The sequence below is a fragment of the Citrobacter sp. C13 genome (assembly GCF_014596815.2).
GTDB classification, from domain to species: Bacteria; Pseudomonadota; Gammaproteobacteria; order Enterobacterales; family Enterobacteriaceae; genus Citrobacter; species Citrobacter portucalensis.
In genome coordinates, this window is record NZ_CP115024.1 from 2,588,599 (window position 1) to 3,049,971 (window position 461,373).

Annotated in this window: 454 protein-coding genes, 7 tRNA genes, 1 other RNA gene, 13 pseudogenes, 2 riboswitches and 1 other annotated feature (2 of these 478 cut by a window edge); of the genes and pseudogenes, 224 read left to right on the forward strand and 251 right to left on the reverse strand. The window is 51.3% G+C overall.

Annotation, left to right across the window (positions count from 1 at the left end):
* On the forward strand, positions 1-324 hold the 3' portion of the coding sequence (locus IB222_RS12325) for a GGDEF domain-containing protein (RefSeq protein ID WP_348925946.1). Its footprint begins 246 nt before the window's first position; the window shows 324 of its 570 coding nt (coding positions 247-570); the start codon falls outside the window, past its left edge; it ends in the stop codon at positions 322-324.
* 44 nt (positions 325-368) lie between these two features.
* On the opposite strand, the gene IB222_RS12330 is transcribed toward IB222_RS12325, so the two are convergent.
* Together IB222_RS12330 and IB222_RS12335 are read right to left on the reverse strand one after the other, a co-directional pair.
* A complete protein-coding gene (locus IB222_RS12330; RefSeq protein ID WP_003832810.1) occupies positions 369-785 on the reverse strand; it encodes a hypothetical protein in 417 nt (138 codons plus the stop codon).
* 219 nt (positions 786-1,004) lie between these two features.
* Positions 1,005-1,229: a hypothetical protein gene (locus IB222_RS12335; protein WP_149280903.1), complete on the reverse strand. Its 225-nt coding sequence runs from the start codon at positions 1,227-1,229 to the stop codon at positions 1,005-1,007.
* On the opposite strand from IB222_RS12335, the gene add reads away from it, so the two are divergent.
* Positions 1,228-2,229 (forward strand): adenosine deaminase, encoded by a 1,002-nt coding sequence (gene add, locus IB222_RS12340; RefSeq protein WP_003832808.1) that lies wholly within the window; start codon positions 1,228-1,230, stop codon positions 2,227-2,229. The two genes, IB222_RS12335 and add, sit on opposite strands and share 2 nt — an antisense overlap.
* 104 nt (positions 2,230-2,333) lie before the next feature.
* On the opposite strand, the gene IB222_RS12345 is transcribed toward add, so the two are convergent.
* Positions 2,334-3,374: an oxidoreductase gene (locus IB222_RS12345; RefSeq protein WP_148362016.1), complete on the reverse strand. Its 1,041-nt coding sequence runs from the start codon at positions 3,372-3,374 to the stop codon at positions 2,334-2,336.
* A 241-nt stretch (positions 3,375-3,615) separates the two neighbouring features.
* On the opposite strand from IB222_RS12345, the gene blr reads away from it, so the two are divergent.
* The 12 genes from blr (at position 3,616) to gstA (ending at position 13,966) form a co-directional block, all read left to right on the forward strand.
* Positions 3,616-3,741: a division septum protein Blr gene (gene blr / locus IB222_RS12350; protein ID WP_003029134.1), complete on the forward strand. Its 126-nt coding sequence runs from the start codon at positions 3,616-3,618 to the stop codon at positions 3,739-3,741.
* A 290-nt stretch (positions 3,742-4,031) separates the two neighbouring features.
* Positions 4,032-4,247, forward strand: a complete 216-nt coding sequence (ydgT, locus tag IB222_RS12355; protein ID WP_003832804.1) for a transcription modulator YdgT — start codon at positions 4,032-4,034, stop codon at positions 4,245-4,247.
* A gap of 91 nt (positions 4,248-4,338) precedes the next feature.
* The gene (locus IB222_RS12360; RefSeq protein WP_003832803.1) at positions 4,339-4,779 is read left to right on the forward strand and encodes a DUF2569 domain-containing protein; all 441 of its coding nucleotides are present in this window, start codon (positions 4,339-4,341) and stop codon (positions 4,777-4,779) included.
* Between the two features lie 76 nt (positions 4,780-4,855).
* The gene (gene rsxA, locus IB222_RS12365; protein WP_003029144.1) at positions 4,856-5,437 is read left to right on the forward strand and encodes an electron transport complex subunit RsxA; all 582 of its coding nucleotides are present in this window, start codon (positions 4,856-4,858) and stop codon (positions 5,435-5,437) included.
* Entirely contained in the window at positions 5,437-6,015 is a 579-nt protein-coding gene (gene rsxB, locus IB222_RS12370) for an electron transport complex subunit RsxB (protein ID WP_003832800.1), read from the forward strand. Before rsxA ends, rsxB begins: the two co-directional genes overlap by 1 nt.
* On the forward strand, positions 6,008-8,125 hold the full coding sequence (gene rsxC, locus IB222_RS12375; RefSeq protein WP_198579167.1) for an electron transport complex subunit RsxC: 2,118 nt from the start codon (positions 6,008-6,010) through the stop codon (positions 8,123-8,125). Before rsxB ends, rsxC begins: the two co-directional genes overlap by 8 nt.
* Positions 8,126-9,178: an electron transport complex subunit RsxD gene (gene rsxD, locus IB222_RS12380; RefSeq protein WP_003832796.1), complete on the forward strand. Its 1,053-nt coding sequence runs from the start codon at positions 8,126-8,128 to the stop codon at positions 9,176-9,178. It abuts the gene before it with no gap.
* 9 nt (positions 9,179-9,187) lie between these two features.
* A complete protein-coding gene (gene rsxG / locus IB222_RS12385) occupies positions 9,188-9,808 on the forward strand; it encodes an electron transport complex subunit RsxG (protein WP_063941551.1) in 621 nt (206 codons plus the stop codon).
* A gap of 2 nt (positions 9,809-9,810) precedes the next feature.
* Positions 9,811-10,503 (forward strand): electron transport complex subunit E, encoded by a 693-nt coding sequence (locus tag IB222_RS12390; protein ID WP_008784678.1) that lies wholly within the window; start codon positions 9,811-9,813, stop codon positions 10,501-10,503.
* Entirely contained in the window at positions 10,503-11,138 is a 636-nt protein-coding gene (nth, locus tag IB222_RS12395) for an endonuclease III (RefSeq protein ID WP_126318206.1), read from the forward strand. The genes IB222_RS12390 and nth overlap by 1 nt, the downstream gene beginning before the upstream one ends.
* A 613-nt stretch (positions 11,139-11,751) precedes the next feature.
* Positions 11,752-13,257, forward strand: a complete 1,506-nt coding sequence (gene dtpA / locus IB222_RS12400; protein ID WP_020996425.1) for a dipeptide/tripeptide permease DtpA — start codon at positions 11,752-11,754, stop codon at positions 13,255-13,257.
* Between the two features lie 103 nt (positions 13,258-13,360).
* Positions 13,361-13,966, forward strand: a complete 606-nt coding sequence (gstA, locus tag IB222_RS12405) for a glutathione transferase GstA (RefSeq protein ID WP_003832787.1) — start codon at positions 13,361-13,363, stop codon at positions 13,964-13,966.
* An 83-nt stretch (positions 13,967-14,049) separates the two neighbouring features.
* On the opposite strand, the gene pdxY is transcribed toward gstA, so the two are convergent.
* The 5 genes from pdxY to anmK all read right to left on the reverse strand — a co-directional run bounded on the left by pdxY (position 14,050) and on the right by anmK (position 18,630).
* Entirely contained in the window at positions 14,050-14,910 is an 861-nt protein-coding gene (gene pdxY / locus IB222_RS12410; RefSeq protein WP_003832785.1) for a pyridoxal kinase PdxY, read from the reverse strand.
* Positions 14,911-14,974: 64 nt separating this feature from the next.
* Positions 14,975-16,249, reverse strand: coding sequence for a tyrosine--tRNA ligase (gene tyrS, locus IB222_RS12415; protein WP_003029168.1), 1,275 nt, complete (start codon positions 16,247-16,249; stop codon positions 14,975-14,977).
* A gap of 126 nt (positions 16,250-16,375) precedes the next feature.
* Positions 16,376-17,032: a pyridoxamine 5'-phosphate oxidase gene (gene pdxH, locus IB222_RS12420; protein ID WP_003029169.1), complete on the reverse strand. Its 657-nt coding sequence runs from the start codon at positions 17,030-17,032 to the stop codon at positions 16,376-16,378.
* A 59-nt stretch (positions 17,033-17,091) separates the two neighbouring features.
* Positions 17,092-17,421 carry a C-type lysozyme inhibitor gene (gene mliC, locus IB222_RS12425; protein WP_003029170.1) on the reverse strand — a complete coding sequence of 110 codons (330 nt, stop codon included), beginning with the start codon at positions 17,419-17,421 and terminating at the stop codon, positions 17,092-17,094.
* 87 nt (positions 17,422-17,508) lie between these two features.
* Positions 17,509-18,630 (reverse strand): anhydro-N-acetylmuramic acid kinase, encoded by a 1,122-nt coding sequence (anmK, locus tag IB222_RS12430; RefSeq protein WP_079937812.1) that lies wholly within the window; start codon positions 18,628-18,630, stop codon positions 17,509-17,511.
* Between the two features lie 274 nt (positions 18,631-18,904).
* Between anmK and slyB the strand changes: the two genes are divergently transcribed.
* Positions 18,905-19,372 (forward strand): outer membrane lipoprotein SlyB, encoded by a 468-nt coding sequence (gene slyB / locus IB222_RS12435; protein ID WP_003029175.1) that lies wholly within the window; start codon positions 18,905-18,907, stop codon positions 19,370-19,372.
* Between the two features lie 47 nt (positions 19,373-19,419).
* On the opposite strand, the gene slyA is transcribed toward slyB, so the two are convergent.
* Positions 19,420-19,860 carry a transcriptional regulator SlyA gene (gene slyA, locus IB222_RS12440; protein WP_019076732.1) on the reverse strand — a complete coding sequence of 147 codons (441 nt, stop codon included), beginning with the start codon at positions 19,858-19,860 and terminating at the stop codon, positions 19,420-19,422.
* Between the two features lie 192 nt (positions 19,861-20,052).
* Between slyA and IB222_RS12445 the strand changes: the two genes are divergently transcribed.
* From IB222_RS12445 to IB222_RS12455, 3 genes and pseudogenes are all read left to right on the forward strand, one after another.
* A complete protein-coding gene (locus IB222_RS12445; RefSeq protein WP_126318212.1) occupies positions 20,053-20,289 on the forward strand; it encodes a DUF1656 domain-containing protein in 237 nt (78 codons plus the stop codon).
* A gap of 2 nt (positions 20,290-20,291) precedes the next feature.
* Positions 20,292-21,155 carry an HlyD family secretion protein gene (locus IB222_RS12450; RefSeq protein ID WP_032934449.1) on the forward strand — a complete coding sequence of 288 codons (864 nt, stop codon included), beginning with the start codon at positions 20,292-20,294 and terminating at the stop codon, positions 21,153-21,155.
* Positions 21,152-23,192, forward strand: a pseudogene (locus tag IB222_RS12455) (FUSC family protein). The gene IB222_RS12450 and the pseudogene IB222_RS12455 overlap by 4 nt, the downstream one beginning before the upstream one ends.
* Here IB222_RS12455 and sodC read toward each other — a convergent pair.
* From sodC to IB222_RS12470, 3 genes are all read right to left on the reverse strand, one after another.
* A complete protein-coding gene (gene sodC / locus IB222_RS12460) occupies positions 23,168-23,692 on the reverse strand; it encodes a superoxide dismutase [Cu-Zn] SodC (protein ID WP_003832772.1) in 525 nt (174 codons plus the stop codon). The pseudogene IB222_RS12455 and the gene sodC overlap by 25 nt on opposite strands.
* A gap of 81 nt (positions 23,693-23,773) precedes the next feature.
* A complete protein-coding gene (locus IB222_RS12465) occupies positions 23,774-24,670 on the reverse strand; it encodes an aldo/keto reductase family oxidoreductase (RefSeq protein WP_149385207.1) in 897 nt (298 codons plus the stop codon).
* A 49-nt stretch (positions 24,671-24,719) separates the two neighbouring features.
* Positions 24,720-24,959, reverse strand: a complete 240-nt coding sequence (locus IB222_RS12470; RefSeq protein WP_003832768.1) for a DUF1289 domain-containing protein — start codon at positions 24,957-24,959, stop codon at positions 24,720-24,722.
* 101 nt (positions 24,960-25,060) lie between these two features.
* On the opposite strand from IB222_RS12470, the gene IB222_RS12475 reads away from it, so the two are divergent.
* From IB222_RS12475 to rnt, 4 genes are all read left to right on the forward strand, one after another.
* Positions 25,061-25,660, forward strand: a complete 600-nt coding sequence (locus tag IB222_RS12475; RefSeq protein WP_003832766.1) for a TetR/AcrR family transcriptional regulator — start codon at positions 25,061-25,063, stop codon at positions 25,658-25,660.
* A 54-nt stretch (positions 25,661-25,714) separates the two neighbouring features.
* Entirely contained in the window at positions 25,715-26,812 is a 1,098-nt protein-coding gene (locus IB222_RS12480) for an alkene reductase (protein ID WP_063941544.1), read from the forward strand.
* Between the two features lie 97 nt (positions 26,813-26,909).
* The gene (gene gloA, locus IB222_RS12485; RefSeq protein WP_003832762.1) at positions 26,910-27,317 is read left to right on the forward strand and encodes a lactoylglutathione lyase; all 408 of its coding nucleotides are present in this window, start codon (positions 26,910-26,912) and stop codon (positions 27,315-27,317) included.
* A gap of 95 nt (positions 27,318-27,412) precedes the next feature.
* Positions 27,413-28,060: a ribonuclease T gene (gene rnt / locus IB222_RS12490; protein ID WP_003029200.1), complete on the forward strand. Its 648-nt coding sequence runs from the start codon at positions 27,413-27,415 to the stop codon at positions 28,058-28,060.
* A 53-nt stretch (positions 28,061-28,113) separates the two neighbouring features.
* Here the strand turns inward: rnt and grxD are convergent, their stop codons facing one another.
* Positions 28,114-28,461 (reverse strand): monothiol glutaredoxin 4, encoded by a 348-nt coding sequence (gene grxD, locus IB222_RS12495; RefSeq protein WP_003832760.1) that lies wholly within the window; start codon positions 28,459-28,461, stop codon positions 28,114-28,116.
* A 334-nt stretch (positions 28,462-28,795) separates the two neighbouring features.
* On the opposite strand from grxD, the gene IB222_RS12500 reads away from it, so the two are divergent.
* Together IB222_RS12500 and sodB are read left to right on the forward strand one after the other, a co-directional pair.
* Positions 28,796-29,626 (forward strand): C40 family peptidase, encoded by an 831-nt coding sequence (locus IB222_RS12500; protein WP_003832759.1) that lies wholly within the window; start codon positions 28,796-28,798, stop codon positions 29,624-29,626.
* Between the two features lie 127 nt (positions 29,627-29,753).
* Positions 29,754-30,335 (forward strand): superoxide dismutase [Fe], encoded by a 582-nt coding sequence (sodB, locus tag IB222_RS12505; protein ID WP_003029205.1) that lies wholly within the window; start codon positions 29,754-29,756, stop codon positions 30,333-30,335.
* Positions 30,336-30,374: 39 nt separating this feature from the next.
* Here sodB and IB222_RS12510 read toward each other — a convergent pair whose 3' ends face one another.
* Positions 30,375-31,544, reverse strand: coding sequence for an MFS transporter (locus IB222_RS12510; protein WP_003832758.1), 1,170 nt, complete (start codon positions 31,542-31,544; stop codon positions 30,375-30,377).
* Between the two features lie 175 nt (positions 31,545-31,719).
* Positions 31,720-31,809 (reverse strand): cytochrome bd-I accessory subunit CydH, encoded by a 90-nt coding sequence (gene cydH / locus IB222_RS12515; RefSeq protein ID WP_003029209.1) that lies wholly within the window; start codon positions 31,807-31,809, stop codon positions 31,720-31,722.
* 297 nt (positions 31,810-32,106) lie between these two features.
* On the opposite strand from cydH, the gene purR reads away from it, so the two are divergent.
* The gene (purR, locus tag IB222_RS12520) at positions 32,107-33,132 is read left to right on the forward strand and encodes an HTH-type transcriptional repressor PurR (RefSeq protein ID WP_003832757.1); all 1,026 of its coding nucleotides are present in this window, start codon (positions 32,107-32,109) and stop codon (positions 33,130-33,132) included.
* On the opposite strand, the gene punR is transcribed toward purR, so the two are convergent.
* A complete protein-coding gene (punR, locus tag IB222_RS12525) occupies positions 33,129-34,061 on the reverse strand; it encodes a DNA-binding transcriptional activator PunR (protein WP_148362019.1) in 933 nt (310 codons plus the stop codon). The genes purR and punR overlap by 4 nt on opposite strands.
* A gap of 112 nt (positions 34,062-34,173) precedes the next feature.
* On the opposite strand from punR, the gene punC reads away from it, so the two are divergent.
* A complete protein-coding gene (gene punC, locus IB222_RS12530) occupies positions 34,174-35,379 on the forward strand; it encodes a purine nucleoside transporter PunC (RefSeq protein ID WP_032943314.1) in 1,206 nt (401 codons plus the stop codon).
* 290 nt (positions 35,380-35,669) lie between these two features.
* Positions 35,670-36,818: a cyclopropane fatty acyl phospholipid synthase gene (gene cfa, locus IB222_RS12535; protein WP_003832753.1), complete on the forward strand. Its 1,149-nt coding sequence runs from the start codon at positions 35,670-35,672 to the stop codon at positions 36,816-36,818.
* A 41-nt stretch (positions 36,819-36,859) separates the two neighbouring features.
* Here cfa and IB222_RS12540 read toward each other — a convergent pair whose 3' ends face one another.
* Entirely contained in the window at positions 36,860-37,507 is a 648-nt protein-coding gene (locus IB222_RS12540; RefSeq protein ID WP_003832752.1) for a riboflavin synthase, read from the reverse strand.
* A gap of 217 nt (positions 37,508-37,724) precedes the next feature.
* Between IB222_RS12540 and mdtK the strand changes: the two genes are divergently transcribed.
* Positions 37,725-39,098, forward strand: coding sequence for a multidrug efflux MATE transporter MdtK (mdtK, locus tag IB222_RS12545; protein ID WP_003832751.1), 1,374 nt, complete (start codon positions 37,725-37,727; stop codon positions 39,096-39,098).
* Positions 39,099-39,135: 37 nt separating this feature from the next.
* Here the strand turns inward: mdtK and IB222_RS12550 are convergent, their stop codons facing one another.
* A complete protein-coding gene (locus IB222_RS12550; protein WP_003832750.1) occupies positions 39,136-39,834 on the reverse strand; it encodes an RluA family pseudouridine synthase in 699 nt (232 codons plus the stop codon).
* Between the two features lie 129 nt (positions 39,835-39,963).
* Between IB222_RS12550 and IB222_RS12555 the strand changes: the two genes are divergently transcribed.
* From IB222_RS12555 to IB222_RS12585, 7 genes and pseudogenes are all read left to right on the forward strand, one after another.
* Complete coding sequence (locus IB222_RS12555) at positions 39,964-40,755, forward strand: PhzF family phenazine biosynthesis protein (protein ID WP_149385206.1); 792 nt, start codon at positions 39,964-39,966, stop codon at positions 40,753-40,755.
* A gap of 36 nt (positions 40,756-40,791) precedes the next feature.
* A complete protein-coding gene (locus IB222_RS12560; RefSeq protein WP_003832746.1) occupies positions 40,792-41,100 on the forward strand; it encodes a monooxygenase in 309 nt (102 codons plus the stop codon).
* 247 nt (positions 41,101-41,347) lie between these two features.
* Positions 41,348-41,743: a RidA family protein gene (locus IB222_RS12565; protein ID WP_003832744.1), complete on the forward strand. Its 396-nt coding sequence runs from the start codon at positions 41,348-41,350 to the stop codon at positions 41,741-41,743.
* 27 nt (positions 41,744-41,770) lie between these two features.
* Positions 41,771-42,739 (forward strand): threo-3-hydroxy-L-aspartate ammonia-lyase, encoded by a 969-nt coding sequence (locus IB222_RS12570; RefSeq protein ID WP_148362021.1) that lies wholly within the window; start codon positions 41,771-41,773, stop codon positions 42,737-42,739.
* A gap of 127 nt (positions 42,740-42,866) precedes the next feature.
* On the forward strand, positions 42,867-43,508 hold the full coding sequence (locus tag IB222_RS12575; RefSeq protein WP_149385205.1) for a PAS domain-containing protein: 642 nt from the start codon (positions 42,867-42,869) through the stop codon (positions 43,506-43,508).
* A 410-nt stretch (positions 43,509-43,918) separates the two neighbouring features.
* Positions 43,919-44,413: a molybdopterin-dependent oxidoreductase gene (locus IB222_RS12580; protein ID WP_003832739.1), complete on the forward strand. Its 495-nt coding sequence runs from the start codon at positions 43,919-43,921 to the stop codon at positions 44,411-44,413.
* Between the two features lie 17 nt (positions 44,414-44,430).
* Positions 44,431-44,871 (forward strand): annotated as a pseudogene (locus tag IB222_RS12585) (GGDEF-domain containing protein); the annotation flags it as partial.
* On the opposite strand, the gene IB222_RS12590 reads toward IB222_RS12585, so the two are convergent.
* Positions 44,811-45,038 carry a hypothetical protein gene (locus IB222_RS12590; RefSeq protein ID WP_348925347.1) on the reverse strand — a complete coding sequence of 76 codons (228 nt, stop codon included), beginning with the start codon at positions 45,036-45,038 and terminating at the stop codon, positions 44,811-44,813. The pseudogene IB222_RS12585 and the gene IB222_RS12590 overlap by 61 nt on opposite strands.
* Positions 45,020-46,000: an IS5-like element ISKpn26 family transposase gene (locus IB222_RS12595; RefSeq protein ID WP_000019448.1), complete on the reverse strand. Its 981-nt coding sequence runs from the start codon at positions 45,998-46,000 to the stop codon at positions 45,020-45,022. Before IB222_RS12595 ends, IB222_RS12590 begins: the two co-directional genes overlap by 19 nt.
* A gap of 53 nt (positions 46,001-46,053) precedes the next feature.
* On the opposite strand from IB222_RS12595, the gene IB222_RS12600 reads away from it, so the two are divergent.
* Positions 46,054-47,559 (forward strand): GGDEF domain-containing phosphodiesterase, encoded by a 1,506-nt coding sequence (locus IB222_RS12600; protein ID WP_223240950.1) that lies wholly within the window; start codon positions 46,054-46,056, stop codon positions 47,557-47,559.
* A 12-nt stretch (positions 47,560-47,571) separates the two neighbouring features.
* Here the strand turns inward: IB222_RS12600 and IB222_RS12605 are convergent, their stop codons facing one another.
* Positions 47,572-48,531: a DUF523 and DUF1722 domain-containing protein gene (locus IB222_RS12605; protein WP_148362024.1), complete on the reverse strand. Its 960-nt coding sequence runs from the start codon at positions 48,529-48,531 to the stop codon at positions 47,572-47,574.
* A gap of 288 nt (positions 48,532-48,819) precedes the next feature.
* Here IB222_RS12605 and IB222_RS12610 point away from each other — a divergent pair, with 288 nt between their 5' ends.
* The 8 genes from IB222_RS12610 to IB222_RS12645 all read left to right on the forward strand — a co-directional run bounded on the left by IB222_RS12610 (position 48,820) and on the right by IB222_RS12645 (position 59,009).
* On the forward strand, positions 48,820-49,929 hold the full coding sequence (locus tag IB222_RS12610; protein ID WP_126318234.1) for an AI-2E family transporter: 1,110 nt from the start codon (positions 48,820-48,822) through the stop codon (positions 49,927-49,929).
* A gap of 117 nt (positions 49,930-50,046) precedes the next feature.
* Positions 50,047-51,831 (forward strand): diguanylate cyclase, encoded by a 1,785-nt coding sequence (locus IB222_RS12615; RefSeq protein ID WP_149385185.1) that lies wholly within the window; start codon positions 50,047-50,049, stop codon positions 51,829-51,831.
* 218 nt (positions 51,832-52,049) lie between these two features.
* The gene (trpS, locus tag IB222_RS12620) at positions 52,050-53,054 is read left to right on the forward strand and encodes a tryptophan--tRNA ligase (protein WP_032943285.1); all 1,005 of its coding nucleotides are present in this window, start codon (positions 52,050-52,052) and stop codon (positions 53,052-53,054) included.
* A 342-nt stretch (positions 53,055-53,396) separates the two neighbouring features.
* Positions 53,397-54,544 (forward strand): IS3 family transposase gene (locus IB222_RS12625; protein ID WP_113772681.1). Its coding sequence is split into 2 segments (ribosomal slippage): positions 53,397-53,634 and positions 53,634-54,544, totalling 1,149 coding nucleotides; the frame shifts between segments, so codons are not numbered across the junction.
* Between the two features lie 96 nt (positions 54,545-54,640).
* Positions 54,641-55,027 (forward strand): spore coat protein U domain-containing protein, encoded by a 387-nt coding sequence (locus tag IB222_RS12630; protein ID WP_223240944.1) that lies wholly within the window; start codon positions 54,641-54,643, stop codon positions 55,025-55,027.
* A 22-nt stretch (positions 55,028-55,049) separates the two neighbouring features.
* Positions 55,050-55,766 (forward strand): molecular chaperone, encoded by a 717-nt coding sequence (locus IB222_RS12635; protein WP_126318238.1) that lies wholly within the window; start codon positions 55,050-55,052, stop codon positions 55,764-55,766.
* A 151-nt stretch (positions 55,767-55,917) separates the two neighbouring features.
* Positions 55,918-58,071: a fimbria/pilus outer membrane usher protein gene (locus IB222_RS12640; RefSeq protein WP_223240943.1), complete on the forward strand. Its 2,154-nt coding sequence runs from the start codon at positions 55,918-55,920 to the stop codon at positions 58,069-58,071.
* The gene (locus IB222_RS12645; RefSeq protein ID WP_149385159.1) at positions 58,062-59,009 is read left to right on the forward strand and encodes a spore coat U domain-containing protein; all 948 of its coding nucleotides are present in this window, start codon (positions 58,062-58,064) and stop codon (positions 59,007-59,009) included. Before IB222_RS12640 ends, IB222_RS12645 begins: the two co-directional genes overlap by 10 nt.
* Positions 59,010-59,561: 552 nt before the next feature.
* Here the strand turns inward: IB222_RS12645 and IB222_RS12650 are convergent.
* The gene (locus IB222_RS12650; RefSeq protein ID WP_262484635.1) at positions 59,562-60,980 is read right to left on the reverse strand and encodes a PLP-dependent aminotransferase family protein; all 1,419 of its coding nucleotides are present in this window, start codon (positions 60,978-60,980) and stop codon (positions 59,562-59,564) included.
* Positions 60,981-61,030: 50 nt separating this feature from the next.
* Between IB222_RS12650 and IB222_RS12655 the strand changes: the two genes are divergently transcribed.
* From IB222_RS12655 to IB222_RS12670, 4 genes are all read left to right on the forward strand, one after another.
* Positions 61,031-62,083 carry a C4-dicarboxylate transporter gene (locus IB222_RS12655; protein WP_223240942.1) on the forward strand — a complete coding sequence of 351 codons (1,053 nt, stop codon included), beginning with the start codon at positions 61,031-61,033 and terminating at the stop codon, positions 62,081-62,083.
* On the forward strand, positions 62,064-62,810 hold the full coding sequence (locus IB222_RS12660; protein WP_126318247.1) for a transcriptional regulator, RpiR family protein: 747 nt from the start codon (positions 62,064-62,066) through the stop codon (positions 62,808-62,810). Before IB222_RS12655 ends, IB222_RS12660 begins: the two co-directional genes overlap by 20 nt.
* 101 nt (positions 62,811-62,911) lie before the next feature.
* Positions 62,912-64,249 carry a PTS transporter subunit EIIC gene (locus tag IB222_RS12665; protein ID WP_126318250.1) on the forward strand — a complete coding sequence of 446 codons (1,338 nt, stop codon included), beginning with the start codon at positions 62,912-62,914 and terminating at the stop codon, positions 64,247-64,249.
* Positions 64,250-64,263: 14 nt separating this feature from the next.
* Positions 64,264-65,706, forward strand: a complete 1,443-nt coding sequence (locus IB222_RS12670) for a glycoside hydrolase family 1 protein (RefSeq protein WP_223240941.1) — start codon at positions 64,264-64,266, stop codon at positions 65,704-65,706.
* Between the two features lie 215 nt (positions 65,707-65,921).
* Here IB222_RS12670 and IB222_RS12675 read toward each other — a convergent pair whose 3' ends face one another.
* A complete protein-coding gene (locus IB222_RS12675) occupies positions 65,922-67,160 on the reverse strand; it encodes an IS110-like element ISEsa2 family transposase (RefSeq protein ID WP_000219087.1) in 1,239 nt (412 codons plus the stop codon).
* 350 nt (positions 67,161-67,510) lie between these two features.
* Positions 67,511-67,572, forward strand: a riboswitch (Fluoride riboswitch).
* Positions 67,573-67,659: 87 nt separating this feature from the next.
* Between IB222_RS12675 and IB222_RS12680 the strand changes: the two genes are divergently transcribed.
* Positions 67,660-68,991 (forward strand): voltage-gated chloride channel family protein, encoded by a 1,332-nt coding sequence (locus IB222_RS12680; protein ID WP_149384986.1) that lies wholly within the window; start codon positions 67,660-67,662, stop codon positions 68,989-68,991.
* Complete coding sequence (locus tag IB222_RS12685) at positions 68,988-69,356, forward strand: hypothetical protein (RefSeq protein ID WP_148362028.1); 369 nt, start codon at positions 68,988-68,990, stop codon at positions 69,354-69,356. Before IB222_RS12680 ends, IB222_RS12685 begins: the two co-directional genes overlap by 4 nt.
* Before the next feature lie 158 nt (positions 69,357-69,514).
* Here the strand turns inward: IB222_RS12685 and IB222_RS12690 are convergent, their stop codons facing one another.
* Positions 69,515-70,753 (reverse strand): IS110-like element ISEsa2 family transposase, encoded by a 1,239-nt coding sequence (locus IB222_RS12690; RefSeq protein WP_000219087.1) that lies wholly within the window; start codon positions 70,751-70,753, stop codon positions 69,515-69,517.
* A gap of 364 nt (positions 70,754-71,117) precedes the next feature.
* On the opposite strand from IB222_RS12690, the gene IB222_RS12695 reads away from it, so the two are divergent.
* The gene (locus tag IB222_RS12695; protein ID WP_148362029.1) at positions 71,118-71,450 is read left to right on the forward strand and encodes an EmrE family multidrug efflux SMR transporter; all 333 of its coding nucleotides are present in this window, start codon (positions 71,118-71,120) and stop codon (positions 71,448-71,450) included.
* A gap of 33 nt (positions 71,451-71,483) precedes the next feature.
* Positions 71,484-72,038 carry a GNAT family N-acetyltransferase gene (locus IB222_RS12700; RefSeq protein ID WP_148362030.1) on the forward strand — a complete coding sequence of 185 codons (555 nt, stop codon included), beginning with the start codon at positions 71,484-71,486 and terminating at the stop codon, positions 72,036-72,038.
* Between the two features lie 6 nt (positions 72,039-72,044).
* Here the strand turns inward: IB222_RS12700 and IB222_RS12705 are convergent.
* Positions 72,045-72,181: pseudogene (locus IB222_RS12705) on the reverse strand (MarR family transcriptional regulator); the annotation flags it as partial.
* A gap of 125 nt (positions 72,182-72,306) precedes the next feature.
* Between IB222_RS12705 and IB222_RS12710 the strand changes: the two are divergent.
* The 4 genes from IB222_RS12710 (at position 72,307) to IB222_RS12725 (ending at position 74,050) form a co-directional block, all read left to right on the forward strand.
* Entirely contained in the window at positions 72,307-72,789 is a 483-nt protein-coding gene (locus tag IB222_RS12710) for a glutathione peroxidase (RefSeq protein WP_149384667.1), read from the forward strand.
* Between the two features lie 199 nt (positions 72,790-72,988).
* Positions 72,989-73,065: transfer RNA gene (locus IB222_RS12715), tRNA-Val, on the forward strand.
* A 4-nt stretch (positions 73,066-73,069) separates the two neighbouring features.
* A tRNA-Val gene (locus IB222_RS12720) sits at positions 73,070-73,146 on the forward strand.
* Positions 73,147-73,327: 181 nt separating this feature from the next.
* Complete coding sequence (locus tag IB222_RS12725; RefSeq protein WP_149384666.1) at positions 73,328-74,050, forward strand: substrate-binding domain-containing protein; 723 nt, start codon at positions 73,328-73,330, stop codon at positions 74,048-74,050.
* Here the strand turns inward: IB222_RS12725 and IB222_RS12730 are convergent.
* The 6 genes from IB222_RS12730 to puuE all read right to left on the reverse strand — a co-directional run bounded on the left by IB222_RS12730 (position 74,037) and on the right by puuE (position 81,618).
* Positions 74,037-74,789, reverse strand: coding sequence for an ABC transporter ATP-binding protein (locus IB222_RS12730; protein ID WP_149384665.1), 753 nt, complete (start codon positions 74,787-74,789; stop codon positions 74,037-74,039). The genes IB222_RS12725 and IB222_RS12730 overlap by 14 nt on opposite strands.
* Complete coding sequence (locus IB222_RS12735; protein WP_003832715.1) at positions 74,786-75,790, reverse strand: iron ABC transporter permease; 1,005 nt, start codon at positions 75,788-75,790, stop codon at positions 74,786-74,788. Before IB222_RS12735 ends, IB222_RS12730 begins: the two co-directional genes overlap by 4 nt.
* Positions 75,777-76,832: an ABC transporter substrate-binding protein gene (locus IB222_RS12740; protein ID WP_148362033.1), complete on the reverse strand. Its 1,056-nt coding sequence runs from the start codon at positions 76,830-76,832 to the stop codon at positions 75,777-75,779. Before IB222_RS12740 ends, IB222_RS12735 begins: the two co-directional genes overlap by 14 nt.
* 157 nt (positions 76,833-76,989) lie before the next feature.
* Positions 76,990-78,000 carry an ABC transporter substrate-binding protein gene (locus IB222_RS12745; RefSeq protein WP_003832713.1) on the reverse strand — a complete coding sequence of 337 codons (1,011 nt, stop codon included), beginning with the start codon at positions 77,998-78,000 and terminating at the stop codon, positions 76,990-76,992.
* Between the two features lie 9 nt (positions 78,001-78,009).
* The gene (locus IB222_RS12750) at positions 78,010-80,142 is read right to left on the reverse strand and encodes a TonB-dependent siderophore receptor (RefSeq protein WP_149384664.1); all 2,133 of its coding nucleotides are present in this window, start codon (positions 80,140-80,142) and stop codon (positions 78,010-78,012) included.
* A 213-nt stretch (positions 80,143-80,355) separates the two neighbouring features.
* The gene (gene puuE / locus IB222_RS12755) at positions 80,356-81,618 is read right to left on the reverse strand and encodes a 4-aminobutyrate transaminase (RefSeq protein ID WP_126318270.1); all 1,263 of its coding nucleotides are present in this window, start codon (positions 81,616-81,618) and stop codon (positions 80,356-80,358) included.
* Between the two features lie 106 nt (positions 81,619-81,724).
* Here puuE and IB222_RS12760 point away from each other — a divergent pair, with 106 nt between their 5' ends.
* A complete protein-coding gene (locus IB222_RS12760; protein ID WP_149384663.1) occupies positions 81,725-83,200 on the forward strand; it encodes a PLP-dependent aminotransferase family protein in 1,476 nt (491 codons plus the stop codon).
* Positions 83,201-83,243: 43 nt separating this feature from the next.
* On the opposite strand, the gene IB222_RS12765 is transcribed toward IB222_RS12760, so the two are convergent.
* From IB222_RS12765 to IB222_RS12780, 4 genes are all read right to left on the reverse strand, one after another.
* The gene (locus IB222_RS12765) at positions 83,244-84,452 is read right to left on the reverse strand and encodes a cytochrome c (protein ID WP_149384662.1); all 1,209 of its coding nucleotides are present in this window, start codon (positions 84,450-84,452) and stop codon (positions 83,244-83,246) included.
* Between the two features lie 3 nt (positions 84,453-84,455).
* Positions 84,456-86,348, reverse strand: coding sequence for an FAD/NAD(P)-binding protein (locus tag IB222_RS12770; protein WP_063941525.1), 1,893 nt, complete (start codon positions 86,346-86,348; stop codon positions 84,456-84,458).
* Positions 86,349-86,436: 88 nt separating this feature from the next.
* On the reverse strand, positions 86,437-86,910 hold the full coding sequence (locus IB222_RS12775) for an ester cyclase (RefSeq protein ID WP_063941524.1): 474 nt from the start codon (positions 86,908-86,910) through the stop codon (positions 86,437-86,439).
* A gap of 11 nt (positions 86,911-86,921) precedes the next feature.
* Positions 86,922-88,349, reverse strand: coding sequence for a gamma-aminobutyraldehyde dehydrogenase (locus IB222_RS12780; RefSeq protein WP_149384661.1), 1,428 nt, complete (start codon positions 88,347-88,349; stop codon positions 86,922-86,924).
* A gap of 315 nt (positions 88,350-88,664) precedes the next feature.
* Between IB222_RS12780 and IB222_RS12785 the strand changes: the two genes are divergently transcribed.
* Together IB222_RS12785 and IB222_RS12790 are read left to right on the forward strand one after the other, a co-directional pair.
* On the forward strand, positions 88,665-89,390 hold the full coding sequence (locus tag IB222_RS12785) for a GntR family transcriptional regulator (RefSeq protein WP_003832701.1): 726 nt from the start codon (positions 88,665-88,667) through the stop codon (positions 89,388-89,390).
* Positions 89,391-89,414: 24 nt separating this feature from the next.
* On the forward strand, positions 89,415-90,113 hold the full coding sequence (locus IB222_RS12790; protein ID WP_003832700.1) for a cache domain-containing protein: 699 nt from the start codon (positions 89,415-89,417) through the stop codon (positions 90,111-90,113).
* A 21-nt stretch (positions 90,114-90,134) separates the two neighbouring features.
* Here the strand turns inward: IB222_RS12790 and IB222_RS12795 are convergent, their stop codons facing one another.
* Positions 90,135-91,616: an APC family permease gene (locus IB222_RS12795; protein ID WP_003832697.1), complete on the reverse strand. Its 1,482-nt coding sequence runs from the start codon at positions 91,614-91,616 to the stop codon at positions 90,135-90,137.
* A gap of 332 nt (positions 91,617-91,948) precedes the next feature.
* On the opposite strand from IB222_RS12795, the gene IB222_RS12800 reads away from it, so the two are divergent.
* The gene (locus IB222_RS12800; RefSeq protein ID WP_003832695.1) at positions 91,949-92,089 is read left to right on the forward strand and encodes a hypothetical protein; all 141 of its coding nucleotides are present in this window, start codon (positions 91,949-91,951) and stop codon (positions 92,087-92,089) included.
* A 51-nt stretch (positions 92,090-92,140) separates the two neighbouring features.
* Here IB222_RS12800 and IB222_RS12805 read toward each other — a convergent pair whose 3' ends face one another.
* Positions 92,141-93,034 (reverse strand): LysR family transcriptional regulator, encoded by an 894-nt coding sequence (locus tag IB222_RS12805; RefSeq protein ID WP_126318274.1) that lies wholly within the window; start codon positions 93,032-93,034, stop codon positions 92,141-92,143.
* A 306-nt stretch (positions 93,035-93,340) separates the two neighbouring features.
* Between IB222_RS12805 and IB222_RS12810 the strand changes: the two genes are divergently transcribed.
* The 4 genes from IB222_RS12810 to IB222_RS12825 are packed head-to-tail and all read left to right on the forward strand — an operon-like array spanning position 93,341 to position 96,446.
* On the forward strand, positions 93,341-94,174 hold the full coding sequence (locus IB222_RS12810) for an ABC transporter substrate-binding protein (RefSeq protein WP_148362040.1): 834 nt from the start codon (positions 93,341-93,343) through the stop codon (positions 94,172-94,174).
* Position 94,175: 1 nt separating this feature from the next.
* Positions 94,176-94,994: an amino acid ABC transporter ATP-binding protein gene (locus tag IB222_RS12815; RefSeq protein WP_003832690.1), complete on the forward strand. Its 819-nt coding sequence runs from the start codon at positions 94,176-94,178 to the stop codon at positions 94,992-94,994.
* Positions 94,994-95,779 carry an amino acid ABC transporter permease gene (locus IB222_RS12820; protein ID WP_149384660.1) on the forward strand — a complete coding sequence of 262 codons (786 nt, stop codon included), beginning with the start codon at positions 94,994-94,996 and terminating at the stop codon, positions 95,777-95,779. The genes IB222_RS12815 and IB222_RS12820 overlap by 1 nt, the downstream gene beginning before the upstream one ends.
* Positions 95,769-96,446: an amino acid ABC transporter permease gene (locus IB222_RS12825; RefSeq protein ID WP_003832686.1), complete on the forward strand. Its 678-nt coding sequence runs from the start codon at positions 95,769-95,771 to the stop codon at positions 96,444-96,446. Before IB222_RS12820 ends, IB222_RS12825 begins: the two co-directional genes overlap by 11 nt.
* A gap of 9 nt (positions 96,447-96,455) precedes the next feature.
* Here the strand turns inward: IB222_RS12825 and ydhT are convergent, their stop codons facing one another.
* From ydhT to ttrS, 9 genes are all read right to left on the reverse strand, one after another.
* A complete protein-coding gene (gene ydhT / locus IB222_RS12830; protein ID WP_148362043.1) occupies positions 96,456-97,268 on the reverse strand; it encodes a protein YdhT in 813 nt (270 codons plus the stop codon).
* 3 nt (positions 97,269-97,271) lie between these two features.
* The gene (gene phsC / locus IB222_RS12835) at positions 97,272-98,057 is read right to left on the reverse strand and encodes a thiosulfate reductase cytochrome B subunit (protein WP_003832682.1); all 786 of its coding nucleotides are present in this window, start codon (positions 98,055-98,057) and stop codon (positions 97,272-97,274) included.
* Positions 98,054-98,722 (reverse strand): 4Fe-4S dicluster domain-containing protein, encoded by a 669-nt coding sequence (locus tag IB222_RS12840; protein ID WP_063941522.1) that lies wholly within the window; start codon positions 98,720-98,722, stop codon positions 98,054-98,056. Before IB222_RS12840 ends, phsC begins: the two co-directional genes overlap by 4 nt.
* Positions 98,723-98,786: 64 nt before the next feature.
* Entirely contained in the window at positions 98,787-99,452 is a 666-nt protein-coding gene (locus IB222_RS12845) for a YdhW family putative oxidoreductase system protein (RefSeq protein ID WP_149384659.1), read from the reverse strand.
* A 10-nt stretch (positions 99,453-99,462) separates the two neighbouring features.
* Positions 99,463-101,565 carry an aldehyde ferredoxin oxidoreductase gene (locus IB222_RS12850; protein ID WP_003832676.1) on the reverse strand — a complete coding sequence of 701 codons (2,103 nt, stop codon included), beginning with the start codon at positions 101,563-101,565 and terminating at the stop codon, positions 99,463-99,465.
* A gap of 120 nt (positions 101,566-101,685) precedes the next feature.
* The gene (locus IB222_RS12855) at positions 101,686-102,312 is read right to left on the reverse strand and encodes a ferredoxin-like protein (RefSeq protein ID WP_003029338.1); all 627 of its coding nucleotides are present in this window, start codon (positions 102,310-102,312) and stop codon (positions 101,686-101,688) included.
* Positions 102,313-102,793: 481 nt separating this feature from the next.
* Complete coding sequence (gene fumD / locus IB222_RS12860) at positions 102,794-103,003, reverse strand: fumarate hydratase FumD (protein ID WP_003029345.1); 210 nt, start codon at positions 103,001-103,003, stop codon at positions 102,794-102,796.
* A 92-nt stretch (positions 103,004-103,095) separates the two neighbouring features.
* Positions 103,096-103,680, reverse strand: coding sequence for a tetrathionate respiration response regulator TtrR (gene ttrR / locus IB222_RS12865; RefSeq protein ID WP_149384658.1), 585 nt, complete (start codon positions 103,678-103,680; stop codon positions 103,096-103,098).
* Positions 103,655-105,436, reverse strand: coding sequence for a tetrathionate respiration histidine kinase TtrS (ttrS, locus tag IB222_RS12870; protein ID WP_149384657.1), 1,782 nt, complete (start codon positions 105,434-105,436; stop codon positions 103,655-103,657). Before ttrS ends, ttrR begins: the two co-directional genes overlap by 26 nt.
* A 179-nt stretch (positions 105,437-105,615) precedes the next feature.
* Here ttrS and ttrB point away from each other — a divergent pair, with 179 nt between their 5' ends.
* Genes ttrB through ttrA form a run of 3 tightly spaced genes read left to right on the forward strand, consistent with a single transcriptional unit; the run spans position 105,616 to position 110,431 of the window.
* A complete protein-coding gene (gene ttrB / locus IB222_RS12875) occupies positions 105,616-106,350 on the forward strand; it encodes a tetrathionate reductase subunit TtrB (RefSeq protein WP_223240821.1) in 735 nt (244 codons plus the stop codon).
* Positions 106,351-107,373 carry a tetrathionate reductase subunit TtrC gene (ttrC, locus tag IB222_RS12880; protein ID WP_149384656.1) on the forward strand — a complete coding sequence of 341 codons (1,023 nt, stop codon included), beginning with the start codon at positions 106,351-106,353 and terminating at the stop codon, positions 107,371-107,373.
* Entirely contained in the window at positions 107,366-110,431 is a 3,066-nt protein-coding gene (gene ttrA / locus IB222_RS12885) for a tetrathionate reductase subunit TtrA (protein ID WP_149384655.1), read from the forward strand. Before ttrC ends, ttrA begins: the two co-directional genes overlap by 8 nt.
* Positions 110,432-110,525: 94 nt before the next feature.
* On the opposite strand, the gene IB222_RS12890 is transcribed toward ttrA, so the two are convergent.
* The 3 genes from IB222_RS12890 to IB222_RS12900 are packed head-to-tail and all read right to left on the reverse strand — an operon-like array spanning position 110,526 to position 113,043.
* Complete coding sequence (locus IB222_RS12890; protein ID WP_003029358.1) at positions 110,526-111,338, reverse strand: MetQ/NlpA family ABC transporter substrate-binding protein; 813 nt, start codon at positions 111,336-111,338, stop codon at positions 110,526-110,528.
* A 21-nt stretch (positions 111,339-111,359) separates the two neighbouring features.
* Positions 111,360-112,028: a methionine ABC transporter permease gene (locus tag IB222_RS12895; protein WP_149384654.1), complete on the reverse strand. Its 669-nt coding sequence runs from the start codon at positions 112,026-112,028 to the stop codon at positions 111,360-111,362.
* Complete coding sequence (locus tag IB222_RS12900; RefSeq protein ID WP_149384653.1) at positions 112,021-113,043, reverse strand: ATP-binding cassette domain-containing protein; 1,023 nt, start codon at positions 113,041-113,043, stop codon at positions 112,021-112,023. The genes IB222_RS12895 and IB222_RS12900 overlap by 8 nt, the downstream gene beginning before the upstream one ends.
* A 375-nt stretch (positions 113,044-113,418) precedes the next feature.
* Between IB222_RS12900 and IB222_RS12905 the strand changes: the two genes are divergently transcribed.
* From IB222_RS12905 to lpp, 3 genes are all read left to right on the forward strand, one after another.
* On the forward strand, positions 113,419-113,613 hold the full coding sequence (locus tag IB222_RS12905) for a hypothetical protein (RefSeq protein WP_242637968.1): 195 nt from the start codon (positions 113,419-113,421) through the stop codon (positions 113,611-113,613).
* A 7-nt stretch (positions 113,614-113,620) separates the two neighbouring features.
* The gene (pykF, locus tag IB222_RS12910) at positions 113,621-115,033 is read left to right on the forward strand and encodes a pyruvate kinase PykF (protein ID WP_003029366.1); all 1,413 of its coding nucleotides are present in this window, start codon (positions 113,621-113,623) and stop codon (positions 115,031-115,033) included.
* A 309-nt stretch (positions 115,034-115,342) separates the two neighbouring features.
* Positions 115,343-115,579 carry a murein lipoprotein Lpp gene (gene lpp, locus IB222_RS12915; protein WP_003029373.1) on the forward strand — a complete coding sequence of 79 codons (237 nt, stop codon included), beginning with the start codon at positions 115,343-115,345 and terminating at the stop codon, positions 115,577-115,579.
* 67 nt (positions 115,580-115,646) lie between these two features.
* On the opposite strand, the gene IB222_RS12920 is transcribed toward lpp, so the two are convergent.
* From IB222_RS12920 to IB222_RS12955, 8 genes are all read right to left on the reverse strand, one after another.
* A complete protein-coding gene (locus IB222_RS12920) occupies positions 115,647-116,651 on the reverse strand; it encodes a L,D-transpeptidase family protein (RefSeq protein WP_003832656.1) in 1,005 nt (334 codons plus the stop codon).
* 123 nt (positions 116,652-116,774) lie between these two features.
* A complete protein-coding gene (sufE, locus tag IB222_RS12925; protein WP_003832654.1) occupies positions 116,775-117,191 on the reverse strand; it encodes a cysteine desulfuration protein SufE in 417 nt (138 codons plus the stop codon).
* A 12-nt stretch (positions 117,192-117,203) separates the two neighbouring features.
* Positions 117,204-118,424, reverse strand: coding sequence for a cysteine desulfurase SufS (gene sufS, locus IB222_RS12930; RefSeq protein WP_008784609.1), 1,221 nt, complete (start codon positions 118,422-118,424; stop codon positions 117,204-117,206).
* The gene (sufD, locus tag IB222_RS12935) at positions 118,421-119,692 is read right to left on the reverse strand and encodes a Fe-S cluster assembly protein SufD (protein ID WP_149384652.1); all 1,272 of its coding nucleotides are present in this window, start codon (positions 119,690-119,692) and stop codon (positions 118,421-118,423) included. The genes sufS and sufD overlap by 4 nt, the downstream gene beginning before the upstream one ends.
* Positions 119,667-120,413 (reverse strand): Fe-S cluster assembly ATPase SufC, encoded by a 747-nt coding sequence (sufC, locus tag IB222_RS12940; protein WP_149280871.1) that lies wholly within the window; start codon positions 120,411-120,413, stop codon positions 119,667-119,669. The genes sufD and sufC overlap by 26 nt, the downstream gene beginning before the upstream one ends.
* Before the next feature lie 16 nt (positions 120,414-120,429).
* Entirely contained in the window at positions 120,430-121,917 is a 1,488-nt protein-coding gene (gene sufB / locus IB222_RS12945; RefSeq protein WP_020996440.1) for a Fe-S cluster assembly protein SufB, read from the reverse strand.
* 8 nt (positions 121,918-121,925) lie between these two features.
* A complete protein-coding gene (gene sufA / locus IB222_RS12950; RefSeq protein ID WP_003832645.1) occupies positions 121,926-122,294 on the reverse strand; it encodes a Fe-S cluster assembly scaffold SufA in 369 nt (122 codons plus the stop codon).
* Positions 122,295-122,782: 488 nt separating this feature from the next.
* Complete coding sequence (locus tag IB222_RS12955) at positions 122,783-123,658, reverse strand: LysR family transcriptional regulator (RefSeq protein ID WP_149384651.1); 876 nt, start codon at positions 123,656-123,658, stop codon at positions 122,783-122,785.
* Between the two features lie 122 nt (positions 123,659-123,780).
* Between IB222_RS12955 and IB222_RS12960 the strand changes: the two genes are divergently transcribed.
* Positions 123,781-124,632, forward strand: a complete 852-nt coding sequence (locus IB222_RS12960) for a Vmh family MBL fold metallo-hydrolase (RefSeq protein ID WP_149384650.1) — start codon at positions 123,781-123,783, stop codon at positions 124,630-124,632.
* Between the two features lie 67 nt (positions 124,633-124,699).
* On the opposite strand, the gene IB222_RS12965 is transcribed toward IB222_RS12960, so the two are convergent.
* From IB222_RS12965 to IB222_RS12975, 3 genes are all read right to left on the reverse strand, one after another.
* Positions 124,700-124,888, reverse strand: a complete 189-nt coding sequence (locus tag IB222_RS12965) for a YdiH family protein (RefSeq protein ID WP_003030540.1) — start codon at positions 124,886-124,888, stop codon at positions 124,700-124,702.
* 77 nt (positions 124,889-124,965) lie between these two features.
* Entirely contained in the window at positions 124,966-125,376 is a 411-nt protein-coding gene (menI, locus tag IB222_RS12970) for a 1,4-dihydroxy-2-naphthoyl-CoA hydrolase (RefSeq protein WP_003030541.1), read from the reverse strand.
* A complete protein-coding gene (locus IB222_RS12975) occupies positions 125,373-128,429 on the reverse strand; it encodes an FAD-binding and (Fe-S)-binding domain-containing protein (RefSeq protein WP_063941510.1) in 3,057 nt (1,018 codons plus the stop codon). The genes menI and IB222_RS12975 overlap by 4 nt, the downstream gene beginning before the upstream one ends.
* A gap of 213 nt (positions 128,430-128,642) precedes the next feature.
* Here IB222_RS12975 and ydiK point away from each other — a divergent pair, with 213 nt between their 5' ends.
* From ydiK to IB222_RS13020, 9 genes are all read left to right on the forward strand, one after another.
* Positions 128,643-129,752, forward strand: a complete 1,110-nt coding sequence (gene ydiK / locus IB222_RS12980) for an AI-2E family transporter YdiK (protein ID WP_003832632.1) — start codon at positions 128,643-128,645, stop codon at positions 129,750-129,752.
* A gap of 183 nt (positions 129,753-129,935) precedes the next feature.
* Positions 129,936-130,043, forward strand: an RNA gene (gene rprA, locus IB222_RS12985) — antisense sRNA RprA.
* 157 nt (positions 130,044-130,200) lie between these two features.
* Positions 130,201-130,557, forward strand: a complete 357-nt coding sequence (locus tag IB222_RS12990) for a YdiL family protein (RefSeq protein ID WP_149384649.1) — start codon at positions 130,201-130,203, stop codon at positions 130,555-130,557.
* A gap of 48 nt (positions 130,558-130,605) precedes the next feature.
* Positions 130,606-131,826: an MFS transporter gene (locus IB222_RS12995; RefSeq protein WP_149384648.1), complete on the forward strand. Its 1,221-nt coding sequence runs from the start codon at positions 130,606-130,608 to the stop codon at positions 131,824-131,826.
* A gap of 240 nt (positions 131,827-132,066) precedes the next feature.
* Positions 132,067-133,302 (forward strand): MFS transporter, encoded by a 1,236-nt coding sequence (locus tag IB222_RS13000; protein WP_149384647.1) that lies wholly within the window; start codon positions 132,067-132,069, stop codon positions 133,300-133,302.
* A gap of 21 nt (positions 133,303-133,323) precedes the next feature.
* On the forward strand, positions 133,324-134,190 hold the full coding sequence (ydiB, locus tag IB222_RS13005) for a quinate/shikimate dehydrogenase (RefSeq protein WP_079938566.1): 867 nt from the start codon (positions 133,324-133,326) through the stop codon (positions 134,188-134,190).
* Positions 134,191-134,226: 36 nt separating this feature from the next.
* Positions 134,227-134,985: a type I 3-dehydroquinate dehydratase gene (gene aroD, locus IB222_RS13010; RefSeq protein WP_126318303.1), complete on the forward strand. Its 759-nt coding sequence runs from the start codon at positions 134,227-134,229 to the stop codon at positions 134,983-134,985.
* Between the two features lie 155 nt (positions 134,986-135,140).
* The gene (locus tag IB222_RS13015; protein ID WP_008784596.1) at positions 135,141-136,736 is read left to right on the forward strand and encodes an acyl CoA:acetate/3-ketoacid CoA transferase; all 1,596 of its coding nucleotides are present in this window, start codon (positions 135,141-135,143) and stop codon (positions 136,734-136,736) included.
* A gap of 13 nt (positions 136,737-136,749) precedes the next feature.
* Entirely contained in the window at positions 136,750-137,901 is a 1,152-nt protein-coding gene (locus IB222_RS13020) for an acyl-CoA dehydrogenase (protein ID WP_003832619.1), read from the forward strand.
* Between the two features lie 54 nt (positions 137,902-137,955).
* Here the strand turns inward: IB222_RS13020 and IB222_RS13025 are convergent, their stop codons facing one another.
* The gene (locus tag IB222_RS13025) at positions 137,956-138,846 is read right to left on the reverse strand and encodes an AraC family transcriptional regulator (RefSeq protein ID WP_032943176.1); all 891 of its coding nucleotides are present in this window, start codon (positions 138,844-138,846) and stop codon (positions 137,956-137,958) included.
* A gap of 506 nt (positions 138,847-139,352) precedes the next feature.
* Here IB222_RS13025 and IB222_RS13030 point away from each other — a divergent pair.
* The 5 genes from IB222_RS13030 (at position 139,353) to fadK (ending at position 144,430) form a co-directional block, all read left to right on the forward strand.
* The gene (locus IB222_RS13030; RefSeq protein WP_149384646.1) at positions 139,353-140,117 is read left to right on the forward strand and encodes an electron transfer flavoprotein; all 765 of its coding nucleotides are present in this window, start codon (positions 139,353-139,355) and stop codon (positions 140,115-140,117) included.
* A gap of 21 nt (positions 140,118-140,138) precedes the next feature.
* Positions 140,139-141,074 (forward strand): electron transfer flavoprotein subunit alpha, encoded by a 936-nt coding sequence (locus tag IB222_RS13035; RefSeq protein ID WP_063941506.1) that lies wholly within the window; start codon positions 140,139-140,141, stop codon positions 141,072-141,074.
* A gap of 56 nt (positions 141,075-141,130) precedes the next feature.
* Positions 141,131-142,420, forward strand: coding sequence for an FAD-dependent oxidoreductase (locus IB222_RS13040; protein ID WP_148362058.1), 1,290 nt, complete (start codon positions 141,131-141,133; stop codon positions 142,418-142,420).
* Positions 142,417-142,710, forward strand: coding sequence for a ferredoxin ydiT (locus tag IB222_RS13045; RefSeq protein WP_003832609.1), 294 nt, complete (start codon positions 142,417-142,419; stop codon positions 142,708-142,710). Before IB222_RS13040 ends, IB222_RS13045 begins: the two co-directional genes overlap by 4 nt.
* Positions 142,711-142,792: 82 nt before the next feature.
* Positions 142,793-144,430, forward strand: coding sequence for a medium-chain fatty-acid--CoA ligase (fadK, locus tag IB222_RS13050; protein ID WP_149384645.1), 1,638 nt, complete (start codon positions 142,793-142,795; stop codon positions 144,428-144,430).
* 67 nt (positions 144,431-144,497) lie between these two features.
* On the opposite strand, the gene ppsA is transcribed toward fadK, so the two are convergent.
* A complete protein-coding gene (gene ppsA, locus IB222_RS13055) occupies positions 144,498-146,876 on the reverse strand; it encodes a phosphoenolpyruvate synthase (RefSeq protein ID WP_003832604.1) in 2,379 nt (792 codons plus the stop codon).
* Between the two features lie 328 nt (positions 146,877-147,204).
* Here ppsA and ppsR point away from each other — a divergent pair, with 328 nt between their 5' ends.
* From ppsR to IB222_RS13095, 8 genes are all read left to right on the forward strand, one after another.
* Positions 147,205-148,038: a posphoenolpyruvate synthetase regulatory kinase/phosphorylase PpsR gene (gene ppsR / locus IB222_RS13060; RefSeq protein WP_003832602.1), complete on the forward strand. Its 834-nt coding sequence runs from the start codon at positions 147,205-147,207 to the stop codon at positions 148,036-148,038.
* 126 nt (positions 148,039-148,164) lie between these two features.
* Positions 148,165-149,211: a 3-deoxy-7-phosphoheptulonate synthase AroH gene (aroH, locus tag IB222_RS13065; protein WP_003832600.1), complete on the forward strand. Its 1,047-nt coding sequence runs from the start codon at positions 148,165-148,167 to the stop codon at positions 149,209-149,211.
* Positions 149,212-149,381: 170 nt separating this feature from the next.
* Positions 149,382-149,570 (forward strand): hemin uptake protein HemP, encoded by a 189-nt coding sequence (gene hemP, locus IB222_RS13070; RefSeq protein WP_003832599.1) that lies wholly within the window; start codon positions 149,382-149,384, stop codon positions 149,568-149,570.
* 74 nt (positions 149,571-149,644) lie between these two features.
* Entirely contained in the window at positions 149,645-151,627 is a 1,983-nt protein-coding gene (locus tag IB222_RS13075) for a TonB-dependent hemoglobin/transferrin/lactoferrin family receptor (protein ID WP_149384644.1), read from the forward strand.
* A gap of 47 nt (positions 151,628-151,674) precedes the next feature.
* A complete protein-coding gene (chuS, locus tag IB222_RS13080) occupies positions 151,675-152,706 on the forward strand; it encodes a hematinate-forming heme oxygenase ChuS (protein WP_003832597.1) in 1,032 nt (343 codons plus the stop codon).
* Positions 152,703-153,524, forward strand: a complete 822-nt coding sequence (locus tag IB222_RS13085) for a hemin ABC transporter substrate-binding protein (protein ID WP_149384643.1) — start codon at positions 152,703-152,705, stop codon at positions 153,522-153,524. Before chuS ends, IB222_RS13085 begins: the two co-directional genes overlap by 4 nt.
* Positions 153,524-154,516 (forward strand): iron ABC transporter permease, encoded by a 993-nt coding sequence (locus IB222_RS13090; protein WP_003832595.1) that lies wholly within the window; start codon positions 153,524-153,526, stop codon positions 154,514-154,516. Before IB222_RS13085 ends, IB222_RS13090 begins: the two co-directional genes overlap by 1 nt.
* Positions 154,509-155,288, forward strand: coding sequence for a heme ABC transporter ATP-binding protein (locus IB222_RS13095; protein WP_149384642.1), 780 nt, complete (start codon positions 154,509-154,511; stop codon positions 155,286-155,288). Before IB222_RS13090 ends, IB222_RS13095 begins: the two co-directional genes overlap by 8 nt.
* On the opposite strand, the gene selO is transcribed toward IB222_RS13095, so the two are convergent.
* The 14 genes from selO to thrS form a co-directional block, all read right to left on the reverse strand.
* The gene (gene selO / locus IB222_RS13100) at positions 155,285-156,727 is read right to left on the reverse strand and encodes a protein adenylyltransferase SelO (protein ID WP_149384641.1); all 1,443 of its coding nucleotides are present in this window, start codon (positions 156,725-156,727) and stop codon (positions 155,285-155,287) included. The genes IB222_RS13095 and selO overlap by 4 nt on opposite strands.
* 61 nt (positions 156,728-156,788) lie before the next feature.
* Entirely contained in the window at positions 156,789-157,502 is a 714-nt protein-coding gene (locus tag IB222_RS13105) for an EAL domain-containing protein (protein ID WP_149384640.1), read from the reverse strand.
* Between the two features lie 318 nt (positions 157,503-157,820).
* Positions 157,821-158,285 carry an NlpC/P60 family protein gene (locus IB222_RS13110; RefSeq protein ID WP_003832591.1) on the reverse strand — a complete coding sequence of 155 codons (465 nt, stop codon included), beginning with the start codon at positions 158,283-158,285 and terminating at the stop codon, positions 157,821-157,823.
* Positions 158,286-158,362: 77 nt separating this feature from the next.
* Positions 158,363-159,112, reverse strand: coding sequence for a vitamin B12 ABC transporter ATP-binding protein BtuD (gene btuD / locus IB222_RS13115; RefSeq protein WP_126318325.1), 750 nt, complete (start codon positions 159,110-159,112; stop codon positions 158,363-158,365).
* On the reverse strand, positions 159,112-159,663 hold the full coding sequence (locus IB222_RS13120; RefSeq protein WP_148362062.1) for a glutathione peroxidase: 552 nt from the start codon (positions 159,661-159,663) through the stop codon (positions 159,112-159,114). The genes btuD and IB222_RS13120 overlap by 1 nt, the downstream gene beginning before the upstream one ends.
* Before the next feature lie 60 nt (positions 159,664-159,723).
* Complete coding sequence (btuC, locus tag IB222_RS13125) at positions 159,724-160,704, reverse strand: vitamin B12 ABC transporter permease BtuC (protein ID WP_148362063.1); 981 nt, start codon at positions 160,702-160,704, stop codon at positions 159,724-159,726.
* A 121-nt stretch (positions 160,705-160,825) separates the two neighbouring features.
* Positions 160,826-161,125, reverse strand: a complete 300-nt coding sequence (gene ihfA, locus IB222_RS13130; RefSeq protein WP_003030571.1) for an integration host factor subunit alpha — start codon at positions 161,123-161,125, stop codon at positions 160,826-160,828.
* Positions 161,126-161,129: 4 nt separating this feature from the next.
* Positions 161,130-163,517 (reverse strand): phenylalanine--tRNA ligase subunit beta, encoded by a 2,388-nt coding sequence (pheT, locus tag IB222_RS13135; RefSeq protein ID WP_079933930.1) that lies wholly within the window; start codon positions 163,515-163,517, stop codon positions 161,130-161,132.
* Positions 163,518-163,532: 15 nt separating this feature from the next.
* Positions 163,533-164,516, reverse strand: a complete 984-nt coding sequence (pheS, locus tag IB222_RS13140; RefSeq protein ID WP_003832580.1) for a phenylalanine--tRNA ligase subunit alpha — start codon at positions 164,514-164,516, stop codon at positions 163,533-163,535.
* A gap of 124 nt (positions 164,517-164,640) precedes the next feature.
* Positions 164,641-164,765, reverse strand: a sequence feature (Phe leader region).
* Entirely contained in the window at positions 164,716-164,760 is a 45-nt protein-coding gene (gene pheM / locus IB222_RS13145; protein ID WP_001386830.1) for a pheST operon leader peptide PheM, read from the reverse strand. It overlaps the preceding feature by 45 nt.
* A gap of 120 nt (positions 164,766-164,885) precedes the next feature.
* A complete protein-coding gene (gene rplT / locus IB222_RS13150) occupies positions 164,886-165,242 on the reverse strand; it encodes a 50S ribosomal protein L20 (protein WP_003030578.1) in 357 nt (118 codons plus the stop codon).
* Positions 165,243-165,297: 55 nt separating this feature from the next.
* Positions 165,298-165,495, reverse strand: a complete 198-nt coding sequence (gene rpmI / locus IB222_RS13155; RefSeq protein WP_003030583.1) for a 50S ribosomal protein L35 — start codon at positions 165,493-165,495, stop codon at positions 165,298-165,300.
* A 96-nt stretch (positions 165,496-165,591) separates the two neighbouring features.
* Positions 165,592-166,134 carry a translation initiation factor IF-3 gene (gene infC, locus IB222_RS13160; RefSeq protein WP_048997935.1) on the reverse strand — a complete coding sequence of 181 codons (543 nt, stop codon included), beginning with the start codon at positions 166,132-166,134 and terminating at the stop codon, positions 165,592-165,594.
* 3 nt (positions 166,135-166,137) lie between these two features.
* Positions 166,138-168,066 carry a threonine--tRNA ligase gene (gene thrS / locus IB222_RS13165; protein WP_003832572.1) on the reverse strand — a complete coding sequence of 643 codons (1,929 nt, stop codon included), beginning with the start codon at positions 168,064-168,066 and terminating at the stop codon, positions 166,138-166,140.
* 304 nt (positions 168,067-168,370) lie between these two features.
* On the opposite strand from thrS, the gene yniD reads away from it, so the two are divergent.
* A complete protein-coding gene (gene yniD, locus IB222_RS13170) occupies positions 168,371-168,478 on the forward strand; it encodes a small membrane protein YniD (RefSeq protein WP_003030590.1) in 108 nt (35 codons plus the stop codon).
* A gap of 163 nt (positions 168,479-168,641) precedes the next feature.
* Here the strand turns inward: yniD and IB222_RS13175 are convergent, their stop codons facing one another.
* A complete protein-coding gene (locus IB222_RS13175; protein WP_003832568.1) occupies positions 168,642-169,400 on the reverse strand; it encodes a YdiY family protein in 759 nt (252 codons plus the stop codon).
* A 287-nt stretch (positions 169,401-169,687) separates the two neighbouring features.
* On the opposite strand from IB222_RS13175, the gene pfkB reads away from it, so the two are divergent.
* Together pfkB and IB222_RS13185 are read left to right on the forward strand one after the other, a co-directional pair.
* Positions 169,688-170,617, forward strand: a complete 930-nt coding sequence (gene pfkB / locus IB222_RS13180) for a 6-phosphofructokinase II (RefSeq protein WP_149384639.1) — start codon at positions 169,688-169,690, stop codon at positions 170,615-170,617.
* A gap of 270 nt (positions 170,618-170,887) precedes the next feature.
* On the forward strand, positions 170,888-171,748 hold the full coding sequence (locus IB222_RS13185; protein ID WP_003030598.1) for a fructosamine kinase family protein: 861 nt from the start codon (positions 170,888-170,890) through the stop codon (positions 171,746-171,748).
* A 64-nt stretch (positions 171,749-171,812) separates the two neighbouring features.
* Here IB222_RS13185 and IB222_RS13190 read toward each other — a convergent pair whose 3' ends face one another.
* Positions 171,813-172,349, reverse strand: a complete 537-nt coding sequence (locus tag IB222_RS13190; RefSeq protein WP_008784573.1) for a YniB family protein — start codon at positions 172,347-172,349, stop codon at positions 171,813-171,815.
* A 166-nt stretch (positions 172,350-172,515) separates the two neighbouring features.
* Between IB222_RS13190 and hxpB the strand changes: the two genes are divergently transcribed.
* The 4 genes from hxpB (at position 172,516) to tcyP (ending at position 176,310) form a co-directional block, all read left to right on the forward strand.
* Positions 172,516-173,184 (forward strand): hexitol phosphatase HxpB, encoded by a 669-nt coding sequence (gene hxpB, locus IB222_RS13195; protein ID WP_149384638.1) that lies wholly within the window; start codon positions 172,516-172,518, stop codon positions 173,182-173,184.
* A gap of 154 nt (positions 173,185-173,338) precedes the next feature.
* Complete coding sequence (kduD, locus tag IB222_RS13200; protein ID WP_148362064.1) at positions 173,339-174,100, forward strand: 2-dehydro-3-deoxy-D-gluconate 5-dehydrogenase KduD; 762 nt, start codon at positions 173,339-173,341, stop codon at positions 174,098-174,100.
* A gap of 83 nt (positions 174,101-174,183) precedes the next feature.
* On the forward strand, positions 174,184-174,783 hold the full coding sequence (locus tag IB222_RS13205) for a metal-dependent hydrolase (RefSeq protein WP_122973937.1): 600 nt from the start codon (positions 174,184-174,186) through the stop codon (positions 174,781-174,783).
* A gap of 135 nt (positions 174,784-174,918) precedes the next feature.
* Complete coding sequence (tcyP, locus tag IB222_RS13210; RefSeq protein ID WP_003832558.1) at positions 174,919-176,310, forward strand: cystine/sulfocysteine:cation symporter; 1,392 nt, start codon at positions 174,919-174,921, stop codon at positions 176,308-176,310.
* 66 nt (positions 176,311-176,376) lie between these two features.
* Here the strand turns inward: tcyP and cedA are convergent, their stop codons facing one another.
* Positions 176,377-176,619 carry a cell division activator CedA gene (gene cedA, locus IB222_RS13215; RefSeq protein ID WP_131348455.1) on the reverse strand — a complete coding sequence of 81 codons (243 nt, stop codon included), beginning with the start codon at positions 176,617-176,619 and terminating at the stop codon, positions 176,377-176,379.
* Positions 176,620-176,832: 213 nt separating this feature from the next.
* On the opposite strand from cedA, the gene katE reads away from it, so the two are divergent.
* On the forward strand, positions 176,833-179,091 hold the full coding sequence (katE, locus tag IB222_RS13220; RefSeq protein WP_149384637.1) for a catalase HPII: 2,259 nt from the start codon (positions 176,833-176,835) through the stop codon (positions 179,089-179,091).
* Positions 179,092-179,127: 36 nt separating this feature from the next.
* On the opposite strand, the gene chbG is transcribed toward katE, so the two are convergent.
* The 7 genes from chbG to osmE all read right to left on the reverse strand — a co-directional run bounded on the left by chbG (position 179,128) and on the right by osmE (position 185,040).
* Entirely contained in the window at positions 179,128-179,886 is a 759-nt protein-coding gene (gene chbG / locus IB222_RS13225; protein ID WP_149384636.1) for a chitin disaccharide deacetylase, read from the reverse strand.
* 12 nt (positions 179,887-179,898) lie between these two features.
* Complete coding sequence (locus IB222_RS13230) at positions 179,899-181,254, reverse strand: 6-phospho-beta-glucosidase (RefSeq protein ID WP_032943151.1); 1,356 nt, start codon at positions 181,252-181,254, stop codon at positions 179,899-179,901.
* Between the two features lie 124 nt (positions 181,255-181,378).
* Entirely contained in the window at positions 181,379-182,221 is an 843-nt protein-coding gene (chbR, locus tag IB222_RS13235) for a transcriptional regulator ChbR (RefSeq protein ID WP_149384635.1), read from the reverse strand.
* Between the two features lie 10 nt (positions 182,222-182,231).
* Positions 182,232-182,579, reverse strand: coding sequence for a PTS N,N'-diacetylchitobiose transporter subunit IIA (gene chbA, locus IB222_RS13240; protein ID WP_003832549.1), 348 nt, complete (start codon positions 182,577-182,579; stop codon positions 182,232-182,234).
* A gap of 54 nt (positions 182,580-182,633) precedes the next feature.
* Positions 182,634-183,992 carry a PTS N,N'-diacetylchitobiose transporter subunit IIC gene (gene chbC, locus IB222_RS13245; protein WP_003030619.1) on the reverse strand — a complete coding sequence of 453 codons (1,359 nt, stop codon included), beginning with the start codon at positions 183,990-183,992 and terminating at the stop codon, positions 182,634-182,636.
* Between the two features lie 87 nt (positions 183,993-184,079).
* Positions 184,080-184,400: a PTS N,N'-diacetylchitobiose transporter subunit IIB gene (gene chbB / locus IB222_RS13250; protein ID WP_003832547.1), complete on the reverse strand. Its 321-nt coding sequence runs from the start codon at positions 184,398-184,400 to the stop codon at positions 184,080-184,082.
* Positions 184,401-184,698: 298 nt separating this feature from the next.
* Positions 184,699-185,040: an osmotically-inducible lipoprotein OsmE gene (gene osmE / locus IB222_RS13255; RefSeq protein WP_003030621.1), complete on the reverse strand. Its 342-nt coding sequence runs from the start codon at positions 185,038-185,040 to the stop codon at positions 184,699-184,701.
* A 210-nt stretch (positions 185,041-185,250) separates the two neighbouring features.
* On the opposite strand from osmE, the gene nadE reads away from it, so the two are divergent.
* Both nadE and cho read left to right on the forward strand, forming a co-directional pair.
* Positions 185,251-186,081 carry an ammonia-dependent NAD(+) synthetase gene (gene nadE / locus IB222_RS13260; protein ID WP_003832544.1) on the forward strand — a complete coding sequence of 277 codons (831 nt, stop codon included), beginning with the start codon at positions 185,251-185,253 and terminating at the stop codon, positions 186,079-186,081.
* A gap of 131 nt (positions 186,082-186,212) precedes the next feature.
* Entirely contained in the window at positions 186,213-187,100 is an 888-nt protein-coding gene (cho, locus tag IB222_RS13265) for an excinuclease Cho (RefSeq protein WP_149384634.1), read from the forward strand.
* Here the strand turns inward: cho and ves are convergent.
* From ves to IB222_RS13300, 7 genes are all read right to left on the reverse strand, one after another.
* Positions 187,060-187,635, reverse strand: coding sequence for an environmental stress-induced protein Ves (gene ves, locus IB222_RS13270; protein WP_148362680.1), 576 nt, complete (start codon positions 187,633-187,635; stop codon positions 187,060-187,062). The genes cho and ves overlap by 41 nt on opposite strands.
* A gap of 353 nt (positions 187,636-187,988) precedes the next feature.
* Positions 187,989-188,474, reverse strand: coding sequence for an ATP-independent periplasmic protein-refolding chaperone Spy (gene spy / locus IB222_RS13275; protein ID WP_003832537.1), 486 nt, complete (start codon positions 188,472-188,474; stop codon positions 187,989-187,991).
* 349 nt (positions 188,475-188,823) lie between these two features.
* Complete coding sequence (gene astE, locus IB222_RS13280; RefSeq protein ID WP_149384633.1) at positions 188,824-189,789, reverse strand: succinylglutamate desuccinylase; 966 nt, start codon at positions 189,787-189,789, stop codon at positions 188,824-188,826.
* Positions 189,782-191,125, reverse strand: coding sequence for an N-succinylarginine dihydrolase (astB, locus tag IB222_RS13285; RefSeq protein ID WP_149384632.1), 1,344 nt, complete (start codon positions 191,123-191,125; stop codon positions 189,782-189,784). Before astB ends, astE begins: the two co-directional genes overlap by 8 nt.
* On the reverse strand, positions 191,122-192,600 hold the full coding sequence (gene astD / locus IB222_RS13290) for a succinylglutamate-semialdehyde dehydrogenase (RefSeq protein ID WP_149384631.1): 1,479 nt from the start codon (positions 192,598-192,600) through the stop codon (positions 191,122-191,124). The genes astB and astD overlap by 4 nt, the downstream gene beginning before the upstream one ends.
* Positions 192,597-193,631 carry an arginine N-succinyltransferase gene (astA, locus tag IB222_RS13295; RefSeq protein WP_149384630.1) on the reverse strand — a complete coding sequence of 345 codons (1,035 nt, stop codon included), beginning with the start codon at positions 193,629-193,631 and terminating at the stop codon, positions 192,597-192,599. The genes astD and astA overlap by 4 nt, the downstream gene beginning before the upstream one ends.
* Positions 193,628-194,848, reverse strand: a complete 1,221-nt coding sequence (locus IB222_RS13300; protein WP_149384629.1) for an aspartate aminotransferase family protein — start codon at positions 194,846-194,848, stop codon at positions 193,628-193,630. Before IB222_RS13300 ends, astA begins: the two co-directional genes overlap by 4 nt.
* A 444-nt stretch (positions 194,849-195,292) precedes the next feature.
* On the opposite strand from IB222_RS13300, the gene xthA reads away from it, so the two are divergent.
* From xthA to IB222_RS13335, 7 genes are all read left to right on the forward strand, one after another.
* Positions 195,293-196,099 (forward strand): exodeoxyribonuclease III, encoded by an 807-nt coding sequence (gene xthA, locus IB222_RS13305; RefSeq protein WP_003030642.1) that lies wholly within the window; start codon positions 195,293-195,295, stop codon positions 196,097-196,099.
* 223 nt (positions 196,100-196,322) lie between these two features.
* Complete coding sequence (locus IB222_RS13310) at positions 196,323-196,979, forward strand: TVP38/TMEM64 family protein (protein ID WP_170974252.1); 657 nt, start codon at positions 196,323-196,325, stop codon at positions 196,977-196,979.
* Positions 196,976-197,686, forward strand: coding sequence for a TVP38/TMEM64 family protein (locus tag IB222_RS13315; RefSeq protein ID WP_063941485.1), 711 nt, complete (start codon positions 196,976-196,978; stop codon positions 197,684-197,686). The genes IB222_RS13310 and IB222_RS13315 overlap by 4 nt, the downstream gene beginning before the upstream one ends.
* Before the next feature lie 32 nt (positions 197,687-197,718).
* Positions 197,719-198,888, forward strand: a complete 1,170-nt coding sequence (locus tag IB222_RS13320) for an ABC transporter substrate-binding protein (protein ID WP_003832516.1) — start codon at positions 197,719-197,721, stop codon at positions 198,886-198,888.
* Entirely contained in the window at positions 198,861-200,396 is a 1,536-nt protein-coding gene (locus tag IB222_RS13325) for a thiamine ABC transporter permease (protein WP_149384628.1), read from the forward strand. The genes IB222_RS13320 and IB222_RS13325 overlap by 28 nt, the downstream gene beginning before the upstream one ends.
* The gene (locus IB222_RS13330; protein ID WP_126318357.1) at positions 200,396-201,028 is read left to right on the forward strand and encodes an ATP-binding cassette domain-containing protein; all 633 of its coding nucleotides are present in this window, start codon (positions 200,396-200,398) and stop codon (positions 201,026-201,028) included. Before IB222_RS13325 ends, IB222_RS13330 begins: the two co-directional genes overlap by 1 nt.
* 88 nt (positions 201,029-201,116) lie before the next feature.
* Positions 201,117-202,424 (forward strand): sulfurtransferase, encoded by a 1,308-nt coding sequence (locus IB222_RS13335; protein ID WP_149384627.1) that lies wholly within the window; start codon positions 201,117-201,119, stop codon positions 202,422-202,424.
* Between the two features lie 100 nt (positions 202,425-202,524).
* Here IB222_RS13335 and IB222_RS13340 read toward each other — a convergent pair whose 3' ends face one another.
* The gene (locus IB222_RS13340) at positions 202,525-203,148 is read right to left on the reverse strand and encodes a CDP-alcohol phosphatidyltransferase family protein (protein WP_008784544.1); all 624 of its coding nucleotides are present in this window, start codon (positions 203,146-203,148) and stop codon (positions 202,525-202,527) included.
* Positions 203,141-203,710: a carboxymuconolactone decarboxylase family protein gene (locus IB222_RS13345; RefSeq protein WP_149280853.1), complete on the reverse strand. Its 570-nt coding sequence runs from the start codon at positions 203,708-203,710 to the stop codon at positions 203,141-203,143. Before IB222_RS13345 ends, IB222_RS13340 begins: the two co-directional genes overlap by 8 nt.
* A gap of 79 nt (positions 203,711-203,789) precedes the next feature.
* On the opposite strand from IB222_RS13345, the gene IB222_RS13350 reads away from it, so the two are divergent.
* Positions 203,790-204,203, forward strand: coding sequence for a pyrimidine (deoxy)nucleoside triphosphate diphosphatase (locus IB222_RS13350; protein WP_126956334.1), 414 nt, complete (start codon positions 203,790-203,792; stop codon positions 204,201-204,203).
* Here IB222_RS13350 and IB222_RS13355 read toward each other — a convergent pair.
* A complete protein-coding gene (locus IB222_RS13355) occupies positions 204,163-204,438 on the reverse strand; it encodes a YnjH family protein (protein WP_149384626.1) in 276 nt (91 codons plus the stop codon). The genes IB222_RS13350 and IB222_RS13355 overlap by 41 nt on opposite strands.
* Positions 204,439-204,675: 237 nt before the next feature.
* Here IB222_RS13355 and gdhA point away from each other — a divergent pair, with 237 nt between their 5' ends.
* On the forward strand, positions 204,676-206,019 hold the full coding sequence (gene gdhA, locus IB222_RS13360; protein WP_003832501.1) for an NADP-specific glutamate dehydrogenase: 1,344 nt from the start codon (positions 204,676-204,678) through the stop codon (positions 206,017-206,019).
* An 88-nt stretch (positions 206,020-206,107) separates the two neighbouring features.
* Here the strand turns inward: gdhA and topB are convergent, their stop codons facing one another.
* The 3 genes from topB to IB222_RS13375 all read right to left on the reverse strand — a co-directional run bounded on the left by topB (position 206,108) and on the right by IB222_RS13375 (position 209,770).
* Positions 206,108-208,054 carry a DNA topoisomerase III gene (gene topB / locus IB222_RS13365; RefSeq protein ID WP_149384668.1) on the reverse strand — a complete coding sequence of 649 codons (1,947 nt, stop codon included), beginning with the start codon at positions 208,052-208,054 and terminating at the stop codon, positions 206,108-206,110.
* A gap of 4 nt (positions 208,055-208,058) precedes the next feature.
* The gene (gene selD / locus IB222_RS13370; protein ID WP_149384625.1) at positions 208,059-209,102 is read right to left on the reverse strand and encodes a selenide, water dikinase SelD; all 1,044 of its coding nucleotides are present in this window, start codon (positions 209,100-209,102) and stop codon (positions 208,059-208,061) included.
* A gap of 116 nt (positions 209,103-209,218) precedes the next feature.
* Positions 209,219-209,770: an NAD(P)H nitroreductase gene (locus tag IB222_RS13375; protein WP_148362079.1), complete on the reverse strand. Its 552-nt coding sequence runs from the start codon at positions 209,768-209,770 to the stop codon at positions 209,219-209,221.
* A 175-nt stretch (positions 209,771-209,945) separates the two neighbouring features.
* On the opposite strand from IB222_RS13375, the gene sppA reads away from it, so the two are divergent.
* Genes sppA through pncA form a run of 3 tightly spaced genes read left to right on the forward strand, consistent with a single transcriptional unit; the run spans position 209,946 to position 213,527 of the window.
* Complete coding sequence (gene sppA, locus IB222_RS13380; protein ID WP_149384624.1) at positions 209,946-211,802, forward strand: signal peptide peptidase SppA; 1,857 nt, start codon at positions 209,946-209,948, stop codon at positions 211,800-211,802.
* 55 nt (positions 211,803-211,857) lie between these two features.
* A complete protein-coding gene (gene ansA / locus IB222_RS13385) occupies positions 211,858-212,874 on the forward strand; it encodes an asparaginase (protein WP_003832492.1) in 1,017 nt (338 codons plus the stop codon).
* 8 nt (positions 212,875-212,882) lie between these two features.
* The gene (gene pncA, locus IB222_RS13390; RefSeq protein ID WP_187392903.1) at positions 212,883-213,527 is read left to right on the forward strand and encodes a bifunctional nicotinamidase/pyrazinamidase; all 645 of its coding nucleotides are present in this window, start codon (positions 212,883-212,885) and stop codon (positions 213,525-213,527) included.
* Positions 213,528-213,564: 37 nt separating this feature from the next.
* Here the strand turns inward: pncA and IB222_RS13395 are convergent, their stop codons facing one another.
* The 8 genes from IB222_RS13395 to IB222_RS13430 form a co-directional block, all read right to left on the reverse strand.
* Positions 213,565-214,923 carry an MFS transporter gene (locus tag IB222_RS13395; protein ID WP_149384623.1) on the reverse strand — a complete coding sequence of 453 codons (1,359 nt, stop codon included), beginning with the start codon at positions 214,921-214,923 and terminating at the stop codon, positions 213,565-213,567.
* A gap of 140 nt (positions 214,924-215,063) precedes the next feature.
* Positions 215,064-215,822, reverse strand: coding sequence for a DeoR/GlpR family DNA-binding transcription regulator (locus tag IB222_RS13400; protein ID WP_032943120.1), 759 nt, complete (start codon positions 215,820-215,822; stop codon positions 215,064-215,066).
* Between the two features lie 136 nt (positions 215,823-215,958).
* The gene (locus tag IB222_RS13405; RefSeq protein ID WP_003832488.1) at positions 215,959-216,942 is read right to left on the reverse strand and encodes an aldo/keto reductase; all 984 of its coding nucleotides are present in this window, start codon (positions 216,940-216,942) and stop codon (positions 215,959-215,961) included.
* Positions 216,943-216,951: 9 nt separating this feature from the next.
* Positions 216,952-217,899: a sugar kinase gene (locus IB222_RS13410; protein WP_126318370.1), complete on the reverse strand. Its 948-nt coding sequence runs from the start codon at positions 217,897-217,899 to the stop codon at positions 216,952-216,954.
* A 4-nt stretch (positions 217,900-217,903) separates the two neighbouring features.
* On the reverse strand, positions 217,904-218,740 hold the full coding sequence (locus tag IB222_RS13415) for a ketose-bisphosphate aldolase (RefSeq protein WP_003832486.1): 837 nt from the start codon (positions 218,738-218,740) through the stop codon (positions 217,904-217,906).
* A gap of 24 nt (positions 218,741-218,764) precedes the next feature.
* Positions 218,765-219,808 carry an NAD(P)-dependent alcohol dehydrogenase gene (locus IB222_RS13420; protein ID WP_003832485.1) on the reverse strand — a complete coding sequence of 348 codons (1,044 nt, stop codon included), beginning with the start codon at positions 219,806-219,808 and terminating at the stop codon, positions 218,765-218,767.
* A 17-nt stretch (positions 219,809-219,825) separates the two neighbouring features.
* Positions 219,826-221,205 (reverse strand): MFS transporter, encoded by a 1,380-nt coding sequence (locus tag IB222_RS13425; protein WP_149280846.1) that lies wholly within the window; start codon positions 221,203-221,205, stop codon positions 219,826-219,828.
* Between the two features lie 26 nt (positions 221,206-221,231).
* Positions 221,232-222,308, reverse strand: coding sequence for a zinc-binding dehydrogenase (locus tag IB222_RS13430; protein ID WP_003832481.1), 1,077 nt, complete (start codon positions 222,306-222,308; stop codon positions 221,232-221,234).
* Between the two features lie 296 nt (positions 222,309-222,604).
* On the opposite strand from IB222_RS13430, the gene IB222_RS13435 reads away from it, so the two are divergent.
* Together IB222_RS13435 and yajD are read left to right on the forward strand one after the other, a co-directional pair.
* The gene (locus IB222_RS13435; RefSeq protein ID WP_149384622.1) at positions 222,605-223,858 is read left to right on the forward strand and encodes a glycoside hydrolase family 18 protein; all 1,254 of its coding nucleotides are present in this window, start codon (positions 222,605-222,607) and stop codon (positions 223,856-223,858) included.
* Positions 223,859-223,950: 92 nt separating this feature from the next.
* Complete coding sequence (gene yajD, locus IB222_RS13440; RefSeq protein WP_003832478.1) at positions 223,951-224,295, forward strand: HNH nuclease YajD; 345 nt, start codon at positions 223,951-223,953, stop codon at positions 224,293-224,295.
* Positions 224,296-224,339: 44 nt separating this feature from the next.
* Here the strand turns inward: yajD and IB222_RS13445 are convergent, their stop codons facing one another.
* Positions 224,340-224,615 (reverse strand): YeaC family protein, encoded by a 276-nt coding sequence (locus tag IB222_RS13445; RefSeq protein WP_003030693.1) that lies wholly within the window; start codon positions 224,613-224,615, stop codon positions 224,340-224,342.
* Positions 224,616-224,657: 42 nt separating this feature from the next.
* On the reverse strand, positions 224,658-225,071 hold the full coding sequence (msrB, locus tag IB222_RS13450) for a peptide-methionine (R)-S-oxide reductase MsrB (RefSeq protein ID WP_003832475.1): 414 nt from the start codon (positions 225,069-225,071) through the stop codon (positions 224,658-224,660).
* 341 nt (positions 225,072-225,412) lie between these two features.
* Between msrB and gapA the strand changes: the two genes are divergently transcribed.
* Both gapA and IB222_RS13460 read left to right on the forward strand, forming a co-directional pair.
* The gene (gapA, locus tag IB222_RS13455) at positions 225,413-226,408 is read left to right on the forward strand and encodes a glyceraldehyde-3-phosphate dehydrogenase (RefSeq protein ID WP_003030697.1); all 996 of its coding nucleotides are present in this window, start codon (positions 225,413-225,415) and stop codon (positions 226,406-226,408) included.
* A gap of 72 nt (positions 226,409-226,480) precedes the next feature.
* Positions 226,481-227,365 (forward strand): D-hexose-6-phosphate mutarotase, encoded by an 885-nt coding sequence (locus IB222_RS13460; RefSeq protein WP_123267004.1) that lies wholly within the window; start codon positions 226,481-226,483, stop codon positions 227,363-227,365.
* A 472-nt stretch (positions 227,366-227,837) separates the two neighbouring features.
* On the opposite strand, the gene IB222_RS13465 is transcribed toward IB222_RS13460, so the two are convergent.
* The 4 genes from IB222_RS13465 to IB222_RS13480 all read right to left on the reverse strand — a co-directional run bounded on the left by IB222_RS13465 (position 227,838) and on the right by IB222_RS13480 (position 230,803).
* A complete protein-coding gene (locus IB222_RS13465; RefSeq protein WP_126956079.1) occupies positions 227,838-228,692 on the reverse strand; it encodes an aldo/keto reductase in 855 nt (284 codons plus the stop codon).
* Between the two features lie 179 nt (positions 228,693-228,871).
* Complete coding sequence (locus IB222_RS13470) at positions 228,872-229,222, reverse strand: hypothetical protein (RefSeq protein WP_148362085.1); 351 nt, start codon at positions 229,220-229,222, stop codon at positions 228,872-228,874.
* A gap of 10 nt (positions 229,223-229,232) precedes the next feature.
* Positions 229,233-229,475 (reverse strand): hypothetical protein, encoded by a 243-nt coding sequence (locus tag IB222_RS13475; protein WP_148362086.1) that lies wholly within the window; start codon positions 229,473-229,475, stop codon positions 229,233-229,235.
* A 581-nt stretch (positions 229,476-230,056) separates the two neighbouring features.
* On the reverse strand, positions 230,057-230,803 hold the full coding sequence (locus IB222_RS13480) for a MipA/OmpV family protein (protein ID WP_148362087.1): 747 nt from the start codon (positions 230,801-230,803) through the stop codon (positions 230,057-230,059).
* Between the two features lie 433 nt (positions 230,804-231,236).
* On the opposite strand from IB222_RS13480, the gene yeaG reads away from it, so the two are divergent.
* Together yeaG and IB222_RS13490 are read left to right on the forward strand one after the other, a co-directional pair.
* On the forward strand, positions 231,237-233,171 hold the full coding sequence (yeaG, locus tag IB222_RS13485) for a protein kinase YeaG (protein WP_003030707.1): 1,935 nt from the start codon (positions 231,237-231,239) through the stop codon (positions 233,169-233,171).
* A gap of 120 nt (positions 233,172-233,291) precedes the next feature.
* A complete protein-coding gene (locus IB222_RS13490) occupies positions 233,292-234,575 on the forward strand; it encodes a YeaH/YhbH family protein (protein WP_003832459.1) in 1,284 nt (427 codons plus the stop codon).
* Between the two features lie 85 nt (positions 234,576-234,660).
* On the opposite strand, the gene IB222_RS13495 is transcribed toward IB222_RS13490, so the two are convergent.
* Together IB222_RS13495 and IB222_RS13500 are read right to left on the reverse strand one after the other, a co-directional pair.
* Complete coding sequence (locus IB222_RS13495) at positions 234,661-235,071, reverse strand: hemerythrin domain-containing protein (RefSeq protein ID WP_148362088.1); 411 nt, start codon at positions 235,069-235,071, stop codon at positions 234,661-234,663.
* Between the two features lie 13 nt (positions 235,072-235,084).
* Positions 235,085-235,855, reverse strand: a complete 771-nt coding sequence (locus tag IB222_RS13500) for a class I SAM-dependent methyltransferase (RefSeq protein ID WP_008784518.1) — start codon at positions 235,853-235,855, stop codon at positions 235,085-235,087.
* Positions 235,856-236,019: 164 nt separating this feature from the next.
* Between IB222_RS13500 and dgcJ the strand changes: the two genes are divergently transcribed.
* The 3 genes from dgcJ (at position 236,020) to IB222_RS13515 (ending at position 238,643) form a co-directional block, all read left to right on the forward strand.
* Positions 236,020-237,510, forward strand: coding sequence for a diguanylate cyclase DgcJ (gene dgcJ / locus IB222_RS13505; protein WP_148362089.1), 1,491 nt, complete (start codon positions 236,020-236,022; stop codon positions 237,508-237,510).
* 44 nt (positions 237,511-237,554) lie between these two features.
* On the forward strand, positions 237,555-238,058 hold the full coding sequence (locus IB222_RS13510) for a YbaK/prolyl-tRNA synthetase associated domain-containing protein (RefSeq protein ID WP_126318388.1): 504 nt from the start codon (positions 237,555-237,557) through the stop codon (positions 238,056-238,058).
* A 138-nt stretch (positions 238,059-238,196) separates the two neighbouring features.
* A complete protein-coding gene (locus IB222_RS13515; protein WP_003832453.1) occupies positions 238,197-238,643 on the forward strand; it encodes a DUF441 domain-containing protein in 447 nt (148 codons plus the stop codon).
* On the opposite strand, the pseudogene IB222_RS13520 reads toward IB222_RS13515, so the two are convergent.
* Positions 238,620-239,418 (reverse strand): annotated as a pseudogene (locus IB222_RS13520) (helix-turn-helix transcriptional regulator). The gene IB222_RS13515 and the pseudogene IB222_RS13520 overlap by 24 nt on opposite strands.
* Positions 239,419-239,517: 99 nt before the next feature.
* Here IB222_RS13520 and IB222_RS13525 point away from each other — a divergent pair.
* Positions 239,518-240,705 carry a CynX/NimT family MFS transporter gene (locus tag IB222_RS13525; protein WP_003832449.1) on the forward strand — a complete coding sequence of 396 codons (1,188 nt, stop codon included), beginning with the start codon at positions 239,518-239,520 and terminating at the stop codon, positions 240,703-240,705.
* 37 nt (positions 240,706-240,742) lie between these two features.
* On the opposite strand, the gene IB222_RS13530 is transcribed toward IB222_RS13525, so the two are convergent.
* Positions 240,743-241,450, reverse strand: coding sequence for a CTP synthase (locus IB222_RS13530; RefSeq protein WP_149384620.1), 708 nt, complete (start codon positions 241,448-241,450; stop codon positions 240,743-240,745).
* Between the two features lie 198 nt (positions 241,451-241,648).
* Here IB222_RS13530 and IB222_RS13535 point away from each other — a divergent pair, with 198 nt between their 5' ends.
* Positions 241,649-241,996, forward strand: coding sequence for a DUF488 domain-containing protein (locus tag IB222_RS13535; protein ID WP_003832445.1), 348 nt, complete (start codon positions 241,649-241,651; stop codon positions 241,994-241,996).
* Positions 241,997-242,003: 7 nt separating this feature from the next.
* Here the strand turns inward: IB222_RS13535 and IB222_RS13540 are convergent, their stop codons facing one another.
* On the reverse strand, positions 242,004-242,252 hold the full coding sequence (locus IB222_RS13540) for a DUF333 domain-containing protein (protein WP_149280839.1): 249 nt from the start codon (positions 242,250-242,252) through the stop codon (positions 242,004-242,006).
* 185 nt (positions 242,253-242,437) lie between these two features.
* On the opposite strand from IB222_RS13540, the gene IB222_RS13545 reads away from it, so the two are divergent.
* Genes IB222_RS13545 through yoaJ form a run of 3 tightly spaced genes read left to right on the forward strand, consistent with a single transcriptional unit; the run spans position 242,438 to position 243,686 of the window.
* Positions 242,438-243,463, forward strand: a complete 1,026-nt coding sequence (locus IB222_RS13545; protein WP_003832442.1) for a sensor domain-containing diguanylate cyclase — start codon at positions 242,438-242,440, stop codon at positions 243,461-243,463.
* Between the two features lie 47 nt (positions 243,464-243,510).
* A complete protein-coding gene (locus tag IB222_RS13550; protein WP_032941789.1) occupies positions 243,511-243,609 on the forward strand; it encodes a YoaK family small membrane protein in 99 nt (32 codons plus the stop codon).
* 2 nt (positions 243,610-243,611) lie between these two features.
* A complete protein-coding gene (gene yoaJ / locus IB222_RS13555) occupies positions 243,612-243,686 on the forward strand; it encodes a protein YoaJ (protein ID WP_095533175.1) in 75 nt (24 codons plus the stop codon).
* A gap of 48 nt (positions 243,687-243,734) precedes the next feature.
* On the opposite strand, the gene IB222_RS13560 is transcribed toward yoaJ, so the two are convergent.
* Complete coding sequence (locus tag IB222_RS13560) at positions 243,735-243,983, reverse strand: GlsB/YeaQ/YmgE family stress response membrane protein (RefSeq protein ID WP_003832440.1); 249 nt, start codon at positions 243,981-243,983, stop codon at positions 243,735-243,737.
* A gap of 361 nt (positions 243,984-244,344) precedes the next feature.
* Between IB222_RS13560 and fdhF the strand changes: the two genes are divergently transcribed.
* Positions 244,345-246,492: a formate dehydrogenase subunit alpha gene (fdhF, locus tag IB222_RS13565; RefSeq protein WP_149384619.1), complete on the forward strand. Its 2,148-nt coding sequence runs from the start codon at positions 244,345-244,347 to the stop codon at positions 246,490-246,492.
* A 52-nt stretch (positions 246,493-246,544) separates the two neighbouring features.
* On the opposite strand, the gene IB222_RS13570 is transcribed toward fdhF, so the two are convergent.
* The 11 genes from IB222_RS13570 to IB222_RS13620 form a co-directional block, all read right to left on the reverse strand.
* Positions 246,545-247,189, reverse strand: a complete 645-nt coding sequence (locus tag IB222_RS13570; RefSeq protein WP_063941469.1) for a hypothetical protein — start codon at positions 247,187-247,189, stop codon at positions 246,545-246,547.
* A 218-nt stretch (positions 247,190-247,407) separates the two neighbouring features.
* Entirely contained in the window at positions 247,408-247,590 is a 183-nt protein-coding gene (locus tag IB222_RS13575) for a DUF1869 domain-containing protein (protein ID WP_003832433.1), read from the reverse strand.
* A gap of 3 nt (positions 247,591-247,593) precedes the next feature.
* Positions 247,594-247,956, reverse strand: coding sequence for a DUF1971 domain-containing protein YeaR (yeaR, locus tag IB222_RS13580; RefSeq protein WP_003030735.1), 363 nt, complete (start codon positions 247,954-247,956; stop codon positions 247,594-247,596).
* Positions 247,957-248,129: 173 nt separating this feature from the next.
* Complete coding sequence (gene leuE / locus IB222_RS13585) at positions 248,130-248,768, reverse strand: leucine efflux protein LeuE (RefSeq protein WP_003832429.1); 639 nt, start codon at positions 248,766-248,768, stop codon at positions 248,130-248,132.
* 139 nt (positions 248,769-248,907) lie between these two features.
* The gene (gene zinT / locus IB222_RS13590) at positions 248,908-249,519 is read right to left on the reverse strand and encodes a metal-binding protein ZinT (protein WP_231133697.1); all 612 of its coding nucleotides are present in this window, start codon (positions 249,517-249,519) and stop codon (positions 248,908-248,910) included.
* A gap of 116 nt (positions 249,520-249,635) precedes the next feature.
* A complete protein-coding gene (locus tag IB222_RS13595) occupies positions 249,636-250,151 on the reverse strand; it encodes a phospholipase D family protein (RefSeq protein WP_003832425.1) in 516 nt (171 codons plus the stop codon).
* 31 nt (positions 250,152-250,182) lie between these two features.
* The gene (locus IB222_RS13600) at positions 250,183-250,770 is read right to left on the reverse strand and encodes an ATP-binding cassette domain-containing protein (protein WP_003832423.1); all 588 of its coding nucleotides are present in this window, start codon (positions 250,768-250,770) and stop codon (positions 250,183-250,185) included.
* Complete coding sequence (locus IB222_RS13605) at positions 250,754-251,548, reverse strand: ATP-binding cassette domain-containing protein (protein ID WP_126318404.1); 795 nt, start codon at positions 251,546-251,548, stop codon at positions 250,754-250,756. The genes IB222_RS13600 and IB222_RS13605 overlap by 17 nt, the downstream gene beginning before the upstream one ends.
* On the reverse strand, positions 251,542-252,354 hold the full coding sequence (locus tag IB222_RS13610) for an ABC transporter permease (RefSeq protein WP_003832419.1): 813 nt from the start codon (positions 252,352-252,354) through the stop codon (positions 251,542-251,544). The genes IB222_RS13605 and IB222_RS13610 overlap by 7 nt, the downstream gene beginning before the upstream one ends.
* Positions 252,344-253,318, reverse strand: coding sequence for an ABC transporter permease (locus tag IB222_RS13615; RefSeq protein WP_148362681.1), 975 nt, complete (start codon positions 253,316-253,318; stop codon positions 252,344-252,346). The genes IB222_RS13610 and IB222_RS13615 overlap by 11 nt, the downstream gene beginning before the upstream one ends.
* On the reverse strand, positions 253,318-254,940 hold the full coding sequence (locus IB222_RS13620; RefSeq protein ID WP_149384618.1) for an ABC transporter substrate-binding protein: 1,623 nt from the start codon (positions 254,938-254,940) through the stop codon (positions 253,318-253,320). The genes IB222_RS13615 and IB222_RS13620 overlap by 1 nt, the downstream gene beginning before the upstream one ends.
* A gap of 396 nt (positions 254,941-255,336) precedes the next feature.
* Here IB222_RS13620 and IB222_RS13625 point away from each other — a divergent pair, with 396 nt between their 5' ends.
* Positions 255,337-257,424 carry a TonB-dependent receptor gene (locus IB222_RS13625; protein WP_149384617.1) on the forward strand — a complete coding sequence of 696 codons (2,088 nt, stop codon included), beginning with the start codon at positions 255,337-255,339 and terminating at the stop codon, positions 257,422-257,424.
* A gap of 134 nt (positions 257,425-257,558) precedes the next feature.
* Here IB222_RS13625 and IB222_RS13630 read toward each other — a convergent pair whose 3' ends face one another.
* Together IB222_RS13630 and IB222_RS13635 are read right to left on the reverse strand one after the other, a co-directional pair.
* Positions 257,559-257,756: a hypothetical protein gene (locus tag IB222_RS13630; RefSeq protein WP_003832412.1), complete on the reverse strand. Its 198-nt coding sequence runs from the start codon at positions 257,754-257,756 to the stop codon at positions 257,559-257,561.
* Positions 257,757-257,925: 169 nt separating this feature from the next.
* Positions 257,926-259,449: a cyclic diguanylate phosphodiesterase gene (locus IB222_RS13635; protein ID WP_149384616.1), complete on the reverse strand. Its 1,524-nt coding sequence runs from the start codon at positions 259,447-259,449 to the stop codon at positions 257,926-257,928.
* 239 nt (positions 259,450-259,688) lie between these two features.
* Here IB222_RS13635 and IB222_RS13640 point away from each other — a divergent pair, with 239 nt between their 5' ends.
* Together IB222_RS13640 and IB222_RS13645 are read left to right on the forward strand one after the other, a co-directional pair.
* Positions 259,689-259,961 carry a hypothetical protein gene (locus tag IB222_RS13640; RefSeq protein ID WP_149384615.1) on the forward strand — a complete coding sequence of 91 codons (273 nt, stop codon included), beginning with the start codon at positions 259,689-259,691 and terminating at the stop codon, positions 259,959-259,961.
* 151 nt (positions 259,962-260,112) lie between these two features.
* Positions 260,113-260,517 (forward strand): DUF1398 family protein, encoded by a 405-nt coding sequence (locus IB222_RS13645; RefSeq protein ID WP_063941460.1) that lies wholly within the window; start codon positions 260,113-260,115, stop codon positions 260,515-260,517.
* 207 nt (positions 260,518-260,724) lie between these two features.
* Here IB222_RS13645 and tnpA read toward each other — a convergent pair.
* The 5 genes and pseudogenes from tnpA to IB222_RS13670 all read right to left on the reverse strand — a co-directional run bounded on the left by tnpA (position 260,725) and on the right by IB222_RS13670 (position 263,012).
* Positions 260,725-261,124 (reverse strand): annotated as a pseudogene (gene tnpA, locus IB222_RS13650) (IS200/IS605 family transposase).
* A 193-nt stretch (positions 261,125-261,317) separates the two neighbouring features.
* Positions 261,318-261,487 (reverse strand): annotated as a pseudogene (locus IB222_RS13655) (isocitrate/isopropylmalate family dehydrogenase); the annotation flags it as partial.
* Between the two features lie 443 nt (positions 261,488-261,930).
* Complete coding sequence (locus IB222_RS13660) at positions 261,931-262,236, reverse strand: hypothetical protein (RefSeq protein ID WP_186336555.1); 306 nt, start codon at positions 262,234-262,236, stop codon at positions 261,931-261,933.
* A 15-nt stretch (positions 262,237-262,251) separates the two neighbouring features.
* Entirely contained in the window at positions 262,252-262,521 is a 270-nt protein-coding gene (locus IB222_RS13665) for a hypothetical protein (RefSeq protein WP_126318412.1), read from the reverse strand.
* Positions 262,522-262,532: 11 nt separating this feature from the next.
* Complete coding sequence (locus IB222_RS13670) at positions 262,533-263,012, reverse strand: Ail/Lom family outer membrane beta-barrel protein (RefSeq protein ID WP_148362095.1); 480 nt, start codon at positions 263,010-263,012, stop codon at positions 262,533-262,535.
* Positions 263,013-263,408: 396 nt separating this feature from the next.
* On the opposite strand from IB222_RS13670, the gene IB222_RS13675 reads away from it, so the two are divergent.
* The 5 genes and pseudogenes from IB222_RS13675 to IB222_RS13695 all read left to right on the forward strand — a co-directional run.
* A protein-coding gene (locus IB222_RS13675) for an IS3 family transposase (RefSeq protein ID WP_103848104.1) occupies positions 263,409-264,520 on the forward strand; the annotation gives its coding sequence in 2 pieces (ribosomal slippage) (positions 263,409-263,670 and positions 263,670-264,520; 1,113 coding nt in all).
* Between the two features lie 128 nt (positions 264,521-264,648).
* Complete coding sequence (locus tag IB222_RS13680) at positions 264,649-264,894, forward strand: excisionase (protein ID WP_149384994.1); 246 nt, start codon at positions 264,649-264,651, stop codon at positions 264,892-264,894.
* Positions 264,875-265,207, forward strand: a pseudogene (locus IB222_RS13685) (phage integrase Arm DNA-binding domain-containing protein); the annotation flags it as partial. The gene IB222_RS13680 and the pseudogene IB222_RS13685, both read left to right, overlap by 20 nt.
* A 65-nt stretch (positions 265,208-265,272) precedes the next feature.
* A protein-coding gene (locus IB222_RS13690; protein ID WP_113772681.1) for an IS3 family transposase occupies positions 265,273-266,420 on the forward strand; the annotation gives its coding sequence in 2 pieces (ribosomal slippage) (positions 265,273-265,510 and positions 265,510-266,420; 1,149 coding nt in all).
* Positions 266,421-266,436: 16 nt separating this feature from the next.
* Positions 266,437-267,237: pseudogene (locus tag IB222_RS13695) on the forward strand (tyrosine-type recombinase/integrase); the annotation flags it as partial.
* A gap of 92 nt (positions 267,238-267,329) precedes the next feature.
* Here IB222_RS13695 and IB222_RS13700 read toward each other — a convergent pair.
* The 3 genes from IB222_RS13700 to icd form a co-directional block, all read right to left on the reverse strand.
* Positions 267,330-267,794 carry a hypothetical protein gene (locus IB222_RS13700; protein ID WP_149385037.1) on the reverse strand — a complete coding sequence of 155 codons (465 nt, stop codon included), beginning with the start codon at positions 267,792-267,794 and terminating at the stop codon, positions 267,330-267,332.
* Positions 267,795-267,828: 34 nt separating this feature from the next.
* A complete protein-coding gene (locus IB222_RS13705) occupies positions 267,829-268,968 on the reverse strand; it encodes an ATP-binding protein (RefSeq protein WP_149385038.1) in 1,140 nt (379 codons plus the stop codon).
* Between the two features lie 269 nt (positions 268,969-269,237).
* Entirely contained in the window at positions 269,238-270,488 is a 1,251-nt protein-coding gene (gene icd / locus IB222_RS13710; RefSeq protein ID WP_149385039.1) for an NADP-dependent isocitrate dehydrogenase, read from the reverse strand.
* Positions 270,489-270,690: 202 nt separating this feature from the next.
* Between icd and rluE the strand changes: the two genes are divergently transcribed.
* The 9 genes from rluE to roxA all read left to right on the forward strand — a co-directional run bounded on the left by rluE (position 270,691) and on the right by roxA (position 279,512).
* Positions 270,691-271,314, forward strand: coding sequence for a 23S rRNA pseudouridine(2457) synthase RluE (gene rluE / locus IB222_RS13715; protein WP_003832405.1), 624 nt, complete (start codon positions 270,691-270,693; stop codon positions 271,312-271,314).
* 34 nt (positions 271,315-271,348) lie between these two features.
* Positions 271,349-272,287, forward strand: coding sequence for a hypothetical protein (locus IB222_RS13720; RefSeq protein ID WP_126318416.1), 939 nt, complete (start codon positions 271,349-271,351; stop codon positions 272,285-272,287).
* Between the two features lie 9 nt (positions 272,288-272,296).
* Positions 272,297-272,758: an NUDIX hydrolase gene (locus IB222_RS13725; RefSeq protein WP_003832403.1), complete on the forward strand. Its 462-nt coding sequence runs from the start codon at positions 272,297-272,299 to the stop codon at positions 272,756-272,758.
* Between the two features lie 53 nt (positions 272,759-272,811).
* Positions 272,812-273,918 carry a tRNA 2-thiouridine(34) synthase MnmA gene (gene mnmA, locus IB222_RS13730; protein ID WP_003832402.1) on the forward strand — a complete coding sequence of 369 codons (1,107 nt, stop codon included), beginning with the start codon at positions 272,812-272,814 and terminating at the stop codon, positions 273,916-273,918.
* A 34-nt stretch (positions 273,919-273,952) separates the two neighbouring features.
* The gene (hflD, locus tag IB222_RS13735) at positions 273,953-274,594 is read left to right on the forward strand and encodes a high frequency lysogenization protein HflD (RefSeq protein WP_003832401.1); all 642 of its coding nucleotides are present in this window, start codon (positions 273,953-273,955) and stop codon (positions 274,592-274,594) included.
* A gap of 3 nt (positions 274,595-274,597) precedes the next feature.
* A complete protein-coding gene (purB, locus tag IB222_RS13740; RefSeq protein WP_003832400.1) occupies positions 274,598-275,968 on the forward strand; it encodes an adenylosuccinate lyase in 1,371 nt (456 codons plus the stop codon).
* Between the two features lie 195 nt (positions 275,969-276,163).
* A complete protein-coding gene (gene phoP / locus IB222_RS13745; protein ID WP_003846709.1) occupies positions 276,164-276,835 on the forward strand; it encodes a two-component system response regulator PhoP in 672 nt (223 codons plus the stop codon).
* A complete protein-coding gene (gene phoQ, locus IB222_RS13750; protein WP_126318419.1) occupies positions 276,835-278,298 on the forward strand; it encodes a two-component system sensor histidine kinase PhoQ in 1,464 nt (487 codons plus the stop codon). The genes phoP and phoQ overlap by 1 nt, the downstream gene beginning before the upstream one ends.
* A 92-nt stretch (positions 278,299-278,390) precedes the next feature.
* A complete protein-coding gene (gene roxA, locus IB222_RS13755) occupies positions 278,391-279,512 on the forward strand; it encodes a [50S ribosomal protein L16]-arginine 3-hydroxylase (protein WP_149385040.1) in 1,122 nt (373 codons plus the stop codon).
* A 100-nt stretch (positions 279,513-279,612) separates the two neighbouring features.
* On the opposite strand, the gene pepT is transcribed toward roxA, so the two are convergent.
* Complete coding sequence (pepT, locus tag IB222_RS13760; protein ID WP_149385041.1) at positions 279,613-280,839, reverse strand: peptidase T; 1,227 nt, start codon at positions 280,837-280,839, stop codon at positions 279,613-279,615.
* A 250-nt stretch (positions 280,840-281,089) separates the two neighbouring features.
* Between pepT and potA the strand changes: the two genes are divergently transcribed.
* From potA to potD, 4 genes are read left to right on the forward strand one after another with little or no spacing between them, the layout of a single operon-like run.
* Positions 281,090-282,226, forward strand: a complete 1,137-nt coding sequence (potA, locus tag IB222_RS13765) for a spermidine/putrescine ABC transporter ATP-binding protein PotA (RefSeq protein ID WP_003832287.1) — start codon at positions 281,090-281,092, stop codon at positions 282,224-282,226.
* Entirely contained in the window at positions 282,210-283,067 is an 858-nt protein-coding gene (gene potB / locus IB222_RS13770) for a spermidine/putrescine ABC transporter permease PotB (RefSeq protein ID WP_003832285.1), read from the forward strand. The genes potA and potB overlap by 17 nt, the downstream gene beginning before the upstream one ends.
* Positions 283,064-283,843 (forward strand): spermidine/putrescine ABC transporter permease PotC, encoded by a 780-nt coding sequence (potC, locus tag IB222_RS13775; RefSeq protein WP_003030794.1) that lies wholly within the window; start codon positions 283,064-283,066, stop codon positions 283,841-283,843. The genes potB and potC overlap by 4 nt, the downstream gene beginning before the upstream one ends.
* Positions 283,844-283,870: 27 nt before the next feature.
* A complete protein-coding gene (gene potD, locus IB222_RS13780; protein ID WP_149385053.1) occupies positions 283,871-284,917 on the forward strand; it encodes a spermidine/putrescine ABC transporter substrate-binding protein PotD in 1,047 nt (348 codons plus the stop codon).
* 102 nt (positions 284,918-285,019) lie between these two features.
* Here the strand turns inward: potD and cobB are convergent, their stop codons facing one another.
* The 5 genes from cobB to lolC form a co-directional block, all read right to left on the reverse strand.
* A complete protein-coding gene (gene cobB, locus IB222_RS13785) occupies positions 285,020-285,841 on the reverse strand; it encodes a Sir2 family NAD+-dependent deacetylase (protein WP_003832281.1) in 822 nt (273 codons plus the stop codon).
* 15 nt (positions 285,842-285,856) lie between these two features.
* Positions 285,857-286,768, reverse strand: a complete 912-nt coding sequence (nagK, locus tag IB222_RS13790) for an N-acetylglucosamine kinase (protein ID WP_149335811.1) — start codon at positions 286,766-286,768, stop codon at positions 285,857-285,859.
* 89 nt (positions 286,769-286,857) lie between these two features.
* On the reverse strand, positions 286,858-288,102 hold the full coding sequence (gene lolE, locus IB222_RS13795) for a lipoprotein-releasing ABC transporter permease subunit LolE (protein WP_003030804.1): 1,245 nt from the start codon (positions 288,100-288,102) through the stop codon (positions 286,858-286,860).
* A complete protein-coding gene (lolD, locus tag IB222_RS13800) occupies positions 288,102-288,803 on the reverse strand; it encodes a lipoprotein-releasing ABC transporter ATP-binding protein LolD (protein WP_003832278.1) in 702 nt (233 codons plus the stop codon). Before lolD ends, lolE begins: the two co-directional genes overlap by 1 nt.
* A complete protein-coding gene (gene lolC, locus IB222_RS13805) occupies positions 288,796-289,995 on the reverse strand; it encodes a lipoprotein-releasing ABC transporter permease subunit LolC (RefSeq protein WP_032934420.1) in 1,200 nt (399 codons plus the stop codon). Before lolC ends, lolD begins: the two co-directional genes overlap by 8 nt.
* A 261-nt stretch (positions 289,996-290,256) precedes the next feature.
* Between lolC and IB222_RS13810 the strand changes: the two genes are divergently transcribed.
* From IB222_RS13810 to IB222_RS13820, 3 genes are all read left to right on the forward strand, one after another.
* Positions 290,257-291,321, forward strand: coding sequence for an acyltransferase family protein (locus IB222_RS13810; protein WP_003832275.1), 1,065 nt, complete (start codon positions 290,257-290,259; stop codon positions 291,319-291,321).
* Positions 291,322-291,439: 118 nt separating this feature from the next.
* Positions 291,440-294,886, forward strand: coding sequence for a transcription-repair coupling factor (mfd, locus tag IB222_RS13815; RefSeq protein ID WP_126318427.1), 3,447 nt, complete (start codon positions 291,440-291,442; stop codon positions 294,884-294,886).
* Between the two features lie 155 nt (positions 294,887-295,041).
* Complete coding sequence (locus IB222_RS13820; protein WP_126318429.1) at positions 295,042-296,007, forward strand: L,D-transpeptidase family protein; 966 nt, start codon at positions 295,042-295,044, stop codon at positions 296,005-296,007.
* Positions 296,008-296,093: 86 nt separating this feature from the next.
* On the opposite strand, the gene bhsA is transcribed toward IB222_RS13820, so the two are convergent.
* Positions 296,094-296,351 (reverse strand): multiple stress resistance protein BhsA, encoded by a 258-nt coding sequence (gene bhsA / locus IB222_RS13825; protein ID WP_003030810.1) that lies wholly within the window; start codon positions 296,349-296,351, stop codon positions 296,094-296,096.
* A 243-nt stretch (positions 296,352-296,594) separates the two neighbouring features.
* Here bhsA and comR point away from each other — a divergent pair, with 243 nt between their 5' ends.
* Together comR and IB222_RS13835 are read left to right on the forward strand one after the other, a co-directional pair.
* The gene (comR, locus tag IB222_RS13830; protein ID WP_003832266.1) at positions 296,595-297,230 is read left to right on the forward strand and encodes a TetR family copper-responsive transcriptional repressor ComR; all 636 of its coding nucleotides are present in this window, start codon (positions 296,595-296,597) and stop codon (positions 297,228-297,230) included.
* Positions 297,231-297,485: 255 nt separating this feature from the next.
* Positions 297,486-299,666 carry a TonB-dependent siderophore receptor gene (locus IB222_RS13835; RefSeq protein ID WP_149385042.1) on the forward strand — a complete coding sequence of 727 codons (2,181 nt, stop codon included), beginning with the start codon at positions 297,486-297,488 and terminating at the stop codon, positions 299,664-299,666.
* A gap of 57 nt (positions 299,667-299,723) precedes the next feature.
* Here the strand turns inward: IB222_RS13835 and IB222_RS13840 are convergent, their stop codons facing one another.
* The 8 genes from IB222_RS13840 to hinT all read right to left on the reverse strand — a co-directional run bounded on the left by IB222_RS13840 (position 299,724) and on the right by hinT (position 306,500).
* Positions 299,724-300,263 (reverse strand): glycine zipper 2TM domain-containing protein, encoded by a 540-nt coding sequence (locus IB222_RS13840; RefSeq protein WP_003030814.1) that lies wholly within the window; start codon positions 300,261-300,263, stop codon positions 299,724-299,726.
* A 168-nt stretch (positions 300,264-300,431) separates the two neighbouring features.
* Positions 300,432-301,736, reverse strand: coding sequence for an NADH-quinone dehydrogenase (gene ndh / locus IB222_RS13845; protein WP_003832263.1), 1,305 nt, complete (start codon positions 301,734-301,736; stop codon positions 300,432-300,434).
* Between the two features lie 967 nt (positions 301,737-302,703).
* Entirely contained in the window at positions 302,704-303,246 is a 543-nt protein-coding gene (gene ycfP, locus IB222_RS13850; RefSeq protein ID WP_149385043.1) for an alpha/beta hydrolase YcfP, read from the reverse strand.
* A 21-nt stretch (positions 303,247-303,267) separates the two neighbouring features.
* Positions 303,268-304,293 carry a beta-N-acetylhexosaminidase gene (gene nagZ, locus IB222_RS13855; protein WP_149385044.1) on the reverse strand — a complete coding sequence of 342 codons (1,026 nt, stop codon included), beginning with the start codon at positions 304,291-304,293 and terminating at the stop codon, positions 303,268-303,270.
* Positions 304,294-304,303: 10 nt separating this feature from the next.
* The gene (gene thiK / locus IB222_RS13860) at positions 304,304-305,128 is read right to left on the reverse strand and encodes a thiamine kinase (RefSeq protein ID WP_149385045.1); all 825 of its coding nucleotides are present in this window, start codon (positions 305,126-305,128) and stop codon (positions 304,304-304,306) included.
* Positions 305,109-305,750, reverse strand: a complete 642-nt coding sequence (gene lpoB, locus IB222_RS13865; protein WP_003832255.1) for a penicillin-binding protein activator LpoB — start codon at positions 305,748-305,750, stop codon at positions 305,109-305,111. Before lpoB ends, thiK begins: the two co-directional genes overlap by 20 nt.
* 13 nt (positions 305,751-305,763) lie before the next feature.
* A complete protein-coding gene (locus IB222_RS13870) occupies positions 305,764-306,138 on the reverse strand; it encodes a YcfL family protein (protein WP_003832254.1) in 375 nt (124 codons plus the stop codon).
* A gap of 2 nt (positions 306,139-306,140) precedes the next feature.
* A complete protein-coding gene (gene hinT, locus IB222_RS13875; protein ID WP_003030826.1) occupies positions 306,141-306,500 on the reverse strand; it encodes a purine nucleoside phosphoramidase in 360 nt (119 codons plus the stop codon).
* 349 nt (positions 306,501-306,849) lie between these two features.
* On the opposite strand from hinT, the gene fhuE reads away from it, so the two are divergent.
* A complete protein-coding gene (fhuE, locus tag IB222_RS13880) occupies positions 306,850-309,036 on the forward strand; it encodes a ferric-rhodotorulic acid/ferric-coprogen receptor FhuE (protein ID WP_149385046.1) in 2,187 nt (728 codons plus the stop codon).
* A gap of 22 nt (positions 309,037-309,058) precedes the next feature.
* On the opposite strand, the gene paaY is transcribed toward fhuE, so the two are convergent.
* The 13 genes from paaY to paaA all read right to left on the reverse strand — a co-directional run bounded on the left by paaY (position 309,059) and on the right by paaA (position 320,261).
* On the reverse strand, positions 309,059-309,655 hold the full coding sequence (gene paaY, locus IB222_RS13885; RefSeq protein ID WP_100272609.1) for a phenylacetic acid degradation protein PaaY: 597 nt from the start codon (positions 309,653-309,655) through the stop codon (positions 309,059-309,061).
* An 11-nt stretch (positions 309,656-309,666) separates the two neighbouring features.
* Entirely contained in the window at positions 309,667-310,593 is a 927-nt protein-coding gene (gene paaX / locus IB222_RS13890) for a phenylacetic acid degradation operon negative regulatory protein PaaX (protein WP_188055428.1), read from the reverse strand.
* A 143-nt stretch (positions 310,594-310,736) separates the two neighbouring features.
* A complete protein-coding gene (gene paaK / locus IB222_RS13895; RefSeq protein ID WP_003832244.1) occupies positions 310,737-312,056 on the reverse strand; it encodes a phenylacetate--CoA ligase PaaK in 1,320 nt (439 codons plus the stop codon).
* A 28-nt stretch (positions 312,057-312,084) separates the two neighbouring features.
* On the reverse strand, positions 312,085-313,290 hold the full coding sequence (pcaF, locus tag IB222_RS13900) for a 3-oxoadipyl-CoA thiolase (RefSeq protein WP_148362108.1): 1,206 nt from the start codon (positions 313,288-313,290) through the stop codon (positions 312,085-312,087).
* A complete protein-coding gene (gene paaI, locus IB222_RS13905; protein ID WP_148362109.1) occupies positions 313,290-313,712 on the reverse strand; it encodes a hydroxyphenylacetyl-CoA thioesterase PaaI in 423 nt (140 codons plus the stop codon). Before paaI ends, pcaF begins: the two co-directional genes overlap by 1 nt.
* Positions 313,705-315,123 carry a 3-hydroxyacyl-CoA dehydrogenase PaaH gene (paaH, locus tag IB222_RS13910; RefSeq protein WP_149385047.1) on the reverse strand — a complete coding sequence of 473 codons (1,419 nt, stop codon included), beginning with the start codon at positions 315,121-315,123 and terminating at the stop codon, positions 313,705-313,707. Before paaH ends, paaI begins: the two co-directional genes overlap by 8 nt.
* A 3-nt stretch (positions 315,124-315,126) precedes the next feature.
* Positions 315,127-315,915 (reverse strand): 2-(1,2-epoxy-1,2-dihydrophenyl)acetyl-CoA isomerase PaaG, encoded by a 789-nt coding sequence (paaG, locus tag IB222_RS13915; protein WP_149385048.1) that lies wholly within the window; start codon positions 315,913-315,915, stop codon positions 315,127-315,129.
* Between the two features lie 2 nt (positions 315,916-315,917).
* Positions 315,918-316,685 carry a 2,3-dehydroadipyl-CoA hydratase PaaF gene (paaF, locus tag IB222_RS13920; protein ID WP_149281582.1) on the reverse strand — a complete coding sequence of 256 codons (768 nt, stop codon included), beginning with the start codon at positions 316,683-316,685 and terminating at the stop codon, positions 315,918-315,920.
* Positions 316,682-317,752, reverse strand: coding sequence for a 1,2-phenylacetyl-CoA epoxidase subunit PaaE (paaE, locus tag IB222_RS13925; protein WP_063941443.1), 1,071 nt, complete (start codon positions 317,750-317,752; stop codon positions 316,682-316,684). The genes paaF and paaE overlap by 4 nt, the downstream gene beginning before the upstream one ends.
* A 7-nt stretch (positions 317,753-317,759) precedes the next feature.
* Complete coding sequence (gene paaD, locus IB222_RS13930; RefSeq protein ID WP_149385049.1) at positions 317,760-318,257, reverse strand: 1,2-phenylacetyl-CoA epoxidase subunit PaaD; 498 nt, start codon at positions 318,255-318,257, stop codon at positions 317,760-317,762.
* 13 nt (positions 318,258-318,270) lie between these two features.
* Positions 318,271-319,026, reverse strand: a complete 756-nt coding sequence (gene paaC, locus IB222_RS13935; protein WP_149385050.1) for a 1,2-phenylacetyl-CoA epoxidase subunit PaaC — start codon at positions 319,024-319,026, stop codon at positions 318,271-318,273.
* Positions 319,027-319,033: 7 nt separating this feature from the next.
* Positions 319,034-319,321: a 1,2-phenylacetyl-CoA epoxidase subunit PaaB gene (paaB, locus tag IB222_RS13940; RefSeq protein ID WP_003832229.1), complete on the reverse strand. Its 288-nt coding sequence runs from the start codon at positions 319,319-319,321 to the stop codon at positions 319,034-319,036.
* Between the two features lie 10 nt (positions 319,322-319,331).
* Entirely contained in the window at positions 319,332-320,261 is a 930-nt protein-coding gene (paaA, locus tag IB222_RS13945) for a 1,2-phenylacetyl-CoA epoxidase subunit PaaA (RefSeq protein ID WP_149385051.1), read from the reverse strand.
* Between the two features lie 285 nt (positions 320,262-320,546).
* Here paaA and paaZ point away from each other — a divergent pair, with 285 nt between their 5' ends.
* On the forward strand, positions 320,547-322,592 hold the full coding sequence (gene paaZ / locus IB222_RS13950; protein WP_126956023.1) for a phenylacetic acid degradation bifunctional protein PaaZ: 2,046 nt from the start codon (positions 320,547-320,549) through the stop codon (positions 322,590-322,592).
* An 82-nt stretch (positions 322,593-322,674) separates the two neighbouring features.
* Here the strand turns inward: paaZ and IB222_RS13955 are convergent.
* Positions 322,675-322,750 (reverse strand) — tRNA-Asn (locus IB222_RS13955).
* 160 nt (positions 322,751-322,910) lie between these two features.
* Between IB222_RS13955 and IB222_RS13960 the strand changes: the two genes are divergently transcribed.
* Together IB222_RS13960 and IB222_RS13965 are read left to right on the forward strand one after the other, a co-directional pair.
* Positions 322,911-324,398, forward strand: a complete 1,488-nt coding sequence (locus tag IB222_RS13960) for an EmmdR/YeeO family multidrug/toxin efflux MATE transporter (protein WP_149385052.1) — start codon at positions 322,911-322,913, stop codon at positions 324,396-324,398.
* Between the two features lie 99 nt (positions 324,399-324,497).
* Positions 324,498-324,573 (forward strand) — tRNA-Asn (locus IB222_RS13965).
* Between the two features lie 619 nt (positions 324,574-325,192).
* Here IB222_RS13965 and cbl read toward each other — a convergent pair.
* Together cbl and nac are read right to left on the reverse strand one after the other, a co-directional pair.
* Positions 325,193-326,143, reverse strand: coding sequence for an HTH-type transcriptional regulator Cbl (gene cbl / locus IB222_RS13970; RefSeq protein WP_003832224.1), 951 nt, complete (start codon positions 326,141-326,143; stop codon positions 325,193-325,195).
* 101 nt (positions 326,144-326,244) lie between these two features.
* Positions 326,245-327,162: a nitrogen assimilation transcriptional regulator NAC gene (nac, locus tag IB222_RS13975; protein WP_008784390.1), complete on the reverse strand. Its 918-nt coding sequence runs from the start codon at positions 327,160-327,162 to the stop codon at positions 326,245-326,247.
* Positions 327,163-327,488: 326 nt separating this feature from the next.
* Between nac and IB222_RS13980 the strand changes: the two genes are divergently transcribed.
* Positions 327,489-327,564: transfer RNA gene (locus IB222_RS13980), tRNA-Asn, on the forward strand.
* A 75-nt stretch (positions 327,565-327,639) separates the two neighbouring features.
* Here the strand turns inward: IB222_RS13980 and IB222_RS13985 are convergent.
* Both IB222_RS13985 and IB222_RS13990 read right to left on the reverse strand, forming a co-directional pair.
* Positions 327,640-327,726 (reverse strand): annotated as a pseudogene (locus IB222_RS13985) (type II toxin-antitoxin system PemK/MazF family toxin); the annotation flags it as partial.
* A gap of 58 nt (positions 327,727-327,784) precedes the next feature.
* Positions 327,785-329,023, reverse strand: a complete 1,239-nt coding sequence (locus IB222_RS13990; RefSeq protein ID WP_000219087.1) for an IS110-like element ISEsa2 family transposase — start codon at positions 329,021-329,023, stop codon at positions 327,785-327,787.
* Positions 329,024-329,402: 379 nt separating this feature from the next.
* Here IB222_RS13990 and IB222_RS13995 point away from each other — a divergent pair, with 379 nt between their 5' ends.
* The 8 genes from IB222_RS13995 (at position 329,403) to fecE (ending at position 338,248) form a co-directional block, all read left to right on the forward strand.
* The gene (locus IB222_RS13995) at positions 329,403-330,386 is read left to right on the forward strand and encodes an alpha/beta fold hydrolase (protein WP_149385157.1); all 984 of its coding nucleotides are present in this window, start codon (positions 329,403-329,405) and stop codon (positions 330,384-330,386) included.
* A gap of 290 nt (positions 330,387-330,676) precedes the next feature.
* The gene (fecI, locus tag IB222_RS14000; RefSeq protein ID WP_008784388.1) at positions 330,677-331,198 is read left to right on the forward strand and encodes a ferric citrate uptake sigma factor FecI; all 522 of its coding nucleotides are present in this window, start codon (positions 330,677-330,679) and stop codon (positions 331,196-331,198) included.
* Positions 331,195-332,148 (forward strand): ferric citrate uptake sigma factor regulator FecR, encoded by a 954-nt coding sequence (gene fecR, locus IB222_RS14005; protein WP_128317709.1) that lies wholly within the window; start codon positions 331,195-331,197, stop codon positions 332,146-332,148. The genes fecI and fecR overlap by 4 nt, the downstream gene beginning before the upstream one ends.
* Before the next feature lie 86 nt (positions 332,149-332,234).
* Positions 332,235-334,559 (forward strand): TonB-dependent Fe(3+) dicitrate receptor FecA, encoded by a 2,325-nt coding sequence (gene fecA, locus IB222_RS14010; protein WP_126318465.1) that lies wholly within the window; start codon positions 332,235-332,237, stop codon positions 334,557-334,559.
* Between the two features lie 73 nt (positions 334,560-334,632).
* Positions 334,633-335,532: a Fe(3+) dicitrate ABC transporter substrate-binding protein FecB gene (locus tag IB222_RS14015; protein WP_149385156.1), complete on the forward strand. Its 900-nt coding sequence runs from the start codon at positions 334,633-334,635 to the stop codon at positions 335,530-335,532.
* Positions 335,529-336,527: an iron-dicitrate ABC transporter permease FecC gene (gene fecC / locus IB222_RS14020; protein WP_149385155.1), complete on the forward strand. Its 999-nt coding sequence runs from the start codon at positions 335,529-335,531 to the stop codon at positions 336,525-336,527. The genes IB222_RS14015 and fecC overlap by 4 nt, the downstream gene beginning before the upstream one ends.
* Positions 336,524-337,480 (forward strand): Fe(3+) dicitrate ABC transporter permease subunit FecD, encoded by a 957-nt coding sequence (fecD, locus tag IB222_RS14025; protein WP_149385154.1) that lies wholly within the window; start codon positions 336,524-336,526, stop codon positions 337,478-337,480. The genes fecC and fecD overlap by 4 nt, the downstream gene beginning before the upstream one ends.
* A complete protein-coding gene (gene fecE / locus IB222_RS14030; protein WP_003832212.1) occupies positions 337,481-338,248 on the forward strand; it encodes a Fe(3+) dicitrate ABC transporter ATP-binding protein FecE in 768 nt (255 codons plus the stop codon). It abuts the gene before it with no gap.
* Positions 338,249-338,338: 90 nt separating this feature from the next.
* Here fecE and IB222_RS14035 read toward each other — a convergent pair whose 3' ends face one another.
* A complete protein-coding gene (locus tag IB222_RS14035; protein ID WP_348652543.1) occupies positions 338,339-338,422 on the reverse strand; it encodes a hypothetical protein in 84 nt (27 codons plus the stop codon).
* 262 nt (positions 338,423-338,684) lie between these two features.
* Positions 338,685-339,383 carry an arsenical resistance protein ArsH gene (gene arsH / locus IB222_RS14040; protein ID WP_149385153.1) on the reverse strand — a complete coding sequence of 233 codons (699 nt, stop codon included), beginning with the start codon at positions 339,381-339,383 and terminating at the stop codon, positions 338,685-338,687.
* 85 nt (positions 339,384-339,468) lie between these two features.
* On the opposite strand from arsH, the gene IB222_RS14045 reads away from it, so the two are divergent.
* From IB222_RS14045 to arsC, 3 genes are read left to right on the forward strand one after another with little or no spacing between them, the layout of a single operon-like run.
* Positions 339,469-339,789, forward strand: coding sequence for a transcriptional regulator (locus tag IB222_RS14045; protein ID WP_047041444.1), 321 nt, complete (start codon positions 339,469-339,471; stop codon positions 339,787-339,789).
* A 44-nt stretch (positions 339,790-339,833) separates the two neighbouring features.
* On the forward strand, positions 339,834-341,123 hold the full coding sequence (locus IB222_RS14050; RefSeq protein ID WP_148362118.1) for an arsenic transporter: 1,290 nt from the start codon (positions 339,834-339,836) through the stop codon (positions 341,121-341,123).
* Between the two features lie 12 nt (positions 341,124-341,135).
* A complete protein-coding gene (gene arsC, locus IB222_RS14055; protein ID WP_148362119.1) occupies positions 341,136-341,561 on the forward strand; it encodes a glutaredoxin-dependent arsenate reductase in 426 nt (141 codons plus the stop codon).
* Between the two features lie 80 nt (positions 341,562-341,641).
* Here the strand turns inward: arsC and IB222_RS14060 are convergent.
* Positions 341,642-342,648: pseudogene (locus tag IB222_RS14060) on the reverse strand (transposase).
* Between the two features lie 304 nt (positions 342,649-342,952).
* Between IB222_RS14060 and IB222_RS14065 the strand changes: the two are divergent.
* From IB222_RS14065 to IB222_RS14080, 4 genes are all read left to right on the forward strand, one after another.
* Complete coding sequence (locus IB222_RS14065) at positions 342,953-343,420, forward strand: GNAT family N-acetyltransferase (protein ID WP_149385028.1); 468 nt, start codon at positions 342,953-342,955, stop codon at positions 343,418-343,420.
* 243 nt (positions 343,421-343,663) lie between these two features.
* The gene (shiA, locus tag IB222_RS14070) at positions 343,664-344,980 is read left to right on the forward strand and encodes a shikimate transporter (protein WP_126318477.1); all 1,317 of its coding nucleotides are present in this window, start codon (positions 343,664-343,666) and stop codon (positions 344,978-344,980) included.
* A 118-nt stretch (positions 344,981-345,098) separates the two neighbouring features.
* Positions 345,099-346,553, forward strand: coding sequence for an AMP nucleosidase (locus IB222_RS14075; protein WP_032942969.1), 1,455 nt, complete (start codon positions 345,099-345,101; stop codon positions 346,551-346,553).
* A gap of 15 nt (positions 346,554-346,568) precedes the next feature.
* Positions 346,569-348,347, forward strand: a complete 1,779-nt coding sequence (locus tag IB222_RS14080) for an aminopeptidase P family protein (protein WP_149385029.1) — start codon at positions 346,569-346,571, stop codon at positions 348,345-348,347.
* A 55-nt stretch (positions 348,348-348,402) separates the two neighbouring features.
* Here IB222_RS14080 and ptsG read toward each other — a convergent pair whose 3' ends face one another.
* The 14 genes from ptsG to yceD all read right to left on the reverse strand — a co-directional run bounded on the left by ptsG (position 348,403) and on the right by yceD (position 361,018).
* The gene (gene ptsG, locus IB222_RS14085) at positions 348,403-349,836 is read right to left on the reverse strand and encodes a PTS glucose transporter subunit IIBC (protein WP_003036277.1); all 1,434 of its coding nucleotides are present in this window, start codon (positions 349,834-349,836) and stop codon (positions 348,403-348,405) included.
* Between the two features lie 416 nt (positions 349,837-350,252).
* The gene (locus tag IB222_RS14090) at positions 350,253-351,050 is read right to left on the reverse strand and encodes a metal-dependent hydrolase (protein ID WP_020996495.1); all 798 of its coding nucleotides are present in this window, start codon (positions 351,048-351,050) and stop codon (positions 350,253-350,255) included.
* Between the two features lie 10 nt (positions 351,051-351,060).
* The gene (holB, locus tag IB222_RS14095; RefSeq protein WP_149385030.1) at positions 351,061-352,065 is read right to left on the reverse strand and encodes a DNA polymerase III subunit delta'; all 1,005 of its coding nucleotides are present in this window, start codon (positions 352,063-352,065) and stop codon (positions 351,061-351,063) included.
* The gene (tmk, locus tag IB222_RS14100) at positions 352,062-352,703 is read right to left on the reverse strand and encodes a dTMP kinase (protein ID WP_048214457.1); all 642 of its coding nucleotides are present in this window, start codon (positions 352,701-352,703) and stop codon (positions 352,062-352,064) included. The genes holB and tmk overlap by 4 nt, the downstream gene beginning before the upstream one ends.
* Positions 352,693-353,715, reverse strand: coding sequence for a cell division protein YceG (yceG, locus tag IB222_RS14105; RefSeq protein ID WP_008784373.1), 1,023 nt, complete (start codon positions 353,713-353,715; stop codon positions 352,693-352,695). The genes tmk and yceG overlap by 11 nt, the downstream gene beginning before the upstream one ends.
* A 2-nt stretch (positions 353,716-353,717) precedes the next feature.
* Positions 353,718-354,527 carry an aminodeoxychorismate lyase gene (gene pabC, locus IB222_RS14110; RefSeq protein WP_063941429.1) on the reverse strand — a complete coding sequence of 270 codons (810 nt, stop codon included), beginning with the start codon at positions 354,525-354,527 and terminating at the stop codon, positions 353,718-353,720.
* Between the two features lie 135 nt (positions 354,528-354,662).
* The gene (gene fabF, locus IB222_RS14115) at positions 354,663-355,904 is read right to left on the reverse strand and encodes a beta-ketoacyl-ACP synthase II (RefSeq protein ID WP_003036260.1); all 1,242 of its coding nucleotides are present in this window, start codon (positions 355,902-355,904) and stop codon (positions 354,663-354,665) included.
* An 85-nt stretch (positions 355,905-355,989) separates the two neighbouring features.
* Positions 355,990-356,226, reverse strand: a complete 237-nt coding sequence (acpP, locus tag IB222_RS14120) for an acyl carrier protein (RefSeq protein WP_000103754.1) — start codon at positions 356,224-356,226, stop codon at positions 355,990-355,992.
* 154 nt (positions 356,227-356,380) lie between these two features.
* On the reverse strand, positions 356,381-357,115 hold the full coding sequence (gene fabG, locus IB222_RS14125; protein ID WP_003036255.1) for a 3-oxoacyl-ACP reductase FabG: 735 nt from the start codon (positions 357,113-357,115) through the stop codon (positions 356,381-356,383).
* A gap of 12 nt (positions 357,116-357,127) precedes the next feature.
* Positions 357,128-358,057, reverse strand: a complete 930-nt coding sequence (gene fabD / locus IB222_RS14130; protein WP_126318487.1) for an ACP S-malonyltransferase — start codon at positions 358,055-358,057, stop codon at positions 357,128-357,130.
* A gap of 15 nt (positions 358,058-358,072) precedes the next feature.
* Positions 358,073-359,026 (reverse strand): beta-ketoacyl-ACP synthase III, encoded by a 954-nt coding sequence (gene fabH / locus IB222_RS14135; RefSeq protein ID WP_003832181.1) that lies wholly within the window; start codon positions 359,024-359,026, stop codon positions 358,073-358,075.
* Between the two features lie 77 nt (positions 359,027-359,103).
* A complete protein-coding gene (gene plsX / locus IB222_RS14140) occupies positions 359,104-360,183 on the reverse strand; it encodes a phosphate acyltransferase PlsX (protein ID WP_071846967.1) in 1,080 nt (359 codons plus the stop codon).
* Between the two features lie 123 nt (positions 360,184-360,306).
* Complete coding sequence (gene rpmF / locus IB222_RS14145; RefSeq protein WP_003036242.1) at positions 360,307-360,480, reverse strand: 50S ribosomal protein L32; 174 nt, start codon at positions 360,478-360,480, stop codon at positions 360,307-360,309.
* Positions 360,481-360,496: 16 nt separating this feature from the next.
* On the reverse strand, positions 360,497-361,018 hold the full coding sequence (yceD, locus tag IB222_RS14150) for a 23S rRNA accumulation protein YceD (protein WP_003036239.1): 522 nt from the start codon (positions 361,016-361,018) through the stop codon (positions 360,497-360,499).
* Between the two features lie 197 nt (positions 361,019-361,215).
* Here yceD and IB222_RS14155 point away from each other — a divergent pair, with 197 nt between their 5' ends.
* Positions 361,216-361,800, forward strand: coding sequence for a nucleoside triphosphate pyrophosphatase (locus tag IB222_RS14155; RefSeq protein WP_003832177.1), 585 nt, complete (start codon positions 361,216-361,218; stop codon positions 361,798-361,800).
* A gap of 82 nt (positions 361,801-361,882) precedes the next feature.
* Here the strand turns inward: IB222_RS14155 and rluC are convergent, their stop codons facing one another.
* Positions 361,883-362,836, reverse strand: a complete 954-nt coding sequence (gene rluC, locus IB222_RS14160; protein ID WP_003036228.1) for a 23S rRNA pseudouridine(955/2504/2580) synthase RluC — start codon at positions 362,834-362,836, stop codon at positions 361,883-361,885.
* A gap of 574 nt (positions 362,837-363,410) precedes the next feature.
* On the opposite strand from rluC, the gene rne reads away from it, so the two are divergent.
* On the forward strand, positions 363,411-366,665 hold the full coding sequence (gene rne, locus IB222_RS14165; RefSeq protein ID WP_149385031.1) for a ribonuclease E: 3,255 nt from the start codon (positions 363,411-363,413) through the stop codon (positions 366,663-366,665).
* Between the two features lie 41 nt (positions 366,666-366,706).
* Here rne and IB222_RS14170 read toward each other — a convergent pair whose 3' ends face one another.
* Complete coding sequence (locus IB222_RS14170) at positions 366,707-367,657, reverse strand: LysR family transcriptional regulator (RefSeq protein WP_223240901.1); 951 nt, start codon at positions 367,655-367,657, stop codon at positions 366,707-366,709.
* Between the two features lie 96 nt (positions 367,658-367,753).
* Here IB222_RS14170 and IB222_RS14175 point away from each other — a divergent pair, with 96 nt between their 5' ends.
* A complete protein-coding gene (locus tag IB222_RS14175; protein ID WP_100272646.1) occupies positions 367,754-368,953 on the forward strand; it encodes an MFS transporter in 1,200 nt (399 codons plus the stop codon).
* Between the two features lie 78 nt (positions 368,954-369,031).
* On the opposite strand, the gene flgL is transcribed toward IB222_RS14175, so the two are convergent.
* The 11 genes from flgL to flgB all read right to left on the reverse strand — a co-directional run bounded on the left by flgL (position 369,032) and on the right by flgB (position 378,964).
* Positions 369,032-369,985 (reverse strand): flagellar hook-associated protein FlgL, encoded by a 954-nt coding sequence (gene flgL, locus IB222_RS14180; RefSeq protein WP_032942958.1) that lies wholly within the window; start codon positions 369,983-369,985, stop codon positions 369,032-369,034.
* A gap of 14 nt (positions 369,986-369,999) precedes the next feature.
* The gene (gene flgK, locus IB222_RS14185; RefSeq protein WP_003832167.1) at positions 370,000-371,658 is read right to left on the reverse strand and encodes a flagellar hook-associated protein FlgK; all 1,659 of its coding nucleotides are present in this window, start codon (positions 371,656-371,658) and stop codon (positions 370,000-370,002) included.
* 64 nt (positions 371,659-371,722) lie between these two features.
* Complete coding sequence (gene flgJ / locus IB222_RS14190) at positions 371,723-372,673, reverse strand: flagellar assembly peptidoglycan hydrolase FlgJ (protein WP_016152632.1); 951 nt, start codon at positions 372,671-372,673, stop codon at positions 371,723-371,725.
* Positions 372,673-373,749, reverse strand: a complete 1,077-nt coding sequence (locus IB222_RS14195) for a flagellar basal body P-ring protein FlgI (protein ID WP_032934416.1) — start codon at positions 373,747-373,749, stop codon at positions 372,673-372,675. Before IB222_RS14195 ends, flgJ begins: the two co-directional genes overlap by 1 nt.
* 33 nt (positions 373,750-373,782) lie before the next feature.
* Positions 373,783-374,481 (reverse strand): flagellar basal body L-ring protein FlgH, encoded by a 699-nt coding sequence (locus IB222_RS14200; protein ID WP_032934415.1) that lies wholly within the window; start codon positions 374,479-374,481, stop codon positions 373,783-373,785.
* Between the two features lie 57 nt (positions 374,482-374,538).
* Positions 374,539-375,321, reverse strand: a complete 783-nt coding sequence (gene flgG, locus IB222_RS14205) for a flagellar basal-body rod protein FlgG (RefSeq protein WP_003036202.1) — start codon at positions 375,319-375,321, stop codon at positions 374,539-374,541.
* A gap of 13 nt (positions 375,322-375,334) precedes the next feature.
* Positions 375,335-376,090 carry a flagellar basal body rod protein FlgF gene (locus tag IB222_RS14210; protein ID WP_003832161.1) on the reverse strand — a complete coding sequence of 252 codons (756 nt, stop codon included), beginning with the start codon at positions 376,088-376,090 and terminating at the stop codon, positions 375,335-375,337.
* A 20-nt stretch (positions 376,091-376,110) separates the two neighbouring features.
* Positions 376,111-377,403: a flagellar hook protein FlgE gene (gene flgE / locus IB222_RS14215; RefSeq protein ID WP_148362126.1), complete on the reverse strand. Its 1,293-nt coding sequence runs from the start codon at positions 377,401-377,403 to the stop codon at positions 376,111-376,113.
* Positions 377,404-377,429: 26 nt separating this feature from the next.
* Complete coding sequence (gene flgD, locus IB222_RS14220; RefSeq protein WP_003832158.1) at positions 377,430-378,128, reverse strand: flagellar hook assembly protein FlgD; 699 nt, start codon at positions 378,126-378,128, stop codon at positions 377,430-377,432.
* Positions 378,129-378,139: 11 nt separating this feature from the next.
* On the reverse strand, positions 378,140-378,544 hold the full coding sequence (flgC, locus tag IB222_RS14225; RefSeq protein ID WP_149385032.1) for a flagellar basal body rod protein FlgC: 405 nt from the start codon (positions 378,542-378,544) through the stop codon (positions 378,140-378,142).
* 3 nt (positions 378,545-378,547) lie between these two features.
* Positions 378,548-378,964, reverse strand: coding sequence for a flagellar basal body rod protein FlgB (gene flgB, locus IB222_RS14230; protein ID WP_003036189.1), 417 nt, complete (start codon positions 378,962-378,964; stop codon positions 378,548-378,550).
* Between the two features lie 157 nt (positions 378,965-379,121).
* On the opposite strand from flgB, the gene flgA reads away from it, so the two are divergent.
* The 3 genes from flgA to flgN all read left to right on the forward strand — a co-directional run bounded on the left by flgA (position 379,122) and on the right by flgN (position 380,594).
* Complete coding sequence (gene flgA / locus IB222_RS14235; RefSeq protein ID WP_126318499.1) at positions 379,122-379,781, forward strand: flagellar basal body P-ring formation chaperone FlgA; 660 nt, start codon at positions 379,122-379,124, stop codon at positions 379,779-379,781.
* 93 nt (positions 379,782-379,874) lie between these two features.
* The gene (gene flgM / locus IB222_RS14240) at positions 379,875-380,168 is read left to right on the forward strand and encodes a flagellar biosynthesis anti-sigma factor FlgM (RefSeq protein ID WP_003832153.1); all 294 of its coding nucleotides are present in this window, start codon (positions 379,875-379,877) and stop codon (positions 380,166-380,168) included.
* A gap of 3 nt (positions 380,169-380,171) precedes the next feature.
* On the forward strand, positions 380,172-380,594 hold the full coding sequence (gene flgN, locus IB222_RS14245; RefSeq protein WP_003036178.1) for a flagella biosynthesis chaperone FlgN: 423 nt from the start codon (positions 380,172-380,174) through the stop codon (positions 380,592-380,594).
* An 85-nt stretch (positions 380,595-380,679) separates the two neighbouring features.
* On the opposite strand, the gene murJ is transcribed toward flgN, so the two are convergent.
* From murJ to rimJ, 4 genes are all read right to left on the reverse strand, one after another.
* Complete coding sequence (gene murJ / locus IB222_RS14250) at positions 380,680-382,215, reverse strand: murein biosynthesis integral membrane protein MurJ (protein ID WP_149385033.1); 1,536 nt, start codon at positions 382,213-382,215, stop codon at positions 380,680-380,682.
* A 222-nt stretch (positions 382,216-382,437) separates the two neighbouring features.
* A complete protein-coding gene (locus IB222_RS14255) occupies positions 382,438-383,361 on the reverse strand; it encodes a Gfo/Idh/MocA family oxidoreductase (protein ID WP_126318501.1) in 924 nt (307 codons plus the stop codon).
* 1 nt (position 383,362) lies between these two features.
* Positions 383,363-384,010: a YceH family protein gene (locus tag IB222_RS14260; protein ID WP_126318503.1), complete on the reverse strand. Its 648-nt coding sequence runs from the start codon at positions 384,008-384,010 to the stop codon at positions 383,363-383,365.
* Between the two features lie 34 nt (positions 384,011-384,044).
* Entirely contained in the window at positions 384,045-384,629 is a 585-nt protein-coding gene (gene rimJ / locus IB222_RS14265; RefSeq protein ID WP_003832145.1) for a ribosomal protein S5-alanine N-acetyltransferase, read from the reverse strand.
* A gap of 259 nt (positions 384,630-384,888) precedes the next feature.
* Here rimJ and mdtH point away from each other — a divergent pair, with 259 nt between their 5' ends.
* The 9 genes from mdtH (at position 384,889) to IB222_RS14310 (ending at position 391,636) form a co-directional block, all read left to right on the forward strand.
* Entirely contained in the window at positions 384,889-386,097 is a 1,209-nt protein-coding gene (gene mdtH / locus IB222_RS14270; protein ID WP_003832142.1) for a multidrug efflux MFS transporter MdtH, read from the forward strand.
* A gap of 114 nt (positions 386,098-386,211) precedes the next feature.
* Positions 386,212-386,772, forward strand: a complete 561-nt coding sequence (locus IB222_RS14275) for a lipoprotein (RefSeq protein ID WP_020996498.1) — start codon at positions 386,212-386,214, stop codon at positions 386,770-386,772.
* A gap of 105 nt (positions 386,773-386,877) precedes the next feature.
* On the forward strand, positions 386,878-387,936 hold the full coding sequence (pyrC, locus tag IB222_RS14280) for a dihydroorotase (protein ID WP_149385034.1): 1,059 nt from the start codon (positions 386,878-386,880) through the stop codon (positions 387,934-387,936).
* Positions 387,937-387,990: 54 nt separating this feature from the next.
* Complete coding sequence (gene dinI / locus IB222_RS14285; protein ID WP_003036157.1) at positions 387,991-388,236, forward strand: DNA damage-inducible protein I; 246 nt, start codon at positions 387,991-387,993, stop codon at positions 388,234-388,236.
* A gap of 340 nt (positions 388,237-388,576) precedes the next feature.
* Entirely contained in the window at positions 388,577-388,831 is a 255-nt protein-coding gene (gene bssS / locus IB222_RS14290; protein ID WP_003036154.1) for a biofilm formation regulator BssS, read from the forward strand.
* Between the two features lie 114 nt (positions 388,832-388,945).
* Complete coding sequence (gene solA / locus IB222_RS14295) at positions 388,946-390,061, forward strand: N-methyl-L-tryptophan oxidase (protein WP_003832138.1); 1,116 nt, start codon at positions 388,946-388,948, stop codon at positions 390,059-390,061.
* Between the two features lie 55 nt (positions 390,062-390,116).
* A complete protein-coding gene (locus tag IB222_RS14300) occupies positions 390,117-390,230 on the forward strand; it encodes a YceO family protein (protein WP_003036148.1) in 114 nt (37 codons plus the stop codon).
* Positions 390,231-390,492: 262 nt separating this feature from the next.
* The gene (locus tag IB222_RS14305) at positions 390,493-391,059 is read left to right on the forward strand and encodes a cytochrome b (RefSeq protein WP_148362131.1); all 567 of its coding nucleotides are present in this window, start codon (positions 390,493-390,495) and stop codon (positions 391,057-391,059) included.
* A gap of 1 nt (position 391,060) precedes the next feature.
* Positions 391,061-391,636 (forward strand): YceI family protein, encoded by a 576-nt coding sequence (locus IB222_RS14310; RefSeq protein WP_126318510.1) that lies wholly within the window; start codon positions 391,061-391,063, stop codon positions 391,634-391,636.
* Between the two features lie 45 nt (positions 391,637-391,681).
* On the opposite strand, the gene IB222_RS14315 is transcribed toward IB222_RS14310, so the two are convergent.
* Positions 391,682-392,734 (reverse strand): rhodanese-related sulfurtransferase, encoded by a 1,053-nt coding sequence (locus tag IB222_RS14315; RefSeq protein ID WP_003832128.1) that lies wholly within the window; start codon positions 392,732-392,734, stop codon positions 391,682-391,684.
* Positions 392,735-392,954: 220 nt separating this feature from the next.
* Between IB222_RS14315 and IB222_RS14320 the strand changes: the two genes are divergently transcribed.
* Together IB222_RS14320 and mdtG are read left to right on the forward strand one after the other, a co-directional pair.
* On the forward strand, positions 392,955-393,875 hold the full coding sequence (locus IB222_RS14320) for a Kdo(2)-lipid IV(A) acyltransferase (RefSeq protein ID WP_003036136.1): 921 nt from the start codon (positions 392,955-392,957) through the stop codon (positions 393,873-393,875).
* 155 nt (positions 393,876-394,030) lie between these two features.
* Positions 394,031-395,251, forward strand: a complete 1,221-nt coding sequence (gene mdtG, locus IB222_RS14325; protein WP_032942948.1) for a multidrug efflux MFS transporter MdtG — start codon at positions 394,031-394,033, stop codon at positions 395,249-395,251.
* A 64-nt stretch (positions 395,252-395,315) separates the two neighbouring features.
* Here the strand turns inward: mdtG and IB222_RS14330 are convergent, their stop codons facing one another.
* On the reverse strand, positions 395,316-396,647 hold the full coding sequence (locus IB222_RS14330; RefSeq protein WP_126318515.1) for a sensor domain-containing diguanylate cyclase: 1,332 nt from the start codon (positions 396,645-396,647) through the stop codon (positions 395,316-395,318).
* Positions 396,648-397,329: 682 nt separating this feature from the next.
* On the opposite strand from IB222_RS14330, the gene IB222_RS14335 reads away from it, so the two are divergent.
* On the forward strand, positions 397,330-397,707 hold the full coding sequence (locus tag IB222_RS14335; protein ID WP_126319843.1) for a MysB family protein: 378 nt from the start codon (positions 397,330-397,332) through the stop codon (positions 397,705-397,707).
* Here the strand turns inward: IB222_RS14335 and IB222_RS14340 are convergent, their stop codons facing one another.
* The 3 genes from IB222_RS14340 to mdoG form a co-directional block, all read right to left on the reverse strand.
* Entirely contained in the window at positions 397,708-397,935 is a 228-nt protein-coding gene (locus IB222_RS14340; protein WP_003832117.1) for a YceK/YidQ family lipoprotein, read from the reverse strand.
* A 76-nt stretch (positions 397,936-398,011) separates the two neighbouring features.
* A complete protein-coding gene (gene mdoH, locus IB222_RS14345; protein WP_149281717.1) occupies positions 398,012-400,540 on the reverse strand; it encodes a glucans biosynthesis glucosyltransferase MdoH in 2,529 nt (842 codons plus the stop codon).
* Complete coding sequence (gene mdoG, locus IB222_RS14350; RefSeq protein WP_103014639.1) at positions 400,533-402,068, reverse strand: glucans biosynthesis protein MdoG; 1,536 nt, start codon at positions 402,066-402,068, stop codon at positions 400,533-400,535. The genes mdoH and mdoG overlap by 8 nt, the downstream gene beginning before the upstream one ends.
* Positions 402,069-402,339: 271 nt before the next feature.
* Between mdoG and mdoC the strand changes: the two genes are divergently transcribed.
* Complete coding sequence (gene mdoC / locus IB222_RS14355; RefSeq protein WP_063941873.1) at positions 402,340-403,500, forward strand: glucans biosynthesis protein MdoC; 1,161 nt, start codon at positions 402,340-402,342, stop codon at positions 403,498-403,500.
* A gap of 19 nt (positions 403,501-403,519) precedes the next feature.
* On the opposite strand, the pseudogene IB222_RS14360 reads toward mdoC, so the two are convergent.
* The 8 genes and pseudogenes from IB222_RS14360 to csgB all read right to left on the reverse strand — a co-directional run.
* A pseudogene (locus IB222_RS14360) lies at positions 403,520-404,749 on the reverse strand (phospholipase D family protein); the annotation flags it as partial.
* Positions 404,750-405,011: 262 nt separating this feature from the next.
* Complete coding sequence (locus tag IB222_RS14365) at positions 405,012-406,016, reverse strand: IS110-like element IS4321 family transposase (protein WP_000427623.1); 1,005 nt, start codon at positions 406,014-406,016, stop codon at positions 405,012-405,014.
* Between the two features lie 54 nt (positions 406,017-406,070).
* A pseudogene (locus IB222_RS14370) lies at positions 406,071-406,337 on the reverse strand (phospholipase D family protein); the annotation flags it as partial.
* Positions 406,270-406,812: an O-acetyl-ADP-ribose deacetylase gene (gene ymdB, locus IB222_RS14375; protein ID WP_003832103.1), complete on the reverse strand. Its 543-nt coding sequence runs from the start codon at positions 406,810-406,812 to the stop codon at positions 406,270-406,272. The gene ymdB and the pseudogene IB222_RS14370, both read right to left, overlap by 68 nt.
* A gap of 100 nt (positions 406,813-406,912) precedes the next feature.
* A complete protein-coding gene (locus IB222_RS14380) occupies positions 406,913-407,233 on the reverse strand; it encodes a type 1 fimbrial protein (protein ID WP_126318520.1) in 321 nt (106 codons plus the stop codon).
* Positions 407,234-407,383: 150 nt separating this feature from the next.
* Positions 407,384-407,716 carry a curli assembly chaperone CsgC gene (gene csgC / locus IB222_RS14385; protein WP_020996502.1) on the reverse strand — a complete coding sequence of 111 codons (333 nt, stop codon included), beginning with the start codon at positions 407,714-407,716 and terminating at the stop codon, positions 407,384-407,386.
* Positions 407,717-407,776: 60 nt separating this feature from the next.
* Positions 407,777-408,226, reverse strand: a complete 450-nt coding sequence (gene csgA / locus IB222_RS14390; RefSeq protein WP_008784338.1) for a curli major subunit CsgA — start codon at positions 408,224-408,226, stop codon at positions 407,777-407,779.
* Positions 408,227-408,266: 40 nt separating this feature from the next.
* Entirely contained in the window at positions 408,267-408,722 is a 456-nt protein-coding gene (gene csgB / locus IB222_RS14395) for a curli minor subunit CsgB (RefSeq protein WP_003832095.1), read from the reverse strand.
* A gap of 760 nt (positions 408,723-409,482) precedes the next feature.
* Here csgB and csgD point away from each other — a divergent pair.
* The 4 genes from csgD to csgG are packed head-to-tail and all read left to right on the forward strand — an operon-like array spanning position 409,483 to position 411,834.
* On the forward strand, positions 409,483-410,133 hold the full coding sequence (gene csgD, locus IB222_RS14400; protein WP_003832092.1) for a biofilm master transcriptional regulator CsgD: 651 nt from the start codon (positions 409,483-409,485) through the stop codon (positions 410,131-410,133).
* A 4-nt stretch (positions 410,134-410,137) separates the two neighbouring features.
* A complete protein-coding gene (gene csgE, locus IB222_RS14405; RefSeq protein WP_003832091.1) occupies positions 410,138-410,536 on the forward strand; it encodes a curli production assembly/transport protein CsgE in 399 nt (132 codons plus the stop codon).
* Between the two features lie 25 nt (positions 410,537-410,561).
* The gene (gene csgF, locus IB222_RS14410; RefSeq protein ID WP_003832089.1) at positions 410,562-410,975 is read left to right on the forward strand and encodes a curli production assembly/transport protein CsgF; all 414 of its coding nucleotides are present in this window, start codon (positions 410,562-410,564) and stop codon (positions 410,973-410,975) included.
* 25 nt (positions 410,976-411,000) lie between these two features.
* Complete coding sequence (gene csgG / locus IB222_RS14415) at positions 411,001-411,834, forward strand: curli production assembly/transport protein CsgG (protein WP_003036082.1); 834 nt, start codon at positions 411,001-411,003, stop codon at positions 411,832-411,834.
* A gap of 46 nt (positions 411,835-411,880) precedes the next feature.
* Here the strand turns inward: csgG and IB222_RS14420 are convergent, their stop codons facing one another.
* The 4 genes from IB222_RS14420 to ghrA form a co-directional block, all read right to left on the reverse strand.
* Positions 411,881-412,363: a DUF1097 domain-containing protein gene (locus IB222_RS14420; protein ID WP_032934412.1), complete on the reverse strand. Its 483-nt coding sequence runs from the start codon at positions 412,361-412,363 to the stop codon at positions 411,881-411,883.
* Positions 412,364-412,464: 101 nt separating this feature from the next.
* Positions 412,465-413,019 (reverse strand): molecular chaperone, encoded by a 555-nt coding sequence (locus tag IB222_RS14425; RefSeq protein WP_079937992.1) that lies wholly within the window; start codon positions 413,017-413,019, stop codon positions 412,465-412,467.
* 23 nt (positions 413,020-413,042) lie between these two features.
* A complete protein-coding gene (locus IB222_RS14430; protein ID WP_079937993.1) occupies positions 413,043-413,780 on the reverse strand; it encodes a phosphatase in 738 nt (245 codons plus the stop codon).
* Between the two features lie 208 nt (positions 413,781-413,988).
* On the reverse strand, positions 413,989-414,927 hold the full coding sequence (ghrA, locus tag IB222_RS14435) for a glyoxylate/hydroxypyruvate reductase GhrA (protein WP_149281719.1): 939 nt from the start codon (positions 414,925-414,927) through the stop codon (positions 413,989-413,991).
* A 236-nt stretch (positions 414,928-415,163) separates the two neighbouring features.
* On the opposite strand from ghrA, the gene IB222_RS14440 reads away from it, so the two are divergent.
* Positions 415,164-415,251: transfer RNA gene (locus IB222_RS14440), tRNA-Ser, on the forward strand.
* Positions 415,252-415,762: 511 nt separating this feature from the next.
* Here IB222_RS14440 and phoH read toward each other — a convergent pair.
* From phoH to putP, 6 genes are all read right to left on the reverse strand, one after another.
* Positions 415,763-416,551 (reverse strand): phosphate starvation-inducible protein PhoH, encoded by a 789-nt coding sequence (phoH, locus tag IB222_RS14445; RefSeq protein ID WP_003832078.1) that lies wholly within the window; start codon positions 416,549-416,551, stop codon positions 415,763-415,765.
* Positions 416,530-416,826 carry a hypothetical protein gene (locus IB222_RS14450; protein ID WP_186336557.1) on the reverse strand — a complete coding sequence of 99 codons (297 nt, stop codon included), beginning with the start codon at positions 416,824-416,826 and terminating at the stop codon, positions 416,530-416,532. Before IB222_RS14450 ends, phoH begins: the two co-directional genes overlap by 22 nt.
* Positions 416,827-417,073: 247 nt before the next feature.
* Positions 417,074-418,357 (reverse strand): iron uptake transporter deferrochelatase/peroxidase subunit, encoded by a 1,284-nt coding sequence (efeB, locus tag IB222_RS14455; protein ID WP_149384708.1) that lies wholly within the window; start codon positions 418,355-418,357, stop codon positions 417,074-417,076.
* Positions 418,358-418,362: 5 nt separating this feature from the next.
* Entirely contained in the window at positions 418,363-419,490 is a 1,128-nt protein-coding gene (gene efeO, locus IB222_RS14460) for an iron uptake system protein EfeO (protein WP_003832073.1), read from the reverse strand.
* A 58-nt stretch (positions 419,491-419,548) separates the two neighbouring features.
* Complete coding sequence (efeU, locus tag IB222_RS14465) at positions 419,549-420,382, reverse strand: iron uptake transporter permease EfeU (RefSeq protein ID WP_003036041.1); 834 nt, start codon at positions 420,380-420,382, stop codon at positions 419,549-419,551.
* A gap of 213 nt (positions 420,383-420,595) precedes the next feature.
* Entirely contained in the window at positions 420,596-422,104 is a 1,509-nt protein-coding gene (gene putP, locus IB222_RS14470; protein WP_032936247.1) for a sodium/proline symporter PutP, read from the reverse strand.
* Positions 422,105-422,526: 422 nt separating this feature from the next.
* Here putP and putA point away from each other — a divergent pair, with 422 nt between their 5' ends.
* A complete protein-coding gene (gene putA, locus IB222_RS14475) occupies positions 422,527-426,489 on the forward strand; it encodes a trifunctional transcriptional regulator/proline dehydrogenase/L-glutamate gamma-semialdehyde dehydrogenase (protein WP_148362138.1) in 3,963 nt (1,320 codons plus the stop codon).
* Positions 426,490-426,548: 59 nt separating this feature from the next.
* Positions 426,549-426,944 carry a lysozyme inhibitor LprI family protein gene (locus IB222_RS14480; protein WP_032936250.1) on the forward strand — a complete coding sequence of 132 codons (396 nt, stop codon included), beginning with the start codon at positions 426,549-426,551 and terminating at the stop codon, positions 426,942-426,944.
* Here IB222_RS14480 and rutR read toward each other — a convergent pair.
* The 3 genes from rutR to IB222_RS14495 form a co-directional block, all read right to left on the reverse strand.
* Positions 426,941-427,579, reverse strand: coding sequence for an HTH-type transcriptional regulator RutR (rutR, locus tag IB222_RS14485; protein WP_003036026.1), 639 nt, complete (start codon positions 427,577-427,579; stop codon positions 426,941-426,943). The two genes, IB222_RS14480 and rutR, sit on opposite strands and share 4 nt — an antisense overlap.
* A 58-nt stretch (positions 427,580-427,637) precedes the next feature.
* Entirely contained in the window at positions 427,638-428,552 is a 915-nt protein-coding gene (locus IB222_RS14490; RefSeq protein ID WP_148362139.1) for a DMT family transporter, read from the reverse strand.
* Positions 428,553-428,713: 161 nt separating this feature from the next.
* Positions 428,714-428,887, reverse strand: a complete 174-nt coding sequence (locus IB222_RS14495) for a general stress protein (RefSeq protein WP_003036022.1) — start codon at positions 428,885-428,887, stop codon at positions 428,714-428,716.
* Positions 428,888-429,273: 386 nt separating this feature from the next.
* Between IB222_RS14495 and wrbA the strand changes: the two genes are divergently transcribed.
* Together wrbA and IB222_RS14505 are read left to right on the forward strand one after the other, a co-directional pair.
* Entirely contained in the window at positions 429,274-429,870 is a 597-nt protein-coding gene (gene wrbA / locus IB222_RS14500) for an NAD(P)H:quinone oxidoreductase (RefSeq protein ID WP_003832057.1), read from the forward strand.
* A gap of 20 nt (positions 429,871-429,890) precedes the next feature.
* On the forward strand, positions 429,891-430,118 hold the full coding sequence (locus IB222_RS14505; RefSeq protein ID WP_001143127.1) for a YccJ family protein: 228 nt from the start codon (positions 429,891-429,893) through the stop codon (positions 430,116-430,118).
* Between the two features lie 38 nt (positions 430,119-430,156).
* Here IB222_RS14505 and agp read toward each other — a convergent pair whose 3' ends face one another.
* The 8 genes from agp to IB222_RS14545 all read right to left on the reverse strand — a co-directional run bounded on the left by agp (position 430,157) and on the right by IB222_RS14545 (position 437,035).
* Complete coding sequence (agp, locus tag IB222_RS14510) at positions 430,157-431,398, reverse strand: bifunctional glucose-1-phosphatase/inositol phosphatase (RefSeq protein ID WP_063941866.1); 1,242 nt, start codon at positions 431,396-431,398, stop codon at positions 430,157-430,159.
* A gap of 87 nt (positions 431,399-431,485) precedes the next feature.
* A complete protein-coding gene (locus tag IB222_RS14515) occupies positions 431,486-432,193 on the reverse strand; it encodes a winged helix-turn-helix domain-containing protein (protein ID WP_149384709.1) in 708 nt (235 codons plus the stop codon).
* 69 nt (positions 432,194-432,262) lie between these two features.
* A complete protein-coding gene (locus IB222_RS14520) occupies positions 432,263-433,018 on the reverse strand; it encodes a sulfite exporter TauE/SafE family protein (RefSeq protein WP_149384710.1) in 756 nt (251 codons plus the stop codon).
* A 134-nt stretch (positions 433,019-433,152) separates the two neighbouring features.
* Positions 433,153-433,659, reverse strand: a complete 507-nt coding sequence (locus IB222_RS14525) for a protein disulfide oxidoreductase (RefSeq protein ID WP_149384711.1) — start codon at positions 433,657-433,659, stop codon at positions 433,153-433,155.
* Entirely contained in the window at positions 433,649-434,272 is a 624-nt protein-coding gene (locus IB222_RS14530) for a DsbA family protein (RefSeq protein ID WP_149384712.1), read from the reverse strand. Before IB222_RS14530 ends, IB222_RS14525 begins: the two co-directional genes overlap by 11 nt.
* Positions 434,269-436,149 (reverse strand): protein-disulfide reductase DsbD domain-containing protein, encoded by a 1,881-nt coding sequence (locus tag IB222_RS14535; protein ID WP_149384713.1) that lies wholly within the window; start codon positions 436,147-436,149, stop codon positions 434,269-434,271. Before IB222_RS14535 ends, IB222_RS14530 begins: the two co-directional genes overlap by 4 nt.
* A 48-nt stretch (positions 436,150-436,197) precedes the next feature.
* Positions 436,198-436,560: a hypothetical protein gene (locus IB222_RS14540; protein WP_008784315.1), complete on the reverse strand. Its 363-nt coding sequence runs from the start codon at positions 436,558-436,560 to the stop codon at positions 436,198-436,200.
* Positions 436,561-436,630: 70 nt separating this feature from the next.
* Positions 436,631-437,035: a VOC family protein gene (locus tag IB222_RS14545; protein ID WP_003832040.1), complete on the reverse strand. Its 405-nt coding sequence runs from the start codon at positions 437,033-437,035 to the stop codon at positions 436,631-436,633.
* A gap of 392 nt (positions 437,036-437,427) precedes the next feature.
* On the opposite strand from IB222_RS14545, the gene dsbA reads away from it, so the two are divergent.
* The 4 genes from dsbA (at position 437,428) to IB222_RS14565 (ending at position 440,277) form a co-directional block, all read left to right on the forward strand.
* Positions 437,428-438,051 carry a thiol:disulfide interchange protein DsbA gene (gene dsbA / locus IB222_RS14550; protein WP_148362143.1) on the forward strand — a complete coding sequence of 208 codons (624 nt, stop codon included), beginning with the start codon at positions 437,428-437,430 and terminating at the stop codon, positions 438,049-438,051.
* 204 nt (positions 438,052-438,255) lie between these two features.
* On the forward strand, positions 438,256-439,176 hold the full coding sequence (cbpA, locus tag IB222_RS14555) for a curved DNA-binding protein (RefSeq protein WP_128317619.1): 921 nt from the start codon (positions 438,256-438,258) through the stop codon (positions 439,174-439,176).
* Positions 439,176-439,469: a chaperone modulator CbpM gene (gene cbpM, locus IB222_RS14560; protein ID WP_003832033.1), complete on the forward strand. Its 294-nt coding sequence runs from the start codon at positions 439,176-439,178 to the stop codon at positions 439,467-439,469. The genes cbpA and cbpM overlap by 1 nt, the downstream gene beginning before the upstream one ends.
* A 121-nt stretch (positions 439,470-439,590) precedes the next feature.
* Positions 439,591-440,277, forward strand: coding sequence for a Crp/Fnr family transcriptional regulator (locus IB222_RS14565; RefSeq protein ID WP_063941862.1), 687 nt, complete (start codon positions 439,591-439,593; stop codon positions 440,275-440,277).
* 47 nt (positions 440,278-440,324) lie between these two features.
* Here the strand turns inward: IB222_RS14565 and IB222_RS14570 are convergent, their stop codons facing one another.
* The 5 genes and pseudogenes from IB222_RS14570 to IB222_RS14590 all read right to left on the reverse strand — a co-directional run.
* Positions 440,325-441,161, reverse strand: coding sequence for an outer membrane protein OmpK (locus IB222_RS14570; protein ID WP_148362145.1), 837 nt, complete (start codon positions 441,159-441,161; stop codon positions 440,325-440,327).
* Between the two features lie 95 nt (positions 441,162-441,256).
* Complete coding sequence (gene tsgA / locus IB222_RS14575) at positions 441,257-442,411, reverse strand: MFS transporter TsgA (RefSeq protein ID WP_003832028.1); 1,155 nt, start codon at positions 442,409-442,411, stop codon at positions 441,257-441,259.
* 38 nt (positions 442,412-442,449) lie between these two features.
* Complete coding sequence (gene deoD, locus IB222_RS14580) at positions 442,450-443,157, reverse strand: purine-nucleoside phosphorylase (protein ID WP_032942921.1); 708 nt, start codon at positions 443,155-443,157, stop codon at positions 442,450-442,452.
* 112 nt (positions 443,158-443,269) lie between these two features.
* On the reverse strand, positions 443,270-443,425 hold the full coding sequence (locus tag IB222_RS14585) for a hypothetical protein (RefSeq protein WP_154816728.1): 156 nt from the start codon (positions 443,423-443,425) through the stop codon (positions 443,270-443,272).
* 14 nt (positions 443,426-443,439) lie between these two features.
* Positions 443,440-443,501: pseudogene (locus IB222_RS14590) on the reverse strand (hypothetical protein); the annotation flags it as partial.
* Between the two features lie 148 nt (positions 443,502-443,649).
* On the opposite strand from IB222_RS14590, the gene IB222_RS14595 reads away from it, so the two are divergent.
* The 8 genes from IB222_RS14595 to IB222_RS14630 all read left to right on the forward strand — a co-directional run bounded on the left by IB222_RS14595 (position 443,650) and on the right by IB222_RS14630 (position 450,844).
* Positions 443,650-444,189 carry a GNAT family N-acetyltransferase gene (locus IB222_RS14595; RefSeq protein ID WP_188055370.1) on the forward strand — a complete coding sequence of 180 codons (540 nt, stop codon included), beginning with the start codon at positions 443,650-443,652 and terminating at the stop codon, positions 444,187-444,189.
* Between the two features lie 211 nt (positions 444,190-444,400).
* Positions 444,401-444,624, forward strand: a riboswitch (cobalamin riboswitch).
* Positions 444,625-444,844: 220 nt separating this feature from the next.
* The gene (locus IB222_RS14600; RefSeq protein WP_149384714.1) at positions 444,845-445,900 is read left to right on the forward strand and encodes an ABC transporter substrate-binding protein; all 1,056 of its coding nucleotides are present in this window, start codon (positions 444,845-444,847) and stop codon (positions 445,898-445,900) included.
* Between the two features lie 66 nt (positions 445,901-445,966).
* Positions 445,967-447,034, forward strand: coding sequence for an iron ABC transporter permease (locus tag IB222_RS14605; RefSeq protein WP_149384715.1), 1,068 nt, complete (start codon positions 445,967-445,969; stop codon positions 447,032-447,034).
* Positions 447,031-447,846, forward strand: coding sequence for an ABC transporter ATP-binding protein (locus IB222_RS14610; RefSeq protein WP_003832021.1), 816 nt, complete (start codon positions 447,031-447,033; stop codon positions 447,844-447,846). Before IB222_RS14605 ends, IB222_RS14610 begins: the two co-directional genes overlap by 4 nt.
* A 10-nt stretch (positions 447,847-447,856) precedes the next feature.
* Entirely contained in the window at positions 447,857-448,297 is a 441-nt protein-coding gene (locus IB222_RS14615) for a pseudoazurin (protein ID WP_032934409.1), read from the forward strand.
* 27 nt (positions 448,298-448,324) lie between these two features.
* Positions 448,325-448,876, forward strand: coding sequence for a ubiquinol-cytochrome c reductase iron-sulfur subunit (petA, locus tag IB222_RS14620; protein ID WP_126318544.1), 552 nt, complete (start codon positions 448,325-448,327; stop codon positions 448,874-448,876).
* A 1-nt stretch (position 448,877) separates the two neighbouring features.
* Entirely contained in the window at positions 448,878-450,038 is a 1,161-nt protein-coding gene (locus IB222_RS14625) for a cytochrome b N-terminal domain-containing protein (protein ID WP_149384716.1), read from the forward strand.
* A 2-nt stretch (positions 450,039-450,040) separates the two neighbouring features.
* Positions 450,041-450,844: a cytochrome c1 gene (locus IB222_RS14630; protein ID WP_149384717.1), complete on the forward strand. Its 804-nt coding sequence runs from the start codon at positions 450,041-450,043 to the stop codon at positions 450,842-450,844.
* 152 nt (positions 450,845-450,996) lie between these two features.
* Here IB222_RS14630 and IB222_RS14635 read toward each other — a convergent pair.
* Both IB222_RS14635 and IB222_RS14640 read right to left on the reverse strand, forming a co-directional pair.
* Positions 450,997-451,084, reverse strand: a tRNA-Ser gene (locus IB222_RS14635).
* Between the two features lie 142 nt (positions 451,085-451,226).
* Positions 451,227-452,855, reverse strand: a complete 1,629-nt coding sequence (locus tag IB222_RS14640; RefSeq protein ID WP_149384718.1) for an ABC transporter substrate-binding protein — start codon at positions 452,853-452,855, stop codon at positions 451,227-451,229.
* 270 nt (positions 452,856-453,125) lie between these two features.
* On the opposite strand from IB222_RS14640, the gene yccA reads away from it, so the two are divergent.
* Both yccA and tusE read left to right on the forward strand, forming a co-directional pair.
* On the forward strand, positions 453,126-453,785 hold the full coding sequence (gene yccA, locus IB222_RS14645) for an FtsH protease modulator YccA (RefSeq protein WP_008784297.1): 660 nt from the start codon (positions 453,126-453,128) through the stop codon (positions 453,783-453,785).
* A gap of 88 nt (positions 453,786-453,873) precedes the next feature.
* Positions 453,874-454,203, forward strand: coding sequence for a sulfurtransferase TusE (gene tusE / locus IB222_RS14650; protein ID WP_003832010.1), 330 nt, complete (start codon positions 453,874-453,876; stop codon positions 454,201-454,203).
* On the opposite strand, the gene yccX is transcribed toward tusE, so the two are convergent.
* Positions 454,200-454,481 carry an acylphosphatase gene (yccX, locus tag IB222_RS14655; RefSeq protein WP_003832008.1) on the reverse strand — a complete coding sequence of 94 codons (282 nt, stop codon included), beginning with the start codon at positions 454,479-454,481 and terminating at the stop codon, positions 454,200-454,202. The genes tusE and yccX overlap by 4 nt on opposite strands.
* A 94-nt stretch (positions 454,482-454,575) precedes the next feature.
* Here yccX and rlmI point away from each other — a divergent pair, with 94 nt between their 5' ends.
* Both rlmI and hspQ read left to right on the forward strand, forming a co-directional pair.
* Positions 454,576-455,766 (forward strand): 23S rRNA (cytosine(1962)-C(5))-methyltransferase RlmI, encoded by a 1,191-nt coding sequence (gene rlmI / locus IB222_RS14660; RefSeq protein WP_008784294.1) that lies wholly within the window; start codon positions 454,576-454,578, stop codon positions 455,764-455,766.
* Between the two features lie 57 nt (positions 455,767-455,823).
* Entirely contained in the window at positions 455,824-456,141 is a 318-nt protein-coding gene (gene hspQ, locus IB222_RS14665) for a heat shock protein HspQ (RefSeq protein ID WP_003035905.1), read from the forward strand.
* Between the two features lie 67 nt (positions 456,142-456,208).
* On the opposite strand, the gene IB222_RS14670 is transcribed toward hspQ, so the two are convergent.
* Positions 456,209-456,622: a CoA-binding protein gene (locus IB222_RS14670; RefSeq protein ID WP_003035903.1), complete on the reverse strand. Its 414-nt coding sequence runs from the start codon at positions 456,620-456,622 to the stop codon at positions 456,209-456,211.
* Between the two features lie 172 nt (positions 456,623-456,794).
* Here IB222_RS14670 and IB222_RS14675 point away from each other — a divergent pair, with 172 nt between their 5' ends.
* Positions 456,795-457,457: a DUF2057 family protein gene (locus tag IB222_RS14675; protein WP_016149882.1), complete on the forward strand. Its 663-nt coding sequence runs from the start codon at positions 456,795-456,797 to the stop codon at positions 457,455-457,457.
* 93 nt (positions 457,458-457,550) lie between these two features.
* A complete protein-coding gene (mgsA, locus tag IB222_RS14680) occupies positions 457,551-458,009 on the forward strand; it encodes a methylglyoxal synthase (RefSeq protein ID WP_003035897.1) in 459 nt (152 codons plus the stop codon).
* A 32-nt stretch (positions 458,010-458,041) separates the two neighbouring features.
* Here mgsA and helD read toward each other — a convergent pair whose 3' ends face one another.
* Complete coding sequence (gene helD / locus IB222_RS14685; RefSeq protein WP_148362155.1) at positions 458,042-460,096, reverse strand: DNA helicase IV; 2,055 nt, start codon at positions 460,094-460,096, stop codon at positions 458,042-458,044.
* Positions 460,097-460,221: 125 nt separating this feature from the next.
* Here helD and IB222_RS14690 point away from each other — a divergent pair, with 125 nt between their 5' ends.
* Both IB222_RS14690 and yccS read left to right on the forward strand, forming a co-directional pair.
* Positions 460,222-460,668 carry a YccF domain-containing protein gene (locus IB222_RS14690; protein WP_003831998.1) on the forward strand — a complete coding sequence of 149 codons (447 nt, stop codon included), beginning with the start codon at positions 460,222-460,224 and terminating at the stop codon, positions 460,666-460,668.
* A gap of 18 nt (positions 460,669-460,686) precedes the next feature.
* Positions 460,687-461,373, forward strand: partial view of a YccS family putative transporter gene (yccS, locus tag IB222_RS14695; RefSeq protein WP_003831997.1) — the 5' end (the start) only. It continues 1,467 nt past the right edge of the window; the window shows 687 of its 2,154 coding nt (coding positions 1-687); its start codon is at positions 460,687-460,689; its stop codon lies beyond the right edge, outside the window.

Sequence of the window (461,373 nt, forward strand, 5' to 3'; positions counted from 1 at the left end):
TCAGAAATTATGCAGCGACTGAGTCGGCGTAACGACATCGTGGCGCGTATTGGCGGAGAAGAGTTTGCTATTTTGCTACCTGAAACTAACGCTGATGCAGCATTTAACATCGCAGAGCGAATCAGAAAACACGTAGAACAACAAACTCAGACCACGACTAAAGGTGATTTTCCACGCATCATCACCATCAGCCTGGGTATCGTAACCTCAGTTGATAACCGTTCAGCCCCTGAACAACTTGCTGATTGCGCAGACCGCGCCCTGTATATGGCAAAAAACCGAGGCCGTAATTGCGTTGTGGCCTATTCTGGTGAAGAAGTTTAATAGCAAAGGAAAAGATCACCACCAGGGCGATCTTTTCCTCATGATCAGTTGGTAATTTTCATGTGCAGCTGGAATGCGTTGGTTTTTCCCTCATCCTTCGCCGCGCCTTTTTGATATATTCTGATGGTATACTTACCGCTGGCAGGCAGTGTATTTTTATAAGTGTCACCACTCATCATGCCATCAAAAATGAATTGTTCGCCCGGCGCAATAATACTCATGAAAGGATGAGGCCAGGCGCTTTTCAAAACTGCTTGCATGGTCTGCCCTTTTTTGGCGACAAACGTATAATCTTTTGTTTTATCGCCCGTAATTGTCCCCTTGATATCTGCGCCACTGGTACCTTTCTTAAACTGGATTACATGCGTTTCATCCGCTTTATACGCCGCATGCGTAGGCACAGTTGCCAGCAGCAAACTTCCACAGAACATTGTACTGACAATTAGCTTTACACTTTTCACTTTATTAATACCCTCAGTCGTTTTTGTATTTTTATAACATACCTCGCTGCACATTCATAAACTGGAAAGTGTCCATTTTTCGCTATTAGCAATGTTACTCAATAAATATCTGAATAAAATAACACTGACAGGCAGTAATTATATAAAAACGAGGTAAATAATCTTAAAATAAAATCCCTTCATTACACACATGCTGCAGGAAATGCGTTATTGCTTACTTTACGCCCATCTTGCCACCGCAAGGCAAAAGCAGCGTGATACGGTCTCAAGGATCAGGCCGTCGGAACACCACTCTGTTGGAGCGCTAACAGCATGGTCAGCAATTTGGCGATACTTGCTTCCCCATAACCCCGAACTCTGCACTGCTTTTTTTAAAGTTTTTAGAGGAACATTTTTCTGTTGTATAATGGCCTGCACTTTACCTAAATACACGAGTGCGACCATGATTGATACTTCCCTCCCCCTGACCGACGTCCATCGCCACCTTGATGGTAACATCCGTGCACAAACGATCCTGGATCTGGGTCGTCAGTTCAACTTAACGCTTCCGGCACAAACGTTGGAAACGCTGATCCCTCATGTGCAAGTCACATCAACTGAGCCGGATTTAGTGAGCTTTTTATCCAAGCTCGACTGGGGCGTGAAGGTACTGGCCTCGCTGGATGCGTGTCGTCGCGTGGCATTTGAAAATATTGAGGATGCCGCACGTAACGGCTTGCACTATGTTGAACTGCGTTTTTCCCCAGGATACATGGCGATGACGCATCAGCTCCCGGTTGCAGGTGTGGTTGAAGCCGTCATCGCAGGTGTACGCGAGGGTTGCAAGACCTTTGGCGTCGAAGCACGCTTAATTGGCATTATGAGCCGTACTTTTGGCGAAGCCGCCTGCCTGCAGGAACTGGATGCGCTGTTAGCCCACCGAGACCATATTACGGCACTGGATCTTGCCGGTGACGAACTGGGGTTCCCGGGCAGCCTGTTCCTGTCCCATTTCAACCAGGCTCGCGACGCCGGCTGGCGTATTACCGTTCATGCGGGCGAAGCCGCGGGACCAGAAAGCATCTGGCAGGCCATTAAAGAGCTAGGCGCTGAGCGTATTGGTCACGGCGTTAAAGCCGTTGAAGATCGTGCGTTGATGGATTACCTCGCCGAGCACCGTATCGGCATCGAATCCTGCCTGACATCAAACATTCAGACCAGCACCGTTGCCTCACTAGCGAACCATCCGCTGAAAACGTTCCTTGAGCATGGCGTTATCGCCAGTTTGAATACGGACGACCCGGCTGTTCAAGGTGTGGATATTATTCACGAGTACACCATTGCCGCACCCGCGGCAGGGTTAACGCGTGAACAGATACGTCAGGCGCAAATCAACGGTCTGGAAATGGCATTCCTGAGTAACGAAGAAAAACGAGCCTTGCGCGAGAAAGTCGCCGCAGCGTAACAGGTAAAGTGCCGGATGGCGCTAACGCTTATCCGGCCTACGTTGGTTTTGATTGTAGGCCGGATACGATGCCAGGAAGGTATCGCCTTGCGCCATTTACCTAATCAGGCAAGACACAGCGTCGAACGATGTTTCGCGGATTCGAGACCCAGCTCAATCAGCTCCATAATTTGGATAGCCTGTCTCGCCGGTACCGGGTTTTCACCGTTACCATTTAGCGCATCACGAATGCCAGCATAGTACGCCGGATAGTTGCCCGGTACAGTAAGCCAGGTTTCTTCAACCTGCTCTTCGCCTTCTACTCGCGTCAATACGCCATCACGCATATCATAACCCCAGTCTTCCTGTGGCAGTCGCTCGCCATTTTTCAGACGCTCTTCCTGCGGGTCAAGACCATACTTCACATAGCTGCCACGCGATCCGTGCACAATATAACGGGCCGATTCTGCGGCAGCGAGCATGGTGCCATGCAGGATCACACGACGCTGCGGATACGTCAGGATGGCATGGAAGTAATCCGTCGCCTGCGCGCCCGGGCGCAGCTGGGCAAGGTCTACCGTCAGGCTGACGGGCAAACCAAACAGGTTAATCGCCTGATCCAAAAGATGCGGTGCTAAATCGTACCAGATACCGCTTCCCGGACCGCCCTGTTCACGCCAACGGTCACGAACCTGCGGGCGGAAACGATCGAAATGGGATTCGAAATACGCCACCTCTCCCAAAACACCATCCGCCAGCAGAGCTTTCAGCGTCAGAAAATCACTGTCCCAGCGACGGTTATGGAACACAGACAGCACGCGCCCGAGGCTGCGCGCCAGCGCATCCAGCTCACGAGCTTGTGACAGTGTCACGGTAAAAGGCTTATCAACAACCACGTGTTTGCCCGCTTCCAGCGCAGCTTTCGCTAACGGAAAGTGCGTGTCGTTAGGCGTGGGGATCACAATCAGGTCGATCTTTGGATCGTTAAAAAGATGCTTAGGCTCAGCAACAACCGCCACCGTAGGCCAGTCTGCCTTCACTTTTGCTTCATCACTACTGGAAACCGCAGCCAGTTCCAGGCCCGGCGTGCCCACAATCAGGGGGGCATGGAAGGTTTTGCTGGCATAACCATAGCCAATTAACCCAACGCGGATGTTGTCACTCATATTATTGCCTCTCAATTCAGGACTGACCTATTTCACACCATACCTTGCAACGTCTCAATAGTTTAATAACCTTTGCGCTACAAAGGTTGTTTTTTAACTTAAGTCAAACATATGCCACTTATGCTTAACTTGCAGCGAAAAAGAGGTAGAAATCGTTCCCAATCATCTTGCTGTATTAATGAGAGATTAGTAACATTTGCAGCCTGTGTTTATGGATAAATCAAAGCAAATGTCATCAGTAATGAATCGTCTTATTGAATTAACAGGTTGGATTGTTCTCGCCGTCTCCGTGATCCTGCTGGGTGTTGCCAATCATATTGACAATTACCAGCCGCCAGAGCCCGTTGCCGCAGTGCAGAAAAAATAAGCATCCGCAGCCTTTTATTGCCCGGCAATTAACATTGGTAGTTGCAGGGCTTGCCGGGAAAAGATCGCTTTCTGTCAAAAAAAGGGAATTATGCCGCATCCCGCTCCGCTGCATATTGCCAGCGATCGCTAAGCGCGTTACCCTTGCCAAAGACGCGCATAGCGCCTGCTTTTCACAGGTATGAACACTCTTCTTAAATTTGCACGTAAATCCGCTTTTACCTGTGCACGTTGTTTATTTTTATATTTTCTACTCCGTTGGTATTATTTTATTAATATGGATCTGCATTTATGACTGTTCAGGATTACTTATTAAAATTCCGCAAAATCAGTTCACTCGAAAGTCTGGAAAAGCTGTTCGACCATCTAAACTACACGCTCACCGACGATAGCGACATCATCAATATGTACCGTGCCGCAGACCATCGCCGTGCGGAGCTTATATCCGGAGGCCGTCTGTTTGATGTTGGTCAGGTACCTAAATCAGTCTGGCATTACGTGCAATAAAGAAGAAAGTAGCGCTCAACGTTAAAAGCTTTATAATAATTGCCCCAAAATGAATGGCATGATTGATTGCGCGCGTAAACCTGGAGAAGAGATGACTACCACACCGGCACAACGTATCGGAGGCTGGCTACTTGGGCCACTGGCCTGGCTGTTAGTCGCGTTGTTGAGCGCTTCGCTGGCGTTATTACTTTATGTCACTGCGCTGGCTACACCGCAAACCTTCAAAACGCTGGGTGAGCAAAGTACGGCAAACTTGCTGTTATGGGGCGTCTCTTTTGTTACCGCGATCGCCATGTGGTATTACACACTGTGGCTGACGATTGCGTTTTTCAAACGCCGAGCCTGTGTGCCTAAGCATTACATTCTGTGGCTGCTGATCTCCGTGTTGCTGGCGATTAAAGCGTTTGCATTTTCACCCGTTCCAGACGCTTTTGCCGTGCGCCAACTGCTGTTCCCATTACTGGCCGCAGCACTGTTGGTGCCCTACTTCAAACGATCGCAGCGCGTTAAATCGACGTTTGTGAACCCGTAATAACCCTACAGTTAACCTGTTGTCGCCTGTTGTAGATTGTCAGATAATAGGCGGCTTTTTTATTTCAGGCCGAAAAATGACTGATTACCTGCTGCTGTTTGTCGGAACTGTACTGGTCAATAACTTTGTACTGGTCAAGTTTCTGGGCCTCTGCCCGTTTATGGGTGTTTCCAAAAAACTGGAAACCGCAATGGGTATGGGCCTTGCCACGACGTTTGTCATGACGCTGGCCTCCATTTGCGCATGGCTGATTGATACCTGGATCCTAATCCCTCTCAATCTCATCTATCTGCGCACGCTGGCTTTTATTCTGGTTATCGCCGTCGTCGTGCAGTTTACCGAAATGGTTGTGCGTAAAACCAGCCCTGCGCTGTACCGCCTGCTGGGGATCTTCCTACCGCTGATCACCACTAACTGCGCAGTGTTAGGTGTGGCGCTACTGAACATCAACCTCGGCCATAACTTTTTACAGTCGGCACTATACGGTTTTTCCGCCGCCGTCGGCTTCTCGCTGGTGATGGTACTGTTCGCTGCGATCCGCGAACGCCTCGCCGTAGCGGACGTCCCAGCGCCGTTTCGCGGCAATGCGATTGCGCTGATTACTGCTGGTTTAATGTCATTGGCCTTTATGGGCTTTAGTGGTTTGGTGAAGTTGTAATGAATGCTATCTGGATTGCCGTTGCCGCAGTGAGTCTACTGGGTCTGGCGTTCGGCGCTATTTTGGGGTACGCCTCGCGACGTTTTGCCGTTGAAGATGATCCGGTCGTGGAGAAAATTGATGAAATTCTCCCGCAAAGCCAGTGTGGACAGTGCGGCTATCCGGGCTGTCATCCTTACGCTGAAGCGATAGGCTCTCAGGGTGAAAAAATTAACCGTTGCGCCCCCGGTGGCGAAGCGGTGATGTTAAAAATTGCCGCTCTGCTGAACGTCGACCCGCAACCTATTGATGGCGATGAACAAGACGTTACGCCGGTGCGAATGCTGGCGGTCATTGATGAAAATAACTGTATTGGGTGCACTAAGTGTATTCAGGCCTGCCCGGTCGATGCGATCGTGGGCGCGACCCGCTCCATGCACACGGTAATGAGCGATCTCTGCACCGGGTGCAACCTGTGCGTTGACCCGTGCCCGACGCAATGTATTGAATTACGCCCGGTAGCCGAGACACCCGATAGTTGGAAATGGGATTTAAACACCATCCCTGTGCGCATCATTCCCGTGGAACAACATGTTTAAGTTATTCTCTGCATTCAGAAAAAATAAAATCTGGGACTTTGATGGCGGCATTCATCCACCAGAAATGAAAACCCAGTCAAACGGAACGCCGTTGCGACAGGTTCCGCTGGCGCCGCGTTTCGTTATTCCGCTGAAACAACATATTGGTGCGGAGGGTGAACTGTGCGTAAACGTGGGTGACACCGTGCTGCGTGGTCAGGCCTTAACCCGCGGGCGTGGCAAAATGCTTCCAGTCCATGCGCCAACATCAGGCACCGTGGTTGCTATTGCGCCGCATTCCACCGCACATCCTTCGGCACTCGCTGAGCTGAGCGTCATCATAGACGCCGATGGCGAAGACCGCTGGATTGAGCGAGACGGCTGGACCGACTACCGCTCCCACAGCCGGGAAGAGCTGATTGCGCGTATTCATCAGTACGGCGTCGCCGGACTGGGTGGCGCGGGTTTTCCCACCGGCGTTAAACTGCAGGGCGGTGGAGATAAAATTGAAACCCTGATCATTAACGCCGCCGAATGCGAGCCGTACATTACGGCAGATGACCGCCTGATGCAGGACTGTGCCGCTCAGGTCGTCGAAGGTATCCGCATCCTGGCGCACATTCTTCAGCCACGCGAGATCCTCCTTGGTATCGAAGATAACAAACCGCAGGCAATATCTATGCTGCGCGCGGTGCTGGCTGATTCACACGACATTAGCCTACGCGTGATCCCCACCAAGTACCCGTCCGGCGGGGCCAAGCAGTTAACACAAATCCTGACCGGCAAGCAGGTTCCCCACGGCGGACGCTCCTCTGATATCGGCGTATTGATGCAAAACGTCGGAACCGCCTATGCAATTAAACGGGCAGTAATTGACGGAGAGCCGATCACCGAACGTGTCGTGACGCTTACCGGTGAAGCCGTCAGCCGTCCGGGCAACGTCTGGGCGCGTTTAGGCACGCCGGTTCGTAATCTGCTCAACGATGCGGGCTTCTGCCCTTCCGCCGACCAGATGGTGATTATGGGCGGGCCGCTGATGGGCTTTACGCTGCCGTGGCTGGATGTCCCGGTGGTGAAGATAACCAACTGTCTTCTGGCACCCTCTGCCAGTGAAATGGGTGAAACACCGGAAGAGAAAGGCTGCATTCGCTGTAGCGCATGCGCCGATGCCTGTCCGGCGGATCTCCTGCCACAACAACTTTATTGGTTCAGTAAAGGGCAGCAGCACGACAAGGCAACGGCCCATAATATCGCCGACTGCATTGAGTGCGGTGCCTGCGCCTGGGTATGCCCAAGCAATATTCCGCTGGTGCAATATTTCCGTCAGGAAAAAGCCGAGATTTACGCCATTAGCCAGGAAGAAAAACGCGCCGCTGAAGCGAAAGCTCGGTTTGAAGCCCGCCAGGCGCGCCTTGAACGTGAAAAAGCAGCGCGTCTTGAACGCCATAAGAGCGCTGCTGCTCAGCCGGCGGCCAAAGATCATGATGCCATTGCTGCCGCGCTGGCTCGTGTAAAAGAAAAGCAGGCTCAGGCGCTACAGCCAGTGGTCATTCAGGCAGGCGTAAAACCTGACAATAGTGCCGTGATTGCCGCACGCGAGGCGCGTAAGGCGCAAGCTCGTGCCTCCCGTAAGGAAAATCCGCCGCAAAGTGATGGCAGCAGCACGGGTACAGACCCGCGTAAAGCCGCCGTGGAAGCGGCAATTGCCCGTGCCAAAGCCCGCAAACTTGAACAAGAACAGGTAACGGAAACGGCCGAACCGGCTGATCCGCGTAAAGCCGCCGTGGAAGCGGCAATTGCCCGCGCCAAAGCCCGCAAACTTGAACAAGAACAGGTAACGGAAACGGCCGAACCGGCTGATCCGCGTAAAGCCGCCGTGGAAGCGGCAATCGCCCGCGCCAAAGCCCGCAAACTTGAGCAAGAAGCGGCAACGGAAACGGCCGAACCGGTTGATCCGCGTAAAGCCGCCGTGGAAGCAGCAATCGCCCGCGCCAAGGCCCGCAAGCTCGAGCAGCAGGCGGTAGCTGAAACAGCCGAGCCGGTTGATCCACGTAAAGCCGCCGTCGCGGCCGCTATCGCACGCGCTCAGGCTAAGAAAGCCGCACAGCAGCAGGTTGTAAACGAGGAATAAATGGTATTCAGAATAGCAAGCTCCCCTTATACCCATAACCAGCGCCAGACATCGCGTATCATGATGCTGGTATTACTTGCTGCATTGCCGGGGATCGCCGCTCAGCTGTGGTTCTTTGGCTGGGGCACGTTGTTCCAGATAGTTCTCGCATCCATCAGCGCTATTGCTGCCGAAGCGGGTGTGCTTAAACTGCGTAAACAACCCATTGTGCCGATTTTAAAAGACAACTCTGCGTTACTCACCGGGTTGCTTTTGGCCGTCAGTATTCCGCCCCTCGCGCCATGGTGGATGGTGGTATTAGGCACGGTATTTGCGGTTATCATTGCGAAACAGCTGTATGGCGGGCTCGGGCAGAACCCGTTTAACCCTGCCATGATTGGTTATGTCGTGCTGCTCATCTCATTTCCGGTACAGATGACCAGTTGGCTTCCGCCGCATGAAATTGCGGCCACGGTGCCTGGTTTTTTTGACGCCCTGAACGTTATCTTTAACGGACATACCGCCAGCGGTGGGGATATGAATTCGCTGCGTATGGGCATCGATGGTATCAGTCAGGCAACGCCTCTTGATACCTTTAAGACATCCCTGCATGCAGGACGTACCGTTGAGCAGGTGATGCAATACCCGATCTACAGCGGCATGCTGGCAGGCGCTGGCTGGCAGTGGGTGAACCTTGCCTGGCTGGTGGGCGGTATCGTGCTGTTATGGCAAAAAGCGATTCGCTGGCATATCCCGGTTAGCTTCCTGCTGTCACTCGCCGTTTGTGCCACTTTGGGCTGGATATTTTCGCCAGAATCGCTGGCCTCGCCTCAGTTGCACCTCCTTTCCGGCGCGACAATGTTAGGTGCGTTCTTTATTCTTACCGATCCCGTTACGGCATCAACAACCAACCGCGGTCGCCTGATTTTTGGCGCACTTGCTGGCCTGTTAGTATGGTTGATTCGCAGTTTTGGCGGTTATCCTGATGGCGTGGCTTTTGCCGTATTGCTGGCGAATATCACGGTTCCCCTGATTGATTATTACACTCGCCCTCGCGTGTACGGACATCGCTAAGGAGTCCCTATGCTGAAAACGATTCGTAAACACGGTATTACGCTGGCGCTGTTTGCCGCAGGCTCGACGGGGTTAACTGCAGCAATCAATCAATTAACCAAGTCAACCATTGATGAACAGGCCGCGATACAGCAAAAAACGCTGTTCGATCAGGTTCTGCCTGGCGATCGCTACAATAATAACTTGTCTGAAAGTTGCTATCTGGTCGATGCACCGGCGTTGGGCAAAGGTACGCATCGCGTATATATTGCCCGCCAGGACGATCGCCCCGTTGCAGCAATTCTTGAAGCTACGGCGCCAGATGGTTATTCCGGAGCGATTCAACTACTGGTGGGTGTCGATTTCACGGGTACCGTGTTGGGTACGCGGGTTACCGAACACCATGAAACGCCGGGGCTGGGCGACAAAATCGAACTGCGACTGTCCGACTGGATCACCCATTTTAGCGGTAAAACAATCGCGGCGGGTAATGACTCTCACTGGGCAGTGAAAAAAGATGGCGGCGACTTTGACCAGTTTACTGGCGCAACCATTACACCCCGTGCGGTAGTTAACGCGGTTAAACGTGCCGGCCTGTATGCGCAGACACTGCCTGCGCAACTCCCTCAACTTAGCGCCTGTGGAGAATAACCATGAGCGAAATTAAAGACGTTATTGTCCAGGGGTTATGGAAAAATAACTCCGCGCTTGTGCAGCTACTCGGGATGTGTCCGCTGTTGGCCGTCACTTCTACCGCCACTAACGCGCTGGGTCTGGGACTCGCGACTACGCTCGTCCTGACGCTGACCAACCTGACGATTTCAGCCCTTCGTCGCTGGACACCGCCTGAAATCCGTATCCCGATTTATGTCATGATTATCGCCTCCGTGGTGAGTGCGGTACAGATGTTGATCAATGCCTACGCCTTCGGCCTGTATCAGTCTCTGGGCATCTTCATCCCGCTGATTGTAACCAACTGCATTGTTGTTGGCCGTGCTGAAGCCTTCGCCGCCAAAAAGGGCCCTGCGTTATCCGCACTCGATGGTTTCTCCATCGGCATGGGCGCAACCGGTGCCATGTTTGTTCTGGGTTCGCTGCGTGAAATAATTGGTAACGGTACACTGTTTGATGGCGCAGACGGTTTGTTGGGTAGCTGGGCCAAAGTCTTGCGCGTTGAGATCTTCCATACTGATACGCCGTTTCTGCTGGCCATGCTGCCACCGGGCGCGTTTATTGGCCTGGGTCTGATGCTGGCAGTGAAGTATCTGATTGATGAGAAAATGAAGAAACGTCGTGCCGAGGCAGCTGTCGTGGACAGTCCCGCGGGTGAAACAGGGAATGCGTAATGAACAAAGCAAAACGTCTGGAAATACTGACGCGCCTGCGGGATAACAACCCGCATCCGACAACCGAGCTTAATTTTACATCGCCGTTTGAACTGTTGATTTCGGTCTTACTCTCCGCACAAGCGACCGATGTCAGCGTCAATAAAGCGACGGCTAAGCTATACCCCGTCGCCAATACGCCTGCTGCGATGCTGGGGCTCGGCGTTGAAGGTGTTAAGTCCTACATCAAGACAATCGGTTTGTTTAACAGCAAAGCGGAAAACGTAATTAAAACCTGCCGCATTCTGCTGGAACAACATAATGGTGAAGTGCCTGAAGACCGTGCGGCGTTAGAAGCTCTCCCCGGAGTTGGGCGAAAGACAGCTAATGTGGTGTTAAATACCGCCTTTGGCTGGCCCACTATCGCTGTAGATACCCACATTTTTCGCGTCTGTAATCGCACGCAATTCGCCCCGGGTAAAAACGTCGAGCAGGTTGAAGAGAAGCTGCTGAAAGTCGTACCCAGTGAATTTAAAGTCGATTGCCATCACTGGTTAATTCTTCATGGTCGCTACACCTGCATCGCCAGAAAGCCGCGCTGTGGTTCCTGTATTATTGAAGATCTCTGCGAATTCAAAGAGAAAGTCGATATCTAATGCTGCCGGGGCATCCTCCTAGCCCCTTACATACATAACGATTAGTTATGCACTCCCCAGCGTTTATTTTCCCGACAATGATGCCATTCAATTGCTCATATCTAATGCAATATTCTTGTTAATTAACACCTGAGCAGGTTAATCGTTTTTTTAGCAAAAGAAATTTCTATCTATACGTGATCCAGATCATCCAGCCAACACAATGTTAATAAATTTTTATTTTTTAGTTAAGGTGACAATTAGATGACCTAACTGCACAGTTTCTAAACAAAACATTACACTGCCTATTTTTCAGATAATGGCCTATATCACTGGATTCAACCTTAAATAGCAGAACATATCGCCACATTGCGGTTCTGGCGGTGATTAAACAGTGTAAAAATCTGCCATTTTAGAAATGAAGAAATTTAACGCTAGATAACATTTCACGGTCCCGACGATTTCACCAGTCATGATATATGTAACAGATTATTACAAACCACTTGTCTGAATGGTCAAGATAGTGAACATTACTTGCCGTTTCCCCTCCCACTATAACAATCGGACGGATGAACTTGACTCATCACGTACCTGAACACCCCCGTTGATATGGGATGTAAAAAAAGAGGTAAAAGTGTCTACTGCAAACAATAAACCAACAGAAAGCGTAAGTTTAAACGCCTTCAAACAACCAAAAGCGTTCTATCTCATTTTCTCTATTGAGCTGTGGGAACGTTTTGGTTATTACGGCCTGCAAGGGATTATGGCCGTCTACCTGGTTAAACAACTGGGTATGTCAGAAGCGGATTCCATCACCCTTTTCTCGTCCTTTAGCGCCCTGGTGTACGGTCTGGTTGCCATTGGCGGCTGGTTAGGTGATAAAGTTCTGGGAACAAAACGTGTCATTATGCTGGGCGCCGTTGTGCTGGCCATCGGTTATGCGTTGGTAGCATGGTCCGGTCACGATGCGGGTATCGTTTATATGGGCATGGCGGCCATCGCGGTCGGTAACGGCCTGTTTAAAGCAAACCCATCCTCCCTGCTCTCTACCTGCTATGCCAAAGATGACCCGCGTCTTGATGGTGCATTTACCATGTACTACATGTCCGTCAACATCGGTTCATTCTTCTCTATGCTGGCAACGCCATGGTTGGCTGCTCGTTACGGCTGGAGCACCGCGTTCGCTCTGAGCGTCGTGGGTATGCTGATTACCGTTGTTAACTTCGCATTCTGTCAGCGCTGGGTTAAACAGTACGGTTCTAAACCTGACTTTGAACCGATCAACTTCCGTAACCTGCTGCTGACCATTGCTGGCGTTGTGGTACTGATCGCGATTGCAACCTGGTTGCTGCACAACCAGCAGATCGCACGTATGGTTCTGGGCGTCATTGCGCTGGGTATCGTGTTCATCTTCGGTAAAGAAGCCTTCACCATGCACGGTGCTGCGCGTCGTAAAATGATCGTCGCCTTCATCCTGATGCTGGAAGCGATTATCTTCTTCGTGCTGTACAGCCAGATGCCGACCTCACTGAACTTCTTTGCGATTCGTAACGTTGAGCACTCTATTCTTGGCATTGCTTTCGAACCTGAACAGTACCAGGCACTGAACCCGTTCTGGATCATCATTGGTAGCCCAATCCTCGCTGCTATCTATAACAAGATGGGCGATACCCTGCCGATGCCGACCAAGTTTGCGATTGGTATGGTGCTGTGTTCCGGTGCATTCCTGATCCTGCCGCTGGGCGCGAAATTCGCTACCGATGCAGGCATCGTTTCCGTTAACTGGCTGATTATCTGCTACGGTCTGCAAAGTATCGGTGAGCTGATGATCTCCGGTCTGGGTCTGGCAATGGTGGCACAGTTGGTTCCGCAACGCCTGATGGGCTTCATCATGGGTAGCTGGTTCCTGACCACTGCCGGTGCAAACATCATCGGTGGCTACGTCGCTAACATGATGGCTGTACCAGAAAATGTGACTGACCCGCTGATGTCCCTTGAAGTCTACGGTCGTGTGTTCCTGCAGATTGGTGTCGCAACGGCTGTTATCGCTGTTCTGATGCTGCTGACGGCTCCGAAACTGAACCGTATGACTCAGGACGATGACGTCAATGAGAAAGCCTCTAAGGCCGCGACAGCGTAATTCTCAGGGAAACTCATTTTCGGCCGCTAACTGTTGTTAGCGGCTTTTTTTTTGCCTGAGGTAGCACTACCATACGATATACCTCAGCCAAAAGGAGTTACCGATGAAACTGTTCTACAAACCGGGCGCATGTTCTCTCGCTTCCCACATCACACTTCGTGAGAGCGGTAAAGATTTCACGCTGGATGGTGTTGATCTGATGAAGAAACGTCTGGAAAATGGCGATGATTTTTTCGCGGTAAACCCAAAAGGGCAAGTTCCCGCACTGTTGCTGGATGACGGTACGCTACTTACCGAAGGTGTCGCCATCATGCAATACCTGGCGGACAGCGTGCCAGACCGCCAGCTCCTTGCCCCTACCAGCAGCCTCTCCCGTTACAAAACTATCGAATGGCTTAACTACATTGCGACAGAACTGCATAAAGGCTTTACGCCACTGTTCCGTCCCGATACGCCGGAAGACTTCAAGCCAACCGTTCGCGCGCTACTGGAGAAAAAAATGCAGTATGTGAACGACTCGCTGAAAGATAACCAATGGATCTGCGGCCCGCGCTTCAGCATCGCCGATGCATATCTGTTTACCGTACTGCGTTGGGCCTATGCGGTTAAGCTGAATATGGCAGGATTAAGTAATATTGACGCCTATATGGCGCGAATGGCTGAACGCCCGGCGGTTGCTGCTGCGCTGAAAGCAGAAGGCTTAAATTAATTGTTGTTGCCGGGTGGCACTTGCACATACCCGGCCTACAGCTAAAAATATGCCCGATAAGCGTGAGCGCCATCGGGCATCGATTACAGCTGAGTTGCGCTAAAGTAGTGTTCAGGCTTGGCGATACGGTCCTGCGCGGCCACGACCTGTAGCTCATACTCGTGCATCTCTTTGGTAGTGATCATCACTTCGTACACCGCCGCAGTCACATGCTCAAGCGCCTGCTGTAAAGACGCGCCCTGCAGCAGTTTCACCAGTAACAAGCCACTCGTCACATCACCCACACCAACCGGTTGACGTGCGCCAAAATCGACTAACGGGCGACTGATATGCCACGCTTGTTCAGCGGTGACCAGCAGCATCTCGAAACGGTCGGTGCTGATACCTGCGCGTGCCAGATGCTTCACCAGTACAATTTCAGGTCCCTGAGCGATCAGTTCACGCGCTGCTGCAACGGCCTCACCGACATTATTCACCGCATGCTCGCACAGAATTTCGAGCTCAACCAGATTTGGGGCAATAATGTCACTGGCAGGAAGCGCATGGCGTACATGAAATTCCGCCACTCCGGGTGCGACGATACACCCCTTTTCAGGGTGTCCCATCACAGGGTCGCAAAAGTATTTTGCCTGCGGGTTTGCCGCTTTTACTTTGCGAACAATACCCAGAATATGCTCGCCCTGTTCTGCTGAGCCAAGATAGCCGCTCAGTACTGCGTCACAGGTCTGGAGTTTATCAATATCAGCAATGCCCTGAACAATTTCAGTCAGGTGGCTCGGCGGCATAACGCAACCGGTCCATTTGCCATACTGCGTGTGGTTTGAAAACTGAACGGTATTCAGCGGCCAGACGTTTGCGCCAAGACGACGCATCGGAAATTCTGCTGCACTATTGCCCGCATGACCAAAAACGACGTGGGACTGGATGGCGAGGATATTCTTCATTTTACTTACCACAACCCTGAAAAAATAAAGGGGCGTAGTTTCCCACGCCCCTGCTAACTCAATCTTACTTCCAGCAAATCAGACAATAGTTCTTCTTGCCACGGCGCAGTAAGGTATAGCGCCCGAACAGGATATCACTCTCCTGGAAGAAATATTCCGGATCGGACTGCTTCTCACCGTTGATGGTTACCGCGTTTGACGCAATGGTCTTACGTGCCTGACCGCGAGAAGGCTGCAGCTCAGAGTCCACCAGCGCCTGCATCAAATCGGCACCTTTGTCCATCTCGATCATCGGCACGCCATCCTGCGCCAGCTGTTCGAAATCTGCTTCACTCAAATCGCTGAGATTGCCGTTGAACAAGCTTTCGGTAATGCGTTTTGCCGCGACCAGACCTTCTTCACCGTGAACCAGACGCGTAACCTGTTCGGCCAGAACATACTGGGCACGCGGCGCTTTACCGCTGTTTTTATCTTCTTCTTCCAGCGCATTGATCTCTTCAATGTCCATGAAAGTGAAGAATTTCAGGAAGCGATAAACGTCCGCATCGGCGGTGTTGATCCAGAACTGGTAGAATTTATATGGACTGGTTTTCTTCGGATCCAGCCACACTGCGCCGCCTTCCGTCTTACCGAATTTGGTGCCGTCAGCTTTAGTAATCAGCGGAACGGTCAGACCAAACACCTGATTCTGGTGCAAACGACGGGTCAAATCGATACCCGAAGTAATGTTACCCCACTGATCAGAACCACCAATCTGCAGTGCCACGCCGTGCAGTTTGTTCAGGCAGGCAAAGTCATAACCCTGCAGCAGGTTGTAAGAAAACTCGGTAAAGGAGATCCCCTGATCGTCACGGTTCAGACGCTGCTTAACCGCTTCTTTGTTGATCATCTGGTTAACGGAGAAGTGTTTGCCGATATCGCGCAGGAAAGTCAGTACGTTCATACCGCCAAACCAGTCGTAGTTGTTCGCAGCAATCGCCGAGTTGTCGCCACAGTCGAAATCGAGGAACGGTGCAACCTGTTTGCGGATTTTATCCACCCACTCCTGCACGGTGTCTTCGGTATTCAGTTTACGCTCGGCGGCTTTAAAGCTCGGGTCACCAATCAGACCGGTTGCGCCACCTACCAGTGCAACAGGCTTATGGCCTGCCTGCTGGAAGCGTTTCAGGCATAACAATGGAACCAGATGCCCCAAATGCAAGCTGTCAGCGGTAGGATCGAAGCCGCAATAGAGCGCGATCGGGCCTTGCGCCAGTCGCTCTGCTAACGCTTCCTCGTCCGTCACCTGGGCCACCAGCCCCCGCTCTTGCAATTGTTTAATCAAGTTACTGCTTGCCATCAAAATCTCCATGTATAAAACGACTGCACCTTTGCCGGTACACGACTTTTCGCCTGATGCGAAAGAAACATAGAATAAAGCGCCGGATTGTTCAGCACCAGCGCTTAAAACAAGAAATTTGCATCTTTAGGGGGCCAGGCGATCAATTTTCCACGCGTTATCTTCACGTTGGTATAAAAAACGATCGTGCAGGCGGTTTTCACCGCCCTGCCAGAACTCCATTTGTTCAATACTCACGCGAAAGCCGCCCCAGAAACTGGGCAGAGGAACTTCCCCTTGCTGAAACTTCTGCTTCAGTTCGAGGAATTTGCTTTCGAGAATACCGCGCGCGGAGATCCGACTGGATTGTTTTGAGACCCAGGCGCCAATCTGACTGTCGCGTGGGCGACTGTGGAAGTATTTCACCACTTCGAGTGTGGAAAGACGCTCTGCCTTGCCGATCACCATCACCTGCCGTTCCAGCGTATGCCAGGGAAATAAAAGGCTGATGCGTGGATTTTTCTCGATCTGATGCGCCTTACGGCTGCCAAGGTTGGTATAGAACACCAGCCCTTTGTCATCATAATGTTTGAGTAACACGATACGCTGATAAGGCTGGCCATTTTCATCAACGGTCGCAACGACCATTGCGGTGGGATCGGCCAGTTTGGCATCACAGGCTTGCCCCAACCAGCGCTCAAACAGCGCAAGGGGTTCGGCGGGAAGATCGCGGCGGCGAAGACCGCCTTTCGTGTATTCACGGCGCAGATGCGCGATTTGCTGCAATTCGTCGTTATCAGACATGATGTTTGGCTACGGATTGTCAGTGGGTAACGCTATTGTGCGCCGCCCAGGTGAAAATCTCAACGCTTCGGGTTCTGTAACTGACAGTTATTTAGCACAATTCTGTCTCGTTTATAGACCGTTGCCTCGTCGCCTTTAGACCAAAATACGTAGATACCATCGGTATAACGTGCACCTGATGCCGACACGCCCTGTTTGAGGTTCAATAGTTGATTATCATAAACAAAGCTTGCCGTCTGGCGGGTATTGTTCAGCTTCACGGTCAGCGGTTTTTCGTCGCAGCGGTATTCAAGCGTATCCGTTTGCATACGCTCGACAAATTGGTTGTACACACTACAACCGCTAAGCAGTACGGGCAGACACACTAACAACAGTTTTTTCATAGCCATATCCTGAAGACTTTCCTGGTCCTGGAGGGTAATGGCACCCTCCCTAATATCCTTAGTTTACCGGCATACCGCGCTGAATAATTTCAGTTAACTCTGAGTTCGCGGATTGGCAGGATAAATTGCCCCTAAAACACTCGGCTCTGACGCCCCAGTCACAGACGGTAAATTTCCCGGCAATCCGGCCAGTGTTCGCCACGCCAACCATGCAAAGGCTAACGCTTCCATATCATCACCGCTGATCCCGGCTTCATCGGTAGAGGTAACCTCTGTTCCCGGTAATAGTGCCGCCAGACGCATCATCAGCAGTGGATTACGACTGCCACCACCGCATACCATGAGTCGATCACAGCCGCCGCTTAACAAGACCTGCTCTGAAATGGTGACTGCCGTCAGTTCGGCAAGCGTCGCCTGCACATCTCGTGGGCTAATTCCCGGGAACTGCGCCAGATGACGCTCTATCCAGCCGTAATTAAAATACTCACGGCCGGTGCTTTTCGGCGCAGGCGCGGAAAAATAAGGGTCGTTAAGCATATTTTGCAGTAATGGCAGGATCACCATTCCCGAAATGGCCCACTGCGCATCTTTGTCGTAGGGCTGGCCACATTGCCGCCAGATCCATGCATCCATCAACATATTGCCCGGCCCGGTGTCGTATCCGCGAACGGGTTGTTGCGGAATAAGCAGAGACAGATTGGCAATCCCGCCGATGTTTAACACCATTCGTCGTTCCGTTGGATGCGCCAGCAGTGCCTGATGAAACGCGGGAACGAGCGGTGCACCCTGCCCGCCAAGGGCGATATCACGTCGACGAAAATCGCCGACTACGGTTATCCCGGTACGCGCGACAATCTGGTTGTTATCACCAATTTGCAGCGTGTGTGGCGCAGCACCGTTCGGTTCATGCCACACGGTTTGCCCGTGGCAACCAATCGCGACGATATCCTGCGGTTTCAATTTTTCTTGCGCCAACAGCGCATTCACCGCCTCAGCAAATAGATAACCGAGCTGTGCGTCTAACTGACCAAACTGAGAAAGTGTAAGCTGCTGCCCCTGGCAGATATCCAGAATCGCTTGTTTAACATGAATGGGGATGGGCCAGGTCAGACTCGCCTGCTGCGCAACCATCGTTTCATCTATTGTCGCCAGCACAACATCGACGCCATCAAGGCTGGTTCCAGACATTACACCGATAAAACGGCCCGATTTCATAGGTCATCCTTTTAAGCAAATTAGCCTTGACACTCAACCATAAAGTGTCGACTAATGCCATGCTTCCTTAATGATTTTTGGTGGCTAATCATTACAATGATCGTTTAATTACATCAATTACATGAATGATTCGTTTATACTCGGTTGATCCAATTTCGGTTAAGATTTTCATATTGTTCCAGTAGAACATGTGACCTTAGGCTCACAAATGCCATATAATTTAACCATGAAGGGTGTTTTATTAGCGTTTCGTGGTGACAAAGGAGATTTGTAAATGATTAAACGTGTGCTGATTGTTTCATTAATGGGCGTATCTTTAGCGGGTTGCGTTAACAATGATAGCCTTTCAGGCGACGTATATACCGCATCCGAAGCGAAACAAGTTCAGAACGTTACCTACGGTACGATTGTTCATGTTCGTCCGGTGCAAATCCAGGGTGGCGATGACGCAAACGTGATTGGTGCTATTGGTGGTGCGGTACTCGGCGGGTTCCTCGGTAACACCGTCGGCGGCGGTACGGGGCGTTCATTAGCGACAGCTGCGGGCGCAGTTGCCGGTGGCGTAGCGGGTCAAGGCGTACAAGGTGCGATGAATAAAACCCAGGGTGTGGAACTGGAAATCCGTAAGGACGACGGTAATACCATCATGGTGGTTCAGAAACAGGGTGCGACCAAGTTCTCAGCCGGCCAGCGCGTTGTTATGGCTAACAACGGTAGCCAGGTTACCGTGTCTCCACGCTAATCAAATTCACGTGTGGTCAGACCCTGGCCACACGTCATCTTTTTGCTTCAGCCCTGTGACTGCAGCTCAATAATATTGTGTTCCAGCCTGGCGACCAGTTTAATCAGCAGATCAATTTCCTCAGCTGAAATCCCTTCCAAAATTTCTCCACGCGTCTTGTTGATAACCGCTTCCATATCAGCGATCAGCGGCTCAGCTTTCTCTGTCAGTTTAATTCTCTTAGCTCGACGATCGCTGGCGCAAGTCTGTCGTGAAATGAGTCCCTTTTCTTCCAACTGGTCAAGCGTACGTACCAGCGAAGGCTGCTCGATGCCAATCGCTTTAGCCAACTGAATCTGCGACTGATCCGGCGGCAACTGATGAATGTTGTGCAGCGTAACCCAATGCGTCTGCGTCAACTCCAGAGGTTTCAGGCGATGGTCAATCAGAGCACGCCAAATGCGCACCAACCGTGCCAGATCAGAACCTAATGGCGATTCCAATTTCATCTCCTTATAATTAGCTTGCTAAGTTATTGTGCTGATTTTAGAATAGTGTGCAGCATTTGTATTCCCAAAACAAATGTATTGCCAAATTTGCTTACCGGCTGACATTTTTTCAGACATTATGCGTTACGGAGACTCATTGTCTCTTTTTTGCTAAACCTATAGCAATGCTCTCTTCCGCCAAGGATTTTGCCCGTGAAGTTTATGTTTAATGCAACAGGATTGCCCCTACAAGATTTAATGATCGGCGCATCTGTCTACTTCCCTCCTGTTTTCAAGTCGATTGTAGCAGGATTTATTCTCTGGCTGGTTGTTCATCGCCTGCTGCGCGACTGGATTTACTCCGGCGAAATCTGGCATCCCCTGCTAATGGATCTGTCACTCTTTACGCTTTGCGTATGTCTGGCCTTTGTTATGCTGATAGCGTGGTGATTATGTCGCTTAAAACCGTTAAATACTTCTCCACTATTATAGTCGCTGCAATCGCAGTTTTCGCCGGATGGTGGATGTGGAATTACTATATGCAGTCGCCCTGGACACGTGATGGCAAAGTACGTGCTGAGCAGGTCAGCATCACGCCGCAAGTGTCAGGCAGCATTAGCGAACTCTATATAAAAGATAACCAGTTTGTGAATAAAGGCGATGTCCTTTTTATTATCGACAAGACGCCATTTCACATTGCTGAACTGAATGCGCAAGCGCAACTGGCAAAAGCGCAGTCTGACCTGGCGAAAGCCAATAACGAAGCCAACCGCCGCCGTCATTTATCGCAAAATTACATCTCAGCCGAGGATCTGGATACCGCAAATCTCAACGTAAAAGCCATGCAGGCAAGCGTTGAAGCGGCTGAGGCCAGTTTGCGCCAGGCCCAGTGGCAACTGACGCAAACGGTGGTCAAAGCCCCCGTAGCGGGTTGGGTCACAAACCTGTCTACCCGTACCGGTGATTACGCCTCAACCGGTAAGCCCCTGTTTGCCCTTGTCGACAGTCACTCATTTTATGTGATGGGATATTTTGAAGAAACTAAGTTACGCCACATTCGCGAGGGTGCGCCCGCCCTTATCACGCTCTACAGTGGTGATATAAAGTTACAGGGTCACGTTTCCAGTATTGGCCGTGCCATCTACGATCAAAGTGTGGAAAGTGATTCCGGCCTGATTCCCGACATCAAACCCAACGTGCCGTGGGTGCGTCTGGCGCAGCGTGTCCCGGTACGCATCGAATTCGACGCCCTGCCGCGGGAGGTCACGCTGGTGTCAGGTACAACCTGCAGCGTATCCATCGGCCAGCGTAAATGAAACTGCCCCGCCTGGCACCAGGCAATTTGCCGTGGTTTAAAGCCACGGCGGCACAGTGGCGTTATGCGCTGCGTAACACCATTGCGATGTGTCTGGCGTTAACTTTTGCTTATTATCTGAATCTGGATGAGCCCTACTGGGCAATGACCTCGGCGGCGGTGGTTAGTTTTCCCACCGTTGGCGGGGTTATCAGCAAAAGTCTGGGTCGCGTAGCGGGTAGCCTACTGGGAGCCACCGCCGCACTGATTATTGCCGGTCATACTCTCAATGAGCCGTGGCTGTTTTTGCTGAGCATGTCGGTGTGGATCGGATTTTGTACCTGGGCCTGTGCGCATTTCACCAATAACGTTGCCTACGCCTTTCAACTGGCGGGTTATACGGCGGCGATCATTGCGTTTCCCATGGTCAATACCGTGGAAATTACGCAGTTATGGGATATCGCGCAGGCACGCGTGTGTGAAGTCATCGTCGGTATCCTGTGTGGCGGCGTGATGATGATGATCCTGCCCAGCACCTCCGATGGCACCACGTTACTGACTGCATTGAAAAACATGCATTCACGTTTACTGGAACATGCCAGCCTACTCTGGCAACCAGAAACCACGGATGCCATTCGCACAGCCCATGAAGGTGTTATCGGGCAGATTCTGACCATGAACCTGCTGCGTATTCAGGCTTTCTGGAGTCATTATCGTTTTCGTCGCCAGAATGCTTTGCTCAATTCGCTGTTGCACCAGCAGTTACGCATGACCAGCGTGATTTCCAGTCTGCGCAGGATGCTGCTGAACTGGCCTAATCCCCCGTCCAATACCCGGGAAATCATCGAACAGTTGCTCAGCGAACTAATCAAATCCAATGCGAATAGCTACACTGTCGCACGTATTATTGCCCCACTGCGGCCCGTCGATGCCCGCGACTATCGACACGTCGCCTTCTGGCAACGACTGCGTTATTTTTGTCGGCTCTACCTGCGCAGCAGCCATTATCTGCATTTACTGGAAAATGGTGTTACCGCCGAGCGTATTAATATCGCCCGCACGCCGGGGCTTGCCCGTCATACCGATAATGCGGAAGCTATCTGGAGCGGGTTGCGTACGTTCTGCACTTTGATGCTTATCGGCGCATGGAGCATTGGCGCACAATGGGAATCAGGCTCTGGCGCACTCACGCTCGCTGCGATCAGCAGTGTGCTGTATTCCGCCGTTGCCACACCGTTCAAGTCGCTTTCTTTGCTGATGCGTACGCTGGTTCTACTGTCTCTATTTAGCTTTGTGGTTAAGTTTGGCCTGATGGTGCAAATTTCCGACCTCTGGCAGTTTATTCTCTTTCTTTTCCCGCTACTCGCCACCATGCAACTGTTGAAGCTACAAATGCCTGCCCTGGCAGGTCTTTGGGGGCAGTTGATTGTATTTATGGGTTCGTTTATCGCGGTGACCAATCCGCCGGTATATGATTTTGCTGATTTCCTGAATGACAATATGGCGAAAATCACCGGCGTGGCGCTATCATGGCTGGCCTTCGCCATTCTGCGCCCCGGATCGGATGCACGGAAAAGTCGCCGCCATATTCGCGCCCTGCGCCGGGATTTTGTCGATCAGCTCAGCCGACATCCATCACTCAGTGAAAACGAATTTGAATCGCTTACCTATCATCACGTCAGCCAGCTCAGCAACAGTCAGGATGCGCTGGCGCGACGCTGGTTATTACGTTGGGGGGTCGTTTTACTGAACTGCTCGCACGTGGTGTGGCAACTGCGTACCTGGGAGGCGCGTTCCGATCCGCTGGCTCGCGTCAGGGACGTGTGTATCTCGCTGTTGCGCGATGTAATGAGCGAGCGTGGCGTCCAGCAACGACCACTGAATGCCACACTGAATGAGCTACAGCGCATCTGCGATACGCTTGCCCACCATCATCAACCCGCTGCGCAGGAACTGTCGGCACTGGTCTGGCGGCTACACTGCTCGCTTTCACAACTCGAACAGGCGCCGCCGCCGGGCACTCTCAGTCGTTGATTATTTGATAACACCACAGGCATAGCGTGCTCCGCCACCGCCAAGCGGTTTCGGTTGATCGGACATATTATCGCCGCCCACATGGATCATCAGCGCTTTACCTTTAACCTCATCGAGCGTTTTAAGCCGCGGCGCAACGACCGGCGTTGTAGCGTTACCGTCGTTATTCACCACCAATAGCGGCAGGTCGCCCATATGACCTGCGCCTTCCGGGCCTTCATGTTTGCCGGTTTGGTGCGGATCATAATGGCCGCCAGCCGATTCTGCGGCTGAGGCTTTCCCATCTTTAATTGCCGGTTGGCAGCTGCCGTTCATATGCACATGGAAGCCATGTTCACCTGGCGGCAACGCCTTCAGATCGGGCGTAAACTCCAGCCCCTTTGCGGTTTCAGCAATAGTGACCGTACCAATCGCCTGGCCGACGCCTTGCGATGTGACCAGATTCATCGTCACTTTTTCTTCACTGGCAGCCTGCGCACCTGCACAGGCGAGTAGAGTGATAATGGCCAAACTCAAACGCTTCATAAGACCTCCGTCCAAAAGGTGTCTGATTGTTAAGTGTAAACCAGTGACACAAATTTGAACGGAGATGCGCCAAAAACGCGATTAGGGTACGTCGTAACCCAGCGCCGCTTTACGAATGCGGAACCATTGCTGGCGAGACATGTTCAGCGATTCAGACTCAATGGCAGCACGTACACGCTCTATTTTTCCTGAGCCAATAATCGGCAGCGGCTGAGACGGCAGACGTAAAATCCAGGCGTATACCACCTGTTCAATAGACTGCGCATTCAACTCTTCTGCGATCACGGCAAGCTCATCACGTAAAGGCTGGAAAGCATCATCATTAAACAGGCGACCACCGCCGAGACAGGACCAGGCCATCGGGTGAATACGTAACTGTTGCAGTTGATCTAAAGTACCATCCAACAGGAGCGGCTGATGTACTGGTGAAATTTCTACCTGGTTGGTCGCCAGAGTAAACGGCAGACGCGATTGCAGCAGCGAAAACTGTGAAGGGGTAAAGTTGGAGACGCCAAAGTGACGCACTTTGCCACTATGGTGCAATTTTTTAAAAGCGTCGGCGACATCGTCAGCATCCATAAGCGGATCGGGACGGTGGATCAGCAGCAGATCAATATGATCGGTCGCCAGCAGCTTCAGCGACTCTTCTGCACTGGCAATAATATGTGCACTGTCGGTGATGTAGTGGCCCAGCGCATTTTCCGCGCGCGCCGTCGTCGCGATCCCGCATTTGGTCACAATCTGCATTTTTTCACGCAAATGCGGAGCCAGCTTCATTGCCTCACCAAACGCCGCTTCACACTGGTATCCACCGTAAATATCGGCGTGATCGACGGTGGTCACGCCAAGATCCAGATGCTCTTCAATAAAGCTGACTAGCTGGCGCGCGGACATATTCCAGTCCATCAGGCGCCAGTACCCCATCACAAAGCGAGAAAATTCCGGGCCTTGCGGCGCAATAGTAATACGCTGAACCATAGCAGCTTCCTTTTAAGTGAATGTGCCTCGAGTATACGCAATTACGCTTTTAAAAGAGTGAAGGTTGTTGCGGTTCTTCCGAAGGGTTGGCTTTGTTTGCTCGTAATTTACGCATCAGGCGCTGACGACAAAGCCGCAGCACTTCCTGCTTTTGGGTATCGCTCATCTTTTGCCAGTTAAAACGCTCATCCCGACTGCGAAAACAGCCACGGCAAAAGCCGCGTTCGTCAGACTGACATATTCCACGGCATGGGCTCTGGACGGGGAAAAACTCCAGCTGTTCGGCCACATCCCCTCCTTTAATAAGATTGATATACCTATTGAAGACGTTAACTGAATTTCTCGCAAGCGCTATTGCATTAGACCGACTGGTCTATTACACTCGTTTTCATGAACAAAATCACTGAACACGATACACGCGAACATCTGCTGGCGACTGGCGAACTGCTGTGTATGCAGCGCGGCTTCACCGGCATGGGTTTAAGCGAACTACTGAAAACCGCTGAAGTACCCAAAGGTTCGTTTTATCATTACTTTCGCTCTAAAGAAGCGTTCGGTGTCGCGATGCTGGAACGCCACTATGCGGCCTATCATCGGCGACTGGCTACGCACTTTGATACGGGAGCGGGAAACTACCGCGACCGCATTCTGGCCTACTATCAGGAAACCCTGAACCAGTTTAGCCAGCACGGCATTATTAGCGGCTGTTTAACAGTAAAACTGTCTGCCGAAGTGTGCGATCTGTCAGAAGATATGCGCACTGCGATGGATAAAGGCGCGCGGCATATTATTGTGCTGTTAGCGCAGGCGCTGGAGAAAGGTCAGGCCAGCCATTGTCTGTCTTTTGTTGGCGAGCCTTTACAGCAGGCGCAGGTACTGTATGCGCTGTGGCTTGGCGCCAACCTGCAGGCCAAGATTTCTCGTAGCGCCACTCCGCTGGAAAATGCGCTGGCGCACGTTAAAAACATCATCACAACGCCTGCCGTTTAACAGGCGTTTTTATTTTCTTTATTACTAGACGACCGGTCTATTCAGGAGTGCCACATGTCATCTGAAAAACTGTTTTCCCCACTGAAAGTGGGTGCCATTACGGCAGCAAACCGCGTATTTATGGCGCCACTGACGCGTCTGCGCAGTATTGAGCCTGGCGACATCCCTACTCCGCTGATGGCCGAGTATTACCGTCAACGCGCCAGCGCGGGTCTTATCATCAGTGAAGCGACGCAGATTTCCGCACAGGCGAAAGGCTATGCCGGAGCACCCGGCTTACACAGCGAAGCGCAAATTGCCGCATGGAAGAAAATCACTGCTGCCGTACACGCTGAGCAAGGTCATATTGCTGTCCAGTTGTGGCACACCGGACGCATCTCTCACGCCAGTCTGCAACCAAACGGCCAGGCTCCAGTTGCACCTTCCGCGATTAGCGCTGGAACCCGCACATCGCTGCGTGATGAAAACGGCCTGGCAACGCGTGCCGATACCTCAATGCCACGTGCGCTGGAAACAGAAGAGATTCCGGGTATCGTTAATGACTTCCGTCAGGCGATAGCCAATGCGCGCGTGGCAGGTTTCGATATGGTTGAACTGCACTCTGCCCACGGCTACCTGCTGCACCAGTTCCTGTCGCCAACGTCTAACCAGCGTACCGATCAATACGGTGGCAGCGTCGAAAATCGTGCGCGTCTGGTGCTGGAAGTGGTTGACGCCGGTATTAAAGAATGGGGTGCCGATCGCATTGGTATTCGCGTTTCCCCGATTGGCACTTTCCAGAACGTTGACAACGGTCCGAACGAAGAAGCCGATGCGCTGTATCTGATTGAACAATTGGGTAAGCGCGGAATCGCTTACCTGCACATGTCTGAGCCGGACTGGGCCGGTGGCGAGCCGTATTCCGATGCGTTCCGCGAAAAAGTTCGCGCGCGCTTCCACGGTCCTATCATCGGTGCTGGTGCTTACACCCCAGAAAAAGCAGAAGCGCTGATCGAGAAAGGTCTGATCGACGCCGTTGCTTTTGGTCGCGCCTATATTGCTAACCCGGATCTGGTGGCGCGTCTGCAACGCAAAGCAGAACTGAATCCGCAACGTGCCGAGAGCTTCTACGGCGGCGGCGCGGAAGGTTACACCGACTATCCTACCCTCTAACGTCACAATCTCCGTTCTGCCATTGATAGCGGCGTAACAACGCCGCTATACTAAAACAACATTTTGAATGTATTAGCCATTTTTGAAGGGGAAAAAGATGCGTTTACTCCATACCATGCTGCGCGTGGGTGACCTGCAGCGTTCCATCGAGTTTTATACCAACGTGCTGGGCATGAAGCTGCTGCGTACCAGCGAAAACCCTGAATACAAGTACTCTCTGGCTTTTGTCGGCTACGGTCCTGAAACCAGTGAAGCAGTAATCGAACTGACCTATAACTGGGGTGTCGACAAGTATGATCTGGGTACTGCCTATGGCCATATCGCCCTGAGCGTAGACAACGCGGCTGAAGCCTGTGAACGTATTCGCCAGAATGGCGGTAACGTAACGCGTGAAGCAGGTCCAGTAAAAGGCGGCACCACAGTGATTGCGTTCGTTGAAGATCCGGACGGCTACAAAATTGAGCTGATCGAAGAGAAAGACGCCGGGCGCGGCCTGGGCGATTAATCTCCCCCTCGGGCGCAGATCGTCTGTGCCCATAGTTTTATACTCATCATTTTGCCATAATACGCGCTGCAATTTTCCCGTATTAAGAGACCCAGATGTCCGATAACGCTCAACTTTCCGGTCTGTGTGACCGTTTTCGTGGTTTTTATCCTGTCGTCATTGATGTCGAAACCGCAGGGTTCAATGCCAAAACCGATGCGCTGCTTGAGATTGCCGCCATCACACTGAAAATGGATGAACAAGGCTGGCTGATGCCGGACACGACGTTACATTTCCACGTAGAGCCGTTTGAAGGTGCCAATTTGCAACCGGAAGCGCTCGCCTTTAACGGTATTGACCCTAACAATCCGCTACGCGGTGCGGTCAGCGAATATGATGCTCTGCATGCCATCTTCAAAATGGTGCGTAAAGGCATTAAAGACAGCGGCTGCAATCGGGCGATCATGGTGGCGCATAACGCTACGTTCGACCACAGTTTCATGATGGCTGCAGCAGAACGCGCCTCACTCAAACGTAATCCATTCCACCCATTTGTAACCTTTGATACGGCGGCATTAAGCGGCCTGTCTCTGGGGCAGACTGTGTTATCAAAAGCGTGCCTGGCGGCGGGAATGGAGTTTGACGGGAATCAGGCGCACTCGGCGCTGTATGACACCGAACGTACGGCCGTGCTGTTTTGCGAAATCGTTAACCGCTGGAAACGTCTCGGCGGTTGGCCTCTTCCCGTGCCTGAAGAAGCGTAACGGCGATATAAAAAAAGCGACCATTTCAGGTCGCTTTTTTACTTCTGCTGGTATTACTCAGCGTCCGGCTCTTCGGTTTTGTATTTCGCTGCTGTTTCTTTAATCAGCTGCTGCAACTCACCGCGCTGGTACATTTCGATCAAAATGTCACAACCGCCAACCAGCTCACCATCAACCCACAGTTGCGGGAAGGTCGGCCAGTTTGCGTATTTCGGCAGTTCGGCGCGAATATCCGGGTTCTGCAGAATATCAACGTAAGCAAAGCGTTCACCACAGGCTGACAGCGCCTGCACAGCCTGTGCGGAGAAACCGCAGCTTGGCAGTTTAGGGGAACCTTTCATGTACAGGAGAATCGGGTTTTCAGCGATCTGGCGCTGGATTTTTTCGATAGTGGTGCTCATTATCTTGCTTCCTTAAACTTCTTTTACGGCAGTAGTCTGACATTGTAACGGGTCAGACAGGCAACGGAAAATAACATTTTCATTACGCGTTATTATTTTATCCCCTGACGCTAAAAGTTGCATTCACAATCTCACTTATCCCCTTCAAACATGTGGATTTGATTATCCGTTCACCAACTCAAACGTTAATTGCTGTTTTTTTTTGCGGTCGGTTACGAAACATAGTTTTAAACAAAAAAAGCTATTAACTTTCCCTCTTTCTATAGATTAGAATCATCAAGTTTTGAAAATCACACGCAGGCACGATAGACCTGCCTTACCAGAGGACTGCTCAGTGGCGCGGATAAACCGAATCTCGATCACGCTCTGTGCTTTGCTTTTTACTACACTGCCCTTTACGCCTATGGCTCATGCTTCCAAGCAGGCCAGGACGACACCTACCAATTCTCACACCATCAAAACGGTAGATAAAAAGAAAAGCGCAACAACCAGCCAAAAAACAACAAAGACCAGTAAGAAAACGGCGACAAAGACCACCAGCAAAACCAGCACCAAAACCGCTTCCTCTTCTAAAAAACGCACTGCCACTCCGGCAAAGTCGACTAAAACTGCAAATCGCCGTGGTAAAACTGCCGCAGCACAAACCGCAGCCGTTACCTGGACGGAAAAATGCACACCGCGCAAAGGTCATAAACCACGCTGCGTGAAGGTGAAAACCACTGCACCGACTACGCTTGCTGACGCACATAAAGTGAAAGTGCAGAAAGCGACTAAAACAGCTATGTCCACCTTGATGAACCAAATCGGTAAACCTTATCGTTGGGGCGGCTCCTCGCCAAGAACCGGGTTTGACTGCAGCGGTCTGGTTTATTACGCCTATAAAGATCTGGTGAAGTTCCGCATTCCGCGTACCGCGAATGAAATGTACCATCTGCGTGATGCCGCACCAATTGAACGTGGCGAACTGAAAAATGGCGATCTGGTCTTCTTCCGTACCCAGGGTCGCGGCACAGCCGATCACGTCGGCGTCTACGTCGGCAACGGTAAGTTTATTCAGTCACCGCGCAGCGGGCAGGAAATTCAAATCACCTCGCTGAGCGAAGATTACTGGCAGCGCCACTATGTGGGCGCTCGTCGGGTAATGACGCCAAAAACAATTCGCTAAAAACTTACCCTACAGAACATGCTGTAGGGTAAGTTCTTCTTTTGCATAACCTTTCAATTTGCTACCCTATCCTTACTCACAATGAGGCTATTGTGTGTACTCAATATAAATAATAAGGAGAGAAGCAATGTCGTTTGAATTACCTGCATTACCGTATGCCAAAGATGCTCTGGCACCGCACATTTCTGCCGAAACGCTGGAATATCACTATGGCAAACACCATCAAACCTACGTGACCAATCTGAACAATCTGATTAAAGGCACGGCGTTTGAAGGCAAATCACTGGAAGAGATCGTTCGTAGCTCTGAAGGCGGTGTATTCAATAACGCAGCACAAGTATGGAACCACACGTTCTACTGGAACTGCCTGGCACCAAACGCAGGTGGTGAACCGACCGGTAAACTGGCCGATGCAATCGCCGCTTCCTTTGGCAGCTTTGCAGATTTCAAAGCGCAATTCACCGATGCCGCTATCAAAAACTTCGGTTCTGGCTGGACCTGGCTGGTTAAAGGAACGGATGGCAAACTGGCTATCGTCTCCACCTCCAACGCAGGTACTCCGCTGACCACCGACGCGACGCCGCTGATGACCGTTGACGTATGGGAACACGCCTACTACATCGATTATCGCAATGCTCGTCCTGGCTACCTGGAACATTTCTGGGCACTGGTGAACTGGGAATTTGTTGCGAAGAACTTCGCAGCATAAAAAAGATAACGCAGAAGGACTTCCTTCTGCGTTTTTGCATTAATTCGCGGTAGTGAAAGCCTCTTCAGGCTGTCTTCTTGCGGAAATGAACACCAGCAGCAGCGCAAGACCCGCCACAATCGCCCCCATTACCGGCACAAAACTGTAGCCCAGGCCGCCAGAGATTACCGCCCCACCGGCCGCAGCCCCCAGTGCGTTCCCCAGATTAAACGCGCCAATATTGACTGACGATGATAATCCAGGTGCTTCGCTGGCAACGCGCATCACACGCATCTGCAACGGTGGAACGACCGCAAACGTCGCCGCGCCCCAGACCACCATACTGACCGCCGCTCCCAACTCATTACGCGCAAGGAAAGGAATGGCCAGCATAATAACCATCAGCAGCAGTAAAAAGCCTTTTAGCGTACCGTTGACTGAACGGTCAGCCAGTTTGCCGCCAAAATAGTTACCGATCGAGAAGCCAACACCTATCAACACCAGCATCCCGGTAACAAATGCCGGTGTAGCATGAGTGATAGTATGCAGAACCGGCGAGATGTAGGTATACAGCGTGAACATCGCCCCAGCACCCAGTACGGTAGTCAGTAACGCCGACAGCACCTGCGGGCGCATAAGTACCGCCAGTTCGCTACGGACATCCGGGCGCTCTCCTGCTCCCCCCTTGGGTAATGAGAAGAACAGGCTGACCATCGCAATGACGCCCAGCCCTGCAGTGGCCATAAACGACATGCGCCAGCCGATGGTTTCGCCAAGCCAGGTCGCCGCCGGAACGCCGCCAATATTGGCGATAGTTAACCCCATAAACATCGTTGCCACAGCGCTGGCCTGCTTATGTTTGGGTACCACACTGGCTGCAACCACAGAACCGAGACCAAAAAAGGCTCCATGGTTAAGACTGGTCAAAATGCGCGATAGCATCAGCGTGGTGTAATCCGGCGAGATAGCCGAAAGCACATTACCCAGCGTGAAAATCGCCATCAGGAATATCAAAGCATTACGTCGCGCACGATGAGACAGCAGCAATGTCATCAGCGGTGCACCTACCATCACACCTACTGCATAAGCGCTGATCAGCATGCCAGCCGCCGGAATCGAGACGTCCACACCTTTGGCAATGACGGGCAATAACCCCATTGGCGAAAACTCGGTGGTGCCAATACCAAACGCCCCGATTGCCAGCGACAGTAAAGGGTAATTGATTTTCATATTTCGACTCCGTATCGTCGAGCCGTGGCACGACATAAAATAAGAGTCAAAAGCATGACATTGATCTCAAAATTAATAAAGTTAACAAAACTGCAAAAGACTTTTGCTTATTCGCAAACAATAGAGGGGAAAAACGAGTCGAAGGGATGAGGGAGAGCTAACTCCCTCGGGGAAATCAATGCAGCGCTGCGGTCAGACCACCCGCGACGATCAATCCCAGAACAATAATGGTAGTCACTAACGAAAATTTCAGATCGGTGCTCATCAAGTTTTCTCCTTTTTATTCCCACACAAAAAGTGATATTGCGCATTTTTACACACTTGAAAGCAAAAATCTCTCACGATTTATATTGATAACTGCTTTTAACTCTTCCCCTTTTCGTTAAGATCAGACAAAATTCCACGCTTACTTGATTAGCGTACCGGCCATTGACCCCTTCCTGACGTTCCGTGTCGTTTTCCCGGCGTGCCGCAACCCTTACGTTGCGATAAGGGTGTGTAAAGGCAAACGTTTACCTGGAGTATTCTCAGGAGCTTAGGATATGGTCTGGAGTGAGATGTAATGGCAACAATTAAAGATGTAGCGAAGCGAGCAAACGTTTCCACTACAACCGTATCACACGTAATTAACAAGACGCGCTTTGTCGCGGAAGAAACACGTAATGCTGTCTGGGCAGCAATCAAAGAACTGCACTATTCTCCGAGCGCAGTTGCCCGCAGCCTGAAGGTAAATCACACCAAGTCTATCGGCTTGCTGGCGACCAGCAGCGAAGCGGCCTATTTCGCCGAAATTATCGAAGCCGTTGAGAAAAACTGTTTCCAGAAAGGCTATACCCTGATCCTGGGTAACGCATGGAACAGTCTCGAAAAGCAGCAGGCTTATCTGTCGATGATGGCGCAAAAGCGCGTTGATGGTCTGCTGGTGATGTGTTCTGAGTATCCGGAGTCTCTGCTTTCGATGCTCGAAGAGTATCGCCATATCCCGATGGTCGTCATGGACTGGGGCGAAGCAAAAGCCGACTTTACCGATACGGTCATTGATAACGCCTTCGAAGGCGGTTACATGGCGGGCCGGTATCTGGTAGAACGCGGTCATCGTGAGATTGGCGTGATCCCTGGCCCAATGGAACGTAACACCGGGGCCGGGCGTCTGGCTGGCTTTATGAAAGCGATGGAAGAAGCGCTGATTAAAGTGCCTGAAAACTGGATTGTCCAGGGCGATTTTGAGCCTGAATCCGGCTATCGCGCCATGCAGCAAATTCTGTCGCAGTCTCATCGTCCGACCGCGGTCTTCTGCGGTGGCGATATTATGGCAATGGGTGCGCTGTGCGCCGCTGACGAAATGGGACTGCGCGTACCGCAGGATGTCTCACTCATCGGCTACGACAACGTGCGCAACGCCCGTTTCTTCACGCCGGCCTTGACGACCATTCACCAGCCGAAGGATTCACTGGGTGAAACGGCCTTCAACATGCTGTTAGACCGTATCGTGAATAAACGTGAAGAGTCACAGTCTATCGAGGTGCATCCGCGCCTGGTTGAGCGTCGCTCCGTTGCCGACGGTCCGTTCCGCGATTACCGCCGTTAAGTCTGTTGTGCGGGAGTCTCATCTGGCTCCCGCAGCCATTCCTTGTTCAACGTTTCACTATCCCCTAAATAGTCCAGCAGCCAACTCAATGCCGGTGACGTATCGTTCTGCTGCCATGTCAGGCAGCATGCGGCATCAGGAAAAGGGTTCTCCAGTTGCAGCGCAACCCATTTGCCGCTATCGATCCACGGTTTGGCAAAATGCGTCGGTACCATGCCCACGCACAATCCCGCGGACAAACAGGTCGCTGAGGATTCCCAGTCCGGCACGACTACGCGCTTTTGGTTGTCCAGCAGCCAGGTAATACGCTTCGGCAATGTTCGAGAGGTATCTTCGCGCACCAGTGACGGCCAGTTGCGCAACGTGTCATCACTTAGCGGTCCAGGCATTGACGCCAGTGGATGATGGCTGGCTACCACGCAGCTCCAGCTCAGCATTCCCATATCGCGGAAGGTATAGCGCCCCCCGACCGGAATGGCCTGTGTGGCACCGATGGCCAGTTCCACGCGTCCATCGGACAACGCGTCCCACACGCCGTTAAACACTTCCTGAAAAACTAACAATTCCACATCATCAAAGTGACGGTAGAAATCCACGATCATCTGTCGGGTACGATCCGGGCGGACAATGTTATCGACGGCGATCGCCAGCTGTCCGCGCCAGCCGTTAGCAATTTGCTGACATTGCTGGCGCGTGATCTGCATTTTTTTGATAACAGAGCGGCCTTCTTTTAAAAACCATGCCCCGGCAGGCGTTAATTCAACATCCCGATGGCGTCGCTCAAAAAGTGGCACCGCCAGCCACTCTTCCAGTTGGCGCACGGTGTAGCTTACCGCCGAAGGTACACGGTGCAGCTCCTGCGCGGCCGAACTAAAGCTACCGTTACGCGCAACCGCATCAACCACTTCAAGTGAATATTCCGACCACATATTCTGCCTGCAAAAAATTTGAAATCAGTAAGCAAATATTAGCGTTTCACAGCGAGAATTACACTCACTACACTCAGCGGCATTGTTCTACTGCTAAAAAAGAGAAATGATGATGCAACCTGGGAAAGGGTTTTTAGTCTGGCTGGCAGGTCTTAGCGTGCTCGGTTTTCTGGCAACGGATATGTATCTACCCGCCTTTGCTGCTATTCAGTCCGATCTGCAAACACCTGCATCTGCCGTCAGCGCCAGCCTGAGCTTGTTCTTAGCCGGTTTTGCCGTCGCACAACTACTGTGGGGACCGCTTTCGGACCACTATGGTCGCAAGCCTATTTTGCTGCTGGGTTTATCTATCTTCGCACTGGGCAGCCTGGGCATGCTGTGGGTTGAAAACGCCACTGGTCTACTGGTACTGCGATTTGTTCAGGCCGTTGGCGTCTGTGCGGCATCGGTTATCTGGCAAGCGCTGGTTACCGATTATTATCCTTCACAAAAAGTAAACCGCATCTTTGCCACCATTATGCCGCTGGTCGGGTTATCTCCTGCACTCGCCCCGCTATTAGGCAGTTGGATCCTGGTACATTTTTCCTGGCAGGCCATTTTTGCCACTCTGTTTGCCATTACTCTGATTCTGATGCTTCCGGCTCTGCGTCTAAAGCCAACGGCTAAAGCGCGCGATGACAGCCAGGATAAACTGACTTTCGCCACCTTGCTGCGCTCGAAAACTTACCGTGGAAACGTGCTGATTTATGCCGCCTGTTCCGCGAGCTTTTTCGCATGGCTGACGGGTTCCCCGTTCATCCTCAGCGAAATGGGTTATAGCCCAGCGGTAATTGGTCTGAGCTATGTTCCGCAAACTATCGCCTTCTTAATTGGTGGTTACGGCTGTCGTGCAGCGCTGCAAAAATGGCAGGGTCGTCAGCTGCTGCCCTGGTTACTCATCCTGTATGCCTTCAGCGTTGTAGGCACCTGGGCGACCGGTTTTATTCATCATGTTGCATTGGCTGAAATCCTGATCCCATTCTGCGTTATGGCGATTGCGAACGGCGCAATCTACCCTATCGTTGTCGCGCAGGCATTACGCCCTTTCCCACAGGCCACGGGACGCGCAGCCGCATTGCAGAATACGCTGCAACTGGGTTTATGCTTCCTGGCAAGCCTTGTCGTTTCCTGGTTGATTGCCACCCCGCTGCTCACCACCACCAGCGTTATGCTGACAACAGTATTGCTGGCTGCTGTGGGTTACAAAATGCAATCGCAGAAAACTGACGCCCCGCAAACAGATGATCGTGCACAAGTTGCCCACGGAGAGTCGCACTAATAATGGTTGCGGGCATTTAGTTAGCCCGCTAACAATTATCGGTTGAATCGTCAAAAATTCAGGCATATACTGATTTTCAGTTGTTAAAAAAACGATAATTTTAATGCGTTAACGGGGACAAGAACGTTCCCGTTTTACCACGGATGGCCTTTTCGGCAAGGGTTTCTCCCTTCCTCTGTTCTACGTCGGATTATAGATTCGCGGATTAATTCCGTGAGATTTCTCACAAAGCCCAAAAAAGCGTCTACGCTGTTTTAAGGTTCTGATCACCGACCAGTGATGGAGAAGCTATGAGTTCATCATGTATAGAAGACGTCAGCGTACCGGATGATGACTGGTACCGCATTACCAATGAATTATTGAGCCGTGCAGGCATTGCCATTAATGGCCCTGCACCGGCTGATATTCGAGTAAAGAACCCCGATTTTTTCAAACGCGTATTGCAGGAAGGATCGTTAGGGTTGGGTGAAAGTTATATGGATGGCTGGTGGGAATGCGACCGGCTGGACATGTTTTTTAGTAAAGTCTTGCGTGCCGGTCTTGAAAACCAACTCCCCCGCCACTTTAAAGATACGCTACGTATCGCCACGGCTCGCCTGTTCAATTTACAGACCAAAAAACGTGCGTGGATGGTCGGCAAAGAACATTACGATTTGGGCAACGATCTCTTTACCCGCATGCTTGACCCCTATATGCAGTATTCCTGCGCCTACTGGAAAGATGCCAACACTCTGGAATCTGCCCAACAGGCGAAGCTCAAAATGATTGCTGAAAAATTGCAACTGAAGCCAGGAATGCGGGTGCTTGATATTGGCTGTGGCTGGGGTGGTTTATCCCAGTTTATGGCATCGCAATATGGTGTGAGCGTGGTGGGTGTGACCATTTCGGCAGAACAGCAGAAAATGGCACAGGAACGTTGCGCTGGGCTGGATGTCACCATTTTGCTGCAGGATTATCGCGACCTGAACGACAAATTCGACCGCATTGTCTCCGTCGGCATGTTTGAACATGTTGGACCGAAGAACTACGCCACCTATTTTGAGGTGGTCGATCGTAATTTAAAACCGGATGGTCTCTTTTTACTGCACAGCATCGGCTCCAAAAAAACCGACAATAACGTTGATCCGTGGATCAATAAGTATATCTTCCCAAACGGGTGTTTGCCGTCAGTTCGCCAGATTGCCAACGCCAGCGAACCGCATTTTGTGATGGAAGACTGGCATAATTTTGGCGCGGATTACGACACGACGCTGATGGCATGGCACGAGCGTTTCATGAACTCATGGCCTGAAATCGCCGATAACTATACCGAACGTTTCAAACGGATGTTCAGCTATTATCTGAACGCCTGCGCCGGGGCGTTTCGTGCTCGTGACATTCAGCTATGGCAGGTGGTATTTTCCCGCGGTGTTGAACACGGTCTGCGCGTTCCCCGCTAATCGTTTTCGCCCCCGTAGCAACGGGGGCTTTACTCTCAGGCTTAGGCTCCCGCTTCGCCCGTTATGTTGCTGATGGCGCTTTCACGCGCCGCCAGGACACGTTCAACGGTATCAACCACCGCCTGCGTTTGGGGATCGATTTCGATATTAACCCGTGCGCCCAGCTTTTTCTTGCCAAGCGTAGTGCGCTCCAGCGTTTCCGGAATCAAATGCACACAGAAACGCGTCGGCGTCACTTCACCGACCGTCAGACTGATTCCGTCAATACCAATAAATCCTTTGTACAGGATATATTTCATCAGCGACGGATCCTGGACTTTAAACCACACCTGACGGTTATTCTCCGAGGTCAGAATTTTCGACACTTCGGCAGTGGTCATAATATGGCCCGACATTAAATGTCCGCCAATCTCATCACTGAATTTTGCCGCACGTTCAACGTTAACCAAATCTCCGACCTTCAGATCGCCCAGGTTGGTGATACGCAGCGTTTCTTTCATCAGGTCGAAGCTTATCTGGTTACCGTTAATTTCGGTGACCGTCAGGCAGCACCCATTGTGGGCAACCGATGCGCCGGTCTCCAGCGCATCCAGCATATATTCAGGCAACTCCACAACATGCGTACGAAAATTTGGTTTTTCATCAATGGACACCAATTTTGCGGTGCCCTGCACAATACCCGTAAACATACTTCCTACTCCTGAACTCAATTAAGACATCTCTGCACAGCACAATAGCAGGTGGAAATTCAGGTTGCCAGCAATGCGCCACCAGCGCCTGTTTTTTCACTGGAGAATTACGTATTCCTCGCTACAATAGACTGAAATTTCCCCTGCTTTTTCTCCTTGCTGCCATATAAGGCGGCTTTTTTAGTCTCTCAAATAACAACAATATAGTGGTGTACACGTGCAAAAGTATGTAAGTGAAGCGCGTCAGTTATTAGCTCTGGCAATTCCGGTGATTCTTGCGCAAATCGCTCAAACCGCAATGGGATTCGTTGATACCGTCATGGCGGGCGGATACAGCGCGACAGATATGGCGGCAGTCGCCATTGGTACGTCCATCTGGCTACCGGCCATTCTGTTTGGTCACGGACTACTGCTGGCGTTGACGCCGGTAATTGCGCAACTCAATGGTTCCGGACGCCGCGACCGTATCGCCCATCAAATACGTCAGGGCTTCTGGCTGGCGGGCAGCGTCTCCGTGCTGATTATGGTTGTGCTATGGAATGCGGGGTACATTATTCGCTCCATGCATAACATCGACCCGGCGCTGGCGGATAAAGCCGTTGGCTACCTGCGTGCCCTGCTGTGGGGCGCACCGGGTTATCTGTTCTTCCAGGTAGCCCGTAACCAGTGCGAAGGATTAGCAAAGACTAAACCGGCGATGGTGATGGGATTTCTCGGCCTGCTGGTGAACATTCCAGTTAACTATGTTTTCATCTATGGGCATTTAGGCATGCCGGAACTGGGTGGCGTGGGTTGTGGTGTGGCAACAGCAGCGGTTTACTGGGTGATGTTTATCGCCATGCTCTCTTACATCAAACGTGCGCGTTCAATGCGCGATATCCGTAATGAGGGTGGTTTCCAGAAACCTGACACCGCAGTAATGAAGCGTCTGGTACAGCTGGGTTTACCTATCGCGCTGGCGTTATTTTTCGAAGTGACGTTGTTTGCGGTGGTCGCGCTACTAGTTTCTCCACTGGGGATTGTCGACGTAGCCGGACACCAAATCGCACTGAACTTCAGCTCGTTAATGTTCGTCCTGCCGATGTCTCTAGCTGCCGCCGTCACCATTCGTGTCGGCTATCGTCTGGGCCAGGGCTCCACGCTGGATGCGCAAACTGCAGCCAGAACGGGTCTGGGTGTTGGTGTCTGCATGGCTGTCGTAACGGCGATTTTCACCGTGACATTCCGCGAGCATATTGCCCTGCTCTATAACAATAACCCGGAAGTTGTCGCCCTGGCGGCTCAGCTCATGTTACTGGCCGCGGTGTATCAAATTTCGGACTCTATCCAGGTTATTGGCAGCGGGATCCTGCGTGGTTATAAAGATACGCGTTCCATTTTCTTTATTACCTTTACGGCATACTGGGTGCTGGGTCTGCCGAGCGGTTATATTCTGGCGCTTACCGATCTGGTAGTTGACCGGATGGGACCAGCGGGATTCTGGATGGGCTTTATTATCGGCCTGACCTCTGCGGCGATACTGATGATGCTGCGGATGCGGTTTCTACAACGCCAGCCGTCAGCGGTTATTTTGCAACGCGCTGCGCGATAACCTCATAAAAGCCGCCGCCAGGCGGCTTTTTTTCGCCTCAAAACGGGCTGTCATTTTTGGCGTTCATCCACGCTTCACTAATGGGATGCCTGAAATGCAGTTCACTGGCATGCAGCATCAATCGCGGCGTTTGTTCAGTGCCAGGCAGCAAACGCCCGCCATACAAATCACATCCTAAAATGGGATGTCCTAACTGCTGACAGTGGATCCGTAGTTGATGGGTACGCCCGGTTTCAGGCGTCAGTTGCACTCGCGTCAAGGGGAGCAACGCCCCCTCTTCCTGACGATGATAAAAACGCTCGACAACCTGATAGCGCGAGCGTGCGGGTTTGCCGTTGAGAGCACAAATCGACATCAATGGAAACAGCGCCGGGTCTTTAGCAATCGCTGCATCGATAACCCCTTCGTCGTTTTCCAGATGCCCGCATAACAGCGCGCTGTACACCTTAGTGACCGTACGCTGGCTGAACTGCTGGCAAAGCGCGGCGTTGATAGCCTTGTTACGAGCGACCACCATCAGCCCAGAAGTGCCGAAATCAAGCCGATGTACCAGCGTGCAGCCAGGGTAAATCTGTACCAGCCGGTGATGTACCGAATCGAGATTCTGCGGATTTTTGCCCGACAGGCTAAGCAACCCGCTGGGTTTATTAATGAGCAACAGATGCTCGTCCTGATAGAGGGTCTCTATCTCGTCATGGCAAGGCGGGGCAATAAAGGTATCGAGGATCGTAGACATCAGGCGGCCAGAATGAGGTGTGGGAACGGATGATAACGAATTTTCACCACAGTGGCGAATCTGAGCATTGACCCAATGGCTGGCATGGTAGAGTGTGATTTATCCTGAGTGCGATGAGAGGGTTACTCTGTGCAACAAATCAATTTTTACATGGTGGATGCCTTTACCACCACGACGTTTGGCGGTAATGCCGCAGCAGTCTGTCCGCTCACGGACTGGTTGCCCGATGAAACATTATTAAAGATGGCGCAGCAGCATAACCAGTCAGAAACCGCTTTTTTTGTCGCTAATGAGAATGGCTATGAGCTGCGTTGGTTTACCACTCAGGGTGAAATCAATCTTTGTGGGCATGCCACGCTTGCCGCCGCGCATGTCATCTTTGAACATCTGGATTACCCGGATACGAAAATCCAATTTGCTACCCGCTTTGTGGGACCGCTGACGGTCACGCGCTGCGGTGAATGGCTGACGCTTGATTTTCCAGCCTGGCCAAGCGAATCTGCCGTGCCGCCAGCTTTACTGCTGGAAACATTAGGCATCACCGAATACAAAGAGGTGCGTGTGGCAAGAGATTACATGGTGGTGCTGGAAAATCAACAGCAGGTTGAGGCTGTGCGCCCAAACATCCACGCCATGCTGCCGCTGGGGAAAATGGTATGCATCACCGCGCAGGGTGACGGGGAATACGATTTTGTCAGCCGTTTCTTTTGCCCGGGTGAAGCCGTCGCGGAAGACCCGGTCACAGGCTCGGCACATAGCATGCTGATCCCTTACTGGGCTGGAAAACTGAATAAAACACAGATGCTGGCACGCCAGGTCTCTGTACGCGGCGGGGATTTACGCTGTCAGTTAGCAGGAACGCGTGTTTATATCAGTGGGCAGGCGATAACTTATCTGACCGGTAAAGTGCTGTTGCGCTAGCGGCCTTACCCAAAATAACCAATCCATGGAGGATTTATGTCGAACAAACTCGTGCAGATACACTTTGATTTTCATGGTCCGTTTGGGGCTGAGATGTCGAATCAGCTCGTTGAACTGGCCGAATCAATCAACCAGGAGCCGGGGTTCATCTGGAAAATCTGGACCGAGAACGAAGCAAATCACGAAGCGGGTGGCATCTACCTGTTCCAGAACGAAGACACCGCTCAGGCCTATATCAAAAAGCATACCGCCCGCCTGAAGCACCTGGGTGTGGAAGAAGTAACGTTCAAAATCTTCGATATCAATGAACCGTTAAGTAAAATTAACCACGGTCATATCAGCTAAACTTTTGCCTTAGACGCCCCTCCCGGGGCGTTTCTTCATTTCCCCCGGCTTTCCCCTCATCAAAAGCGATCCCCCTCTTTCGTCACCTCGCGATTGCGCTATAGCGTGTGCCAAGTTTGCAATAGTTCACAAAATCATCACTCGCGAAAACTATCTCTAGCAGGAAGTGGCATAAAGGCGTATAAAATAATACAAACAGTATTATTTTATACAAAATGAATCACAAACTGCGACTGGAGATTCTCATATGACCGCGGACATTACACTGAACTCATCTGCTGGAAGCTTCCCGCCAGCAGGTCATTACTCGCACAGTACAACGGCTGGCGGATTCGTCTTCATTTCCGGGCAGTTGCCGGTCACTTTCGACGGCGAGAAAAAAGCGGATGCCTCTTTTGAAGATCAAACCCGGCTGGTACTCAAGAATATTGATGCTTGTCTGGCGGGTGCTGGGGCATCACGTCAGCATCTGGTGTCTGTTCGCGTCTATGTGACGGATATGAACCAGTGGCCGACGTTTAACAAAATCTATGGAGAGTGGATCGGCGATTTCCGTCCATCCCGTGCAGTAGCAGGTGTTGCGGAACTTCATTATGGTTTTGCGCTGGAAGTTGAAGCTATTGCGTTGGCCCCGCAAGCGTGACGTTTAACAACATACAGGTGAACAACAATGACTGAAATGACACTGCCTGATTATAACGATGTTGCCGCTGCGGCAGAGCGCATCGCAGATTATGCTAACAAAACGCCGGTGATGACCTCCCGAACGGTTAACGAAGAATTTGGCGCGGAAGTCTTCTTTAAGTGCGAAAACTTCCAGAGAATGGGCGCCTTCAAATTTCGCGGGGCTATGAATGCGCTACGCCAGTTTACACCACAACAACGCGCTGCGGGCGTCGTGACGTTTTCTTCCGGTAACCATGCGCAGGCCATTGCCCTGTCTGCAAAATTATTGGGGATTCCGGCGACGATTATCATGCCGCATGATGCCCCGGCGGCCAAAGTTGCAGCGACGAAAGGCTATGGCGGAAAAGTGGTAACTTACGATCGCTATACTGAAGATCGTGAAAAAATTGGTCGCGACCTGGCAGAGAAACAGGGATTAACGCTGATCCCCCCGTACGACCATCCGCACGTGATTGCAGGCCAGGGCACCGCCACAAAAGAGCTGATTGAAGAAGTGGGTCAGCTAGACGCCCTTTTCGTGTGTCTGGGCGGTGGCGGCCTGCTCTCAGGATCCGCTCTGGCGGCCAGACATCTGTCTCCTGACTGCATCATCTATGGTGTCGAACCTGAGGCGGGTAACGATGGTCAACAGTCGTTCCGCAGTGGAAAAATAGTTCATATCGATACGCCCAAAACCATCGCTGACGGTGCTCAGACTCAACATCTCGGAAATATTACATTTCCGATTATTCAGCAAAACGTGAACGATATTCTGACTGTCTCAGACGATGAATTAGTCGCGTCAATGAAATTTATCGCTGAACGCATGAAAATTGTCGTTGAGCCGACCGGGTGTCTGGGCTTTGCTGCCGCCAGAGCGCGCAAAGCTGAACTTCGCGGCAAGAAAATCGGCATTATCATCAGCGGCGGAAACGTGGATATCAGCCGCTACAGTGAATTTCTGGCTGGATAATAAACAGGGTATCTGCCATGCAGATACCCTGATGTTACTGTCTGTACACTGCCGTCTGGAAAAACGATCCCAGGTCACTGTAAACTGCTCGCAATCATGGCAACAGGCATCACCGCAGGAGACTGGCATGCCAAAAACCGACAATAACTCGCTTCTCAACCAAATTGATACTATCGCCAGGGGATTGAGTGAGACCTTCTCTCCGTTTTGCGAAGTGGTGGTTCATGACCTCAAAAATCCTGAACATGCCATTTTGTCCATCCATAATAATCTTTCCGGACGTCAACCCGGCCAGCCAGCAACCGAGCTTGGCCTGGCGAGAATTGCATCACCTGACTTTCCCAGCATCATTGCGAACTACAGTAATCAGTTTGCCGATGGCCGCCCGGTGAAAAGTACCTCCATTGGCATCAAGGACGAAGACGGCAAATACGTAGCGGCACTTTGCATGAATGTCGATATGACGCTGTTCCGTGGTATGCAGAGTGCTCTTGCGCGTTTTACTGAAACTGAAAATTCCCCCATTAAGGAACATATCGATCCCGGCAGTAATGAAGTCATCCGCCAGCGTATTGATGACTTTGCCGCTAAACGCGCGACGACGGCCCGAGCCCTTAAACCTCAAGACCGTAAGCTGCTGATTCAACAATTACGCCAGGACGGTTTGCTGAACGTACGCAAATCTATGGACACAGTAGCGCAGCATCTGGGCGTATCGAGGGCCACCGCCTATCTGTATGCCCGCCAGTCAGCTCAGGCGGGTGAATAAACGGGTTCAGATAGACCACACTTGCCGCGTATAGAATTTCTGTCCTTGATTACCGACACGAAGCGTTCCCGCTCCACTAAAGGCGGCTTCGTGCCCGATATAGTTACCTACCAGTAAACAACCAAATCCAGCCGCAGTGAAAAAATAAACCTTTATTTTCGTGCGTATTTATTGGCACTGAGTAAATAGATGATTTATTTTTGTACATACATAGTGAAATTTAGCTTTACTCAAATAACACACCAGCATTTTTAATGCACCACAGCAGAACAGACAACAAATAACCCACTGATTTAAAAGAGTTAAAAAGCCATTGAAGTTATTACACCAATAATACCCATGCAATATATATAAATAGCGTGATATCTAAATTATAATTCTTTAACATCCGGCTGATTGGTGAGGTAAGAATGCGGTTAATGGTCATGTTGGTAAGCTTTGTACTCTCCACCCAGCTATGGGCAGGTGAACTTTCCAGGCCCACCGGTAAAGTGCTTTTAACGCTGTCGGGTAATATTGAAAATACAAATGCAGACGGGAAAGCCGTTTTTGATACCGCCAGCCTTGAGAAGCTGGGCATGGTCAGTTTCCAGACCACCTCCCCCTGGTATAATGGGCGTACTACCTTTACGGGTATTCCGCTACAAAAGCTCATGGATTATGTCGGGGCTAACGGCTCTGTTGTTAAGGTCACTGCACTCAATGACTACACCACCGTAATCCCTCTTAGTGATTTCAAAAAATACAATGCTATCCTTGCGTTAAAAATCAACGGAAAATATATGCGCATCCGTGACAAAGGCCCGTTATTCATTGTGTACCCCTATGACAGCATGCCAGAACTGAATAATCAGATTTATTATTCAAGGTCTGCATGGCAGGTCAGTAGTATGGATATTGAGTAAGCGTTCAGGGGAACATCATGAACAGAATACTGGCTGGCATCATCTTTTTTCTTTTTATATCTACCGGGTATATCTCTTTCCTCGTGCATGAACGGCAACAAGAGTTACAGAAACTGACTCACTACACCGATTCCTGGTCTGCTGCTCAGCTGGTATCACAATATTACCGATTTGAATCGTTGCTTGGTCTTTACACTATCGATGATACGATGAATCTCGATGATGTACGCATGCGCCTCGACATTATGCTTAGCCAGAGTGATTTGATAAAAGAAGGAGACCTGGGGCGCTACATCGAAAGCAATATAGCGCACCGTGAACTGGCGGTAAAACTTGAAAATACCCTTAGTTTTCTGGATGTTAATCTAGAGAAAATGAACCGTTTAGCACTCCAGGCTTATCTGAAAAAAATGCATACTCTGGATGCGCCACTGGGTCGTCTTTCATCTGGTGCGTTAAGGAAGGTGCGAATAAGCAGGTCATTTCTTCCCAAGCTGACTCGCTGATTAAAATTTCGCGGATCTGGGCCGATTTTTTTCCCGCAAACACATCGAATCAGCCTATTTAGGCTATTTTTTCCACCATTTCTGGCGTTATTTCCGGTTTTTACTGAGATCTCTCCCACTGACGTATCATTTGGTCCACCCGAAACAGGTTGGCCAGGGTGAATAACATCGCCAGTTGGTTATCGTTTTTCAGCAGCCCCTTGTATCTGGCTTTCACGAAGCCGAACTGCCGCTTGATGATGCGAAACGGGTGCTCCACCCTGGCACGGATGCTGGCTTTCATGTATTCGATGTTGATGGCCGTTTTGTTCTTGCGCGGATTCTGCTTCAAGGTTTTTACCTTGCCGGGACGCTCGGCGATCAGCCAGTCCACATCCACCTCGGCCAGCTCCTCGCGCTGTGGCGCTCCTTGGTAGCCGGCATCGGCTGAGACAAATTGCTCCTCTCCATGAAGCAGATTACCCAGCTGATTGAGGTCATGCTCGTTGGCCGCGGTGGTGACCAGGCTGTGGGTCAGGCCACTCTTGGCATCGACACCAATGTGGGCCTTCATGCCAAAGTGCCACTGATTGCCTTTCTTGGTCTGATGCATCTCCGGATCGCGTTGCTGCTCTTTGTTCTTGGTAGAGCTGGGTGCCTCAATGATGGTGGCATCCACCAAAGTGCCTTGGGTCATCATGACGCCTGCTTCGGCCAGCCAGCGATTGATGGTCTTGAACAATTGACGGGCCAGTTGATGCTGCTCGAGCAGGTGGCGGAAATTCATGATGGTGGTGCGATCCGGCAGGGCGCTATCCAGGGATAATCGGGCAAACAGGCGCATGGAGGCGATTTCGTACAGGGCATCTTCCATGGCACCGTCGCTCAGGTTGTACCAATGCTGCATGCAGTGAATACGCAGCATGGTCTCCAGCGGATAGGGCCGTCGGCCATTGCCCGCCTTGGGATAAAACGGCTCGATGACAGCGGTCATATTCTGCCATGGCAAAATCTGCTCCATGCGGGAGAGGAAAATCTCTTTTCGGGTCTGACGGCGCTTAGTGCTGAATTCACTATCGGCGAAGGTGAGTTGATGGCTCATGATGTCCCTCTGGGATGCGCTCCGGATGAATATGATGATCTCATATCAGGAACTTGTTCGCACCTTCCTTAAACAAAGATGTTAACTCGATCAATAACGCCAATCAAAAAATTCAGACGCTGTACTATATTTATTCTGCTACCTCTGTGCTGCTGATAATACTGAGTGCGATTCTGGGCGTGCTCATTTTCTATCAAAACAGAAATATTCTGCGGGCGCACCTGCAGGTCAAGAGTCTTGCCGAAGAACTGCAGAAATCTAAAGAAAAACTGCAAATGCAGAATGCTAAACTGGAATATGACGTCTACCATGACTCTCTTACCGAGATGAATAACCGTCAGCTATTCTGGAGCGATTTAAATAAAACAATTGAGAGAGCAGAAAAAAATCACGATTCTGTGACTGTGATGTTGTTTGATTTAGATCGATTCAAAGAAGTAAATGATACGTATGGTCATGATGCCGGTGATATGTTGCTACGCCAGATATCTGACCGACTGGTTTCGATGAGCCTTACCTCGGATACGCTGTATCGCCTGGGTGGAGATGAATTTGCGTTTCTCTCAAGCGGCCTGACAGAAAGCCACGCCGTTTCGCGCGCCCAGAAAATATGTGAATTTATCAGCCAGCCCTACACTATTTATAACACGATTATCAACATAACCACCTGTGTTGGCATTGTTATCTCAGACACTGAACGTCGTTCCGACTATCTTTATAAATTTGCCGATCTGGCCCTTTATGAAGCCAAAGGTGAAGGCTCTGGTAAGATAAAAGTCTTCCGACAACGAATGTTAGAAAAGCTACAAGAAAGCAGAACGCTTGAGCATGATATGGCATTGGCAATAGTGAACAAAGAATTCGTGGTTTATTATCAGCCCATTGTTGACTCCTTCAGCCAGGAAATTTATAGCTATGAAGCCCTAATTCGTTGGCTCCATCCTCTAAAGGGCCTCCTGTCGCCGGATAACTTTATTCCTGTTGCTGAAAAAACCGGAATGATTAATGAGATGGGGAAAGCTGTGCTTGAAATTGCCTGCCGGGAAGCGGCTTGTTGGGCGATTCCGGCTAAAATTTCAGTGAATGTCTCTCCTGTCCAGCTAAGCAGCAAAGCCTTTGTCGGTATCGTACTGTCTATTCTGAAAGAAACTGGACTCCCAGCCGATCGTCTTGAACTGGAAGTAACAGAATCCTCTATCTTCACTGAGAGTACCACGCCGATGAACACACTTAACAAACTCAGAGCCATGGGTGTAAAAATCTCCATCGATGATTTTGGCACCGGATATTCTTCCCTTTCGCGCCTGAGCAGGCTTGCCTTCGATAAAATTAAAATAGACAAGTCGTTTGTCCATTCAATATCCACACAGGAAGATGCACTTAATATCATCAAACTGATCACCGGCATGGCGAAATCCCTCAATATGAAGGCTGTTGCTGAAGGTGTTGAAACGCAGGAACAACTAAAAAGCCTTCAGGCGCTGGGCTGCGATTTCGCCCAAGGATATCTGTTTGGTAAACCTCAGCCTTGTATCGATGAGAAAATCAGAAACGGTTGAATCGCTCTCAGACTATTTGATCATCAACCGTAGCGCTAAATCATTCGGATAAGGATCAAAATAGTTCTGGGTAAGCAGATAGCTGTCTGGGTATTCAGCCAGATAGTGCTTGAGTAGCGTCAGAGGCGCCAATATTGGCAGCAGCCCACCGCTATAGTTGAGGATAACGTCACGTAACTCTCCGCGCTGGCGGGTGTTCAACCGTTCGCGGAAGTAGCCCTGGATATGCATCAGTACGTTGGTGTGATTTTTCCGTGAGGCGGGCTTTTTGAGGATCGTCATGAGCTTTTCACGATAGACAACGAAAAAAGCGTCCAAATCATCCCACTGGTGAAGCGAGGCAACGAATGGGCCGATTTCCCGGTAACCGGCCTGGTGATGAGCCAGAAGCTGGAGCTTATAGCGACTGTGAAAGTTGAGTAAGCCATGGCGAGTAAGACCATTGGCCCGCAGCCTATTAAGCTCATGCAATGCGAACACGCGTTCGACAAAGTTCTCCCTCAGCACCGGATCGTGCAAGCGGCCATCTTCTTCGACTGGCAACCACGGGTAGGTTTCCATTAATGCGCCAGTAAACAGACCAGTCCCTTCTTTTCGCCCACGATTTCCCTTCTCGTCATACAGTCTCACTCTTTCCATACCGCAACTCGGTGATTTAGCACAGACGATAAAACCCGAGAGGCCACCAAGTCCCTGAAGATATGAGTTGGCGAAATCGGACATTTTATCGGTTACATCCTCACCAGGCGCATGGCTAAAACAGATGCGGACATTCCCTTGGGCGGTTTGAACCAGACGCAACGCGGGACGTGGTACAGGCAAACCGATAGACATCTCAGGGCAGACAGGTTTGAAAGTCACCCACTGAGCCAGCTCGTCCATCACAAACCCCATCCGTTTATGCCCACCGTCGAATCGCACGGCTGAACCAGTTAAACATCCACTAATCCCGATGACAGGCTGAGTGTTCATAACGACCCCCTCGTTAATTGATGACCCTTTTCGGGAAAAAATGACGGTTTCACTATTAAATCATAGCGTACGTTATCTGCTGTGAGATGGAAGAAAGACCGGAGACTTCAGTTTAGACTGGTACTGTTTTCAGGGAGGAGATCAAGGATAGCTATCCCGCCAGTGAAGCAAGGACAATAAGAATGTAGCCTTAGTGCAACATCTTTATTCTAAATATCTGCAGCTAAAGTTGGTAAATCCCCTGAACGGTTCTATAGTCGGGACTGCTTCTCATTACAGGGTTCACTAATGCGATTTAACGGACTGACTAAAGGCTTCTTCATTTTCATACTTGCCCTCGTGACCTGGGCGTTCTTCGATGTGCTGTCCCCCTACTTTTCCGCCATTTTGTGGGCCGCGATATTAACGACTATCTTTAACCCGGTAAAAAACAGACTGCGTAGCGCGCTTGGCGAACGCAACGGGCTGGCATCGTTGATTACCATCGCCATTATCTGTCTGATTGTCTTTATCCCGCTGATGGTAATCCTGTCATCGCTGGCCATTGAACTGAACGTGGTATACACCAAACTGCAACAGAATGACACGCAGTTCCCGGAAGTTGTCACTTCTGTTCTTTCGTACCTTCCTGATTGGGCCAGAGGATTTCTGGCAGAACACAATCTGGATGATGTCGCGCAGATCCAGAAAAAACTGTCCGATGTCGTGCTGCAAGGCGGGCAGTACCTTGCTGGCAGTGCATTCCTGATTGGGAAAGGGACATTCGGCTTTGCTATCAGCTTTGGCATCATGCTGTATCTGCTGTTCTTCTTACTGAAGGATGGACCGTATCTGGTGCGCCAGATTCTGGACTCATTACCCCTTTCTGATTTTGCCAAACAGCACCTGTTTGCCAAATTCGTCGGCGTGACGCGGGCAACCGTCAAGGGCACGGCGGTTGTCGCTTTGGTTCAGGGTATTCTTGGCGGCATCGCGTTTGCAATTGTGGATATCGACGGCAGCGTTCTGTGGGGTGCATTGATGGCGTTTCTCTCCCTCGTGCCTGCCGTTGGCTCAGCGATCGTCTGGGTACCTGCAGCAATATTCCTGTTCGCCACCCACCAGCTATGGCAAGGGCTGTTTATCGTTGGCTTCTTCGTGATTATCGTTGGGCTGGTGGACAATATCCTGCGCCCGCTGCTGGTAGGTAAAGACACCAAAATGCCGGACTATCTGATTTTGATTACCACTCTCGGCGGCATGGAGATCTACGGCATTAACGGCTTTGTGATTGGCCCCCTGATTGCTGCACTATTCATAACCTGCTGGAACCTGTTTTCCGGGCGTGACCATGAAGGTAACGTGGAAGGAATCGACGAAGCCTTTATGGAAGAAGGAAAAAATCCTCCAGATTTATGATTGCAGGACGATAACTGAAGGCGGTTTCGGGACCGCCTTTTTATTTTCACGCAAAATCATGTGTTTCCTATAATTGCAATCATGCGTATTCATTAATCGTCGCAGAAGGAACTATCAGTGCGAATTGCCACAATCACCAACTGGGCCTATAGCGCGACGGTATGCCTGACCATCGCTTCAGGCGTTGTCATGCTGATGGCATCCAGCGCCGATAACACAGAACGCCAGGTGGTAGAACAGCGTTATCAGTTCGATCAACTTACCGAAGAAGTCGAATTCGATGCCTGGTCGCTGTCCGACCTGGCACGCGACTATGTTATTGCAAAAGATCCTGAGGTGCTTGACGCCTACCGTCAGAAAGAAACGTCGCTGAAAGCTGTTGAGCATCGTCTGTCGAAGCTCAAGGACCTTGGAGCAACGGATGAAGAGCTGGCGCTATTGCACGAAGGGTTACAGATTATTGATGCCCTGCAGGACGAGCAAGCTGCGGCGCTTGCCAGCGTCGCGCGCGCAGAAGAGTCTCAGGCTATTGCCCTGCTCTATGGAAAAAGCTATGAACAGGAACTGGAACGCGCCCAGGACCGGATAGATCATTTCCGCCAACTGCTCGATAACCGCGTACGTAATACGATTGAAGATGCAACCCAGTCATCACGCATGCTGCGGACGGCCTCTGAAGTGATGGTCGGTCTGACGGCGCTGCTGTTTTTATTCGTTCTCGGTTTCATTCTAAAGCGTCGCGTCCTGCGCCCCGTCGTGCGTTTGAGCGATGTCGTAAACCGTCTCGCATCGCAGGATTATGCCGTTGAGACGCCCAGTTTTAACCAGATAGATGAAATAGGCGACATGGCGCAGGCGATCCGGATATTTCGCGAGAACGGTCTGGCGCGTCAGAGACTGGAGAAAGAGCGAGATGCCGACTGGGCAATCCGCGATCTTCTGGCGCGCATGACGCAACGTCTGCAGGGTTGCGAGAGTTTTGCCGATGTCATCAATGTTGCAGAGCTGTTTGCACCGAATATTGCTCCAGGTATTGCCGGGCGGCTTTACATACTGGACCAGGAACCCTGGCAAATGCGCTGCGTTGCACAGTGGCTTTCTCCGCAGGGTAAAGCGGATGCGTTCCACCCGGACGAATGCTGGGCTGTGCGCCGCGGCCAGAGCCATCCTCCGGTACAAGGTGAACCCGATATTGCCTGCTACCATCTGCCAGAGTCATGTCAACACCACACCCTGTGTATTCCGCTGATTGCCCAGGGCGAAGCCATCGGTCTGCTCTCATTCCAGAACCTTAGCGATGATTCCGCCCCCTCCCGTGCATATCTGGAGCTGATGGCAGAAGCACTCGGCCTCGCATTAGCCAACCAGCGTCTGCGTGATGCTCTGTTGGAAAAAGCGCTCTACGACCCGCTAACCGGACTGCGCAACCGTCATCATCTTGAAGATACACTGCGTACCCAGATGAGCCAGGCAGTGCGTAATAAAGAACCGATCAGTTGCCTGATGATCGATATCGATCATTTTAAAAGTATTAATGACCGCTTTGGCCATGAGGCAGGCGATAGCGTAATCAAAAGTATCGCTGCGACTATTCAGCGCGTTGTCCACGACAGCGGTATGGCCTTCCGCTACGGCGGTGAAGAGTTTCTGGTACTACTGCCCAATACGGATGAACAGGCCGCTAACCGCTTTGCAACAGAAATCTACAACGGCGTACGCGAACTGTCGCTGCGCTTTGGCGTTTCCGATATTGGACACGTGGATGTCTCTATTGGCGTTGCCAGCTATCCGCAGCACGCCCAGAGCGACAACCTGTTACGCGCCGCAGATGTGGCACTGTACCGCGCGAAAGAGTTGGGACGTTCGCGCATTGTGAGCTTTGGCATGCTGGAAGCAAGCTGATATGTCCCATCACTTCGGGCATTGCTTTACCTCTGCGCCAGCGGGTGATATGTTAACAGGATGAACACAAAACACGATATCAACGGTTTTAATCACAACCTGTGGTGGCTGCCTTCTTAAAGGCGGTCAGAATGTGTTTTCCTCATTTTAAATAACCGCCGAAAGGCGGTTATTTGCATTTAGAGACCCCTTTCGGTTTTATGACTAAGGAGTCTGACATGAACAATAAAACCATCATCCTCACAGGCGATCGTCCCACCGGCCCGCTGCATCTTGGCCATTATGTGGGATCATTGCGCCAGCGCGCCACGCTGCAACACGATTATCAGCAGTTTATATTGGTGGCTGACCTACAAGGGTTAACCGATAACGGCAGCACACCGCAAAAGATCCGCAACAATATTCCCGAAGTACTTGCCGACTATCTTGCCGCAGGAATAGACCCGTCACTCACCACCATCTGTCTGCAATCTGCACTGCCTGCTCTCGCAGAGTTAACCGCACTTTATATGAACATCGTCACCGTGGCTCGCGTGGAGCGTAATCCTACGGTCAAAAACGAAATTGCGCAGAAAGGGTTCGCCCGTTCGTTACCGGTTGGCTTTCTGGTTTATCCCATCAGTCAGGCGGCAGATATTACGGCCTTCAAAGCCGAAGTCGTTCCCGTCGGCGACGATCAGTTGCCAATGATTGAGCAGACTAACGAAATCGTGCATAAGATGAATAGCCTGTTACCGGCCCCCGTCCTATCGCACTGCAAAGCGCTGCTGAGTGAAACCAGCCGCCTTCCAGGGATCGACGGAAACGCTAAAATGTCAAAATCGCTTGGTAACACATTGCTCCTGTCAGCCAGCGAAGAAACCATTCACCGCGCGGTCAGCGCAATGTACACCGACCCTAATCATCTGAAAGTGTCCGACCCAGGGCAAATAGACGGCAATATGGTATTCACTTACCTCGATGCTTTTCATCCGGATAAAGCAAAAGTGGCGGAAATGAAAGCGCATTACCAACGGGGTGGACTGGGTGACCGGACATGCAAAAACGAGCTGGAAGTGTGCTTGCAAGAACTCATCGCGCCAATGCGCGAGCGGCGTGCAACCTACATTCAGGATAAAGGCATGCTGATGGCGATGCTCAAAAAAGGAAGCGAGCAGGCGCACGAGATTACGCAGCAGACATTAAGAGAAGTGAAGCAAGGGCTGGGTTTGCCGGTGTTCTAATCTGGATTGATGTCTCTCCCGGTGGGAAATAACCACCGGGAGGGGTGACTCTTTATGGCGCTAATTCAACTCATATCACGTGACACCCGAGGTTGTGATTCAACGATTCCCTACTGAATGTAAATACCCTTTCCAGCCATTTACATGATTTACACATAGCACAATTACATAATCAAAATTAACCAGTAATCTCTATCCTTCCTCGCCTTTCCCCACCCTTATAAAATCGATTATATAACCTTAGCGAGTTTTAAAATGATTAACCGTAAAGCCACTGCATGAATCGCCACGGGTTTAACAGACACCTCAGAGTCATTTAAGATGGCTTAAAGAGAGGTGCCCATGAGCGGTAAGCGTTATCCCGAAGAGTTTAAAACTGAAGCAGTCAAACAGGTTGTTGATCGCGGTTATTCTGTTGCCAGCGTGGCAACACGTCTCGATATCACCACCCACAGCCTTTACGCCTGGATAAAGAAGTACGGTCCGGATTCTTCCACTAATAAAGAACAGTCAGATGCTCAGGCCGAGATCCGTCGTCTCCAGAAAGAGCTGAAGCGGGTTACCGACGAACGGGACATATTAAAAAAAGCCGCGGCGTACTTCGCAAAGCTGTCCGACTGAGGTACGCCTTTATCCGTGACAACACCTGTTGCTGGCCTGTTCGCCTGCTCTGTCGGGTGCTGGATGTTCATCCCAGTGGTTTTTACGCCTGGCTTCAGCAGCCGCATTCTCAACGCCATCAGGCAGACCTGAGACTGACAGGACAGATTAAACAGTTCTGGCTGGAATCGGGATGCGTCTATGGTTATCGCAAAATCCATCTGGATCTGCGGGACAGCGGGCAACAGTGCGGAGTGAACAGAGTCTGGCGACTGATGAAACGTGTCGGGATAAAGGCTCAGGTCGGATACCGGAGCCCGCGGGCACGTAAAGGCGAGGCCAGTATCGTGTCGCCCAACAGGCTCCAGCGACAGTTCAATCCGGATGCTCCTGATGAGCGTTGGGTAACAGACATAACCTACATCAGGACCCACGAAGGCTGGCTGTATCTTGCTGTGGTTGTTGATCTGTTCTCACGCAAAATTATCGGCTGGTCCATGCAATCCCGGATGACAAAGGACATTGTCCTGAACGCACTGCTGATGGCTGTATGGCGGCGTAATCCCCAAAAACAGGTGCTGGTTCATTCGGATCAGGGCAGTCAGTACACAAGCCATGAGTGGCAGTCTTTCCTGAAATCACACGGCCTGGAGGGCAGCATGAGCCGTCGCGGTAACTGCCATGATAATGCGGTTGCAGAAAGCTTTTTCCAGTTGTTGAAACGCGAACGGATAAAGAAAAAGATCTACGGAACGCGGGAAGAAGCCCGCAGTGATATTTTTGATTACATCGAAATGTTTTATAACAGTAAGCGTCGGCATGGTTCTAGCGATCAGATGTCACCGACAGAATATGAAAACCAGTATTATCAACGGCTCGGAAGTGTCTAGATTATCTGTGGCGATTCAGCATTATCTCTGACTGCGATTAGCATTTTATTTTCATCCGCTGTCTTTGCAGATGATTCAGGCAGCGTTAGCGACCAAATGACGGTAAAACTGACCGTCGAAAAATCATGCAAGGTCAGCGTTGATGATATGGATTTTGGCTCACACGGTAGTAATGATGGGGCTGTTACAGCCTCTGCCAAAGCTTATGTAACCTGTACAAACGGCACAGGGTATATGCTCGGAACGGATAAAACTCACGATTTCGAAATGAGTTCTAACGACACCGCCGATGCAAAAAAAGTAGCCTATACCCTTTCTACCGACCATCCTGGCGGCACTTCTCTGGCTGATAATGGTATTTCAGCTATCGGTACCGGTGAACAGCAAGCATTGCCCATCTTCGGGAAAGTAACGGCAAATGCCCTGAAACAGGCCTCTGCTGGGGACTATACCGATACCGTTACATTAACAGTTACATATTGATTTAATATTAAAGGTGCAGCATATGAAGCGATTTATTTTATGGGTTGGTGTTAGCGTCTTGAGCCTGGCCTGCACAATAAACTCATACGCTGCCACCTTGCAGGTGTACCCGGTCACTCTGGGATTCTGTGGTAAAGAATCCGCCCAGGCTATCTATGTACGTAACACAGGTAGCGCCACTATCGGGGCACAGATCCGTGTCTATGCGTGGAAACAGCAAAATAATAAAGACAACTTGACCGAGACCCAGGACGTAATGGTTAGCCCTCCTATGACCACAATCCCGGTCTCCCGCCAGCAATTGATCCGGGTTATCTTAACAACGCCAGGTAGTGGTGATAACGAGCAGGCCTACCGTATTATCGTTGATGAACTCCCTGGTGAAAATAATATGGCTGATAAAGATGGGGTTCGTTTCTTGCTGCGTTATTCCATCCCGGTATTTGTTAATTGTAAAGATACCCAACCCATCAGTAGTCAACTAGATGTATCAATCGATCGTTCAGTTCATCCATTAATGTTAAAAATAAAAAACAATGGCACACAGCATGTTAAATTAAGCGATGTTTTTATTTTTTCTGGCAAGAGAAGTGTTGCCATGAGCAAAGGATTACTCGGGTATGTATTACCGCATAGTGAAAAGGAATGGCCGTTACCGAATGGAATAACTACTGCGTCATCTTTATCACTTAATTTGAATGACAATGCTAAAACGCAGATCATTAACATTACACCTTAAATCCATTGTTGTTTTTTTATTGGTATGTCCCTCTGTCCAGTCAGCAGAAAATGAGACACTGTATCTGACTGCAACGATAAATGATCAACCAGTTAAGGGGTTTATCAAAGCCCAAAATAGCAACAATAAGATTTATATTGCTGCTCAAGATATGGATAAGCTTAACCTGAAAGTGTCATCCCTGCCGAAACAAAAGGGGTATTTTGATATCAGTTCACAAGATGGCCTCAGTGTTACCTTCGACAACCTGAATCAAAGCTTGATTATTACTGCCAGTAAAAACTGGCTCGACAGAGAAAGCCATCTTTCCAATAGCAATAGCTCGCGCCTTATCCGTATGTCCGAGTTATCACCTGAAGTGCGGGGTTTGGCACTTAACTACGATTTATTTGCCAGCAATGAAGACGGCATACAAGAGACTTCAGCCTATAGCGAATTTCGCACCTTTGGCGTTGGCCCAGGCTTTTTCTCGACCTCTTTTAACACGCAGGAGTCGAGCAGCAACGAGGCACAAACTGGTACTCATCGCCTGATGAGCAGTAGGAACTACGAAAACGTGGATAAACTGCTCACACTCAGGATCGGCGATGGTTTTACATCCTCGCAATCATGGACGAATAGCGTTCGTTTTGGCGGCGTTAGCCTTGCGCATAACTACAGTACCCAACCCACCTTCAATACGTCATCGCAGGATATCCTGACCGATAGTGTTACGCTCCCATCCACGGTTGATCTGTACGTCAGAGGAATCAGAACCTCCTCGCAGAAAGTTCAGCCCGGACAATTTACGCTTAACACAGCGCCGATTTTTACCGGCAGCGAAGGTGCGCAGGTGGTCATCACCGATGTGAATGGTAAACAACGCGTGGTGGATTTGAATCTGTACGGCACCAACCAACTCCTTTCTGATGGTCTTACAACCTGGGGTATGAGCCTGGGCTGGGTGCGTGAAGACTATACCTATCGTTCTTTTGCCTATGATCCGCAACTGATAGGTGTGGGCGACTGGCGTCACGGACTGAACGACAGTACCACCATCGGCATGCATACCGAACAGAGTGGCAGTCTGCATAATCAGGGGATCGGTTGGGACTATTTGCTCTCTCCGTCACTGGGGACGCTACATGCCAACGCAGCCACCAGCCGTTATCAGGCCAATAGTGGCAACCAATGGGGTTCCGGCTGGCAGTGGAACAATCAGATTTTTAATTTCTCGCTCTCACACTCACGGGCCACCAGGGGGTTTCGCGATATTTCATCTATAGCAGATAATGATATTGCCACCCGTGAAGATTCTGCATTTGCCAGCGTGTCGTTTGATATGACGGGCACTTTCGGTGCGAGTTGGGTCAGCCAGACATTCCCTCAGTATGCAGAACGCTATCTGGGATTATCCTGGTCAAAAAGTTTTGATAACCAGATCAACATTTCATCCAGCGTCACACAAGCACTTGGCGACGATCACAACACTACCGTGTACGTCACGTTCAGTATTCCACTGTTCCGTCATCAGGATTACCTCTCAATCCAGGATAACCATGATAAAGACGGAAATTCCGTACAAGCTAACCTAACGCGCTCACTGGAATCTAATAAACCGGGCTGGGGTTGGAATCTCTCTGCACAACAAGGTAAAAATAGAAGCATCCATGCTAGCCTCCAGCGCCGCAACACCTGGAGCGATCTGGCGTTAGGCTATAATCGTGATGAACAACAAAATAACTACTACGGTTCAATGACCGGTGCCATAGGTTTGTTTATGGGGCACTTTTACGCCACCCGCGAATTAGGTAGCGCTTTCGCCCTCGTAGATACGGCTAAGGTACCGAATGTGCCGGTTTATCTCGAACATCGCCCGGTTGGCCATACGGATAGTAATGGCATGCTGTTTCTGAACAACCTTAATCCGTACCAGGCAAACCATATCGACATCGACCCTCTGAGTCTCGATGAAGATTATCGCGCCCCCTACACTAATGAAATCCTGATCCCGCAAACCGGGAGCGGTGCCGTCGCTAATTTTAACATTTATCGCACACATGCCGTTCTGCTAACCGTCACTACGCGTGATGGTAAAAATGTGCCCTTCTCCGCAAAAGTTAGCGTGCAGGATACTCATGGACAGACGCCCAGTCAGGGTACCCCACAAACCATTGTTGGTTATGAAGGTAAAATTTATCTGGAAGATCCCCCGACAGGCGGAACGCTGAACGTTCAGTGGGCATCTAACTCTTGTTCGCTAAAACTGCCATCACAATTTTACGCTTCTCATTCGGTGGAGAAAATTAACGCACTATGTCAGTAACTCGTTCCCTTTGGTTTATCGCCCTTTTTGTGGTGATGATGTTTAAATTCAGCCCAGTAGCCGAGGCCGCTAACTGCTGGAATGGTAGCCCTTCTGGACTGGATTTTGGTACCGTCACCCCCGGACAAACTGAGACAACCGCAACCCGACTTTCGTTTACCTGTAATAATTACGACGGTCAGGTCGAGTATGTCCGCGCCTGTCTAAAGGTTATGGCGAACAATCCGCTGGCGATGAGCCAGAACGAACCTTCAAGTACCCCGCTCTATTTTTCGGTCTACTCGATTTACAATCAACATTCACCGCTGAGTCAAAACAACAACGTGTATGCTCAAATCGATTTTGCTTTGTCTACAGGCGGAACCGCTGAACATGACATACCGCTTATCGGCAAGATAAACCCTGGTCAGACTAATGTCAGCGCCGGGATATACTATGATTACGCCACAGCAATCCAAATTACATACACCTCAGCCAGTTCATTACAAGCGCTCCCGGCCTGTGGCGCCCTGAATGGTACAACAATTACTGACCAGATTAGCGCCTCTGCTACGGTGAAAAACGGCTGTGAAGTTGTCAACGTGGATGATATGGCATTCGGCAGCAAGAGCCCCGCTCAGAGCGATTTGCTACAGGCGACATCCACGGCGAATATTACTGTCCAGTGCCCAACCGGGACGGATTATTCCATCAGCATCGGTCATGGTCTGCACCCCAAGGGGAACCAGCGTTCAATGTGTCATAACGGTGAGTGCGTAAACTATGCGCTGTATCAGGATGCAGCACACTCCATGGAATGGACGCAGGGCAATCCGGAAAAACAGTATTCCGCTGATGGGCAAGCGCAGAGTCTGGTGGTTTACGGTTCCGTCCCAGCACAGAAATGGCCATCACCAGGGGGTTATACTGACACTGTAGTGATTACGTTAACTTATTAACTCACAGATTTTTCGGTCAGTGAGCCAATGCGCTGGGTGTTTTTTGCAATGACGCCCTGTTACGCTATTTGCACGAAAAACACGCTACAATTACACAGGAAAAAATCAATCAGCCACAAAGTTAAATACATATAGATCAGTAAGATAATAAACTTAAGGGTCAGGGTATAGCAGCTATTAATGTGTCCCTGTTTATGCTCCAATCTACCTCCAAAATCACGCCTTCGAATATGGTAAAACTACTCCATAACCACACAGATCATTCATTCCTCTCATTAACATATTTCCATAGCTCATTTCGAGCCATCGCACATTGTTCAGTCTTTGAGTTGTTGTATGCCTGCCTTTTGCACATCTCATTCTCATCACCGATTTGATCATCCGTACTTATGACCTTCAACTAATCAAATCTTACGTGATAAACAGTGCCCTCTCTTACGACAGCTTAGTGCCAGGAGCGGACCTTTAGTATGCCTTTGACTTCCAGTCAGTCGCCCCAGATTACATGCATATCATTCCATGGTTTTAAGACAGAAAACTGAGCGGCAAAAATCATAACCTGTCGGAGCCTGAATACAGCATCTGGTAAAGCCTTTCAAAAACCGCTTTACATTCATTCACATCAGTATTGGCAAACCCTATCACGATAAAATCGGACGCAGCGTTAGTATCTGACGCGTAGTTTTCTGTATCAGCAATCTGAATATTATTTCTGGAAAGCCAGTCAGCAATCCTTTGGCTTTTCCCGGGTTGGCTGAATCTTATATAAAGCTGTAACCCTCCAGATGGAACACTGAACTGCGCGTCCGGCAGGAATTTCCGTACTAGGGCCACCATGTCGTCTCGTTTATGCCGGTATACCGTACGCATCCTTCGCAAATGTCGTGCGTAAGTTCCGCTTTTCAGCAATTCAGCAACCCATTGCTGCAGCAGGCCGCTTGTACCACGAGACAGACTCCAGTGCAGGGCTGCCATCTGTTGTACGAGGTGGGTATCTGCAACCAGATATCCGAGCCGGACGTTGTTAAACAGTACCTTGGAAAAGGTGCCCATATAAACCACCTGCGCCGCAGCTGCGGTTGAACGAAGTGCGGGACGCGGAACCTTGTCGAAGTAAAATTCACTGTCGTAATCATCTTCCAGTAGAAGCACCTTTTTCTGACAGGCCAGATGAATAATCTCGTTTCGTCTGGCATCTGACAGCGTGATGCACTGTGGAAAATGATGCTCCGGCATCAGATAAAGAATGTCCTTTGAAGATGGTCCAAAGCCAGAAACATCGATCCCCTCAGGATCCATCCTGTGTGACTGCAACTCGTAGCCGAAATGCGAAAAATTACGGGCAAATTCCAGATAGCCTGGTTCACCAAAATGAAAACATGTTCTCTCCTGCCGTACAGTCATGGCCAGAAGCAGGCTTCCGTACTGTGAACCGGGCACAATCAGCACTTCCTGGGGACTGGCTGAGATCCCTCGGGAAGGGAGGAGTTGGTCGCAGATAAGCTGACGTAATTCCAAGTTACCGGCGCTCTCGCCAAAATGATTAAGCCTGTCAGGATAACGCAGCACGCGGTTGAAAGCCTGCCGGAACTCACTGACCGGAAGATGGGCCGTGCTGGCATGGCTGGGAAGCAGGGATAATCCTCCTGGAAGGAATTTATCAATCGCGTGGGGGATCTGGGATGGGATAGACGTAACCGGAACTGGCGGTGACGCATCCGGCTTTTCCCGGTAAATCACCATCGTTCCTCTTCCCGTATGGCTGTGACAGTACTCTTTCACGCAAAGCGCTTCATAAGCCCGGACAACGCTTCCACGGGATATCCTCAGCTGACGGGCCAACTCCCGGGAAGGGGGAAGGTAATCGCCATAATTCAGCCGACCTTTGATGATCTGCCAGCTGATCTGCTGCTCAATCTGGAGGTAAAGCGGGAGAGCCGTCGCGCTATGGCTGAGATGAATGTCAATCACACAAACCCCTGTGGTCCAATTATTTACCTGAATTGGACCTTTAAACAGCAATGGAACAGGACCAATATAGCGGAAATTTAGCATTCTTCTGTCCGTGGCGCAGTAATTTAGCCCGGAAATTAAAAGTGAGATGTGCGGTGTCCGAAAAACTTCAAACTGTCAGCTTCGATCTCTATTCCTCGGTAATGGGGATAACCGGCCTGGGCCTTGTATGGAGGGCCGCAGCAAAAACCTACGACGTAACCACTTTGCCAGGTGAAGTCTTTCTTGCTTCAGGATTGGCGGTATTTTTAATACTGACTAGTATCCAGTTTCTGCGGCTCATTTTTTGCTGTCAGGCTATCCTTGCAGAATGGCAATCACGCGCCAGTAAGAACTTTTTTTGTGCTGCCACGATCTCAGGGTTTCTGCTTGCAATGGGATTGCTGCCTTACAGTATTCAACTGGCGAAGGTGCTCTGGATAGCGGCCGTCACCGCGCAGATATTTTTCCTGACGTGTACGTTCCGCCGTTGGCTTATCGACCTGCTTGATACGCATGAAATCAGTCCGGTTTGGCTTATCCCAATGGTGGGCAATGCCTCTCCAGCTTTCGCGGGCGTGGATCTGGGGTTTCCGGGCCTGAGTAAGATGCTGCTGTTTTCAGCCTTGCTCTGCTGGGCACTTTTTATGCCGCTTATCCTCTGGCGGATTGTTTTTGTTCGTCCTGTTACGCCGCAAAAGGCTATGCCTGGCCTGGCTATTATGGTTTCAGCGCCTGCGGTCATCGCTGTCGGACTTTACTGCGTTTATGGCGGTATGAATGATGTGATTGAATTTATGGCGTGGACCGCACTCTTCTTTGCCATTGTGCTTATCAGCCTCTGGCGAAGAATGATCCCTGATACCTTTGGGCGGATCTGGTGGGGGTTTACCTTTCCTTCAACCGCACTGGCCTCTGCACTTATAAGGGTTGACGCGGCGTCCATGACCACGCTGAACCACACGCTGGCCCTGGCAGCACTGACATTCGCCACCTTTGTAGTGTGTTCCATTATAATTATGACTGTCAGGCAAACACTGTTAACTCTCAGATGGAGCAGGTATGCAAAACACTCCAGATAGCGTATTTTACAGTCCTCTTTATGTGAGAGTATCTGAATACCTTTTTTATGCGGGTAAACGAAACGTCTTTACCACCATTGCGAAAGCGGTAATTGATAAAATCGAAGAATTTCCTTATGTGAATATTGAGGAACTGGCGTCGTACTGTAATACGACGCCTTCGAGCATCACCAAATTCGTCAGGGAACTGGGGTACGGTTCGTTCCAGGAATTAAAAAATGACACAGCGCCCTACCGACTGACGCATCAGGGCATAAAAGGAATGACAGAAAAAGAGGTTTTTGAGGAAATATACAAATACATACCTTACGAAGAATGCAGAAAAATGGCAGAGGTGATTAATGTCAGTCGTTCTGTCATTATTTTGTCGAATTCATTCCTTTTCAATATCGCAAACGTCATGAGGGAAAGCATCAGCAGCAGCAACCGGAAGGTTTATCTTGTCGAACGTTCAAACAATGAACTGATAAATACCATTCTGCGGCAGGTGGACTGCGTTTTTATACTTACCCTGACAGGGCAATGGATAAACTCCTGCCAGTATATAAATAACGTCTCTGAAAAATCGCAACTATGTCTTATATCAGGAAGCACACCGGCCATTCTGAATAAGAAACCGGCTCATATCATCGAGCTGAACAATTACCCGCAGATGCTATACGCCAATTATTTTTCACATAAATACCTTGAGAGCATTGTCTTTAATATCGTACAGGATGTGATTTAGCTCACAAAGTTATTTTCCAAAACTGGAAAACGATATTTTTTGATTTCCAGCCTGTTCGCGGATATTTTCTGGGTATACCCTACATCAAGAGAGTCCCGCATATGTCTGAACAACAGCAGATATTGTCTATTATTGACAATTTAGGTGGCCGTGAAAATATTAAGGATTATTACCACTGCGCCACGCGCTTGCGTTTTAATCTCTTCGATTATGACAGAATTAATAAGGATGCCCTTAAAGCGAACCCGCTGGTCCTTTCCGTCGTGCAAGCCAGTGGACAGTGCCAGCTCATTATCGGCAACAAAGTAGGGGCGGTCTACAGCGCCCTGCATGGCATGCTTGAAACTGGCGGTCAAAACAGTCCGCCGTCTTCTTCCGGGACGGCAACAAAGCGGGAGTCCTTCATCAGCCGCATCTTCGCCTTCATTTCAGGCAGTTTCCTGCCATTAATCGGTATCCTCGCCGCCGCAGGTCTGCTGCGAGCCTTCACCACGTTGTTACTAAGCCTGCCCTCGCTGGCGGGAAACAGCACACTGACCCTGCTGTCATTCATCGCTAATGTGCCGTTTTATTTCATGCCCGTGCTGCTTGGTTTCACCATCGCCAGAAAGCTCAAATCTAATGAACTGATAGGGGCGATTATCGGCGCATCGTTACTGTATCCTGAATTTACCAGCCTGGCAGGGCAAACGCTGAATGTTATTGGCCTGCCGCTTGTGGTCATGGAATATGGCTACAGCATATTCCCTGTCTTTTTTGCCGTACCGGTTGCTGCCGCGCTTGAGCGCTTCCTGAAGGCAAGACTGTGGGATTCAGTACAGCTGTTTATGGTGCCGTTGTTATGTGTCGTCATTGTGGTACCGCTAACCATGTTTTTACTTGGTCCGTTCGGGAAATACCTCGGCGATTATCTGGCATCAGCCATCGTTTACATCATTGGTGTGAACAGTCTTGTGGCCGGGATGATCATCGGGGCAGCCTATTCCTTTATCGTCCTGTTTGGGCTGCACTGGGCCATTATTCCGGTAGTCTTTTCAAACATTGCCCATGGCGGTGACCCTATCTATGCCATTGGCGGTATGTCAGCCATCGCTCAGATGGGAGTGGCGCTGGGGATCCTTATCAGAACCCGTGATGCAGGTACGCGACAGCTTGCCAGCAGTGCCTTCTTCCCTTCATTAATCAGTGGTGTGACTGAGCCCATCTTATACGGCCTCATCATTCCTAACCGCCGCACAATTTATTACATCATCATTGCCGGTGCGGTCGGAGGGGGAATTGTGGGTGGCTATAACATCACGATTAATAACCTTGTTTTTGCGAGTCTGCTTTCCATCCCGACCGCAAGTAACATGCTGATCTACAGCGTGGGTCTATTCGCCACTTTAATTACTGGCGCAGTCTTACCGGTTATTTTTGGTTACAAGAGCCGGTCTTAAAAATGGGAGAGAACATGAGTAACGAATCAATGAATTTTCCTGAAAACTTCCTCTGGGGCGGCGCTATCGCGGCAAACCAGGCTGAAGGAGCCTGGGATCTTGATGGTAAAGGTATCAGCGTTGCCGACATCAATGAGTATGTTTTCAATGAAGACATGCGCAAAATGTATAATATCGAACTCACCCGGGACTATGCTGTCCAGGCACAGGACGATAAAGACGGCGTGTTTCCTAAAAGAACGGGTGTCGATTTTTATCACACATTCCGTGAAGACCTGGCGCTGCTAAAAGCCGCCGGTCTGAAGACCTTTCGTACCTCAATCAGCTGGGCACGTATTTTTCCGGACGGGGATAATACGGCACCTAACGAAGCGGGCCTGAAATTTTACGATGAGCTTATAGACGAAATAATCAAAAATGGTATGGAGCCGATGATAACGCTCGCCCATTATGAGATGCCGCTGAACCTCGCACTGAAATATAATGGCTGGAAGAACCGTCAGTTAATCGACTTTTATTTTAACTTTGCCCGCACCTGCCTCGATCGCTATCACGATCGCGTTAAGTACTGGATCCCTTTTAACCAGATAAACCTCATTCGCTATGAGTCCTTTAATCATCTGGGTATTTTCGAAGATGAAGGCATCTATCTCGAGCAGGATAAATATCAGGGCGTTCACCATGAACTGGTGGCATCGGCGATGGTAAAAAAATATGCCGCATCCCTGGGCGGTGATATTAAGATCGGCATGATGCTGTATACCGATTTCGCTTATCCCGAAACGACAAGCCCGGAAGACAACTTCGCTACATGGCAGAAAAACCAGTATGAAGTCTACTTCGCGGATGTGCTTTTACGAGGTGAGTACCCTGGCTACATCAAACGGTTCTTCAGAGAGAAAAATATTGCTCTCAATATCACCGATGAGGATAGCGCTCTCCTGAAGAATACGGCAGATTTCATGACGTTTTCTTATTACACCACCTATGTGAGCAATGCTGAGATTGCGCACCAGTTCAGGGGGAATAACAAGCGTAATCCGCTTTTATCGCAGACCCCATGGGGCTGGGCAATTGACCCGGTGGGACTTCGCTATGTGCTTAACTTCTTCTGGGATCGCTGGCAAAAGCCCATCATGATCACTGAGAACGGCATTGGCTGCTTTGACGAGTTGATTAATGAGACTGTAGAGGATGATTACCGTATAGCCTTCTTCAGGGATCATATCCGCTCTGTCGGTGAAGCTATTGCCGATGGCGTGGAGGTGCTGGGCTACTATATGTGGTCGCCGATTGACATAATCAGCTGTTCCTCGAACCAGATGTCAAAACGTTACGGGCTAATTTACGTCAATCTTGACGATCTGGGTCATGGCGATAGCAAACGTTTCTGCAAGAAAAGTTACTACTGGTATCAGAAACTCATTGCCACCAACGGCAAATCACTCGAGGAATAATACTTAAGGGCTGCGCAGAGAATTTGACAGATCCTGATGCAGTCCTGTTTTACCTTTATCCTAGTGCATAACCTACGCGTATCGGTATGTTTGACTCGGGGGCTGTGTGGAGGGGGCTTGTTGCCAGTGCGCAGGATGTACTTGCCCTTTTTGTTGAGTTTGATTGATTTATTCGCAAAGGTCCGCTTCACGCCCTGAGACATTCGACAAGCTTTTTATGGCTTCAGTAAGGGCGAGTGTCTCGCTTCGAGAGCCAGCAAATATTTCGCTTCGTCATAACAGGTTCTGGCCTTCCAGCAGCGGTAAATGATCCTTATCCATTTGAACGCCAGTGCCCGGATCGCAGACTGATGAGATTTGCCCTTTTCTCTGAGGCCCTGATAATACAGTTTGGCCCAGTATGATGAATTAACCGTCTTGGCAGCCCATTCAACAAAGGTCTGCCTGACGAACTTGGCACATTGCCATCGCCAGTGAACCCAGGATTTTTGGCCGCTTCGTTCGGTCACCGGTGCTATACCTGCGTAGTTTTGAATTTCTTCAGCGCTGTTAAACCGGTCACGGTTATCACCAAGTGCAGCAAGCATCCGTGGGCCCATGCACGGTCCCATGCCCGGAAGTGATTTGAACAGCCCCGCATCTGGCAATGTGTCAAACAGCGTTTCGATTCGTTCGTCATAGGTTTTGATGATTTCACTCACGACTTTAATTTGTGTCGCCAGTGCTGCTGCCATCAAAGCATTAGCCTCTATAACACTCGGGTCTGTAGTCAATGGGATCGCATTATCAATACTCGCAACACGTTGCTCGGTAAGGGCCATAGCGCGACCACCTTTGGCATTCAGAAAGTTGCGGATCGTGTCGCGTCTGGCTCGTTTCAGTTGTTGCAGACTGGGCCACCGGATAATCAGCTCACACAACAGTAAGCTACCCCGATGTGAGAACCACTCCAGTGGCTGAGGATAATACTGTTTAAGCGTGTTGATTATCCGGTTCACAAAGCGTCGTTTATCTTCAACCAACTGACGACGTTGCTCAACCAGTTGCTGAAGTAAGCGAATATCCGCATTGTCGGGTTCAATAGCTTTTATCTTCTGGGGGTAACGCAGCATTAACTCTAATGCCAGCTCGGCATCCTGCGGATCATCTTTAGCGCCGCTGGGCGAGAAGGCTTGCCGATAACGAGCCAGGGACAATGCGTGGACGGGGAAAACGGTGATAAAGGGGTATTTTTGAAGAGCATATACCACGGGGCCCTTCTTCAGTTCGAGAGCTATTGCGATTCTACCTTTTACTTTCTGGTGTAACTCAGTAAGCCAGGCATCAAGCGCTTCTGCTGTATGTTCAATCACATCGAATACGCGTTCACCGTTTTTAAACTGAACACAGACATCGTGTTTTTTATCAGCCCAGTCCAGACCAACGTGCGCAGCAAATTGATTAGTCACAGTCATCACCAACTCCTTTTTATCGGGGATTGGTATGCATTCCACGCTCTTCGAAAGAAATATAGCCAGCAGTTTATCTGCATGCCCTGAGTATTCGTTAGCGAACGTGGAGCACCTACTGGCTCGAAAGAAAAGCGGCGATCATCACATGATTCTCGCTCAATATTCGTAACCAGTAAGCGCATACCCTGAATCACTTCAAAGTGTAATTCTCAGGGTACGAATGACTATACTTCGCTCACAGCGGACCTTCAGCTCAGTCAACAATGTCCGCTCCGTGCCAGAAGCGGACATTAATACATGGGAGTCAACAATGGATGTGAATTCTTCTGCTGAATCGATTCCTGTGCTAATATAACCCCATAGGGGATGGCATTCCCCCTTGAACCGCCATGTGGCTAATGATGCCTGCATTTATTCCCGGACCGGGAAGATGCAGGCTTATCGTTTTATCAGCCATGCAGCGTTGTGTGTCCGGGATGATTAACCATCTGAGGATGCTTCAATGCGCTCAAATCACTTCCTGCTCAATAATTCAATCAGTTCTCTTGCGCAATGGCTTGGCCTTGCTTTCCTGATCGCCGTGCTGACCGGCACAGCTTCTGCGTTCTTTCTGTTTTCCCTTGACTGGGCTACGGCGACCCGGCTCAGACACCATTGGCTTATCTGGCTGCTTCCCGTTGCAGGATTTGCCGTGGGATGGGTTTATCTGCGCTACGGAAGTTCAGTAGAAGGTGGGAATAACCTGGTGCTCGATGAAATTCATGATCCCCAAAAAATTATCCGTCTGCGCATGGCTCCGCTGGTATTTATCGGCACTGTTGTTTCGCATCTCTTTGGTGCTTCTGTTGGGCGCGAAGGGACCGCAGTACAGATGGGTGCCTCCATAGCCGATCAGTTTACTCGCATGTTTGGCCTGACGCCGGATACCCGACGCATTGTCCTGATGGCCGGTATCAGTGCCGGTTTCTCATCAGTATTCGGCACCCCTCTCGCGGGCGCCATTTTTGGGCTTGAGGTTCTGGCCGTAGGGCGGATGAATTACAACGCATTAATACCGTGTATTTTCGCTGCCATTGTGGCCGATCAAACCGGGTTATTATGGGGAGTACATCATACTCATTACTCCGTCTCGTTTATTCCTCATATGTCTGCCTGGGCACTGATTGCTGTCATAATCGCCGGTGGGCTCTTTGGTCTGACTGCCAGGGCTTTTGCCAGCGCAACACATGCCATCGGCAGTTTCATGAAGAAGACTATCTATTATGCGCCACTGAGACCGTTCATTGGCGGACTGGTAGTGGCTGTGTCGGTCTTTTGCCTGGGTGCTGATCGCTATATCGGTCTGGGTATTCCCGTTATCGTTGACGCCTTTCATCAGAATCTGGCTCCATGGGATTTCCTGGGAAAACTGGTATTTACGGTCACTTCTCTGGGCGCAGGTTTTAAAGGTGGGGAAGTCACACCGCTCTTTTATATTGGGGCCACACTGGGTAACGCGCTGGCTCCAGTGCTGCATTTACCGGTCAGTTTTCTGGCCGGGATTGGCTTTGTGGCCGTCTTTGCCGGAGCTGCGAATACCCCTGTGGCTTCAACACTGATGGCTATTGAGTTATTTGGCTCTGAGATGGGCGTTTATGCTGCACTGGCCTGTGCTGTTGCCTGGCTGATATCGGGTTATACCGGCATTTATCGTTCCCAGCGCGTAGCCTGCCTGAAACATGGCTTCGTGCCAGAGCATATTAAACTTGCTGATGTCCCTGACTGGTTGGCAAACAATGTAAAGCCCCGGAAACCGAAAAGCAGCGAAACCTGTTCGGCAGAGGTGAAAAAGTGAAGGTGGAAACGCTATCGACGCTACGAATCTATATCCCGTCAGGCACCAGGGTAAAAGCATCGGGATTTATGAAAAAACTTACCGCTCCTCCATTGAGCCATTATCTGCTGCGTCAGGCTAGGGCAGAGGGAGTACCTCAGGCTATCATCCACAACGTAAGTGCAGGGTATCTTGTCGGGATGAAAATAAGCTATTCCCACCATGAAATTAAAGCAGGTACTCACCCGGAATGCCTTGAACTGATTGGGCATGTAGCTGAATTAAAAAAATTCATCGCTGATTATGAAGAGCATCTCGAAGGATTGCGCTGCATCATCTCAATGTCTGAGGAACACACCATCATTTCTGAAGAAGTATTACCATGAATGAAATACATCCGTTGTAATAGCACGGATAGCTCTGAATCACCATGGGTTCAAAGGCAACTGCGTGCAAGTCATGGGCTGGGATTAGCCCATGACTTGCAGACACGGACAAATATCATGAATGTCCGTTTCACGCCCTGAGACATTCGACAAGCTTTTTATGGCTTCAGTAAGGGCGAGTGTCTCGCTTCGAGAGCCAGCAAATATTTCGCTTCGTCATAACAGGTTCTGGCCTTCCAGCAGCGGTAAATGATCCTTATCCATTTGAACGCCAGTGCCCGGATCGCAGACTGATGAGATTTGCCCTTTTCTCTGAGGCCCTGATAATACAGTTTGGCCCAGTATGATGAATTAACCGTCTTGGCAGCCCATTCAACAAAGGTCTGCCTGACGAACTTGGCACATTGCCATCGCCAGTGAACCCAGGATTTTTGGCCGCTTCGTTCGGTCACCGGTGCTATACCTGCGTAGTTTTGAATTTCTTCAGCGCTGTTAAACCGGTCACGGTTATCACCAAGTGCAGCAAGCATCCGTGGGCCCATGCACGGTCCCATGCCCGGAAGTGATTTGAACAGCCCCGCATCTGGCAATGTGTCAAACAGCGTTTCGATTCGTTCGTCATAGGTTTTGATGATTTCACTCACGACTTTAATTTGTGTCGCCAGTGCTGCTGCCATCAAAGCATTAGCCTCTATAACACTCGGGTCTGTAGTCAATGGGATCGCATTATCAATACTCGCAACACGTTGCTCGGTAAGGGCCATAGCGCGACCACCTTTGGCATTCAGAAAGTTGCGGATCGTGTCGCGTCTGGCTCGTTTCAGTTGTTGCAGACTGGGCCACCGGATAATCAGCTCACACAACAGTAAGCTACCCCGATGTGAGAACCACTCCAGTGGCTGAGGATAATACTGTTTAAGCGTGTTGATTATCCGGTTCACAAAGCGTCGTTTATCTTCAACCAACTGACGACGTTGCTCAACCAGTTGCTGAAGTAAGCGAATATCCGCATTGTCGGGTTCAATAGCTTTTATCTTCTGGGGGTAACGCAGCATTAACTCTAATGCCAGCTCGGCATCCTGCGGATCATCTTTAGCGCCGCTGGGCGAGAAGGCTTGCCGATAACGAGCCAGGGACAATGCGTGGACGGGGAAAACGGTGATAAAGGGGTATTTTTGAAGAGCATATACCACGGGGCCCTTCTTCAGTTCGAGAGCTATTGCGATTCTACCTTTTACTTTCTGGTGTAACTCAGTAAGCCAGGCATCAAGCGCTTCTGCTGTATGTTCAATCACATCGAATACGCGTTCACCGTTTTTAAACTGAACACAGACATCGTGTTTTTTATCAGCCCAGTCCAGACCAACGTGCGCAGCAAATTGATTAGTCACAGTCATCACCAACTCCTTTTTATCGGGGATTGGTATGCATTCCACGCTCTTCGAAAGAAATATAGCCAGCAGTTTATCTGCATGCCCTGAGTATTCGTTAGCGAACGTGGAGCACCTACTGGCTCGAAAGAAAAGCGGCGATCATCACATGATTCTCGCTCAATATTCGTAACCAGTAAGCGCATACCCTGAATCACTTCAAAGTGTAATTCTCAGGGTACGAATGACTATAATTCGCTCAAAGCGGACCTTGCGACGCTTCACTAGATGCCATGAAACGGGCATTTCAGCAGTAGTTTGGGCTGTGTTCAAACTCACCCAACCCTTTGTGATACGATATTCGCTTTAAATTGTCACATGGGGTCAGATTTTGAATTCATACATTTTCCTTGCCGGGGCCATCGTAGCTGAAGTCGTAGGTACAACCCTGATGAAGTTCTCTGACGGATTCACACGCCTATGGCCATCTGTAGCAACTATTGTGTGCTACTGTGCAGCCTTTTATCTTCTCTCCCAAACTCTGTCGACCATTCCAACGGGTATCGCATACGCAATTTGGTCAGGTGCTGGAATCGTATTAATCAGCCTTTTGGGCTGGTTAATAAGCGGGCAAAAGCTAGATTTTCCGGCGATCGCAGGTATGCTTCTTATTTGTGTTGGGGTTCTGGTTATTAATATTTTTTCAAAATCCTCCCCACATTGATCCTCTTATCTTGATCGAGCAGGAAAAGTGCATATGAAAATACCAATACTCCATACAGAACGCTTGCTGTTAAAACCATTAGAAGCCGAAGATGCCTCGCAGATTCAGGTGCTTTATCCCCGCTGGGAGATAGTTCGCTATATGGTCTCCTCAGTACCCTGGCCCTATCCTGATAACGGTGCGGAGAATTACGTCAACAACGTTGCCCTGCCTGATATGGAAAAAGGGATTGCGTGGATCTGGACTATCAGACTCCGTGAGGCCCCTGACGCTCTCATAGGTTTAATTTGCCTTTATGACGTTGAGGATAATAACCGTGGATTTTGGTTAGCTCCGGAATATCAGGGGCAGGGTTTTATGCGTGAAGCCAGTAATGTCGCTACGGATTACTGGTTTAATACGTTAAATAAGACAGTATTGCGTGCGCCGAAAGCCTCTCTCAATATCCGTTCCAGACGTATTTCAGACAGTAGCGGAATGCGGCTTATCAAAACGGAAAAGAAAGAGTATGTCAGCGGTTTGCTGGATTCTGAACTTTGGGAAATCACGCGCGACGAATGGAACGCTCGTCAGCGTTGGTTAAAATAAATTATGGAATGTCCATAACCTCACCGCAGAGAATTTCTGTTCTTCGCGAAAGTTCATCACCTCTTGAATCAGTTTTCTGCCCAATCCAATCCACTGCCGCGACAGCCATCATCGAGAATACACCAGCGCAAATGTGCTTCATTCATTTTGCCCTGCACCAATGGCAAGTTTATTAATCCTGCAGTTGCGATCATAATAAATAGATACGCAGCGAAGCCTGTCACTCCCGGGCAACATGAGTAATGCTATCTTATTTGAGGATTCTGGCATGGCCCCCTTTCATCAACTGACTGCCACCAGTTTGCATGGCCAGCCCATCTGTATGGCCGACTACGCAGGCAAACTGGTTCTGGTGGTTAATACCGCCAGCCATTGTGGTTTCACTCCACAATATGCAGGCCTCGAAGCGCTCTACAAGAAGTACGCCGCGCAGGGTCTGGTGGTGCTTGGTTTTCCCTGCAACCAGTTCGGTAACCAGGAGCCCGGTGGAGCCGACGAAATCGCGCAAACCTGTCACATCAACTACGGTGTGAGCTTCCCGATGTTTGAGAAAGTGGAAGTCAACGGTGCCGCTACGCACCCGGTGTTTCGTTACCTGAAAGACGAATTACCCGGCGTGCTGGGCGGGGGGATCAAGTGGAATTTTACTAAGTTCCTGATCGGGCGTGACGGCAAGCCGCTTAAGCGATTTGCACCCTTCACTACCCCAGAGAAAATAGAAACCACCATCCTTACAGTGCTTAAAGTCTGAGCGCCTCTGTAATTCAAACCGACCCTGGTATGATCCAGTTCGCTGTCTGAATAAAAAACACGCTGCAAAATCAACAAAATATAATCAACTTGCTTAATTACTCTGCAATCGCGTGAGATCGGGAAGAAAAATGCTATTTCCCTCTTGCCTCATTCGGTCTGTGCCGCTAATATTCGTCCCCGTTGTCACCTACAACGTTGCGTTCATAGCTCAGTTGGTTAGAGCACCACCTTGACATGGTGGGGGTCGTTGGTTCGAGTCCAATTGAACGCACCATCTTGCGTCCGTAGCTCAGTTGGTTAGAGCACCACCTTGACATGGTGGGGGTCGGTGGTTCGAGTCCACTCGGACGCACCAAATCATCTCTTTGATTTGGTGCTAATTCCCTTCGAAATTCTCTTTTTATCTCCAGTTTGTATCCTTGTTTATCATTTCCCTCGATGATTCAATAGCAATGCGTTAAATCATTCTAAATTCCATGCTCAACGCGTATCATTCATCTTCTTCGCATAATGTCTTTCGTCAGAGCCAGGATACCATGCCCTCTTCCATCCTTCTGTTCGCTGCGGGCAGTTTACGCCCTGCATTTACTCCACTGATAAGCCAGTTCACGCACCAGAGCGGAATAGACGTTAAGGTGGAATATGGTCCGGCCGGTCTATTGCGCGAGCGTATTGAAGCGGGAGAACCGTGTGCGCTCTTTGCCTCGGCCAACAGGGACCATCCGCAAAACCTGTTAGCACGTAATAAAGCCGTCTCTACGCACACTTTTTGCTGGAACAAACTGAGCCTTGTCAGCAACCGAATCGGAACCTGGCTAGATTTACTCCGCGACCCAACGCTGCGACCAGGTACATCAACGCCCGGCTGCGACCCTTCCGGAGACTATACCTGGGCATTTTTCGACAATATGGATGTACTGGAACCAGGACTCGGGCAACAACTTCGCGCTCGCGCCATCCCGCTGGTTGGTGGTCGTGATACGGTAAAAATCCCGCAAGGAGAACTGGCGAGCGCCTGGATCCTGCGCCAGGGGCTGGCCGATCTGTTTATCGGTTACGCGCATTACGCACACGCGCTGCGCGCGATGCCCGACGTACATTACGTGGCCATTCCTGATGAGCACAATATTCGCTGCGAATACCAACTGGCGGTGCTTGAAGCATCCAAAGAAGTGATGGCGCTGGTTGAATTCATACTTTCCCGCGGCGGTCAGGCGTTCCTTACCGCCGCAGGATTCTTACCGCTTAACGACGAATAGAAAACAACGGTGCAATAAACGGCGTCTGGTAGTTCTCCACGCTGAGTCTTCTCAGCGTTAAACCATAAGCCAGGAATAGATTCTCCTCCGTCACAATGCTGTCCGTTAGCCCAGCCCGCCATTTTCCTTCAGGGAGTAGCAGCAAAGTATGGGAAGCAACCTGTAACGCATGCAGCGGATCGTGGGTCGAAAAGACAATACTGCATCCCTGTTGATGGGCCAGATCGCTGATTAGCTGCAGCACCACCTGCTGATTGGCGAGATCCAGCGCGGAACACGGTTCATCAAGTAACAACGTTTGACACTCCGTCACCAGAGCCCGGGCAATCATCACCAACTGTTGCTGCCCGCCAGAAAGTGAGCCAAATGAGCTGGAGGCGAGATGCGCGATATTCAACTGCTCTAACGCCTGCATTGCTCTTTTTTGATCCTGCGGACTGGGTTGCGCAAACAGCTTCACGTGCTGTGCTCGCCCCATCAACACCACGTCGCTGACCGTGTACGGAAACGGCAGATGGCTATGCTGTGCCACAATCCCTATCCCACCGTTATTTTCAATACTCCCGCCTATAGCAGGCAGCGTGCCGGTTAACGTATCGAGCAGTGTACTTTTACCCAGGCCGTTGCGTCCCAGCACGGCCCAGATCTCACCTTTCTGGCAACAGAACGTTAGCGGCTCAAATAACGGCGCGCGATACCCATAAGTAAGCTGATGTACACGCAGTGCGGCAGGTATCATGATTTCTCCCGACGGCTGGTACGAATGAGTAAGAAAGCAAACAACGGCGCGCCGAACAATGCGGTAATGATCCCCAACGGTATCTCCGCGTGCATCAGGGTACGGGCAATATCATCCACCACAATCATAAAACCGCCCCCCAACCAGAAGGCGCACGGTAGTAAACGACGATGATCAACCCCCACCAGCAAACGCGCCAGATGAGGAATCACTAATCCAACCCAGGCAATACTGCCGCTGACCGCCACCTGAGCAGCGACCAAAAATGCGCAACATACCAAAACGCTGCGTCGCAGAGGAACCACCGCCACACCCAGTGCTCTGGCATCTTTGTCATTAAGCGACAACAGGTTTATCCGCCAGCGTAGCTGGTACAAAACCGTCGCGGCGATACCGACCGGAACCGCCAACAGCAGCACTTTATGCCAGTTGGCCGTCGCAAAGCTGCCAAGCAACCAGAACACAATATTAGGTAACGTCTCTTCGGTATCAGCCTGATACTGGATCAGGCTCACCAGCGCGGCAAAAAATCCGCTCAAAATGATACCCGACAGGATCAATACCAGCGTATTCTCCAGCCCCTGTAACGCAGCAATGGCATACACCAGGATCAACGCTGTCAGACCAAAGAAAAACGTTGATCCCATCATCAGCCAGGGCGAAAGACCGAGCAGGATGGCCAGTGTTCCACCAAAGGCCGCCCCCGACGTCACGCCGATAATATGCGGGTCGACCAGAGGGTTATGAAATACCCCTTGCAGCGTCGCGCCGCATAACCCAAGCGCGCCCCCCGCCAGCAGTGCCATCAGAATACGCGGTAGCCTGACTGTCCAGATAACCTGGCTGCCTATTCCCTCAGCGTCGCTATAGTGCGTCAGGTGATAAAACACTTCGCTTAACGACAGCGGATACTGTCCGAGGCATAGCGAACTGACGCCCAGCAACAGGACCACAACGATTAAGAGCGGTTGCTGGGGCAAAATACGGTTACTTAGCTGCATCAGGCTGCCAGTTCACACGATAAAAACGTTGATAGTAGTCCTGGGCCTGCGCATCAACGTCCACGTTTTTATAGGCATCCGGATACAGTTTTTTGGCCATCCAAAGTTCACCGATCGCCAACGCTTCCGGCATCGGATAGCCCCAGGCTTTGGCATATTCAGGCATCAACCAGACGCGATGATTTTTCACCGCATCAATCCCCTGCCAGTTTGGATCGTTTTGGATCTGAGTTACCACCTGCGGATAGCGATCCTGGACAAAAATCACCTGCGGGTTCCACGCTAATACCTGCTCCAGCGCAACCTGATGGGCACCTTTCACACTGGCAGCCGCCACGTTTAATCCCCCCGCGTGCTGCATCATCAGTCCCGTGTACTTCCCGGAGCCGTAGGTCATCAGGTCGGGGTTAGCCATATAAATACGGACTTTTTGCGCATCCGGGATTGTTGCAACCGGCGCATTGAATTTTGCCCGCGCGGCAAAAACGTAGTCGATTAACGTTTCGGCCTGCGGTTTGCGCCCAACCACGTCAGCGATCAGGCGAATACCCTGCTTCAACCCTTCGTTGTAGACCTGCTCTTCATCGGCCATGGTCGGGTTCATTTTATTCTGTTGCCCGGTGGCATCCTTACGTAACGAGATAGCCACGACCGGAATACCGGCGTTCTGAATCTGCTGGATCATCTCCGCGGGCGCATAGTTGGCGACAAAAACCACCTGCGGATGAATCGCCAACAGGCTTTCGATGTTCACGCTGGTGAGATCGCCTGGCGTCGGCAATGTAGTAATCGTCGGCATAAAGCGCGCAAATTCAGGCCCGAGCTGCTTTTTCCAGCTCGACATCACACCAACAATGTCCTGCTGGGCATTGAGCTGAACCAGAATATTCAACGTCTGGTGTTGCAGCACGACCACTTTGTCCACGTGGTCAGGAATCGTGACCTGTCGACCAAGCTGATCGGTGATCGTTCGGTCGGCCTGAGCAGAAAACGCAAACAACATGCTGGCGCAAACCAGCACAAAAGAGCGGAAAGTTAACATGGGATACCATCTGAATAGAGGAGTAAAAACGATATGCATTAAATTATATAACGAGAAGCCTGGCAAACCATTTTCATCATGAGCGCACCAAACCCCACATTTCAGAGGGGAAAAAATGGCGTGCAATCCTTATCACGCCTGTCTTTATACGTGAGCGCTACTCCTGTGGGGGTAACGCGTTTAAAACTCGCATCGCCTGCTCCTGAGTGAGCGAATAATCGAAGAACTGGCGATAAAAATCTCGCGTTACGCTGACCATATCCAGGCCGCTAAACAGCGCAGGATGCAGTTTTGATGCGGCCCACTGCAGCTGCAACGCGCTTTCAGTGCCGTAACGGTCCCAGGGGAACACGCCCGCCGGATTGCGCCAGACGTTACCCTGTTTCACTGCGTTAAGTTCTTTGAACAATGCCGCATATGGCGAACTGGCGATATCACCGCACCCCGCACCGAGAATAATGACCTGCGGTTGCCAGTAAAGCACCCTCTCGGGCGACACCTCTTTCATGTTGCCGTCAACTTCACCTGCCGCATTCCGTCCACCCGCCAACGTAATCCAGGTATCGATCAACGTGTTCCTGCCGTCGACTTTAAGCGGATTTAGCGATTGAATATGAAGTACCCGAGGGCGCTGATTTTCCGTCAGCTCCGCAGTTTTAGCCTGCACATCCGCGAGCACACGGTTGAGATACTGATTGTAAGCCGTTGCCCGGACGCGAGCCTGCTCGGTACCCAGAACCTCTGCGGTCGTAGTAACCGATTTTTCCATCGAAGCATAGTCAGTAAATGCCATTTCAAGGACCGGAATACCCGCCTGACTGTAGCTTTGAGCATCCCCTTTTCCTTTTGCCACAAACACCACGTCGACGTGCCGGGCCAGCAAATCCTCACTATTAAATGATGTTCCCCGTATCTGTAAGGCTTGCCTCAGAGAAGGATTGATTTTAAACATCCATGGCTGGTTTTCCTCATGGTTGACCGTCGCAACAATGTTACGACCTGCGCCCAGCGTCATCAGCACCGAATGATGTGCAAACCAGCCATCCGCAATACGTTCAACATGCGTGGGAACGGTAACTGTGTGACCAGCATCATCCACAACCTGGCGTGTTGCCAGGGCAGGAAACGCCAGCCACACACAAAGCAGCCATGTGTGGCACGTTTTCATAAGCAACCTCTAAAAATCAACCTGAACAGAAAACTGAGCCTGGCGCGGTGCGCCAAGTTGAGCGCTGGCAGCCCCTGCACCCGTGTAACCAGTCAATGCGCCCGGAACAATATTGGTCCAATAGTGACGGTCGGTGAGATTGGTGATATCAAACCGGAAAGTGGTTGGCGTGTTCCACAGTCTGGTGGCATAACGCGTACCGATGTCCACCGTGGTGTAACTCCCGACCCAGCTGTCGTTGGCATTATCGGTAGCCCGACGTCCGACGTAATGCACGTTCGTGTCGACATCCAGTCCCGGAACCCGTTCGATGGTGTAGATTGCGAGGATATTCGAGGCGAAGCGCGGCAAACCAACTACTTGCTTACCATCCGCATTGCTGGCCGCGGTATTATGAAGTGTTGGATCAAGCCAGGCTCCGCCGCCTAACACGCGTAAGTTTTGAGTAATATGCCCATCAGCCATCAGCTCCAGCCCACGGTTTTTCTGAGTTCCATCCTGAGCAAAATCGCCGTTGTCGTTGGTATAGGCAAAGGGGCGTTTGGCTTCAAACAGCGCAGCGGTAAGCAACAGGTCTTTTACTGGCGCATATTTTGCGCCCACTTCGATCTGACGACTGCGGTAGGGATCTAACACCTGCCCGGCATTTCGCGCCCCGGCGGGTGCGGTATCGCCCTGCTGCAAACTGTCCGCCCAGGTGGTATACAGCGTGACGTTCTCCACCGGTTTATACATCAGGCTGGTGGAACCGCTCATGCCATTGTCTTTCTGACGGCTGCTTTCATGCCCAGCTTTGTTGTAGTTACTGACGGTAAACAGGTTCTCGCTGCCGGAAAGCAGCAAGCTCCACTGCGGGGAAAAATGCAGCGTATCGCTTAGCAAAAATGCATGCTGAGTGGTAGTCGCCGAATGATAGCGATCGTTAAAGTCTGGATACGGTGGTCGCGGATAGTCGGGATGTTGATCGAGAGAAGAATGCCCGAGGGTGAAAGTGCCTCCGTTTCTGGGATTATAGTTTTTCCATACAAATCCACGCATTCCGGTAGCAATATCCTGCGTCAGCCAGCCGGTATCAACGCTACCGGTCAGGTTCGCTAAATAACTGTTGATGGTAAAGCGACTGGCCGCCGAATTAGAGGTTGTAGTGGTGTAATCGCCCCGGTTATCCGTCAGGGTGTTGGTCACGGCCGTCGACTCGCGGTCTGCAACCTGGTGCAACGCCCCCAGGTCCAGCATCCAGTTGCCGTCAAAATCATGCTTAATATGCATATCGACGGTAGTCGTTTCGTCATCATGACCCGCATAAGATTGACCATATTTACTGTCCGTAGGATCAAATGCCGCGGGAAAGTGAACGCCTTTCGCCAGGGCAAAGCTACCCGGCATGCCTTTTTCGTAATAATGGTAATAGCTGAAATTACTCTCCAGCACCGTTTGATCTGTCAGTTGAAAGTCCAGCCCCAAGCCAGCGTACTGTCGACGGACATGGCTATCGGTGGTGTAGCTATGGCCCTCATCGTTCAGCAAGTTGAGGCGATATTTCACCCGGTCTCCCGCATCGATTGGGCCGCTGAAATCCATCGATGCCAACGTTCCCGACCCTGTACCTTGCCCTACTGTGACGCGATGCAACTGTGTATCGACAGGTCGTTTAGACACCAAATTAAACATCCCTGCTGGATTAGCAGGGCCATACAGCGATCCAGCGATGCCGCTCAACACCTCAATGTTCTGGAACTGTTCGGTCGAATATTCCGTCGTGGAGACGGCGTTCAGGCCATCAATCATATGGTTTTGTACCACGCTCCCCTGCATGCCGCGGGTTTGTGGGCGGACGCCGTCACCCTGAACGGACGGTAGGTAGCGATAGGCGTCTTTCACATCTTTGATTTGTTGCTGATCCAGCACTTTTTTCGACAACGTCTGCACCGACCAGGGAACGTCTATCAACTCTCGCTCGCCGAGGCTACCTAACGTTGCTTTTTTTTCGCTCGCCGGAGGTTCATGTTCCGATAACGAGGATTGTGACGTGGCTGGCGCCGAAACGATGACGGTATCTTCAGCATGAGCCGTGACGGCGGTGGAAAAACAGGCAAAGGTTAACAACCCAGAGGCCACTGGGGTAAATTTGTTATTTAACATTCGTTAATTCAATTCGTTAGATAGAAAGACTGGAGGCCGCTAACGCAAGCGCCTTCTCTTGAAGAGTACAGTTATTATATTTGTATGATGAATAGGATAGACCCAATCGATATATATGTAAATATATAACGACGTATTGTTGATAAATCCACGACAACAAAAAAGCCGACGGTGATGACGACCGTCGGCTTTGGGTAAATGACAATTAACGAATTACTTGGTTGCTGCTTTAATAATATCAAGCGCTTTGGCGAACTGCTCCTGCGGAATTGTCAGCGGGTAAAGGAAACGAATAACGTTGCCATACTGACCGCAGGTCAGCAGCAGTAATCCTTGCTCAAGGGCTTTCTTCTGCACGCGTTGCGCGGCTGCGGCGTTGGGTTCTCCTGTCGCTGCATCACAGAATTCAGCGGCAATCATAGAGCCTAAACCTCGCACTTCGGCCAGTTCAGGACACCCTGCTTGTGCATCTGTCAGAGCGGCGCGCAGCTGTTCGCCGAGAGCCGCCGCACGCTGGCATAGCTGCTCATCACGAATGATATCCAGCACCGCATGGGCCGCTGCGATCGACAGCGGGTTTCCAGCGTAGGTTCCCCCCAGACCACCCGGCGCAGGCGCATCCATAATTTCGGCTTTGCCCACGACGCCTGACAGCGGCATGCCGCCCGCAAGGCTTTTCGCCATAGTCATCAGGTCCGCTTTATCGGCGTAATGATCCATCGCAAACAGCTGACCCGTACGGGCAAACCCGCTTTGTACTTCATCAGCAATCATCACGATGCCATGCTCGTCGCAAATACGGCGGATGGCAGCCACAAACTCTGGCGGTGCCACCACGAAGCCCCCTTCGCCCTGGACGGGTTCGAAGATAATCGCCGCAACCTGGGTTGGATCGATATCGGCTTTAAACAGGCGCTCAATCGCTTTTAGGGAATCCGCCGTGGAAATGCCCTGCAATTCAGAAGGATACGGCGCATGGTAAACAGAGCCTGGGAACGGGCCGAACCCTTTTTTATAGGGTGCCACCTTGCCGGTTAACGCCATCGTCATGTAAGTTCGCCCATGAAAACCACCGCCAAATGCGATAACGCCAGGACGGCCGGTATGCGCGCGCGCAATTTTCACCGCGTTTTCTACCGCTTCAGCCCCGGTAGTGAAGAATGTGGTTTTACGCTTGCCGTCGATTGGCGCAACGGCGTTGATTTTCTCAGCCAAAGACACATAGCTTTCGTACGGGACAATCTGATAAGCCGTATGGGTAAAAGCCTGAAGTTGCGCTTCGACTGCCTGCACCAGGCGAGGATGGCGGTGTCCGGTGTTCAGCACGGCGATCCCGGCGGCAAAATCGATGTACTGATTGCCTTCGATATCGGTAATTGTGCTGTTTTCTGCCGACTGGGCATAAAAATCACACATCACACCCACGCCACGCGGGGTGGCATCCAGACGACGTTGTTGCAGGTTTTTATTGTTCATTCTCTACACCTTGTCCATTAATACATTTCGGTTGAATTACCCTTTAAATTTAGACGCCGTCTGGTACTTTAATCGAGAGCCAAATCGTTTTATTTTAAGGATCCAAATGCGTTCACTTGCCGGAGATGTGATCAAGCATGCATTTAATCAGCAGACTGACGAAAAACTACATCGCCGCCTGTATGCCGCCATTTGTAGTTGCATCCTCGAAGGTAGCCTGAAACCGGCTACCCGAATGCCTCCGTCGCGTGACCTGGCAGGAGAGCTGACGCTATCGCGCAATACCGTCCTGCGGGTGTACGAACAGTTGCAAGCTGAAGGGTATATTTCCGCGCGCACCAGCAGCGGCACATTTGTGACCGACAGCGTGCTGGACAATCTCGACCTGCATCCTGACAAAGAGCCTGTTACTGCCGCTCAGGAAGATCACACCCGTTTATCCTCCCGCTGCCTTGAGCTGTTAGGTAATGCCAGCGCCAGTCCCCGTCAGTGGGGGGCATTTATTCCAGGCGTACCTGATGTAGAGCATTTCCCGCACCGGGTGCTCAAGAAAATTCAGGACAGGCTGGCAAGACGACTGCGCCCGGAGTTTCTCACTTACGATGCAGCAGGCGGCATGAATGAGTTGAAAGAAGCTCTGGCAGACTATCTGCGCACCGCTCGCGGCGTACGGTGCTCACCGGAGCAAATTCTGATTACTGAAGGTATTCACCAGGCCTTGGATCTGGTGACCCGGACTTTATGCAACCCCGGCGATCACGCCTGGATTGAGGAGCCGGGCTACTGGGGAATCAAAAATATTCTTCGTATCAATGCGGTAAATTTTTCGGCTATCCCGGTTGATGAACAAGGCATGGTCCCGCCGGATGCAGGTGAAACACCGCCAAAACTTATTTTTGTGACACCGTCACATCAATACCCACTCGGTTCGGTCATGAGTCTGAGCCGCCGCCGGCAACTTCTCTTTCGCGCACGTGAAACGCGAAGTTGGATAGTGGAAGATGATTACGACAGTGAGTTCCGCTTTTCCGGTCAGCCGATTCCCTCTTTGCAGGGGCTGGAAGAAGAGACACCGGTCATTTACATCGGGACATTCAGTAAGACCCTCTATCCCGCACTGCGACTCGGGTATGTCGTGCTACCTAAATCGCTAGCCGCTCCGCTGAAAAAGGTTCATAACGACCTTTATCGTGGTGGACATCTGTTGATTCAGGCCGCACTGGCGGAGTTTATTCGCGAGGGTTATTACGCGGCACACATTCGGAAAATGCGTCAGCTATACAGTCGTCGTCGCCAGATGCTGGTAGAGCTTATCAGCCGCCAACTTGGTGAACATTTTCTTGGTTCTTTCAGCAGCAACGCCGGGCTGCATATGATCTTACAGTTACCCGCCGGGAGTGATGATGCGGTCATTGCCCAACAGGCGAATGCGCAAGGGTTGCTGGTGCGCCCACTGTCACGCTACTACGTGAATGAAGAGAAACGCAGCGGCCTGTTGCTGGGGTTTGCCAGCATTGAAGAGCATGAAATGACGGCGGCGTTTACCCGACTCGCGGATATTATCAGAGTAAACACCGTGTAAGCACTGCCGGATGGCGGTGCAAGCACCTTACCCGGCATACGATTTAATGTGACGCTTTTTTAACGCCAGCCAGGTCTTCCTGGCTTACTTCGCTATTTCCTTCACCCCAGCTCTTACGCACGTAGTTGATCACGTCGCGCATTTCGTTGTCGCTTAACAAGCCACCGTAGGCAGGCATCTTAAAGGAGACGCTGCCACGCGTTGTCGGTGTTTCTGCGCCGTGGGCAATCACTCTGAACAGCGGTGTCGGGTCATCAACCATCACCAGTGGATTGTTCACTAAAGAAGGCGCGTTATCATCCGTACCTTTCCCTTCCAGACCGTGACAAGTTGAACAGTAGCGGTTATAGGTCACTTTGCCCGCCTCAGGTGAATTCGACCAGGATGCTGTAGTCGCCGCAGCACGTACCGTTTCAGGCTTCCCACTTTTCAGGCTCAACAGATATTGGGCGATCGCCGTGGCATCTTCGTCGGTCAGATACTGTGTACTCTGCGTGACGACTTCAGCCATCGAACCTGAAACCGCGGCATGCTTGCTTTTACCGGTCAGCAACAGCGATTTTAACTCCTGCTCAGACATACCGGTGCCGCGCAGCGACGGTGCATACCAGCCGTCAATCATCGCGCCGCTCAGGTATTCGGCATCAGCATTAGTATACGCTTTTTCGTTCATCGCCATGCCTCTCGGGGTATGGCATGAACCGCAGTGTCCGGGGCCTTCCACCAGATAAGCGCCTCGTTTTACCAGGGCAGCATTATCATCCGTTTTCGCGCCCTCTACAGCCGTCACTGGCGCATCGGTAAATAGCCAGTTCCAGATATGCAGCGGCCAGCGGGCGGAGAGTAGCCACGGAATGGCATTCTCTTTATTGGGCTGTGCTGACGGCGTGACGTCATGCATAAAATAGCTATACAGCGCCTTAACATCCTCGTCAGAAAGTTTTGCATACGAGGGATAAGGCATCGCCGGATAGAGCGGATGACCATCTTTGGCAATCCCCTGCCGTACGGCCTTCTCAAAATCCTCGTAAGAATAGTTACCAATACCCTGCGTCTTGTCCGGGGTAATGTTGGTCGAATAAATATCCCCCACCGGAGTAGGAAACTTTTTGCCCCCCGCCATCGCTGCACCACCTTCAGCGGTATGACAGGCGACACAGTCTGAAATTCGCGCGATGTATTCACCGTTAGATTCAGCAGCGCTTACCGAAGCGGTAAATAAACAGGCGGCGAGAATGGTTACGTTACGCATAGATCACCCCATATCCTTGAGTTCATTAACCGCACGCCATGCCTGATCGATTGCCGTATGGGCATAAGCACTCCAGTCAGAATCGGAGTTAGCGATGGCAATGCGACCGACTGGCTGACGCGCCCGCTCGATAATTTCTGGCATCTTATCCATATCATCGAACAGCGAGTTGGCGTAGTACGCATAGCCATGCGCCCAGCGGTTAACCGTAATGGCGGAAATATCGCGTTGATTATCAAAGCCTGTTGAGCCAAACATCTCCTGCAACTGGGAGCGAATCATCTCCTCATGCGCCGCAAAGGTGGTCCCCAGCAAATAGGCTCGTCCCAGACGGAACTGCTCTCTGGCCGACAGGTTACTGCCCGGATAGGTCGGCACATAGACCATATGAATGACCATCGGGTCGTCCGGGGAGGCCGGATGTTGATACCCACCAATACTGACCGGGTAGTCGAGCTTGACCCTGCTATAAGGTGCCGCCGGAGAATAAAACTCATGCACGCCAAGCTGTTTGAACGCCTGCCAGTTTTTGACCACCACGTTGGTGTACACCAGCGGTGCCTTCACGTTCAGTTTAAGATCCGCCTGCTGCTGTTCCGGCATCTCAGGCACCAGATACGGGATCATCATGTTATAGCCTGCCATGATGGTGTTCTTACCGCGCACACGGTGCATTTTACCGTCACGCAGATAGGTCACCGCCACGCCATCCTGCACGTTGGCCGCATTAATCACCGTGCTGTTCAGGCGCAGGCGCGTAGTGTTTTCCGGCAGATCCAGCTTTTCGTAATGTAGTCTGGCGAGGACAGAGTCTTCCATCGTGTTGCCCGGTAGCGCATCCGGCAGCATATATCTGACTAACAGGCGGGCTAACCCGGCGTTACCGTCCGGGAAGTGGTAAACATACGGCTCTTCGAGGTCGGCCAGCGACTCTCCGTCCAGCGGCGGTAACCCCATCCCTTCCATGCCGGGTAAGGCGCACGCCCTGGCATCACTACAAGAAATACCTTCAATACCAATAGCAAAGAAGTCGTTGGAACGCTGCTGGAAATAGAGCAGCGCCATTTTGCTCAAACCGACTTTTGTTGCCAAAAATTCACTGTAGCTGTGGGTATCCAGCCATTCCATTTTCTCATCGACCGTCATTCCCGGCAGGTAATCACCGGGCCGGACGTGCAGGTCGATCAGCGCTTTTCTGTCATTCTCACTTAGCGGAAAATCATTGATAAAGTCTTCAATTTTACGCCCATTGAGCCTGTCCGGCGGAATATCATCAGATACCGCGCGGCCCGGATCGCCGCTGACGATTTTTGTTTCGCCAAAATTCTTCTTATCGAAGAAAACGCCGCGACTGAGCTGCCAGTCGGGGTAGAAGTTTACGTCAAAACTCTCTTTCAACCGCGTGACGCTGACGCCCACGGTTTCCATCAACTTTTGTACTTCAGGGCTGAAATTATGCGCAGGGGACTGGAATGCTTCGCTGCCACCATAACCGAGTAATTTCTTACCCGAGCTGGTAAATTCATTGCGTTTGGCGTGTCCACCAAAGTCGTCATGGTTATCGAGGATCAGGATCCGGCTATTTTGCCCGGCAACTTGACGCCAAAAACAACCGGCAGCTAACCCGCTAATACCGCCACCCACAATCACCAGATCGTACTCTTCCTCAACGGGCAGAGCGTTTAAATCAAAATGTTTATGCTCGCGACCTAGCGCATGCGCCATTTCAAACGATCCAGGATGATTGCCCCGCAGCCCCGTCAGCGCAGGAGGATAATAATTTCCATCTATAAATGCGTTTCCCTTTCCTGCCGCCCTGACCCACTCCAGCGGGGTAAGTCCCGCCGCAATAGTCACCGCGACGCCGTTGAGAAAATCACGTCTGGTAATTGCCATTAACTTTTTTCCTTATTGCTACACACTGCCTTTAATACGACACAAATAAGAGAGATACCCCTTCTTATTTATAAAGGGGTACAACCGACTACTTCACTGGCTTTAACTCTTCATCCAGTTTTTTAGAATCATAATAATCACCCTGCCAGGTGATTTTTCCTGCTTTAACATGAATATAGCTGACGCCTTCAAATTTGATCGGATTATTTGTCGGCGGACTCCCTGCCCATTCACCACTATTTTTGCCTGAAAATTCCCAACGAAAGGCCACGGTGTCTTCGTCGTAGACGGGCTTGCCGACCATTTTCCAGCTAAGATCTGGAACCGCCTTAATAAAAGCTCCGATAACCTCTTTTTCTGCTTTTTCCCTGCCGTTTACCGGTTCTCCCGCGGCGGCATCATAATAGACCGCATCATCAGCAAGAAATTGAGCGGCTCGCGAAGCATCATGCGCATTCCATGCCGCCATATACTCTTTTACGGTATTCAGCGATGTACTTTCTGCCAGGCTATAGCCCGAGAACATCACTAATGAAAGCACCGCGAGTTTTAATGTTTTCATCGTAATCCTCTCTATTCAGAAATGTCGCACATGATATGTTTCACCCGAGTGTATTCCTCGAGCGAATAGGATGAGAGATCTTTGCCATAACCCGATTTTTTGAACCCGCCGTGCGGCATTTCGGCGCACAGAGGAATGTGATTGTTAATCCACACCGTGCCAAAATCGAGGTCAATGCTGAAGCGTTGGGCGCGACCATGATTACTGGTCCAGACGCTGGCGGCAAGACCATACTCCACATCATTCGCTTTGTGTAGTACCTCTTCGTCAGTAGTAAACGACTGAATAGTCATCACTGGTCCAAATACTTCATGCTGAATAGCTTCATCATTTTGATGCACTCCGGAGACGATCGTCGGCTCAAAATAGAAGCCTGGACCAGGCCCGACGCGCCCACCGGTTTCAATTTTCGCATGTGCCGGTAAACGCTCAATAAAGCCTTTCACCTGCTCCAGCTGATTCCGGCTATTCAATGCACCGTACAGTGCATTTTGATCTTCTGGCGGCCCAAATTTGATTCTTTTTGTTTTCTGGATCAGTTTTTCCAGAAACTCAGCGTAGATAGATTGTTCTACCAGGATCCGCGTAGCCGCTGTGCAATCCTGCCCGGCATTGAAAAAGCCTGCTGTGGTGATCGTCGAAATCGCCTTGTCCATATCCGCATCGGCGAACACGATTGCGGGCGCTTTCCCGCCCAATTCCAGGTGTGCTCGGGTCAGGTTTGCCGCCGCCGAAGCCGCAACCTGCAAACCCGCACGGACCGAACCGGTAATAGAAACCAATGAAGCCTTCGGGTTTGAAACCACCAGCGAACCAGTGCTGGCTTTGCCCAACACAACGTTAAATGCCCCTCTCGGGAACAACGGTGCGGCCAGTTCAGCCAACAGCAGCGTACTGACTGGCGTGGTGTCGCTTGGTTTTAACACCACAGTGTTGCCTGCCGCCAGCGCTGGTGCAATCTTCCACACCGCCATCATGAACGGGTAGTTCCACGGCGTCACTTGCCCAACAATACCCAACGGTTCACGACGAATGGTTGAAGTAAATCCTGCGGAATATTCTCCAGCCGCCTTTCCTTCAAGACAGCGCGCCGCACCAGCAAAAAAGCGGATGGCATCGCAAGATGCCGCGATCTCCTCTTTCTCAATAAAATGGCGAAGCTGACCGGTTTCCTGGCTCTGCGCGGTTACCAGTCGCTCAACGTTGCGTTCAATCTCATCGGCCAGCCGCAACAATGCTTTTTGCCGCTGTGCCGGCGTCGATTTTCTCCAGATGCTAAACGCCGCCTCCGCTGCTGAGTAAGCCTGCTCTACCTCCGCCTCGTTAGCGTTGGGAGATATTGCGTACGTTTCACCGTCAACCGGACTCACCAGTTCGAAGCTATCTTCGCTACTGCCTGCTACATAGTGCCCATTAATAAAATGCTTCAGGGTTTTCATGTTTGTCTCCTGCCAATTAATACATAAAGAATCTTATGTAATATATATATTGTAAAATTTTTTCAAATGCGCAACATTGACACTATGATAAGCCTCGCATTTTTAACTTAATTTTTACATTTTCAGGATGAGGCTTTTTATTGCCAGCTGACGCGTTACGCCCAGCTCATCATAAGGTTATCGGGACACACATCCGCTTGTGCAGTGACGTTGCGCCCAGGCATGTAAAATAACTCGGCCATTCTTACCTTCCTTGCCCGACGGGCATGTGTTAAAAATGGTCGTTGTTTCAGGGAATTGAGTACAGAAAAGATTATGATTACTCACGCGGTCATATTTGCGCCTATCGGGCAGGTCAGTCGTTCAGACCAGATAGTCCAACGCCTTTCAAATGCCATTATCACGGGGTTGCTGGAGCCAAAAGAACAGCTCCCCAACGAAACTGATTTGGCAAAGATGATGGGTGTCTCACATATCACTATCAGAGAAGCGCTAAACACGCTTCGGGCTAATAATCTTATCCATACGGTTCGTGGTCGTAATGGCGGGAGTTTCGTTTGCGAAAATATTGATGGCAAAAATAGCGCCCTGCATCCGTTCAAGGCGATCAGTACGGATTATCTGTCTGATCTGGGTGAAATGCATTGCGCCATTATTAGCCATAGCGCGCGGCTGGCTTCCCGACGGATGACCGGTGCGGATATCGCCAAATTTCGCGAGTTTGTCGAGGTGCTCAGAAAGGCAAACTCACCTGAGTTGATGACCCAGGCCGATATGCGTTGTCTGCTGGCGATTGCCGCAAGTTCGCATTCAGCGCGACTGGCCAATCAGGAGCTGCAGGTTCAGGCTGAATGGGCATCGCTGGTGGCGATACTTTATCGCACAGACAGTATTCATGCAGAAATTACCGCGCTTTATTCGGCGCTGGCCGATGCGCTGGCTGCTCACAACGAGGCAGAGTCAGTACAGTTTGCCACGCGGATCATCGACACGTTTACCTACTACCTTATTGAAAAAAAGCTGAAATATAACTCGAACTGACAATCAGTGAAGGCAGGACAGACAATGAGCTCTTCGACATCCCTAAGCGCATTAATTCGTAAAATTGATGACATTACTGTTTCTACCGTAGATTCTACCGTTGCGCTGGCGAGGAGCATCCATGAGGCGATTTCAGGGGTACAAAAGGCCTCAGCCGAGGTCGTTCTCGACCCCTCAGTCAGATCCACCGTTCAACAGCACATCAAGCGCACGCTCAATAACAACCATTACTGCTCAGGGGCGGGATTCGCCAGCCATATTGAGAGCACCGCAACCACAAAAGAGTATTGGTTGCTGGAGTGGTGGTATAAGAAAGATAATGGTTTGAGCCAGGCGCATCTGGATTTGGATCAGGCCACGCAACAACGACTGGACTTCAGAACCTTTGAGTGGTTTAAGCATTCTCCTCCGGCTGGCAAAGCCTATATCCACGGTCCCTACGTCGACTATATTTGCAATATCTCCTATACCCTGACGTCAGCCGTCCCGGTCTACTACAACGATCAGTTTCTCGGTGTTGCCGCGGTCGATCTGCTGGTCAGTCAGATAGAAGCCGAACTGCTTTCCTGCGCCCATCCTGACTATGTGATTCTGACTAATCTGGAAAACAGGATCATTTTCTCCAGTTGGCCACGTTTTCGCGTGGGTGAATTGCTGTCACCTGCAAACAGTACAGTGGTGTATCAGAGCGACTACTTTATCCTTTATCACTATCAAAACTAAGGGCCCGAAGGCCCTGAGTTTTTAGTTATCCTGCCCCATATTGAGCTTATTGGCGTAGGCAATGGCGTCGTTTTCCGGCGCCGCTGAACGACCAAACGGACGGGTCAGGAACATATAAATAAGCCCCGAGCCAACAACAATCGCCAGGCCGAACAGGACCGTCCAACGGTCGATGAAGTCGCTGCTGTCTGCCGGTTGCGCCAGTAACCAGATCCCGCACAATCCGTAAGCTAACGCCAGCACATTCACGATTACGCCCCAACCGCCAATGGTCCACTCCCCCGCCGGTTTCCAGCCTTTCAGACGCTGACGCAGCGCGGCCAGCACAACCATCTGGAACGAGATGTATATCCCGATTACAGCAAACGCGGTGATACGCGACAGGTTATCTGGCTGGAAATAAACCCAAACGCAGATAATCACTGGCAGCAGGCAACTGACGACCATGGCATTATCCGGAACACCATTTTTAGAGATTTTGGCCATCCATTCACTTCCCGGCAGCATTCTGTCGCGGGAGAAAGAAAAGATAAGACGGCTTAACGCAGCCTGCAGAGACAAAATGCACGACAACATGGCGATAATTGCGACGACGATAAAGACAGTTGCGCCAGTTTCGCCCAGAGCTTCATTAAGGATTGCAGGGATAGGATCGGACGTTTTGCCATTCACGATGCTGACCAGATTCGGTGAAGCCAGCAAATAACCCATAACAGAAATAATGGCGGAAATCGCGCCGAATACGATGCTTAAAATCATCGCCACCGGGATCTTTTTACTCGGATTCTGCACCTCTTCCGCAACGTTACCGCAGGCCTCAAAGCCAAAGAACATAAACAGCCCCATCAGCGCAGCGGACATAAATGCGGTGGAGTAGCTGCCGTCATGCGCCAGCACGCCCATCGAGTCAAAAATCACAGAGAACGGCTGCGAACGGTGGAAAATCAGCAGATAAATCCCCAGCGCGATCACGCTGACAATTTCACACCAGAAACCAATTTTTGCCACCCGGGCCAGATTTTTAGTCCCGGACATATTAACGGCCATCATCAACAGCAGCAGCAGGACAGAAGTCACCAACATCGTGGCCGGCGTCTGACCATAGTGGAAGAGTGATTCAACAAACGTTGATGTATATTCCGCGATCGACGTAATGGTGACCACCAGCGCCCACAGGTAGATCCAGGCGGCGATCCACGCATACTTCTTGCCCCACAACCTTCTGGCCCAGGGGTAAAGCCCGCCGGTTATCGGATACTGGGAAGCAACCTCACCAAACACCAATGCCACCAAAAGTTGCCCACATGCGACGATTAAAATCCACCATACTGCGGGCGGCCCCGCCAGCGTTACGGCCAGCGCAAACAGCGAATAGACGGCAGTAAGCGGCGACAGGTAGGTAAAACCCAACGCAAAGTTTGAAATAAGACCTATCGATCTATTGAACTGTTCTTTGCCATCTTTTTGAAAATTATCGTTTTTCTTATCAGGTGTCTGTTCCATATAGCTTTCTCTTTTGTGGAATAGTCGCAGGGTTGAACGACTAATGTATAAAAGATATTAAGTTATATGTATAGTGATTTTGTCGCAGATTTGTTAAAAATTATCGCACATCACGTTAATGAAAAAGTGGAGATAAAACGGTAGAGAGAGCGAGAGTTTTGCGGTATTTACAACCAACGATTCTTTAGCAATTGCGAACCATAGGCTATTTTGGCGGATAAATACGCACAGCGGATTGCGTTCGATGCTAAGTAGCAAGAATCGCTGCTGTTAAGCAACATTTTTGCAATATAATAACGTGATGTTAAACGCTGAACCTGAGCAGGTGAATGATGGAAATTGATCTCGATAATCTGGTCTTTGATGGACTGGAAGAAGCGCAAGAGCGTAACGCTGAACGTCTGGAAGATGCAGACAAGAAAGCGCAGGAAATTATTGCTGATAATGACTGCGGCGACGCCTGCAAAATCTGATTTCCAAACCGGCGCAATGCCGGTTTTTATTGCCTGTTTAAGCCACCCGCTTCAGCCCGTATACCGCAACGCCTCAATCAGTTGCGCAAAAGCGGCGGTATGCTGTTTTCGGCTGGGATAGTACATATAATAGCCAGGGAAAGGTTCACACCAGTCCTCCAACACTTTTTCCAACGCCCCCTCTGCTACAGCCTGTTCGACGGTGTCTTCCGGCACAAATGCCAACCCCATTCCGGCCATCGCTGCGCTAATTCGCGGGGGGAGGTTGTTAAAAATAAGCTGCCCTTCAACCCGCACGCGCAAATCCTGTCCGTCTTTAGCAAACTCCCAGGCGTATAATCCGCCCAACGTTGGCATACGCATGTTAATACAGCTGTGATTTTGCAGGTCGTGTGGGGTATGCGGTTTACCATGGCGAGCAAAATAAGCCGGTGAACCCACTACTACCATGCGCCAGTCCGGGCCAATTCTGACGGCGACCATGTCTTTTGCCACCTGCTCGCCAAGTCGAATACCTGCGTCATAGCGGCCAGTCACAATATCCGTCAGGCTATTGTCGATGGTCATTTCCACATTCACATCAGGGTAAGCCTGCAAAAACGGCTCCAGCGCGGGCCAGACGGTAGATTGCAATGCGTGTTCGCCCAGTGTCAGGCGGATGTTACCGGCCACGCGCTGACGGACATCGGTTAATGCCAGCAGCTCAGTTTCAATGTCATCAAAACGCGGGCTGATACTGTTGATAAGCCGTTCTCCGGCTTCGGTCGGCGCAACGCTGCGCGTGGTGCGGGTCAGAAGCCGTACATCCAGCCGCTCTTCAAGCCCGCGGATCGCATGGCTTAGCGCGGATTGCGAAACCCCAAGTTTTGCCGCTGCCCGGGTAAAACTACGCTCGCGGGCAACGATAATGAGATAATAGAGATCGTTAAAATTATCACGCAGCATGCTTATCCCCAATCCAAACCTGTTGTGACATATGGTACAGGTCTGGAGGGGATTCCTGTAGCCTTTCTGGACATTAGCCCAGCTCGGTCTTATTCAAGCGAGCCCTCACACAAAAACAAAATGCAAATTATTGCCAGGCTTATGCACTATTTTTACCTTTCACTTATGCATTATTTTCACCCGCTATTAACACATCCTTCACTAATAACATTTTGTATATAGATAAGAATTTTTTCTTATTTTGTCCCAACCGTAAGTTATGGGAGCGTAAAAAGCACAAACCAAAAACTACAGGGATTTCATACAATGATGGCAAAGAAAACGTACCGCGCTAAAAAAACACTGCTGGCATTCGGCGTGCTGCTGGCCTCAGGACTTACCGTCTCGCAGGCTCAGGCTGACCAACTGGCCGATATCAAAGCCGCAGGCGTTGTAAAAGTCGCGACATTTGACGCGAATCCTCCGTTTGGCTCCGTCGATGCCAAAACCCATAAGATTGTCGGCTACGACGTTGATTTTGCCGAAGCGCTGGCCAAATCCCTTGGTGTAAAACTGGAACTGGTCGCGACCAATCCGGCAAACCGCATTCCGTTATTACAATCCGGTAAAGCCGATTTAATCGTCGCGGATATCACGATTACACCTGAACGGGCGCAGGTAATAGATTTCTCCGTCCCCTATTTTGTTACCGGCCAGCAGTTCCTTGTGCCGGCAAAATCTCCGGACAAGCTTGATGAATACAGCAAGGCACGCATCGGCGCGGTAAAAGGCACTACTGGTGAACAGGCACTGCATCAGCGCTTCCCGCAGTCGCGCGTGGTGGCCTACGACGACATCCCGCTGGCGTTAACCGCGCTACGCAACGGCAATGTTCAGGCCATTACCCAGGACAGTACGATTCTGGCCGGTTTATTAGGTGCTGCGCCGGATAAAGCCGATTTCAAAATTCTGCCGGACCTGCTGAGCAAAGAAGAGATCGGCGTGGGGGTGAAAAAAGGTGAGCCAGCGTTGTTAAAAGCCGTCAACGATGAACTTTTGAAGCTGGAATATACCGGGCAGGCGGCCAAAATTTATGATGTCTGGTTTGGTCCTGAAACCAAAAATCCGCAACCCCGCGCCTTTAAAATAGAAGTCAAGTAATATGCTCTCAGCCCTTTTTCATCGCTCCGCAGCTTCGGCTGCGGATTTTACCCATTTGCGCCAGGCGAGCGTCGAACTGCGCAATGTGATTAAACAGTATGACGCTCATTCTGTCCTTAACGGCGTTAGTTTGGCGGTTGAACCCGGTGAAGTGGTGACCATTCTGGGGCCTTCCGGCTCAGGAAAGTCCACTCTTATACGTCTTATCAACCAGCTTGAGTCGCTCAGCGGTGGCGAAATCTTCATTGATGGTAAACCGATTAGCCAGTTGCGTGGGGCGGCGTTACGCCAGCTACGTAGCCGTATCGGTTTCGTATTTCAGCAATTCAATCTTTATTCGCACCTGACTGCGCTGCAGAACATCGCGCTGGCGCTGGAATATGTTCACGGCTGGAACAAGACGGAAGCGGAACGTCGGGCACTCGAGTTACTGGAAAAGGTAGGACTGGCGGAAAAAGCCAACGCCTATGCCGCGCAGTTGTCCGGAGGGCAGCAGCAGCGCGTGGCCATCGCCCGCGCACTGGCTTCATCACCGCAAATTATTCTGTTTGATGAGCCCACTTCCGCGCTGGATCCGGAAATGATCGGCGAGGTACTGCAGGTGATGAAAAATTTGGCCCACAGCGGTATCACCATGATCGTCGTGACCCACGAAATGCATTTTGCCCGCGAGATTGCCGATCGGGTGGTTTTCATCGATGGTGGCGATATTCTTGAAGTGGCCCCGCCGGAGGATTTTTTCGTCCGACCACAGCACCCAAGAACCCAGCGTTTCCTGAAAAAAGTGCTCGACCCGTTACACCAGGAGTCATCATCATAATGCATGCAATGGACTGGCAGGGAGTGCTGAGCGGGCAACCCCTGCAATGGATAATTTCTGGTTTTCTTACCACGCTCTGGGTAACGCTGGCAGGTATCGTGCTCGCCACGCTCATTGCCATCTCACTGCTCGGCCTGCGCCTGACAGGCAATCGTCTCGCTAAAGCGATAGTCGGGGTGTGGGTCTCGGTGTTTCGCAACACGCCTTTACTGGTGCAACTGATGTTCTGGTATTTTGCCGCCTGGAACTGGCTCCCCCGTAACGTCATTAGCTTTATCAATGCCGATCATCCATGGTCAATTCTGCCGGGTGATGTCTGGTGGTTAACGCCGGAGTTTATCTGTTCAGCATGGGGACTGGGCGTATTTACCTCAGCATTTTTGGTTGAAGAGATCGCCTCTGGTTTACAGGCTGTTTCTGCCGGACAACGCGAGGCTGCCGTGGCGCAGGGGTTTTCATCCTGGGCGATATTTCGTCACATTCTGCTGCCTCAGGGACTGGCAAACGCCTGGCAACCGATTGTTGGGCAATATCTCAACCTGTTGAAGCTTTCCTCGCTTGCCAGCGGTATTGGATTTGCTGAGCTCACCTACCAGGTACGGCAAATTGAGAGCTACAACGCGCACGCGCTGGAAGCCTTTGCCGTTGGCACCGCACTCTATCTGTTTACCGGCATCGTTCTGGGTATGCTGCTTACCCGTCTTGGCCCTCAGTCTGCGTCGGGTAAATCGTCAAAGATAAGAATGCGCATCTTCAGCGTCAGGAGCATACTGCATGATCGCTAATGTTTCGGTCATTACCGACAATCTTGACTATCTCCTGTGGGGACGTGTAGCTGAGGGGCAACCCGGCGGCGTCCTGCTCACTTTGCTGATGGCTATCGGTGCGGCTTTGCTGGCGCTGCCTGGCGGGATCGTTCTTGCCTGTTGTGCCTGGCGATTTCCGGGCGCGGTTCGCAACGGATTGTTTATCTGGGCGGAATTTATTCGCGGCATTCCGCTCATCTTTGTGATTTTCTGGATGTGGTATTTGCTACCCATGCTGACCGGAAGCGATCTGCCCGGTGCCGTTACCGTGACACTGGCGCTGGCATGGTTCACCGCCGCCTCGGTGATGCACTCGGTGTATGCTGGAATTAGCGCACTGCCTGGCGGGCAATATGAAGCGGCAGTTGTTCAGGGTTTTCGCCCGGATCAGGCCCTGTGGCTTATCTTGTTGCCGCAGGTGCTGCGTAACGTACTGCCGTCGCTGACAGGGATTTTTATTGGGCTACTGAAGGACACGTCACTGGCGTTTATTGTTAACGTGCCGGAACTCACGACGGTTGCCGGTCAGGTTAACAGCCGGGTGCAGATCTACCCCGCTGCCATTTTTATCTTTACCGGGCTGGTCTATTACCTGCTGTGCTTTAGCCTTGAAAAAATCACCCAGCGCCGATTCGCACTAAAATGACCTCTCGGCTCAACATTCCACGAACTGATGGTCTTCGTTGAGCCGATATTTCACGCCCACCCGAATGTTATTTTCCCCTTCAACGGCAAGCGCAAAACGCATTCTTTCGCCATCGTGATAAGCCAGCGCCGCACATCCGCCGGGACCAAGAATTATCGAGTCGACAGCACCGGTACTGGCAACAACGGCGTTCTCTCCGCTGGCAATAATGTGGATATTGTCCGCGCAGTTAGCGATTTTCGCCTCTGCGCCAAAACAGGCCAGCTGGGTTAAATCACCGCTACTGGCAATCCGGTTTCGGTCGCCGAGCGAACTGATACGTACGCGCATGCCGGTACTGGCGATACGCGTTCCGTCGCCCACGCTGCTGATACGCGCCGAGTTTCCCACAATCGCTATTCGCCCGCGATCGCCTGAACTGCCGATATGCGTGTTATAGCCTACACTGCCAATCCGTGCGCTGTAACCGGCACAGGCGATCTGCGCAGCATACCCGGCGCTGGCAATTTTAACGTTGTCACCCGCACTGCTAAACCGGGCATAATCTTCCGCACTCGCCAACGGACGGCTGGTTTCCCCCGCGGCTTGCTCACAGGAAATATTCCCCATTGCGTCAATATCCTGCTGAGCAAAACTCGCCTCTTCCCGCCATTTTGACCAGCCGTATTCCACCAGGCTATTTGCCCAATCGGTATACCCTTCCCGCTGGAGCGCGCGATGAACATCGGCATAGCTTCCTCCTGCAGGAAACGCGCGTAGAAACCAGCGGTACATGACGGGCCCAACACGCCAGGCCCGTAAGTCACTTCGCGTAATCATCATCGCTTAATGCCGGTGGTAGCCATCCACCATACACTTAAAGGTTTCGCCCGGCGTGCGACCCGTAGTGCAGAGATAAAGATGCCCAAAAATGAAAAACAGACTGACTATTGCCAGCGCAAAGTGCGCCTGAAGTAGCCAATAACGCACCCCGGGGAACAGATCGCCGACGGCCGTCGGGTAAAGCGATAACAATCCAGTGATCAGTAGCAGTGGCAACAAACCATACATCACGCCAACATAGGCCGCCTGCTGTAACGGATTAAACTTAGAGCGAGGTGAGGCCGGAAATGGGTGTGACTCGCCCTGCATAATGCCAAACAGGTAAAAACGAGTTTGTCTTTGCGCGCGTGCGATCCAGCCCTGACGTTGAATAATATAGTGATGTCCGTTGCCGCCAATCAGGTTGATCAGCACAAAACCAATCCAGCAGGCAAGTAGCAAAAAGCCACAAACCTCATGAACGGTAAGCAGGCTTTTCATTACCGGTGCGCTGACGGCAGAGAAGTGATTGACCAGGCCACTGACCAAAAGTAGCAGAAACAGCAGCGCATTCGACCAGTGCCACAAACGAACAGCCTTCGAATATAAATAGACCTTCTCACCGTGCCCTGCCGACGCTTTATGTGCCGCCCGAAAGCGCAGCATGGCGTGAAGCGCCAGCACCAGCCACATTCCCACCAGCATTAACCCGGCAACGACTAACCACACAGGCCAGTAGTCCGGTGAAAACAGGGGAACATACTGTGCAAGCTGGGCGTGAAACTGTTCGGCATTCTGCGACGCGTTCATACATTTTCCTTTTTAATCAAATGTTGACCGAACCGACGATACAGATGGGGTTTCCCGGCGCCTGCAAGTTGATATTCGTAATACTTGTTTTCTCGCAACCAGGTCTGAATTTCCGGGCTATCTTCACGACCGAAAATCAGCGCATGTTCCGGGCAAGCGTTAACACAGATCGGTGGAAAACCTTTCGCCAGCCGAGATTCTGCACAGAAGTCGCATTTATCAGCCACTTTGGTTTGCGGGTTTAGATAGCGAACCTGATAAGGACACGCACCAATACAGTAACTGCAGCCAATACAGGAAGACGTATCTACTCGCACAATACCGTTCTCATCTCGCCAAGAGGCACCGGTCGGACACACCTCAATACAAGGCGCATCATCACAATGCTGGCAGGACTGACGGAAGTAGTGATACAGCGTTTCGTTGTCGTTGTCCGAGACTGGAATATGCGCTATCGACAAACGGCTGCCCTGGGCAGGAACATGGTTGGTTTTCCTGCAAGCCCGGGCGCAGATATTACATCCGTTACACAGTGATTCATCGTGAATCATGACGTAACGAACGGCTTTAGGGCTCCTGGTACTCGCTAACAGATTTTGACCTGGACCGGTGAAAAAAATCACCGTCCCCATGCCAATGACAAATTTTCGTCGGGTGAAGGACATCGGGTTATCCTCTAATACTGTGACAGTGGTCGTCCACACGTTCCATGACATCAACCTGAATAATTCAGGGGTTCTGATACTGCTCAACCTCAAGCCATTCACACAGGCCGTACGCTTTGCCATAACTCATAAAACGTTCGCTGAACAAATAAGGCTCCGCATTTGACGATTCCACAGTACGTATATCCGCGTAATCGGGATGCGTTTCCATGGCCGTGAGCGCCGCTGTAATCTGTTGAGACTCAAAGCTGTACGGCGGTTGCGTCAACATGGCGACCTTATAGGGGCGAGGATACGTTCGACAGTCGAAGCGTACCGCCTCGGCAATCGCACGGCAGATGTCGTTTTCCACCACCTGCACGCACATGTCGGCGTAGTTTGCCGTCATGGTTTGCGTTGAGTAGAAATAAACATCTTCCGCCCCCTGCACACGGGTGATATCCGCGTTATTCGCGTCCTGGCACAGCACATCCAGCAGCGCGGAGAGATCGGCTTCAGGGACCGAATAAGGTGGCTGCAGAAACACGCTGCGCGCTACCAGGTGCCCCGATGCCGAATGCTGGCGGATAAAATCTGCCACAATCGACTCCGGGCTGGCGGCTTCCTGAACCTGCGGCGCAGTCACCTGCTCGACCGGCGGGTGAAACGCCTGTAGCCAGTGTCTCTTTTGGCTATCAACCTCGTCAGGAATCGCCTCAACGGGTGCCTGAACGTTGCTCACGTTAGTCATCTCGTGTTCCTTACGCTGGCAACAGATCCTGCGCAGCCAAATCGGCTGCCACATCTTCAAGTCCGAGTCGGTTCAGGGTTTCGCGCGTTGGGCAACCCAACTCGGGATCCCAGCCCATTTCCTGATAGAACATCGTCAGTGACTGACGCATATCCTCCCTGTCCATCTTGTCGGTGCCTTCGGTGAAGACCGGAATTTTCGGATCTTTATCAAACACCCAGGAGCAGATAAGATCGTGTTCATTACGCATATCTTTGGTTTGCATCAGTTTGACCGTATAGGCACGATGCAGGGTAAAGATGCGTTCAGCGGCCAGGTCCAGACTCGCCTGCGTGGTTTCATCACCAGTGACTGCCTGGAAGAATTTCGCTTCCAGATCCAAATCTCCGCGATAGTTGCGGCTCTTGAGTGGTGAAACCGTCATTGGCCAAACCCAATTACACAGCGTAACCGCGTTATGCAGGCAGACTTTCAGCAGCGTCCATTTGGCATATTTGATCTTGGCGGCATTGATCGGGGTGTAATTCTTGGTCTCGTCGTAGGCGTCCTGCGACCCAAATAACTCGCCCGCCACTTCGCGCTGTAATTTCAGCGGCAAACCGGAACCGATGAAGTTGATATGGGTGTGCGCCATACAGTCACGGTTAAACATACAGTTGGTGATCGCCCCCACCTGCGCCGAGGCTTCGTTTGCATGGTGGACCGGAAAACCAAACGGCGACCACAGTTTATTTTTGGCATAACCCCAGTACTCTTCGCCCAAATCCCAGCGTTCAGCAATGGCATACGAACCGTCTGCAAGATGACTGAGTTCCCCCACGCGATGCGCCAGTCGATAGTAAAAATCTTTGATAAAGTTAGGATCGCCCGCCTCCAGTTGATCCCAACGGATCTCCGCGTACTCTTCGGCTGGCAGCACGCGTTTAAAGACACCTTTCGAATAGCAGTAGGTAAAGTCACGGTGCAGCTGGCCGTAGTTACACCAGATACCGTAATCGTCAAACAGGTTCAGTCCGATCAGGTTCCCTACGACTCGCCCATCGTCTTTATCGTCAAAATCTTTCGGGCCATTGGGGAAAATGGTGGTGTGAACAAAGTTCGCCACGCAGGTGTTGCCGCCGGTACTCGGCACGCCAAAATCCTTCACCCGCGGGACATTGAGCTGCGACATACAACGAATAGGGCATGAATGGCAGCCGCTCATTTTGACCGTGTATTTTTCTGCGGCTGGACCCAGATCGAACACCGATTTATAGGTACGGAAACCCACCGTATTTTGGTTGCCCGGCGGGATTTCACCGGTTTCGATTGGCCCCCCTTCTGCCGCCCCCCAGAAAAGTCCCTTACGGGCTGTCCAGCGCGAGTTTGGCGAAGAGTATTCTGCCCAGGCCTGCGGGGTGCTTGGCACAACGTGGTTGTTGTTGGCGCCGATAAGCTCGGTCATCATGTAGTCATTGAGACGCTTCATCTCTTTACGATCGGCAATGTTGACGCCTTTAGTCCCTTCTACCGCAATGGCCTTCAGGTTTTTCGACCCCATCACCGCACCCGTACCGGCGCCGCCGCTGTGGTTGCGGCTGTTGATCATGCACGACAGTGGCACCAGATTCTCACCCGCCTGCCCAATAGCGGCAACGCAGGTTTCCGGGCTGGTAATCCGGCAAATCTCTTCGGTTGTAGCGCGAGTCCCCTTGCCCCACAAGAAATCGGCTTTTTCGATACTGACTTTATCGTCTTTGATGTTGATCCAGACCGGTGATGCGGACTTGCCTTCAATAATAATGGCGTCGTAACCGGCGAATTTCATTTGTGCAGCAAAGAAACCGCCCATATGGGCATCTACGACTAAGTTACCTTTGGTAAACGTCGATAAGGAGGTGATATTGACGCGGGAGCTACAGGGAGCGCCAGACCCCGTCAATGGTCCGGTGGCAAAAACCAGTTTATTCCCTTCATCAAAAGGCATGGTGCCTGGCGGGACTTCGTCGTACATAATTTTATAACCAAAGCCCATCCCACCGACAAATTTTTTAAATTTACTGGAATCTTCAAGGGTGATATTACCCGTAGTGAGATTGACCCGTAAAATATTACCTGTCCAACCATTAGCCATCATGTTTTCCTTTGCAAGAAGGTTTAATAGATATACCCGCCATTCTTCAGGCAGCTTTTTTATCCAAAACTGCAGTATTTTTGGTAATTAATGGCGCGAATCAGGTATGCCTGTTATCTATCAAACAGTAATATCTTTCCACTCGATAATTTTTAATGCTCCAGTCGGACAAGCATTGGCGCATTCCCCGCATAACACACATTTTGAGGACTTTTTCGTTTCGGTATTTACGGTCGCCATCATCCACGGGCAGGCTGTGGTACACGCGCTACAGCCAATACAGCGTTTGTGGTCCACCGCAATACAACCGTCTTCCTGTTTCCAGGTAATTGCACCAATTGGGCAGACCTTCATGCACTGCGGATCTTTGCATTGCCGGCAGGTATCAGCGGTATAGTTTAAATCGCCATACAGCCCACCACCGGACCCGACGCCATCATCGCCAAAGAAGAAATTGCGATGGATTTTTATCCGGGAAAAGAAGGTCCCTACGGCACCATCGTTATAATTGGTACAGGATATTTCACAGCGGTGACAGCCCGTACAGCGGGCTCGCTGGGTCACCAGAACCCCTTTCGGCGTATTGATAAGCCCCACGGTCCCACTATCGACATCTTCCTGCTTACAACCAAAAAGGGATAACAGCGCGGGAGCAATCGTTAATCCCGCCAGTCCTTTCCCTGATATCCGCAGAAATTCTAGTCGCGTTAAACCACAATCTAAAAATGGACGATCAACCTGGTTCATTTATTTCGCATCCTCTTCGCAAATGCTGTGGTAGCAACACCTCCAGGCTAATTTAAACCAGCGCAGCTCAAGCCATATCGGGCGGTTAATGTTGCCAACAACACGTAAATTTTTGCCCTAACCTGATCGCGTAAATGACGGTGGTTAAACTGAATGAATCTAATCCTTTAGGGTTAGGCGTAGAAATAATGTGGTTATTCAGCATGCATAGTCTTGATCGTCATCAATTAAAAAACGGAAGGGATATAATTAATGCGGAGTGAGATTTATTATCATTAAGATAAATTGAAATAGCACTTCATATACTTTGCAAATATTTGTGACTCCACTCTCATATATATTTTTATATACCATGCGATATATAACTAAATATACAACGAGTTTGAGAGCGCTAATTGCAGAACTAAATTATAATTATTGATAGATTAACGTAATGAGAATAAGAGGACGGCGAGAGAAACTACCGCCCTCTTTTTGCGGATTAACCGGCCAATGCTTTAATTACGGTCTCAATAGCCTGTTTTTCTAACTCACTGCGCTTCACACGCTGGTTAGCAAGGGTGGTTCTCAGTACTCCCGCAATGACGATATGCTTAGGCTCTTGTCCCAGATCGCGCATTTCCAGCACTACTTTACCGACTACTCTGCACATTTCACGGTACAACTCGTCGTCTTTCGTCTGATTTCCCATTTTTGCCCGCTCGTCATTAACTCAAACCAACAGCATATATCACTCTGAGGATTTAGACAAAATTCAATGAAAATCAAAGAAATGTCATCATTCTACTGAACTCGCTGAAGTCGATTAACAAGCTCAGCAAGACTTCCTGCCTGCATTTTTTCCATCACCCGCGCCCGGTGCACTTCAACCGTACGCACGGCAATATTCATGGCATCAGAAATTTCCCGATTCATTAATCCTTTTGCTACCAGATGCGCCAGTTCCCGTTCTTTTGGCGTTAGTTGTTGATAGCAGCAGATGATCTCTTGTCGCGAGAACGCCGCTGCCGAGACTTGCAAGGCATGTTCTAATGCTGCCTGCAGCGGCACGGCTGACACCGGTTTTTGCAAAAAATCGACCGCGCCACGTTTCATTTGTTCAACCGCCATCGGCACATCGCCATGCCCGGTGAGAAAGACCACCGCCAGCGTGCTTGCTTTCTGACGCATGATTTCATGCACAGCGTGCCCATCCAGGACCGGCATGCGCATATCCAGCAGTAGTACACCCACCTGGTGCAGATTTGCCTCGGCGAGGAATTTCTCGCCTTGCTCCCAGCAAAACACCTCATATCCCAGACTTTCCAATAAAAACGCACAGGCCTGGGTGACGGCAATGTCGTCATCCAGCAGATGAATTATCGCCACTACGGCCTCCTTCCCGATTTGGTTTAAAATACAATGTCACTCTCGCCCCCGCTTTTCCGTCCGGGGCCTGCTGATTGTTGATCTCAATATCTCCGTTGGCGTAGCGCACCAGCCGCTGACAAATGGCCAGTCCTAGTCCCATGCCTTCTTTACGAGTGGTCATAAACGGCTGAAACGCCTGATACAACTGACCCTCATCAATGCCTCCGGCATTATCCTGCACCTGTATACGCACACCACCATCCTTATGCAGGGCGCTAAACCATACTGTCGTTGCCCCTGCCTGAGCGGCATTGAGTACCAGATTGGCCAGCACCTGCTCAAGAAGAACGCTTGGCAGCGTCAGCGTTAACGCCTTGCTGACCTGCGTGTGCAGCGTTACCGCCGGGAATTGCTGGGGCATGCGCAGTAATTGCCAGACATGATGGATAGCATCGTGAATGTTGATGGCTTGCCAGTCATCGGTAAGTACCGGATTGCCCTGTGCCTGGCTGACCCACTGCCGGAGATTGCGCAGCGTATCGGCCCCCCTTTGTGCCTGGGCGTCGATGTGCTCAAGCGCGGGCAGCAACGGATGCTGCTCATCCTGACCGCGCAGGCGAATCAGACAGCCTTGGGCATAATGGCGGATAGCCGACAACGGCTGATTGAGTTCATGGGCAAAACCGGAGGTCATCTCCCCCAGCACACTCATTTGGCGGGCAGTCTCCAGCGCCTGTTCCTGTTTGTGCAACAACACGTTGTTCCGCTCCAGTTGCCTGCCACGTCGGCGAACCAACAGCATCACCCAGATGTAATTGAGCGTAAGCAACAGCAACACGATGGCCACGCCCCCCATCGCCAGTCGGTGTTGAATAAACCAGCTTTTGACATCCAGCCACAGCTGACGCTGCTGCGGATGCTGGCGGACGTCGCGCAGCAACGCTTCTACTTCACGGGTCGAGGCGGGCGCGCCCCAGCGAAACGCCGCGTTTTGCGGTGCATTGAACAGTACCCGCGTGACGCGATCGGCCAGCTCGTCACTCACTGCAGGTAATGCGGCAAATGACCAGTCCGGATAGAGCGGCGTACTGGTTAAACAGGGAATTGAGGTCGGATGGTTCAACACGGTCATAAAATCGGTTTTACGGATGAGGCCTTCTTCATCCATTTTTTCCAGCAGGCACACCGGCACAATCACCGCCTGCACAGCTTTTTCACGTAATAAATAGAGTAAGGCATCGGCGGGAAATCCGGTGAACGTCAGACGCAAATCGCGCTCCGGGCGCAGACCAGCATCGCTGAGCGCTTTATATCCCAACAAATAGCCGCCAAACGCCTGTGCATCAATGGCGCCAACCGTTTTGCCGATCAGATCGTGTGCGGAGGTTATCCCGCTGTCGCGCCTGACGAGGATCGCGCTGCCAATCACGTTACTGGTGGCTTTCCCACCACGAGTGGAGCGTAGCGACGCCAACCAACGTAGCGCCGAGCGGCTGTTTAGCTGGACAAACTGCGCCGGATTGGTGACCACAAAGTGTACCGTGCCACGATTCACCGCCTCCTGCATCTGGTGCAGGTCCAGCGGTTGAATATGAAACTGCTCACCGGGGATTTGCTGATTCAACAAGGTTTCCAGCGGCTGCCAGTGATTGCGTGTTGAAACCTCCCCGCGCATCGCCAAAACGCCAATGTTCCATGTCTGCGCCCTGACCGCGCCGCTTAGCACCCACAGCGACACCAACACCGTCAGACATCTTACTACGTTACGTCCCACTCAATTATCCCTGTCAATTATGTTGTTTTAGATCAACAACAAGCCGGGTATGTGGTTAACCACAATAGAGTATACCCCGTCACGATTTTTACACTGTAAATCATTGAGATTCTTTATTCATCACACGCAAATCAACGGCGTGACCAATGTTTCGTTGTTGCATCGTGACGGGAGAAAATATGGACAGCAGTAAACGGCAGTTTCTCCAGCAACTGGGCGTCCTGACCGCTGGCGCATCACTGGTTCCGCTGGCTCAGGCGCAATTTCCCTTTTCGCCTGAACGCCACGAAGGCTTACAACAGCATCGCTACGCCATGCTGGTTGACCTGCGACGCTGTATCGGCTGCCAGGCATGTACCGTCAGTTGCGCCATTGAAAACCAGACGCCACAGGGCGAATTTCGTACCCTCGTCAACCAGTATCAAGTGCAGACTGAAGGCCAGCAAAACGTCACCAACGTCCTGCTGCCGCGACTGTGCAACCATTGTGATAATCCCCCTTGCGTGCCCGTTTGCCCGGTACAGGCCACTTTCCAACGCGAAGACGGCATTGTGGTGGTCGACAACACACGCTGCGTGGGCTGCGCCTATTGCGTGCAGGCCTGCCCTTATGATGCGCGATTCATCAATCATGAAACGCAAACCGCGGATAAATGTACCTTTTGCGTTCACCGCCTAGAAGCGGGGCTGCTCCCGGCCTGTGTGGAATCCTGCGTCGGCGGCGCGCGCATCATTGGCGATATTAAAGATCCGCGCAGCCGCATTTCACAAATGCTGCATGAACACCATGACGCCATCAAAGTCCTGAAGCCGGAAAGCGGTACGTCTCCTCACGTGTTCTATCTGGGACTGGATGAGGCGTTTGTCACCCCATTGATGGGACGAGCTCAACCCGCTCTCTGGCAGGAGGTTTAAATGAACCATTCACTGATTATCAACGAGGTTCTGGCCCATCCCCAGGACGTAAGCTGGTTACCCTGGGCCGTACAATATTTCTTTTTCATCGGCATTGCCGCCTGCGCCGCGCTGTTCGCATGCGTTCTCCACTGGCGCAAAAAAGAAACGGCAAACCTGGAGAATCTGACGCTGTTAATCGCCCTGACCTGTGCGATTACCGCGCCGCTGGCGCTGACCGCTGATCTACACCAAACCGCCCGCGTCTGGCACTTCTATGCGTATCCGACGCCATGGTCCTGGATGCCGTGGGGCGCGCTGTTTTTACCGCTGTTTACCGGTTTTTTAGGTCTGTGGTTTCTGGCGCAGCATGTGAAACGACTAACGCTAAAAAGTTACAGCGTCACAAAATGGTTAGCACTTGGTAGCGCGCTGTCCGCCATCGGATTGCTGGTTTACACCGGCCGTGAAGTGTCGGTGGTACAGGCGCGTCCCATTTGGTTCAGTTACGCCTTTCCGGTTGCGATGTTCCTCAGCGCGCTGCAAACATTTCTTGCCCTGCTTATTGCCACGACAAATAGCAAGGACGCACTACCGCGTAAACTAGCGTGGGGGCAAATGGTCACGTTGATCGCGCTGGCTATCGTGGTGGCGATCTGGGCGAGTGGTAATACGCTTTCCGGTTCGGCTATCCGTCAGTGGCTGGATGTTGCCTCTTCAGCACAACACTACGCTATCGGTTGGGTTGCGCTATGGCTTGTTTCGCTTGCTCTTTGCGGGTTGGTTGTACGTTACCCCTTGTCGCTACCGCTGCGCATATTACTCGCTTTTAGCGCTATGGCGCTGTGCTGGCTAATGCGCTGGACGTTACTCATCCAGGTGCAGACCGTACCGAAATTTAACGCGCAGTTTAATCCCTATACCCTGCCCGGCGGCACCGATGGCTGGCTGGCTATTATGGGTACCTTCGGCCTGTGGATAGCACTGATTATTATTGTTCGTGAAGCCCTGAACGCGATCGCAAGGAGAATGCAACATGGCTAATTTAACCCGTCGTCAGTGGCTTAAAGTGGGCCTTGCCGTAGGTGGCATTGTGACTTTTGGCCTGAGTTATCGGGATGTGGCAAAGCGCGCAATAGACGGTTTGTTGGACGGAACCTCGGGCAAAATTACCCGTGACCGCATTTTTGCCAACGCGCTCATCCCCGAAGCCAACGCCCGGCCTCACTGGCAGCAAAACCCGCAGCAGGTGATCTCGATGACGCAGTGCTTTGGTTGCTGGACGCAGTGTGGTGTACGGGTTCGCGTTGACACTGAGCAAGGCAAAGTGCTGCGCATTGCGGGCAACCCTTATCATCCGTTGTCGCACGAGCACCATATAGACGCCTCTGTCCCCTTTGCCACGGCATTGGAACAGCTGGCCGGGGAGTCAGGTCTTGACGCACGTTCTACCGCCTGCGCCCGTGGCGCAACCTTACTCGAAGGTCTGTACAGCCCGCTACGTATACTGGAGCCCATGAAGCGCGTCGGTAAACGCGGTGAAGGAAAATGGCAGCGCATCAGCTTCGAACAGCTGATCAAAGAGGTGGTGGAAGGTGGCGATTTGTTTGGTGAAGGCCACGTTGATGGTCTGAGAGCCATCCACGATCCCACTACACCGCTTGATGCGAAACATCCCGGCTTTGGCCCAAAATCCAATCAACTGCTGGTCACCAATACCAGCGATGAAGGACGTGATACCTTTTTACGCCGCTTCGCGCTGAACAGTTTCGGCAGTAAAAACTTCGGTGCTCATGGCGCTTACTGCGGCCTGGCCTATCGGGCCGGTTCCGGCGCGTTAATGGGCGATCTGGATAAAAATACCCACGTGAAACCCGACTGGGATAACGTCGAATTCGCGCTGTTTATGGGTACCTCTCCGGCGCAATCCGGCAACCCGTTTAAGCGCCAGGCCCGCCAGCTGGCCAGCGCCCGTTTACGTGACGACTTCCGCTATGTTGTGGTGGCGCCAGCCCTGCCATTAACCACGGTGCTGGCTGACGATCGCGGCCACTGGCAACCCGTACGACCGGGAAGCGACTCCGCGCTGGCAATGGGGATGATAAGCTGGATTATCAATAAGCAACGCTATAACGCTGATTATCTCGCCATTCCCGGCGTGCAGGCCATGCAGCAGGCGGGAGAAAAAAGCTGGACTAACGCCACACATCTGGTGATTACCGATGAAATTCCAACGCTTGCCGGACAGCACCTGACCCTCGCCCATCTGAGTGCAAACGCCGCCCAGGAGCCGGTGGTCGTCAACGAGGCAGGTGAGATTGTCGCCGCCAGCAGTTGCCCGCGTGCGCAGCTGTTTGTTACCCGCAAGGTGACGCTGGCTGACGGGCAGACGGTAACGGTAAAAAGCAGCTTCCAGTGTCTGCGTGAGTCCGCAGAGAAACTGTCGCTAACGCAGTACAGCCAGCAGTGTGGGGTGTCAGAAGCAGACATTGGCGCTCTGGCCGACGCATTCACCCGCCACGGGCGTAAAGCGGCGGTGATCACGCACGGCGGTATGATGGCAGGTAATGGGTTTTATAACGCCTGGTCGGTGATGATGCTCAATGCGCTTATTGGTAACCTCAGCCTTGAAGGCGGCGTGTTTGTTGGTGGCGGCAAATTCAATGGTGCCACCGACGGTCCGCGCTACAACATGGACAGCTTCGCCGGGAAGGTAAAACCGAAAGGGTTAAGCATCGCGCGCAGTAAAACCGCTTATGAGTCTTCCGAAGAGTACCGCAATAAGGTCGCAGCCGGACAATCCCCCTTCCCGGCTAAAGCCCCCTGGTATCCGTTTGTCGCCGGTCAGCTTACCGAACTCCTCGTCTCGGCACTTGAAGGTTACCCTTATCCGCTGAAAGCCTGGATCTCCAACATGACCAACCCGTTTTACGGCATTGCGGGATTACGCGGCGTGGCGGAAGAAAAGCTCAAGGATCCTGCTCGCTTGCCGCTGTTTATTGCCATTGACGCCTTTATGAACGAAACCACGGCGCTGGCAGATTACATCGTGCCGGATACCCACAACTTCGAAAGCTGGGGATTCAGCGCTCCGTGGGCGGGCGTGGCCAGCAAAGCCACCACCGCGCGTTGGCCAGTTGTCAGATCGGCGACCAGCCTCACGGCTGACGGTCAACCGGCCTCAATGGAGTCTTTCTGTATCGCAGTGGCAAAACGCATCGGGCTACCCGGTTTCGGCGACAATGCGATTACCGACCCGCAAGGTAATCACTATCCGTTGAATCGTGCGGAAGATTACTACCTGCGCCTCGCCGCCAATATTGCGTTTATGGGCAAAGCCCCGGTTGCAGAGGCACAGCCGGAAGACATTGCGCTGACCGGAGTCCAGCGGATCATGCCTGTGATGACCCAAACGCTGAAAGCCGATGAAATCAGCCGAGTGGCGTTTATCTACTCCCGCGGCGGACGCTTTGCACCGGACAACAGTGGGCGAGTTGATAACCGCGTCGGCAATGCCTGGGAAAAACCGCTCCAAATCTGGAATGCGAACGTCGCCGCGCACCGCCATGCGATTACCGGCGAGCGCTACAGCGGCTGCCCGGCCTGGTATCCATCACGTCTGTCAGATGGACGTGCAATCGAGGAGTTGTTCCCGGAACAAGAGTGGCCGTTGAAACTGATTTCCTTCAAATCCAATACCATGTCCAGCGCCACGGCGGTGATCCCACGCCTTCATCATCTGAAGCCAGTTAATCTGGTGGCGCTCAATCCACAGGATGGTCAGCGGTATGGCTTAGCACACGGCGATATCGTGCGTATCACTACCCCAGGCGGTCAGGCGCAAGCGCAGATAAGCCTTCTGCATGGCGTCATGCCGGGTGTCATCGCCATTGAACATGGTTACGGACATAAAGAAATGGGCGCGGCACGGCATACCCTCGACGGTGAGCCGATGGCGTTTGATGAGCAGATTAAGTCGGGGATTAATCTCAACGAGTTGGGTTTTGCGGACCCAACCCGACAGGTAGCCAATACCTGGCTTGACTGGGTGTCGGGTGCGTCGGTGCGTCAGGGGTTGCCCGCGAGAATTGAGCGAGTGTAGCTCTGGTGCCGCATGGCATTGCGAACGCGTTTTACCCGGCCTACAGGACATCGTAGGCCGGGTAAAGCACTGCCGCCACCCGGCAAAAAACAGATTAGTTGTTTACCGGGATCACCGCACCTTTATATTTAGTACGGATCCAGTCCTGGATCTCTTTTGAATGCAGGACATCAACCAGCGCTACGATATCCTTTTTCTTCTCGTCGCCACGATGCACGGTAATGATGTTGGCATACGGGTTGTTTTCACCACTTTCAACGGCAATAGGATCTTTCACTGGATCCAGCCCGGCGTCGATGGCGTAGTTGGCGTTAATCACCACCGCATCACCTTCGTCGTTGTTATACATCTGCGGTAACAGCGCGGCTTCCACGTTTGGCAGGAACTTCAGCTTTTTCGGGTTTTCGACGATATCGCTAATGCGCGCGGTTACTTTATCCACGCCCGGCTTCAGCTTGATCACTCCCTCTTTTTCGAAAATCGACAGAATTCGGCCTTCCTCAGATACCGCATCACGCATGATGACTTTGCCGCCTTCCGGTAGATCTTTAAGCGATTTCACTTTTTTCGAATAGATACCAATCGGCTCAATGTGAATCGCTCCGGCACTGACGAAGTCATATGTTTTATCGCCTGCATGATCTTTAATCACGCTGTTCAGGTACGGAATATGCTGGAAGTAGTTGGCATCAATCTCACGGCCAGCCAGCGCAGTGTTCGGCAGAATGTAATCCTGGAACGGTTTAATCTCCAGATCGATCCCCTGCTTCGCCAGAATCGGTTTGGCCTGTTCAAGGATCTCCGCATGCGGCACATTAGACGCGCCAACGGTCAGAGTATCAGCCCAGGAGGCAAAGCTCAGGGCGCTTAAGGTTGCTGCAGCGAGTAACGTCAGTGATTTTTTCATGATAATGGTTTCCGTATTTTATTAGCGTTTATCTAACAGAGAGGTGATCACATCGCCGCAAAGCTGGATGATGAAGACAATGAGCAAAATCGTCACCGTCGCCACCAGCGTGACGTCGCTGTGGTTGCGCTGGAATCCTTCCAGATAGGCCAAATTCCCTAAACCACCGGCACCAATTACCCCTGCCATCGCGCTGTAGCTCACCAGCGCAATTAGCGTCACGGTGATCCCGGACACCAGAGCAGGAGAGGATTCCGGCAGTAAAACTCGAAAAATAAGCGTGCTCAGACGTGCGCCCATCGAACGCGTCGCTTCAATAACGCCTTTATCCACTTCACGCAGAGCGATTTCGACCAGACGCGCATAAAACGGCGTGGCCCCCACGATCAGCGCAGGCAACGCGGCATTGGCGCCGAGAATGGTGCCTACCATCGCTTTGGTAAACGGGATAAGCAGCACGATCAAAATGATGAATGGGATCGAACGAAAGATATTCACCACCAGTGAAATAGCGCTATATACCGCGCGATTAGGGAATAATCCGCCGCGCGCTGTCAGGAACAACGCCAGGCCAAGCGCGATGCCAAGGATAAAGGTCGCCGCCCCCGAAAGAGCTGTCATATACAGCGTTTCCTGGGTTGCCGCTAACAGTTGCTCCCACTTCAGATGGGGAAACAGTTCTTCAGCCATGTTGAATCACCTCGCCTTCAATGTCGCTCTGGCGCAGGTCGGCCAAAATATTGTTCAATTGTTCCTCAGAGGCCACCACGTGCACCCAGAGCTGACCAAACGCGCCGTGTGCGGTTTGCGTCATTTTGCCGTGCAAGATGTTGAACGGCAGGCCATAGCGCAGGGTCAATTCCCCAACCACAGGTCGGTGCGTGCGTTGCCCGGTAAAGGTTAATTTGATAACCACCCCACCCAACTCGCTTGCCAGTTGCGGATTAAACTCGTCTTCTTCGGTGTACTGGCTCACCTGACGAACAAACTGTCGGGTAATAGGCTGCTGAGGATGGGTAAAGACGCTGAGCACATCACCTTCCTCAACGACCTTGCCGTTTTCCATTACCGCGACGCGGTCGCAGATTTTGCGTACTACGTGCATTTCATGAGTGATCAGCACAATGGTCAATTTGAAGCGACGGTTAATATCGAGGAGTAAATCGAGGATCTGATCGGTAGTTTGCGGATCCAGCGCCGAGGTGGCTTCGTCACACAGCAGGACATCCGGATTGTTCGCCAGCGCGCGGGCAATTCCTACACGCTGCTTTTGCCCACCGCTGAGCTGGGAAGGATACGCATTTTCACGACCGCTCAGCCCAACCAGCGTAATCAGTTCAGCAACCCGCGCTTTGATGGACGCTTTGGACGCACCGGCGATTTGCATAGAGAAAGCAATATTTTCGCTAACGGTCCGCGACCACAGCAAATTGAAGTGTTGAAACACCATGCTGATTTTCAGTCGCGCCTGGCGTAACGATTCCCCACTGGCGGCAGAGATATCGTGGCCGTTAATCGTCACGCTGCCGGAGGTCGGTTTTTCGAGACCATTGAGCAAACGAATTAAGGTGCTCTTACCTGCCCCGCTGTAACCAATAATTCCGTAAATCTGCCCCTGTTCAACCGTCAGATTGACGTTATCGACAGCGGTGATGGCAAGCCTGCCTGGCGTAAACACTTTCGAAATATTTTTCAGGACAATCATGTCGTTTGGGTATCCGCTGCTACTTATTGTTCTTCTGCTATCGCTTTTAGCTGTTTAGCAGTATGGATGTCCAAACGAGTGTAATCAGTGGAATTGGCTTTTAGAATGAATTAAAACGAATTTGATATAACTTTTAGAAATATAGTACAAGATCAACGTCAACCGTATAAAACATAGTCATCAGGATGTTAAATGCAGTTTGTTGCGCAACAGAACGCAACGCCCGATAACCTCTTTATCCATACCGATGAACAAATTAATGAATATTTATTGTAAAACTGCACAGAAGTGTTTTGAAACGCTGTTTCCATTTTCCTTTTTGATAATTTTCAGCGTATAATGCGCGCCAATTGTCTCTTGAATGGTTTCAGCACATTGACCTGTAAAACTCAACGACTACAAAACTCACCATCCCGTTGGGCTGAAACACAAGCACACATTCCTCTGCACGCTCTTTCGATGTCACCTATCCTTAGAGCGAGGCATCACAACTTTCGTAACTCAGGTTTAGCTTCCCGTCCGTGCGCGGCGGGAGCCAGATTTCCATATCCTTCTCAACTTAAAGACTAAGACTGTCATGAAAAAGACGAAAATTGTTTGCACCATCGGTCCGAAAACCGAATCCGAAGAGATGTTAACCAAAATGCTGGACGCGGGCATGAACGTCATGCGTCTGAACTTCTCCCACGGTGATTACGCAGAACACGGTCAGCGCATCAAGAATTTGCGCAACGTCATGAGCAAAACCGGCAAGAAAGCCGCAATCCTGCTCGACACCAAAGGTCCGGAAATCCGTACCATCAAACTGGAAGGCGGTAACGACGTTTCCCTGAAAGCGGGCCAGACCTTCACCTTCACCACCGACAAATCTGTCGTAGGCAACAACGAAATCGTTGCTGTTACTTATGAAGGCTTCACTAAAGATCTGTCCGTCGGCAACACCGTTCTGGTTGACGATGGTCTGATCGGCATGGAAGTTACCGCCATCGAAGGTAACAAAGTTATCTGTAAAGTGCTGAACAACGGCGACCTGGGCGAAAACAAAGGCGTTAACCTGCCGGGCGTTTCCATCGCGCTGCCAGCACTGGCTGAAAAAGACAAACAAGACCTGATCTTCGGTTGCGAGCAAGGCGTTGACTTCGTTGCAGCGTCCTTTATCCGTAAACGTTCTGACGTCGTTGAAATCCGTGAGCACCTGAAAGCGCACGGCGGCGAAAACATCCAGATCATCTCCAAAATCGAAAACCAGGAAGGCCTGAACAACTTCGACGAAATTCTCGAAGCGTCTGACGGCATCATGGTTGCGCGTGGCGATATGGGCGTTGAGATCCCGGTTGAAGAAGTTATCTTCGCGCAGAAGATGATCATCGAAAAATGTATCCGTGCACGTAAAGTCGTTATCACTGCGACCCAGATGCTGGACTCCATGATCAAAAACCCGCGTCCGACCCGCGCTGAAGCCGGTGACGTAGCGAACGCCATCCTCGACGGTACCGACGCAGTAATGCTGTCTGGCGAGTCTGCAAAAGGTAAATACCCTCTGGAAGCCGTTACCATCATGGCGACCATCTGTGAGCGTACTGACCGTGTGATGACCAGCCGTCTGGACTTCAACAACGACAGCCGCAAACTGCGCATCACCGAAGCCGTTTGCCGTGGCGCGGTTGAAACTGCTGAAAAACTGGACGCGCCGCTGATCGTCGTCGCAACCCAGGGTGGTAAATCTGCTCGCGCAGTACGTAAATACTTCCCGGATGCCACCATCCTGGCGCTGACCACCAACGAAACTACCGCGCGTCAGCTGGTGCTGAGCAAAGGCGTTGTTGCACAGGTGGTTAAAGAAATCAGCTCTACCGATGATTTCTATCGTCTGGGTAAAGAAGTCGCTCTGGAAAGCGGTCTGGCTCAGAAAGGTGACGTTGTGGTTATGGTTTCTGGTGCACTGGTTCCGAGCGGCACCACCAACACCGCATCCGTTCACGTGCTGTAATAATTCCAACGCGAATTAATTTGCTTAAAAAAGCGCCCTGGTGGCGCTTTTTTTATTTAATCGATAGCCACAATTAATAAAAAATCAAATCGGATTTCACTATCTAATCCGTGATTATCTAAGATGAATCCGATGGAAGCTTTCTGTTTTCACTCGGGTTTTTAGCCGTTTTTGCACAATTCGATGCTTCTTTGAGCGAACGATCAAAAATAAGTGCATTCCCATCAAAAAAATATTCTCAACATAAAAAACTTTGTGTAATACTTGTAACGCTACATGGAGATTAACTCAATCTAGAGGGTATTAATAATGAATCGTACTAAACTGGTACTGGGCGCGGTAATCCTGGGTTCTACTCTGCTGGCAGGTTGCTCCAGCAACGCTAAAATCGATCAGCTGTCTTCTGACGTTCAGACTCTGAACGCTAAAGTTGACCAGCTGAGCAACGACGTGAACGCAATGCGTTCCGACGTTCAGGCTGCTAAAGATGACGCAGCTCGCGCTAACCAGCGTCTGGACAACGCAGCTACTAAATACCGCAAGTAATAGTATCTGTGTAATAAAAATGGCGCACTTTGTGCGCCATTTTTTTGCTCTGAATTCCCCTTCCCTGTTATTGCGTAGCGCGTACCTCAGCATCTCCTCCCGGCACGCCATTTTGCGCAGACTTCACTTCTGGCCCATTGCTCGCGACCGATGCTTGCCCGGCAGTGACGGTGACCGGATAACCTGCGCGACGATACAACGCCCTTTCCACCAGATTGTTATCCACCGCTTTATTGTCTTTAAACTGGGTAAATCCGGCTGGCAGCACATACGGCATGGTCTGGACGTTTTGTTCCTCTTCCGGCGACAGCGGTCGATGCACTTCGACATACCTCATGCCGTTCGGCTCAATCGAATATTTTATCGGCTCATTAATCACCCTGACCGGCGTGCCTGTGCGGACCTGAGCAAACAGTGCTTTAATGTCCGGCGCGTTCATGCGAATACAACCAGAACTCACACGCAGGCCCACGCTGTCCGGTGCGCTGGTGCCATGGATCAGATACTCACCGTTTCCATGCGCCAGACGCAGTGCAAAGCGTCCTAACGGGTTATTTGGCCCGGCAGGTACAACAGGCGGTAATGTGATGCCGCGCTCCAGAGAGCGTTTACGGATGCCTGGTGTAGGGGTCCAGGTAGGATTCGGGATTTTCTGCCCAACCCGGGTTTCCATTACCGGCGTTTCCAGCCCCTGCAAACCGATACCAATTGGGAATACCTGAACAATATTCTCTCCCGGCGGGAAGTAATACAGACGCAGTTCCGCCAGATTCACAATAATGCCTTCGCGTGGTGCATCCGGCAGCAGTAATTGTGAGGGAATAGTAATCAGGGTTCCGGGTTTAGGTACGGGGGCAATAGTATTGTTGGCTTCAAGGATCAGCATGGCAGCGGTATCAAACTTACGGGCTATCGCCTGTAGATTTTTATCGCCTTCCTGCACGGTGTAGGTTTGGTTTTGCCCAACAAGGCGGCTATTCGCCTGGGGCAAAGGATAATCGACCGCCCATGCGGCCTGAATAGCGCTGTAAGCGCCGATTAGCATTAACGTAATAACAGACGCGCGTTTCATACTCACTCACCCCCCTGGCGTTCTTGCCGGACCGCGGCGAGCGCCCAATCCGGCTTACGAGTCACTGCGTTGCCTTACACGAACGCTTTCAAGTCGGTCTGAAAGTTAACGTGTTTTATCAGTTTAGCTAAGAGTTGCGGCTTTGGCGCGAATAGCCCGAATCATCGCCTCCAGTCCTTGTGAACGAGACGGTGTGAGGTGCTGTGCGAGCGCCATTTTTTCAAACCACGGACGCACATCAAAATTCACAATATCCTGGGCCGTCATGCGATCATACAAAATGAATACCACGGCAATAAGTCCTTTAACAATTGCCGCATCACTGTCGCCCTGTAATTCAATAATCCCTTCGCCATTCTGGTTCATAACAATCCATACCTGACTTTGACATCCCTGGATGCTATTTTCCGGGCAGCGTAGGTCGTCGTTTAATTCCGGCAAACGCTGACCCAGCTCAATAATGTACAGGTATTTCTCTTCCCAATTAGCGCAACGCAGAAAATTACGCAACAACTTTTCTTTATCCGGTAGCGCAGCCATAACGCCTCCCTGTTAGCCCAGTAAATGATGAATACGCTTGAGGCCCGTTACCAGGCGATCCACTTCTTCATGGGTGTTGTACATTGCAATCGACGCCCGGCACATAGCAGGAACGTTATAGTAGGCCATCAGCGGCATAGCGCAGTGATGTCCCGTCCGCACGGCTATTCCATAGTTATCAAGAAAACTGCCGACGTCAAAGGCGTGATGTTTACCAAGGTTAAATGCAATCACACCCAGGCGGTTATCCGGCCCGTAGAGCGTCAAATCAGGTACATCTGCCAGCTGCTCCAATGCATAGCGCATCATGAACTGTTCATATTCGCTGATTTCAGTAAGCCCCAGTGCTGAAACATACTCAATAGCCGCGCCGAGTCCGATAATACCTCCGGTGTTTGGCGTTCCGGCTTCAAAACGCCAGGGGGCTTTGGCCCACGTTGTTCCCTGACTCAAACTCACCGTCGCAATCATTGAACCACCGCCTTCCCAGGGTGGCATTTCCTGCAACAGCGACTCTCTGGCATACAGAACGCCAATACCGGTTGGTCCATAAAGTTTATGCCCGGAGAAAACATAAAAATCGCAATCCAGTGCCTGGACATCCACCTGATGATGCATCACCGCCTGCGCGCCATCCACCAACACTTTTGCGCCGTATTGATGCGCTAGCTCAATCATTTCCGATAACGGGTTCTCGGTACCCAACACGTTAGAAACGTGGGTAATCGCCAGCAGTTGCGTACGATCGTCAAACAGCGTCGGCAGCGTCTCCAGCTGCAACGTACCATCGGCATTGAGCGGAATAACACGCAGTTCTGCCCCTACGCGGGCACACAGCATCTGCCAGGGCACAATATTGGCGTGGTGCTCCATTTCGCTGATGATAATGTTATCGCCCGCTCGCACATTGCTGCTGCCCCAGCTGTTCGCCACCAGATTGATGCCTTCCGTCGTACCACGAACAAACACCAGCTCTTCCGCTGAGCGGGCGTTAATAAACAACGAGGCAAGCTTGCGCACATTTTCCATTTTTTCCGTGGCCTGGGCGCTCAGCGTATGAATACCGCGGTGGACCGCCGCATAGCCGTGACGATAAAACTCGGCCTCAGCATCAATCACCTGATTGGGTTTTTGCGCGCTGGCAGCGCTGTCCAGATACGCCAACGGTAAACCGTTCACTTCACGCGTCAGGACCGGAAAGTCTGCCCGTACTTTTTCAATGGGAAATGTCATGCTGCGCCTCCCGGCAAGCGTTGGGCGATCCGCGCCAGTACCTGTTGTTTCAGCGTTTCATCGCCCAGGGCTTCCGTCAGCTCAGCGGCAAACGCATAGAGAATCATGTGTTGAGCATCCTGCTGACCGATTCCGCGTGAACGCAGATAGAACATCTGCTCGTCGTCGATCCGTCCTACCGTCGCCCCGTGGCTGCATTTCACATTGTCGGCGTAGATTTCGAGCTGTGGCTTGGTATCCACCTCCGCCAGCTTTCCGAGCAACAGATTATTGTTGGTCATCTGACCGTCGGTTTTGATGGCGTGCTGTGCGACGTTGATCAGACCATTGAATACCGCCCGCCCCTTATCGCTGACAATCGTTTTATGCAACTGGTGACTGTTGCAATAGCCTTTGTTGTGCTCAAGCCAGGTCCGTGTATCACAGACTTCATTTTTCACCGGCATCGCCAGACTGTTCAGACGAAGCGTGGTGTTTTCACCGTTAAGCTGCGTACTGGTGTTATGGCGCAATACCGCATCACCAAGCAAGAAACTGTGGCTGACGGCAGTCGCATCCGCACCCAATTGAATATCATTATGGGCGAAGTGGTGGCTGAGCGGATTTTCAAACGCCAGTTTGATATGGCGCAAATGGGCGTTTGCCGCGACGTTCATCGTTAAGCGTGCGCCGGTGAAATGGCGACGCTCGCTGAGGCTGGCATAGTGTTCAATGACGGTGGCTTCTGCGCCTTCCGCCAGCTCCAGATGGTGGCGATAGTGCGCCGTATTCACCTCATCGCCCGCCACCCCCTGGGTAATATGCAGCAGCAACAGCGGCTTCGCGGGGCGCTGGTTACGCTTCACCTGAATGTGCGTTACGCTACGGGACAGGCTTTCAGTAAGGTGCAAAAACACTTCCGGTTGGATAGCCGCTGGCAGCGCCTGGCGCGCATCGTCAATGGTAATGTCAAAACCGCTACCGTCCGCGCTGTCGCTGAGCGTCGGAGAGAATTGTCCGTCAACAAATACCAGTCGAATAGCGTCAATTGTCGGCGATAACGCTGCACATTGGGCTGACGTTATCTCAGCGACATGACTGACAAACTGGCTGTTGGTTAATCCCTCCAGCGGCGTGTATTTCCAGTCCTCATGTTTACGCGTTGGCAGCCCCAGACGCAGCATCTGTTGCAAGTGCTGCTGCGCATGGTGTGAGCGTGTCTCCCCTTGCGTCTCAAACAGATGGTGCCACTGTTGCAGCACGTTACTGCTGTTCGCTAAGCCAGCCATAACCTTGCTCCTCCAGTTGTTTGACCAGCGTAAAATCGCCGGACTTCACAATTCGCCCCTGGTAGAGAACGTGAACAAAATCGGGTTTGATATAGTCCAGGATGCGCTGATAGTGAGTGACGATAATGAATGAGCGTTTCCCGTCACGCAGCGAGTTCACGCCATCCGCAACGATTTTCAGCGCATCAATATCCAGCCCGGAATCTGACTCATCAAGAATGCACAACTGAGGCTCCAGTACGGCCATTTGCAGAATGTCATTACGTTTTTTCTCACCGCCGGAGAAACCGACGTTAACCGAACGCGTGAGCAAATCTTCCGGCATCTTCAGCAGCGCAATTTTCTCTTCCATCAGGTCCTGGAAGTCGAACCTGTCCAGCGACTCTTCGCCACGGTAACTGCGCACCGCATTCAGTGCCGTTTGCAGGAAAAACTGGTTACTAACGCCAGGGATTTCCACCGGATACTGGAATGCCATAAAGATCCCTTCACCGGCCCGGTCCTCCGGCGACAGTTCCAGTAAATCCTTGCCGTTGAACTCTACGCTCCCGCCAGTGACGTCGTAGTCTTCACGTCCGGCCAGGGTTGCAGAAAGCGTACTTTTCCCCGAACCGTTTGGTCCCATAATGGCGTGAACTTCTCCGGGTCGAACCTCAAGGCTCAACCCACGCAGGATCGCCTTATCTTCCACACTGACCTGTAAATCTTTGATGCTTAACATGTGCTTTCCTTAAAATTTAACCGACGCTGTGCTCAAGACTTATGGCGAGAAGTTTTTGCGCTTCCACGGCAAACTCCAGCGGCAGTTCAGAGAACACGTCTTTACAGAAACCATTCACGATCATCGAAATGGCATCCTCTTCGCTGATGCCGCGCTGCAAACAGTAAAACAACTGGTCTTCACCAATGCGCGACGTGGTGGCTTCATGTTCAAGCTGGGCGCTGTTGTTACGACACTCCACATACGGGAAGGTATGTGCCCCACAATCCGCACCAATCAACATCGAATCGCATTGGGTATAGTTGCGGGCGTTGGTGGCGGTCGGCATGATCTTCACTAAACCGCGATAGCTGTTCTGACTGTGTCCGGCGGAGATCCCTTTCGAGATAATGGTCGATTTGGTGTTCTTGCCGATGTGGATCATCTTGGTGCCGGTATCGGCCTGCTGATGTCCACTGGTCAGCGCGACGGAGTAGAATTCGCCGATCGAGTTGTCGCCACGCAAAATGCAGCTTGGGTATTTCCAGGTAATGGCCGAGCCGGTCTCCGACTGCGTCCACGACATTTTGCTGTTTTCGCCTTCGCAGAGTGCGCGCTTGGTGACGAAATTCAAAATACCGCCCGTATTGCCATCGCCGGGAAACCAGTTTTGCACCGTGGAGTATTTCACTTCGGCATCTTTGTGGATGATGACTTCCACCACCGCCGCGTGTAGTTGGTAACTGTCGCGCACCGGGGCTGAACAGCCTTCGATATAGCTGACGTAGCTGCCCTCATCCGCAACCAGAATGGTGCGTTCAAACTGCCCGGTTTTTTCCGCATTGATACGGAAATAGGTCGACAGCTCCATTGGGCAACGCACGCCTTTCGGTACATAAATAAACGTGCCGTCAGATGCCACCGCCGCATTCAGCGCGGCAAAGAAATTGTCATTGCCGGGGACAACCGTGCCCAGGTACTGTTTTACCAGCTCAGGATGATCGTGAATGGCCTCACCGAACGAACAGAAAATAATGCCCTGCTCCGCCAGTTTGTCGCGATAGGTGGTCGCTACCGATACCGAGTCGAAAATAGCATCAACCGCCACTTCTTTGCCTTCACGTACCGGCACGCCAAGCTGTTCGAATGCGTCCTCAACCTCTTTGCTTAAAAATGCATTCGCGCCCGTTTGCTGTACCGCTCCCGGTTCAGACGCACAGGTTTCATCGCAGTTACCGCAGGAAGGTGCGGAGTAATAGCTGTACTCCTGATAATTCAGTTTGTCGTAATGCGCTTTAAGCCAGTGTGGTTCTTCCATGGTCAGCCACGCTTTAAAGGCATTCAGGCGAAATTCCAGCATCCAGTCGGGTTCATTTCGTTTTGCCGAAATCGCGCGCACGACATCTTCATTGATTCCTTTTGCCAGCTCATCGGTTTGCAGTTGGGTGAAGAAGCCCTCTTTGTAATTAAGGTGCCCGCCAGCCCAGGTGTTGACATCGTCAGTTGCTTCAGTATTACGAGACATAGTACCGCCTATACCCCAAAACTTTCGCCACAGCCGCATTCGTTCTGGGCTTTCGGGTTATGAAATTTAAATAACTGGTTTAATCCTTCGCGAACGAAATCGACTTCTGTGCCGTCAATGAACGGCATCGCTTGTAACGGTACGTAAAGTCTGGCGCCCTCCGTTTCAAACAGCAGATCGTCTTTTTCGGGTTGGCGGACGGTATCCAGCACGTAGCCGAATCCCGCGCACCCTGTTTGCTTCACGCCTAACCGTACGCCCAACATGTCAGGTTGCTTTGCCACCAGCTCACGGATATGCGCCGCAGCCGCTGGCGTTAACGTCAGTCCACGCCAGGCAAAATCGTCCGGGTTAAATGTTCCTGAATGCAATTCCATAGGGTTACCTCGAGTCACTAGCTTTAAAGCTATAACATCATGTTAGTGATAATGATTATCACTTCAACCCCTCAACAGCAGGGGCATTCGGGTTAATCGCCCTTTTTGGCTACTTTTACTAAGCATAGACCCTGCAGCGAGGGTTTACAGGGATGGATTATTTTTTTCAATGCATTGATTAATAATGGATTATGAAAACCCAATCGTTCAGTCAGGTCAAATGACAAAAGATGTATAGAAAATGTCTATTTAAGGGATAGGTGGGGATGAAGGTAGGGAAAAACAATTCAAATAATAAACAAGCAACAAAAAACCCTTAAGTCTGCTTGTTGGCAGGCTTAAGGGTTCCGGCCCCATCCGGCGCTTATCTCCGGCACTCATATTGGCTTAGCTCTTGAAGGGGCGATAAGAAGAATCTCATACACTGATTAGTTTTTTTTAACACTAATTGCGGTTTGACTCTTTTATAAACGCGTTCAATCACATATTTAACACTGTGCCTCACTGAGCGTGTCCAGCAGCAGGCGTAGCCCTGCGGGTTGATGTTCACGTGAAAGGTATAAACCATAAATCGGCAGGCATTTAGGTTGAAGTTCTGGCAGTAATCGAATTAGCTTTCCCTGCGCCAGCCCTTCCTGCGCCTCCAGCTCTGGCACCAACGCGATCCCCATTCCTGACACCGCCGACTCGCAGAGCAGCGAAGAGATCCCTGCACTCAAATTCCCTTTGATTGCAACGGAGACAGACTGCCCCTGAGCATCCACAAAGTGCCAGGATTGTCCGGCAAAACCGCTGTAGTAAAGGCAATTGTGCCGTGTGAGATCGTCGATTGTCTCAGGCGTGCCATGTTGATGCAAATAATCTGCGGACGCGCAAAGTACCGATTTACAGTCGCCCAACCGACGGGCGATGGTTCCTGGCTCGGGATTTTCCGTTATGCGGATCGCCACATCGATGCGTTCCCCCACAAGGCTTACCGGTTGATTATTGATCTCCACCTCAATACGTAATTGCGGATATTGCTCCATAAACGACGGCAGAACCGGAGCAAGAATATGCATGGCAGTAAAATGGGCGCAGGCCACACGTAGCGTGCCGGAGGGAATTTGCGCGGCACTGGCGGCACCAATATCCAGCGAAAGTTGCGCCAGAGAACGTGTTTTCACTAATGCCTCTTCACCTGCGGGCGTGATCGTCAAGCGACGCGATGAGCGATGGATAAGCCTTGCGCCTGCCCATTTTTCCATCTCGTCGAGGTAACGACTGACCATCGGACGGGAAAGCCCCAGCGCACGCGCGGCGGCACTCAGACTGCCCAAATCACAGATATGGTTGAATACCGTTGCCGCCATCACTCTGTCCATTGCATCCCATCCGATCGTTTTATGAAACTCAGCATGTCCTAATGAGGGAATTCTAACAGATCCGAATTGCCTTAAAATACGGGAACTATCAAAAGACAATTTCCTGCACAAGGTTACCTGGTATGAAAATTAAAACTCTGGCTCTGCTGTTACCTCTGTTTGCGTCTTCAGCTTTCGCCGCGCCGCTACAGCTGGACGTCTATAATCCACAGGATAAGGCTATTTTCCCGGTTTCTTCGACGCTGGTGTCTGGCCCAAAAGAGGCGATTTTGTTTGACGCCCAGTTCAGCACCAAAGATGGCGAACAGTTGGTTCAGATGATTCGCGCCAGCGGTAAAACGCTGAAGGCTATCGTGATCACTTCCGGCGATCCGGATTTCTATTTTGGTCTGCAACCCATCGTCAAAGCCTTCCCACAGGTAAAAGTCCTGGCAACGCCGCAGGTGGTAGACCATATCCGCGCCACCAAAGAGGCCAAGCTGCAGTTCTGGGGCCCGCAAATGAAGGACGGCGCGCCAACATCGCTCACCGTTCCGCAGGCGACTACGCAAACGCAGTTCACGGTTGATGGCGAAACGCTGGAACTGCGTCACGCCAACGATTATGCAGCGTATATCTGGATCCCGGCGAATCGCGCCATTATTGGCGGCACAGGCGTGGCTTCCGGTATACACGTCTGGACTGCGGATACACAGTCTGAAGAACAGCGCAGTGCATGGCGTAACGTACTGCGTGAAATGCAGAGCTTACAGCCCACTCAGGTGGTCCCGGGTCATTACATTGGTGAACGCTCAACCGGCGATAAAGCGATCCGCTTCACTCAGGACTATTTGCAGTCGTTTGAGCAGGCGCTAGGGGCGAAGAAAGGATCGGACTATGTGATTAAAACCATGACGGCAGCATGGCCAGGCCTTGCAGACGTAAGCTCGCTGGAACTAAGTGCGAAGGTTAACAGTGGCGAGATGAAGTGGTAATGAAGATTTAAGGCAAAAAATAACCCCGAACGCGTGTCGGGGTTTCGTTACGATAAGCATACCGGAATCAATGAACGCCCATGCGCCAGGCAAAATAGATCTCTTCTTTCAGTTCAGTTGAAGAGAGTGCTAACAGATCTGCAAACTCCAGCTCAAGCTGTTTCAGCCTTTTCAGGTACTGAGCCGGTGAAAGATCGGTTTTATCACGACGTAAAAACTCTATTGCCAGTTGGGCCGGGTCTAATTGGGTAGACATATCATCCTCGCTTGTGTTCAAAACCTGCACAGTATAACACCATTCCCTGTGCAGATAATGACCAAAAGCAATATGCATCACAAAATTGCGGTCGTCAGACGCGACGTGCAGCACAATCGTCCCTGCTCATCGAAGATTTCTATTTGCCACACCTGGTGACGAGAACCAGTATGTAACGCGCGACATACGCCCCTGACGTGCCCTTCCCGCGCAGAACGGATATGGTTGGCGTTGATCTCCAGACCCACCACTTTCTGCTCACCCTGTGTACACAGGTATCCCGCTACCGAACCAATGCTTTCCGCCAGCACCACGGATGCGCCGCCGTGCAACAACCCAAAGGGTTGTTTGGTACGATGGTCCACCGGCATCGTCGCTTCCAGCGTATCGTCGCCAATGTGCACAAAACGAATATCGAGCAACCCAACCATATTTCCTTCACCCATGGCATTGAGCGCCTCGAGTGTGACTTCACGTTTCCAGATCATCCTATAATCTCCAGCAGTGCCTGTAATGGGTGGCGAACGCCCGTACCTTCAACGCGTTTAACCTGGCTGCGACAGGAGTACCCTGTAGCCAGACAACGGTTACGTGGCAATCGTTGCATTGCCTGGTGCCATGATAACTCATAGATCCCCAATGAGTTTTGGTGATTTTTCACTTCGTGCCCGTAGGTGCCAGCCATACCACAGCACCCCACGCTGACGTTCTCCAGCTTTGCGCCAAAGCGAGCAAAAATAGTCGCCCACTGTGCAGGCGCGCCCGGCAAAGCCGTCACTTCGGTACAGTGGCCAAAGAAGTACCACGGTTCACCGCCAACAGCGACTGACTGCTGTGTTTCCACAGCTTTCGATAACCATTCGTTGGCCAGCAGCACATGGAAATCACCCCGCAGTTCTCCCAGCACCAGCTTGTATTCATCGCGATAACAAAGCACCAGCGCCGGATCAACTCCCACCATCGGAATATTCAGCTTCGCTACACGGTTAAGAAACTCGGATGTCTTTTTCGCCGTTTTGGCAAAACGGTTTAAAAAGCCTTTAATGTGCTGCGCCTTGCCATTTGGCGAAAACGGCAGCAGTACCGGCTGCATACCCAGTTTTTCTACCAGACGTATAAAATCAGCGACCACCTGCGCATCGTAATAGCTGGTGAAAGGGTCCTGCACCACCAGCACCGTACGGGCTTTTTGCTCGAGGCTGAGTAATTCGAGCTGTTCCAGCGTCATATTGGCGGAACGATGTCCCACCAGTTGGCGTTGCAGCGACGGCGCAGACAACAGCGGTAAATCAACCATTCCAATGTGCTTTTTAGCCAGATTTCGCACCAGCGGCTGATTGATGAAGAAGTTAAACGTTTTAGGCGCCCGCGCCATTAACGGCGCATAGCTCTCAACGGTCGCCACCATATGATCGCGCAACGGGCGCAGATAACGCGTGTGGTACAGCTGCAGGAAGCGTGAGCGAAACTCCGGCACATCAATTTTAATCGGACACTGTGTGGAACAGGCTTTACACGCCAGGCACCCTGACATCGCCTCTTTTACTTCGTGCGAGAAATCGTATTCGCCCTTGCGTGCATGCCAGCTGTTGCGGGTACGGGTAATCAGCGTGCGTAAACTGGCGCGTTTCTCCGGTAGCTCTTTTTCCAGTTGCACAGGATCGATCCCGCGATCGGCCAACAGACGCAGCCATTCACGTACCAGCGTAGCTCGCCCTTTCGGAGAATGGATACGGTTAAGGCTGATTTTCATCGACGGACACATGGGGCTTTTCGCATCGAAGTTAAAGCATAACCCGTTGCCATTACACTCCATTGCCCCACGCCACTCCTGGCGTACGGCCAGCGGGATTTGACGGTCATACGTTCCGCGTTTCACCGCGTCCACTTTCATCATCGGCGCATCAACGTCTTCCGGTGGACAGATTTTGCCGGGATTGAGCCGGTTTTGCGGATCAAACACCGATTTCACTTTGCGCAGTTCACGATACAGTTCATCACCGAAAAATGCCGGACTGTATTCCGCACGGAAACCTTTCCCGTGCTCACCCCACAACAGACCGCCATATTTTGCCGTCAGCGCGACGACATCATCAGAAATGCGTTTCATCAGCACTTCCTGCTGCGGGTCGCACATATCCAACGCCGGTCTGACGTGCAGCACGCCAGCATCCACGTGGCCGAACATGCCGTAACTCAGACCATGGCTGTCGAGCAGCGCGCGAAACTCGGCAATATAGTCAGCCAGATGCTCCGGTGGAACGCAGGTATCCTCGGCAAATGGAATTGGCTTCGCTGAACCTTTTGCATTGCCCAGCAGACCGACGGCCTTTTTACGCATGGCGTAAATACGCTCGACACCCGCCAGCTCGGTACACAGCTGCCAGCCAATAACGCCCGCTTCCTGACGAGCGATTAACCCATCCAGGCGTTCGCAGAGTGCGCTGACCTGCGAATTAATCAAGGTTTCGTCGTCACCGGCAAACTCGACAATATTCAGGCCCAGCATCTCTTTATCCGCTACATCGGTAATCAGTTCGCTTACCGAGTGCCAGACGATGTCTTCACGCGCCAGATTGAGTACTTTGGAGTCGACGGTTTCTACCGACAGTGCGCGCGCTTCCACCATCACCGGCGCGTTACGCAACGCCGAATCAAACGAATCGTACTTAACGTTAACCAACTGTCTGACTTTGGGCAGTGGCGTGATATCAAGGCGGGCTTCGGTGATAAACGCCAGCGTACCTTCAGAGCCGGTAAGAATGCGGGTTAAATCAAATTCGGTCATCTCATCGTTAAAGACGTGCCGCAGATCGTAACCCGTCAGGAAGCGATTAAGTTTCGGGAATTTATCCATGATCAGCTGTCGGTTATCACGACAACGCTCATAAACGGTCTTATAGATACGGCCAATCGTGGTATTGCTTTTACCCAGCATTTCGGCAAGCTCGACCGGCATGGGCTGGGTATCCAGAATATCACCGCCCATCAGCACCGCACGGATGCCCAACACATGATCGGAAGTTTTACCGTAAACCAACGATCCTTGCCCGGACGCATCGGTGTTGATCATCCCGCCGAGCGTTGCCCGGTTACTGGTGGATAATTCGGGGGCAAAGAAATAGCCGTATGGCTTCAGAAACTGGTTGAGCTGGTCTTTTATCACCCCGGCTTCTACCCGCACCCAACCTTCTTGCGGGTTGATTTCAATAATGCGGCTCATATAGCGGGACATATCAACAATAATGCCCTGATTCAGCGCCTGACCGTTGGTCCCGGTGCCGCCGCCGCGTGGGGTAAAAATCAACGACGAGAAAAGCGGTTCTGCCGCCAGACGGGCGATTAGCGCCACATCTGCGGTTGAACGAGGGAAAACGACAGCATCAGGAAGCAGCTGATAAATACTGTTATCCGTCGACATTGTCAGACGATCGGCATAGCTCGTTGCCGTATCACCCGTGAATCCTTGCTGCTCCAGTGCCTGCAAAAAATTGAGCACCAGTTGAACGACACCTGGCGCCTGAGAAATTTGTGGAATCATTATAGTGACCCTTTCCTGCGGTCTGTGTTGTGAATTTAATCGTTTGCGTGTTGCTTTGTTTGTTGTATCACATTTTTTTCTAATACGCTCAGCAGATTTACAGGCAGAATCCGCCTGTTCAAAACCGCTGAAATTGCTCATCATTACAGGGTGTCATTTAAGTATTCACGTCGCGTCAACGTTCTGGCGCAAAGACAAAGGTGAAAAGTATTTATGGTAAATTTCCGTCAGCCCAGGGATATTGCACAAGTGCTGCTATCGGTGCTGTTTTTAGCCATCCTGATTGTGGCCTGTCTCTGGATTGTTCAGCCCTTTATCCTTGGTTTTGCCTGGGCAGGCACGATTGTCATTGCGACCTGGCCTATCCTGCTACGCTTACAAAAATTGCTCTGGGGACGCCGTTCACTTGCCGTACTGGTGATGACGCTGTTGTTAGTGCTGTTGTTCATCATCCCCATCGCGCTGCTGGTTAACAGTATCGTCGATGGCAGCGGGCCGCTAATCCATGCCGTAACCGCAGGTGATATGACGCTACCGGATCTGGCATGGTTGAACAGCATTCCACTGGTGGGTGCCAAAATGTATGGCGCATGGCACAGCTTACTGGATATGGGCGGCTCGGCCATTATGGCCAAGGTTCGTCCTTATATCGGTACCACCACCACCTGGTTCGTCGGTCAGGCCGCGCATATCGGCCGCTTTATGATGCACTGTGGTCTGATGCTGCTGTTCAGTGCCCTGTTGTACTGGCGCGGTGAACAGGTCGCATTAGGTATTCGTCACTTCGCTTGCCGTCTTGCCTCTAAACGTGGCGATGCTGCCATTTTGCTGGCCGCGCAAGCCATTCGCGCAGTCGCATTAGGCGTTGTGGTCACCGCTCTGGTGCAGGCAGTGCTCGGGGGAATTGGTCTGGCGGTAACCGGCGTGCCTTACGCCACGCTGCTGGCGGTATTGATGATCCTGTCTTGTCTGGTGCAGCTGGGGCCGTTGCCGGTGCTGATTCCGGCCATTATCTGGCTATACTGGACGGGGGATTCCACCTGGGGCACCGTGCTGTTGGTGTGGAGCGGCGTGGTCGGAACACTGGATAACGTGATTCGACCGATGCTGATTCGTATGGGTGCCGATTTGCCACTGATCCTGATTCTCTCCGGGGTCATCGGTGGACTGATTGCCTTCGGCATGATTGGTCTGTTTATCGGCCCAGTGGTACTGGCCGTTTCCTGGCGTCTGTTCTCCGCCTGGGTAAACGAAGCCCCTGCGCCAGGTACCAATCCGGATGAAATCCTCGAAGAAATTGCTGAAATCGAACGCAATAAGTAATCCAACATCAGGCGGCAGCGCCGCCTGATTGTTTAACAATACTAATCAATCCTCCCTCTTGCGGGATTAGACCCAACCTCGTCCTTCTTTAAATAATCATTTGTGTCGCAAATTCTTTACAGTTTTTAAACTATTGAGATGAATCTGATCGACGTAAAAAATCACTATGCCTACTATTAGCCCATGGCTTTAGATCAACACATTGATTTATAAGCATGGAAATCCCCTGAGTGAAACAACGAATTGCTGTGTGTAGTCTTTGCCCATCTCCCACGATGGGCTTTTTTTTATCCTTCACGCGCCACTCCACCAACCTTAACGCACCAACACATTATCTTCCCCGTCAAGGAACAAATAATATTGCACAAAATACTGTGACTCTCTTCAAGCCGAAATATCCACAGCAATGTTATTACTATTCCACCGTCTTTTATGAAGTGACCAAATAATGAACGCATTAGAACTACAGGCGATCCGCCATATTTTTGCTATGACGGTGGAAGAAAGCGCCAGGTATATCGCGCGCGATGACAATGTTGCCGCCTGGCAACAATGGGAAAAGGGTGAAAGAGAAATTCCAGAAGACATCATCCGCATTTGTTCAGAAATGAAAGCAAGGAGGAAGTTAAGAATTAATGCAATTATCGACAAAATAAATAACCGTATCGGTAATAACACCATGCGTTTTTTCCCCGATCTGAACGCTTTTCAGGCGGTTTATCACCAAGATGGTTTTCTCGACTGGAAAATCTATCAGTCGGCTGCTGTTGAACTCTATGCTCACGATCTCGAGCGTATGTGTTAAGAGATTGCAACGCCATACCTATTTAGCCTCTTCGCTGAGTAACACATTATGAAAAACACCTATTTCTCCACTGCGATAGGGCTGTACCTAAATTACCTGGTTCACGGCATGGGGGTCATTCTGATGAGCCTCAATATGTCTTCGCTGGAACAACAGTGGCAAACCAATGCCGCGGGCGTCTCGATTGTTATTTCCTCACTCGGTATCGGCCGCTTAAGCGTTTTATTAGTGGCAGGGATGCTTTCCGATCGCTACGGTCGCAGACCATTTATTATCCTTGGTATGAGCTGCTACCTGATTTTCTTTATTGGCATCATAAATACTCACAGTATTGTTCTTGCCTATGCTTTTGGTTTTTTAGCAGGAATGGCAAACAGTTTTCTCGATGCCGGAACCTATCCCAGCCTGATGGAGGCGTTCCCCCGCTCACCCAGCACGGCCAATATTTTGATAAAAGCCTTCGTCTCCAGCGGTCAATTCCTGCTGCCAATGATTATCAGTCTGCTGGTGTGGGCCGAACTTTGGTTTGGCTGGTCCTTCCTGCTGGCTGCAGCCGTTATGATACTCAACGGCGTGTTTTTGTTTCGCTGTCGGTTTCCGCCACACCCCGGGCCTCATACCGTCATCCGGGCTCAACCTGCAGAACGGGAAACCGCACAACCTGAACATCGTTGCTCCCTGCTCGACCTTGCCAGTTACACCCTGTACGGCTACATCGCAATGGCAACATTTTACCTGGTAAGCCAGTGGCTGGCGCAATACGGACAGTTTGTCGCCGGAATGTCCTATACGTTATCTATCAAACTGTTAAGCATTTATACCTGCGGCTCTCTACTGTGTGTGCTGATCACCGCCCCGCTGGCGCGAAAAGCAGAACGCGCGACATCGATGCTGATGCTGTATACGTTTATCTCATTTGTCGCACTGCTGATGGTTTGTCTGCATCCGACACCCTACGTGGTCATTATATTTGCGTTTGTCATCGGTTTTTCTTCCGCCGGGGGCGTTGTGCAAATCGGTTTAACGCTTATGGCCGCACGCTTTCCGCATGCGAAGGGTAAAGCGACCGGGATTTACTATAGCGCGGGCAGCATTGCGACCTTCACCATTCCATTGATAACAGCAAAACTCTCAGAAACCAGTATTGCTCACATCATGTGGTTTGATACTGGCATAGCTGCTGTCGGGTTCCTGTTGGCGTTGTTTATTGGTTATCGCAGCCACATCGCGTCAAAGCATCAGCTAAAAATGATACAAGCCGTAGAATAGCGTGGATGCAATATTGTTCCCCCCTTCTGCAAAATAATTGGCATATATTTTAAAACATCAGCAAAACACCGGCTGGCAGAGTTCAATTTCACAGTGTGTTATGCAATATACCTGGTAACTTAAACGCCATGCTATGTAGGTTCTGTGGCTGCCGCCCGGTATATTAATTACAAGGTCGCCGCAATTTAAACAATATCGACGAGCACAGAACAATTTTAAAATCCGCAAGGAGTTGTGAAAATGTCTCAAAGCAAGACCTTTAATACGCCATTTCTTTTGGCGATAACCTGTATTTATTTAAGTTATTTCCTACACGGTATTAGCGTCATAACACTGGCGCAAAATATGACCTCTCTTGCAGAAAAGTTTTCCACCGACAATGCAGGAATTGCCTATTTGATTTCAGGCATTGGTCTGGGGCGACTAGTGAGCATCTTATTCTTTGGCGTGCTCTCAGATAAATTTGGTCGTCGGGCTATCATTCTGTTAGGGGCGATTCTTTATATACTGTTCTTCTTCGGTATTCCCGCCAGCCCTAATCTGATGATTGCCTTTATTCTGGCCGTTTGCGTTGGCGTGGCAAACTCGGCACTGGATACCGGTGGGTACCCGGCGTTAATGGAATGCTTCTCTAAAGCCTCTGGCTCAGCCGTTATCCTGGTGAAAGCTATGGTCTCGTTTGGGCAGATGATCTACCCCATCGTCGTCAGCACCATGCTGCTCAACCATATCTGGTACGGTTATGCGGTCATTATCCCGGGGGCGTTGTTTGTAGTCATTACCTTGATGCTGCTAAAAAGTCGCTTCCCTGGCCAGATGGTGGATGCTGGCATCGCCAAAGATCTGCCACAGATGAACAGTAAGCCGTTGGTCTGGCTGGAAGGTGTGGCATCCGTCATGTTTGGTGTTGCTGCCTTTTCGACTTTTTACGTCATCGTGGTCTGGATGCCGAAATATGCGATGGCTTTTGCCGGCATGGCAGAATCCGACGCACTGAAGACAATCTCTTACTACAGTATGGGTTCATTGGTCTGCGTATTTATCTTTGCCGCGCTGTTGAAAAAATGGGTACGGCCTATTTGGGCGAATGTATTTAACGCCGGACTGGCAACCATCACCGCAGCCGTCATCTATTTATACCCATCTCCGCTGGTATGTAACGCTGGTTCATTTCTCATTGGATTCTCTGCCGCTGGCGGTATTTTACAGCTCGGTGTCTCGGTGATGTCTGAGTTCTTTCCCAAGAGCAAAGCCAAAGTCACCAGTATTTATATGATGATGGGTGGCGTAGCCAACTTTATTATCCCATTAATCACCGGGTACCTCTCTAACATTGGTCTGCAATACATTATTTTGCTGGACCTTGCATTTGCTCTGTTGGCTTTTGTCACCGCCATCATCGTCTTTATTCGTTACTACCGCGTATTTGATATCCCCAAAAATGATGTGCGGTTGGGCGAGCGTTATTTTCAATAAATTGTTTAGAAGGAGTATCAAATGGACGTAACTGCTAAATATGAACTGATTGGTTTGATGGCCTACCCTATCAGACACAGTCTGTCGCCTGAAATGCAAAATAAGGCATTAGAAAAAGCGGGATTGCCATTCACTTACATGGCATTTGAAGTCGATAACTCAACGTTTGCTAATGCAATTGCCGGGCTGAAGGCCTTAAAGATGCGTGGTACCGGGGTCTCAATGCCCAACAAGCAGCTGGCATGTGAATATGTTGATGAATTAACGCCTGCTGCCAAACTGGTCGGCGCAATTAATACTATCGTCAATGATGATGGTTATCTGCGCGGTTACAATACCGATGGCACGGGTCATATTCGTGCAATTAAGGAAAGTGGTTTCGATATCAAAGGTAAAACCATGGTACTGTTGGGCGCAGGCGGTGCGTCGACGGCCATTGGTGCACAGGCAGCGATTGAAGGCATCAAAGAAATTAAACTCTTTAACCGCCAGGATGAGTTTTTTGCCAAAGCGCAGGAGTTTGCCAAACGCGTCAATGAAAACACCGACTGCGTGGTCACCGTTATCGATCTCGCCGATCGCCAGGCTTTTGCTGACGCACTTGCCAGCGCAGATATTTTGACCAACGGCACTAAAGTCGGCATGAAGCCGCTGGAAAATGAATCTCTCGTGACCGACGTTTCCCTGCTGCGTCCGGAACTACTGGTAACCGAATGCGTCTACAACCCGCATATGACCAAATTATTGCAGCAGGCACAAAGTGCTGGTTGCAAAACAATTGATGGTTACGGCATGTTGTTGTGGCAAGGGGCTGAACAGTTCAAGCTCTGGACCGGGAAAGATTTCCCACTGGAGTATGTGAAACAGGTTATGGGTTTTGCCGCCTGACGGGCAAGCATTTGTACAATAGTTAAAGGGTAATCAATGAAAACCGTAACCGTAAGAAACCTCGTTATTGGCGAGGGTGCGCCGAAGATCATTGTCTCGCTGATGGGTAAAGACATCGCAACGGTAAAAAGCGAAGCGCTGGCCTATCGCGAAGCGGATTTCGACATTCTGGAATGGCGCGTAGACCATTTCACCGATGTCTCTTCCATTGAGGCGGTGTTGGAAGCTGCGCGCACCATCCGCGATGTGATGGCTGACAAACCACTGCTTTTCACCTTCCGTAGCGCCAAAGAAGGCGGTGAACAGGCTCTGTCTGTTGAGCACTATATTGCACTTAACCGCGCGGCAGTAGACAGCGGTCTGGTGGATATGATCGATCTGGAACTGTTTACCGGAGACGAACTGGTCAAAGCGACCGTCGAGCATGCGCACGCGAAAAATGTCTTTGTGATTATGTCCAATCACGATTTTCATAAGACACCAGCCGCGGAAGAGATTGTCCAGCGCCTGCGTAAAATGCAGGAGCTGGGCGCAGATATTCCGAAGATTGCCTTGATGCCGCAAAATAAAGCGGATGTTCTGACGCTGCTTAGTGCCACGCTGGAAATGCAAGAACGCTATGCCGATCGCCCGATAATCACCATGTCGATGGCTAAAACAGGGGTGATTTCACGTCTGTCTGGTGAGGTTTTCGGTTCAGCGGCAACCTTTGGGGCAGTAAAAAAAGCCTCCGCACCAGGACAAATTTCGGTCACCGACCTGCGTACTGTATTGACAATATTGCATCAGGCTTAATTACAGATATATCCATATAAATATCAGTATTGCCCTACCCCAGATATTCGTCTAACCACGGATATCTGGCCGGTAATTAAGCGTTATTATATAACTCACATTATTATTGTCGAATATAGCGACAGGTAGACGCACGCATATAATCTGGAGTTCACATGAAATTTTCAAGGCCAAATCGTATAGATGGTCGGGTACCCGTATTATCCGCTGCAGATGCAGTCAATTATATTCCTGATGAAGCAACTCTTTGTGTATTAGGTGCAGGCGGGGGTATTCTCGAAGCAACAACATTAATTAATGCACTGGCTGAAAAATATAAAAACTCTCAGTCACCACGAAATTTAGCGTTGATTAGTCCTACAGGTCTGGGTGACCGTGCCGACCGGGGAATTAGCCCGCTGGCACAGGAAGGCTTAGTCAAATGGGCATTATGCGGACACTGGGGACAATCACCACGAATCTCCGACCTGGCGGAACAAAATAAAATTGCTGCCTATAACTATCCTCAGGGTGTATTAACCCAAACCCTGCGTGCATCGGCGGCTCACCAGCCGGGGATCCTTAGTGATATCGGCATCGGTACATTTGTTGACCCTCGCCAACAGGGCGGTAAGCTGAATGAAGTGACCACCGAAGATCTGATCAAATTGGTGGAAATTGATAACAAAGAGTACCTGTATTACAAAGCCATTGCGCCAAACATCGCCTTTATTCGCGCCACCACCTGTGACAGTGAAGGTTACGCCACCTTTGAAGATGAAGTTATGTATCTCGATGCGCTGGTGATTGCCCAGGCCGTACACAATAACGGCGGCATTGTTATGATGCAGGTGCAAAAAATGGTGAAGAAAGCCACGTTGCATCCGAAGTCGGTACGTATTCCAGGCTATCTGGTCGATATTGTGGTCATCGACCCCGACCAAACGCAACTGTACGGTGGCGCGCCGGTTAACCGCTTTATCTCTGGCGATTTTGTTCTCGATGACAGCCAACAGACTGCCCTGCCGCTCAATCAGCGTAAACTGGTGGCCAGACGCGCCCTGTTTGAAATGCGCAAAGGTGCTGTCGGCAACGTTGGCGTAGGGATTGCCGATGGCATTGGCCTCGTCGCGCGCGAAGAAGGCTGTGCTGACGATTTTATTCTGACAGTCGAAACGGGTCCGATTGGCGGCATCACCTCTCAAGGTATTGCTTTCGGTGCCAACGTCAACACCCGTGCCATTCTGGATATGACCTCCCAGTTTGACTTCTATCACGGTGGTGGGCTGGATGTGTGCTATTTAAGTTTTGCCGAAGTGGATCGCCACGGCAACGTCGGCGTACACAAATTCAATGGCAAAATCATGGGTACCGGCGGTTTTATCGATATTAGCGCCACCTCCAAAAAAATTATTTTCTGCGGCACGTTAACAGCCGGAAGCCTGAAAACAGAAGTTGCCGATGGCAAGCTAAATATCGTGCAGGAAGGTCGGGTGAAAAAATTCGTTAACGAATTACCTGAAGTGACTTTCAGCGGAAAAATTGCTCTCGAACGTGGACTTGATGTGCGTTACATCACTGAACGCGCTGTATTTACGTTAAAAGCAGATGGTCTCCATTTAATCGAAATTGCACCGGGAGTCTCTTTACAGGAAGACATCCTGGACAAGATGGATTTCACGCCAATTATTTCGCCAAATCTGAAGTTGATGGACGAAAGATTATTTATCGATGCCTCGATGGGTTTTGTATTACCCGACGCCGCCAATTAAAAGGAGTACCCTGATGGACTTTTCTTTAACTGAAGAACAAGAACTGCTACTTGCCAGTATTCGAGAACTGATTACCAGCAATTTCCCGGAAGAATATTTCCGTACCTGTGATCAGACGGCGACCTACCCGAAAGAGTTTATGCGTGCCCTGGCGGACAACGGTATTTCGATGCTGGGCGTTCCGGAAGAGTTTGGTGGCATCCCGGCGGATTACGTCACACAGATGCTGGCGCTGATGGAAGTTTCAAAATGCGGCGCACCCGCTTTTTTGATCACTAACGGTCAGTGCATTCACAGTATGCGTCGTTTTGGATCCGCCGAACAGCTGCGTAAGACCGCAGAAAGCACCATGGAAACTGGCGATCCAGCGTATGCGCTGGCATTAACCGAACCGGGAGCGGGTTCCGACAACAACAGCGCGACCACCAGTTACACTCGCAAAAACGGTAAGGTCTATCTCAACGGGCAGAAAACCTTTATCACCGGCGCGAAAGAGTATCCATATATGCTGGTACTGGCCCGCGATCCAGAACCAAAAGATCCGAAAAAAGCCTTTACGCTGTGGTGGGTCGATTCGAAGAAACCCGGCATTAAGGTTAATCCGCTGCACAAAATCGGTTGGCATATGCTCAGCACATGCGAAGTCTATCTTGATGACGTTGAAGTGGATGAAAGTGATATGGTCGGAGAGGAAGGCATGGGTTTCCTCAACGTCATGTACAACTTCGAGATGGAACGTTTGATCAACGCTGCGCGCAGTACCGGTTTTGCTGAATGCGCCTTCGAAGATGCCGCCCGTTACGCCAACCAGCGCATCGCATTCGGTAAGCCAATTGGTCACAATCAGATGATCCAGGAAAAACTGGCGCTGATGGCGATTAAAATCGATAACATGCGCAATATGGTGTTAAAAGTCGCCTGGCAGGCCGATCAGGAACAGTCTCTGCGCACCAGTGCAGCGCTGGCAAAACTGTATTGTGCACGTACTGCAATGGAAGTGATTGATGACGCCATTCAGATTATGGGTGGGCTGGGTTACACCGACGAAGCACGCGTTTCCCGCTTCTGGCGTGATGTCCGCTGTGAACGCATTGGCGGTGGTACAGATGAAATCATGATTTACGTCGCGGGTCGCCAAATCCTGAAAGATTATCAGAATAAGTAAGCAGTAATGCTTGCCGGATAGCGCAAATGCGTTATCCGGCACGTGCCAGGTGAATCATATTTCTGGCATCAGACATTCCTGTTCTACAAGGTTATTTTTAAACTGCTTACGATAATCGCTGGGGGTACAACCCACATGCCGCTGAAAGAGTTTGGCAAAGTGATCGACGTTTTCATACCCTACCCGCCAGGAAATTTCTGCCAACGAGGACTCCGTATTCGTCAGGGCAAATTTTGCCTCTGTCATTCGCCGCTGAATCACATAATTAATCGGCGAAATACGATATTCCTTAGTAAACTCGTGACAGATATAACTCACGCTGGCACGAAATTTCTTAGACAACTGTTCCAGCGTAATTTTCTCTCGGAAATTGTTATTTAAATAAACCAACACATCTTTAATTAAGATATCTTTTTTAATATACCCTTGCTCAGAACGATAAGCATTTTTAAAGTTTTCGTAATATAAAACGGTTAATGCATAAGCGAAGGCGTCATAAGCGGAAGACGTCAGGTTATTCTTGCTCTGCGGGATCATAACACTCAGTTCATTAAAGATACTTTTAATAACTTCTTTGCCCTGGCTGACGCTAATAACCGGACACGAGTGCATCTGCAAGAGTTGGTTCTCCTGCCAGTCGTTGAAACGAAAGCCGTAGAGCGCACAGGTGTAAGTGGTTGCAGGTGCGCTGCTATCGGAAGCAACCGCATGTAACCGCCCTTGTTCTATCACCACGATGTCACCCGCATGCGCGACATACAGCGAAGAGTCGATAATTAATCTTGCGACACCCTTTTTTACATAGATAAGCTCTGTTTCATTGTCATGAACATGATGGCCCGACTCCCAGTTAGGATCATCACTGATGACGAATCGCGAAAATCTCGGGGTTTTCCCCTGTTCAAAAAGGGTCTCCATGGCATTATCAAAACAGCGTTGATACATGACAACCTCCACCGAAAGGCAGTTATTTTGCGGATAATTAATATCGAAAAGTAAAAACGATGATGACGTTATACAACGTTATTCTGTCCAGGCGAAACAAAATTATTTGCGTCGTCTGCAAGATGACACCTCCAACTCCAGCACGCTGCTCGTGCAAATTGTTTTTATTTTAAAATAATAGGAAAGTATAAATGTTATTAAGTCAGCAATAATAATTTACACACCAGAAACAAAGTGCGTGCAGAATCGCATAAAAATATGATCCATTTCTCAAAAAAGCGCCTCGATTTTATTTCCATGTTTATCACTTTAACACCCGACGTCTTCTTTACGTTCATAAACTCAGCATTCCTAAAGTCCTTTTTTTTGCAAGATTGTTGGGAATGAAAACAGATTGCCCCGTCGAAAACAGTCTCCCTCTGCCGCACACTATTTTCAGTCAATTTTCCCTACTGTTGATGATGGCACTCCCCGTCATCATCCACACGAGAATCACTGGAGATGCCATGAAACTAATAACCTGCTTTAAGTTGGTGCCTGAAGAACAGGACATTGTTGTTACCCCACAACGTTCGCTTAACTTTGACCGGGCCGATGCCAAAATCAGTCAGTTTGATTTGAATGCAATAGAGGCCGCGACGCAACTTAGCGCGGAAGGTGATGAAATTGTCGCCTTAACGGTTGGCGGCTCGCTACTGCAAAACTCCAAAGTGCGTAAAGACGTACTGTCCCGCGGGCCGGACAGTTTGTTTATGGTGCAGGATCCCCAACTGGAGCATTCATTACCGCGAGACACGGCTCAGGCGCTGGCCTGCGCGGCCAAAAACATTGAATTCGACCTGATGCTGTTCGGCGAAGGGTCTGGAGACATCTACGCCCAGCAGGTTGGCTTACTGGTTGGCGAACTCTTACAACTTCCGGTGATTAACGCCGTCAGCAACATCCAACGTAACGGCGATCGCATTGTGGTTGAACGTACGCTGGAAGACGAAGTTGAAGTGATTGAACTGTCGCTCCCCGCCGTGCTGTGCGTAACCTCGGATATCAACACGCCGCGTATTCCCTCGATGAAAGCCATTCTGGGCGCAGGTAAAAAACCGGTCACACCGTGGCAAGCCAGCGATATTGGCTGGACACCTGCCTCACCGTTAGCAGAACTGGTGAGCCTCACCGTTCCGCCACAAACAGAACGTAAGCACATCATTCTGGAAAATGACTCAGCAGAAGCCATCGTCGAGCTGGCTGAACATCTGAAAAAAGCCCTGAACTAAGCCCAACGGAGAGAAATTATCATGAGTAAATTAGCTAACGTATGGGTGTTCAGCGATAACGTAGAACGCTATGCAGAATTAATGTCCGGCGCACGCCTGTGGGGTGAACAGGTACACCTTATTGTACAAGGCAACGAACAGGCCAATCAGGTTAAACCTCTGGGTGCCGATGAGATTGTCGTGCTTGAAACAACGTCTGGTTTACAGCGTGTTGAAAATTTTGCCGAGACCATCGCCGCCCTGATACAAGAACATACCGGGCTATTGCTGATGCCAGCTACTAAACGCGCTAAATCCCTTGGTGCACGGTTAAGTATTCAACTCAATGCAGCGATGGTAAATGACGCCACGTCGGTAACGCTTGATGATGGCTCACTGTTCGCAGAACACCGTATGTACGGTGGCCTGGCATTCGGCAAAGAAAAAATCAAAACAACTCAGGCAATTATCACTCTTGCCCCAGGCGTACTTGAACCGGTAGAGGCTAATGCTTCACATACCTGCCCTGTTGTCTCTGCACCTTACATCGCACCACACCATGAAATTATGTGCCAGGAACGTCGCGCCAAATCCGTGAGCAGTGTGGATCTCAGCAAAGCCAAACGTGTGGTGGGTGTGGGCCGCGGCCTGGTTGCGCAAAACGATCTGGAGATGGTGCACCAGTTGGCATCTGTACTGGGTGCAGAAGTGGGTTGTTCACGACCGATTGCCGAAGGCGAAAACTGGATGGAACGCGAACGCTACATCGGCGTTTCTGGCGTTTTACTGAAATCGGACCTTTACCTCACCCTCGGCATTTCAGGACAAATTCAGCATATGGTCGGCGGTAACGGCGCGAAAGTCATTGTCGCCATCAACAAAGATAAGAAAGCCCCTATTTTCAATTACGCCGATTACGGACTGGTCGGCGACATCTACAAAGTCGTTCCGGCTCTTATCGAGCATCTCAGCCGCTAACCCCACTTTTAACGCACATATCCCGCTGCCCTCGCAGCGGGAAGGGAGCATAAAGCATGTCAGATGAAAAATTTGATGCCATTGTGGTCGGTGCTGGCGTGGCGGGTACGGTTGCAGGCTACGTGATGGCTCAGGCCGGACTGGACGTGCTGGTCATCGAGCGCGGAAACAGTGCAGGTAGTAAAAATATGACCGGCGGAAGACTCTATGCACATAGTCTTGAGCGCATCATGCCGGGGTTCGCGCAGGAAGCGCCGCTCGAGCGTAAAGTCACCCGCGAAAAAATCTCCTTTCTGACCGAAGAAAGCGCCGTCACTCTCGATTTCCATCGTGAAAAAGCTGACGCACCAACGCAGGATTCGTATACCGTTTTGCGCAACAGACTTGACCCGTGGCTAATGGAAAAAGCGGAACAAGCTGGCGTGCAGTTCATCCCCGGCGTGCGCGTCGATGCCCTGATCCGCGAAGGTAATAAGGTCACCGGAGTCCAGGCCGGTGACGATATCCTCGAAGCCAATATTGTCATCCTTGCCGATGGCGTCAACTCTATGCTGGGGCGCTCCCTGGGGATGGTTCCGCCCTCTTCTGCACATCACTATGCCGTCGGCGTAAAAGAGCTGATCGGCTTACCTCCAGCGGTCATTGCAGATCGCTTCAACCTTTCAGGTAATGAAGGCGCGGCCTGGCTGTTTGCAGGCTCACCGTCTGATGGGTTGATGGGAGGCGGATTTTTGTATACCAACCAGGACTCCATATCTCTGGGTCTGGTGTGTGGTCTGGGGGATATTGCTCATGCCACAAAAAGTATTCCACAAATGCTGGAAGACTTTAAGCAACATCCAACTATTCGGTCATTGATTGCCGGTGGAGAACTACTGGAATATTCCGCGCATATGGTTCCGGAAGGCGGTCTGGCAATGGTTCCAAAGCTGGTCGATGACGGTGTGATGATCGTGGGCGATGCCGCCGGTTTCTGTTTGAACCTGGGTTTCACGGTGCGAGGTATGGATTTGGCCATCGCTTCCGCAGAAGCCGCTGCCCAAACAGCCATTGCAGCAAAAGAACGCCAGGATTTCTCTGCCAACAGCCTGATGGACTACAAGCGCGCGCTCGAACAGGGCTGTGTAATGCGTGATTTACAGCATTTTCGCAAGATCCCGGCGCTAATGGAAAACCCACGGCTGTTCACCCAGTATCCGCGTATGGTGGCCGACATCATGAGCGATATGTTCACCGTTGACGGACGTCCAAATCAACCGGTTCGCAAGATGATTATGTCCCACGCAAAACAAATCGGGCTGATGAACTTACTGAAAGACGGTATCAAGGGGGCAACTGCACTATGAATCAGGACAATACCGTTAACGTTGACGTCAAACTGGGCGTCAATAAATTCAATGTCGATGAAGGCCACCCGCACATTATCCTGGCCGAACATCCAGACCTTAATGAATTTCGCAAGCTGCTGAAAGCCTGCCCCGCCGGGCTGTATAAGCAGGACGAGAGTGGAAACATTCATTTTGATTCTGCTGGTTGCCTGGAGTGCGGAACGTGTCGAGTACTGTGCGGCGACACGATCCTCGACCAATGGGAATATCCGGTCGGAACATTTGGCGTTGATTTTCGCTACGGCTAACGGATTTTGCCTGTAGTACACCGGATCGGCCACGCCGGCCATCCGGTCAGATGTATGCCGAAATCATCCAGGGAATAACTTCATGAGTATCACACTAACGTTTAACGCCGAACGTCGCGAGGCCTGGCGACAACAGGGTTTATGGGGAGATGCTTCGCTTGGCGATTACTGGCACCAAACTGCCAGAGCCATGCCAGATAAAATCGCCGTGGTTGATAACCATGGCGCTTCATACACCTATGCTGCACTCGACAGCGCGGCCAGCAGTCTGGCAACCTGGTTTTTAGCCTGCGGTATTCAACCCGGCGATCGCATTGCCTTCCAGTTACCGGGCTGGTGCGAGTTTACGATTATCTACCTGGCCTGCCTGAAAACCGGGGCCGTTTCCGTACCGCTGCTGCCAGCGTGGCGTGAAGCAGAGCTGGTATGGGTGCTGAATAAGTGTAAAGCGAAGATTTTTTTCGCACCGACACTGTTTAAACAGACCCGACCGGTCGATCTGATCCTGCCCTTACAAAACCAGTTGCCGCATCTGCAACAGATCGTTGCCGTGGATAAACTGGCTCCGGCAACTACCTCGCTGGCGCTCAGTCAACTGCTTTTAGCTCCGCCTTTAACCCAGACGATTAATGTTCACGCCGATGAATTGGCGGCGGTGTTGTTTACCTCCGGTACCGAGGGAATGCCAAAAGGCGTAATGCTGACCCACAACAACATCCTTGCCAGCGAGCGTGCCTACTGTGCCCGCCTCAATCTCACCTGGCAGGATGTGTTTTTGATGCCCGCACCACTGGGACATGCTACCGGTTTCCTGCATGGCGTTACCGCACCGTTTTTAATCGGCGCACGCAGCGTATTGTTAGATATTTTCACCCCAACCGCCTGTCTTGATCTGCTGGAGCAACAGCGCTGTACCTGTGTGCTCGGCGCAACACCCTTCGTCTACGACATGTTGTGTAGCATGGAAAAGCGGCCAAGCGATATCTCATCACTACGCTTTTTCTTATGTGGGGGCACAACCATTCCCCAGAAGATTGCCCATGACTGCCAGCAGCTCGGCATAAAATTATTAAGCATTTATGGCTCGACTGAGAGTTCACCACATGCGCTGGTCAATCTCGATGATTCTCTTTCTCGCATGATGAATACGGACGGATATGCCGCTGCAGGCGTTGAAATTAAAGTCGTCGATGAAGCGCGCAATACGTTGCCCGCGGGGGTAGAAGGTGAAGAAGCTTCGCGTGGTCCCAATGTGTTTATGGGCTACCTCGATGAACCCGAACTCACCGCCCGCGCGCTGGATCAAGACGGCTGGTATTACAGCGGCGACTTATGCCGAATGGACGATGCGGGGTACATCAAAATCACCGGGCGGAAAAAAGATATCATTGTCCGTGGTGGAGAAAACATCAGCAGCCGCGAAGTTGAGGATATTTTATTGCAGCATCCTCGCATTCACGATGCTTGTGTTGTCGCGATGCCGGACGAACGCTTAGGTGAAAGGTCGTGTGCTTACGTGGTGCTAAAACCGCCGCATCATTCGTTGTCGCTGGAATCAGTGGTGGCCTTTTTTAGCCGCAAGCGGGTGGCAAAGTACAAATACCCTGAGCACATTGTGATCGTGGAGAAATTACCGCGCACGGCGTCCGGTAAAGTACAAAAATACCAGCTTCGTCAGGATATTATTCAGCGTTTGAGCGTGGAGAGTATTACAGGATAAAGCGCCGGATGGCGATGCTAACGCATCTTATCCGGCCTACGTTGAATAGGCCGGATAAGGCATGATATTACTTGTTCAGTTCAGCCAGACTCAGCCAGGTTTGTACGACGGTGTCCGGGTTCAGCGACAGGCTGTCGATCCCCTCTTCCATCAGCCAGGCCGCGAAGTCTTCGTGGTCAGAAGGTCCCTGGCCGCAAATACCCACGTATTTACCCTGTTTCTTGGCTGCACGAATCGCCATCGACAGCAGTGCTTTCACCGCGTCGTTACGCTCATCAAACAGTTCAGAAACCACACCAGAGTCACGATCCAGACCCAGCGCTAACTGCGTCATGTCGTTTGAGCCGATGGAGAAGCCGTCGAAGTACTCGAGGAACTGCTCAGCCAGCAAGGCGTTAGACGGGATCTCACACATCATGATGATCTTCAGTCCGTTCTCGCCGCGTTTCAGCCCCTGGCGTGCCAGCTCTTCCACCACCGCTTTCGCCTGAGCAACGGTACGTACAAACGGTACCATCACTTCAACGTTAGTCAGGCCCATGTCGTTACGGACACGTTTTACTGCGTCGCATTCCAGCGCAAAGCAGTCGCGGAAGCTATCGGCAACATAACGGCCCGCCCCACGGAAGCCCAGCATCGGGTTCTCTTCATGCGGTTCATAACGCTCACCGCCGACCAGGTTGGCATATTCGTTGGACTTAAAGTCCGACATACGCACGATGACGCGTTTTGGATAAAACGCCGCACCCAGCGTCGCGATCCCTTCCGTCAGACGACCTACGTAGAATTCACGCGGAGAATCGAAACCTTTCATCATGGCGCGGATTTCATTTTGCAGCTCAGGCGTTTGGTCATCAAACTCCAGCAACGCACGCGGGTGCACGCCAATCATACGGTTGATGATAAATTCCAGACGCGCCAGGCCGACGCCTTCGTTTGGCAGACAGGCGAAGTCGAAAGCCCGGTCCGGGTTACCGACGTTCATCATCACCTTCAACGGCAGATCCGGCATGGTCTCCACGCTGGAACTCTTCACGCTAAAGTCGAGCATGTCAGCGTAAACATAACCGGTGTCACCTTCGGCACAGGAGACAGTTACCTTCTCACCATCTTTCATGCGCTCGGTCGCATCGCCACAGCCCACCACGGCCGGGATCCCCAGTTCACGGGCAATAATCGCCGCGTGACAGGTACGGCCGCCACGGTTAGTGACAATTGCTGCTGCTTTCTTCATGATCGGTTCCCAGTCCGGGTCGGTCATGTCGGTAACCAGTACGTCACCTGGTTCGATACGGTTCATTTCGCTGATGTCATGAATGACTTTGACCGGACCCGCGCCAATGCGGTGGCCGATGGCGCGACCTTCAGCAATAATTTTACCCTGAGCATGCAGCGTATAACGCTCCATCACCTGGCCGCGAGAACGCACGGTTTCCGGACGCGCCTGAACAATGAACAGCTTGCCGGTATGACCGTCTTTCGCCCATTCGATGTCCATTGGACGACCGTAGTGCTTCTCGATTTGTACCGCCTGCTTCGCCAGTTCCTGCACTTCTTCGTTAGTCAGGGAGAAAATGTCACGTTGTTCCTGCGGGACATCTTCAATGGTCACCTGCTTACCGTGTTCCTGGGTCGGCGCGTAAATCATGCGGATTTTTTTCGAACCCATTGTGCGACGGACGATCGCCGGACGGTTAGCCGCCAGGGTCGGTTTGTGCACGTAGAATTCATCCGGGTTAACGGCGCCCTGCACGACCATTTCGCCCAGACCCCAGGCAGACGTAATAAAGACGACCTGGTCGAAACCGGATTCGGTATCGATGGAGAACATTACGCCTGAGGATGCGAGGTCAGAACGCACCATCCGCTGAACGCCAGCAGAGAGCGCTACGCCACGGTGGTCATAGCCCTGGTGAACACGATAAGAGATCGCGCGGTCGTTAAACAGCGAGGCAAATACGTGTTTGATGGCAACCAGTACGGCATCAAATCCCTGGACGTTGAGGAAGGTTTCCTGCTGACCGGCAAATGACGCATCTGGCATATCTTCTGCGGTAGCGGAAGAACGCACGGCAAAAGAGGCATTGGCATCGTCCGCTGACAGCTGCGCGTAGGCATCGCGGACGGCATTTTCCAGCTCTGGCTGGAAAGGAGTGTCGATAATCCACTGGCGGATCTGTGCCCCGGCTTTAGCAAGCTCAGTGACATCGTCGATATCCGTTTTATCCAGCAGCTCATAAATGCGCTGGTTTACACCGCTCTGGTCCAGAAACTGGTTAAACGCATCGGCGGTCGTTGCAAAACCATTCGGTACGGAAACACCCATACCTGAAAGGTTAGTAATCATTTCACCCAGGGAGGCATTTTTGCCTCCAACTCTGTCTACATCATTCATGCCGAGTTGGTTATACCAAAGCACCAGCGGTGACGAGCCATTGTTGGACATCGAACAATCCTTATATATGAACGAGGTTAGGAAACTCAATTTTGCGTAATTATCTTGGCATATTTACTCCGGCGAAAAAAACGGTGAATCGTTCAAGCAACTTTATTTTTTATTTTTTCAGATTGTTTCCGCATTTGCGCAAACCCGCGAGCCACACGGGATCACCACAAAAACGATCGGTATAAACATTTGTTCCGAAAAATGAAATGTACTTTTCATTAAATATAAAAATAGCGTTTCATTTTATAAAATAGATGCGGCAATATTCGCTTCTGGCGAATTTTAATTTATGCTTTCAGAGAATTATATCTGCCCCAGGATGAGCAAAATGGATAATGCTGTTGATCGTCACGTATTTTATATTTCTGATGGTACGGCCATCACCGCCGAGGTATTGGGTCACGCGGTGATGTCGCAATTTCCTGTCACAATCAGCAGTATTACGCTGCCGTTTGTGGAAAATGAGAGTCGTGCGCGCGCGGTTAAAGACCAGATTGACGCTATCTACCAACAAACTGGTGTGCGTCCTTTGGTGTTTTACTCCATCGTCCTGCCGGAAATTCGCTCGATCATTCTGCAAAGCGAAGGATTTTGTCAGGATATCGTGCAGGCGTTGGTTGCCCCACTGCAACACGAGATGAAACTCGACCCTACGCCTATCGCCCATCGCACGCACGGTCTGAATCCCGGTAACCTCAACAAGTACGACGCGCGCATTGCTGCCATTGACTACACCCTCGCCCACGACGACGGTATTTCGTTGCGCAACCTCGATCAGGCGCAGGTGATCCTGCTCGGCGTTTCCCGTTGCGGCAAAACCCCGACCAGTTTGTATCTGGCCATGCAGTTTGGTATCCGCGCGGCCAACTACCCCTTTATTGCCGATGATATGGATAATCTGGTGCTGCCCACTTCCCTGAAGCCGTTGCAGCATAAGTTGTTCGGTCTGACTATCGACCCTGAGCGCCTGGCGGCCATCCGCGAAGAACGCCGTGAGAACAGCCGTTATGCCTCGCTGCGTCAGTGCCGTATGGAAGTTGCTGAGGTGGAAGCGCTTTATCGGAAAAACCAGATCCCCTGGCTGAACAGTACCAATTATTCGGTAGAAGAGATTGCTACCAAGATCCTCGATATCATGGGACTGAATCGCCGCATGTACTAGAATGCTAGTGCATTGGTTCGATTTTTTGTTATTATGCTCGCCACCAGGCAGGATGAGTGTGATATTGTGATGTACATCACTTCCCGGTAGTCCTGCCGTTGAAGCAACAAATTTCTGAGACAAGTAATGAACAGAACCGATGAACTCCGTACTGCGCGTATTGACAACCTGGTCACTCCAGCAGAGCTTGCGCAACGGCATCCTGTTTCGTCCTCCGTCGCCCGTCATGTTACGGACTCCCGACGTCGGATAGAAAAAATTTTAAATGGTGAAGACCCCCGTTTACTGGTGATCGTAGGTCCCTGCTCGATTCACGATCTTGATGCCGCGATGGAATACGCGACACGATTACAGGCGCTGCGCACTAAGCACCAGGCGCGTCTGGAAATCGTGATGCGTACCTATTTTGAAAAACCACGCACCGTCGTAGGCTGGAAAGGCCTGATTTCCGACCCGGATTTGAACGGCAGTTATCGTGTAAACCACGGTATTGAACTGGCGCGAAAACTGCTGTTGCAGGTCAACGAACTGGGCGTCCCCACGGCGACTGAATTCCTCGACATGGTGACCGGCCAGTTTATTGCCGATTTAATCAGTTGGGGAGCTATTGGCGCGCGCACCACCGAAAGTCAGATCCATCGTGAAATGGCCTCCGCGCTCTCCTGTCCGGTCGGCTTTAAGAACGGAACGGATGGCAACACGCGCATCGCCGTCGATGCGATTCGCGCCTCCCGCGCCAGTCACATGTTCCTCTCGCCGGATAAAACCGGTCAGATGACCATTTATCAGACCAGCGGTAACCCTTACGGGCATATCATCATGCGTGGCGGTAAAAAGCCGAATTATTATGCTGAAGATATTGCTGCCGCCTGCGATACCCTGCACGAATTTTCTCTGCCTGAGCATCTGGTGGTCGATTTTAGCCACGGTAATTGCCAGAAGCAGCATCGCCGTCAGTTGGAGGTTTGTGATGACGTGTGCCAGCAAATTCGTAACGGTTCAACGGCAATAGCCGGGATCATGGCGGAGAGTTTCCTGCGTGAAGGTACGCAAAAAATCGTTAGCGGCCAGCCGCTGGTTTACGGTCAGTCCATTACCGACCCATGCCTGAACTGGGAAGATACTGAACTGTTGGTTGAAAAACTCGCCTCTGCGGTTGATAGCCGTTTTTAATGCTGTTCGCCGGGCAATATCACTTTGCCCGGCGCTAATCCCTTGTTTTTCCCTTGATTGTTGTGCAAAAAACGTTCTCGTCACAATTATTTCACAAAAACGCTTGCCGCAAATTTGCAGTTTGATGATAATGATTATCATTGTTACATTGATTGTTATTTTTAAACACTATGTCACGTATGGATAACACAACGGCAACGCCTGCAAAAGACAAAACACCGCCTTCCGTCGCGCCAAACGACCGACGAATTGACAGTAAAACCCTGCTGGGTAACGAAGGACGCGTGATCATAGAACATGATGGTCAGCACTACCTGCTGCGCCAGACCCAAGCCGGAAAACTCATTCTGACTAAATAAACAACACATTTCGCCAGCCACCCAGGTCATACCCAGGCAGCCAGCGCTTTTCGATTTCCTAATGGAGAGTTGCTATGCCTTACCTGCACACCGCTTCCCTGCGCCCATCGCTGTTGGCGCTGGCGATTGTCAGTAACCTGCCCGCCGTCGCCTATGCGGCAGCCGAGGATATGACCGTTACCGCCACCGGCAATGCCCGTAGCGCCTTTGAAGCACCGATGATGGTCAGTGTCATTGACACCACCGCCCCAGAAAACCAAACCGCCAGCTCAGCTGCCGACCTGTTACGTAAGGTTCCAGGCCTGACCCTTGACGGTACTGGCCGTACCAACGGCCAGGACGTGAATCTGCGCGGGTACGATCGACGCGGCGTTCTGGTGCTGGTTGACGGCGTTCGCCAGGGAACCGACACCGGACACCTGAACAGTACCTTCCTCGACCCGGCGCTTATCAAACGCACCGAAGTCGTGCGTGGTCCTTCCGCACTACTGTACGGTAGCGGCGCGCTAGGCGGCGTGATCGCCTATGACACTGCAGATGCCAAAGATCTACTGGAAGTCGGGCAAAACAGCGGTTATCGCGTGTTCGGTACCGCGGCGACCGGCGATCACAGTCTCGGCATGGGCGCCAGCACGTATGGCCGTACCGATACGCTGGACGGACTGCTTGCCTGGTCCAGCCGCGATCGCGGTGATTTACGCCAGAGTGACGGTACTACTGCGCCGAATGACGAAGCAATTAACAATATGCTGGCGAAAGGTAGCTGGAAAATTAACAGCGCCCAGACGCTGGCCGGTTCGCTGCGTTACTACAACAATGACGCCCGGGAACCTAAAAACCCGCAGACCAGCGCGGCGGATGCCAGCAACCCGATGACCAACCGTTCAACGATCCAGCGTGATGCGCAACTGACCTACTCGCTCGCTCCGGCGGACAATGACTGGCTGAACGCTGACGCCCGTATCTACTGGTCCGAAGCGCGCATTAATGCTCAGAATGCAGATAACACTAGCGAATTTCGCAAGCAAACCACCAAAGGCGGGAAGATCGACAACCGCAGCCGCCTGTTTACCGACTCTTTTGCATCTCACCTGTTGACCTACGGCGGTGAATACTATCGTCAGGAACAACAGCCTGGAGGAGCAACAACTGGCTTCCCGGAGGCAAAGATCGATTTCAGCTCCGGCTGGCTACAGGATGAAATCACCCTGCGCGACCTACCGATTACGCTGCTGGGCGGTACCCGTTATGACTCTTATCGCGGCAGCAGCGACGGCTATGAAGATGTCGATGCCGATAAATGGTCATCCCGCGCCGGATTAACAGTTGCGCCAACTGACTGGCTGATGCTGTTCGGTTCATACGCTCAGGCTTTCCGTGCCCCGACTATGGGCGAGATGTATAACGATGCGAAACACTTCTCGATTGGTCGTTTTTACACCAACTACTGGGTACCTAACCCTAACCTGCGCCCGGAAACCAACGAAACACAGGAATACGGATTTGGCCTGCGCTTTGACGATCTTCTGATGGCGAGCGACGCGCTCGAATTTAAAGCCAGCTATTTCGACACCAAAGCGAAAGATTACATCTCCACCAGCGTCGATTTCGCCGCTGCGACAACCACGTCCTATAACGTACCCAACGCCAAAATCTGGGGCTGGGACGTAATGGCGAAATATTCCACCGACCTGTTCAGCCTCGACATGGCCTATAACCGCACACGCGGAAAAGATACTGACACAGGTGAATACATTTCCAGCATTAACCCGGATACCGTCACCAGCAAACTGAATGTGCCGGTTGCGCACAGCGGTTTCTCTGTCGGCTGGATAGGGACATTTGCTGACCGTTCCACGCATATCAGCAACAGCTACACTAAACAGCCTGGCTATGCGGTAAACGATTTCTACGTGAGCTATCAGGGCCAACAAGCGCTGAAAGGCATGACCACCACGCTGGTACTGGGCAACGCCTTCGACAAAGAGTACTGGTCGCCGCAAGGCATTCCGCAGGATGGTCGTAATGGCAAAATTTTCGTGAGTTATCAGTGGTAATCACTTTTCCCCGGTTCGCCGGGGCCGCAATCTGGAAGGAAGAGACAATGAATCATTACACACGCTGGCTGGAACTGAAGAAAGAAAATCCTGGCAAATACGCACGTGATATTGCGGGGTTGATGAATATTAGCGAAGCCGAACTGACCTTTGCACGTGTCGGTCACGACGCCTGGCGCTTACGTGGCGAAGTGCGTGAAATTCTCAGCGCACTGGAAACAGTGGGCGAAACCAAATGTATTTGCCGCAATGAATACGCAGTACATGAGCAGGTGGGTGCTTTTACCAATCAGCACCTCAACGGCCATGCTGGGCTGGTTCTCAATCCGCGCGCCCTCGATCTGCGTCTGTTCCTGAATCAGTGGGCCAGCACCTTTCATATCAGCGAAACAACCGCCCATGGTGAGCGTCAGAGCATTCAGTTCTTCGACCATCAGGGAGACGCACTGCTGAAGGTCTATACCACGCAAAATACCCTCGTTGAGGAATGGGCGGCGTTGCTGACCCGTTTCATCTTTGCAGAAAATCCGCCGCTGGTGCTGCAACCCGCCAACAATTCTGCGCCTGCCGCCGTCACGGTCGATGCACAGACCGTTGATCAAGAGTGGCGAGCGATGACCGATGTCCACCAGTTCTTCGGTCTGCTGAAACGCCATGAACTCACCCGCCAACAGGCATTTAATCTGGTGGGCGACGATCTGGCCTGTAAGGTTTCTAATAGTGCACTGGCGCAGTTACTCGACACCGCGCGTCAGGATGGCAACGAAATTATGGTTTTTGTGGGTAATCGCGGCTGCGTACAGATTTTTACCGGCGTGATTGAAAAACTGGTACCAATGAAAGGCTGGCTAAACATCTTCAACCCAACCTTTACCCTGCATCTGCTGGAAGAGAGCGTGGCCGAAACGTGGGTGACGCGCAAACCGACCGCCGATGGTCACGTCACCAGTCTGGAACTGTTTGCTGCCGACGGTACGCAAATCGCACAACTGTATGGTCAACGTACGGAAGGCGAGCCGGAACAGACGCAATGGCGCACACAGATTGACGCGCTAACGCCGAAAGGACTGGCCGCATGAAAAAACTGCTGGCCCTGATCGCGCTGCTGCCCTTCGCCGCACTTGCTGCGCCTGAGGAGCGAGTTGTTGCCCTCGGTGGCGATGTCACCGAGATAGTATACGCACTGGGAGCACAACCCTCCCTTGTGGCGAGAGACAGCACCAGCCAGTGGCCTGCTGCGGCAACCGCGTTACCTGATGTTGGTTATTTGCGCCAGCTCAACGCCGAAGGGATCCTTGCCACACGCCCTACGCTGGTCCTTGCCAGCGCGCAGGCGCAGCCTTCTCTGGTGTTAAAACAGATCGAGCAGAGCAATGTCAGGGTTGTCACGATCCCGGCAAGCAACGATCTTAACGTGATTGATGAAAAAGTTCGGGTTATCGCCGAGGCTACTCATCGGGAGGCCGACGGCGAAACGCTGCGCGCAACGTTACGTCAGGAACTGGCGACGCTCCCGTCATCTGAACTTAATAAACGTGTGCTGTTTATTCTCAATCATGGCGGGATGACAGCGATGGCGGCGGGCCAGCAAACCGGAGCCGATGCGGCGATTCGTGCCGCAGGTCTACGCAACGCGATGCAGGGCGTTAATCGCTATCAGCAGCTGTCACAAGAAGGCGTCATTGCCAGCCAGCCCGATCTGGTAGTGATTTCACAAGAAGGTGTTAAGGCGATGGGTGGCGAGGCAAACCTGTGGGCGCTACCGGGACTTGCGCAAACACCTGCCGGCAGGAATAAACAGGTATTGCAGGTTGACGATATGGCGCTGTTGGGCTTCAGCGTTCGCACGCCACAGGCTATTTTGCAGCTTCGTGCTAAAGCGGAGCAATTGCCCTGATGTCCCGGCGGATCACCTGTTCGTTGTGGATGTTGGCATTGATGCTGGTTGTAATGACGGTTCTGGCTACCGGTTTTGGCGCGTTGCGCCTGCCGGTAAGTCTGCTCTGGCGTGATGGCGATGAGGCACTGCGTCAAATCTGGCTCACGATTCGTCTGCCCCGCGTCCTGCTGGCGCTGGTGATTGGCGGCTCTCTGGCGCTCGCTGGCTGCGTGATGCAGGGGCTGTTTCGCAATCCACTTGCAGACCCTGGATTACTGGGAATAAGCAGTGGCGCCGCCTGCGCTGTGGCCCTGTGGGTGGTGCTGCCTGTCTCCTTGCCCGCGCTGCTGATGTTGTATGCTCCAATGCTGGCCGCTTTTTTCGGCGCGCTGGCGGCAACCGTAGTGATTTTTATCCTTAGCCAACAGCGCGACGGTTCACTCTCACGCCTGCTGCTGGTCGGCATTGCCATTAACGCGCTCTGTGGGGCGGCGGTTGGCGTTTTGTCGTGGGTCAGTAATGATGCGCAACTGCGCCAGCTGTCGCTATGGGGAATGGGAAGTCTGGGGGCCGCGCAGTGGTCCACACTGTTGGCTGTCACTTCACTGACAATCCCGACGGTGCTGATCATCTGGCGACTTGCTCCGGCGCTGAATCTTCTGCAGCTGGGTGAGGAAGAGGCGCATTATCTCGGCGTTGATGTGCGTACAATCCAGCGTATTTTGCTGCTTTGTAGCGCATTACTGGTTGCCTCAGCCGTGGCGGTAAGCGGCGTGATTGGCTTTATCGGGTTGGTCATCCCACATTTAATACGTATGTGGCTCGGCTCAGACCATCGGGCCGTTATTCCGGGTTCCGTGCTGGCGGGCGCGTTTTTATTGCTGATTGCAGACACACTGGCCCGTACGGCGGTTGCGCCTGCGGAGATGCCGGTCGGACTGTTGACCAGTCTTCTCGGCGCACCGTGGTTTTTATGGCTTATTTTTCGTCAGCGAGGACCGCATGGCTGAGCATTTCATCGCTGAAGAGCTTCATTATCACGTAGCTGGCAGAGCTGTAATTGACAATGTATCGCTCGCCCTTAAAAAAGGTGAACTGGTGGCGCTGATCGGCCCAAACGGTGCGGGGAAATCCACTCTGCTACGCTTGCTGACCGGTTTTCTGAAACCGGCTACCGGGCGCTGCGTGCTGTCGGGCAAACCGCTGGAGGAGTGGCCTACCCAGAAGCTGTCACGACACCGGGCGGTGATGCGTCAGCAAACACAGTTGGGGTTTGACTGGCCGGTAGAGGCCGTCATCACGATGGGGCGCGCGCCCTGGAGCCAACGACCGGAACCTGGGCTTATTGCACAGGTAATGGAGATGACCGGATGTACGCCTCTGGCAGGCCGGCAATACGCCGCGCTTTCCGGCGGCGAGCAACAGCGAGTGCAGTTAGCCCGTGCGCTGGCGCAACTCTGGTGCGACGGTGCACCTCGCGGTTGGTTATTCCTTGATGAACCGACCTCCGCGCTGGATCTTTACCACCAGCAGCATTTGTTGCGCATGCTAAAAACGCTAACCGCTTCGGGTGGGCTGCATGTGTGCATTGTGCTTCACGATCTGAACCTCGCTGCACTGTGGGCAGACAGAATAGTGCTGCTGCACAACGGCAGGCTGGTGTCTCAGGGAACACCGGAAACTGTGTTACAGACCGATGATCTGAAGCGCTGGTACGGTGCTCAGGTACACGTTGGCCAGCATCCGGCCAACGCCTCCCCGCAGGTATTTCTGGCCCCTTAGCTTGAACAACTCACTTCCAGCCGTTTGCCCCAGTCAGGTGGACGGCTGGCATAGTCATCATCACGATCGGCAAACGGGGTACGCAACGCCTGGTGCAACCGGTGCAGTTCCGCGTAATCCCCCTGCTCTGCCTGACTAATCGCCCGTTGCGCCAGCCAGTTACGTAATACCATCGCCGGATTTGCCGCCTTCATCTGTGTTTGTCTGACTGCATCGGCAATATTGTCTTGCTGAAGGCGCGAGCGATACCGCGTGAACCAGTCGTCAAATGCTGCGCGGTCGATAAACTCATCGCGCAACGGAGATTGCGCACTGTGCTGCTCCGTTTCGCTGAGCATGCGAAACGTTCGCGTATAGTCGCTTCTTTCTCGCGCCATCAGGCTAAACAGTTCGCTAAGCAGTTCGTTATCGTCTTTCTGCTCGCTAAAGAAGCCGAGCTTTTGCCGCATCCGCTGACCGTAGCGAGTTAACAGCGCCAGCTGGTAACTGTCCAGCGCATCATTGAGCGCCTCGACCGGGATAAATGGCGACAGGGTTTGCGCCAGACGTTGCAGGTTCCACAACGCGGCGGCCGGTTGATTATCGAAACTGTATCGCCCCTGGTTGTCAGAGTGGTTGCAGATATAATCGGGCACGTAATCATCAAGAAAACCGAATGGACCGTAATCCATCGTCAGACCCAGAATCGACATGTTGTCCGTGTTCATAACACCATGTGCAAATCCTACCGCCTGCCAGTCAGCGATTAACGTCGCAGTACGCGTGACAACATCGTTAAACCACAGCTGATACTTATCGGCTTCTTCCTGCCATTGCGGCCAGTAATGGCGAATCGCAAAGTCAGCCAACTGGCGCACTTTTTCCGGCTCTCGGCGATAGTAAAAATGCTCAAAATGGCCAAACCGCATATGGCTTTGCGCCACGCGAATGAGCATCGCCCCCGCTTCGACCGTTTCGCGATAAACCGGCGTGTCGCTGGTGACAATCGACAATGCCCGCGTGGTCGGTATTCCCAAGTAATGCATCGCTTCACTGGCCAGGCTTTCACGAATGGTCGAGCGCAGCACGGCACGCCCATCACCCATGCGGGAATACGGCGTGAGTCCGGCGCCTTTCAGGTGCCAGTCAAACGTTGAACCATCCGCGAGGTGTTGTTCGCCCAGCAGGATCCCACGTCCGTCGCCAAGCTGACCAGCCCAGACGCCGAACTGATGCCCACTATAAACCTGGGCTAATGGCGACATCCCGGGAAGCAACGATTCGCCTCCCCAAACGCCTGCACCAGTCGGAATATCAAATAGCGCCGCAGGAATTGCTAATTGCTCCGCCAGCGCATCGTTATGCCAGATAAGGCGCGCGTTTTTCAGAGGGGTGGGTGAAAGCGCGGTATAGGTTGCTGGTAGTTCATCACGCCAGCGAGTGGTAAAAGACAGGGTCATAGGGCCTCCTGCCTCTAGTGTAGACTGTTAATAGCCTGTTAAACACCAGCAAATAAAAGGGTTATATCTTAGCGAGCGAAATTATCTGCGCAGGAGGCACCGCAGGCCACAATCCTCCATGCATGGCACTGAATCCCACAGGCAAGACGCGCTCCAGCATCTCTTGTGTATCAATTCCGCTAATGATTATTGACTCACAGCTGGGCGATAGTTGCGCCAGAATAGCCCGCATAAACGGTTCAAACGAAATATGTGCAATCCTTTGTTGAACAAAGTTTTTATCCAGCACGACGCGTTTGAACAGGCCGTCAAAAATTGCCCGGGTTGATATACCACCAGAACCATAGTTTGTCAGGACTAATGGAAATCGCGCAGCAAGTGCGGCCAATATTGGATTATCTTTACCTTTGTTTAACTCCGGATAGCTTTCATTAATAGTCAGCTCCAGAAATGAAAATCGTTCAACCTGTGAAGCAAGTTCAGTATCTGATAATAAAGTATTAGCAACTGCTGGCGTTAAATTAATCCAGGCGGATACTTTTCGCTGAATAAAAAAATGTTGGCACGTTTCGATTAATTCTAGTTTTTCTACAAATAAACGACATTGTTCGTCGTCTGACATCCGAGGTAGGACCAGCTCGGTGGGTATACGCACATCTCCATGCGCACTGGCGAAACTGGTGATGATATCGACGAATTCAAGATCGCCTTTTTCGCTTCTCGCAGGAAGAAAAGAGAACTCAGAATGGTAAAGATTATCCAGTGAAACAATCATCGTGCCAGCCCCGCTGCATGGGTGTTATCCGGCATCCTGTAGCAAAGGATGGAGAAATACGTTACTGCTGATGCAAGTAGAGGCCCTTTCATTTTTCCCTTTTTAGCCGGTAAATCGAATCCTTTTTTTTAGCTTATCCTGATTATAAGCGAATATCCAGCTTTGCACTTTTTAATATCTCGGAATAAATCATATTTTTAGCAAGATACGCTCTTAATGTTCAGGGGTATTGTCTAACCAAAAGCAGAAATAAAAGTTAACTTTCAAATGGTGATGTTGAGGCTGCACACTCGATGGCAGCCTCGGAGTTACGGGGGATTAAATACGTCGTGCCTGCCAAAAGTTTTTACGCCAGTAAACGTTATCCAGAGACGAGCGCATCACGCCACGGCTGGTTGAAGCATGAATAAACTGATTATTGGTATCGTAAATACCAACATGCAGACCGCTTTCCCCAGACCCGGTTTTAAAGAAAACCAGATCGCCTGGCAGCAAATCATCTTTATCAATTTCGGTACCAATCTTTGATTGCGTACGCGTATCGCGCGGAAGTTGCAGGTCGAATTTATCGCGCATCGTCATCAAAACAAATCCAGAACAATCCACCCCACTACGACTCATACCGCCATAACGATAGGGTGTGCCATGCCAGGTTTGGAGCTGATCATTAAGACCGGCGATAACGGCAATAGAATCCGACAAGCGGGCATTTGGCGCAGGCGCACGATGGCTGCTGCAGCCCGCCAAAAACAATGCTGTGATGAAAAGGAGCCAAAAGCGCATTCAGTACGAATCCTCTGAATTTTATTTTTATGCCAATTTAGCGTGGAAATTATATGATTTTCAAGAACCCATTTCACTTAAGTGGTTGATATGAGCATTCTGTGCCCTTCAATATCCAAACGTCGGAAGTTGACGCCATAGGCCGCAGACAGATTGGCCGGCGTCAGTACCGTATCTCGTGCACCACTGGCAAGCAGTTTCCCGCGTTTGAGTAGCCAGGCTTTATGCGCATGGCGTAAGGTGTGATTAAGGTCATGGCTACTCATCACAATCGCTATGCCCTGCAAACACAGCTGACTCAACAGCCGGTCCAGTGCGTTTTGTTGCGCGACGTCCAGACTGTTCATTGGCTCATCCAGCAGTAAAAGCTGACCTAATGGATTCGCTTGTGGGCAAATCTGCAGGATAACCGCAGCCAGGCGCACACGCTGCCACTCACCGCCGGAGAGTTGGTTCACGCCGCGCCCCAGTTTATCTCCCAGACCGAGCGCATCGGCGATCTCCTGTAACAGATCGGTGCGTTCTTTGTCGGGTTGATGCAGCGTCAGAAAATGCCAGACCGGCATGGCAAACGGCGGATTTTGCTGTTGCGCAAGATAGGCGCGATATTGCGCCAGCCTGGCGGCCGGCCATTCCTCCAACGGCATATCACCAAAAGTGATACTGCCCTCTCCGTTTGTCAGACCCGCCATACGCGCCAACAGCGTACTTTTTCCGGCACCGTTTGGTCCCACTAAATGCAAGATCTCTCCTGCTTTTATCTCACCAGAAAGCGGGCCGAGACGGGTCGATTCCGCGACGTCCTGTAGCTGCATCAATCGAGACATTAGTTTGCCAGCGCCTGCTTGATGGTTTGCACCAGGATGGGATCCTCAGGCGTCATATCCGGTGAGAATCGTTGCAGCACTTTTCCATCGCGACCCACTAAAAACTTCTCGAAATTCCACAGGATATCGTCCGGGTAGAGCGGCGCACGACCTTTGCTCGCCATTCGCTCGTAGAACCCACTGTCCGCAGACGCAACGGCCGTTGGCGCGGCATCAATCAGCTTCTGATACAGCGGATGGCGTCCCTCGCCGTTGACGTCAATTTTGCTGAACATCGGGAAAGTTACGCCCCATGTGGTACTGCAGTACGTTTTTATTTCCTCTTCGCTGCCCGGCTCCTGGCCCAGAAACTGATTGCAAGGGAAACCAAGAACGCTGAAGCCCTGTTGGTGCCAGGCTTTCTGCAGATTCTCCAGTTGCTCGTACTGCGGCGTCAGCCCACATTTTGAAGCAACGTTGACGATTAACAGCACATTCCCGGAATACGGCTGCAGTGAGGTAACCTCGCCGTCGATGGTCGTCACTTCTGTATCGAGGATAGTGTTTTGCATAGCATCTCCAGAACAACAGGTGGATTTTCAGTTTTTAATCATAGACCGAACCAACGCGTTCTAGCGCGCGGCTTTTAACAATAGCCAGATAAATACCGGCGCACCCATAGTGGCCGTTACCACGCCGATAGGTAACTCAGCCGAGGCCAGCACCAAACGCGCGACAACATCAGCAAACAATAATGCGATTGCGCCAGCCAACGCACAACCTGGCAGTAAAACACGGTGATCGGTGAGGCCGCACAGTCGCAAAATATGCGGGATCACAAGCCCAATAAAACCAATCGCCCCTGCCAGAGCCACGCTCACGCCAACCATCCAGCCTGTGGCAACCACCAGCAGGTTGCGCCAGAACCATAATGGCAGTCCCAGCTGACGCGCAGAAGTTTCTCCTAACGCCAGCATATTCATCGGCTGCGACTGACAGCAGATCCACACCAGTACCGGAATCAACGCCACCATGAGCCAAGCCTGATGCCAGTCTACGCCACCGAAGCCCCCCATCATCCAGTACATCAGCTGTCGTAAGTCAAACGAGGTAGAGAAGTAGATAGCCCATGTCATCAGCGCGCTACAGATTATCCCCAGCGCCACCCCCGCCAGCAGCAGACGGCTGGTAGACAGATGTCGACGGGCGAAACGTAGCAAAATAAGCGTGATAATCAGCGCCCCGGCAATGGCGCAAAGGCCCAACGCCCAGCCGGGGAGTTGCCCCTGCCCCAGCAGCACCGCCGCGATAAGCCCGACTCCCGCGCCGTTAGATACGCCCAGTAATCCAGGCTCTGCGAGCGGGTTTTCAAACAGAGCTTGCATCACTGCGCCAGATAAGGCCAATGCAGCGCCTACCAGCAAAACGGCAAGGGTACGGGGAAGTCGAATTTGCCAGACGAACAGATTGCCGCGGGCGCTGAACCAGTCGCCGGGAGCGATCCATTGTTCTCCTGCGCACAAGCTTAGAATCGTTGCCAGTAGCATAAGTACTGACAGTGACAGTATCCAGCGTACGTTTCGACGCTGCTGTTGATGGGCGAAAGTCAGCATGTTTTCCATTCTGCTGAAAAGAGATGGAGGTGATTCTACGGTGCTGATTCGGTAGTGAAAAGGAAAAAGGCCGCATAGCGGCCTTTTTAGTTATACGCGTCATACTCTGCGTATCGTTAAATCACTCTTCTTTGGGCGTTGCGTTTTCAACCCGGCTTTTTAACTTCTGTCCGGGTCTGAAGGTCACCACGCGCCGTGCTGTAATGGGAATATCTTCGCCCGTTTTCGGGTTACGGCCCGGACGTTGATTCTTATCACGCAGATCGAAGTTACCAAAACCAGAGAGTTTTACCTGCTCACCATTTTCCAGAGCACGACGGATCTCTTCGAAAAACAGCTCGACCAGTTCTTTGGCATCCCGCTTGCTAAGCCCAAGCTTATCAAACAGATATTCTGACATTTCAGCTTTTGTAAGCGCCATAGGTTCAATCCCTCAATGATGCCTGGAATCGCTCTTTTAATGCCTCTACACATTTGGCGACGGTAGCGGCAATCTCCTCTTCTTCAAGTGTACGGCTGGTATCCTGAAGGATCAGGCTGATAGCGAGGCTCTTATAGCCCTCCGCAACACCCTTACCGCGGTACACGTCAAATAAGTTTACGCCAACTACCTGATTTACGCCAACTTTCTTACACTCGGATAAAATATCCGCAGCGGGAACGTTTTCTGCCACAACGACTGCGATATCGCGACGGTTCGCTGGGAAGCGAGAAACTTCACGCGCCTGAGGCACCACGCGGTCTGCGAGCTTATTCCACTCCAGTTCAAACACCAAAGTGCGACCGTTCAGATCCAGTTTACGTTCCAGTTCAGGATGAACAACCCCAATGAAACCAATACGTTCACCTTTCAGATAAATCGCCGCAGACTGACCCGGATGCAGTGCTGGATTCGCTTCAGCTTTGAACTGAATGTCCCCCAGTTTTCCGGTCAGGTCGAGAACTGCTTCCAGATCGCCTTTCAGATCATAGAAATCAACGGTCTCTTTTGCCAGATTCCAGTGTTCATCATGACGGTTACCGCAGATCACGCCAGCCAGCATCAGATCCTGACGGATCCCGAGGTTGGCCTGCGTATCTGGCACGAAACGTAAACCCGTTTCGAAAATACGTACGCGGTTCTGCTGACGATTCTGGTTATACACTACCGTAGACAGCAAGCCGGTCCACAGGGACAAACGCATTGCCGACATATCAATAGAGATTGGGCTTGGCAGCAGCAGCGCTTCTTCACCCGGGTGCAGCAGCGACTGGACTTTCGGGTCGACGAAGCTATAGGTAATGACTTCCTGATAGCCTTTGTCATTCAGCATGGTTTTTACACGTTTCAGCGACAAATCCGCTTCACGATGCGTACCCATGATAAGACCCGCCTGAATCGGCGTATTCGGGATATTGTCATAACCGTATACGCGGGCGACTTCTTCGACCAGGTCTTCTTCGATTTCCATATCGAAACGCCAGCTCGGCGCGACCGCTTTCCACTCATCCTGCCCTTCCGTCACGTCACAACCCAGACGACGCAGAATGTCGCTCACCTGCTCATCGGCAATATGGTGTCCGATCAGACGATCCAGTTTGCTACGGCGAAGCGTAATGGTTGCGCGTTTTGGTAGCGTGGCTTCGTTCGTCACGTCAATGACTGGACCCGCTTCGCCACCACAGATATCAATCAGCAGGCGCGTTGCACGTTCCATGGCCTTATGCTGCAGAGCCGGATCGACACCACGCTCATAGCGGTGAGAAGCATCGGTGTGCAGACCGTGACGACGCGCGCGACCGGTAATAGACAGCGGGCTGAAGAATGCACATTCCAGCAGGACGTTTTGCGTTTCATCATTCACGCCGGAATGTTCACCACCAAAGATGCCGCCCATCGCCAGCGCTTTGTTATGGTCCGCAATCACCAGCGTATCTGCATTCAGCTTCGCTTCGCTGCCGTCCAGCAATACCAGAGTCTCACCCTCTTTTGCCATACGGACAACAATTCCGCCTTCAATGCGGTCTTTGTCGAATGCGTGCATCGGCTGGCCCAGTTCGAGCAGCACATAGTTAGTCACGTCGACCACGGCATCGATAGAACGAATACCGCAACGGCGCAGTTTTTCTTTCATCCACAGCGGGGTCGGCGCTTTAACATTGATGCCTTTTACCACGCGGCCCAGATAGCGTGGGCAGGCTTCCACGGCTTCGACCTGAATCGGCAGGACGTCGCTAATGGTCGCGGCTACTGGCGCGATTTCCGGCTCAACCAGCGGGGCTTTGTTCAGTACAGCAACGTCACGCGCTACACCGATGATGCCTAAGCAGTCGGCGCGGTTCGGCGTGACGCTGATTTCGATGGTGTTGTCGTCAAGCTTCAGGTATTCACGGATATCGGTGCCAATTGGCGCATCGGCAGGCAGTTCGATAATCCCGTTATGATCGTCGGAAATACCCAGCTCGGAGAACGAGCACAGCATGCCTTCAGATGGTTCACCGCGCAGTTTCGCGGCTTTAATTTTGAAATCGCCCGGCAGAACGGCACCAACGGTTGCCACAGCCACTTTCAACCCCTGACGGCAGTTTGGCGCACCGCAGACGATATCCAGCAGGCGGTCGCCGCCTACATTCACTTTGGTGACACGCAGTTTGTCAGCGTTAGGGTGTTGGCCGCATTCAACCACTTCACCTACCACAACGCCGTTAAACGCGCCGGAAACAGGTTCCACACCGTCAACTTCCAGACCCGCCATCGTGATTTGGTTTGACAGCGCATCGCTATCAATCGCCGGATTTACCCATTCGCGTAACCACAGTTCACTGAATTTCATTGTTTTATCCTGCCTTTATTTAAACTGTTTGAGGAAACGCAGATCGTTTTCGAAGAAAGAACGCAGATCGGTAACGCCGTAACGCAGCATGGTCAGACGCTCCATACCCATACCGAATGCAAAGCCGGAATAGATTTCCGGATCGATGCCAACATTACGCAACACGTTCGGGTGAACCATCCCGCAGCCCAGCACTTCCAGCCACTTGCCGTTTTTGCCCATCACGTCAACTTCCGCAGATGGTTCAGTGAACGGGAAGTAGGAAGGACGGAAACGAACCTGCAGGTCTTCTTCAAAGAAGTTGCGCAGGAAATCGTGCAGCGTGCCTTTCAGGTTGGTGAAGTTGATGTTGGTATCAACAATCAGCCCTTCCATCTGGTGGAACATTGGGGTGTGAGTCTGATCGTAATCGTTACGATATACGCGGCCCGGGGCGATAATACGGATCGGCGGCTGTTTTTCTTTCATGGTGCGGATCTGCACGCCGGAAGTCTGCGTGCGCAGCAGACGCGTCGCGTCAAACCAGAAAGTGTCGTGGTCAGCACGCGCCGGGTGATGGCCAGGAATGTTGAGCGCATCGAAGTTATGATAGTCATCTTCGATTTCCGGACCGGTCGCCACGGTAAAGCCCAGCTCACCGAAGAAACTTTCAATCCTGTCGATTGTACGCGTTACAGGATGCAGACCGCCGTTTTCGATACGACGCCCAGGAAGGGAGATATCGATCGTTTCTTCAGCCAGACGAGCATTCAGCGCAGCGCTTTCTAATTCGGCCTTACGTGCGTTCAGCGCTTGCTGTACCTGCTCTTTAGCTTCGTTAATCACCGCACCTGCTGCCGGGCGCTCTTCTGGCGGCAGTTCGCGCAGGGTTGTCATCTGAAGGGTCAAGTGCCCTTTCTTGCCCAAATATTCGACGCGGACATTGTCTAACGCGGCAACATCTGAAGCCTGGTTAATGGCGGCCGTTGCACTGGCAACCAGCTCTGCGAGATGTGACATGGTTTTCCTCGTTATGTTGCGATATTCACTAGTCGCTCGTATATACGCAAAATCATTCAAGTTGTATCAACGCGGCCAAAGAGCGAATGCAGCCAATACAGAGACAACTTGAAAGATGACGCGTATAAAAAAAGCCTCCACCAGGGAGGCTTTTAGGCGCTGTTTTCCGTTTCTTCTTTCACGCGCAAGCCTCCTGAGTTCAGGTGCTAAAGTAAAAGAAGAAGCGGAAAATAGCAGCATTCATGCTTGCGTTACCTTGTGTGGTAAAAACCGGACAACCTTTATTGAAAAGGCTTACGGATAAATTGTCAACTAATTGATTACTCTACAAATAAAAGAGAGGGAGCCAGGCTCCCTCTTTTCACCGGCTTATGCCAGAGCTGCTTTCGCTTTTTCGACCAGAGCGGTGAACGCTACTTTGTCGAATACTGCGATGTCAGCCAGGATCTTACGGTCGATTTCAACAGAGGCTTTTTTCAGGCCGTTGATGAATTTGCTGTAAGAAATACCGTTCTGACGTGCTGCTGCGTTGATACGCGCAATCCACAGTTGACGGAACTGACGCTTTTTCTGACGACGGTCACGATAAGCGTACTGACCAGCTTTGATAACAGCCTGGAAGGCAACGCGGTATACGCGAGAACGCGCACCGTAGTAGCCTTTAGCTTGTTTCAAAATTTTCTTGTGACGTGCACGGGCAACTACACCACGTTTTACGCGAGCCATATGTGCTCTCCTGTATCTATATTCTTAGTAAAAAAATGAATTAAACGTTAACGGCTTATGCGTACGGCAGGCACGCGATAACCAGACCCAGATCGCCTTTAGACACGAGGCCTTTTGGACGCAGGTGACGTTTACGCTTAGTAGATTTTTTGGTCAGAATATGACGCAGGTTTGCGTGCTTACGCTTAAATCCACCACCACCGGTTTTTTTGAAACGCTTAGCAGCACCGCGTACGGTCTTAATTTTTGGCATTTTAATAACTTCCACTTCGCATTGTTAATAAACGAAACGTAGGCGAACAACGGCTGTGGAACCCGTAGGCTCCACAGACATTGCTACTTGAAGGCCTTACTGTTTCTTCTTAGGAGCGAGCACCATGATCATCTGGCGGCCTTCGATCTTCGTAGGGAAGGATTCGACTACTGCCAGTTCACTCAGATCGTCACGGACGCGGTTGAGCACTTCCATACCGATCTGTTGGTGGGCCATCTCACGACCGCGAAAACGCAGCGTGATCTTAGCCTTATCGCCATCTTCCAGAAAGCGTACCAGGCTGCGGAGTTTTACCTGGTAATCGCCATCGTCGGTGCCAGGACGGAATTTAATTTCCTTAACCTGGATAACTTTTTGCTTTTTCTTCTGTTCCTTAGAAGACTTACTCTTTTCATAAAGGAACTTGCCGTAGTCCATAATACGACAAACTGGCGGTTCGGCGTTAGGGCTGATTTCAACTAAATCTACTCCAGCTTCTTCAGCTTTTTCGATCGCTTCTCTCAGACTCACAATACCCAAAGCTTCGCCTTCCAGACCTGTTAAGCGAACTTCCAGGGCGCGAATCTCGCCATTGATACGATTCGGACGTGCCGTTTGAACTCGTTTTCCGCCTTTAATACCTTATTCCTCCAGTTGTTGAAGACTGCGGCTGCGAATCTCTTGTTGCAGCTTCTCAATCACTTCATTTACGTCCAGGCTGCCCAAGTCTTTGCCACGACGGGTGCGCACGGCAACTTTGCCTGCTTCTACCTCTTTGTCGCCACAGACCAACATGTAAGGGACACGACGTAAAGTGTGCTCGCGGATTTTAAAGCCAATCTTCTCATTTCTCAAGTCTGCTTTTACACGAATACCCGCATTTTGTAGTTTCTGCGTTAATTCGTTAACGTATTCAGACTGAGAATCGGTGATGTTCATGACCACAACCTGAACCGGCGCGAGCCAGGTCGGGAAGAAGCCAGCGAACTCTTCGGTCAGGATACCGATGAAACGTTCCATCGACCCAAGAATTGCACGGTGAATCATAACCGGAACCTGACGCTCGTTGTTTTCGCCAACGTAAGAGGCGCTTAAACGGGACGGCAGGGAGAAGTCCAGCTGTACAGTACCGCACTGCCATGCACGATCGAGGCAGTCATACAGGGTAAATTCAATTTTCGGACCGTAGAACGCGCCCTCACCCAGTTGGAACTCAAACGGGATGTTGTTTTCTTCCAGCGCAACGGCCAGGTCAGCTTCAGCACGGTCCCACATTTCATCGCTACCGATACGTTTTTCGGGGCGAGTGGACAGTTTGACGACGATTTTCTCGAAGCCAAAGGTGCTGTACATATCGTAGACCATACGAATGCACGCGTTAACTTCATCACGAATCTGCTCTTCAGTACAGAAGATATGTGCATCATCTTGAGTGAAGCCACGAACACGCATCAGGCCATGCAGCGCACCTGACGGTTCATTACGGTGGCAGCTACCAAACTCAGCCATACGCAGCGGCAGATCGCGATAGGATTTCAGACCCTGATTAAAGATCTGCACATGGCCTGGGCAGTTCATTGGCTTAATGCAGTATTCACGGTTCTCAGAAGAGGTGGTGAACATTGCATCTTTGTAGTTGTCCCAGTGACCTGTTTTTTCCCACAGCACACGGTCCATCATGAACGGACCTTTCACTTCCTGATACTGGTATTCTTTCAGTTTTGAGCGAACGAATACTTCCAGTTCACGGAAGATAGTCCAGCCATCGTTGTGCCAGAACACCATACCCGGTGCTTCTTCCTGCATATGATACAGGTCAAGCTGTTTACCGATTTTACGGTGATCGCGTTTGGCTGCTTCTTCCAGACGTTGCAGGTAGGCATTCAGGGCTTTTTTATCTGCCCATGCAGTACCATAAATACGCTGCAGCATCTTGTTATTGCTGTCGCCACGCCAGTATGCCCCTGCGGTCTTCATCAGTTTGAAGTGATGGCAGAAACGCATGTTCGGCACGTGCGGGCCACGGCACATATCGACATATTCTTCATGATGGTACAAGCCGGGCTTGTCATCATGGGCAATGTTTTCATCAAGAATGGAGACTTTATAGGTCTCGCCACGCTTCACGAAGGTTTCACGCGCTTCGTACCAGCTGACTTTCTTCTTAATGACATCGTAGTTTTTCTCAGCGAGCTCGTGCATCCGCTTCTCGAGCGCGTCGACGTCTTCCTGGGTTAACGTACGGTCAAGATCGATATCGTAGTAAAAACCGTTATCAACAACCGGTCCGATCGCCATTTTGGTGTGCGGCCAGAGTTGTTTGATCGCGTGCCCTAACAGGTGCGCACAGGAGTGACGAATGATCTCCAGACCTTCTTCATCCTTCGCGGTGATGATGGAGAGCTTCGCATCATGCTCAATCAGATCGGAAGCATCTACCAGCTCACCGTCAACACGGCCAGCAATAGTGGCTTTCGCCAGACCTGGACCGATGTCCAGCGCAACATCCATGGGGCTTACAGCGTGGTCGTAATGGCGTTGGCTGCCATCAGGAAGAGTAATAACAGGCATGTTATATCCTTATTTGCAGTGGTGACCCACACGTAAGATCACATACAAAGATTCAATATTTAAAATTATCAAAAAGGTGTGGGCTGATTCCCGCTTCACTCTGCGAAATATGTCACTGGTCGCCTTAAAGACCACACTGGACCTACACCCGCTTTTTGATAACACCGTTTAACAGTGTACACGGCATTACGGGTCGATCAAAGCAACAATCAACGTGCGCTCTATGATGTAAATCAATTCACTGACACCCAACCGTCTTTGTTACACTTGCACAAAGTCATCTAACCTGAGCAGGAAAAAAACAATGCCCACAAATCGCTTTGCGAAGAAACACTGGAAGATGGTTGTGATTCTGCTCGTTATTTGTGCGGCTATGTTGATGCTGCGCTGGGCTGCGATGATCTGGGGCTAAATGACGCTCACCCACTGTTCCGGTTTCGTTTATTTATCGATTAATCGAATTTGTCTGAAAATAGCGTGTTATGGCCAGGTAAAAAATAAAACGCAAATTAAATATTAAATAACCTTAACTTTAATAGATAAAAACCGGGCCAATTATTTGACCCGATTTGTCATTACATCCGGTAGCCGAGTGAAACAGTAGTACGACGATCGGTATGCTCCGGCGCTGTTGCCGGCGGTTCAGAGTTCCAGGTCACGTTGTAAGCCACCTTTAACCCAAAGTGTTCGTTGATGGCAACGTTGAGGGCGGTTTCAGAGTTGAGTGTGGTATCGTCAGCGCCGAATACCGACACACCCTGAGTAAACTTGGTGTTGTCCGTCATCTGCCATGCATAGGCCCCGGACGCATAGCCCAACGGCTGCGTTTCGGTGGTGCCATCCGTGTGCTCGTCATAGCGCACGCCAGGACCGAATTCGAAACGGAAGCTGTGCACAGGTCCGTTGAGGAACTGGCGACCATAACCCGCGGTCAGCACGTCACGCTCGCGGTAGCCGTTGTAGCGGTCGGTCAACCAGCTTGCCTGTCCAAAGAGATAGTCATAGTCGGTCATGTTGTAACGACTACGGCCACCTACGGCATATTTCTCCGATGAACGCTCATCATTTGAGGAGGTATTGCTGGCATTTCCCCACAGAGACCATGCGGTCGTTTGGCCGTACCAGGTCATGGTGGTATCTGCGGTTAAAGAAGAACTTTTCGTGTTGCCTGACTGCGCGAGATATCCCGCGTTCAGGTTACCTTCAAAGGGTTTTTTCGCGCTGGAAGGGTCATCCATGACAGTAAAAACGGAATCATCGGCTACAGCATGCATTGACGCAAGCAGGCCTCCCGTCAGCAGTAATGCTGCGGGCACTGTCTTCAAAAGCTTCATTTATTAAGAGTCCGTACAACAAAAAAAGAGACCATTACGGTCTCGGAAACTTTCATATGGATCAATGACAAAAGACCCCTGAAAGGTAACAAATTATAAAAAGACTCGAATAACATAGCAATAAATTCTTATTTCATTTTTTGAATAAGAGCGTTCCTAAACCTTTATTTTATTTATATATCTTTATGACGATAGTTTTAAATAAAGATATGAAAAATCATGTTGTTAATTACTTCACTTTCGGGAGGTTAAGTGCCAGACTGAGTTCAGCCTAACAGGAGGTAAAGATGGTACGTATCTATACGTTAACACTTGCGCCCTCTCTCGATAGCGCAACAATCACCCCGCAAATTTACCCGGAAGGTAAGCTTCGTTGTACCTCGCCGGTTTTTGAACCCGGCGGCGGCGGTATCAACGTCGCTCGCGCAATTGCCCATCTTGGCGGAACCGCAACGGCGATTTTCCCCGCGGGGGGAGCAACCGGAGAGCATCTTGTTGCATTGCTCACCGACGAAAATGTTCCCGTATCTACCGTCGAAGCCAAAGACTGGACCCGACAAAATCTTCATGTCCACGTGGAGTCCAGCGGTGAACAATATCGTTTTGTCATGCCAGGCGCTGCGCTGACCGATGACGAGTTCTACCAACTTCAGGATCAGGTGCTGGAAATTGAGTCTGGTGCGCTGCTGGTCATCAGCGGCAGTTTGCCGCCCGGCGTACAGCTTGAGAAGTTGACCCGGCTCATTACCACCGCACAAAAACAGGGGATCCGCTGTATTGTCGACAGCTCAGGCGAAGCACTGACGGCGGCGTTAGCCATCGGCAATATCGAACTGGTCAAACCCAACCTCAAAGAACTGAGTGCGCTGGTAAACCGCGAACTCACTCAACCCGATGATGTGCGCAAGGCCGCGCAGGAAATCGTACAGAGTGGGAAAGCGCACCGCGTTGTGGTCTCGCTTGGGCCGCAAGGGGCGCTGGGCGTAGATCGCGATACCTGCGTTCAGATGGTTCCGCCACCGGTGAAAAGTCAAAGTACCGTAGGTGCAGGCGACAGTATGGTCGGGGCCATGACGCTTAAACTGGCAGAGAACGCGCCTTTTGAGGATATTGTCCGTTACGGTGTCGCCGCGGGCAGTGCAGCAACGCTGAATCAGGGTACTCGCCTGTGCTCTTTGGACGACACGCAAAAAATATATTCGTATCTCGCTCAGTAATGACACCGTCCCTCTTTTGAAGAAAAAGGGGGATTCTCGCGTAAAACTGTCAGCATGGGTGTTATGCGACTATGATAAAAAATCACGTGATTACAAAGAAGTGAATCATGTGCAGTCAGGTGTCTCCACAACGGTGCGAGGTGAAGAAGAACGACAAACATTAAGTGCCTTTCCAGCGATGACGCGTCCGTGGTGTGCGTCAGTTCGTGTTTTTTAACCGCATTCTTGCGCTAACCTTATGATCTGGCAGACAACATGGGGAGAGACATCATGTGGCAGGCTATCAGTCGTCTTTTAAGCGAGCAATTAGGTGAAGGCGAAATCGAACTGCGTAATGAACTGCCCGGCGGAGAGATCCACGCCGCATGGCATTTACGCTATGCGGGGCGAGATTTTTTCGTCAAATGCGATGAAAGAGAGCTGTTAACCGGCTTTACGGCAGAAGCCGATCAGCTGGAGCTACTTTCCCGCAGTCAAACTGTATCGGTACCGAAAGTCTGGGCAGTAGGCGCAGACAGAGATTACAGCTTTCTGGTGATGGATTTCCTCCCTCCCCGTCCGCTTGATGCGCATAACGCATTTATCCTCGGTCAACAGCTTGCGCATTTGCACGAATGGAGCGACCAGCCTCAGTTTGGTCTCGACTTCGATAACGCGCTCTCTACCACGCCGCAGCCAAATACCTGGCAACGTCGCTGGTCAACCTTTTTCGCCGAGCAGCGTATAGGCTGGCAGCTGGAACTCGCCGCTGAAAAAGGCATAGCGTTTGGCAATATTGACGCTATCGTCGAACATGTCCAGCAACGTCTCTCTTCTCATCAGCCGCAGCCGTCTCTCCTGCACGGTGATTTGTGGTCCGGGAACTGCGCCCTCGGTCCTAACGGACCGTACATCTTTGACCCTGCCTGCTACTGGGGGGACAGAGAGTGTGATCTGGCAATGCTGCCGTTACATACCGATCAGCCGCCGCAAATTTATGACGGTTACCAGTCTGTCTCGCCACTGCCGCTGGACTTTCTCGACAGGCAGCCAATCTACCAGCTCTATACGCTGCTGAATCGGGCAATTCTGTTCGGGGGACAGCATTTGGTTGTGGCGCAGAAAGCGCTGGATAGATTACTGGCGGCTTAACGACGTACCGCGTTGCTTATCAGGCCTGCCGTTTCGCAACGTGGCAGGCCCGATAGAGCGGCACTTACAAAAAGCCCAGCAATGAGAAGAAGAAGTAGCCGATCACGATAACGATCACCGGCAGAATATAAAGCGGGAAAATTTGTAAGAAGATCGTATGGTGCGGTACCACAATTCGCGATTCAAGTTGCTCGCGGGATAACCCTTCACTCCCCTTTGCCTGTTCCAGAATTAGCTGATCCTCAACGCCTTCGCGCAAGAAACGCGCCTGGCGGCTCATTCTGGCGCCTGAGTCCTGCAACGCCAGGCCGATAAAAATCAGGATGAATATCAGCCAAAAAACGAGATTCAGTCCACTTTGAAAATCAGGCGTTGGTGAGTTATACCAGAACACGTTAAGAAAAGGTGTGTTCACCCGCATCATGTCGATCATCACATGGGCAAAATCGAGCATGACCGCGTTAATCCCTTCCTGCTTTTCGCTGTGCGCGTACATAAACTTCAGTACTGAAACCAGCGTTGAAATCAGCGCGGGAATGAAAACCACCCATCCCACCAGCCTTTTCAAGATGGCAATGCGTCCAGCTTGTTGATACGTCATGAGTTCCCCTTGATTAAGACGTGTCATTTTGGCCTAAGTTTACCCGTTGATTACCGTTTTCGCCTGATCTTTAAAGGCGGTATACTGCTGAATTAGCCATAATGAACGCTCAGAGTCCGTCCAGGCTGGCTCTAATCCCTTTTATCACCGTAAAGGAGAGGTTGTAATGTCAACCCCGCGTCAAATTCTTGCTGCAATTTTCGATATGGATGGGTTACTGGTCGATTCTGAACCGCTTTGGGATCAGGCTGAACTGGATGTGATAGCAAGTTTAGGCGTTGATATCTCCCGCCGCCATGAACTTCCCGATACCCTTGGCTTACGCATCGACATGGTGGTTGATTTGTGGTTTGCGCAGCAACCCTGGAACGGCCCCTCACGTCAGGAAGTCACCGAGCGCATCATTACCCGGGCCATTGCGTTGGTTGAAGAGACAAAACCGCTGCTGCCAGGCGTTCGTGAAGCTGTAGCACTGTGCAAATCTCAGGGAATCAAAGTAGGACTGGCATCCGCTTCTCCGCTGCATATGCTGGAAAAAGTGCTGACCATGTTTTATCTACGCGATGACTTCGACGCACTGGCTTCTGCAGAAAAACTGCCTTACAGCAAACCGCACCCACAGGTTTACCTCGATTGTGCGGCAAAACTGGGCATTGACCCGTTAAACTGCGTAGCACTGGAAGACTCAGTGAACGGCATGATCGCCTCGAAAGCTGCTCGTATGCGTTCCATCGTCGTACCAGCGCATGAGAATCAGGACGATCCTCGCTTCGTGCTTGCCGACGTCAAACTAACCTCGCTCACCGAACTTACTGCCGCACACCTGCGCGGCTAATCCTGTAACGGGCAATGATCGTATTGCCCGCTTTTTCATTTTTCATCCTTGCATTTTTTAAAACGCCGTTTCATTTTTAATTGTATTTCTGTTTAACCTCTCCTATCCTTGCCCTATAGCGCAAGCGTTAATGACATAAATAGTTGAGGTAAACATGATTCAGGAAGCTTTTCGTCTCGAAGGTAAAGTCGCCATCGTCACTGGATGTGACACCGGCCTCGGGCAGGGTATGGCAGTGGCGCTGGCTGAAGCGGGCTGCGATGTAGTCGGCGTGAATCGTAAAATACCGCATGAAACCTCAGAGAAAATTAACGCCCTCGGTCGACGCTTTATGGCCATTCAGGCCGACCTCAGTCAACAAGATGCTCTCACCAGCATCGTGACAAAAACGGTGTCGGCGTTTGGCCGGGTCGATATTCTGGTCAACAATGCAGGAACTATACGCCGTCAGGATGCGCTGGACTTCAGTGAAAAAGATTGGGATGACGTGATGAATCTGAATCTCAAATCCGTTTTCTTTCTGTCGCAGGCTGTGGCGCGTCAGTTTCTGGCTCAGGGCAATGGCGGAAAAATCATTAACATTGCATCGATGCTCTCTTTTCAGGGCGGTATCCGTGTACCTTCCTATACCGCATCAAAAAGCGGTGTTCTGGGCATCACCCGCCTGCTCGCCAATGAATGGGCGGCCAAGGGAATTAATGTCAACGCCATCGCGCCCGGCTATATGGCGACCAACAACACCCAGCAACTGCGCGCGGACAGCGAGCGCAATCAGGAGATTATCGATCGTATTCCCGCAGGACGCTGGGGCACGCCAAATGACCTGAAAGGCCCGGTCGTTTTCCTTGCAAGTCCCGCCTCTGACTATATTCATGGCTATACGCTGGCCGTGGATGGCGGTTGGTTGGCACGCTAAACCCGCACTTGTGACATAGGGTTACAACGTCACCTCTTCCGCCTACTGTATAAAACCCCTATACTGTATGAATTGACAGTTTATTGGGTTTTATCATGACGGCGGAAGGCCACCTTCTTTTTTCTATTGCCTGTGCGGTATTTGCCAAGAATGCCGAACTAACGCCCGTTCTTGCGCAGGGTGACTGGTGGCATATTGTTCCTTCAGCCATTTTAACGTGCCTGCTGCCGGATATCGATCATCCCAAATCTCTGCTGGGGCAGCGTCTGAAGTGGATATCAAAACCCATTGCCCGGGCATTTGGTCATCGCGGGTTTACACATAGCCTGCTGGCGGTTTTTGCCCTGCTGGCCACGTTCTACCTGAAAGTCCCGGATACCTGGATAATACCGGCCGATGCCTTACAAGGTATGGTACTCGGCTATCTTAGTCACATTCTGGCCGACATGCTGACCCCAGCAGGCGTTCCCCTGCTTTGGCCCTGCCGCTGGCGTTTTCGTCTGCCTATCCTCGTGCCGCAAAAAGGCAATCAACTGGAGCGGTTTCTGTGCATGGCACTGTTCGCATGGGCAATCTGGATGCCGCAAACCATACAAGAGAACAGCGCGGTACGCTGGTCTTCGCAGATGATTAATACGCTACAAATGCAGTTTAATCGTTTCATAACGCATCAGATTGACTAATAAATCAGCCAAAAAGTCATTTTAGGTATAAACAATTCCATTTGAATATAAGAGGCAAGTCACAGTTCTGCTAATCTTGCGCCAACAGAATCACCTTTAAACGGTGATACGTATAATAAGATCAGGAGAACGGGGATGAACTTTCCATTAATCGCGAACATTATCGTGTTCGTAGTGCTGCTGTTCGTGCTGGCGCAAGCCCGTCACAAACAGTGGAGTCTGGCCAAAAAAGTACTGGTCGGTCTGGTCATGGGTGTCGTGTTCGGCCTTGCCCTGCACACCATTTATGGCTCCGACAGCCAGGTTCTTAAAGATTCCGTACAGTGGTTCAACATTGTCGGCAACGGTTATGTCCAACTGCTGCAGATGATTGTTATGCCGCTGGTATTTGCGTCTATTCTCAGCGCCGTTGCACGTCTGCATAACGCCTCTCAGTTAGGTAAAATCAGCTTCCTGACCATCGGAACGCTGCTGTTTACCACGCTAATTGCCGCGCTGGTAGGGGTTCTGGTGACCAACCTGTTCGGCCTGACCGCCGAAGGTCTGGTGCAAGGTGGTGCCGAAACCGCACGTCTGAACGCGATTGAAACCAACTATGTTGGCAAAGTGGCTGACCTCAGCGTTCCGCAACTGGTGCTGTCGTTTATTCCGAAAAACCCGTTTGCCGATCTGACTGGCGCGAACCCGACGTCGATTATCAGCGTGGTTATCTTCGCCGCATTCCTCGGTGTAGCCGCACTGAAACTGCTGAAAGATGATGCACCAAAAGGCGAGCGCGTTCTGGTCGCTATCGATACCTTGCAAAGCTGGGTGATGAAACTGGTTCGTCTGGTGATGCAGTTGACGCCGTACGGTGTTCTGGCGCTGATGACCAAAGTGGTTGCAGGTTCCAACCTGCAGGACATCATCAAGCTGGGTAGCTTCGTCGTGGCCTCTTATCTCGGTCTGGGCATTATGTTCGTGGTTCACGGGATCCTGCTGGGTATTAACGGCGTTAGCCCGCTGAAATACTTCCGCAAGGTATGGCCAGTGCTGACTTTCGCCTTCACCAGCCGCTCCAGCGCAGCCTCAATTCCGCTGAACGTTGAAGCGCAGACCCGTCGTCTGGGCGTGCCTGAATCCATCGCCTCATTTGCCGCCTCGTTTGGTGCCACGATTGGTCAGAACGGTTGTGCGGGCCTGTACCCGGCAATGCTGGCAGTAATGGTTGCACCGACCGTCGGTATCAACCCACTGGACCCAATGTGGATTGCCACGCTGGTTGGTATCGTGACCGTGAGCTCCGCAGGGGTTGCCGGTGTGGGTGGCGGTGCAACATTTGCCGCGCTGATCGTCCTGCCCGCTATGGGTCTGCCGGTCACGCTGGTTGCGCTGCTGATCTCCGTTGAGCCGCTGATCGATATGGGTCGTACCGCGCTGAACGTAAGCGGTTCCATGACTGCCGGTACGCTGACCAGCCAATGGCTCAAGCAGACTGATAAAACGATTCTGGACAGCGACGATAACGCCGAACTGGCGCATCGCTAAGTCTGTCAGCTAAAAAAAAACAAAAAACCGCCGGAGTGTCATGCTCCGGCGGTTTTTTTATATCCATTAATCGCTTAGTTCATTTTCCTGGCGAACCTGATTAGCCCAGCGTTGCGCTGATTCCGGGACCGTAAATGCAGGCGAACGTTGAAACGCCTCCCCCATTAAGACAAAAGCGACATATTTTCCGCGCAGTATCCATACGTCACGAAACGCATCCATTTTAACCGCATGCTCTGGTGGCGCGGGCTCCACGCGGGGAACATAGCTGATAACCGGACGATTTTGTTGGCGAAGAGGTTTCATAATCAGTTGCTTCACTAAAGACAAATTCTAAAAATCAGAAAACCGCTATCTTAGCCGATTTTGCCGCCTTGCGTCCTGCCTTGCGTGCGCTGTTTGCCTGATTCATCGCGCTTTACGTCATCGGCCTGTACCTGCGCCGCTGAGTGAGTGGTCTATAGTTAAAGCTTTTGACAACAACAACGACCCTTTCAGCAATGAAACCAGGAGACGAGTTTAATGTCACAGAATGATAAGCATCCACTCCATCACTCAGCGCCGGTTCATGATGCCAGCGAATCCCAGCCAGGACTTGACTCACTGGCACCCACAGACGGTTCACATCGGTCAACACCTGAACCCACACCGCCAGGTATGCAGCCCACTACGTCCGGCAGTTTAAAAGCGCCAGATATCAAAAGTGACAAACTCAATGCACTGGACAGTTTTCGTAAAGGAAGCGAAGATTTTGCTCTGACAACTAATCAGGGTGTACGAATCGCAGACGATCAAAACTCTCTGCGCGCAGGTAATCGCGGGCCAACCCTGCTGGAAGACTTTATCCTGCGGGAAAAGATTACCCATTTTGATCATGAACGCATCCCGGAGCGGATTGTACATGCCCGAGGTTCTGCCGCTCATGGTTACTTTCAGTCCTATGCCAACCTGAGTGCGACGACGAAAGCGGACTTTCTAAGTGATGAAAATAAAATCACCCCGGTTTTTGTCCGATTCTCTACCGTTCAGGGCGGCGCAGGCTCTGCGGATACGGTCAGGGATATACGGGGATTTGCGACCAAGTTTTACACTGAAGAGGGCATTTTCGACCTGGTGGGAAACAATACTCCCATCTTCTTTATTCAGGATGCCCATAAATTCCCGGATTTCGTCCATGCGGTTAAACCGGAGCCGCATTGGGCTATCCCGCAGGGCCAAAGCGCCCATGACACCTTCTGGGATTATGTCTCATTACAGCCTGAAACGTTGCACAACGTCATATGGGCAATGTCCGATCGGGCTATTCCGCGCAGCTATCGCACGATGGAAGGCTTCGGTATTCACACATTTCGGTTGATTAATGCGCAAGGGAAAGCCACCTTTGTCCGTTTCCACTGGAAACCGCTGGCAGGCAAAGCCTCGCTGGTATGGGATGAAGCGCAAAAACTTACCGGTCGGGATCCTGACTTTCATCGCCGCGATCTGTGGGAAGCTATCGAAGCGGGCGATTATCCGGAATATGAACTGGGACTACAGCTGATTCCCGAAGAAGATGAATTTAAGTTCGATTTTGACCTGCTCGACCCGACCAAGCTGATCCCGGAAGAGCTGGTTCCGGTGCAACGCATCGGTAAAATGGTGCTGAACCGCAATCCTGATAATTTCTTCGCCGAAAATGAACAAGTCGCTTTTCATCCCGGACATATCGTCCCTGGCATTGATTTTACTAACGATCCCCTGCTGCAGGGTCGCTTGTTCTCCTATACCGATACCCAAATCAGTCGCCTGGGCGGGCCCAATTTCCATGAAATCCCGATTAATCGCCCGACCTGTCCGTACCATAATTTCCAGCGTGACGGCATGCATCGAATGGACATCGATACCAATCCAGCCAACTATGAACCGAATTCCATCAATGATAACTGGCCGCGTGAAACGCCGCCGGGGCCAAAACGCGGTGGATTTGAGTCGTATCAGGAACGGATTGAAGGAAACAAAATCCGCGAACGTAGCCCCTCTTTTGGCGAATACTATGCGCACCCTCGCCTGTTCTGGCTAAGTCAGACGCCAATTGAACAGCAGCATATTATCGGCGGATTCAGTTTCGAACTCAGTAAGGTTACGCGCCCCTATATTCGCGAAAGAGTGATCGAACAGTTAGCTCATATTGATACTGCCCTCGCCGAGGCGGTTGCCGATAAACTCGGTTTTAAGCTAACCAAGGAACAGGCCAGCATTGCGCCACCGCCCAACGTCAACGGTTTGAAAAATGCACCGTCACTCAGTTTATATGCAGGTGCGCAAGGTGAGATTAAGGGCCGCGTGGTCGCCATCCTACTTAATGACCAGGTGAAATCGAGCGACCTGCTCACCATCATGCAAGCCCTACAGGCCAAAGGCGTTCATGCCAAATTGCTCTATTCCCGAATGGGTAAGGTAGTTGCCGATGATGGATCTGCCCTGACGATCGCCGGTACTTTTGCGGGTTCGCCATCCCTGACGGTCGATGCGGTTATCGTTCCATGCGGTAATCTCGCGGACATCATTAAGAACGGTGATGCCCGATATTATTTACTCGAAGCGTATAAGCACTTAAAACCTATCGCCCTGGCCGGCGATGCTCGTCAGTTTAAAGCAACGTTGAATATCAAAAATGAAGGAGAAGAAGGTGTGGTGGAAGCGGACAGTGCAGACACACAGTTTATGGATACCCTGTTGACGCTGATGACCGCACACCGCGTCTGGTCACGTGCCGGAAAAATAGAAACGATTCCCGCCTAAAAAAATGCGGCGCATTAAGCGCCGCAAACTCAGGAATTACACGTTCAGAAAACTGCCAAGACGATAACCGCGCTCCGCAATTGCATATTTCAGTGACGAAGACGTCAGCACGTCGAGCTCAGTTAAGCGGGGGTAATAGTAGGCACTTTGACGAATAATGTCATCGATAAAGGCCGGATGACACATCACTTCCAGCGAAGACTCTCCCCGGTCGACTGACGCATCCAGCGTCTGTAAAAACAGAGCCTCGGAAATCGCTTCGCCGTAAAACTCGCTGCTGAATCCCTGGGAGGTACGTAACGTTTCCGGAAAATCAGACGCCTGAAACACGGTCTGACGATCGATACGCAATGCAATCCCCTTCTGGGCAGCAAACCCGGCTACGATAGGGAAAATTTGCGGGAACATATGCACATGGTGATGGCTATCCAGATGCGTCGGCTCCCGCCCGAACAGGTCAATAAAACGCTGATACTGCGCGGCCAGTTCCTGAGAAATTTCATCCAGCGGCAAAGTATCCTCCTCTGCCATCTGCCAGATCCATTTCCCCAGTAATCCGTCACGGGTAAGGCCCGGCATTGCCGTCAACGGCCTACCCAGCGTCAGAACAAAATGCATTCCGACGGCGAGTGCAGGTATGTCGCGACTCAGCTGTACCGCATGGTCAATCGCCGCACCGTTAACCAATGCCGTTGTCGAGGTGACAACGCCATTACGACAGGCTTCAACAATGCCGTAGTTTTGTCCTTTACTCAGGCCAAAATCATCCGCATTCACAATCAGTACGCGTTCCATAGCCGACCTCAGTTAGTGTTGTTCGCTTTTGAGTTTCTCAATGCACCCGGCGAAGTTTGGCAACCATTTTTCATGCGCCAGGATTAGCTCACGCGCCAGAATCTCGGCATCGCTGTCAGAATGAACCAGCGGACTCAGGTTTAACGCCAGCAGCACATCATTCAGCTCGCCGCTCAATGCCGCATTGCTCGCCGCAACCTCAAAGCCTTTAATGGTGTAGATAAGGCCAAGCACTTTCTCGTCAAAATGGGTAATACGTGGGTGCGGCGTAGCACCGTTACGTCCCAGCGTGCAGGTCATCTCAACCGCCCAGTCCGCAGGAATGTTATCAACGTGTCCATGATGTGGAATGTTGACGTAGTGCTCGGTCTGTTTGTCGTTGTAGATGGCGTTGATCACTTCACAGGCCGCATCGGAGTAATACGCGCCACCGCGCTGCTCCAGCTCTTTCGGCTTAACGTTTAACTCAGGATTTTTGTAGAGGTCAAACAATTGTTTTTCTACTTTTTGTACTACCTGGGCACGTGCGCCGCCCTTATAGTACTCGCCCATTTCGATCGCCAGCATCTCTTTTGGCTTGAAGTAGTACAGCAAATACGAGCACGGCAGCAGCTTCAGCGAACGAATCAACCCTTCGCTGAACGGCAGGTCGAAAATGTTCTTCACGGTGGAAGCTTTCAGTTGTCCAGAAGCCACGCCGTCCAGCAGTTCATCAAAGCGCGATGTACCGTTCACCAGCACGTCTTTAATAAAGACCATGTGGTTCAGACCGAACAGATCGATGGATAAGTCATCACTCTCTTTCAGCGCCAACACATCGCTAATAAACATTTTCATGCCGACAGGAATATTACACACACCGATGAATTTCTTGAAATTCGTGTGACGATAGACCGCTTCAGTCACCATCCCTGCCGGGTTAGTAAAGTTAATCACCCAGGCATTCGGGCACAGTTCTTCCACATCTTTAATAATATCAAAGATAACCGGAATGGTACGCAGACCTTTGAACAGCCCACCCGCACCGTTGGTTTCCTGTCCCAGATAACCGTGGCTCAGCGGAATGCGTTCATCCTTTTCACGGGCTTTCAGTTGCCCGACGCGCAGTTGGGTGGTAACGAAATCAGCATCTTTTAGTGCTTCACGGCGGTCCAGCGTTTTAAACAACTTCATCGGTACACCGGCTTTGTCGATCATGCGCTGGCAAAGGTCAAAAATAATGTCCAGCTTCTCTTTTCCACCGTCGACATCAACCAGCCACAACTCAGAAACTGGTAATTCATGATAACGCTTAATAAAGCCTTCAAGTAATTCAGGGGTGTAGCTGCTCCCGCCACCGATAGTGACGACTTTTAATTTCTGGCTCATACTTTCTCCCTTCAGTGTAAAAACACTGACGTGTATTATGCTCAACCCGTTTGTCAGGTATAGCGTGGCTGTCCCGACGCTATTTTGGGCAAGCTATAAAAAATGGGTTATTGGCAAATAATATCTACTGATTAAATTCAGTTAATTTCTTACGGTAGCTATTCGGTGTAAACGACGTCAGCTTTTTAAACGTTTTAATAAACAGGCTTGGACTACTGTAGCCAGACTCGTAAGCAATATCCGTTACAGAATAGTTCGTCATTTCCAGCTGTTTTTTAGCAAAGTTAATGCGGATTTCATTAATAATCTGCATCGGCGTTTTGCCGTAATAACGCTGGGTAGCGCGGGTCAGATACTCCTGGGATTTCGCGGACAGGTGTACCATATTTTCCAGCGCATTCTCGCTAAACTGCCGTTTGTCGTGCATGGTCTCGACGGTGGTTTTAAGCCACTGCGGAATATCATCCAGCACCTGCTCTTCGCGATGATGGCGTAACCGATTTATAATATAGAAGGTGACCACTTCTACAAATTCATCCAGCCCGCTCTCACGAAAGTTCAGTGATGCAATAACCGTTTCAATGTAGGTAAGAAACGAGTTATTTGCCCGGTAGACCTGCGATGCAACGAAACAAAATGGCAGCAGCGGGTGATAGTGCTGTTCAAAAAAACGTTTACTGATGCCGACGTTAAGGATCCTTGTCGCACCAAAATCATAAAAACTCTGGTGGTGCGATCCCAACGGGATAAAGACAAAGTCTCCACGTTCGAGCAGGACGCGTTTACCGTTGATTTCCTGATAATAGCGCCCGGTTAAAACCAGGGTAAATTCATAGTAGTCATGCTGATGCAGCCCGCTGATGCTCTCAGTTTTGTTATAGATGAACACATGGAAATTTTTGCCATTAAACAGCTGCTGTTCATAAACGGTTTTGATTTCCGGTGCGTTAATCTGTAGCTGCATTATGCACTCCTCGCTATTTCAGCTTTTCGTGAAGCTCAATCAGTTCAGTCACCAGCTCACGCGCCAGCATTGATGTCATCAGGTGGTCCTGTGCGTGGACCAGCACCAGGCTAACTTTCATTTTACCTTCGCCCTGATCGCCTTCAATCAATTTCGTTTGCACGAGGTGCGCTTCGTTCAGCGCCAGACGAGACTGGTCCATCATGGTCTTAGCTGACTCGAAATCACCCTGCTTGGCCATTTTGAGTGCGCCGTACGCCAGGCTACGCGCCTGACCGGAGTTGATGATGAGGCCCATCACCACTTCTTCAAGTTCTTCTGCTTCTGACTGCGTGTCGACGATGTTCTCGATATCCAACATACTTTTTTCCTCTGGTTCAGTCCGGCATGACCGTAAAGCCATGCCGGATTAAATTTAGAATTTTAATGCGTTAGCGATATCTTCTTCGCTTTCTTCTTGGTCAATAACGTTCTGCGCTTTGTTGGCTACCACCACGAACGGCAGGTAAACCAGCGTTGCGATACCGAGGTTGAACAGCGCGACCAGCAGAGCAGCGACGCTACCGTTGGTGTTAAAGAACGCGCCCAAACCGGTTGGCATAGTCCACGGTGCAATGTTGGTAATCGGTGGAATAATGCCTGAGTAGTAAGCTGCCAGCGTAATCGCCGCCAGAATCGGTTGCACCAGAATGAACGGGATAAACATCACCGGGTTCATGATGATCGGCAGACCGAACAGGATAGGTTCGTTAATCTGGAACAGACCTGATGGCAGTGCCAGCTTAGCAACCTGACGATAGTCAGGACGACGCGATGCCAGGAAGATAGCGATAATCAGACCCAGCGTTGCCCCACTACCCCCAAGGAAAATATAGGAGTCGAGCATCGGCTTCGCCCAGACGTGGAACGTCTTACCGGCTTCCAGCGCGGCATCTACGGAACCAAACTGTTGGTAGATAGAGATGTTTTCCAGCGCCCATGGCGTCATGATACCGCTGTCCAGCGCAGTCAGCGCCAGTGAACCGTGAATACCGAAGAACCACAGCAGCGGAACAAAAATCACGTAGGCCCAGCCCACCACGCTACCCAACGACGCCAGCGGAGTTGAAATGGAATCCATAATGATCTGGTGGAAGTTCGTACCCCAGGTGTTCAATGCCCAGGCGATGATCCCCATAATGGAGAGGATAAGGAAGCCAGGAATCAGCGCAGAGAAAGAGCGCGATACGGATGTCGGTACGCTATCAGGTAATTTAATGACCCAATTGCGACGAACCACAAAGGTGAACATTTCCGCGACCGCAAGGCCGATAATAATACCGGAAATAATATTGGCACCGCCGAGCCAGTTTGCGCCAACGGCATAGGCTTCACCCACGCTATAAGGCGTTACGGTCATAAACGCGGCGACGGATAACAACCCGGCTGCCAGTGAGTCGACTTTACGTTCTTCTGCCAGCGCCATGCCGATAAAGAACGGTGCCATCAATGACATGATACCCAACGTACCGTTATAGACGTTTCCACCAATGCCTTTCAAGCTATTCAAAGTTTCAATAGTTGAAGCATCAAGTCGAATGCCCATTGAATAAAAAAACGACCCCTCCCCAAAGCTCAGGAAAACGTTATTGATTAATACAAACATGGCCCCTGCGAGGGTTAACGGCATTAAACGAATAAAACCGTTCTTGATTGCATTAACGTGTGGCTGCTTTCCAATTTTTACAGCAAAAGGAAGGAGTACCTTTTCAAGTGAAGCAATAGCGTTACTCATAGAAAAATACCCTTAAATACCGCAATTAATAATTGCGGTGAATGTTAATGAAATAACTCTTTGACGGGAAAAATTAAAATAAAATAATTAATTTGCTGCGGCTTTTTTAATTGCTGCAACAGCAGCCTTAAGCACGCCTAAACCATCGACTTTGCCATACAGCAGCGAGTCAATCACTTCCACAGGCTTGTTGGGTAACAAACGCTGAATTTCGGGCAACATATAAGCAATTTGTGGACCTAATAACACGACATCGGCGACAGGACCTTTTTCTCCGGCCAGCGTTTCAGGAAATGCTTCAATAATAACCGGTACTTCGTATTTTTCGGCCTGAGCACGCATCTTCGAAACCAACAATGAAGTCGACATGCCCGCAGAACAAAACAGATAAATGTGTTTCTTTTCCATTAAAACGATCCTCATGTGCGATTATCTGTCAACCAGACACTCCGCAAGCCATAACCTGCATCCATGCTCTGGGTAACTTGCGTCAGCTAAATTACTTTTTTAGGTGGCTGAAATGAGTATACGGGATTGCACCGGTGGATGGTATTTCCTTGACCAACTAAATTGTCTCTCCTTGACCTGTCGTTATGACCCCCCTCACATTTCGGGCAAATAATTCGCGGCAATAAATAAGATCGTTCGGCACAAAAAAACCGGCACAATGGCCGGTTCTTCTGAATGCTCAGGCAATAAGCAGTTGTTACTTCTTCGCCGCCTGCGGGTCAGTGTCGTACTCTGCGCAGGTCTGGTAACCGGAGTTAATCACATGTCCGGTGTCGTCTAAAGCAACAAAATAGGTTTCAGCTTTACCATCTCGTTGACCCAGGATGTAGGTCTGGCATGTCCCTCGCGCATGAATCATGCTGACTTCAGAAGAAGGTTTACCGGCAATCTGCGCCACCTGCGCCCGGCTCATCCCTTTCTTCACATCTTTCACCACGGGCTGAACAAATTGGTCTTTAGTACGATCGTAGGCCGTACACCCTGCCAGCATAGTCAAAACAGCCGCTGCACTCAGAATTCCTGTTAGGTTCTTGTTCATATTCCGTCCTCTTGTATTTCAGCGTGTTATATAAGCCTGGAGCACAACAACACATTTTTCAAGCAATCAGATGATACTTAGGTCGTTTCGGAAAATTCTATTAAAACAAAATGATGTTAGATCAGGCCTGCATCCCTTGTCGTTTGGGTCCCAACGCGTTAGCTTTAACACATCATTTTTTTGATCATTTCATTTTTCGGAGGGGGTTAAATGACTCTGCAGCAAGAGATAATCCAGGCGCTTGGCGCAAAACCGCAAATTAATGCAGAAGAGGAAATTCGCCGCAGCGTGGATTTCTTGAAATCCTACCTGCAAACGTACCCTTTTCTGAAATCACTGGTATTAGGGATAAGCGGCGGACAGGACTCAACGCTCGCGGGAAAACTTTGCCAGATGGCTATTTCCGAGCTTCGCGAAGAAACGGGGAATGACGCGTTGCAGTTTATTGCCGTACGTCTGCCGTATGGCGTTCAGGCTGATGAACAGGACTGCCAGGATGCCATCGCCTTTATCCAACCTGACCGCGTGCTCACAGTAAATATTAAGGGTGCGGTACTGGCCAGTGAACAGGCCCTGCGTGAAGCGGGTATTGAACTGAGCGATTTTGTCCGTGGCAATGAAAAAGCCCGTGAACGTATGAAGGCCCAGTACAGTATCGCCGGAATGACCAGCGGTGTTGTCGTGGGTACCGATCATGCAGCAGAAGCCATCACCGGATTTTTCACCAAATACGGCGATGGCGGCACTGACATTAACCCTATTTTCCGTCTGAACAAGCGTCAGGGTAAGCAGCTGCTTGCCGCGCTGGGTTGCCCGGAGCATTTATATAAGAAAGCGCCAACCGCCGACCTCGAAGACGATCGCCCTTCTCTGCCGGATGAAGCCGCATTAGGCGTCACCTATGACAACATCGACGATTACCTGGAAGGAAAAACGCTGGCTGCCGACGTCGCGAAAAAAATTGAAGGCTGGTATCTGAAGACCGAGCACAAACGTCGCACACCGATTACGGTGTTTGATGACTTCTGGAAAAAAGCGTAATTCTTTTAGTCGCATATTGCCGGATAGCACTGGGATCACCGCTGTCCGGCCCCTCCTCCTGGCCTGATGCCGCTTTTTTAATCGGTTTCAAACTGCTACACTGGATGAATAACCAGCATCCGGAGTGAGAAGTGGTACGGCGTCAATCAGCCCCACGCCTGACATTTGAGGCAGCGGCAATCTATGAATATCCTGAACACCTGCGTCCATTTTTGAGTGCGCTTCCCACCGCACCAGGCGTCTATCTGTTTCACAGTGAAAGCGACACTATGCCGCTCTATATTGGTAAAAGCGTCAATATTCGCAGCCGCGTGCTGGCACACCTGCGTACCGCGGACGAAGCGGCAATGCTGCGTCAGGCCAAACGCATTAGCTGGATTTGTACGGCGGGAGAAATTGGTGCCCTGCTGCTGGAAGCGCGGTTGATCAAAGAACAACAGCCGTTGTTTAACAAACGACTGCGGCGCAATCGTCAGCTTTGCGCCTTGCAGCTTACCGACCGAACTGTTCAGGTTGTCTACGCACGAGATATTGACTTCTCCAATGCACCCAATCTGTTTGGCCTGTTTGCCAATCGTCGCGCAGCGCTACAAGCGTTGCAAAGCCTCGCCGATGAACAACAGCTGTGCTACGGCCTGTTGGGGCTGGAACCCCTGAGTCGCGGGCGCGCCTGTTTTCGCTCCGCGCTTAAACGCTGCGCCGGAGCGTGCTGCGGGAAAGAGAGTCATGAAGCGCATCATTTGCGTCTGTTAGCGGCGCTGGAAAGAGTGAGAGTGATTTGCTGGCCATGGAGCAATGCCATTGCACTGCAGGAAACCGGCGCTGAAATGACACAGTACCATATCATCAACAACTGGCTGTGGCTGGGAGCCGTTTCAACGCTGGATGAAGCGACTACCCTGGCGCGTATGCCAGCAGGCTTTGACCATGATGGCTACAAAATTCTCTGCCGGCCTGTTCTGTCTGGTCAATATGACATTATTGAACTGCATCCGGAGAATGCCCCGGCATCCAGTTAATCTCGCTGAACAGCAATTTTCCCTCGCGTTCCAGCAGTCGTAATGTGTGTTTGCCGTCATGCCAGCTCGCACCCTGGTCGGCCGTCAGCAGTTTATCGCCCAGTTGCCATGCACCACTGATAACAAACACCACGCCGCCGCGTGAACCAAAGGTCGTAAAGGTGCGATCGGCCACTCTGACTTTTGCCTGGCAAACATCTCGTCGGGTCATGATATTAAAATCCATCGACATCTGCCCTTCCGTCAGCTTTGCTTTTACCACCTTGTCGCCGGCAAAGGTAAAAGGTTGATGCTGTTTCAGGGTATGCGAAAAGATGTTCGTTTCTTCCAGGGTCACTTCTCCACCTTCCAGCAGAGTAATCACACGTTCTACGCCGGGAAAAAGAGAAAACTCACCGTTTGCTGCAATGGAGGCGATACTCGCCCGCCAGTGAAAATCTCGTGTTGCTGGCGGAAAACAGCAAATCTCACGCGTTTCTCCCGCACCATTTCGCCAGAGATTAACCGGCATTTTGCGGATATCAAAGTATTCCATCATCCCTCCAGAAAGGCGCAGCACGGCAGCCTGCCATAAACAGACAGCCATAAATCATCATTGTTATGTTCACCCTGCAGATTATTGTTATCGGCAGCAGAGGTGATTTGCCTTAGCGATGAACCTGGCATTTTGCAAAAAAGAATAACGCGCTGATCCAGGTAGAATTTTCGCGGGCTTCAGGAGAATAGCGTGTCGTGTGTCCGGTGCAATAGGCAGAAATGAAAAAACCGCCGATCCTGCCCACATCGTTATACGTGTTGTGGACAAGAGCGGCGGTCTTGAGTTTGGTTTCACACTGTGCGGCAATCAGCGCGACACCGTGTGAATGATTTAGTGTAGACGCTGATCGATTACTCGGCAGCTTCCGGCATTTTACCTTTCTGCGCTGCACGTTCTGTCAGACGCTTCTCAAAATTGGCATTAAACTGCTTTTTCTGTTCCGGGGTCAGAATGTTGTAAATCTTGTTCTGGGTTTCCATATGCGCCAGCATGTTGGCTTTGCGCTGTTCTTCCATCTTCGCAATCTGTGCTTCTGCTTTCGCTTTATCGAAGCTATCACTGGCGATGATGTCGTGCATTGCGCGGCGTTCTTCCAGTGGCGGACGTTTCATCTGATCGCGCTGGCCTTTCATGATTTCGCGGATCTGCTGTTTCTGCGCATCGGTCAGGTTCAGGTCTTTGAACATCATGTCGTGATGCGGGGCGAACTTGCCGTTGTGATGCATCATCGGTTTAGCATCCGCTGGTGCAGCGGTTGTAGTGTCAGCAGCATGAGCCAGGTTCGCAGCACCCAGCGCCAGAGTAGAGGCAACAAACAGAGCAGTCAGTTTACGCATAATTTCTATCCTTTCTTTCAGTTATTTTTACGACACTCATGCGACTCTTATGCAATGTGATGTCGTGTTGACGAGATTAACTTTACCGGCTTAAGCGTCAATTAATCAGAGCAACGGTAAAACAGTGAAAGTGTAAAAAACAAACTTTCATCAATTATGAAGAAAAAAAGAATAAATTGCGGAGAGTTGCAATAAAAAATTACAACAGGATGATTTTGAACGGATTATGAAGAACTATACCTGAACCCTGTTTATTAAGAAAGCAATTCACCAGGAATAATCCGTAATAAATAAAAACAGCACGCAAAAATAAGCCCTAAAGGATAATCCTGCAGGGCGAATATATTGATCACAACTTTTCGAGCATCAATCCGGCACGTAAACCACAGGCCACGTTAGGGTTGGGAAAGAGAACGTATTCAACATCATGGGTGACGATAAAACGTTCATCTCCGTCCTGCGCCAGCAAGGTGCCTTCTTTAAAGGGGGTAAAGTTTAGCGTCTGGTTATCCATGTGGAGAATGAAATCATCGCTACGACGCGTGATTTGCGACACCACGCGATAACGCAGCGGGGATATTTCTCTCGTCGACACCCGTTCACCCCGCAGCAGTTTCTCCAGTGCGTCTGCCGTTTGTGCAAACTGGGTGAGATCGTTTTGTCCAAACGGCAGCGCTTTACCCAGTTCCAACGTACAGGCCAACGCACCAAAATGTTCCCCGCTAAAATGGGTGAACGTGCCGCCAGGCGTCTGATGGAAAACCAGCGCTTCCAGTCCCGCGTCTCCCAGCCATTCAAGGAAATCCTCGTCCCAGGCAACATTGCGTTGTGGCAATACGCCAAAGCGCAGATGCTGTGAACCGCGAATCGCAGTGTGCAGATCCAGATGCCAGCGCACAGGCTCCTTTGCGCGCGAATAAAAATCTTCCAGACACAGCTCAAGCCCATGGGCTCGGTGCGTTTCTTCACTTGCGGTAAAAATCTGCCACCGACCGCCAAACATACGATTCAGGTCGCTATGACAATATCGTTTTCCCGCAGCCAGCGCCTGCGGGTTTCCCAGAATCACCAGCAGCCGCCATGTCAGTGTCAGCTCGCCGCTAAACAGCCTGGAAAGCAATGAATCGAGTATCTCTACCGGCGCGGTTTCATTGCCATGGATCCCCGCAGACAGCACCAGAGAATGTTCAACGGGTGCAAGCGGCGTCAGTTCCAGAATTCCGTGACCGATCCACTGCCAGTCAAAACCATGAGTGGTTCCTTGCGTTTTCTCTGGAGTGGCGCCTGCGAGCGTGATCGCCAGAAAGTTATCCATGGCGCATCCCCTCCTGCTGGAAAGGATACACTGAGCCGAGGTTGAGCAATTGCGTCAGCGTATCCAGCGCTTCACGCCCCTCGCGCAACAGTTGTGGGTCGGCAAGGTCGGCAGCGGTAAGACGATCGCGATAGTAACGGTCAACCCAGTTATTCAACGTGTTAAACAGCGTGTCGTTCATGATAACCGCCGGATTCACCGCCTGCTGTTCCTGCGGAGTGAGCACCACTCTCAGGCGCAAGCATGCCGGACCACCGCCGTTGGACATACTTTCACGCAGATCGAATACCCGCAGGTCATCGATCGGATTGTCTTCCTCGAGAAGCCGGTTCAAATACCGCCACACGCCAGCATGCTCCCGACACTCCTGCGGCAGGACCAGCATCATCGAACCGTCACTACGACTCAGCAACTGACTGTTAAACAGATAAGTGGTCACGGCATCCTGCACCGACACTTCCGCTGTCGGGACTTCCAGCGGGGTAAAACCTACCACCTGGCTGCGCAACTGCTCTAACAATGCCTGCTGTCTGACAAACGCCTGCTGATGACAAAACAGCACCTGGCGATTCGACACCGCAATCACATCGTTATGGAACACGCCAAGATCGATAACGTCCGGGTTTTGCTGAGCAAAAATGCGCTGATGTGGGTTGACCTGATTCAGTCGCGCGACCGCCTCGCTGGCCTCACGGGATTGCCTTGCCGGATAGCGCTTCGGTTGGGATGCATTGCCTTCTTCACGACCGTAAACAAACAGCTGTACGCCGGGGTCACCGTAATCTCCACCCAGGCGGTTATGGTTTGCCGCCCCTTCATCGCCAAATAGCGCAACCTGGGGTAACGCACCGTGGACCGCAAAGCTATTCTCATCACGGAAAATCGCCCGTAACAATGCTTCGGTAGTAGGCGCTTCCAGTGAACGGTGGAACTTATTATTCAGATTCGCCACCGTCAGATGCACTTTCCCGTCCAGCGAGTCTGCCGAAGGGCAAACCGTCGCCGCATTCGCTACCCACATAGGCGATGCGGAGCTGGCACTGGAGAGCCAGTGAGGCGCCTGACGCGCCACTTTATCCAGCACCTGTTCGTCACTGCCGCTAAAACCCAACTGACGCAGAACCGGAATATAAGGCCGCTCGTGGGGCGGGATCACCGCCTGAGGAAATCCTGCATCCGCCAGTGCTTTCATCTTTAGCAGACCTTGCTTTGCCGCCAGACGCGGGTTCGACACCTGAAAACGATGTTTGGTTGAGGCCTCATTACCAAATGACAATCCAGCATAGTGGTGAGTTAGCCCCACCAGACCATCAAAATTTACCTCACGGACTTTCATAGCTTATCCTCGCGAGAAAAATCCAGTCCGGGGCTAAGCGCCGTTGGCAGCGTTAAGGCCGGGGATTCCAGACTTGCCATCGGCCAGGCGCAATAATCTGCGGCATACCACGCGCTGGCGCGATGGTTCCCGGAAGCGCCTACACCGCCAAACGGTGCGGTACTCGCAGCGCCGGTTAACGGCTTATTCCAGTTGACGATCCCTGCCCGCGCCTCCAACAGTAGCTGTTCGAACTGGTCGCGATCGGGCGAAACTAACCCACACGACAATCCAAAGCGAGTGTTGTTCGCCATACGAATCGCATCATCAAAGCTGTCATAACGCCAGACGCCGAGCAGCGGACCGAAAACCTCTTCATCAGGTACGTTCCCCGCCCCGGTCAGTTCGATGATTCCAGGGGTCAGCAGTGACGTTCCGGCATTTACCAGACGTGGCGCTAACAGCGTACGGCCGCCCAACGACGCCAGACGCTGCCAGGCATCATAGACGTGTTGCGCTGCTTGTTCGGAAATTAGTCCACCCATAAATGGCTGCGGTTGTGCATCCCAGTTGCCGGGCATTAAACGCTGACTAACCTCCACCAGACGCGTCAGGAACGCATCACCCTGCGCGCCTTTTTTTACGAGCAGGCGGCGGGCACAGGTACAGCGCTGTCCGGCGGTGACAAATGCGGACTGAATGGTCAGATGCACTGCGGCATCAATATCTTCCGGATTCTCAATAATCAGCGGGTTGTTGCCCCCCATCTCCAGGGCAAGGATTTTTTCCGGCTGGCCGGATAACTGCTTATGCAGCTGATAACCGGTATTCGCACTGCCGGTAAACAGCAGGCCATCGAGGTCTTCCAGCGCACTCAGCGCCTGCCCCGTTTCACGTCCGCCCTGCACCAGATTCAGCACGCCCGGCGGCAACCCCGCCTGCTCCCACAGTTTTGTAACTGCTTCACCGGTCCACGGCGTCAACTCGCTGGGTTTGAAAATCAACGTATTGCCTGCCAGCAATGCCGGAACAATATGACCATTGGGTAAATGACCGGGGAAGTTATACGGACCAAAAACCGCCAGCACGCCATGTGGGCGATGGCGCAACGTTGCCGCGCCATCCGGTAGTTCGCTGTGCTGCTCACCGGTACGAGCGTGATAAGCTTTGACGGAGATGGCGATTTTATTGATCATCGCCGTCAGTTCAGTCGCGGCTTCCCAATGAGGTTTTCCGGTTTCCTTGGCGATAATCTGAGTTAGCTCGGCTTTATTGCTTTCCAGCAATAAAGCAAACTTTTCAACAATAGTCTGGCGTGCGCTGAAAGGCTGTTTAGCCCAACCGGCAAAGGCTGCGCGTGCGGCCTGGCACGCTTGCGTCACCTGCGTTGCATCTGCATCATTACCGTGCCACAGCACATCACCGCTTACCGGGTTGGTTTTCACCCGACGCTCGCCCAGCCCCGTCACCCAGTCACCGTTTATCCATAGTGTCATGCTGTTTTCTCCTCTGCACAAAGACGTACAAAACGTACATGGTCGCCAGCGTGGCATTTCAGGGCGTCCAGTTGCGCCGCCGTCAGCACCAGACGTTGGGTATCAAGGTCTGCGCGAACCAGCATGACGCGGAAGTTTTGATAGTTTTCATTGGCAACCAGACAGGCCGGATATTCGCCGGTTGCTGGCTGACCTTCCGCCACTTCCACCAGCCTGCTTTTACGAATAGCCCGAACCCGGTCAATATCGCATTCCAGCGTTGGCCCGCCGTCGAAAATATCGACATAGTTGCGGTAGCGAAATCCTTCTTTCTCCAGCACCGCCCGCGCCGGGGCAGTTTGCGGATGCACCTGACCAATCACGCCTTGCGCTTCATCAGACAGAAAATGGGTATAAATAGGATGCTTGGGCATCAGTTCAGCAATAAAGGCTTTCTGTCCTGTCCCGCAGAGAAAATCCGCCCGGCTGAACTCCATTGAGAAAAAGCGTTTACCGAGGCTTTGCCAGAACGGCGAGTAACCGTGCTCATCAATCACGCCGCGCATTTCGGCCACGACTTTCTCATTAAATCGGTCGCGAAAGGCCGCCATAAACATAAAGCGCGATTTTGACAGCAAATAGCCGTTGCCTTCTTTTCGCCAGTCCGGATCGAGAAACAGAGTACAAAGCTCGCTGCTACCTGTGTGATCGTTACTCAGAAACAACGTCGGCAGCGCGTTATAGACATTCAGCTCTTTCGAGGCGTGGACAAGGGTACCAACCCGGTAGTTGTACCAGGGATCGTTAAGCCCTACCGCCACCTCAATGGCGCAAATCCCGGCCACGGTTCCGCTGGTACTGTCTTCAAGCACAAACACATATCCCTGCTCACTTTTTGGCAACTCACCGCGCCAGGTTTGGAGTGAACGTTCGATACGCGCCATCAGCGTAGCTTCATTCGCCGGTAGCGAGGTCAACCCGCCGCCGGTCTTACTGGCAAGCTGCATCAACGCGGTGATATCCGCGCGTTCAATGGGACGAATCACCATCATGATGAACCCCCTGCTTTAATGCGTTCGCAGGCCAGCGCAAAGCGATCCAGTCCGGTGGCGACTTCTTCTTCGCTGACGTTGAGCGCTGGCGCAAAACGCACCACGTTAGCGCCAGCGATCAGTACCATCACCCCGGCAACAGTCGCTTCTTGCGAGATGAGTTTCGCTTTCCCGGCAAATTCCGCGTTCAGCACGCAGCCGATCAGCAGTCCGAGTCCACGAATTTCACTAAACAGTCCAAAACGTTCGTTAATGGCGTTTATACGCTCCACAAACCAGTCGTGGCGCTGTTTTACTCCGTTGAGCACTTCTGGTGTATTCACAATTTCCAGCAATTTACCTGCCACCGCCGTCGCCAGCGGGTTTCCGCCGTACGTTGTACCATGTGTACCAACCGTCATCACACTGGCGCAACGCTCTGTCGCCAGCAGTGCGCCGATGGGGAAACCACCGCCCAGCGCTTTTGCTGTCGTCAGCAGATCCGGCGTCACGCCGTAGTGCATATAGGCATACAGCTCCCCGGTACGGCCAACGCCGGTCTGAACTTCATCAAAAATCAGCAGCGCATTATGGCGATCGCATAACTCACGTAGCCCCTGCAAAAAGGCTTTTGTTGCCGGTACCACACCGCCTTCACCCTGCACAGGCTCCACGATAACCGCACAAGTAGTGTCATCAATCAGTTGGCTGGCAGAATCGAGATCGTTGTATACGGCATGACGGATATCCGGCGGCAGCGGCGCGAAATCCTGTGAGTAGGCAGGCTGTCCTCCGGCGCTGACGGTAAACAGCGTGCGGCCATGGAAAGCATTTTTAAACGCTACAATCCCGCTCTTCTGGCTGCCAAAACGATCGTGGGCATATTTACGCGCCAGTTTTAGTGCCGCTTCGTTGGCTTCTGCGCCGGAGTTACAGAAGAAAATGCGCTCGGCGAAGGTGGCGTCAATCAGCTTTTTCGCCAGACGCAGTACCGGCTCGTTGGTGTAGCCATTTCCCGTATGCCAGAATTTGCTCGCCTGGTCGTTTAATGCCTCGCGCAATGCCGGGTGGGCGTGACCCAGCGCGTTAACCGCAATGCCTCCCGCGAAATCGATATACTCTTTACCCTGTTGATCCCACAGACGTGAACCTTCACCCCGCACCGGAATAAAAGGGGCCGGAGCATATACGGGCATCATCCATTCATCAAAATTTTCACGCGTAATTGACAGAGACATAGTGACCTCAACGGTAAATAAAAGGTTATTTATATGTTAATAAATATAGTGTTTGCGGTGTAAATGTAGATTGCAGGGTTCGTGCCAGCCAGCGAAAAAAGTGCATAAACGGAGGTCGATGACGGAATATCAACAGGTTACAACGTGGCGATATTCACTGTATGTGCATATAAAGTGAATATGTTTGCGCATCAGGCGACTAAACAGAGGAAAAAACGCAGTTTTATTCAGTCGCCAAATATAATTCTGGAATTGTGATCGTATACGAAATTTTTCGGAAATTATTGCTCCATTCCGACGCGCTTCGCGCCAAAACGGTGCAGTTTTTGCTCCATCGTTAACACCATTAGCAATCATTGTTGGAATCAGGTGACAAGAAGCAGTCAGCCTGCAGAAATTCTGCTACCATCCTTGCACTATTCATCTTGCAAAGTGGCAGCGACTATGAAATTTGTCTCTTTTAATATCAACGGCCTGCGTGCCCGTCCCCATCAACTGGCAGCCATTGTCGAAAAACACCAACCGGATGTTATTGGCTTACAGGAGACAAAAGTCCACGACGATATGTTCCCTCTCGAAGAGGTAGCAAAGCTCGGTTACAACGTCTTTTATCACGGCCAGAAAGGTCATTACGGTGTGGCGTTGTTAACGAAAGAAACGCCAATTGCGGTACGTCGTGGCTTCCCGGGCGATGACGAAGAAGCGCAGCGTCGTATCATCATGGCAGAAATTCCGTCCCCTCTGGGAAGCATCACGGTGATCAACGGCTATTTCCCGCAGGGCGAAAGCCGTGACCATGAAACCAAATTCCCGGCCAAAGCTGCGTTTTATCAGAACCTGCAAAACTATCTGGAGACTGAACTGAAGCGCGACAATCCGGTATTGATCATGGGCGATATGAATATTAGCCCAACCGATCTCGATATCGGCATTGGCGAAGAAAACCGTAAACGCTGGCTGCGTACCGGTAAATGTTCCTTCCTGCCGGAGGAGCGTGAGTGGATGGAACGCCTGCTGGGCTGGGGTCTGGTGGATACTTACCGTCACGCAAATCCTGAAAAGAATGACCAGTTCTCGTGGTTCGACTATCGCTCAAAAGGCTTTGACGATAACCGTGGCCTGCGTATCGATCTGCTGCTGGCGAGCAACCCATTGGCGGAACGCTGCGAAGAAACCGGCATCGACTATGAAATTCGCAGCATGGAAAAACCGTCCGACCATGCGCCTGTATGGGCTAAATTCCGCGTCTGACCTTCTGCGTCTTTTTACTCTCCAGGCCCGGTCTGGAGAGTCTGTTTATTCTGTGCAAAATCAATAAAGTGACGGTAATACATTGTTACGGCCGGGAATTTATTATATCTTCGCGCGCGCTTTTCGCTGATGAAAATGCTCCATTGCACTCGGTTTTACAGGAGAACCCCCATGAAAAAGAAGTTCGCATAAAGCAGAATACCGGCTGCTGATTGTCGCGGTCCTGTTCTGCGTTCTGGCGGGAGTTTTCCATCATTATGGTCTGACCGACCTGATAACCAATTTCCATCATTTACAAGACGTCATCCGCCAAAGCGGTATGTTCGGCTATACGCTTTATATCCTGCTTTTTATTGTTGCTGCGCTGTGTCTGATTCCAGGCAGCATCCTGGTGATCGTCGGCGGTGTGCTGTTTGGCCCCGTGGCTGGGACGCTTATCTCGTTAGTGGCTGCAACCGTGGCCTCAGCGCTGTCGTTTTTGCTGGCTCGCTGGCTTGGACGGGATCTACTACTGAAATACGTTGGGCACACGGCGACGTTTCAGGCTATCGAAAAAGGCATTGCCCATAGCGGAGTAGACTTTCTGATCCTGACCCGGCTCGTGCCGCTGTTCCCCTATAATATTCAAAATTACGCCTATGGGCTGACGGCCATTCCGTTCTGGTCATTTACCGTAATATCGGCACTTACCACCTTACCCGGCATCTTTATCTATACGCTGATGTCGCATGAACTCGCCAGCGAAGGCATTACCCTGGTATTCATCGGTAAGCTCAGCGTGGCAGGGCTGGCGTTATTCGCCCTCGTTCAGGCAGCCAAAGCCTGGGCCCGATATAAGCATATCGATCCGTCAGCCAACCATGAGTGTACAGGTAAATGATAAAACGGAATAAAGCGCGGCTGGCTCGCTATTACCGGGTGGGTTTGATTGCTCTGCTACTGCTCGGGCTAATGGCATGGGCATGGATACCTGGCGTGAGTGATTTTCTCCACGGCAGCCTGGCAGCATTTACCACACTCGATCAGCATGCTCTGGAAAACTTTATTCGTTCTTATGGAACCCAGGCGGCGGTGGTGTCGTTCTTCCTGATGATCTTACAGGCCATCGTTGCACCGCTTCCTGCGTTTGTGATCACGTTTGCCAATGCCTCGCTGTTTGGCGCATTTTGGGGCGGCGTACTATCCTGGAGCAGCGCAATGGCAGGTGCGGCGCTGTGCTTTTTTATTGCCCGCATTTTAGGTCGCGGTGCGGTAGAAAAGCTGACCGGAAAAACGGTGCTGAACAATATGGACGCTTTTTTCGAGCGCTATGGTAAGCACACTATTCTGGTCTGCCGCCTGTTACCTTTTGTGCCGTTCGACCCGGTAAGCTACGCGGCAGGCCTGACCTCAATTCGTTTTCGCCATTTTTTCATCGCCACCGGTATCGGACAGTTACCCGCCACTATCGTCTACTCATGGGCGGGAAGCCTGTTAACCGGCGGCACATTTTGGTTTGTGACGGGTCTGTTTGTCCTGTTTGCCCTAAGCGTGGTGATATCGGTGGCGAGAAGCCTTTATCTTGAGCGCCAACGGAAAAAAAGCTGAGACCTTCCCCCATTTTTAACCATGGAGATATTATGCGTTACTGCTTATTGTGTCTGAGTTTGTTGCTCTGCCCGCTGGCGACGTTTGCCCAGGACGCCAGCTGGCAACAAATCAAAAATGACGCCCGTGGTCAAACGGTGTGGTTCAACGCCTGGGGTGGCGACAATGCAGTTAACCAGTATCTCGACTGGGTTAGCGGCGAGATGAAAACGCACTACGACATTAACCTGAAAATCGTGCGCCTGGCAGACGCTGCCGATGCCGTAAAACGCATCCAGACGGAAGCGGCATCCGGGCGAAAAACCGGCGGCTCTGTCGATTTACTGTGGGTTAACGGCGAAAACTTCCGTACGCTAAAAGAAGCCGGGCTACTGCAAACCCAGTGGGCGCAAACGCTGCCTAACTGGCGCTATGTTGATACACAAAAACCGGTGACCGAAGATTTCTCCGTTCAAACAGAGGGGGCTGAATCACCGTGGGGCGGTGCCCAACTCACTTTTATTGCCCGGCGCGATCTTACCGCGCAGCCGCCACAATCTCCGCAGGCACTGTTTAAATTCGCGCAGGCGCACCCTGGCACGGTGACCTATCCACGCCCGCCCGACTTTACTGGAACGGCTTTTCTTGAGCAGTTGCTAATTTCGCTCACCACCAAACCACAGGCATTGAAAGTTGCACCAGATACAGCGACATTCGCCGAAGTTACCGCGCCATTGTGGCAGTATCTTGATACTTTGCATCCTGTACTTTGGCGTGAAGGCAAAGATTTTCCGCCCACGCCAGCACGAATGGATGCACTGCTCAATAGCGGTACCCTGCGTTTATCATTGACCTTTAACCCGGCCCACGCGCAGCAAAAAGTGGCGAGCGGCGAATTGCCTAAAAGCAGCTACAGTTTTGGTTTCTCACAGGGCATGCTCGGCAACGTGCACTTTGTTGCCATTCCGGCGAATGCCCACGCCAGTGCCGGAGCAAAAGTCGTGGCAAACTTCCTGCTTTCTCCTGAAGCACAACTGCGCAAAGCTGACCCGGCTGTCTGGGGAGATCCTTCGGTGCTTGATCCACAAAAATTGCCTGACGAACAGCGTGATGCGCTGCTGGCGCGGATCCCACAGGGGCTCCCTGCCGTGTTGCCAGAACCGCATGCAGCCTGGGTAAACGCTCTGGAACAAGAATGGTTACGCCGCTACGGTACGCATTAATTCTGCTACTCTGGGCCATCATGGCGGCAGTTTATCTGCCGTTGGCGCCAGCGGCATGGTCTCTGATAACACCGGCGCTTAGTACCACACACTGGCTGGCGCTCTTTGCCGATCCTCAACTCCCGCAGGCGTTACTGGCAACACTGGTTTCCGTCGGCCTCGCGGCTGGGGGCGCGCTGATCATCGCGCTGCTGGCGATCCTCGCCTTGTGGCCCGGCGCAGGCTGGGTACGTCTGTATACGCGTCTTCCTTGGCTGCTGGCAATTCCGCACGTTGCCTTCGCCACCAGCGTGCTGTTGGTTTTTGCTGAAGGCGGCATACTTTGGCAATGGCTCCCGTTCCTCAGCCCACAGCCGGACCGCTACGGCATTGGACTTGGCGTAACGCTGGCGGTGAAAGAGAGCGCTTTTTTGTTATGGATTCTCTCGGCCCTACTGAGTGAGAAACAACTTTCTCAGCAGGTTATCGTATTGGATTCGCTGGGTTACAGCCGACTGCAATGCCTGAACTGGCTGGTTCTGCCCGCTATCGGCCCGGCATTAGGTAAAGCTATGCTGGCGATTGTTGCCTGGTCACTCTCCGTTGTTGATGTGGCAATCGTTCTTGGCCCCGGCAATCCGCCAACGCTTGCCGTATTGAGCTGGCAGTGGCTCAGTCAGGGCGACGTCGAACAGCAGGCGAAAGGCGCACTTGCCAGTCTGTTACTGGTGCTGTTGCTCCTTGTTATCGCGCTGGTGGGTTATCTGCTCTGGCGTGCCTGGCGACATACTATTCCGGCAGTAAACGGTGAACGCCAGCATTTTTCATCTATGACAATCGCACGCCCGCTGGTACAGATTTTGCCCGTCAGCGGTGTGGTATGCGCGCTGGTACTGGCGCTTATCGCCAGCTATTCCTCGCTAAACAACGAGGCGCTCAGCAATAGCCTGCAACTGGGGCTCCTTTCCAGCGTGCTGGCGCTACTGATACTTTTTGCCTGGCTGGAATGGGGTCCACAAACCGGACACCGCTGGGTCTGGCTACCGCTCATTTTGCCTGCGCTACCGCTGGTAACCGGACAATATCTGCTGGCGTTAGATGCCGAACAAGATGGATTGATGACGACCATTATCTGGGGCCACCTGCTGTGGGTGATGCCCTGGATGCTATTTGTGCTTAAACCGGCTTGGCAGCGCATTGACCCACGATTAATTTTGATTGCGCAAACCCTGGGCTGGACGCGGGGGCGGATATTCTGGCTGGTGAAATGCCCGCAGCTGGCGCGCCCGGCATTGATTGCCTTCGCGGTTGGCTTCTCGGTCAGTATCGCCCAGTATATGCCAACGCTGTGGCTAGGTGCCGGACGCTATCCCACGCTGACCACCGAAGCGGTGGCATTAAGCAGCGGCGGTAGCAGTGCGATTCTGGCAACACAAGCGTTGTGGCAGCTGCTTTTACCACTGCTCGTTTTCGCACTTGCAGCCTTTCTCGCCGCGTGGATCGGCCGCTTTCGACAAGGACTCCGCTAATGCTTACCGTACGAGGCGTTTCGTTGTACCAGGGCGTGAAAGCGCTGGTGAAAGACGTTAATTTTCAGGTTAACAAAAGTGACATCGTCACAATTATGGGACCTTCCGGCAGCGGGAAATCTTCGCTGTTTTCATGGATGATCGGGGCGTTGTCTCCCCAGTTTCAGGCCTCAGGTGAACTGTGGCTTAATGAACGACGCATCGATACGTTACCTACCGCGCAGCGCCAGATTGGTATTTTGTTCCAGGATGCGCTGCTGTTTGACCATTTCAGCGTTGGGCAGAATTTACTGCTGGCCTTACCCGCCAGCCTGCAAGGTCCCGCCAGACGCCATGAGATTGAATGCGCTCTCGCACGCGCTGACCTGGCAGGTTTTTATTCGCGCGATCCGGCGTCACTCTCCGGCGGACAACGCTCGCGTGTCGCCCTGCTCCGTGCACTACTGGCGCAGCCCCAGGCACTGTTACTCGATGAACCCTTTAGCAGGCTGGATGCGTCGCTACGCGATAACTTTCGCCAATGGGTCTTCACCGAGGTGCGTAAGCTGGGGATCCCGGTGGTACAGGTGACCCATGACGCGCAGGACGTGCCGCCTGCAGGCCGCGTATTTCAGATGGAAAACTGGGCGTGAATGTGTCGATATGCTGCGTTAACGCAAGGTTTTTACGTAACTGGCGGCACAGAATGTCGTCTTCTTTTTTTCAATGTCGGGCTATTCGATGAAACGTGTTTCTCAAATGACCGCGCTGGCACTGGCTTTAGGGCTCGCTTGCGCTTCTTCCTGGGCTGCTGAAACAGCACAGGCGCTCACCCTCAACCAGTTACAGCAAAAGCAAGGCGCGGCGATCGATACCCGTCAGAGCGCTTTTTACAACGGTTGGCCACAATCGCTCAATGGTCCTTCAGGACACGAACCTTCCGCACTGAATCTGTCTGCCGCCTGGCTCGACAAGATGAATGATGAACAACTCAGCGTCTGGGTTAAGTCACATCAACTTAAGACCGACGCTCCGGTGGCGCTGTATGGCCGTGATAACGACATGCAGGCCGTTAAATCCCGTCTGCAAAAAGTTGGCTTTAACCATATCTCAACCCTCAGCGATGCGCTGACAGATCCTGTGCGTCTGCAACGTCTGCCGCACTTCGAACAGTTGGTTTACCCACAGTGGCTGCACGATCTTCAGCAGGGTAAAGACGTGACTGCCAAACCAGCGGGTAACTGGAAAGTGATTGAAGCCGCCTGGGGCGCGCCGAAGTTGTATCTGCTCAGCCACATCCCCGGCGCGGGTTACATTGATACCAATGAAGTTGAAAGCGAACCGCTGTGGAATAAGGTTTCCGATGAGCAGCTTAAAGCGATGCTGGCGAAACACGGTATCCGCCACGACACCACGGTAATTTTATACGGCCGCGATGTCTATGCCGCCGCACGCGTGGCACAAATTATGTTGTACGCAGGCGTGAAAGACGTTCGTCTGCTCGACGGCGGTTGGCAAACCTGGTCCGACTCAGGTTTACCGGTCGAACGCGGCACTCCGCCAACGGTGAAACCAGAACCTGATTTCGGCGTGAAAATCCCTGCCCAGCCGCAGCTGATGCTCGATACGGAACAGGCTCGCGGTCTGCTGCATCGCCAGGATGCGTCTTTAGTAAGCATTCGTTCATGGCCAGAATTTGTCGGTACTACCAGCGGCTACAGCTACATTAAGCCAAAAGGTGAGATCGCAGGCGCACGTTGGGGCCACGCGGGCAGCGACTCCACCCACATGGAAGATTTCCATAACCCGGATGGCACCATGCGCAGCGCGGATGACATCGCCGCGATGTGGAAGCAATGGAATATCCTGCCGAATCAACAGGTCTCTTTCTATTGCGGTACCGGCTGGCGTGCTTCAGAAACGTTTATGTATGCCCGCGCGATGGGCTGGAAAAACGTCTCTGTTTACGATGGTGGCTGGTACGAGTGGAGCAGCAATCCGAAAAACCCGGTCGCCAGCGGTGAACGGGGTCCGGACGCCAGCAAGTAAGACTGGCATTATTGCCGGATGCGGCGAGAACGCTTTACCCAGCCTGGATATATCATCGTTGTAGGCCGGATAAGCGAAGCGCATCCGGCAACGCATTACCTTACGCCTGACGCTGAACGGTTTTCAGCGTCAGATATCCGCTCCAGATCCGGGTGAACGTTGTCATCCAGCACAGCGCGCCAAAGACCCACGCCAGCACGGCAAAATAGTCCGGGAACAGACACCCCAACACAAACAGCAAAATCGTCTCAGTTCCTTCGGTTAATCCACCCAGATAATAAAACGATTTATGCGCGTAACCGGGGTTATCAATCTGATGTTTTGCTGCCAGTGCGGCGAAAGCCAGAAAGCTGCTACCGGTGCCAATAAACGCGAACAACAACCAACTGCCTGCCAGCGCATTTTGCGCCGGAGCGGCAAGAATAAAACCAAACGGCACAAGGGCGTAAAACAAAAAATCGAGCGAGATATCGAGAAATCCGCCGGCGTCGGATAGTCCTCTGCGCCGCGCCAGCGCCCCATCCAGTCCGTCAAACAACCGATTGAGTACAATGGCCACCAGCGCCGCCAGATACCAGCCTAACGCCAGAAATGGCAACGCCAGCACGCCAATGGCAAATCCGACCAGCGTAAGTCCGTCCGGGGTAATCGCCGGTTTATCAATAATACCTACGCACCGATGCAACAGCGGTTTTAATCGTGGATGAAGATGGCGGTCAAGCATGCGGGCGTCCTTTAAAACTGTCACACAGTCCCTGCGAGGGAATATCGAGAGCGGCATTAAAACGCGCCGAGAGATTTTGAAACGCAATCAGCGCGGTCATTTCCGTAATGGCATCATCGGTAAAATGCTGCTTCATCTGCGCTTTCAGCGCATCGTCAACCTGTGGAGGCGTTGCGGTAACCGCATCGGCATAGGCCAGCGCTACGCGTTCTTCAGCGCTAAACAGCGTCGAATCTTGCCAGTTGACAACCTGCATGACTTTATCCAGCGCGCCACAGCGTTCTGCCAGCCGTAAACTATTCGCATCAACACAGAAAGCACAGTGGCAGACCTGAGAAACGCGGGTCATCAACAGCGCGCGCATCACCGGCGTTAAGCGCGCCTTTTTACGCTCCAGAAACCCGACAAACAGCGCCACCAGCCAGAACAGAAACGGCATCCGCCCCCACCAGCGCGTGGGATGCAGCACATCGCCATAATGTTTTTTCTGCGTGGCAACGAGCGGTTTTAAACTGGAAGGGATACGCGTTAACGGCTTTACCCACGACTGAGGTTCGTTCAACGGTGACTCCTGAATACTTTAGATAAAACAAAGATAACGATAGTATGTCATTTTCTGCTGTTAGATCTTGATGAATATGATGAAAACCCTCGACGTGGTCGCCGCTATCATTGAACGTGATGGCAAAATTTTACTGGCTCAGCGTCCGCTTCATGCGGATCAGTCAGGCATGTGGGAGTTTGCCGGCGGTAAGGTTGAGCCGGGCGAAAGTCAGCCCGAGGCGCTGATCCGTGAATTGCGTGAAGAGTTGGGCATTGAGGCGGTCGTGGGGCGCTACATTGCCAGTCATCAACGCGAGGTTTCAGGCCGATTGATTCACCTACACGCCTGGCATGTGCCGTCTTTTCAGGGGGAATTGAGAGCATTTGAACATCAGGATATCGTCTGGTGCTCACCTGAAGAGGCGCTGCGTTATCCACTGGCGCCCGCCGATATCCCGTTGTTAGAGGCGTTTATCCTTTTACGCGCCGCCAGACCAGCGGATTCGTGCTGATCGTTTTATCATCGCGCTGGCACTGCAACAGAACGCCATCGGCTTTAATCACCGCCCCTTCAGAGTAGTTTTGATCCTGATAAATACAGCACTGACTACAGGGCTGTGCCCGTTGACCGCTGGAACTGAACACTTCCGGCGGTACATTCACCTGCACATCCGGGCGATAAAGCTGATTTGCCAGCGTCGTGCTGGACACCAGAACCAACGCTCCTGCCATGATTAAACGGCGCATTGTGTTTCCTTTTTAACTGACATTTATGCTCAGTATAACGGTATAAATCGGCAGAAACTTTAGTCCCTTCCATCATCGTTTTTGGTTATGACCCACGGCGCAATATTAATTTACTTAGCGGGGTTAATTTTTTCTTGCGTCACGTCACACTGCTGATGGTATAGTCAAAAACTGCACAACACATAACATAAATATCAAAAATATAACCATATCAATACATAAGAGGTTCTTATATCTATGGATCAGACATGTTCTCTGGAGTCATTTCTCAACCATGTGCAAAAGCGCGACCCGAATCAGACCGAGTTCGCGCAAGCCGTTCGTGAGGTAATGACGACGCTGTGGCCCTTTCTTGAGCAGAACCCGCGTTATCGTCAGATGTCGTTGCTGGAACGTCTGGTTGAACCGGAGCGCGTGATCCAGTTCCGCGTAGTTTGGCTGGACGATCGCAATCAGGTGCAGGTCAACCGCGCGTGGCGCGTACAGTTTAGCTCTGCCATTGGCCCGTACAAAGGCGGTATGCGTTTCCACCCTTCCGTGAACCTGTCTATCCTGAAATTCCTGGGTTTCGAGCAGACCTTTAAGAACGCTCTCACCACGCTGCCAATGGGCGGTGGTAAAGGCGGGAGCGATTTCGATCCGAAAGGTAAAAGCGAAGGCGAAATCATGCGTTTCTGCCAGGCACTGATGACCGAACTGTTCCGCCATTTAGGTCCTGATACCGACGTCCCGGCGGGCGATATCGGCGTGGGTGGTCGTGAAGTCGGCTTTATGGCCGGTATGATGAAAAAACTGTCCAACAACAGCGCCTGCGTCTTTACCGGTAAAGGTCTCTCTTTTGGCGGCAGCCTGATCCGCCCGGAAGCCACCGGCTACGGTCTGGTGTACTTCACCGAAGCAATGCTCAAACGCCATGGTCTGGGCTTTGAAGGCATGCGCGTGGCGGTTTCTGGCTCCGGCAACGTGGCGCAATTCGCCATTGAGAAAGCCATGGAGTTTGGCGCGCGGGTAGTTACCGCCTCTGATTCCAGCGGTACCGTGGTTGACGAAAGCGGATTTACTAAAGAAAAACTGGCGCGTCTGTGTGCGATCAAAGACAGCCGTGACGGTCGCGTGGCGGATTACGCCCGTGAGTTTGGTCTGACCTATCTGGAAGGCAAACAACCGTGGTCGGTTCCGGTCGACATCGCCCTGCCGTGCGCCACTCAGAACGAACTGGATGTCGATGCAGCGCGCGTACTGATCGCCAACGGCGTGAAAGCTGTCGCCGAAGGGGCAAACATGCCGACCACTATCGAGGCCACCGATCTGTTCCTCGAGGCGGGCGTACTGTTCGCACCGGGTAAAGCCGCAAACGCCGGTGGCGTAGCGACATCCGGTCTGGAAATGGCGCAAAACGCCGCTCGTCTGGGCTGGAAAGCGGAGAAAGTGGATGCGCGCCTGCACCACATCATGCTGGATATTCACCATGCCTGCGTTGAATACGGCGGCGAAAGCAAGCAGACCAACTACGTACGTGGCGCCAACATCGCGGGCTTCGTGAAGGTTGCCGACGCGATGCTGGGTCAGGGCGTGATTTAATTCAGAACTGTTGTTTCCGTAGGCCTGATAAGCGTCGCGCCATCAGGCATTGCCGGATGCGGCACACGTGCCTTATCCGGCCTACAAATTACACGCCTGCCTCTTCCGATGGCGGGCTTTTTTTCGCCGGACGTTTACGCGGCGCGCTTTTTTTCTTATCGCTACCATTACCGCCAGGTGCAGCAATTCCACGAAAGCGTCGTACCGGTGTGCTGCGCGCCTGATCGATAAGCTGATACAGCGTCCCCACCAGCGGCTGCATGAAATCCTGATAGCGACACTGCTTTTCGCTGATTTGGGTCAGGATAGATTCCCAGTGCGCTGTCATGTCCGGGCGCGTCGCCATTTCTGGCAACGAGTGGAACAGCGCTTTTCCCGCATCGGTCGAATGGATATACCGCCCTTTTTTCACCAGGAACCCACGCTTAAACAGCAGCTCGATAATTCCGGCGCGCGTTGCTTCCGTACCTAAACCATCCGTTGCGCGCAGGATCTTCTTCAGATCTTTATCCTGCACGAATCGCGCAATCCCGGTCATCGCTGACAGCAGAGTTGCATCAGTAAAGTGCCGCGGGGGCTGGGTCTGACGTTCAACTACTTCGCCTTTTTCGCACAGCAGTTCGTCATCTTTTGCCACTACCGGCAGCGGCGTCCCGTCATTATCTTCGTCGCGCTCTTTGTTGCCGAGCAGCGTGCGCCATCCGGCTTCCGCCAGAAAACGCGCTTTAGCGACAAACTTACCTTTGGCGATATCCAGCTCAATAACGCACTTCCTGAATACCGCATCTGCGCAAAATTGCATCAGATACTGACGGGCAATCAGGTTGTAAATTTTCGCTTCGTTGTCATTCAGGTTGATGGACGAACTGCGCGCGGTAGGAATGATGGCGTGGTGCGCATCCACTTTTTTGTCGTCCCAACAGCGATTTCGCGTATCGGGATTGACCGCCGGCTGCGGGAGCAGATCCGGCGCATGGACGCTAATCGCGTTCAGTACCGCGTGACGCCCGGCAAAGTGTTCTTCCGGCAGATAACGGCTATCCGAACGCGGATAGGTAATCAACTTATGGGTTTCATACAGTTTCTGGCAGATATCCAGAACGTTTTGCGCACTTAAACCGAAGCGCTTCGCCGCTTCAATCTGCAACGCAGACAGCGAGAACGGCAACGGCGCGGATTCTGATTCCCGTTTATCGTTATAGCTGGTGACTATCGCCGGTTGACCGTTAATGCGGTTCACCACGTGTTCAGCCAGCGTGCGATTCAGCAAGCGCCCTTCTTCATCCTGATACGGCTCACACGCTTCGCTCGGCTGCCAGATAGCGGTAAACCGCTCATCGGCGGGCGTCACGATATGCGCTTTTACCTCGAAGAAATCTTTGGCGACGAAGTTTTCAATCTCTTCATCGCGACGCACAACCAGGCCCAGCACCGGCGTCTGTACGCGCCCGACCGAAAGTACGCCCTGATAGCCCGCGTTACGTCCAAGAATGGTGTAAGCGCGCGTCATATTGATACCGTACAGCCAGTCCGCACGCGCTCGCGCCAGTGCCGACACGCACAGCGGGATAAACTCACTGTTGGCGCGCAGCCGCTCAATAGCCCGCTCAACGGCCTGCGGGTTAAGGTCGTTAATCAGGCAACGCTGCACCTGCTGGCGCTTTTCAGGTGCCAGTTGCAGGTAATCCAGCACTTCATCCACCAGCAGTTGCCCTTCACGATCGGGGTCACCGGCGTGAATAACTTCGCTGGCTTCATGCAAAAAGCGCTTAATGACGTTGAGCTGTTTGGTCACCGAGGGGCGCGGTTGCAGTTGCCACTTTTCCGGGACAATCGGCAGATCGACCAGACTCCAGCGAGCATAACGACTGTCGTAGGCATCCGGCTGCGCCTGTTCAAGCAGGTGACCAATACACCAGGTCACCACTTGTCCATTTCCGCATTCGATAAAACCATCGCCTTTGCGATGCGGCTTCGGCAGCACATCGGCGATAGCACGCGCCAGACTTGGTTTTTCGGCAATAAACAACCGCATCGAGTTAACGAATCTCAACCATGGCGCGACCGCCACGAGCTTCCACTAACTCACCAATGGCGGTGAGATCGATACCGAACTGCTCCGCTGCCGCTTTCACTTCGGCTTCAGCTTCCGGCGTTACCGCCAGCAACAGGCCACCGGAAGTTTGCGGATCGCACAGCAGATCGCGTACCGATTGCGGCATTTCACCCATCAGGTGTCCGTAGCTGGCAAAGTTACGTTGGGTACCACCCGGCACCGCGCCCTGCGCGATGTATTCTTCAACGCCTGGCAGCTTAGGAATATCCTGGTAGACGATCTGCGCCTGAACGCCTGCACCCTGACACATCTCACTCAGATGCCCCAGCAGACCAAAACCGGTAACATCGGTCATGGCTTTCACGCCATCAATATCGGCGAATGCCGCACCGGCAATGTTCATCCGGCACATCACTTCTGTCGCCAGTCCTTTGTGTTCTTCTTTCAGCAGTGATTTTTTCTCAGCAGTTGTCAGAACGCCAATACCCAGAGGCTTGGTCAGGAACAACTTACACCCTGCTTCAGCGGTGCTGTTTTTCTTCACGCGTTCGGTCGGCACAACGCCGGTTACCGCAAGGCCGAAGATTGGCTCTGGGGCATCGATAGAGTGACCGCCCGCCAGCGCAATACCCGCCTGACGGCAGGCAAAGCGTCCGCCTTCGGTTACTTCGCGGGCGATTTCCGGTGCCAGCTTATCCAGCGGCCAGCCCAGAATAGCAATTGCCATAATCGGTTTGCCGCCCATAGCGAAAATATCGCTGATGGCGTTAGTCGCGGCGATGCGGCCAAAATCAAACGGATTATCGACAATCGGCATAAAGAAATCGGTGGTGCTGATAACGCTGGTGCCGTTTCCCAGATCGTATACGGCCGCGTCGTCGCGGGTTTCATTACCCACCAGTAAGTTCGGATCAACAAACTTCGCCTGCTCGCTGTGCAGGATGGTTTCCAGCACTTTTGGGGAAATTTTACAACCGCAACCGGCTCCGTGGCTGTATTGCGTTAAACGAATAGCTTGCTCGCTCATGGACATCTCCTGTCATTGCAATCCGGATATGGTAGCGCTCATTCCATGATGTGGTAAGAGTGACTGTCTGAATTCGGGTGTCTTTGCTCAGAATCCAGACAGTTTTGCCGTTGAGATCAGAAATAACGGACGAATGCGCCCGGATCGGCAAGGTTAATCGTCGTGGATGCTTTTAGCTGCGGTGTGCCCAGATAGAGGAAACCGACGATTTTATCTTGCGGGCGACAGTCGAATGCTTCGCGAACGACCGCACTTTCGGTTAATGCACCACTGCGCCAGATACCGCCAAAGCCCTGGGCAATTGCGGCCATCTGCATAGCCATCACCGCACAACCGGCAGACATTTCTTGTTCCCACAGAGGAACCTTGTCGTTTTCTTCACATTTCGCCACCACGGTAATAATTAGCGGCGCGCGAAACGGTGCGCTGCGGGCTTTGTCCTGGGCTTTCTCGTCACTGCCTGCGGCAATCGCCCCTTTTTCAAGCACCGCGCTAAAACGCTCACGCCCTTCGCCCTCAATGACAAAGAATTGCCACGGTTGCAGCGTTTTGTGGTCTGGCGCGCGCATACCCGCCCGCAGAATGTTTTGCAGTTGCTCTCCTGTCGGGGCCGGCTCGACGAGACGAGAGGCGCTACGACGGGTAATCAGTAATTCGAGTGCATCCATTTGCTTAACTCCAACAATGAGATTTGTTCACAAAATTAACACGTGAGCGGATTTTGTTACAGCACAGGCGGTGATTCCTGCTGACAAGTGCCTGTCGGGTCATTACGATAGCCTCATCTTATCGCCTTTCTCCGGAATTTCGGGGTGGCGTGTTGTTAATCGGTAGGGAGAATACATGCGAACCCTGTGGCGATTTATTGCCGGATTTTTTAAATGGACATGGCGATTACTGAATTTCGTCCGTGAATTTGTGCTTAACCTGTTCTTCATCTTGTTGGTGCTGGTGGGTGCGGGCATCTGGATGCAGGTCAGCAGCAGCAATACCAGTGAACACGCTGAGCGAGGCGCACTGCTGCTGGATATCTCGGGGGTGATTGTCGATAAGCCTTCGAGCACCAGTCGTTTAAGCGTTATTGGTCGTCAGCTGTTTGGCGCCAGTTCCGATCGTCTGCAGGAAAACTCCCTGTTCGATATCGTGAATACTATTCGCCAGGCAAAAGATGATCGCAACATCACCGGCATTGTGATGGATCTGAAAAATTTTGCCGGGGCCGACCAGCCTTCCATGCAGTATATCGGTAAAGCGCTGCGGGAATTCCGCGACAGCGGCAAACCGGTCTTTGCCGTGGGCGATAACTTCAGCCAGGGGCAGTACTACCTCGCCAGTTTCGCCAATAAAATTTATCTCTCTCCGCAGGGTTCCGTTGATCTGCACGGCTTTGCCACCAACGGTTTGTACTACAAGTCCCTGCTCGACAAGCTGAAAGTTTCCACACACGTATTCCGTGTCGGGACTTATAAGTCTGCCGTAGAACCGTTCATTCGTGATGATATGTCTCCTGCCGCGCGCGAGGCCGACAGCCGCTGGATCGGCGAGCTGTGGCAGAACTATCTCGACACAGTCGCTGCCAACCGCCAGATCCCTGCCCAGCAGGTGTTCCCGGGCGCACAGGCCATGCTGGACGGTTTGACAAAAGTCGATGGTGATACCGCGAAATATGCGCTCGACAACAAACTGGTGGATGCACTCGCTTCCAGCGCTGAAGTCGAAAAAATGCTGACCAAACAGTTTGGCTGGAGCAAAGCGGATAAAAATTATCGCGCCGTCAGCTATTACGATTACTCGCTAAAAACGCCAGCGGATACTGGGGACAGCATTGGCGTCGTCTTCGCGAATGGCGCAATTATGGACGGTGAAGAAACCCCTGGGAACGTGGGCGGAGACACGACTGCCGCGCAGATCCGCGAAGCGCGTCTTGATCCGAAAGTGAAAGCAATTGTCCTGCGCGTGAACAGCCCTGGTGGCAGCGTCAGCGCTTCCGAAGTCATTCGCGCTGAGCTGGCTGCGGCAAAAGCGGCAGGCAAGCCGGTTGTCGTGTCCATGGGCGGCATGGCGGCATCCGGCGGGTACTGGATCTCCACCCCAGCAAGCTACATTGTGGCGAACCCCAGCACGCTGACCGGTTCAATCGGGATCTTTGGCGTGATCAACACTGTGGAAAACAGTCTGGATTCCATTGGTGTACACACCGACGGCGTGGCGACATCCCCACTGGCGGATATCTCCATCACCAAAGCGTTACCACCTGAAGTGCAGCAAATGATGCAACTGAGCATCGAGAACGGCTATAAGCGCTTTATCACGCTGGTCGCAGATGCGCGTAAGACAACGCCTGAGCAGATTGACAAAATCGCGCAGGGCCACGTCTGGACCGGCCAGGATGCGAAAGCCAATGGTCTGGTAGACAGTCTGGGTGATTTTGATGACGCCGTGGCGAAAGCGGCTGAGCTGGCCAAACTGAAGCAATGGCACATTGAATATTATCAGGACGAACCGACATTCGTTGATATTGTGATGGACAGCATGTCCGGTTCCGTTCGTGCCATGCTGCCTGAAGCGATCCAGGCGATGCTCCCGGCGCCGCTCGCTTCTGCGGCGAGTACGGTTAAAGCAGAAAGCGAAAAGCTGGCCGCGTTTAACGATCCGCAAAACCGCTATGCGTTTTGCCTGACCTGCGCCAACGTTCGCTAACTATTGACCCCTCTTCGGGATGAAGAGGGGTTTTCTTTGAGACAGAAGAAAAGTCATGCAAAAGAAATCGATTTACGTTGCCTATACCGGCGGTACCATTGGTATGCAGCGCTCAGAACAGGGTTATATTCCTGTTTCCGGTCATCTCCAGCGTCAGCTGGCACTGATGCCTGAATTCCACCGCCCAGAGATGCCAGACTTCACCATCCATGAATACGTTCCGCTGATGGATTCCTCCGACATGACGCCAGAAGACTGGCAGCATATTGCGGAAGACATTAAAGCGCACTACGACGATTACGATGGTTTTGTCATTCTGCACGGCACTGACACCATGGCGTTTACGGCTTCGGCACTCTCATTTATGCTGGAGAATCTGGGCAAGCCAGTCATTGTGACAGGGTCACAAATCCCATTAGCAGAGCTACGTTCTGACGGACAAATCAATTTGCTGAATGCGTTGTACGTTGCAGCAAATTATCCGATCAATGAAGTTACCCTGTTTTTCAACAATCGATTGTTTCGCGGCAACCGGACCACTAAAGCGCATGCTGATGGTTTTGACGCGTTTGCCTCACCCAACCTTGCACCACTGCTGGAAGCCGGGATCCACATTCGCCGGCTGGGAACACCGCCCGCACCTCACGGCACAGGTGAGTTAATTGTGCATCCTATCACTCCGCAACCGATTGGCGTGGTCACTATTTATCCTGGGATCTCCGCTGATGTAGTACGCAACTTCCTGCGCCAGCCGGTAAAAGCATTAATTTTGCGCTCCTACGGCGTGGGCAATGCGCCGCAGAATAAAGAGTTCCTGAAAGAACTTGAAGATGCGAGCTCGCGTGGCATTGTGGTGGTGAACCTTACGCAGTGTATGTCCGGCAAGGTGAACATGGGGGGCTACGCGACAGGGAATGCGCTGGCACATGCTGGCGTGATTGGCGGCGCGGATATGACCGTCGAAGCCACTCTCACCAAACTGCACTATTTGCTGAGTCAGGGACTGGATACGCAGACAATTCGTGAAGCAATGACGCAAAATCTGCGTGGTGAGCTCACACCTGACGATTAAAGGAGTCTATGCCCATGGCCCGAGCCTTACTGTTGGTCGATTTACAAAATGACTTTTGTGCCGGTGGTGCCCTCGCGGTCCCACAAGGTGACAGCACAATCGATATCGCCAACCGCCTGATTGACTGGTGTGCCATACGCGGCGACACGGTCGTTGCCAGTCTGGACTGGCACCCGGCGAATCATGGTAGTTTTGCCAGCCAGCATCAGGTCGAGTCCTACAGCCAGGGACAACTCGATGGCCTGGCGCAGACGTTCTGGCCCGATCATTGCGTACAAAACAGCGAAGGTGCTGCCCTGCATCCGCTGCTGAACCAGCGTGCGATAACTCAAACGTTCACTAAAGGTGAGAACCCGCTGGTCGACAGCTACAGCGCGTTTTTTGATAATGGTCGTCGTCAGGCTACCGCGCTGAATGCATGGCTACTCGAACACCGCATTGCCGAGCTCATCATCATGGGTCTGGCTACCGACTATTGCGTTAAATTCACCGTTCTGGATGCGCTCGATCTTGGCTACACCGTCAGCGTTATAACCGACGGCTGCCGTGGCGTTAATATTCAACCCCAGGACAGTGCAAACGCCTTTATGGAAATGGCAACTGCGGGCGCAACGCTGTATACGTTGGACGACTGGCTGGAAACCCAGCCGTAAGCGATGCCGACAGGGTCTCTCCTGTCGGCGCGTTATCTCAGGCCAGCGCTGAAATCTCTTCCAGTGATACTTTGCGCGTTTCGATGCCGAAACAAAAAAGAATCAGCGCACATAGCACCAACATTACTCCTAGCACGATAAAGACCGTAACCGAGCCATAGCGGGTCAACAAAATAGCGACGCCATAAGACGTAAACACAGCGACAATCCTCCCCACAGCATTCACAAAACCCGATCCTCTCAATCTAAGATGCGTGGGCCATAGTTCCGGGACATAAACTGCAGAGGCAAAGCAGACATACATATACAGAAAAAAAATCATCACCAGCCCGTAGCTCAGAATTGCCCACTCTTCAGTTTGAAGCGAATAGAAATACCCAAGCAAGGCGATAATAATCAACAAGAATGAGCCAAACAATCGCCGAGGAAAGTGATCGATAATTAACGCGGCAATAAATATCCCAACCGGCGCGCCAATCATAATTATCGCGGTCATAAATATGGATTTCGTTACATCGATTCCCGAATTAACAAATATCGTCGGGATCCATACCGTAATGGTATAGAGCGAAATATTCATTGCGATAAGCACCGTGATCGCCACCAGTGTACAGCGTAACATTGGCCCCTTAAACAAGAGCCAAAATGAACCACTTATCGTGCTTAAATCCGCCGACGAGCATTCGCTCCGGCAGGATGGTAAAGTGATGTTTTTTTCTTTCTCAATTTGCGATTCCACCTGCATAAGATGTTTTTCAGCTTCGCTTCTCTGCCCTTTGCCAGCCAGCCAACGCGGGGATTCAATATAGTATTTTCCCGACAGATACCAGGCCAACAGCATTGCCATGCCGCCGAGCAGAAACATCACCCGCCAGCTTAAAAGTGCAATAATCACGACGCCAATTGCCGCAGATAGCATTGGTGCCCAGTTGCCGACAAATGACAGACGGGCAGACCATTTCCCACGAACCGCGGGTGGAATGAATTCTGTAAATGAGGCATAGCCCACCATAATTAGCGCCCCCATTCCAATCCCCATCAGACAGCGGAAGAAAATAAGCCAGTACATGTTGGGCACAAACGTTGCAGCGCAGGCTGAGGCCCCGACGATTAACAAATTGACGCGGAACGCTTTGCGTCGACCGAGATAATCACCAATAAACCCACCGGCTAGCGAACCGATAAAGTAACCAAACATCAGCGCTGAGGTAAACGCGGCATTTAGATAATTGTTTGACCAGCCTGTGCTGACTAGTTTTGCTAATACCACATTTCCGGAATAGCTGAGAAAACCAGTGATTAACAAACTAAAACTAATAATTCCAAAAATACGAAAATGAAATCGAGATAAAGGTAAGCGATCTAATCTTGCGCCGATAGGGTCACATTGTTCCATCTGGATGCCTCAAATTCAGCTAAATAGAAAGTATGGCGATCGCGGCAGAAAAATTTTGCCGCGCCATCCATCATCATTAGATTCTTATGGCATTTACCAGGTGCAAACTTAAAATAATATCGACACAACCCTCGTTATAGCTAATAAACGAGTTGAATATTATTCTCTTTGCAAAATGCAATCCACTCTGCACCCGGTGCCTTATTGGTTATTAGGTAATTAATATGGCTAAAGTCCACGAGCTGAACGAAAGCTTTACGGTCAAACTTTGAGTGATCAACTAACAGGGCCACCTCAGTCGCCTGGCGGATCATGGTTTTTTTGATTTCCGCTTCCGCTTCATTAGAATCAAGCGCCCCACTCTGCATATCCAAACCTTTGCAGCTCATCACCATGATATCAACATGATAACGGCTGATAATCTCCTTGGTGATTCTTCCCTGCAGCGACAGCGTATTCTTATTCAGCTCACCGCCGGTAGAAACCACGTTAATTTCTGACTGCGCCAACTCATGAAATGCTTCAGCCGAATTGGTAAGCAACGTCAGATCGTTTCTTTCCTTCAACAGCTTTAATAATTCCATCGCGGTACTGCTGGAGTCGGCAGCCATTGTGGTCTTATTTTTAATAAACGGTAATGCATTACGGGCAATGATCTGCTTTTCTTCGAAGAAAGATTTTGCACGCTTATAAAAATGAATATTGTCGGACAACGCGGTGGTATTGAGCACTGCACCGCCATATGTTCGGGTCAAAAAACCTTCATCTTCCAGTTTTTCAAGATCGCGGCGAATCGTTTCCTCAGTCACCTGAAAGATTGAACTTAAATTAGATACCGCCACTTTCTTATCGTTAGCCACCATTTGCTTAATGGCTTGAATCCTGTCTTTTGCCGCCACGATGACACCTCTGTTTCCTGCAAAGTAATAATAAGACCCTAGTATCTCACAGGCTATGTTTATTTTCAAAAGAACATGTCTGAATCACAGATTTCAATACTTTTTTACGCAGAAACAGAGGTCAATTCTATCCGACTTAATTTATATCCAACGCTTCCGCCATTCGCCTCATCAATAATGAATCATCATCTGTCAGGGGAATGGTTAACGCCTCGACGTTCTCGCGAACCTGTTCAGGTGCGGTTGCACCACTCAGTAAGGTGATCAAATCGCTTTGCTTTAAAATCCACGCCAGAGCTAATGCGGGGATTGTGCAGCGGTATTTTTCACACAGTGGCTGCCACTGCTCTAGCATATCAATCACCCGCAGCATATTTTCCCGCTGAAACCAAACCTTGTTAGCCCGTGCGCCGCCAGGAACATAATCTCGGGCGATAGTACCGGTCAACAACCCCTGCTCAAGCGGTGAATATACCTGCACGATGATGCCATTCTGCTGGCATAGCGGCAGCAGATCAGCTTCCAGCGCCCGGTCAAGAATGCTGTACTTGGCCTGGATGATATCCAGCTCACCGTGTTTGAGATACTCTTTGATATGCCCGGCATCGACGTTCGCCGCACCAATCGAACGGATTTTCCCCTCTTTTTTCAGTGCATTCAGCGTGTCTACGGTTTCCGCAATCGGCGTAAAACAGGGTTCGACCGACTGCCAGTGGGTCATATAGATATCAATACTGTCGATACCCAATCTTTGCAGGCTGGCATCAACCTCCTCACGAATAGACTCAGGCGTGAGGTTTTTATACAGCTGGCGATCGCCCACTTTGTTAAACAGGCTGCCTGTTCGCTCCCAGACGATGCCGCATTTGGTTTCAACAACTACCTCGCTGCGCTGCAGCTTTTTCAGCGCCTGACCGACAATCACTTCACTGTTGCCAAAGTTGTAGCCTGGCGCGGTATCAATCAGATTAATACCACAGCGATGCGCCTCAACAATGGTATCAATACAAATCTGCAAATCGAGATCGCCATTCCATGCCGGACCACCGCCAATGGCCCATGTACCTAATCCCATGCGGGAAAGCGTAATATCCGTACTGCCTAAAGGAATCATTTTCATCTGCCGCTATTACCCTTCGTATTCGTCAAGAAGTTGTTCAACCAGCTTTCTGTTCTTCACACCCGTCGTCGCGCCCACGCTCAGTACCGATATTGCCGCCGTTGCATTAGCAAACAGCGCGCAGTCGCGAAGCGGCTTACCTTCAAGCAGCGCGGAGATAAATCCTGAAGCAAAGTTATCCCCCGCGCCGATGGTGTCGATGGCGGTAATCCCCGACACGGCCGGGACTACCATTTTCATATCGACACGTTTGATAAAGCAGCCTCTTTTGCCGGTCTTAATCACGACGGTTTTCACACCACAGTTCAGGAAACTGTCGGCAATCTCATCCAGCGTATCTTTCCCGGTGAGCAGTTTTGCCTCTTCAAAATTGGGAAACAGATAATCCACGTAGCTCAGCGCTTCACGGATGTCGTCCAGCGTTTCATTCAGTCGCGGTTTAATCATATCCGCGCAGATAATGAGCTTATGCGCTTTCGCCTGTGTGAAAATTGCCGTCAGTGCATCACCATCCAACAACGGGCTATTAAAAATACTCGCTAGCGACAGCAGCTTTGCCTGAGAAAAACGGTCGAAATCAACATCGTTTATATTCAGTTTCCATAAACTGCCGTTACGGTTAGTCACAAAGGTGCGTTCGCCATCAGCGGTGACTAAACCTACGTTAATGGAAGTATCAATATCAGCATCCTGCTTCAGGCTTTTAATATCAATATTCTCCCGATGGCAGTGGTCGACAATAAAATAACCGGCTGCATCATTACCTATCCGACTCATTAACGCCGTGCGATGGCCAAGGCGAGAAATAATCGTCGCCTCATTAATAGCGTCACCTCCCGTGGTCATTGCTATTCGTTCTAATGGATAAGAGTCAACATCAAAGATATTTTTACTCACTGGTTGCAAGGGAATATCAACAATTGCCGCCCCTATACAAATAACCTCGATATTATCCATATTGTCATTCCGCTTTACCGTCAGAGCCAAACAGTTTGATTTTCTCCAGCGCGCGCTCTTTTACCGCTTTGCGAACTTCACGCTCAACGTGCAGGAACGGCTGATTCTGGTTCTCCTGCACCGCCGCCATTGCCGCCTGGCACAGTTCGGTATGAATATTGATTTTCGAAATACCTAATGAAATGGCTTTTTTGATATCCGCATCGCTAATGCCGGACGCGCCGTGCAGCACCAGCGGAACGGATACCGCCTCGCGCACGCGTTTGACCACATCGAAATTCAGTTTCGGCTCAGAGGTATAAACGCCGTGCTGGTTACCAATCGCCACCGCCAGAGAATCGCAGCCGGTACGCTCGACAAATTCCGCCGCCTGACTCGGGTCGGTATAGTGATAGCCCGCCAGCGCTTCTTCATAAACCGTTTCATTCCCCACGTGGCCCAGCTCCGCCTCAACCGGAATACCCAACGGATGGAAGAAGTCCACCGCCTCTTTAGTCAGGCGAATATTCTCTTCGAAATCAAAAGCGGAGGCATCGCGCATCAGTGAATTCATGCCGTGAGTCCAGGCGTTATGAATAATTTCCATGCTGCGCCCGTGATCCCAATGGGTAATAACCGGCACCGAGGCTTTTTTCGCCATCGAAACCATCATATGTGAAAAATCTTCAAACGAGGTATTACCCACAAAACCGGTGCCGAATGAGATAATCACCGGCGATTTAGACTCTTCCGCCGCATCCATCACCCCCATTAACATTTCCGCATTCCACACGTTAAAGTGGGCAATCGCATAATGTTTATTCTGGGCATCATTTTCCCAATATTTAATATCTGCCAGCATAGTTGTTTCTCCCTTTTCAATAAATTAATGGTTAACTTTAATAACGCCTTTGATAATTTCACGTTTGTTGTTAACTGACTCATCAAACGCGCGCTGAACATCTTCATAATCATAAATATGCGTCACCATCGACTTGACATCGAAACGCCCGGAGGAAATGGCTTCAATAGTGACCGGATAGCGGTTGGCGTAGCGGAAAACAGTCTGAATGGAGACTTCACGGTTAATTTTGAGGAAATTAATTGCCGAATCACCAGGAACCGTCCCAACGATCATGATTTTCCCACCGCGCATCACCAGGTACGGAGCCTGCTTAACGGTGATTGCCGAGCCGGCAGTTTCAAAAACAATGTCAGCCCCCATATCGCCGGAGAACTGCTGACAGCGGGCAACGGTGTCCTCTTTCGCCCCGTTGATCACAGTCGTCGCGCCAAGCTGCTCGGCCATGGCCAGACGCTTTTCCAGGACATCAACAACGGCGATGTCGGTAGCACCCAAACATTTACAGGCTTGCAGGGTCATTAAACCAATACAGCCCGCCCCCAAAATGACGATTTTCTTGCCCGGTTTAACGTCCGCCAGCATTGCGGCATGCATCCCTACCGCCGCAGGCTCTACCAGCGCGCCTTCCATGGTGTCCATGTTATCGGGCAGCTTGTAAGTGAAGCTCTCCGGATGGCACAGATAGTGGGTTAGCGCGCCGCGATAATTAGGCTGCGTGGCCATAAAGTCGACATCAGGACAGATGTTGTATTTGCCCTCCAGACAGTAGCGGCAGTGACCGCACGGCACGCCGGGTTCAATGTTCACCCGGTCGCCCGGTTTAAATTTACTGACGCGATTTCCTACCGCCACCACCGTACCGGCACATTCATGTCCGAGGCCAATTTCCTGGTTCGGGTCTTTTGGCGGAATAAAGGGACCTGATTCGAAACCGTGAACATCTGAACCGCAAATACCTACGTATTCAATTTTGATCAGTACTTCATGCTCTTTGGGTACCGGGATATCGGCGGCAATAATTTTCATCGTGCCCGGCGTTTTTAATATCGCTTTTGAATTTTTCATTTTATTTCCCATCAATATTATTTGCTGGTAACTGCATCAATACCGAGACTTTCGACAGAGACGCCTTTGGTTTCAATTCCGATGGTAGCAATGGCGACAGCGACAATAATGGAGACCGCACCCAGCAGTACAAATACACCCGTCACTCCATAACCGTTAAGCAATACCGCGACCGCATAAGGCGCGGCGATACCGCTGATACGCCCTACCGCATTCGCCAGACCAGAACCGCGAAGTTTCGCTTCGGTCGGCCATATTTCCGGAACATAGACTGCCGAGGCGTAACAAACGTACATATAGACAAAAGTAATCAGGAAGAAACCAATTAGCGTAATCAGTAGCATGCTGGTTTGCAGTGAATAGATATATCCCAGCACGGCAATTAACACTAATAATCCCACACCCATTGTCTTTCTGGGAATTTTATCCATTACCAGCATGGCGATAAAAATCCCAAACGGCGCGCCGAACATACTCATGGTATTTAAGACAATGGAGTCTTTCAGATTAATACCCTGAGTCATAAATATTGTCGGTAGCCAATTAATTAAGGTGTACTGGACGACGTTCATGGCAATCAGGACAAAGGAACCTAAAATAACGCGCTTGAGTAACACACCCGTTAATAAGGCCGAGTAAGGAACTGTGCGCGGGGCTTTGCCGTCATCTTCAAATACCACAGGCGGCAGTGGCTTGCCGGTCTGCTGAACAACCCCTTCTTCAATGGCCCGCATCACCTTTTCAGCTTCGGCGTAGCGTCCGCGGGATTCCAGCCAACGAGGCGACTCTGGGAAACTACGCCAGGCAATAACTGTCGCCACAAGCGACAGTACGGCCGGGATCAGCAACTGCACGCGCCAGTTCCATTCGGCGCTGATTAACGGCGTCAATCCCATCGCGATCAGCGAACAGAGCGGATAAGACCAGTTACCGATAAACGAGACCCGGCTTGACCAGGTGCCGCGATTTCTGCCTGGCATATATTCGGTGAACCCGGCAAACAGAGTCACCAACAGCGCGCCTAATCCAACTCCCATTACAAAACGGCAGGCGATCAGGAAAGTCATATTGGGTGAAAACGCGCCAACGATCATAGAAATAATATGAATCGCTTCATACAAAATAAATGCGTTTTTACGTCCGGTTTTATCGCCGATAATTCCCCCACCGAGCGCGCCGAGAAACATTCCCGCCGTCGTAATGGCAGAAAACGTGGCGGTGGTGGAATTATCGGTCCAACCAAGCTCTTTTAACTGCGCGAGAATTAATCCGCCAACGGCATTACTCCAACAAACCAGTAATCCAAAGGCAACCATCGCAAAAATCGACGTGTGCCAACGGCAGTCAGGTAGCCTGTCCAGCCTGGCGCCGCAGTGCGGTTTTGCTATTTGTTCCATGCGATAACATCCTTTTAATAAACATGTTATTCATCAAAGTCGTAAGTCATGATGACTTTAATCGCGGTTTTATCGACCATGGCGTCAAACCCTTCGCGCCATTGCGACAGGCCGATACGGTGAGTGATCATCGGTTTAACGTTGATTGCGCCGCTGGCCAGCAGGCGTATAGCATTGCGCCAGGATGTGGAATCGTAGGCCATATGGCCAATGATGCTTTTATTCCACGCGGTGATATCGTTGATGGAGAAATCGAGAGGTTTAAAGCCCATACCGACGCGAACAACTTCACCATTCGGGCGCAGCATTTCGATCGATTGTTTTAGGGCGATATTGGCACCAGAACATTCGATGACCAGCCCCAGATTGTCTTTACCACAGATTTCCTGGCAGCGTGCAACCACATCTTCGGTCGAACCGTTAACGACAGCTGTCGCACCCAGCTCTTTGGCGATCGGGAAGCGTACGGCAACATCCTCTTCCAGCCCGACCATCACAATATTAACGGCCCCCATAATGCGCGCCATTTGAACGGAAAAGAGTCCTAATGGACCGGTACCAAAGACCACCACATCCTGGCCTGGAAGAAATTTGGATTGCTGAGCGATAGATTTGTAGGCATTGCATATAGGATCCAGTACAGCCGCCTCTTCATAATCTACCCCTGCCGGGATTTCCCACAGAGCATGGCGGTGAATTTTGAGTATTTCCCCAGGGACCAGACAATATTTAGAAAACCCACCGCCCCAGGTATTGTTGTCCAGACCTAAATTCACCTTTTCTGTACAACAAAGAAAATCGCCCTGTTCACAGGCCGGACAAACGCCGCAAACGTGCCCGCTGTTGTCAGACACAACTCGCTGTCCCACCTTCCAGTCCTTAACCTTGTCGCCAACCTGCACAATTTGACCCGCAAATTCATGACCACGAATCGAATTAAACTGCTCGGATCCACTGTCGACATTGTAGTGTTTCATGTCAGCGCCGCAGATAGCAGCAGCCTTAATTTCAATCACAACGTCATCCGGACCACATACCGGTTCCGGAACATCAATCATCTTGTAGCCGCCAAAGGCCTTGCCAAATCTTGCCAGTGCTTTCATGGAATTTTCCTTTGTGTTTAGTTTTGCATCAGTGACCATCATACTTATCCATATAATTTTTGAGGTCAACACCAAATCTTTAAAACACAGATTTTAATCTGTATTTCACAACCAAGATCACAAATAAATGCAAAGTTGAACTGAAACCCAAGTGAACGAGGCTGCCGCTTCGCTAAAATGGCGTGAACCCCTTCGCATTTTTCCTGTTATGAAACTGTTAACCTGTGGGTGCTGTTTTTTTCGCCACGCCATTTCCGTGGCGTGTTTGCTTGTTTAAATGTCAAAGAGGAACACCGATGAAACTATTGCCTTTGTTGGCAGCACTACCCCTGCTCTGCGCCAGCGTTGTTTCCGCCAGTTCACTGATGTCAGTTGGCTACTTTAATGGTGGCGGCGACGTCACTGCCGGTCCCGGTGGCGACATCAATAAACTGGATGTTCGCCAGATAACCCATCTCAACTATTCGTTTGGCCTTGTCTATAACAACGAAAAAGACGAGACCAATGACGCCTTAAAAGACGCCAGCAAACTGCATCAGATTTGGCTTTCACAGAAAGTGCAGGATGATTTGCTGAAAATTCCACAGCTGCGTAAACAAAATCCAAACCTGAAAGTTTTGCTTTCCGTCGGCGGTTGGGGAGCGCGTGGATTCTCTGGCGCGGCAGCAACGAAGGAAACACGCGCAGTGTTTATTCAGTCTGCGCAGGAGATAATTGCGAAATATGGTCTGGATGGCATCGATCTCGACTGGGAATATCCGGTTAACGGCGCCTGGGGACTGGTCGAAAGCCAACCGGCTGACCGCGCTAACTTCACCGCGCTATTAACAGAGCTGCGCGCCGCATTGGGGCATAAAAAACTGCTGACCATCGCCGTGGGCGCAAATGCAGAAAGTCCGAAAAGCTGGGTGGATGTCAAAGCCATTGCACCATCGCTCGACTACATCAACCTGATGACCTACGACATGGCTTACGGCACCCAATATTTCAACTCGAACCTGTATGATTCGACGCAATGGCCGACGGTCGCCGCAGCGGATAAGTACAGCGCCGATTTTGTGGTCAATAACTATCTCGCCGCCGGTCTGAAACCGAGTCAAATGAATCTGGGCATTGGCTTTTATGGCCGCGTACCAAAACGCGCCGTTGAGCCAGGTATTGACTGGAGCAAACCTGACGCGCAGAAAAACCCGGCTACCCTGCCCTATTTCGAGTCAGCTCAAATTGAGTTGTTCAAATCACTGGGCATCGACCTGAGCAAAGATACCTACGTGAAGTACAACGATATTGTGGCGAAGTTGATTAACGATCCGCAAAAACGCTTTAGCCAACATTGGGATGATGAAGCGAAAGTGCCGTGGCTGTCGGTACAGTCTGCGGATGGAAAAAAACTCTTTGCCCTCTCCTATGAAAACCCGCGTTCAGTGGCGATCAAAGCCGACTACATCAAAAGCAAAGGGTTGGCAGGCGCCATGTTCTGGGAGTACGGCGCAGATGACAATAATCAGTTGGCGAAGCAGTTAGCCGATTCGTTAGGCATCAAACACTGATCCCAACACCTGACACAATAGGTTATGATTAACGCATTCCGCTGCGCCAGCTTTTGGCGCAGCTCTTCATTTCTACTGGAGGCATGAGCTTTATGGCTTTTATCCCTAAAAATTACGCCCGTCTGGAAGTCGGTTACCGGGAAAAGGCGCTTAAACTCTTTCCCTGGGTCTGCGGACGCTGTTCCCGTGAGTTCGTGTATTCAAATTTGCGCGAGTTGACGGTACACCATATCGATCACGATCACTCGAATAACCCGGAAGATGGTAGCAACTGGGAAATGTTGTGCCTGTACTGCCACGATCACGAGCATTCCAAATATACGGAAGCGGACCAGTATGGTTCAACGGTGGTTGCAGGAGAAGATGCGCAAAAGGCCGTAGGCGAAGCGAAATACAACCCATTCGCCGATCTGAAGGCGATGATGAACAAGAAATAATATCAACTGCAGGCCCGACACAGATGTTTGCCGGGCCTGGGTAATCAGGATTTAAACGTCGCAATCGGTTCTGGCGTAATACCAAACTCAACCTTCAACTGCTGCTTGCTCTTCATAACCATCTCACCGTTGGTATCAATCGTCATATGCTGTGCGTCAATATTGTTTCGCGCCTGCCATAACATCACCAGCTGTAAGCTATTCTCTTTTTGTTCTGCCGTTAGCGCTACGCCATCCGGCCATTTCCCTAGCTCAACGGCAGTCGATAAGCGCTGATAAACTTCCGGCGTCATGCTGTTGATCATCTCATCAAGATTCATGTTAAATCCACTCTCCGTAGAATAATTTGCTGAATCGTTTCTTCAACCCTTGGTTTGCTCACCGTTTTCACCATCGGTGAAGTTCAAAGACGCTGAGTTAACGCAGTACCGTTCACCGGTAGGTTTCGGACCATCCGGGAAGACGTGTCCCAGGTGCGCATCACAGTTTCCGCAGCGGATTTCAATGCGCTGCATGCCGTGTGACGTATCTTTTATGTAACGGATAGCCTCATCGCTGACAGGCTCGTAAAAGCTGGGCCAGCCGCAGCCAGAGTCATATTTTGTCTCGGAACGAAATAGCGGATTGTCGCAGATCAAACAGTGGTAGATGCCGTCACGTTTGTTATGTAGCAAACGTCCGGTAAATGGCGGTTCTGTCCCGTGATTCTGCGTTACGTAGAACTGCATTTCGGTTAAATTTTTTTTCAGTTCTTCTGGAGAAGGTTGATTAGCCATTTGCTCACATCTCGCTTTATCTAAACTCACATCGCGAGACAGATTCTAACAAAACATTAACACCGGAGTGCGAACTTTTGTTCTAAACTTGATCCTTGCGAAATGGCAGCCTGCAATTCGTGATCAGAATCACGTTTTTATCTTGATTGCCCTTTAAAATTCGGGCCGCCGACCCCATGTGGTTTCAAGCCCAAAGGAAGAGTGAGGCGAGTCAGTTGCGCAAAGCTTAGGCAGCAGATTGATTTGTCGCAATGATTGACACGATTCCGCTTGACGCTGCGTAAGGTTTTTGTAATTTTACAGGCAACCTTTTATTCACTAACAAATAGCTGGTGGAATATATGACTATCAAAGTAGGTATCAACGGTTTTGGCCGTATCGGTCGCATTGTTTTCCGTGCTGCTCAAGAACGCTCTGACATCGAGATCGTTGCAATCAACGACCTGTTAGACGCTGACTACATGGCTTACATGCTGAAATATGACTCCACTCACGGCCGTTTCAACGGTACCGTTGAAGTGAAAGACGGTCATCTGATCGTAAACGGTAAAAAAATCCGTGTTACCGCTGAACGTGATCCGGCTAACCTGAAATGGGACGAAGTTGGTGTTGACGTAGTAGCTGAAGCTACTGGCCTGTTCCTGACAGATGAAACCGCTCGTAAGCACATCACTGCTGGCGCGAAAAAAGTGGTTCTGACTGGTCCGTCCAAAGATAACACTCCGATGTTTGTTAAAGGCGCTAACTTTGACAAATACGAAGGTCAGGACATCGTTTCTAACGCTTCCTGCACCACTAACTGCCTGGCTCCGCTGGCTAAAGTTATCAACGACAACTTCGGCATCATCGAAGGTCTGATGACTACTGTTCACGCGACCACCGCTACTCAGAAAACCGTTGATGGCCCGTCTCACAAAGACTGGCGCGGCGGCCGCGGCGCATCCCAGAACATCATCCCGTCCTCTACCGGTGCAGCTAAAGCTGTAGGTAAAGTACTGCCAGAACTGAACGGCAAACTGACTGGTATGGCGTTCCGCGTTCCTACCCCGAACGTATCCGTTGTTGACCTGACTGTTCGTCTGGAAAAAGCTGCTTCTTACGAAGAAATTAAGAAAGCAATCAAAGCTGCTTCCGAAGGCCCGATGAAAGGCGTTCTGGGTTACACCGAAGACGACGTAGTATCTACCGATTTCAACGGTGAAGTTTGCACTTCCGTGTTCGATGCTAAAGCTGGTATCGCACTGAACGACAACTTCGTGAAACTGGTATCCTGGTACGACAACGAAACCGGCTACTCCAACAAAGTTCTGGACCTGATTGCACACATCTCCAAATAAGTTGAGATGAAACAGTAATCTGTAAGAGCGACTCAGGTCGCTCTTTTTTTTGCCTGAAGAAAGGATTGCGTAATGATTAATAAAATTTTTGCACTTCCGGTAATCGAACAAATTACCCCTGTCCTCTCCCGCCGTCAGCTTGATGAGCTTGAGGTTCTTGTTGTCGATCACCCACAGGTTAAAGCTTCTTTCGCACTGCAGGGCGCACATCTTCTTTCCTGGAAACCAAATGGTGAAGAGGAAGTCCTGTGGCTAAGTAATAATACCCCGTTTAAAACCGGCGTAGCGCTGCGTGGCGGCGTACCAATTTGCTGGCCGTGGTTTGGTCCGGCTGCTCAGCAGGGCCTGCCTTCGCATGGTTTTGCCCGCAATCTGCCATGGACGCTGAAAGCTCACAACGAAGACGACAATGGCGTGGTGCTGACGTTTGAACTGCAGAGCAACGCTGAAACGCGTCAGCTTTGGCCACACGAGTTTTGCCTACTGGCCCGCTTCAAAGTGGGAGCCACCTGTGAGATGGAGCTGGAAGCTCATGGTGAGTTTGAAACCACCTCGGCACTGCATACCTATTTCAACGTTGGTGACATTGCGGCAGTGAAAGTCAGTGGTCTTGGCGATCGCCTGATCGATAAAGTGAATGATGCTAAAGAAGATGTGCTGGCTGATGGTATCCAGACCTTCCCGGACCGCACCGATCGCGTTTATCTGAATCCGGAAGCGTGTAGCGTGATTCATGATGATGCGTTGAATCGCAATATCGACGTTGTCCATCACCACCACCTGAATGTCGTGGGCTGGAACCCTGGCCCGGCGCTGTCCGTCAGCATGGGCGACATGCCGGATGATGGCTACAAAACGTTTGTTTGTGTAGAAACGGCTTACGCGACCGCTCCGCAGAAAACCACCGAAGAAAAACCATCTCGCCTCGCGCAGACTATTCGTGTAGCTAAACGCTAACACAGCTCTGCGCACCGTGCCGGATGCGGCTAACGCCTTATCCGGCCTACAAACTACACGCAGCCATAGGCCTGATAAGCACAGCGCCATCAGGCAGTTCCGCGCACCGTGCCGGATGCTGCCAACGCCTTATCCGGCCTACAAACTACACGCAGCCGTAGGCCTGATAAGCACAGCGCCATCAGGCAGTTCCGCGCACCATGCCGGATGCGGCCAACGCCTTATCCGGCCTACAAACTACATGCAGCCGTAGGCCTGATAAGCACAGCGCATCAGGCAGTTCCGCGCACCGTGCCGGATGCTGCCAACGCCTTATCCGGCCTACAAACTACACGCAGCCGTAGGCCTGATAAGCGCTGCGCCATCAGGCAGTTCCGCGCACCGTGCCGGATGCTGCCAACGCCTTATCCGGTCTACAAACTACACGCAGCCGTAGGCCTGATAAGCTGTGGGAACATCGGCATTTGGCAAATCAGGCCATATCCAGCGCGGTTTTACCTTTTGGCGCCGGATACGCCTTATCTAACTGCTTCAACTCATCTACAGAGAGCGTTATCTCCAGCGCGGCGGCATTTTGTTCGACATGCGCTACGCTTGCGGCTTTCGGAATTGCTATTACACCCGACTGGCGAATCACCCATGCCAGCAAAATCTGCGCAGCGCTAACATTGTGCGCGTGCGCGATGTCATTCACCACAGAGTTAGAAAGCAAATCGCCACGCAGTCGTCCCGCCTGGGCCAGCGGACTGTATGCCATGACCGGCATCTGCTGCTGCTGGCACCACGGCAGTAAATCATATTCAATACCGCGCGAGGCTAAATGATAAAGCACCTGATTAGTTGCACACTCTCGTCCACCGGGTACCTGCCATAACGCCTGCATATCATCATAATCGAGATTCGAGACGCCCCAACGGCAGATTTTCCCCTGCGCAATCAGTGTTTCCATGGCATCGACGGTCTCTGCAAATGAAAAATCGCCCATCCAGTGCAGCAAATAGAGATCCAGATAATCAGTTTTCAGTCGACGCAGGCTCGCTTCGCAGGCGGCAATGGCTTTCTGTCCGCCGGCATTCCATGGGTAAACTTTCGAGACTAAAAAAGCGCTATCACGCCGCCCCGTTAATGCTTCACCCACTACCTCCTCCGCTGCACCATCAGCGTACATTTCTGCGGTATCAATCAATCGCAAGCCTAGATCCAGTCCGGCCTGCAGCGCAGACACTTCATCCCGGCGTCGGCTTGGATCCTCGCCCATGTACCATGTTCCCTGCCCAATAGCAGGAAGCGATACCTGGTTTGTAAACGTCACCTGTTTCGCTGTCATCGCACCCTCCTGTGTTAATGCACCACAGTAAAGCAAAACAACGCGCATGTGTCCTGTTAGGGTGCACAAATTGCACCATCATGGATTGGAAACCGATCGTTAAGGCGAGCGAAATAAAAAGCCCGGGAACAGCAGATGTTCCCGGGCCGAAATAATACAAAATCTTAACTACGAAGTGGTTATTTTAACCGACCTAGATATTTTCCCTCTTTCATGGCGTTGATTTTTCCGTTTTTATAGACGATGACGGAAATCAAACCTGCGCTATAAGACTGAGCTTCTGCACTATTCTCATCATTTGCCGCAGGTTTGCCATTAATATAAGCAATGCCATCAGCACCACGTTTAAAGTCCACTCCAAGTTTATTCACATGCACGGGCGTGATTTTACTGGCGTGTACCGGGGCATTCGCGTCACTGACCATGGTTTTCTGTTCATGCTGTAACTGCTGGCGGTAAGCCTCGCTAATGGCATACGCAGGTGCAGTAGAGGAAGCCACCAACGCAGCGATAATAATTAATTTTTTCATACGTTACACCTTAATACTTATCGTGTTTGTGGTGATGGCTGGAATTAGTATCATTTGTGCCATACACGTTTTGCGCGTTTTCCATAGCCTGTTTTTCAGCAGCAGCATTGATTGTCGCCTGACGGTTTTGCTCCGCAATATAGCAGGCATCACGGCTCACACCCTTACTTTCGCAAGCATTCATGCGTGAAGCCTCGGTGGAACAACCAGCCAGAATCCCGCCCATCACAGCTATCATGATTAACTTTTTCATTATATATACCAGGTTTATTCTCAAAAAATCCACATGGCGTATTATATTTAATGCCATGAAGAGTTGCTGTCGCTACTTTAAAGTTTACTTAATATCTGCAATGGAATATTTAATGTCAATTTTAATTTTTTCAGATAAACACCTAAAGATGTAAAATTAAAATCAATCGATTAATTTTTGTTTTTTTCACATGAAAGTTAACTTTCGCCATGAGATAAACATGCTAAAAGAGTTATCAATAATTTTCATTGCGCTTAACAATAAGAAAATTACGCTTACCTCGATCGTAAATTTTAGTATTATCAACGCATTGAATAGCTACAAACCATTACTTCATGACAATGATTTGCTAAACCATCACGACTTTATTTCGTTCAAAAATGAATAGATAACAGGCTAATAAAATAGCAAGTATATTTTTAGTAACAGCGACAGGAATAATACGTTAAAAATTCGTTGTAGCCTGACAGAATGCCAAAACAGCACAAAAAATCAAATCTCATGTTTTAGATCAATATTCATCTCCGTCAAGCACAAAAAAGCCCGCACTGATGCGGGCTAGTGTTTGACGCGCATTAGTATCAGAACTTGTAGGTTACACCCACCGAGAAGATGCCAGACCAGGACTTATCGACCATCGGGCTGTCTTTCACTTCATCACTCAAACGCACATAACGGCCAGTGCCGTATACGTTCCAGTTGCCAAGGAAGTTATAGCTCGCGGTCAACTCCAGGTACGGATCCCATCCATCGTCAGCGTTGTAGCTTTTCAGACCACTGCGGCGAGACTCGCGATTGGACACGCCATAATAATAGTCGTTGTAGTTTTCGCTGCTGTACTGCACACCGATACCCGGCGTCAGAGTCAGCCCACCATTAGTGTAACGGTAGAGCCAAGCCAGATCCCAGATAAAGCCGTTGCTGTTATCCAGAGTATCACCCGCCAGTGCAGTACGCAGGAAACCATACTGGGTGTTATGTACATACGAGAGGCCAGCCATCATGCTGCTTTTACGCTTGTCGAGTTGGCGCAAAGCATGGCTATCGCTATCACCTGGCTTGAAATGCGTCGGATCATAGTACGCCATGATGGAAAGCTTATCTGTCGTGTCATTCCACAAATAGTAACCGCCACCCAAGCCGTGGAACCACACATTATCGCCTTCATAGGTGACAACCGGAACAGGGTAAACATCGCGGTCATACTGTTTGTATGGGCTGTTAATCACGCCGACACCCGCGCCAACAGTCCACTGGCTTTCAGCCTGTGCGGTGCTAACTGCGGTTGCGGCAAGGACGCTAAGTGCCAGAAGTTTGAGTTTGGTCACAATCCATAATTCCTTATTCAAATGTGTAGCGGTCAAAGTGTAACCGCCAATACGCTTCAGCCCAACTATTTTACGTATTCGCCCCAGAATGTAACCCCCTAATTTCTCAGCGAGTGATGACATTTTGCTTGCAGGACGATGAACACCGCATGAATCCCGCTCCAATTCTTTACATAAGATGTGCTTTTTTTGCTGATGAGTTATTGATATGCCATTGAAATTCATTTGCGCACACAGGCAAGTTTTGCAAATGCCATCTACGCTTAATTTTAGAAGGTGTATCACCGAATACGTTGATCTCCTGACCACTAAAATGGCATGAGAGTTGCTTATTTCCTCAGCAGCGACGTCGTTCAGTTTACCTCTTCAGGGGCCTCTACTATTCATATGAACGGCTCTTAACATGTGCTAAAAAACGAAAGGACGGCATACCATGAATATATTCGATCACTATCGCCAGCGTTATGAAGCTGCCAAGGACGAAGAGTTCACGCTGCAGGAGTTTCTTACCACTTGTCGGCAAGATCGCAGTGCTTATGCCAACGCGGCAGAGCGGCTATTAATGGCTATTGGTGAGCCTGTCATGGTCGACACTGCCCACGAACCTCGACTTTCTCGACTCTTTTCGAATCGGGTAATTGCACGCTATCCCGCCTTTGAAGAGTTTTACGGCATGGAAGACGCCATTGAGCAAATTGTTTCTTATTTGAAACATGCGGCTCAGGGTCTGGAAGAGAAGAAGCAGATTCTGTATCTGCTGGGGCCTGTGGGAGGGGGAAAATCATCTCTTGCTGAGCGGCTGAAGTCGCTGATGCAGAGAGTACCAATTTATGTCCTGAGTGCCAATGGCGAACGTAGCCCGGTCAACGATCATCCGTTATGCCTGTTTAATCCGCAGGAGGACGCGCAGATCCTGGAAAAAGAGTATGGGATCCCGCGTCGCTATCTCGGTACGATCATGTCCCCGTGGGCTGCGAAACGTCTGCATGATTTTGGCGGGGATATTACAAAATTCCGCGTCGTCAAAGTCTGGCCGTCTATTCTGGAGCAGATCGCTATCGCTAAAACGGAGCCTGGTGATGAAAACAACCAGGATATTTCTGCGCTGGTCGGGAAAGTGGATATTCGTAAACTCGAACACCACGCCCAGAACGATCCTGATGCCTACGGTTATTCGGGGGCACTGTGCCGCTCAAACCAGGGGATTATGGAATTCGTTGAGATGTTTAAAGCACCGATTAAAGTGCTGCATCCTCTGCTGACCGCCACCCAGGAAGGAAACTACAACGGTACAGAAGGTATCTCTGCCCTGCCGTTTAACGGGATTATTCTTGCCCACTCGAACGAGTCCGAATGGGTAACGTTCCGTAATAACAAAAACAATGAGGCGTTCCTTGACCGTGTTTACATCGTCAAAGTGCCTTATTGCCTGCGGATCTCTGAAGAGATCAAAATTTACGAAAAACTGCTTAACCACAGTGAGCTGACCCATGCGCCTTGCGCACCGGGCACGCTGGAAACGCTCTCTCGCTTTACCATTCTTTCTCGCCTGAAAGAACCTGAGAACTCGAGCATTTATTCGAAGATGCGCGTTTACGATGGCGAAAGCCTGAAAGATACCGATCCGAAAGCGAAATCCTATCAGGAGTATCGGGATTACGCCGGGGTTGATGAGGGAATGAACGGTCTGTCCACGCGTTTCGCGTTTAAGATCCTCTCTCGCGTCTTTAACTTTGACCATGCCGAAGTGGCAGCTAACCCGGTACATCTGTTTTACGTACTGGAGCAGCAAATCGAACGTGAACAGTTCCCGCAGGAGCAAGCTGAGCGTTATCTTGAGTTCCTGAAAGGCTATTTGATCCCGAAATATGCTGAATTCATCGGCAAAGAGATCCAGACGGCTTATCTCGAATCCTATTCCGAATACGGACAGAACATTTTCGACCGTTATGTCACTTATGCGGATTTCTGGATTCAGGATCAGGAGTATCGCGACCCGGATACCGGTCAGCTGTTTGACCGCGAGTCGCTGAACTCAGAACTGGAGAAAATTGAGAAGCCGGCGGGTATCAGTAACCCGAAAGATTTCCGTAACGAGATCGTCAACTTTGTTCTGCGTGCCAGAGCGAATAACAGCGGTCGCAATCCAAACTGGACCAGTTACGAAAAACTACGCACGGTTATTGAGAAGAAAATGTTCTCCAATACCGAGGAGTTGCTGCCGGTCATTTCGTTCAATGCTAAAACCTCGACTGACGAGCAGAAAAAACACGACGATTTTGTCGACCGTATGATGGAAAAAGGCTACACGCGTAAACAGGTGCGTTTACTGTGCGAATGGTATTTGCGCGTACGTAAATCGTCTTAACATAAGTGCCCGGTGGCGCATGCCTTACCGGGCTTGCAAAACAATGTTCCGTAGGCCGGATAGCGCCAGCGCCATCCGGCACTTACAGACATGGCGAACAGTTGGCAGTACGGGGGGCTTATGACCTGGTTTATTGACCGGCGTCTTAACGGCAAAAACAAGAGCACGGTAAACCGCCAGCGCTTCTTACGCCGTTATAAATCGCAAATTAAACAGTCGATCTCCGAGGCCATTAACAAGCGTTCGGTGACTGATGTGGATAGCGGCGAATCTGTCTCTATTCCGACTGATGATATTAGCGAACCAATGTTTCATCAGGGACGTGGTGGTCTGCGCCATCGCGTGCATCCGGGTAACGACCATTTTGTGCAGAATGACCGCATTGAACGCCCACAGGGCGGCGGTGGCGGTTCAGGAAGCGGACAAGGCCAGGCCAGCCAGGATGGTGAGGGTCAGGATGAGTTCGTCTTTCAGATCTCTAAAGATGAATATCTCGATCTGTTGTTCGAAGATTTAGCACTTCCTAACCTGAAACAGAATCAGCAGCGTCAGTTAACGGAGTACAAAACGCACCGGGCAGGTTTTACCTCTAACGGTGTGCCTGCCAACATCAGCGTGGTGCGATCTCTGCAAAACTCACTGGCGCGCCGCACGGCGATGACAGCGGGTAAGCGTCGCGAACTGCATGCTCTCGAAGCGGATCTGGAAACCATCGCGAAAAGCGAACCAGCGCAGTTGCTGGAAGAGGAACGGTTACGCAAAGAGATTGCCGAACTACGGGCAAAAATCGAACGCGTGCCATTTATCGACACCTTTGATTTACGCTACAAGAATTATGAAAAACGCCCCGACCCTTCCAGCCAGGCGGTGATGTTCTGCCTGATGGACGTCTCTGGTTCAATGGATCAGTCGACCAAAGATATGGCTAAACGTTTTTATATCCTGCTGTATTTGTTCTTAAGTCGGACCTATAAGAACGTGGAGGTGGTTTATATTCGCCACCATACCCAGGCGAAAGAAGTGGATGAGCACGAGTTCTTCTACTCTCAGGAAACCGGGGGAACCATTGTCTCCAGTGCGCTGAAGTTAATGGATGAAGTGGTGAAAGATCGCTACAACCCTGCCCAATGGAACATCTATGCTGCACAGGCATCGGACGGTGATAACTGGGCTGATGATTCACCGCTGTGTCATGAGATTTTGGCGAAAAAACTGCTGCCAGTGGTACGCTATTACAGCTATATCGAAATCACTCGCCGCGCTCACCAGACCTTGTGGCGTGAATACGAACATCTACAGTCAACCTTTGATAACTTTGCGATGCAGCATATCCGCGACCAGGATGATATTTACCCGGTATTCCGCGAACTGTTTCATAAACAAAGTACGACCAGCAATAGTTAACCACCTAAACAAATCAGCCAGAGGTTATCTTCTCTGGCTGATTTATTCCGGGTGTGGTGCCTTCCGTTCAGCACGTAAAATGACCCTACATCCTTTCCACCAGCGGATAGAAATCTTTATTTTCTTTTTGCATACGCTCAAACACTTTGCGTAGAACAGTGTTGGCATCGCGCCTGAATGCTTCATCATTGCCTATTAATTTACTGGCAATATTCCAGCGCCGGGAAAATACGTCATAATCACTGACGATATCTGTCATTTCACGTTGAAATTTTGAGCTAACCTGTCTGAGCGTGCTATTTCCATCCTGCTCAATATGCGGATAAAGGAACTGATCTTCAGCAGACAAATGCGTTTTTATAATCGCACTCATGCTAACGATCGCAGTAGCAATTTCCTGCGCGTTGGATGATACACCTGCCTGGCTCAACTTACGTAAAAATGAAATTTTCTCAAGGATTTCAACATGCTGATTTTTCATCTTATCAATATTCATCCGTTTATCCTTTTTATTTTCCCTTTACAGAGCAGCAGGCAATGTAATTGAGTTGATGACGTTGCGAACGGAAGAAGCGAAACATTTTCAGGAAACGACGACGATTTTCGCTCGTGCGTAAGCCGTTAAACACAATTTTTACCGCCCCCGTAAGCCCTTCATCACGAACTAATCCGCGCGGCGACATCAGCGACATGTTGCCATTCTGTTGCAGGACCTGTTCGAACCCGCAGTTAAGAAATAAATCACGCCAGCCTTGTCTGGTCATTGGACTAACGTTTGATTTCACCACATCGACAAGCTGGCCCTGATCGCCCGCGCCCAGTTTCTGGGCGGTGAACATAATGTCGTGGGTGAGCAGACGCCCACCGGGCTTCAACACGCGATAATATTCGGCAATTAACTTCGCCTTCGCTTTATCGGCATACATTGTCAGCATGGCTTCGTTAATCACAACATCGAAACTGTTATCCGCAAAAGGAAGAGTGTTGGCGTTAGCAGCCATCACATGAATATGATTTTCCAGACCATTTGCCGCTACGTTATTCCTTGCATTTGACAGTGCGGTTTTATCCATATCAATGGCGTATACGGTACAGCCATAGCGTTGAACTAACTCTATCGCCGTCGTGGCCATGTTGCACGCCACTTCAAGTACCTGGCTGCCGGGCGTCAGCTGTGACTGGCTAAACAACCATTCGGTTGCTTCAACGCCGCCCGGACGCAGACGGGTTTTGCCCAGGCTGGCTAAAAATGTATGACCCGCTTTTTCAGTCGCGCTCATTGGCCTGTCTCCTTTCTATAAGTTGCATTATAAATACAACATTAAGAGTTAAAGGTGAAGCGCGCGAATGATTTTTATTACAAAATGTCCTTGCCCGTAGCGTTAGAGCGGATGTATGCCCTGTGATAGACTGAAGTATCAGACTTACAGGGCTGTAAATCATTATGAAATTGCATCATAAAGCGCTCAGGATCTTTATCTCCGTCAGCGTAATTGTTTTGACATCTTCTTTTTTGGTTTATGAGCTCATTGCCAGCGATAAAGCAATGAATGCGTACATGCGCTATATCAATGAGAAAGCCGACTCCTCGTTTCTCTATGATAAGTACACAAATCAGAGCATCGCAGCTCATCTGATGCGCACATTTTCGTCCCCTCAGGGGCCTGCTTCTCTCGAACAGCAAAAAGCACTTTGCAACGCTTTCGACAGCGTTAACGGCACTCATGGGCTCAATCTCACTAAGCGTAACTATCTGCCATTACACGGTACGTTGCAGACCACCTCAACAAAATGTAGCGAACAACTTGATGACATTTTTCTGCTGCCCTCTTTTGACCGGGCGGTCAATGTTAATCGCCAGCAGAAAGATTACGGTCAGGGATTAGGGACGCTGGAGTATAAATTTCGATATTACGTCGATCTTAAAAATAACTACGTCTATTTCTATGACCTGATCGACTCGCGGAAATTTGCGATACACAACTGGTCGTTTTTGCAAAAAGGCACGCTGGGAATCGACCAGAATGATATTGACGGTATTTTTACTGGCCGCACGGTGATCTCCAGTATTTATGAAGATAACCTGACCGAGAAAAAGGTGATGAGCTTTTTAACACCGGTTTACTACGCCAATAAGCTAAAAGGCGTGGTGATGGTGGATATTAACAAAGAGAATTTACAGAATATTTTCTATACCAGCGACCGCCCTCTCGTCTGGCGTTATCTTAACGTAACCGTCTCTGATACCAGTTCAGGTAAAGAGATCCTCGTTCATAAAAGTGAAACCGATCTGTTCCGCTATGTTCACTATGAGAAGGACATACCTGGCGGTATACGTATCACCCTCTCACTTGATGTTATGTACTTTATTGTCTCGTCCTGGAAGATATTCGCGTTCTATCTACTGGCAACGATATTGCTGCTGAATATGGTCAGAACGCATTTTCGGCTGTATCACAACGTCACGCGGGAAAATATCAGTGACGCGATGACCGGGCTCTACAACCGTAAAATTCTAACGCCGACGCTCGAACAGCGTTTACAACAGTTAGTAAACTCCGGCACCCTCGTGACCTTTATCGCTATTGATTGCGACAAACTAAAAGTTATTAATGATACGTTGGGGCATAAGGAAGGCGACCGCATTATCACCCTCCTGGCCAAAGCTATTCAAACGTCCATTCGCAAAAGTGACTATGCCATCCGCCTCGGTGGCGATGAGTTTTGCATTATCCTCATCGATCACCCCAGTGAATTAACGCCCCGCCTGCTGGAGAGGATTCGCTATAACTTACAAATTATTGCGCAAGATAGATCAATCAGCTTCTCTGTCGGAATTTATAATATGCAGCCAAACGACACCATTGATGATGCCTACAAAGCATCTGATGCACAGCTCTACCTGAACAAACAGAAAAAACGCACCGATGCGTAATCATTTTTCTGACAGGATTTTCATTGTTGTACCAGGAGTAAGTCATGACGGAAGTAAACAAAGGTAACGCAACGCACCAGCGTTTAATCTCCCTGTTGTCAGAACACGGTGCGACCTACCGCGTAGTCAGCCATGAAGCCGTAGGCAAATGTGAAGCTGTCTCTGAAATTCGCGGTACCGCACTGGGTCAGGGTGCAAAAGCGCTGGTCTGCAAAGTAAAAGGCAACGGCGTCAATCAGCATGTTCTGGCGATCCTCTCTGCCGATCAGCAGGCGGACCTGAGCCTGTTGGCTAGCCATATTGGCGGGTTGAGAGCGTCACTTGCCAGCCCGGCGGAGGTAGATGAACTAACAGGCTGCGTATTTGGTGCTATCCCACCGTTCAGTTTTCATCCGAATCTCAAGCTGGTCGCCGACCCGCTGTTGTTTGAGCGTTTTAATGAAATTGCGTTCAATGCCGGAATGCTGGAAAAATCCGTGATCATGGATACCGCAGATTACCTGCGCATCGCGAAACCGGAATTAATCCCGTTCCGCAGAGCACAATAACTGCCCAAGTTAGCAGTAAAAAACATCGCTTCGTGCGTTAGCCCAAAAAAAATCATAATCATTAAAAAAAGCCTGTTCCGTCACGCGTTTACGCGTACAGTAAGCAGGCTTATTTTTTCTTTTGGCAAGGAAACTACGATGTTTGATGTCACTCTGCTGATCCTGCTCGGACTGGCAGCTCTGGGCTTTGTCAGCCACAACACCACTGTCGCTGTTTCAATTCTGGTGCTGATTATTGTCCGTGTTACCCCTCTGAATACCTTCTTTCCCTGGATTGAAAAACAGGGCCTGACCGTCGGGATTATAATTCTGACCATTGGCGTCATGGCGCCGATCGCCAGCGGAACGCTACCGCCCTCCACGCTCATCCACTCCTTTGTGAACTGGAAATCACTGGTTGCTATTGCCGTTGGGGTATTTGTCTCCTGGCTTGGCGGACGCGGCGTTACGCTAATGGGCAGCCAGCCTCAGCTTGTTGCTGGTTTACTGGTGGGCACGGTACTGGGCGTGGCGCTGTTTCGCGGTGTGCCAGTGGGGCCGCTTATTGCGGCAGGTCTGGTCTCATTGATTGTTGGGAAGCAGTAGCCAGCCCGTTCAGATAACGGCCTGGTGTCTGTCCCAGGCCTTTTTTGAACATAGTGATAAATGCCGTGGGCGAATCGTACCCGAGCATTTGCGCGACCTGTTGTACATTGCGACCATCAATTAACGCCTGCAGCGCCAGAATCAGCTGGAGCTGGTGACGCCAGCGGCGAAAACTCAACCCCGTTTCTTTGACGACCAGGCGAGCAAGGTTACGTTCACTCATCGCAAATACGCTGGCCCATTGTCCCAATGTCTGCCATTGTGCAGGCTCTCTCGCCATCGTTGCGACCATTCTGCGAATTTTCGGGTGATCGGAAACCGGCAACTGCATTTGCTCCTGGGGTTGCTGCGGCAGTTCATCAAACAACACCTGCGTCAGCCGCTGGGTTGCCGGCTCCAGCCGTTGGGCATCCGTTTTGGATGCCAGCGCCAGAATAAGCTCCCGGCACAACGGAGCAATTTTCAGCGTGCAGCAACGATCGGGCATCACGACGGCCTGCGGCTCAATAAACAAAAAGCATAATTGTGCGCCAACGGTAACGTGGTTGCTGTGTGGAATTTCACCGGGGATCCACACCGCATATTGCGGGGGCACCATCCACATAGCATTTTCAACCTCACAAGTGATCGCGCCATGCAACGCCAGAATCAACTGGCCTTTACGGTGCTGATGCAGCGGACTAAAAAGTTCATCTTCCCGGGCCTGAATACAAAACGCCACGGCCGCATCGTGGTGAAGATCCGGTTCATATCCATCCAGCCTCAGTCCTAACATAAAAATGTCCGATTTAAGCGATAAACTGTCATTTTAGCTTGATTCATCCATTGTGTAAAAACGCTAAGGTATCGCCTCGCCTGACGATATGAGAAAAAAATGACAAATACTCCTTCCTCCCGTGGCAAGAACGCAGCGTTGCTGATCGCGGGGATCCTGATGATTGCCACCACATTGCGCGTCACCTTTACCGGAGCTGCCCCGTTGCTGGATGCAATTCGCGCCGACTACGGTCTGAGCACTGCCCAGACGGGGCTTCTGACCACCCTGCCACTGCTGGCTTTCGCACTGGTTTCACCTCTGGCTGCCGCCGTTGCGCGCCGTTGGGGTATCGAACGCAGCTTGTGTGTCGCTATGCTACTGATTTGCGCTGGTATTGCGATACGTTCGCTGCCCTCACCCGGGTTCCTGTTTAGCGGCACCGCGATCATTGGTTGCGGAATCGCCTTGGGCAATGTGCTTTTACCCGGACTGATTAAGCGTGATTTTGCTCAGCATGTGGCGAAGCTCACTGGCGCATACTCGCTGACCATGGGCGCGGCAGCGGCACTGGGTTCCGCCATTGTGGTACCGCTGGCGTTGAACGGGTTTGGCTGGCGCGGTGCGCTGATGGTACTGATGGCCTTTCCGCTACTGGCGCTGATTATCTGGTTACCCCAATGCCGCCAGACGGCCAATGCCAGCTTGAGCAACTCGCGCGCGCTGCATTCCCGCGCGATCTGGCGCTCCAGCCTCGCCTGGCAGGTGACGCTGTTTCTGGGGATCAATTCGCTTATCTACTACGTCATCATCGGCTGGCTGCCCGCTATTTTGATCAGTCACGGCTACAGCGAGTCGCAGGCCGGTTCACTGCATGGTTTACTGCAGCTGGCGACCGCCGCGCCGGGATTATTGATTCCTCTCGTCCTGAACAGATTTAAGGATCAGCGCGCCATCGCCGCTCTGGTTTCATTAATGTGCGCCGTCGGCGCGGCGGGATTCGCCATAATGCCCGACCAGGCATTGCTATGGACCATCCTGTTTGGCTTTGGCTCGGGCGCGACGATGATCCTCGGCTTGACCTTTATTGGCCTGCGCGCAAGCTCAGCGCATCAGGCTGCTGCCCTCTCCGGCATGGCACAGTCTGTCGGATATTTACTGGCGGCCTGCGGACCACCACTGATGGGGAAAATTCACGACCTCAACGATAGCTGGCTGATTCCTCTTGGCGGGGTCGCCGTGTTAGCGATGCTGATGGCGGTATTTGGTTTGTGCGCGGGGCGCAATCGGGAGATCGCGAGCGCATAATGCACAGGGCAGGTTCGTGAACAACCTGCCCGTTTTTTTATCCGCGCGCGGCGCGCAGCATCGCCTGAACTAACGGCACGGGTTTTCCCGCCAGCGCTCCGCGTTCATGTTGAAAGAGCGTGCCAACATAAAATGGATGCGTCACCAGCTCAATGGCACGAATATCACCAACCTCATCCCAACCGGTCACCCGAAGATCGCCGCTTTCAAGCTCGGCGGCAAAATCCTCCGATACGCCATAGTTGCAGTGATATCCCTCGGTGATAACATCCCGCCCGTAGGCTTTGGCAATCAGCGTATTGGCCCGCAGCTCAATATCATCCGTTTTTTCTACCAGCGAGCAGGTCAATGGTGCTATCACCATTCGACCCGTGGTGTCCGTCTCGGCGTGGCCGGCATCGCTCCAGCCCAGCACGTTGCGGGCGTACTCCAGAATCGCATGCTGAAAACCGCCGCAAGTACCCAGGAATGGGATGCTGTTTTCACGCGCGTAGCGTATCGCTATCAGCGCCCCTTCAAGATGGCGATATGGACTGCCTGGAACGACCCAGATGGCATCATAGCCAATCAAGTCCTCACTGCTGTTGATATCAGATGTAGTTAGCCAGTCGTAATCAGCCACTAATTCCAGAACGGCGGCAGCATCATCGATAGCAAGGGGAATAGCCTTGTGCGCCACAATATTGGGGCTGTAATCACCCACCAGCGCAATGCGAAGCGTATCTTTAATTGGGGAAATTTCCATTAAGCTTTCCTTGTGTCCTGACAATAAGGGACAGCATAAGGAGCCTCAGCCTACCGACTTTTTAGTGGTATCACAATCCCTTAAATTGGGAGTCAGGACAGGCAAAATGCTATAATGGTCACGTTTTACGATCTTATTTAACCGTAATAAAATTGATGAGCAATACCTGAGCGGTAGCTGAAAGGAGCGGATGAAGAGATGAAGATTCAGTGTAAACGCGTGTATGACCCGGCAGAAAAAAGCGATGGTTATCGCGTACTGGTCGACCGATTGTGGCCACGCGGGATAAAAAAGACTGACCTTGCTTTCAACGAATGGAATAAAACGCTGACGCCATCCTCTGAATTGCGCAAAGCATTCCACGCAGAACTGATCGATTTTTCACACTTTTCCGAACAATATCGCGCAGAGCTGGCTCAACAGCAGCAGGAAGGAAAGCGCCTCGCAGAGATTGCCCGACAGCAAACCTTAACGCTACTGTATGCGGCGAAAAATACCCAGCAAAACCACGCACTGGTGCTCGCTGAGTGGCTACGTCAATGCTGACCGCGTATCACTTGCCCGTTGCCGGATGATCTCTACGCCAGAGTGACCATTCATCAATCACTTCCCCGCCGGGTAGTTTGCAATCCGATCTAGCGCCTTGTGGCGTCTGTACTGGAATCAGCGAACCGCCCTTTTGTTCGCAATACACCGATGCTGGATTCGCCATGCCAACTTTTGGTGGCACAGGCGCTTCCGGTTCCGTGGTACACCCCGCCAGCACCAGCAAGCCGGGCAAAAAAATAGATGCCAGTTTCATATTTACTCCTGTTAAAAACCTTATCCTGGCAGGTTACCCCGACTTTCCATCTATCTCCATGTTTTCCTGTCAGCTATCCATTTTATGTTAACATTCTGAGCTGGATGGCGTGTTTCATCTTTCACCTCGATGTTCTATCATGCGGGCAACGTCAGCCCAATCATTACTCAGGAGCATTTCACCTCATGTCGGACATGATCCTTGCCAGAGTCTCACAATCCTTAGCTACGGAGCAGTCAGTTGAGAGTCTGGTTCGCCAACTTCTGGAGATGCTGGAGATGGTGACTGAGATGGAATCAACCTACCTGACCAAGGTCGATCTGGATGCCCGTCTGCAGCATATTCTGTATGCGCGTAATAGCCGCCAAATGCAGATCCCCGAAGGGCTATCCGTGCCGTGGGATGAAACGCTGTGCAAACGCGCGATTGAGGAAAACTGTCTGTACAGTGACAACGTGCCCGCACGCTGGCCGGAATGTACCGCTGCTCGCGCACTGGACATCACCACCTTTCTAAGTACTCCCGTTCATCTTCCGGACGGAACGTTTTACGGTACACTCTGCGCTACCAGCCGCCGTCAGCAGGCACTGAGCCAACGTGGAGAACAAGTATTACATCTGTTTGCCGGTCTGATCGCCCAGTCGATTCAAAAAGAGTCGCTGGTTGCTCAGTTACGTGAAGCGAACGCCGCGCTGATTGCTCACTCCTACACCGATGCCCTGACAGGGTTACCGAACCGGCGCGCAATTTTTGAAAATTTGGAGACCCTTTTTTCGCTTGCCCGCCACCTCAGGCAGAAGATAGTTGTTGCCTATATCGATTTGGATGATTTCAAACTGATTAATGACCGCTTTGGCCACGAGGTTGGCGACCAGTTCCTGATCCAGATTGGGCAGCGCCTGCTCCGTGAATGTAGTGATAATGACATTCTCGGTCGACTGGGCGGTGACGAATTTTTAGTCGTTCGCCTGTCAGCGGAAGATGAACTTGATCAGCTTATGCGTCTGCAGCAGGTGAAAAATCAGCTGCAACAGCAGATTTGCGGTGACTACCACCTGGGTGATATTCATCTGTATTATCCTGGTGCCAGTCTGGGTGTGGTGGAAATTGATCCGCTGGAGACTGATGTAAACTGTGCGCTTCATCTTGCAGACAGCGCAATGTATCAGGATAAAAAGCGTCAGGATAAAACCCCTTTTGTCGTACATTAAGCCCTGCTATGCTGGCTCGTCTTTAAATAACTCTGGTAGATAATCGTATGCGACTCGGTATTATTTTCCCTGTCATTATTTTCATTTCCGCTGTCGTTTTCTTATCCTGGTTTTTTATTGGCGGCTACGCTGCGCCGGGAGCATAACGATGAAAAAAACAACGATTATTATGATTGGCGTGGCGATCATCGTGGTTCTGGGCACGGAACTGGGGTGGTGGTAACCAAAATAGAGGCCACTTATCAGTGGCCTCTATTGTCTGTATGTTTACTTAGCTTTTGATTTTTCTGTAGATAAACAACACCACAATCGCACCGATAACCGCTACGACGAAACTGCCGAAGTTGAAACCATCAACTTTACCAAAACCAAAGAAGGTACTGATCCAGCCACCCACTACCGCACCGACAACCCCTAAGATAATGGTCATAAAGAATCCGCCGCCATCTTTACCCGGCATAATCCATTTTGCCAAAATCCCAGCGATAAGACCGAAAACCACCCATGAAATAATGCCCATAATTTTCCTCACTTATGTTTTTAAATTAACGATTCACTCGTTGTATAAAAGCATAGCATAGCGCTGAAAAATTAAAATTTGTGATCGTCATCACTTCATATTTTCATCTTTTTCCGATGTTTCATAAGGTTATGACTGCTGACCGGTAGGCTAAATTTTTGCCGCTCCTCGTCATTAATGTCGAATCGTCAGTCATTATCCTTAACGCTTTTGCCGTCAGCCCCGTTATTGCTGGGTTTTCACTTCTGGCACACTTTATGCTTTAACAACCCGTCGCTACGACAAATCGTAGTCCGCGGTGCTTATCGCGTGGCTGCGTCTACAATTCGCGCTATTTCAGCATTTAACAGGTCTGTTATTGATGAAAAAAATCACCAGTGTTTGCCCATACTGTGGGGCCGGGTGCAAGCTCAAGCTTGTTGTCGAAAATAACAAAATCATCCGTGCCGAAGCCGCAGAGGGTGTAACGAACCAAAATCAGTTATGCCTGAAAGGCTATTATGGTTGGGACTTTCTTAACGACACTCGCCTCCTGACTCCCCGTCTGACTCGCCCGATGATCCGTTATGAAAAAGGTGGCAAATTCACGCCCGTTAGCTGGGATGAAGCCATTCGCTACACCGCAAAACGATTATCTGAAATCAAAAATACCTATGGCCCTCGCGCCATCATGACTACCGGCTCCTCCCGAGGAACCGGAAATGAAACTAACTACGTGATGCAAAAATTCGCACGTGGCGTACTTCATACCAATAATGTCGATTGTTGTGCCCGCGTCTGTCATGGCCCTTCCGTTGCCGGGTTACAAGAAACGTTAGGCAATGGCGCCATGAGCAATTCCATCAGCGATATTGAAAACTCAAAATGCCTGCTGATCTTTGGTTATAACTGCGCCGACTCGCACCCGATCGTGGCCCGACGAGTGATTAAAGCTCGCCAGAATGGCGCAAAAATCATTGTCTGTGACCCGCGTCGTATTGAAACTGCCCGTATCGCTGACCAACATTTGCAGCTGAAAAACGGTTGCAACATGGCGCTGGTTAATGCCTTTGGTCATGTTCTTATCGAAGAGCAACTCTACGATCGCGAGTATGTGCAAAAGCATGCGGAAGGGCTGGAAACATACTGGGAAACCGTTAAGGACTATGCGCCTGAAGCCGTTGAACATTTGACCGGCGTTCCCGCACAGCAGGTTCGTCAGGCAATGCGTACATTTGCCGCAGCACCATCGGCAACCGTCATGTGGGGGATGGGCGTCACTCAGTTTGGTCAGGCTGTTGATGTGGTTCGCGGTTTATCGAGCCTGGCGTTGTTGACCGGGAATCTGGGTCGCCCTAACGTCGGCGTTGGTCCGGTGCGCGGGCAAAATAACGTGCAGGGTGCGTGTGATATGGGGGTACTACCTAACCAGTTCCCGGGATATCAGGACGTGACCGATTCCGTAGTCAGGGAAAAATTCGCCAACGCATGGGGCATTGACGTTAATCAGATGGATGACAAGGTTGGAACGCGCATCACTGAAGTTCCACACCTGGCTATCGAAGGCAAAATAAAAGCCTACTACATCATGGGAGAGGATCCGCTGCAAACCGAGGCCGACCTGGGCCTAGTCCGCGAAGGGTTTAACGCGCTCGATTTTATCGTCGTGCAAGACATCTTCATGACTAAGACAGCGGAAATGGCCGATGTTCTCCTGCCCGCCACCTCATGGGGCGAACATGGCGGCGTCTTTACCTGCGCCGATCGCGGCTTCCAGCGTTTTGAGAAAGCGATTGAACCCACCGCTGATGTAAAACGTGACTGGGAGATCATCAGCCTTTTGGCCAGCGAAATGGGCTATCCAATGCAGTATCAAAATAACCAGCAAATCTGGGATGAGATGCGCGAGCTGTGTCCGCTGTTCTACGGCGTGACCTATGAGAAAATGGGGGAAATGGGGCATGTTCAGTGGCCATGCCCGGATCTCGATAGTCCTGGTACGCCATACCTTTACGCACACAGCCAGTTTGATACCGCCAACGGCAAAGGCAAACTGTTTGCCGCACCGTGGCGAGCGCCCGCAGAAGTTCCGGATGACAATTATCCGCTGGTACTGTGTACCGTGCGTGAGGTTGGGCATTACTCCTGTCGCTCTATGACCGGTAACTGCGCAGCGTTACAAGCGTTGGCTGATGAACCAGGATATGTGCAAATCAATACCAATGATGCCGAAAAACTCGGTATCCGTCATCGTGATCTGGTGTGGGTCAGCTCGCGTCGGGGTAAGGTCATCAGCCGTGCGGATGTATCCGAGCGCATCAATTCCGGAACGGTTTATATGACCTATCAATGGTGGATTGGTGCATGCAACGAGTTGACCCAGGATAACCTCGATCCAATCTCGAAAACGCCGGAAACCAAATATTGTGCCGTAAATATCGAGCACATTAGCGATCAGAGATGGGCTGAAAAGTATGCCGCTCAATCGTATAGCGACATGAAATCACGCTTATGTGAGGCCATTGCGTAATTCCCCACCATCGCCACCTGAGTCTGGTTACCCAGACTCAGGTCTTATCTCATTACTTTACCAGGTGAGGTTCACTGAAACGGATGGAGGCAGATTCCTCCTGCATATCCCGCTGCATAAAACCGAGGTTCATCAGAAACAGGCCAGCCATAAACGGCAGTTCGTACAATTCTTCAATCATATCGCCATATTGGGCATTGTGCAGGAAGATGGGAGCCAGCAGACGATGATGCTCTACCGTATCGGAAATCAAAAATGCGCAGGCGGTGATCGCCAGCAGCCAGAGCGGTAGCGGTTCATTACGCACACGTCGGACAATATCCAGGCGTAAGCGCTTCGACAACAGCACCGGCAGAATAATCATGGAAATCATTACAACAGAGATAGCTCTGAACAGAAGTTTAGGCTGCTCCGGGAAATAGTCGCGGCCCCAACTGGTGCTTCTCCCCAGCAATACCAACCACCACGCGGCTGCCCAAAGCCAAAATTGCTTCTCGCCTTCAGGTCGTGATAAAGGCCGAATATAGCCAAGGGTAAATACCGCACCAAACAGTAGCCATAGCGCCTGCCCATTTTCGATCCATCTGACGACAGTGCCGTTAAGCAGCGGAAGATTCCAGTTCGCGGTGAACGGGATCGCCACAATGACCAGTCCTAGAATAAGTGTGGGGAATGTAATTTGGGTATTCAGTTTCATAAGCGCGATGTTCTGTATTGTTACTTTTTTGCGATCATAACTCCTGTGAATGATCGACAATTAGCATTCAATGCGGATTTCTTAAGGTATTCTTAAGGAATCTTTTTTCGGACATCACTACGTTCAACACAAATAAAATAACCGCACAGCGCCGTCAAAACGCTGTGCGGTTAGTACATTAAAATTCTTTGTATTCAATCAGTAAGAGTATTTAATACCTACCATCCGCAGACTTCATGCTCATTCTCGGTATCGTACGAACGAACGGTATTGACCAAGTCTTTGACCACTTCTGCTGCCACATCCGGCACCAGTAATGTCATCGGCGCTTCTGTTTCATAATCAACAGAAACACCGTTGCTGTTATTGGTCACGGTTACGGTATAGGTTGCTTTGCCCATGATTTACTCCTTGCCGGTGCGCACGACTTTTCGTTGATTTGCACTCTCCATCAGAACTTCCGGGGCAACGAAAAAATCGATATTAAAGTAAGTGTCGTCGGTCATCACTTCGATGTTATGCCATTTTTCCGGCGGAAAAACGCCAAACTGACCGGCTTCAATAACCATCACCTCTACTGGCTCCGGACTGTGTTCATCGGCGTATCCGAGATATTTGACCGCCCCCTGCATAACCGAAAGTCGTGGATAAACCCCAGCACGAGTTCCTTTATCAAGGTGGCGTTCGAAAATTCCGGCAGGCGCAGTTTCTTTGTTCCAGAATGGTGTAGAGCGTGTATGGATATGATTCTGTGGAATTTGAAGCATTTTTCTTCCCTTTTCCAGTCGACAACCAGCGAGTCTTATTGAATCGCTGCTGTACACAGGGTACGCCTCAAAATATACATTTAAAATACCATTTATTGGTTATAACCCTACAATTATAAATGACAAGCAAAGCGTCATATTGAAGGCCCGCCGCAACCAGCGGGCCAATGGCATCACGACTGAAGCGTGGCCAGACGAGCGGCAAAACCAACGAAAATCAGGCCGATTAGGGAATTACCCACTTTGGCCAGTTTTTTCTTCGTGCGAATATACTGCGTCACAAACGCGCCGGAGAAAATAAGGAAGCTCAGATAGAAAAAGCTCACTACTTCAAGCGTAATGGCCAAAATAAAGAATGACAGCCCTGAGTGCGGTGCATTGACATCAATAAACTGCACAAAGAACGAAACATAAAACAAAATAGCTTTGGGATTCGTCAGGCTCAGAATTAATGCTCGCTTAAAAATAGCGCCAAACGGGACTTCCTCAGGTGCGGCGTCGCTTGCTTTCGATTTCAGTGTCGCATACAGGATCTTCGCACCTAGGTACAGCAGATAAAACGCGCCAAGATAGCGAACGATATTGAACAAAACAGGCGTTGTTTTGATCAATGCGGCAACACCGGCATAGGCCAAAAACATCAGCACGGCATCACCGATAAACACACCGCTTGCGGCGAGATAACCACCCTTCACTCCCCGACCGACGCTGTTCTTCAACACAAATATCGTATTTGGCCCCGGTACCAACACGATAAAAATGGCTCCCACCAGATACGTCCAGTAATTCAGAACTCCATACTCTGCGAACACGTTAACCTCTTCCTGAAAAAACACATGCACTTGCTGCGATACAATATGCTAACGAATGCATCGGGTGATGGAAAGAAAAGGTTATGAATTAAAAAACCCGCCACTGGTGACGGGTGTGTACAGATAAGGTTAGCCCGGATTAATGGTGCAGCATCTCATCCACAACCTCTTCTCCCTTCAACTGATAAGGGTAATAGGTAGGCCAGTTTTCCATCTCTTCAAGCAAGGCTGCCTGCGAGGTATTTCCCATAAAGATATGGAAGTGGCTCGATTTACGCGGCGCGATAATATGATCGCTAAATTGCACATATTTTGGCGCTTTGCTGTCAGCAGCTTTACACTCAAACAGATACCGTACACCTTTCTTGCCTGATTTATAATTTAGGATCTTATATCCGGCATAGTCGTATTTACATGATGCAACCTGATTCCCGGTATGAAACTCCATCACGCCATTTTCAATACCGATAGTGTCTACGTTGGTTGCATAGCCTGTACGGTAATACGCTTTGATTTGTTCTGCCGTTTTGCTTTTATCTTTCTCCGCTTTCTTTTTGAACACCGGATCAAGCTCGCCGCTGACCAGATACGGATAGACAGATTGCCACATGCCATCCCAGTCGGTCAGCGCCCTGTTCTGCACCTGGTTGTCATCAAATACCCCTTCAGACGCCTTTTGTTCTGCTTCACTCATTGGCGCACCATGGGAATGATGACCATGCGCCAGAACCGAACTACTGACTAAAAGCATCCCCAGAGCGATTGTCAGTTTCTTAAAACGAATAGCCAAAATTTCACCCTCAAATCAATTGCGAGTGAAATGTTATAATATAACATCACATTTAAATCAACGGCGTTGTGAAACATTTAACCGCTCTGGTGCGCGATTTTCCAACGGCTGTCAAAATGGGCCTGATACTGCGCAACAACAGCAGGTTCGTCACGAATAACTAACACATTTTCAGAGTTAGCAAATTCTGCGGATTTGGCAAAGTTGAACGAACCGGTTTCCAGCGTGTCGCCATCAATAATCATTACCTTGTCATGCTGGATGTGGTAGTGACCATCCAGTTGAACATCAACCCCATTCGCGGCAGCAAAAGCGATGGCCTTCTGGCTCACCTTACCCTGGTTTCGTTTCTTATCGATAACAGCCCGAACCACAACGCCTCTCTTTTCAGCGTTGACCAATGCCTGAACAATATCTGCAGACTGAAATGAATAAGCCATCATATCGATGCTGTGCTGCGCATGGTTGATTGAATCCAGCACTAAAGCCCGAGCCGACCCTTCCGGTGAAAAACCCACCTGAATGGAAGCATGTGCTGCAAAAGCACCCGCCCCGTACATTAGCGCAGCCACAGCGATAGTTTTTACGATCACGTTAGTTATTTGCCTGAAATGCGAAAGAGACCTAAGAGAGTAGCGCTCGCGTGCAGATCTGATCAAGCAGTGCCTGCTGATGACTGATAATGAGCATACCCAATGGCCTACGCTGAGATTCTTCAAGCAGCAGCGCCCAGATATCCCGTTGAATAGAAGGATCAAGCTGGGCAGTAATTTCATCGGCAATAAGAAAACGTGTCCGCGGGTCCAGCGCGCGAAGTAAAGCAATTCGCGCCAGTTCACCACCAGAAAGTTGTCCAGGACGGCGGGTTAACCACTCTGGATTGATGTGAAGACGGGTAAGCATTGCAGCATCCGGTCGCCATGCATCATACACCGCATCACCGGTGCTGCGTCGGGGGTTAAAAGTTAATTCCGGATGCTGTGGCACCAGTTGCACCGGGCAATACTGGTGCATCGGCAAAGGTTGGTCATCAACCAGAATGTCACCGGAAGTTGGTTTCTGCCAGCCCGCCAGCACGCGTCCCAGCGTCGTTTTGCCAGTTCCACTGGGCGCACAAATCCCAATACGTTCTCCAGGGCGTAGAGAAAAGGTCAGATTTTGCCACAGAACCTTTTCCCCCTGACGGATTGTTACATCACGACAGCACAGCATCGCGCTCTCCAAAAAGTTGATTTCTTTCAGGCAGCGCCCGCCATTGTCGTTGCAGGTGTTCGCTAATCTCTCCGCGTAACAGCTGTTCCCGGCTGACGTTATCCGACACCCTTCCCTGATGCAGAGCGACAATACGATCCGCATGGCGGGCCGCCAGCGTGAGGTCATGCGTTACCCATAAAACGCCAGCCCCTTGCTCACATTGCTCACGCAACTGTTCAAGCAGTTGATTAGCGAGAGGTGCATCAAGCCAGGCGGTAATTTCATCCGCCAGAATATAGCGAGCCTGACTCAGAGACGCGTGACAGGCCAGAACACGTTTTGCCATGCCGCCTGAAAGCTGACGCGGAAAAGCATCTAATACGCGACTTTCCAGTCGGCTACGCTGGAGCAATCGTTCAATTTTTCCGGCATTCCATTGCTGGTCAGAAAGCTGGCATGCCCTGCGCAGATGCTTTTCAATCGAGAGCAGCGGGTTAAGTGCCTGAATACCTTGCGGGACGTAGTTGAAGGTATTGCCTCGACATTTGCGAATGTTATCACTGTCCAGCGTTTTACCTTCCAGGGTAATAACGCCGTTGAAACGCAAATTGTCTGGTAAGAGATCGAGCAGACATTGCAGCAATAGGCTTTTACCTTCTCCACTTCCTCCAACTAGCGCCACCATCTGACCAGGCGCTACGTCGAAAGAGATATCCTGCAACAGCGAAGACCAGTTTTTCGCGCCGTACCAGCGATAACGCGCCACGTCCAGTGAGACCTGCCTTAAACTCAACATGCGTCACCTCGTAACCATAAACGATGCACCGCCCTTGCGAGCTGATCGAATAACATCACCAGACTGAACAGCATCAGTCCAGGAAACAGCACTAACCACCAGTCGCCATGACTGATAAACCTCAGCGCATCCGCCAGCAGCAGGCCCAGCGACGGTTCATGCGGTGCCAGTCCAAAACCGAGGAAGCTTAACGCCGCGCTGTGCAACACTGCATGGGGAAACATCAGCAATGTTCCCGTTAGCCACTGGGGTAACAACGCCGGTAGATAGTGATGCCGCCAGCAGTAAAAATGGCCGTGCCCCAGACGCCAGGTCAACGTCAGATAGTCACTGTGGGCCACGCGCTGCGCTTCAGCACGCAGGATTAGCGCCAGACGCGGCCAGTGCGTTAGTGCAACCGCCATGATTACCCCGTTTTTCCCGCCGCCCAGCGTAAAACAGATCAAAATAAGCAACAGCAGATGCGGCATCGACAGCATGGCATCAGTTATAAGGCGCATAAGCACATCCAGACGCGGATGTATGCGCGAAACCGCCGCCATCATTAACGCAATCAAGCCACTGCACAACGCCGCACCAATACCAATTTGCAGACTGGTTAGTGCCCCCTGAAAACAACGGATCCACAGATCGCGACCAAGATTATCGGTGCCAAACCAATACATCGCATCAGGTGGAAGATGACGGGCAAGCAGATTAACGCTCAACGGGTTATCCAGCATTGCGGCACCATATACTGCAATGAATAACAGGCAGCTGAAAGAGAACAAAAGACGAATTAGCGTCGGCGTCGGGTTATAGAGCATCAGGTCGCTCCAGAGCACGGTTCAACATACGGACAAGCCAGGTAGACAGCGAATTGCCAATGAACACCAGTACGGTACTGAACAACACAATCCCCATCAGTAACGGCAGATCGCCGCGTAATCCGGCATCAATGGTGGCCTGCCCCAGTCCTGGATACGCGAAGACTTTTTCGGCCAATAGTGCACCTCCCAGCAGTTCTCCCAGTGAGGCAAACTGCAAACACAGCGCAGGCGTAATTGCATGACGCAGAACCTGATGGCGTAACAGTGACCAGCCTTTATCTCCCTGGGAACGTGCAAAACGGACAAATTCGCTTTTCATTACGCTGGCGATGCTTTCCCGCGTATGAAGCGTAATTTGTCCCAGTCCCAGCAAACTGAGCGCGCAAACGGGAAGCACCAGATGGCGCAGACGCTCGGGAAGCATGGCCATATCGCCGCTGTTACCTGGCTCCCATGCGCAGCAGACCGGAAATACCGGCCAGCGCACGGCAAATAACGCCAGCAGCAACATGCCAATCCAGAAGGTCGGCAACGAGGAGAGCAGATAGCTGAGGCGACAGATTGCTTTGTCCGGCCAGCGATTCAGGTAGCGACCCGCGACAAACCCCATTGCCGTTCCCAATATGCCGGAGAGTAGCCACGCGCCGCCAAGCAGCGCAAACGAGGTGGAAAAGCGTTCCTTGATCACGCTGGCAACCGGCGCATTAAACAACATGGAATAGCCGAGATCGCCCTGCAATACCCGTAAAAACCAGTGACCAAAACGCTCCCATAGCGGCTGGTCCAATCCCCAGCGAGCAGCAATGCGTGCATATTGCTCCGGCGGCACATGCAGGAGATCGTTGCCAATATAAGCGCGAATCGGATCGACTGGAGAAAAGCTGAGCAGCACAAAAGTGCCAGCCGCAACCAGCACTAATAACACTATCAGCCGTAGAAAATGGCCCACAACAGACTTCATCAACGGCAGGTCCAGGTCCATTCGTCCAGATTATTGAGCAGTGACCAGCTACCGTGAATCTCCGGTGCGCCTTTGCCTAAGTCAATACACGGATTTGCCAGGTAGGTATGCTGAATATTCAGCAGCCATGCCCAGGCAGCATCGCCCTGCACGCCAGCGCCTTGCTTGCCATCCCACTCCACCTGTTGCCAGAAAGGCAACGCTTTTTGCCAGTCCGGGGCATCGATAGCCTGTTTAAGATGCTGTTCAACAACAGGATTGCTGTAATAGCCTGGATTGTAATATTCCACGCCCGCGGCCTGATTACTGTAATGATGGAACAGCTCCATCGGATCCAGACTTCCCCAACCAAATAGCGTCGGGTTCGCATGCATGTGACGCTCAACGGTTTCCCAGCTTCCGGACTGTAGTGATACCTGAATTCCCACCGGTTCCAGCATCGCACGTACGGCCTCAGCTAAATCCCGGCGCGTACTGTCACCGCTGGCATACCATAAAGTCAGACGAGCCTCTTTACCGTCTTTCACACGTATGCCGTCTTTACCCACCTTCCAGCCGGCGTCTTCCAGAATAGTGCGGGCTTTTTCGCTGTCGCCATCTTTGAACGCAACAGATTGCCCCTGCCATGGCAGCCCCTGCACCGCGCTATACGCAGGAATCGCATGACCTTCCATGACCTGATCGGCAAGCTGCTTACGGTCGATGGCATAGTTGATGGCGCGCCTGATGGCAACATCGGCAGTGATATCGTTCCCGATCGGATAGCCATTGGCGTCTTTTTTACCTGCAGGAACCATGGGGAACACAATGCCCCGGTTTTCCACGCTATCGCGTACCCAAAGTTTCAAATTTTTCTGCTGAGGAGCGACCGCCATCGACGGCGCGATACGTACGAGTCCCAGTTGGCCACTGCGCGCTGCGGCATAAGCGTTATCTTCATCAAGGAAGACAAACACCAGCTTACTGAAATCATTTTTCTTACCGGCATACCAGGGGTTAGCCTCCACGATCAACTGCTGTCCCGGTTGAAAACTCACCAGCCGATAAGGACCCGCGCCAATCGGATTTTTGGCAAATGTTTTTTCGTCATACCGTTTCGCCGGAACAATACCCAAAGAACCCAGCACATTCACAAAGGTGCTCTGTGGGCTATTTAGCGTAATTTCTACCGTACGGTTATCTTTCAGGCTGGCATGGGTGAAGTTTCCCATGTCGATTTTGCCGCCGCTTTTTGCTGCTTTGTTATAGGTGAACACCACATCTTCAGCGGTTAGCGGGGAACCATCAGAGAATTTAAGGTCAGGTTTTAACGTCAATGTCCAGGTTTTGCCGTCTGCGCTGGTCTCTACTTTTTCCGTCAGCAGGTTTCCCCAGCTCATATCTGCATTTTGTTTTAATAATGGTGCATGCAAAAGCAAATAGCTGCCATGACTCCAGCCCAGCATCGGGTCAAACCCTTCCGTTGGTTCTGGTCCAATTGCCAGTTTTAACGTCTGCCCTTCGCTCGCATTTTGCGCGGCAAGAAGTGGTGAGGTTAATGCGAGAGTCAATGCGCACGTAAGCAGTGCCAGCTTGCCTTTGATCATTATGTTATCCAGATTTACGTTATTTTTATGCTGCATAACGATTTACCGACGTTAAGCAGTCTCCTGGGGAAGGGATTATGGCGGACAGAAATGACGAAAAAAATGATGCGGCGCAGAAAAGTATGACGATTTTCTAAAATTATCATACTTTTTTCTGATACTCCGTTATGAGTACGATGTGAATCTCAGAAAATTGATTAATCCCTCGCCATTTATTCACAGGGATATTAATCCCGAACTAATAATTGCCTGTGCGGACTATTGTTCCTTCCTGCTAATTCCTTATCTAAAACTCATGACAATTTATGTATATTTATTCAAGAAAAACACCAGAAGTGACAAGTTATGTAAATTTGTAATGATAATTATTTGTATTATCATTTCCATCAATTATCTTACTGCCTTTGAATTTTTAACAAAGGAAGTTTGACTATGCGTTTAAAACCTGTTGCCTCTGTCGTTCTGTCCTGTTTAGGATTTTCCAGCCCCCTGGTATTTGCTGAAGATGTCATGGTGGTAACCGCTTCCGGTTATGAAAAGAAAATCACCAATGCCGCCGCCAGCGTCTCTGTTATTTCTCAGCAAGAGTTACAAACCAATAAATATAATGACTTAGGTGAAGCCCTGCGTTCTGTTGAAGGGGTAGATGTTGAAAGCAGCACCGGTAAAACCGGCGGTCTGGAGATCAGCATCCGTGGCATGCCTGCCAGCTATACCTTGATCCTGATTGACGGTATTCGTCAAAACGGCAGCAGCGACGTAACGCCAAACGGTTTCTCTGCCATGAATACCAGCTTTATGCCCCCACTGGCGGCGATCGATCATATTGAGGTGATCCGCGGCCCGATGTCGACGCTTTATGGGTCCGACGCAATCGGTGGCGTGGTGAATATCATCACCAAAAAAAGCACCGATAAATGGAGCACTTCCATCAATACCGGCGTTAACCTGCAAGAGAGTAATAAATGGGGTAACAGTACGGTCGCCAACTTCTGGTCAAGCGGCCCGTTGATTGCGGGCGTATTGGATATGCAGGTTCGGGGGAGCACAACCCAGCGTCAGGGTTCCAGCGTCACCTCCCTCAGCGATACCTCCTCCACCCGCGTACCTTATCCCACCGAGTCGGAAAACTATAATATTGGCACGCGTCTCGACTGGAAAACCAACGAGAACAATACGTTATGGTTAGATCTCGACTCCGCCAGACAGCGCTATGACAACGATGACGGGCAGTTGGGCAACCTGACAGGGGGGTATGATAAAACGCTACGCTATGAGCGTAACAAAGTGACCCTCGGCCACGATACAGCCTTAACGTTCGGCACCTGGAAATCCTCCCTCGGCTGGAATGAAACCGAAAACAAAGGCCGGCAATTGGTATCTTCCGCACTCACGCCAGAGAACGCAGGCCGGGCCGGTGACGCGCGTGAACTGAAGAACACCAACGTCATTCTTGACTCAGTGCTGCTGACGCCATTAGGTGATTCACACCTCTTAACCCTTGGCGGAGAATACTGGGATGCACGGATGAAAGATGGTGTGGTGCTGGCCAATACCGGCGAGACGTTCCATCAAAAAACGTGGGCAGCCTATGCGGAAGATGAATGGCATATTCTCAACTCGCTGGCCTTAACCGCAGGAACACGCTATGAGCATAACGATGTCTTTGGCGGTCATCTCAGCCCGCGTGCCTATATGGTCTGGGACGTTTCCGACGCCTGGACGCTCAAAGGCGGCGTGACGACAGGATATAAAGCACCATCACTAAGCCAGTTGCATAACGGGATCAGCGGTGTAACCGCACAGGGAACGGTGAATACGGTCGGTAACCCGGACCTCAAACCTGAGGAAAGTATTAGCTACGAAACCGGGCTGTATTACGAGAACGACGCCGGGCTTAACGCCAACATTACCGGCTTCTATACCGAATACAAAAATAAAATTGTCTCATATTCTATCGATGATAATACCAACAGCTATACCAACAGCGGCAAGGCAAGGACCGATGGCGTTGAATTTGCCAGCACCTTCCCTCTATGGTCGGATGTGCTAACCTTATCTCTCAACTACACCTACACTCAGAGCAAGCAAAAAGATGGTGACAATAAAGGCGCGCCATTAAGTTACACACCAAAACATATGGCTAACGCCCGTCTGAACTGGCAGGCAACGGAAGATATGAACGCCTGGCTCAGCGCACGTTATCGCGGCAAAGCCCCACGCTTTACCGAAAATTACGACAACCTTAGTGCGGTACAAAAGGCCGTCTATGACGATAAAGGCGCTGATTTAAAAGCCTGGACCGTTGTCGACATGGGGATGTCTTATAAGCTGACCAAAGATCTGACGCTTAATACGGCGGTTAATAACGTGCTGGATAAAGACTTTAGTGAGGTCAAATTGTACCAGGTGGGCCGCAATAGCACCTACGCAGGTGATTATTATCAGACTGCACAATCCACTACCGGATACGTCAACCCTGGTCGTAACTACTGGGTATCTTTAAATTATCAGTTCTAATTTTATAAGATCCTGCTGGTCGGGGCACACTAATACCCCGACCAGCAGAATATTACTGACCAGCAGAATATTACTGAGAGAAGACACAAGATATAATCATCATCTTATTTTAACATATAAGAATATTTAAACAATTAATACAGAAATACCCCTTCCTGCACCATTAGATATAATGCCAAAACAATAATCCCGACGATACCGCCTAAAAACAGGACTGCGGCAATCGCAAGCTGATTGCGATTTGTGTTCTTCGCTTTGCTTCGCACATCCAACTTATTTTTCGCCGCTTTGTGACTTGAATCACGCTCCATCGCGAATGTTATATCTGCCATACCATTATCCAGTTGCTGTATATGAAAACACAAATAACCACCATATCGATAAGGGTATAGATTTTAAATAACAGAATCCGAGATTTGCCTCACGATAAAGATAATCGTCGGATTTTTGCTACCGAAGCAGATTTCATGCTCACTTTTCATCAATTAGGTTATCTTGTATTTATTCGACAAAAACCTTCACTTTAGGCTTTGACAGCAGAATCATGACGAACTCAGTGAAGGTTACTGGTTTATAGAAATAGTACCCTTGCAGGAAAACAATGTTGTTTTTGTTGAGATAATCAAGCTGAGCCTTCGTTTCAACCCCTTCAGCAACGATGCTTAAAGACAGCTTGCGCGCCAAATCGAGAACACAATCCAAAATTCGGGTTGAATCGGGAAGCTCATTTACCCTTCCCACAAAGCTCTGATCGATTTTAATGTAATCAATGTGCAGGTCATGCAAATAAGAAAGCCCAGAATAGCCCGTACCAAAATCATCCAGCGCAATCACAAAGCCATTCTCATGCAGGATATTGAGCCTCTGCACAAGATCTTCATCCACATCTAACGGCTCGCGCTCAGTAACTTCGATTACCAGATTGAGGTCATCGCGGTTAAAGCTATCCCTGTAATGCAGGCACTCCTGCACGAATGTAGGGGATGTGATATGGGATGCGCTGAAGTTAATGCCGACATGGAAGCCGGATGGCAGTTTGCTGGCAATGGCGTTCATATTCGCCGCGACCTGCCTCATCAGACTTTGAGTTAGTGGCACTATCAGGCCTGATTTTTCCGCTACAGGTATAAAGGAAGCAGGAGAAATATACCCGGCTTTTGGATGTTTCCATCGGGCCAGCACTTCAACACCGCGTAACGTCCCCTCGCGACCATTTACGATAGGTTGATAAAAAGGCACGATCTCTCCTTTTACTATCGCCCTGCGCAACGTTTCTTCAGGGGTATCGTTCTTGTTCAGATACTTATCAATGGCATAAGCGGCTGCAAAAGACATTAACAGGATAAAAACCAGAATCCCTGAACCCTGTGTAACCAGTCTTTTTGCACTAAACAGTGGCGGTTTATTATAAATAATACTGAACGGATACTTTGCGGAATTAACTTGACCAGACGCACGTGCGCTTGTTGTAACGGTTTTTACATCGCCCAATAAACCGAGTGCTGCGTCACCCACAAGCAATGAGTATGCTACTCCCTTTAACGGAACTTTCAGAGCCCCTCGAATATGCACCCCACTAATAGTGACAATAATACGACTGGTTTGAAAACGAGTTTGATACAGCAGAACAGGTATCTCGTTTTCCGTATTTCTTGCGGGAGTCAGCAACAGATTTGTATCAGCAATTACGGGGATTTGCTTAAGTAAAACCCTATTCCCCGGCAATGACGTACACCAAACCTTCCCCTGCCGGATAATGATCAGCGTTCGCAAATGAGGGCGAAGTGCAGCTTCGGTTCCAAGTTGGTATTGTCCCTCCAGATCACATTTTTTTTCAGCAATATGCCTTGCGGTACGGGTTGCCTGGAAAGCTTCATCAAGTATGTTATCCATATTTTTAACGGCATATCGGGCTCCTCCAAGGGTTTCTGTCGAAGATGAATACCAAAGCTGCATATTAAGAATAAAAACACCGATCAAAAAAAGACACACCGCAGCGGTTACCGGCAAAAGTGCTTTGCGCATTCTCATGTCCTGTAGCGAAAACTGATCAGTCGTTGCGATGAGCATTGACGTGTTCTAATTTATCTCTACAGAGCATGGTAGACAGAAACAAAAGTCGCCATGCGTCGAGTCACATTTCCAAAATCACAACGTAACAAATTGATTTTTAAATAAAATTATCCTTGAAGAGATCAAGGCAATAGTGACATCCCTCTTTCCAATTTTGTTATCATATACATGTACTAATAAGAGGTAAGAAAATGAAAATCTTTATCACAGACAATGACGGTAACCTCATTCCTGTTGACGGGAAAAGCGTCGTGATCGAATTGAATAGTGGCGGAACCATCGAGATCGCCGAGGAGTACAGCCGGGACGATGTTCCTGAAGGCATTAATCTGTGGGGCGGACGAGAACCCTCCCCTTTACTCTCTTTCGAGGAAATCAAAGCCAGAACAGAAGGCCTGGGCGTTTATCCCATAGCAGCAAACGCTCTGCATGTATTTCCGTACAAACTTTCAGCAAAAAAATAATTGCATGCACCAAGTGCGCACGCGTATATGGGCTGCGCGCAATTACTCTCATGGCTCCGCTGTCCGTACCAAAAGGTCAGACCAGATTGAAGTGATAAAACCGATCGTGCACACTACACGCTCTCATGACTAACAATAGGTTATAATCCTGATGGATCAGGTTGACGTTCTTGAAAAGATGTTTGAGCAAGTGAGAAAGGAACATAACTTTCCGTGGTTTTACTCTGAACTGAAACGCCAGAATATTGCTTATTATATTTACTACCTGGCTACTGATAACATTAGAGTTGTTACAGAAAATGATGAAGTAATATTAATAAGAGGGAAAAGAGACTTATTGAAAGTCAGCACAAACAAGAACCCGGAACAAGTAAAAAAAGCAGCCCAGATTCATTATTCCGGGAAATCCACATTTCGCGAATATACTGCAACACTTATCAATGCTGGCGTTTTCCGATGGGTTACGGATGTCAATGATAACAAACGGCATTACTACTCTGTTGACGATACACTTTTATACATGGAAGATGTTGAGAACAATAATCCATTAATATAATGATAGTTGAACTAGTAGTCCGGTTTCTTACACTCAGCCCCGTAGAAGCAGGCATAAGGGACAAACCCGCATGAAAGATCACCACATCGGGCTACAGTCATAGTTAATGCGGAACACTGCGGCGACATGACGCATGATAATGTCACTGTACTGTGCTTAATTGATTGGACACCCAGGTATAAGAAATCCGCAATTAAGCTGGCTCAGTTAATTCAGGCATTGCGTCCTGATGTACTCCTGCAGACAGTTATCTTCGCCGTGTTCTTACCTACCATGTCGACGTAGTAACCTCTGTACCAGAACTTCCTGTTCCTGTATTTAAACTTCATATCACCAAACTGCTCATACAACATCAGATTGCTTTTACCTTTCAGATACCCCATAAAGCCGGATACGCTCATTTTGGGCTGGATTTCCACAAGCATATGGATATGATCTGCACAGCTTCCAGGATCCGCACGCTTTTCCGTTCACACAGCTTTCTTAAGATGCTGCCTATCGCCCTACGTTTCTACCCGTAGAATGTTTGTCTTCGGTATTTGGGCGCAAAAACTATATGATATTTACAGTTCCATCGGGTGTTCGCTAAGCTCTTTTCGCCCCCCATTGGGACCCCCTTTTGATTTCTTGTTTAACCCTTGCAGTTGCCAGACCGCAAGGTGTTTTAACAAATCAAAAGGGATATTAATAACTGGCCCAAAGCTGAAAGCTTTCCGGAACCCCCAGCCTAACTGGGATTTTCTGTGCACAAAAAAACGGGAACCTCTCGGCTCCCGTTCTCATACAACCCAGAATCTGGATTACATATTTTCGATGATCGCGTCACCAAACTCTGAACATTTCAGCAGCTTAGCGCCGTCCATCAGACGTTCGAAATCATAGGTTACGGTCTTGGCGTTTATTGCGCCTTCCATACCTTTAACAATCAGGTCAGCCGCTTCAACCCAACCCATGTGGGGCGCAGCATTACATTGTCAAAATCACAGCAACCATCTGATAAAGCTGAAATTATCAGGCTTTCTACTTTCAAAAACAGTCAGTAACTGCCTTTTACAACTCATTGATTATCTAAACTTTGTTTTTAGTTTTGGGGAAGAGTTTTAAACAACAATCCAAGTTTTTCACGCCAGCGCTACCGCTATTAGCAAACTTGGATGGTAAAGCTTTTATTGCCGCTGAGGTCCGCTATGAGCTGTGAGTTCAACGGGTCGAACGCTAGCCTTAATCAACGGGGAGCATGTTATTTAGACTGATGGTTTCTTTTTATCCGTAAAAAAAGCCTCCGATGATGGTTGGAGGCTGTAGAAATTATCCTACTACTTCTTTCACATGCTTCTTTAAATTTCAGATTATGTTATTGTGCTGTGAAACTTATCCAAATTCTCTTAATAACTTCAGTCGATAAGCCAAATCTTATTTTGCATAGCCCTGAAACTGGTTTTTATCATCCATCACAGCAATCTTGCCATTTACATAAACGACATACGAAAACAGCCCTTGCTGATATACAGTCGCCTCCGTATTCGTTTCTGATACCGCTGCTGGTTTACCATCTACTGTAAGGCCATTCTTAGTTACTTCTAACTTCATTCCCTTCCACTGTTTCGCACCTGATTTTTTTGCTGAGTTAATATGCGGTTCGGAAACTTTAGTAGTTGCCTGAACATAGTTAGAAATCAGTGCAGAAGAAATAATAAAAACCGCAATTAGTTTTTTCATTATACCCACCGAAAATTAATCACCAAAAAACTTATCTAATTTAGACTTGTGCTTTTTCTTGTTGCTATCGCCGCTGCCTTCTTTGTAAGCATCTGCCATTGTATTCGCACTACTTAGGGTGGCACTAGTTTGCTGATACTGGCGCTGATTAGCCTGGTCCTGTTCATAGCAAATATTTCTGTCAACGCCATGAGCTTCACATTCACTTAAACGCTGATCCAGACTCTTACAGCCAGATAGCGAGACTACTGATAAAGCGCAAACTACCATCATCAAATATTTCATTTATTAATTCCTTAGAATTTCCATCCAGCGCCAACAACAAAGCTATTAACCTGTGAACCAAAGACCTTAGAGCCCTCATAGCCTGCATCAACAGTAAATCCAGAAATGGGGGTTAACTGGATTCCCGCACTGTATGCAAAGCCCGTAGAAGTATCGGTATCGCCATCAGTTTTAACAGCACCTCGGCCCACACCTATCATCACATAAGGTTTCAAAACATCATTCACACGGTAACTTGCACCAACCAGAGCTGAACCATAACCACGATCAATATCATCATTACTATTCGCTGTTATCGTAAGAGAAGAAACCACACCTAGGTCAAATTCATCAGGTGTATAGCCGTACTTGAAATTCACACCATTAAAGCTGTTTCCCGCCGTTTTAGTGTGTGCATACCCACCAGTTACTACATTCTCTGAATCGGCTAGAGCTTGTGCACAGAACAACGTTCCTAGTACCAGAATCATTGCCGAATTATTTATTTTCATTTAACTATCATCACCTTAATAATTGTTGCATATGCAATGCATGTTATCATGTAAAGCAATGTAAACTTAGTTTGCGGCAATAACTAATTAAAAGTTTCATTCTAAATGAACAATATTTTTAATTATCAGGATAATGAATACTTCATTTGAAGTTAAAATTTAATCATGTGAAACCAGTAATCATTCAGTGCGTGAATAACAATTTGAAATCAAAGAATTTATGAAGTTGATCCAGAACAATTCTTTGTTATCACGAAGTTACAGTAAGTGGCGGATACCTATGCAACCAATAAAGGAAAAAAGGTGGTAGGTTACTTTGTAAGTATCCCGCATAATCGTGCCATTCACATTTAGAGACCCTCCGGCATAATCACTCTGCCAACAAAGGAGATCGCTATGCGTAAAGCCCGTTTTACTGAGCATCAGATCATTGCTGTAATTAAATCGGTTGAAGCCGGACGAACCGTTAAAGATGTCTGCCGGGAGGCCGGTATCTCTGAAGCCACCTACTACAACTGGAAGTCCAGATACGGCGGCATGGAGGCTTCTGATATTAAAAAGATCAAGGATCTTGAGGACGAGAATCGACGTCTCAAACAGATGTTTGCCGACCTGAGCCTTGAGAACCGGGCGCTGAAAGACGTTATCGAAAAAAAGCTTTAAAACCAGCCTTTAAGCGTGAGCTGGTCACTCATCTGATTACGACATTTGGACTCAGTATCCGTCAGGCCTGCCGGAGTCTGAACCTGAGCAGAACGGTTTACCATTACCGTCCGGATACCACGCGTGACGAACCCGTTATTGTCGCGTTACAGGCAGTGGCAGAGCGATACCCACGGTACGGTTTTCCAAAACTTTTCCAGGTTCTGCGGCGGCAGGGATACCCGTGGAATCACAAAAGGATCCATCGTATTTATTGTCTGCTGAAGCTGAATTTTCGCCGTAAAGGCAAACAACGGTTGCCGGTGCGTAATCCCTCGCCACTGGCCACACCGGAAGCGCTGAACCAGAGCTGGTCTGTCGATTTTATGCATGATGCTCTGGTCTGTGGCCGTCGTTTTCGCACGTTCAATGTCGTTGATGACTTTAACCGTGAGGCATTGTCGATTGAAATCGATCTGAATCTGCCAGCTTTGCGCGTGGTCCGTGTACTCGACAGGATCGCGGCAAATCGCGGCTATCCGGTCATGCTACGCATGGATAATGGTCCGGAATTTATCTCACTTGCACTGGCTGAATGGGCAGAGCAACATGCAGTAAAACTGGAATTTATTCAGCCGGGTAAGCCGACGCAGAACGCTTTTATTGAGCGCTTTAACCGAACATACCGTACAGAAATACTCGATTTTTATCTGTTCAGAACGCTGAATGAAGTGCGGGAAATCACGGAAAGATGGGTGTCAGAATATAACTGTGAACGCCCGCATGAATCACTGAACAATATGACGCCGGAGGAATATCGGCAACACAATCATTTGGCCGGGATCTCAAAAAATGCCTGGAACTAAAACGGGTCTATTTACACTCTATTCTCCCTACCATTATCGGAATTAACGGACGCTTAGGTTGATAGCCTAGAGCGTTAATTAACGCAGAGCGATAACCGGGTGCAGCCGGTTTAAGTGGAGATAAACGCATGATTCAGATGTTAACTCTTGAAGAATGGGCAGCAGATAAATACCGAAGCAATCCACCAAGCGTATCGACCCTGAGACGGTACGCTAAACAGAATCTCTTCTCCCCACCCGCTATGAAACAGGGACGCCTCTGGAGAGTTAGGGAGGATGCTGAATTGGTTGGAGAATTGGCCGCGCCAGTAATCAAGAAATCTGATTCACCTAAATTATTAAGGATTCTCAGCGATGGCAGCTCGTCCACGTAAGAATAACGTTTCCGTGCCTAATCTATACCCATTGTTAAGCCGCAAAGTTAATAAAATATACTGGCGTTACAAGCATCCTATAACAGGAAAATTCCATAGTTTAGGGACAGATGAAGCGGAAGCAACAGCTATCGCTATTGAAGCAAACAAGCGCCTAGCTGAGCAACAATCACGCCAGATACTGGCTGTAACTGACATTATCGCCACCAGCAAAGGTAAAGCTATAACCACCGTTACCTGGCTTGATCGCTACTGGAAGATTCAGGAAGAAAGGTGCCAATCTGGTGATATTAAGCTCAATACATATAAGCAGAATGAATCGCCACGGGTTTAACAGACACCTCAGAGTCATTTAAGATGGCTTAAAGAGAGGTGCCCATGAGCGGTAAGCGTTATCCCGAAGAGTTTAAAACTGAAGCAGTCAAACAGGTTGTTGATCGCGGTTATTCTGTTGCCAGCGTGGCAACACGTCTCGATATCACCACCCACAGCCTTTACGCCTGGATAAAGAAGTACGGTCCGGATTCTTCCACTAATAAAGAACAGTCAGATGCTCAGGCCGAGATCCGTCGTCTCCAGAAAGAGCTGAAGCGGGTTACCGACGAACGGGACATATTAAAAAAAGCCGCGGCGTACTTCGCAAAGCTGTCCGACTGAGGTACGCCTTTATCCGTGACAACACCTGTTGCTGGCCTGTTCGCCTGCTCTGTCGGGTGCTGGATGTTCATCCCAGTGGTTTTTACGCCTGGCTTCAGCAGCCGCATTCTCAACGCCATCAGGCAGACCTGAGACTGACAGGACAGATTAAACAGTTCTGGCTGGAATCGGGATGCGTCTATGGTTATCGCAAAATCCATCTGGATCTGCGGGACAGCGGGCAACAGTGCGGAGTGAACAGAGTCTGGCGACTGATGAAACGTGTCGGGATAAAGGCTCAGGTCGGATACCGGAGCCCGCGGGCACGTAAAGGCGAGGCCAGTATCGTGTCGCCCAACAGGCTCCAGCGACAGTTCAATCCGGATGCTCCTGATGAGCGTTGGGTAACAGACATAACCTACATCAGGACCCACGAAGGCTGGCTGTATCTTGCTGTGGTTGTTGATCTGTTCTCACGCAAAATTATCGGCTGGTCCATGCAATCCCGGATGACAAAGGACATTGTCCTGAACGCACTGCTGATGGCTGTATGGCGGCGTAATCCCCAAAAACAGGTGCTGGTTCATTCGGATCAGGGCAGTCAGTACACAAGCCATGAGTGGCAGTCTTTCCTGAAATCACACGGCCTGGAGGGCAGCATGAGCCGTCGCGGTAACTGCCATGATAATGCGGTTGCAGAAAGCTTTTTCCAGTTGTTGAAACGCGAACGGATAAAGAAAAAGATCTACGGAACGCGGGAAGAAGCCCGCAGTGATATTTTTGATTACATCGAAATGTTTTATAACAGTAAGCGTCGGCATGGTTCTAGCGATCAGATGTCACCGACAGAATATGAAAACCAGTATTATCAACGGCTCGGAAGTGTCTAGATTATCTGTGGCGATTCAGAAAGCAAAACCAGTCGCCCTTTTAAAGGAACGGGCAGGAATGAAGCTTATATCTGCTGTTGATGTACGTGATATAGCCCAAATTCTTGATGAGTACATAGCTGATGGGCAGCCAAGAATGGCTCAGGTGATCCGCTCCGTCTTAATCGATGTGTTTAAAGAAGCGCAACACGCAGGCGAAGTACCACCAGGTTATAACCCCGCATTAGCGACCAAACAACCGAGGCGTCGCATAACACGACAACGGCTTAATCTGGAAGAATGGCAGAAGATTTTTGCCATTGCGGATTCTAACCATAAGTATATGGGCAACGCTATGCTGCTCGCCTTACTAACCGCACAGAGACTTGGCGATATTTCTGAAATGAAATTCACCGATATCTGGGATGATCATTTACATGTAATCCAGGAAAAAACGGGAAGCAAGTTAGCAATCCCCTTATCACTTCGGCTCGATTGTATTGGATGGAGTCTGAGGGATGTTGTTGCTCGCTGTAGGGACTATGCAGTGAGCCCTTACCTGGTCCATTTTTTCCGGGCAACCTCACAATCAGCTCGTTGTGCTCAGGTTAGGTCAAATACATTGACCACAAATTTCAGCAAAGCTCGCGATAAAGCACAGATCCCACTAGAGGAAGGTAAGACGCCATCTACTTTTCACGAACAGAGATCTTTGGCCGAAAGACTGTATGAAGCACAGGGGGTAAATACGAAAGAACTACTGGGTCATAAATCACAGAGACAAACTGATAGCTATCATGACGACCGCGGTAAAGAGTGGACTAAAATAATTAGTTAACTATAAATCAAACGAAACCTTAAGTCATTATACAAAACTCGCTGAGGCTATAATAATTAGATAGCCATCAGCGAGACCATTTATATACTCACTCACTTCTTCAAAGGATAAAACTGGTGTTCATTGTCAATAAAAACAATGTAAAATGTATTCTTATCATAGACCATACCAGTTGCATTGTGTTTAATTCCGTGGTACTCATCTGGTACAACAAAACCAATTAATCTTTTGTTTTGATCAAGTCTGAAGCGCCCCCACCGCGCTTGATGAGGAACGTTTTTTGGCTGAGCGAAAAGGCTATTATGAGGATATTTGTCATAAAGAGACAATAAGCTTTTTCGATTTGTCCCTATTCTCATCTGCTGCAACTCACCCAAAGAGCGCGTAGAGTAATCTATTAATTTGTTAAAAAAATCGCTAATGTTCTCCAAGCTCCAATCTGAAATTTTGCCGGAGACTTTTTGATTTGCATCAAAATAGGAAAAGTTAAACTTGCATCTTAAAGCAAGATTACAATTGTCAGCATCTAAACTTGCAAGTCCGTCAAATGATTGCAAGAAATTATTTTTTTAATGTTTCCGAACTCTTTTCTCATAATTTCGGAACCCCTCCAAGTTTTCCTTGGTTATAGGCTGGAGATATTAACCGATCATTCCTCAGTATATCACTTGGGATTTCATCAAGCCTATAGCAATAACTTTCCGAATTTTCTTTATTTACTAAATATGTTCTATGCTTTCCTAAAAAGTCCAATATTTCAGTATTATGAGTTGTAAATATCAATTGTGCGTTATCTGAATTAGTTTCTTCGTTCAAGAAAAACTCTAATAAATGAGGCAATATATGTGGGTGTAGGTTAATATCAAACTCATCTAACACCAATAATCCGCCTAAGACTAATACCGCCTTATAACTTCCAAGTTGTTTATAGAGTGATTTAGTACCACTTGACTGTTGATTAAGTCCGAGAATATGTCTTTGTTCATCAATTTCAAATACAAACCATGGCTTATATACATCCTTACCATCGTCATCAAGTTTCTTAGCAATGTAAATATCATGAATTGAAGGGTCGAATTTTTTTATTATTTCTTTAGCAAAAGTAAAAACATCTTCATTTTCGTAATAAAACTTATTAACCACATCAATTGAATGGGTTTGTTCTCGAAGTCCAGAGTAGCTTACGTTTGAAATGATGTTTGTGAAACACTGATAAATAGGCTCTACACTTTTAACCCCATATTGTCTTGCCATAATGAATAAAGAAACATTTTTTCTCATTCTTATTTTTTTTAGTTCTTCATATTCCTTTGTGGCGTAAGAAATGGTATCGCCAATCCTTTCGATTACTTTAACTTCTCTTTTAATTTTCTTAAATAGAGCTTCACGTCTAACTTCAACCTCAGTAAGGTCTGCCTCATATCTATAAACTATCCCATCCACAGAGAATGTAACATAAAACTCTGAGACTTCTTCGCTATTGAAGTAAGGATCAAATAAAAGATAATCATCTACTTTATTATCAAAGGACGATGTTATAAAATTCGATAAAAAATCAATAGCTTTAAGGATATTGGTCTTCCCAGAACCATTGGCACCTTTAACACATAAAATATTTGAAATAGTTTTCCCTTTTGATATGTTATCCGGACAAGTTTTTCCTAATTCAAATGAAATGTCGAATCCTTCTTTAAAACTGAAGAAATTTTTAGCACCAAAATTAATAATCATAGCATCACCTTTAACATCAATGCCCTTATCTTAGCACAACTTCACCATAAAAAAAGCAAAATGTCATAAATGACATAATCTTGCATTAAGGCATCAATCATTCGATATTGTACCTCCCACAAATCCAGTTGGAAGCTAACAACTACAAATGTGGATCGTAATCACCGTATTGATAAATTATTTTGATAAAATTTTGATAACCGTTAGAAAGCTAACAATAAAAAACGGGAACCATCAGGCTCCCGTTCGCATACAACCCAGAATCTGAATTACATGTTTTCGATGATCGCGTCACCAAACTCTGAACATTTCAGCAGCTTAGCGCCTTCCATCAGACGTTCGAAGTCATAGGTCACGGTCTTGTTGTTGATAGCGCCTTCCATACCTTTAACGATAAGGTCAGCCGCTTCGAACCATTCCATATGACGCAGCATCATTTCAGCAGACAGAATGATGGAACCTGGGTTCACTTTATCCTGACCTGCATACTTCGGTGCAGTACCGTGGGTTGCTTCGAACAGAGCGCATTCGTCACCGATGTTTGCACCCGGCGCGATACCAATACCACCAACCTGTGCGGCCAGCGCATCGGAGATGTAGTCACCGTTCAGGTTCATACAGGCAATCACGTCATACTCAGCCGGACGCAGCAGGATCTGTTGCAGGAACGCATCGGCGATAACGTCCTTAACCACGATCTCTTTACCGGTTTTCGGGTTCTTGATTTTCACCCATGGACCGCCGTCGATCAGTTCACCACCGAATTCTTCACGCGCTAACTGGTAACCCCAGTCTTTGAACGCGCCTTCGGTGAACTTCATGATGTTGCCTTTGTGTACCAGGGTAACTGAATCACGATCGTTGGCGATGGCGTATTCAATCGCTGCACGCACCAGACGTTTAGTCCCTTCTTCAGAACACGGTTTGATACCAATGCCGCAATGTTCCGGGAAGCGGATTTTCTTCACGCCCATCTCTTCGCGCAGGAATTTAATCACTTTCTCAGCATCGGCAGAGTCAGCTTTCCACTCGATACCCGCGTAGATATCTTCGGAGTTTTCGCGGAAGATGACCATGTCGGTCAGTTCAGGGTGTTTAACCGGGCTTGGTGTGCCCTGATAATAACGCACCGGACGCAGGCAGACATACAGGTCAAGTTCCTGACGCAGAGCTACGTTCAGAGAGCGAATACCGCCGCCAACAGGGGTGGTCAGAGGGCCTTTAATGGCAACACGATATTCACGAATCAGATCTAAGGTTTCAGCAGGCAGCCAGACGTCCTGGCCATAAACCTGAGTGGATTTCTCGCCGGTGTAGATTTCCATCCAGGAGATTTTACGCTCGCCTTTATAGGCTTTCTCGACAGCAGCATCGACAACTTTGATCATCGGTGGGGTTACATCAACGCCGATACCGTCGCCTTCAATGAACGGGATAATCGGATTTTCAGGAACGTTGAGTTTGCCGTTTTGCAGGGTGATCTTCTTACCTTCCGCCGGAACAACTACTTTGCTTTCCATTCACCTCTCCTTCGAGCGCTTCTGGTTCTGCTCGTCTGTCATCACGCTGCATGTGCGTTTGCGTCCTGCTACACGGATGCGTTAGAGCAACTTTTTGTTAATGATTTGTAATGAGCGTGTCAATACTACCCTATTGTTCGCCGCCATGAAAGACACTCGTTCTTAGGCTATAATGCGGCAATTGATATAATCTGAAAATACCATGCAAAAAACTTCTTTTAGAAATCACCGGGTTGAGCGATTCAGCTCACGACAAGTCACTAAGCAGCGTAAAGAAAACCAGCCAAAACGCGTGGTTTTGTTCAATAAACCCTACGATGTTTTGCCACAATTTACTGACGAGGCTGGCAGAAGCACGTTAAAAGATTTTATTCCCGTGCCGGGAATTTATGCGGCGGGCCGACTCGACCGGGACAGCGAAGGGCTTTTGGTGCTAACCAATGACGGCGCGCTGCAGGCGCGGTTAACGCAACCCGGTAAGCGTACCGGGAAAATTTATTACGTCCAGGTTGAAGGCGAGCCGACAGCAGAAGCGCTGGACGCCCTGCGTAACGGAGTAACGCTCAATGATGGCCCCACGCTACCCGCAGGCATTGAAGTAGTAGAGGAACCCGTATGGCTGTGGCCGAGAAATCCGCCGATTCGGGAACGGAAAAACATTCCCACCAGCTGGTTGAAAGTTACCTTATATGAAGGCCGCAACCGTCAGGTACGTCGTATGACAGCGCATGTTGGATTTCCTACGCTGCGCCTCATCCGCTATGCCATGGGGGATTACACGCTGGAAAATCTTGCTAACGGCGAGTGGCGGGAACTGAAATCGTAACCGTACGGTTTAACGTGAGTGTTAACAGGGAAGAATGAAAAAAATGGATAAGCAGCTTTTTGCAGCATTCATCCTGCTCGGCGCGTCACCGTTTTGTTCAGCAAAACTGGACTGTGAGACGATTGCCGGAACAGCAGCCGGAGAGGCAAACTACCTTTATGAGTCTGCCAAAGTAAAAACCGACTCACGCCTGCATTTCTATTCTGCACCAGCAACAGAGTGTCAACTCCCCGCGTTCATGGTCAATGGCGACACCGTCGAGGTGCTCAGGAGTTCACAGCGCTACAAAAGCACGGGCATGCTTTCCAAAGATGAACCTTATCGTTACGTACGTTATCGGGACGCTAAAGGAACCTTCGCCACCGGCTGGGTCTCGGTAGTTGGGTTAACGCCGTTATCCAGTCCGCTTGCAGTAAGCGCGTCTTGCCAGACATGGGCAAATAAAGCGATGTCGCAGCGCGGGTTCTTACCCTCCTCCTCCGCAAACCACTATCAGGTAACAGGAGACACCCGCGCATGGTTCTATGCGATGCCAACCGAACAGTGTCGCAGCCCGTCCGTATTTTTAGTGCCCGGCGACCTCGTCTCTGTACAAGAACAATCCAACGATGATTTTATGGAAGCGGTCTATTACACCACCGATCGCCAAATCATACGCGGCTGGTTAAAAAAGTCGCAGTTACAGGCTATAAACAGCGGTGACCACTATCGCGGCGACATCAACCCGTTGTCGACAGACAAAGCAACAAGAGTCGCCACCCTTGGGCTACGTCACGACCACCAATGTATCTTTTATGAAAGCTGGAATGCTAAAAAGGCCATTGAAATTATCGTGCGCGAGGATCATCAAACCGCATTGTGCCGTGGAGGGGCCGACCCACAAACGTCACCTCCCGTGGCTTATACCAGTATCGACAAGGCCAGCGGTGAAATTAGCTGGCCTGATGTTACCGAAGGATTTGCTGAGGAATAAGGGGAAAACATGTTCAAACCGCACGTCACGGTCGCCTGCATTGTGCATGCAGAAGATAAATTCTTAGTCGTTGAAGAAACGATCAATGGCAAAGCCTTGTGGAATCAGCCTGCAGGACACCTGGAAGCCGATGAAACGCTGGTGCAAGCCGCAGCACGCGAACTGTGGGAAGAAACGGGCATTAAAGGGCAGCCGCAGCATTTCATTCGTATGCATCAATGGATTGCGCCGGACAGAACGCCCTTTTTGCGTTTTCTTTTCTCTATCGAGCTTGCCAATATGTGCGCTACAGAACCCCATGACAGCGATATAGATTGCTGTCGCTGGGTCAGCGCAGAAGAGATTTTCTCTGCGCCAAACCTGCGTTCGCCGTTGGTTGCAGAGAGTATTCGCTGTTATCAGAGTGGCCAGCGCTACCCACTGGCCATGATCGGTGAATTTAACTGGCCGTTTACAGAGGGTGTCAAGTAAAGGGCTGCGTGCTAGAATATGCCGCCTTGAAGTTCAATGTCGTGAGTATTCCTATGTCTGAAAGCCCAAAAAAAGTGATCGTCGGCATGTCCGGCGGTGTCGATTCCTCCGTTTCTGCCTGGCTGTTACAACAACAGGGCTATCAGGTAGAAGGCCTGTTCATGAAGAACTGGGAAGAGGACGATGGCGAGGAATATTGCACAGCGGCCGCCGACCTTGCGGATGCGCAGGCGGTCTGTGACAAACTAGGCATTGAACTGCATACCGTCAACTTTGCCGCAGAATACTGGGACAACGTCTTTGAACTGTTCCTTGAAGAGTACAAAGCAGGTCGTACGCCGAACCCGGATATTCTGTGCAATAAAGAAATTAAGTTTAAAGCCTTCCTTGAGTTTGCCGCCGAAGATTTAGGTGCCGATTACATCGCCACCGGTCACTACGTGCGTCGCGCGGATGTCGACGGCAAAAGCCGCCTGCTGCGTGGGCTCGATGGCAATAAAGACCAGAGTTATTTCCTCTACACACTCGGCCATGAGCAAATCGCGCAAAGCCTGTTCCCGGTCGGTGAACTGGAAAAACCGCAGGTGCGTAAAATTGCCGAAGATCTTGGTCTGATTACGGCCAAGAAAAAAGACTCCACCGGCATCTGCTTCATTGGCGAACGTAAGTTCCGCGAGTTTCTTGGTCGTTACCTGCCGGCTCAGCCAGGCAAAATCATCACCGTTGATGGCGAAGAGATTGGCCAGCATCAGGGGCTGATGTATCACACTCTGGGTCAGCGTAAAGGTCTGGGTATTGGCGGAACGAAAGAAGGGACAGAAGATCCATGGTATGTGGTGGATAAAGACGTTGAGAACAACATTCTGGTTGTCGCTCAGGGCCATGAACATCCACGTCTGATGTCCGTTGGCCTGGTGGCGCAACAGCTGCATTGGGTCGATCGCGAACCGTTCACCGGCACCATGCGCTGTACGGTGAAAACCCGCTATCGTCAGACCGACATTCCGTGCACCGTTAAGGCACTGGATGCTGAGCGTATTGAAGTCATTTTCGACGAGCCAGTCGCGGCGGTCACGCCGGGTCAGTCGGCTGTCTTTTACAATGGCGAAGTGTGCCTCGGCGGCGGCATTATCGAACAACGATTGCCTCTGCCGGTATAATTACTTACACATTTGATACAAGGAAGCAGTGAACGTGGCAAAGAATTATTATGACATCACCCTCGCCCTGGCAGGCATTTGTCAGTCGGCACGCCTGGTGCAGGAACTGGCGCACCAGGGGCATTGTGATGCCGATGCATTACACGTTTCACTGAACAGTGTCATCGACATGAATCCCAGCTCTACGCTGGGCGTGTTTGGCGGCAGCGAAGCCAATCTGCGTCTTGGCCTTGAAACGCTGCTTGGCGTACTGAACGCCAGCAGTCGTCAGGGACTGAACGCGGAACTCACCCGCTATACGCTAAGCCTGATGGTGCTGGAGCGTAAGCTGTCAGCGGCCAAGGGCGCTATGGACACGCTGGGAGACCGTATTAGCGGCTTGCAGCGCCAACTAGACCATTTTGATTTGCAGTCAGAAACGTTGATGAGTGCGATGGCTGGTATTTATGTTGACGTCATCAGCCCACTCGGCCCGCGTATTCAGGTCACGGGTTCCCCGGCCATCCTTCAGAGCCCACAAGTACAGGCTAAAGTACGCGCTTCGCTGCTGGCTGGCATCCGTGCTGCCGTGCTCTGGCATCAGGTTGGTGGAGGCCGTCTGCAACTCATGTTTTCTCGTAATCGCCTGACGACTCAGGCAAAACAAATTCTTGCTCATTTAACCCCGGAGTTGTGATCTATGGAATTATCCTCACTGACCGCCGTTTCCCCTGTCGATGGACGCTACGGCGATAAAGTCAGCGCGCTGCGCGGGATTTTCAGCGAATACGGTTTGCTGAAATTCCGCGTACAGGTTGAAGTACGCTGGCTGCAAAAACTGGCCGCGCACGCAGCGATCAAGGAAGTTCCTGCTTTTGCTGCCGACGCAATCGGTTTCCTTGATGCGATCGTCGCTAACTTCAATGAAGAAGATGCTGCGCGCATCAAAACCATTGAGCGTACGACCAACCATGATGTGAAGGCAGTTGAGTATTTCCTGAAAGAGAAAGTGGCGGATATCCCGGAACTGCACGCTGTTTCCGAATTTATCCACTTTGCGTGTACTTCAGAAGACATCAACAACCTGTCTCACGCGCTGATGTTGAAAACCGCACGCGACGAAGTGGTTCTGCCGTACTGGCGTAAGCTTATCGACGCGGTGAAAGATCTGTCTGTACAGTATCGCGATATTCCTCTGCTCTCCCGTACCCACGGTCAGCCAGCCACCCCTTCTACGCTAGGCAAAGAAATGGCTAACGTGGCTTACCGTATGGAGCGTCAGTATCGTCAGCTCAACCAGGTTGAAATTCTTGGTAAGATCAATGGTGCAGTCGGTAACTATAACGCCCACATCGCCGCTTACCCGGAAGTTGACTGGCATCAGTTCAGCGAAGAGTTTGTCACCTCGCTGGGCATCCAGTGGAACCCGTACACCACGCAGATTGAGCCGCACGACTACATTGCCGAGCTGTTTGACTGCATCGCCCGTTTCAACACCATCCTGATCGACTTTGACCGCGATGTCTGGGGTTACGTGGCGCTGAACCATTTCAAACAGAAAACCATCGCGGGTGAAATCGGCTCTTCCACCATGCCGCACAAAGTTAACCCCATCGATTTCGAAAACTCCGAGGGTAACCTGGGTCTGTCTAACGCGGTTCTGCAGCACCTGGCGAGCAAACTGCCGGTCTCCCGCTGGCAGCGTGACCTGACTGACTCTACCGTTCTGCGTAACCTGGGCGTAGGTATTGGCTATGCGCTGATCGCGTATCAGTCCACGCTGAAAGGCGTGAGCAAACTGGAAGTGAACCGCGATCATCTGCTGGATGAACTGGATCATAACTGGGAAGTTCTGGCAGAGCCGATTCAGACCGTGATGCGTCGCTACGGTATTGAGAAGCCGTACGAGAAACTGAAAGAGCTGACCCGCGGTAAGCGCGTTGACGCCGAAGGTATGAAGCAGTTTATCGACGGTCTGGCGCTGCCGGAAGAAGAGAAAACTCGCCTGAAAGCAATGACGCCTGCCAATTATATTGGTCGCGCCATCACCATGGTTGATGAACTGAAGTAATCTGTTTGATGCCGGAGCGTGCTTGAGCCTGTTCCGGTCTTCCGTTCATATCGTAGTAAGCCGGAAAGCATCAGCGCTTCCGGCTTTTTTATTGTCCGCGAGATTATCCCTTCCCCCGGTTTATTAAATGTTTATCCCCACAGCCACATAATCAGCGTTAAACTATTCATACCATTATTTTAGGGAGAAACGATGATGCGCGTACTGGTTGTCGAGGATAATGCTTTATTACGCCACCACCTCAAGGTTCAGTTACAGGATTTAGGGCATCAGGTGGATGATGCAGAAGATGCGAAGGAAGCGGACTATTATCTGAATGAACATCTGCCGGATATCGCGATCGTTGATTTAGGACTCCCCGATGAAGATGGTTTGTCGCTGATCCGCCGCTGGCGCAGTAATGAGGTTTCGCTGCCGATTCTGGTATTAACCGCGCGCGAAGGCTGGCAGGACAAGGTGGAAGTCCTCAGCGCTGGCGCTGACGATTATGTCACCAAACCGTTTCACATCGAAGAAGTGGCTGCGCGCATGCAGGCACTGATGCGCCGCAACAGCGGTCTGGCATCGCAAATTATCTCCCTTCCGCCTTTTCAGGTGGACCTCTCTCGACGCGAGTTATCCGTCAATGATGAAGTTATCAAGCTCACTGCGTTTGAATACACCATTATGGAAACGCTCATCCGTAATAATGGCAAAGTGGTCAGTAAAGATTCGCTCATGCTGCAGCTTTATCCGGATGCCGAGCTGCGCGAAAGTCACACCATTGATGTTCTAATGGGACGTCTGCGTAAGAAAATACAGGCGCAGTATCCGGACGACGTCATCACCACCGTGCGTGGTCAGGGATATCTTTTTGAACTGCGCTAATGAATAAACTATTGCGTCATTTTTTCCCGCTATCGCTGCGGTTGCGCTTTTTACTGGCAACTGCGGGCGTGGTGTTGGTGCTCTCACTGGCCTACGGCATGGTTGCCCTGGTGGGCTACAGCGTCAGCTTTGATAAGACAACGTTCCGCCTGCTGCGGGGTGAAAGTAATCTGTTTTATACCCTGGCAAAGTGGGAAAACGGCAAGATAAACGTCGAGCTGCCTGAACATCTCGATATGCAAAGTCCAACAATGTCGCTGATCTATAACGAAAGCGGTGAATTGTTGTGGGCGCAGCGCAATGTTCCCTGGCTGACGAAAAGTATCCAACCGGACTGGCTAAAAACGAACGGTTTTCATGAAATTGAAGCCAATGTAAACGCCACCAGCACTTTACTGGGCGAAGATCACTCCGCTCAGCAGCAGTTAAAAGAAGTCAGAGAAGATGATGACGACGCCGAAATGACCCACTCCGTGGCGGTGAACGTCTACCCCGCCACAGCCAGAATGCCGCAACTGACCATTGTGGTTGTCGACACCATTCCTATAGAGCTAAAGCGCTCGTATATGGTCTGGAGCTGGTTTATTTATGTCCTGGTCGCCAATCTGTTGCTGGTCATTCCGCTGTTATGGGTGGCCGCCTGGTGGAGCCTGCGGCCAATTGAGTCGCTAGCGCGTGAAGTCCGTGAGCTTGAGGAACATCATCGTGAGATGCTAAACCCCGCCACCACACGCGAATTGACCAGCCTGGTTCGCAATCTCAATCGACTTTTAAAAAGCGAACGTGAGCGCTACGATAAATACCGCACCACGTTAACCGATCTCACCCATAGCCTGAAAACGCCACTGGCGGTACTGCAAAGTACGCTGCGCTCAATGCGTAACGAAAAGATGAACGTCAGCGACGCAGAGCCTATCATGCTGGAACAAATTAGTCGTATTTCCCAACAGATAGGCTATTACCTGCATCGCGCCAGTATGCGTGGCAGCAGTGCCCTACTCAGCCGCGAGCTGCACCCGGTCGCGCCGTTGCTGGATAAGCTCACCTCGGCGCTGAATAAAGTGTATCAGCGTAAAGGGGTCAACATTAATCTCGATATCTCACCTGAGATCAGCTTTGTGGGCGAACAGAATGACTTTGTCGAGGTGTTGGGCAACGTCCTGGATAACGCCTGTAAATATTGTCTGGAGTTTGTCGAGATTTCGGCGCAACTGTCTGAGGATCAGCTGCATATTCTGGTCGAAGACGATGGTCCTGGTATTCCGCAAAGCAAACGGGAAGTGGTGTTTGACCGTGGACAGCGCGTAGATACACTACGTCCCGGACAAGGCGTCGGTCTGGCGGTGGCGCGAGAAATCACCGAACAGTATGACGGGCAAATTATTGCTGGTGATAGCCTGCTGGGTGGCGCGCGCATGGAAGTTATTTTTGGCCGCCAGCAGCCGGGCCAGAAAGACGAGTAATCGTCGCATGTAATAAATATGTACTGACTTCACGCTTGAGGTTAAGTATCCGTTATAATCGGTTGCAGATACCAGCCTGCGGGATGCTCACTATGGAATACCAACTCACACTTAACTGGCCCGATTTTCTTGAACGCCACTGGCAGAAACGCCCGGTGGTCTTAAAACGCGGGTTTAATAACTTTATTGATCCTCTTTCTCCTGACGAACTGGCTGGACTGGCAATGGAAAGCGAGGTCGACAGCCGACTCGTCAGCCATCAGGATGGTAAATGGCAGGTTAGCCATGGTCCCTTCGAAAGCTACGACCATCTTGGCGAGAACAACTGGTCTTTGCTGGTGCAGGCGGTCAACCACTGGCACGAACCTACCGCCGCGCTGATGCGCCCGTTCCGTGAATTACCGGACTGGCGTATCGACGATCTGATGATTTCTTTCTCTGTACCCGGCGGCGGCGTTGGCCCGCACCTGGATCAGTACGATGTATTTATCATTCAGGGAACCGGTCGTCGTCGCTGGCGCGTAGGCGAAAAGCTGCAGTTGAAGCAGCACTGCCCTCACCCGGATCTTCTTCAGGTCGACCCGTTCGAAGCCATCATTGATGAAGAGCTGGAACCCGGCGATATCCTGTACATTCCACCGGGATTCCCGCACGAAGGCTATGCGTTAGAAAACGCGATGAACTATTCGGTTGGCTTCCGCGCGCCAAACACTCGCGAGCTGATCAGCGGGTTCGCCGATTACGTTTTGCAACGCGAACTGGGCAGCACCTATTACAGCGATCCTGACCTGCCACCGCGCGATCATCCGGCAGATGTTCTGCCGCAGGAAATGGACAAGCTGCGCGAAATGATGCTGGATCTGATTAATCAGCCAGAACATTTTCAGCAGTGGTTTGGCGAGTTTATCTCTCAGTCTCGTCATGAGCTGGATATTGCCCCGCCGGAGCCACCGTATCAGCCAGACGAAATTTATGATGCCCTGAAACAAGGTGATGTTTTAGTGCGTCTGGGCGGATTGCGCGTATTGCGCATTGGCGATGACGTCTACGCTAACGGTGAGAAAATTGACTCGCCACATCGTCCTGCGCTGGAAGCGCTGGCCAGTCATATTGTGCTGACGGCTGAGAACTTTGAGGATGCGCTGGAAGATCCTTCTTTCCTTGCCATGCTTGCCGCGCTGGTCAACAGCGGGTACTGGTTCTTCGAAGGGTAATAGACTGTGCCTGATGCGACGCCATGCGTCTTATCAGGCCTACTGGAGTGAAATATTGTAGGCCGGATAAGCAAAGCGCCATCCGGCAACTACACATGCTTTATTTTTGTTTCGCGGCCAATTCAGCAATACGCACAATCACCTGCACCGCTTTTTCCATTCCTTCCAGCGTCACAAACTCATGCTTGCCATGATAGTTGTAGCCGCCGGTGAACAGATTCGGACACGGTAATCCCATAAACGACAGCTGCGCGCCGTCAGTGCCGCCACGGATCGGTTTCAGCACCGGCTCAATATCACAATCGCGCATCGCCTGCTGGGCGATATCCAGCACGTGCGGATGCTCAATCACTTTTTCGCGCATATTGTAGTAACTGTCTTCAATCACCAGTTCGATATAGCAGTCTGGGTGTAACCCTTTGCCAACCTTCTTGGCGATATCCATGATCTTGCGTTTACGCGCTTCAAACTGCTTACGGTCAAAATCACGAATAATGTAGTGCATATCCGCCCGATCGACCGTCCCTTTCATGCTCGTCAGATGATAAAAGCCTTCATAGCCTTCCGTCTTTTCAGGGCTTTCATCTGCCGGAACCTCAGCGTGAATACGCGCCGCCAGGGACAGCGCATTCACCATCACCCCTTTTGCGGTGCCGGGATGCACATTGTTGCCAACAATTTTGATATTAACCGACGCGGCGTTGAAGTTTTCAAACTCCAGCTCACCTACGCCACCACCGTCAACGGTATAGGCCCACTGCGCATCGAATACCGCAACATCAAAATGCTTCGCCCCTTTACCCACCTCTTCGTCCGGCGTAAAGGCCACGCGGATATCACCGTGCGGAATATTTTTTTGGATAAGCACAGCCAGTGCGGTCATGATTTCCGCCACGCCTGCTTTATCATCCGCGCCCAACAACGTTTTACCGTCTGTGGTGATCAGCGTCTGACCCAGAAGTTGATGCAGCACCGGGAACATCACCGGCGATAAAACTTCATCACCAATGCCTAACGCAATATCGCCACCGCGATAGTTTTCAACGATTTGCGGATTGACATTTTTACCGCTGAAATCCGGTGAGGTATCCACATGGGAAATAAAGCCGATCGCAGGAATATTACCAGCAACGTTAGCAGGTAACGTTGCCATCAGCGTGCCTTTTTCGCTCAGTGAAATATTAACCAGCCCCATCTCATCGAGCTGTTGTTTGAGCAGTTGTAATAATTTCCACTGTCCTTCGGTGCTGGGTACCTGCCGCACGCCCGATTTTGATTGGGTGTCCAGCGACACGTAGTGTAAAAAACGCTCAAGTAGTTTATCCATGCAGTCACCCTCACTTTTTGTGACAACATTATCAATAAGCAACAAAAGACAAATATTGCGTCAGGTCACTTTTATCCCCGCAAGTGAGAATATTTCGCCCTGACATCCCCTCTGACTATAGGGCTAAGTCAGTAATTCGCAACAAGGATTGGCGATTACAATGGTTTGCCGTAGAATAACGGCCCTCATTAAGAGTCATCAAGGTGGTTAACCACAAACCCCGCATCGGTCAGCCATCCGTTGCGTTTACATGGGACAGAGTAAAAAATTGAATAAACAACCGCGTTCGCTTTCTCCACTGGTGCAATTAGCGGGAATTCGCAAAAGTTTCGATGGCAAAGAGGTGATTTCCAGCCTGGATTTGACCATCAATAATGGCGAGTTTCTTACGCTGCTTGGCCCCTCTGGCTGCGGTAAAACAACCGTTCTTCGCCTGATTGCCGGTCTGGAAACGGTTGATTCCGGTCATATTTTGTTGGACAACGAGGACATCACTCACGTTCCAGCGGAAAATCGCTACGTGAATACCGTCTTCCAAAGCTATGCGCTATTCCCCCACATGACTGTGTTTGAGAATGTGGCCTTTGGTTTGCGCATGCAAAAAACGCCCGCAGCCGACATTTCTCCCCGCGTTACCGAAGCCTTGCGCATGGTGCAACTGGAAGAGTTCGCCCAGCGAAAACCGCATCAACTTTCCGGCGGACAGCAGCAGCGCGTAGCGATTGCCCGAGCAGTGGTCAACAAACCCCGCTTACTCTTGTTAGATGAATCCCTCTCTGCGCTGGACTACAAGCTGCGTAAGCAGATGCAGAACGAACTGAAAGCGCTGCAGCGTAAGCTTGGTATCACTTTTGTCTTTGTCACACACGATCAGGAAGAAGCGCTGACTATGTCTGACCGCATCGTGGTGATGCGCGATGGTAAGATTGAGCAGGACGGTACGCCGCGCGAAATCTACGAAGAGCCAAAGAATCTGTTTGTCGCCGGGTTTATCGGCGAGATCAATATGTTTAACGCCACGGTGATTGAACGTCTGGATGAACAGCGTGTTCGTGCTAACGTTGAAGGCCGCGAGTGCAATATTTATGTCAACTTCGCGGTAGTTCCCGGACAAAAGCTGCACGTTCTGTTACGCCCTGAAGATTTACGCGTTGATGAAATCAACGATGATAATCATATCGAAGGCCTGATCGGCTACGTGCGCGAACGCAACTACAAAGGCATGACGCTGGAGTCGGTTGTAGAACTGGAAAATGGCAAGATGGTGATGGTCAGCGAATTCTTCAACGAAGATGATCCTGACTTTGACCACTCGCTCGACCAGAAAATGGCAATTAACTGGGTAGAAAGCTGGGAGGTCGTACTGGCTGATGAAGAGCACAAGTAAATTCCAGAGTGTGGTGATCTTCACCATTGTCGGTTGGCTTGTGTTATTTGTCTTTCTGCCCAACCTGATGATCATCGGCACCAGCTTTTTGACCCGTGACGACGCCAATTTCGTCAAAATGGTCTTTACGCTGGAGAACTATACGCGTCTGCTCGATCCGCTCTATTTTGAGGTGCTGGTTCACTCCCTCAATATGGCGCTGATTGCCACGCTCGCCTGTCTGGTACTCGGCTACCCGTTTGCCTGGTTTTTGGTGAAACTGCCGGAAAAAGTACGTCCGCTGCTGCTATTCCTGCTGATTGTTCCGTTCTGGACCAATTCCCTTATTCGCATCTACGGACTCAAAATTTTCCTCAGTACCAAAGGCTATCTCAACGAGTTTCTGTTATGGCTCGGCGTTATCGATACACCCATTCGCATTATGTTTACCCCCAGCGCCGTGATTATCGGGCTGGTATACATCCTGCTGCCGTTTATGGTGATGCCGCTCTATTCCAGCATTGAAAAGCTCGATAAACCGCTGCTGGAAGCCGCACGCGATTTAGGTGCCAATAAGCTTCAGACCTTCACTCGCATCATTATTCCGTTGACGATGCCGGGGATTATCGCCGGATGCCTGCTGGTCATGCTGCCCGCAATGGGGCTGTTTTACGTTTCCGACTTAATGGGCGGTGCGAAAAACCTGCTGATTGGTAACGTAATTAAAGTTCAGTTCCTGAACATCCGCGACTGGCCGTTTGGTGCAGCCACCAGCATTACGCTGACCATCGTGATGGGTCTGATGCTGCTGATCTACTGGCGCGCCTCCCGCTTACTGAACAAGAAGGTGGAACTCGAATGATCGGTCGACTGCTTCGCGGCGGTTTTATGACCGCTATCTACGCGTATCTGTATATTCCAATCATCATTCTGATTGTGAACTCCTTTAACAGTTCGCGCTTTGGCATCAACTGGCAGGGTTTTACTACCAAATGGTACGGCCTGCTGATGAATAACGACAGCCTGTTGCAGGCAGCACAGCACTCGCTGACGATGGCGGTGCTATCCGCCACGTTTGCCACCTTGATCGGCTCACTTACTGCGGTTGCGCTGTACCGTTACCGTTTTCGCGGTAAACCGTTCGTCAGTGGCATGCTGTTCGTGGTGATGATGTCGCCGGATATTGTGATGGCAATATCTCTGCTGGTGCTGTTTATGCTGATCGGCATTCAACTGGGTTTCTGGTCGCTGCTGTTCTCGCATATCACTTTTTGTCTGCCTTTTGTGGTGGTGACGGTTTACTCTCGCCTGAAAGGTTTTGATGTCCGCATGCTTGAGGCGGCTAAAGATTTGGGTGCCAGCGAAGTAACTATTCTGCGCAAGATAATACTACCACTGGCTATGCCTGCGGTGGCTGCGGGTTGGTTGCTGAGTTTTACGCTGTCGATGGATGATGTTGTTGTTTCATCTTTCGTCACCGGACCGGGTTATGAAATTTTGCCATTAAAAATCTACTCAATGGTTAAAGTCGGCGTATCACCAGAGGTGAACGCGCTGGCGACCATTTTGTTGGTTCTGTCGCTGGTTATGGTGATTGCCAGCCAGCTTATTGCACGTGATAAAACCAAGGGCCGCTAAGGCCCTTAATTCAGGGGACGTTAAATGATGAAAAAATGGTCACGCCACCTGCTCGCGGCGGGAGCTCTGGCACTGGGCATGAGCGCCGCTCACGCGAATGACAACAACACGCTCTATTTCTATAACTGGACTGAATACGTACCACCGGGTCTGCTGGAACAGTTCACCAAAGAAACCGGCATTAAGGTTATCTATTCGACCTACGAGTCGAATGAAACCATGTACGCCAAGCTCAAAACCTATAAAGACGGCGCATACGATTTGGTGGTTCCGTCCACCTATTACGTCGATAAAATGCGTAAAGAAGGCATGATCCAGAAGATCGACAAATCGACGTTGACCAACTTCCACAACCTCGATCCGGAAATGCTCAACAAGCCGTTTGACCCGAACAATGACTACTCCATCCCGTATATCTGGGGTGCGACGGCCATTGCCGTCAACAGCGATGCTATCGATCCTAAAACCGTCACCAGTTGGGCCGATCTGTGGAAGCCGGAGTACAAAGGCAGTCTGCTGTTAACCGATGATGCGCGAGAAGTGTTCCAGATGGCGCTGCGCAAGCTGGGATATTCCGGCAATACCACCGAGCCTAAAGAGATTGGAGCTGCCTATAACGAGTTGAAGAAGCTGATGCCTAACGTTGCTGCATTTAACTCTGACAACCCGGCCAACCCGTATATGGAAGGCGAAGTTAATCTGGGGATGGTGTGGAACGGCTCCGCGTATGTTGCGCGTCAGGCGGGCACACCGCTGGAAGTGGTATGGCCGAAAGAAGGTGGCATTTTCTGGATGGACAGCCTGTCTATTCCGGCTAACGCGAAAAACAAAGAAGGTGCACTGAAGCTGATTAACTTCCTGCTGCGCCCGGACGTGGCGAAAGAAGTCGCAGAAACTATCGGTTACCCGACGCCAAACCTGGCAGCACGCAAGCTGTTAAGTCCTGAGGTCGCGAACGACAAAACGCTCTACCCTGATGCAGAAACCATCAACAAAGGGGAATGGCAGAACGATGTCGGTTCCGCCAGCGCTATCTACGAAGAGTATTATCAGAAGCTAAAAGCAGGACGCTAATTCAGCGTTGTAAGGAATGCCCGATGGCGCGACGCTTATCGGGCCTACATCAATGCAAACCGTAGGCCGGATAAGGCATTTGCCGCCATCCGGCAAAAAAAATCACAGCCCTTTCAATAACTTCTCAACAAACTCAGGCACTACCTGGCTTGCCGGACCGTAATACTTCTCTTCAAACTCGCTGCCTACCTGGCTCGGTTCGAGATTGAGTTCTACCGTATGTGCCCCATGCAGCCGCGCCTCATGCACAAAACCCGCTGCCGGATAAACATGTCCCGATGTGCCAATCGCAATGAACACATCTGCCATTGCCAGCGCCATATAAATTTCATCCATACCCAGCGGCATTTCACCAAACCACACCACGTGTGGTCGCAGCGGTGCCGGAAACTGGCAACAATGACATTTATCTTCCGGGGTCACATCGCCCGTCCATTCCAGAATCTGTCCGCTTTGCGAACAGCGAACTTTGAGCAACTCGCCGTGCATATGGATAACGTTCTGGCTGCCCGCACGCTCATGCAGATTATCAATGTTCTGCGTCACCAGTAAAAAACGATCGCCCAACTCGGCTTCGAGTTTTGCCAGTGCGATATGCGCCGCGTTGGGCTGGATTTCTGGCTGTTGCAACTGATGGCGACGGGCGTTATAAAACGACTGAACCAGTTCCGGGTTTCGACTAAATCCTTCCGGAGTCGCAACGTCCTCTACCCGATGTTCTTCCCAGAGACCATCCGCCGCGCGGAATGTTCGAATTCCTGACTCAGCGGAGATTCCCGCTCCAGTCAGTACCAGCACTCTTGGTTTTTCCATCAATTCAGGCACCACTCTGTCTCTGAAAAAGATTCGTTGACGCAGGCGATCGCGCAAATGGCGTTTATTTTTACGAAAGCGGCTTAACCGATGACCCCGACGCGACAGCATAACAACCTCTTTGTATTAATCGGTAAGATGTAGGAAAGCAGCCCCGCGCATCCCGCCGGCATCACCGTGCCGTGCCTGCTCAATACGCGGTACCCGGGCAACCGGCAGCAGATGACGCGGCAGTCGGTTCGCCAGTTGCGTCGTAATAGCGGTAAAATTCGACAAGCCTCCGCCAATCACCACCAAATCAGGATCGACGATAGTCAGGATATTCCCAAGACACACCGCCAGCAAATCCAGATAGCGTTCAACGTGGGCCCGCGCGTGCTCATCACCCTGCTCCCACAGCGCGATAATTTCGCGGGCATCCAGCGGTTGATGGTAGTAATGCTGATACAACCACGCAAATCCACCGCCGGAAAGATAGCTTTCGATGCATCCCAGTTGACCGCATCCGCAGCGGCGCAGCGGGAAATCAAAGCCCATCAGCGTCAGCGCATCGACCGGCAAACGAATATGACCAAACTCACCGGTGATATAGCTGCGTCCGGTGATGGATTTCCCGTTAAGCACCAGGCCGCCGCCGACGCCCGTACCGAGGATCAACCCCATCACCAGCGGATACTGGGTGAACTCGTCATCCCAGGCTTCGGAGAGAGCAAAACAGTTCGCATCGTTATCCAGACGCACATCGCGGTCAAGGCGAGCGCTGAGATCGGCGCGGAGCGGTTTGCCACTGGCGGCAGGAACGTTGGCCGCGTACAGCGTGCCGTCTTCGGTTTCCGGCATGCCTGGAATGCCGATGCCTACCGAACCTTTGATGCCAAACCGCTGATCCGCTTCCGTCACCAGATTGCAGACCGCATCAAGGAAAGCGTCGTAGCTGTCGCGAGGCGTAGGAACGCGAGTTTCCCATTGCAGACGACGTTGCTTATCAAACACGCCCAGCGCAATTTTGGTCCCGCCGATGTCAAATCCGTAATACATCACCGCTCCTTGATACACGTCATCCTTCAAGATGCCTCTGCGTTGGCTACGCCTTGATGCAGCATGAATGCTGTCGTGTATTATTGTTGTTATTGGCCGCTAAGTACTCTCGCAGGATCAATATTGCTGGCGCGACGCGCCGGATACCAACTTGCCAAAAGACTCAGCACGAGTGCTGTCACCAGCACGTAAATCACATCCAGCCAGTGTAATTCCGATGGCAGGAAGTCAATGAAATAGATATCGCCGGACAGGAACTGATGGCCGATAAGCGCCTCAATCCCGTTTATGATCGGCGTCAGTTGCAACGAGACAACCACCCCGATGACGACGCCTATCAGGCTACCGAACAGACCCGCCAGCAGGCCGTACCAGACAAAAATGGCACGGATCAACCCATCTTTCGCCCCGAGTGTTCTTAATACCGCAATATCGCCACTTTTGTCTTTTACCGCCATCACTAACGTGGAAACGATATTAAAACAGGCCACGCCAATCACCAGCACCATGGCCAGATACATAATGGCGCGGATCATTTGAATATCGCGGTACATATAGCCGTAGGTGCCAATCCAGCTCTTGATGTAAACATAGTTATTGGTGACTTCACCCGCGTCTCGCACCAGCTTATTGGCGTTAAACACGTCGTTAACCTTCAGCGCGATCCCGGAAACGCTGGTTCCCATATCGAGATATTGCTGCGCATCTTCCATTGGGATCATGGCAAAGCTGTGATCGAGCTGACCGCTCAGTTGCAGGATCCCCGTCACGTGCAAACGCACGCGTTTAGGCTGCTGTAGCTTATGATCCGCACTGGCGTTAGGGATCATAATCGACACCCAGTCGCCCTGCTTCACCTTCAGCGCATCGGCAATACCCTTACCAATGATGATTTGTTGTTCACCGGCTTTAAAATTATCCCAGGCGTGGTTTTGCACAAAGGATGGCAGCGCGCTTAAACGCTGTTCCTGTTTCGGGTCAACGCCCTTCACCTGCACCGCGCGTAAGTTCGCCCCGCTCTCCACCAGTCCGGTAAAGTTGATATAAGGCGCCGCGGCGACAATACCCGGCACTTTTTGTACCTTGTCGAGCGCTTCCTGCCAGTTATTCCACGGTTGATTTACGGCTTCAATCTCTCCGTGTGGGACTACGGCCAGAATACGGTTGTTCAGCTCACGCTCAAATCCGTTCATGGCACTTAAACCGACGATCAGCACCGCCACACCCAACGCGATGCCAACGGTAGATATCACCGAAATCAAAGAAACCATACCGCCGCGACGCCGACCACGGCTAAAGCGCAGACCAATCAATAACGATAAAGGCGAAGCCATTACTCAGCTCCCATCAAGCTCAGTTCAGCCGTCAGGCGACCATCGCGCATTTCAAGCTGGCGACTCATCCGCTTCGCCAGTTGCAGATCGTGCGTCACCACCAGAAATGCCGTGCCCTGAGAGCGGTTCAGCTCGCCCAGAAGCTCAAAAATGCTGTCCGCGTTACGCGCATCCAGGTTACCTGTTGGCTCATCTGCCAGGACCAGGCGCGGGTTATTCACCAGCGCACGCGCGATGGCCACACGCTGGCGTTCGCCGCCAGACAGTTCAGACGGGCGATGACTGGCACGATGATCCAGCCCTACTGCTTTCAGCATATCCCGTGCGCGCTCGGTGATTTCAGCCGGTTTTTTCTTGCCGATCAGCAGCGGCATCGCTACGTTTTCCAGCGCGGTAAAATCCGGCAGCAAATGGTGGAACTGGTAAATAAAGCCCAGCTTCTGATTACGCAGTTCCGCTTTCGCCGCCGACGAGAGCTTGCTCATTGGCTGACCGCTAAAAATGACGTCGCCGGAAGTCGGGGTATCCAACCCACCTAACAGATGCAGCAGTGTACTCTTGCCGGAGCCGGAGCTGCCGACAATCGCCATCATCTCACCTTCACCGACGCAAAAACTGACATCGTGCAGTACATCGGTCTGCACAGTGCCTTCCTGATAGCGTTTGCACAGGTTGTCGCATTGCAACAGGATCTTATTCATAACGTAAAGCCTCAGCGGGTTGAGTGGCGGCAGCGCGCCAGGAAGGATAAAGCGTAGACAGCAGCGCGATGGCCATCGCCACCAGCGCAATGACGATAACCTGCAGCGGCTCGATAGCGACCGGCAGCGCAGCGCCATCCAGCAGCACACCAATAATTGGCATCAGATTGTTCAGTTGGCTGGCGAGCAATGCACCCAGTACAGCGCCCAGCAGCGCGCCAATCACCCCGGCACTGGCCCCCTGAACCATAAACACCATCATTATCTGCCGCGGCGTTAGCCCCTGCGTTTGTAAAATCGCCACTTCCCCTTGCTTCTCCATTACCATCAGACCCAGCGAGGTAATAATATTAAAAGCCGCCACCGCCACGATCAGGCTAAGCAGCAGCCCCATCATGTTCTTTTCCATACGCACGGCCTGGAACAGTTCCCCTTTGCGCTCGCGCCAGTCCTGCCATTTGGTGCCTTGCGGCAGCGTTTGCTGGCTCAGCGTGTCAACTTTTAACGGTTCGTTCAGCCACAGACGCCAGCCAGTGATATTACCCACCGGATAGCGCATCAGACGCGAGGCATCCTGAATGTTGGTCAGCATCTGGTAGCCATCGACTTCGCTGTTGGCGGCGAAAGTGCCAATCACCGTAAACAAACGCTGGCTCGGCAAACGCCCCATCGGCGTAAACTGGCTGGCCGAGGGCACCATCACACGGATTTGATCGCCACGGTTCACGCCCAACTGCCCGGCAAGCTGCTCGCCGAGGATGACATTATACTTACCCGGTTGCAGATCTGTTTGCTTCACATTGACCAGATACGGCGTTAACGGATCTTTTTGTGCCGGATCGATACCGAGCATCACGCCGACCGCCACGCTACGCGCGCTTTGCAGCACCACATCTCCCGTAGTTATGGGTGCAACGCGGTTGACGCCGTTCAACACCACCGCTTTTTCCGGCAGTTGTTGCGGGTTGAGGGAACCCTGTTCAGACGAGAGTACGGCCTGAGGCATCAGGCCAAGAATATTGTTTTGCAGCTCGCGCTCGAAACCGTTCATCACCGACAACACCGTGACCAGCGCCATTACCCCGAGAGTAATGCCTATGGTGGAGAGCCAGGAAACGAAGCGACCGAAGCGATCTGCTGCACGCCCACGCATATAACGCAGGCCGATGAATAGAGCGACAGGTTGGTACATGAAATCCGTCTGGTTGCTGTTAGCAAAGTCACGAGTATATAAGCGAAAGCGGAATGGGTAAATGACTGAACCGTAAGTGTTCGTCAGCACTATTCCTAAAAGTATAAATAAATCAATTCGCTAAAGTTGTCCCTCTTCCCTTCAGCCCGGGTCCCTGATCTTTATCTTAAAAAAACAAAATGCAGACAGTTACGCATTACAGCGCACAGCGGGTTGCGCAGGATGGCAGGCTATAGCCAACAATATGGATACGCCGTCTCGATGAAGAAAAAAGAACTATGGATTAATCAAATCAAAGGGTTATGTATTTGTCTGGTGGTGATTTACCACTCGGTAATCACATTTTACCCGCACCTTACTACTTTTCAGCATCCGCTTTCAGAGCTGCTGAGCAAATGCTGGATTTACCTCAATTTGTACCTGGCGCCATTTCGCATGCCGGTGTTTTTCTTTATTTCGGGATATCTGATCCGTCGCTACATTGATAGCGTCCCGTGGACAACCTGCGTGGAAAAACGGATCTGGAGCATTGCCTGGGTGCTGGTACTTTGGGGTGTGGTGCAATGGCTGGCGTTAGTCGCGCTCAATAACTGGTTGGCCCCACAGCGCGATCTGAGCCATGCCGCCAACGCCGCTTATGCCGATTCGATCACAGGTTTTACCCACGGAATGCTGACCGCCAGCACCAGCTTGTGGTATCTGTATGCGCTGATTGTCTATTTTGTTCTGTGTAAGATTTTCAGCCGCTGGGCGGCGCCGCTGTTGGCGTTATTTGTGGTGCTGAGCGTGGCGATCAATTTTGTCCCGACGCCGTGGTGGGGAATGAACAGCGTGATTCGCAATCTGCCCTGGTACAGCCTCGGTGCATGGTTTGGCGCAACGCTGATGGTATGGATCAAGGAGGTGCCTCTGCGCCGCCATGCGGTCATTGTTCTGGTTAGCGCAATCGCCGCCGTCGTCGCGTGGCTGGCAAATGTCTCACTATTACTTTCTCTGCTTTCCATTGTGCTGATCATGAAGCTGTTTTATCAATTTGAGCTGCGCTTTGGTATGCGTGAGTCCGGCCCGTTAAGCGTGATTGGTGCCAATACCATTGCCATCTACACCACCCACCGTATTCTGGTTGAGCTGTTCAGCTTAACGCTAATCCCTAAAATCAATTATACCGCCTGGCCTGCCTATGCGGAGCTGGCCCTGCTGCTGGTGTATCCGTTCGCCTGCCTGCTGCTGTGCACCTTGTTTGGCCTGTTGGTACGTAAAATTTCACAAAAAACAGTGGCCGACCTGCTCTTTTCCCCGCCTTCTTTATCGGCTGTCTCGCGCTAACCCCTACGCGCTTTTTGCCCCCATCAGGGGGCGAATCAATTTGCTTATGAGAAACGATCACGGATAATAAAGAACATTGCTTATCAGATGTATATCTAAACGAGATCCTGACAACCGAATGCCTGAACAACATCGTTATACGCTCCCGGCGAAAGCTGGCGATCAGCGCCAGTTAGGTGAGCTTACCGGTGCAGCCTGCGCAACGCTGGTCGCCGAAATCGCCGAACATCACGCGGGTCCAGTGGTCCTGATCGCGCCGGACATGCAAAATGCGCTGCGTCTGCATGATGAAATTCGTCAGTTTACCGACCAGATGGTGATGAACCTGGCCGACTGGGAAACGCTACCCTACGACAGCTTTTCTCCCCATCAGGAGATTATCTCCTCGCGGCTCTCCACGCTGTATCAACTGCCTGCCATGCAGCGCGGCGTGCTGATCGTTCCGGTAAATACACTGATGCAGCGCGTTTGTCCGCACAGCTATCTGCACGGCCATGCGCTGGTCATGAAAAAGGGCCAGCGACTTTCACGTGACGCTCTGCGTGAACAGCTGGACAGTGCGGGCTATCGCCATGTTGATCAGGTCATGGAACACGGCGAATACGCCACCCGCGGCGCGTTGTTGGATTTGTTCCCGATGGGCAGCGAGTTGCCTTATCGTCTGGATTTCTTTGATGACGAAATCGACAGCCTGCGTCTGTTTGATACCGACACCCAGCGCACGCTGGAAGAAGTCGATGCCATTAATTTGCTTCCCGCGCACGAATTCCCGACTGACAAAACGGCCATCGAGCTATTCCGTAGCCAGTGGCGCGATACCTTTGAGGTGAAACGCGACGCCGAACATATTTACCAGCAGGTCAGCAAAGGCACGTTACCTGCGGGTATTGAATACTGGCAACCGCTGTTTTTCAGCGAGCCGCTGCCGCCGCTGTTCAGCTACTTCCCCTCCAATACATTATTGGTGAATACCGGTGATATCGAGACCAGCGCAGAACGCTTCCAGGCCGATACCCTGTCACGCTTTGAAAATCGAGGTGTTGATCCGATGCGCCCGCTTCTGCCGCCGGAATCGCTGTGGCTGCGGGTTGATGAGCTGTTTTCTGAACTTAAACGCTGGCCGCGCGTTCAACTGAAAACCGAGAGTCTGGCGAACAAAGCAGCAAATACCAACCTCGGGTTCCAGAAGCTGCCGGATATTGCCGTTCAGGCGCAGCAAAAAGCGCCGTTAGATGCGTTACGTAAATTCCTTGAAGGCTTCACCGGTCCGGTGATTTTCTCGGTGGAAAGTGAAGGCCGCCGTGAAGCGCTTGGCGAACTGCTCGCCCGTATCAAAGTGGCGCCGAAGCGGATATTGCGACTCGATGAAGCCGTAGATAACGGTCGTTATCTGATGATTGGCGCAGCTGAGCACGGCTTCATCGATAGCAAACGCAATCTGGCGCTGATTTGTGAAAGCGATCTGCTTGGGGAACGCGTGGCGCGCCGCCGCCAGGATTCTCGTCGCACCATCAACCCGGATACGTTAATTCGTAACCTCGCAGAGCTGCATCCCGGTCAACCGGTGGTGCATCTGGAGCACGGCGTGGGACGTTATGCCGGTATGACCACGCTGGAAGCGGGCGGCATCACCGGTGAATACCTGATGCTCACTTATGCCAACGACGCCAAACTGTACGTGCCGGTGTCGTCACTGCATCTGATCAGCCGCTATGCCGGTGGCGCGGAAGAGAATGCGCCGCTGCATAAACTTGGCGGCGATGCCTGGTCACGCGCCCGACAGAAAGCCGCTGAGAAGGTGCGCGATGTTGCGGCAGAGCTGCTGGATATTTATGCCCAGCGCGCGGCGAAAGAAGGCTTTGCCTTTAAGCATGACCGTGAACAGTACCAGCTGTTTTGCGACAGCTTCCCGTTTGAAACCACGCCTGACCAGGCGCAGGCGATTAACGCGGTACTCAGCGATATGTGTCAACCGCTGGCCATGGACCGTCTGGTGTGCGGCGACGTCGGCTTTGGTAAAACCGAAGTCGCGATGCGCGCGGCCTTTCTCGCCGTAGAGAACCACAAGCAGGTTGCCGTGCTGGTGCCGACCACCCTGCTCGCACAGCAGCACTTCGACAACTTCCGCGATCGTTTTGCCAACTGGCCAGTACGCATCGAGATGTTGTCCCGTTTCCGTAGCGCCAAAGAGCAAGCGCAGATTCTGGAGCAAGTTGCCGAGGGAAAAATTGATATTCTCATCGGCACGCACAAACTGCTGCAAGCGGATGTGAAGTTAAAAGATCTGGGTCTGCTGATTGTCGATGAAGAGCACCGTTTCGGCGTTCGCCACAAAGAACGCATCAAGGCGATGCGCGCAGATGTCGATATTCTGACCCTGACGGCAACGCCAATTCCACGTACGCTCAATATGGCAATGAGCGGCATGCGCGATCTGTCGATTATCGCCACACCACCCGCTCGTCGTCTGGCGGTCAAAACCTTCGTGCGCGAATACGACAACCTGGTGGTACGCGAGGCGATCCTGCGTGAAGTTCTGCGTGGGGGACAAGTTTATTATCTGTTTAACGACGTCGAAAACATCCAGAAAACCGCTGACAGGCTGGCTGAACTGGTGCCGGAAGCGCGTATTGGTATCGGTCACGGACAAATGCGCGAGCGCGAACTGGAACGCGTGATGAACGATTTCCACCATCAGCGATTTAACGTGCTGGTGTGTACCACCATTATCGAAACCGGGATCGACATCCCCACCGCTAACACCATCATCATCGAACGAGCGGATCACTTCGGTTTAGCGCAATTACACCAGCTGCGCGGTCGTGTGGGACGTTCTCACCACCAGGCTTACGCCTGGCTGCTGACGCCGCATCCGAAAGCAATGACCACCGACGCGCAAAAACGTCTGGAAGCCATCGCCTCGCTGGAAGATTTGGGCGCAGGTTTTGCGCTGGCGACCCACGACCTCGAAATTCGCGGCGCCGGGGAATTACTGGGTGAAGATCAGAGTGGTTCCATGGAAAGCATCGGCTTCTCATTGTATATGGAACTGCTGGAAAACGCGGTCGATGCGCTCAAAGAAGGGCGTGAGCCGTCACTGGAAGATCTCACCAGCCAGCAAACCGAAGTTGAACTGCGCATGCCGTCTCTGCTGCCGGATGACTATATCCCAGATGTAAACACCCGACTGTCGTTCTACAAGCGCATTGCCAGTGCGAAAGGCGAAAACGAACTGGAAGAAATTAAGGTTGAGCTGATAGACCGTTTTGGCTTGCTGCCCGACCCGGCTCGTACGCTGCTGGATATCGCCCGTTTACGCCAGCAGGCGCAGAAACTGGGGATCAGAAAGCTCGAAGGCAATGAAAAAGGCGGTACCATTGAATTTGCCGAGAAAAACCACGTCAACCCGGTCTGGCTGATTGGTTTACTGCAAAAGCAGCCGCAGCACTTCCGTCTGGACGGTCCAACCCGGCTGAAATTCATGCAGGAGTTGAGCGAGCGTAAAACGCGGATCGACTGGGTCCGCCAGTTTATGCGTCAGCTTGAAGAAAACGCCGTAGCATAAGCATAGCGAACAGGCCGGATGAGCACACCACTCACCCGGCCTGATGAATTTACAAACTCTTTGCACTTCCCTGCACTTCCCGACACAGCAAACAGCCATAATTCTCGTTTACTTTTACATAATAAAAACCACGTAAAAACAATGGATTTATGGTGATGTTAAACAATAAACGACTCTCTCGCTGGCTCGCGTTTTTTACGCTTGCAGCGACATTCGCGTTAGCACTTCCGGTTCAGGCAAACACCTGGCCGCTGCCGCCACCGGGAAGCCGTCTGGTGGGTCAGAATGCCGTTCATGTTGTTGAAGACAATGGCGGTTCTCTGGAGGCGATTGCGAAAAAGTACAATGTCGGCTTTCTCGCGCTACTGCAGGCCAACCCTGGCGTTGACCCTTACGTACCACGTCCGGGCAGCGTTTTGACGATCCCGTTACAAACTTTGCTACCTGACGCTCCGCGCGAAGGTATTGTTATCAACCTCGCCGAACTGCGTCTTTATTATTACCAGCCGGGGACCAATTCGGTGACCGTGTATCCTATTGGTATTGGCCAGTTAGGTGGTGACACGCTGACGCCTACGATGGTAACCACCATCTCTGATAAACGCGCCAATCCCACCTGGACGCCAACGGCAAATATCCGCGCGCGATACAAAGCAAACGGGATTGACCTGCCTGCCGTTGTGCCTGCCGGTCCGGATAACCCGATGGGCCATCATGCGATTCGCTTAGCGGCATACGGCGGCGTGTACCTGTTGCACGGTACAAATGCTGATTTTGGCATCGGAATGCGTGTCAGTTCCGGCTGTATTCGTCTGCGCGACGGTGATATCGAAACCCTGTTCCGTCAGGTAACGCCCGGAACTAAGGTCAATATTATCAATACGCCGATTAAAGCATCCGTTGAGCCTAATGGCGTGCGCCTGGTGGAAGTACACCAACCGCTGTCCGAAAAAATCAATGACGATCCGCAACTGCTGCCGATCGTGCTGAACGCGTCCATGCAGACATTTAAAAATGCGGCGCAAACAGATACCGCCGTCATGGATCATGCGATGGAGATTCGCTCAGGCATGCCGGTCGATGTGACCCGTCATCATGACGTTGCTCAACAACCGCTGTAATCGTAGCGTATAAAAAAACCCCCGCTGGATTTTATTCCGCGGGGGTTTTTTATTTAACTCGCAGTGGCATTGCGATGGGTTAAATCTTATTTGTAGATAACAGCAGTTCCGTGAAGAGTGTTAGGACCGGTAACGGAAGTAATACGGAAAGACTTCGCACCCATCTCATCGGCTTTCTGCGCCAGTTGATCTTCCAGAGAACCTAAGTTAGTCCCCGCATTCGCAGAAATAGTACCGACTTTCTCTTGACCCGCAGGAGTGGACTGAACTTCAACAGCGGCAAAGCTTGCAAATGACAGTGAGCTAAGAACAGCAGCGACAAACAGTGTTTTTACGTTTTTCATGATAGTGACCTTTAGCAGATGAATGGGTGTCGAAAAGATTAACTTAACGATCGATAGGTAAATCATAGATGTGATCCAGGTCACACGTCAACATTTTTTTATAATGATCGTTATATAAAACATAAAGGTCTTATTTTTCATGCTAATAGCTATAAATTATTTTTATCGCGAATCCGCTGGAGTGTGCAGTCGAATATTTTTATAATGGTTATTCAATAAACCCAACAAAGGTACATAGGCGCCATGACAACTGAAACGACAGGTTGTGCAAAAAAAAGCCGTGGCCGACCAAAAGTGTTCGACAGGGAAGCCGCGCTTGATAAGGCCATGACACTCTTCTGGCAGCACGGATATGAAGCGACATCACTCGCCGATCTCGTGGAAGCCACCGGCGCAAAAGCGCCCACGCTGTATGCGGAGTTCACCAATAAAGAAGGGTTGTTCCGTGCCGTACTGGACCGCTACATCACCCGCTTTGCGGCGAAACACGAAGCCCAACTGTTTTGTGAAGAAAAAAGCCTTGAGTCCGCACTAGAAGACTATTTCACCGCCATAGCGACCTGCTTTACCAGCAAGGACACCCCGGCGGGATGTTTCATGATTAACACTTCTGCGACGCTGGCGGCCTCTTCCCGCGATATTGCGCACACGGTGAAATCCCGCCATGCAATGCAGGAACAGACGCTTACCCAGTTTCTTCGCCAGCGCCAGCAACGAGGCGAAATTCCAGCCCATTGCGACGTGCAAAAACTGGCCGAATACCTGAACTGTATTTTACAAGGTATGTCGATCAGCGCCCGGGAAGGTGCAACGTTTGAAAAACTGATGCAGATCGCACACACAACGCTGCGTCTGTGGCCCGAACTCGTCAAAGCTTAACCCTTTCCCGTAATTCCCCCGCAGTACTCACAACCCCGGGAGCTGATAAAGCCCCCGGTTAGAATTTCACGCATTACCCCTACATTCTTCATTGTTTTCATCATCTTACCCGATCATTTTTTGTAAAATGTATTGATAACGACAATTATTATCAGCAATATTCGCATTTGTTTTAACGCCTGTTTCACAATGTAACCATCGGTTTCTTTACCGTCATAACAAAAACAGATCGACTCTTTTTTAAAAGGAATACAAATGCATAAGCGTCTCTGGGTGCTCAATCCTCTCCTGTTGTCTTTAACCCTTCCGGCCATTGCGGCTGAGGAAGAGAATCTCATCGTCAGCGCCAACCGTAGCCAGCGCACCGTGGCAGAAATGGCGCAAACGACCTGGGTTATTGAAGGAAGCGAGATTGAACAACAGGTTCAGGGAGGAAAAGAGTTCAAGGATGTTCTTGCTCAGCTAATCCCAGGAATCGATGTTAGTAGCCAGGGACGCACAAACTACGGCATGAACATGCGTGGACGCGCCATTGTCGTGCTCATTGACGGCGTCCGTCTGAACTCCTCGCGAACCGACAGCCGTCAACTTGACTCCATTGACCCGTTTAATATTGCGCACATTGAAGTCATTTCAGGCGCAACCTCACTTTATGGCGGTGGCAGTACCGGCGGATTAATCAACATTGTCACCAAAAAAGGCCAGCCGGAGCGTAAAGTAGAACTCGAACTGGGGAGCAAAAGCGGTTTCAACAATAGCAACGATCATGATGAACGTGTTGCCGCGGCGGTGAGTGGCGGAACCGATCGCGCTTCCGGGCGTATGTCCGTCGCGTATCAACGATTTGGCGGCTGGTATGACGGTAATCACGATGCCCTGCTGCTGGATAACACCCAAACCGGGCTACAGCACTCCGATCGTCTGGACATCATGGGCACCGGGACAATTGAACTTGACGACAACCGTCAGTTGCAACTGGTTACTCAGTACTATAAGAGTCAGGGGGATGACGATTACGGGCTGGATCTCGGCGAGAACATGTCCGCCGTGACCGGAAACGGCAAAGCATACACCAGCAGCGGACTGAATTCCGACCGAATTCCCGGCACCGAACGTCATCTTATTAGCCTGCAATATTCAGATGCGGATTTTTATGGCCAGAACCTGGTCAGCCAAATCTATTACCGTGATGAATCACTGAAATTCTATCCCTTCCCTACGCTCAGCAAAGGTAAGGTCACCAGTTTCTCCGCATCACAGCAGGACACAGACCAGTTTGGTGCCAAAATTACTCTCAACAGCCAGTTGATGGATAACTGGGAGCTGACGTGGGGTGTCGATGCCGATCACGAAACCTTCGACTCCAATCAGAAATTCTTCGATCTGGCCTGGTCCCTGCCCTCCGGCGGTATGGATAACCGTACAGCTTATACCACCGGACGTTACCCCGGTTACAGCATCACCAACTTCGCGCCTTTCCTGCAAAACAGCTATGACATTAACGATATCTTTACCCTCAGCGGCGGCGTGCGCTATCAGTGGACCGAAAACAGGGTTGATGATTTCGTTGGCTATGCTCAACAGCAGGGAATCGCGACCGGGCTTGCGAACTCTGCCGATACCATTCCGGGCGGCAAAACCGATTACGATAATTTCCTGTTCAACGCCGGTATCCTTGCCCACCTGACCGACCGTCAGCAAACGTGGTTTAACTTTTCTCAGGGCGTGGAGCTTCCGGACCCAGGGAAATATTACGGTAACGGTACCTATTCGCTGGTTGGCGATCATTACCAGCTCCAGCGCAGCGTCAACGTGGCGGATTCACGTCTGGAAGGGATTAAAGTGAACTCGTACGAACTGGGGTGGCGCTACACCGGCGATAGTCTGCGCACGCAACTGGCCGCTTACTACTCGACTTCGGATAAATCGATCGTTATCAACCGCAGCGATATGACCATTAACGTTCAGCCCGACGATCGCCGCATTTATGGCCTTGAAGGTGCAGTGGATTATTTCATTGCGGATACGGACTGGAGCCTGGGCGGCAACTTCAATGTCATTAAATCGGAAGTGAAGCAGAACGGTAAATGGCAAAAATGGGATGTCACGCTGGCCTCACCGTCCAAAGCAACCGCGTGGGTCGGCTGGGCACCAGAACCGTGGACCTTGCGCGTACAGAGCCAGCAAACATTTGATCTGACCGACGCCAGCGGTAACAAGCTGGATGGCTATAACACCATGGACTTTATCGGCAGCTATCAGCTCCCGTTGGGTAAGCTGACCTTCAGCGTGGAAAACCTGCTGAATGAAGAGTACACCACACTGTGGGGACAACGTGCGCCACTGCTGTACAGCCCAACCTACGGCAGCCCGTCACTGTATGAATACAAGGGCCGGGGTCGTACTTTTGGTCTGAACTACGCCTTAACCTTCTGATAAAAAAAGCCCCCCAGCCTGAGCGAATGGGGGGCTAATGTTCAGGATAATGCTATTTTACGCTTTGTTATTCAGTACCAACTGTCCGTTGTTATCCAACGGAATTTGCGCACCGGGGTCCTTATCCATACGGATTTTCCCCTGCTGATCGCCAATTTTGTACGTCACGTCGTAGCCCAGCATCTTTTCAGATTTGTCATACACCGTTTTACAACGTTGCTGCGTGGTGGTGTAAGTATCGTTTTCCTGCATCGAACCCTGAATCTGGTTACCTGCATAGCCGCCGCCTAAAGCACCGGCCACGGTGGCAATATCTTTACCACGTCCACCACCAAACTGATGCCCAATAACACCACCCGCAACCGCGCCCAGCACGGAACCCGCGATACGGTTTTCATCTTGTACCGGCTTACGGTGCGTGACCGTTACGTTCCGGCACTCCTGACGTGGTGTTTTTACCGACTCTTTAATCGGTGTTGCAGAGACAACTTGCGCATACTGTGGGCCACGCTCGAAAACGTTCAGACTGGCCACCGCTGCAACACCCAGCGCAGCAGCTACGCCAATCCCTATACCCGCCAACATTGATTTATTCACGGGACTTCCTCCTTTTTTGCTATTAGCAACAACTTTGCAACAGAAGGTAAGGAATGCCAATCAGATTACGGATGAAAATAGCGGGAGGTGGAGCGAAAGCGGAATGATTCAGACAACTCTGAAGGAAGGCGCCGGATGCGTAAAATCATCCGACGCCACAAGTCGATATTAATGCAGTTTCAGACGTGGGCGAATCACCCGGTTGATACTGCCGACCAGCATCATCAGGCCGGTTTTGAAGTAGCCGTGCAAAGCAATCTGGTGCATGCGGTACAGTGAGATGTACACAAAGCGCGCAATACGCCCTTCCACCATCATCGAACCACGGGTCAGGTTGCCCATCAGGCTACCCACGGTAGAGAAGTTAGAGAGCGAGACCAGAGAACCGTGATCTTTGTACTGATACGCTTTCAGCGGCTTGCCGTTCATCTGTGCCAGAATATTGTTCATCGCACAGGTCGCCATCTGGTGTGCAGCCTGAGCGCGCGGAGGCACAAAACCGCCTTCCGGACGGGCGCAGGAAGCGCAGTCGCCAATCGCGTACACGTCAGGATCGCGCGTGCTCTGCAGAGTTGGCTCAACCACCAGTTGGTTAATACGGTTCGTTTCCAGACCGCCAATGTCTTTCATAAAGTCTGGCGCTTTGATACCCGCCGCCCACACCATCAGATCGGCTTTAATGTATTCGCCATCTTTGGTGTGCAGTCCGCCTTCATCAGCGCTGGTGACCATCGTCTGGGTCAGTACGCGTACGCCCAGTTTGGTTAACTCATTATGCGCAGCACCGGAAATACGCGGCGGCAACGCAGGCAGAATACGCTCACCGGCTTCGACCAGCGTAACGTTCAGCGCGTCGTTGGTCAGCCCTTTGTAACCATAGCTGTGCAGTTGTTTTACCGCATTGTGCAGCTCAGCGGAGAGTTCAACCCCCGTCGCACCGCCGCCCACAATGGCGATATTCACTTTTCCGTTAGCGCCCAGATTCGCGGAATACTTCAGGAACAGATTCAGCATCTCCTGGTGGAAACGACGCGCCTGATGCGGGTTATCGAGGAAAATGCAGTTTTCTTTCACGCCCGGGGTGTTGAAATCGTTGGAGGTACTGCCCAACGCCATCACCAGCGTGTCATACGGTACTTTGCGCTCAGGAACCAGCAGCTCACCCTTCTCATCGCGCAGCTCAGCGAGAGTAATGGTCTTCGCTTCACGATCGATATCCACTACCGAGCCTAACTGGAACTGGAAGCCATGGTTACGGGCATGCGCCAGATAACTCAGCGCATCCACACCTTCATCCAGTGACCCCGTCGCCACTTCATGCAGTAACGGTTTCCACAAGTGACTGTGGTTTCTGTCTACCAGTGTGATTTTGGCCTTTTTCTTACGCCCGAGTTTTTTACCCAGCTGCGTCGCCATTTCCAGTCCGCCAGCACCGCCGCCGACAATCACGATCCTTTTCAATGGTGTAGTCAACGTGACCCCCTCAAATTTATTAACCAATTGTTAATTAAAGGTTATGAACATAGCCTTTAATTAACAACAAGTTACGGTAATGAAAATGTTCTTCGAGAGTGAGAATAACACGAACGGTGCATTGGTCATACCAAAATTGATGTGTATCAAGTTTTGATGCTGAAAAGATAGACAACCGGAACTTTAAGAACAAAAAAACAGCCCGATGGCTGTAATGCCAGTCAGTTAGCACCTCAGTTTCAGAAAGCTTCAAGCTGTGCTGCCCGAGGTAAAGAACATGCTATCTCGGAGAAAGAGTTCCGTTCACCTCATGCTCATCATTTCTCTTAAGCACCGATTCCTGTGAACGTGTAAAGGGCGTTCTCCGCCACGCCCTTTACAATCCCGGCTCCCGGCAGGAAAATTGTTGCTGCGCAATACCCTCCGCTTATTCCTCCAGGCTACCGGGCCGGGCGCGAGGAAGCGTCCTTGCAAAGCGCGCCCTGAGCCAGCATCCATGCTGGCTCTCCCGGCCTTACGGAAACACGTCGGCAATTTTCAGCCGGACCAGCCCACACCTGACCATCTGCGTTTTTTGTTTAAACAGCAAAAAAGATTTAACTGGAAGTCAGTGCGTTGAAGCGATGACCCCGGTCCGGCTGAAAATCGATGAGGCATTGACGGCTGACCGGGTCTGTCCGCAGGGATGCGGACAGAGGGGACGGCCTGCATGGACGCAGGCTCGACCCCGACCCGACAGGCAGACGGCATAAGACGAATAACTCGCGCAGCGACAATTTTCCCGCCGGGAGCCTGGGTTGCAAGGGAGGCGGCGGTGAGCCTCCCTTGCACGTTCACAGGTATCTGCGCTTCAGAGAAATGACACCGCTGAGGTGAACGGAACCCTGAGCCGGGATCACATGTTCACCATACGTTCGTAACTGACGAGCATTAGCCTGGAGGCTGTTTTTTTAAACGCTCATCAGGCTTAACCTAACGTCTTGAACGCCTTAATGCTCTGCAAATGCGGGGAGATATTTTTAAACTTATGCGTCTGCTCTTCATCCCAGACGATCTCATAAAAGTGATGCAGCTCTTCTGACGAGCGCTGACTGTTCAGTGCTTCATCATGGCGAGAGAGGATCACCAGGCAGCGATCGCGGTTCTTTTCACGAAAGTTGGTCACGCATTTTGTCGCAATGTCAGCATACTCTTCAGGTCTGTCGATTTTGCCTTCCATATTCTCATACGGGAACAGGTTGGGATTAAACACGACCTGACGAATATCACACAGGAAACCAATCCGTTCAGCCCAATATCCCCCGAGCCCCACACCACAAATCAGCGGACGGTCATCCACATTCAGCTGCAGCATTTTGTCCACTTCTTTCAGTAGATGCTGCATATCATGTTTAGGATGCCGCGTACTGTAGCTAATCAGCCTGACATCCGGGTCGATGAATTGCAGCTGCAACACCTTCTCATGGTTGCCCGGGCTGTTAGAGTCAAAACCGTGTAAATAGATAATCATCGCATCCTCGCCAAACTTGCGTTAATGACCTGCTTTCTCTTCCTGCCAGCGCTCATGAAGTTGGTTAAGTTGAGCGCTTACCGTCTTCCAGCGTGCCGAGTCCATCAGTTCCTGACGTGAAAATGAACCTTTATGATACAAACGTGTAACACGTTCTGCATTGATCGGCGACAGATTATCTAACACACTGACCGCTCCCTTACGATTATTGCAGACCAGGATCATATCGCAACCTGCATCCAGCGATGCCTGTCCACGCTCCGCATAGCTTCCCATAATCGCCGCCCCTTCCATCGACAAATCGTCGGAGAAAATGACACCATCGAAGCCAAGCTCCTGGCGCAGCACCGTTTTCAGCCAGTGAGGTGAACCACTCGCCGGACGCGGATCGACATCACTGTAGATGACGTGCGCAGGCATAATGGCATCCAGTTTGTTTTCCGTAATCAACGTCTGGAACACGGACATATCTTTCGCACGAATCTCGGCTTCTGAACGAGGATCGGTTGGGGTTTCTTTGTGTGAATCCGCCGTCACCGCCCCATGTCCAGGAAAATGTTTACCGGTCGTTTTCATGCCAGCAGCATGCATCCCGTCAATGAAGCGGGTCGCCATCGCCAGCGCTTTTAGCGGATCGGTATGATAAGAACGCTCGCCGATTGCCGCGCTGATATGGCCCACATCCAGCACGGGTGCAAAGCTGATATCAATGTCCATCGCGATCATTTCGCTGGCCATCAACCACCCGGCGTCCTGAGCCAGTTTGCCGCCCTCTTCCAGGCCGTGCAGCGCAGCAAAGGATTGAGCCGCAGGCAGGCGGGTAAAGCCTTCACGAAAACGCTGTACGCGTCCGCCTTCCTGATCTACCGCCACCACCAGATGGTTACGTGACGCAGCCCGGATCTGGCGCACTAATTCACGCAGCTGTTCCGGGTCATGATAATTTCGGGTAAAGAGGATCAACCCACCTACCAGCGGATGTGCCAGAATCTCACGCTCTTCAGCGTCCAGCTCATACCCTTCGACATCCAACATTACTGGGCCCACACTGCTCTCCTTATCCTTTAATTGTTAGCTGCCGCCAGGTTTCATCGGCCAGCCTGATAAATTGTCGATCGCCGGTTTGCCGCCAGCGATACTCAAACCACCCCGCCTTCAGCATCATTATCCAGGGTTGCCATTGTCTGACCTGTCGCCACAAAACGTCTGGCTCAATGTGCGCTCGTTGGGCGTAGGTGCTAACCAACTGTTGGCGCTGGGATTCATCGCTAACCCATACTGCCGCCAGCTCCAGGGCAATATCACCGTCTCCGGCGTATTCCCAGTCAATCAGCCGCAGCCCTGATGCCGTACGTACGATGTTGTCACCGTGAACATCCATATGCAGCGGCCCCAGGCGCAAAGGTCGAGGCTCACCTCGTTTCCTTAGCCGCTTCAGCGCGCGCAGCCAGCATGGTGTACGACGCGCCGGATCGCCACACTGCCAGTACTGTTCAAGTAGCGGCAGCAGGCTGATTCGCCAGCCCAATCGGGGTTGCTGGTGCAGATGATACAGTAAGCCTGCGAGTTCGTCGGCGTCCGGTAATCTGGATTCTACCTTACCGTGAAAAAACTCGACTGCCATCCACCCACGCGTATAAAAGTGAGGACGTGGCGCAAGGCTTTCTGGCAGGTGTTTTAGCGCATGATATTGGCGTAAGAAATGAGATTCCGGCGCGTCAGGGTCGTGATGGCAGCGCAGCACCAGCCGGTGGGAACGGTGTTCAATGATGCAGCTCCCGCCGCTCAGACCGGTTTGGCTGGCTGCGACGGGATGATACTGCGGGAAATAGCGCGACAACACTTCGCCGCGCGTGAGTTTGTTATTGTTGCTGAACGGCACCTTTACCTGACCAGATTATCTCGCCAGTTTGTACCAGCATTAATTGCATTTGCAGCGCAGGCGAATTGACGTTGCCAGATGCGCTGGAATAGAGCACATACTGCGCGCCAACGTTACGGGCGATACCAATCGCTTTACTGCGCGTTCCCAGGCTATCGTTCGGTGACAGACCTAACTGCTGCTTGGCGACGGCCAGTTGCTGAGCGGAAACCAGAGTAAACTTACCGTTATTCGCCAGCGCGTTACGCAAGGTCTCGGTGGCTTCCCCCGCGTTCAACGAACCGTTAGTACGGTTATTCACGCTATCCACCAGCAGAACGCCGCCCGCTTTGACACCGTCGGCCTGCAGCATTTTGCCGACCATCGGCTGCATAGCCCCGTTCCAGTCATAGTGACGTTGACGTGGCGTCGGCTGCGCCGTTTGGTCCTCGTGCTCAATCGGACCCGGCTGCTGCGGTATGGTTGGCACCGTTGGCACAACCGGCACCGGCTGTTGCGGCTGCGCAGGCTGTTCCGGCACCGGTTTGACTTCCTCTACCGGCGCGGGCTCACGTTGCACCACACAGCCAGAGAGAAACATCGCCAGCGCGGCAATCAGTGCGTAGCGATTCATTTTGTTCATCAAGATTCACCCCTTACAGATAAAGATAAAGTCTAACCTTGTGCGCCCCCAGATAATTGGCGCTGCCGTACAGCGTCACCGACGAATGAGCCGGAACAGTCACACTGCGTGGCGCTTCCAGAGGGTGCATTTCCAGCCCTCTGGCGTCATACCAGTAAAACCGATAATGAACGGTAACGGGTTCTTGTCTTTCGTTATAGAGTCGAGAGGATGCCGAGGCCTGAATATCAGACGTGGTTAACGTCGGCTGTTCTGCTGTTATACCCGCCGCCAGAATCGTTGATTCCATCACCAGCGACTGTTCATCACTTACCGGAATTTCAGGATGTGTTCGACAACCCGCCAGCAACAGCAAGCCCATTGAAAGCGCAATGCATCCTCTGGTCATGTTTACAGACCTTTATGCGCGAGCATTGGGCCAAGCGCACGTCCACCCAGCAGGTGCATATGAATGTGATACACCTCCTGCCCCCCGTGGCGGTTGGTGTTCATAATTAAGCGGTACCCATCAGCAGCAATACCTTCCTGCTCTGCAATTTTCGCTGCAACGGTGATCATGCGGCCCAATGCCTGTTCATGTTCCGCCGTCACATCGTTGACAGTTGGGATCAGGATGTTAGGAATGATCAGGATATGCGTTGGTGCCTGAGGGGAAATGTCACGAAACGCAGTGACCAGTTCATCCTGGTATACGATATCCGACGGAATCTCACGACGAATAATTTTGCTGAATATAGTTTCTTCTGCCACGACGTTTTCCTTTTTCATTAACAGCCCAGGCGTTTTGCCATGCTACGCCGGGTAACTCTGCGAGTATAGAGTATGAGCGAGTTACTCACGCTCTTTCAACTTTAACCCTCGATTTTTTAAGCGAAAACCCCAGTCAGTGCTGCTCTTATAACCATTTCCCTGCGCTATCGCTCAAGCATAGTACTGAAACAATATTTCATTTATGCCGTAGCATCTGTTTACACATTGACTGCTAATGCGTATATTTCGCATTTGTATTTACATGCGCATTTAATAATTTACAACCAAAGGGTTCATCACAACTACCGGTGATTCGAACTTAATATTAATAATTATCAAGGACTTTTCGATGTCTTTCACAACACTCAACGGGAATGTTCAACGCCAACCGGGGCTTGCCCCTTCTTTGCTGGCAGCATGCATCACGCTAGCGCTTTTACCTTCCACCAGCCTCGCAGCCCCTGCAGAAGAGACAGTGATCGTGGAGGGTTCTGCTCCATCCGCATCCAGGGAGGAGCAGGATTACAGCGTTAAATCGACCACCGCTGGCACAAAAATGCAGATGACACAGCGCGATATTCCGCAATCGGTCAGCATTGTCAGCCAGCAACGCATGGAAGATCAGCAATTGCAAACGCTGGGCGATGTGATGGACAACACGTTGGGGATAAGCAAAAGCCAGGCGGATTCAGATCGCAGCAGCTATTACTCGCGCGGATTTCAGATTGATAACTATATGGTCGATGGGATCCCGACCTATTTTGAATCCCGCTGGAATCTCGGTGACGCCCTTTCTGACACCGCCCTTTTTGAGCGTGTCGAAGTGGTCCGTGGCGCAAACGGGCTAATGACCGGGACGGGTAACCCTTCAGCCTCCATTAACATGATCCGTAAGCATGCCACCAGCCGCGAGTTCACCGGTAATGTTTCAGCGGAATATGGCAGCTGGAATAAACAACGCTATGTGACCGATCTGCAAAGCCCGCTTACGGCAGACGGCAACGTGCGCAGCCGCATCGTGGCGGGTTACCAGAATAACGACTCCTGGCTTGATCGCTACAATAGCGAAAAAATGTTCTTCTCCGGGATTGTCGATGCCGATTTGGGTGACACCACCAGCCTGTCTGCGGGCTATGAATATCAGCGCATTGATATCAACAGCCCAACCTGGGGTGGATTGCCGCGCTGGAATACCGATGGCAGTAAAAACAGCTATGACCGTTCGCGCAGCACTGCGCCGGACTGGGCTTACAACGATAAAGACTTCAACAAAGTGTTTGTCACCATCAAACAACGTTTTGCCGATACCTGGCAGGCGACCATGAACGCCACCCACTCCGAGGTCAAGTTCGACAGTAAAATGATGTACGTCGATGCCTATGTTAATAAGGCCGACGGCACGCTGATTGGCCCATATGGCAACTATGGTCCGGGATATGACTACGTCGGAGGAACCGGCTGGAACAGCGGCAAACGTAAAGTGGATGCTGTCGATCTATTTGCCGACGGCGGTTACGATCTGTTTGGTCGTCAGCATAATCTGATGCTGGGCGGCAGCTACAGTAAACAGAATAACCGTTATGAAAGCTCGTGGGCGAACGTTTTCCCCAACGAAATCGGCAGCTTCTATACCTACGATGGTAACTTCCCGGAAACCAACTGGAACCCGCAGTCATTGGCTCAGGACGATACCACGCACATGAAATCGCTGTACGCCGCAACGCGTATTTCGCTGGCTGACCCACTGCATTTGATTGTCGGCGCACGTTACACCAACTGGCGTATCGACACCCTGACCTACAGCATGGAGCAAAACCACACCACGCCGTATGCGGGTCTGGTATATGACATTGACGATAACTGGTCTACCTACGCCAGCTATACCTCAATCTTCCAGCCGCAGAACAAGCGCGACAGCTCCGGTAAATATCTCTCTCCGATCACCGGCAACAACTATGAGCTTGGTCTGAAGTCCGACTGGATGAACAGCCGTTTAACCACCACGCTCGCGGTGTTCCGCATTGAACAGGACAACGTAGCGCAATCAACCGGCGTGCCAATCGCCGGTAGCAATGGCGACACGGCCTTTAAAGCGATGGATGGCACGGTCAGCAAAGGGGTTGAATTCGAGATTAACGGTGCGATCACTGATAACTGGCAGATGACATTTGGTACGACACGCTATGTTGCAGAAGACAACGAAGGCAATGCAGTAAACCCAAACCTGCCGCGGACCACGGTCAAACTGTTTACCCGTTATCGCCTGCCAGCCATGCCGGAACTGACCGTCGGCGGTGGAGTTAACTGGCAGAATCGTGTTTACAGCGATACAGTCACGCCTTATGGCACATTCCGCGCGGAACAGGGAAGCTACGCCCTGGTAGATTTGTTCACCCGCTACCAGGTAACAAAAAACTTCTCAGTGCAGGGTAACCTTAATAACCTGTTCGATAAAACCTACGACACGAATATCGACGGTTCTGTCGTTTATGGTGAGCCGCGCAACGTCAGCATCACCGCCAGCTATCAGTTCTGACATCGGGTATTGCGTAGAATCGCTAACTCGCTGACTTAGGTTGCAAATTCTCATCAAACTCCAGCCGCTTTCTGTCGGGTTCTACCGCAGTCAGCGGCTTCACTTCTGCAAGCGTCTGCTGACAGCGCCCCACCAGCACCTGATACTCGCGAGTGCCCTGTTTTTTCCACACCAGTTCCTGCTCAGTTAACATGCGAATCGCTTTCGCCGGGCTGCCGACAATCAGATGGTTGGCGGGCATCTCAGCGCGCGCTTTCACAAACGCCGAAGCACCAACGATACTGTTTTCACCGATGGTCGCGCCATCGATAATCACCGCACTCATGCCGACCAGCGCGTTCCGCCCAATCACACAGCCATGCAGAATCGCGCCATGGCCGATATGTCCGTCCTCTTCCACCACCGTATCCTGGCCGGGAAATCCGTGCATCACGCAGTTATCCTGGATATTCGCCCCATCTTTAACCACGATACGCCCAAAATCTCCGCGCAGGCTGGCGTTGGGACCAACATAAACACCTTTGCCGAGAATGACATCGCCAATCAGCACTGCGGTTGGGTGAACATAGCTTTCTGCAGGAACTACCGGGATCATCCCGTCAATCTGGTAAATCGGCATGGCTTCTCCTGTTACACCTCGGCTAATCCGCCGAAACGTTGATAATAGAGCGGCCCCGGCGCGGGCAGTTCCCCCACCGAGCTCTCGCCTTTTTCGCTGACGAAAACCTGGGCGCCGGGCGCAACACGTTGATAAATATTAATGCACAGCTGACGCGCCGTCTGACCCAGCCAGTGAGCAGGCAGCAATTCTTCCGGCAGCAGCGGATCTTTGAGCACAACCCGACGATAGAAGTGAATGAGCAACAGGCGGATCTGGAAGCAGCGTTCTGGCGTAAGTTCGTCCGGCCCGGCGTCACGCAGTAGCGGTAACAACGGACGGAACAGCGTGATAAACGCCTCGTACATGGCATTTTGTTCGGTTAAGTGCCAGCACCCTTCTACCCGCTCACGCAGCGCAGCGCGGGAGAGTGCCAACGGCGAATGCGCCTCAAAAACGATGACGTTTTCCGCTACCCCAGCTTCATGGAGTAGCGACTGTACGTCCGCCAGCTTTTGCGATGGCGACGCCAGCAGATTCGGCGCCAGTACGCCAAAACCTTGCCATAACAGCTGCTTTTTAACTTCGGCCAGGGTATTTTTCTCCAGCCCCTCCGACAGCAGCAGCAGCCAGGTACCGTCCCACTCAGGGGCGCTGGCACGATAGATTTTGCTCTCGGCGCGGCGCGTCAAGCGTAGCCCTTTATCACTCAGGCGGTAGAAACTGCGGCGGCCGATACGTACTACGTCCAGCCATTCTTCTTTATTAAGGCGAAACAGTGCGGTACGTACAAAACGTTCACCGAAGCCAAGCCCTTCCAGCAGCGCGGCAACGCTACCGAGCCAGACTTCTCCACCGCGTTGCGATAAACAGTCCCCGTAAAGCGAGGCGATAAGCGAGGTGCCGCTGACCGGCATTGCGGTTACCGCCTGCTGAATAAAACTATCGAGTTTTTCCATATGATTCATACTGTTGTCATTTTCTTCCTTTTGAATCATAGCACAGGAAATCCCGGAGGCGGTGCTACGCACCTGTCCGGGCTACGGGCTTGAGGCATCGGGTAGCCCGGACAGGCGCAACGCGCCGCCTCCGGGAGAAAGTATTAACCGTTGGCGGCAACTTTGCGCAGGTCGAACACCCGGCACGCCTTACCTTCAGAGCGCGGGATGCTGCCGCAGTTAACAATGCTTACGTCGGTGGAAATACCCACCATCGACTTAATACGATGACGCAAATGATGGCAAATCTGGCAGCGCTGCTCATGGCTCAGCACCAGGCTACTCTCTTTAAGCTCCACGCGTACCGAAAGCGAATCAAGATGCCCTCGGCGATCCACTTCCAACTGGTAATGTGGAGCCAGATGTTCAATCTTGAGGATCTCTTCTTCCACCTGAGACGGGAAAACGTTGACGCCACGAATAATGAGCATGTCGTCACTGCGCCCGCTTATGCGATCCATACGACGCATCGTGCGCGCGGTACCCGGCAGCAGGCGCGTCAGGTCGCGGGTACGATAACGAATGACCGGTAGCGCTTCTTTCGTCAGCGTGGTGAACAGCAGTTCGCCGTGCTCGCCGTCGGCCAGTGGCGTACCGTCATCCGGATTGACCACTTCCGGGAAGAAATGATCCTCCCATATTGTCGGACCATCACCCGTTTCGATGCACTCCATCGCCACGCCCGGCCCCATCACTTCCGAGAGGCCATAAATATCCAGCGCCGTAATACCGAGGCGACGTTCGATCTCCGCGCGCATCCCCGTGGTCCACGGCTCTGCGCCAAATACACCGGTACGCAGTGAACAACCCCGCGCGTCACCGCCCATCTGGCGCTCCAGCTCTTCAATCAGGTTCAGGCAGTAAGACGGCGTGACCATAATCATGTCAGGTTTGAAATCGCGAATCAGCTGCGCCTGCTTTTCAGTCTGCCCGCCGGACATTGGGATAACCGTTGCCCCTAAGCGCTCCGCGCCGTAGTGCGCGCCCAGGCCGCCGGTGAAAAGGCCATAGCCATAAGCGACGTGGATTTTATCTTTCGCGGTACCGCCTGCGGCACGCAGCGAGCGGGCGACAATGTTAGCCCAGGTATCGATATCATTTTGCGTATAGCCCACCACCGTCGGTTTACCCGTGGTGCCGGATGATGCATGGATACGCACCACCTGCTCCATCGGTACCGCGAAGGTGTCGAAGGGATAGTTGTCACGCAGGTCCTGCTTGGTGGTGCAGGGAAACTTGCTCAGATCGCTCAGCTCACGGAAATCATCCGGGTGAACCCCCGCCGCGTCGAACTTACGGCGGTACATCGGGACATTTTCATAGGCGTGTTTTAACGTCCATTTCAGGCGCTCGGTTTGCAAAGCCTGTAATTCGTCACGCGATGCGGTTTCAATCGGATCTAATTTTGTTGTTGTCGTTGTCATTTTGTAGGGCACTCGCAGGTCAATTAGCTCACACTCGCTCAAGGATCATGGCAATGCCCTGACCCACGCCAATACACATCGTACACAGCGCATAACGTCCATTGCGTCGTTCCAGCTCCAGCGTTGCAGCCAGCGCTAACCGCACACCGCTCATCCCCAGCGGGTGACCTAAAGCGATAGCCCCCCCATTGGGATTCACGTGTTCTGCGTCATCTGCCAGTCCAAGCTGTCTCATCACACCCAACGCCTGGGCGGCAAAGGCTTCATTCAGCTCAATCACATCCATATCGTTGATATTCAGCCCGGCGCGCTCCAGCACTTTTCGTACCGCAGGAACTGGCCCAAGCCCCATAAACTTCGGCTCCACGCCCGCCGTCGCCATCGCGACAATGCGTGCACGCGGCGTTAGTCCCTGGGCCTTTATGTGTTGCTCGCTGGCTACGATCATTGCTGCCGCGCCGTCGTTCACCCCAGAGGCATTGCCTGCGGTAACCACGCCGTTCTTACGAAACGGTGTTTTCAGTTGTGCGAGTTGCTCCAGCGTGGTTTCTGCACGCGGATGTTCATCTTCACGTACTGCGCTAACTGCCCCTTTCTTGCCAATGATTTGTACCGGCACAATTTCCTGCGCCAGAATGCCGTCACGCTGGGCTTTCGCCGTGCGCTGCTGGCTGCGATACGCAAAGGCGTCCTGGTCCTCTCGGCTTATATTTAACAATTCAGCTACATTCTCCGCCGTTTCCGGCATGCTGTCAGTTCCGAATTGTTGCTGCATGAGCGGGTTCACAAAACGCCAGCCAATGGTGGTATCAAACATCTCGGCCTGACGCTGAAACGGCGCGGTGGCTTTGCCCATTACAAACGGCGCGCGTGACATTGACTCAACACCACCAGCGATCAGCAGGTCGGCATCACCGGCTTTGATCGTGCGAGCAGCGAAGCCGATCGCATCAAGTCCGGAGCCGCACAGACGGTTGATGGTCGTGCCGGCAACGCTGTGCGGATAATCCGCCAGCAGGGTCGCCATATGCGCCACGTTGCGGTTATCCTCGCCCGCCTGGTTGGCGCAACCGAAGATCACATCGTCAATAGCGCTGGGATCCAGGCGTGGGTTGCGGTTGAGTAATTCACGCAACGGGATGGCCGCCAGATCGTCGGCACGCACGCCTGCCAGCGCCCCGCCGTAGCGACCAATCGGGGTACGAATACCGTCACAAATAAATGCGTCACGCATTAGACTTCTCCTGTAATCGTGCCACCGATGCGGTGAGATTTGCCGCGAAACAGAGCCACGGTTTTGTGTTGCTGATTGACAATTTCAATGTCGTAAACGCCAGTGAGTTTGCCTTGCTGCTTAACCCGCGCGGTGGCGGTCAGTTTGTCACCTGCAAAGGCCGGACGCAGAAAGTCGATACTGGCCGCTGAGGCTACTGCCGCCAGTCCCTGACTGTTGCAGGCGTAAGCAAAGGCAGTATCCGCCAGTGAAAACAGTTGCCCGCCGTGACAGGTCTGATGGCCATTCAGCTGCGACGGCGACACGGTCATGGTCATCTGCGAATAACCGTCGTCCATCTCAATAATGTCAATCCCCAGCGCCTGCGCGCAGGTGTCTTTCACATACATGGCGCGGGCGTTGCGCCAGGCTTCATTACTCATGACGCATCTCCATCAGCACTTTCTGGCGCAGCAGCGCACTCGGGCGATAGCGTTCTTCGCCATAGTGCTGTTGTAGGTTTTCCAGCAGACGCAGCACACGTCCCCAGCCGAGCGATTCGCCCCAGGCCAGCGGCCCGTGCGGGTAGTTAACCCCCAAGCGCATAGCGATATCGATATCCTCGGCGCTGGCGACTCCTTTTTGCAGCGCATCCAGCGCTTCGTTCGCCAGCATCGCTATCGTGCGCCATACCAGCAGCCCTGGGTAGTCGGCAATACGCAGCACTTTTTTGCCCTGCTGCTGGAAGTAGTACACCGCTTTGTCGGTGGCTAAAGCCGGGTTGGTTGGTGCGCTTGCCAGCACGACGGTGTCGCCCACAGCATGGTCATGCACCACCACCGGGCGCTGGTGCTGCACGCTTAAGGCCAGCGCGGTTTCACCGGTTGTTTCAAGGAGCAGCACATCATCCAGTTCAGTGACAACGTCACGCTTGATATTTTTTGCTGCATTTTCAGGCGCTACCGCTGCAACAGCCAGTTCAGGCGATACTTCAGCAGGCCAGCGATAGACGCCGTGGCCGCTCTTCTTGCCCAGACGCCCCGCCAGAGCGAGCTCCTGTTGCAGCAAAGACGGTAGAAAACGGCGGTCCTGCCAGAAGGCGTTAAACACCGAACAGGTCACGGCAAAATTGACGTCCTGACCAATCAAGTCGGTCAGCGCCAGCGGTCCCATCGGGAAGCCGCCGCCGTCACGCAGCGCCGCATCAATCACTTCCGCTGACGCAACCTGTTCTTCCAGCGCGCGCCAGGCTTCAGCGTAGTACGGACGCGCCACGCGATTGACGATAAAACCCGGCGTTGAGCGGCAGCGCACCGGCTGCTTGCCCCAGGCGATTACGCACTGGCAAAGCAGCTCGACTACCTCAGTTGAGGTGGCAAGGCCGCTCACCACTTCCACCAGTTTCATCACCGGTGCCGGGTTAAAGAAGTGCAGCCCCGCCACACGTTCCGGATGCTTCACTCCCGCCGCAATTGCGGTAATTGAGATCGACGAGGTATTACTGGTCAGCAGCGTTGACGGCAAACAGATCTCCGCCAACTGACTGAACAGCGCTTTTTTAATTTCCAGCCGTTCGGAAGCGGCTTCAATCACCAGTTGTGCATCGGCAAGCTGATTCAGTTCAGTCGCGGGTACGATTCGTGCCAGCAGCTCACTGGCCTGTTCCGCACTAATTTTTCCACGACTAACACGAACGTCGAGTCGCTGGCGAATACCCTCAATGGCGCGAGTAATCGCCTCAGCGGAAATGTCATACAGCAGGACCGAATGCCCGGCGCTGGCAGCCACCTCGGCAATGCCTGCACCCATTGTTCCGCCGCCGATCACGGCAACGCGGTGAAGAGTTTTCGTCATGGCTTATTTCCCGCTGAACTGTGGTGGGCGTTTGCCGAGAAAGGCGTTGACCCCTTCGCGATAGTCGTCGCTGCGACCGGCCATGCGCTGGTAGTCGCGCTCAAGCTCAAGCTGCTGATCCAGCGTGTTGGTTTCGGAAAGCTGCAAGGCTTTCTTAATCAGCCCCAGGCCATAGGTCGGCTGCGTCGCGAAACGGCGCGCCATGGTCAACGCGGAATCTTTCAACTCGGCATCGTCGACCACTTGCCAGATCATGCCCCACTGCGCGGCCTGTTCGGCGCTGAGGTTATCGCCAAGCATCAGTAAGCCGACGGCGCGAGCGCGACCGGCTACGCGCGGCAGCACCCAGCTTCCGCCGCAGTCCGGCACCAGGCCGAGCTTGCTGAAGGCCATGACAAACTTCGCCGAGCGCGCGGCGAGGACGATGTCGCAGCCCATGGCCAGCGTGGCACCGGCACCAGCGGCAACGCCGTTGACGGCACAGATAACCGGCTTCGGCAGCGCGGCTAAGCGGCGCACCAGCGGGTTGTAGAAGCGTTCCACCGACATGCCCAGATCCGGCGCGGGGCCGCTCGGGTCAACGTTACGGTCGTTCAGATCCTGTCCGGCGCAAAACCCGCGTCCGGCACCGGTGATCAGCAGGCAACGAATGGCGTCGTCGCGCTCGGCCTGTTTCAGGCAGTCGGCGAGCTGCTGGTGCATCACGTCGTTAAAGCTGTTGAGTCGGTCCGGGCGGTTCAGGGTGATAGTCATCACGCCCTGCTCCACTTCGCTGAGAATAAATGCGTCCACGATTAGCGTCCTTTAAATTCCGGTGTGCGTTTTTCTAAAAAGGCGCTGACGCCTTCACGACGATCTTCGGTGCCGCTCAGCAGCGTAAACAGCTGACGTTCCTGCACCAGACCGGCCTGGAGACCCACTTCTTGCGCAGCGCGTAGAGACTGTTTTGCCGCCCGCAGCGCCAGCGGTGAGTGACGGGCGATGGTCGCCGCCAGCTTGAGCGCGTATTCATCGGAGAGGTTCGCCGGGTGAATGTCACTCACCAGCCCGGCCCGTTGTGCTCGTTCGGCATCAATGCTTTCACCGCTCAGCACCATTCGGCTGGCCAGCGCTTTGCCAACACAACGGATAAGCCGCTGCGTACCGCCCGCCCCTGGCATGGTGCCGAGAGTAATCTCCGGCAGACCAAAGCGCGCGTTATCCCCGGCAATCACCAGGTCGCACAGCAGCGCCAGCTCGCAGCCCGCGCCCAGTGCGTAACCGTTAACCACCGCGATCAACGGCTTGTTGAAGGCATCAATACGTGCCCACAGGCGTGGGCGAATATCGTCGAAAGTGGCTGGCAGATCTTTTTCCGCCATTTCATTGAGATCGGCCCCGGCGGCGAAATAGCGCGTGTTGCCGCTAATCACGCAAACGCTGATGCTGGCGTCCGCCGCCGCGCTTTCCAGCGCGTCAGCAATCTGCGTTAGCAGCGCATTGTTCAGGGCGTTACGCGCCTGCGGACGGTTCAGAGTCAGTTGCAGTACACGGTCGTGACGGGAAATCAGCAGTTCGCTCATGCCATCCCCCGCGCATCGAAGTCGACCACTACGTCACCGCTGGTTGGCAGCGCCTGGCAGCTCAGCACATAGCCCGCCGCCAGTTCATCGGCTTCAAGGCTGTAGTTGGCGGCCATCGCCACCTCGCCACTGACCACCTTGCATTTGCAGGTGGCGCACACGCCGCCTTTACAGGCGAACGGCAGGTCAGCGCCCTGGCGCAGCGCGGCGTCGAGAATGCTGTCATCTTCCGCATTCAGTGAAATCAGGCGATCGCGCCCATCCTGACGAAGGGTGACCGTGCGGCCTTCCGCCTGGATGCCGGTGGCGCGTTTCACGCTGGTCCCCGGCGTATTAAAACGCTCAAGGTGAATGGATTTTTCCGCTATACCCAGTTCACGCAGTGCCACTTCGGCTTCATCCATCATCGCCGATGGGCCACAGATAAAGGCGTCATCAAAGCGGCTGAAATCGAGCAAGTTTTTGCCCAGCGCACGCAGTTTGTCGCCGTCAATACGACCCTGTAGCAAATCGCTGTCCATCGACTCCTGACTGAACAGGTGCACCACCTGTAAACGCTGCGGATAGCGGTCTTTCAGATCGGCCAGCGCCTGACGGAACATCATGCTGTGGCTGCTGCGGTTGCCGTAGATCAGCGTGAACTGGCTGGCCGGTTCGGTCGTCAGCGTCGCTTCAATAATCGCCATCATCGGCGTAATGCCGGACCCGGCGGCTATCGCCAGATATTCAGCTTCGCGCTCGGCCTGCGGCTGGTAGCCAAAATGGCCTTGCGGCACCATCACTTCCAGCGTCATACCCTGCTGGATATCCTGCTGGGCATAGCGGGAGAAACGCCCACCGTCGATAGCTTTAACCGCGACGCTAATTTCCGACGGCGAGCGGCTGCGACAAATGGAGTAACAACGGCGCAGCTCTTCTCCACCGAGGTGAGCTTTCAGCGTCAAATGCTGGCCCGGTCGAAAGGCGTAGTCATTACGCAGCGCGTCAGGAATGGTGAAAGTGATGGTCACCGCATCGCGCGTTTCCGCTTCGACGTTGGCCACGGTAAGCGAATGAAATGTTGTCATCGCAACCTCAAATACATTTAAAGTAATCAAAGGGTTCACGGCAGCTGTCGCAGCGATATAACGCTTTACAGGCCGTGGATCCGAATTCGCTAATCAGCGAGGTATGGGTGCTGGCGCAGCGCGGGCACTGTACGTCAGTTGGCATTTCGGCATGACAGGCGTGGGCCTGCGGCGGGCTGATACCATACTGGCGCAGGCGTTCACGGGCGTCCGGGCTCATCCAGTCAGTGGTCCACGGTGGGTCAAGCTGCAAGACGATATGTACTGGCGTATAGCCGTGCTCCGCCATCATCATGCGAATTTCACCCAGTAGATGCTCGGTGGCCGGGCAGCCGGAGTACGTCGGCGTAAAGCCGATTACCCAGCCGTCGCCGCAGCGCTCAACGCTGCGTACCATGCCGAGATCGGTGATGGTCAGCACCGGCACTTCCGGATCGGAAATCGCACTTAACAGCCCCCAAACGGTGTGCACCTCTGGCGGTGCGATCGCGGTAAGACGTTGCATAGCCCCCCCCCTGCTACCACTGCTGACCAGGATACGCACGCTGCAAGTACTGCATCTCCGCCAACATCGGCCCGAGATGTTCGCTGTGTAGCCCCTGCTTGCCGCCGTTGCGAAACGCCGCCTCTTGCGGAACGTGTAAACCAGAATCAATCAGCGCAGTGTGTACCGTCGTCTGCCATTCGGTTTGCAGTTCGCGCGGATTGACGGCAATGCCCTGCCTGGCCAGAGCGGTCTCCAGTTCGTCGGCAAGGAACAATTCGCCGGTGTAACGCCACAGATTGTCCACCGCCTTCTGCATCAGTTGCGCGGAGTAGTCAGTACCATTCCCCAGTCGCTCCAGCCAGCCGCGGCTGAAGCGCAGGTGATAACGCACTTCTTTCAGTCCTTTGGCAGCGATAGCCGCAATCTGCTTATCGCGGCTGTTAACCAAACGAGTGAACAGCGCCACATGCCAGACGTCGATAAAGAACTGGCGAGCGATCGTGTCGGCAAAGTTGCCGTTAGGCTGTTCCACAAGCAACAGATTGCGGAACTGACGCTCGTCACGACCAAAAGCCAGCGTGTCTTCGTCGCCGCTACCCGCCAGTTCGGCTGCGTAGCTGAGGAAGTTGCGCGCCTGCCCCAGCAGGTCGAGGCCGATATTAGCCAGCGCCAGATCAATCTCCAGCTCCGGCGCATGGCCGCACCAGGCACCCAGACGCTGAGCCAGCACCAGGCCGTTATCGCCCAGACGCAGGGCATAGGTTGCAACGGGATTCAGGTTATTCATCGTTGCCTCACATATGTTCCATGCCGTCCGGCACGGTGTAGAACGTGGGATGGCGATAGACTTTGCTCTCCGCCGGGTCGAAAAATTCACCGCGTTCTTCCGGCTGTGACGCAACAATTTCGCTGGCTTTCACCACCCAGAGGGAGCAGCCTTCGCTGCGGCGAGTGTAGGCGTCGCGGGCATTTTCCAGCGCCATCTGGTCATCGGCGGCATGCAGACTGCCAACGTGACGGTGCGATAACCCCTGTTTGCTGCGGACAAAAACTTCGTATAACGGCCAGTATGTTTTGCTCATGACTCTCTCCTTACGCCGCGTCGCGGGCCTGTTGCTTTTCGGCGTGCGCCAGTGCGGCCTCGCGCACCCATGCCCCTTCTTCCCAGGCCTTACGCTTTGCGCCCAGACGTTCGTGGTTGCAGACACCACGACCGTTGATGACCTCATTAAATTCCTGCCAGTCGATCTCGCCGAATCGATATTTCCCCGTCGCTTCATCAAGCTGTAGGTCGGCGTCCGGCACGGTCATACCGAGGATTTCTACCTGCGGGACCGTGTTATCAACAAAGCGCTGACGCAGTTCGTCGTTGGAGTGCAGTTTGATTTTCCACGCCATGCTGCGGGCGCTGTTCGGTGAGTTGTCGTCGTTCGGGCCAAACATCATCAGCGCAGGCCACCAGAAACGGTTGATGGCGTCCTGCAGCATCTGACGCTGTTCCTCGCTACCGGTAGCCAGCGCCATACACGCTTCGAAGCTCTGACGCTGATGGAAGCTCTCTTCTTTGCAGATTTTGACCATCGCCCTGGCATACGGGCCGTAGGAGGTACGACACAGCGCCACCTGGTTAACAATCGCCGCGCCATCGACCAGCCAGCCGATCACACCGATATCCGCCCAGCTGAGGGTTGGGTAGTTAAAGATGGAGGAGTATTTCATCTGGCCGTCGAGCATCTTCTGGTACAGATCTTCACGCGCGCAGCCCAGTGTTTCCGCCGCGCTGTAGAGGTACAGGCCGTGTCCGGCCTCGTCCTGTACTTTTGCGAGCAGAATGGCCTTACGCCGCAGCGTGGGTGCGCGGGTTATCCAGTTGCCTTCCGGTAACATGCCGACAATTTCCGAGTGCGCATGCTGGCCAATCTGGCGGATCAGCGTCTTACGGTATGCGTCCGGCATCCAGTCCTGCGGCTCGATGGCCGTTTCCTGCGCGATGCGCTGGTCAAAGCGTTGTTCTTCTGTCACGTCATCACCTTATGATTCCGATAATTTCAACAAATCAATATTTTTGAATCACTTTGTTTTATAAAAGTTACATCTTGGTTAAATAAAACCACAAATTTTGTTTGCTGGTTTTGCGATACTTGTCGCAAATGGTTTTTGTTTATCCATTAATAACAGATAGATAACCAATGAAGGTAAAGTGTTCGCGATCTCATTGTTAATAAATTATTAAAATCTCGCTTGCATTTTGTGATTCATAAAAGAACTATTTAAAGAGATATTACGGAACACATCTGGAGATTAACGATGCAGCAGTTAGCCAGTTATTTATCCGGTGCCTGGCAGACAGGCCGGGGCCGCACCCGCACCATCCACCACGCCCTTACCGGTGAAGCGCTTTGGGAAGTGACAAGCGTTGGACTGGATATGGCGCAGGCGCGCCGCTTTGCTATTGAGCACGGCGGCAAAGCGTTACAGGCAATGAGTTTTATTGAGCGCAGCGCGATGCTAAAAGCGGTGGCGAAGCATTTAATGGAACTGAAAGCCGATTTCTATGCCATATCTGCGCAAACCGGAGCAACGCGCGGTGACAGCTGGGTCGATATCGAAGGCGGCATTGGCACGCTTTTCACTTATGCCAGTCTCGGTGGCCGCGAGCTGCCGGACGATACACTGTGGCCGGAAGACGAACTGATCCCGCTGTCCAAACAGGGCGGTTTTGCCGCACGCCACGTGCTGACCTCCAAATCCGGTGTTGCGGTGCATATCAACGCCTTTAACTTCCCCTGCTGGGGTATGCTGGAGAAGCTGGCGCCAACCTGGCTTGCCGGGATGCCAGCCATTATCAAACCTGCAACCGCCACCGCGCAGCTCACTCAGGCAATGGTGAAAGCGATTATCGACAGTGGCCTGGTACCGAACGGCGCAATTAGCCTTATCTGTGGCGGCGCGGGTGACCTGCTCGATCACCTCGACAGCCAGGATGTGGTGACCTTTACCGGTTCTGCTCATACCGGGCAGCAGTTGCGCGTGCACCCCAACCTGGTGGCTAAATCGGTTCCATTCACCATGGAAGCGGATTCACTCAACTGCTGTGTGCTTGGTGATGACGTCACCCCAGAACAGCCTGAGTTTGCACTGTTTGTACGCGAAGTCGTGCGCGAGATGACGACCAAAGCCGGGCAGAAATGTACCGCTATCCGCCGCATTATCGTGCCACAGGCGCAGGTGAAAGCAGTCAGCGAGGCGCTGATTACCCGTCTGCAAAAAGTGGTAGTGGGCGATCCGGCGCAGGAAGGCGTGAAGATGGGGTCGCTGGTGAATAATGATCAGCGTCAGGACGTGCAGGATAATGTGAATCGTCTGGTTGAAGCCGGGTGTGAGGTGCTGCTGGGCGGAAAAGCAGATCTGAGCACGGCTGGGGCTTTCTTCCCGCCAACGCTGCTGTTTTGTCCGCAGCCGGATGAAATTGCCGCGGTACATGCAATTGAAGCCTTTGGTCCGGTCGCCACGCTGATGCCGTATCAAAATACCGGGCATGCCATGACGCTGGCGCGCGCCGGTGAAGGCAGTCTGGCAGGAACGCTGGTGACGGCGAGCGGCGAACTGGCGCGAGAGTTTATCCTCGGTGCGGCCCGCGCCCACGGGCGTATTCAGGTGCTGAACGAAGAGTCCTCGGCGGAATCGACCGGTCACGGCTCTCCGCTGCCACAGCTGGTCCACGGCGGGCCTGGACGTGCAGGCGGCGGTGAAGAGCTGGGCGGTCTGCGTGCGGTGAAACACTACATGCAACGCACCGCCATTCAGGGCAGCCCAACCATGCTCGCGGCGGTAAGCCAACAGTGGGTGCGTGGCGCTCGGGTAGAGGAAGATCGTATTCACCCGTTTCGTAAATACTTCGAAGAGATCCAGCCGGGCGACAGCCTGCTGACGCCACGTCGTACACTGACCGAAGCGGATATCGTTAACTTTGCCTGCCTCAGCGGTGACCACTTCTACGCCCATATGGACAAGATTGCAGCAGCCGATTCCATTTTCGGCGAGCGCGTGGTGCACGGTTACTTCCTGATTTCCGCCGCAGCCGGTCTGTTTGTTGACGCGGGCGTCGGTCCGGTGATTGCCAACTATGGCATGGAAAACCTGCGCTTTATCGAGCCGGTTAAGCCGGGCGACACTATCCAGGTGCGTTTAACCTGCAAACGCAAAACAGTGAAACGTCAGCGCAATGCCGAAGAAAAAGCGACCGGCGTGGTGGAGTGGTCGGTGGAGATCTTTAATCAGCACCAGCAGGCGGTGGCGCTGTATTCCATTCTGACGTTGGTTGCGCGTCAGCATGGGGATTTCCCGGCGTAAGATTCCGGTGTAGGTTCGCTCGATCAGGCTTGAAACAAAAAGCAAAAAGCCTGCTTAGTTTCCTGAGCAGGCTTCTTAAATATGGCTCCTCTGACTGGACTCGAACCAGTGACATACGGATTAACAGTCCGCCGTTCTACCGACTGAACTACAGAGGAATCGTTGTGGAGGCTTATCTTAGCGGCGAAAAAAATTTTGTCAAACCCCATTTCCTCGAATGCGAATCAATTGATGCTTCTCTCGACACTTTGTTGCATTTACAGACATTTTAAATAGAAAAAACTTTGCAGCTTTTTTGATTCTCCCTCATCATTTGAAATGAGGTTTCAACTTTCTTCGTTAAGGTACACTTTGAACGTCTCCGCTGCCTTACGCCAGGTCGCTTCCCGCACGCCCTGGTATGCCAAACGCAAGAGTTATAAGGTTCTCTTTTGGCGCGAAATCACTCCGCTGGCTGTCCCCATTTTTCTGGAAAACACCTGTGTGCTATTGATGGGTGTTCTCAGTACCTTCCTGGTCAGCTGGTTGGGAAAAGAAGCGATGGCCGGTGTCGGACTCGCCGACAGCTTTAATATGGTCATCATGGCATTTTTCGCCGCCATCGATCTGGGCACCACCGTGGTTGTAGCATTTAGCCTCGGGAAACGAGATCGTCGACGGGCCAGAGCCGCGGCCAGACAATCACTGGTGATCATGACAATTTTTGCTACCGTTCTGGCAGCTGTCATTCACTATTTTGGTCAACAGATTATTGACGTTGTCGCAGGTGAAGCAACGCCAGACGTTAAAGCTTTGGCACTCACCTATCTGGAGCTGACGGTGCTCAGCTACCCGGCGGCAGCCATTGCGCTGATCGGCAGTGGCGCACTACGTGGAGCCGGAAATACAAAAATACCGTTGTTGATTAACGGCGGCATGAACATTCTGAATATCATCATCAGTAGCATCCTCATTTACGGGATCTTTTCCTGGCAAGGTCTGGGATTTGTGGGTGCAGGCCTGGGACTGACCATTTCGCGCTACATCGGGGCGATTGCCATCATCTGGGTACTGATGATTGGTTTTAACCCCGCGCTGCGAATTCCCTTCAAAAGCTATTTTAAGCCGCTCAATCTCGCCATTATCTGGGAGGTGATGGGGATCGGCATTCCGGCAAGTATCGAGTCAGTGCTGTTCAATGGCGGTAAACTTTTGACGCAGATGTTTGTTTCAGGCATGGGAACCAGCGTTATCGCCGGGAATTTTATTGCATTTTCTATCGCCGCGCTTATCAACTTACCGGGGAATGCTTTAGGTTCCGCGTCGACAATCATTACCGGCAGGCGTCTGGGAAATGGTCAGATTGCCCAGGCTGAAATCCAGCTGCGGCATGTATTCTGGCTGTCGACGATCGGCCTGACGGCAATTGCCTGGCTAACCGCTCCTTTCGCCGGAGTGATGGCCTCATTTTATACCCACGATCAGGATGTAAAAGAGGTCATAGTCATCCTGATTTGGCTCAACGCAGCATTTATGCCGATATGGGCTGCATCCTGGGTGTTACCAGCAGGCTTTAAAGGTGCGCGAGATGCACGTTTTGCTATGTGGGTATCGATGCTGGGCATGTGGGGCTGCCGTGTAGTCGCGGGTTACACCCTGGGTATCGTATTAGGATGGGGCGTTGTCGGCGTTTGGTTAGGTATGTTCTTCGACTGGGCCGTACGCGCCGCGTTATTTTACTGGCGTATGGTTACCGGCCGCTGGTTGTGGAAATACCCGCGCCCCGAACGCGAAAAGTGCATAAAACAACCGGTTGTGTCTGATTAAGCGGCGAAATGGGGAATATTTCAGCAAACGATCGCATTTATCTATTCAGGCTTTGACAACGCTGAGCGGCATCGCTAATATTCGCCTCGTTCACACGATTCCTCTGTAGTTCAGTCGGTAGAACGGCGGACTGTTAATCCGTATGTCACTGGTTCGAGTCCAGTCAGAGGAGCCATATTTAAGAAGCCTGCTCAGGAAACTAAGCAGGCTTTTTGCTTTTCTGCGATCCCATTTGCCGGGTAAAGCGCTTCACTCCACATCCAGGCTTTTCCATACTGACGACGGGAGAATGTCCGTCTGCTTATGCAAAATGTCTCTATGATCCAATTCGTTAACGTCATGGTTAAGTATCTTATCGTGCAACGACATCAAAATGAGCCCCATACTTGCCCATGCCGATACTGCTGAAAGCAGCGCTAACCGCTTTATTAGTAATTCCACTAAGTACAATAGCCGGTGAGAAAGTCACGCTACGTTGCCCGGACAGAGGCTGGGCGGAGGTGACATTTCATCTGTTCCAACACGTTAGCGTGCTGTGGGAAAACAATAGTTTTTATGTTTCCGATGCCCGGCGTAGTCAGAGTAATAAATTCTATATGTTTACCAATCGAGATGTTCTTTCGGTGAAGAATGGATTTCAGTTTATTTATGCGGATTCGGGACGGGCGGTGTCTTGTTCGATATTGTCGCGGGTACCGACGCAGGATCTGAGGCTGGAGACTTTGAGGTAACGCAGCTTTCTACCCGCCATTCAGCGACGTCAGAGAAGCCCGTTTACTCACGGGCTTTTGTAGTTAAATCTGATAATCAATCACCGCCTCATCTGGCTCCATCGCCTGGCGCTTAATTTCATCGACGGATAACCCTGCATTGCATAGCTCGATGAATCGCCAGACGTAGTTGCGCTGCAGCTGTCCGCGTTTAAGCCCTAGCCAAACGGTATTTGCATCAAACAAATGCCGGGTATCAAGACGGGTTAAGGTCCCCTCTTCCTGCTCGCCGCTGGATTGCTCTGCCACCAGCCCAATCCCCAACCCCAGCGACACGTAAGTTTTAATCACATCCGAGTCCTGGGCGCTGAGAATAATATCCGGTATCAGCCCTTTGCGAGCAAATGCTTCATCAATGCGGGAACGCCCTGTAATCCCCTGACGATAGGTAATTAACGGCCAGTGAGCGATAGACTCCAGCGTGAGCGGAGAAGCTTTCACTAATGGATGGTCGTGAGGAACAAGCAGGCTGTGATGCCAACGAAACCAGGGAAAAGCCACCAACAATGGATCGCTGCTCAGCCGCTCACTGGCAATTCCGATATCTGCCCCGCCATTTTGTAGCAGGACATCAATCTCCTGTGGCGTACCCTGAATAAGTTCCAGACGCACCTCAGGGAACAGCTCACGAAAGGCTTTTATCACCGCAGGCAAGCTATAGCGTGCCTGGGTATGCGTGGTGGCAATCGTCAGAACGCCGGACGTGTCATTGGTAAACAGATCCGCCAGTCGACGAACATTACTGGCCTCATTCAGAATACGCTCGGCAATAATCAGCAAGGCTTTACCCGGTTCGGTCATGCCCAACAGGCGTTTACCGCGACGGATAAAAATCTCGATGCCAAGTTCATCTTCAAGTTCACGAATGTGTCGGCTGACGCCCGACTGCGAGGTGTACAGTATATTCGCGACCTCTGTCAGGTTGTAATCCTGACGGGCCGCCTCGCGGATTATTTTAAGTTGCTGGAAATTCACATTTCGCTCCGGGCACATCAGACATTACGCTATTGTTAAAGTCTGATGCCCGGCATAACAAATAATAAAAACCTGCATCTTATTCCTTGTGGGAATAAGGTTTAGCTGACCAGCTGCAGCTCGCGATTTTCCAGCGCCGGACGGCTGACCAGCGACAACAGGATCTCCTTCACGGCCTGCGCCTGGGGCGATAAGCTCCCTCTGGCTGATACGTTCAACGATAATGGCAGATTCATCGATGGTGTTGTGATGCGTGCCATCCAGCCGTTAGCCGCATTGCATAATGAACGGGCGGCCGACTCAGGCAACACTGTGACACCCATACCACTGGCAATGGCGGCCGTTAGGGTGGAGATAGACTCAATTTCGCCAATCACTTTAGCCGTTAAGCGACGTAGCGAAAATGCTTCATCCACGCGCAGGCGAACCGCGCTGTAATCCCGTGGCAGGAACAAATTCATCTGTGCCACCGCGGCTAAATCGACGCTTTGGCCAGGACACTCACGCGTGCCGACCAGGTAGAGATCCTCTTTAAGCAATGGTTGACTGCTGATGCCCGCCACAGGTGAACGCTCATAGAGCACTGCCATATCTAATTGCCCGCTGAGCAGCTTGTCATTCAGCACTGCCCCACTGTTTTCATGCAAATAGACCAGCACATCAGGCAGTTCGGCACGTAGCGTCTGTAATAACGGCATGGTAATGGATGACGCGACTGTCCCCGGCGCAAGGCCGATAGAGACCTGTCCACTCAAGGTCTGGCCCACGTTATTAACCGCAAGTTGCGCCTGTTCGCACTGACGTAAAATCGTCCGGGCGTGGGTATATAGCACTTTTCCTGCTTCCGTCGGCGTGACGCCACGCTTGGTACGAATCAGCAATTGCTGATCCAGCTCACCTTCCAGCGTAGCGACCTGCTGGCTCAGCGCGGGTTGCGCAATGTGCAACACTTCCGCTGCCTGGGTCAGGCTACCAATATCGACGATTTTCACGAAATATTTCAGTCGTCTGAAGTTCATTTTGCCTCCTGTCGGAATACCAGAACCCGTGCTGGCAGTCATTAAATTCAGGACTGCAAGATGCTTGCCACTTTCGTCTAAAACGGTGTTTTACGGTTAAAGCCGCGTAAAGTCAGGAGTAAAAGCGGAGAAAGATCATTCTGCACACCTAAGTATCTCATTCAGTCTGCCCTGGAAGAGGTAGACACGCACCAGAATGGGGCAAAAGCATAAAAAGACGGAAAGATCGCCGCTTTGCTGATTTTGTCAGCAAACGAACACACAAATGTATTTACCCCTTTGACAAGCCTCACCACCCTCGCTAATATGCGCCTCGTTCAAACGATTCCTCTGTAGTTCAGTCGGTAGAACGGCGGACTGTTAATCCGTATGTCACTGGTTCGAGTCCAGTCAGAGGAGCCATATTTAAGAAGCCTGCTCAGGAAACTAAGCAGGCTTTTTGCTTTTATGACATTGCTCATTGCGCATATCAAAACCTCAACTTAGCCTGGCCAACACTTCATTCATAATAGCCGCAGGTATTTGTTCCAGACGCTTGCCGTTCCGGGCTTTCATATCAATAGACAGGAACACCAATGAGTTGAGATGTCCGCTTCACGCCCTGAGACATTCGACAAGCTTTTTATGGCTTCAGTAAGGGCGAGTGTCTCGCTTCGAGAGCCAGCAAATATTTCGCTTCGTCATAACAGGTTCTGGCCTTCCAGCAGCGGTAAATGATCCTTATCCATTTGAACGCCAGTGCCCGGATCGCAGACTGATGAGATTTGCCCTTTTCTCTGAGGCCCTGATAATACAGTTTGGCCCAGTATGATGAATTAACCGTCTTGGCAGCCCATTCAACAAAGGTCTGCCTGACGAACTTGGCACATTGCCATCGCCAGTGAACCCAGGATTTTTGGCCGCTTCGTTCGGTCACCGGTGCTATACCTGCGTAGTTTTGAATTTCTTCAGCGCTGTTAAACCGGTCACGGTTATCACCAAGTGCAGCAAGCATCCGTGGGCCCATGCACGGTCCCATGCCCGGAAGTGATTTGAACAGCCCCGCATCTGGCAATGTGTCAAACAGCGTTTCGATTCGTTCGTCATAGGTTTTGATGATTTCACTCACGACTTTAATTTGTGTCGCCAGTGCTGCTGCCATCAAAGCATTAGCCTCTATAACACTCGGGTCTGTAGTCAATGGGATCGCATTATCAATACTCGCAACACGTTGCTCGGTAAGGGCCATAGCGCGACCACCTTTGGCATTCAGAAAGTTGCGGATCGTGTCGCGTCTGGCTCGTTTCAGTTGTTGCAGACTGGGCCACCGGATAATCAGCTCACACAACAGTAAGCTACCCCGATGTGAGAACCACTCCAGTGGCTGAGGATAATACTGTTTAAGCGTGTTGATTATCCGGTTCACAAAGCGTCGTTTATCTTCAACCAACTGACGACGTTGCTCAACCAGTTGCTGAAGTAAGCGAATATCCGCATTGTCGGGTTCAATAGCTTTTATCTTCTGGGGGTAACGCAGCATTAACTCTAATGCCAGCTCGGCATCCTGCGGATCATCTTTAGCGCCGCTGGGCGAGAAGGCTTGCCGATAACGAGCCAGGGACAATGCGTGGACGGGGAAAACGGTGATAAAGGGGTATTTTTGAAGAGCATATACCACGGGGCCCTTCTTCAGTTCGAGAGCTATTGCGATTCTACCTTTTACTTTCTGGTGTAACTCAGTAAGCCAGGCATCAAGCGCTTCTGCTGTATGTTCAATCACATCGAATACGCGTTCACCGTTTTTAAACTGAACACAGACATCGTGTTTTTTATCAGCCCAGTCCAGACCAACGTGCGCAGCAAATTGATTAGTCACAGTCATCACCAACTCCTTTTTATCGGGGATTGGTATGCATTCCACGCTCTTCGAAAGAAATATAGCCAGCAGTTTATCTGCATGCCCTGAGTATTCGTTAGCGAACGTGGAGCACCTACTGGCTCGAAAGAAAAGCGGCGATCATCACATGATTCTCGCTCAATATTCGTAACCAGTAAGCGCATACCCTGAATCACTTCAAAGTGTAATTCTCAGGGTACGAATGACTATACTTCGCTCACTGCAGACTTTAAACTCACCCAGTACCTCCGCTCTGTGCCAGCAGAGGGCTTTTCTATCGCCGCTGATATATTAATCCATGGAGAGCAGGCCATATTTATAATATAAATTGACGGATACGCTGAATTTCACAGGAATATCTCCGATGAATATTGCCGCCTCAATTGCCCTTTTGGGCGCTTGCCCATTTGTGAGTCTGGCGGCAGTACCGGTGACCTTTTCCGAAACTGTCCTGGATGCCGCAGGGCCAAAAGGCCCTTTGAAAGGCACGCTACTCACCCCGAATTCAAAACCAACAGCCGTTGTTCTTATCATTCCTGGCTCCGGGCCAACCGATCGGGATGGAAACAACCCGCTTGGTGTGAATGCATCGCCTTACCGACTTCTTGCTGAAGGCCTTGCTGCCAAAGGCTTTGCGACGCTTCGTATCGACAAACGTGGAATGTTCGCTAGCGCAATGGCCGTAGAGGATGCCAATGCGGTGACGATTGCTGACTATGTTGACGACGTTCGATCCTGGGTAGACGTGCTTAGACGTCACATGCACCCCCCCTGTATTTGGGTTTTAGGGCACAGTGAAGGGGGCGTAGTCGCACTTGCCTCGGCTCAAGAAGAGAATGTGTGCGGTGTGATTCTTATCGCAACGCCCGGGAGGCCGATGGGCGAGGTGTTGAGGGGGCAACTTAACGCTAATCCGGAAAATGAAATTCTATTAAAGCAGGCACTGCCGATAATTGATGCTCTGGAGCATCGGCGGCGAGTCGATATTACGAATATTCACCCAGCACTGCAAAGTATCTTTAATCCTGCTGTTCAGGGGTTTTTGATCAATGCATTTTCATATAATCCGGGTCATCTCATTTCGAGTATTTCCAAACCCGTGTTAGTGCTACAAGGGCAACGCGATCTCCAGGTGGAAGAAACGGATGCAAGACTGCTTAAGGCCGCGAATCCTCAAGCGTCCCTGGTTATACTGCCCAATATGAACCATGTTATGAAAGAGGTGACTTCGGACGATCGCAAAGCGAATATCGCGTCATACACTGAACCCGCGCTCCCCTTAGCTCCCGGTTTAATCGACTCGATTGAGCATTTCCTGATCCGCAACTCACCTTTTCCCGAAAAGTAACAGCTGCTCTGCTCTCGGTGTCCTCCCAAAAACGGTTTACTTTTAAAGAGTTCAGCATGCTTTAAAGCATTCGTCTGCTCCATGCTCACAGCAGACATGGTCAGATGTCATTCCAACCGTCACATGCCAAAAGCAGACTCCCCCTTCCCATCCGATATCCACCTCATAACATTTTTATAAATAACAAAGCATTAAGAAGTTCAACGTAATACAATTATATTTATAATTGTAATGATAACCATTCTCATATTACTATAAACGCGTGATAATTAACTTTTGATACATTCCACATGTCTGACCACGCCACTACCACTGCTTCCTTTACGCTCGAGTCGCTTTATGGCGCACATCACGGCTGGTTGAAAAGCTGGCTGACGCGCAAACTCCAGTCCGCCTTTGATGCAGATGACATTGCCCAGGACACTTTTCTACGGGTAATGGGCAGCGACTCGCTCTCGACGATCCGCGATCCGCGCTCCTTTCTGTGCACTCTCGCCAAACGGGTGATGGTCGACCTGTTTCGCCGAAACGCGCTGGAAAAAGCCTATCTGGAGATGTTGGCGCTTATGCCGGAGGCGCTCGCGCCTTCCCCCGAGGAACGCGAGAGCCAGCTCGAAACCCTGCAACTCATCGACAGCATGCTTGACGGGCTGAACGGAAAAACACGAGAAGCGTTTCTGCTTTCGCAACTGGATGGTCTGACATACAGCGAGATCGCGCTGAAGCTCGGTATCTCCGTCAGCTCGGTGAAAAAGTATATGGCAAAGGCTATCGAACATTGTCTGCTGTTTCGTCTGGAGCACGGCCTGTGAACGCTTCTATCACTGATTCTCGCCGCCAGGCATTGCGCTCGGCATCGCACTGGTATGCTGTATTGAGCGGCGAGCGTGTCAGCCCACAGCAAGAAGCGCGCTGGCAACAATGGTACGAAGAGGACAAAGATCATCAGTGGGCCTGGCAACAGGTTGAAAACCTGCGCAGCCAGCTCAGCCGCGTACCGGGCGATGTCGCCAGCCGGGCGCTGCACGATACGCGCCTTACCCGTCGTCATGTCATGAAAGGGCTACTGCTGCTACTTGGCGTAGGCGGCGGCTGGCAGCTCTGGCAATCTGAAGCCGGTGAAGGTCTGCGCGCGGATTACCGCACCGCCAAAGGCGCGGTCAGCCATCAGCGGCTGGAAGATGGCTCGCTGCTGACGCTCAACACACAAAGCGCCGCGGACGTTCGTTTTGATACGCGTCAACGCGCTGTCCATCTCTGGTACGGCGAAATTGCTATTACCACCGCAAAAGACGCGCAGCAGAGACCTTTCCGCGTTGTGACCCGCCAGGGCCAGCTCACCGCATTAGGCACAGAATTTACCGTCTACCAGCAGGACAACGTCACACGCGTTGTCGTTCAACAACACGCTGTTGAAGTCTTACTGGCAAATCGTCCGCAGGAAAAACGCATCGTCAGCGCTGGCGAGAGCCTGCAGTTTAGCGCGTCTGAATTTGGTGCAATAGCCTCAGCGGATGATGAAAGCGCCACCTGGACGCAGGGCATTCTGAGCTTCAGCGATAAACCTTTGGGTGAAGTGATTGCCACGCTGAGCCGTTATCGCAACGGCGTGCTGCGCTGCGATCCGGCTGTGGCCGGGTTACGCCTGAGTGGCACTTTCCCGCTGAAAAATACTGATGCAATCCTGGATGTTATTGCCAAGACTCTTCCAGTGAAAATTCAGTCAGTTACGCGATACTGGGTAAATATTTCCGCATTGTAAGCAAAATAATTCTCATTTCTATTGTCCTTTTTCCCCTTCTCATTCGACTCATAGATGAACACAACAAAAATGATGATGGAGAAGGTATGACGCCTTTACGCGTTTTTCGCAAAACAACACCTTTGGTTAACGCCGTTCGCCTGAGCCTGCTGCCGCTGGCCGGGCTGTCGTTATCCGCCTTCGCAGCGCAGGTTGATATTGCACCGGGTTCGCTCGACAAAGCCCTTAATCAGTATGCCGCGCTCAGCGGAATTACCCTGTCGGTTGACGCCAGCCTGACGCGCGGCAAACAGAGTAACGGTCTTCACGGTGACTACGACGTCGAAACCGGCCTGCAACACCTGCTGAACGGTAGTGGCCTGCAGGTGAAACCGCTGGGTAATAACAGCTGGACGCTGGAGCCCGCACCAACACCGCAAGAAGATGCCCTGACCGTAGTGGGCGACTGGCTGGGGGATGCGCGCGAAAACGACGTTTTCGAACATGCTGGCGCACGTGACGTTATCCGCCGTGAGGATTTCGCCAAAACCGGCGCAACATCCATGCGCGAGGTACTGAACCGCATTCCTGGCGTTACCGCCCCAGAAAACAACGGCACCGGTAGCCACGATCTGGCGATGAACTTTGGTATTCGCGGCCTGAACCCGCGCCTGGCCAGTCGTTCAACGGTACTGATGGACGGTATTCCCGTGCCGTTTGCCCCTTACGGCCAGCCGCAGCTTTCACTGGCGCCTGTCTCACTCGGAAATATGGACGCCATCGATGTGGTTCGCGGCGGTGGCGCGGTGCGTTACGGGCCACAGAGCGTGGGCGGTGTGGTGAACTTTGTTACCCGCGCTATTCCGCAAGACTTCGGCATGGAAGCCGGCGTGGAAGGCCAGCTCAGCCCAACATCTTCACAAAATAACCCAAAAGAAACGCACAACCTGATGGTGGGCGGCACGGCGGATAACGGTTTTGGTACCGCCCTGCTTTACTCCGGCACACGTGGAAGCGACTGGCGCGAACACAGCGCGACCCGCATCGACGACCTGATGCTGAAAAGCAAATATGCGCCAAACGAAGTGCATACCTTCAACAGTCTGTTGCAATACTACGACGGTGAAGCTGACATGCCCGGCGGCCTGTCTCGCGCGGATTACGACGCCGACCGCTGGCAATCCACGCGCCCTTACGATCGCTTCTGGGGGCGCCGCAAGCTGGCGAGCCTCGGCTACCAGTTCCAGCCGGACAGCCAGCATAAATTCAATATTCAGGGCTTCTACACTGAAACTCTGCGCAGCGGCTACCTGGAACAGGGCAAACGCCTCACCCTTTCACCGCGTAACTACTGGGTACGCGGCATTGAACCGCGCTACAGCCAGAGCTTTATGGTGGGTCCTTCCGCGCACGAAGTGGGCGTGGGATACCGCTATGTGAGCGAGTCAACGCACGAAATGCGTTACTACACCGCCACCAGCAGCGGGCAACTCCCGTCCAGCGCCAGCCCTTACGATCGCGACACTCGTTCCGGCACCGAAGCGCACGCCTGGTATCTGGATGACAAAATCGACATTGGCAACTGGACTATCACACCGGGTATGCGCTTTGAACATATCGAGTCATACCAGAACAACGCCATCAAAGGCACACATGAGGAAGTGAGCTACAACGCCCCACTTCCGGCGCTAAACGTGCTTTACCACCTGACTGATAGCTGGAATCTCTATGCAAACACTGAAGGCTCATTCGGCACCGTACAGTACAGCCAAATTGGCAAGGCTGTGCAAAGCGGCAATGTGGAACCGGAAAAAGCGCGAACCTGGGAGCTCGGAACCCGATACGACGATGGCGCGCTGACGGCGGAAATGGGGCTGTTCCTGATTAACTTTAATAATCAGTACGACTCCAACCAAACCAACGACACCGTTACGGCACGCGGTAAAACACGCCATACCGGGCTGGAAACCCAGGCTCGCTATGATCTCGGCACTTTGACGCCAACGCTCGACAACGTTTCGGTCTACGCAAGCTATGCGTATGTGAACGCTGAGATCCGCGAGAAAGGCGATACCTATGGCAATCAGGTGCCGTTCTCGCCAAAACACAAAGGCACGTTGGGCGTGGACTATAAGCCGGGTAGCTGGACCTTCAACCTGAATAGCGATTTCCAGTCCAGCCAGTTTGCGGATAACGCCAACACTGTTAAAGAGAGCGCTGACGGCAGTACCGGTCGCATCCCTGGCTTTATGCTCTGGGGCGCACGCGTAGCCTATGACTTTGGTCCACAGATGGCAGACCTGAACCTGGCGTTCGGCGTGAAAAATATCTTCGACCAAGAGTATTTCACCCGCTCTTACGACGACAACAACAAAGGCATCTACGCAGGCCAGCCGCGCACGCTGTATATGCAGGGTTCGTTGAAGTTCTAAACCCCGTTTACCCGGCCTGCATGCTGTTTTGTAGGTCGGGCAAACGAAACGCCACCCGACGCAGGCAATTTACATGTTCACACCATTACGCACACTATTCGCCGCTCTGCTGCTCACCGGCCATGCTTTTGCCGCCACGGTTCATGACGAACATGGCACCTTTACGCTTGATAAAACGCCACAACGGATAGTGGTGCTGGAACTGTCGTTCGCGGACGCACTGGCTGCTGTCGATGTCAGTCCGGTCGGCATTGCCGACGATAACGATGCCATGCGCATTCTTCCAGAGGTTCGTACCCATCTGAAACCCTGGCAGTCTGTCGGCACGCGTGCGCAGCCGAGTTTAGAAGCCATCAGCGCGCTGAAACCGGATCTGATCATTGCCGACAGCAGCCGCCATGCGGGTATTCACAGCGCCTTACAGCAAATCGCACCGGTGCTGCTGCTCAAGTCCCGCAATGAAACCTACGCTGAAAATCTTCAGTCTGCGGCCATCATCGGTGAAATCGTGGGTAAAAAGGCACAGATGCAGTCACGCCTGGCGCAACACCAACAACAGATGTCAGAGTGGGCCAGCCAACTGCCAAAAGACACGATGGTGGTGTTTGGTACGTCCCGAGAGCAGCAGTTCAACCTGCACACGCAGGAGACCTGGACCGGGGGCGTCCTGACCTCTCTGGGGCTGACGGTGCCTGCGGCTATGGCGGGTTCGTCTATGCCTTCCATCGGTCTGGAACAGCTGCTGGCGCTCAATCCGGCATGGCTGCTGGTCGCGCACTATCGTGAAGAGAGCATCGTGAAACGCTGGCAACAAGACCCGCTGTGGCAGATGTTAACTGCGGCGCAGAAGCAGCAGACGGCGTCGGTCGACAGTAACGCCTGGGCGCGAATGCGCGGCATTTTCGCAGCCGAACGTATTGCCAGCGACACGGTAAAAATCTTTCACCACCAGCCTTTATCCGATGTGAAATGACAGTTTTCAAACATCCAGCGCTACAGTGGGGGCTTCCCCTTGTCGCGCTTATCGCTATCTTCTGGCTGAGTCTGTTTTGCTACTCGGCCATTCCTGTTTCTGGCGTTGATGCCATTCACGCCCTGCTGCCAGGCCATACGCCGACGCTTCCACAAGCGCTGGTGCAAAACCTTCGTTTGCCGAGAAGCCTAGTCGCCATTTTGATCGGCGCAAGCCTGGCTCTGGCGGGAACGCTGCTGCAGACCCTGACGCATAATGCAATGGCCTCCCCTTCACTACTCGGTATTAACAGTGGCGCAGCGCTGGCGATGGCGCTTACCAGCGCTATCAGCCCTGCGCCCGTTACGGGTTACTCCATCGCCTTTATCGCCGCCTGCGGTGGCGGCGTAAGCTGGCTGATGGTGATGACCGCAGGTGGTGGATTTCGCCACACCCAGGACAGAAACAAACTGATCCTCGCGGGCATCGCGTTCTCGGCTTTCTGTATGGCCCTTACCCGCATCACCCTGCTGCTGACGGAAGATCACGCTTACGGCATTTTTTACTGGCTAGCGGGAGGCGTATCCCACGCACGTTGGCAGGAGTTCTGGCAGCTTTTCCCAATGGTGGCGGTTGCTGTACCGGTGGTATTGCTGCTGGCTAATCAACTGAACCTGCTTAACGTCAGTGACAGCACCGCCCGCACGCTGGGGGTGAATCTGCCGAAGCTCCGTTTGATCATCAATATTCTGGTGCTGCTTCTGGTCGGTACCTGCGTCAGCGTGGCAGGCCCGGTGGCGTTTATCGGTCTCCTGATGCCGCATTTGGCTCGCTTCTGGGTGGGATTCGATCAGCGCAAAGTCCTGCCGATGAGCATGCTGATGGGCGCCACGCTGCTGCTGCTGGCTGATGTTCTGGCCCGAGCGCTGGCCTTCCCCGGCGAATTGCCCGCGGGGGCAGTAGTGGCGCTGATTGGTGCGCCCTGTTTTGTCTGGCTGGTCAGGAGGCGTGGATGAAAATTGCGATAGTCATTCTCATCGCCCTCACGCTGGCAGGATTTTCGGTTCTGTCGTTACAAATGGGGGTGATCGCCGTTCCCTGGCGTGCCCTGCTGACCGACTGGCAGACCGGGCGCGAATATCATTACGTGTTAACGGCCTACCGCCTGCCGCGGCTACTGCTGGCGTTGCTTGTCGGTGCAGCCCTCGCGGTGGCAGGCGTGCTGGTACAAGGGATCGTGCGTAACCCTCTGGCATCGCCGGATATTCTCGGCGTAAACCATGCCGCCAGCCTTGCCTCTGTAGGCGCACTGCTTCTCTTACCGTCACTACCGGTGATTGCTCTGCCGCTGCTGGCCTTTGCCGGAGGCATAACGGGCCTGATCCTGCTGAGAATGCTGGCGAACACCAGTCAGCCGATGAAGCTGGCGCTCACGGGTGTTGCGCTCTCTGCCTGCTGGGCCAGTCTGACGGATTATCTGATGCTTTCGCGTCCACAGGATGTGAACAGCGCCCTGCTGTGGCTGACCGGCAGCTTATGGGGCCGTGACTGGAGCTTTGTGAAAATAGCCGCCCCGCTGCTGATTTTGTTTCTGCCGCTGAGTCTGCGTTTTTGCCGCGATCTCGACCTCCTGGCATTGGGCGATGCGCGCGCCACCACGCTCGGTGTGTCGGTGCCGCGTATCCGGCTCCAGGCTTTGCTACTGGCCGTCGCCATGACATCGACCGGCGTGGCAGTCTGCGGCCCAATTAGCTTTATTGGTCTCGTGGTGCCGCATATGGTGCGCAGCATTACAGGTGGACGTCACCGCTGGCTGCTGCCCATTTCGGCCATGACAGGTGCGTTGCTACTGGTGATTGCCGACCTGCTGGCACGAATTATTCATCCCCCGCTGGAGCTTCCGGCTGGCGTGCTGACCGCCATTATCGGTGCACCATGGTTTGTCTGGCTGCTTGTGAGAATGCGATAAATGACATTACGAACTGAAAATCTGACGGTCTGTTACGGTACAAACAAGGTGCTTGATGGTGTTTCACTCGCCCTACCAGCAGGGAAGACAACCGCCCTGCTCGGCCCCAACGGCTGCGGGAAATCAACGTTGTTAAACTGTTTTTCACGACTGTTAACACCGCAGTCCGGTGGCGTATTTCTCGGCGATAGTGCCATCAATACGCTCTCATCACGCCAGCTAGCCCGCAGGCTGGCGCTGCTGCCCCAGCACCATTTAACTCCCGAGGGGATCACCGTCCAGGAGCTTGTTTCGTACGGTCGCAACCCGTGGTTGTCACTCTGGGGGCGTCTCTCCGTTGAAGACAATACGCGGGTCCATGATGCTATGAGCCAGACGCGGATCCAACATCTTGCCGAACGACGGTTAACTGATCTTTCTGGCGGTCAGCGACAGCGCGCATTTCTGGCGATGGTCCTGGCGCAGGATACGCCCGTTGTACTACTCGATGAGCCAACCACCTATCTCGATATCAATCACCAGGTGGAACTGATGCGGCTGATGGGGGAACTCCGGGCTCAGGGGAAAACGGTAGTCGCCGTGCTGCACGACCTTAATCAGGCCAGCCGGTACTGCGACCATCTGGTGGTCATGGCGAACGGACATGTTATGGCGCAAGGCACACCAGAAGTGGTGATGAACCCTGGATTGCTGAGAACCGTATTCAGCGTGGATACGGAGATACACCCCGAACCGGTATCTGGCAGGCCGATGTGTGTAGTGAGGTAGATGATACAGTCTGTAATGGTACCATGGCTTCAACAGGTCGCCGGTTATATCACTCGTGCTACGATGACTTCAGTCCGCCCAGGTAACATTTCAACGGTTCTGGGCTGGATCATGTTGCAGCGTTCTGTCATCAACCATCATGCGTTTAGAACCAGTCAAAACCATATGAATCATCGGTTCATAAACCGCAGACAACGGTGTTCAGGGATTACTCTCTGCACCATAGCAACCCGTGAAATGCAGTTTACCGAGTGATAACACGTCGCTGTATGCACAGCAACAAAGGCAGGATTAAGTAAAACGCGAAGAGGATGACGAAACGGGGAGACACGCTAATTCATCTTTCCGCTTAATATTAACGGGCGCTGGGTTGCTTCATACCGACGTCCGCGGTGTGCCAATAGCCGACGTTGTTAAGCTTATGCAAAGAACAACGTTATATTTTGTCCTGATTGACACGGGATGAAAGCTCCTGATGGTTCTCTTTTCGTTCGCTGTAACGATCCGCAAGATAGCCGGTTTGCCCCTTAAGCAGCAGAGTGATTTTAAACAGCTCTTCGGCTACATCGACAATGCGGTCATACCATGACGAAGGTTTCATTCGTCCGTTTTCGTCGAACTCTTGCCATGCCTTGGCTACGGAGGACTGGTTAGGGATCGTAAACATCCGCATCCACCGGCCCAGAATACGCATCTGGTTCACTGCATTGAAGGACTGTAAACCTCCGCAAACCTGCATTACCGCAAGTGTTTTGCCCTGCGAAGGACGAACTGCGCCTTCACTTAATGGTATCCAGTCAATCTGCGCCTTCATAACTGCGCTCATAGCCCCGTGCCGTTCCGGAGAACTCCACACCATCCCGTCACACCATCTGACCAGACCGCGCAGCTCGGCGACTTTAGGATGTGTATCTGGCGCATCATCCGGCAGGGGTAAACCTGAGGGATTAAATAGTTTTACCTCCGCGCCCATCGCTGCCAGCAGGCGACCAGCTTCTTCCGCAGCAAAGCGGCTGTAGGAGCGCTCTCTAACTGAGCCATATAGGATCAGAATCCGCGGCGGCTCGTGCAGGTGCAGGCGCTCGGCGATGTGTTGATCAAAGCATTCACTATTCAGTGCTGGAAATTGTTCCATTTTTCTACTCCGGAGAGATCAGATGATTTCAAATTTAACACATATGATTTACCATATGTATATTCTAAAGGGAACGGAGTGAAAAATGCTACAACCTGTTCAGCTTTTCAAAATCCTGTCGGATGAAACCCGGCTCGCCATCGTCATGATTCTCCGGGAGTCAGGAGAACTGTGCGTCTGTGATATCTGCGCAACCATTTCCGAATCACAGCCCAAAGTCTCGCGACATATGGCTATTCTTCGCGAGGCTGGGTTGGTTCTGGATCGTCGTGAAGGCAAATGGATCCATTATCGTCTGTCACCCCACATACCGGCATGGGCAGCTGAGACAATCACAACGTCCTGGCAGTGTATGCGAGAGGATGTGCGTGAATGGCTGGATAAATCAGCCTGCACCTCCTGTTGAGAAATGAAAACACATTTACATAATCATATATAACGGAGTCTGAGATGCTTTTGGCAGGGAGTATATTTTTACTGACGCTGATACTGGTGATCTGGCAACCCAGAGGCTTGAGCATTGGCTGGAGTGCGAGTATCGGGGCTGTGCTGGCGCTGGTAACCGGTGTCATCCATATCAATGATATTCCCGTTGTCTGGAATATCGTCTGGAACGCGACAGCGGCATTTATTGCGGTCATTATCATCAGTCTGCTACTCGATGAGGCCGGTTTCTTTGAGTGGACCGCACTGCACGTCTCCCGCTGGGGTAACGGGCGTGGTCGCCTGCTGTTTTCCTGGATAGTGTTGCTCGGTGCCGCTGTCGCTGCTTTGTTCGCCAATGACGGCGCCGCGCTGATTCTGACACCAATTGTGATTGCGATGCTGCTTGCAATGGGATTCAGCAAGGGCACAACACTGGCCTTTGTGATGGCCGCAGGATTTATAGCAGATACGGCCAGCCTGCCGCTCATTGTTTCTAACCTGGTGAATATCGTCTCGGCGGACTTTTTCGGTCTGGGCTTTACGCAGTATGCCTCCGTTATGATCCCCGTAGATGTGGCAGCGATTGCGGCCACGCTAGTCATGCTGCATCTCTTCTTCCGCAGGGACATTCCGGCGACGTATGACGTTTCGCTGCTGAAGACTCCTGCCAGTGTGATAAAAGATCCGGCAACGTTCAGGGTGGGCTGGATTGTCCTGTTATTGCTGCTTGTCGGTTTCTTTGTTTTGGAGCCTATGGGGATCCCGGTCAGTGCGATAGCGGCTACTGGCGCAGCAGTACTGTTTATAGTGGCGAAAAGAGGTCATGCCATCAACACCGGAAAAGTCCTGCGCGGTGCGCCATGGCAGATCGTTATTTTTTCGCTGGGCATGTACCTGGTTGTCTATGGCCTCCGCAATGCAGGGTTAACGGAGTATCTGTCTGGCGTGCTAAACCTGCTGGCTGAAAAGGGATTATGGGCAGCAACGTTTGGCACCGGCTTTCTGACCGCGTTCCTGTCGTCGGTGATGAACAATATGCCGACAGTGCTGATTGGCGCGCTGTCGATTGATGGGAGTACGGCGACTGGCGTCGTCAAAGAGGCAATGATTTATGCCAACGTGATCGGCTGCGATTTAGGCCCGAAAATCACCCCGATTGGCAGTCTGGCAACCCTGCTTTGGCTGCATGTGCTTGCCCAGAAAAATATAACGATTACATGGGGATATTACTTCCGCACCGGCATTATCATGACTCTGCCCGTGCTGTTTATCACTCTGGCCGCGCTGGCGTTGCGGCTCTCCATCACTTTGTAATGAGATACAGATATGAGCAACATTACCATCTATCACAATCCAGCCTGTGGCACCTCACGTAACACGCTGGAGATGATCCGTAACAGCGGTAACGAACCAACCATTATTTATTATCTCGATACTCCCCCGACTCGTGATGAACTTAGCAAACTGATTTCAGATATGGGCATTTCAGTACGTACATTGCTGCGTAAGAACGTCGAACCTTATGAGCAGTTGGGTCTTGATGAAGACAAGTTTTCTGATGAGCAGTTGATTGATTTTATGCTTCAGCATCCGATCCTGATTAATCGGCCGATTGTAGTGACACCGATCGGCACACGTCTTTGTCGTCCCTCCGAAATGGTGCTGGATATTCTACCGGAAGGTCAGAAAGGAGTGTTTACCAAAGAGGATGGTGAGAAGGTCATTGACGAAACGGGTAAACGAGTTAAGTAATCTGCCCACTTCAAAATATCGGACGCCTGTTAACGCTATGCGGGCGTCCGCTTCACGCCCTGAGACATTCGACAAGCTTTTTATGGCTTCAGTAAGGGCGAGTGTCTCGCTTCGAGAGCCAGCAAATATTTCGCTTCGTCATAACAGGTTCTGGCCTTCCAGCAGCGGTAAATGATCCTTATCCATTTGAACGCCAGTGCCCGGATCGCAGACTGATGAGATTTGCCCTTTTCTCTGAGGCCCTGATAATACAGTTTGGCCCAGTATGATGAATTAACCGTCTTGGCAGCCCATTCAACAAAGGTCTGCCTGACGAACTTGGCACATTGCCATCGCCAGTGAACCCAGGATTTTTGGCCGCTTCGTTCGGTCACCGGTGCTATACCTGCGTAGTTTTGAATTTCTTCAGCGCTGTTAAACCGGTCACGGTTATCACCAAGTGCAGCAAGCATCCGTGGGCCCATGCACGGTCCCATGCCCGGAAGTGATTTGAACAGCCCCGCATCTGGCAATGTGTCAAACAGCGTTTCGATTCGTTCGTCATAGGTTTTGATGATTTCACTCACGACTTTAATTTGTGTCGCCAGTGCTGCTGCCATCAAAGCATTAGCCTCTATAACACTCGGGTCTGTAGTCAATGGGATCGCATTATCAATACTCGCAACACGTTGCTCGGTAAGGGCAGTAAGCGAATATCCGCATTGTCGGGTTCAATAGCTTTTATCTTCTGGGGGTAACGCAGCATTAACTCTAATGCCAGCTCGGCATCCTGCGGATCATCTTTAGCGCCGCTGGGCGAGAAGGCTTGCCGATAACGAGCCAGGGACAATGCGTGGACGGGGAAAACGGTGATAAAGGGGTATTTTTGAAGAGCATATACCACGGGGCCCTTCTTCAGTTCGAGAGCTATTGCGATTCTACCTTTTACTTTCTGGTGTAACTCAGTAAGCCAGGCATCAAGCGCTTCTGCTGTATGTTCAATCACATCGAATACGCGTTCACCGTTTTTAAACTGAACACAGACATCGTGTTTTTTATCAGCCCAGTCCAGACCAACGTGCGCAGCAAATTGATTAGTCACAGTCATCACCAACTCCTTTTTATCGGGGATTGGTATGCATTCCACGCTCTTCGAAAGAAATATAGCCAGCAGTTTATCTGCATGCCCTGAGTATTCGTTAGCGAACGTGGAGCACCTACTGGCTCGAAAGAAAAGCGGCGATCATCACATGATTCTCGCTCAATATTCGTAACCAGTAAGCGCATACCCTGAATCACTTCAAAGTGTAATTCTCAGGGTACGAATGACTATATTTCGCTCACAGCGGACCTTCAGCTCAGTCAGCAATGTCCGCTCCGTGCTGTGAGTTCAACGGGTCGATGCAACGCTAATGAGAGCCAGACTTACGAACTACTTTATTCGACCAGCTACCCCTGACGATATCAACAAAATCATCGAATTCACCACTCAGGAAGCACAAGAATCTGAAGGTTCAGTGATTGACCTTGTTGCTGTGGAGCGTGGCGTTTCCTCGGCGTTTTGTGAAAACCCACGTTCAAAATATTGGGCCATGGAAGATTCTTCAGGAACAGTGATCGCCAATACCTCTGTCGTAAAAGAATGGAGTGCTTTTCATGGAAATGACTACTGGTGGATCCAAAGCTTTTATATCGCCCCGGAGCATCGTGGGATGGGATTAGCTGATGAGCTCATCAAACATCTTACAAAAGAAGCTAAATCAGAAAAGGCACTGGAGCTTCGCTTATATGTCCACGGAGATAACGGGCGTGCGATTCGTGCTTATGAGCGATGTGGTTTCACCGAATCTCCGTATACCATTATGAAAGTGGGTTTATAACTTCCCCAAATACAGCGCTCCTAATGCTCCGCCTGAAATCAGAACACTCCTGACAGGCCACGATTCCACCAGGTTCAGATTTCTCATTCGTCTTATTTTTCATGTTGCCATCAGATGAGGGAGATAATCGTTTTCACTTCTCGTCTGTCGCGGTAATCTCATAACGGTCGTTAATATTGCGACTGCAATGTGTGTAACCCAACTCAAATACTAATAACAAAAAACAGTACAGACAGGATAACTATGGATTCCTCCCTCACCTCCACGGGTCCCCAACAGGACGCCTCTTCGCTTAACCGCGCCCGACGCGCTGCGCTTGGTAGCTTCGCGGGTGCCGTGGTCGACTGGTATGATTTTCTGCTTTACGGCATCACTGCCGCACTGGTCTTTAACCGCGAGTTCTTCCCGCAAGTCAGCCCGGCGATGGGGACACTTGCCGCATTTGCTACCTTTGGCGTCGGATTTTTGTTCCGCCCGTTAGGCGGGGTGATCTTCGGCCACTTCGGCGATCGTCTGGGGCGTAAACGTATGCTGATGCTCACCGTCTGGATGATGGGGATCGCCACTGCACTGATAGGGATCATTCCTTCCTTTGACGCCATTGGCTGGTGGGCTCCCGTTCTGCTGGTGACGCTGCGTGCTATTCAGGGATTCGCCGTTGGCGGTGAATGGGGTGGCGCGGCGTTGCTCTCCGTCGAAAGCGCGCCGAAAAATAAAAAAGCGTTCTACAGCAGCGGCGTTCAGGTCGGTTATGGCGTCGGGCTACTGCTTTCTACCGGTCTGGTCTCGCTGATTAGCTCGCAAACTACCGATGAGCAGTTCCTGAGTTGGGGCTGGCGTATTCCATTCCTGTTCAGCATCGTGCTGGTATTGGGCGCGTTGTGGATGCGTAACCGAATGGATGAATCGGCCGAATTCGAACAGCAGAAGCAGGCACCGCAACCAGAGAAAAAGAGACTACCGGTAGTAGAGGCGTTAATCCGTCATCCAGGTGCGTTTTTGAAAATTATCGCTCTGCGCCTGTGTGAACTGTTGACGATGTATATCGTCACCGCGTTTGCCCTTAATTACTCCACGCAGAATCTGGGCTTACCTCGCGAACTGTTTCTGAATATCGGCTTGTTGGTGGGTGGGCTGAGCTGTCTGACCATCCCCTGCTTTGCCTGGCTCGCCGACCGCTTTGGTCGCCGGCGCGTTTACATTACCGGCGCACTGGTCGGGACGCTCAGCGCATTCCCGTTCTTTATGGCGTTAGAAGCGCAATCCATTTTCTGGATCGTGTTCTTCGCGATTATGTTGGCCAACATTGCACACGATATGGTGGTCTGCGTGCAGCAGCCTATGTTTACCGGTTTGTTTGGCGCAAGCTATCGCTACAGCGGCGCGGGCGTTGGCTATCAGGTAGCAAGTGTGGTTGGCGGCGGTTTTACCCCCTTCATTGCTGCTGCACTGGTGACATTTTCCGGCGGAGACTGGCACAGTGTGGCCATTTATCTGATGGCGGGTTGTCTTATTTCCGCCACTACAGCATTGCTGATGCGGGATAAGCAGCACGGTTAAGCCTGAGTGCGGAGGCCGTCCGGTCTTCGCACAATCTTCCTCAACGTCTGACTTTTGTTTCACATTCCTGTGACATACTATCGGGAGAGCAGTACATCTGTGGAACAAGGAGACAGACATGAACAATAAGGGCTCCAGCCTGACCCCGGCTCAGGCACTGGATAAACTGGACGCGCTGTACGAGCAGTCGGTTAAAGCACTGCGTAGCGCCATTGGTAAGTATATTGAAACAGGGACGCTCCCTGATGTAATCGCCCGCCATAACGGTCTTTTTGTTTACCCATCACTGTGTGTCACCTGGGATGGCAGCGCCACCAATCCCCCGAAAACCCGCGCCTATGGTCGTTTTACCCATGCGGGCTGCTACACCACTACGATTACCCGTCCGTCGCTTTTTCGTCCGTATCTTGAAGAACAACTCACGCTGCTGTATCAGGATTATGATGCGCATATCTCCGTCGAGCCGTCGCAGCATGAAATTCCCTATCCGTATGTCATTGACGGTTCTGAACTGACGCTCGACCGCTCGATGAGCGCCGGCCTAACGCGCCATTTCCCCACAACCGAGCTGTCACAGATTGGCGATGAAACAGCAGACGGTACCTATCATCCGGCGGAATTCTCCCCGTTGTCACACTTCGACGCCCGACGAGTAGATTTTTCGCTGGCGCGACTACGCCACTACACGGGAACACCGGTTGAACATTTTCAGCCGTTTGTGCTGTTCACCAACTACACCCGCTATGTCGATGAGTTTGTGCGTTGGGGGTGCAGCCAGATCCTCGACCCTGATAGCCCATATATCGCGCTTTCTTGCGCGGGCGGGATCTGGATCACCGCTGAAACTGAAGCGCCTGAAGAAGCGATCTCCGATCTCGCCTGGAAGAAACATCAGATGCCCGCCTGGCATTTAATCACCGCCGACGGTCAGGGGATCACGCTGGTTAATATCGGCGTTGGCCCGTCTAACGCCAAAACCATTTGCGATCATCTGGCTGTACTGCGTCCTGACGTCTGGCTGATGATTGGTCACTGTGGCGGGCTGCGTGAAAGCCAGGCGATCGGCGACTATGTTCTGGCCCACGCTTATCTGCGTGACGACCACGTGTTGGATGCCGTACTGCCGCCGGACATTCCAATTCCGAGCATAGCGGAAGTTCAACGCGCACTGTATGACGCGACCAAAGAAGTCAGCGGTATGCCCGGTGAAGAGGTTAAACAGCGCCTGCGTACCGGTACCGTCGTCACCACCGACGATCGTAACTGGGAGCTACGCTATTCCGCTTCTGCGCTGCGTTTCAACCTCAGCCGCGCAGTGGCTATCGATATGGAAAGCGCCACCATCGCCGCTCAGGGGTATCGTTTCCGCGTTCCGTACGGCACGCTGCTGTGCGTTTCCGACAAGCCACTGCACGGTGAGATCAAACTGCCTGGTCAGGCCAACCGTTTTTATGAAGGTGCCATTTCTGAGCATCTGCAAATAGGTATCCGGGCTATCGATCGTCTGCGTGCTGAAGGCGACCGACTGCACTCCCGTAAATTACGTACGTTCAACGAACCGCCGTTCCGTTAAGACCTGAAGGTAACTATGCACAACTCAACTCCTCTTTCCGCCCTGCGCAACCTGCTGATAGCGCAGGGGCTGGATGGCATGATTGTTCCGCGCGCCGATGCTCATCAAAGTGAAGATTGTACGCCGCATGACAATAAACTGGCCTGGCTGACCGGTTTTAGCGGCTCTGCCGGCCTCGCGTTGGTCCTTCGGGATCGCGCGTTAATGTTTGTCGATGGACGCTATCAGGTCCAGGTACGCAATGAAGTCTCGCTGGATGAATTTGAAATTCATCATTTACACGATGAGCCGCTGGCCGACTATTTGCAGTCTCACGTTGCAGCGGTTACACGTATCGGCTTTGAACCGCTGCTGATGGTCAACAGCCAGTTTGAAGCCTTGTCGGCAACGCATTGCGAGCTGGTACCTCTTGAGCAAGATCCTTTTGACCAGGTATGGCTAGACCGACCGGCAGCCCCCTGCGGCATCATTCGTGAAATGCCCATTGAAATCAGCGGGGAAAGCAGCACGCAAAAGCGTGCCCGCGTCGTGGAACAACTCGCTCAACACCAGGCTGACGTGCTGGCAATTACCCTGCCGGATAACATTGCATGGCTGTTGAATGTACGCGGTTCGGATCTGGCCATGGTGCCAGTGCCGTTTTCGTTTGCCCTGCTCCATCGCAGCGGTGAGCTGGAATGGTTTGTGGATAGCAATAAAACGCAGCAACTCCCCGCATCACTACTGAACACGCTCACGCTGGCCCCGCAAGAGAGTTTTCTGACTCGCTGCCAGCAGTTGGCCAATGGGAAGCGCTTCCTGGTCGATAAAGACTACGCCCCGGTCGCGTTGCGTTTTGCCATTGAAGAACACGGTGGCAACGTTCTTTGGGCGCCCGATCCCATCACTCTGATGAAATCCCACAAAAATGACGTTGAACTGGCAGGCTATCGGGAATGCCATGAACAAGATGGCGCAGCCTGGGTAAACTTCCTTGCCTGGCTGGCCCATGAAGTTCCTTTGCGCGAAGCGGCAGGCAATCCGGTCACCGAGCTGGAAGCGCAGGCCAAGCAACTGGAATTTCGCCAGCAGCAGCCGGGATTTATCGAGCAAAGTTTCAGCACGATTTCGGCCTCTGCCAGCAATGCCGCAATGTGCCATTACCACTCCAGTGAAAAGACCAATACGCCAATTACCTCGCAGGCCATGTATCTGAATGATTCCGGTGGCCAGTACCACAATGGTACGACGGATACGACGCGTACCCTCGCATTTGGCCCACAGGATCCGCAACGTCGCCTACATTACACAGCCGTGTTGAAAGGCTTTTTGTCGCTTATTTCGCTGCAGTTTCCCAGTGGGACTCAGGGCCATCAACTGGATGCCTTTAGCCGCCGGGCGTTGTGGGAGCTGGGACTGGATTTTGATCATGGCACGGGACACGGCGTGGGTCACCAGTTGCTTATTCATGAGCAACCCCATCGCATCGCCAAAAAAGTAAACCCGTGGCCACTGGTCGCAGGCAATATCATCACCATCGAGCCGGGTTATTATCTGGCCGGACAGTATGGGATCCGTATTGAGAATCAGGTGGAGATTATCAACAGTCGTCCTGGTTTTTGTCGTTTCTCAACGCTGACGCTGGTGCCGATTGATTTGAATCTGGTTGAACTGCATCTGTTGAATGAAGCTGAAAAGCAGTGGATTGATGATTACCACCAGCAGGTCAGAGAGACGTTATCCCCTCACGTAAATGCAGAGGCTCGTCCGTGGTTGTTCGCTGCTACCGCGCCGATTCGCGTTCAGGCTAATTAATACAATAAAAAAGGCAGCCCGCAGGCTGCCTTAGTTCTCCCCAACTTCTTACTGCTTAGCTGTTACGGATGTACTCATCCATTTCAGTTTTCAGGTTATCGGACTTAGTACCGAAAATCGCCTGAACACCGGAACCAGCTACCACAACGCCCGCCGCACCCAGTTTCTTCAGGCCAGCCTGATCCACTTTGGCAACGTCAGCCACGCTGACACGCAGACGGGTGATGCACGCATCAAGGTTAGTGATGTTTTCTTTACCGCCGAATGCCGCAACCAGAGCCGGAGCCATTTCGCCGGACGCACCTGCTTTGCTGTCTTCGGTAGCATCTTCACGACCCGGAGTTTTCAGGTCCAGCGCTTTGATCAGCACACGGAAGATGGTGTAGTAAACAATCGCATAACCGATACCGACAATCGGGAACAGCCACAGTTTGCTGCTGTTACCGGACAGAACGATAAAGTCGATCAGACCGTGGGAGAACGACGTACCGTCACGCATACCCAGCAGGATACAGATCGGGAATGCCAGACCAGCCAGAATCGCGTGGATGATGTACAGGATCGGCGCCACGAACATGAAGGAGAACTCGATCGGCTCGGTAATACCGGTCAGGAACGAGGTCAGCGCCGCGGAGATCATGATACCGCCCACTTTCGCGCGGTTTTCTGGTTTAGCAGAGTGCCAGATAGCGATAGCGGCAGCCGGCAGACCGTACATTTTGAACAGGAAGCCACCGGACAGTTTGCCCGCAGTCGGGTCACCCGCCATATAGCGAGGGATATCACCGTGGAACACCTGACCTGCAGCGTTGGTGTATTCACCGATCTGCATCTGGAAAGGAACGTTCCAGATATGGTGCAGACCAAACGGCACCAGGCAGCGTTCAATGAAGCCATAGATACCGAACGCCACGACCGGGTTCTGGTATGCAGCCCACTGGGAGAACGTCTGAATAGCAGTACCGATCGGCGGCCAAATGAAGGACAGAACCACACCCGTGAAGATGGCAGCCAGACCAGAAATGATAGGAACGAAGCGCTTACCCGCAAAGAAGCCAAGATACTCAGGCAATTTAATACGGTAGAAGCGGTTGAACATATACGCTGCAATCGCACCGGAGATAATCCCCCCGAGAACACCCGTATCAGCAAGGTGTTTAGCGGCGATCTCTTCAGCAGGTAAATGCAGAACCAGCGGCGCAACAACAGCCATGGTTTTAACCATGATGCCATAAGCAACAACGGATGCCAGTGCAGATACGCCGTCGTTGTTGGTGAAGCCTAACGCAACACCGATAGCAAAAATCAGCGGCATGTTTGCAAAAACAGAACCGCCTGCTTCTGCCATTACGTGCGATACAACGGCTGGCAGCCAGCTGAAGTTAGCGGAACCGACGCCCAGCAGGATACCTGCAATCGGGAGTACGGAAACCGGCAGCATCAGCGATTTACCGACCTTTTGCAGGTTAGCAAATGCATTCTTAAACATAATTAGGAGTGCTCCTGAGTATTTGTGCTTATACACTTCATCCTTCAAACCGCCTCTGCGTTGGCTGCGCGCTTAAATCCCAGTCACTTACTCTGGTAAGCTCCTGCAATTCACTCACTTGCCGCCTTGATGCCGCTTGAATGATTTTGTGTATTCTACGTTCTCACGCATTGGCGAGGGGGGAGAACCTCGCCGTGTACAGGGCATCTAAGTACCCTTTATTTATTACACAGAGTAAAATAATTCAGTTTGTTTTTGTTTGACGGCTATCACAGTTCAGTCGTGAATGGCCGCAAAATCCGCACATTCCGATAAAATGAGTTTCTGAATGTGTCAAACTGATTATTCACCGCCCATTTTGTGGCGGTGAACTTTACTCGCATTAGTGATTAATTACGAGCTTTAAAAAAAGTCAGTTAACGAACAGATTGCAGGCGAGAAGCGTCGATGTGAAACAGGCGGGCAAAGTTATCAGTGGTTGCCTGCGCCAGTTCTTCAACGGCAACACCTTTCACTACGGCCATGTACTCTGCAACGTCACGAGTCATGGCGGGCTGGTTCTCTTTTCCACGATGCGGTACAGGCGCAAGGTAGGGAGAATCCGTCTCAACCAATAGCCGGTCCAGAGGAACATAGCGGGCGGCATCACGGAGCTGCTCTGCATTTCGGAACGTGACGATGCCGGAAAACGAGATATAGAATCCAAGGTCCAGTAATTTGCCCGCCGTTTCTCTGTCCTCTGTAAAACAGTGTAGTACGCCGCCACAATCCGTCACTTTTTCTTCGCGCAGAATAGACAGCGTATCGGCTCGCGCATCGCGGGTATGCACGATAACCGGCTTCTGTAACTCACGGCCGATCTGAATGTGGTGGATAAAAGATTCCTGCTGGCGCACCTTTGTTTCCGGCGTGTAAAAATAGTCCAGCCCGGTTTCTCCCATCGCCACAACCCCCTCTTCGGCGGCAAAACGACGCAGGTCCTCAACATCATAGGTTTCATCCTGATTTAACGGATGCACGCCGCAGGAGAAAACGACATTGTCACGCTCACCGACCAGTTCGCGCATACTGCGGTATCCTGGCAGAGTGGTCGCAACGGCAAGACAGAATTTCACATCGCGTGCGGCCGCTTTCGCCAGCACGTCGTCCACGTCCTTATGCAGAGATTGATAATCCAGGCCATCAAGATGGCAGTGTGAGTCGACTAAAAACATAATGTCTCTCTCAAAGATGGGGAACAGGCAGTACGGAGCCTGGTTGCAGGTAATGCTCAATACGAAGAATAAGATCGGTTAACACCAGCTCACGGTTTACGCCCGTCACGTTCAGCAGTTGCTGACGACAATGACAAACGTCACCGAGTATCGCCTGTATCTGGGCAACGGATAACCATTCTGCGATAGAAGATATCAGGTCCAGCGCATCAGGATTCGTTAAATGGGAAACGCCATACGGACGTTTCAACGCATCGGTCAACAACGTTGCCAGCCAGTGTAAACGGGCGGCAGCCTGATCGTGGTTTAACGCCGCGAGCAGTATATACCAGTCGCCTGTGTTTAATGTGTTCCCCAGTGCCGCACAAAAATCTGTGCGGTGCGCCCAGCTTTCAGCCTGTAACAACGTAAGTGCCGCGCCTGGCGAACCTGCACTCAGGCGTAACGCGCTCAGCAGCGCTTCTGACGACGCAGTCACTTCACGAGCAAGCCAGGAAATCGCATACGACTCCGGCGGTGGTGCAAGATGATGTAACCGACAACGGCTGCGTAATGTCGCCAGCAAGCGAGCTGGCTCTGTGCTGGCGAGGAAAAACCAGGTTTGTGCCGGGGGTTCTTCCAGCGTTTTCAGCAAGGCGTTGGCGGCGGCATCAGTTAACTGGGCAGCATCCGGGATCCACACGACCTTCGCGCCGCCGAGACGCGAATGCTCGTACAGCTTTTCACTGACTTCGCGTACCGCATCAACCCCCAGCGTGCTTTTGCCTTTTTCCGGCAGCAGCGAATAGTAGTCAGGGTGCGTCCCTGCCTGCATTAGCTGACAGCCGCGGCACTGTCCACAGCTTTTATGCCCTTCCGGCTGCTGGCACATTAAATAGCGGCTGAGGGCGTAAATCAGCGCGTCGTCGCCCATTCCGGGTAACGCCTGAATCAGTAACGCATGGTGACCACGACCCGTCTGGTAGCTGGCTACCAGTTTTTCAAAATCCGGTCGTAACCATGGGTACCATTTCATGCGCCCTGCTCCTTCACCCATTGGGTGATGGTATGACGGATATCAGCCATCACAGCCTCCAACGGCTGCGTAGCGTCTATAGTACGAATGCTGGCGTCTTTGGCAGCCAGCTCAAGATAACGCGCGCGAGTACGATTAAAGAAGTCGAAAGATTCCTGCTCAATACGATCCAGCTCGCCGCGGGCACGGGCACGCTTCAACCCGACTTCTGGCGTCACATCCAGATAGATCGTCAGGTCCGGACGAAAATCACCAAGCACCGCATCACGCAGGGTTGCCAGCATGTTTTGATCGATACCGCGTCCGCCGCCCTGATACGCCTGGGTCGACAGATCGTGACGATCGCCAATTACCCACGCGCCTTTCGCCAGTGCAGGTTTAATAACGGTTTCGACCAACTGCACACGCGCCGCGTAAAACATCAGAACTTCGGCTTTATCGGTAATGACCTCGTCACCGACCGATTTAATATCCAGCACCAGACTTCTTAGTTTCTCAGCCAGCTGCGTTCCACCAGGTTCGCGGGTGAAAACCATGTCACGAATACCGAGTTGCTCAAGTGTCTCCACCACCACGTTACGCGCGGTGGTTTTTCCGGCGCCTTCCAGGCCTTCAATGACGATATAGTTACTGCCCATTTTTTTCCTTAAGCACTTTCAGGTAATCCTGCACGGACCGGTTGTGGCTGGCAAGATTGGTGTTAAACGTGTGGCCACCTTTACCGTCAGCCACAAAATAAAGATACGGCGTTTTTGCCGGATGTGCCGCGGCCTGCAACGATGCCTCTCCCGGCATGGCAATCGGGCCTGGCGGCAGCCCCGTAATGGTATAGGTGTTATAGGCGGTCGGGGTGTCTAAATCCACACGCGACAATTTGCCATTATACCGTGTACCCATCCCGTAAATCACCGTCGGATCGGTTTGTAAACGCATACCGATGCGTAAACGGTTAATAAAGACCGAAGCCACCTGGTCGCGCTCGCTGGCAACTGCAGTCTCTTTTTCAATAATAGAAGCCATGGTTACCAGCTGATTTTTGTCCTGATAAGGCAGGCCATCAGCGCGCCCCTCCCAGACAGTATCCACCGCTTTAACCATTTTCTGATGCGCGCGTTTTAGCAACGCTACGTCAGTAGTATTGGCGGTATACATCCAGGTATCTGGCCAGAACCAGCCTTCTACCCATTGCGGGTTTTCCAGCTTAAGTGCCTCGGCCACGGTCTCATAGCTATCGTCGCTTAACGTATGTTTGATATACGGGGCATCACGCAGCTGTTTGAGATAATCGCTCAGGCGCATCCCTTCAACCAGACGTAACGGGAACTGCGCCTCTTTGCCGCTTTCCAGTAGTTGCAGCATGTCCCGCACCGTCATGTCAGGCGTGAAGCGATATGTTCCGGCCTTAAAATGCGACAGCTCGGGCTCCACACGCAGCAGCCACTGGAACACGCGCGGACGATTGATAACTTTGTCTGCATACAGCTGTTCGCCGAGAGCCAGACGGCCCGTCCCCGCTTTCAGCGTAAAAATCGTTTCTTCTTTAATCAATAATTTGCTGTCCGCCAGATGGCGAACTTTCCACATTCCCACTCCAGCGGCAATGCCCAGCACAACCAGCAATAACAGGACAACAAGTAACAGTTTTTTCATGACTAATTCGGGTGCTCACAAAGTGGGGCTAAATAATCGAATAACAAACGTGAAGACAACAACGTGTCGCCACAGGCACGCACGGGAATAATGGGCATTAACGCGTTACAGACGACGATTTCATCAGCCTGCATTACCTCCTCCAACCCGGCATACACTTCGACAATACTGAATGGCGATTGTGCCAGCATCCGGATACAGAATTGTCGCATAATACCGTTCACTCCGGCCTGGTCCAGCCGGGGCGTGTAAACCACATCGCCTTTACGCCAGAACAAATTAGCCGCACAGCATTCCGTAACCCATCCCTCGCTGTCAAGAACCAGCGCTTCATCGGCGTCCGTCTGTTCAAGATGAGAGCGAATCAACACCTGCTCCAGTCGATTCAGGTGTTTAAGCCCGGCAAGCAGTGGATTACGTCCCAGCCGTACTGGGCTTAGCGCCAGCGTAATACCTTCTTGCCGCCAACGATCGTAATGATCGGGCCAGGCTGAAACGGAGAGGATGCGTGTCGCACTATGACAATTTTTGCCACTGTAACCCCGGCCTCCACTGCCACGGCTGATAATCACTTTCAACACACCGCGTACGTGCCCTTTCGCCAGCATTTTCATTTCATTTTGCAGCTCGGACCAATCTTCAAAAGAGATCAGCAGTTTTTGGCAAGCGTCTTGTAAACGCTCAAGATGCGCTGCAAAGAGAGGGATTTCACCGTCGATAATACAGGCAGTGGTAAAACAGCCATCACCAAATTGGGCCGCTCGATCGCTTGCGGCCAGCATATCTTGCTCGCAGCCATTAATTAAGAACATGGTGGCTCCTTATTTCTGGTCCGCTAGTTTGGCAGGATGAGTAACACAGGACAAGGGCAGAAAACCGAATAAAAAAAGGCCCGACAAGCGGACCTTTTCAATTTGCAATCGATGCTAGCGCATCACCTGACGGACTTAAATCTTTTTAAAGATCAAAGATCCGTTGGTACCACCGAAGCCAAAGGAGTTACACAGCGCATACTCCAGACCACTAACCTGACGCGCTTCGTGAGGTACGAAGTCCAGGTCACAACCTTCATCCGGATTATCCAGGTTGATGGTTGGCGGAATAGCCTGATCGCGCAGCGCCAGGATAGAGAAGATAGACTCTACCGCGCCCGCCGCACCCAACAGGTGTCCGGTCATGGATTTGGTGGAGCTTACCATCACACGGCTTGCCGCATCGCCAAAGACAGATTTCACTGCCTGAGTTTCAGCTTTATCGCCTGCAGGCGTAGACGTACCATGTGCGTTGACATAGCCGATCTGACCCGCTTCAATAGCCGCATCGCGCAGTGCGTTGACCATTGCCAGCGCAGCGCCTGCACCGTTTTCCGGTGGCGACGTCATGTGGTAAGCATCGCTGCTCATACCGAAGCCAACGACTTCAGCATAGATTTTTGCACCGCGCGCTTTCGCATGCTCGTACTCTTCCAGTACCACCATGCCAGCGCCGTCGCCCAGCACAAAGCCGTCACGCTCTTTGTCCCACGGGCGGCTTGCCGCTTGCGGGTTATCATTACGCGTAGACAGTGCACGTGCCGCGCCAAAGCCACCCACACCCAACGGCGTACTGGCTTTTTCAGCACCACCCGCAACCATCGCGTCTGCATCGCCGTATGCAATGATACGTGCGGCATGACCGATGTTATGCACGCCTGAAGTACAGGCGGTCGCGATGGAGATGCTTGGCCCTTGCAGGCCGTACATGATGGTCAGGTGACCAGCCACCATGTTAACAATCGTCGACGGAACGAAGAACGGGCTGATCTTACGCGGTCCACCGTTTACCAGTGAGGTATGGTTTTCTTCGATAAGACCGAGACCGCCAATACCAGAGCCGATAGCGGCGCCAATACGATGAGCGTTCTCTTCCGTAATTTCGAGGCCAGAATCCTGCATGGCCTGAACGCCAGCGACAATTCCATATTGAATGAAGGCATCCATCTTGCGCTGTTCTTTGCGCGAGATAATGTCTTCACAGTTAAAATCCTTTACTAAGCCAGCAAATTTCGTTGCATAGGCGCTAGTATCGAAATGGTCGATCAGGCTGATGCCACTCTGACCGGCAAGGAGAGCTTTCCAGGTAGACTCTACGGTATTGCCGACAGGAGACAACATGCCCAGTCCGGTCACAACTACACGACGCTTAGACACGGTTGTCCTCCAGGGAGGGAAAATAATTCAAGTGGGATAAAAAGATAAAACTCAGGCGGTCGAATGACCGCCTGGAGATGTTCACTTACGCCTGGTGGCCGTTGATGTAATCAATGGCAGCCTGAACGGTAGTGATTTTCTCAGCTTCTTCGTCCGGAATCTCAGTATCAAACTCTTCTTCCAGAGCCATTACCAGCTCAACGGTGTCAAGAGAATCTGCGCCCAGGTCTTCAACGAAGGAAGCATTGTTGGTTACTTCTTCCTGCTTAACGCCCAGCTGTTCGCCGATAATTTTCTTAACGCGTTCTTCGATAGTGCTCATACTCTTAAATTTCCTATCAAAACTCGCTTTCGCGATGGTTTTCGTAGTGTATAAAATGTTGAAAAATTTGCAACTAAATCCCGGCAGGTCTTACCACGATTTTACGTTATTTTGAGGCCAAGACCTACAATAACGCAAATATTTTTCATCGTGGTTAAACCATGTACATCCCGCCGTTGACGTGCAAAGTCTCACCTGTGATGTAACTTGCTTCGTCAGAAGCTAAAAATGCAACCGCACTGGCGATTTCCTGAGCGCCGCCGAGGCGACCCGCAGGAACCTGCGCCAGAATACCCGCACGCTGATCATCAGACAGCGCACGCGTCATGTCCGTTTCAATAAAGCCCGGAGCAACAACGTTTACAGTAATGCCACGAGACGCAACTTCGCGCGCCAGTGATTTACTGAAGCCGATCAGACCCGCTTTCGCCGCAGCGTAGTTAGCCTGACCCGCATTTCCCATGGTACCAACCACAGAACCGATAGTGATAATACGCCCATGACGCTTTTTCATCATAGCTCGCATTACCGCTTTTGACAGACGGAAAACAGATGACAGGTTGGTTTCGATGATATCGTTCCACTCGTCATCTTTCATGCGCATTAACAGGTTATCACGAGTAATCCCGGCATTATTGACCAGGATATCGACTTCACCAAATTCTGCGCGAATATTTTCCAGAACAGATTCGATAGATGCCGGATCGGTCACATTCAACATCAGACCTTTACCATTTGCACCTAAGTAATCGCTAATGGCCTGCGCGCCGCTTTCGCTGGTAGCAGTACCGATAACTTTCGCGCCACGGGCAACGAGTGTCTCAGCAATTGCGCGGCCAATGCCACGGCTTGCACCGGTAACCAGCGCGATTTTTCCTTCAAAACTCATGGTCTTCCTCTTTTATTGCTCTAGCGCCGCAGACAGTGCCGCCGGCTCATTCAGTGCCGAAGCAGTCAGGGTATCAACAATACGTTTCGTCAGACCGGTCAGAACTTTACCCGGACCGACTTCATACAGGTGCTCTACGCCCTGGGATGCCATAAATTCAACGGTTTTAGTCCACTGAACCGGGCTATACAGCTGACGAACCAGCGCATCGCGAATTGCGTCTGCCGTAGTTTCACACTTCACATCAACGTTGTTCACAACCGGAACAGTCGGTGCGTTAAAGGTGATTTTCTGCAGCTCAACGGCCAGTTTCTCAGCAGCAGGCTTCATCAGCGCGCAGTGAGAAGGAACGCTGACCGGCAGCGGCAGCGCACGCTTAGCGCCCGCGGCTTTACAGGCAACACCAGCACGTTCTACGGCTTCTTTATGCCCGGCAATAACCACCTGACCCGGTGAGTTAAAGTTTACCGGTGAAACCACCTGGCCTTCGGCAGACTCTTCGCACGCTTTAGCGATAGCGGCATCGTCCAGACCGATAATAGCAGACATGCCGCCAGTGCCTTCCGGAACCGCTTCCTGCATGAATTTGCCACGCAGTTCAACCAGACGTACGGCATCGGCAAAACCGATAACACCCGCACATACCAGCGCAGAATATTCGCCCAGGCTGTGACCCGCCATCAGCGCAGGTGTTTTACCCCCCTGCTGCTGCCATACGCGATAAAGCGCAACGGATGCGGTCAACAGCGCGGGCTGCGTCTGCCAGGTTTTATTCAGTTCTTCAGCCGGACCTTGCTGAGTCAACGCCCACAGATCATAGCCCAGTGCAGCTGATGCTTCAGCAAATGTTTCTTCAACAATTGGGTAGGTTGCTGCCATTTCAGACAACATCCCAACGGTCTGGGAACCCTGCCCCGGAAACACAAATGCAAATTGCGTCATGTTTAAATCCTTATACTAGAAACGAACCAGCGCGGAGCCCCAGGTGAATCCACCCCCGAAGGCTTCAAGCAATATCAACTGCCCAGCTTTAATACGCCCGTCGCGGACGGCTTCGTCCAGCGCGCACGGTACGGAGGCAGCAGAGGTATTACCATGTCTGTCGAGCGTCACGACAACATTATCCATCGACATACCCAGCTTTTTAGCTGTCGCGCTGATAATGCGCAGGTTAGCCTGATGCGGCACCAGCCAGTCCAGCGCAGAACGGTCGAGATTATTGGCTTCCAGCGTTTCATCAACGATGTGCGCAAGCTCGGTCACCGCGACTTTAAATACTTCGTTACCCGCCATCGTCAGGTGGATCGGGTTTTCCGGGTTCACGCGATCGGCGTTAGGCAGCGTCAACAGTTCGCCGTAGCGACCGTCAGCGTGCAGATGCGTGGAGAGAATGCCTGGCTCTTCTGATGCGCTCAGTACAACCGCACCAGCCCCATCACCGAAAATGATGATCGTTCCGCGATCGGTTGGATCGCAGGTACGGGCAAGGACATCGGAGCCAACGACCAGAGCATGCTTAACTGCGCCAGATTTAACGTACTGGTCGGCAACGCTCAGGGCGTAAGTGAAGCCAGCACAAGCGGCTGCAACGTCAAACGCCGGACAGCCTTTGATCCCCAGCATACTTTGGATCTGGCACGCCGCGCTTGGAAATGCGTGAGTGGATGATGTGGTAGCAACCACAATCAGACCAATTTGTTCTTTGTCGATGCCCGCCATTTCAATCGCACGGTTTGCGGCGGCAAAGCCCATCGTCGCAACTGTTTCATTTGGCGCTGCAATATGGCGTTCACGGATACCTGTACGAGTGACGATCCACTCATCAGATGTCTCAACCATTTTTTCCAAATCGGCGTTAGTACGCACTTGTTCAGGCAGATAGCTGCCAGTACCAATAATCTTCGTATACATGTACGCTCAGTCACTTTTTGGTTATATACCGCTACGAGCAAATCGCTGATACGTTGGCCACATTCACAAACGCACCGTTATCTGTGTGCTCGTGATTTTGCGCTTTCGCCACCGTCCAGCAGTTCGAATCCAGCTGGGTATACAGATTCCAGGCGAGCGGCAATTCGCTGAGGAACTTGTCGCTGCACCGCCTGCACTGCCTGTTCAATCGCGACTTCAAATGCTCGCTGATTGGCCGCACCATGACTCTTAATCACCGTGCCGCGCAATCCTAACAGACAGGCGCCATTATACTGGTCGGGGTTGAGGTGACTAAATCGCCTTGTCAGGCTTTTTTGTAACCAACGTTTTAATAACAGAAGCCACCACGACCGTTTTTTGCCCTCACCCTGAGATTTCAGCAGTGAAAGGAACATTCTGACAACACCTTCCATCGTCTTTAATGTGACATTACCTGTAAAACCGTCACAGACCAACACATCGGTTTTGCCAGTCAGTAACTCATTGGCTTCAAGATAGCCGATATAATTAATGGAAGGGATTGTTTTTAGCACAGCTGAAGCATCTCGAATACTGTCGAGACCTTTCGTTTCTTCTTCGCCGATGTTGAGTAACGCTACGCGAGGATTGGCAATGCCAACAACCTCTTCTGCCAGCACGGAACCCATGACGGCAAATTGCACCAACATCGTGCTATCACAATCTACGTTGGCGCCCAAATCCAGAACCACCGTTTTGCCCTTTTGCTGATGGGGTAACACCGTCACCAACGCAGGACGCTCAATCCCCTCAAGAGGTTTGAGCAATAACTTCGCAAGTCCCATGAGTGCGCCCGTATTACCGGCGCTGACACAAGCTTGTGCCTGACCTTCTTTCACGAGCTCCAGGGCAACACGCATTGAGCTTCCACGACTGGCGCGAATAGCTTGCGAGGGCCGGGCATCACTGGCAATAACTGACTGAGCAGGGATAATCTGCAGACGCGAACGTTGTTCGAAGTCAGCTTTGGCAAGTAATGGCGTGATTGTATCGGGATCCCCGACTAAAAGAAGTGTGAGTTGCGAATTAGAATTCAGTGCCTGCAATGCTGCAGGCACTGTCACGGTAGGGCCAAAATCTCCCCCCATGACATCTAACGCCAGGGTTAGACGTGTCAAGGTATCGTCGCTGCCCGGTTAGGTGTTTCCCCAGTTACCCGGGGAAAGCCTCACTAAGCTTCATCACGCGTTCACTCTCTGTCTTTCTCACCAGAAGTGGGAAAGCCATTGAGTCATGCGTGATTACTTAGCGATTACCTTACGGCCACGGTAGAAACCGTCGGCAGTGATGTGGTGACGCAGGTGTTGTTCACCAGAAGTTTTGTCTACAGACAGGCTGGTGACTGCGGTCAGAGCGTCATGAGAACGACGCATGCCACGTTTGGAACGGGTTGGTTTATTCTGTTGTACGGCCATGGACCTTACTCCTCAATTACTTACGCTTTAAGCTGGCTAATACGGCAAATGGGTTTGGTTTTTGCGCTTCATCAGGCAATTCGCCAAAGACCATGTCCGCCTCGGACACTTCACAGTGTTCAGAATCATGCACCGGAACTACCGGCAAGGAGAGGATAATCTCATCTTCAACCATTGCAAGCAGATCGATTTCACCGAATTCGTTAACCTCAATCGGCTCATACGCTTCCGGGAGTGCTTCAGCCTGCTCGTCAGAACGGACAGGACTAAAACAATATGTTGTGTGAACATGAAGTGGGAACGGTTTCCCGCAACGCTGACATTCGAGCGTAACCGATACCTTCGCATCACCGGTTATAACGGCGAGACGCTGGTTATCGATAGCGAACGACATGGAGCATTCCACATCACTGTCCACACTGACTACAGAATCGGCGACGCGCTCAACCAGATCAGAAGTATAGATACCTTCATAATCGAGGCGTTTTTGAGCCGTACGAACCGGATCAAGAGTCAGGGGTAATTTTACCTTTTGCATAGGGCGCGCATATTAACTTTGTAACGTCATATAGTCAAAGAAAAAGGCAGCCTGAGGTTGCCTTTTGCCAATAATTCGCACACATTGCGGGTCATCGACTTAAAATCGCTCAAGACAAGCCACTACAGCCAGCTTGTAGGTCGAAGTCCATAGTTTAAAATGGCTCTCATCAATACGCTATATGCGAGGGAAAAAATATGCCTCAACTTATTCTTGCCTCTACCTCCCCCTGGCGTCGCGCTTTACTCGAAAAACTGGCAATCCCGTTTGAATGCGCTGCGCCAGAGGTTGATGAAACGCCGTTGCCCGGCGAAGCACCACGCCATTTAGTCTTGCGACTGGCGCAGAAAAAAGCGCAATCTCTCGCCCACCGTTACCCATCGCATCTGATTATTGGCTCCGATCAAATTTGTGTTCTTGATGGTGAAATAACCGGCAAACCATTAACTGAAGAAAATGCGCGCCAACAATTACTCAAAGCCCGTGGCAATATTGTGACGTTTTACACCGGACTGGCGCTGTATAATTCTGCGACCGGACATTTACAAACTGAAGTAGAACCTTTTGACGTCCATTTCCGTCATTTAAGCGAGGCGGAAATTGATGATTATCTGCGCAAAGAGCGTCCGCTCCATTGTGCAGGTAGTTTCAAAAGTGAAGGGTTAGGTATTGCACTCTTTGAACGCCTGGAGGGTCGTGACCCAAATACCTTGATCGGTTTGCCGCTTATCGCGTTGTGTCAAATGCTGCGGCGGGAAGAGATGAACCCGTTGAATGCCTGATTGATCTGCCTGATGGCGACACGATGCGTCTTATCAGGCCTACGGTGCATCACACGATTGTAGGCCTGATAAGCACCGCGCATCAGGCTTTACTGCGTAATACCTCGAGGCAGCGCTTCAACTGCTTATCCATCGGCGCTTCAATACGCATCACTTCCCCCGTACCCGGATGGGTAAATTTCAACGCTGCTGCGTGCAGGAAAAGCCGATTCAACCCCGTATCCGCCAGTTGCTTATCGAACTCACGGTCACCGTAGCGATCGTCAAAAGCAATTGGATGACCGGCATACTGGGTATGCACACGAATCTGGTGCGTACGTCCGGTCACCGGGCTACAGCGCACAAGCGTAGCAAACGCATAGCGCTCTTCCACTTTAAAACGTGTTTCTGACGGTTTGCCTTCCTGGTTCACCCGCACGATACGCTCGCCGCTTTGCAGAATGTTCTTTAACAGCGGCGCCTGCACGGTTTTGACATGCGACTGCCATTGGCCTCGAACCAGCGCGAGATAGTCTTTCTGCATGCCTTTTTCACGCAGTTGTTCATGCAATGAACGCAAGGCTGAGCGTTTTTTAGCCACCAGCAAAACGCCGGAGGTATCCCGGTCGAGGCGATGCACCAGTTCAAGGAAACGCGCTTCCGGTCGCAACGCACGTAATCCTTCAATGACGCCAAAGCTTAACCCGCTTCCGCCATGTACGGCCGTACCTGAAGGTTTGTTAAGCACCAGAATGTGGTCATCTTCATATAAAATGACGTCGGTCAGCGCCGCGACCTTCTGCAGGTTTGGCGAAATGGCCTCTTCTTCACGTTCAGCGACACGCACAGGTGGAATACGCACAATATCCCCGTCTTCGAGTTTGTACTCGGGTTTAATGCGTTTTTTGTTCACCCGCACTTCGCCTTTACGCAAAATGCGATAAATCATACTTTTTGGCACGCCCTTAAGCTGGGTGCGCAAAAAGTTGTCGATGCGTTGCCCTGCTTCGTCTGCAGTAATGGCAACTGTTTTTACGGCTGGAGTCTCTGTTTTCATGGGGGCCGATTTTAAATAGCCATCAAGATTCGCGCCACACATTTTTCTATGCTTATATTAACTGCTATACCTTATTACTTAAGTTTGACATAGCCGATTTGGTGGTTATTAAAGCAATCACTACGCGGAAGTGAAAAAACTGTGAGTAACCGGGTGATAAATGGCAAAAGTCATCTTGCTATAACAAGGTTAGCAGTGGAATAATGAGGTTGTTTCCGTGTTGAATCTTGTTAAAACAAGAACTTTTCCGGAATGACCCAATTTTGCCCGACCGATCATCAACGCAGCAATGGCGTAAGACGTATTGATCTTTCAGGCAGTTAGCGGGCTGCGGGTTGCAGTCCTTACCGGTAATATGGAAGCTTTTCTGGAGAGTAACACCCAGACTGTTCCCCTGATAATTGCGCTGTGTTTCCGTATGAAATGCAGGCAACCGACACTCTGCGCCTCTTTGAGCTGACGATAACCGTGAGGTTGGCGACGCGAATAGACACGAGGCCATCGGTTCACACCCGGAAAGGCATTACTCTGCCCGCAGCTTAGTCGTCAATGTAAGAATAATGAGTAAGTTACGATGAAAAGAATGTTAATTAACGCAACTCAGCAGGAAGAGTTGCGTGTCGCCCTTGTAGATGGGCAACGTCTGTACGATCTGGATATCGAAAGTCCTGGACACGAACAGAAAAAAGCCAACATCTATAAAGGCAAAATTACCCGTATTGAACCGAGTCTGGAAGCTGCTTTTGTTGATTACGGCGCTGAACGTCACGGTTTCCTCCCGTTAAAAGAAATTGCCCGCGAATACTTCCCCGCTAACTACAACTCCCATGGTCGTCCCAACATTAAAGACGTGTTGCGCGAAGGTCAGGAAGTCATCGTTCAGATCGATAAAGAAGAACGCGGCAATAAAGGCGCTGCGCTGACTACCTTTATCAGCCTGGCGGGTAGTTATCTGGTTCTGATGCCGAACAACCCACGCGCGGGCGGTATCTCCCGTCGCATTGAAGGCGACGACCGTACCGAATTAAAAGAAGCGCTGGCAAGCCTGGAACTGCCTGATGGCATGGGGCTTATCGTGCGTACCGCAGGGGTCGGCAAATCCGCCGAAGCACTGCAGTGGGACCTGAGCTTCCGCCTGAAGCACTGGGAAGCGATTCAAAAAGCCGCTGACAGCCGCCCTGCTCCATTCCTGATCCACCAGGAAAGCAACGTTATCGTTCGCGCTTTCCGTGACTACTTACGTCAGGACATCGGCGAAATCCTTATCGATAACCCGAAAGTGATGGAGATGGCGCGTCAGCACATCGCCGCACTGGGTCGTCCGGATTTCAGCAGCAAAATCAAACTGTACACCGGTGAAATCCCGCTGTTCAGCCACTATCAGATCGAGTCTCAGATTGAATCCGCGTTCCAGCGCGAAGTACGTCTGCCGTCCGGCGGCTCAATCGTTATTGACAGCACAGAGGCACTGACCGCTATCGATATCAACTCCGCACGCGCAACTCGCGGCGGCGACATCGAAGAAACAGCGTTCAACACTAACCTTGAAGCAGCCGATGAAATTGCCCGTCAGCTGCGTCTGCGCGACCTCGGCGGTCTGATTGTAATCGACTTCATTGATATGACGCCGGTTCGCCACCAGCGCGCGGTTGAAAACCGTCTGCGCGAGGCCGTACGCCAGGACAGAGCGCGTATTCAGATCAGTCATATTTCTCGCTTCGGTCTGCTGGAGATGTCTCGTCAGCGTCTGAGCCCGTCTCTGGGTGAATCCAGCCATCACGTGTGCCCGCGTTGTTCCGGCACCGGTACCGTACGTGATAACGAATCACTGTCGCTGTCTATTCTGCGTCTGATCGAAGAAGAAGCACTGAAAGAAAATACGCAAGAAGTTCACGCTATTGTTCCTGTGCCGATCGCCTCTTACCTGCTCAACGAAAAACGTACCGCGGTTAATGCTATCGAAACGCGTCAGAATGGCGTGCGCTGTGTGATCGTGCCAAACGATCAGATGGAAACCCCGCACTATTCTGTGCTGCGCGTACGTAAAGGGGAAGAAACACCGACCCTGAGCTATCTGCTGCCGAAACTGCATGAAGAGGCAATGGCATTGCCGACGGAAGAAGAGTACGTCGAGCGTAAACAGCCTGAGCAACCGGCACTGGCCACCTTCGCCATGCCAGACGTTCCGCCAGCCCCTGCTCTGCAGGAACCTGCCGCGAAAGCCGCCGCACCTAAAGCTGCAGCAGCAACCGCAGCCGTTGCCGCACAGCCCGGTTTGATTAGCCGTTTCTTTGGCGCCCTGAAGTCCATCTTCGGTGGTAGCGAAGAAGTGAAACCGGTTGAACAACCTGCGCCGAAAGCTGAAGAGAAAACCGAACGCCAGCAGGATCGTCGTAAACCGCGTCAGAACAATCGTCGCGACCGTAACGATCGTCGTGATAATCGCGGTGACCGTGACAACCGTAGCGAACGTTCAGAAAACGGCGAAAACCGTGAAGATAACCGCCGTAACCGTCGTCAGTCCCAGCAGCAAAATGCGGAAGCTCGCGATAACCGCCAGCAAACCACTGATGTTGCAGACAAAGCGAAATCCGGTGATGAACAGCAGGCGCCGCGTCGCGAACGCAACCGCCGTCGTAACGATGACAAGCGTCAGGCTCAGCAGGAAGTTAAAGAGCTGAACCAGGCTGAACAACCTGTGCAGGATACCGAGCAGGAAGAGCGCGTACGTCAGCCTCAAACCCGCCGCAAACAGCGTCAGTTGACTCAGAAAGTTCGTTTCACAGACAGCCCGGCGGTTGAAGCCGAAGTGGCTACTGTTGCTGCAATCGCTGAAACTGCTGTTGCTCAACCAACAGAACAGCCGGTACCAGCACAGCGCACCGAACTGGCGAAAGTTGATCTGCCAGCCGTCGTTGCGACTGAGCAGGAAGACAACAGCGAAGCTCGTGACGCCAACGGTATGCCGCGTCGTTCTCGCCGCTCTCCTCGCCATCTGCGCGTCAGTGGACAGCGTCGTCGTCGTTACCGTGACGAGCGTTATCCGGTTCAGTCGCCGATGCCGTTAACGGTCGCCTGCGCATCTCCAGAATTAGCGTCCGGTAAAGTTTGGATCTGCTACCCTGTTGCACGTCCTCAGGATCAGCTGGTTGAAGAACAGCGCGAACAGGAAATGGTCCAGCAGCAAGCTGCACCTGTCGCCGTAGAGCCTCAGGTTGCTGCCGCTGCCGTTGAACACATTGTGGATGCCCCTGCGCCGGTTGAAGCCGTGCGACCAGAGGTTGTCGTAGCTGAGCCTCAGGCCGCCGTTGTTGAAACCACACAGGTTGAAACCACGCATCCGGAAGTGATTGCGACCCCTGTCGAGGAACAACCGCAAATTATCGCTGCATCTGATGCGCCCGTAGCAGAAGAAATCGCCGCTGAAGCCGAACCTGTGGCTGACGTTGTGACTGCACCGGTTGCTGAAGAGCCTGCAGAGGTTGTTATTCCCCAGCCAGAAGTGGTTGAAGAGATTGCTGAAGTTGTGGAAACAGCGCCAGTTGTTGAAGAGGTTGCAGCGCCGAGAGACGTTGTTGCCGCGCCTGTCGTCGAAACTGAAGTCGTTAAGGCTGAAGTTGTCGCAGCAAGCGCTGATGCTGAACACCTGCACAGCCATGCAACCGCGCCAATGACCCGCGCTCCTGCACCGGAATATGTGCCAGAAGCGCCGCGTCATAGCGACTGGCAGCGTCCGGCATTCGCCTTTGAAGGCAAAGGTGCCGCAGGTGGACACAGCGCAACGCATCAAGCGACTGCGCCAGCAACACGTCCACAGCCTGTTGAGTAAGCCATAATCAATATCAAAGCCGGCCTTCGGGTCGGCTTTTTTTATATCTGATCTACGCCTTTCATCCCCGTCAGCTGCGGCATAACATCCTTCATTAGGGCCAGAAACTTGCGTAAGCGGGTCGGATAGTAACGCGCCCATGGATAAACCAAATGTACAGGCAACGGCGCCGCATGCCACTCAGCTAGCAACGCAACCAGACGTCCATTGGCAATATCCTCCGCCACCATCCAGCTTGAAATAATAGTCACTCCCAACCCCGCCAGCGCGGCATTTCTGGCGACATAAATACTGTCGGTACTTAACCTGGGTGAAATATTCAACGTGACTGGCTCATTACGCAATTGGTGCAACAACGAAACGCTATGCTGAAAAAACGTGTTCACGGCAATCCAGGGCAGCGCTGATAACTGCTCAGGATGAGAAAGCTCGCTATATTGCTCCAGCAGTCCTGGACTCGCTACCATACTACGGGGAACTTCAGCCAGTAAAACGGAAACCGTGGCCGGATCCACCTCAGCACCAACCCTGATCGCGCAGTCAATATTATCGCTCAGAAAATCAACGGTTTTATCGTTGAGCATCCACTCGACTGCCAACTGGGGATAGCGCGAAAGAAACTGCAAAAGCGGCTCAAGTAGTTGTTGTTGCCCGAACGCATGCGGTGCGCGGACTCGCAACGTCCCCACCGGTTCATCTTCTGTGACATTAAGTCCATCTTCCAGCGCCAGCCAGGCATCAATAATCTTCTTAGCATGCTGATAGCCTCTTTCACCATCGTCGGTCAATTTCATCGCATGCGTGGTACGCATAAGCAGTTTCACACCCAGCAGCGTTTCCAGCGATTGCAGCCGTCTGCTAACGGTCGCCTGCGTCGTCCCTATCTGTTTTGCCGCTGCCGAAAGCGATCCTGCTTCGACAATACGTACAAACGTACGCATCAGCTCCACCCTGTCTATACGCTCATTTTTTATCATTTTCAGTTTCATCATACGTCTGACGTATAACTGTTTTACCACTGCGCTCGCTACCGCGCCACTCGCTGAAGGTTAAAAATAACCGCACATCCTGTGATTGAGGAATCATTTGTGAACACACATACCGCACTTTCCCGTTGGGTCATTTTTGTTCTGGCAATGGGCGCCGGATTCAGCGTGGCCGCTATCTACTACGCCCAGCCTCTTCTGCCTTTAATGGGTCAGGATCTGGCCTTAAGTCTCACCGGTATGGGGCTGGTCCCGACGCTGACCCAGGCGGGATATGCGTTAGGTATATTGTTTTTATTGCCATTAGGCGATCGTTATGACCGCCGGACATTAATCCTGCTGAAAAGCATCTCTCTTGCCGCGCTGCTGCTGGCCTGTAGCTTTACCGGTCAGTTGCATTCGCTATTACTGGTGAGCCTGCTGATGGGAATGGCGGCAACCATGGCACAAGATATTGTGCCTGCGGCGGCAATACTGGCGCCCGAAGGCAAGCAGGGAAAAACGGTGGGCACCGTGATGACGGGCCTTCTGTTGGGGATTTTACTCTCACGTACCGTCAGTGGACTGGTGGGCGAAGCGTTTGGCTGGCGCGAGATGTACCAACTCGCTGCCGTCAGCATTGCCGTAATTACCGCGATTATGTGGAAAGTACTGCCTCGCTTTACGGTCCATTCCACGTTGAGCTATCCATCATTAATGCTCTCAATGGCGCAACTTTGGCAACGATATTCCACCTTGCGCCGCGCAGCACTGGCACAAGGCTTTCTGTCCATTGCTTTTAGCGCCTTCTGGTCTACGCTGGCGGTGATGTTATCTGAGCATTACCACATGGGTAGCGCTATAGCGGGTGCTTTTGGTATCGCGGGAGCAGCCGGAGCGCTTGCCGCACCGATGGCGGGCCATCTTGCCGATAAAGTGGGTGCGGCAAAAGTGACGCAATTGGGTGCTTTGCTGGTAACGGTATCTTTCGCACTGATGTTTTTGTTACCCGCCCTGCCCGTTCAGGGGCAGTGGCTGCTCATCGCCCTTTCGGCTGTAGGTTTTGATCTCGGATTGCAATCCAGCCTGGTTGCCCACCAGAATCTGGTCTATAGCCTGGAGCCTCTGGCACGAGGACGACTGAACGCTCTGCTGTTTACGATGGTGTTTATCGGTATGGCGCTGGGTTCAGTTCTCGGAAGTCAGGTCTACGCCCTGGCAAATTGGGAAGGTGTCGTTGTGTTGGCTACCTTCAGCAGTGCAATTGCGTTGGTCATAAGACTGACGGGGAACCCGTCGCTTAGTAAGACGTCGGTTGCCTAAAAAAATGCCCGCTCCGGGGTGTTAAAGGAGCGGGCAGACAAACATACCCAGTTTCAAGATATGTTTCAAAACGAGGCGTTAACGATTGAGCTGGAACAACGACATTCCCTGCATATCGGTGAACGCTTTATAGGATGCCTGTAGCGCAGCCTGCTGCATGACATAAGACGAGATCGCGGCGTTCCAGTCAACATCCACCAGATTACTCATCTGCTGAGTTTGGCCTAATGCACGATCGGCGCCCAGTGAATCCAGCGAGCTTAGTTCACTCAGCTGCGTACCTAATTCTGCACGGACGCTCAAAACATTATTGAGTGAATTCTTTAAACCACGGTTGGTTTTATCAATGGCAGCAGCGGCGGTAGCTTTTGCAACGTCATCACCCGCAATAGGGGTTTTGAGCGCATCAATAGCGGTATCCAGCATTTTAAACAGGTTCTTTTCCTGAGTGCCGCCACCAGGTTCCGGTACAGCGTTGCTGGTCAGGTTGGCGAATACTTTATCGCCAGTATGACCAATCACCATGGTTCGGGAGGCATCGACCTGTTGGGTAACGTTTGTTGTACCGCCGCTGTAAGCGCCATCTGCCTGGGCAAACGGTGCGGATTCTGTTTTATATCCACCGAAAATATAGCGACCATTACCGTCGGTACTGTTTGCCAGGTTCATCAGCTGATCGCGGATCCCCTGTAGGTCGGTGGCCAGCGATGCACGGTCGTCATCACTTAACGTTCCGTTCCCGGCATAAACGATTTTTTCCTGTGCAGCCTGAATTGCCGTCGTCACCTGGCTCAGAACATTCTCTTCCAGCGACACCTTTTGCGTCGCGAATGAGCGTGCCAGCGTATATTGGCTGTTCTGCGCCTGAGCCTGAGAAAGTACCACGGCCTGCGAGGCGGCAATCGGATCGTCTGATGGGTTGATCACGCGTTTGCCCGTTGACATCTGCTCACCAAACTTCATCCATTCAGCCTGAGAGTTAGTGATGCCACGCATATTCTGCTGGTACATCATCTGGGTGCTGATACGCATTGTGTCCCTCTCCCTTAGCGGATATTAATCAGTGCATCAAACAACGCATTCGCGGTCTGCAGCACTTGAGCGTTAGCCAGGTAATACTGCTGAAAACGCTGTAAATTACCGTACTCTTCGTCGAGGTTAACGCCGGAAATAGACTGTTGCTGCCGGTAAAGCTGTGTCACCACGTTGTTCTGGGTGGTGGCGCTGGTTTTCAGCGTAGCGGTTTTGTTCCCAACATCGCTTACCAGCGTGGCATATGCATCGTTGAAGGTCTTATTGCCGACAGTCGCTTTGGTTTGCAGATCTAACAGTTTCTGACCGTTACGGTTGTCGCTCTTGCCTTTATCGATGGTGGGGTCCGTATCATTTTTAGACACTTGAGCCATGGCGATTTTCGACTCATCGGTCACCATAACTTTCATATCAACGATAGCGTTACTCACGGGTTTTACAGTAAAACTGTCATTAGCTTTCGCGCCAGCATTAACGGTGATTTCCATCCCGTCAAAGGACATTTTTCCACCGGTAACGGTGGCTTTGAAACTGGTATTATCCGCCAGGCGAGTAACCTGCCAGTCCTTCCCATCAAAAACGATTTTATAATCTGTCGCCTGCACGGCGGAGCTGTCAGTGATCTTAGCGCTTAACGATCCTGTACCCGTATTTTTCGCGTTGTTGAAGACTTCCGGGCTGCCGATAGCAAAGAAATCCTTACCCTGATCGCCGTTGGCATCAAAACCTTCTTTATGCTGGGTGTTAAACGCATCGGCAAATGCAAGCGCCAGTTGACCGAGGGTATTACGCGTCTGATCCAGCTCCTGAGAACGGAAGGTGAGCAGTCCGCCCAGTGAACCGGTATTCAGCAGTTTCTCCGGAATTTCAACAGCTCCGGCAACGCCATCAACGTAGGCCACAGTTGTACGATTAGGATCATCGCTGGAAGGCACTGCCGCCAGTTGGCGTGCATTGCTACCCTGTACCAGCGAATAACCGTTCGCCATGGTCAGGTTGTAAGTGCCACCATCCTGAACGCTGACTTCAACACCGACAATCTGATTCAATTCACTGACCAGTTGATCGCGCTGGTCAAGCAGGTCGTTAGGAGACGCACCTGCGCCGACGCCTGTCATACGAGAAATCTGGTCGTTGAGGCTGGCAATTTGTTTCGAATAGTTGTTGATCTGATCAACGCTGGCTTTAATCGCGGTATTGACCTGCTTATCCTGATCGCGAAGATACTGGTCGGTCGTTTTAAACTGATTTACCAACCCATCAGCTTTACCGATTAGCGCCTGGCGTGCCGCCGGATCTTCGGCGTTGCTGACCAGCGTTTGCAGGCTGGTAAAAAAGTCCTGCATGGAGGTCGAAATAGAACTGGTTTTGCTGGAGAGCAGATTGTCGATTTTTGACATTTGCTCATATCGTGTCGTCAGACCGCTGCTCTGGTTCTGCGCTGCTCGCAACTGGTTAGTGATAAAGGAGTCATATTCACGTTGTACACCAGAAACATAGACACCATTGCCTACCCAGCCCCCCGCACCCAGCGTGCTGTTCGCTTGCGCCATAATTGTCGTCTGTCGGGTATATCCGGCAACGTTATAGCTGGAGATGTTGTTACTGGCAGTATTCAACGCGGCCTGCGCTGCGCTGAGTCCACTCATCGCGTTATTAATCAAGCTGGACATGGAGGTTCCTTGTAATCCTTCAATACTCGTTATTATCGGCAGCAGGTCGGTAGACTTGAGCTATTTAAAAGAGATTATCGATGTTCGTGCTGTAGGTTTTGCTCACTTTTTCACTCATCGATTTCAACTGCTGGATCATGCTGGTTAATTTTCGCGCATAGTTAGGGTCCGTGGCGTAACCCGCATTTTGCAATGCCTGCGCCCCTTGCTCGGCGGTCGCGGCAGCGGTCACTGCCGCATAGCGCGGGTTACGTGATATCAGACCGACATAATCCGACAACGCCTCAAGGTAAGAGCTATAGACGCGGAATCTGGCTTTCACCTTTTTCGCCTCACCGTTCTCATATTCAGTTGTGGTGATTTCAGTGGTTGGACCTTTCCAGCTTCCCGAAGCCTTCACGCCAAAAATGTTAAAGCTCGGCTCACCGTTCTCACGGCGAATTTGTCGCTGCCCCCATCCGGATTCCAGCGCCGCCTGTGCCAGAATAAGATGATGCGGGACCCCGCTTTGCTGGCTGGCCAGCTTAGCCGGCAGCGATAGCTGGGCGAGGAAATCTTTGCTGTCACCTGACAGTGGCTCATCATTGCTTTCTGTCGCCCGAGGGATGGCTTTGCGGACCAGTTGCGTCAGTGCCTGATTTTGATAGCTGGTCACCGTTTCCAGTGAAAACTTCATCGGCACCTGCGGCGCGTCATCCGCAGGTTGCGCTTGCCCTTCAGTCATCTGCTTGACCATCATTTCAGCCAGCCCCAGACCTTTGCCTGCGGTCATTTGCTGCGCAATTTGTTGGTCATACATACTGGTATACAAGCGCGTTGAATCGCTGCTAAAGACGCCATCTTTCGGCAGCGCTTCACGCATGCTTTTCAGCATCATCTGCACGAACATCCCTTCAACCTGACGGGCGACCGGACGGATATTCGCCGCCGGGTCCTGACCCGCTTTCGCTTTAAGTTCGTTCAGTGATTGCGCATCCCAGGCAGCGCTGGTCAGCAGTTTGCTGTCACCAATCATTAGATGATTTCCAGTTTGGCGCGTAAGCAACCCGCGCTCTGCATCGATTGCAGAATGGACATCAGATCCATCGGCGTTGCCCCCAGCGCATTCAGCGCACGCACCACATTGTTCAGGTTGGCGCTGGAACGCACGCTTTGCAGTGAACCACCGCTTTGGCGCAGGTCAATCTGGGTTTGTGGCGTCACCACGGTTTGTCCACCGCCAAACGGTGTGTCCGGTTGGCTGACGTTCGCCTGGCGGTTCACCGTGATCGACAAGTTGCCTTGTGCCACGGCACAGCTATCCAGCGTCACTTCGCGGTTCATGACGACAGATCCGGTGCGCGAGTTGATAATCACTTTCGCATCCTGCGGCGTGACGTTCACCTCAATATTCTGGATATCAGCGAGGAAACGCACCTGCGAGCTGTTGCCGCTTGGCACACGCACCTGAATGGTTCGGGCATCCAACGCTGTTGCGCTACCAAAGCCACGCGAGCGGTTGATGGTGTCGGTAATCTGCTGCGCCATCGTGAAATCTTCATTATTGAGCTGCAGATTAATGGTGTTACCACCGCCGAACTGGCTGGGTAATTCACGTTCGATAATCGCACCGTTGGTAATGCGTCCACCATTGAGCTGGTTAACCTGTACGCTACTACCACCTGCAGCCGCGCCCGCACCACCCACCAAAATATTCCCCTGAGCCAGCGCATATACCTGACTATCGACCCCTTTTAACGGGGTCATCAGCAGCGTACCGCCGCGCAGGCTTTTGGCATTCCCCATAGAGGAGACCACTACGTCGATGGTTTGTCCCTGACGACCGAATGCAGGAAATGACGCGGTAACCATCACCGCCGCCACGTTTTTCAGCTGCATATTGGTGCCAGTTGGCACGGTTATCCCCAACTGCGAAAGCATGTTATTGAGCGTTTGCGTCGTAAACGGCGTCTGTGTGGTCTGGTCACCCGTACCATCCAGACCGACTACCAGCCCATAACCTATCAACGAGTTTTCCCGCACGCCCTGAACGCTGGTCAGGTCACGAATACGGTCAGCATGCGCAAAGGTGGTTATCAGCACCAGTACCATTCCAACAAAAGATTTAAACACTGGGTACCTCGCTTACATCGGCGACAAGTTAAGGAAGAAACGCTGCAACCAGCCCATATTCTGCGCTTCATTGATGTAGCCGTTACCGACGTACTCAATACGCGCGTCCGCAACCTGGGTTGACGGTACGGAGTTGCTGCCACTGATGGTGCGCGGGTTTACAACCCCGGAGAAGCGGATGAATTCAGTGCCCTGATTTATAGCGATCTGTTTTTCACCCACGACATGTAAGTTGCCATTCACCAGTACCTGATCGACCGTTACGGTCAGCGTACCACTGAAGGTATTTCTGGCGTTCGCGCCGCCTTTACCGTTAAAGGAGTTACCGCCGGAGGCTTCTACGTCGGCACGTTCGTTACCGAACAATCCTTCCAGATAGCGCGGTACGGTATCAAAGCCAAAGTTTGTCTTGCCGTCGCGGCTGGCGTTCGCCGAAGAGCTTTTGCTCGCGCTGACGTTTTCCTGCAATACGATGGTCAGCGTATCGCCAATATTGCGTGGACGACGGTCTTCAAAGAGTGGCTGATAACCATAGTTAATCGGTTGTGCCGACTGGAAGATTGAGCCATTCGCCACCGGCGTTGGACCTGGAACGGGCTGGGCAGACGTTGCGCCCTGCACGAGCGGCGTGGCCGGGATCCAGGCACATCCTGTTAGTGAAACCACCAGCAGGGCTAAAATTGGGTATGGGTGAAGCGCGTATTTTCGCATTGCGGTCATCTTCAAAATCAGTGTGCCGGTGAGATTTTCACCCCACCGGGCTCCACTTTAGAGTTGCGTCAGTTTTTGCAGCATCTGATCGGTGGTCGATACCGCTTTACTGTTGATTTCGTAAGCGCGCTGAACCTGGATCATGTTTACCAGCTCTTCCGCCACGTTGACGTTAGAGGTTTCAACATAGCCCTGATACAGCAGACCCGCGCCGTTCAGCCCTGGCGTGCTCTCATTCGGCGCACCGGATGACTGCGTTTCGGTGTACAGATTCTCACCAATGCTTTCCAGACCGGTATCGTTCATGAAGGTTGTCAGGTTAAGCTGCCCGACCTGAACAGGCGCCGCCTGCCCCTGTTGGGTCACGCTGACAATACCGTCGCGTCCAATGGTGATACTGAGCGAGTTAGCCGGAATAGTGATGGCAGGCTGAACCTGAAAACCACCCGCCGTCACCAACTGACCGTTCTGATCCACCTGGAAAGAACCGTCGCGGGTATAAGCGGACGTACCATCGGGCAACATGACCTGGAAAAAGCCCTGGCCTTTAATCGCCACATCTTTACTGTTGTTGGTCTGCGACAGGTTACCCTGGCTGTGTAAACGCTCGGTCGCAACCGGACGTACGCCGGTACCAATCTGCAAACCAGACGGCAGTGTGGTCTGCTCAGAAGACTGTGCACCAGGCTGACGAATCGTCTGGTACAACAGATCTTCAAATACGGCACGTTGGCGCTTAAATCCGTTGGTGCTGACGTTTGCCAGGTTGTTGGCAATCACATCCATGTTGGTTTGCTGCGCATCCAGGCCGGTTTTGGCGATCCATAATGAACTGATCATAAAATGTCCTGTATTAACTCATCGACAGCAGTTGGTTGGCGCGGCCCGCGTTATCATCCACGCTACTGATAATTTTCATCTGCATTTCAAAGCGGCGGGCGTTGGCGATCATGTCACTCATCGCAGCAACCGGTTTAACGTTACTGCCTTCCAGCACGCCCGACATCACGCGAATGCTGGGGTCAGCCTGTAACGTCGCACCACGGGTAGCCTGTGCGGCCTGGGTCAGGCGGAACATACCGTCATCACCACGTTGCACTTCAAGCCCTGTTGCCTTCACCAGCTTCAGCCGCCCTACTGGCGCGACCGTATTAGCCGGATCGCCAGGGTTAAGTGCTGAAATTGTCCCGTCCGCCGCAATGGTGACTTCTGAACCTTCCGGTACGGCTATCGGTCCAGCTTCGCCAATTACCGGATGCCCCTGAATAGTCAGTTCACCCGTAGGGCTTACCTGAATAGCGCCGTTACGGGTATACCCTTCGCTACCGTCTGCGGTCTGCACAGCTAACCAGCCATCCTGTTGCAGCGCCACATCCAGCGGGCGGGAGGTATAGTCCATCTGACCGGGCGTCATGTCGGCCCCCGGCGTGGAGGCCACCACCAGCGTACGCGTCGGTAAAGACAATCCTTCTACAGGAACCGCGCGCAGCGCATTGAGCTGTGCACGAAACCCTGGCGTGGAAGCGTTTGCCAGGTTGCTGGCCGTCACCGCCTGTTGATTCAGCGTCTGACTGGCCGCGCCCATAGCGGTATAAATTGCGTGATCCATTAAGCTATCCCGTCAGGCGCTTAGCGCAGGTTGACCAGCGTGTTGAGGATCTGATCCTGGGTTTTGATGGTCTGCGCGTTCGACTGATAGTTACGCTGAGCAACGATCATATTCACCAGTTCTTTACTCAAATCCACGTTTGACGCTTCCAGCGCACCGTTGGTCAGTTTGCCGAAGTTACCTTCGCCTGCGGTACCCAGCAGCGCCACGCCGGAAGCCTGTGTGGCCGCCCAGACGTTGTCGCCCTGAGACGCCAGACCTTCGTTGTTGGCAAAGTTTGCCAGCACGATCTGCCCCAGAACCTGTTGCTGTTCGTTGGAGTAGTTACCGACCACCGTACCGTCATTGTTAATCTGGTAGCTCACCAGATCGCCCGGCTTGTAGCCGTTCTGATTTGTGGCGACGATGTTGTTGGCACCGGTGTTCTGCTGCATGGAGTTCAGGAAACTCAGAGAGAAGTTCGCAGGAACTGCGCCATTGATCGTACCGGTGGAGATCTGAATTTGCGGTTGGGCATTAGCTGGACCTTCAACGGGGATTTTTGGTCCATCCGGATCTGCTGGATCGACTGGCACCGTCCCTGCAACATAATTATTCACAGAAGTCAGCGTACCGTTAGCACTAAAGTTCATCACCGCATTCTTGCTGGCAACTGAACCCGTAACGCTGGCGTCCTGGGTGTAGACATCCCATTTGTTAGGGCCTGTTTTGACATAAAAAATATTCATGTCATGGGCGTTACCCTGGCTATCGAAAACGGTAACGCTGCCTTTTTTATTGTAGGAATCGGCATCGCTTGGGTTAAACGGGGTCTTGGTTGGCACTTTGTCAGTGGAGTTCAGGTTGACCTGCATTGACGCAGTGGTGGTGGATTTAGCCGCCATCAGCGTATTCGGGATAGTGATCGGTGCCGGATTCGCACCCTGCTGAACTGTTGGCGGTGTACCGGTAGCCGGATAGCCCGTCAGCTGCAGCCCCTGCATGTTAACGATATTGCGGTTTTCATCGAGTTTGAACTGACCGTTACGGCTGTAGAAAACAGAACCGTTACTGTCTACCATACGGAAAAAACCGTTCTGGCTGATAGCAACATCCAGACCACGTCCGGTGTTGGTGGTAGTACCGTCGGTAAAGTCCTGAGTAATACCCGCAACTTTAACGCCCAAACCGACTTTCGAACCGGCAAACATATCGGCAAAAGATGCCGTGCCAGATTTAAAACCGTAGGTAGCGGAGTTGGCGATGTTGTTACCAATGACATCGAGGTTGGTCGCTGCAGCGTTCAGACCGCTGACCGCTTGAGAAAAGGCCATGACTTACTCCTGATAAGTGTGAAGGCTTAAATTATCTGCCGTACTTCGTCGAGGGTGGTGGTTCCATAGGTGCCCAGATCCAGCGTATTACCGCCGTTACTGCGAATAACGCCCTGCACCAGCGCAAACTGAAGCGGCTGCGCCACCAGTTGCGTTCCGCCATTACTGGCAGCAATTGACACGTTGTAAGAACCGCTTGGTGCATCCGTGCCATCGGTCATGGTGCCGTCCCAGGTAAAGGTATGAACGCCCGCTTTCAATCCACCAATATCAATGGTGCGTACCACTTTGCCGTCTTTATCGGTAATGGTTGCGGTAACCTTATCTGCCGGTTGCTGCAGCTCAACGCCAAATGGTGTTGTCGTGGTTTTGGCACCTTCTTCTGTCCCTTTACCGGTCAGGATGGTGGTACCCGGGATCATGACACCGTGGCCAATCAGCGTACTGGCCTGCAGTGACTGACTGTTGTCGATCTGCCCGGAGATCGATCCCAGCGTAGTGTTCAGCTTCTCAATCCCGCTCACGGTACTGATTTGCGCCAACTGGGTAGTCAGTTCGTTGTTTTGCAGCGGGTTGGTTGGATCCTGGTTTTTCAGCTGTGCAACCAGCAGCGTAAGAAAGCTGCTTTGCAGGTCAGCAGCGTTGCTGCCCGTCAGTGAGCTATTCCCCGTGGCGGCATTAACCCCCGTCGTGCTCGGGTCATTCATTTTTACAGCAATAGACATGTGCGCCTCCTTTACTGGCCTAGCGTCAACGTTTTAAGCATCAAGCTTTTCACGGTGTTGAGCACTTCGACGTTTGCCTGATAGCTACGTGAGGCAGACATGGTGTTGACCATCTCGCCAACAACGTCCACATTCGGCATTTTTACGTAGCCATTCGCATCGGCCAGCGGATTACCGGGTTCATAAACCAGCTTATCCGGCGCCTGACTTTCAATGACGTCAGCAACTTTTACGCCACCGGTTGCCGCACCTGGCGCAGCATCTACCCGAAAAACAACCTGTTTCGCGCGATACGGCTGACCGTCGGGTCCGCTGACGCTATCCGCATTCGCCATGTTGCTGGCCGCGACGTTCAGGCGTTTAGACTGAGCCGTCAGCGCAGAACCTGCGATATCAAAAATATTTAACAGCGCCACGAATTAGTTCCCTCCTTGCAGCACGTTCATCATGCCTTTGATTTGTCCACCCAGCGCCGTCAGCCCCATTTGATATTTGAGGCTGTTGTCTGCAAATTGCGTGCGCTCCCGGTCCATATCTACCGTGTTGCCATCAAGAGATGGCTGGTCAGGAATACGGTAGAGCAGCTCCGTAGACGGCGCAGAAACGGTCTGGGCCGGAATGTGTTGTGCAGAGGTCAGCGTCAATGAAACGCCGCCGGTTTCTTCCCGTCCTCGCACCATGACTTTTTTTAATTCACTGGCGAAATCCAGATCGCGCGCCTGGTACCCCGGCGTGTCGGCATTGGCAATGTTGGCCGCCAATATTTCCTGGCGTTGGGCGCGCAAATTCAGCGCTTCCTGTTGAAAACGTAAGGCGGCGTCGAGCTTATCGAGCATATCTCCTCCGCAAATGACAAAATTCAGCCGACAGCTTAAATCCCATTACGCGCGCGTTATCGCCGGAATAAACGCAAAATGCGTCGCTATTTGTTGCGTTGATGACTGCGTCACACAGGTAAAATCCTGCCACTACCTGAAAAAGCGCGAGGTTTTGATGCAAACGTTTAAACGTGGAATAGTCGTGGCAGCACTGCTGTTCAGCCCTATGACGCTGGCGCAAGATCTGAATTCGCAGCTAACGGCATGGTTTTCCCAGCGCCTGGCCGGATTTAGCGATGAGGTGGTGGTCACTATCCGAACGTCACCAAACTTATTGCCCAACTGCGAACAACCGGCATTAAGCGTGTCAGGTAGCGCGAAACTGTGGGGTAATGTGAATGTGCTGGCCCGATGTGCCAACGAGAAACGTTATCTGCAGGTGAACGTGCAGGCGACGGGAAACTACGTTGTTGCCGCTGCGTCCGTAGCGCGAGGTAGCACCCTGACCCCGGCCAGCGTAACGCTGAAACGTGGTCGACTGGACCAACTACCGCCGCGCGCGGTGCTGGATATGAGTCAGGTGCAGGATGCAGTGAGCCTGCGCGATCTGGTGCCGGGCCAACCGATACAGCTTTCGATGTTGCGCCAGGCATGGCGGATCAAGGCCGGTCAGCGCGTACTGGTTATTGCCAACGGAGATGGCTTTCGGGTCAATGCCGAAGGTAAAGCGCTGAACAACGCCGCAGTCGCACAGAGCGCGCGAGTGCGGATGATTTCAGGCCAGGTGGTGAGCGGCGTCGTCGATTCTGATGGGAATATTCTTATTAACCTATAATAGGTTAAAGATTTTTTAGCGTGTGCCGATAGATAAACAACCAATGATTACAGCGGGCCGCTATAGCGTAACCCCTCGATGAGGAAAAATAAAATGAGCATTGATCGTACCTCACCATTGAAGCCAGTTAGCACCGTTCAGCCGCGTGAAACCAGCGATGCGCCGGTACAAAAAGCGCGGAAGGAAAAAACCACCGCGACCACCAGCACCAGCGTCATGCTGAGCGACGCCCAGGCCAAACTGATGCAGCCTGGCACCAATGACATCAATATGGAACGCGTGGAAGCACTGAAAACCGCAATCCGTAACGGTGAATTGAAAATGGATACCGGAAAAATTGCCGACTCGCTGATTCGCGAGGCGCAGAGCTACCTACAGAGTAAATAAAGTATGACTCGTTTGTCAGAAATACTTGACCAGATGACGACTGTCCTCAATGACCTGAAAACGGTAATGGATGCTGAACAGCAGCAGCTTTCCGCAGGGCATATCAACGGCAGCCAGCTACAGCGTATTACAGAAGAAAAAAGCTCCTTGCTGGCAACCCTTGATTATCTTGAGCAGCAGCGCCGTCTGGAGCATGACGCCACGCGTAGCGCCAATGATGAGATTGCCGAGCGCTGGCAGACAATCACCAAGAAGACACAGCACTTACGCGATCTCAACCAGCACAATGGTTGGCTGCTGGAAGGGCAGATCGAGCGTAATCAACAAGCAATACAAGTGCTGAAACCGCACCAGGAACCGGCGTTGTATGGCGCAAACGGTCAAACCTCTGCTGCGCACCGCGGCGGGAAAAAATTCTCTATTTGATGTCAGCCTGATAACGTTTTGCTTATCAGGCCTACGCCTTTAGTAGGCCGGATACGGCGTTATGCCGCCATCCGGCATTGATCCATTACGCCGTCCGGCGCACAAACTCTTTTACTTTAAAGCCCAGTACGGCGAGTGCTGCGAAGTAAGCGGCAATACCTGCCACCACGACCGCCATCAGACGCAGCAGACGCCACAACATCGCTCCCTGCGACCAATCCGGCATGATGTAGAGCATCCCAACCAGCACCGCAGACATCACCAGCACGGAAATCACCAGACGCGCCAGGAACCAGCTCCAGCCCGGTTGTGGGGTAAAGATTTTCTGTTTCCGCAGTTGCCAGTACAGCAGTGAAGCGTTCAGACATGCCGCCAGACCAATCGACAGCGACAATCCGGCATGCTTTAACGGCCCGATAAACGCCAGGTTCATCACCTGGGTCATAATCAGCGTCACAATGGCAATCTTCACTGGCGTTTTAATATCCTGGCGCGAGTAAAAGCCCGGAGCCAACACTTTCACCACGATCAAGCCAATCAAACCTACCGAGTACGCCACCAGCGCACGCTGGGTCATCGCGGCATCAAAGGCGGTAAATTTACCGTACTGGAACAGAGACACCGTCAGCGGTTTGGCCAGAATACCCAACGCTACGGCACTCGGTAATGCCAACAGGAAACACAAGCGCAGGCCCCAGTCCATCAGGCGACAATATTCATCATGATTACCGCTGGAAAAGCTTTTGGACAGCGATGGCAGCAGGATAGTCCCCAGCGCCACGCCCAGAACACCGGACGGAAACTCCATCAGACGGTCAGCATAATACATCCATGAAACTGAGCCAGAGGCCAGAAACGAGGCGAAAATCGTATTGATGATCAGTGAAATCTGACTGACCGATACCCCAAGGATCGCTGGCCCCATTTGCTTGACGACACGCATCGCCCCTGCATCACGGAAGTTCACGCGCGGCAGCACCAGCATGCCAATTTTCTTCAAGTGCGGAAGCTGATAAATCAGCTGTAGCACGCCGCCAACCGTAACGGCCCACGCCAGCGCCAGCACCGGCGGGTTAAAATAGGGTGCCGCAAATAGCGCGAAGCCGATCATGCTGATATTCAGAAAGGTCGGGGCAAATGCAGGAATGGAAAAGCGGTTCCAGGTATTAAGGATCGCACCAACCAGTGAGGCCAGTGAAATCAGTAGAATATAGGGAAAAGTGATCCGCAGCAGTTGAGTGGTCAGCGCAAATTTATCCGCTGTGTCGGCAAATCCCGGCGCGGTAACTAATATCACCCATGGCGCAGCCAACATCCCGGCTACCGTCACCACGGCCAGCGCCAGCGTCAACAGTCCGGAAACGTAGGCAACAAACACGCGGGTAGCATCTTCCCCCTGCTTGCTTTTGTACTCAGCAAGAATCGGCACAAATGCCTGCGAAAATGCGCCTTCGGCAAAAATTCGGCGCAACAGGTTAGGAAGTTTGAATGCCACAAAAAAGGCATCTGTCGCCATCCCTGCACCAAAGATTCTGGCGACAATCGCATCACGCGCAAAACCCAGCACACGTGAAAACATCGTCATCGAGCTGACGGCTGCCAGCGACTTTAATAAATTCATCTATGTTGTATTCCAGACTCTGAGGCAAAACCCCGACAAACCTGCCCGTAGGTCGGATAAGGCATTCTCGCCGCCATCCGACACTTTTGCTGTGCCTGATGGCGACACCCTGGCACCTTATCAGGCCGACAAACCAGCCTATGGTTGAAAAGAGGTGTTATTTTGAGTGGGCATATAGTACCTGGATTACAATGAATTACTACCGCCAGATGTTACAGGGGATTATTCAGCCATCGCCTCCCGCCACAGCTTTTCAACAACACGCTGGGCCAGTAGCGCCTGCTCGCCTGCCGTCTGGGGAACCGTCTGATTTTGCACGCACTCAATGAAATGACGCGCACATCCGGCAAAACCACGCTGTTCTAAGGTCGTTTGCCAGCCCGCTATCGGCTTATGAATAACACCTTGCCCACGCTCTTCCCGCCATTCCCGCATATCAGTTACGTCAATCAGGCCGCCGTCCGTCACCGCCTGCACGCTCTCGCGCTGACTACCGGCACGGCGATGCATACTGGTCGTTATCTGCATTTGCCCAACAGAAAAATGGTGCTCGGCGTAGAGCATCGCACCAGATTCATTGGTCAGCAGCGTGCCGTTATTTAACTGCGCCTGCCCTCCCGCCAGCCACAAAGCGGTATCGACCACGTGCAGATAGTCGTCCAGCAGAGTGAAGCGCAGATCGTGCGGCCCAACGCTATCCGTACGGTGCTTATCCATACGTACAGACGCTGCACTGCCCAACTGGGTTTTGAGATCCTGGTACAGCGGTGCAAATCGACGGTTAAACCCGACCATCAGCGTGAGTTTTTTCCGCGCGGCCAGCTCGACCAGTTGCTCAGCCTCGTGCAGATTTTCCGCCAGCGGTTTATCCACGCACACGTGGACTCCGGCATTCAGCAATTCACTAACTACCGCATAGTGCGTCGCGGTACTGGAATGGACGAAAACCGCGTCGCAGGTTTGCGCCAGATTCTTCAATGAATCCACGTAGGGTATTCGCCAGGTGTCACAGATACGCTGTGCTTTATCGCGCGAAGGTGAAAAGGCGCCTTGCAGCGTCCAGTCCGCGGAGGTGCCCAGCACGGGTAGCCAGGCCTTTTGTGCAATACCGCCCAGACCGGCTACGCCGATACGTAATTTATTCACGTTAGTCTCCCAGGTGCGCCAGCAAGGAATCGAGTCGCTGCTTAAGTTCTGCGACTTCCGTTTCCAGCGCTTCCACGCGCGCATGCAGATCGCCGGAGGCCGCAGGGAGTTCATCTGCCGCAGCAATGGCTTCATCAACCTCACCACAAAACAGGTGCATATAGCGACTTTCACGTTTGCCCGGCTCACGCGCCAGGCGGATCACATAAGGCCCATCTTCCCGGTTCGCCAGATTTTCCAGCGTCGACTCCACTTCGGCCATGTCGCTGAATTCGTACATACGGGATGCGCGGCTACGCAGTTCACCAGGCGTCTGAGCGCCCCGCAGCAGCAGTGTGGTGATTATGGCCACCTCTGCGGCACTAAGTTTCAGATTGCCAAATTCAGAGTTGCAGAAACGCTGCTCATATTTCGTGACGCGATTGCCAAAGCCGCTCACCGTGCGCAGAAAATGTCGCTTAACCAGGTTATCCAGTTGCTCCTGCACGTCCGATTCCGACAGGTTCATCACCGGTTCACGATTCGTTTTTTGATTGCAGGCTGTTACGACTCCATTTACGGAGAGTGGGTACTGTTCCGGCGTGGTCACTTGTTTTTCTAATAAACAGCCAATCACTCGTGCTTCGGTGGCGGTTAATTCGTATTTCATCGTCTTCTCCATTAATCATGGCTGCATCTGAAACTTAGCGGCCGGGGGTCCATTCTGATGTGGTCAACGCCGTCAGCACGTGATCGCGCCACTGCCCGTCAATCAGCAGGTAGTCTTTGGCATACCCTTCTTTTTCAAAACCCAGTCGCGCCAGCAGGTCACCGCTGCGCTTATTATGTGGCATGTAGTTAGCCATAATGCGATGAATATGTTGCGTGCGCTGCATATAACGGATGGCCGAGGTTAAGGCTTCATACATTAGCCCCTGCCCCTGCCACTTCTGCGCAATGGAGTAGCCGAGATAACAGGCATGGAAGGATCCCCGCACCACGTTTGAGAAGTTCGCAACGCCGATAATTTCTTTTTCGTCCGGATCGAGCAGCGCAAAATAATAGGCGGTGCCCTGTTTATGAAACTCAGAGATCATGCTCAGACGCGCCTGCCAGCCGGACGGATAGCAGTGACTTTCATCGCGAATAGGTTCCCAGGGTTTTAAGAAATGACGATTTTCTGCGTAATAATCTGCCAGACGCCAGGCATCACGCTCATGCACTAAACGCACGACCAGGCGGTCGGTGGTTAAGCGCACTTTTGGCACGTTACTGCGATAGCCAAACATTCTATACCTACTCCTTCCTGTAACGTCTTCAATACGCTATTCGCATTACTATACCTGTGCGAATACACCCTGTGAAAAGAGCAAAATGCCATTTTTTGAATTATTCACACATTTTGATGAAAACTCTCTATCAAGACGGACTTTTGATAAAAAAATATTGTCCCGCGAAGGGTGGGAAAAGCGATGACGACACCGCAGAATAGGAGGTGCTTATCTTTTAAACTCTATCCAGAGTGACGAGTTTTTCCCTGGAGGGGAAATGTCGCAAGTCTCGCAGGCAAGGAACCTGGGTAAATACTTCCTTCTCATCGATAATATGCTGGTCGTGCTGGGTTTCTTCGTCGTTTTCCCGCTGATCTCAATTCGTTTCGTCGACCAAATGGGCTGGGCCGCCGTGATGGTCGGTATTGCACTAGGATTACGTCAATTTATCCAGCAGGGGTTGGGTATTTTCGGCGGCGCTATTGCGGACCGTTTTGGTGCAAAACCGATGATAGTCACCGGCATGCTGATGCGCGCTGCCGGGTTCGCCACCATGGGCATTGCCCATGAGCCGTGGCTGCTGTGGTTTTCCTGCTTTCTCTCCGGACTGGGCGGTACACTATTCGACCCACCCCGCTCGGCGCTGGTGGTTAAACTGATCCGCCCGGAAAAGCGCGGGCGCTTTTTCTCTATTCTGATGATGCAGGATAGCGCCGGGGCCGTGGTTGGCGCGTTGCTTGGCAGTTGGTTATTGCAATACGATTTCCGTCTGGTCTGTGCCACCGGCGCAATTTTGTTCGTTCTGTGCGCGGCGTTTAACGCCTGGCTGCTCCCGGCATGGAAGCTGTCGACGGTGAAAATTCCAGTGCGCGAAGGGATGAGCCACGTGATGCATGACAAGCGCTTTGTCACCTATGTGCTGACGCTGGCAGGCTATTACATGCTGGCGGTACAGGTGATGCTGATGCTGCCAATCATGGTGAACGACATCGCAGGTTCACCGGCCGCCGTGAAATGGATGTATGCCATCGAGGCGTGCCTCTCATTGACGCTGCTCTATCCAATTGCCCGCTGGAGTGAAAAACGTTTTCGCCTTGAGCATCGCCTGATGGCCGGTCTGCTGGTGATGTCTCTGAGCATGATGCCGATCGGTCTGGTCGGGAATTTGCAGCAGTTATTCACCCTAATCTGCACGTTCTATATTGGCTCGATCATCGCCGAACCCGCGCGTGAAACCCTGAGCGCCTCACTGGCGAACGCTCGGGCCAGAGGAAGCTATATGGGCTTCAGCCGACTGGGGCTCGCCATCGGGGGCGCAATTGGATATATCGGCGGCGGCTGGCTGTTTGACATGGGCAAGGCCCTGGCACAGCCTGAGCTGCCCTGGATGATGCTCGGTATTATCGGCCTCATCACCTTCCTGGCGCTGGGCTGGCAATTCAGTCTCAAACGCCCAACGCGAGGCATGCTGGAGCCAGACGCCTGATAGCCGAACCTGCTTCCGGGCGCTTTTCAGTTTTTTCTGCTGGCGTCCGGGGCGCTGGTACTCGATGATGCTTTGTGTCACGATTACGCCACATGCATCATGTTGAGGAACCCCATGAAAAAGTTTTTTTTTGCCGCTGCACTGATTGTCAGCGGCCTGTTGGTTGGTTGTAATCAACTCACGCAATACACGGTTAGCGAGCAAGAAATTAATCAGGCCCTGGCAAAGCATAATAACTTTTCTAAAGATATCGGCTTGCCCGGCGTTGCTGAAGCACACATCGTACTAAATAATCTCGCCAGTCAGATTGGCCGTGAAGAACCCAATAAAGTGACGCTGACCGGTGACGCCAACCTGGACATGAATTCCCTGTTTGGCAGTCAAAAAGCGACCATGAAGCTGAAGTTAAAAGCCTTACCGGTATTCAACAAAGAGAAAGGCGCAATTTATCTGCAAGAGATGGAAGTCGTGGATGCGACCGTTACACCAGAAAAAATGCAGTCGGTACTGCAAACGCTGATGCCTTATTTAAACCAGTCGCTGCGTAACTATTTCAACCAGCAGCCAGCCTACATTCTGCAGGATGACAGTAGTCAGGGTGAAGCTCTGGCGAAAAAACTGGCGAAGGGAATTGAGGTGAAACCGGGGGAAATCATCATCCCGTTCACCGACTAATAAAACTGAGGGCGCCGATGCGCCCTTTTTTTTCGTGCAAACGAAAACGTTTCCGCTTATCCTTTGTTTCCGGCAAAAAAGACTATCCTCAGCCGGAGCATATTGATGACTGCACCATCCCAGGTTTTAAAGATCCGCCGCCCAGACGACTGGCATCTTCACTTTCGCGATGGCGACATGTTAAAAACTGTCGTGCCCTACACCAGTGAAATTTATGGTCGCGCCATTGTCATGCCGAACCTGGCACCGCCCGTCACCACGGTTGACGCGGCTATCGCTTATCGCCAGCGCATTCTTGACGCGGTACCTGCCGGACACGACTTCACACCATTAATGACCTGCTACTTAACGGATACGCTGGATCCCAACGAGCTGGAACGTGGATTTAACGAAGGCGTATTCACCGCAGCAAAACTCTATCCGGCCAATGCCACCACCAACTCGACGCATGGCGTAACCTCTATTGACGCCATCATGCCGGTGCTGGAGAGGATGGAAAAATTGGGTATGCCGCTGCTGGTGCACGGCGAAGTGACGCATGCAGATATCGATATTTTCGATCGCGAAGCGCGCTTTATTGAAACGGTGATGGAACCACTGCGCCAGCGTTTGACCTCGCTGAAAGTAGTGTTCGAGCATATCACTACCAAAGATGCTGCCGAATACGTGCGCGACGGTAACGAGCTTCTGGCAGCGACTATTACGCCACAGCACCTGATGTTTAACCGCAACCACATGCTGGTTGGCGGGATTCGTCCTCACCTGTACTGCCTGCCGATCCTCAAACGTAACGTCCACCAACAGGCGCTGCGTGAACTGGTTGCCAGCGGGTTTACGCGCGCCTTCCTCGGTACCGACTCAGCGCCGCACGCACGTCATCGCAAAGAGTCAAGCTGTGGCTGTGCGGGATGCTTTAATGCACCGACCGCACTAAGCAGCTATGCCACCGTGTTTGAAGAGATGAATGCGCTGGACCATTTCGAAGCCTTCTGCTCACTCAACGGCCCACAGTTCTATGGTTTGCCGGTAAATGAGAGCTTTATTGAGCTGGAACGCATGGAGCACCTTGTTCCTGAGAGCATAGCGTTGGAAGACGATACGCTGGTGCCTTTCCTGGGTGGCGAAACGATATGCTGGTCAGTAAAAAAGCTAAAAAAAGTGTAGCCAACCGATGCGAATAACTGTATAAATAAACAGTATATTCCACAGGGGGCTACTATGCGTATTGAAGTCACTATTGCCAAAACTTCACCTTTACCTGCCGGTGCAATTGACGCACTGGCAGGTGAACTCTCCCGCCGTATTCAGCACCATTTTCCGGATAACGAAGGTAACGTTACCGTCCGTTATGCCGGCGCAAACAATCTGTCGGTTATTGGCGCGACCAAAGAGGACAAAGAACGCATCAGCGAGATCCTACAGGAAACCTGGGAAAGCGCGGATGACTGGTTCATCAACGAATAAATAATGATATGCAGTGATGTTTGTTTGCCGGGTCGCCCCGGCTTTTTTATACACGCTATCTTGTAATCCATTGTGCATTTCTTCTGACGAGTATTTAATTTAATATTAACCCACCGATTATCTTTTAACCAAAACAACAAAATAATTGTGCAACATACTAAAAAAAAATGAATAACATGTCGGTTTCTTAGTCAGATAACACTGAAAACAAAAAATTTATGCCCTTCCCTCTTTAAATTTTCAATGAATACCCTTATTTATTGATATACTGAAGTTGCTTCAGAAAAAAACGCATTGAACCTCGAAAACCGTTGTCTAGTAACACGAATTAGGGGGCATGATGGAAAAGAATAATGAAGTCATTCAGACTCATCCGCTTGTAGGGTGGGACATCAGCACCGTTGATAGCTACGATGCGCTGATGCTGCGTTTGCACTACCAAACCCCGAATCGCCCTGACCCGGATGGGACTGAAGTTGGTCAAACGCTCTGGTTAACCACTGATGTTGCCAGGCAATTTATTTCGATATTAGAAGCAGGAATCGCCAAAATTGAATCTGGCGATTACCAGGTAAATGAGTATCAGCGACATTAAACCTGATACATCCAACCATCAAAAGGCACCTTAGCGGTGCCTTTCTTATTTCCAGGTTGAATATTCCAGGTCAGTTATTTACCCTTCTACTATCGCGATTGCAGAGAGAAGCGGATGAAATACGACTTAATCATTATTGGCAGCGGTTCGGTAGGCGCCGCAGCTGGATACTATGCCACTCGTGCCGGTCTGAAGGTTCTGATGATCGATGCGCATATGCCACCACATCAACAGGGCAGCCACCACGGTGATACTCGATTAATTCGTCATGCTTATGGCGAAGGCGAAAAATACGTTCCGCTGGTGCTACGTGCGCAAACATTGTGGGATGAACTGTCCACCCATAATGAAGAACCGATTTTTGTTCGCTCCGGAGTTATCAACCTCGGTCCGGCAGAGTCAACCTTCTTAGCAACTGCAGCGCAAAGCGCAAAACAGTGGCAACTTAACGTTGAACAATTAGATGCAGCGGCCATCATGGCTCGCTGGCCGGAAATTCGCGTACCTGACAACTATATCGGTCTGTTTGAAGCGGAGTCCGGTTTTTTACGCAGTGAGTTAGCAATTAAAACCTGGATCCGTCTGGCGGAAGAAGCAGGCTGTGCGCAACTGTTTAAATGCCCGGTCAGCGCAATTCATCACGGTGATGATGGCATCACGGTAGAAACGGCTGACGGTGACTACCACGCGAAGAAAGCAGTGATCAGCGCCGGTACCTGGGTGCAGGCTTTAGTCCCTGAACTACCGATACAACCTGTGCGCAAAGTGTTCGCCTGGTATCAGGCCGATGGGCGCTACAGCGTTAAGAATAACTTCCCGGCCTTCACCGGCGAACTGCCAAATGGCGATCAATACTACGGTTTCCCGGCTGAAAACGACGAGCTGAAAATTGGTAAGCACAATGGCGGACAGGTAATTCACTCTGCAGAAGAGCGTAAGCCATTTGCCGCTGTAGCCAGCGACGGTTCTGAAGCCTTCCCATTCCTGCGCACAATTCTGCCTGGCGTTGGCTGTTGCCTGCACGGCGCATCCTGCACTTACGATAATTCACCGGATGAGGACTTTATAATTGATACTCTGCCGGAACATGACAATACGCTGATCATTACCGGGCTGAGCGGACATGGCTTTAAGTTTGCTTCTGTACTGGGAGAGATTGCGGCAGACTTCGCTCAGGACAAACCGTCTGACTTTGACCTGACCCCATTCAGGCTAAGCCGTTTTAAGTGATAATAAATGAATGGCCTCGTTGGTGAGGCCATTTTTAATGACAGGAATAACGTCAATGCGTCGTATCTTTCACTATCTGGTTAATAATATTCGCGAGCACCTTATGCTCTACATTATTTTATGGTCGCTGCTGGCCATTATGGATGTAATATATATTATGTTTTTCTAATTCCTGTGCGTTGACAATAATTGACAAAAATTGAGATTAGCTTAATTTTCATTGCAATAAACTGAACAATAACAAAAACCATAACACCCCATAAACTAAACCCCGCCACATATTTTCGCACTAATCCCTTGATGGTTACCTCAACAATCAGTCAATTTTATTGAACAAAAAATAAATATCATCACCATTGTTATTTATTAGTTGCATTAATGTCTTTTACACGCCATTTTCATTCACTTCTGAAATATCAATCGGTGTGCTTATGCAATTCAATAATACTCCACAGCGCTATGGCGTAGTGTCAGCCACATTACATTGGCTGGTTGCGATTGCTGTATATGGCATGTTTGCGTTGGGATTATGGATGGTCACGCTTAGCTACTATGATGGCTGGTATCACCAGGCCCCCGAACTGCATAAAAGCATCGGCATCCTACTCATGATGGGACTGGTTATCCGCGTTGTCTGGCGGTTGTTCTCCCCTCCACCTGCTGCGTTGGCAAGCTACTCCCGTTTGACCCGTATCGCAGCGGCACTGGGTCACCTCGCACTTTATTTGCTGCTCTTTTCGATTTTCATCAGCGGATATCTGATTTCCACCGCAGATGGCAAAGCGATAAGCGTCTTTGGATGGTTTGACATTCCTGCCACCCTGGCCAATGCGGGTACCCAGGCCGACCTCGCCGGTAGCTTGCACCTGTGGCTTGCGTGGATCGTGGTGATTTTATCCCTACTACACGGACTGATGGCCCTGAAACATCACTTTATTGATAACGACGATACCCTCAATCGCATGTTGGGAAAATCGTCATCTGACTATGGAGCTTAAAATGAAAAAAAACCTGCTGGGACTTACACTCGCTTCTGTGTTATTCACCACCGGGTCGGCCGTGGCGGCAGATTACAAAATTGACAAGGAAGGACAGCATGCCTTTGTTAATTTCCGTATTCAGCATCTGGGTTACAGCTGGCTGTACGGCACTTTCAAAGATTTCGACGGTACGTTTACCTTTGATGAGAAAAATCCCGCAGCCGATAAGGTTAACGTAACCATCAACACCAACAGCGTTGACACTAATCACGCCGAACGCGACAAGCATCTGCGCAGTGCAGATTTCCTTAACGTGGCAAAATTCCCGCAGGCGACCTTCAGCTCCACCAGCGTGAAAAAAGAGGGGAATGACCTGGATATCACCGGTAATTTGACCCTGAACGGCGTTACCAAACCGGTTACGCTGGACGCGAAGCTCATCGGTCAGGGTGGCGATCCCTGGGGCGGTACGCGCGCTGGTTTTGAAGCGCAAGGTAAGATTAAGCTGAAGGATTTCAACATCACCACCGATCTCGGCCCTGCATCGCAGGAAGTCGATTTGATCATCTCAGTGGAAGGTGTTCAGCAGAAGTAACGCATGAATTACCGGATGAGGTTCTGCCCCTCATCCGGCATCATGTTATTGCGCAGGGTCTGGAATACCCAGTTTGGTATTCAGGTGACCGCGTGATTTATTGAAGATTTTATTGCCATTTTCACGCCCCGCACGACGACGCCGTTGTTCCTCTTCCGGCAACTCACTCTCTTCGCTACACAGCTCGCTACAGCAGCCTTTATATTTCTGCGCACAAGCCGGGCACTGAATAAACAACAGATGGCAGCCATCATTTTTGCAATTAGTATGGCTATCGCACGCCGTGCCGCACTGATGGCAATGTGCGATAACATCTTCAGAGATCCTTTCGCCCATACGCTCATCAAAGACAAAGTTTTTACCGACAAAACGTACCGGAAGCCCCTGTTCACGCGCCTTGCGGGCATACTCAATAATACCGCCCTCAATGTGCCAGACTTTGCTAAATCCATTGTGTTTCATCCAGGCGCTGGCTTTCTCACAGCGGATCCCACCCGTGCAGTACATCACGATTTTTTTATCTTTATGCGCCTGCATCATTTCAACAGCTTTCGGCAACTGGTCGCGGAACGTGTCTGCCGGTATCTCCAGCGCATTCTCGAAATGACCCACCTCATATTCATAGTGGTTGCGCATATCAATGAATACCGCTTCAGGATCGTCCAGCATGGCGTTTACTTCTGCAGCCTTGAGATAATCCCCCACGTTGCTGGCGTCAAAGTCTGGATCGTCAATACCATCCGCCACGATACGTTCGCGGACTTTCATACGCAGTACCCAGAACGATTTACCGTCATCATCCAGCGCAATATTCAGACGTAAATCCTTCAATGCAGCATCAAACGCATAGAGCTGCTGGCGAAATGCCTCGACGTTGCTTTGCGGTACGCTGATTTGCGCGTTAATTCCTTCATGGGCAAGATATACTCGCCCGAAGACGTTCAATGCGGTGAACATCTGGTACAGCGCATCACGCGTGTGCTGAGGATTGGCAATGGTGAAATATTTATAGAATGAGATCGTCGTGCGCGGCTCGGTCTCGGCCAGCATTTTGGCTTTGAGGGCGTCGTTCGAAATGCGGTTGTGTAACACTGGCATGGTGTACGTATCCTGCAAATAAGGAATAAATGAAAATCGGCGGCATAATAAAGCAAACATCGCCAATTTACATCCACACATTTTACGCTACATTTCATACTTCACGATAAAATCGCAACAACAATTGCGGAATTAATCACCGTTCTCCCGTCACAAATTTTTGATACGCGCGAAAAAATGCGACAATACAGGGAATTGGTCGTTTGAAGACAGGATAGACATGACGAATTTACCCAAGTTTTCGGCTGCGTTACTGCATCCACGTTATTGGTTAACCTGGCTGGGTATTGGCATCCTTTGGTTAATCGTGCAGTTACCCTACCCCATCCTCTTTAAGTTGGGCTGTGCGTTAGGTCGACTGGCGCTACGTTTGATGAAACGTCGGGCAAAAATTGTTTCCCGAAATCTGGAACTGTGCTTCCCGCAGATGAGTGAGCAGGAACGCCAGCAGATGGTCGTCAAGAACTTCGAATCCGTAGGCATGGGCGTAATGGAAACCGGGATGGCCTGGTTTTGGTCCGATAAGCGTATTTCGCGCTGGACGGAAGTGATCGGAATGGAACATATCCGTGACGTTCAGGCGCAAAAACGCGGGATTCTGTTAGTGGGTCTGCACTTTCTGACTCTGGAACTGGGTGCGCGCCAGTTTGGCTTGCAGGAGCCGGGTATTGGTGTGTATCGCCCTAACGACAATCCGCTGCTGGACTGGCTACAAACCTGGGGCCGCATGCGCTCGAATAAATCAATGCTCGATCGTAAAGACCTGAAAGGGATGATTAAAGCCTTGAAAAAGGGCGAAGTGGTCTGGTACGCGCCGGATCATGATTACGGCCCTCGCGCCAGCGTGTTTGTACCACTTTTTGCCGTTGAACAAGCCGCAACAACCTCAGGAACCTGGATGCTTTCGCGTATGTCCAATGCCTGCCTGGTACCGTTTGTTCCCCGCCGCAAACCTGACGGTAAAGGGTATCAATTGATTATGTTGCCTCCAGAATGCTCACCACCGTTGGACGACGCAGAAACCACTGCCGCGTGGATGAACAAAATTGTTGAGCAATGCATAATGATGGCACCAGAGCAGTATATGTGGCTGCATCGTCGCTTCAAGACGCGTCCTGAAGGCTCCCCTTCTCTGTACTGACGCAGTGTTGCAGTCCAGTGGGCTGCAACACCCTCCCACCCCGTTTTAGGTTTAACTGCTATCCGCATTGCAGCAACTATCAACCAGGCGCATAATTAGCCTGCTTACTTATATTCAATCGATAGCGCAAACAGCGCATCACACTGCGGATCGCTATGTCACCCTCAGATGCCCCCATAAACTGGAAACGCAACCTCACCGTTGCCTGGTTAGGTTGTTTTTTAACCGGAGCAGCATTTAGCCTGGTCATGCCCTTTTTGCCTCTTTACGTCGAGAGTCTCGGCGTCACGGGTCATAGCGCCCTGAATATGTGGTCAGGCCTGGTCTTCAGCATCACCTTTCTCTTTTCAGCCATTGCCTCTCCTTTCTGGGGTGGCCTTGCCGATCGCAAAGGACGAAAAATCATGCTACTGCGTTCCGCGTTGGGCATGGCAATTGTGATGCTGCTGATGGGACTGGCGCAAAATATCTGGCAGTTCTTAATCCTGCGCGCCTTGTTAGGGCTGCTTGGTGGATTCATCCCCAATGCGAATGCACTGATCGCCACCCAGGTTCCACGCAATAAAAGCGGCTGGGCACTGGGAACGCTTTCAACCGGTGGCGTTAGTGGCGCACTGCTCGGGCCGCTAGCTGGCGGGCTGCTCGCGGATCAGTACGGATTACGCCCTGTATTTTTCATCACCGCCAGCGTGCTGCTGGTCTGCTTCATCCTGACGCTATTTTTTATCCGCGAGCGTTTCCAGCCGGTGAGCAAGAAGGAAATGCTGCACATTCGTGAAGTCGTGGCCTCTTTAAAGAACCCCAAACTGGTGCTGAGCCTGTTTATCACCACTTTGATCATTCAGGTCGCCACCGGTTCTATCGCGCCAATACTGACCCTGTACGTTCGAGAGTTGGCTGGCAACGTCAGCAATATTGCATTTATCAGTGGGATGATAGCCTCTGTCCCCGGCGTTGCGGCATTAATCAGCGCCCCGAAACTTGGCAAATTAGGCGATCGAATTGGCCCGGAGAAGATCCTGATCGTCGCGCTGATCGTTTCTGTGTTACTGCTTATTCCAATGTCATTTGTCCATACGCCCTGGCAGCTTGGTGTTCTGCGCTTTTTATTGGGTGCGGCCGACGGCGCTCTGCTCCCGGCGGTACAAACGCTGCTGGTTTACAACTCGACCAATCAAATAGCTGGACGTATTTTCAGTTATAACCAATCATTTCGCGATATCGGTAACGTAACAGGACCTCTAATGGGGGCAGCGATATCCGCAAACTACGGTTTTCGAGCCGTTTTCTGTGTGACCGCGGGCGTCGTACTATTTAACGCCCTGTACTCGTGGAATAGCCTGCGCCGTCGTCGGAGTACAGAGGTCGTGGGATGATTTGTGTATTTGTATTCGCCGGTTCGGAATAATAAATTTATCTTACACGGCGTATATTTCAACCTTAATGATAATAGTAACACACCTTATTTCTGCCAGAATTTTTGGCTTCATACAAAGCGGCATCGGCGTATGAAACAACTTTATCCGCTGATTCATCATCAATTTTGCTGCAATATACACCGATACTTATCGTCATTTTTTCTTTTAACTCATATGAATTTGGTATTGTCGTACCGTTCTCTACATTTCGCCTAATTCGCTCTGCAACAACAATTGCCTCATCTTTATCGTTACACTTAAGAAGGATCGCAAATTCTTCGCCGCCTACTCTGGCAAAAATATCCGTATCTCTGATTGATTTATTGATAATATCGACAATGCTGATTATTACTCTGTCACCTTCCTGATGACCGTAGGTATCGTTAATCCGTTTGAATTTATCAATATCCAGAACCATTACACACACTGCGCCTTTTGCTAATGATGATTTTAATGACTTATAGAATAGTTTACGATTATATATTTTAGTCATTGCGTCTTTAATAGCTGAATCCGTTTCTTTTTTTAAGATGATGAAGGTGTTGTACATCAGTATTGAGATTATACACAGGGCACTTATCACCTCAATCCCCCGGCTAACATACCAAATATACATGCTATATTCATCCAGGCTCAGAAGTAGTACATTGGTCAATATTGCTGAGCAACACAGTAGCCCTATACTTTTCCACAAGATGTTATGCGTTCTGGTTTTAATGATTAAATACAACAGGACCAGTCCCCAGGATACAATTAGCGAATAAATGTACCCAATATGCCAGTGCACAGTGACATTATCAGGCTTTACGCTTGTGATCTCGAGTGTAAAATTAGGGTTATAACTGGCCAGAGCGTGCGCCACCACCGCGATAACAAGCATGATTAAAAAAGACAGAACGATATAGCAAGGTTCTCTTTCTTTGGTTTCAATAACTGTCGAGGATACTTTATAAGATTTTAATGAAACAAATAGTAGAGCTATGAAACTAATCTGCCGAAAGTAATAGAATATGGCTATATCGTTAGTTCTTTTTTCGATTGAGGCATAATCATTAATCAAGTCCTGAACGATGTAGATAGTCTCGATGAAAAATATGTTATTCCCAAGAAACGCCATACCTAATATCATAAGGCAGGTGAGATCTTTTCTACAAAGATACTGGAATAACATAAACAGGAAGATTATCCCATATAAAAAGAACAACCCTACAATTATAATCAGATATACTGTTTGCGGGACACTTTGTATCGTTAATTTAAATTGTGTAAGACACACTCCACCAAGAACATAGCTAGCCAAACAGATTATATAGAAAGCCATTAACCTTCTATTATTTGAATTGCCGTTATCCATAACAACCTTCAGGGCTTTCTTAATTTTGCATTTTATATAATAAAGCATAAGATTTTGCAAACTATTATATCTGCACAGATTCAATGACACTAATTCATTTCTTATTTAATGGTTTCTTATAGATTTATAACCTTTGTCATTAATAATATTTTATTATGTATACTATTTAAGTATCATTCACACCCCCCATACACAAAAGATACTTTGTCACTACCAGAGACACCACTAAGTTTAGCCACTTTCATTGATTGCCCCTGCGACACTTCCGTATTGGGCATTAATTTTCTTCTTTATTTTTATTAAGTTATGAAATATTGCGTCATAAGCGATCGGATCCCCCCGCTAAAACACATAAAAAAGAACGTTTAACCCTGAAGATTTCCTTATATAACGTCATTTTTTAATTTTTCGATTTTCATTACTACATTGCAAACCACATACATTACTCTTTTTTCTTGAATTTTTTTCCTGATATTACGTCGGCTTCAGTATCTGCCAATGTAAATTTTTTCATAAACAACCGGAGTTACTTTCACTTGGTCTCGTAGGCATTGCAGGCAGTAATCATCTGATTGAGAGAGCCATGCAGCTAACGGGTTTGACGCTCTGCGGATCGCCGTCTATAGATTGAATCATCCCCTTTATTGTTCGCTTTAGGAGAAGAAATATGGCAAAGAATGACATGAATTTTTATGCCACGTTGGAAGAGGCTATTGATGCAGCTCGTGAAGTGTTTCTGGCTGATAACCCTGACCTTGAGTCAGACGACGTCAGCGTTCAACAGCTAAGCGTCCAAAAATACGTGCTACAGGATGGCGACGTTATGTGGCAGGCGGAATTCTTTGCTGACGAGGATGATGTAGATGGTGAATGTCTTCCAATCCTGAGCGGAGAAGCGGCCCAGAGCGTTTTTGATGGCGACTATGATGAAATTGAAATCCGCCAGGAGTGGCAGGAAGAAAATACGCTTCACGAATGGGATGAAGGTGAATTCCAGCTGGAACCTCCCCTTGATACTGAAGAGGGGCAGACCGCAGCCGATGAATGGGATGAGCGATAATTACTCGTAAGGTCCATGATGTATGTCGAGCGGCAGCAGCAACGTATCAAACACCAGCGAAAATGGCAGATCGAGGATAGTGACGTAGCGCCATGCGGAGTCCCTAACATCCCATTGCACGCCAGGATAGTATTGGTTTCCGTGTCCTTGCCCTGGGATGGTACGACTAATAATGCTGCCGCATCCGCTCAGGAAGAAGATCATTATTCCTACAGCCAAAATTCGCACCGGCTACCTCACGACTCATTCTATTCAATATAAAAAAATACCGGCACCAGGCCGGTATTTTCATGTTACAGAACGCTTATTTTTTCCTGAGCGCCAGCGGGTTCAGTGTCAGTCCCTGATAGTAGTTCACCCACGAAGAATACTTATCAGGTGAATTCCAGACACGGTAATGTAAACGCGCCATGGTCACCGGATCGCTCAACAACACCAGGCGGCGATCGCGATTCAGTTTCTCCGGCGTTTCGTTCAGTGCCTGTTCCACATGACGATCGCGTGCAATCTCCAGCACGTTGCTGGCGCGGTGGCGTGCAGTCGCCATGGCCGTGGCCAGTGCGTTAAACGACGGATTAAACACCGCATGCATAAAGCCATCGTCCAGCGTGCGTTTACGGTTCATCACCAGATAGGTATCGGTATCCACCAGCACCTGCGGCGGAGAATACTCTTCCGGGATCAGGAACAGCTTCCAGCGCTTGGTACGTAACCCCACCGTGGAACGGCTGGAAATCACAGAAACAAACGGCGACAGGATCAGCGAGAAGACTATCGGTGCCAGCCAGAACAGGAAACGCAGATCGAGCCAGGCCATACCCACAGCCCACACCAGCCCCAACAGTAACTGGGAACCGTGACGCATAAACGCTTCACCCCACGGGGTCGAATCGTCATCACGCTGCGGCGAATTCCAGACAACTTCCCAACCGAGGAAGGCACTCACGACGAAGACGGTGTGGAACAGCATACGCACCGGCGCCAGCAGCACGGAGAACAGAACTTCCAACAGTAGCGACAGCGTGACGCGGATAAACCCGCCGTACTCTTTCGTCCCTTTACACCAGATGAGCAAAATACTCAGCAGCTTCGGCAGGAACAGCAGCACCATCGTTGAAGCAAACAGCGCGATCGCCAGTTCAGGACGCCACTGCGGCCAAACCGGGAACAGCTGACGCGGTTGCAGGAAGTACTGCGGCTCCGTCAACGCATGCACCACCTGCAATGCGGTAGAGAGCGCGAGGAACATAAACCAAAGCGGCGCAGACAGATAGGACATTACACCGGTCAGGAATACCGCACGGTGAACCGGGTGCATCCCTTTCACAAGGAACAAACGGAAGTTCATCAGGTTGCCGTGGCACCAGCGGCGGTCACGCTTGAGTTCATCCAGCAGGTTCGGCGGCAGTTCTTCATAAGAGCCCGGCAGATCGTAAGCAATCCACACACCCCAGCCAGCACGACGCATCAATGCCGCTTCCACGAAGTCATGGGAGAGGATTGATCCCGCAAACGAGCCTTCGCCCGGTAACGGCGCGAGCGCACAGTGCTCGATAAACGGCTTCACACGGATAATGGCGTTGTGACCCCAGTAGTGTGACTCCCCTAACTGCCAGAAGTGAAGCCCGGCGGTAAACAGCGGTCCATAAACACGGGTCGCAAACTGCTGGCAGCGCGCATACAGCGTATCCATACCGGAAGCCTTCGGTGAAGACTGGATAATCCCGGCATTCGGATTCGCTTCCATCAGACGCACCAGGCCGCTCAGACAGTCACCGCTCATCACTGAGTCAGCGTCCAGCACCACCATGTAGCTGTACTGATTTCCCCAGCGACGACAGAAGTCATCAATGTTGCCGCTTTTACGCTTCACGCGACGACGACGACGGCGGTAGAAAATCTGCCCTTCGCCCTGCACCTCAGCAATCAGCTCCATCCACGCTTTTTGTTCTGCTACGCAGATATCAGGGTTGTAGCTGTCACTCAGGATATAAACATCGAAATGTTCGGCGTTGCCCGTTGCTTTGACCGATTCCCACGTAGCGCGCAGTCCCGCAAATACGCGGTCAACGTCTTCGTTACAGATAGGCATAATCAGCGCGGTACGGTGTTCAGGATTCAGCGGTTCATCCCCAACCGTTGAGGCCGAGATACTGTACTTATCTCGCCCAATCAGCAGTTGCAGGAAGCCCATCAGCGCGGTCCAGAATCCCGCAGACACCCAACAGAAAAGCACAGCAAACAAAATAAGAATGCCGGTCTGGAGCATGTAGGGCAGCAATTGCATAAAGGAGACCCATAAATCCTGCCCCATCATGTCTATCGGATTAATGAATGCCCAACCCTGATACGGGAGGATCGTCTTCATATACCAGGTTGCTACGACCGTTTGCGCCAGCGTTAGAATCAACAGCGTATAGCGGCGGATGGTGCCTACGGTACGCCATTTTTGCTCGCTTTCTTGTTCTTCTTTCGTCAAACGCGAAAGATAACGAGGCGTCACATCGCGCCCACGCAAGCGATCCCAAAAACGGCCAACCGGGTTGGTACGCCAGGGATCGGGGAACATAGAGGTACGCGTTGCTTTTGGCATCGCCTGCAGCTGATCGCGGCCCTCATCGTCCTTAACCAACTGCTCTTTAGCCAAAGAATCCGGCCATGCTTGCTCAAGGCGAGCTTTCACAGACCCCTGCGGTGAATCATCTTCGCGCGAGTAAGTACGATGCTCGGCATCCAGCGCCTGATGAACGGCGCGGATGTCAGTTTTCGGCAGTGCCGCTTTCTCGATATCCGAAAGCGGCAATGCGTCAATATACTCAGTTGTCTTATTCATTGGCAGGTAACTGGTAGCTCCAGGTTTCACTCAGCGTCTGATCGGCATTGACCAAGGCAGCACGCATTTCAGTGGTTTTCTTCACGTCTTTCACTTTCACGCGCAGCATCAAACGCCAACCTTTAGATACCGGGTTATAGCGCACAGTGCTTTCAACGATTTCGCCGTTGTCGCCAATACTGGTTTGTGCGGTAACCGGGGTATCCTGCGGCAGCTTTTTCATATCTGTGCCGGTAAAGTCCACCACAAACGCGATGGTACCGTCAGGCTGACGAATCAGGTTGGACTGTTTTACATCACCGGTAGAACGACGAGTCTGCTGTACCCAGGCGCTTTCCGGCGCATGAAGCTTGTCTTCATCACGCGTGAACGTCAGAGTGTACTTGAAGTTCATCTCTTTGCCCGCTTCAGGCAGTTGATCCGGCGTCCAGTACGCAACGATGTTATCGTTCGTTTCATCGTTAGTTGGGATTTCAACTAACTCAATCTTACCTTTACCCCAGTCACCTTTTGGCGTGATCCAGGCGCTTGGGCGCAGATCGTAACGATCGTCGATATCTTCAAAACGCGAGAACTGACGGCCACGCTGCAACAGTCCGAATCCTTGCGGGTTTTCCATAGCGAAGCTGCTCACCGCGAGATGTTTCGGGTTATTCAGCGGACGCCAAATCCACTCCCCGTTGCCGGCATGGATAGACAAACCGTTAGAATCATGCAGTTCCGGACGATAGTTTGTCGCCGGAGACGGCTGGTTCGGTCCAAACAGGAACATACTGGTTAACGGTGCCACGCCCAGTTTGCCCACTTTGTCGCGTAGGTAAACTTTGGACTGAACATCAACGACAGTGTCACGGCCTGGAATAATGACAAAACGATACGCTCCGGTTGCACGCGGAGAATCCAACAAAGCATAAATGGTTAAACGTTTATCAGTCGGTTTCGGACGCTCGATCCAAAACTCACGGAAGCGGGGAAATTCTTCACCAGAAGGCAGAGCGGTATCAATCGCGAGGCCACGCGCTGACAGGCCGTAGACCTGACCTGCGCCCAGAACGCGAAAATAGCTGGCACCGAGCATGCTGACGATTTCATCGTTTTTATCTTTGCTGTTGATCGGATACAGCACTTTGAACCCGGCGAAGCCGAGATCTTTTACCGTGTCTTTATCATGCTGAACATCGCCAAAATTAAAATAATCCGGGCTGTATTTGATTCTTTTCACCGCCGTGGCGGTAACTTCGTTGATTTTGACCGGTGTGTCGAAGTACATACCCTGGTGGTAGAACTCGAGCTTAAATGGGGTCTTGAGATTGCTCCAGTACGCTTTATCGCGATTGAACTGGATCTGTTGATAATCCGCATATTTCATGTCGCGGAAAACGGAGGGCAAGTTACTTTTTGGCGCCTCATAGCCTTTCCCGGCTAAGGATTGAGCTTGTTTTGCAACATCATCAATACTGAACGCCCAGCTCGATGATGTGTACAGCGTTAACATGACTGCTGCACCCAACCAACGCATTTTCATCATTTGTAGTTTATGTTTCATAATTAGTAAGCACTTCCCCCTTTGTGTGCTTATATTGATCCGATCCATTTTAATGGATAATCGGGTACTCCGACAACTGAATCCCTGTATTGTTCGCGCGCTGGCTCATGGTTTAAGCAGGTTCATCTGCCTGTTTTCACTTTGCGTGCTTATCCTGGAGACAGGTTGTTGGACTTCGTGTAGGGTTGCCCTCGAATGTAACCATTATTCGTCTTAGGGATAAGACGAAAAGTCTGAGAATACGTAACTGTCTATGAGCTCTGTATCACCACCACGTGAATATTTTCTTGACTCCATCCGTGCCTGGCTAATGTTGTTAGGGATCCCATTCCATATTTCATTGATCTACTCCACCCACACCTGGCACGTGAACAGCGCAGAACCTTCGTGGTGGTTAACCCTTTTTAACGACTTTATCCATGCATTTCGCATGCAGGTCTTCTTTGTCATTTCAGGTTATTTTTCCTACATGCTTTTTTTGCGCTATCCGTTAAAGCGCTGGTGGAAGGTGCGTGTAGAACGCGTGGGGATCCCTATGCTGACCGCGATTCCGCTGCTTACGCTGCCGCAATTTATCATGCTGCAATACGTGAAAGGGAAAGCAGACAGCTGGCATACCCTCAGCGGCTACGACAAATACAATGCGCTGGCCTGGGAGCTGATTTCCCATCTGTGGTTTTTACTGGTTCTGGTGGTGTTAACGACCCTGAGTATGTGGGTGTTTACCCAAATGAAAAACAGACTATCGCGTGGAGACGGTACCCCTGCATCGGGGGTGTCGATGACCAAATTAACGTTGATTTTTATATTGTTGGGTGTCGGCTATGCCGTCGTCAGAAGAACGATTTTCATCCTCTACCCTTCGATTCTCAGCGACGGCATGTTTAATTTTATCGTTATGCAAACGCTGTTCTATGTGCCTTTCTTTATGCTCGGCGCGCTGGCGTTTATCAATCCTAATCTGAAAGCACTGTTTACCACGCCATCGCGCGGCTGCACGCTAGGCGCCGCATTCGCATTTGTCGCATACCTGCTCAATCAACGTTACGGCAACGGCGATGCCTGGATGTATGAAACCGAATATGTCATTACCATGGTCATGGGGCTATGGATGGTAAACGTCGTCTTTTCGCTTGGCCACCGTTTACTGAATTTCCAGTCGGCTCGCGTGACCTATTTTGTCAACGCGTCGCTGTTCATCTATTTGGTGCACCACCCGTTAACGCTGTTTTTTGGCGCGTATATCACACCGCACATCAAGTCGAATCTGCTGGGTTTTCTCTGCGGCCTTCTTTTTGTGGTTGGAATTGCGGTCATACTGTACGAAATCCATTTACGGATCCCGGTGCTGAAGTTTCTCTTTTCGGGTAAACCGCCGATTAAGCAGGATAAAAACAAGGCGGTTGCCGGTTAGTTTTCTTGCATTGAATGGTTCAGAGCAGCCATTCAATGGGCAACACGGATGCAAGCCTCACCAGAACCCGCTTCCAGAATCCTGTAGCGGGTTCTTTTTTCAGTACCTGTTCGCTGCCAGAAAGCCGATCAACCCAGTTAATTCTGCCCCAACGGTCAAGACGTAGTTGCCAGGCCATATCACGCTGACTTTGCATAAAACGTTTATGAATCAACTCAGCCAGTACTTCACTCTCAATCACAAACCCCATTTCCGTATTGAGTAGCGTTGAACGGGGATCAAAATTAAGCGAGCCGATAAACACTTTACGACCGTCAATACTGAAGGTTTTCGCATGCAGGCTGGAGCCTGAATTACCGGTTAATCCCCGGTCGTGTACTGCTGAAACGCGATCGCGGGTCGGTTTGAGCTCGTATAACTCCACGCCGTAGCGCAGGAGTTTTTTTCGCCAACGCGCATAGCCCGCGTGAACGACTGCAACATCATTCGCCGCCAGAGAATTAGTTAAAATTGCGATCTTAACGCCTTTTCTCACCAGTCTCAGGAGCTGCGCCACACCGGCGCGAGTGGGTACAAAGTAGGCGGAAATAATATCAATACGCTCGGTGGGAGATCCCATCACGTCAAACAAACGCTGCGGTAATAGTGAGTGGCGCGGCGCTTTCCCCTCTCCTTTTGCAGGATCATCACTCAGTAAGCGCGTTTTCGCCCAAATTAGCGGCAGCGACCTCTGATCGAGATGGGTCACAAACTGGCTGGTTTCCAGCTTATGTAGATAGCGACGCGTGATGTCATCATTATACCAGGATTCAGGAAGTTCGATTTTTTGCGTAGAAGCAGGTTCTGCCACCTCAAGTACGTTTTGCAATGTTGAAACCGAGCGGCAGTGCCAGTAACGCTCAAAGTCGTCTGCAACATCCTGGACAACCGGCCCAATAGCCATAACGTCCAGATCGGAAAACAGTGGTTGTTCGCCTGCGCCAAAATAGGCATCGCCTATATTTCGCCCCCCCACAAGAGTTACGACGCCGTCAGCGGTATAACTTTTGTTGTGCATACGCCGATTCAACCGGGCAAAATCGGTTAAATAGCCCAGGGCACGCAGGATGCGAAAGGAAAAGGGATTAAACAGGCGAACTTCAATATTAGGGTGATTGTCCAGCAAACGCAGCGTGTCATCCAGACCTGGCGTGTTGTTATCATCCAGCAACAAACGCACCCGGACGCCCCGCTTCGCTGCGGTCAGCAAAACGGAATCTATGGTCACTCCCGTTTTTGCAACACCGATTTTGACGACAAGTTGGCTTGCTTGAATCTATCCGGCGTCTGAATGGGATTTTATTCCCGCGCCTTGATGAGTTCCGCGCCTGATGAACCTCCAGAAAATATACGGCTTCAATGAGCCTTTCCGTTTTACAGGTTCCTCAACAGGCCGGTGGGCCGTTAGTATCATCAATATCAGTATTCGCAAAACCAGATCAGTAATTCTTTAAACCGGTGTATTTCTGCCGTTATGCTACATAAGTTTGCTGTCGTGCCGTTAGGGCCCAGGCTATTCTGGCCAGCTTGTTTGCCAGAGCACAAGTGACGACAAAGTTGCTTTTCCGGCACAGTAAATCCCTGACCCAATCGGCCAATTTGCCAGACTGGTGTTCCAGTTTTTGTATGAATACCCTGGCACATTGAACCAACAAAGTTCGGATCTTTTTATTACCTCGCTTACTAATTCCCAGCAATGTCGTCCTACCTCCCGTGCTGTACTGCCGAGGTACAAGCCCTGTTGCCGCCGCAAAGTCACGGCTGCTGGCGTACTGCTTCCCGTCGCCAATCTCAGTTGAAATAGTACTCGCTGTCAGTGTTCCGACGCAGGGAATGCTCAGCAAGCGCTGTCCAACCTCATCTTCGTCCAACTTTCGTTTCAACTGGGATTCCAAATCTTTAATCTGCTCAACAAGATAGTGATAATGCTGTTGTAATTTCAGCAATAACTGGCTGAGGTAAAGAGGCAAACTATTATCCTCAAGAATGGTACTCAGTCGGCTAATAACGGCAGCTCCTCGGGGAACGCTAATGCCAAATTCCAGCAGAAAAGCATGCATTTGATTGGTTGTTTTTACCTTATCCTGAACCAGGGATTCACGGACACGATGCAGAGCCCGCATTGCCTGCTGAGATTCCGTTCTGGGCTGCACAAAACGCATAGACGGACGCGATGCAGCTTCACAAATAGCTTCGGCGTCGACAAAGTCGTTTTTATTGCTTTTAACGAACGGGCGGACAAATTGTGGTGATATCAGCTTTGGGGAATGCCCCAACTCTTCCAACTTGCGTGCCATAAAGTGAGAACCGCCACAGGCTTCCATTGCGATGGTTGTAGCGGGGCATGTCGCCAAAAATTCGATCAACTTTGGCCGGGTAAATTTTTTACGGTAAACAGCCTTCCCGCGACGATCCTGGCAATGAATATGGAAAGAGTTTTTACCCAGATCGATACCAATGAGCGCAATGTTTTCCATGATAGTTCTCCGAATGAAAGCCTGTCCTCAGCATAGTACCGGGAAGGAGGGAGTGACCATCTCATTAAATAACAATAGCCCGGACATGTCGCTTTCCCAGATGTAATACTGAACATCCAGGGTTCGTTCCGCCATTTCCGTCAACCGATAGCGAGCAGCAAACGCATCCAGGCTGTCATCCAACGTCAGAATGCCGCATTCTCCCGGGTGGTTTACGCATAGCGGCGTGATGGCACGCTCAAGTCGTGTCATATCAGTCCGTGCGTTCATCGCCTTGTTGGGTAAGTAATCTCTTGTATAGTCGAGCGTTTTCTTCATCAAAGCACACGAAGTATATTTGATCGGGAAGCGTACGCCGGGTGATAAATTTCAACACCGTTTTCACCGCGATCTCTGCTGCTGCAGCGCGTGGGTAACCATAAGCACCGGTGCTTATCGCTGGAAAAGCAATGGATTGATAACCATTGGCTAAGGCCAGTTGCAATGTATTTAGATAGGCCTCTTCAAGTCGTTCAGCCTCGTGGTGATCACCGCCTTGCCAGACGGGCCCTACGGTGTGAATAACTGCTTTTGCCGGAAGCGCGCCAGCCAGCGTGATAACGGCATGCCCGGTAGGGCATTCTCCCTGCTGTTGTATAACCTGTTTGCAGGCCTCCAACAACGCAGGCCCGGCAGCACGATGAATCGCGCCATCGACTCCACCTCCTCCCAGTAACGAGGAGTTGGCCGCATTGACGATCACATCTACCGCGATCGTCGTAATGTCGCCCTGTAACACATGAACACGCGATTGCATAAGTTCCCCCTGACAAAACACTCTCCGTTAAGTGTACAGCAGGGTTTTCCTTGAAATCTCATTTTTTAGCCATAAGCGTGCATACCTACGCCAGAATGATTCATTTATATTCAATATTCAGAATAGCCATGCTTTTCTGTTCATTGAGGTAATGCATTTTCACCGTGGCAATTTGTTGCACACTCTGAGGCGCTGTCGTGACCTGTTGCAGGTCGTAGAGACTATTACTCATCGTGCCATCACGCATACATGACAATTCAATCTGTTGTTGTCGAGTGTTAACGTCGCAAGGTGCTTCAACTATTGCACCATGAAAATGAATAACCCCGCCGGGTAAGATTTGCGTCGCCATTGCGGGGAGGGTTAAAAGAGAAAAAGCCCACAAACCGGTATTTAAAATACGCTTTAAGAATGTACACATAAGGGTTCCTCAATGATTAATCATCCTTGAGGGATCACAATGATCCTTCACCGCTGCGAGTTACGATCAAATAAAACGTTTGTTCGTTTCTATATTCATAGAACAGCACCGCACTCCCAGCCACACCCTTAATGCAAATCCGGCAAAAAATTATGGGTGACTGTTTGAGTCAGGCCATTGTTGCGACAGATGCAGAGACTGCCCGTCAGAAACGGTAACGATAATTTTAACCGAATCCTCCGGTGAAATATTAAAGCTCATTTTTGTTAATTCAATTGGCCGATTAGCAGGGACCGAAAGGCTTGTTTTCTGCTGTGACTGACTTTGTCCGCCCTTTCCTTTACGTACGGCAAGAACTTGCACTTCACATACGCACGGTTGAGCTAATGTCACCTGAGGAATAATGGTGTACATGTCACCTTGCTGAGTTGTATTGAATGTTATTTGATTTGCCAACGCGGCAATGAGTAATAGCGTGTGCATAATATTCTCCCGAAAAAAAACAGGGCTTTCGCCCTGTTTATTATCAGTCAGAAAACTGAATTAGTGCTGGTTAGCTGTAGCATTGTTGCCATAACCAACCTGCTGAATCAGCACATTGGAGTCAGACGCTGTCTGATTAACCACAGCACCGTTACGACCACCGAACTGAGTTACGCTGATATCAGCATTTTTTGCATTCCACTGATTGATATCAGCACTGTTCTGGAAGCCGGTCTGTTTCAGGCTAATGGTACTGTCATCAGCACCTTGGCCGACGGTCGCACCGTTACCATGTCCGTGTTGTGTGATAGTCACGTCTGATTTACGTGCATCACTTTGCAGCGCATTCGCAACGTTACTAGAGCCAAATTGGTAAATACTCATTGAAGAGTCTGGGCCATAGTTGCTACCGCCACCATGATGATTACCGCCCCATTGCGGAACAACACCTGCCAGAGCACTGCCAGAAACTACGATTGCTGCGAATGCTGCCACTTTTAAAAGTTTCATGGTAAACCCCCATCGGATTGATTTAAACGTCGTTTATGGATTAGCGTTGAGTAACGCGAATTGCCATTTGCGACTGTCTCTGCACCACAACTGCTGTTTTTTGTGTACCGTACTGGGTAATATTGGCTTTATTACCAGAGCCTTTCTGGATAATCATCGCCGTATTACCGTAAGAGCTTTGTTTAATACTCGCATCATTAGAGCTACCCGTTTGATCAATATATGCAAAGTTATTTGATCCCGTCTGTTCTGTTTTCGCCCGGTTACCTGAACCTTCTTGCGAAATGACCGACAATAACTTAGTGCCCTCCTGGCGAGTATTTGCACTATTAGCAGTACCAACCTGACCAATAATGGCTGCCTGATTAAATGAAGACTTACTTAATTCATTTACCGCAAAGTTATATTCTGAATTAGCTAAATCATAACTGGTTGCGGATGCAATCCCAGGCACACCCAGTATTGTAAACATCATAAATAACAACTTGTTTTTCATGTTGTCACCCTGGACCTGGTCGTACTTGAAGTTAAATTAATTACCACTCAAATTGTTGTTAACATGACTTACATTTGTTAACGCCACGTTACGATGAAGAGTATGTCCGTGGAAACATTTTAAATAACTCACCCGCGAGTGGTATTTTTATATCCGGATTCACACCAAAGTACTAATTAACAGTGAATAACATCGCTTCAGGTCTGGATTTTATTTTTATTTTGCTATCAGTAATGAATTTCTATGCAGTCACTGAGAAAGTGCATTTTGCACGATATCAGGGCCTCTCAGTACAACGTCGAGATAGACATCGGTACAAGTCGTGACAAAGGTCATTTTTTTCCATCTAAAATTGACCAACGTAAATTGAGACAAGGATTTTAGAATTCATTAGAAATTTAAAACTCAACAATTATTAATTAAATGACTTAAAATCAATGCGTTACTATAATTTGTATGATTTTTTAAATCTATGCAGCAAAGGTAAAATGTACAACTTTCCTATCAAATCTAAACTCTAATAAAACCATAAAATCACATTTTAATATATAATTTTACAAGTTGTTACATGTTTAAAACTTGCTTTAAGATTTGTAATAGCTAGATTGAAATCAGTTGAAGTCCATTTGTTTTAATATTTTCACCCCTTTGGGTCGATATTTTATATCTACACAGCAGTGCAACATCTGTCAGTACTTCTGGTGCCTCTATTTTAGTAGAGACAGCTGTCAGGTGTGCGACTAAAAAGTGGAGTTTCATCATGTTTAATGAAGTCCATAGTATTCATGGTCATACATTATTGTTGATCACAAAACCTTCTTTGCAGGCAACTGCATTATTACAGCATTTAAAACAATCACTGGCACTCACCGGAAAACTACATAATATTCAACGTTCTCTGGATGATATATCCTCCAGCTGCATTGTTTTACTGGATATGATGGAGGCAGATAAAAAACTGATCCATTACTGGCAAGATAATTTGAGTAGAAAAAACAACAATATAAAGACGTTATTGTTGAATACTCCTGATGATTACCCTTATCGGGATATCGAAAACTGGCCGCATATCAATGGTGTTTTTTACGCAACTGAAGACGAGCAGCGTGTTGTAAGCGGCTTGCAGGGTATCTTGCGCGGTGAATGTTACTTCACGCAAAAACTTGCCAGTTATCTGATCACGCACTCTGGAAATTATCGTTATAACAGCACGGAGTCGGCACTGCTGACGCACCGTGAAAAAGAGATCCTTAATAAATTGCGTATCGGCGCCTCAAATATTGAAATCGCTCGCTCACTGTTTATCAGTGAAAATACGGTAAAAACACATCTTTATAATCTTTTCAAAAAGATAGCTGTCAAAAATCGTACGCAGGCGGTCTCATGGGCCAATGATAACCTCAGGCGATAAAGCCATGAAACGCTATTTGACCTGGATTGTGGCAGCAAATTTATTCTTTGCTGCCGGGAGTCTGCACGCAGCGACAACCGTAGAGGTGGAGGTTCCCGGACTGTTAACTGACCACACTGTCTCTTCAATCGGTCATGATTTTTATCGGGCCTTTAGTGATAAGTGGGAAAGCGAGTACACAGGAAACTTAACCATTAATGAAAGACCCAGTGCGCGTTGGGGAAGTTGGATCACCATAACGGTCAATCAAGACGTTATCTTCCAGACTTTTTTATTCCCAACGAAAAGAGACTTCGACAAAATAGTTGTCTTCGCATTGGCAGAAACTGAAGAAGCATTAAATCGCCGGCAAATAGATCAAACACTATTAAGCACTAGCGATTTAGCGCGTGATGAATTCTAAAACATGATTTTGTCCGGAGGCTTTCATGCGTGTTAAACATGCAGTGGTTTTGCTCATGCTAATTTCACCATTAAGTTGGGCCGGAAACATGACGTTCCAGTTTCGCAACCCAAACTTTGGTGGCAACCCGAATAATGGTGCTTTTCTGTTGAACAGCGCCCAGGCCCAGAACTCATATAAAGATCCAAGCTATGACGATTACGGTATTGAAACCCCGTCAGCTCTGGATAACTTTACTCAGGCGATTCAGTCACAAATTCTCGGTGGCCTACTCACCAACATTAATACCGGTAAACCAGGAAGAATGGTGACCAATGATTTTATCATTGATATCGCCAACCGGGACGGACAACTGCAATTGAATGTCACCGACAGGAAATCGGGGAAAACTTCGACTATTGAAGTGTCGGGTTTACAAACACAGTCGACCGACTTCTAAGTTATAGCCACGAAAGGAAATAATCATGCAGCGTTTACTTATCATGGTGGCAGTAATTTTACTCAGCGGATGTTTAACAGCCCCGCCTCAAGAAGCCGCTAAGCCGACATTAATGCCCCGAGCCCAAAGCTATAAAGACTTGACGCATCTGCCTATGCCTACAGGTAAGATCTTTGTGTCGGTATACAACATTCAGGATGAGACTGGCCAATTTAAACCTTACCCGGCAAGTAACTTCTCAACCGCCGTCCCGCAAAGCGCCACGGCTATGCTTGTCACCGCATTGAAAGATTCTCGTTGGTTCGTCCCACTGGAACGTCAGGGGTTACAGAACTTGCTTAACGAACGCAAAATCATTCGTGCAGCTCAGGAAAACGGTACGGTTGCGATTAATAACCGGATCCCGCTACAGTCCCTGACCGCGGCAAACGTCATGGTGGAAGGGTCAATTATCGGTTATGAAAGCAACGTTAAATCCGGTGGTGTCGGTGCACGTTATTTTGGTATTGGCGCCGATACGCAATACCAGCTCGACCAGATAGCGGTAAACCTGCGCGTAGTTAACGTCAGCACCGGTGAGATCCTGTCGTCAGTGAATACCAGTAAAACCATTCTGTCTTATGAAGTACAGGCTGGGGTGTTCCGCTTTATTGACTACCAGCGTCTGTTGGAAGGTGAAATTGGTTACACCTCTAACGAACCGGTTATGCTTTGTCTGATGTCAGCGATTGAAACGGGCGTTATCTTCCTGATTAATGACGGCATCGATCGCGGATTGTGGGATTTGCAGGATAAGAAACAAGTTGATAATGACATTCTGGTTAAATACCGTCATATGTCGGTACCGCCAGAATCCTGATGGGTCTATACAGCATAAAAAGCGTGAGGAAATCCCTCACGCTTTTTTATTTACTGGTCAGCGTCGACGATATTCTATTTTCACGGCGAGATGCCAGCCACAGACCACTGTTTTTCATCGCATAGCCGAATACCAGACCCAGTGCCAATGACGGAACAACCAGTCGCCAGTCCCCCTGCCCTGCAAATGTTGCACATGCGCCAATGAACGTGCCCGGTACAAATGAAAGCAACCATTGTTTTGCCTGGATACACATCAGAAACGCGACAATTCCTGTCATGACATAACCAATAATGTCCATATGCGGAGCAAGCGCGCTACCGTTAATAATCACCAACGCCCACACCACACCGCTTAGCAGCGTACACGCCGAGATCCACAGTCCTTTTAACCCACCTTGCGGGCAGGCGAAATAAGCCGTACAACCCAGAAAGCCAGCCCAACTGAGTAAACCAAGAGAAACGGCCACCCATCCCCAGATCCCGGAGAGAATGCCCGTTGTGATTGCAATTGAGAGAAGTATGTTCATGCCGCGCATCTTAGCAGAAAAACGGCATGGGAATGAGATCGCGCACACAATTTATGCAAGCTTATAAATTGAGTTGCACTATTAAGTGATACACATCACATTTATTCGTCTGTATCTTCCTGCAATTCGTCCCACATCGCACTAATGGCATCGCGTGTTAGCGGCGCCATGGTACGCCAGAACGGCGTGTTTGCGTGCGCTTCAACTTTACCAAGGAACGTACCGCACCAGGGCAGCAGGTATTCTACAAACAAAGTTTCAAGCGCTTCACTTTCATCTTCCGCAGACTGGTCTTCAAGCCAGGAAGCTGCTAGTAACAGCGTACCAATGTGATCTGCCGGCGTATCTGCCAGCGGCATGCCGCGGGCAGAAAGAAATGCACGAACATCGGATTCTTTCGCCCCTTCTACCCAGGCGCTACGATAAGGTGGCACTGCACACTCGTCACCGACAAACAGCGCGTTGTAATCTGCAGCCAGCTGGGGCATATCGCAGCTCTTCTGCAGACGAGTGAGCAGTTCGTCCTGTTCCAGCGGCCAGTTGGCGGACAGTTTACCTTCACTAATTAAGGTAAACAGGGGAACCAGTAAAGGGTCCTGCGGTTGGCGGTAAAATAGCGAGCCCAGTACACGACACAGGATAGAAAACTCGTTCATTGATATATTCCAGTTAGTAACAATTACAGTTCAGCAAATTCCGCGATCGGCTCCATGCCTCGCGATTCCAGAAACGCCAATAGACGTTTAGGTGTGACGTTTAAAATTCTGTCTTCAGGGAAATTAACATCATCCAGGATTTTACGGCATTCGCCAAATTCTCCCAGCGTGAAAGCGGTATGTGAATCCGACCCTAACGCCACCCAGCCGCCGGCATCACGCACAGCCGCAGCAACCGCACGGCAATTATCCTCACTGCCCTTACGCGAATGCAAAAACGAAGAGTTATTGATTTCCAGTGCAACCTGGTACTTCGCCGCCGCCTGCGCAATTGCAGTAATATCAACGGGATACTTGGGATTTCCCGGATGGCTGATGATGTGCACATTACCGCTGGCCATCGTGGCTATCATTGCCTGGGTGTTGGTGTCTTTATCGTGAGGTGCAAAAACCGGCTCATGGAAGCCCGCAATAATGAGGTCCAGGGAGGTAAACATCGGACCTGAACAGTCAATTTCACCTTCAATATTCTTAATATTGGCTTCTATTCCGCGCAGAATCCCCACGCCATCCACGACACGTGGCCAAATACGCATATTAATAAAGTGCCAGTGGTGAGGCGCGTCCGCCATATCCGGTCCATGATCGGTAATAGCAAACAGCTTGATGCCTTTGCGACGGGCTTCAGCGATGTAATCACTTAAGGTGCTGTAGGCGTGGGTGCTGGCGACGGTATGCATATGCAGGTCAACGGGATACATAACTCTCTCCTGTAGTCATTTTCCGTCAAGGATAGCAGGTATCGCCGCCATTAATACCCTAAATAATGCGAGTTACAGGCAGGCGGCAAGGGAGTGATGTCCGATGAGCTTTGTAGTAGGTGATTGGATGAACAACCGCAGCCAACGCACATGCAGCTTGAAGTATGACGGGTATTTTAGCTGAAACCCGGCACTTGCCGGGTTACCATCAATATCCCCGAACGCGATCGACCTGACCCGTTACGGATTTCCCATTTTCCAGCTCCAAAATCGTCCGGGAAATATAGTCCACTGCCTCTGCTGGTCGCGTTACCGCGGCAATATGCGGCGTCATTGCCACACGCGGATGCTTCCATAGCGGACTGGTTTCCGGCAGCGGTTCACGGCTATAGACATCCAGCATGGCACCTTTCACCTTGCCGCTGTCCAGCGATGCCAGAAGATCGTCTTCATTGAGATGAACACCACGCGCCAGGTTCAGTACGTACGCACCATCCTGCAACTGGCTGAGTAAACCCGCGTTAATAATGCCTACGGTTTCTGCCGTATTAGGCAGGAGGTTGATCAGCACACGAGTTTGACTCAAAAACGCGCCCAGTTCCTCAGTACCGGCGAAGCTTTCCACGCCAGACCAGGATTTACGCGTACGACTCCAGCAGCGCAGTGGGAATCCCCATGCTTGCAGGCTTTCGGCAACTTTTGCGCCCAATACCCCTGCCCCCATGATCCCGACGGTAAACTCCTCGCGAGTATATTCTGACAACGGTTGCCATTTCGCCTGATTTTTCAATGCCTGATAATCATCAAAGCGACGAAACCAGTGCAGCACCTGACTGACCGCATATTCCTGCATTTGCAGGCCCATACCCGTATCTTCCAGCCGGAAAAGCGGGATCGACGCATCCAACATTTCCGGATGAGCATTGAGTTTACTGAGAATAGAATCGACGCCCGCGCCCAGCGCAAATACGGCTTTTAATTTTCGTCCTGCGAGCATTTCAACCGGCGGATGCCAGACCAGCGCATAGTCAGCATGTGCATTATCACCCGCTTTCCACTCACGTACGTTCGCACCAGGTATTGCCTTTGCCAACGCATTAATCCACCAGGTCGTATCGAATGTTGGGTGATAGAAAATTATATCCATATTGTCTCCTGAACATTGTTGTGCGGAACTTTCTCGCACTTATTATCATCATTTTTCGAGGGAACATCAGAGTAGCAAATTTTAGGATGCTGGCAAAAAAAACAATTCCCGCTTATTTATGCTCCATGTTGCTTGAAGTTTGTGTAAATGCACATTTTTTTCAAAAAGTTGATTGACGGCGGGGCGGTGTTTCCCCTACATTAGCGCCCGTTCCGGTAGCACAGGGACAACAATATGGTGAGGTGTCCGAGTGGCTGAAGGAGCACGCCTGGAAAGTGTGTATACGGCAACGTATCGGGGGTTCGAATCCCCCCCTCACCGCCATATTTTAAGAAGAGCTCGTACGAAAGTACGGGCTTTTTTTTCGCATGTTGCACATCTGCGGGGGGATGAGAAGCCCCGACCGGGGTTCGACTACTGGCGCAGCCAGTTGGACAGACCGGGAGCGCAGCGAACGGGCTGCCCCGCAGGGGCGAGCAAAGCGAGTCAATCCCCCCCTCACCGCCATCTTTTAAGAAGAGCTCGTACGAAAGTACGGGCTTTTTTTTCGCATGTTGCACATCTGCGGGGGGATGAGAAGCCCCGATCGGGGTTCGACTACTGGCGCAGCCAGTTGGACAGACCGGGAGCGCAGCGAACGGGCTGCCCCGCAGGGGCGAGCAAAGCGAGTCAATCCCCCCCCCTCACCGCCATATTTTAAGAAGAGCTCGTACGAAAGTACGGGCTTTTTTTTTCGCATGTTGCACATCTGCGGGGGATGAGAAGCCCCGACCGGTCATGTACTGGCGTCAAACAACAAAGCCCGGTTTCCCGGGCCTTGAAGACGGAGTACATATCAGTTGTAAGCGTTGAGCGTCCGCTGACAAAGCGCAGAGCGGACGCAATCGTCTTTATTGAAACGAACAATCCCAACCATCTCATCTTCTTCGAAACGGGCCAGCGCATCGCTAAGCCCTGAGCGAACGTGGGCTGGTAGATCGCACTGGGTCACATCCCCATTCACAATTACCGTCACATTCTCCCCGAGGCGGGTCAAAAACATCTTCATTTGCGCAGCAGTGACGTTCTGAGCCTCGTCAAGAATGACCACTGCATTTTCAAATGTACGTCCACGCATATAGGCGAACGGCGCGATTTCCACCTTACCAATCTCAGGTCGCAGGCAATATTGCATGAAGGAGGCTCCCAGCCGTTTGACAAGCACGTCATACACGGGGCGAAAATAGGGAGCAAACTTCTCGGAAACATCTCCAGGTAAGAAGCCGAGGTCTTCATCAGCTTGCAGAACTGGACGGGTTACAATGATCCTGTCCACATCTTTATGGATCAGGGCCTCTGCTGCTTTTGCCGCGCTGATCCAGGTTTTACCACACCCGGCTTCACCGGTGGCGAAGATCAGCTGTTTACTCTCGATAGCATTCAGGTAGTGCGCCTGAGCTTCATTCCGCGCCGTGATTGGCGAGGCGTCGCGACTGTCACGCGCCATACCAATCGCTTCTACGCCGCCCATCTGCACAAGCGAGGTGACCGATTCATCTTCACGTTGCTTATGGCTACGCGAATCCCGCCTCAGCACACGTTTTGCTTCACGACGAGCTTTGATCACTGCTTTTTGTCTTCCCATGGATAGCACCTTGAGTTGTAGGTATACATCACACGCGCCGTTGGCGGCACGATTATGCGCACGAACATCTGAGGGTTGGCTTCCTTGTAAGCCATTGCTTGCTTTCGGATAAGACGCCACGCACAGCTACGCGCACCGTACAGGGCGTCAGTTGCGAAGATAAGAAGTGAATAAGAGAGAGATTTAGCGGTGACGAGGAGGCTACCGGAAGAGAAACGTCCGCGTAAGGTACTGTTGTTACTGTGAAAAACGTGTCCAATACAGGACTTTTCCATTCGCGATCTCCATAGTGAATGACAATCACCGCCGGGAACTACCGCTATTACTTATAAGTACATCATAACCTTTCGCCAATGCAACAATATTTTTACTTATTGTTAACCTAAATTCTATCTTATCACCAGAGACAGTCTCTTGCAGAGAGATGACAGAATTATTTCAGTCGCATACCGATCATAAAAAATAGTTTGTTCCTTCATCAAGATGTCAGGAAAAACCCCGCTGTACTGCGGGGCATAATCATCAGGCTTCGAGCAGAGACTGTCCCAGATAATTGTCTGCAGTTTTAACACCCGGCAAAGCAAAGAAATATCCCCCACCAATCGGTTTGACATACTCTTCGAGCGCTTCACCGTTCAGACGTTTCTGCACCGTCAAAAATCCTTTTTCCAGATCGTGTTGATAGCAAACAAACAACAGCCCCATATCCAGTTGACCGGAATTAGTCACACCGAGCGAATAACTGTAGCCACGACGCATCATCAGGCTCGAGTCGGTTTCTTTCGTGCGTGGGTTTGCCAGGCGGATATGGCTGTCGAGCGCAATCACTTCGCCTTCAGGATCGCTGACATAGTCAGGCACATCATGCTCATGCCGCATACCCAGCGGCGCGCCGGTGTGTTTATCGCGACCAAAAATCGTTTGCTGCTCTTTCAGCGGCGTACGATCCCAGAACTCAACGCGGAACTGAATGAGCCTGACGGCCTGATAGCTTCCGCCTTGCGCCCAGGCAGGTTCGCCCTGCCCATCCGTCACCCACACCACGTCTTGCATCAACTTCGCATCCGTAGCGTCCGGATTCGCTGTGCCGTCTTTAAAGCCAAGCAAATTGACCGGGGTCTCTTTACCTTTACTGCGCGCAGCGTGGTCAGAAATAAACCCTTCACGTTTCCAGCGCACGCTGAGGAGATCGGGCGTATGTTTAATGATGTCGCGCAGCGCATGGATGACAGTGTCCTGGGTGTTGGCACAAATCTGCAGCAGCACATCGCCATGGCACAGCGCCGCATCCAGCGAATCATTCGGGAAACGGGTCATTTTTTGCAGCTTTTTCGGCATCTGCGATTTCAGGCCATAGCGTTCATCAAACAGCGAGGAGCCGACTGACAACGTCATCGTCAGGTTGTCTGGCGCAATGTATGCGCCGAGGATACCTGAATCCATAGGGGGGAGACGCGGATTCGGCGTATCCGGCGCCGGTCCACCGGTGGTCAGAAACGCAAACCGGCTGGTCAGCAACCGGAATAACCGCTCAAGATCGGCCTTATCGCTGGCGAGAACATCGAATGCCACCAGCATCATTGATGCCTGCTGCGGCGTCAGGATCCCCGCCTGATGCTGACCATAAAACGGCTGCGCTTCACTACGTGCATCCGGAGACAACGTGCCCGGCGCGCTTTGTGATTTTTGCGCGTGGGCAACCGGACACCCACCCGCCAGCGCCAGCGCCCCACCCAGGGCGCCCATCCCTTTCAGTAAACGTCGGCGTGACGGTTCGCTCACGCCGTTTTCATTATCTTGCTGCATAGTGCTTAGTCCAGACCCAGAACACCGCGTAATTGCGACAAATCTTCCGCCAGCGTCGTGATTGGCCCTTTCAGTGCATTACGATCGGCATCAGTCAGTTTGTCATAGGTTTCAAAGCCGTCTTTGGTACGGTACTTGCTCAGAATGGTATCGACCTTTTTGAAGTTCGCATCCACCTTCGCAAGCAGTTCAGCATTGGATTTTTGCAACTGCGGACGCAGGAGATCGACAATTTTCTGCGCACCATCGACGTTGGCCTGGAAATCCCACAGATCGGTATGGCTATAGCGATCTTCTTCCCCGCTGATTTTGCTGGCAGCAACTTCTTCAATCAGTCCTGCTGCCCCGCCAACAACTTTAGACGGTGGGAAAGCCAGCTCGCTAATACGCGTTTGCAGGTCAAGAACATCGCTGTTTAATTGGTCGGCGTACTTATCCATACCTTTGGTGGTATTGTCGCCAAACAGCGCTTTCTCCAGGCGGTGGAAGCCGGTGAATTTAGGATCGGCGGCTTTTTGCTCATAATCATCTTCACGTGCATCGATGCTGCCATCGAGATCGGAGAACAGTTCAGCAATCGGTTCAATACGCTCATAATGCTGACGGGTTGGCGCATACAGCGATTTCGCTTTTTCCAGATCGCCAGCTTTAATCGCATCGGTAAAGGCTTTGGTGCCCGCAACCAACTGCGCGGTTTCGGCTGTCACATAGGCTTTGTATTCGGTAATCGCGCCGCTCAGACTCAGCAGAGCATCGCTTTGCGCGGCATCCGCCGTTGCGCTACCTTTTACGATCAGTTTGCCTTTCGGGTTAGTCAACAGGCCGCAGGTCATATCATATTCGCCCGGCTGGAGGTTAGCGGTCATTTTCTGGCTAAAGCCTGGCGCAATGTTTTCGCGTTCTTCAACCACCATAACGCCTTTGAGGATCTCCCACTCCAGCGCTTTCTGGCTATGGTTCTGGATGATGAACTGCGTTTTCCCTGCATTAACCGTGATAGTCATCGGTTCACATTGTTTGTCGTTAACCGTGACTTTCACCTGCGGAATATCGGCAGCTTGTGCATTAAAAGCGGAGGCAAACAGCGCGGCGATACCTAGCTGCAGCGCACTACGGCGAAAATTAAACGTCATAACCTATCCCTATAAATAAGTATGTTGTAACTAAAAAGTATTCTGCATCGCGTTTTTATCAAGGTGCGGTACGCGATGCCGTAGTGCCTGAACGCGGCGGTAACGCAAACATAATCAACGCCGGAATCAGGTAGATAAACCAGACAGCGACTTCACTAACGCTTGGCGCTTCCTGATAGCCGAAAATGCCTTCCATCAATGTGCCAAACAGCGAATGCGTCGACAGCACGCTGCTCAGGTCAAACGCCACATCCTGAAAATGATTCCACAACCCAGCTTCGTGGAAAGCACGGATTGCCCCAGCAGCAAGACCGGCAGCCACCAGCAAAATGAACAGGCTGGTCCATTTGAAAAATGCCCCGAGATTGAGGCGAATGCCGCCGAGGTAAATCAGGTAACCCAGTACCACCGCGGTAGCCAGTCCCAGCATCGCGCCTAACGGCGGCCAGATACCTACATCCTGCTGGAATGCTGCCAGCAGGAAGAACACCGACTCCAGCCCTTCACGGGCAACAGCAAAAAAGACCATCATCACCAGCGCCCAGCCGTGATGGTTGCCACGCTGCAACGCGTTATCGACAGCCTGTTCAAGCTGGACTTTGACGTTGCGCGAAACTTTACGCATCCAGAATACCATCCAGGTGAGGATCACCACGGCAATGACCGCCACGATGCCTTCAAACAGCTCCTGTTCTTTTTGCGGAAATTCACCGGTGGTTTCGTTGATGAAAATTCCTAACGCCAGACATAACGCCGCCGCCAGCAGAACACCAATCCACATCACACCAATCCATCGACCACGCTGAGTCCGTTTCAGGTAGCTGGCAATCAGGCTGACAATCAGCGCGGCCTCTAACCCTTCGCGCAACATAATTAGAAATGGAACAAACATGCGAAGAACCCTTAAACGTTATTCTCGGTCAATTGATGAAAAGAAAAGTAAATTACAGTGATAGTGATTATCATTACAGCAAAGAAAAACTCAAGCAGAATGTTTTGAGAATGATGACTTAATGTAAACAGTTAGGCGGGTAATGATTATGCAGGTTTGCGGGGGCACAATAAAAAGCCCGCGCGCAGCGGGCTTTCAGGGACAAGAGATAAATTATTCTGCCTGTAAACGCGATGGCGGAGCTGAGTGATAATGCGCATCAGCCTCGGCAAAACGTTGCTGCATAGCCGTTGATGGCGCTTTACCCAACAGGCTGAAGACCACAATACCGATGCTGCCGAAAACAAAGCCCGGGATGATTTCATACAGACCCAACCAGGCAAACTGCTTCCAGACGATTACCGTCACCGCACCGATGATCATCCCTGCCAGCGCGCCGTTGCGGGTCATACGCGACCACATTACCGAGAACAGAACCACCGGACCAAACGCCGCGCCGAAGCCCGCCCAGGCGTAGCTTACCAGACCCAGCACGCGGTTCTCCGGGTTCGCCGCCAGCGCGATAGACACCAGCGCCACGACCAGCACCATGATACGGCCAATCCACACCAGCTCTTTCTGGCTTGCATTTTTACGCAGGAACGCTTTGTACAAATCTTCGGTGATTGCGCTGGAGCACACCAGCAGCTGGCAGCTCAAGGTCGACATAACCGCAGCGAGGATCGCAGACAGCAGAATACCAGCAATCCACGGGTTGAACAGGATTTGCGCCAGTTCAATAAACACGCGCTCGGCGTTCTGGTTAACAGCACCGGCAAGCTGTGGGTTGTTGTTAAAGTAAGCAATACCAAAGAAGCCCACGGCCACGGCACCTGCCAGGCACAGGATCATCCAGGTCATACTGATACGGCGAGCATGAACGATGCTATGGTGGGAATCTGCTGCCATAAAGCGCGCCAGAATATGCGGCTGGCCAAAGTAGCCCAGACCCCAGCCCATCAAAGAAATGATGGCAACAAAATTCAGCCCTTTGAACATGTCCACGTTCTCAATGCTCTTTTGTTTAATCACTTCCAGCGAATCTTCAAATCCACCCACGCCAATAATGACCATTACCGGCGTCAGGATCAGAGCAAAGATCATCAGGCTGGCCTGGACGGTATCGGTCCAGCTAACCGCCAGGAAACCACCAATAAAGGTATAAATGATCGTCGCGGCCGCCCCTGCCCACAGCGCTGTTTCATAGCTCATGCCAAAGGTGCTTTCAAACAGACGCGCCCCTGCCACAATCCCTGAAGCACAATAGATGGTGAAAAACAGCAAAATAACCAACGCGGAGATAATACGCAAAATTCGGCTTTTATCTTCAAAGCGACCGGTAAAGTAATCCGGTAACGTCAGCGCATTGTTATTGTATTCGGTATGTACACGTAAACGTCCGGCCACCAGCTTCCAGTTGATCCATGCGCCCAAAATAAGGCCGATGGCGATCCAGCTTTCTGAAATCCCCGACAGGAAAATCGCGCCGGGCAACCCCATCAGCAACCAGCCGCTCATGTCAGATGCCCCGGCAGATAACGCGGTCACGAATGGACCCAGACTGCGTCCACCCAGAATGTAATCGTCAAAGTTTTTGGTTGAACGCCATGCAATAAACCCTATCAATATCATGCCGAAAATATAGACACAGAATGTCACTAACATCGGTGTGCTAATAGCCATCAAAACTCTCCAAAATTATGTATCAGCAATGCCGTGGCTTGCCGTTTTATTACCCTGCCGGAACGTGGCAAAGATATCTATGTTGACCAGGGCGACCGTATCCTGCCGGAAGCGATGGTTATTCACAATCGATTTAACACACCATTTACATCAAATTTGATCCAGAGTAGATAGCATTTTTCTGTAGGTTGCACTCTCTCACATTTTTTTCGGTTGCACCTTTTAAAAGTGTTAACTACCGCAGAGAAAAAGATTCTGTAATTTTTACAGCCCACATCATAAGACTCATATTTATTAACATTTCATTCATTTCCAAGCTTGCAAACCAAGTCACATTTAACACGGTTGCACAAAGTTGCAACATAGTGGATATTTCTCGGTAACTATCAGCCCCGTATTTCAGTACAACAGGAGTAAACGGCATGGGAACCACCACGATGGGGGTTAAGCTGGATGACGCCACTCGCGAGCGTATTAAAACAGCAGCATCACGAATCGATCGCACGCCACATTGGCTGATCAAACAAGCCATCTTTAATTATCTCGAAAGACTGGAAAATGACGACGCGCTTCCTGAACTACCGGCCCTGCTGGCAGGCGCCGCGAATGAGGGTGAGGAGTCAACCACGCCGCAGAATGAAGCGCATCAGCCTTTCCTGGAATTTGCCGAACAGATCCTGCCGCAGTCAGTTTCCCGCGCAGCAATCACCGCCGCGTACCGCCGTGCCGAAACCGATGCCGTGCCAATGCTGATGGAGCAGGCTCGTCTGCCGCAACCCATCGCGGAGCAAGCACACAAGCTGGCGTACGATCTGGCTGACAAACTGCGTAACCAAAAGACCGCCAGCGGCCGCGCCGGGATGGTACAGGGTTTATTGCAGGAATTCTCACTTTCTTCGCAGGAAGGCGTCGCGCTGATGTGCCTGGCCGAAGCCCTGCTGCGTATTCCTGATAAGGCGACCCGCGATGCGTTAATCCGCGACAAAATCAGCAACGGCAACTGGCAGTCGCACATTGGACGCAGCCCGTCCCTGTTCGTCAACGCGGCGACCTGGGGGCTGTTGTTTACCGGTCGTCTGGTTTCTACGCATAATGAAGCCAGCCTTTCACGCTCACTCAACCGTATTATCGGCAAGAGCGGTGAACCACTGGTACGTAAAGGTGTCGACATGGCAATGCGCCTGATGGGCGAGCAGTTCGTCACCGGAGAGACTATCGCTGAAGCGCTGGCTAACGCCCGTAAACTGGAAGAAAAAGGTTTCCGCTACTCTTACGACATGCTGGGCGAAGCGGCTCTGACTGCCGCCGATGCCCAGGCTTATATGGTTTCGTACCAACAGGCAATCCACGCCATTGGTAAAGCCTCAAATGGTCGCGGCATCTATGAAGGGCCGGGCATTTCTATCAAGCTGTCGGCGCTGCATCCGCGTTATAGCCGCGCGCAGTATGACCGCGTGATGGATGAACTCTATCCGCGTCTGAAGTCGCTTACTCTGCTGGCCCGCCAGTACGACATCGGTATCAATATCGATGCTGAAGAGGCCGACCGACTGGAGATCTCCCTCGATCTGCTGGAGAAACTGTGCTTTGAACCTGAACTCGCAGGCTGGAACGGTATCGGCTTTGTTATTCAGGCCTACCAGAAGCGCTGCCCGTATGTTATCGACTACCTGATTGACCTCGCCACGCGCAGCCGCCGTCGCCTGATGATCCGTCTGGTTAAGGGCGCCTACTGGGATAGCGAAATCAAACGTGCGCAAATGGACGGTCTGGAAGGTTATCCGGTCTATACCCGTAAGGTCTACACCGACGTTTCCTATCTGGCCTGTGCGAAAAAACTGCTTGCGGTGCCGAATCTGATCTACCCGCAGTTCGCTACCCACAACGCCCATACGCTGGCGGCGATTTATCAGTTGGCCGGTCAAAACTATTATCCAGGTCAGTACGAGTTCCAGTGCCTGCACGGTATGGGCGAACCGCTGTATGAGCAGGTCACCGGTAAAGTTGCCGATGGCAAACTGAATCGTCCATGCCGCATTTATGCACCGGTAGGCACGCATGAAACGCTGCTGGCATATCTGGTGCGTCGTCTGCTGGAAAACGGCGCCAACACTTCATTCGTCAACCGTATTGCAGACACTACCCTGCCGCTGGATGAACTGGTAGCCGATCCGGTCGAAGCCGTTGAAAAACTGGCACAGCAGGAAGGCCAGGCTGGTCTGCCACATCCGAAGATTGCCCTGCCGCGTGACCTGTACGGTAAAGGCCGCGAAAACTCAGGCGGGCTGGATTTAGCGAACGAACATCGTCTGGCCTCACTGTCCTCCGCCCTGCTCAACAGCGCGCTGCAAAAATGGCACGCTAAACCGATGCTCGAACATCCGGTTGCTGACGGTGAAATGACCCCAGTCGTCAACCCGGCCGAACCGAAAGACATTGTCGGTTACGTGCGTGAAGCAACCCACAGCGAAGTGGAACAGGCATTGCAGAACGCGGTAAATAACGCGCCGATCTGGTTCGCCACACCGCCACAAGAGCGCGCTGTTATTTTGCATCGCGCCGCCGTTCTGATGGAAGGCCAGATGCAGCAGTTAATTGGCATTCTGGTGCGCGAAGCAGGCAAAACCTTCAGCAACGCCATTGCGGAAGTACGCGAAGCGGTTGACTTTCTGCACTATTATGCCGGTCAGGTCCGCGATGACTTCGATAATGAAACCCATCGTCCGTTAGGGCCGGTGGTCTGTATCAGCCCGTGGAACTTCCCGCTGGCCATTTTCACCGGGCAGATTGCCGCTGCGCTGGCGGCGGGCAACAGCGTGTTGGCAAAACCCGCGGAACAAACTCCGCTGATTGCCGCCCAGGGTATTGCCATTTTACTCGAAGCAGGTGTGCCGCCAGGCGTGGTGCAACTGTTGCCTGGTCAAGGCGAAACGGTCGGGGCACAGCTCACTTCCGATGAGCGCGTACGCGGCGTCATGTTTACCGGCTCAACGGAAGTCGCCACGCTGTTGCAACGCAATATCGCGACCCGCCTCGATGCTCAGGGGCGCCCAATCCCGCTTATCGCCGAAACCGGCGGGATGAACGCCATGATCGTCGACTCTTCTGCGTTAACGGAACAGGTCGTGGTCGACGTTCTGGCTTCTGCCTTTGACAGCGCCGGACAGCGCTGCTCCGCGCTTCGCGTCCTGTGTCTGCAGGACGATGTCGCCGACCATACGCTGAAAATGCTGCGTGGCGCGATGGCGGAATGTCGCATGGGTAACCCGGGCCGTCTGACCACCGATATTGGACCGGTTATCGATGAAGAAGCCAAAGCCAATATTGAGCGCCATATTCAGGCCATGCGCGCTAAAGGGCGTCCGGTGTTCCAGGCCGTGCGCGAAAACAGCGACGATGCGCGTGAATGGCAAACCGGTACCTTTATCGCGCCGACGCTTATCGAGCTGGAAAGCTTCGACGAATTGCAAAAAGAGGTGTTCGGTCCGGTACTGCACGTGGTGCGTTACACCCGCAACAATCTGGGCAGCCTGATTGAGCAAATTAATGCCTCCGGCTACGGCCTGACGCTGGGCGTGCACACCCGTATCGATGAAACCATCGCCCAGGTCACGGGTTCGGCACATGTGGGGAACCTGTACGTTAACCGCAATATGGTCGGCGCCGTCGTCGGAGTGCAGCCATTCGGTGGCGAAGGCTTGTCAGGAACCGGGCCAAAAGCGGGTGGACCGCTGTATCTGTACCGCCTGCTGGCAAACCGTCCGGAAAATGCGTTAGGCATTACGCTTGCCCGTCAGGATGCCGAATACCCGGTCGATGCACAGCTTAAAGCCGCACTCGTTCAACCGCTGGAAGCACTCAGCGAATGGGCAACCGACCGTCCAGCACTGCGTGCGCTCTGCCAGCAGTTTGGCGAACTGGCGCAGGCCGGAACGCAACGCCTGCTGCCAGGACCCACCGGCGAGCGCAATACCTGGACGCTGTTGCCGCGCGAACGCGTGCTGTGTATCGCCGATGACGAACAGGACGCACTGGTACAAGTTGCCGCTGTAACTTCCGTTGGTAGCTTAATCCTTTGGCCAGATGATACGTTCCATCGCGACCTGGCAAAACGCCTGCCAGCCGCGGTTTCCGGGCGCATTCAGTTTGCCAAAGCGGACAACATCGCCACGCAGCCGTTTGATGCGGTTATTTTCCACGGCGATTCCGATCAGCTTCGCGCACTGTGTGAAGCAGTGGCGGCCCGCGAAGGGGCGATTGTGTCAGTCCAGGGCTTTGCCCGCGGCGAAAGCAATATCCTGCTGGAAAGGTTGTATATTGAGCGCTCCCTGAGCGTCAATACCGCCGCAGCTGGGGGGAACGCCAGCCTGATGACAATCGGCTAAGGTTGTGGTTAATTAAGGCTCCGGTAACGGGGCCTTTTTTTATTAAGCCAGAGGGAAGCATGAAACGAATCGTACTGACATGTGCAGCGCTGCTGCTGAGCGGCCAGGCGCTGGCGGATGACTGCGCCAACGCGAACACGCAGATTGAGATGAACACCTGTGCGGCAGAGCAGTATAAGGCGGCCGACGCCAAACTTAATGAAACGTACCAGAATGCGCTAAAGCGCGCCGCCCCAACCCAGCGCGATTTACTGAAAAAAGCGCAAATATCATGGATAACTTTGCGCGATGCAGATTGTGCATTAATCAGTTCCGGTACCGAAGGCGGTAGCGTTCAGGCGATGATTTCCAGCCAGTGCCTGACGGATAAGACCAACGAGCGCGAAGCGTTTCTCGCCTCGCTCTTGCAGTGTGAAGAAGGCGATTTAAGCTGCCCGTTACCGCCGGCCAGTTAACGCACGCGGATCCCTTCAATAATCATCCGCTGTACGCTCTCCACCGTTTGGTTAAAAAAGGCTTCATCACGCAGCGTTGCGCCCGTCACCGCCTCTACCTGTGGGGCAAAATCGGCGTAGTGCTGAGTTGAAGCCCAAATCATAAAAATCAGATGATGCGGATCGACCGGAGCCAGTTTTCCGCTTTTGATCCAACCGGCAATCAGTGCGGATTTCTCATCAATTAGCGTTTTGAGATCCCCCTCCAGTTCTGCCATCAATAAAGGCGCTCCGGCCAGCATCTCCATACAAAACAGCCGTGAGGCCTGAGGGTAATCGCGCGACACTTCCAGCTTAAGGCGAATGTATTCTTTAATGGCCACCAGCGGTGCAAAGTCTTCGCGAAAAGCTTTCAATGGAGCTAGCCAGATGTCGAGGATCTGCCGTAAAACGGCGATATAAAGCACCTCTTTTGACGGGTAGTAATAAAGTAAATTGGTTTTTGACACGCCCGCCTGCTCTGCCACCTGCTCCAGGCGAGTGCCGTGGATCCCATATTGGGAGAAGATATTTAATGCCGCGGTTAAGATGGCCTGGCGTTTTGCACTGACGGCCTGCGAGCGCTTACCTGTTTTTTTCTCTGCGCGTTGGACCATGCGCCCTCTCCTTCTTGTGAGGGCGTCAGCATACCAAATCACGCGGTGAATGGTTAAATTAAAGCGATTCCGGCGGCGCCTCTTGCGGCTGCGCTTTTTTCTTTTTGAACTTCAGCTCGCTGACCAGCACGCCAACAATAATGAATGCTGCGCCGAGCAATGCTAGCAGTGGTAAGCGCTCTCCCGCCAGACGACCAAAGATCCCCGCCCACACCGGCTCACCGGTATAAATAACCGTCGCGCGCGTCGGCGAAACGCTACGCTGCGCCCAGTTCATGGTGACCTGAATAATCGCGCTGAAAATCCCCAACCCCAGCGCCACCACCAGCAATCCCGTAGACATTGGCGGCACGGTCTCTCCGGCCGGTCCCATCGCCATAAATGCGACTATCGAAGCGGTTGCCAGTTGCACTACCGTTACCCGACGTACATCCACTTTTCCCGCCCACGCGCTAATCAGGATAATTTCTGCCGCAATCGCCACCGCGCCGGCGAGCGTGATCCACTCGCCTTCGCCTAAAGCCAGTAAATTGCCTCCCGGTCCGGCAAGAAAAATCAATCCGATAAAGGCCAGCACAATGCCGACGCACGGCATCAGGCCAGGCATGCGCCCCAGGCATAGCCATTGTAAAAGCGGCACCAACGGTACGTACATCGCGGTAATAAACGCCGATTTACTGCTGGGAATAAACTGTAGCCCCCAGGTTTGCAGGCTATAGCCCAGCGCAATTGAGATACCGATTGCAACCCCAGCTTTGACTTCCAGCCATGTCAGCTTATGCAATGTGTGTAACGACAAAAGCGCGACCGCCAGCGCGGCAGTGGCAAAACGCACACCGACAAAGAAAAAAGGCCCGCTCAGGGTAACGGCATATTGCACCGCCAAAAATGTGCCACCCCAGAACATGGTGATCACAATGAGGATCGCTTCCTGAGGTTTAACAGAAAAGGAATAACGAGAGAGTAATGACATGAGACACCCGATTAACTGAATGTCATTAGTCTGCGTTGCGTTTTGTTACAGTTCAACCTTGCAGACAAAAAAAACCGCCGGAAGGACCCGGCGGCGGTGGCTACGTAACGTCTGTCTCTGATACTCAGCCGTCACGACATATCTGACAGATAGCCCGACAATTACGATTTGTTGTTGCCGTGGCTATTTTTGCCCCCTTTTTTGCCTGCCTCTGAAGCGCGTTGCGGGTCATTCTTAAAGTTGCCCCCGCTGTGCTGGCCACCTTTTCGACCTGCTTCTGATGCTCTTTCGCGGTCTTCCGCAAAGTTGCCGGAACCGCCCCGATGGTTTGCCATTACTGACCTCCGTCATTGATTAGACATCATATTGCATAGGTACTGAGGAGTGATACCTCACGCAGCGTTACGGGCGATGCCCTGAAAATAACTGCGTGGGATTAAGCATAGTGAAGCGTGGACTGGGAAGACGCTAACTGTAATATCCTGCAACAGGATCAAGAGTGGAAAAGAAATAATCACCCCAAGAAATCAATAAGTCTTTCTTATGACTACCGAATTCTACCCGGTTAAATATGTATCATTTTGCTACAAAGCAGGTTGTTATAAAAATTGTTATAAATCAAAGAAGTGATTGTGAAATTTGCACTCCTGACAGTACGTCATATCTTTAAAGGTAGGTAGCGAATCGCTACGGACACGGTTAACTCGAGGAGTAGTGTAAAATGGCAAAAGTTCTGGTGCTTTATTATTCTATGTACGGACACATTGAAACTATGGCCCACGCAGTCGCAGAAGGCGCAAATAAGGTAGATGGCGCGGAAGTGATTATTAAGCGTGTACCAGAGACCATGCAGCCCGAGATTTTCCTTAAGGCTGGCGGCAAAACACAAAACGCACCAGTCGCAACCCCGCAAGAACTGGCTGATTACGACGCCATCATTTTTGGTACCCCCACGCGCTTTGGTAATATGTCCGGTCAGATGCGTACCTTCCTTGACCAGACTGGCGGGCTGTGGGCCTCTGGCGGCCTGTACGGCAAACTCGCCAGCGTATTCAGCTCAACGGGAACCGGCGGCGGTCAGGAACAAACCATTACATCAACCTGGACTACGCTTGCCCACCATGGGATGGTAATTGTGCCTATCGGTTACGCAGCGCAAGAGCTGTTTGATGTCTCTCAAGTTCGCGGCGGTACCCCTTACGGTGCAACCACCATTGCCGGAGGCGACGGCTCCCGCCAGCCAAGTCAGGAAGAATTATCTATCGCCCGCTATCAGGGTGAATATGTCGCAGGTCTGGCAGTAAAACTCAACGGCTAATCTTCAACAGGAGGATTCGAATGCCAACTCAAGAAGCGAAAGCCCATCGCGTCGGCGAATGGGCAAGTCTGCGCAATACATCGCCGGAAATAGCCGAAGCCATTTTTGAAGTCGCAAATTATGACGAGAAACTGGCGGAAAAAATTTGGGAAGAAGGTAGCGATGAGGTACTCATCAAAGCCTTTGAAAAAACAGACAAAGATTCGCTCTTTTGGGGTGAACAGACTATCGAACGTAAAAACGTCTAGTGCTCAGACTCCCCCGCGAACACGGGGGAGTTTTTCTTTTACTTAGCCGCCTCATTCAGCACGCTGTCGAACTTATCTATCGGGCAAAAACCATCCGCATCTATCGGACATCCTTTCAGCTCCAGCGTTACACGCTGCGCCGGGGATTTCAGCGTCAGGACATCTGCATTACGCAACTGCTGCGAGCTCTGATACACATACTCGATTTTCATCAGATCACGATTTGCATTGCTGTCATGCCAGCGCTGGAAGACAATCTTCCCGCCAATCGGCGTACGCTCGTTCTGATCGTGAAGTTGGTACGGTTTAAAATCCAGCGCGGTGAGCAGCGAAGCGATATTTGAATCATGCCCCACCAGCACGGTTATTTTCGGTGCTTTCGCGCGTTCAGTAACCAGCGCATTATCAATATATTTCACCAGTGGTTTGGCGACGTTCTGCGCCACTTCCGGGGAGGTGAACAGGCTATCCTGATAGCCGTTTTTCAGCTTCGACAGAACCTTCCACTGCTGATCGGATTTAATCTCGCCCCAGGCAACTTTGTCCATTGGGAAGCCTTCGTAATATTGCAGCGTGAAGGCATCAACCAGCGAATTCCCAACCTTCAGCGGCCCCGAAACGCCTGGCTCCTGCTGGTATTTCGCACTAAACGTATCTTTGGCATCGGTCAGGGAACACTGTTGTTTTTCTTTGCAAGACGGTGAGTCTTTGTAGTCGGTCATTTGCTCAAGCAACTGATAGCTATCGTTGAGCTGCATTTTACTACGCTCTTTCTCCATGGCCTGAACGGCCTGCTGGCTGAAGACGGCGGAATCATCGGTGATCACCGGATTAAAGGTAGGATCCATGGTGCCCATTTTTTCCTGATGATGGACCGGAACATCGCAACCAGGGAAAGCACCGGTGACAAAGAACTGCGCCGTGGCGACCGTACGCTGCAGGCTGTTAGCATAGGTATAGACCGTGTTCGGTGCCGGGCATTCGCCCGATTTCACCATCCCCTGCTCTGCCAGCCACTCTCGCATGTAGTGGCCCATATAGATTTCCAGCACACCGCCTTTGGTAGTGAGTTGTCCGCCGGGGACATCCCATTCTGGCCATTGTTTGGGGGTGGACTGCTCAAGAACGCTGCCATTATTGGCTAAAGGTGCGCGTAAGTTATGCCGACTCATCATCAATACTTGCTGAAGCTGATAGCCTTCCGGCGCGGTCTGCGCCTGCGCGGCGGTTGACAATAAGACAGCCCCAGCCACGGCTGTGGCGATTAACGATTTATTCATCCCTACGACCTCTTGTTGTTATCAATCACAACAGAGTGTGACAGAAATATGACATATTTCCGGGAACGCTTTCGCAAAACAGACCATCTAGCGTGTCGTTTTAACACCAAATTCGGTTTCGAGTTTACGAATGCCAAGAGGTGTGAAGATGATATGGCGGCTGCCCTGTTCGGTTTTTATCCATCGCTGTTCACTGAACCAGCGCAGCAGCGTTGCGCCAAGCACACCACCAGGATGATAACGTCGTTCGCTCCAGTCCAGACAACCGCAGGTTAATTTTCGCCGGGATGAGCCCGCCGCCATGACAATCCCCATCTGTGCAAGCTTTTCCTGGCCAAGAGGAGTCAGCGTTTCACCATCCGGCGTTAACCACTGACGGGAAACCAGCGTATCGAACAGCCTCACCGCGACCTCTCCGGCGAGATGGTCGTAGCAGGTGCGGGCATTCCGCAAACCTGGCGGCATCGTGATTTTGCGGGGCGTTGATGTCGCCCACGCCACGCCCATCAAACGCTCCAGCAGTTCAGCGATATCGGAACCTGCCAGGCGAAAATAACGATGTCTGCCCTGCGCAAGCGCCACAACAAAACGTTGTTCGCACAGACGCGCCAGATGCGCACTGGCGGTCGACGCTGACACATCCGCCACCGCGCTGAGCTCAGTTGCAGTCCAGGCGCGGCCATCCATCAGGGCGCACAGCATACGCGAGCGCGATTTATCGGCCATCACTGCCGCAGTGAGTGCCATTTGTGACTCCAGATCGCCCTCTTCTTCATGTAACATCACGGATGCCATAACGACCTCATTGGCCCTGATTATCTGAATTAACGATGCCATGAAAGCCGTGCAATGTCACCGCACCGGTCACGCCGCACGCAGCATCATCTCTGTACCCAACCCGACCAGACAAAACAGAAAACAACGTTTAAACACCAGCGGAGAAATAACCCGTCGTACACGGGTTCCTAACCACTGGCCAATCAGTGCAGGAACAATGGCCAAAGCCGACAAGCTTAGCGATTGTATGGGCAGCGCGTTGTGCCACCACAGACCCAGTGCCAATGCCAGGGTCGAAAAGGTAAAAGAGATCCCGAGCGCCTGTACCAGTTCATCTTTTTCAAAGCCGAGGGACTGGATCCAGGGCACGGCGGGCATCACAAACACCCCGGTTCCGCCGGTCAATAAGCCGGTCACAAATCCAATAACGAGGGAGTATGGTTTTTCACGCTGCGGGGCCACCGCGATTTTCTTTCCCGCCAGCGTCCAGATAGCGTAGGCCACCAGCGCCACGCCGAGCGCAAACTGGGTACGGGTGGTGTCACCCCCGGTAATCCAGGTGCTGGCAAGCAGAATCGCCATTACCACTGTCAGCAGCATTGGCCACAATCGTTTGAGTAATTGGCGTGTATTTCCACCACCGCCAAACTGGAACAAATTGCTCATCAGCGAAGGCAATAGCAGCATGGCCGCCGCGGCAACTGGCGAAATAAGCGATCCGAGGATCCCCATTGCCACGGTGGGTAATCCCATACCCGTAACGCCTTTCACCATCCCGGCGAGAACAAATGTAGCTGTAATCATCACCACCAGCGCGGGTTCAAACGCTAAAGAACTCGTCATGTTGCACTTTCCTGGAAAAGAGAAGATGACTGATTCTGGACGTTAATCACTGTGTTTGCTTCGTCAGGCAACGAAATATGCCTTCCTGGGGAGGGCGACGCCATAAAAAATGCCGGGTTTCCCCGGCACATTTATCAGAACGTTTTCGTCCACCACAACCGAAGTTTCATGCCCCAGTAGCTGGTCCAGCCGCTGGTGGTTGATACCACCCGACCTTGTGACATCACCACCAGCGTGGGCGTGACGCTGATTGCCCAACTGCGGGAAATGGCCCCGTTCGCATCATTGATGACTGGAAAGTCCACGCCTTTACGCGACAGCCAGCGAGATACCTCAGCTTCATTTCCGGAACGTAACGCAATGGTCATCACATTTTCCCCTTCCGAACGCAGCCTGGCGACTTCCGGCGTCGTGAAGCGGCATACGCCGCACCAGCTCGCCCAGAAATAAAGCAACACCGGCTCGTCTTTGCTGAGCGCCGCCAGCGTGACGGTTTCACCATCCAGCGTTTGTAACGGTGTGCTGTCAAAGGAGGCTGGGAGCTGCGGCGCGCGCCAGGCATCCATCAACAGCATCGCCCCCGCTAACAGCGCCAGTAAGATCAGCCCTTCGCGCAGCCAGCGGCGCAATTTACTGAGCATTGGCCGCCGCCAGTTTTTCTTTTACCACTTCCTCAAGGGTTTCCCACGACACCGCACCGGGAATAAGTTCATCACCAATAATCGTTGCGGGAGTTCCCTGCACACCCACCAGTCTCGCCAGTTGCAGGTTAGTACTCAGCGTTTCAGCACTTTGGGCATCCAGCGTCACCGGACTGGCCCCCGATTTTTCCTGCGCCTGTTTGATACTGACGTCGGTATGGTAGCCCTTCTTCTGCATCAGTTTTTCATGTAGCGCCAGAAACTGTTGCGGATGCTGATGCCAGGTGGTCAACACGGTCCGCGCCGCCAGTTCCGAGCTTTCACCTTTAAACGGCAGCGGTTTAATCACTACCGCCACTTCAGGATATTTCTGCACAATTTTTTCCAGCATTGGATCCAACTGCTTGCAGTATGGGCAGTTGTAATCGGTGAAGTTTATCAGAGTCAGTTTCGCCTGCTTCGCGCCAATACGCGGGCTGTTGGGATCGTTAAACAAGGCTTCCTGAATTAATGCTTCAATTTGCTTTTCCTGTTCCGGGGTAAACGGCGCAGGCTCTTTCGCGATACTGACGGCAGAAAACAGGGTTAACAGCAGAACAATCATCATTTTCATGGGGTTACTCCTTTGGCATCATTCAACGTTTGCAGTACCGCATCGCGGGTTAACAACGTGGGTAATGCCTGGCCTTCCGGCAGACCGGGGCCATAAATTTGGTTATACGGCACAGCAACCTGGCCGCGTTTTTTTAGAAATTCGGTAATAGCTTCAGAAGGGAGTGTCCAGTCGCCGCGCAGCGCCACCACATCCGGCTGTTGCAATGCGGCCTGTACGTCTTCTTTATGCAACACGTTGTATTTGTTTACCTTACAGGTGATGCACCAGTCGGCTGTGACGTCAATGAACACGCGCTTATGTTGCGCCAGCGCATCCTCAATCGCCTGCTCGCTTAGCGGTTGCCAGTTCACGCTTTCTTTAGCGCTACTTTGTCCGCTAAACCCTAAGTGTGGGAGCAGCAACGTCGCAAGCCAGATAGCCGAACCCAGCATCATCACGCCAAGCAGACGCCGCAAAATATTCATCCACCGCCCTGGTCGCGGCAAACGCAGCGCCAGACCGGGACGCAGGGCCACCAGCAGCCACGGTAAGCTCATCCCCAGCCCAAGTGCGATAAACAATCCCCACAACGTCGGCAGCGAAGCGGTCAATGCTACCGCCACCGCCGTTCCCAGAAACGGGGCACTGCACGGCGTGGCAAGCAGTGTCGCAAATGCACCTTGCCAGAAATGTCCCGACAGTCCGTTGCCGCCGTGAGTCGCCAGCGTGGTGGTCATTGCAGAAGGCAGGCGGAATTCAAACCACCCGAACAGGCTGGCGCTGAACGTCAGCATCACTAGCACCATGACGCCAATGAACCACGGATTCTGAAACTGGATCCCCCAGCCAAGGGCCTGATTGGTTAAACGCAGCACCGTCATCAATAGCGCCAGTGCCATAAACGAGACCAGTATTCCGGCTACCGATGCGAGGAACTGACGGCGGATCTGGCGACGACTTTTTTCCTCGACCAGCAAAATAGAGCCCAGCTTCATGCCCAGAACCGGTAACACACAGGGCATCAGATTGAGGATAAAACCACCCAGCAGTGCCATTAACACCACTTGCCACAGTGGGAGTGAGGCGTTCTCAACAACCGGGGCTTCGCCAATCGCAAGACGACTCTCCTGGGCAACACCGTTATCTGCCAGCACCAGCGTGACTGACTTACCACGCAGATCCGGCGCGCCTTCTCCCCAACCGTCATGTACAGGTACCGTAGCGCGTAACATCTCCCCCTCAACATGAATTTGCGGCATGCCAAAATCCGCATCATCAACAGCATCCAGATACAGCCCTGGTTCAGTCCAACCTCCCGCACGGCGAGCCTCGACGACTAACTCTCCCGCCCGTGCGCCAGCGCTCAGAACATCGGTCAGGCCGCTGGCAAGTGGGATCTGTCCCATCGCCTGAGCATAGTCATGTGCAAAAGTCGGGTCCTGGGCTGTGGGCGTCACGGAAAAAGGAAAATCCGTCAACAGGCAAACGTTGCTACAGGTAGATAGCGTCAAAACGCCGCTGAGCGTGGCGGGCGCTCTACCGCGCACCACCATCGGAAACGTCACCTTATCGTGATACCCCTGGGTAGTGATATTGGCGACCTCAAAACGAGCAGGGGTTGGCCAGGACCAGTCGACCGCAGGCATTTCCCCTTTCCAGGCGATAGCAGGCGCAACGCCCCCCTCGCCCGGAGAACGCCAGTAGGTTTTCCAGCCGTCCTCCAGTTTGACATCCAGCAGCAGACGGGTTTCTCCGCCTGCGGACGTATCAGCGCGTAACCGCACGCTGGCGTGATCGTTATCGGGTGAACGCAGCCAGCCGGGTTCAGCCGCCCAGGATACGGGCAGCCATAGCAATAACAGACAGAGCAACGCCTGTCTGAAAACAGTCATCATAGTTTTTCTCCGTGAATAATTATCTAACAGTCAGCAACGGCTGTTCTGTCATTCACGGAAGACGCAAAATCGGAGATGCACCCGGAGAGTGGGCGGCGAGATGGCTCGCGGTGGGAAAAAAGGTAGACGAAACGCCCGTACTGGCGCCAGCAATGACAGCAGCAGGCACAGCACCAGAATAGCACCTTCAAACAGTACGGGTGGCGCAGCCAGTAATGACTTCGCGCTCAGTTCACAAGGAGTAACGGGTGAGGCCTCATCGGTCTGCACTTGTGCGCTGGCGACAACGCTTGTAACGGCGGTATCCATCTGCAACGCGTGCAGGCCCGCCATGCGTTGTGCGGTGCAAACCATCACCACAACACATGCCAGACAGAGGAACCACCATCCCATCCGTTGACGTTTCGCCATTATACCCTCACTCAATGATGCGAGTTATCTTAACCACTCGCCAGGTTTTGGCAACCTTTACGCTGTAAAGTTATGTCCTGCTATCTGCTGGATATACCGCGATTTCAATCAGATTGAGATCGGGATCCCTGACATACACCGAGCGAATAGGTCCTGTCGCACCGGTACGTGCAACGGGCCCTTCAATAATCTCGACTCCGTGGGTTTGAAACGTCTCCATCACCTCTTCCAGCGTACGCGTGGTGATAAAACACAAATCCAGCGCCCCCGGCGTTGGCGCGTAGGCTTTGGGTTCAAACTCTTTTCCCCGAATGTGGAGATTGATTTTCTGATTGCCAAAGACGAAGGCTTTCCGACCTTGCGCGAAGGTTTCCAGCCTCATGCCTAAAAGCTCGACATAGAAACGAACGCAAGCCTCTTCATGATTGGTGGTTAGTACCAGGTGATCCAGGTGGTCAATCATAGCGATATCCATTTGGGTTGCTCATCTCTGACACTTACCCTATTCATTCACGCACGACAAGAAAAAGAAAATCTACGGGGGTATTTGCAGAACTTAGCGCAATACCTTGCTATTCACGCTTTAAAACGAAATGATAATTAATCATATTACGTCTTCTTTTATTACACTATAACATTGCTAAAATACCCTGAAAATATCACGCAAGTTATCATTCACTATTTACGAAGAATGCATGTAGATATTTCCATGGCAGCACACAAATAATGCCCGTTACGTACTAATGCGTAAATGAAAGTAAGGGGTAGCGCATTTTCAGGGGATTTCCTTATTATATCCAGACGCAATGAATAACGTGTTCATTAGCAGAAGATTTGTTTATTAAATGTTATTTAGAGTATATGGAAATGAAAAAATTTTTATTACCCCTGATTGGGTTACTTTTTACAGTTAGCGCTCAGGCAGCATCATTTACCGACGGCAAAGAGTATATCACCCTGGAAAAACCTGTCGCTTCCGCACCGCCGGCGCTGAAGTTTTTCTCATTCTACTGCCCTTCCTGTTATCAGTACGATGAAGTTTTTGAAATCACTGATAACGTGAAAAAAGTATTGCCGGCAGATGTCAAACTCACCGAATACCACGTCGACTTTTTAGGACCGCTGGGGCAAGACATGACCCACGCCTGGTCCGTCGCCATGCTGTTGAACGTACAAGATAAAGTTAAGCCGTTGCTTTTTGATGCCGTTCAGAAAAAACAAACCGTTAAAACAGCGGACGATATTCGTAACGTATTTATCAGCGCGGGCGTCAGCGCCAGTGATTATGATGCGGCATGGAATAGCTTTGCCGTGAAATCACTGACCGCTAAGCAGCAAGAAATGGCGAAGGCAGTTGATTTAACCGGTGTGCCCGCCATTTTTATCAACGGAAAATATATGATCAATCCAAAAGGACTGAAGTCAGATGACCTTAATGCATTCGTGCAAAACTATGCTGATACGGTCCGCTTCCTGATCACTAAATCCTGATGTTTAGCTAATCTCACTTTTCGCACCACGCAACAAACGCTATAACGTTAAATGCGCTGTTGGTGGTGCGCAACCGCATCGTTTATCGCAATATTCTCCCTTCCCGGTTGGCATTCGCCGTTATCAGGATTACCCTAAACTTAGCGGTGATACCTGTTGTCAGGGTTCACCTTCTGCAAGTGTTGATTTACACGAGAGAACGCTATGGAATTAAAGGATTATTACGCCATTATGGGCGTGAAACCGACAGACGATCTCAAGACAATCAAGACCGCCTATCGTCGACTCGCCCGTAAATATCATCCTGATGTCAGCAAAGAGACTGACGCGGAGGCCCGGTTTAAAGAGGTTGCAGAAGCCTGGGAAGTATTGAGTGATGAGCAGCGACGCGCCGAGTACGACCAGCTGTGGCAGCACCGCAACGACCCACAGTTCAGCCGTCAATTCCAGCAAGGAGAGAATCAAAGCTACAGCGCCGAAGATTTCGACGATATCTTCTCCTCCATTTTTGGTCAGCGTGCGCACCAGTCGCGCCAGCGCCCTGCCAGCCGCGGGCACGACATCGAAATCGAAGTTGCCGTATTCCTCGAAGAAACGCTTACTGAGCATAGCCGCACTATCAGTTACAACCTGCCAGTCTACAATGCGTTTGGCATGGTAGAACGAGAAATTCCTAAAACGCTGAATGTGAAAATTCCGGCTGGCGTCGGTAACGGCCAGCGCATCCGTCTGAAAGGCCAGGGCACCCCCGGCGAAAACGGTGGGCCGAACGGTGATTTGTGGCTGGTGATTCATATTGCGCCGCATCCGCTGTTCGATATCGTTAATCAGGATCTGGAAGTTGTCGTTCCCCTCGCGCCGTGGGAAGCTGCGCTGGGTGCGAAAGTAACCGTTCCGACGCTGAAAGAGAGCATCCTGCTGACCATTCCTGCAGGCAGCCAGGCCGGTCAGCGGCTACGCATTAAAGGCAAGGGTCTGGTAAGTAAAAAACATACCGGCGATTTGTATGCGGTGATCAAAATAGTCATGCCACCGAAACCTGACGACGCCAGTGCCGCCCTGTGGCAACAGCTGGCGGATGCACAAAAGGCCTTTGATCCGCGCAAAGAGTGGGGGAAAGCATAATGGCTAACGTTACCGTCACTTTTACCATTACCGAATTTTGTCTGTACACCGGTGTGTCAGAAGAAGAACTGCATGAGATTGTCGGCTTAGGGGTGATAGAACCCCATGAAGACGAGACGTTTGACGATCATGCGCTGACTGTAATGCGTCGCGCGGTGCGCCTTCGTCAGGAGCTGGAACTTGACTGGCCAGGGATTGCCGTTGCGCTGACGTTGCTGGAGGAGAACGCTCAGTTACGCCAGGAAAACCGCCTGCTGCGCCAGCGCCTGTCTCGCTTTATCAGCCATCCTTAGTGTGTCAGGACCAGCATGGTGCTGGTCCTTTTATTATCCGCCCCGCGCTCTTAATGACATTGCCCAGCAGATGGCATACAGTCTCAGATAAGAATTATCTTAAACAATAAGACGTTGAGTCATGCAGCTTAAACCCCTCACGAAAGGTCGTTTTCACAACATCTGGCAGCAGGATGATGCCTTGATTGAGAAGATATTTCAGGAACTGCTCTCTGAAACGCAGATTCTCCAGGAAGATGAGTATCTATACCGCCAGGGACAGGTTGTCGATCGACTGATCATGGTGCAATCCGGAAGAATTTCGCTGCGTTACAGCGCGGAGAATGGTCGCCGATTCCAGTTGGGCGCCATGGAATGCGACGAGCAGCTGTTTGGTGAAATGGAGTTTTTTACCGGGTATCGCTGCCAGCTTGATATCGTCGCGGAAGAACCACTGACCGTAGCGGTGTGCAGCTGTGACCGTCTGGAAGAAGCGCTGAATCAGCATCCCAGACTGGCGATATTTTTTGCCAGTGCAATGGCGATTGATTATCAGGATATGCTGGAAATCTTCCTGCACCGGATGCTCTACCCTATCGTACATAACGTGGCGTATGACCTGTATCGCCAGCATCAGAACAAGCAGCCGATGGATGGTTTCCATAAAAAATACCAGGAAGCTGAGCGATTCGGCACAACCGACCGGGTCTATCGGCGGGCGGTTAAAGCGCTGACGGATGCCGGGCTGGTAACGCGAACGAAGCAAGGACTGGAAATTAAGGATCTGGATGGGCTGCGTAAATTTCTCGGCAATGACATCATTGACTGACACACCAACTCTCGTAAACAGAGCATTGGTGTGTCATTTCGGCGCAATCAGAACTTATAGGTGAGATTGAAATAGTGACCGAGCCCGGTGGTTCGCCCTGCTCCGCCGTGGTTTTCCATCAATGCCATGTTACGGAAATACTTCAGGCCATAACCGACTGCATAATGCTCTGAATGCCAGTAGATACCGTTATACCATTCAATCGCGTTATTGCTGTATAACGGTTGATTAGCAATCTTATTCGCGGCGAACTGGTAGTCAAAGTACCCCTGATAGTTCAGATAACTGCCGTTGGCAAAGGTATAGAATGGCGTCGACCAGTTAGTCGAGAACATGTAACCATCCCACTTTCCTTCGTTATCCGCACCGTAGTTTTCACGAACATAATGCGCATAGATGTTCATTCCCACCAGACCAAACCACGGGACCTTCACATCTGTACCCAGACCAACGTAATGTTCAAATAATTCCCGGTCGCCAATGTTATTTACCGTTGCAATATAGAATTCGTTAAACGGCCCAACGGATAAATCTTTATTAAAAATGGCGTCCAGGGATAAACGTGGAGATATCTTGGCAAAGAAGTTATCACCACCGTGACGATCGTCCTTCTCGCGGTCCAAAATATCAAAGAAATCCACATAACCGTACAGATCGATAATGCCAGAGCGTGCACCAAACTCCAGTTCCAGATAGGTGTCATTGCGAATACCATATGGCACTTTCGCGTCCACACTTTGCATTAAGTTCATCTGCATCCAGTTAAAATCATTTTTACGGATGTTGCCATCAGTATAGTCAGCCGCGAATGCTTGCATACAGCTCATTGCCACTACTGCACCCAGGATTGTTTTTTTAATCATTAATTTATTCTTTTTCAGCATTTTCAATTCCTTTGAGTAAGGTTGAGTATCGCCTCACCATATAAATGGTGTGGCGACTGGCTATTTAATTAAAGAGGTAAGTATTATTAGTGCTTTTAATTACGTTTGAGTTTTAATGTCGCCATTAACATAACAAAGATAATTAAATACAACACCGGTATTGCGTACATAATTTTCTGTAATCCCATTGTTTTTTCCATGAGCGCGCTGATCGCCGGACTAAACATGGCCCCGGCACTGCCGCTAATTAAAATATAAGAAACGTTCTGACTGCTCGCACGCTTCACGAAAGAAACACCATAGGCAATAAATGAGTTATACAGCGCAGCACAGACAAAGCCGTAACTGTAGGCCAGATAATCAAGCCCGGAGATATTATCCTTCGTGACGATAATTGCGGTAATAATGCTTGCCAGCAAAATAATACTTAGCAGGAAATAATGTATCTTCACCCGAGAAACAATGACGGTTGATACTAATGCCCCGACCAGCGCAGCGCCCCAGTATTGCGTAATAATATTTCCTGCTTCTTCAAAGGGAATGCCAAATTTGTTCTTCACAAATAATGGTGCCCAGGTCAGGAAGGTGTACAGCGCCAGCATACCTAAGAACAGGCCAATGCCTCCGCTGATAATCCCTGGATTCCACTCCGATTTTACCTTGTCTGTCCGATCTGCCGTGGGCGACGTCTCGCAGGCAGTAAAGCGGGTGAGCGCCACAACGCCCAGCGTGAGTAAGGCCACCATACCCACGCTCAGATAGCTGTAACTCCACGACATATTGTGCGTCAGGGCGAAGGTGGTGATCAGCGGGAAAACTACACCCGCGACGTTGAAAGTGGCGTCCTGCACCACCAGCATCGTACTTTGAATACGATCCTGCCAGACCGATACCACAATCGTTCCTGCCACGCACAGACCGATCCCACCGCAAAAACCCACCAGGGTCATGGCGACCATCACCGGCCATAAGCCAGGGCTTAAGTGCATTACCAGAGCGCAAAGGAACACTATCGAATAGATAATGAGCGTCATACGCTTCACACCGATTTTCTCAATCAGGAAAAAGGCGGCGATGGTGCCGGCTAATGCTCCACCATTGAGCAACGAAAATATCGAAGCAACGGTATTCACATCGGCACCGTAGCGTACTGCAATCGGTTCGATTAGCATACCGAACTGACTGGCAAACCCTGCCATAATAAAATTTGCCAGAAAACTAATCAGCGTAAGTGCTATTTTATTCTTCATATAATGCCATCTCTGATTGGTTCAATTAAAAGCCGGAACTAAGCGGTAACAGCAGTATTTAGCGCCAGCTCAATCATGTTGTTAAAGGTCAATTGTCGTTCTTCTGCCGTTGTTTCTTCTCCGGTCAGGCAATGATCGGAGACAGTTAAAATAGCCAGCGCTTCAATATTAAACTGATGCGCTAAAGCGTATAAGCCTGCTACTTCCATATCTACACCCAGTACACCGAATTTTTCCAGTGCCGGTATTAAATTTTCGTCAGGATCGTAATAAAGATCGCCGCTGAAAACATTGCCGACTTTAATATCGATACCCGCCTTCTGTGCCAGCGTCCACGCCTGCTGTAATAATGGGAAATAGGCAGATGTTGCCATCGCATAGCCCGCGCTACGTTTTAAATTTGTGACTGAATCCGTTCCGGCGGCGACGGCCAGGATAATATCGCGCATTTTGACATGATGTTGTGTTGCGCCTAAACTGCCGACGCGAATAATTCTTTGCACACCAAAATCATGTACCAGTTCATGGGCATAAAGCGTCATTGAAGGAATGCCCATTCCATGTCCCATCACCGAAACAGGTTGCCCAAAATATAAACCGGTATAACCCAGCATATTACGTACATTGGTGACTTCGCGGTAATCCATTAAATAATTTTCGGCAATAAATTTAGCACGGAGCGGATCGCCCGGCATAATAACGGTTGGCGCGAAATCCCCTGGCTTGGCATTAATATGTGCAGTCATAACAATTCCTGAATTATGGGTATTGAAGATATGCAGGGATTGTAACCAGACGTTTGTGAGGTGATTGAGGACAAAAGTCCTGCTCAGAGGATCGGCCTCTCATTTTTGAGAGTTAGTGGTGCAGGTAAGTGGTAAAACGGAACACAGCGTGTTGGTCTTCTGGCTTGCGGTGAATAACGTCAGCACCCCAGCGCAAAGAAGCAGTACGTTGCTCATGGCAAACGTGCACTGCCAGATAAAGGCGAGGACCGCGACGGGAACCAGGCACAAGAAAGCGCCTCACCATCCGATTGTGGTCCCCCCAGATATCCCCTCACCAGCGGCGCGGCTACTACCGTCGCCAGCAGCAGGGGCTTACGATTCCCATTTATAATCCGTATGCAGAATAGCACCATAGATAATTGCATTTCTGTCTCTTGCCGCTCAATATTGTTTTTAAAGGAAGCTTATTGTTATTATCGTTTTCCATTCTAAGATTGAGTTATGCATGCCATGATCCCATTTAGATTTAGTGAGATGACTCACGCCGATATTCCTGCTGTTCAGTCGTTCCTTATTGAGCATCTTAATTTGTTCTTCAAGGCCGGAAGATCCATGCCTTCTGCCGAAGAAGATCTCTTTGATCTCGAACAACAGTATCTGTTACAGGAAAGGAATTTATTGCTTTGCGCATGGAGTGAAAAACAAGAATTAATCGCCACACTGGCGGTATGTCAATATAATGATCGTATTACTGAACTGCGTGGGCGCTATAACTTGCGTGAAACGGCAGAAATTTGTCGTTGCTACGTGGATGAGCGCTATCGTAGACAGGGGATTGGCAGCCAATTGTTTGCTTTAGCAGATGTATTCTGCCAGCAACATAAATATAAAATTTTGTATCTTCATACCCATCATTTTTTACCAGGAGGTTATCACTTCTGGTTGCGTAAAAATTTTAAGGTGATTATGGATATGCAGGATGAATGGCAATTGGTACATATGGAGAGTTCGCCAAAAAAGGACTCAAACGCTAATCCGCAGCATTTTTGATGGTAATCAATATGTTTTATGCGCAGAGATTGAATCATGCTTTTAATTTGATCAACATCAATCAATTCTCATTTAGCTTTCTGTTGTTATTTTCATTTATAGCAACACACAGAGCAATGCATCTACATCCTATTGTTTTTACTGATTATTTTCAGAACGACATTATCTTTATATCTCTTACATTCCGTGGTTGACCTTGTTAACAATTGCCGTTAGAGTCACTTTCGATAGCATTTCATTACATTTTGTGTATGAATAGGAATATGGTGAGAATTATTTAATTCAATTCCATAACTGCCCCCGCAACTGTAGGCGGATGCAGAATATCCTTGTGTGGCTAATAAGCCACAGGTCACTGTAAAGTTTATCTTTATGGGAAGGCTGATATTCTGATTACCGTGAGTCAGGAGACCTGCTGTCAATGATGTATACCATTGAGTGGACGGGATGGTCCATGGGATGAATTATTTGACACCAGCAGTAGTGTATTTATGAATAAGATTTTAGCTAAGTCAGTATTACTTGCATTTTTCGCATATCTTTATTCTTAAATTTCACGATTCAATGTCATCTATCTTCATGTCTCCTCCCGATATATGGAATGAAATGAGCCATGACCAGACCTTAAGATTCTGGCATCAACGGGACGATGACAATGCACGCTAATTCTACCTTTTACTCCTCTAAAAAAACGCTTCTGGCAATTTTTGGCACCACTGCTCTGCTGCTCGCTTCCGGTTTTTCTGACGCGGCAAAAACTGAATATCCTCTGACGATTAAAAACTGTGGCCGCGATATTACATTTAATCAGGCACCAACGCGCGTGGCAACGGTGGGTCAGAACAGTACCGAGATTCTCTATTCATTAGGGCTTGCCGATCGCGTCGTCGGTACTTCACTGTGGTTTGGCCCGGTACTGGATGCCTATAAAACAGAAAATGAAAAAGTTGCCGTTATTGCACAAAATATTCCGAGCTTTGAAGGAATTTTGGCTAAAAAACCGGATCTGGTCGCCAGCCAGTTTGAGTGGCAAATCGGCCCGGCTGGCACGGTTGCCTCTTATGAACAGTTTAGTGAACTGAAGGTTCCTGTTTACACCGCGCCAGCTGACTGTGCGAAAGATAACGAAGATGGTGGTGATGGTGTCCGTAAAGGGATGTTTGATATCACCATGGTGTATCAGGAAGTCGCCGATCTGGCAAAAATCTTCGATGTTCAGGATAAAGGCAAAGCGCTGATTGCCAGCCTTAAAGCACGTGAAGCCGCAGCGAAATATAAAATTACCGGTATTGATAAGAATGTTTCTGCCGTGTTCTGGTTTTCAAGCGCCGATTTACAGCTCGATCCTTACGTTGCCGGGAAGTTTGGCCCAGCAGCATGGATAGCCCAAACACTGGGTGTGAAGAATGTGATTGATTCTGCCGAAGAATGGCCAACAGTGGGCTGGGAAACTATCGCTAAAGCTAATCCTTCTGTCATTGTGCTCGGCGAGATGAGCCGTCGCCGCTTCCCGGCAGATGACTGGAAGGTCAAGATGGAATACCTCAAGTCCGATCCTGTCACCAGGCTGGTTCCTGCCGTTAAGGAAAACCATCTGCCGGTCATTGACGTACAGACAATGAATGCTGGGATCAGAACTATTGATGGGCTGGAAAAACTGGCTGATGCCCTTGTTGAATATGGCTTAGCGCATCCGCAGGCTGCTCATTAATCTACGTTTTGCGCTATATCCTCGCACGGTATAGCGCATCTCTGTTACTCAGGAACGCAGATAATCATGAGTGATCCACGCAGGATGCGTCGTGCCGTTGGTCTGCTTGCGGTGAGAGTCGGTGGGCATGCCGTCTGGGTCAGTGCGCTGATGTGCTGCGTGCTGCTGGCGGGGATTTCCATCGGCGAAACGCTGATCCCCTGGCGGCATGTGCTCAGTACGCTGGCAAATCATCTTTTTGATACCCACTATCCTGTCGATGCGCTGGATGCTGAGATCGTCTGGAACTATCGCCTGACCCGAGCGCTGGTCTCTGCCAGTTGCGGTGCCTGCCTGGCTGTTTCCGGCGTAGTGTTACAGTCGTTGCTACGCAATGCACTCGCCGAACCTTATCTACTGGGGATTTCTGCCGGAGCATCCACCGGAGCGGTGCTGATTGCTCTCACCGGGCTTGGGGCCGGCATTATCAGCATGTCATTGGGGGCTTTCATTGGCGCGCTAACGGCATTTATGTTCGTTGCACTATTGGCAATGGCTGCTGGCGGTAGACAAGGCGGCGGTGTGACAACCCAAATCATTCTTGCCGGCATCGCCAGCTCGCAGCTTTTCAATGCAATTACGTCGCTAATCATCACCCGCTCAGCAAATGCCGAGCAAGCGCGCGGAATTATGTTCTGGTTGTTAGGTAATTTGAGCGGTGTACGCTGGCCCGATGTTGTCTTAGCCATTCCTACCGCTCTGGTCGGTATTGCGCTGTGCTTTTGTTATGCCCGCCATCTCGACGCCTTCTCCTTTGGCGCTGAGTCTGCAGCATCGTTGGGCATTCCAGTAAAACGTACCCGTGCAGTACTGATTGCCGCCGTCACCGGCATGACGGCAATTATGGTCTCCATCGTTGGTGCGATCGGCTTTGTCGGTCTGGTTATCCCGCATGCCGCTCGTCTGCTGGTCGGCAACCAGCATCATCGACTGCTGCCAGCCAGTGCGCTTACCGGCGCGATTTTCCTCATTATCGCAGATGTTATTTCCCGCACGTTACTCCCCGGTCAGGTTCTACCAATAGGCGTGATCACCGCTCTGGTTGGCGCCCCTGCGTTTTCAATCATTCTGATTAGAGGAAACCAGAACAAATGACGGTGAATCTCGTATCCCCCCTTGTGAACTCTGCACAAGCCGTTATTGAAGCCTGTAATCTGCGATGGAAGGTAAAAGGCAAGACGATTGTTGATGATATTTCACTCAGCGTAACGCCTGGTGAGTTTGTCGGCATCATAGGTCCCAACGGCTCGGGCAAAACGTCACTGATTTCACTGCTGGCCGGTTTATTGAAGCCGACTTCCGGGCATATCACTCTGCAGCAAAAGGCGCTCCAGCATTATTCGCGGCGTCATCTTGCGCAACAGGTGGCGCTGGTCGAACAACAGGCTGAAACCAGCGAGCGTCTTACTGCTTTACAAGCCGTTTCTCTGGGGCGAACCCCTTGGCTTAGCATGCTCTCCCCCTGGTCCGCCAAAGATGACGATATTGTGCAAACTATGCTGGAAAAGGTCGATCTCAGTGAATTACAGCATCGCTGCTGGCATACCTTTTCAGGGGGAGAAAAACAGCGCCTGCATATCGCCCGGGCGCTGGCGCAACAACCACAGTTGTTGCTGATGGATGAACCCACCAACCACCTCGACATTCAACATCAGATTGGCCTGTTGAGTCTGGTTAAACGTGAAAAGCTCACGGTGATTGCCGCTCTGCACGATCTTAATCATGCCGCGATGTTCTGCGATCGCGTCATCGTCATGACGTCCGGACATATGGCGATGCAGGGGAAACCTTGCGCCGTTTTTACCCGCGAAAACCTCCACTCCTGGTTTGGAATCGACGCCATCATTGAAAAGGATGCGGGTGGTGAAAATTGTTTTATTCGTTATCAACGGCCTGATGAATTTTAAGGAAGAATCAATGAAATACCTCAAACAGAGTCTGCAAATTTTGTGTTTACTCGCCTTCGCCTCTTCTGCCTTCGCACAAACTCATGAAGTGTTGATGAAAAATCGTGGGACTGGGGGACCAATGGTCTATGAGCCAGATTATCTGGAGATCCAGCCAGGGGATACGGTGAAGTTTATCCGTAAACATAAGAGCCACAACGCGGCTTCAATCGCTGAATTGTCACCGGCTGGCTATCCTGGATTTATGGGAAAAATAGATGAAGAGATCGAAGTTACTTATGACAATGCCGGGTTTTACGGCATCAAATGTACACCGCATTACGCTCAGGGCATGGTGATGCTGATTAAGGTTGGAGATGCCTCGTTACCAGAAAGCTACCGCGCGTTCAAAGCGCCGGGTATTGCTGACAAGCGCTTTCAGGAAATTTACGCGCGTATCGATAAACGTTAATCCGCGATACTCAGGGAGGTATACGAGGTGGCAGATAATAAACTTCCAGATGGCGAAATCCAGGAACAGCGTAGGGAATGCCTGTGTAAACTGACTAAATTTGTCGGTGCCGCAGGCGTCGCGGCTGCCGTCTGGCCGCTGGTTTCGGCCTTGGGCCCGGATGAAAAAACGCTTGGGGAAAATGAACCGATTGATGTCTCTCTTGCAGGTGTTGCTGCTGGACAAACAGTCAGACGTGTATGGCAAGGAAGGTTGATTCTTATACACCATCGCACCCCGGATGAAATTATTACTGCCAGAAGTGCCGACCTGGATACGCTTATCGACCCACAGCCAGACAGCGCCAGGGTCTCTGCAGCCCATCCTCAATGGCTGGTGGTTCAAGGTTATTGCCCACATGCCGGGTGTGTACCCAACGCCCGACCGGGGGGGATGGGTTGGATCTGTCCGTGCCACGGTTCAGAGTTTGATACCTCCGGGCGCGTGACGCGCGGGCCCGCAACTGCCAACCTGGCAATCCCAGACTACGTTATTCATTCCGATGGGCAGGTCGTGCGTATTGGCACGAAGGAAGTCTGAAATGAGGAATGAGCTTGTCTGTTCGCTTCGCGGACGTATCCCCTTCCCTCGCTCTGTTGCTGGACTCTGGGTGTTTGCAATCGGCGCTATCCTGCTAATTATGCTCGGGGTGCAGATCCTTACGGGTATCGTGCTGGCGATGTTTTACGTGCCGACAGCTGAGCTGGCATTTGACTCCATTATTCATATTATGCGCGCGGTTCGCCATGGAGAGCTGTTACGCAACATGCATGCTATTGGCGCATCGCTCTTTTTCTTTGCCTGCTATCTGCATATTTTTCGTGGTATGTACTACAACGTTTACCGCAAGCCCTGGACGACAATGTGGATGGTTAGCGTCACGCTGTATATCCTGCTGATGATGACCGCGTTTCTTGGTTATAGCCTTATCTGGGGGCAAAAAAGCTACTGGGCGGCAACGGTCATTACCCGCTTTGCCCAGGCTATTCCGTGGGTAGGGGATACGCTTTACGCATATTTAGTCGGCAGCCATACGCCGGGTACGCCGATGCTTGGCCGCTTTTTTGTTATCCACTTTATTCTTCCCTTTGTGATTGTCGTCGCCACGGTTATTCATATACGTACCGTACAGTCGGCGTTTGCCCAGGCGATGAAAAAGAAGTTTAGCGAGAAAGAGTCCAGGAGCCTGTTGTTCGATTACAAAATTACCGATCTCGATGCTATCAAAATTACTCTTTTTTTGATGGTTTTCGCCTGGTTTTTATTCTTCGCGCCGCACTATCTGAGCAGCGACGACAACTTTATTACTGCGGACCCAACGATTACACCCGCGATTGTTGCGCCAGAATGGTATTTCCTTCCCTTCTTCTCTATCTTGCGCTGCTTCCCGAATGAATTCGTGGGGCTAGTCGCGATGTGCGGCTCAATACTGATTTTCTATTTTCTACCCTGGCTTGATACTTCCCGGGCTCGTTTTCGCCATTACAGCAAACTGGTTAAGTGCGGATTCTGGCTATGGGTTATTAATGCCTGTTTTTTAGGCTGGTTAGGGTCGAAAGCGCTGGTAGGCCCGGATCTTTTTGATGGCTTTCGTAATGAAGAGGGCTGGATCCGTGCCGCATCCCAGCTTTCGACACTGATTTGGTTTGCCTGGTTTTTAATCGTCTTACCTTGCCGTCGTTTTTTGGAAAAACAGGATTGAGGATGAAACAACTATTGAAATTCAGCGTCCTGTTCTTTTCTCTGTTGGGGCTGGGTTCCTCATATGCGCAGGAAGCCACGCCTGAACGCCAGGAATGGAGCTTCAGTGGTATTACCGGTCAATATGATAAGGAGCAGCTTAGACGTGGTCTGCAGGTTTATGAAGAGAAGTGTCGCGCTTGTCACGGCATGAAACATCTTACCTTTCGGACGTTGACCAGGCCCGGTGGTCCGGAACTCACGGTTGAAGAAGCGAGAAGTATCGCCAGCGGCTATCAGTTTCCTGCGATTCAGGATGACGGCCAGATAAGTGAGCGCGACGGTACGCTAAATGACAGCTTTATATCACCATATCTAAACGAGCAGGAAGCACGCTACCTTAACAATGGCGCTGAACCCGTTGACCTGAGCTATATCGTCCGTGCCCGTTCATACGATCGCGGATTCCCACAATTTTTGTTAGATGCTTTTTTGCCCTACACGGACCAGGGGGCAGATTACGTTTACGCGCTGCTAACCGGCTATCTGCCTGCCGATCCTGAACTGAAGGCTAATCGCTATTTTCCTGGCGGTGTGATTAACATGCCAAAACCGCTGACGAGTGGGGAGATCCAATGGAGCCCGGCGTCGAAAAAAGCTGAAACTGAGGAGCAATACGCCAGGGATGTTACCGCCTTTCTGGCATGGGCTGCCGACCCGGCGCTCTCTGAACGAAAGCAACAGGGAAATTACGTTATGGGCTATCTGGCTATTATGCTGGGCTTGCTATGGATAGCACGACGAATGAAGAGACGTTCGCTCATGTAGGTCTTGCGAGGCCGGGGATTACTCAGTTCACCAGCATTCAACCGGTCAGGTGCGCAGTTGCCCTTGCGCGAGTAAGACGAGTAAAGGAAGGCAAAATATAAACCGAGCAAAATGAAAAAACCCCAAGCTTTTTATAGCTTGGGGTTTATGTTTGGCGGAAGCGTAGAGATTCGAACTCTAGAACCCTTTCGGGTCGCCGGTTTTCAAGACCGGTGCCTTCAACCGCTCGGCCACGCTTCCAATGAGGCGCACTATAAACATCCCGAACGGACCTGTAAAGCACCAATGTGTTCGTTTGCCTGAAAAACAGCCAAAATGTTGTTAATCGACTGAAATAACAACAGATTGACCATTTATTCAGCACGAATACCGGCTATAGCGCTTAATGTTTTTTGATGTACATATCTTTGGTGTAGTAATTTCCCCGGTTATCTGGCGCAAATCCCCCCACCCACGGCTTCACGAGATGCGTGCGGACGTAGTGGTAAACCGGAATCGCGGGCACATCCTCACCTAAAAGGTCTTCAGCCTGCTGATAGTATTTGCCGCGTTCTTCCAGCGAAGTTGCTTTCGCCGCATTACGCATCGCTTCATCAAAGGCGGGATTGCTGTACTTGGTGGTATTCTCGCTATCACCGGTACGGAAAATATTGAGGAAACTTGAGGCATCATCATAGTCGGCTATCCACGCATAGCGCACGACGTCAAAATTACCGGTGTGCATGGTGTCCAGCATGGTTTTCCATTCCTGGTTTTGCAGCTTCGCCTCGACGCCAAGGTTTTTCTTCCACATCGACGATGCGGCAATCGCAATACGCTGGTGCGTTTCGAAGGTGTTGTAGAGCAGATTCAAGCTAAGCGGATGCTCAGGGCCAAAACCGGATTCAGCCAGCAGTTTTTTGGCTTCAGCAATACGCTTTTCGAGCGGCCATGACGCATACTCCGGCGCATGCAGTTTCACCCCACCTATTTCCGGCTGGCTGATAACCCACGCTGCTCGCTGCCCCTGCCCCATCACCTTTTGCGCAATGATGTCTTTATCCAACGCCATATTCAGTGCCCGGCGCACGCGCGGATCATTAAACGGCGCGCGGGTTGTATTGAACTGATAGTAATACGTTGAAAGCTGGGGCGAGACATGCAGTTCATCCCCCATCGTTTTTTTCAGTTGCGCGAACTGATTGACCGGTACGCTATACACAATGTCGATTTCACCGGCCTTATAGCGATTTACGTCAGCCGACTCTGAGCTGATAGGCAAATAAGTAACTTTATTAATAACCGTATGCCGATCGTCCCAGTAATGTGGATTACGCTCGGCAACGATGCGCTCATTGACCACCCATTGCGATAGTTTGTACGCCCCGCTGCTGACAAAATGCTCTGGCCGGGTCCACTTATCGCCAAAACGACCTATCAACACTTTATCCAGCGGGACCAGAGATGGATGCGCCAGCATCGCCAGAAACGCCGCCGTCGGTTGCGTCAGGGTAATTTCCAGCGTGGTATCATCCAGGGCTTTGACCCCTAGTGTAGTGGGATCTTTATTCCCTTGGGCAATATCAACCGCGTTCGCAACGTGCATGTTGCCCAGATACGAAGCATAAGGTGAAGCCGTTTGCGGCGAAACCAGACGCTGCCAGCTCCAGACGACATCCTGTGCGGTAATAGCAGATCCATCTGACCAGGTTATGCCCGAGCGTAAATGGAAGGTCCAGACAGTGTTGCCTTTATTCTCCCAGGATGCGGCTAGACGGGGTTCGATAGACCCATCCTGCTTAACAGTCACCAGACCGTCGAACATATCGCTGATTAAATTAAACTCAACGTTGCTTTCGACTTTATGCGGATCCAGCGATGCCGGCTCACTACCGTTGTTTCTGACCAGTTCCTGCTTTTCTGCAAGTAATGTTCCTGCTGGAACATTTGCCGCCCTCACCGCGCCGTTTATAGACATCAAACAGACAGCCAACAGCGTAAACGTCAATATCTTCGATTTATGTTGAATCATTCCCTTTACCTTATTGCTCTGTTTTATGTAGACACCGCTGTCACTGTCAGAGAGATTCAGGAATAACGCAATATTTTTCAGTTACCTGGTAGATAGCGATCTGACATTTTTGCACATACAGTGCTAACATCTAATTCGGGAACTTTTGTTGAAATAATATGCTTAAGTCTGGCGGGTTAAAATGCGTAAAGATGGGTAAAACCGCTGTGTCATTCCCCTTGATTTCATTATCCTCCATCATTAATTACATCTGTCATAAGAGAGTGACTCATGGATCGTATTATTAGTTCTTCGCGCGAGCGTACATCGCTACTCAGCACGCATAAGGTGCTGCGCAATACCTATTTCCTGCTCAGCCTGACGCTGGCGTTTTCAGCGATCACTGCAACCGCCAGTACCGTACTGATGTTACCTTCTCCGGGACTTATCCTGACGCTGGTGGGTATGTATGGTCTGATGTTCCTGACCTACAAAACGGCAGATAAGCCGGTTGGTATTTTGTCAGCGTTCGCTTTCACTGGCTTCCTGGGCTACATCCTGGGACCAATGCTGAATACATACCTGTCTGCAGGCATGGGTGATGTTATCGCCATGGCGCTGGGCGGTACGGCGCTGGTCTTCTTCAGCTGCTCGGCCTATGTGCTGACCACGCGTAAAGATATGTCCTTCCTCGGCGGTATGCTGATGGCGGGTGTTGTGGTGGTGTTGATTGGTATGGTTGCAAATATCTTCCTGCAACTGCCGGCATTACATCTGGCAATCAGCGCGGTGTTCATTCTGATTTCTTCAGGCGCAATCCTGTTTGAAACCAGCAATATCATCCGCGGCGGTGAAACCAACTATATTCGTGCCACCGTTAGCCTGTATGTTTCGCTGTACAACATCTTCGTCAGCCTGCTGAGTATTCTGGGCTTCGCCAGCCGCGATTAAGATGTCCACACGCATTATCCAGCCCCGCTTATGCGGGGCTTTCTTTTTTGGTAAACTGCCGCCAGTTTGACTAACGAAGTGACGAATTATGTTGATCTTTGAAGGTAAAGAAATTAGTACCGATAGCGAAGGCTATCTGAAAGATACCACGCTGTGGAGCGAGGCGCTGGCGGAGAGAATCGCCGAAAACGAAGGCATTACGCTCTCCGCGGAACACTGGGAAGTGGTGCGTTTTGTCCGCGAGTTTTATCTGGAGTTTAATACCTCCCCCGCTATCCGCATGCTGGTAAAAGCGATGGCCAGCAAGTTTGGCGAAGAGAAAGGCAACAGCCGTTATCTCTACCGCCTGTTCCCGAAAGGTCCGGCCAAGCAGGCGACTAAAATTGCCGGCCTGCCGAAACCGGTGAAATGTATTTAATAGCGGATACTAAATCCTTTTAGCTCGTCGCCAGGACGATGTGGTTCACTGAGAACCCGATCAACCCTGGCGCTGCTCGGCCCCCCGGCTTTCAACCACTTCATCAGTTGTTCTACCCGGTTGCTTTCACCGCAGGCGACAACCTCTACGCTGCCGTCATCCATATTCTTCGCGTAGCCGGTCAACCCCAGCCGTTGTGCTTCATGCTGGGTGGTGTAGCGAAATCCTACCCCCTGAACCCGGCCATAGACCCAGGCGATTATGCAGACTTTCGACATTGCGGTTCTCCTTATCATCACAGCGTGCGTTGCAAATATGCGAAAAACTCAGGACAATGGCGCCCATTTCTTTGAATTGACAGAATAGTAAATTATGAGTGTACGTTTAGTGTTAGCCAAAGGGCGCGAAAAATCATTACTTCGCCGCCATCCGTGGGTATTTTCCGGTGCTGTCGCCCGTATGGAAGGTAAAGCCAACCTCGGTGAAACCATCGATATTGTTGACCATCAGGGTAAATGGTTAGCACGCGGCGCGTACTCACCCGCGTCGCAGATCCGTGCACGCGTCTGGACATTCGACAAGTCTGAGTCCATCGATATTGATTTCTTCACCCGTCGTCTGCAGCAGGCGCAGACATGGCGTGACTGGCTGGCGAAAAAAGACGGTCTGGACAGTTACCGTCTGATCGCCGGAGAATCCGATGGCCTGCCGGGCATCACCATTGACCGCTTCGGCAACTTCCTGGTGTTGCAGTTGCTCAGTGCGGGGGCTGAATACCAACGCGCCGCGCTGATTAGCGCTCTGCAAATTGTTTTCCCGGACTGCGCCATTTATGACCGTAGCGATGTGGCCGTACGTAAAAAAGAAGGTATGGAGCTGACTCAAGGGCCAGTAACGGGTGAGCTTCCGCCAGCCCTGCTGCCAATTGAAGAGCACGGAATGAAGCTGCTGGTTGATATTCAGCATGGTCACAAAACCGGCTATTACCTCGATCAACGCGACAGCCGCCTGGCCACGCGTCGTTATGTGGAAAATCAGCGTGTGCTGAACTGTTTCTCTTACACCGGCGGCTTTGCGGTCTCAGCATTAATGGGCGGATGCCGTCAGGTCGTCAGCGTTGACACCTCTCAGGAAGCGCTCGATATTGCCCGCCAGAACGTGGAACTGAACAAGCTGGATCTGAGCAAAGCTGAGTTCGTGCGTGATGATGTGTTCAAACTTCTGCGTGCTTATCGCGATCGTGGTGAGAAATTCGACGTCATCGTTATGGATCCGCCGAAATTTGTCGAAAACAAAAGCCAGTTGATGGGCGCCTGCCGCGGCTATAAGGACATCAATATGCTGGCTATTCAGTTGCTCAATCCGGGCGGTGTGCTGCTGACTTTCTCCTGCTCTGGGCTAATGACCACCGATTTATTTCAGAAAATCATCGCTGATGCCGCAATAGATGCTGGTCGTGATGTACAATTTATAGAGCAGTTCCGTCAGGCCGCCGATCACCCGGTGATCGCTACCTACCCGGAAGGGCTGTATCTGAAAGGGTTTGCCTGTCGCATCATGTAACTTGAAAAGTGGAATATTACCCTTACATAAAGGGTATCTATTTCCCGGGAGGTGACTATGATTGCCAGCAAATTCGGTATCGGCCAGCAGGTCCGCCATTCCCTGTTAGGTTACCTCGGAGTGGTCGTGGATATCGACCCGGAATATTCGCTTGATCAACCGTCAGCCGATGAGTTGGCGGTTAACGACGAACTTCGCGCCGCTCCCTGGTATCACGTGGTGATGGAAGACGATAATGGTCTGCCAGTGCATACATATCTGGCCGAAGCACAACTGAGTAGTGAGCTACAGGAAGAACATCCGGAGCAACCGTCGATGGATGAACTGGCGCGAACAATTCGAAAACAGCTCCAGGCCCCGCGCCTGCGCAATTGATGCTAAAACAGACCCGATGGCGATTCGCTAATCGGGCCTGTGCGTTTTGTTCGGCTACAGATCAGTCTTACTTCGCCAGTCCCAACCGCGGGATTTCAATCGCCGGACAACGATCCATCACCACCGTCAACCCTGCATCACGAGCCAGTACGGCTGCCTGCTCGTTAATCACGCCGAGCTGCATCCATAGGGTCTTCGCGCCGATGGCAATGGCCTCCTGAGCAACACCCCACGCCGCTTCAGAATTACGGAAGACATCTACCATATCCACTTTCTCTGGTACATCTGCCAGCGTCGCATAGCCCTGCTGCCCCAGCAGTGTTTTTCCGGCAACCTTCGGTGAAACAGGAATAACGTGATAGCCCTGATCGAGTAAATATTTCATCACCCGATAGCTTGGACGATCGGGTTTATCGCTTGCCCCCACCAGTGCAATCGTGCGGGTCGTTGTCAAAATGCCAGCAATATCGGTCTCTTTCATCGTTTTCCTCCAGGCTGTTTAGCAAAGTGTACGACAAACCTGACCTGGCAACCATTCATCCCATACTGGCGCATGAGAGCTAAACTCAAAAATATGTCTATATGTTAGTAAACATGATTATCGAAAAATTTAGATACATCTTATACAGATATTTTCTGGACAGGAGAAACCTATGAAAGCCGGCATTGTGACAGCCTTAATTGCCCTGTGTTTGCCGGTAACCGTTTTTGCTACCTCTCTACGTCTGTCTAATGATATTGATCTTCTGGTGCTGGACGGAAAAAAAGTCTCCAGCTCATTACTGCGTGGTGCCGACAGTATTGAGCTGGAAAACGGTCGGCACCAGCTCGTGTTTCGTGTAGAAAAAACCATTCGCCTGTCCAGCCACGAAGAACGTCTGTATATTTCGCCCCCGCTGGTCATCAGCTTTGATACCCAACTCGTCAGCCAGGTTAATTTCCACCTGCCACGTCTGAGCAACGAGCGGGATGCAACGCATTTTGATGATGCCCCGCGCGTAGAACTGCTGGATGGGGATTCCATGCCTATACCGGTTAAGCTGGATATTCTGTCCATCACGTCAACCGCAAAAATCGTAGATTATGAAATGGAAACAGAGCGCTATAACAAAGCGGCTAAGCATGCGTCTTTACCGCAATTTGCCACGATGATGGCCGATGACAGTTCACTGCTTTCCGGGGTATCTGAACTGGATCGCGTGCCGCCTCAGTCGCAAACGCTGACTGAGCAGCGCTTAAAATATTGGTTTCAACAGGCTGACGCACAAACGCGAAGTAACTTCTTACAATGGGCGGAGAAACAACCCCCATCGTGACATTTATGTTCGCATACGCATTTTTTTTGTCTTTCTCTTGCAGCGTCAAGTGCTTCCAGTACTCTGTAACAAGGTTAACTTGGGAGCTGTACTATGGAATTAACGACTCGCACATTGCCAGCGCAGAAACATATTGCGTTGGTCGCACACGATCACTGCAAAAAGATGTTGATGAGCTGGGTTGAACGCCACCAGCCATTACTGGAAAAACACGTTCTGTATGCTACAGGAACAACAGGAAATTTAATTCAACGCGCGACAGGAATGGACGTCAACGCCATGCTGAGCGGCCCGATGGGGGGTGACCAGCAGGTGGGTGCGCTAATTTCAGAAGGGAAAATTGATGTGCTGATTTTCTTCTGGGATCCGCTTAACGCCGTTCCCCACGATCCTGATGTCAAAGCCCTGCTACGCCTGGCCACAGTCTGGAACATTCCGGTCGCCACCAACGTGTCAACGGCTGATTTTATTATCCAGTCGCCAAACTTCAACGACGCAACGGATATCTTGATCCCGGATTACGCCCGTTATCTTGCAGAACGCCTCAAATAAACGCTAAGCAGGCGGCAACTGCCGCCTGCTTTTCAGGGTTTCCGGGTCACCGGAACGTCTAATTGCTTAAGCTCATCAACAAAGCATGATGGCGCGTCTTTGCTAAACAGTAGCCATACCCGATGCCGCGCACGCGTTAGCGCCACATACAGCAACCGTCTCTCTTCTGCATCAGGAAAATCTTCAACAGCCGGGAGTAACGCCTCTTCCATAATCGACTCACGAGCCGGAGCCGGGAAACCGTCATTCCCTTCATGAAGCCCCATAACAATGACGTAATCCGCCTGCTGCCCTTTGCTGGCATGAATAGTCATAAAATCCAGCTGCAGCTTGGGCCAGCGGGTGGCCGCTTTGTCCAGGCTGGCAGGTTTGAGATGATGGTATCGCGCCAGCACCAGAATTCTCTCTTCGGCTTTCACAAAACCCGACAGCTTATCCAGCAACAGATCTAACTGGCTTTCGTCGAGCAACGTGACGGCTTTTTTATCACCGGTCGTCAGACTGTTCAGCGGTTTTTTGAGCTGGTGTGGGTTTTGCTGGATAAACTGGTTTGCGACTTCGCCAATACGGCTATTAAAACGGTAAGTCGTATCCAGATTACAGCTATCGCCCTCACCAAAATTTTGCTGAAATGCGGTTGTCAGAGAAAGCTGTGCTCCGCTGAACCGGTAAATGGCCTGCCAGTCATCTCCCACGGCAAACAGCGTAGTCTGCGAGTTTTGCTTACGCAAGGCGGCTAACAGGGCGGCGCGCTGAGGGGAAATATCCTGAAATTCATCGACCAGAATATGTTTCCACGGACTGATAAACCGCCCCTTCTCCAGAATGACAATAGCCTGATGGATCAACCCGGAGAAATCGACGGCATTCTCATCCTTCAGGGCACTCTTCCAGGCCTTGAGCAGCGGCGCCATTAGCTTTATGCGTTTACTGAACAGATCACGGATCTCCTCCGGAGCATTAGCAATCATCTCCGCCTGCGCTCCGCCATGCATTCGCATCAAACTAACCCAGCGATCCAACCGGGAAGCCAGACGACGCTGTAATTTTTCGTCATCCCAGAAGTTACCTTCGGGTACAGACCACTGCATTTCTTCTTCTAACCATTGTCGCCAGCCTTTAGCCTGAGCCTTTTTCTCACTGCACTGCTGACGCCAGGTTGTTATAAAGAGTTTGTTGCGCGCGATAGCATCATTTTCCAGCTTGCTCACCGTTGGAGCTTTTTTGCTACCTTGCGAAATAATGTGCAACGCCAGTGCATGGAACGTCCGCGCGGTGACCTCATCCGTATGCAGACGCTCACGGATGCGGTCATCCATCTCCTGGGCTGCTTTGCGTCCAAACGCCAGCAACAGGATCTGTTCTGGTGCGGCTTCTCCTCGTGCAAGCAACCAACCCGCCCGGGCAACCAACACAGATGTTTTACCGCTTCCAGCACCTGCAAGTACCAACAATGATTGCTCACCGTTCACCACCGCGCGCGCCTGAGCAGGGTTCAACGGCGAAGATTCAACATGCTGGAAAAACTCGTCATACTCTTCCAGCATTGCATCGGTGTACGCCTGATTGTGCTGTAAGCGGCAGGCTTCAATGTCTTTCAGCCATGCCTGGCATTGACGTAACGCCTCCCGGCAATTTTCAAATTCCTCCAGCCGATTAACCGGGAGCGGTAACGCGGCAAAGGCACGGCGAATCTGCTGCTGCAGCCCTGATGTTTGTTCGCGCGTCAGCCACTTACTTTCACTAGTACGCGCCGCTATCGCATCCAACTGCTGCTGTAAAACCCCCGCAGCAACGTCACTCATTTCCTGGCTCCACTGTTGCCAGAGCGCATTCAAATGATGATGGAAGCGCTGGGTTTCCGCCCACTCTGTACCGTGAAGACGAACTACCTTTTCATCCGGGAGTACAAACTCCAGCTCGCCCCATACCAGACCACGTTTGCAATGAATAGCCAGTAACTGATTGAAGGGAATAAGATACTCGTGACGATCGCCGGAAACTTTAATCCCGGCATTGAGAATAACGGCCCGATCGTAAGGGTGTTGTGCCAGACGTTTTCCAAGAGAAGTTGCTTTCAGTTCCATAAGACTCAAGCGGATCCACACGAAGAGGTTTGCTTATCAGTGTAACCGCCAGAGAAAACGTGCTCCAGCCCAAAAAAACGTTACAATTGCCGAATTCACAGAAAACCAGAGTTAACCGAGGGTTTATGCGTACTGTTCTGAATATTTTAAATTTTGTGCTTGGGGGGTTCGCCACCACCCTGGCCTGGTTACTGGCAACGCTGGTCAGTGTCGTGCTTATTTTTACTTTACCCTTGACCCGTTCATGCTGGGAGATAACCCGACTTTCGCTGTTTCCCTATGGTAACGAAGCGATTCATGTCGATGAACTGAATCCGGCCGGTAAAAGCGTCCTGTTAAATACCGGCGGCACCGTGCTCAATATTTTCTGGCTGATTTTCTTCGGCTGGTGGTTGTGCCTGATGCACATTATCTCTGGTATTGCCCAGTGCATAACGATTATTGGTATTCCGGTTGGCATTGCAAACTTTAAAATCGCTGCCATTGCGCTCTGGCCGGTGGGTCGCCGTGTGGTTTCAGTAGAAGTTGCCCGTGCAGCGCGTGAAGCCAATGCGCGTCGTCGTTTTGAATAATCAGGACCGATGGCCTTTATGTTAAGTCCTCTGCTCAAACGCTATACCTGGAACAGCACATGGCTGTACTACGTGCGGATTTTTATCGCGCTATGCGGCACAACAGCGCTGCCTTGGTGGCTGGGCGATGTCAAGCTGACCATCCCGCTCACGCTGGGCATGGTCGCTGCCGCACTTACCGATCTGGACGATCGTCTCGCAGGCCGACTGCGCAATTTAATCATCACACTGGTGTGCTTTTTTATTGCCTCAGCCTCCGTTGAACTGCTCTTCCCATGGCCATGGCTGTTTGCTATTGGGTTAACGCTTTCCACCAGCGGCTTTATTCTGCTGGGGGGATTAGGCCAGCGCTATGCAACTATTGCTTTTGGTGCATTGCTGATCGCCATTTACACGATGCTGGGCACCTCGCTTTACGATCAGTGGTATCAACAACCAATCCTGCTGCTCGCTGGCGCTATCTGGTATAACCTGCTGACGCTCACCGGACATCTTCTGTTCCCCATCCGCCCCTTACAGGACAATCTGGCACGCAGCTACGAACAGTTAGCGCACTACCTGGAACTGAAATCGCGTCTTTTTGACCCCGACATAGAAGATGAAAGCCAGGCACCGTTGTATGATTTAGCTCTCGCGAATGGCCAACTGATGGCAACGCTGAATCAGACTAAAGTGTCGCTGCTGACCCGCCTGCGCGGTGACCGT

What these genes read in the sequence shown, in the direction of transcription:
- sppA (WP_149384624.1), top strand. Translation starts at nt 209,946, where the DNA reads ATGCGAACCCTGTGGCGATTTATTGCCGGATTTTTTAAATGGACATGG.
- csgC (WP_020996502.1), bottom strand. Translation starts at nt 407,716, where the DNA reads ATGCACACGCTATTACTCATTGCCGCGTTGGCAAATCAAATAACATTC.
- IB222_RS13500 (WP_008784518.1), bottom strand. Translation starts at nt 235,855, where the DNA reads ATGAGCGCGACTGAAAAAGCGGGTCATACATTTTTAGCCAGCCTGGGC.
- hspQ (WP_003035905.1), top strand. Translation starts at nt 455,824, where the DNA reads ATGATTGCCAGCAAATTCGGTATCGGCCAGCAGGTCCGCCATTCCCTG.
- dinI (WP_003036157.1), top strand. Translation starts at nt 387,991, where the DNA reads ATGCGTATTGAAGTCACTATTGCCAAAACTTCACCTTTACCTGCCGGT.
- IB222_RS12480 (WP_063941544.1), top strand. Translation starts at nt 25,715, where the DNA reads ATGTCATCTGAAAAACTGTTTTCCCCACTGAAAGTGGGTGCCATTACG.
- murJ (WP_149385033.1), bottom strand. Translation starts at nt 382,215, where the DNA reads ATGAATTTATTAAAGTCGCTGGCAGCCGTCAGCTCGATGACGATGTTT.
- ves (WP_148362680.1), bottom strand. Translation starts at nt 187,635, where the DNA reads ATGGAATACTTTGATATCCGCAAAATGCCGGTTAATCTCTGGCGAAAT.
- IB222_RS12900 (WP_149384653.1), bottom strand. Translation starts at nt 113,043, where the DNA reads ATGATTGTCCTGAAAAATATTTCGAAAGTGTTTACGCCAGGCAGGCTT.
- IB222_RS12670 (WP_223240941.1), top strand. Translation starts at nt 64,264, where the DNA reads ATGAGTAACGAATCAATGAATTTTCCTGAAAACTTCCTCTGGGGCGGC.
- astB (WP_149384632.1), bottom strand. Translation starts at nt 191,125, where the DNA reads ATGAAAGTCCGTGAGGTAAATTTTGATGGTCTGGTGGGGCTAACTCAC.
- IB222_RS14600 (WP_149384714.1), top strand. Translation starts at nt 444,845, where the DNA reads ATGCACGCTAATTCTACCTTTTACTCCTCTAAAAAAACGCTTCTGGCA.
- potD (WP_149385053.1), top strand. Translation starts at nt 283,871, where the DNA reads ATGAAAAAATGGTCACGCCACCTGCTCGCGGCGGGAGCTCTGGCACTG.
- IB222_RS12800 (WP_003832695.1), top strand. Translation starts at nt 91,949, where the DNA reads ATGGAAATTGATCTCGATAATCTGGTCTTTGATGGACTGGAAGAAGCG.
- IB222_RS14380 (WP_126318520.1), bottom strand. Translation starts at nt 407,233, where the DNA reads ATGTGTACATTCTTAAAGCGTATTTTAAATACCGGTTTGTGGGCTTTT.
- yniD (WP_003030590.1), top strand. Translation starts at nt 168,371, where the DNA reads ATGCCCACAAATCGCTTTGCGAAGAAACACTGGAAGATGGTTGTGATT.
- btuD (WP_126318325.1), bottom strand. Translation starts at nt 159,112, where the DNA reads ATGTCTCGATTGATGCAGCTACAGGACGTCGCGGAATCGACCCGTCTC.
- flgM (WP_003832153.1), top strand. Translation starts at nt 379,875, where the DNA reads ATGAGCATTGATCGTACCTCACCATTGAAGCCAGTTAGCACCGTTCAG.
- acpP (WP_000103754.1), bottom strand. Translation starts at nt 356,226, where the DNA reads ATGAGCACTATCGAAGAACGCGTTAAGAAAATTATCGGCGAACAGCTG.
- IB222_RS13030 (WP_149384646.1), top strand. Translation starts at nt 139,353, where the DNA reads ATGAAACTAATAACCTGCTTTAAGTTGGTGCCTGAAGAACAGGACATT.
- dsbA (WP_148362143.1), top strand. Translation starts at nt 437,428, where the DNA reads ATGAAAAAATTTTTATTACCCCTGATTGGGTTACTTTTTACAGTTAGC.
- IB222_RS12740 (WP_148362033.1), bottom strand. Translation starts at nt 76,832, where the DNA reads ATGTTAACTTTCCGCTCTTTTGTGCTGGTTTGCGCCAGCATGTTGTTT.
- cbpA (WP_128317619.1), top strand. Translation starts at nt 438,256, where the DNA reads ATGGAATTAAAGGATTATTACGCCATTATGGGCGTGAAACCGACAGAC.
- IB222_RS13445 (WP_003030693.1), bottom strand. Translation starts at nt 224,615, where the DNA reads ATGAATCTTGATGAGATGATCAACAGCATGACGCCGGAAGTTTATCAG.
- slyA (WP_019076732.1), bottom strand. Translation starts at nt 19,860, where the DNA reads ATGAAATTGGAATCGCCATTAGGTTCTGATCTGGCACGGTTGGTGCGC.
- lolD (WP_003832278.1), bottom strand. Translation starts at nt 288,803, where the DNA reads ATGAATAAGATCCTGTTGCAATGCGACAACCTGTGCAAACGCTATCAG.
- IB222_RS14545 (WP_003832040.1), bottom strand. Translation starts at nt 437,035, where the DNA reads ATGGATATCGCTATGATTGACCACCTGGATCACCTGGTACTAACCACC.
- IB222_RS13415 (WP_003832486.1), bottom strand. Translation starts at nt 218,740, where the DNA reads ATGCTGGCAGATATTAAATATTGGGAAAATGATGCCCAGAATAAACAT.
- IB222_RS13660 (WP_186336555.1), bottom strand. Translation starts at nt 262,236, where the DNA reads ATGAAAAAACTAATTGCGGTTTTTATTATTTCTTCTGCACTGATTTCT.
- IB222_RS12630 (WP_223240944.1), top strand. Translation starts at nt 54,641, where the DNA reads ATGACGGTAAAACTGACCGTCGAAAAATCATGCAAGGTCAGCGTTGAT.
- IB222_RS13625 (WP_149384617.1), top strand. Translation starts at nt 255,337, where the DNA reads ATGCGTTTAAAACCTGTTGCCTCTGTCGTTCTGTCCTGTTTAGGATTT.
- IB222_RS12680 (WP_149384986.1), top strand. Translation starts at nt 67,660, where the DNA reads ATGCGCTCAAATCACTTCCTGCTCAATAATTCAATCAGTTCTCTTGCG.
- csgB (WP_003832095.1), bottom strand. Translation starts at nt 408,722, where the DNA reads ATGAAAAACAAGTTGTTATTTATGATGTTTACAATACTGGGTGTGCCT.
- rsxA (WP_003029144.1), top strand. Translation starts at nt 4,856, where the DNA reads ATGACTGATTACCTGCTGCTGTTTGTCGGAACTGTACTGGTCAATAAC.
- shiA (WP_126318477.1), top strand. Translation starts at nt 343,664, where the DNA reads ATGGATTCCTCCCTCACCTCCACGGGTCCCCAACAGGACGCCTCTTCG.
- lolE (WP_003030804.1), bottom strand. Translation starts at nt 288,102, where the DNA reads ATGGCTTCGCCTTTATCGTTATTGATTGGTCTGCGCTTTAGCCGTGGT.
- phoH (WP_003832078.1), bottom strand. Translation starts at nt 416,551, where the DNA reads ATGGGAAGACAAAAAGCAGTGATCAAAGCTCGTCGTGAAGCAAAACGT.
- IB222_RS12565 (WP_003832744.1), top strand. Translation starts at nt 41,348, where the DNA reads ATGACCGCGGACATTACACTGAACTCATCTGCTGGAAGCTTCCCGCCA.
- lolC (WP_032934420.1), bottom strand. Translation starts at nt 289,995, where the DNA reads ATGTACCAACCTGTCGCTCTATTCATCGGCCTGCGTTATATGCGTGGG.
- fecC (WP_149385155.1), top strand. Translation starts at nt 335,529, where the DNA reads ATGACAGTTTTCAAACATCCAGCGCTACAGTGGGGGCTTCCCCTTGTC.
- kduD (WP_148362064.1), top strand. Translation starts at nt 173,339, where the DNA reads ATGATTCAGGAAGCTTTTCGTCTCGAAGGTAAAGTCGCCATCGTCACT.
- IB222_RS12920 (WP_003832656.1), bottom strand. Translation starts at nt 116,651, where the DNA reads ATGAAACGCGCGTCTGTTATTACGTTAATGCTAATCGGCGCTTACAGC.
- IB222_RS13095 (WP_149384642.1), top strand. Translation starts at nt 154,509, where the DNA reads ATGGCTGAGCATTTCATCGCTGAAGAGCTTCATTATCACGTAGCTGGC.
- ttrB (WP_223240821.1), top strand. Translation starts at nt 105,616, where the DNA reads ATGGACAGCAGTAAACGGCAGTTTCTCCAGCAACTGGGCGTCCTGACC.
- IB222_RS13605 (WP_126318404.1), bottom strand. Translation starts at nt 251,548, where the DNA reads ATGTTGAGTTTAAGGCAGGTCTCACTGGACGTGGCGCGTTATCGCTGG.
- flgG (WP_003036202.1), bottom strand. Translation starts at nt 375,321, where the DNA reads ATGATCAGTTCATTATGGATCGCCAAAACCGGCCTGGATGCGCAGCAA.
- IB222_RS12360 (WP_003832803.1), top strand. Translation starts at nt 4,339, where the DNA reads ATGACTACCACACCGGCACAACGTATCGGAGGCTGGCTACTTGGGCCA.
- mdoG (WP_103014639.1), bottom strand. Translation starts at nt 402,068, where the DNA reads ATGATGAAAATGCGTTGGTTGGGTGCAGCAGTCATGTTAACGCTGTAC.
- yeaG (WP_003030707.1), top strand. Translation starts at nt 231,237, where the DNA reads ATGAATATATTCGATCACTATCGCCAGCGTTATGAAGCTGCCAAGGAC.
- IB222_RS12965 (WP_003030540.1), bottom strand. Translation starts at nt 124,888, where the DNA reads ATGTCTACCCAATTAGACCCGGCCCAACTGGCAATAGAGTTTTTACGT.
- IB222_RS12790 (WP_003832700.1), top strand. Translation starts at nt 89,415, where the DNA reads ATGAGCTCTTCGACATCCCTAAGCGCATTAATTCGTAAAATTGATGAC.
- IB222_RS12450 (WP_032934449.1), top strand. Translation starts at nt 20,292, where the DNA reads ATGTCGCTTAAAACCGTTAAATACTTCTCCACTATTATAGTCGCTGCA.
- purR (WP_003832757.1), top strand. Translation starts at nt 32,107, where the DNA reads ATGGCAACAATTAAAGATGTAGCGAAGCGAGCAAACGTTTCCACTACA.
- IB222_RS13420 (WP_003832485.1), bottom strand. Translation starts at nt 219,808, where the DNA reads ATGAAAAATTCAAAAGCGATATTAAAAACGCCGGGCACGATGAAAATT.
- IB222_RS12665 (WP_126318250.1), top strand. Translation starts at nt 62,912, where the DNA reads ATGTCTGAACAACAGCAGATATTGTCTATTATTGACAATTTAGGTGGC.
- yceD (WP_003036239.1), bottom strand. Translation starts at nt 361,018, where the DNA reads ATGCAAAAGGTAAAATTACCCCTGACTCTTGATCCGGTTCGTACGGCT.
- IB222_RS13015 (WP_008784596.1), top strand. Translation starts at nt 135,141, where the DNA reads ATGAAATTTTCAAGGCCAAATCGTATAGATGGTCGGGTACCCGTATTA.
- IB222_RS12855 (WP_003029338.1), bottom strand. Translation starts at nt 102,312, where the DNA reads ATGAACCAGGTTGATCGTCCATTTTTAGATTGTGGTTTAACGCGACTA.
- IB222_RS14570 (WP_148362145.1), bottom strand. Translation starts at nt 441,161, where the DNA reads ATGCTGAAAAAGAATAAATTAATGATTAAAAAAACAATCCTGGGTGCA.
- sufB (WP_020996440.1), bottom strand. Translation starts at nt 121,917, where the DNA reads ATGTCTCGTAATACTGAAGCAACTGACGATGTCAACACCTGGGCTGGC.
- IB222_RS14090 (WP_020996495.1), bottom strand. Translation starts at nt 351,050, where the DNA reads ATGTTTTTAGTCGACTCACACTGCCATCTTGATGGCCTGGATTATCAA.
- mdtH (WP_003832142.1), top strand. Translation starts at nt 384,889, where the DNA reads ATGTCGCAAGTCTCGCAGGCAAGGAACCTGGGTAAATACTTCCTTCTC.
- flgB (WP_003036189.1), bottom strand. Translation starts at nt 378,964, where the DNA reads ATGCTCGATAAGCTCGACGCCGCCTTACGTTTTCAACAGGAAGCGCTG.
- efeB (WP_149384708.1), bottom strand. Translation starts at nt 418,357, where the DNA reads ATGCAGCAAGATAATGAAAACGGCGTGAGCGAACCGTCACGCCGACGT.
- IB222_RS14330 (WP_126318515.1), bottom strand. Translation starts at nt 396,647, where the DNA reads ATGGATAACGGCAATTCAAATAATAGAAGGTTAATGGCTTTCTATATA.
- deoD (WP_032942921.1), bottom strand. Translation starts at nt 443,157, where the DNA reads ATGACTGCACATATTAATGCCAAGCCAGGGGATTTCGCGCCAACCGTT.
- IB222_RS12595 (WP_000019448.1), bottom strand. Translation starts at nt 46,000, where the DNA reads ATGAGCCATCAACTCACCTTCGCCGATAGTGAATTCAGCACTAAGCGC.
- IB222_RS12810 (WP_148362040.1), top strand. Translation starts at nt 93,341, where the DNA reads ATGATGGCAAAGAAAACGTACCGCGCTAAAAAAACACTGCTGGCATTC.
- IB222_RS12675 (WP_000219087.1), bottom strand. Translation starts at nt 67,160, where the DNA reads ATGACTGTGACTAATCAATTTGCTGCGCACGTTGGTCTGGACTGGGCT.
- cobB (WP_003832281.1), bottom strand. Translation starts at nt 285,841, where the DNA reads ATGCTGTCGCGTCGGGGTCATCGGTTAAGCCGCTTTCGTAAAAATAAA.
- IB222_RS13720 (WP_126318416.1), top strand. Translation starts at nt 271,349, where the DNA reads ATGAAAAAAATGGATAAGCAGCTTTTTGCAGCATTCATCCTGCTCGGC.
- rlmI (WP_008784294.1), top strand. Translation starts at nt 454,576, where the DNA reads ATGAGTGTACGTTTAGTGTTAGCCAAAGGGCGCGAAAAATCATTACTT.
- IB222_RS13670 (WP_148362095.1), bottom strand. Translation starts at nt 263,012, where the DNA reads ATGAAAATAAATAATTCGGCAATGATTCTGGTACTAGGAACGTTGTTC.
- IB222_RS13375 (WP_148362079.1), bottom strand. Translation starts at nt 209,770, where the DNA reads ATGGATGCACTCGAATTACTGATTACCCGTCGTAGCGCCTCTCGTCTC.
- ydgT (WP_003832804.1), top strand. Translation starts at nt 4,032, where the DNA reads ATGACTGTTCAGGATTACTTATTAAAATTCCGCAAAATCAGTTCACTC.
- IB222_RS13995 (WP_149385157.1), top strand. Translation starts at nt 329,403, where the DNA reads ATGAATATTGCCGCCTCAATTGCCCTTTTGGGCGCTTGCCCATTTGTG.
- yeaR (WP_003030735.1), bottom strand. Translation starts at nt 247,956, where the DNA reads ATGCTTCAAATTCCACAGAATCATATCCATACACGCTCTACACCATTC.
- csgF (WP_003832089.1), top strand. Translation starts at nt 410,562, where the DNA reads ATGCGTGTTAAACATGCAGTGGTTTTGCTCATGCTAATTTCACCATTA.
- IB222_RS13435 (WP_149384622.1), top strand. Translation starts at nt 222,605, where the DNA reads ATGAAACTATTGCCTTTGTTGGCAGCACTACCCCTGCTCTGCGCCAGC.
- paaB (WP_003832229.1), bottom strand. Translation starts at nt 319,321, where the DNA reads ATGAGCAAAACATACTGGCCGTTATACGAAGTTTTTGTCCGCAGCAAA.
- IB222_RS13470 (WP_148362085.1), bottom strand. Translation starts at nt 229,222, where the DNA reads ATGAAAAAATTAATTATTATCGCTGCGTTGGTGGCTTCCTCTACTGCA.
- IB222_RS13525 (WP_003832449.1), top strand. Translation starts at nt 239,518, where the DNA reads ATGACAAATACTCCTTCCTCCCGTGGCAAGAACGCAGCGTTGCTGATC.
- flgN (WP_003036178.1), top strand. Translation starts at nt 380,172, where the DNA reads ATGACTCGTTTGTCAGAAATACTTGACCAGATGACGACTGTCCTCAAT.
- IB222_RS13475 (WP_148362086.1), bottom strand. Translation starts at nt 229,475, where the DNA reads ATGAAAAAGTTAATCATGATAGCTGTGATGGGCGGGATTCTGGCTGGT.
- rsxD (WP_003832796.1), top strand. Translation starts at nt 8,126, where the DNA reads ATGGTATTCAGAATAGCAAGCTCCCCTTATACCCATAACCAGCGCCAG.
- IB222_RS14065 (WP_149385028.1), top strand. Translation starts at nt 342,953, where the DNA reads ATGAGAGCCAGACTTACGAACTACTTTATTCGACCAGCTACCCCTGAC.
- IB222_RS13085 (WP_149384643.1), top strand. Translation starts at nt 152,703, where the DNA reads ATGAAAAAACTGCTGGCCCTGATCGCGCTGCTGCCCTTCGCCGCACTT.
- IB222_RS12745 (WP_003832713.1), bottom strand. Translation starts at nt 78,000, where the DNA reads ATGAAAACGTGCCACACATGGCTGCTTTGTGTGTGGCTGGCGTTTCCT.
- osmE (WP_003030621.1), bottom strand. Translation starts at nt 185,040, where the DNA reads ATGAACAAGAACCTAACAGGAATTCTGAGTGCAGCGGCTGTTTTGACT.
- paaH (WP_149385047.1), bottom strand. Translation starts at nt 315,123, where the DNA reads ATGACGAAAACTCTTCACCGCGTTGCCGTGATCGGCGGCGGAACAATG.
- IB222_RS13395 (WP_149384623.1), bottom strand. Translation starts at nt 214,923, where the DNA reads ATGGAACAATGTGACCCTATCGGCGCAAGATTAGATCGCTTACCTTTA.
- puuE (WP_126318270.1), bottom strand. Translation starts at nt 81,618, where the DNA reads ATGAACAATAAAAACCTGCAACAACGTCGTCTGGATGCCACCCCGCGT.
- IB222_RS12960 (WP_149384650.1), top strand. Translation starts at nt 123,781, where the DNA reads ATGAAAATTAAAACTCTGGCTCTGCTGTTACCTCTGTTTGCGTCTTCA.
- punC (WP_032943314.1), top strand. Translation starts at nt 34,174, where the DNA reads ATGCAACCTGGGAAAGGGTTTTTAGTCTGGCTGGCAGGTCTTAGCGTG.
- IB222_RS12955 (WP_149384651.1), bottom strand. Translation starts at nt 123,658, where the DNA reads ATGGACAGAGTGATGGCGGCAACGGTATTCAACCATATCTGTGATTTG.
- IB222_RS13680 (WP_149384994.1), top strand. Translation starts at nt 264,649, where the DNA reads ATGATTCAGATGTTAACTCTTGAAGAATGGGCAGCAGATAAATACCGA.
- tsgA (WP_003832028.1), bottom strand. Translation starts at nt 442,411, where the DNA reads ATGAAGAATAAAATAGCACTTACGCTGATTAGTTTTCTGGCAAATTTT.
- astD (WP_149384631.1), bottom strand. Translation starts at nt 192,600, where the DNA reads ATGACACTATGGATAAACGGTGACTGGGTGACGGGGCTGGGCGAGCGT.
- IB222_RS14420 (WP_032934412.1), bottom strand. Translation starts at nt 412,363, where the DNA reads ATGAACATACTTCTCTCAATTGCAATCACAACGGGCATTCTCTCCGGG.
- tusE (WP_003832010.1), top strand. Translation starts at nt 453,874, where the DNA reads ATGTTGATCTTTGAAGGTAAAGAAATTAGTACCGATAGCGAAGGCTAT.
- flgA (WP_126318499.1), top strand. Translation starts at nt 379,122, where the DNA reads ATGCAAACGTTTAAACGTGGAATAGTCGTGGCAGCACTGCTGTTCAGC.
- phsC (WP_003832682.1), bottom strand. Translation starts at nt 98,057, where the DNA reads ATGAACGCGTCGCAGAATGCCGAACAGTTTCACGCCCAGCTTGCACAG.
- IB222_RS13325 (WP_149384628.1), top strand. Translation starts at nt 198,861, where the DNA reads ATGGTTACGCCGCTACGGTACGCATTAATTCTGCTACTCTGGGCCATC.
- IB222_RS13540 (WP_149280839.1), bottom strand. Translation starts at nt 242,252, where the DNA reads ATGAAACTGGCATCTATTTTTTTGCCCGGCTTGCTGGTGCTGGCGGGG.
- thrS (WP_003832572.1), bottom strand. Translation starts at nt 168,066, where the DNA reads ATGCCTGTTATTACTCTTCCTGATGGCAGCCAACGCCATTACGACCAC.
- IB222_RS14210 (WP_003832161.1), bottom strand. Translation starts at nt 376,090, where the DNA reads ATGGATCACGCAATTTATACCGCTATGGGCGCGGCCAGTCAGACGCTG.
- yccX (WP_003832008.1), bottom strand. Translation starts at nt 454,481, where the DNA reads ATGTCGAAAGTCTGCATAATCGCCTGGGTCTATGGCCGGGTTCAGGGG.
- chbC (WP_003030619.1), bottom strand. Translation starts at nt 183,992, where the DNA reads ATGAGTAACGCTATTGCTTCACTTGAAAAGGTACTCCTTCCTTTTGCT.
- chuS (WP_003832597.1), top strand. Translation starts at nt 151,675, where the DNA reads ATGAATCATTACACACGCTGGCTGGAACTGAAGAAAGAAAATCCTGGC.
- blr (WP_003029134.1), top strand. Translation starts at nt 3,616, where the DNA reads ATGAATCGTCTTATTGAATTAACAGGTTGGATTGTTCTCGCCGTCTCC.
- phoQ (WP_126318419.1), top strand. Translation starts at nt 276,835, where the DNA reads ATGAATAAACTATTGCGTCATTTTTTCCCGCTATCGCTGCGGTTGCGC.
- IB222_RS13465 (WP_126956079.1), bottom strand. Translation starts at nt 228,692, where the DNA reads ATGACAGCGAAACAGGTGACGTTTACAAACCAGGTATCGCTTCCTGCT.
- IB222_RS12570 (WP_148362021.1), top strand. Translation starts at nt 41,771, where the DNA reads ATGACTGAAATGACACTGCCTGATTATAACGATGTTGCCGCTGCGGCA.
- gdhA (WP_003832501.1), top strand. Translation starts at nt 204,676, where the DNA reads ATGGATCAGACATGTTCTCTGGAGTCATTTCTCAACCATGTGCAAAAG.
- holB (WP_149385030.1), bottom strand. Translation starts at nt 352,065, where the DNA reads ATGAAATGGTACCCATGGTTACGACCGGATTTTGAAAAACTGGTAGCC.
- arsC (WP_148362119.1), top strand. Translation starts at nt 341,136, where the DNA reads ATGAGCAACATTACCATCTATCACAATCCAGCCTGTGGCACCTCACGT.
- pyrC (WP_149385034.1), top strand. Translation starts at nt 386,878, where the DNA reads ATGACTGCACCATCCCAGGTTTTAAAGATCCGCCGCCCAGACGACTGG.
- potB (WP_003832285.1), top strand. Translation starts at nt 282,210, where the DNA reads ATGAAGAGCACAAGTAAATTCCAGAGTGTGGTGATCTTCACCATTGTC.
- IB222_RS13185 (WP_003030598.1), top strand. Translation starts at nt 170,888, where the DNA reads ATGTGGCAGGCTATCAGTCGTCTTTTAAGCGAGCAATTAGGTGAAGGC.
- IB222_RS13510 (WP_126318388.1), top strand. Translation starts at nt 237,555, where the DNA reads ATGACGGAAGTAAACAAAGGTAACGCAACGCACCAGCGTTTAATCTCC.
- gapA (WP_003030697.1), top strand. Translation starts at nt 225,413, where the DNA reads ATGACTATCAAAGTAGGTATCAACGGTTTTGGCCGTATCGGTCGCATT.
- cbpM (WP_003832033.1), top strand. Translation starts at nt 439,176, where the DNA reads ATGGCTAACGTTACCGTCACTTTTACCATTACCGAATTTTGTCTGTAC.
- roxA (WP_149385040.1), top strand. Translation starts at nt 278,391, where the DNA reads ATGGAATACCAACTCACACTTAACTGGCCCGATTTTCTTGAACGCCAC.
- pykF (WP_003029366.1), top strand. Translation starts at nt 113,621, where the DNA reads ATGAAAAAGACGAAAATTGTTTGCACCATCGGTCCGAAAACCGAATCC.
- IB222_RS14605 (WP_149384715.1), top strand. Translation starts at nt 445,967, where the DNA reads ATGAGTGATCCACGCAGGATGCGTCGTGCCGTTGGTCTGCTTGCGGTG.
- punR (WP_148362019.1), bottom strand. Translation starts at nt 34,061, where the DNA reads ATGTGGTCGGAATATTCACTTGAAGTGGTTGATGCGGTTGCGCGTAAC.
- flgJ (WP_016152632.1), bottom strand. Translation starts at nt 372,673, where the DNA reads ATGATTGGTGACAGCAAACTGCTGACCAGCGCTGCCTGGGATGCGCAA.
- IB222_RS12895 (WP_149384654.1), bottom strand. Translation starts at nt 112,028, where the DNA reads ATGGCTGAAGAACTGTTTCCCCATCTGAAGTGGGAGCAACTGTTAGCG.
- IB222_RS13515 (WP_003832453.1), top strand. Translation starts at nt 238,197, where the DNA reads ATGTTTGATGTCACTCTGCTGATCCTGCTCGGACTGGCAGCTCTGGGC.
- selO (WP_149384641.1), bottom strand. Translation starts at nt 156,727, where the DNA reads ATGACCCTGTCTTTTACCACTCGCTGGCGTGATGAACTACCAGCAACC.
- IB222_RS14480 (WP_032936250.1), top strand. Translation starts at nt 426,549, where the DNA reads ATGAAACGAATCGTACTGACATGTGCAGCGCTGCTGCTGAGCGGCCAG.
- IB222_RS14300 (WP_003036148.1), top strand. Translation starts at nt 390,117, where the DNA reads ATGCGTCGTATCTTTCACTATCTGGTTAATAATATTCGCGAGCACCTT.
- IB222_RS14530 (WP_149384712.1), bottom strand. Translation starts at nt 434,272, where the DNA reads ATGAAAATGATGATTGTTCTGCTGTTAACCCTGTTTTCTGCCGTCAGT.
- IB222_RS12690 (WP_000219087.1), bottom strand. Translation starts at nt 70,753, where the DNA reads ATGACTGTGACTAATCAATTTGCTGCGCACGTTGGTCTGGACTGGGCT.
- IB222_RS12710 (WP_149384667.1), top strand. Translation starts at nt 72,307, where the DNA reads ATGGCCCCCTTTCATCAACTGACTGCCACCAGTTTGCATGGCCAGCCC.
- IB222_RS14540 (WP_008784315.1), bottom strand. Translation starts at nt 436,560, where the DNA reads ATGGCGAAACGTCAACGGATGGGATGGTGGTTCCTCTGTCTGGCATGT.
- IB222_RS13175 (WP_003832568.1), bottom strand. Translation starts at nt 169,400, where the DNA reads ATGAAGCTTTTGAAGACAGTGCCCGCAGCATTACTGCTGACGGGAGGC.
- fhuE (WP_149385046.1), top strand. Translation starts at nt 306,850, where the DNA reads ATGTCTTTCACAACACTCAACGGGAATGTTCAACGCCAACCGGGGCTT.
- topB (WP_149384668.1), bottom strand. Translation starts at nt 208,054, where the DNA reads ATGCGGTTGTTTATTGCCGAAAAACCAAGTCTGGCGCGTGCTATCGCC.
- grxD (WP_003832760.1), bottom strand. Translation starts at nt 28,461, where the DNA reads ATGAGCACCACTATCGAAAAAATCCAGCGCCAGATCGCTGAAAACCCG.
- IB222_RS14260 (WP_126318503.1), bottom strand. Translation starts at nt 384,010, where the DNA reads ATGAAATACGAATTAACCGCCACCGAAGCACGAGTGATTGGCTGTTTA.
- aroD (WP_126318303.1), top strand. Translation starts at nt 134,227, where the DNA reads ATGAAAACCGTAACCGTAAGAAACCTCGTTATTGGCGAGGGTGCGCCG.
- IB222_RS12735 (WP_003832715.1), bottom strand. Translation starts at nt 75,790, where the DNA reads ATGCAGCTAAGTAACCGTATTTTGCCCCAGCAACCGCTCTTAATCGTT.
- paaI (WP_148362109.1), bottom strand. Translation starts at nt 313,712, where the DNA reads ATGAGTAATGAAGCCTGGCGCAACGCCCGCGCCATGTATGTGAAAGAC.
- nth (WP_126318206.1), top strand. Translation starts at nt 10,503, where the DNA reads ATGAACAAAGCAAAACGTCTGGAAATACTGACGCGCCTGCGGGATAAC.
- csgE (WP_003832091.1), top strand. Translation starts at nt 410,138, where the DNA reads ATGAAACGCTATTTGACCTGGATTGTGGCAGCAAATTTATTCTTTGCT.
- agp (WP_063941866.1), bottom strand. Translation starts at nt 431,398, where the DNA reads ATGAATAAATCGTTAATCGCCACAGCCGTGGCTGGGGCTGTCTTATTG.
- IB222_RS14615 (WP_032934409.1), top strand. Translation starts at nt 447,857, where the DNA reads ATGAAATACCTCAAACAGAGTCTGCAAATTTTGTGTTTACTCGCCTTC.
- fadK (WP_149384645.1), top strand. Translation starts at nt 142,793, where the DNA reads ATGAGTATCACACTAACGTTTAACGCCGAACGTCGCGAGGCCTGGCGA.
- IB222_RS13835 (WP_149385042.1), top strand. Translation starts at nt 297,486, where the DNA reads ATGCATAAGCGTCTCTGGGTGCTCAATCCTCTCCTGTTGTCTTTAACC.
- paaZ (WP_126956023.1), top strand. Translation starts at nt 320,547, where the DNA reads ATGCAGCAGTTAGCCAGTTATTTATCCGGTGCCTGGCAGACAGGCCGG.
- menI (WP_003030541.1), bottom strand. Translation starts at nt 125,376, where the DNA reads ATGATCTGGAAACGTGAAGTCACACTCGAGGCGCTCAATGCCATGGGT.
- btuC (WP_148362063.1), bottom strand. Translation starts at nt 160,704, where the DNA reads ATGCTGACTTTCGCCCATCAACAGCAGCGTCGAAACGTACGCTGGATA.
- IB222_RS14365 (WP_000427623.1), bottom strand. Translation starts at nt 406,016, where the DNA reads ATGGAAAACATTGCGCTCATTGGTATCGATCTGGGTAAAAACTCTTTC.
- IB222_RS13340 (WP_008784544.1), bottom strand. Translation starts at nt 203,148, where the DNA reads ATGCTTGACCGCCATCTTCATCCACGATTAAAACCGCTGTTGCATCGG.
- ydiK (WP_003832632.1), top strand. Translation starts at nt 128,643, where the DNA reads ATGGTAAATTTCCGTCAGCCCAGGGATATTGCACAAGTGCTGCTATCG.
- tmk (WP_048214457.1), bottom strand. Translation starts at nt 352,703, where the DNA reads ATGGGCAGTAACTATATCGTCATTGAAGGCCTGGAAGGCGCCGGAAAA.
- IB222_RS13045 (WP_003832609.1), top strand. Translation starts at nt 142,417, where the DNA reads ATGAATCAGGACAATACCGTTAACGTTGACGTCAAACTGGGCGTCAAT.
- flgK (WP_003832167.1), bottom strand. Translation starts at nt 371,658, where the DNA reads ATGTCCAGCTTGATTAATAACGCGATGAGTGGACTCAGCGCAGCGCAG.
- IB222_RS14630 (WP_149384717.1), top strand. Translation starts at nt 450,041, where the DNA reads ATGAAACAACTATTGAAATTCAGCGTCCTGTTCTTTTCTCTGTTGGGG.
- add (WP_003832808.1), top strand. Translation starts at nt 1,228, where the DNA reads ATGATTGATACTTCCCTCCCCCTGACCGACGTCCATCGCCACCTTGAT.
- IB222_RS14075 (WP_032942969.1), top strand. Translation starts at nt 345,099, where the DNA reads ATGAACAATAAGGGCTCCAGCCTGACCCCGGCTCAGGCACTGGATAAA.
- IB222_RS12825 (WP_003832686.1), top strand. Translation starts at nt 95,769, where the DNA reads ATGATCGCTAATGTTTCGGTCATTACCGACAATCTTGACTATCTCCTG.
- solA (WP_003832138.1), top strand. Translation starts at nt 388,946, where the DNA reads ATGAAATACGACTTAATCATTATTGGCAGCGGTTCGGTAGGCGCCGCA.
- IB222_RS13230 (WP_032943151.1), bottom strand. Translation starts at nt 181,254, where the DNA reads ATGAGCCAGAAATTAAAAGTCGTCACTATCGGTGGCGGGAGCAGCTAC.
- yajD (WP_003832478.1), top strand. Translation starts at nt 223,951, where the DNA reads ATGGCTTTTATCCCTAAAAATTACGCCCGTCTGGAAGTCGGTTACCGG.
- icd (WP_149385039.1), bottom strand. Translation starts at nt 270,488, where the DNA reads ATGGAAAGCAAAGTAGTTGTTCCGGCGGAAGGTAAGAAGATCACCCTG.
- IB222_RS12640 (WP_223240943.1), top strand. Translation starts at nt 55,918, where the DNA reads ATGGATAAGCTTAACCTGAAAGTGTCATCCCTGCCGAAACAAAAGGGG.
- mdoC (WP_063941873.1), top strand. Translation starts at nt 402,340, where the DNA reads ATGAGCTCTGTATCACCACCACGTGAATATTTTCTTGACTCCATCCGT.
- IB222_RS14045 (WP_047041444.1), top strand. Translation starts at nt 339,469, where the DNA reads ATGCTACAACCTGTTCAGCTTTTCAAAATCCTGTCGGATGAAACCCGG.
- purB (WP_003832400.1), top strand. Translation starts at nt 274,598, where the DNA reads ATGGAATTATCCTCACTGACCGCCGTTTCCCCTGTCGATGGACGCTAC.
- IB222_RS14305 (WP_148362131.1), top strand. Translation starts at nt 390,493, where the DNA reads ATGCAATTCAATAATACTCCACAGCGCTATGGCGTAGTGTCAGCCACA.
- hxpB (WP_149384638.1), top strand. Translation starts at nt 172,516, where the DNA reads ATGTCAACCCCGCGTCAAATTCTTGCTGCAATTTTCGATATGGATGGG.
- IB222_RS14425 (WP_079937992.1), bottom strand. Translation starts at nt 413,019, where the DNA reads ATGAACGAGTTTTCTATCCTGTGTCGTGTACTGGGCTCGCTATTTTAC.
- IB222_RS14335 (WP_126319843.1), top strand. Translation starts at nt 397,330, where the DNA reads ATGAATTTTTATGCCACGTTGGAAGAGGCTATTGATGCAGCTCGTGAA.
- IB222_RS12750 (WP_149384664.1), bottom strand. Translation starts at nt 80,142, where the DNA reads ATGTTAAATAACAAATTTACCCCAGTGGCCTCTGGGTTGTTAACCTTT.
- IB222_RS14035 (WP_348652543.1), bottom strand. Translation starts at nt 338,422, where the DNA reads ATGATTCATATGGTTTTGACTGGTTCTAAACGCATGATGGTTGATGAC.
- tyrS (WP_003029168.1), bottom strand. Translation starts at nt 16,249, where the DNA reads ATGGCAAGCAGTAACTTGATTAAACAATTGCAAGAGCGGGGGCTGGTG.
- IB222_RS13460 (WP_123267004.1), top strand. Translation starts at nt 226,481, where the DNA reads ATGATTAATAAAATTTTTGCACTTCCGGTAATCGAACAAATTACCCCT.
- sufC (WP_149280871.1), bottom strand. Translation starts at nt 120,413, where the DNA reads ATGTTAAGCATCAAAGATTTACAGGTCAGTGTGGAAGATAAGGCGATC.
- cydH (WP_003029209.1), bottom strand. Translation starts at nt 31,809, where the DNA reads ATGAGCACCGATCTGAAATTTTCGTTAGTGACTACCATTATTGTTCTG.
- IB222_RS12775 (WP_063941524.1), bottom strand. Translation starts at nt 86,910, where the DNA reads ATGAAAACATTAAAACTCGCGGTGCTTTCATTAGTGATGTTCTCGGGC.
- IB222_RS12700 (WP_148362030.1), top strand. Translation starts at nt 71,484, where the DNA reads ATGAAAATACCAATACTCCATACAGAACGCTTGCTGTTAAAACCATTA.
- IB222_RS12660 (WP_126318247.1), top strand. Translation starts at nt 62,064, where the DNA reads ATGCAAAACACTCCAGATAGCGTATTTTACAGTCCTCTTTATGTGAGA.
- IB222_RS13105 (WP_149384640.1), bottom strand. Translation starts at nt 157,502, where the DNA reads ATGATTGTTTCACTGGATAATCTTTACCATTCTGAGTTCTCTTTTCTT.
- fabD (WP_126318487.1), bottom strand. Translation starts at nt 358,057, where the DNA reads ATGACGCAATTTGCATTTGTGTTTCCGGGGCAGGGTTCCCAGACCGTT.
- IB222_RS12785 (WP_003832701.1), top strand. Translation starts at nt 88,665, where the DNA reads ATGATTACTCACGCGGTCATATTTGCGCCTATCGGGCAGGTCAGTCGT.
- ptsG (WP_003036277.1), bottom strand. Translation starts at nt 349,836, where the DNA reads ATGTTTAAGAATGCATTTGCTAACCTGCAAAAGGTCGGTAAATCGCTG.
- IB222_RS13640 (WP_149384615.1), top strand. Translation starts at nt 259,689, where the DNA reads ATGAAAATCTTTATCACAGACAATGACGGTAACCTCATTCCTGTTGAC.
- pdxH (WP_003029169.1), bottom strand. Translation starts at nt 17,032, where the DNA reads ATGTCTGATAACGACGAATTGCAGCAAATCGCGCATCTGCGCCGTGAA.
- IB222_RS12795 (WP_003832697.1), bottom strand. Translation starts at nt 91,616, where the DNA reads ATGGAACAGACACCTGATAAGAAAAACGATAATTTTCAAAAAGATGGC.
- lpp (WP_003029373.1), top strand. Translation starts at nt 115,343, where the DNA reads ATGAATCGTACTAAACTGGTACTGGGCGCGGTAATCCTGGGTTCTACT.
- putA (WP_148362138.1), top strand. Translation starts at nt 422,527, where the DNA reads ATGGGAACCACCACGATGGGGGTTAAGCTGGATGACGCCACTCGCGAG.
- IB222_RS14515 (WP_149384709.1), bottom strand. Translation starts at nt 432,193, where the DNA reads ATGGCATCCGTGATGTTACATGAAGAAGAGGGCGATCTGGAGTCACAA.
- IB222_RS12580 (WP_003832739.1), top strand. Translation starts at nt 43,919, where the DNA reads ATGCGGTTAATGGTCATGTTGGTAAGCTTTGTACTCTCCACCCAGCTA.
- IB222_RS13335 (WP_149384627.1), top strand. Translation starts at nt 201,117, where the DNA reads ATGAAACGTGTTTCTCAAATGACCGCGCTGGCACTGGCTTTAGGGCTC.
- spy (WP_003832537.1), bottom strand. Translation starts at nt 188,474, where the DNA reads ATGCGTAAACTGACTGCTCTGTTTGTTGCCTCTACTCTGGCGCTGGGT.
- IB222_RS13560 (WP_003832440.1), bottom strand. Translation starts at nt 243,983, where the DNA reads ATGGGCATTATTTCATGGGTGGTTTTCGGTCTTATCGCTGGGATTTTG.
- IB222_RS13330 (WP_126318357.1), top strand. Translation starts at nt 200,396, where the DNA reads ATGCTTACCGTACGAGGCGTTTCGTTGTACCAGGGCGTGAAAGCGCTG.
- csgD (WP_003832092.1), top strand. Translation starts at nt 409,483, where the DNA reads ATGTTTAATGAAGTCCATAGTATTCATGGTCATACATTATTGTTGATC.
- IB222_RS12540 (WP_003832752.1), bottom strand. Translation starts at nt 37,507, where the DNA reads ATGTTTACGGGTATTGTGCAGGGCACCGCAAAATTGGTGTCCATTGAT.
- IB222_RS14315 (WP_003832128.1), bottom strand. Translation starts at nt 392,734, where the DNA reads ATGCCAGTGTTACACAACCGCATTTCGAACGACGCCCTCAAAGCCAAA.
- sufS (WP_008784609.1), bottom strand. Translation starts at nt 118,424, where the DNA reads ATGACATTTCCCATTGAAAAAGTACGGGCAGACTTTCCGGTCCTGACG.
- IB222_RS12765 (WP_149384662.1), bottom strand. Translation starts at nt 84,452, where the DNA reads ATGCGTAACGTAACCATTCTCGCCGCCTGTTTATTTACCGCTTCGGTA.
- IB222_RS14080 (WP_149385029.1), top strand. Translation starts at nt 346,569, where the DNA reads ATGCACAACTCAACTCCTCTTTCCGCCCTGCGCAACCTGCTGATAGCG.
- IB222_RS12890 (WP_003029358.1), bottom strand. Translation starts at nt 111,338, where the DNA reads ATGAAAAAATCACTGACGTTACTCGCTGCAGCAACCTTAAGCGCCCTG.
- pheT (WP_079933930.1), bottom strand. Translation starts at nt 163,517, where the DNA reads ATGAAATTCAGTGAACTGTGGTTACGCGAATGGGTAAATCCGGCGATT.
- rutR (WP_003036026.1), bottom strand. Translation starts at nt 427,579, where the DNA reads ATGGTCCAACGCGCAGAGAAAAAAACAGGTAAGCGCTCGCAGGCCGTC.
- IB222_RS13300 (WP_149384629.1), bottom strand. Translation starts at nt 194,848, where the DNA reads ATGTCTCTGTCAATTACGCGTGAAAATTTTGATGAATGGATGATGCCC.
- IB222_RS12815 (WP_003832690.1), top strand. Translation starts at nt 94,176, where the DNA reads ATGCTCTCAGCCCTTTTTCATCGCTCCGCAGCTTCGGCTGCGGATTTT.
- sufA (WP_003832645.1), bottom strand. Translation starts at nt 122,294, where the DNA reads ATGGAATTGCATTCAGGAACATTTAACCCGGACGATTTTGCCTGGCGT.
- ihfA (WP_003030571.1), bottom strand. Translation starts at nt 161,125, where the DNA reads ATGGCGCTTACAAAAGCTGAAATGTCAGAATATCTGTTTGATAAGCTT.
- IB222_RS12635 (WP_126318238.1), top strand. Translation starts at nt 55,050, where the DNA reads ATGAAGCGATTTATTTTATGGGTTGGTGTTAGCGTCTTGAGCCTGGCC.
- yceG (WP_008784373.1), bottom strand. Translation starts at nt 353,715, where the DNA reads ATGAAAAAACTGTTACTTGTTGTCCTGTTATTGCTGGTTGTGCTGGGC.
- IB222_RS13570 (WP_063941469.1), bottom strand. Translation starts at nt 247,189, where the DNA reads ATGAAACTGAATACCCAAATTACATTCCCCACACTTATTCTAGGACTG.
- IB222_RS12510 (WP_003832758.1), bottom strand. Translation starts at nt 31,544, where the DNA reads ATGAAAATCAATTACCCTTTACTGTCGCTGGCAATCGGGGCGTTTGGT.
- efeU (WP_003036041.1), bottom strand. Translation starts at nt 420,382, where the DNA reads ATGTTTGTTCCATTTCTAATTATGTTGCGCGAAGGGTTAGAGGCCGCG.
- paaK (WP_003832244.1), bottom strand. Translation starts at nt 312,056, where the DNA reads ATGACAACGACAACAACAAAATTAGATCCGATTGAAACCGCATCGCGT.
- ydiB (WP_079938566.1), top strand. Translation starts at nt 133,324, where the DNA reads ATGGACGTAACTGCTAAATATGAACTGATTGGTTTGATGGCCTACCCT.
- IB222_RS13705 (WP_149385038.1), bottom strand. Translation starts at nt 268,968, where the DNA reads ATGATTATTAATTTTGGTGCTAAAAATTTCTTCAGTTTTAAAGAAGGA.
- paaC (WP_149385050.1), bottom strand. Translation starts at nt 319,026, where the DNA reads ATGAATAACCTGAATCCCGTTGCAACCTATGCCCTGCGTCTGGGCGAT.
- IB222_RS14675 (WP_016149882.1), top strand. Translation starts at nt 456,795, where the DNA reads ATGAAAGCCGGCATTGTGACAGCCTTAATTGCCCTGTGTTTGCCGGTA.
- IB222_RS13405 (WP_003832488.1), bottom strand. Translation starts at nt 216,942, where the DNA reads ATGAAAATGATTCCTTTAGGCAGTACGGATATTACGCTTTCCCGCATG.
- IB222_RS14565 (WP_063941862.1), top strand. Translation starts at nt 439,591, where the DNA reads ATGCAGCTTAAACCCCTCACGAAAGGTCGTTTTCACAACATCTGGCAG.
- IB222_RS12465 (WP_149385207.1), bottom strand. Translation starts at nt 24,670, where the DNA reads ATGGTTCAGCGTATTACTATTGCGCCGCAAGGCCCGGAATTTTCTCGC.
- mnmA (WP_003832402.1), top strand. Translation starts at nt 272,812, where the DNA reads ATGTCTGAAAGCCCAAAAAAAGTGATCGTCGGCATGTCCGGCGGTGTC.
- chbA (WP_003832549.1), bottom strand. Translation starts at nt 182,579, where the DNA reads ATGTTGGATATCGAGAACATCGTCGACACGCAGTCAGAAGCAGAAGAA.
- IB222_RS13630 (WP_003832412.1), bottom strand. Translation starts at nt 257,756, where the DNA reads ATGGCAGATATAACATTCGCGATGGAGCGTGATTCAAGTCACAAAGCG.
- bhsA (WP_003030810.1), bottom strand. Translation starts at nt 296,351, where the DNA reads ATGAAAAACGTAAAAACACTGTTTGTCGCTGCTGTTCTTAGCTCACTG.
- zinT (WP_231133697.1), bottom strand. Translation starts at nt 249,519, where the DNA reads ATGCTTTTAGTCAGTAGTTCGGTTCTGGCGCATGGTCATCATTCCCAT.
- IB222_RS14430 (WP_079937993.1), bottom strand. Translation starts at nt 413,780, where the DNA reads ATGTATCCCGTTGACCTGCATATGCATACCGTCGCCAGCACCCACGCC.
- IB222_RS13425 (WP_149280846.1), bottom strand. Translation starts at nt 221,205, where the DNA reads ATGGAACAAATAGCAAAACCGCACTGCGGCGCCAGGCTGGACAGGCTA.
- comR (WP_003832266.1), top strand. Translation starts at nt 296,595, where the DNA reads ATGACAACTGAAACGACAGGTTGTGCAAAAAAAAGCCGTGGCCGACCA.
- IB222_RS13530 (WP_149384620.1), bottom strand. Translation starts at nt 241,450, where the DNA reads ATGGAAATTTCCCCAATTAAAGATACGCTTCGCATTGCGCTGGTGGGT.
- IB222_RS13120 (WP_148362062.1), bottom strand. Translation starts at nt 159,663, where the DNA reads ATGCAAAACACTATCCTCGATACAGAAGTGACGACCATCGACGGCGAG.
- potA (WP_003832287.1), top strand. Translation starts at nt 281,090, where the DNA reads ATGGGACAGAGTAAAAAATTGAATAAACAACCGCGTTCGCTTTCTCCA.
- IB222_RS13410 (WP_126318370.1), bottom strand. Translation starts at nt 217,899, where the DNA reads ATGGATAATATCGAGGTTATTTGTATAGGGGCGGCAATTGTTGATATT.
- yccA (WP_008784297.1), top strand. Translation starts at nt 453,126, where the DNA reads ATGGATCGTATTATTAGTTCTTCGCGCGAGCGTACATCGCTACTCAGC.
- helD (WP_148362155.1), bottom strand. Translation starts at nt 460,096, where the DNA reads ATGGAACTGAAAGCAACTTCTCTTGGAAAACGTCTGGCACAACACCCT.
- hemP (WP_003832599.1), top strand. Translation starts at nt 149,382, where the DNA reads ATGTCACGTATGGATAACACAACGGCAACGCCTGCAAAAGACAAAACA.
- IB222_RS13810 (WP_003832275.1), top strand. Translation starts at nt 290,257, where the DNA reads ATGAAGAAAAAAGAACTATGGATTAATCAAATCAAAGGGTTATGTATT.
- pfkB (WP_149384639.1), top strand. Translation starts at nt 169,688, where the DNA reads ATGGTACGTATCTATACGTTAACACTTGCGCCCTCTCTCGATAGCGCA.
- paaF (WP_149281582.1), bottom strand. Translation starts at nt 316,685, where the DNA reads ATGAGCGAACTGCTGATTTCCCGTCACGACCGTGTACTGCAACTGACT.
- IB222_RS12605 (WP_148362024.1), bottom strand. Translation starts at nt 48,531, where the DNA reads ATGAACACTCAGCCTGTCATCGGGATTAGTGGATGTTTAACTGGTTCA.
- paaX (WP_188055428.1), bottom strand. Translation starts at nt 310,593, where the DNA reads ATGGAAAAACTCGATAGTTTTATTCAGCAGGCGGTAACCGCAATGCCG.
- chbB (WP_003832547.1), bottom strand. Translation starts at nt 184,400, where the DNA reads ATGGAAAAGAAACACATTTATCTGTTTTGTTCTGCGGGCATGTCGACT.
- IB222_RS12990 (WP_149384649.1), top strand. Translation starts at nt 130,201, where the DNA reads ATGAACGCATTAGAACTACAGGCGATCCGCCATATTTTTGCTATGACG.
- tcyP (WP_003832558.1), top strand. Translation starts at nt 174,919, where the DNA reads ATGAACTTTCCATTAATCGCGAACATTATCGTGTTCGTAGTGCTGCTG.
- IB222_RS12645 (WP_149385159.1), top strand. Translation starts at nt 58,062, where the DNA reads ATGTCAGTAACTCGTTCCCTTTGGTTTATCGCCCTTTTTGTGGTGATG.
- IB222_RS13550 (WP_032941789.1), top strand. Translation starts at nt 243,511, where the DNA reads ATGCGACTCGGTATTATTTTCCCTGTCATTATTTTCATTTCCGCTGTC.
- phoP (WP_003846709.1), top strand. Translation starts at nt 276,164, where the DNA reads ATGCGCGTACTGGTTGTCGAGGATAATGCTTTATTACGCCACCACCTC.
- paaD (WP_149385049.1), bottom strand. Translation starts at nt 318,257, where the DNA reads ATGCAACGTCTTACCGCGATCGCACCGCCAGAGGTGCACACCGTTTGG.
- IB222_RS13615 (WP_148362681.1), bottom strand. Translation starts at nt 253,318, where the DNA reads ATGAAGTCTGTTGTGGGCCATTTTCTACGGCTGATAGTGTTATTAGTG.
- rimJ (WP_003832145.1), bottom strand. Translation starts at nt 384,629, where the DNA reads ATGTTTGGCTATCGCAGTAACGTGCCAAAAGTGCGCTTAACCACCGAC.
- rne (WP_149385031.1), top strand. Translation starts at nt 363,411, where the DNA reads ATGAAAAGAATGTTAATTAACGCAACTCAGCAGGAAGAGTTGCGTGTC.
- mdtG (WP_032942948.1), top strand. Translation starts at nt 394,031, where the DNA reads ATGTCACCCTCAGATGCCCCCATAAACTGGAAACGCAACCTCACCGTT.
- IB222_RS13545 (WP_003832442.1), top strand. Translation starts at nt 242,438, where the DNA reads ATGTCGGACATGATCCTTGCCAGAGTCTCACAATCCTTAGCTACGGAG.
- IB222_RS14200 (WP_032934415.1), bottom strand. Translation starts at nt 374,481, where the DNA reads ATGCGAAAATACGCGCTTCACCCATACCCAATTTTAGCCCTGCTGGTG.
- IB222_RS13645 (WP_063941460.1), top strand. Translation starts at nt 260,113, where the DNA reads ATGGATCAGGTTGACGTTCTTGAAAAGATGTTTGAGCAAGTGAGAAAG.
- fecD (WP_149385154.1), top strand. Translation starts at nt 336,524, where the DNA reads ATGAAAATTGCGATAGTCATTCTCATCGCCCTCACGCTGGCAGGATTT.
- IB222_RS13620 (WP_149384618.1), bottom strand. Translation starts at nt 254,940, where the DNA reads ATGCAGCATAAAAATAACGTAAATCTGGATAACATAATGATCAAAGGC.
- IB222_RS14310 (WP_126318510.1), top strand. Translation starts at nt 391,061, where the DNA reads ATGAAAAAAAACCTGCTGGGACTTACACTCGCTTCTGTGTTATTCACC.
- sodC (WP_003832772.1), bottom strand. Translation starts at nt 23,692, where the DNA reads ATGAAGCGTTTGAGTTTGGCCATTATCACTCTACTCGCCTGTGCAGGT.
- mliC (WP_003029170.1), bottom strand. Translation starts at nt 17,421, where the DNA reads ATGGCTATGAAAAAACTGTTGTTAGTGTGTCTGCCCGTACTGCTTAGC.
- csgG (WP_003036082.1), top strand. Translation starts at nt 411,001, where the DNA reads ATGCAGCGTTTACTTATCATGGTGGCAGTAATTTTACTCAGCGGATGT.
- ppsR (WP_003832602.1), top strand. Translation starts at nt 147,205, where the DNA reads ATGGATAATGCTGTTGATCGTCACGTATTTTATATTTCTGATGGTACG.
- IB222_RS12550 (WP_003832750.1), bottom strand. Translation starts at nt 39,834, where the DNA reads ATGTCTACGATCCTCGATACCTTTATTGCCCCGCCTTGCCATGACGAG.
- paaY (WP_100272609.1), bottom strand. Translation starts at nt 309,655, where the DNA reads ATGCCGATTTACCAGATTGACGGGATGATCCCGGTAGTTCCTGCAGAA.
- arsH (WP_149385153.1), bottom strand. Translation starts at nt 339,383, where the DNA reads ATGGAACAATTTCCAGCACTGAATAGTGAATGCTTTGATCAACACATC.
- IB222_RS14610 (WP_003832021.1), top strand. Translation starts at nt 447,031, where the DNA reads ATGACGGTGAATCTCGTATCCCCCCTTGTGAACTCTGCACAAGCCGTT.
- IB222_RS13665 (WP_126318412.1), bottom strand. Translation starts at nt 262,521, where the DNA reads ATGAAATATTTGATGATGGTAGTTTGCGCTTTATCAGTAGTCTCGCTA.
- IB222_RS12760 (WP_149384663.1), top strand. Translation starts at nt 81,725, where the DNA reads ATGCGTTCACTTGCCGGAGATGTGATCAAGCATGCATTTAATCAGCAG.
- IB222_RS13870 (WP_003832254.1), bottom strand. Translation starts at nt 306,138, where the DNA reads ATGACCAGAGGATGCATTGCGCTTTCAATGGGCTTGCTGTTGCTGGCG.
- chbG (WP_149384636.1), bottom strand. Translation starts at nt 179,886, where the DNA reads ATGGAACGCGTACTGATTGTGAATGCGGATGATTTTGGCCTGAGTAAA.
- ghrA (WP_149281719.1), bottom strand. Translation starts at nt 414,927, where the DNA reads ATGGATATAATTTTCTATCACCCAACATTCGATACGACCTGGTGGATT.
- ttrC (WP_149384656.1), top strand. Translation starts at nt 106,351, where the DNA reads ATGAACCATTCACTGATTATCAACGAGGTTCTGGCCCATCCCCAGGAC.
- IB222_RS13430 (WP_003832481.1), bottom strand. Translation starts at nt 222,308, where the DNA reads ATGAAAGCACTGGCAAGATTTGGCAAGGCCTTTGGCGGCTACAAGATG.
- IB222_RS13035 (WP_063941506.1), top strand. Translation starts at nt 140,139, where the DNA reads ATGAGTAAATTAGCTAACGTATGGGTGTTCAGCGATAACGTAGAACGC.
- ycfP (WP_149385043.1), bottom strand. Translation starts at nt 303,246, where the DNA reads ATGATTATCTATTTACACGGTTTTGACTCTAACAGCCCGGGCAACCAT.
- ansA (WP_003832492.1), top strand. Translation starts at nt 211,858, where the DNA reads ATGCAAAAGAAATCGATTTACGTTGCCTATACCGGCGGTACCATTGGT.
- IB222_RS14520 (WP_149384710.1), bottom strand. Translation starts at nt 433,018, where the DNA reads ATGACGAGTTCTTTAGCGTTTGAACCCGCGCTGGTGGTGATGATTACA.
- IB222_RS12840 (WP_063941522.1), bottom strand. Translation starts at nt 98,722, where the DNA reads ATGTCCTTCACCCGACGAAAATTTGTCATTGGCATGGGGACGGTGATT.
- putP (WP_032936247.1), bottom strand. Translation starts at nt 422,104, where the DNA reads ATGGCTATTAGCACACCGATGTTAGTGACATTCTGTGTCTATATTTTC.
- pcaF (WP_148362108.1), bottom strand. Translation starts at nt 313,290, where the DNA reads ATGCGTGACGCATTTATTTGTGACGGTATTCGTACCCCGATTGGTCGC.
- sodB (WP_003029205.1), top strand. Translation starts at nt 29,754, where the DNA reads ATGTCGTTTGAATTACCTGCATTACCGTATGCCAAAGATGCTCTGGCA.
- aroH (WP_003832600.1), top strand. Translation starts at nt 148,165, where the DNA reads ATGAACAGAACCGATGAACTCCGTACTGCGCGTATTGACAACCTGGTC.
- IB222_RS14640 (WP_149384718.1), bottom strand. Translation starts at nt 452,855, where the DNA reads ATGATTCAACATAAATCGAAGATATTGACGTTTACGCTGTTGGCTGTC.
- trpS (WP_032943285.1), top strand. Translation starts at nt 52,050, where the DNA reads ATGAACAATAAAACCATCATCCTCACAGGCGATCGTCCCACCGGCCCG.
- ymdB (WP_003832103.1), bottom strand. Translation starts at nt 406,812, where the DNA reads ATGCAATCGCGTGTTCATGTGTTACAGGGCGACATTACGACGATCGCG.
- fecA (WP_126318465.1), top strand. Translation starts at nt 332,235, where the DNA reads ATGACGCCTTTACGCGTTTTTCGCAAAACAACACCTTTGGTTAACGCC.
- IB222_RS13575 (WP_003832433.1), bottom strand. Translation starts at nt 247,590, where the DNA reads ATGGGCAAAGCAACCTATACCGTAACCGTGACCAATAACAGCAACGGT.
- potC (WP_003030794.1), top strand. Translation starts at nt 283,064, where the DNA reads ATGATCGGTCGACTGCTTCGCGGCGGTTTTATGACCGCTATCTACGCG.
- pncA (WP_187392903.1), top strand. Translation starts at nt 212,883, where the DNA reads ATGCCCATGGCCCGAGCCTTACTGTTGGTCGATTTACAAAATGACTTT.
- IB222_RS13315 (WP_063941485.1), top strand. Translation starts at nt 196,976, where the DNA reads ATGATAAAACGGAATAAAGCGCGGCTGGCTCGCTATTACCGGGTGGGT.
- IB222_RS12610 (WP_126318234.1), top strand. Translation starts at nt 48,820, where the DNA reads ATGCGATTTAACGGACTGACTAAAGGCTTCTTCATTTTCATACTTGCC.
- IB222_RS13635 (WP_149384616.1), bottom strand. Translation starts at nt 259,449, where the DNA reads ATGCGCAAAGCACTTTTGCCGGTAACCGCTGCGGTGTGTCTTTTTTTG.
- IB222_RS14690 (WP_003831998.1), top strand. Translation starts at nt 460,222, where the DNA reads ATGCGTACTGTTCTGAATATTTTAAATTTTGTGCTTGGGGGGTTCGCC.
- IB222_RS13960 (WP_149385052.1), top strand. Translation starts at nt 322,911, where the DNA reads ATGAGGTTTCAACTTTCTTCGTTAAGGTACACTTTGAACGTCTCCGCT.
- IB222_RS14155 (WP_003832177.1), top strand. Translation starts at nt 361,216, where the DNA reads ATGCCTCAACTTATTCTTGCCTCTACCTCCCCCTGGCGTCGCGCTTTA.
- IB222_RS13040 (WP_148362058.1), top strand. Translation starts at nt 141,131, where the DNA reads ATGTCAGATGAAAAATTTGATGCCATTGTGGTCGGTGCTGGCGTGGCG.
- IB222_RS14275 (WP_020996498.1), top strand. Translation starts at nt 386,212, where the DNA reads ATGAAAAAGTTTTTTTTTGCCGCTGCACTGATTGTCAGCGGCCTGTTG.
- msrB (WP_003832475.1), bottom strand. Translation starts at nt 225,071, where the DNA reads ATGGCTAATCAACCTTCTCCAGAAGAACTGAAAAAAAATTTAACCGAA.
- sufD (WP_149384652.1), bottom strand. Translation starts at nt 119,692, where the DNA reads ATGGCTGGCTTAGCGAACAGCAGTAACGTGCTGCAACAGTGGCACCAT.
- flgD (WP_003832158.1), bottom strand. Translation starts at nt 378,128, where the DNA reads ATGTCTATTGCTGTAAAAATGAATGACCCGAGCACGACGGGGGTTAAT.
- nadE (WP_003832544.1), top strand. Translation starts at nt 185,251, where the DNA reads ATGACTCTGCAGCAAGAGATAATCCAGGCGCTTGGCGCAAAACCGCAA.
- IB222_RS12335 (WP_149280903.1), bottom strand. Translation starts at nt 1,229, where the DNA reads ATGGTCGCACTCGTGTATTTAGGTAAAGTGCAGGCCATTATACAACAG.
- flgL (WP_032942958.1), bottom strand. Translation starts at nt 369,985, where the DNA reads ATGCGTATCAGCACCCAGATGATGTACCAGCAGAATATGCGTGGCATC.
- IB222_RS12725 (WP_149384666.1), top strand. Translation starts at nt 73,328, where the DNA reads ATGCCCTCTTCCATCCTTCTGTTCGCTGCGGGCAGTTTACGCCCTGCA.
- ppsA (WP_003832604.1), bottom strand. Translation starts at nt 146,876, where the DNA reads ATGTCCAACAATGGCTCGTCACCGCTGGTGCTTTGGTATAACCAACTC.
- IB222_RS13490 (WP_003832459.1), top strand. Translation starts at nt 233,292, where the DNA reads ATGACCTGGTTTATTGACCGGCGTCTTAACGGCAAAAACAAGAGCACG.
- fabH (WP_003832181.1), bottom strand. Translation starts at nt 359,026, where the DNA reads ATGTATACGAAGATTATTGGTACTGGCAGCTATCTGCCTGAACAAGTG.
- IB222_RS13000 (WP_149384647.1), top strand. Translation starts at nt 132,067, where the DNA reads ATGTCTCAAAGCAAGACCTTTAATACGCCATTTCTTTTGGCGATAACC.
- IB222_RS13025 (WP_032943176.1), bottom strand. Translation starts at nt 138,846, where the DNA reads ATGTATCAACGCTGTTTTGATAATGCCATGGAGACCCTTTTTGAACAG.
- IB222_RS14505 (WP_001143127.1), top strand. Translation starts at nt 429,891, where the DNA reads ATGCCAACTCAAGAAGCGAAAGCCCATCGCGTCGGCGAATGGGCAAGT.
- ttrA (WP_149384655.1), top strand. Translation starts at nt 107,366, where the DNA reads ATGGCTAATTTAACCCGTCGTCAGTGGCTTAAAGTGGGCCTTGCCGTA.
- astE (WP_149384633.1), bottom strand. Translation starts at nt 189,789, where the DNA reads ATGGATAACTTTCTGGCGATCACGCTCGCAGGCGCCACTCCAGAGAAA.
- IB222_RS14490 (WP_148362139.1), bottom strand. Translation starts at nt 428,552, where the DNA reads ATGTCATTACTCTCTCGTTATTCCTTTTCTGTTAAACCTCAGGAAGCG.
- IB222_RS13355 (WP_149384626.1), bottom strand. Translation starts at nt 204,438, where the DNA reads ATGCGCCGTTTAATCATGGCAGGAGCGTTGGTTCTGGTGTCCAGCACG.
- wrbA (WP_003832057.1), top strand. Translation starts at nt 429,274, where the DNA reads ATGGCAAAAGTTCTGGTGCTTTATTATTCTATGTACGGACACATTGAA.
- mdoH (WP_149281717.1), bottom strand. Translation starts at nt 400,540, where the DNA reads ATGAATAAGACAACTGAGTATATTGACGCATTGCCGCTTTCGGATATC.
- IB222_RS13020 (WP_003832619.1), top strand. Translation starts at nt 136,750, where the DNA reads ATGGACTTTTCTTTAACTGAAGAACAAGAACTGCTACTTGCCAGTATT.
- IB222_RS12345 (WP_148362016.1), bottom strand. Translation starts at nt 3,374, where the DNA reads ATGAGTGACAACATCCGCGTTGGGTTAATTGGCTATGGTTATGCCAGC.
- IB222_RS12390 (WP_008784678.1), top strand. Translation starts at nt 9,811, where the DNA reads ATGAGCGAAATTAAAGACGTTATTGTCCAGGGGTTATGGAAAAATAAC.
- IB222_RS12780 (WP_149384661.1), bottom strand. Translation starts at nt 88,349, where the DNA reads ATGAAAACCCTGAAGCATTTTATTAATGGGCACTATGTAGCAGGCAGT.
- IB222_RS13075 (WP_149384644.1), top strand. Translation starts at nt 149,645, where the DNA reads ATGCCTTACCTGCACACCGCTTCCCTGCGCCCATCGCTGTTGGCGCTG.
- rpmF (WP_003036242.1), bottom strand. Translation starts at nt 360,480, where the DNA reads ATGGCCGTACAACAGAATAAACCAACCCGTTCCAAACGTGGCATGCGT.
- IB222_RS12805 (WP_126318274.1), bottom strand. Translation starts at nt 93,034, where the DNA reads ATGCTGCGTGATAATTTTAACGATCTCTATTATCTCATTATCGTTGCC.
- IB222_RS13320 (WP_003832516.1), top strand. Translation starts at nt 197,719, where the DNA reads ATGCGTTACTGCTTATTGTGTCTGAGTTTGTTGCTCTGCCCGCTGGCG.
- IB222_RS12845 (WP_149384659.1), bottom strand. Translation starts at nt 99,452, where the DNA reads ATGACTAACGTGAGCAACGTTCAGGCACCCGTTGAGGCGATTCCTGAC.
- IB222_RS13820 (WP_126318429.1), top strand. Translation starts at nt 295,042, where the DNA reads ATGTTAAACAATAAACGACTCTCTCGCTGGCTCGCGTTTTTTACGCTT.
- rsxB (WP_003832800.1), top strand. Translation starts at nt 5,437, where the DNA reads ATGAATGCTATCTGGATTGCCGTTGCCGCAGTGAGTCTACTGGGTCTG.
- IB222_RS14015 (WP_149385156.1), top strand. Translation starts at nt 334,633, where the DNA reads ATGTTCACACCATTACGCACACTATTCGCCGCTCTGCTGCTCACCGGC.
- IB222_RS12560 (WP_003832746.1), top strand. Translation starts at nt 40,792, where the DNA reads ATGTCGAACAAACTCGTGCAGATACACTTTGATTTTCATGGTCCGTTT.
- IB222_RS13495 (WP_148362088.1), bottom strand. Translation starts at nt 235,071, where the DNA reads ATGAATATTGATAAGATGAAAAATCAGCATGTTGAAATCCTTGAGAAA.
- pepT (WP_149385041.1), bottom strand. Translation starts at nt 280,839, where the DNA reads ATGGATAAACTACTTGAGCGTTTTTTACACTACGTGTCGCTGGACACC.
- IB222_RS14050 (WP_148362118.1), top strand. Translation starts at nt 339,834, where the DNA reads ATGCTTTTGGCAGGGAGTATATTTTTACTGACGCTGATACTGGTGATC.
- IB222_RS12575 (WP_149385205.1), top strand. Translation starts at nt 42,867, where the DNA reads ATGCCAAAAACCGACAATAACTCGCTTCTCAACCAAATTGATACTATC.
- mfd (WP_126318427.1), top strand. Translation starts at nt 291,440, where the DNA reads ATGCCTGAACAACATCGTTATACGCTCCCGGCGAAAGCTGGCGATCAG.
- selD (WP_149384625.1), bottom strand. Translation starts at nt 209,102, where the DNA reads ATGAGCGAGCAAGCTATTCGTTTAACGCAATACAGCCACGGAGCCGGT.
- IB222_RS13600 (WP_003832423.1), bottom strand. Translation starts at nt 250,770, where the DNA reads ATGCTGTGCTGTCGTGATGTAACAATCCGTCAGGGGGAAAAGGTTCTG.
- IB222_RS14320 (WP_003036136.1), top strand. Translation starts at nt 392,955, where the DNA reads ATGACGAATTTACCCAAGTTTTCGGCTGCGTTACTGCATCCACGTTAT.
- IB222_RS13535 (WP_003832445.1), top strand. Translation starts at nt 241,649, where the DNA reads ATGAAGATTCAGTGTAAACGCGTGTATGACCCGGCAGAAAAAAGCGAT.
- rluC (WP_003036228.1), bottom strand. Translation starts at nt 362,836, where the DNA reads ATGAAAACAGAGACTCCAGCCGTAAAAACAGTTGCCATTACTGCAGAC.
- IB222_RS13725 (WP_003832403.1), top strand. Translation starts at nt 272,297, where the DNA reads ATGTTCAAACCGCACGTCACGGTCGCCTGCATTGTGCATGCAGAAGAT.
- IB222_RS12475 (WP_003832766.1), top strand. Translation starts at nt 25,061, where the DNA reads ATGAACAAAATCACTGAACACGATACACGCGAACATCTGCTGGCGACT.
- IB222_RS12770 (WP_063941525.1), bottom strand. Translation starts at nt 86,348, where the DNA reads ATGGCAATTACCAGACGTGATTTTCTCAACGGCGTCGCGGTGACTATT.
- lpoB (WP_003832255.1), bottom strand. Translation starts at nt 305,750, where the DNA reads ATGAACAAAATGAATCGCTACGCACTGATTGCCGCGCTGGCGATGTTT.
- cfa (WP_003832753.1), top strand. Translation starts at nt 35,670, where the DNA reads ATGAGTTCATCATGTATAGAAGACGTCAGCGTACCGGATGATGACTGG.
- gstA (WP_003832787.1), top strand. Translation starts at nt 13,361, where the DNA reads ATGAAACTGTTCTACAAACCGGGCGCATGTTCTCTCGCTTCCCACATC.
- astA (WP_149384630.1), bottom strand. Translation starts at nt 193,631, where the DNA reads ATGATGGTGATTCGTCCCATTGAACGCGCGGATATCACCGCGTTGATG.
- pheS (WP_003832580.1), bottom strand. Translation starts at nt 164,516, where the DNA reads ATGTCACATCTCGCAGAGCTGGTTGCCAGTGCAACGGCCGCCATTAAC.
- IB222_RS12820 (WP_149384660.1), top strand. Translation starts at nt 94,994, where the DNA reads ATGCATGCAATGGACTGGCAGGGAGTGCTGAGCGGGCAACCCCTGCAA.
- IB222_RS13350 (WP_126956334.1), top strand. Translation starts at nt 203,790, where the DNA reads ATGAAAACCCTCGACGTGGTCGCCGCTATCATTGAACGTGATGGCAAA.
- IB222_RS14450 (WP_186336557.1), bottom strand. Translation starts at nt 416,826, where the DNA reads ATGGAAAAGTCCTGTATTGGACACGTTTTTCACAGTAACAACAGTACC.
- paaE (WP_063941443.1), bottom strand. Translation starts at nt 317,752, where the DNA reads ATGACAACATTTCATTCGCTTACCGTGGCCAACGTCGAAGCGGAAACG.
- bssS (WP_003036154.1), top strand. Translation starts at nt 388,577, where the DNA reads ATGGAAAAGAATAATGAAGTCATTCAGACTCATCCGCTTGTAGGGTGG.
- anmK (WP_079937812.1), bottom strand. Translation starts at nt 18,630, where the DNA reads ATGAAATCGGGCCGTTTTATCGGTGTAATGTCTGGAACCAGCCTTGAT.
- IB222_RS14495 (WP_003036022.1), bottom strand. Translation starts at nt 428,887, where the DNA reads ATGGCAAACCATCGGGGCGGTTCCGGCAACTTTGCGGAAGACCGCGAA.
- rnt (WP_003029200.1), top strand. Translation starts at nt 27,413, where the DNA reads ATGTCCGATAACGCTCAACTTTCCGGTCTGTGTGACCGTTTTCGTGGT.
- rsxG (WP_063941551.1), top strand. Translation starts at nt 9,188, where the DNA reads ATGCTGAAAACGATTCGTAAACACGGTATTACGCTGGCGCTGTTTGCC.
- sufE (WP_003832654.1), bottom strand. Translation starts at nt 117,191, where the DNA reads ATGGCTGCGCTACCGGATAAAGAAAAGTTGTTGCGTAATTTTCTGCGT.
- flgE (WP_148362126.1), bottom strand. Translation starts at nt 377,403, where the DNA reads ATGGCCTTTTCTCAAGCGGTCAGCGGTCTGAACGCTGCAGCGACCAAC.
- IB222_RS13190 (WP_008784573.1), bottom strand. Translation starts at nt 172,349, where the DNA reads ATGACGTATCAACAAGCTGGACGCATTGCCATCTTGAAAAGGCTGGTG.
- pdxY (WP_003832785.1), bottom strand. Translation starts at nt 14,910, where the DNA reads ATGAAGAATATCCTCGCCATCCAGTCCCACGTCGTTTTTGGTCATGCG.
- IB222_RS12730 (WP_149384665.1), bottom strand. Translation starts at nt 74,789, where the DNA reads ATGATACCTGCCGCACTGCGTGTACATCAGCTTACTTATGGGTATCGC.
- rsxC (WP_198579167.1), top strand. Translation starts at nt 6,008, where the DNA reads ATGTTTAAGTTATTCTCTGCATTCAGAAAAAATAAAATCTGGGACTTT.
- xthA (WP_003030642.1), top strand. Translation starts at nt 195,293, where the DNA reads ATGAAATTTGTCTCTTTTAATATCAACGGCCTGCGTGCCCGTCCCCAT.
- ydhT (WP_148362043.1), bottom strand. Translation starts at nt 97,268, where the DNA reads ATGATGATTACGCGAAGTGACTTACGGGCCTGGCGTGTTGGGCCCGTC.
- slyB (WP_003029175.1), top strand. Translation starts at nt 18,905, where the DNA reads ATGATTAAACGTGTGCTGATTGTTTCATTAATGGGCGTATCTTTAGCG.
- IB222_RS14625 (WP_149384716.1), top strand. Translation starts at nt 448,878, where the DNA reads ATGAGGAATGAGCTTGTCTGTTCGCTTCGCGGACGTATCCCCTTCCCT.
- gloA (WP_003832762.1), top strand. Translation starts at nt 26,910, where the DNA reads ATGCGTTTACTCCATACCATGCTGCGCGTGGGTGACCTGCAGCGTTCC.
- katE (WP_149384637.1), top strand. Translation starts at nt 176,833, where the DNA reads ATGTCACAGAATGATAAGCATCCACTCCATCACTCAGCGCCGGTTCAT.
- fecE (WP_003832212.1), top strand. Translation starts at nt 337,481, where the DNA reads ATGACATTACGAACTGAAAATCTGACGGTCTGTTACGGTACAAACAAG.
- dgcJ (WP_148362089.1), top strand. Translation starts at nt 236,020, where the DNA reads ATGAAATTGCATCATAAAGCGCTCAGGATCTTTATCTCCGTCAGCGTA.
- fecI (WP_008784388.1), top strand. Translation starts at nt 330,677, where the DNA reads ATGTCTGACCACGCCACTACCACTGCTTCCTTTACGCTCGAGTCGCTT.
- fdhF (WP_149384619.1), top strand. Translation starts at nt 244,345, where the DNA reads ATGAAAAAAATCACCAGTGTTTGCCCATACTGTGGGGCCGGGTGCAAG.
- efeO (WP_003832073.1), bottom strand. Translation starts at nt 419,490, where the DNA reads ATGACGTTTAATTTTCGCCGTAGTGCGCTGCAGCTAGGTATCGCCGCG.
- IB222_RS14670 (WP_003035903.1), bottom strand. Translation starts at nt 456,622, where the DNA reads ATGAAAGAGACCGATATTGCTGGCATTTTGACAACGACCCGCACGATT.
- nagK (WP_149335811.1), bottom strand. Translation starts at nt 286,768, where the DNA reads ATGTATTACGGATTTGACATCGGCGGGACCAAAATTGCGCTGGGCGTG.
- IB222_RS12850 (WP_003832676.1), bottom strand. Translation starts at nt 101,565, where the DNA reads ATGGCTAATGGTTGGACAGGTAATATTTTACGGGTCAATCTCACTACG.
- rpmI (WP_003030583.1), bottom strand. Translation starts at nt 165,495, where the DNA reads ATGCCAAAAATTAAGACCGTACGCGGTGCTGCTAAGCGTTTCAAAAAA.
- IB222_RS12655 (WP_223240942.1), top strand. Translation starts at nt 61,031, where the DNA reads ATGGAACAGGACCAATATAGCGGAAATTTAGCATTCTTCTGTCCGTGG.
- mgsA (WP_003035897.1), top strand. Translation starts at nt 457,551, where the DNA reads ATGGAATTAACGACTCGCACATTGCCAGCGCAGAAACATATTGCGTTG.
- IB222_RS12975 (WP_063941510.1), bottom strand. Translation starts at nt 128,429, where the DNA reads ATGATTCCACAAATTTCTCAGGCGCCAGGTGTCGTTCAACTGGTGCTC.
- fabG (WP_003036255.1), bottom strand. Translation starts at nt 357,115, where the DNA reads ATGAGTTTTGAAGGAAAAATCGCGCTGGTTACCGGTGCAAGCCGTGGC.
- IB222_RS13110 (WP_003832591.1), bottom strand. Translation starts at nt 158,285, where the DNA reads ATGCGCTTTTGGCTCCTTTTCATCACAGCATTGTTTTTGGCGGGCTGC.
- IB222_RS13990 (WP_000219087.1), bottom strand. Translation starts at nt 329,023, where the DNA reads ATGACTGTGACTAATCAATTTGCTGCGCACGTTGGTCTGGACTGGGCT.
- pabC (WP_063941429.1), bottom strand. Translation starts at nt 354,527, where the DNA reads ATGTTCTTAATTAATGGCTGCGAGCAAGATATGCTGGCCGCAAGCGAT.
- IB222_RS14525 (WP_149384711.1), bottom strand. Translation starts at nt 433,659, where the DNA reads ATGCTCAGTAAATTGCGCCGCTGGCTGCGCGAAGGGCTGATCTTACTG.
- rluE (WP_003832405.1), top strand. Translation starts at nt 270,691, where the DNA reads ATGCAAAAAACTTCTTTTAGAAATCACCGGGTTGAGCGATTCAGCTCA.
- rplT (WP_003030578.1), bottom strand. Translation starts at nt 165,242, where the DNA reads ATGGCTCGCGTAAAACGTGGTGTAGTTGCCCGTGCACGTCACAAGAAA.
- nac (WP_008784390.1), bottom strand. Translation starts at nt 327,162, where the DNA reads ATGAACTTCAGACGACTGAAATATTTCGTGAAAATCGTCGATATTGGT.
- IB222_RS14595 (WP_188055370.1), top strand. Translation starts at nt 443,650, where the DNA reads ATGATCCCATTTAGATTTAGTGAGATGACTCACGCCGATATTCCTGCT.
- IB222_RS14170 (WP_223240901.1), bottom strand. Translation starts at nt 367,657, where the DNA reads ATGATGAAACTGAAAATGATAAAAAATGAGCGTATAGACAGGGTGGAG.
- IB222_RS13610 (WP_003832419.1), bottom strand. Translation starts at nt 252,354, where the DNA reads ATGCTCTATAACCCGACGCCGACGCTAATTCGTCTTTTGTTCTCTTTC.
- IB222_RS12995 (WP_149384648.1), top strand. Translation starts at nt 130,606, where the DNA reads ATGAAAAACACCTATTTCTCCACTGCGATAGGGCTGTACCTAAATTAC.
- IB222_RS14195 (WP_032934416.1), bottom strand. Translation starts at nt 373,749, where the DNA reads ATGGTACTGGTGCTGATAACCACCTTTGCGCATGCTGACCGTATTCGT.
- fumD (WP_003029345.1), bottom strand. Translation starts at nt 103,003, where the DNA reads ATGGGAAATCAGACGAAAGACGACGAGTTGTACCGTGAAATGTGCAGA.
- IB222_RS14535 (WP_149384713.1), bottom strand. Translation starts at nt 436,149, where the DNA reads ATGATGACTGTTTTCAGACAGGCGTTGCTCTGTCTGTTATTGCTATGG.
- csgA (WP_008784338.1), bottom strand. Translation starts at nt 408,226, where the DNA reads ATGAAACTTTTAAAAGTGGCAGCATTCGCAGCAATCGTAGTTTCTGGC.
- IB222_RS13090 (WP_003832595.1), top strand. Translation starts at nt 153,524, where the DNA reads ATGTCCCGGCGGATCACCTGTTCGTTGTGGATGTTGGCATTGATGCTG.